This window comes from Streptomyces sp. NPDC047079, assembly GCF_040643755.1.
GTDB lineage: Bacteria > Actinomycetota > Actinomycetes > Streptomycetales > Streptomycetaceae > Streptomyces.
On record NZ_JBEYUZ010000001.1, the window covers coordinates 67,474 to 516,298 of the forward strand.

Here is a 448,825-nt window from a genome sequence, read left to right on the forward strand (position 1 = left end):
CTCGGTTCCGGCCCTGGGTGCTCCGGCCTTGCGTCGCCCTGCTCTCGGTTCCGGCCCTGGGTGCTCCGGCCTTGCGTCCCCCTGCTCTCGGTTCCGGCCCTGGGTGCTCCGGCCTTGCGTCGCCCTGCTCTCGGTTCCGGCCCTGGGTGCTCCGGCCTTGCGTCCCCCTGCTCTCGGTTCCGGACCTGGGTGCTCCGGCCTTGCGTCGCCCTGCTCTCGGTTCCGGCCCTGGGTGCTCCGGCCTTGCGTCCCCCTGCTCTCGGTTCCGGACCTGGGCGCTCCGGCCTTGCGTCGCCCTGACCTCGGTTCCGACCCCGGACGACCCGGCCCCGCGTCACCCCGAGTCCCGCCCGTGCCCCTCGACGCGCCCTGACCCGAGCGGCGCGTCGGGCGTGCCGGGGCATCCCGGGTGTCGGGACGTGTCGGATGTCTCCGGCCTGCGGGGACCAGGCCCTGCGGGCCGCGGCGGAGTCCGGGGCGGGGCGGCCCAGGCGCCCGCCCCGCCCCCGCCGGACCGCGGTGACCGGCGCTCACCCGGCACGGGCTTTCCGGCGGAGCCGTTACGCTGGATGCGTGGCAGTCGTCGATGTATCCGAAGAGCTCAAGTCCCTCTCCTCGACCATGGAGTCGATCGAGGCCGTTCTGGACCTCGACAAGATGAGGGCAGACATCGCCGTGCTCGAGGAGCAGGCGGCCGCGCCGTCCCTCTGGGACAACCCGGACGAGGCGCAGAAGATCACCAGCAAGCTCTCCCACCTCCAGGCCGAGGTGAGGAAGGCCGAGAACCTGCGCAGCCGGATCGACGACCTCGATGTGCTGTTCGAGCTCGCCGAGGCCGAGGGCGACCTGGACGCCAAGGCCGAGGCCGAGGCCGAGCTCGTCGAGGTCAAGAAAGCGCTGGACGAGATGGAGGTCCGGACGCTCCTCAGCGGCGAGTACGACGCCCGTGAGGCGCTCGTCAACATCCGTGCCGAGGCCGGTGGCGTCGACGCGGCCGACTTCGCCGAGCGGCTCCAGCGCATGTACCTGCGCTGGGCCGAGCGGCACGGGTACAAGACGGAGATCTACGAGACGTCGTACGCGGAAGAGGCGGGCATCAAGTCCACCACCCTCGCCGTCCAGGTGCCCTACGCCTACGGCACCCTCTCCGTCGAGCAGGGAACCCACCGGCTGGTCCGTATCTCCCCCTTCGACAACCAGGGGCGCCGGCAGACCTCCTTCGCCGGTGTCGAGGTTCTCCCGGTCGTCGAGCAGTCCGACCACGTCGAGATCGACGACTCCGACCTCCGTGTCGATGTGTTCCGCTCCTCCGGCCCCGGCGGCCAGGGCGTCAACACCACCGACTCCGCGGTGCGCATCACCCACCTGCCCACCGGCATCGTCGTCACCTGCCAGAACGAGCGGTCCCAGATCCAGAACCGGGCCTCCGCGATGAACGTCCTCCAGGCCAAGCTCCTGGAGCGGCGCCGGCAGGAGGAGCAGGCCAAGATGGACGCCCTCAAGAGCGACGGCGGCAACTCCTGGGGCAACCAGATGCGTTCGTACGTCCTGCACCCGTACCAGATGGTCAAGGACCTGCGGACCAACTACGAAATGGGCAACCCCGAGGCCGTGTTCAACGGTGAGATCGACGGGTTCATCGAAGCGGGCATTCGCTGGCGCAAGCAGCAGGAGAAGTAACACCGGCAACGAACGGCGGCACCGCCACCGGAAAACAGCGCTTTGTCGACAAGGCAACTGCCCCCGACCCGGGGGCAGTTGCCTTTTCTGTCTCCCGATGTCTGGGTTTTGCATCACACTTACAACTCGACCTCTCCCGCAAAAGACGCCTTACTGGACATCGCGTGCGCAACGACCTTGACGTTGCTTTGAAAAATCGGAAGGGTAAGCGCGGCATGCGTATCTATGGGGCGCATGTGAACCGGGGGGCTCAGTACAGTCATCCCCGATGCCGTGGCCCCGTGCGCTGCTCCATTGACGATCAGCTACTGGGGGTAGCAGCCAGATGACCAAGAAGACGCGGATCCGCCTGGCGCGGATAGCCGCCGGCGCCGTGATCGCCGCGGGTGCGTCCCTGACCGCCGCGGGCGCCGCCTCGGCGCTCGACATCAGCATCGGCGCGAGCGCCGGAGGCGACGGCGTGGGTGTCAGCGTCGGCGCAGGCGTCGGCGTGGGGACCGAGGACCCGGCGCCCACCGACACCGGTCTCCCGACGAACCCGCCGTCGACGCCGGAGACCACTCCGCCGGTCACGACCGAGCCGACCCAGCCCACCGATGTGCCGACTCAGCCCACCGACGAGCCGACCCAGCCCACGGATGAGCCGACCGAGCCGACGGCCGACCCGACCGACAGCACCGGCACGGGCAGCGGCAACGGTGGTGGCGGCAACGACACCAACCCGGACGGCGGCAACAGCCCGGTCCAGCAGGGCAAGGGTTCCTCGGGCCTGACCGACACCGGCTCGGACGCCGCGAACTCCGCCGCCTCCGCCCAGGGCGAGGGCGGCAAGCAGCTGGCCGAGACGGGTGCGGGACAGACCGCGTTCCTGCTGGTCGGTGCCGCCACGATGATTGCCGGAGGCATCGGCTTCCGTGCGCTGCCGCGCCTCATGGAGGGCCGCGGCCAGGCTGCCGCCTGACACACGCCGTGACGCCGTGACACGCATGAGCGGGGCGGGGCCCTGGATCCCAGGGTGCCGGCCCGCTCGGGAAGCGCGAGCACGGTGAGAAGGGCGGGAGAAACGCCTGAGAATGGCGAGAAACGCCTGAGAATGGCGGGAAACGCGCGAGAAGGGCCCGGGGCGTCATCCGCCCCGGGCCCTTCCGTGTCCGTCCCTCGGTCCCCGTCAGCGGCCCGCCGGTCCGCTTCCGCCGTCACAGCGCCGCGCAACATGCCCGCCGTACAGCCGGCCGTCCGCCCTGCGGCATACGCCGTACACCTGCCCGCCAGCGGCCGACCGGGGCCGCCGTGCGCTACGCCGTCTGGTGCGCCAGCAGCGCCACGGCGGCGATCAGTACGGCCAGAAGCGCGATCAGGGCCGCCGGACTCAGCCCTGACCAGGGGCTCTCCTGCTGGAGCCGCTCACGGCTCGCACGGCAGACGGGGCAGCGACCCTCACTCACGGGCGCCGCGCAGCTCGCGCACACCAATCGGTCGTACGTCATGCGCCTCGCCCTCCTTGTGCCGCTTACACGTACACAACGTTTCCGGGAACGCAACCGTTCCCCACTCCACTGTGCCAGGTTCCGCGAGTCGCTGCGCGGGGTCGGCCGGTCAAGCACCGAACGGTAGGGACAAAACGCGCAACTCTCGTACAACCCCTCCCGGCGACTGCGCTTGCACACCCGGGTCGCGTATGGTCACGCTCACCTACCCCAACGGCCCGTGGTGCATCCGTGATCCGATTCGACAACGTCTCCAAGGTCTACCCCAAGCAGAACCGTCCTGCCCTCAGGGATGTCTCCCTGGAGGTGGAGAAGGGCGAGTTCGTCTTCCTCGTGGGGTCCTCCGGCTCCGGAAAGTCCACCTTCCTGCGGCTGATCCTCCGCGAGGAGCGGTGCAGCACCGGGCAGGTGCACGTCCTGGGCAAGGACCTCGCCCGCCTCTCCAACTGGAAGGTGCCGCAGATGCGCCGCCAGCTGGGGACGGTGTTCCAGGACTTCCGCCTCCTGCCGAACAAAACGGTCGCCGAGAATGTGGCCTTCGCGCAGGAGGTCATCGGCAAGTCCCGTGGCGAGATCCGCAAGTCCGTGCCCCAGGTGCTCGACCTCGTCGGGCTCGGCGGCAAGGAGGACCGTATGCCCGGCGAGCTGTCCGGCGGCGAGCAGCAGCGCGTCGCCATCGCGCGGGCCTTCGTCAACCGGCCCAAGCTGCTGATCGCCGACGAGCCCACCGGCAACCTCGACCCGCAGACCTCCGTCGGCATCATGAAGCTGCTCGACCGGATCAACCGGACGGGCACGACCGTGGTGATGGCGACCCACGACCAGAACATCGTGGACCAGATGCGCAAGCGCGTCATCGAGCTGGAGAAGGGCCGCCTCGTCCGCGACCAGGCGCGCGGGGTCTACGGCTACCAGCACTGAGTTCCACGGAAAGGCTTGAGCAGACGCCATGCGCGCGCAGTTCGTTCTGTCGGAGATCGGTGTCGGTCTCCGCCGCAACCTGACGATGACCTTCGCGGTGATCGTGTCGGTCGCCCTCTCCCTCGCCCTGTTCGGCGGTTCGCTGCTGATGAGCGACCAGGTCAACCAGATGAAGGGCTACTGGTACGACAAGGTCAACGTCTCGGTCTTCCTGTGCAACAAGAGCGACGCGGAGTCCGACCCCAACTGCTCCAAGGGCGCGGTCACCGAGGAGCAGAAGAAGCAGATCCTCGGCGATCTCGACAAGATGACGTCCGTCGTCCAGAAGGTGACCTACGAGTCCCAGGACGAGGCCTACAAGCACTACAAGGAGCAGTTCGGCGACTCCCCGCTGGCCAGTTCGCTGACCCCGGACCAGATGCAGGAGTCGTACCGCATCAAGCTGAAGAACCCGGAGCAGTACCAGGTCATCGCGAGCGCCTTCAACGGCCGCGACGGCGTGCAGTCGGTGCAGGACCAGAAGGGCATCCTCGACAACCTCTTCGGCCTGCTGAACGGCATGAACTGGGCCGCCCGTGCGGTGATGGCGATGATGCTCGTCGTCGCGCTGATGCTGATCGTCAACACCGTGCGCGTCTCCGCGTTCAGCCGTCGTCGTGAGACCGGCATCATGCGTCTCGTCGGCGCCTCCGGGTTCTACATCCAGGCGCCGTTCATCATGGAAGCCGCGGTCGCCGGGCTCATCGGCGGAACGGTGGCGTGCGGATTCCTTCTGGTCGCGCGGTACTTCATCATCGACCACGGCCTGGACCTGTCCCACAAGCTGAATCTCATCAACTTCATCGGCTGGGACGCCGTCCTCACGAAGCTTCCCCTGATACTCGCCACGAGCCTGCTGATGCCCGCGCTGGCCGCGTTCTTCGCGTTGCGCAAGTACCTGAAGGTGTGACGCATGCCAACAGGGCCGTACGGGCAACCGTCCGTACGGCCCTGCGCGTTGTCCTAGACTCACCCGCATGTCCGGCCGTGACCTGTTCTGTCATCCCCGCCGCGTTCGCCACGGGGCGGCTCTGACGTTGGTCTTCGCGAGCGTCCTCGTCGCCGGCGCCGCGACGGGCTCTTTCGGCGACACCGTCCGCAAGACCCCTTCCGCCGGGCCCGCGGCCCCGGAGGGGCACCGCGACGCCGTCACCGAGGCGGCCGCGCGGGCGATGGCCGACGGCAAGTCGCCCATGGAGGCCGCCGAGCGCGCCGTCAGCCGCAGCGGCGACCGCTGGGGCGCCGTCTACTCCCAGGGCGAGTACCAGGAGTTCGAGGAGGCCCTCGACGGCCAGTACACCGGAGTGGGTCTGTCGGCCCGGCGCGAGCGCGACGGCCGGATCGAGGTGACCGAGGTCCAGCCCGGCTCGCCCGCCGCCGCTGCCGGGATCCGCGGCGGCGACCGGCTGCGCAGCGTCGACGGCGAGGACGTCGACGGCAGGCCCGTCACCGAGGTCGTCTCCTTACTGCGCGGCGACGCCGACGGCGCGTCCGCCGGCACCCGGGTCAGGCTCGGTCTCCAGCGCGGCACGCACACCTGGAGCGAGGTGCTGCGCCGGGCCCGGCTGTCCACGGACTCGGTGACCGTGCGCAGGCTGTCCGGCGGCGTCACCCTCATCAGGGTCGCCGCCTTCACCAAGGGCTCCGGCGACCTCGTACGGAACGCCGTCGATCACGCCCCGGAAGACGCCGGGATCGTCCTCGACCTGCGCGGCAACTCCGGCGGCCTGGTCACCGAGGCCGTCACCGCCGCCTCCGCCTTCCTCGACGGCGGGCTCGTGGCGACGTACGACGTCAACGGGGACCAGCGCGCCCTGCACGCCCGTCCGGGCGGCGACACCACCAGACCCCTGGTCGCACTGGTCGACGGTGGCACGATGAGCGCGGCCGAGCTGCTCACCGGCGCCCTCCAGGACCGTGGCCGCGCGGTCGTCGTGGGCACCCGCACCTTCGGCAAGGGCTCCATCCAGATGCCGAGCCGGCTGCCGGACGGCTCCGTGGCGGAGCTGACCGTCGGGCACTACCGCACCCCCTCGGGACACACCGTCGACGGCCGTGGCATCACCCCCGACCTGCAAGCCGGGGACGAGGTGCTGGAGCGGGCCGAGACGGTGCTCAGCGGCCTGGGCGACGCTCCGTAGCGGAACCCTGCACTGTCCGTCATCGATGCGCGGCACGCTCCGTAATCGGGTTCCCGCGACACCCCCCTGTAGTGCGAAAATGGTCGGCACTATGGCTAAGGAAAAAGGGCGCAAGCTGATCGCGCAGAACAAGAAGGCGCGGCATGACTACCACATCCTCGACACGTACGAGGCTGGTCTCGTCCTGACCGGGACCGAGGTCAAGTCACTGCGCCAGGGGCGGGCCTCGCTGGTCGACGGCTTCGTGCAGCTGGACGCGCACGAGGCGTGGCTGCACAACGTGCACGTGCCGGAGTACAGCCAGGGCACCTGGACGAACCACAGCGCGCGCCGCAAGCGGAAGCTGCTGCTGCACCGGGCCGAGATCGACAAGCTGGAGTCCAAGTCCCAGGAGACGGGTCACACGATCGTGCCCCTCGCCCTGTACTTCAAGGACGGCCGGGCCAAGATCGAGATCGCGTTGGCCAGGGGTAAGAAGGAGTACGACAAGCGCCAGACGCTCCGCGAGAAGCAGGACCGCCGCGAGGCGGACCGGGCGATGTCGGCGGTCCGGCGCCGGCAGCGGGCCTGAGCCGCCCGGACAGCGGGTGAGCGGCCCCGGCGGCGGGGGGCCTGAGCTGCCCTGGCGGGGAATGATCCGGCGCCCGGCACTGTTGAACCAGGTGGTACACGGCGGGATGACCGCCGGGGAATACGCTGGCATCGAGGCGTGCTGGTCACGTACAATGACGGCTGCACCGCGTGACGGTGCGAGCGTTGAAAAATCAACATGGGGATGATCGGTTTCGACAGCGGCTGTCGAAGCAGGGGAAGCGTGTCGAGGAAGCGGCCATGATCTCGTAAACCACAGGCCGAAAAAAATAATCGCCAACACCAAGCGCGATTCCTTCGCCCTCGCTGCCTAAGTAGCGACTCGCGAAGTGTCAGCCCGGGGCTGTTCCCGACCCGGATCCTGGCATCAGCTAGGGAACTAAACCTTGATCCCGGTCACGGGGTGAAGAGGGAAACCAAACAGTGACTGAGCCCGTCGGAGACTTGTCCGCGTGATCTCCGGGGCCGAGAAAAGCGAAGCGGACTGCACACGGAGAAGCCCTGGTTCCGCACCGTTGGACGCGGGTTCGATTCCCGCCATCTCCACTTACCCCATGTGGGCAAGGCCCTGCTGCTTTCGAGCGGCGGGGCCTTTGTCGTTCCCGTACGTCCATCGGGGGCGGAATTCGGCCAACCTCGCGCGCCAAGTCTGGCCTGCCTTGCCCGATCTTCACGGGTAGAGAACAGGTTTCACGCCTTCTTCGCTCCCGGCCTGGTTGGTTGCTTTCGGCCACGCTCCGGAAAAATCTTGCCGCGCCTTTCCTTGGCATGTCTATGGTGATCCCGCGCCATCGGCGGACCTGACCCCTCCGTCGTCGCGCACCTCAGCACGCGGTCGGGGGGAACCGCCGTCACGTCCGTTTCTTCGGACGGGCACGCCTCGGCCTGCCCTGTTCACGAAGAAGGATGCTCCCCTTGCGGCCCAGACCGGCGTTCCTCATACCTCCGCTGCGAAGATCACGACACCTCGCACGCCTCGTTCCGCTCCTCCTCGCGCTCGCCGTCCTGGCCACCCTCGCGGCCCGGCTGGACCTGTTCGGCCGGTCCACGGGGGATGCCGTTCCGGTTGCCGACAGCTACGACGGCTTCGACGCCACGGCCGCCGAGCAGCTGCGGCAGGACCAGTGCCTGATGGCCGGCGCGCTGCGGCTGGGCGGACCCGGCATGTACGGCCTTGCGCAGGACGCGCTGAACCAGACGCCGGACAAGCTGCATGGGGCGGCGAACCAGGAGTACTGGACCGGTAACACCCCGCTTGCGAAGGCCTACGCCCAGGACAGGACCGCCGCCGACCAGGAGGGATCGGCGCTCAGCGCCCACATCCGCGACTGGGAGATCCATGGTCTGTCCGACCCCGGGGGCTTCGAGTCGATCGCCGACTTCGAGCGGCCCCCAGGCGCGGGGGGCGATGACCGGCAGAACTTCTTCGCCCAGACCGGCCTTTCGCAGTGGATCTGGCAGCAGTTCGGGAAGCGCGAGGGTGACTTCTACCAGGACCCGACTCCCAAGGCCGACGACGCCACGGTCCAGGCCGTCAAGGACCTCGGTACCCCGCTCTACGGCAGTGACCCGGACCCGTCGCTGCCCAACTGGGGGCAGGCGTATGCCGACCACAAGGCGTGGGACGCGTTCGCCAACTGGTCGATCGAGCCGATCGGCGCGGACAACGCCCGGCTGTTCCTCTCCTCCGGCGGCTTCCCGCGCACCGCGCCCGACCCCGGAAGCCTGGAATTCCGTCTTGCCGTGGAGGACCTGAAGTCCCGGTTCGCGTCCTGCGCCTGGCGCAGCCCCGTCGACCCGAGCAAGGTGCTCGGCAAGGAGGTCGCCGCCGCGTCCGCCGAGTGGCAGCAGGAGATCTCGTCCCAGGCCACCCAGCGCAACCAGATCCTCAACGCCAACCGCGACGCCACCAAGGCCCTCGCGGCCGGTGCCAAGGCGCTCGGGGAGATGCTCGGCCAGTCCTGGATCGCCGACCACCTGACCCGCTGGCAGGAGTACTGGGCCCCCGGCGGCATCGGCTGGATCGGTGAGTCCCCCGCGGTCATCCAGGTCGAGGCCGCCAAGGGCAAGTGCCTCGATGTGCAGGGCGGCGGAAAGACCAACGGCACCCCGGTGCAGATCTACACCTGCAACGGCGGCGCCGCCCAGCAGTGGCAGATCTTCGGCTACCCCCACGGCTACGCCCTGTTCAACGTCAACGCCCAGAAGTGCCTGGACGTGCAGAGCGGGAACGCCACCAACGGCACGAAGATCCAGATCTGGACGTGCAACAACACCACGGCGCAGCAGTGGAAGTTCGACGTCCGCGCGGGGAGCGAGCTGCGCAACGCCGCCACGGACAAGTGTCTGGACCTGCACAAGTTCGACAACGGCTACGACTCCTGGCAGTGGGACTGCAACGGCAGTGACCCGCAGAAGTTCCGGGTCGTCCCCAAGGGCCACGAGGGCACCACCAGGCTCGCCTACCCGGACAAGGCCCAGTTCGACAAGGCGAAGAAGGGCATCGCCGATGCCCAGGCGCAGGCCAAGAAGCAGCTCGGTGTTCTGCGGGCGCAGCTGGAGATCGCCAAGAAGGCCGCCGCCGGCTCGGACACGGCCACCCAGGCCGCCTACACCATCGCCGACGGCAACGGCGCACCGCGCGGTCGCGGCCTGCTGGTCGGTCAGCAGAAGGCTCAGGTCACCACGGGCGCTGCCGCCGCCCTCCAGGCGATGGCCAAGGCCGGGGAGACCGCCGAGGCCGCCACCCGCGCCTCCGCCGGTGACAGCCAGACCATCGCACAGCGTGCGCTCGCGCAGGCCGCGCAGTCGAAGGCGGAGTTCCGCAAGGAGGCCGCGAGGACGGCCGAGTTGCAGGCGAAGGGCGCCGCGGATGCCGCGAAGGTGCACCGCGACAACGCGAAGAGGGACAAGGAGACCGCCGAGTCCAGGCTCGCCGACGCGCTGAAGGCCGAGAGCGACACGAAGGCGGCCGCCGCCGACGCCCACGCCAAGCGTCTCGCCGCCGAGGCCGAGGAGGCGACGGCCAAGGCGGAGAAGGAGACCGCCGCGGCCAAGCAGGCCGAGGCCGCACAGCACAGGCGGAACGCCGAAGCCCAGGCGGCGACGGCGAAGGACGCCCAGGACAGGGCCGACGCCGCCGCAGCCACTGCCGCAAGCAAGCGCGACGCCGCGGTCGGGGCCCGCGACAACGCGAAGGCCAAGCGGGACGACGCGTGGGACGCCGAACAGAGGGCGAACGCCGCCCGGGCGAAGGCCGACGCGAAGGACGCCTACGCCGACGCCCACGAATCCGACGACAACGCCAAGGACGCGCGGGCCGCGGCGGACCAGGCGGACAAGGCCGCCGACGACGCCGAAACGGCAGCGCAGTCCGCGCGCTCCGAAGCGGATGCCGCCACACAGGCAGCTGCCGACGCGGACGCGGCAGCGACCCGCGCCGAGGCGGCAGCCAAGCGGGCCCGCTCCGACGCGGACGCCGCGCAGGCCGCGAAGCTGAGGGCGGACGCCGCGGTGAAGACCGCGACCAGCGCGGCAGCGGACGCCATCAAGGCCTCCCAGGACGCCGCCGCCGAGGCGAAGGCGGCCGTCAAGCTGGCCGACGAAGCCGAACGGCACGCCAAGGACGCCAAGTCCCAGGCCAACCAGGCGAATGCGGAGGCCGGCAAGGCGCTGGCGGCCTCGGCGAAGGCCGCGGGCTACGCGTATGTCACCGCCCAGGCCGCCGAGGACGCCGGCAACGCCGCCGCACAGGTCGCCGACCCGGCCAACGACGCCATCCAGCTCGGCTCCCCGTACATCACCACCGACTCCGCCGCGGGCCTGGTCGTACTGACGGGCCAGGCGTCCAAGACCATCGCCGACCAGCAGAAGGCCGTCGCCGACGCCCACGCCAGGAACGCGCAGGCGGAGGCCGCCGCCGCCAAGGCCCTCGCCGACCAGGCAAAGGGCGACGCGAAGGAGGCCTACCAGCACGCCGCCGACGCCGCCTCCTACGCGGCCGACGCCCGCACCTACGCCAAGGAGGCCCTCGACTACTCCGCCGACGCCGCCACGGCAGCAGCCCAGGCCTCGGCCTGTCTGGCCCGCACGATCGACTACGACGAACAGGCCGCCCTGGACGCAGCGGTAGCCGACACCGCAGCCGGCCACGCCGAGGGCTACGCCAGGGACGCCCGCGACTTTGCCGACCAGGCAGCCCTGGACGCTTCCGCCGCTCGCGCGGCCGCCTCGGAGGCCGAACAGGCGGCGAAGGACGCCCGCGCCGCAGCCGACCGAGCCGACGCAGCGGCGACCGAGGCCGAACAGGCCGCCAAAGAGGCTGACTCGTACGCCAAGCAGGCCCAGGAGGCGGCCGACAGGGCCGAGACGAAGAACAACAACGACCAGATCTCGACCGGTGCCACCACCGGCGTCGGCAACGTCTTCTACGTGGTCGACCACATCGAGACGGTCGGCGACCCGGAGGTGACGAAGAAGGACAACTGCAACCCGATCATCCACACCGGGGACTGCACGATCACGGCCACGATCCACTTCAACGCGGTCGTCGACCTCTACCTGTGCACGGCGGAGGACATGCCCGCCACCCAGTACGGTTGCCCGTCCTCCGACACGGTGTTCCTCGGCACCAGAACGCTCAAGGAACAGACCACCACGGTCACGCACACCCTGTCGATGGCCGAGTTCAACGCGGGCATCGACCCGGTCAAGGTCCTCCTCGGCGACTTCATCGAATGCGCCCAGAAGATCGCTCCCGGTGGCGCGAGCGGAAGCTGGGCCGGGTGCGGCTGGGCCGCGGCCTGGTTCGTGGGCGGCAAGGCACTCCAGGCCATCGGGGACGCGGTACGCGCTCTGGACGCCTCGATGCGCACCGGGATCGGAGTCCGAGAGGCGTTCGCGGCGCTGAAGGCCCTGGATCTGGACGCCGCGGCGCTTGCCAAGATCGAAGACACCGTCAACGTCTACGAAGACGTGGTCACCGCCTGCAGGGCCAACAGCTTCCCGGGCGGCACCCAGGTCCTCATGGCGGACGGCTCCCGCAAGCCGATCCGCGACGTACACATCGGCGACCACGTACTCGCCGCCGACCCCGAAACCGGACGGCTGCGTGCGGAGGCGGTGACGGACACATTCCGTCACAACACCGAGCACCTGATGGACATCACCGTGGCCGGCGGTCTGCTGACCAGCACGACCGGGCACCGGTTCTTCGTGGTCGACCGCGGTTGGACCATGGCCTCCGACCTGCGCACGGGGGACCGGCTGCGTACCCCGGACTGGACGGACCGGACCGTGATCGCCCTCCACGACCGGCGCGGTCTGGCACCCCGGAAGGTGTACGACCTCACCGTCGACGGACTGCACACGTTCTACGTCCGTCCCCAGGGCGAACGGTCGCAGGACGTTCTGGTCCACAACTGCACCGACATCATCGCCGACGAAGGCATCCAGGGGGCGCATACGCTGGGGGCTCACGTGAACCGTACGGACGCCCAGATGGCGCAGGATGCCATCAAGAAGGGCATTGCGACGCGGTGGAACGATCAGGCAACAGCCGCACAAGCCGTCGACGAGGCCTTCCAGGCGTGGATCAAGAAGCCGAGCAACGTGAAGCGGCTGGAGAGTTGGAAGGACCAGCAATCCCGTAAGAAGTTTTTCGATCCATCGAATGATCTGCTGCAGGTTGAATGGACCCTCCGCGACAGAGGGTCCCTCGGCCGCAGGTGGATCAAGGACGGGCCGCAGGGACAGGCGACGGGTAACAAGGTCATTATCCAGCTGCGGTACGCCGGGAAACACAAGCCATCCAAGTTCGTCGTGTACACGTCCTTTCCGGAGTGAGGAGGCATCCCCGATGACACAACAGGGCGAAGACAGCGACGGTGAGGAATTCCAGGAGTTCATCTTGGACATCGGGCTGAGCTGGATGGCATCGAAGTCCCAGTACCCGGTGTGGCTGTCCGAGGAGGACTATGACCGGTTCGTTCCCAAAAGTGGGCCGGTTGATGTGCAGCTCGCTATTGCGGACCGGAACATCACCGCGTCCGACCGCACGCCCGTACTGCAGCTCGGCGAAGACGCGCGGAGGCTGCTGGCCTCTTCGCTGTCGCACGAGGTGATCCGTACCGTGTGGCTGGGCGCCTCGAAGGCGTATTTCGATCCCGCAGAGCACGGCATGACGGGACGGGACTGGATGCGTCGGATCGAAGAGACGTGGCTCAAGAGCGTCCGTCGGGCGGATCCGGAGTTCGTTCCTTCCCCACCGCGTCCGGTGACCGACGCCGCCCTGCGGAGGGGGGTTCTGGAACAGATCAGCTCCGTCGCGGATGCCCTGAACCAGGCTGCCTTGGAGGGCTCTGTCCCAGGCGTCGTGCCCGCGTTGGAGCAGGTTGTCGGTAAGGCGTGCGCGGACCTCGGTTACCGGCTGTTCCTGCGTACAGTGAAGGCTTACTCCGTGGAGATCAGTGAGGAACGCTGCGAGGCGTTCAACGCTCTTGGTGAACGCTTCGGTTACCCGGAGTTCCTCGTCGACGACAACCTCAATGTCAGAAACGACTGAGCCATCGGGCACGCTCCGTCAAGGGGTGTGCTGGGGCCGTGACCGCCTCCACTGGGAGCGCGACAGCCATGGCGCTCCGCCGCATCCGGTGGACATCACGGTCGAAGGCGAGTTCAAGTACGGTCCGCTGCGCTTCGAAGGATTCGGTGACTTCTTCCCCGACGATCCCGACGCCGCACTGGCTCTGTCCGACGGCCTCGTCGCCGATCTGTACGCATGGGCGGAGGGCATCGACACCACGCTGAACCTGGAGGTGCGGGACGGCGAGGACGGCAAGTACGACGCCGAGTGGGATCGGCTGTTCCACGAGGGGATGGAGCTGGCGAAACGTGTCGCGCACGAGTTGGGGCCGTCCCGGACGGTGACTTACAAGGGTCTGGCCAATGGAGGTCTGGGCGCGCTGACGTCCATCACCTGGCGAGGCGACCGGCAGTTGTAGCCGCGGGCTGTATGCGGCCGGTGGAGCGAAGGGAGGACTGGACTCCCTACCTCGCTCCACCCGCCGCGCGGCGCCGGCCTACGGAGGCACAGGCGTCGGATGCTCGTATCCCGCCCCATGGTCGGCGCGCTTGTTGTGGGGCGGCGCCCCATATCGGAGGTGCGAGGCCGCTTCTACCGTGCCTCCGCATGACACACACCAGAGCCGTATCCCGAAACCGTGTCGCCGTCCTCGTGACGCTCCTGGCCGCCCTTCTCGCCGCCTTCCTCACCCCCGGCCGAGCCGCTGCCGCCTCCCTCCAGGAGGTGACCGGTTTCGGCACCAACCCCGGGGCGCTGCGCATGTTCCGCTATCTCCCGGCCGGGCTCCCCGCCGGGCGGCCCGTGGTCGTCGCGTTGCACGGGTGCACCCAGGACGCCGCCGGGTACGGCACCGGCAGCGGATGGACCCAGCTCGCCGATCGCTGGGGCTTCTCCGTCGTGCTGCCGCAGCAGCAGAGTGCCAACAACCTCTCCAACTGCTTCGACTGGTTCCAGAGCGGTGACATCGAGCGCGGCCAGGGCGAGGCCGCCAGCATCGCGCAGATGGTCGACCGCCAGCTCGCCGATGTCTCGGGTGACCCTGGGCGCGTGTACGTCACCGGGCTGTCGGCCGGGGGAGGGATGACTGCCGTGATGATGGCGACCTACCCCGAGAAGTTCGCCGCGGGCGGGGTCGTCGCCGGGCTGCCCTACGGCTGCGCGCAGGCCGCCGGATCGCCGTACGTGTGCATGTACGTCGGCGCCACCCAGACCCCGAGACAGTGGGGCGACCGGGTGCGGGCGGCCCGCCCCGGGTACTCCGGGCCCTGGCCCGAACTCACCGTCTTCCAGGGCACGGCCGACTACACCGTCAAGCCCGTCAACATGACCGACCTGATGAGGCAGTGGACCGATGTGCACGGGACCGATCAGACAGCGGATGTGAGCGACACCGTCGCCGGGTATCCCCACCAGGTCTTCAAGGATGCGGGTGGGAACCCCGTCGTGGAGACGTACTCCCTCACCGGCATGGGACACGGCCAGCCCGTCGACCCCGGCAGCGGGACCGAGCAGTGCGGGACGGCCGGTGCCTACTTCCTCGACGTGAACCTGTGCGCCGCGTACCGGCTCGGGCGGGCCTGGGGACTCGGCTGAGTCGGTAACGGACTACTGGGCGGTGATCCGCAGCTCGAACCAGACCGTCTTGCCGATGCCGGCGGGACGAGGTTCCGCGCCCCACTTCTCCGCCAGCGCCGCCACCAGGGTCAGGCCCCGGCCGGACTCGTCGTCCGGCCCCGCCTGGCGGGGCGTGGGCAGCGTGTCGTTCGCGTCCGTCACCGAGACGCGGAGGCGGTCGGCCTCCAGGACACAGCGGGCCCGGATCTCGCGGCCGGGGGAGACCCTGGCGTGGCGGTAGGCGTTCGTCATCAGCTCGCTGAGCAGGAGCACCGCCGTTTCCGTCACCTCGTCGGGGAGTTTCCAGGATGCGGCCTGATCACGGAGGAGGGTGCGGGCCCGGGCCACGCTGCGGGCGTGGCGGAGGAGGCGCCACTCGATGTCCTTCGGGAGCGCGGAGGGGGAGGGGCGGGAAGCGGGGCTCGCGGGAGGCGTCGGCATGCGTGCAGGGTTCCTTGCGTGTGATTCTCCGTCGTTTGCCGTGATCAGGCTGGTGGCTGCTGCCTAGCCTCGGGAGTGGCGGACCGGGTACGCGGCGTGGCTGTACCCGGCGTGGCAGCGGGAGGCGGGTGGGTGCGCGTGGCTTCGGGGGAGTCCCAGCAGGCGCAGCAGAACTGGCGGTACTGCGGTGGTCAGGTCAAGTTGTGGCGGGAGGAGGCGGGCGTCAGCCGTCAGGCACTGGCCGACGAGGCCGGCTACGACTACGAGTACGTCAAGTCGATGGAGTGCGGGAGGCGACGCCCGACGCTGAGGCTGTTACAGGTGGCGGATCAGATGTGCGGGGCGCGGGGCAAGTTGACGGCCGCGCACGAGTTCTTGAAGCCGGAGCCGTTTCCGCAGCGTACGCAGCAGTACGTGCTGGTGGAGGCTGAGGCGATCACCGTGCAGTGGTACGAGCCGTTGCTGATCCCCGGTCTGTTGCAGACTCCGGAGTACGCGCGAGCGTTGATCAGCAGCAACTGTCCTCCCCTGGACGAGGAGACGGTCGAGGAGCGGGTGGCCGCGCGACTGAGACGGCAGGAGAAGCTGACGAACAAGCCTCCGACGCACTTCAGCTTTGTGGTCCATGAGGCGTCGCTTCGCTCGGTGGTCGGCAGTCAGGACGTGATGCGCAGGCAGTGTGATCACCTGTTGGAAGTGGGCAAGCAGCGACACCTCTCGGTCCAGGTCCTCCCCTTCGCAACTGCTCCGACGGCGGCGCTCAGCGGTCCGATGGTGCTGGTGGAAACCGCCGATCACGAGCGGTACGCCTTTGTGGACGGGCAGTCGACAGGAGCCCTGTACTCGGACGGCGGCAAGCTGAGTACGTTGACGCAGCGCTATGGCATGATCCGGATGCAGGCGCTTAGCGTTGAGGAGTCGGCCCGGTTCATCAGGAAGGTGGCGGGGGAGCTGTGAGCGACGAACTGTCATGGTTCAAGTCCAGCTATAGCGACTCCGAAGGGAGTGCCTGCCTCGAAGTCGCCCACAGCACAAACGAGTTCAGCCACAGCATCCGCCGCACCGTCCACGTCCGCGACTCCAAGCTCGGGGCTCGCAGCCCCCGTTTCACCGTCCCCCCGGACGCCTGGAGCGCGTTCCTCGCGTACGCCTCCCTCGGCGCCTGAGTCCCCTGCTCAACCCGCCCACGTGCCCGCTCCCCGTGCTGCGGGCGCATCAACGGAGAGAGCGCGCAGCGGTGGATATGCCTGCCGCCCACCGGCGCCCCGCGGCGATCAGCAGGGCCAGGCCCGCCATGGCGGCCGGCACAGTGAAACCGGCCGTCGGCGACAGGTGCTCCGCCGCCCAGCCGCCCGTGGCTGAGCCGCAGGCCACACCTCCCAGCAGGGCGGTGACCGCGAGGGTCATGCCTTCGTTCAGACGGCCCCTCGGCGTGCGCCGCTGGACCAGGGACATCGCGGTGACCATCGTGGGCGCGGTGGCCATGCCCGCGAGGAGCAGGGCGGGGGCGAGGGCGGCGAGTGAGTCGGTGATGCGGGCCGCGAGCAGGGGCCCCGACATGAGGGCGGCCATGACCGCCAGGCACCACAGGTAGCGGCGCTCGGGAGGCCCCGCGGGCCGCAGCGTGCCGTAGAGCAGACCGGCCACGCACGATCCGGCGGCCTGGAGCGAGAGGACCGGACCGGCGAGCGCCTTGTGGCCCTGGGCGTCCGCGAACGCGATGGTGACGACCTCCATTGATCCGAACACCGCGCCGGTGGCGAGCAGACCTAGGAGGAGCGGCGGCATGCCCGGGCTGCGGAAAGGGGCCTGGGCCGGGAGGTCCCGGCTCGGCGGCGGCTCCGTGGCGTGCTGCGCCGTGAACACCAGCATGCCCGTGAGCAGCAGGATCCCGCCGATCAGGGTGCCTGCCTCCGGGAAGAGCCGGGTGCAGAGGAAGGCGGCGAGGACCGGGCCGAGCATGAAGCACAGTTCGTCCGCGGCCTGTTCGAAGGAGTTCGCGGTGTGCAGGGCGTCCGGGTCGCTCCGGAAGAGGTGGGCCCAGCGGGCGCGGGACAGGCCGCCGATGTTGGGGGTCGTGGCGGTGGTGGCGTAGGCGGCGAACAGGGTCCAGTCAGGGGCGTCGTAGTGCACGCACAGAAGCAGGGCCAGACCGCCGAGGAGGGCGAACGCCGTCGCCGGGACGGCGATCCGCGCCTGGCCGTGGCGGTCGATCAGCCGTGCGACCCAGGGGGCGGCCACGGCCGTCGCCACGAGGCCGGTGGCGGTGACGGCACCGGCGAGCGCGTAGGAGCCCCGCGAACCGGCGATCATGATGACCGCGCTCAGGCTGAACATGCCGATGGGCAGACGGGCGATGAGGTTCCCGATGGTGAACGCGCGGGTGCCGGGGTGGGTGAAGAGGCGGCGGTACGGGTTGCGGGACACGGCGGTGCCGGGGGCGGTGTGCGGCATGGAGCAACCGTCGCCCGCCCCCTGACCTGCGGTCCAACACTTACTCGGTGGTGATTGACGCATCTGGGTTGTAAGTTCTGCGGATGCCCGCCGCCTCCGTCGACCCCCGCCTGCTCCGCGCCTTCCTGGCCGTCGCCGAGGAACTGCACTTCACGCGCGCCGCGACCCGCCTGTACGTCGCCCAGCAGGCGCTCAGCCGCGACATCCGCCGACTGGAACGCGAGCTGGGCGCGGAGCTGTTCGTCCGTACGACCCGGCAGGTCTCCCTGACACCGGACGGCGCGCGCCTGTTGCCGTACGCGCGCCGGGTACTGGAAGCGCAGAGCGATCTGCTCGCCGCGTTCGGGCGGGGCGGCGAGACGGACCGGCCGTTGCTGGTGGACGTCAACAGCCCGGGTCTGATCGGCTGCCGCGTCCTCGACCGCGCCCGTGAGCTGGTCCCGGACGTCGAACTGATGACGCGCTACGAGAGCGGCCTGACCGGGGCCGCCACGGAGATCCTCGCCGGGCGGCTCGACGCGTCGTTCGGGCGGTTCGCCGGGCTGGACCCGGCGGTCCGGGCGCGGCTCGAACAGCAGCCCGTGCGGTACGAGCGGATGGCGATCATCCTGCCCGAGGGCCACCGTCTGGCGCCCGTGGCCGAGGTGCCGCTGTCCGAACTGGCCGGAGAGACCGTGTACGCGGGCGCCGGGAACCCGCGCACGCCGGAGTGGACCGACCTCGCGCGCCGCCTCTTCGAGGGCCGGGGCATCGGCATCGCGCCGCCCGCGCCGCTGGCGGTCGGAACGGAGGAGTTCCAGCGGATCATGGCGAAGAAGGGTCACCCGATCCTGGCGGTGACGGACTTCCCGCCCATGCCGCGCACGGTCCTGCGGCCGTTGGTCGACCCGGTGCCGCTGTCGCCCGTGTCGCTGGTGTGGCGCAAGGGAGCGGTCCACCCCGGGATCGATGCGCTGCGACGGGCGGCGGCCGAGACGGGTGCCGCCGAGGGGTGGCTGCGGCGGCCCGCCGGGGGATGGCTCCCGGCCGCCGACGCGGAAGTCATGCGTCCGCCTGCGCTTTGACGTCCCCCGGTCGTTGACGTCCGCCGGTCTTCGACGCCCGCCGACCCGCCCTGGGGCGCACCCTCGGTGGCCGGCTTGAGCAGCCCTCTCACGTGCATCCCTCAATCGCCCCCGGTCGCCCGCCGGTCGCCCGCCGGTCGCCCCCCGGCCGCCCCATGGGCGTCCCCCGGTCGTCCCCCCTCACCGCGCCCCTCCCCACCCCGTGAGAGCAACGTTCCCTCGCGGTCACTCCGGGGCACAGCGCGGAAACGCGTCCTTCCTACCTTCGGGACTCACGACACCCGGGCACCGGAGAACCGTGGAGGCGTCATGACAGCCCCGAGCACAGCCCCCGCACCGAACAGGGGAGGCCGCTGGATCGAGCACTGGGATCCGGAGGACGAGACCTTCTGGCACGCGACCGGGCAGCGAGTCGCCCGGCGCAACCTCGTCTTCTCCGTCCTGTCCGAGCACATCGGATTCTCGGTCTGGACCCTGTGGTCCGTGCTCGTCCTGTTCATGGGCCCCGAGTACGGGCTCACCCCCGCCGACAAGTTCCTGCTCACTTCGGTGGTCACGCTCGTCGGGGCGGTCGTCCGCGTGCCCTACACCTTCGCCGTCGCCGCCTTCGGCGGGCGGAACTGGACGATCATCTCCGCCTGCCTTCTGCTCGTCCCCACGATCGCCGCCTTCGTCGTCATGGAACCCGGCACGTCCTTCTCCACCTTCCTGTGGACCGGACTGCTGGCCGGTGTCGGAGGCGGCAACTTCGCCTCCTCCATGACCAACATCAACGCCTTCTTCCCGATGCGGAAGAAGGGGTGGGCACTAGGGCTAAACGCCGGCGGCGGCAACATCGGCGTGCCCGTCATCCAGCTGGTGGCCCTCGCCATCATCGGGGCGAACGGCGGGCCTCGCGTGCTGCTCGGCATCTACATTCCGCTCATCGTCGTCGCCGCCGTCCTGGCCGCCCTCTTCATGGACAACATCGCGTCCGTGCGCAACGACACCGGCGCCGCGAAGGACGCCGCCAGGGACCCCCACACCTGGATCATGGCCCTGCTCTACATCGGCACCTTCGGCTCCTTCATCGGTTACAGCTTCGCCTTCGGGCAGGTGCTGCAGAACCAGTTCGGGCGGACCCCGCTCCAGGCGGCCTGCCTCACCTTCATCGGCCCGCTCCTCGGCTCCCTCATCCGTCCCGTCGGCGGCCGGCTCGCCGACCGCTACGGCGGCGCGAGGATCACCCTCTGGAACTTCGTCGCCATGGCCGCCGCGGCGGCGGTCCTGATCCTGGCCGCCATGCAGAAGTCGCTGCCGCTGTTCGTCAGCGTCTTCGTGGTGCTGTTCGTGCTCAGCGGCCTCGGCAACGGGTCGACGTACAAGATGATCCCGGGGATCTTCCAGGCCAAGGCCCTTGCCAAGGGGCTTGGAGGCGAGGAGGCCGCGGCGTACGGGCGGCGGCTGTCCGGTGCCTCCATGGGCCTCATCGGCGCCGTGGGCGCGCTCGGAGGCGTCGCCATCAACCTCGCCTTCCGGCAGTCCTTCCTCTCCTACGGTTCCGGCACGGGCGCCTTCGTCGCCTTCCTCGCCTTCTACGGTGTGGCCTTCGCGGTCACCTGGGCCGTATACCTTCGCCGTCCGGCCGGTGAAGCCCAGGCCAAAACCGCTCCTTCGGAGGCGAAGCCCCAGCTCGGCTATGCGGAGGTCTGACGTAACACCGGCGACATGAAGCGGAACCGAGCCTGTCACGAGCCCTTGACAGGCTCGACCGGCATCCAGGTACGGCGGCATCCAGGTACGGCGCGTACGAACGGTACGCCGACTCGAATGCGGAACGAGAGCAGCGATGTACGACGAACAGCAGCGACCAGAACACGGCCCGCTCGCGGGATTCACCGTAGGCGTGACGGCCGCGCGACGGGCGGAGGAGCTGGGCGCCCTGCTCCAGCGCCGCGGCGCGGCCGTGCTGTACGCGCCCGCCCTGCGCATCGTGCCGCTCGCCGACGACGGTGAACTGCTCGCGACCACCAAGGAGTTGATCGACCAGGCGCCGGACGTGGTGGTCGCCACCACCGCGATCGGCTTCCGCGGCTGGATCGAGGCCGCGGACGGCTGGGGCCTCGGCGAGAACCTGGTCACCCGGCTGCGCGGGGTGCGGCTGCTCGCGCGCGGGCCCAAGGTGAAGGGTGCGATAAGGGCCGCCGGCCTGACCGAGGAGTGGTCGCCCACCTCCGAGTCCATGGCCGAGGTGCTCGACCGGCTCCTGGAGGAGGGCGTCGACGGCCGCCGTGTCGTCGTCCAGCTGCACGGCGAGCCGCTGCCCGGCTTCGTGGAGGCGCTGCGCGCGGCGGGCGCCGAGGTCGTGGGGGTGCCCGTGTACCGGTGGATGCCGCCGCAGGACCTCGCGTCCCTGGACCGGCTGCTGGACGCGACCGTCACCCGTGGCCTGGACGCGCTCACCTTCACCAGCGCGCCCGCCGCCGCGTCCGTGCTCTCGCGCGCCGAGGAGCGGGGGCTGCTGCCCGCACTGCTCGCCGCGATCGACCACGACGTGCTGCCCGCCTGCGTCGGACCCGTCACCGCGCTGCCGCTCCAGGCCCGCGGCGTCGACACGGTCCAGCCCGAACGCTTCCGGCTCGGCCCGCTCGTGCAGTTGCTCTGCCGGGAACTGCCCGCCCGGGCCCGTACGTTGCCCGTCGCCGGCCACCGGGTGGAGATACGCGGGCACGCGGTGATGGTGGACGGAACACTGCGGCCCGTACCGCCCGCCGGGATGTCCCTGCTGCGCGCGCTGTCCCGGCGGCCCGGCTGGGTGGTCGGCCGGGCCGAGTTGCTGCGGGCGCTGCCGGGCGCCGGGCGCGACGAGCACGCGGTGGAGACGGCGATGGCCCGCCTGCGCACGGCCCTGGGCTCGCCCAAGTTGATCCAGACGGTGGTCAAGCGCGGCTACCGCCTCGCACTCGACCCGGCGGCGGACTCCAAGTACGCCGACGCCTGAGCGCCCGCCGATGCTGAGCGCCCGCCGATGCGTGAGCCGCCCCGCCGCGCGCCCCGCCCGACCTGATGCGGATCCTGCGCAACACGGTCCAGCGGTTGCGCGGCTGAGGCGGGCCGGGGCACGGACGGCAGACGGACCCGTACGACGCTACGGCGACCCGGGTTCGTCCGCACGAGCGGCCGTTCACACGGGGCGGGGCTGTACGGGACCTTCCCGAGGCGGGTGCGCGCGGGCACTGTAGGGGGTACGAACGAGGGTACGAAACCTGGGCGCCGCTGTCCGGACACGTCCCTCGGCGGACCTCACCGGCCGTCGCGCGCGGCGGCAACTCCAAGGCGGTGACAGGCACATGGCATCGGGCACGGCCACGGCCCCGTACGAGCTGCGGTTCGACACCAGGCGGATCTGTCTGGACCTGCTGGCGACGACGCATCCCGAGGAACGGCTCGATTCGGTGGACCGGTTGCGGGCCTGGATCGCCGGTGCCGGGCTGGTGCCCTCGGGCACACCGCTCGCGGAGGTGGACGGGGGATGGCTGAGGGCCTTCCGGGAACTGCGCCTCCATCTAGGCACATTGGTGAGCGGCGAACTGGACGGGTGGCCCGCGGACGGGGCCTTGGCGCGGGTGAACGCGGTGGCGCGGCAGGCCCCGCCCGTGCCGTGCGCGGTCCGCGCGGAGGACGGTGTACTGGTACGGCGGCTGCGCGCGCTGCCGCACTGCGAGGAACTGCTCGCCGCGGTCGCCCGCGAGGCGATCGAGCTGCTGACGGACCCCCGGGCGCGGGCGAGCCTGCGACGCTGCGCGGGCGACAACTGCCCCCTCGTCTACCTGGACACCTCTCGCGGTCGGCGCCGCCGCTGGTGCTCCAGCGAGACCTGCGGCAACCGGGAGCGAGTGGCCCGCCACCGCCGCCGGGCCGCACTCGCACGGACTTAGGACGGACTCGGGGTGGACTTGGGACCGACTTGGCGGGTGCCGAGGAAGCCGGCGCCGAAAGCGAGTCCTCGGAGGTAAGAAGTAAACGGGGAGGTTCGTAGAACTCGTGGAAAACGGGCGAGTCGTCGCAACGTCGGCTGAAAGTGATGGTTGAACCCGCGAATTTCGACGATTTCTCCACCAGGGTCAAGCCAAATTTTCACACGGCGATCAAGCGCCGCCCGGAAGTGAAGCTCCCGCCCGCTGTGACCTGGGTCTCTCCGGCGCGGCGGCCGTATGTCCCCTTGGGTCAGAAATGGGTGCCCAGTAACGGGGCTTCCCACACCTTCTCCAAGAAATTCGTGCTGTCACTTTGAACACGGCGGCCCCTGTCTACGTACCCGGATGCGAGCGACCGACTGGGGGAACCCCCAGACACCGGAGGTAGGCGTGCGCAAGGATTCCGCCGTGGCTGATGAACGAAGGCCAAGGGCCCGACATCGCATGACCCCGTCCTCGGCGTCTTCTTCGACCGAGCCGGACGAGGAGCTGATGCGTGCCCTGTACCGGGAACACGCGGGACCCCTGCTCGCCTACGTGCTGCGCCTGGTCGCGGGCGACCGGCAGCGTGCCGAGGACGTCGTGCAGGAGACGCTCATCCGTGCCTGGAAGAACGCCGGCCAGCTCAATCGAGCGACCGGTTCGGTACGCCCCTGGCTGGTGACGGTCGCCCGGCGCATCGTCATCGACGGCCACCGCAGCCGGCAGGCCCGGCCGCAGGAGGTCGACCCGTCGCCGCTGGAGGTCATCCCCGCGGAGGACGAGATCGACAAGGCGTTGTGGCTGATGACACTGTCGGACGCGCTGGACGACCTGACCCCGGCGCACAGGGAAGTTCTGGTCGAAACGTACTTCAAAGGGCGTACGGTCAATGAGGCGGCCGAAACGCTCGGCATCCCCAGCGGAACGGTGCGCTCCAGGGTCTTCTACGCCCTGCGGTCCATGAAGCTGGCACTGGAGGAGCGGGGGGTGACGGCATGAGCAACCTGTACGGGGGCTTCGGCACTGGCGGCCCCGGGGCTGTAAGAGGTCCTCAGGGCCCGCAGGGGCAGGGCGACATCCACGAGACCGTCGGCGCCTACGCCCTCGGAATACTGGACGACGCCGAGGCCACGGCCTTCGAAGCCCACCTCGCCACCTGCGACTGGTGCGCCCAGCAACTGGACGACCTCGCGGGCATGGAGCCGATGCTGGCCGCACTCGCGGACCTGCCCGGCAGCCAGGGCAGCCCGGCCATCGGCGAGTCCCTGTCCGCGAAGCCCAGTCCACGGCTGGTGGAGCGGCTGGTCGACGAGGTGTCCGAGCGCCGCGCCCAGAAGCGCCGCCGAGGCTTCTACCTCGTGGCGGCCGCGGCCGCGCTGATCATCGGCGGCCCGCTCACCGTGATGGCGGTGAACGGCGGCGGCGACAGCGGCACCGTCCAGGACCCGATGGCCATGGGCCCCGCCCAGCAGGCCTTCGAGGTCATGAAGGACAAGCACTCCGCGACCGACCCGAACACCAAGGTCAACGCCGTGGTCGCGGTCGAGACCAGGGACTGGGGCACCCACGCCGTTCTCCAGCTGAAGAACGTCAAGGGCCCGCTCAAGTGCTCCCTGATCGCCGTCGGCAAGAACGGCGAGCGCGAGACGGTCACCTCCTGGTCCGTCCCCGACTGGGGCTACGGCATCACGAACGCCAAGAGCGAGGAGGCGAAGAAGCCGCTGTACGTACACGGTGGCGCCGCCTTCACACCGAACCAGATCGACCACTTCGAGGTCATGACCTTCGGCGGAAAGCGGCTGGTGGAGGTGAACGCGTAGGCGTTCGCGCCCCCGCCTGAGCATCTCCCGCGGCGTACGAAGAGGCACGCCGCGGGCCGACGTGCGCAAGGGGGCCGTCGCAGGTCCGTAGCCTGCAGGGCCCCCCTTCGCGTACGGTGGACGGCTGCCCAGCACGTCAGAAGGGGGCCCGGTGGCCGCTCAGGTTCAACAGGAAACGGCGCTCGGCCCGGTCGGCAAGTCCGCGCACGACTCGCTCCGCGACCGGGAGATCAGCGTCGAACAGGAACACCTGGACCGGGTGTACCAGCGCCTCGAGGAGAAGATCCACGAGGCGGAGTTCCTGATGAACGACGCCGCCAAGCGCGGCCAGGTCGGTACGCCCGGCGCGCTGGCCGAGCGGGACGCCCAGGTCTTCCGGGCGGGCGTCCACCTCAACCGGCTCAACAACGAGTTCGAGGACTTCCTCTTCGGACGGATCGACCTGCTGCCCGGCAAGGACGGCAAGAGGGGGCCGGACGGCGCGTACACGGCCGTCGAGCCCGCCGAGGGCGCGGTGCGCCCCGACAACACCGCGGACATCGCCGAGACCCTGCACATCGGCCGTATCGGCGTCCTCGACCAGGACTACGCGCCCCTGGTCATCGACTGGCGGGCGCCTGCCGCGGCCCCCTTCTACCGCTCGACCCCGGTCGACCCGGGACGGGTCGTGCGCCGCCGGGTGATCCGCTCCAAGGGCCGCCGGGTGCTCGGCGTCGAGGACGACCTGATGCGCCCCGAGCTGAAGGCCAAGCTCGACGGCCATGAGCTGCCGGTGATCGGCGACGGCGCCCTGATGGCGGCCCTCGGCAGGGCCCGCACCCACACCATGCGGGACATCGTGGCGTCCATCCAGGCCGAACAGGACCTGGTCATCCGTGCCCCCGCCGCCTCCGTGACCTACGTCGAGGGCGGCCCCGGCACCGGCAAGACGGCCGTCGCCCTGCACCGGGCCGCGTACCTGCTCTACCAGGACAGGCGCAGGTACGCGGGCGGCATCCTGATCGTGTCGCCCACCCCGCTGCTGGTCGCGTACACCGAGGGCGTGCTGCCCTCGCTCGGCGAGGAGGGCCAGGTCGCCATCCGCGCCATCGGCTCGCTCGTCGACGGCGCCGAGGCCACGCTGTACGACTCCCCGTCCGTGGCCCGCGCCAAGGGTTCGTACCGCATGCTCAAGGTGCTCAGGAAGGCCGCCCGCGGGGCCCTTGAACGCAGCGGCGCGCCCACCCGGCTGCGGGTCGTCGCCTTCGGCCGCCGCCTCGAACTGGAGGCGGCGGAGCTGGAGCGCATCCGGCGCAACGCCCTCAGCGGCACCGCCCCGGTGAACCTGCTGCGGCCGCGGGCCCGCAAGCTGCTGCTGGACGCCCTGTGGGCCCGGTCCGGCGCCGCGACCAGGCACGCCGACCCCGAGCTGGCCGCCGAGCTGCGCTCCTCGTTCGACGAGGACGTCTCCTCTGAGGACTCCTTCCTCGCGTTCCTGGACGCCTGGTGGCCCGAGCTGACCCCGAGGGCCGTGCTGGAGTCGATGGCCGACGAGAGGCGGCTGGGCCGCTGGGCCCGGCGCATCCTCAACCCCGGCGAGGTGCGCAAGGTCGCGCGCTCCCTGAAGCGGCAGGGGCTGTCCGTGCACGACGTGGCGATGCTGGACGAGCTGGAGGCCATCCTCGGGCTGCCGGCCCGCCCGAGGAAGAAGCGCGAGCTCGACCCGCTGGACCAGCTGACCGGGCTGGAGGAGCTGATGCCCGTACGCGAGGAGTCGCAGCGCGAGCGCGCCGAGCGGCTCGCGGCGGAGCGGACCGAGTACGCGCATGTGATCGTCGACGAGGCGCAGGACCTCACGCCGATGCAGTGGCGGATGGTCGGGCGGCGTGGCCGGCACGCCACCTGGACCGTGGTCGGTGACCCGGCCCAGTCGTCCTGGTCCGACCCGGACGAGGCGGCCGAGGCCCGGGACGAGGCCCTGGGCACCCGGCCCCGCCGCCGCTTCACGCTCACGGTCAACTACCGCAATCCGGCGGAGATCGCCGAGTTGGCCTCGAAGGTGCTCGCGCTGGCGATGCCGGGCTCGAAGGCGCCTTCGGCGGTCCGCTCCACGGGTGTCGAACCGCGCTTCGCCGCCGGCCGGGAGTCCCTGGCGGGGACCGTCCGCGCGGAGGCGGCACGGCTGCTCGGCCGCGTCGACGGCACGGTCGGCGTGGTCGTCGCCATGAACCGGCGCGAGGAGGCGGCCCGCTGGCTGGACGGGCTCGGCGACCGGGTCGTGGCGCTCGGCAGCCTGGAGGCCAAGGGCCTGGAGTACGACGCGACGGTCGTCGTCTCGCCCGCGGAGATCGCCGACGAGAGCCCCGCGGGCCTGCGGGTGCTGTACGTGGCCCTGACCCGGGCGACCCAGCAGCTGACGGTGATCTCGGGCGAACGGGACGACCCGAACGCGGCCGGGGTACCGGACCTGCTCCGCGACTGACCTGGGGGCCGGCGGGGGCGCTGCCGGGGGCCGCTCGGGTCGCGTCCGGGGCGCGGTCGGCTCTACGAAAGATGAACTCTCGGTGCGGGAATGGCCTTACGGGATCCGTTTGTTAGCCTTGGTGTGGCACCGGCCCGATCCAAGCCCCCGGGCCCAACCTTAGTCGCTCAGAGCGACCACTTGCCGCGAGGCGAGCATGGCGGGTCGGTGTCACTGAACGTTCGGGAGGCCCACGTCACCACGTGATGTGGGCCTCTTTCCTTGGCCTTCCGGCTTCTCGTATCGTGGAACCCGCTTTCCGAAATCACGCCCTCCGTGGGAACAAAACGTTCGCAATCCATGGCGGCTACCACGTACTGAGGGGTAGGTGCGACGATCGGACGGCACAACTCAGCGACACGGTGAAAGCAGAGGAAGTCGGCCATGGCAACGGCGCCCAGCGTCTCCTACTCGATGACGATCCGGCTGGAGGTGCCCGCGAGCGGAACCGCCGTCTCGCAGCTCACCACCGCCGTGGAGTCCTCCGGAGGCTCGGTCACCGGCCTCGACGTCACCGCGTCCGGCCACGAGAAGCTCCGTATCGATGTCACCATCGCCGCCACCTCGACCTCCCACGCCGAGGAGATCGTCCAGAAGCTGCGCGGCATCGAGGGCGTGACCCTGGGCAAGGTCTCGGACCGTACGTTCCTCATGCACCTCGGCGGCAAGATCGAGATGGCGTCCAAGCACCCCATCCGCAACCGTGACGACCTTTCCATGATCTACACGCCCGGTGTGGCGCGCGTGTGCATGGCGATCGCGGAGAACCCCGAGGACGCCCGCCGTCTGACCATCAAGCGCAACTCCGTTGCGGTCGTGACGGACGGATCGGCCGTGCTGGGCCTGGGCAACATCGGCCCCAAGGCCGCGCTGCCCGTCATGGAGGGCAAGGCCGCCCTCTTCAAGCGCTTCGCCGGCATCGACGCCTGGCCCATCTGCCTCGACACCCAGGACACCGACGCGATCGTGGAGATCGTCAAGGCGATCGCCCCCGGCTTCGCCGGTATCAACCTGGAGGACATCTCCGCGCCCCGCTGCTTCGAGATCGAGGCCCGGCTGCGCGAGGCCCTCGACATCCCCGTCTTCCACGACGACCAGCACGGCACCGCGATCGTCGTGCTCGCCGCGCTGACCAACGCACTTCGCGTGGTGGGCAAGGCGATTGAGAACGTGCGCGTGGTGATGTCGGGCGCCGGCGCGGCCGGTACGGCCATCCTCAAGCTGCTGCTCGCGGCGGGCGTCAAGAGCGCCGTCGTCACCGACATCCACGGTGTCGTGCACGCCGGCCGCGAGGACCTGGTGGACGCCGCGGTGGACTCGCCGCTGCGCTGGATCGCCGACAACACCAACCACGAGGGCCTGACCGGCACCCTCAAGGAGGCCGTGCGCGGCGCCGACGTCTTCATCGGCGTCTCCGCGCCGAACGTCCTCGACGGCGACGACGTCGCCGCCATGGCCGAGGGCGCGATCGTGTTCGCGCTCGCGAACCCCGACCCCGAGGTCGACCCGGCAATCGCCCGTCAGACGGCGGCAGTTGTGGCCACCGGCCGCTCCGACTTCCCGAACCAGATCAACAACGTCCTGGTGTTCCCCGGCGTCTTCCGAGGCCTGCTGGACGCCCAGTCCCGCACGGTCAACACGGACATGATGCTGGCCGCCGCGACCGCCCTCGCGGACGTGGTGACCGACGAGGAGCTGAACGCGAACTACATCATTCCGAGCGTATTCAACGACAAGGTCGCGGGCGCCGTCGCCGGAGCGGTGCGGGAGGCCGTGAAGGCGGCCGGGGAGTCGGCGACGGACGCCCAGTAGGCGACAGGCGCGTGGTCGGCGACGGGCGCACGGGCGGCGCCGGGCGCCGACGACCGTCCGGGCCGGCCCCGGCCGGGCGCGGCTGTGACCATTGCCACGGTGGCCGGGTGCGGCGCGTCGTTGAAGGCGCCGATCCCGGCCGCCCTCTAGGGTGGCGGCCAGGCTCAGGCCCCCCAAGGCCCTGCGAAGCGTTGCCGGGAGCGGACCGAGCGTCACCGCGCCGAGGTGGTGGCGCTTTTCGTGTGACTCCCAAGGGTGTTCTCACGACTCCTGCGGGTGCCGGATTGGCTTTACCGCCGCAGGTGGGGGCAGGATGCGTCTTCGGGCGCGAGGGTCTGACGACGGACCCGGGGCCGGGGAACCACCGAGGACCCTGGCAGCATCGGCTTCGACGTGCCCATCATGCGGCTCCGCCGCGTGGCACGCCTCAACGGCAAGAAGAACACGGGAGTAACAACATGAACCGCAGTGAGCTGGTGGCCGCGCTGGCCGACCGCGCCGAGGTGACCCGCAAGGACGCCGACGCCGTGCTGGCCGCGTTCGCCGAGACCGTCGGCGAGGTCGTCGCCAAGGGCGACGAGAAGGTCACCATCCCTGGCTTCCTGACCTTCGAGCGGACCCACCGTGCCGCTCGCACCGCGCGTAACCCGCAGACCGGCGACCCCATCCAGATCCCGGCCGGCTACAGCGTGAAGGTCTCGGCGGGCTCCAAGCTCAAGGAAGCCGCGAAGGGCAAGTGATCTTGCCGTCGTACGCCACGGGACGGCGTACGAGGCCGTACCGTCACGGAACGGTGTGAGCGCCGTACCGTCACGGAACGGCGTACGCGCCGTACCGTCACGGAACGGCGCAGGAGGCCGTACCCCCGCCACGGGACGGCAGCAGCAGGCCCGGTGACGCCCCTCGGGACGGCGTACGGGCCCAGCAAGGCCTAAGGGGCGGTCACCCGATCCGGGTGACCGCCCCTCGTGGATGTGCGGCCGTGAACGCCGTACAGGCGCGAACGCGGGCTCTCGGCGCCCGGGAGGGCCGCTAGGCCAGGGCCTTGCCCGGGAGTTCGACCTTCGCGCCCAGCTCGATGAGCTTCTCCATGAAGTTCTCGTAGCCGCGGTTGATCAGCTCGATGCCGTGGACCCGGGAGGTGCCCTGGGCCGCCAGGGCCGCGATCAGGTACGAGAAACCGCCGCGCAGGTCGGGGATAACCAGGTCGGCGCCCTGGAGCCTGGTCGGGCCCGAAACGACCGCGGAGTGCAGGAAGTTGCGCTGCCCGAAGCGGCAGTCGGAGCCGCCGAGGCACTCCCGGTAGAGCTGGATGTGCGCGCCCATCTGGTTGAGCGCCGAGGTGAAGCCGAGGCGGGACTCGTAGACCGTCTCGTGGATGATCGACAGACCCGTGGCCTGCGTCAGCGCGACCACCAGCGGCTGCTGCCAGTCCGTCTGGAAGCCCGGGTGCACGTCCGTCTCCAGCGCGATGGACTTCAGCTGGCCGCCCGGATGCCAGAAGCGGATGCCCTCGTCGTCGATCTCGAAGGCACCGCCCACCTTCCGGTAGGTGTTCAGGAACGTCATCATCGACCGCTGCTGCGCGCCGCGCACGTAGATGTTGCCCTCGGTCGCCAGCGCCGCCGACGCCCAGGACGCGGCCTCCAGACGGTCCGGGAGGGCACGGTGGGTGTAGCCGCCGAGGCTCTCGACACCGGTGATGCGGATCGTGCGGTCGGTGTCCATCGCGATGATCGCGCCCATCTTCTGCAACACGCAGATGAGGTCCTCGATCTCCGGCTCCACGGCCGCGTTGGACAACTCGGTGACGCCCTCGGCGAGGACCGCCGTCAGCAGCACCTGCTCGGTCGCGCCGACGGAGGGGTACGGCAGCCGGATCTTGGTGCCGCGCAGCCCCTTGGGCGCCTCCAGGTACTGGCCGTCCGCGCGCTTCTCGATGACCGCGCCGAACTGCCGCAGCACGTCGAAGTGGAAGTCGATGGGACGGCCGCCGATGTCGCAGCCGCCGAGACCCGGGATGAAGGCGTGCCCCAGGCGGTGCAGCAGCGGGCCGCAGAAGAGGATCGGGATGCGCGACGAGCCCGCGTGGGCATCGATGTCAGCGACGTTCGCGCTCTCGACGTGGGTCGGGTCGAGCACCAGCTCGCCCGGTTCCTCGCCCGGACGGACCGTCACGCCGTGCAGTTGGAGCAGGCCGCGCACCACGCGCACGTCGCGGATGTCGGGCACATTGCGCAGCCTGCTCGGCCCACTGCCCAGCAGAGCGGCGACCATGGCCTTCGGTACGAGGTTCTTCGCACCGCGGACACGGATTTCGCCCTCCAGCGGGGTTCCGCCGTGGACAAGCAGGACATCGTCGTTGACGGTCATGGATCTCGCGTTCCGTGGAGTGGGGCAGGGGCCGAAGACGTAAGAGTAATGGCCGCCTACCCCCTTTCAGTAAGCCCAAGGGCCTCCCGGCAAGGTCATAGGTTTGCCACAACACGACCCGTGCGTGGCCGGACGCACGGGGTTACCGCCGGGCGTGCGCCCGTGCCGCATCCGTGAGCCCTGCCTCGCATTCACCCGCGTACCGGGATTGCCTCCCCATCCCGGGGCAAGATGCGGGATCATGTCTGGCATGACCGAGGTGTCCTCGCTCACAGGGCGGCTGCTCGTGGCCACGCCCGCCCTGGCGGACCCGAACTTCGACCGCGCTGTGGTGCTCCTCCTCGACCACGACGAGGAGGGCTCGCTCGGTGTGGTCCTCAACCGCCCCACACCCGTGGACGTGGGCGACGTCCTGGAGGGCTGGGCGGACCTGGCGGGGGAGCCCGGTGTCGTCTTCCAGGGCGGACCGGTGTCGCTGGATTCGGCGCTCGGTGTCGCCGTCATCCCCGGCGGTGCCGCGGGGGAGCGCACCCCACTCGGCTGGCGGCGGGTGCACGGCGCGATCGGCCTGGTGGACCTGGAGGCCCCACCGGAACTGCTGGCCAAGGCGCTCGGCTCGCTGCGGATCTTCGCCGGGTACGCGGGCTGGGGCCCCGGTCAGCTGGAGGACGAGCTGGTCGAAGGTGCCTGGTACGTGGTCGAGTCGGAGCCCGGCGACGTGTCGTCCCCGGAGCCGGAGAGACTGTGGCGGGAGGTGCTGCGGCGCCAGCGCAGCGAGCTGGCGATGGTGGCCACCTATCCGGACGACCCTACGCTCAACTGATGCGTGCGAGCTTCAGTACCCTTGCCGTATGAGCACTCTCGAGCCCGAGCGCGGTACTGGTACGGGGACCCTCGTCGAGCCGACGCCGCAGGTGTCGCACGGCGACGGTGACCACGAGCGCTTCGCCCACTACGTCCAGAAGGACAAGATCATGGCGAGTGCCCTCGACGGCACGCCCGTCGTGGCGCTGTGCGGCAAGGTGTGGGTACCGGGCCGCGACCCCAAGAAGTACCCGGTCTGCCCCATGTGCAAGGAGATCTACGAGTCCATGGGCAGCGGCGGCGACGAAGACAAGGGCGGCGACAAGTAGCCGGCCGGCTCCCCGCCCGACGACCGCAGGGCCCCCGGGGCGCGTGACGGCGCGCCCCGGGGCTCTTCGTGTCCGCGTGCGGGATGCGTTCCGCTCCCGTTCACTCGTTCCGCTTCCGTTCACGCCCCTTGTCGATCAGGCTTCCCCTTGTCGATCAGGCTTCCCGTCACCCGGAAGGTGTGGCTGCCCGGGGGTTCGTGAAGGCCGCAAGGACCGGAAGGGCTGGATGCGATGGGCTTCGAGGATCTGATCCCGGCACCCCGCGAGGGCTGGCGGGTACCCCCGCGGGGGCTGTTCGTGCTCGACGAGGAGACGGTGCTGCGCGCGGAGCCCGGCACCGAGCGCGTCGCACACTGGATGCGTGACGCCCTGGGCGCGGCCACGGGGCTGCCCTTTCGTGAGGGCGGCGCGGAGAACGGCATCGTGCTGCGCATCGACCCGGAGATGGAGCCCGAGGCGTACCGCGTCGCCATCGACGGACGCGCCATCCGCCTCGACGGCGGCAGCGCGGCCGGCGTCTTCTGGGGAGCGCAGACCTTCCGCCAGTTGCTGGGGCCGGAGGCCTTCCGCCGGGCGCCGGTCGACGCGACCCGGCGCGAGTGGCATGTGCCCGGCGTGGTCGTCGAGGACGCGCCCCGCTTCCCCTGGCGCGGTCTGCTCCTCGACGTCGCCCGGCACTTCACGCCCAAGGGCGGCGTCCTGCGCTGTCTGGACCTGATGGCCGCCCACAAGCTGAACGTCCTCCATCTGCATCTCACCGACGACCAGGGCTGGCGGCTGGAGATCAAACGCCACCCGAAGCTCACCGAGGTGGGCTCCTGGCGGCCCCGCACCCGGTTCGGACACCGGGCCTCGCCGCTGTGGGAGGAGAAGCCGCACGGAGGTTTCTACACGCAGGACGACATCCGCGAGATCGTCGCGTACGCGGCCGCGCGGCATATCACCGTCGTCCCCGAGATCGACATACCCGGGCACAGCCAGGCGGCCATCGCCGCGTATCCGGAACTTGGCAACTCGGACGTCATCGACACGGCCTCCCTCTCGGTCTGGGACGACTGGGGCATCTCGGTCAACGTACTCGCCCCCACCGACAGCACCCTGCGGTTCTACGAAGGGGTGTTCGAGGAAGTTCTTCAGCTGTTCCCCTCGACGTTCATCCACATCGGCGGCGACGAATGCCCCAAGGACCAGTGGCGGCGCTCCCCGGCCGCCCAGGCGCGCATCAGGGAGCTCGGACTCGGTGACGAGGACGGGCTCCAGGCGTGGTTCGTCCGGCACTTCGACACCTGGCTCACCGCCCGCGGCCGCCGGCTCATCGGCTGGGACGAGATCCTGGAGGGCGCGAGCCGGACCGAAGGGCGCGCCCCGGCCGAAGGCTGGAAGAGCCGGCAGGGGGTACGGGCGCCCGGAGGTCAGACGACGGTGTTCGGCCTGGCGGCGGGCGCCGCCGTGTCCTCCTGGCGCGGATACGCCGGCGGCGTCACGGCCGCGCGGGCCGGGCACGACGTCGTGATGTGCCCGGAGCAGCAGGTCTATCTGGACCACCGTCAGGACGGCGGCGAGGACGAGCCCGTGCCCATCGGGTATGTGCGCACCCTGGAGAACGTCTACCGCTTCGAGCCGGTTCCGCCGCAGCTCACCGAGGAGCAGGCGCGCCACGTGCTCGGCACCCAGGCCAACGTCTGGACCGAGGTGACGGAGGATCAGGGACGGGTGGACTACCAGACGTTCCCGAGGCTCGCGGCCTTCGCCGAGGTCGCGTGGAGCGCCCTGCCCGCGCCCGCGGAGCGAGACTTCACGGACTTCGAGCGGCGGATGGCCGCCCACTACCGTCGGCTTGACGCCCTGGGGGTCGCCTACCGGCCGCCCGCGGGGCCCCTGCCGTGGCAGCGGCGACCCGGTGTGCTCGGACGTCCGATCGAGGGTGCGCCCCCGAACGTGTGAGGCCGCCGCCGAGGGGCAGCCGAGGGGCCGGGTGCCCTGGAAACGTGACCCCGCGTGGGAAAAGTCGCACCAGGGCCACCGCAGAGCGACAAGCGGCGCTCATGGGGAACGTCATGCCAAAACGGGCCATCTCCCTGGTGAGGGGGCGAATGCCTCCTAGCGGACCCCCGCGTCGGGGGCCGGGAAAGATGTGCCAGAGTTGCCACGTCCGGCCTGTCAGCACGTACCGTACGGCAACACAGGTGGGACCAGGTGGGGCAGCGGGAAGGGGCAGCCGGTTTGACCACGCACGCACCGCAGGCGGCGCAGGCCGTGACGCTGCCCGCCTCGCTGGACGAGGCCGTGGCGGCCCTGGCCGCCATGCCGGCCGCAGTCCCCGTGGCGGGCGGCACCGATCTGATGGCCGCCGTGAACTCCGGGCAGCTGCGGCCCGCCGCGCTGGTCGGCCTCGGCCGCATCAGCGAGATCCGAGGCTGGCAGTACCAGGACGGCCACGCGCTGCTCGGCGCCGGCCTCACCCACGCGCGCATGGGCCGACCCGACTTCGCGGCCCTCATCCCCGCCCTCGCGGCGGCCGCGCGCGCGGCCGGACCGCCGCACATCCGCAACGCGGGCACCCTGGGCGGCAACATCGCCTCGGCCGCCCCCACCGGGGACGCGCTCCCGGTGCTGGCCGCCCTGGAGGCCACGCTGATCATCGCGGGCCCGGGCGGAGCCCGCCGCGAGATCCCGGTCTCGCACCTGCTCGCCGGGATGGAGATGCTGCGGGCCGGCGAGCTCATCGGCTACGTGCGCGTACCGCTGCTGCACGCGCCCCAGGTCTTCGTGAAGGCGACCGGGCGCACCGGCCCCGGGCGGGCCATCGCTTCCGTGGCGCTCGTCCTCGACCCGGCCCGACGCGGCGTGCGCTGCGCCGTCGGCGCCATAGCGCCCGTGCCGCTGCGCCCCCTGGAGGCCGAGCAGTGGGTTGCCCAGCTCATCGACTGGGACAACAACCGCGCGATCGTCCCGGAGGCGCTCGCCGCCTTCGGGGAGTACGTCGCCGCGGCCTGCATCCCCGACCCGGCCCCGGCGGAGGACGGCACCGTGCAGCAACTACCGCCCGCCGTACTGCACCTGCGGCGCACCGTCGCCGCGCTGGCCCGACGAGCACTGGGGAGGGCACTGTCGTGACCGACGACCGGCACCCGCAAGGGACCCCGCAGGGGGGCACCCACGGTTCCTGGGAGCGACTGCCGCAGGGGGACTACGACGACGGCGCCACCGCCTTCGTCCAGCTCCCCGAGGGAGGGATCGACGCCCTCCTCGCCTCCGACAGCCCGCTGGCCGCGCCCGGCCACGGCTATGTGCCGCCGACGATCAGCCCGGCCGCCGACCAGGGCCAGGACCCGGCGGCCCAGCGCGCCTGGGACGCGCCCGGGGAGGGTGCCCACTGGCCCGACCGGGACCAGGCCCCCCCGGAGAACACGGGCGATCGGTTCACGTACCACCCCGGGGCCACCGGGCAGTGGGCCTTCGAGGAGGCCGCGCCCGCCCGGGAGTACCCCGCCTCCGGGCAGGACGTCACCGGCGAGTGGTCGATCCCCGTGGCGGGCGGCGATCTGCCGGACGAATCGGGCGAGTTCTCCACGTCGGCCCTGGTCGAGCAGTGGGGCGGCACCCCGCCCGCGACCCTGCCGGGCGGCGCGCCCGCGCCCTGGGCGACCGGCACCGGACAGCCCTGGTCCGACGGGAGCCACCACCCGATCCCCGACGAGCCGGCCGCGCAGGCGCCCGCGGAGCCCCCTGGAGAGCCGTCCGGCGGGCCGTACGAGGACACGGGGGCCGACGATGCCCCGGAGGCGTCCGAGGCCGTCCAGGAGCCGTCAGAGCCCGTGGACGGGCCCGCCGCCGAGGAGTCCCGGGACACGGACGCCGTACCGCCGGACGACCCCGCCGCGGCCGGGCCCGGACCGGCCCCGGAGGCCGACGCCGAGGAACAGGACCCCGGAGCCCCGCCGGGCTCCCACGACGAACACCCCCTCGTCTCGTACGTCCTGCGGGTGAACAGCTCCGACCGGCCCGTCACCGACGCCTGGATCGGGGAGTCGCTGCTGTACGTGCTGCGGGAGCGGCTCGGTCTCGCAGGCGCCAAGGACGGCTGCTCCCAGGGCGAGTGCGGCGCCTGCAACGTCCAGGTCGACGGACGGCTCGTCGCCTCCTGCCTGGTGCCCGCCGTCACCGCCGCGGGCAGCGAGGTCCGGACGGTCGAGGGCCTCGCCACCGACGGACAGCCCTCGGACGTGCAGCGGGCGCTCGCCCGGTGCGGGGCCGTGCAGTGCGGCTTCTGCATCCCCGGGATCGCGATGACTGTGCACGACCTGCTGGAGGGCAATCCCGCGCCGACCGAACTGGAGGCCCGCCACGCCCTGTGCGGCAACCTGTGCCGCTGCTCCGGCTACCGGGGAGTCCTGGAGGCCGTCAGGGAGGTCGTCGCCGAACGCCGGGCGCACAGCGAGGCCGAGTCGGCACCCGACGCGGACGAGCCCCGCATCCCGCACCAGGCGGGCCCCGGCGCCGGTGGCATCCACGCCTCCGCGTTCGACGGCAGGGCCCCGCACGAGCACCCGTACGGCCAGGACGGAGGCCAGGCGTGAGCAACGAAGCCGCCACCGCGACCACCGCGGCGGCCGCACCCGCCCCCGAGCCACTGCCGCACGGCCTGGGCGCCTCCCTGCCGTCGGCCGACGCCCGCGCGAAGACCGAGGGCACCTTCCCGTACGCGGCCGACCTGTGGGCCGAGGGACTGCTGTGGGCCGCCGTGCTGCGCTCGCCGCACCCGCACGCGCGCATCCTGTCCGTCGACGTGAGCCACGCGCGCGAGATGCCCGGCGTGCGGGCGGTCGTCACCCATGAGGACGTGCCCTCCAGCGCGTTCCACGGCCGGGGCACGGCCGACCGCCCCGTGTTCGCCTCCGAGGTCGTGCGCCACCACGGGGAGCCCATCGCGGCCGTCGCCGCCGACCACCCCGACACCGCGCGCATGGCCGCCGCCGCGATCATCGTCGAGTACGAGGTGCTCGACCCGGTGACCGACCCCGAGCAGGCCTTCGAGGTGGAGCCCCTTCACCCCGACGGCAACCTGATCCGGCACATCCCGCTGCGCCACGGCGACCCGGACGCGTTCGGCGAGGTCGTCGTCGAGGGCCTGTACCGCATCGGCCGCCAGGACCCCGCCCCGATCGGCGCGGAGGCCGGTCTCGCGGTCCCCCGGCCCGACGGCGGGGTCGAGTTGTACGTCGCCTCCACCGACCCGCACGCCGACCGCGACCGGGCCGCCGCGGTCTACGGCCTGGAGCCCGAGCGGGTGAAGGTCGTCGTCACCGGGGTGCCCGGCGCCACCGCCGACCGCGAGGACCAGGGCTTCCAGCTCCCGCTCGGCCTGCTCGCGCTGAGAACCGGCTGCCCGGTGAAGCTGACCGCGACGCGCGAAGAGTCGTTCCTGGGCCACACCCACCGCCACCCCACCCTGCTGCGCTACCGCCACCACGCGGACGCCGAGGGCAAGCTGGTGAAGGTCGAGGCGCAGATCCTGCTGGACGCGGGCGCCTACGCGGACACCTCCTCGGACGCGCTCGCCGCCGCCGTGTCCTTCGCCTGCGGCCCGTACGTCGTCCCGAACGCCTTCATCGAGGGCTGGGCCGTCCGCACCAACAACCCGCCATCGGGCCACGTCCGCGGCGAGGGCGCGATGCAGGTGTGCGCGGCCTACGAGGCGCAGATGGACAAGCTCGCCAAGAAGCTCGGCCTCGACCCGGCGGAACTGCGGCTGCGCAACGTCATGGCCACCGGCGACGTCCTGCCGACGGGCCAGACCGTGACCTGCCCGGCGCCGGTGGCCGAACTGCTCGAGGCGGTACGGGACCACCCGCTGCCGCCGCTGCCCAAGGACACCCCCGAGGATGAGTGGCTGCTGCCGGGCGGACCCGAGGGCGCGGGCGAACCCGGCGCGGTGCGCCGCGGTGTCGGCTACGGCGTCGGCATGGTGCACATGCTCGGCGCGGAGGGCGCCGACGAGGTGTCCACGGCGACGGTGAAGGTCCACGACGGCGTGGCGACGGTGCTGTGCTCGGCCGTGGAGACCGGCCAGGGCTTCACCACGCTGGCCCGGCAGATCGTGCAGGACATCCTCGGCGTCGACGAGGTCCACGTGGCACCGGTCGACACGGACCAGCCGCCGGCCGGCGCGGGCTGCCGCGGGCGCCACACCTGGGTGTCGGGCGGAGCGGTGGAACGTGCCGCCAAGATGGTCCGCACCCAGCTGCTGCAACCCCTGGCGCACAAGTTCGGCATGTCCACCGAGCTGCTCCAGATCACCGACGGCAAGATCACCTCGTACGACGGCGTACTGTCGACCACGGTCGCCGAGGCGTTGGACGGCAAGGAGCTGTGGGCCACGGCGCAGTGCCGCCCGCACCCGACGGAACCGCTGAACGAGACGGGCCAGGGCGACGCCTTCGTGGGGCTCGCGTTCTGCGCGGTCCGCGCCGTGGTGGACGTGGACATCGAGACCGGCTCGGTACGGGTGGTGGAACTGGCGCTCGCCCAGGACGTGGGCCGGGTGCTGAACCCGGCGCAGGTCGCCGCGCGCGTGGAGGCCGGCGTCACCCAGGGCGTGGGCATCGCGCTCACCGAGAACCTGCGCACCGCGCGCGGCCTGGTCCGCCATCCCGATCTGACGGGTTACTCGCTGCCCACGGCCCTGGACGCCCCCGACATCCGGATCGTCAAGCTGGTCGAGGAACGCGACGTGGTCGCGCCGTTCGGCGCCAAGGCGGTCAGCGCGGTGCCCGTGGTGACGTCCCCGGCTGCGATCGCCGCCGCGGTGCGCGCCGCGACGGGCCGCCCGGTCAACCGGCTGCCGATCCGTCCGCAGGCGGCGGTGGTGACGACCCAGTGAACGGCGGCGACGCCGCCGCGGACGACCGGACCGCTACGGCCGCCGTCGTAGCGGTCGGCCAGCGCTTCATCTGACGCCTCGCTGCGTGCCGTGGCGTTGTCAGTGGCGCCCCGTAGGGTTCTTCGCGTTGGGGGAGAGCCGCCCGGCGGGAGGACGTGTCCGGCCCGCGGACGCTCAGGGGACGACGCACGCGGGGGAGACGATGGGTACGACCGACACCGGTGGCGTGATCACGCTGACCGAGGCCGACCTGGATCCGTATGTGACGCACGCGGCGACGCGGCCCCTGCCGACGGGACCCGGACTGCTGTGCGACAGCGCCCGGCTGGAGTTCGGGGCTCTGCGCGGGCGGCCCGCGCTGCGCCGGGTCGCCGAACTGGTCGCCGATGCGGGGAAGCTGGCCGCCGAGCTGCGCGGCCAGCTGGTCATCGGGGCGCTGCGGACCCTCGACCGCGACCTGGAGTCCCTTCTGCTGGACGGCGCCACGGGCAGGATCTCCACGACCTCGGTCTTCCCCCGCAATGCCGCTGAGAGCACCCACCGGACGCCGCTCACTGACGGGCAAACGTTGCCTGCCGGGGCACTAGCCGCGTCCGGCGGCCGGTTCACACCGCAGGGGTACGGCCCGAAGGCGGTGGCGGACACGTCCGGGCGGCTGATGTCGGTGTTTGCCGAGGCCGCCGGGGACGATCCGGCGCCCTACTGGCGGATGGCGGCCCTGATCCGGCCCCTGGCCCGGATCGCGCGCCCCGGCACGGGACTCCGGCTCGGCCTTCCACCGCGTCTCCTCGACGAGGAGTTCGGCTCCGCCGCGATCGTGCGCTTCGAGGACATCGACTTCCCCGGCGCGCTCACGCACGAGCCGACCCGCCGCTTCCTCGGCGAGGTGGGTCTGCCGGAGCACGGCTACTGGTACGAACTGGACACCGATGTTCCCCTGCCGACCCTGGCCGAGCACTGTGCGCAGGAGGGCGGCCTCCCCCCGGGCGAACTCCCCGAAGGGGCGGACCGCCTGATACGCCTCGGTCATCTGCTGGAGGACACGAGCCTGGTCGTCGACGGTGCCACGGGTGCGGTGCTGTGCTGGAGCGAGCCCGACGCGACCCTGCGCCCGCTGAACGCGGACGTCTCCACGCTGGCCTTCACGGTCTGGCTGGTACACCGCGAGAAGGCCCTCGCCGGGAGCACGACCTGACGGACGCTTACGAGCAACTCTGGGCGCCACGATGGCCGAAACGCTCGTCGCGGCCGATCCGGTCGCCCGTGACCCGACCCCGCGCATCCCCAAGAGGACGGCCGGCGCTACGGCGGTGCCGGCCGCGGCGGGATGAGCCTTCACGGACGGCCGCGTACGGCGCTGAAGGAGACGGAAACCGAGACGGCCGTCTTTGTCTGGCTTCGTGCACACCCGGCCGTTCGGCATCGGGGTTGCGGTCTCAAGTGTGGTGGCGGAGGGTGAGAGGGCGACAGGGCAACCCAGGGGCGGATTTGACACCAGTGCGACGCGCGTAGAGCTGACACGCGTAGAACACCTGCTGGTCGCTCCGGCGATACCTGACGCCACTACAACTTCCGTGCCGCCACGGCGCGTTCCCCCAGGCGCCCCGGGCGGTGCTCCGCGATACCTCTACAACTTTCGCGAAAGGCACCGCTTATGGACTCCCGCTACACGCCGCGCAGACTCCCCCGCACCGCTCTGCTGACGGCCACCGCGCTCACCGCCGCGCTGACGGGCACGGCGCTCGCCCTGCCCGCCCCCGCTTCCGCGGCCACCGTCACCATCGCCGCGCTCCAGGGCAGCAAGCGCATCTCGCCCTACAACAGCCAGGACGTGACGGTCAGTGGCATCGTCACCGCGATCCGCTCCACCGGGTCCTCGCGAGGCTTCTGGATCCAGGACCCGGTCGGCGACGGCAACCCGGCCACCAGCGAGGCCGTCTTCGCGTACACCGGGTCCTCCACGCCCTCAACCAAGGTCGGCAACAAGGTCACCGTCAAGGCCAGGGTCTCCGAGTACTACCCGGGCGGCTCCTCGGCCGGCGGTCAGTCCGTCACCGAGCTGTCGCAGCCCCAGATCCAGTCGACCGCCTCCACCGGCAACCCGCTGCCGGCCCCGGTCGTGCTCAACGCCGCATCGATCCCCGCCGCCTACGCCCCGAGCGGCAGTCTCGAGGGCTTCACCCTCGCCCCGTCCAGCTACGCCCTCGACCTGTACGAGTCGCTGGAGGGCATGCGTGTCCAGGTCGACAACGCCCGCGTCGTCGGGGCGAGCAACCAGTACAACGAGCTGTTCGTCACCGCGAAGTCGACCGAGAACCCCACCCCCCGCGGCGGCACCGTCTACGGCTCGTACAACTCGCAGAACACCGGACGCGTCAAGGTCATGTCGCTGACGGGCGCCTTGCCGACCGCCGACGTCGGCGACGTGCTGGGCGGCAGCACCGTGGGCCCGCTCGACTACGACAACTTCGGCGGCTACACCGTCCAGGCCACCACCCTGGGCACGCTCACCGACAACAACCTCGCCCACGAGACGACCCGAGCTCAGGCCTCCGGCGAACTGGCCGTGGCCACCTACAACGTGCAGAACCTGGACCCCACCGATCCGCAGTCCAAGTTCGACAGGCTCGCGGCCGGCATCGTCACCAATCTCTCCTCACCCGACATCGTGGCCCTGGAGGAGGTCCAGGACAACAACGGTGCCACGAACGACAGCGTGGTGGCCGCCGACCAGACCTACACGAAGCTGATCAACGCCATCACCGCGGCCGGCGGCCCGACGTACGCCTACCGCCAGATCAACCCGGTCGACGACCAGGACGGAGGCGAGCCCGGCGGCAACATCCGCGTCGGCTTCCTCTACAACCCCGCCCGCGTCGGCTTCACCGACCGCCCGGGTGGCACCTCCACGAACGCGGTGTCCGTGGTGAACAACGGCGGCACCGCCGCGCTCTCCTACTCGCCCGGCCGGATCAACCCCACCAACTCCGCCTGGAGCAGCAGCCGCAAGCCCCTCGTCGGCGAGTTCACCTTCCAGGGCAAGACGGTCTTCGTGATCGCCAACCACTTCACGTCCAAGGGCGGTGACCAGCCCCTCGACGCGCGCGTCCAGCCGCCCACCCGCAGCTCGGAGACCCAGCGTGCCCAGCAGGCCACCCAGGTCAACACCTTCGCGAAGCAGCTCCTGGCCGTGCAGCCCAGTGCCCGGGTCGTCGTCCTCGGTGACCTGAACGACTTCGAGTTCTCCGGCACCCTGTCCACCCTGACCTCGGGCACCGGCCTCACCGACCTCCCCACCACCCTGCCCGCAGGAGAGCGCTACACCTACGTGTACCAGGGCAACTCCCAGGTCCTGGACCACATCCTGACCAGCCCGTCCCTGGCCTCGCCCGACTATGACATCGTCCACGTCAACGCCGAGTTCGCCGACCAGGCCAGCGACCACGACCCCCAGGTCGTACGACTGATTCCCTGACGATGCCCAGCGGGCCGCGCGGGCGCACCCGACGGTCCGGAACGCGCCGCCGCCGCCCGCAGAGCAACGCTGCCGAAGTGGTGAGCGTGCTCGCACCGGCCAACTGACGGGCGGCACCCCTCCCGGGGTGCCGCCCTCTGGTTCTGCCTGGCCAGGCAGGTGGAGGCCGTGGCGGGAATCGAACCCGCGTAACTCGCTTTGCAGGCGAGTCCCTGAACCACTCGGGCACACGGCCGGGATCACGTGCGGGACGGCTTGCGCGCGTTCCGGAGCGACACAGGGACCGTAGGGTCCGCGGGCCGGGGGGCTCAAGGGAGGCGCGGGCGCTGCAACGGGACTGCCATGCGCCGTTCATGAACCGGGCGCGAGTCCTAGGACCAAGGGCCCAGGCGATCACCGGCTCCGGACAGGAGCCAATCCGCTCCGAGCCCCTTACTCTGACCGCATGGCAGCCCTGGAACCCCGCGACACCGACGTCCTCCCTCCCGTCCCGCCGGCCGGACCCGACGGCGTGCTGAGCCGGCCGTACCGGGCGCTCAGCATCGGCATCGTCTCGGTCGTCCTGCTCATCGCCTTCGAGGCGACGGCCGTGGGCACCGCGATGCCGGTCGCGGCATGGGAGCTGGACGGGCTGTCCCTGTACGCCTTCGCGTTCTCCGGGTACTTCACGACCAGTCTGTTCGGCATGGTGTTCGCGGGCCAGTGGTCGGACCGCAGCGGCCCCCTCGCGTCGTTGACCTGCGGCATCGCCGCGTTCGCCGCCGGGTTGCTGCTGTCCGGGACGGCCGGGGCGATGTGGCTTTTCATCCTGGGCAGGGCTGTGCAGGGCCTCGGCGGCGGCCTGGTCATCGTCGCCCTGTACGTCGTCGTCGGCCGCGCCTACCCCGAGCGCCTGCGACCGGCGATCATGGCGGCGTTCGCGGCGGGCTGGGTGGTCCCGACGGTGGTCGGCCCGCTTGCCGCGGGCGCGGTGACCGAACACCTCGGCTGGCGCTGGGTGTTCATCGGCATCCCGGTGCTGGTGGTGCTCCCGCTGGCCCTCGCGCTGCCGCAGATACGGCACCGGGCGGGCGGCCCCGCCGAGGGGGCCGTCGCCGCGCCCTTCGACGCCCGACGCATCCGCCTCGCACTCGGTATCTCGCTCGGCGCGGGGCTCCTCCAGTACGCCGCCCAGGACGTGCGCTGGGTCTCCCTCCTCCCCGGCGTCGCGGGGGCCGCGCTGCTGGTCCCGGCGGTCCTCCGGCTGCTCCCCCGAGGCACCTACCGGGCGGCGCGCGGACTGCCGTCCGTGGTGCTGCTGCGGGGAGTCGCGGCGGGTGCCTTCGTCGCGGCGGAGAGCTTCGTCCCGCTCATGCTCGTCACCCAGCGCGGCCTGTCGCCGACGCTGGCCGGCTTCTCTCTCGCGGCGGGGGGCGGGAGCTGGGCCCTCGGGTCCTATCTCCAGTCGAGGCCGCGCCTCGAACCGTACCGGGACCGGCTGATGACCCTCGGCATGCTCGTGGTCGCGGCCGCGATCGCCACGGCGCCGAGTGTGCTGGTGCCCGCCGTGCCCGTGTGGATCGTCGCCGTCGCCTGGGGGTTCGGCTGTTTCGGCATGGGCCTGGTGATCTCCTCGACGAGCGTGCTGCTCCTGAAGCTGTCGGCCCCCGAGGAGGCGGGCGCCAACTCGGCCGCCCTGCAGATCTCCGACGGTCTGTCCAACGTCGTCCTGCTCGCCGCGGGCGGTGCCGCGTTCGCCGCGCTCGGCGGCGGCACAGTCGCCGCCACGGCCACCGGGGCGGCCGCCGGCGGCTCCCATCCGGCCGCCTTCGCGGCGGTGTTCCTGCCCATGGCGGCGGTCGCGCTGGTGGGGGCGTGGGTGACGACCCGGCTGCGGGAGCGGTGAGCCGCGGGGCCCGGCCCCGGTGATCTGTGAGCCGTGTCGCACCCGGGCCGGATGCGGCGGTGTTGCCCGGAGTGGCGGGTGAGCACACCGGTAGGGTGGCCCGGTTGTCATACGTAGCCGAGCCACCCCAGCCCCAGCGAACCGGAGACCGTGACTACCACCGCCGCCAGCAGTCCCTCGCACTCGCACCATCTGTCTCCCGCCTTCCCCGGCCGCGCCCCCTGGGGCACGGCCGGCAAGCTGCGCGCCTGGCAGCAGGGGGCGATGGAGAAGTACATCCGGGAGCAGCCGCGTGACTTCCTCGCCGTCGCCACGCCCGGCGCCGGCAAGACGACCTTCGCCCTGACGCTCGCGTCCTGGCTGCTGCACCACCACGTCGTGCAGCAGGTGACCGTGGTCGCGCCGACCGAGCACCTGAAGAAGCAGTGGGCGGAGGCGGCCGCGCGGATCGGGATCAAGCTCGACCCCGAGTACAGCGCGGGACCGCTCGGCCGGGAGTACGACGGTGTCGCCGTCACCTACGCGGGCGTCGGCGTACGGCCCATGCTGCACCGCAACCGCGTCGAGCAGCGCAAGACCCTCGTCATCCTCGACGAGATCCACCACGCGGGCGACTCCAAGTCCTGGGGCGAGGCGTGCCTGGAGGCGTTCGAGCCCGCGACCCGACGGCTCGCCCTCACCGGTACGCCGTTCCGGTCCGACACCAACCCCATCCCCTTCGTGACGTACGAGGAGGGGAACGACGGGATCCGGCGGTCCGCCGCCGACTACACCTACGGATACGGGTCCGCCCTCGCCGACGGGGTCGTGCGGCCGGTCATCTTCCTCTCCTACAGCGGCAACATGCGCTGGCGCACCAAGGCGGGCGACGAGATCGCCGCCCGGCTCGGCGAGCCCATGACCAAGGACGCCGTCAGCCAGGCCTGGCGCACCGCCCTCGACCCGCGCGGCGACTGGATGCCGAGCGTGCTGCGCGCCGCCGACCAGCGGCTGACCGAGGTCCGCAAGGCCATTCCCGATGCCGGCGCCCTGGTCATCGCCTCCGACCAGGAGGCGGCCCGCGCCTACGCCAAGCTCATCCGGGACATCACCGGGCACAAGGCGACCCTGGTGCTGTCCGACGACGCGGGCGCCTCCGACCGCATCGACGAGTTCAGCGGCAACGACGACCGCTGGATGGTCGCGGTCCGTATGGTGTCCGAGGGCGTCGACGTGCCGCGCCTCGCCGTCGGGGTGTACGCGACCACCATCTCCACCCCGCTCTTCTTCGCCCAGGCCGTGGGCCGTTTCGTACGGTCCCGGCGCCGCGGCGAGACCGCCTCCGTCTTCCTGCCGACGGTCCCCGACCTGCTCACCTTCGCCAACGAGATGGAGCGGGAACGGGACCATGTCCTCGACAAGCCGAAGAAGGAGGGCGAGGAGGACCCGTACGCCGAGTCCGAGAAGGAGATGGAGGAGGCCAACCGGGAGCAGGACGAGGACACCGGCGAGCAGGACATGCTGCCGTTCGAGGCGCTGGAGTCCGACGCCGTCTTCGACCGGGTCATGTACAACGGCGCCGAGTTCGGCATGCAGGCCCACCCGGGCAGCGAGGAGGAGCAGGACTACCTCGGTATCCCGGGCCTGCTGGAGCCGGAGCAGGTGCAGCTGCTGTTGCAGAAGCGGCAGGCCCGGCAGATCGCGCACAGCCGCAAGAAGCCGGACGAGGACGCCGATCTGCTCGAACTGCCCGCCGAGCGGCGCCCGGTGGTCACCCACAAGGAACTGCTGGAACTGCGCAAGCAGCTCAACACGATGGTCGGCGCGTACGTCCACCAGAGCGGCAAGCCGCACGGCGTGATCCACACCGAGCTGCGCCGGGTGTGCGGCGGGCCCCCGAGCGCCGAGTGCACCGCGGGCCAGCTGCGGCAGCGGATCGCCAAGGTCCAGGAGTGGGCCACGCGAATGCGCTGATCCCGGCACGGTGCCGGGGCCGACGCCCCGACCGGGGCCGGTCGCATATCGGCGGAAAGGGAACCGAGTGTACCGGCCGCTGACCGGATTCTGGACGGAGCCTTCCGCTCACCGGACCGTATCGCTACTGTCCCGCTACGCACACGCCCCGTGGCAGCGCCGCCGCGGAGCGCAGCCGTGAAGCGACCGTGCCCGGGAGCCGCCCGGGGCGCCGGCCGATCGGCGGCCTCTGAAGCGCGTCGCCGACGGGACTCGGTGACGCATCCGCCGTGAGGGGGCCGCCGTCCTCACCACTAAGGAGTGGGCGTCGTGACCGCGGAGACCTCTCAGACGCTGGACCGTGGCCTACGGGTCCTCAAGCTGCTCGCCGACACGGACCACGGGCTGACGGTCACCGAGCTGTCCAACAAACTGGGCGTCAACCGGACTGTGGTCTACCGGTTGCTGGCCACGCTCGAACAGCACTCCCTCGTCCGGCGCGATCTGGGGGGCCGCGCCCGGGTCGGGCTCGGTGTGCTGCGCCTCGGCCGCCAAGTGCATCCGCTGGTGAGGGAGGCCGCGCTGCCCGCGCTGCGGGCGCTCGCCGAGGACATCGGCGCGACCGCGCACCTCACGCTGGTCGACGGCGCGGAGGCGCTGGCCGTCGCCGTGGTCGAGCCGTCGTGGACCGACTATCACGTGGCGTACCGGGCCGGGTTCCGGCATCCGCTGGACCGTGGAGCCGCCGGCCGGGCCATACTCGCCGCCCGCCGGCAGCCGGTCGCCGACCCCGGCTACACGCTCACCCATGGGGAGCTGGAGACGGGCGCGTCCGGGGCGGCCGCGCCGCTGCTCGGGGTGAACGGGCTGGAGGGCAGTGTGGGGGTGGTCATGCTGTCGGACTCGGTGCCGGAGCGGGTGGGGCCGCGGGTGGTGGACGCGGCCCGGGAGGTCGCGGAGGCGCTGCGCTGAGCGCGCTCACCGATCAGCCGCCCAGCACCCTCAACTGGAGCCACAGCACCAGCCGTTCGTCCGGATCCTCCACATCGATGCCGAGCTGCCGCCGGACCTGCCGCAGGCGGTAGCGGCAGGTGTTGGGGTGCACCCCCAGCCGCTCCGCCGCGCCCGCCATGTCGCAGCCCGCCTCGAACCAGGCCAGCAGGGTGGCCGCGTGGGCCGTGCCGTGCGCGGCGTCGTGATCCAGGACCGACCGCCACGCGCCCGCGCTCAACTCCCGGCTGTCACACATCACTTCGGCCAGCCGCAGCAGTGTGATCCGGGGCCGCACCTCGGTCACGCACGCCACCGGCGACTCCGGTGCGAGCACGCGCAGGACGAGATCCGCGTCCGACCGGGAGGCGGGCGCGCCGGCGAGCGAGGGCACCACCTCGCCGAGCCCGGCCCGCACCGGTACCCGCAGCGCCCGCCCGGCCCGCCGCACGATGTCCTCGGCCAGATGCCGGTGCCGTTCCCCGCGTTCGCCGGGCGCGGGCAGCAGCGCGTACACGATCCCGCCGACGAGTACGCACGCGTGCCGCCCGTAGCGGGCCGCGCACTGGAGCCGTACGAGGTCCAGCAGCCGAAGCGCGGTCTGTTCGCCGTCCGGCGCGGAGGCCGGGCAGTCCGGGACGAACGCGGCCACCCGTACCGCGTCGAGGCCGAGCCGGTGCCCGGCCGCGGCCGGGTCGGCGGTGCCGTCGAGGAGGCGGCGCAGCAGATCGCCGTCCTGGTGCCGGGCCAGTTCCTGCGCGGCGCGCGCCCGCAGCAGGAGCAGCGCCGCCGTGGACGCGCCCCGCGCCAGTGCCTCCTCGGCGTCGGGCGCGAGCCGGCCGCCGTCGACGACCCAGAGCGAGCCGAGGGTCTCGCCACCGGCGCGGACGGCGACGGCGAGCCGTGGCAGCGCGCCCGCGAGCGCCGGCAGCCGCACCGGGCGCGACGCGGCGAAGACCGTCCGGTACTGCTCGGTGTTCTCAGGGCTCCCCGGGACCCGGAGCCCGAGGATGCCCTGGCGGCGGTCCTCGTCCGTGGCCTGTCCGGGAACCGTGGAGTAGGCGAGGATCCGCTGCCCCGGGTCCTCGATCGTGGTGGCCCCGCCGACCGCCGCGGCCACCGCGTCGGCCAGCGCGAACAGCTCTCCGCGGGCGTCTGCGCCACCGGCCGCCGGGCGGGCGTCGACCGCCGCCGCGAGCAGCAGATGCACCTGGTGCCAGGCCGCGTCCTCGTCCACGGAGAGCAGGGCGATCCCGGCCGCCTCGGCCTCGGCGACCGGCGCGTCCTCGCCGCGTACGACGACACCGGTCATTCCCGCCGCCGCGGCGGCCCGCAGCAGTGGCCCCGCCGCCGCGCCCCGGACACCGACGGCGAGCAGCAGAGCACCCGGCGCCCGGGGGAGCGGGGCGTGGGTGTCGTACAGCAGCACCTCGGTGACCGGCGCCGACAGCCCGGCGGGGGCGGTGTGAAGGCGCACGGACGGCTCGCCGACGACGTCCAGGAGGTCGCCGAGACTGCCGACGTCCACGGGGGGCACTCCCTTCGCTGGCCGGCGGGTTTGGCCGACTCCCTCACGAACGTACGCACTCTTTGGCCTCCCGCACAACGCGGGGGCGGGTCGCGGGCCCTGAGACTCGATCCATGACAGCTGAGACGGACCTGTCCAGGGCCCACGAGCAGGCGGCGCGGCTCGCGGAGGAGTCCGCCCGCGCCGGGGGCGTCCACCTCCGTACCGTCGAGGCGGTGGCGCCGCTAGCGGCCGTGGCGGACTACTTCAGCGATGTCTGGCGCACGCCGCGCAGCTCCCCTCCGCTGCCGGCCGAAGTGCTGCACAGCCTGGTGCACGCGGGCGGGGCCGTGCACGCCGCGTACACCGTCGACGAGGGCCGGCTCGCCGGGGCCTGCGCCGCGGTCTTCGGGCCGCCCGCGGAGGCGGAGGCGTACTCGCTGGTGGCGGCGGCCGACCGGGGCCTCGGCCACGCCGTGAAGCAGGCGCAGCGCGCCTGGCTGCTGGGGCGCGGCGCCCGCACCCTGCGCTGGACCTTCGACCCGCTGGTCGCCCGCAACGCCCGCTTCAACCTGGTGAAGCTCGGCGCGACCGGCACGGAGTACCTGGTCGACTTCTACGGTCCGATGGCCGACGGCGTGAACGACGGTGACGAGAGCGACCGGCTCGCGGTGACCTGGGACCTCGTGGCACCGCGCGGGCCCTCGTCCGCGCCCGTCACCCCTGCGGGCCCGGACGACGGGCCCGTCACCCCCGCGGGCCCGGACGACCGGCCTGCCACTCCCGCGGGCCCGGACGACCGGCCCGTCACCCCCGCGGGCCCGGACGACCGGCCCGTCGCGGTCACCACGGCCCCGGACGGCGGCCCGCTCGTCTGCCGCTCCCTGGACGACCGGTTCGTGTGGTGTCGCGTACCGGAGGACGTCGTCGCCCTGCGCGCCGCCGATCCCGTGCTCGCACTGCGCTGGCGGCACGCCGTCCGCGAGGTGTTCACGAAGGCCTTCGCCGAGGGGTTCGCGGCCACGGGCATGTCCCGCGACGGCTGGTACACGCTCACCCGCGAGGAGGCGTGACCGGCATGAAACTGGAGCGCGTCGAGATCGTCCATGTGGCGATCCCGCTCGTCACCCCGTTCCGCACCTCCTTCGGGACCATGACGACGAAGGACACCTTCCTGCTCCATGTCGTCACCGACGCCGCCGAGGGCTGGGCGGAGTTCGCGGCCGACCCGGAGCCGCTGTACTGCTCGGAGTTCGTCGCGGGAGCCGAGATCGTCCTGCGCGACTTCCTGCTGCCGCGCGTGGCCGCCCTGCCCGGCCTGACGGGTGCCGCGCTCGCCCCGGCCATGGCGAAGATCAAGGGCCACGAGCTGGCGAAGGCCGCGCTGGAGACGGCAGTCCTGGACGCGGAGCTGCGCGCGCACGGCATGCCGCTGGCGACCTATCTGGGGGCCGTACGGGACCGGGTGCCGGCCGGGGTGTCGGTCGGCATCAAGGACTCGGTGCCCGAACTGCTGGACGACGTCGAGCGCTACCTGTCCGAGGGGTACGTACGGATCAAACTGAAGATCGAACCCGGTTGGGACGTGGAGCCCGTACGGGCGGTCCGTGAGCGTTTCGGCGACGAACTGCCGCTCCAGGTCGACGCGAACACGGCGTACACGCTCGCCGACGCCGAACACCTGCGGAAACTGGACGAGTTCGGGCTGTTGCTGATCGAGGAGCCGCTGGAGGAGAACAACCTCCACGCCCATGCCCGGCTCCAGCAGCGCCTTGCGACCCCCGTCTGCCTGGACGAGTCCCTGCACAGCGCCCGGGACACCGCCTCCGCGATCGCCCTGGACGCCTGCCGGGTCGTGAACGTCAAGCCCGCGCGGGTCGGCGGCTACCTCGAGGCCCGCCGTGTGCACGACGTGGCGCGGGCGCACGGGGTCCCGGTGTGGTGCGGCGGCATGCTGGAGACGGGCATCGGGCGCGCACCGAACCTGGCCCTGGCCGCGCTGCCCGGTTTCACCCTGCCCGGCGACACCTCGGCGTCCGCCCGGTACTTCGCCGAGGACATCACCGAGCTGTTCGTGCTCCAGGACGGCCATCTGCCGGTTCCTTCGGCACCCGGGATCGGCGTCGCACCGCTCCCGGAGGCCCTGCGGCGTTTCACCACCGGCCGCAGCGACCTGTACAGGGGCTGAAGTCACCGTCACGTTAGATTGATCCCGTGCTCTCTCGCCTCTCCCGTCCCAAGGCCGTCGCCGTCTGCGCCCTGCCCGTCGTGGCCCTGGTCGCCACGGCCGTGTTCGCGCCGCTGCCGTTCTCCGTGGCCCAGCCCGGCATCACGGCGAACGTCCTCGGCGAGAACAAGGGCGAGCCCGTGATCACGGTCAGCGGGGCGCCCACCCGCACGACCACGGGCCAGCTGCGGATGACCACGATCGAGGCGACCGGCCCCGACACGGACGTCTCGCTCGGCGACGTGGTCGACGGCTGGTTCCGCAGGGACCGCGCGGTGATGCCGCGCGACGCGGTGTACCCGAGCGGGGACAGCGTCAAGGAGATCGAGCGGCACAACGCCGAGCAGATGCAGCAGTCCCAGGACGCGGCGAGTCGGGCGGCCATGAAGTACCTGCACCTCAGCGAGAAGGACGTCAAGATCAGGCTGAGGCTCGCGGACGTCGGCGGCCCCAGCGCGGGCCTGCTGTTCAGCCTCGGGATCATCGACAAGCTGGAGGGCGACGGCGGCGGGGGCGACCTCACGGGCGGTCGCACCATCGCCGGTACGGGCACGATCGACACGGCCGGCAACGTGGGGGCGGTCGGTGGGGTCGCCCTCAAGACGCAGGCGGCCCGCCGTGACGGCGCGACGGTCTTCCTGGTCCCGAAGGCGGAGTGCGCCGACGCGCGCGCGGAACTCCCGAAGGGCCTGCGACTGGTTCCGGTCACCACACTGAACGGCGCGATCAACGCGCTGGTGGCCCTGGAGAAGGGCACGGGCCCGGTACCGAGCTGCTAGTTCACGGGCTCGCGGCGCCCGGCACGGCAGACGGGCCCCGGCAGGCAATGCGGGCGCGCTCGGCAACCGACCGGTGCCGGAGGACTCTTCAGGAGCGGCTCGTTCCGCTATGTTGTTACCGCTCCGTAGTTCACATCTCAACCAGGCTTATGGCCTACTACTCGTGTCATGCGCATGTCCGGGATGGGGCGGGGGGTGCCGCTTCGTGCCCTCTTTCGCGCCCCCGCTCACCGAAAGCCCCCCACTTCGTGACCGTCTCCCTGCACGAGGCCCGACCGGCCGGTCGGCATGCGGCAGTGCCCACGGGCAGTCTGTTCCGACGGGTCTACGCGCCGCGCGTATGCGACGCGCTCGCCTACTCCATGGCGACCTATGCCATGCCGCTCGTGGTGCTGGCCACCACCGGCTCGGCGTCCCTGACGGGCCTGGCCTTCGCGCTGGAATGGATACCCCGGGTGGCCGCGTTCAGCTTCGCCGGCGCCCTGGTGGACCGGAGCGGCGCGGCCATCGTGTGTTTCATCGCCTCCCTGGTCCGCGCCCTGCTGGTCGCGGGCGCCGGCTTCGTGCTGACCGTGCTGCCCCGGGGGACGGCCGAGACCGCCGCCGTCATGGCGCTGGCCGCCGTGACCGGTGCCCTCACACAGTTCAGCTTCATCGCCAACGAGGCGGTCGGCGCCATCGTCAGCCGCCGCACCGAAGGGCAGTCCCACAAGGTGCAGTCGGTGCTGATCGGCATCGACCAGAGCGCCACACTCGTCGGCCCGGCCCTGGGCGGCGTCCTGCTCCTGACCGGGCCCACCCGCATGCTCGCGTGCCTGAGCGTGCTGTCGTTCCTGTCGGCCGGGCTCGCCCTCCAGACCCCGCCCACCCCTCTGCGCGCCGGGGGCCCGGACGGACGGAAAGCGAGCGGAGGCATGCGGGAAGGATGGGAGACTCTGCGCTCACTGCCGTCCCTGCGGCGGCTCGTGGCCGGTCTCGCCTGCTCCAACCTCGCGCTCGGCCTGCTCCAGTCGGCGAGCCCCATCCTCGTGGAGGGCCGTTTCGGCCGGTCCCCGGCCGCCGTAGGCACCCTCTGGTCGGCCGCTGCCGCCGCCACCCTGATCGCGGTCGTCTGCTGCCGGTTCGCGCTCAACCGGCTGGGCCTGTGGGGTATCGGCGTCATCAGCGCGACCGTCGCGGCAGCCGCCTGCCTCGCCGTGCCCGCGGCTGCCTCCTACGCCGGCTACACGGCCCTGGTCGCGCTGTTCATGGCCGCCGACGGGGGACTCACCGTCGTCCTGCGCACCCTGCGCTCGCTGATCATCCCGCCCGCGGCCTTCGGCACGACCCTCTCCCTGACCATCCTGCTCCTTCTGGTGCCCTTCCCCGTGGCGGGCATCGTGCTCGCCCTCACCCCGCCGTCGTATCTCACCGACGTCCTGGGGGCGTGCGCCGTGTTGCAGGCCCTGACCCTGCTCGTCACCTTCGTACGGCTGCGCAAGGACCCCGTGCTCCGCGCCACGGCGGCTCGGCCCATCCGCGGGAGCTGACCCGGCCGGCCGCCGTGACGGCGAGCCCCTACGTTCGCTCGGGGTCCTGCGCCGCCTGCTCCACCAGCGGGATGATCCGCAGCGGAACCGGGTTCTCCATCACGATCGCCGTCGAGGCGCGGACGATGCCCTCGAAGCCGACCACCCGGTCGATCACCCGCTGGAGGTCGGCGTTGGAGCGGGCCACCAGACGGCACAGCATGTCCCCGCTGCCGGTGGTGGTGTGCAGTTCCAGGACCTCCGGGACGGTGGTCAGATGGGCCCGCACGTCCGGGCCCTGGCCCTGGCGGATCTGCAGCGTGGCGAAGGCCGTGACGGGGTAGCCGAGCGCGGCCGGATCCACCTGCGGCCCGAAGTCGCGGATCACTCCCTGGGACTGGAGGCGGTCCAGGCGCGCCTGGGCCGTGCCGCGGGCCACCCCGAGCCGCCGGGACATCTCCAGCACACCGATGCGCGGCTCGCGCGCCAGCAACACGATGAGCCGGGCGTCCAGATGATCGATCGCCATACCGCACTCCCCGATGGTCATCCTGTACAGAACGCCCGCCGATCCGGGCGTCTCGCTGTGCACATTGCCCAGCAGATACGCAAACTATTGCGCACCTTGCAGAGACGGGTGACGCTGCTGACATGACGCAGACCACACACCACACCCCTGACACCGCGCGCGAGGCAGACCCCTTCCCGGTAAAGGGAATGGACGCGGTCGTCTTCGCCGTGGGCAACGCCAAGCAGGCCGCGCACTACTACTCCACCGCCTTCGGGATGCGGCTCGTGGCGTACTCCGGACCGGAGACCGGCAGCCGCGAGACCGCCTCGTACGTCCTGGAGAACGGCTCCGCCCGTTTCGTCCTCACCTCGGTCGTCAAGCCCGCCACCGACTGGGGCCGCTTCCTCGACCGGCACGTCGCCGAGCACGGCGACGGTGTGGTCGACCTCGCCATCGAGGTCCCGGACGCGCGCGCGGCGTTCGCGTACGCGGTCGAGCACGGCGCCCGCCCGGTCGCCGAGCCGTACGAACTGAAGGACGAGCACGGAGTCGTCGTGCTGGCCGCGATCGCCACCTACGGCGAGACCCGCCACACCCTGGTCGAACGCGGCGGCTACGACGGCCCCTACCTCCCCGGCTACGTCGCCGCCGACCCCCTCGTCGAGCCGCCCGCGCACCGCACCTTCCAGGCGATCGACCACTGCGTCGGCAACGTCGAACTCGGCCATATGAACGAGTGGGTCGAGTTCTACAACAAGGTCATGGGCTTCACGAACATGAAGGAGTTCGTGGGCGACGACATCGCGACCGAGTACAGCGCGCTGATGTCCAAGGTCGTCGCCGACGGGACCCTCAAGGTCAAGTTCCCGATCAACGAGCCCGCCGTCGCCAAGAAGAAGTCCCAGATCGACGAGTACCTCGAGTTCTACGGCGGCCCCGGCGTCCAGCACATCGCGCTCAACACCAACGACATCGTGCGCACGGTACGGACGATGCGGGCGGCCGGTGTGCAGTTCCTGGACACCCCCGACTCCTACTACGACACCCTCGGCGAGTGGGTCGGCGACACCCGCGTCCCCGTCGAGACCCTGCGCGAGCTGAAGATCCTCGCCGACCGCGACGAGGACGGCTATCTGCTCCAGATCTTCACCAAGCCGGTCCAGGACCGTCCGACGGTCTTCTTCGAGATCATCGAGCGGCACGGCTCCATGGGCTTCGGCAAGGGCAACTTCAAGGCCCTGTTCGAGGCGATCGAGCGCGAGCAGGCCAAGCGCGGAAACCTGTGACCCGCCGCCGCGGTGTGCGACGGCGCACCGCGGCAGGCCCGCAGGGGTCAGTGCCCCCGTGACCCCTGCGGCCACCACCATGCGCCCATATGAGGATCGCACCGCGGCATCCCGAGCCCCGCAGCGGTTTCACACCGATGGGCCCGCCGCCCACCCGCCTACGGACGGGTGCCCGCGCGCACGGTCTTCCCACCGCGGCTCCCCGGTGCCACGCTGTGATCATGAGCCGTATCGAAGCCCCGCGCGACGAAGTCACCGGCAACCTCCTCGACCGCCTCCGGGCGGGCCTGCCCCCCGAGGCCGTCCTGGCCGACCCCGACGTCACGGCCTCGTACGCGAACGACATGGCGAGCTTCTGCGCGGCCGGCACCCCGGCCGTGGTCGCGCTGCCGCGCACGGTGGAGCAGGTCCAGCACGTCCTGCGGACCGCCACCGAACTGCGCGTCCCGGTCGTCCCGCAGGGCGCCCGCACGGGCCTGTCGGGCGGGGCGAACGCCTCGGAAGGCTGCATCGTGCTCTCGCTCACGAAGATGGACCGGATCCTGGAGATCAATCCGGTCGACCGCATCGCCGTCGTCGAGCCCGGTGTCGTCAACGCCACGCTCTCCCGCGCGGTGAACGAACACGGCCTCACCTACCCGCCGGACCCCTCCAGCTGGGAGATGTGCACGATCGGCGGCAACATCGGCACGGCCTCCGGCGGCCTGTGCTGTGTCAAGTACGGGGTCACCGCCGAGTACGTCCTCGGTCTCGACGTCGTCCTCGCCGACGGGCGCCTGCTGTCCACCGGCCGCCGCACCGCCAAGGGCGTCGCCGGATACGACCTCACCCGGCTCTTCGTCGGCTCCGAGGGCTCGCTCGGCGTCGTCGTCCGCGCGGTCCTCGCCCTCAAACCGAAGCCGCCGCAGCAGCTGGTACTGGCCGCGGAGTTCGCGTCCGCGTCCGCCGCCTGCGACGCCGTGTGCCGGATCATGGCGGGCGGCCATGTGCCGTCGCTGCTGGAACTGATGGACCGTACGACCGTCAAGGCCGTCAACGACCTCGCCCATATGGGCCTGCCGGAGACCACCGAGGCACTGCTGCTCGCCGCCTTCGACACCCCGGACCCGGCCGCCGACCTCGCCGCGGTCGGCGCGCTGTGCGAGGCCGCGGGCGCCACCCAGGTCGTTCCCGCCGACGACGCGGCCGAGTCCGAACTCCTGCTGAAGGCCCGCCGGTTGTCGCTCACCGCGCTGGAGGCCGTCAAGGGCACGACCATGATCGACGACGTGTGCGTGCCCCGCTCCCGGCTCGGCGACATGCTCGAAGGGGTCGAGCGGATCGCCGAGAAGCACGGCCTGACCATCGGCGTCTGCGCGCACGCGGGCGACGGCAACACGCACCCGACCGTCTGCTTCGACGCCCAGGACCCCGACGAGTCGCGGCGCGCCCATGAGTCCTTCGACGAGATCATGCGGCTCGGCCTGGAACTCGGTGGCACGATCACCGGTGAGCACGGGGTGGGCCTGCTGAAGAAGGAGTGGCTGGCGCGCGAGATCGGCCCGGTGGGCGTGGAGATGCACCGGGCCATCAAACAAGTCTTCGATCCGCTCGGTATCTTGAACCCGGGCAAGCTCTTCTGACGACTGCCGAGGATGCTGAGCGTGCTCAGGGTGATCAGGTGCTCAGGGCGCTGAGGGCGCCCAGGGGAGCCCGCAGGTGCGAACGTGCGTTTGCGAGAACTTTTTTTCGGAGTGTGTCCCAGGTGTGTGAAGGCCGTGCGCGCTGTCGCCCGGAAAGGGGTGCGTACGAGCGGAGCGGCCGTACCCGCCGTCGGCTTCTGATAGATGTGGATGCCCACACGACCCCCCGAGCAGATACGGGACGACGGACATGAGCGCCCCCACCCCGGCACCCGGTGACGACAGGCCCCGCGAAGGCTACTACCCGGATCCGTCCATTCCCGGATATGTCCGGTACTGGAACGGGGTCGCCTGGGTGCCCGGCACCAGTCGGCCCGCGCCCGCCGACGGTACACCGCCGGCCCAGCCTCCCGGCCCGGGCAGCGCGGAGCCCTCCGTGGAGGAGACGGGCCCGCACTTCTTCGACGAGGACCCCGCCGAGGAACCCGGCCCCGCCGACACGGCCGACGCCCCGCACGGCAGCCGCCCGGAGCCCGCCTCGGCCTGGGGCGCGGAGCCCTCCCGGCAGTCCGGGTTCAGCGGCGACCAGGACCGCCGGGTGTCCTGGGGCGCGCCCGGGACCGCCGACCCGCGGCTCCCGCTCGCGGGCGGGCCCGACGGCAGGGCGATCCGCACGGACGGCACCGCCACGATCCCGCCCGCCGCGCCCGGGTCCGCCCCGGGTGAGGACGCCGCCCCCTCCGAGAGCACCATGGCGTTCCGTGCGCTGTCCCCGCGCACGGGGGAGCAGGGCGGCGGCGCGGGGGCGACCGATTCCGGTGGGGGGCAGCCCGACGCGCGGACGACGAACGCCCGGGCCGCGGCCCGCCAGGCGCTCGGCCTGGGTCCGGGCGCCCCGGAGGCCGCCCCGCCGCGGACGGCCCAGCCGCAGCCCGCCCCGGCGCCGGCGCCGGGGGCGTCCGCACAGCAGCCGGCCACGAGCCTGCCCCCGCAGCCCGCGGCGGGCCGGCCGCAGCCTTCCACGGGGCCCGCAGCGTCCTCGCCCACGGGTCCCGCAGCTTCCCCGGCCACGGGTCCCGCCACGCCCATGACCACGGGCCCCGGCGGCGGTCAGCCCTCATGGGCGCAGCAGGTCCACCGCCTCGCGAGCGCGGGCGCCGACGGCGACCGGCCGCCCGCGCCCTGGAAGCCACCGGTGGAGGACCCCTTCCTGGCGGCCGCGCGGGCACAGGCGGCGGCCCGGCCCGCCGGTCTCGGCAAGCGGCTGGCCGCCCGGCTGCTGGACACGCTGGTCCTGGCGGCGGTCACGGGCGTGGCCGCCGTGCCGCTGACCACCAAGGCGATCGACCACATCAATGGCAAGATCGACGCGGCCAGGCTGTCCGGGCGGACGGTCACGGTCTGGCTGCTCGACGGCACGACCTCGGTCTACCTCGCCATCGTGATCGCCGTGCTCCTCGGCTTCGGTGTCCTCTACGAGGTGCTGCCGACCGTCAAGTGGGGCCGCACGCTCGGCAAGAGACTGTGCGGCATCGAGGTGCGGGACATCGAGGCCCACGAGCCGCCGACCTTCGCCCCGGCCCTGCGGCGATGGATGGTCTACAGCCTTCCGGGCCTGCTGGGCGTCGGTGTCGTCGGGGTGCTGTGGTGTGTGTTCGACCGTCCCTGGCGCCAGTGCTGGCACGACAAGGCGGCGCACACGTTCGTCGCGGGCTGACCCGGACGGACCTCTACGGATGCGGAGCCGCAGGGTTCGCGGTCGACTCGGGCCATGAGCACCGAACCGCCGCGCCCCGGCTCCGGGGACTCTCCGGAGGACGACCCTTTCAGGAAGAAGCAGCCCCCGTCGTCCGAGGGTGGCGGTTTCGAACCCCACTGGGGCCCGCAGCACGGCAACCAGCCCCCTTACGGCAGTGAACCCGCGTACGGCAGTGAACCCCCGTACGGAGAGCCTCCCCCTGGGGCGCCCCCGCCGGGAGGCGGCCCCCACGGCACACCACCACCGGGAGGCGGCCCCTACGGCACACCACCGCCGCCCGGCGGGGGCCCCTACGGCGGCGAAGGCCCGTACGGCGAAGGCCCGTACGGCGGCGGAGGCCCCCCCGGGCCCTATGGCGGCACGGACCCCCTCGCCGGAATGCCCCCGCTGGCCGACAGCGGCAAACGCGTGCTCGCCCGGATCATCGACATGATCATCGTGGGAGTGGTCGTCTGGCTGCTGTCCTGGCTCTTCCACACCACCGAGTACCAGGTGGAGTCCAACAGGATCGAGTTCGGCAAGTCCGTCGGCCAGTCCGTGATCGCCGCCGTGCTCTACATCGCGTACGACACGGTCATGATCTCCCGGTCCGGCCAGACGATCGGCAAGAAGCTGCTGAACATGAGGGTGGCGAACCTGGAGGACGGTTCCAACCCGTCCGTGCAGGCCTCGCTGATCCGCGCGGTCGTGCTGTGGCTGCCGTTCGCTTTCTGCTGTGCCTGCGTCTGGACCGCGATCTGCGGCGGCTGGAGCTTCTTCGACCGGCCCTACAAGCAGGGCCTGCACGACAAGGCGGCCAGGACCGTGGCGGTCAGCACGGTGTGACAGGGCCCGGGGACGAGCGGTACGGCGGCGGTGTACGTATGAACCGGTGGGCCCGTGCGGCACGGGCCCACCCGTTCATGTCCGTTCGACGAGGTGGTGCACAGCGCACGGGGCCTGCGCGGCGCGGGGGGTGCGAGACCCGGTTCAGCGGTTCGCGGGCTCGTGCACGGACTCGGCGGGCGCGGCGGATCGAAGGGACGCCGTCGGGCGTCCGACCGGAGCGGACCGCCGGCCGGCGGACCGGGTGGTGGCCGACGCGGACCTCGGCAGCGGGACCGTCACGGCGACGAGGAGTCCGAGTGCGAGGGCCGCGAGGGCGATCACGGTGATCCCCACGCCCGAACTCGTCTGGGACAGCAGCAGCATGGCGAGGGTGGAGAAGATCACGGTGCAGGAACCGTAGGCGAGCTGTGCGGCGTTCGGACGAGGCATGGCGATTCCTCGGGGTGGAGGTCTCCCCCCGGTGCCTCTCGCGATGGGGGAGGATGCGGACAACTGCGGGCGACTATGGGGCACGTGGGGCGTAGCTGGGAATCGTGGGCTGACAACGGTGTCGACAGGGCAATCCGTCGTCGTCCCGACGCTTCGCCTATCGACTCTATTCGCCTCCATGCCCGAGGGGAACAGCCGGTAAGCGTGACCTAACCCACGGTACCGATGCATTGGGGGCGCACGGAGTCATACAGTCCACCAACTGGACGGACACGCGCGCCGGTTGACGGGGGACTATGCCGTCTGCAAGACGCCGCGCACCGTGCGTCCGCCGTTCGCGTGATGTTCGCATGGCGAACATCCGGTCCCTTTAATGCTTTGACCTGTCCAAGTCAAGATCTGTCTTTTTTCTTAAACCTCCGGTCAAATGTCGTCACTTGACACACGCGTACCTCGCGCGCGGACCTTCCCTACGACCAGGACCCGCTTCCGCGCGTCCGGGCGCGTCGGGGAGGACTTCAAGTGACCAGCAGAGCCTGGACGTTCAGAGCGGCCGCGATCGCCGTGGCGCTCACGGCGGCCACCGCCACCCTCTCGACGTCCGCAGTGGCGCAGGGGGGCGGGAACGCCCCCGTGGCCCCTGTGAACCGGCACGACCCGCAGCCGGTCGAGAGCAGGGAGCACGACCTCGACGGACCGCTGAGCAAGACCCAGGAGGCTCAGCGCGAAGAGGCGCTCAACCGGGTCATATCCGGGAAGGCGACGGTCACGGACCGTGGCGCCTCGAAGGTGGTGAAGCTCAGCAGCGGCAAGTACGTCGAACTCGCCCGTGAGCGCACCGACAAGATCTTCACCATCCTCGCGGAGTTCGGCACGAAGACGTCGGAGTACGGCGGCACGGCCGGCCCCGCGCACAACGAGATAGCCGCGCCGAACCGCGCCACGGACAACAGCACCGCCTGGCAGTCGGAGTACAACCGGCAGCACTACCAGGACCTCTACTTCTCCACGGACCCGAAGAAGAACTCCCTGAAGCAGTTCTACGAGAAGGCGTCCTCCGGCCGCTACTCGGTCGACGGCCAGGTCCAGGACTGGGTCAAGGTCGACTACAACGAGGCCCGGTACGGCAGCAACAAGTGCGGCACCTGCACGTGGAACCTGGTCAGCGACGCCCTCGGCAAGTGGGTCGCCCAGCGCAAGGCCGCCGGGGACACCGACGCCCAGATCAAGGCCAAGGTCGCCCAGTACGACCAGTGGGACCGCTACGACTACGACGGCGACGGCAACTTCAACGAGCCCGACGGCTACATCGACCACTTCCAGATCGTGCACGCCGGCGAGGACGAGTCCGCGGGCGGCGGCGCGCAGGGCGAGGACGCGATCTGGGCCCACCGCTGGTACGCGTACGGCACCGACTCCGGCAAGACCGGACCCGACGCCAACAAGCTCGGCGGCACGCAGATCGGCGACACCGGCATCTGGGTCGGCGACTACACCATCCAGCCGGAGAACGGCGGACTCGGTGTCTTCGCCCACGAGTACGGCCACGACCTCGGCCTGCCCGACAACTACGACACCACCGGCAACGCCGACAACTCCACCGGCTTCTGGGACCTGATGTCCTCCGGCTCCTGGCTCGGCACCGGCAAGAGCAGCATCGGCGACACCCCCGGCGACTTCACCGCCTGGGACAAGCTCCAGCTGGGCTGGCTGAACTACCGGACGGTCACCTCCCGCGCCACGTCGCTGACGAAGATCGGGTACACGGAGTACAACACCAAGGACCCGCAGGCCCTGCTCGTCGTGCTGCCGAAGAAGACCGTCACCACGGATCTGATCACCCCGGCGAGCGGCTCGTACCAGTGGTGGAGCGGCAGCGGCAACGGCCTGGGCAACACGCTGGCCCGTGACGTCGACCTCACCGGCAGGTCGTCGGCCACGCTCTCGCTCAAGGGCTACTACGACATCGAGCAGAACTACGACTTCCTGTACACGGAGGTCTCGACCGACGGCGGCACCAGCTGGAAGCCGGTGGACGGCACGGTGAACGGCGTCGCGATCCCGCGTGACGCGAGCGACCAGCCCGCGCTGACCGGCACCGTCGACAAGTACGCCGACCTGGTCTACCCGCTGGACGCCTACGCCGGAAAGCGGATCAAGCTGCGCTTCCGCTACACCACCGACACCGGTGTGGCCAAGAAGGGCTTCACGGCGGACGACATCGCCATCACCGCCGACGGCTCCGCCGTCTTCACCGACGGCGCCGAGAACGGCACCGGCGACTGGGCGGTGAACGGTTTCTCCGTCAAGGGCGCGTCCTACAGCGGCGACTACCCGCAGTACTACATCGCCGAGAACCGGCAGTACGTGTCGTACGACGCGACCCTGAAGACCGGCCCGTACAACTTCGGCTTCCTGAACACGAAGCCGAACTGGGTGGAGCACTACCCGTACCAGAACGGCCTGCTGGTCTGGTACTGGGACACCTCGCAGGCGGACAACAACGTCAGCGAGCACCCGGGCGAGGGGCTCATCCTGCCCGTCGACGCCCACCCCAAGCCGCTGAAGTGGACGGACGGCACCTACCTGCGCCCCCGCATGCAGGGCTTCGACTCCACGTTCACCCTGGAGCCGACGGACACGATCACGCTGCACAGCAACGGCGTGGCCACCAAGATCAAGAGCCAGCGGGGCGTCCCGGTCTTCGACGACCACAAGGGCACGTACTACTCCTCCGAGACTCCGTACGCGAGCGTGAAGGTGCCGGACACCCACACGAAGATCAGGCTCCTGCGGCAGACGAGGAACGGCAGCGTACTGACAGTGGCGGTGCAGCCGTCCCGCTGACGCCCCTCGGATGATCTTGTCCGGAGTGGAACAGCTCACAAACTGAACAGCGTCTGTGCACGTCAGGGCATGATCGGCCGTGACCCTCTGGCGGGTCGCGGCCGATCGTGTTTAGGTGCGTCCTGTGGCTCTCTTATTGACATCAGGTCTCACGGGGGTGTGAACAGGCATGGCCGCAGGAGGTTTCTGCAAGCTGCCGAGCGGCAGCGTGGTGGTGGCGCTGAACCTGCCCAGTCCGGGCTCGGCGGGTGGCTTCGTCCGCGTGCTGGTGCTCGCCCAGAACCGCGCCCGGGCGCTGACGCGCCTGCGCAACCTGGGGCTGCGGGCGGTGTATCTGCGCGGCAACGCGGCCCCGCCGACCCCCGACGAGGTCACGGCGGTCCTGCACCACCCCGACGGCCTGATATGGCGCACGGCCCCCGACAACGCGGGCCAGGAGCTGTCGCAGGAACTGTGGCGCCCGATCAGGGCCCTGCTGCGGCAGACGGCGCCGCAGGTGTGAGCAGGGGCTACACCACCGGCTTGCCGGTCAGCTCCACTCCCGCTTCCCGCAGCTCCTCGAGCGCCCGTTCCGTGGTCTCCTCGGACACCCCGGCGGTCAGGTCCAGCAGCACCTGGGTGCGGAAGTCGTGCCGTACGGCGTCCAGGGCGGTGGCGCGCACGCAGTGGTCCGTGGCGATGCCCACCACGTCCACCTCGTCGATCTCCCGGGCCCGCAGCCAGTCCGCCAGTGACAGCCCGTTCTCGTCGACCCCCTCGAACCCGCTGTACGCCCCCGAGTACGCCCCCTTGTCGAAGACGGCGTCGATCGCCCCGGAGGCGACCACCGGGGCGAAATTGGGGTGGAAGCCCACGCCCTCGGTGCCGGCCACGCAGTGCGCGGGCCAGGAGTGCACATAGTCGGGGTTGTCGGCGAAGTGCCCGCCCGGGGCGATGTGGTGGTCCCGGGTGGCCACGACATGGCGATACCCGGCGGGGGCCTGCCCGATCAGCTCGGTGATCGCGGCGGCCACATCGGCACCTCCGGCCACCGCGAGGCTGCCGCCTTCACAGAAGTCGTTCTGCACGTCTACGACGATCAAGGCGCGGCGCATGGTCGGTGTCCTTCGGGTCGGCAGCGGTTCGACAGCGGAGGGTGCGGGGCCCGGCCGTCTGTACGAACTACCGAGCCTAGAGACTTGGCGGGGCGGACGGGAGGGGGCACGGGGCGGTCGGTCGGGTGCGCGGGTGCGCTGCCGTTGCACTGCCCAAGGCCGCCCGTTCGTACACCCGGGGGCCGGAGCGGCCCGAGCCGCACCGTGCCCTTGCCGCTTCGGACGTACGCGTTCCGAGGTGCTCGTTCAGACGTACTCGGTGGGAATCACCGGCTCCCCGCGCGACAGCTGGGTCGCCGACAGCGGCAGACCGGCGCGCGCGGACGCGTGCCGGTCGCGTACGACGTCCAGCGGCTCACGGGCGACGACCTCGCCGCCCTTGACCAGCTGCACCAGCAGCTGCCGGTCCGCCAGTTCCTCCGGCACCGGCCCGGTGCCGACGACCTCGGCCTCCGCCACCCCGTGCTCGTCGAGCCGCCGCGCCGCCCACTTGCGGCCGCCTATGGACGTCTTGCCTCCGGTCGACTTCTTCGCGACCGGCACCAGCGGGGCCTTCGGATCCGCCGACTCGGCCCGGGCGACCAGCTTGTAGACCATCGAGCAGGTGGGGTGCCCGGAGCCCGTCACCACCTGGGTGCCGACCCCGTACGCGTCCACCGGGGCCGCCCTCAGCGAGGCGATCGCGTACTCGTCCAGGTCCGAGGTCACGACGATCTTCGTCTTGGTGGCTCCCAGCGCGTCGAGCTGCTGCCGGACCCGGTGCGCGACCAGCAGCAGATCGCCGGAGTCGATGCGGACGGCGCCCAGCTCGGGCCCGGCCACCTCGACGGCCACCCGCACGGCCTCGGCGACGTCGTAGGTGTCCACCAGCAGCGTGGTGCCGGGGCCCAGCGACTCCACCTGGGCCCGGAAGGCGTCCCGCTCGCTGTCGTGCAGGAGCGTGAAGGCGTGCGCCGACGTCCCGACCGTGGGAATCCCGTACCGGAAGCCGGCCGCCAGGTCCGAGGTGGTGGTGAAGCCGCCGACGTACGCGGCCCGCGAGGCGGCCACGGCGGCCAGCTCGTGGGTGCGGCGGGCGCCCATCTCGATCAGCGGCCGGCCGTCCGCGGCGGAGGACATACGGGAGGCTGCGGCGGCCACGGCGGAGTCGTGGTTGAGGATCGACAGGATCACGGTCTCCAGGAGCACGCACTCGGCGAAGGAGCCCTCGACCCGCATGATCGGCGAGCCCGGGAAGTACACCTCGCCCTCCGCGTAGCCCCAGATGTCGCCGCCGAAGCGGTACGAGGCGAGCCACTGGAGCGTCTCCTCGTCGACGACCCCGCGCTCCCGCAGGAATCCGAGGACGCCCGCGTCGAAGCGGAAGTTCTCGACTGCGTCCAGGACGCGCCCCGTACCCGCCACGACCCCGTAGCGACGGCCCTCGGGCAGCCGCCGGGTGAAGACCTCGAAGACGGAGCGCCGCTCGGCGGTGCCCGCCGCGAGCGCGGCCTGCAACATCGTCAGTTCGTAGTGGTCGGTGAAGAGCGCCGTCGAGGGCACGTCCACCGGCAGCCCAAGGTCCGCTACGCCCACCAGAGCTCTCCTTGAAACATCATCGCGTCGGTACCCCCAGTGTCCGCCGGGGGTCCGGGGGCCGTCCCCCGGAATGTGCGGCACGGCCGCTGATCGTACTCCCATCTCGTCAGTCTGACGATTTGTGCCGGTGGCGGGGGTGTCCGTTTGTGCGAGCCCCCCCTTCAGATGGCAGCATGGGCCGTGTGACGGCTCCCGCACCCCTTGAGATCGAAAAGACCGAGTCGGCGGAGGAACAGTTCGCCGTCCCGGAACCGGACGTCCCCTGGGTGACGATCGTCCACAACGACCCGGTCAACCTCATGAGCTATGTGACGTATGTCTTCCAGACATACTTCGGGTACTCCAAGGACAAGGCCACCAAGCTCATGCTCGACGTCCACCACAAGGGCCGGGCTGTGGTCTCCAGCGGAACGCGCGAGGAGATGGAGCGCGACGTTCAGGCCATGCACGGTTACGGTCTGTGGGCCACCCTCCAGCAGGACCGCAAGTAGCGTCAGCCGCAGGTCCGTCAAGCAGCGAAAAGACCCCATGCCAGGACACTTCGAACCGCTCCCCGGCGGCGGCGCGGCCGTCGCGCTCGACGACGTCGAGATCTCCATCATCCGGTCGCTGGCCGTTCAGCTGCTGGAACTCGTCGGGCCCGGCCCGGCCGAGGACGCCTCCGACGACCCGCTCGCCGAGCTGTTCGCGGAGGGCCCGAGCGAACCGCCCTCCGACCCGGTGCTGCGCCGCCTGTTCCCGGACGCCTACGGCGGCCCCGGCGGCGAGCCGCCCTCGCCCGACGAGGCCGACGAGCGGCGCGCGTACTCCGCGGAGTTCCGCCGCTTCACCGAGAACGACCTGCGCGCGCGCAAGCGCGAGAACGCCCTGGCGGTGATCCGCTCGCTGGACGCCCTGACCTCGGTGAGCGGGGAGGGCGGGGTCCTGAAGCTGGCGCGCGGGGACTGCGAGCAGTGGCTCGGCGCCCTCAACGACCTGCGCCTGGCGATCGCTTCCCGCCTTGAGATCGTCGACGAGGACGACACCGACCACCTCTACGAGCTGCCGGACGACGACCCGCGCAAGCCGATGGTGATGGCGTACCTCTGGCTCGGCGGCCTCCAGGAAACACTCGTCACGACCCTTATGCCGTGACGTATGCCCTGAAGTGCGGACATCGCTCCGCGCCGGGCCGTCATCCGGTGTTCGCTCAGAGGACGCTCAATTCCGGATAACGATCGCATCACCGTTGCGGCCGTGTTTGTCCCTTCCGGGTACTCTTTGTCCGCTTCTTCCAGTGCGGTGTGTCACATGTCGGGCCACCGATCAATGTTGCGGCCGTGATAAATCTTCACGACCGCCCGAGGGACACCACCCATGTCCGCTCGGGTGCGCCACCGAGCCGGCGGACCGCCGGCCAGGCACAACTCCATCACATCCGGGGGGATCGGAACCCGGTCCGAAGCCATGGACTGGCTCGGATCGGCGTGGAGAAAGGCGCACCAACATGACCTCATCGCAGGTCGGCAAGCAGTACGACGGCAGTGAGGCCGTGGGCGGCGACGCCCCCGAGGAGGGGTACGAGCGCGGGCTCGGCAGCCGCCAGGTCCAGATGATCGCGATCGGCGGCGCCATCGGCGTCGGCCTCTTCCTGGGTGCCGGGGCGAACATCGCCAAGGCCGGACCCAGCCTGATCTTCATGTACGCCCTCGCGGGCGTGATCATCTTCTTCATCATGCGGGCACTCGGTGAGCTGCTCCTCTACCGTCCGGTCTCGGGCTCCTTCGCGGAGTACTCCCGCGAGTTCATCGGCCCGTTCTTCGGCTACTTCACCGGCTGGACGTACTGGCTGATGTGGGTGGTGACCGGCATGGCCGAGCTGACGGCCGCCGCGATCTACGTCCACTACTGGTTCCCGTCCATCCCGCAGTGGGTGACGGCACTGGTCTTCCTGGTGGTCCTGTTCGTGGCCAACCTGATCTCGGTGAAGCTGTTCGGCGAGATCGAGTTCTGGTTCTCGATGGTCAAGGTCACCGCGCTCATCGGCATGATCGTGATCGGTCTCGGCGTGCTGACCTTCGGCTTCAGCGCCGCCGGTGACACCGCCTCGGTCACCAACCTCTGGCAGTTCGACGGCTTCTTCCCCAAGGGCATCGGCTCCTCGCTGATGACCCTCCAGGGCGTCATGTTCGCCTACCTCGCCGTCGAGTTGGTCGGTGTGACGGCCGGCGAGTCCGAGAACCCGGAGAAGACCCTCCCGAAGGCGATCAACACCCTGCCCTGGCGCATCGCCCTGTTCTACGTCGGCGCTCTCACCGTCATCCTGTGCGTGGTGAAGTGGACCGAGTTCGCGGCGGGCGTCAGCCCCTTCGTGAAGGCCTTCGCGGTCATCGGCATCCCGGCCGGCGCGGGCATCGTCAACTTCGTGGTGCTCACCGCAGCCCTGTCGTCCTGCAACTCCGGCATGTACTCCACGGGCCGCATGCTGCGCACCCTCGCCGACAACGGGGAGGCGCCGCGGGTCTTCAGCAAGCTGTCGGCCTCCAAGACCCCGGCCCTCGGCATCACCGTCTCGGTCGCCTTCATGGGAATCGGCGTGGTGCTGAACTACATCGTCCCGGAGAAGGCCTTCGGCTATGTCACCTCGGTGGCCACGGCGGCCGGCATCTGGACCTGGCTGATGATCCTGGTCAGCCACGTCCTGTACCGCCGCGCGGTCGACGCGGGCCGGCTGCCCGCCTCCTCCTTCCCGGCGCCGGGCGGCGCGGTGTGCAGCTGGATCGCCATCGCCTTCCTGCTCTTCGTCACCGGCCTGATCGCCTTTGACTCCGAGTCCCGCGTCTGCCTGTACGTGATGGCCGTGTGGGCGGCCGCCCTGGCCATCGGCTGGGCCGTGCTGAAGGCCCGCAACCCGGAGGTCACCCAGCGCCGCGAGTCGCAGCTGGAGAAGGTCGGCTGAGCACCCAGCTCACCATGTGGGCCGTTCCGTACCACCTCTCGGTACGGAACGGCCCTTCTCTTATCCTGACCGACATGCTGACCATCACCCACGACCTGTACGACCGGATCGTCTCCCACGCCCGCCAGGACCACCCCGACGAGGCGTGCGGCGTGGTCGCGGGCCCGGTGGGCTCCGGCCGCCCCGAGCGCTTCATCCCGATGCTGAACGCGGCCCGCTCGCCCACCTTCTACGAGTTCGACTCCGGCGACCTGCTCAAGCTGTACCGGGAGATGGACGACCTCGACGAGGAACCGGTGGTCATCTACCACTCCCACACCGCGACCGAGGCCTACCCGTCCCGCACGGACATCAGCTACGCCAACGAGCCGGGCGCCCACTATGTCCTGGTCTCCACCGCCGACACGGACGGTGCCGGCCCCTTCCAGTTCCGCTCGTTCCGGATCGTGGAGGGCGAGGTGACGGAGGAGGAGGTCACCGTGGTGGACCGCTACATCCCGTGATGCGGTCAGCGTTCATCCACGATGCGAGATCCCACTCCGGGCCCCGGAGGGGGAATCGATACGATGACCCCATGGTTTTCCACGACGTGAGCAAGAAGGCGCCGGGCACGCTGCTCGTGGCGCGGCTGCACGTCGACCTGTGCAGGCTGAACAGCGCCATCTGTTGACGCCGCCCTGCCGCCGCACGGCCGAGAGCCGCGGCGTCGCAACCGGCGTAGCCGGTGTCCTCTCGCGCTGCCGCGCGCCCACCGACCTGACCTCTCCCGACAGGAGCCCCAAGCCATGGCCATCGAGGTCCGCATCCCCACCATCCTCCGCCAGTACACCGACGGCCGGAAGGCCGTCGAGGGCACCGGGGAGACCCTCGCCGAGCTGTTCGCCGACCTCGAGACCCGCCATGCGGGCATCCAGGCCCGTATCGTGGAAGGCGGCGAACTGCGCCGCTTCGTCAACGTCTACCTGAACGACGAGGACGTGCGCTTCCTCGACGGCATCAACACCAAGGTCGCCGACGGCGACAATGTGACGATCCTGCCGGCGGTCGCCGGCGGCATGGCCTGACGGTCGCTGATCACCGATGCGCTACGACTCCCCGCTGGCCGCGGTGGGCAACACCCCTCTGGTGCGCTTGCCGCGGCTGTCGCCGTCCCCCGACGTCCGTATCTGGGCCAAGCTGGAGGACCGCAACCCGACCGGCTCGGTCAAGGACCGGCCCGCACTGCACATGATCGAGCAGGCGGAGAAGGACGGCCGGCTGACCCCCGGCTGCACGATCCTGGAGCCCACGTCGGGCAATACGGGCATCTCCTTGGCCATGGCGGCCAAGCTCAAGGGCTACCGCATGGTCTGCGTGATGCCGGAGAACACCTCCCAGGAGCGCCGGGACCTGCTGGGCATGTGGGGCGCCGAGATCATCCCGAGCCCGGCCGCGGGCGGTTCCAACACCGCCGTGCGCCTCGCCAAGGAGCTGGCGGCCGAACACCCGGACTGGGTGATGCTCTACCAGTACGGCAACCCGGACAACGCGGGCGCGCACTACGCGACGACCGGCCCCGAGATCCTGGCCGACCTGCCCTCCGTGACGCACTTCGTGGCCGGTCTGGGCACCACGGGCACGCTGATGGGCGTAGGCCGCTATCTGCGCGAGCACAAGCCGGACGTGAAGATCGTCGCGGCGGAGCCCCGCTACGACGACCTGGTGTACGGGCTGCGCAACCTCGATGAGGGCTTCGTACCGGAGCTGTACGACGCGTCCGTCCTGACCACCCGTTTCTCCGTCGGCTCGGCGGACGCGGTGTCCCGTACCCGTGAACTCCTCCAGCAGGAGGGCATCTTCGCGGGCATCTCCACCGGCGCGGCCCTGCACGCAGCGATCGGCGTCGGGAAGAAGGCCGTCAAGGCGGGCGAGAGCGCCGACATCGTCTTCGTGGTGGCCGACGGCGGCTGGAAGTACCTCTCGACCGGCGTCTACACGGCCGCCACGACGGAAGAGGCGATCGAGACACTGCACGGCCAGCTCTGGGCCTAGCTAGGTCTGCTCCGTGATGCGATGGCGGGGCCGGTTCCGGGGGATGCTCCGGGTCCGGCCCTCTCATCAACGCGCCAACCGCCTCCTATGAGGGGGCTAAACGCTGCCTATGGCGTGGCAAAGATCTCCTTCCGGGGCTGCCCTCCTACTGCGGCCGGGGTTACGTTCTGGCCGCACCCTGTCATGTCACGCTCACTCGGCATCGCAGAGTGTTCAAGGTGTTCAAAGTGTCATGCCCATGATCGCGCGTTCCACCGCCGCTACGCGCGTCACGGCCTGTCACTCAGCTCGTGAACCCCCACTTCCGGCTGTGGCTCCGCGTATGGCCCCACCCAGGTCTGCGCGGCGCCGGCCTCAAACCGAGAGAGGCAGCACCCATGCGTGAGTCACGCCCGAGCAAGCGGCGACGGAGCCTGCGAAGACTCCTCACCGCCGCCGTCCCTGCTCTCGCCCTCACCGTCGCCGGTCTCATGGCGGCACCGGCCGCCGGGGCCCACGGCGCCCCCGACACCGCGCACTCCTCGTACGCCTCGCACTCCAGCCGCGTCACCCAGAACGCCAAGGCGCTGACGGACCCCAAGGAACAGACCGTCCGCGCCACCGGGACGGCGGGCCAGAAGGTGCCGACCCAGCACCTGTGCGGCTCCCCGGCACCCGGCCACGCGTCCTGCTTCGCCCAGCGGCGCACCGACATCAGGCAGCGGCTCGCCGCGGCCGTCGCCGCCGCGCCCTCCGGCCTGAGCCCGGCCAACCTGCACAGCGCCTACAACCTGCCCTCGACGGGCGGCTCCGGCCTCACGGTCGCGGTGGTCGACGCGTACAACGACCCCAACGCCGAATCGGACCTGGCGACCTACCGCTCGACGTACGGCCTGTCGGCGTGCACCAAGGCCAGCGGCTGCTTCAAGCAGGTCAGCCAGACCGGCTCCACCACCTCGCTGCCGGCGAACGACACCGGCTGGGCGGGCGAGGAAGCGCTCGACATCGACATGGTCAGCGCGGTCTGCCCCAACTGCAACATCATCCTCGTCGAGGCCAACTCGGCGAGCGACACCGACCTCGGCATCGCCGAGAACGAGGCCGTCGCCCTCGGCGCGAAGTTCGTCTCCAACAGCTGGGGCGGCTCCGAGTCCTCGTCCCAGACCAGCCTGGACACCTCCTACTTCAAGCACCCCGGCGTCGCGATCACCGTCTCCTCCGGTGACTCCGCCTACGGCGCCGAGTACCCGGCGACCTCCCAGTACGTGACCGCCGTCGGCGGCACCGCGCTGACCACCGCCGCCAACTCCCGCGGCTGGAGCGAGTCCGTCTGGCACACCAGCTCCACCGAGGGCACCGGCTCCGGCTGCTCCGCCTACGACCCCAAGCCGAGCTGGCAGACCGACACCGGCTGCGCCAAGCGCATGGAGGCGGACGTCTCCGCGGTCGCCGACCCGGCCACCGGTGTCGCGGTCTACGACACCTACGGCGGCTCCGGCTGGGCGGTCTACGGCGGCACCAGCGCCTCCGCCCCGATCATCGCCGGCGTCTACGCCCTCGCGGGCACCCCGGGCAGCGCCGACTACCCGGCGAAATACCCCTACTCCCACACCTCGAACCTGTACGACGTGACCAGCGGCAACAACGGCTCCTGCTCCACCTCGTACTTCTGCACCGCGGGCGCCGGCTACGACGGCCCGACCGGATGGGGCACCCCCAACGGCACCACGGCCTTCACCTCCGGCGGCAGCAGCGGCAACACCGTGACCGTCACCAACCCGGGCAGCCAGTCCACCACCACCGGCAGCTCGGTCAGCCTGCGGATCTCGGCCACCGACAGCGGGGGAGCGACCCTCACCTACAGCGCCACCGGTCTGCCGACCGGCCTGTCGATCAACAGCTCGACCGGCCTGATCTCCGGCACCGCCACCACGGCGGGCACCTACTCCGTGACCGTCACCGCCCGGGACACCACCGGCGCCTCCGGTTCGGCCTCCTTCACCTGGACGGTCGGCTCCTCCGGCGGCACCTGCTCCGCGGCGCAGCTGCTCGGCAACCCGGGCTTCGAGTCGGGCAACACCACCTGGACCGCATCCAGCGGCGTCATCACCAACGACACCGGTGAGGCGGCCCACGGCGGCTCCTACAAGGCCTGGCTCGACGGCTACGGCTCCAGCCACACCGACACCCTGTCCCAGTCGGTGACCATCCCGTCCGGCTGCAAGGCCACGCTCACCTTCTACCTGCACATCGACACCGCCGAGAGCGGCAGCACCGCGTACGACAAGCTCACGGTGACCGCCGGGTCCACGACCCTGGCGACGTACTCCAACGTCAACGCGGCCTCGGGCTACGCCCAGAAGTCCTTCGACCTGTCCTCGCTGGCCGGCTCCACGGTCACGCTGAAGTTCAGCGGGGTCGAGGACTCCTCGCTCCAGACCAGCTTCGTCGTCGACGACACGGCGCTGACGACGAGCTGACCCCTCCGCGCACCTAGCTACGAAGGGCCCCGGCCGTCTTGACGGCCGGGGCCCGGTGGCGGTCGCGCGGGGAAGCTGATGCGCTGGAGTCAGGGATCCGGATGCGCTGGAGAAACGTCACAGCAGCGCAAGGACCGAACACCGGGCACGGGCTTGAGGAAAGGCGGCCGCCCCATGCGCCGTACGACCCCCCGCGGGACCATCACCACCACCCTCGCCGCCGTAGCGGCGGCGCTGCTGCTCGCGGGCTGCGGCGGCCAGGACGGCGGGGCGACTGCCGGGGGATCCCCGTCGCTGCCCTCGACCGCGCCCTCGCTCTCCCCCTCGGCCTCCCCGTCCGCGTCCCCCTCCGCTCCGCCCTCGGCATCCGCCCCGGTTCCGCCGTCCCCCACGGCGACCGGCAGCGGCTGCACGCCCGAGGTCCGCCTCACCGCCGCCGACACGGGCCGCACCGTGTGCCTGACGGAGGGCGGGCGGATACGCCTCACCCTGGACGGCAGCAAGGACCGGCCCTGGACGCCCGTCACCGCCACGGGCGACGCGCTGAAAGCCGTCAACGCCGGGATCGGCAGCCGCACCGGCGACACCGTCGCCGCCTTCGAGGCGGTCGCACCCGGGACGGCACGGCTCACCGCGACCCGCCCCCTGTGCGCCAAGCGCCCCGGACAGGCATCGTGCCTGGGCATCGAACAGTGGACGGTCACGGTCACGGTGACGACTCCATGAAACCGCTCGTCCCCTACCGCCGGCTCACCCCGCCAGGTAGCGCACCTGGTCCCACAGAGCGGGGTCCACCACGCCCACCCGCCGCCGGAAGTCCCACAGCGGCACGTCCCTCAGCTCGTCCGTCTCCAGGAAGCTCGGCCGGCCGCGGGCGTCGGCCACGGTGCCCGGCGGCAGCGGGATCACACCCGCGCGCTCGTCATGGAACCTGCTGGTGATCCCGGCGACCGTCGCGCTGTCCCCGTGCACCGTCAGCACCAGACACGGCCGCTCCCGGCCACCGCCGCGGCCCTGGGAAGGCACGTCCGCCCACCAGATCTCGGCCGGACGCGGATGCGCCCGGGCACGGTCGGCCGGGCACCTGGCCGCACGGCGGCGACGCCCGCCGCGCCCCCACCCGTCCACCAGCGTCGCGACCAGCGCGAGCAGCACCACCGCCGCCAGCGCCAGCCACCAGGACGTGTCCATACGGATGACGGTACCGGCGCGTGTGCCGCGACGCCCGCCCTCCCCAACTCCCGGGCGCTCCCTCATAAGCCCCATGCGCCCCGGTTCCAGCCGAACCGGTGACACAGCAGGTGAGTTCCCCCACAACGGCCCCTGGCAAAGGAGCGACCCGACCTTCTGCGCCTTAGGCTCGACGGACCGCACGACCCCCGTCACCGTTCCCGTCCCTGCCTTCTGCACTTATCGCCACGCGGAGGTTCCAGCTCTATGAAGCTCACCGTCGTCGGCTGCTCGGGGTCGTTCCCGTCCGCGGAATCGGCCTGCTCGAGCTACCTCGTCGAGGCCGACGGCTTCCGGCTGCTGCTCGACATGGGCAACGGCGCCCTTGGCGAGTTGCAGCGCCACTGCGGTCTCTACGACCTCGACGCGATCTTCCTCAGTCATCTGCACGCCGACCACTGCATCGACATGCTCGGGTACTTCGTCGCGCGCTACTACCGTCACGACGGCGGCCGCGCGGCACCCATCCCGGTCTACGGCCCCGAAGGCACCGAGCAGCGCCTGACCACCGCCTATGCCGACACCCCCTCGGCCTCCTCGATGAGCGAGGTCTTCGACTTCCACACGGTCAAGCCGGGCACCTTCGAGATCGGCCCCCTCACCGTCCACACGGAACGCGTGCGCCACCCCGTGGAGGCGTACGCCATCCGCGTCGAGCACGGCGGCAGCTCGCTCACCTACTCCGGCGACACGGGCCCGAGCGAGGCCCTGGAGGCCCTCGCCCGTGACACGGACCTCTTTCTGTGCGAGGCCGCGTTCACCTACGGCAAGGAGGACATCCCGGACCTCCACCTCAACGGCCGCGAGGCCGGCGAGACGGCCGCCCGCGCCGGCGCCCACCGCCTGATCCTCACCCACATCCCGCCGTGGACCGACCCGGAGATCAACCTGGCGGACGCCCGCGCCGTCTACTCCGGGCCGGTGCAGCTGGCGGCGCCCCGGGTGTCGTACGAGGTCTAGGCCAGGCCAGGCCTGGACCGGTCCAGGCCTGGTCCAGGCGCGCGAGGGCCCCGAGCGGTTTCGGGGCCCTCGACCGTGTGCGGAATCAGGCGACGGCGCCGTCCGATGCCTCGGCCAGCAGGCTGGCGAGCATCTCGAAGTCCTCGGTCACGCTCCGGCCGGCGCCACGCGCGGCCGCCTTCCGGTAGGCGGGCAGCACCGTCTCGTAGCGGCCGCTGGCGAGCCCGAGCATCGACTGCAGCTCGAACAGGCGGGCCATGAGATGGCGGTTCGACGGTTCCTCGGCCGATTCCACCGCGGTGATGCCGTCGACCAGGGCTGACAGCCGGCCCAGGAGCCTGCTGGATGAACTCCCGAATGCGGGTACGTCGAATTCCCCGGTCGCACTGCGGCCGGGGAATCCGGTGTCGGGTCGGTGCCGGAAAAAAGCCTTACTTGGCCTCGGCCTTCTGCAGTTCGGCGAGTTCCTCGTCCGACTCACGGCCCGGGGTGGGCAGGTTGAACCTGGTGATCGCGAAGCGGAAGACGACGTAGTAGACGGCCCCGAAGCACAGGCCGACCAGCGCCAGGCCCCAGGGGTTGCTCGCGATGCCCAGGTTCAGGAAGAAGTCGATCGCGCCTGCGGAGAAGCCGAAGCCGTCCTTCATGCCCAGCGCCCAGGTCAGTGCCATGGAGACGCCGGTGAGGACCGCGTGGATGGCGTACAGGACCGGCGCGATGAACATGAACGTGAACTCGATCGGCTCGGTTACGCCGGTGACGAAGCTGGTCAGCGCGAGCGAGAGCATCATGCCGCCGACGACCTTGCGGCGCTCAGGGCGGGCGCAGTGCACGATCGCGAGACAGGCGGCCGGCAGGCCGAACATCATGATCGGGAAGAAGCCGGTCATGAACTGGCCCGCGGTCGGGTCGCCGGCCAGGAAGCGCGCGATGTCACCGCTCTTGCCGTGGTATTCGCCCGCCTGCAGCCAGGGGAAGGAGTTCAGCAGGTGGTGCATGCCGATCGGGATCAGCGCACGGTTGGCGACACCGAAGATGCCGGCACCGACGGCGCCCGAACCCACCAGCCACTCACCGAAGTTGTGCAGACCAGTGCCGAGGACCGGCCAGATGTAGCCGAACACGATGCCGAGGAGCAGGCCCGCGAGCGCCGACAGGATCGGCACCAGCCGGCGGCCGCCGAAGAAGCCCGCCCAGTCCGGCAGCTTGGTGCGGTAGAACCGCTGGTAGATCAATGCGACGGCGAGACCCATCACCACACCGCCGAGGACCTTGGCGTCCGCCGCGGCGTCGACCATGACGATCTTGCCGTCGACGACCGTTGCCACCTTCGGGAGGTTCTTGTCGGTGAACGTGGCCAGCACGTTCTTGAAGACCAGGTAGCCCACGACCGCGGCGAGCGCCGTGGAGCCGTCCGACTTCTTCGCGAAGCCGATCGCGATGCCCACCGCGAACAGCAGCGGCATGTTGTCGAGGATCGCGTTGCCGCCGGCGGCCATGAAGCTCGCGATCTTCGTGAGGAAGGTGGGGAAGGAGGGGCGTCCGAGCATGTCGGTGTTGCCCAGACGCACCAGGAGGGCGGCAGCGGGAAGCACCGCCACCGGCAGCATGAGGCTGCGGCCGATGCGCTGCAGAACAGCCATCGCGCCCGCGCCCTTCTTCTTTTTGTCGGCCGCGGGGGCGGCGCTGACCGTGGACACTACTTCCTCCAGTGGGCATGGCGCCGCCCGGGGACAGGGGGAGGGGGACGGCGGCGTCTCCGTGGTCTACACCACTCGGTGGTGTAGACCTGTTGTAGCACGGTGAATGCGGGATAAGGAACCCACGAATTCTCTGGCCCTGGGCATACGGGGAGCAATGCCCATAGAGGGAGAAATGCGACACACTGCTTGGCGTCCTCCCCCAAGTGGTGTAGACCAGCGTCCCGGCGGTCGCGCTGCCGGGACCCCTCCTCGGGTGTCGACGACATGACCGCTCGCAAAGTTGGGCCAACTGTGGGTTACTGCGACAAAGCGGTTCGGATCAGGGAGACAAGACATGGCCAGCAAGGCTGAGAAGATCGTTGCCGGGCTCGGCGGCATCGACAACATCGAAGAGGTCGAGGGCTGCATCACCCGGCTCCGCACCGAGGTCAACGACCCCTCGCTGGTCGACGACGCCGTCCTCAAGGCCGCAGGCGCCCACGGCGTCGTCAAGATGGGCAGCGCCATCCAGGTCGTCATCGGCACCGACGCCGACCCGATCGCCGCGGAGATCGAAGACATGATGTGAGCAACCCCGGACCCGAACAGGTCCGGCGCTCACCCGCAAGGGGCCCGTTCCACCGAGGGACGGGCCCCTCGCGCGCGTACGGATAGGCTCGGACCCATGTCTCGAATCGACGGACGCACCCCCGACCAACTCCGCCCCATCACCATCGAACGCGGCTGGAGCAAGCACGCCGAGGGCTCCGTCCTCGTCTCCTTCGGCGACACCAAGGTCCTCTGCACCGCCTCCCTCACCGAAGGCGTGCCGCGCTGGCGCAAGGGCAGCGGCGAGGGCTGGGTCACCGCCGAGTACGCCATGCTCCCCCGCGCCACCAACACCCGCGGCGACCGCGAGTCGGTCAAGGGCAAGATCGGCGGCCGCACGCACGAGATCAGCCGCCTCATCGGCCGCTCCCTGCGCGCCGTCGTCGACTACAAGGCGCTCGGCGAGAACACCGTCGTCCTCGACTGCGACGTCCTCCAGGCGGACGGCGGCACCCGCACCGCCGCGATCACCGGCGCCTACGTGGCACTCGCCGACGCCGTCGCCTTCGCCCAGCGCAAGAAGCTGGTCAAGGCCGGCCGCCAGCCGCTGACCGGCACCGTCTCGGCCATCTCCGTGGGCATCGTGGGCGGCGTCCCCCTCCTCGACCTCTGCTACGAGGAGGACGTCAGGGCCGAGACCGACATGAACGTCGTCTGCACCGGCGACGGCCACTTCGTCGAGGTCCAGGGAACGGCCGAGGCAGCGCCGTTCGACCGCAAGGAACTGACCGCCCTCCTCGACCTCGCCGTCGCGGGCTGCGACCGACTGGCGGCGCTCCAGCGCGCGGCACTCGAGGCAACCGAGTAGCGCCGTCCGGCGTTTTGGGAGGTAGCCGCACAGCCGGCGCGGCAGGGCGCCGGGGCGGACCCGCGCACCCCGCCGCGCCGGCCCCGTACGCCTGGCCAGGCGTCGCAGGCGCCGGACCGGCCGGCGCCTCCACGGAAGACCGCGGCACCGTCAACGGGGAGGAACCCTTCCATGGCCGCGCGCCACCGCCGCACCACCGTCACCGCGTTCGCCGCCGTCGCCGCACTCGCCGCCATGGGCGCGAGCGCCGGCTGCGACGCCGTCGGCAAGGCGATCGACTGCGTCCAGACCGCCGACGCGATAGCCGACAGCGTCACCGACCTCCAGCAGGCCGCCGAGAACGCGGCGAACGACCCCACCCAGGCGAACGCCTCCCTGAACTCCATCGAGAAGAACCTCGACAAGATCGGCGACAAGACGGACAACGTCGACGTCAACAAGGCCGTCGACGACGTCCGCAAGGCGGTCGGGAACGTCCGCGACGCCCTCGAGAACGGCGACCGGACCCCCGACATCGGCCCGGTGACGGACGCGGCCGGCGAACTGACCAAGGTCTGCACGTCCTAGACACCGGCACCCGCACCGGCACCGCGGCCGGCGTGCGGCGATCAGGCATAGCCCCCCGGGGCACGGCGAAGCGGCACCGGCGGCGCACGGATACTGGAGGGCATGACCCGCCTGATCCTCGCCACCCGCAACGCCGGAAAGATCACCGAACTCAGGGCGATCCTCGCCGATGCCGGCCTCCCACACGACCTCGTCGGCGCGGACGCCTACCCCGACATCCCCGACGTCAAGGAAACCGGCGTCACATTCGCCGAGAACGCCCTGCTCAAAGCCCACGCCCTGGCCCGGGCGACGGGCCTGCCCGCCGTCGCCGACGACTCCGGCCTCTGCGTGGACGTCCTGGGCGGCGCCCCCGGCATCTTCTCGGCACGCTGGGCGGGCCGGCACGGCGACGACCAGGCGAACCTGGAACTGCTCCTGGCCCAGCTCGCCGACATCGACGCCCCCCACCGGGGCGCCCACTTCGCCTGCGCCGCCGCCCTGGCCCTGCCGGACGGCACCGAACGCGTGGTCGAGGGCCAGCTCAGGGGAACCCTCCGGCACGCCCCCTCCGGCACGAACGGCTTCGGCTACGACCCGATCCTCCAGCCGGAGGGCGAGACGCGCACCTGCGCGGAACTGACCCCCCAGGAGAAGAACGCGATCAGCCACCGCGGCAAGGCGTTCCGCGCGCTGGTACCGGCGGTGCGGGAACTGCTGGGCTGAGCGTGTATGCCGAAGGGCGCACCAGCCGTGGGCGGTGCGCCCTTCGCGCGCGGTAGGCCCGGTGGGACTCGAACCCACGACACACCGGACCTAAACCGGTGCCCTCTAGCCAGCTGGGGTACGGGCCCGCAGCGCCGCCTACTCTACTGGGCGCTGCGCCCCGCTCGCCGACCTCCTCTGCACCACGTGCTGGTGATCGCGTGGCAGTTGGGACAGAGCAGCCGCAGGTTCTCCCTCCGGTTGTCCCTCCAGTCCCCGTTGATGTGGTCGATCTCCAGAGTCATGGGCTTCCCGAGCCACTCGGGGCCGACCCCGCATCCGGCGCACCGCTCCGGCACGCCGATGTCCCGAAGCGCACGGCGCAGGCGTGCCGTGCCTATCCGGGGGTGACCGTCGTGGTGGACCAGGACGTCCTCAGGCCGTTTGGCATTGAGGCTCCGTTTCCCTCGCTGGTGTCCTTGTCCCAGGAAATGGGAGGTGGTCAGGCTCTCTTCGGCGATCCACCGGCGTAGCAGTGTCCGCTGCCCTCGGTTGTCGGGGCGTTGCAGGCGGCGCAGTACCTCGCTGAGGCAAGCCGACTCGGTGACCGCCACGCGCAGCTCGTCGGGCGTAGGGCGGAGACGTCTGTTGGGGCGGAAGTGGGAAGTGTCGATTCCGAAGTCGGCGAACCGCTTCTGGAGATATCGCCGGAGGTTGCCGTACGGCTGGGTGCCGAAGAAGGCGATGACCTCGTCGAGGCTGACACACTGCTCGGCTGCCTGGATCAACCGCTCGCGGGTGTACTGGACGCCACTGCTCATACGACGCCTTCCCGAGCACGGCCCCTGCCGCGGCCACGGTAACCATCCGTCGTCGAGTGGCAGTTGGGACAGAGGAGCCGAAGGTTCTCGAGATGCGGTTGTCCCGCCAATTGCCGTTGATGTGGTCGACCTCCAGTGGGAGTGGCTCCCCGAGCCAGACCGCTTCCATTCCGCAGAGGGAGCAGCGCTCCTCCACGCCCACCTCGCTCATAGCCCTCTTGAGCCGATGGCTCGGAACACGCCGAGCATGCGCTGAGGTGTCCTCGACGAGGATCTCCTCAGCGGTCCGGCGGCGCTGGTTGTGCCTCATACGCTCGGTTCGCGCCGCGGATGTGAAGTGCGAGGTATCGATCCCGTGCGCCTTGATCCTGCGGGCGATGTTTGCCTGATGTCCGCCCACGGAGTCGAGCCCGAGCCGACGTACCACCTCGTTGACGCTCGTGGATGCCGCGACCACGGGTTCGAGAACTTCCCTCGTCCACTTCACCCCCTCTCGCTTCGCTCCGGCCGCGTGTTCGCTGCCTCGCACGGAGTAACGAACCGCTAATCGGACAGTCACGGCCGCAATGCGGAACGGCTCGTGCCGATGGGTTCGGTACGAGCCGTTCGGGCGGTCGGGGATATGGGTCCTAGATCGCCAGATCCTTGATGATCTTCGCCACGTGCCCCGTCGCCTTCACGTTGTACAGGGCGTGCTCGACCTTGCCCTCCTCGTCCACGATCACCGTGGAGCGGATGACGCCGACGACCGTCTTGCCGTACAGCTTCTTCTCGCCGAACGCCCCGTACGCCTCCAGCACCGTCTTGTCCGGGTCGGCGAGCAGGGTGACCTTGAGGTCCTCCTTCTCGCGGAACTTCGCCAGCTTCTCCGGCTTGTCGGGCGAGATGCCGATGACGTCGTAGCCCGCGCCCGCCAGCAGCTCGAGGTTGTCCGTGAAGTCGCACGCCTGCTTGGTGCAGCCTGGGGTGAGCGCGGCGGGGTAGAAGTACACGATGACCTTGCGGCCCTGGTGGTCGGCCAGGGAGACCTCGTTGCCGTCGGCGTCCGGCAGGGTGAAGGCGGGGGCGGTGTCGCCGGGCTGAAGTCGCTCGCTCATCGTTACCTCACATGCAGGGGGCGGTTACCCGACGAGCCTAATCCGCGTCCGGGTGCTCCAGAGGGGTGCCGATGGGTGCGTTCGGCCCGGAGCTGACAGACTGTCGACCACAGATGCAGGAATTGCGCGGAACACGTCGCAAACGACCACGGAGGAAGCGCGGTGGCGGACACGTCGAGCACACCGGACACCAGAACTCCGGCGCAGATCGAGGCGGACATCAAGCGCCGTCGCGAAACGCTGGCCGAGACGCTCGACGAGATCGGCGTCCGGGTGCACCCGAAGACGATCGTCGGGGACGCCAAGGCCAAGGTCGTCTCCCATGTCGACAACACCCTCGGGCGCGCGTACGTCGGCGCGAACCGGGTCGTCGGCGAGGTGAAGGGGCAGCTGGTCACGGAGGACGGCGCGCCGCGGCTGGAGCGCATCGTGCCCGTGGCCCTGGTGGTGGTGGGGGTCGTGGGCCTGCTCGCCTTCGGCGCCCGGCGGCGCAGGGGCTGACCCGGCCGAGCGCGGAGTCGTCGGAGACAGGTAGGTTCGGGGCGTGAGCGAGAAGACCTACCACGACAAGTTGCCCATCCGGATGCTGCACGACCGTGTGCTGGTGCGGCAGGACGCCGCCGAGGGCGAGCGCCGGTCCGGCGGCGGCATCCTGATCCCCGCGACCGCGGCCGTCGGCCGGCGTCTCGCCTGGGCGGAGGTCGTCGCGGTCGGGCAGAACGTACGGACCGTCGAGCCGGGCGATCGGGTGTTGTTCGACCCCGAGGACCGGGCCGAGGTCGAGGTGCGCGGGATCGCGTACGTCCTGATGCGCGAACGCGATCTGCACGCCGTTGCGGCGGACCGCTTCGAGGGGTCGGAGGACTCCACGGGGCTGTACCTGTAGGCCTGGTAGGCCGCGAAGGTCGGCGGAGGAAACGGAGAAAGGGGCTGGTGACCCTCGTCACCAGCCCCTTTTGCCGTTCCTTTGCTAGGTTGGGCGGGCCCGCGAGGGACCCGACGAGACGCGCCGTACCGGGACCGCAAAGACGACGCACCCCTGTTGATCACCGGAACACGTCACCGGAACACGGAGGTGCCCCCATGGCCTGGGTCCTGCTCGTCCTCGCCGGCCTGTTCGAGGTCGGCTGGTCGGTCGGCATGAAGTACACCGACGGATTCACCCGCCCGTGGCCGAGCCTCGCCACCGGCGCGGGCATCGTCGCCAGCATGCTCCTGCTGTCGTACGCGGCGCGGTCCCTGCCCATCGGTACGGCGTACGGCGTCTGGGTGGGCATCGGCGCGGCCGGCGCGGCGGTGCTGGGTATGACCGTGCTCGGCGAGCCCGCGACCGCCGCGCGGATCTTCTTCGTGGGGCTGCTGCTGGTGGCCGTGGTGGGGCTGAAGGTGACCTCGGGACGCTGACCCGGCCGGTCGCCATCAGGGCCGTCCGGCCGCCGCGCTCAGAAACCCACGCCGCCGGTCGCGCCGCCGGTCCCGTCCGTCCCGCCGTTGCCGGTCGTGCCTCCGGCCCCGGGGGTGCCCGTGGTGCCGCCCGCGCCGGTGGTGCCTCCCGTGCCCGTCGTCCCTCCGGCCCCCGTGGTGCCTCCTGCGCCGGTGGTGCCGCCCGTGTCCGTGGTGCCTCCGGTCCCGGGGGTGCCGCCGGGGTCGGTCGGGCCGCCGGTGCCGGGGGTGCCGCCGTTCGTCCGGCCCTGGGTCTGGTCCTGGCCCTGGGTGCTCTGGTCGCCCGTCGTGCCGCCGTTGGCCTGGGTGCCGGTGGTGCCGGGCTGCTGGTTCGTGGGGCCGGTGGAGGGCTCCAGGGTCTGGTCGGCGCCGGCCTGGAGCCGGAGGTCGAAGTCCTGCACCGGCCTGCCCTTGAGCGCGTCCTTCGTGAACTGCGCCCAGATCTGCGCGGGCACGCCGCCGCCGTTGATGCGGGGCAGGCCCATCGCGCCGTACAGCGGCTTGTGGGCGGCGGTGACCGGGTCCTGGCCCATCACGGAGACCACCGTGGCGAGGTCGGGGGTGTAGCCCGCGAACCAGGCCGCCGTGTCCTCCTCCGCGGTGCCGGTCTTGCCGGCGGCCGGACGGCCGGCGGCCAGGGCGTTGGTCGCCGTGCCGTTCTGGACGACGCTCTGGAGGACCGAGGTGGTGGTGTCGGCGGCCTCGCGGCTGACGGCCTGGCGGGTCTTGCGCTCGGGCAGCTGGACCACGTCCATGCCGTCCTTGGTGATCTTGTCGATCAGTGTGTAGGTGCCGTGCTCGCCGTGGTTGGCGAGCGTCGCGTACGCCTGAGCCATGTCCAGGACGCTGGCGGTGGCCGTGCCGAGCGCGATGGACGGGTAGGGGTTCAGGTCCTTGGTGCCGGACGGGATGCCGAGGTCGACCGCGGTCTGCTTGACCTTCTCGGGGCCGACGTCCACGGCCATCTGCGCGTACACCGAGTTGACCGACTTGTCGGTGGCGGTGCGCACGGTGATGTCGCCGTAGGAGTGGCCGTCCTCGTTCTCGGGTGCGTAGGCGCCGCCGTTCCATCCCTGGACCGGGCGCTTGTCGGTGCCGTCGTAGACGGTGTTGGGCGTGATGGGGCGGCCGTCCTGGGTCTGGGAGCGGTTCTCCACGGCCGAGGTGAACACGAACGGCTTGAAGGTGGAGCCGACCTGGAAGTCACCGCGCGTGGCGTTGTTCGTGTACTGCTTGACGTAGTCGATGCCGCCGTAGAGGGCGACGACCTTGCCGGTACGGGGGTCGACGGCGGCGCCGCCCGCGCGGACATAGGTGTCGACCTTGCGGTTCTTCGTGTCCAGTTTGGACATCAGCTGGTCGTTCACCGCGTGGACGAAGGCGTCCTGCTTGCTCTTCTGAAGGGTGGTGGTGATGCGGTAGCCGCCGGCGGCGAGCCTGTCCGAGTCGACGATCTTGTTCTCGAGCAGATAGTCCTTGATCGCGTCGAGGAGGTAGCCGCGCTGGCCGGAGAGGCCGGTGGAGGTGGTGGCCTCCTTGGGCATGGGGAACTTGGTCCGGGCGCGCTCGGAGGCGCTGAGCCAGCCCTTCTTGACCATGCCGTCGAGGACGTAGTTCCAACGGGCCTGGGCCGCGGCCTTGTTCTCCGGGTGCGCGACGACGTCGTACTCGCTGGGCGCGTTGAGCAGCGCGGCGAGGTAGGCGCCCTTGGCCGGGTCGAGGTCCATGGCGTCGACGCCGTAGTAGGCGCGGGCGGCGGCCTGGATGCCGTAGGCGTTGCGGCCGAAGAAGCTGGTGTTGAGGTAGCCCTCGAGGATGTCGTTCTTGCTCTTCTCGCGGTCCAGCTTGATCGAGATGAAGAACTCCTTCACCTTGCGGGTGACGGTCTGTTCCTGCCCCAGGTAGTAGTTCTTGACGTACTGCTGGGTGATCGTGGAGCCGGACTGCTTGCCCTTGCCGGTGGCGGTGTTCCAGCCGGCGCGGACCATGGCCTTGGGGTCGACCGCGGACTCGGTGTAGAAGTCGCGGTCCTCGGCGGCCAGTACGGCGTGCTGGGCGTCCTTGGAGATCTGGGGGAGGCCGACGTTCTCGCGGTTGACCTTGCCGTCGCGGGCGATCTCGGTGCCGTCCGCGTACAGATAGACGTTGCTCTGCTTGGTCGCCAGCGCGTTGGCCGGCGGGATCCTGACCATGGAGTAGCCCAGGGCGAACAGGCCGGCGAGCAGCAGTATCCCGATGACGAAGGTGCCGAGCACCATCCGCCAGGTGGGGATCAGCCGACGCCATCCCGTGCGCCTCCGCTTCGGCTTCCCGCCGGACTGCGGATCCAGGGCCGCGGGCTGCGGCGGCTCTGTGGACGCCACGCCCTTGCTGCTCTGCTGCGGCTGCGGCTCGTCGCTCATCGTGGTGCCGGACTCCCGTTTCGCGTCGTACGTTCCCGTACGCCCTCATACGCCATGTGCGCCCCCTGATGAAGACTGTCGCACCAACCGTTCCGTTCCCGGTACCGCGGACCTGTGGGACGGGAAAACGTGTGGTACGCCACTTCGTCCGCGCGCTAGGCTCCTGCGCTTCGCTCCGGCACGTGTGGAAGGGGGTTCTCCCGTGGGGTCAGGGCGGTTGTACGCCGCTGTCGCCGCCGGTGGTTTCCGGCGGTACGCGACCTACCGGACCGCGACCGCGGCGGGGGTGTTCACCAACACAGTCTTCGGATTGATCTTGGCATACACCTACCTCGCCCTGTGGCACGAACGGCCTCACCTCGGGGGGTACGACGAGGCCCAGGCGTTGACGTACGTGTGGGTCGGGCAGGCGCTGCTGATGACCGTCTCGGTGATGGGCGGCGGCTTCGAGGACGAACTGGCCGAGCGCATCCGCACCGGCGACATCGCGATCGACCTGTACCGGCCCGCCGACCTCCAGCTGTGGTGGCTGGCCGGGGACCTGGGCAGGGCCCTGTTTCATCTGGTGGCGCGGGGCGCGCTCCCGATGGCGGTCGGCGCGGTTCTCTTCCCGCTGGCTCTGCCCTCCCGCCCGCTGGCCTGGGTGGCGTTCCTGGCCGCCGTCACGCTGGGCGCGGTGGTCAGCTTCGCGCTCCGCTTCCTGGTCGCGCTCAGCGCGTTCTGGCTGATGGACGGGGCGGGTGTGGCGCAGATCTCCTGGATCACGGCGACGTTCTGCTCGGGCATGCTGCTGCCGCTGAACGTCTTCCCCGGCGTGCTCGGCGAGATCGTGCGCGCCCTGCCCTGGGCGTCGCTCATCCAGGCGCCCGCGGACGTCCTGCTGGGCGCGGCGGACCCGGCGGCCGTCTTCGCCCGCCAGCTCGCCTGGGCCGTGGTGCTGCTGGTGGCCGGACGGATGCTCCAGTCGGCGGCGACGCGCAGGGTGGTGGTCCAGGGTGGCTGAGGAGACGTACGGGGGCGTGTACGCGGACGTGGAGACGGCCCGGGACCGGCGCTCGCCCCGACGGGGTGCACGGACGCACGGCAGGGTCCGTGAGGGCCTGCGCGCCTACCGGCTGATCAGCGGGATGTGGATCCGCTCCACGATGGCTTACCGGGCCTCGTTCGTGATGAACACGCTCGGCAACTTCGTGGCGACCGCGCTGGACTTCGTCGCGATCCTGCTGATGTTCTCCCGGGTCGAGGTCCTCGGCGGGTTCCGGCTGCCCGAGGTCGCCTTCCTGTACGGCCTCTCGGCGACCGCGTTCGGGCTCGCGGACCTCGCGATCGGCTCCATGGACCGGCTGGGGCGGCGGGTGCGCGACGGCACCCTGGACACCCTGCTGGTGCGCCCCGCGCCGGTCCTCGCGCAGGTCGCCGCGGACCGCTTCGGGCTGCGCCGGCTCGGCCGGGTCACCCAGGGGGCGTGCGTCCTCGGGTACGCGCTCGCCGCGCTCGATGTCGCCTGGACCCCGCTCAAGGTGGTGCTGGTCCCGCTGGCGCTGCTCAGCGGCGGGCTGATCTTCTGCGCGCTGTTCGTGGCGGGCGCGGCCTTCCAGTTCGTCGCCCAGGACGCCTCCGAGGTGCAGAACTCCTTCACCTACGGCGGTCAGACGCTGCTCCAGTACCCGCCGACCGTCTTCGCGAAGGAGCTGGTGCGCGGGGTGACCTTCGTGCTGCCGCTCGCCTTCGTCAACTGGCTGCCCGCGCTGTACGTGCTGGGGCGGCCCTATCCGCTCCACCTGCCGACGTGGGTCGCCTTCGCCTCGCCGCTGGTGGCGGCGGGCTGCTGCGCCGCGTCGGGGCTGGCCTGGCGCGCGGGACTGCGTTCGTACCGGAGTACGGGGAGCTGAGGGACTCATGGACGGTGGGCTCATGCACGACGGCGGCTTGCCGCGGGACGGTGCCTTCATGGAGCACGACGGCGGCGTGCCGCGGGACGGTGCCTTCATCGAACTGGACCGTGTGGAGAAGGTCTTCCATGTGCGCAAGCGGACCGGTTTCCTCAGGAGCGAGCGGCGGCAGGTGCGGGCCGTCGACGCGCTCTCCTTCACCGTGGCGCGCGGTGAGATGGTCGGCTACATCGGGCCGAACGGCGCCGGGAAGTCCACCACCATCAAGATGCTGACCGGGATCCTCACTCCGAGCGGCGGCCGGCTGCGGGTCGCCGGAATCGATCCTTCCCGCGAGCGGACGCGGCTCGCGCAGCGTATCGGGGTGGTGTTCGGGCAGCGGACGACCCTGTGGTGGGACCTGCCGCTGATCGACTCCTACCGGCTGATGCACCGGATGTACCGCATCCCGGACGGGCGGTACCGCGAGAACCTGGACCGCCTGGTCGAACTCCTGGAGCTGGGTGGCCTGTTGGACGTGCCGGTGCGGCAGCTGTCGCTGGGGCAGCGGATGCGCGGCGACATCGCGGCGGCGCTGCTGCACGACCCGGAGGTGCTCTACCTCGACGAGCCGACGATCGGCCTCGACGTGGTCTCCAAGGCCAAGGTCCGCGCGTTCCTGCGGGAGTTGAACGCCGAGCGCGGTACGACGGTGCTGCTGACCACGCACGACCTCCAGGACATCGAGCAGCTGTGCTCGCGGGTGATGGTCATCGACCACGGGCGCCTGGTGTACGACGGCGCCCTGGCCGGGCTGCACGAGGTGGGTGACAGCGAGCGCGTCCTCGTGGTCGACCTGGAACGGGAACTGCCGCCGATCGAGGCGCCGCCCGCGCGGGTGGTGAGGGTCGAGGGACCGCGGCAGTGGCTCGCCTTCCCGGCGTCCCGGTCGGCGGCGCCGCTGGTGGCACGGATCGCGGCGGAGTATCCGCTGGTGGACCTGTCGGTGCGGGAGCCGGACATCGAGGCGGTGATCGCGCGGATGTACGCCGACAGGGCTTCGGCATAGTCCGGCGCGCGGGGAACTCGTAGGCTGAGGCCCATGACCGACGCTGTGTCTTCCGGGGGACGTGACGATCAGCGGCTGACGCCGCGGGATTACGGGCCCCCGGCCGGGGATCTCCGTGCTTCCGACACCGATCGCGAGCGGGTCGCCGAGGTCTTGCGGGACGCGCTCGCGGAGGGGCGTCTCGACATGGAGGAGTTCGAGGAGCGGCTGGAGGCGACGTACCGGGCGCGGACCTACGGCGAACTCGCGCCGATCACCCGGGACCTGCCCGCCGCGGGCGTCGAGGGCCCGCCGGTGTCACTGGTCAAGGAGCCCGGGACCGGCGGGACTTGGCGGGAGCGGATCGTCGGCGGCGAGGGTTCCTCCTCGTGGGCCGTCGCCGTCATGTCCGGGTTCCAGCGCAAGGGGCGCTGGACGGCGCCCCGGCGGTTCAACTGCTTCGCCTTCTGGGGCGGCGGTGAGATCGATTTGCGGGAAGCCTGCTTCGCGGACCGCGAGGTCGAGATCAACTGCGTGGCGATCATGGGCGGGATGAACGTGATCGTGCCGCCGGGCGTCGAGGTGGTGGTACGCGGCATCGGGATCATGGGCGGCTTCGACCACCGCGAGGAGGGGACGCCCGGCGAGCCGGGCGCGCCGCGGGTGATCGTCACCGGTTTCGCGTTCTGGGGCGGGGTCGGCGTCGAGCGCAAGCTGACCCGGGCCGAGCGGCAGCGGCTGAAGGAGGAGCGGCGCCAGGAGAAGCTGGACCGCAAGGCCGCGCGCAAGGAACTGAACACCTCCCGCCGTCAGGGCCTGGACGGCTTGGAGGGCCTGCTCGACGCCCGCGAGGCCCTGGAGGAACACCGCGAACGGCTGCGCGAACTCCGCGAGGAGCGCCGCGACCGCCACGAGGAGCGCCGACAGTCCCGCCGCGAGACACGCGAGCGGCGCCGGTACGGGGACTACTGACGGGACTGCGGAACGGTCCGCGTCGGCGGTGACTGGTGGCGGGGTTCCGCGGCTACGGATGCCCGGTCGTGGTGGCCCTGCCGGCGGTCGGCCGGCTTCGGTGGGTCCGCGTCGCGGGTGTTCGTCCGCGGCGGGGGGCGTACCGGTGGATGCCCGGTCGCGTCGGCTCCGCGGGCACTGGTGGCCGCACCCGTGACCGCGTGCGTGGCGGGTGGCGGCGGTGCAGGCGTATGCCGCTGTTTCGCACGGGTGTTTCGCACGGGTGCGGGCCCGCGGCCCCGCACCGCCCGCCGGGGGCTCCGGGCGGCCGCAAGCCGGTCCGCCCGGGCAGGGGCCGGGCGGGAGCCTCGCCGTCACAGCTGCGCCGGTGCCGAGCCCTTCAGCGAGGTCAGGTCGAAGACCTCCGCCATTTTGGCGAAGCCCCTGTCGCTGGGGTGAAGGTGGTCACCCGAGTCGTAGCGGGCGCCCAGCCGGCGCGGGTCGTACGGGTCGCGCAGCGCCGCGTCGAAGTCGACGACCGCGTCGTACACCGTGCCCGACCGGATCCGCGCGTTGACGGCCTGCCGTACCTGCTCGCGGTCGTCCCGGTAGCCGCGGTGGCCCCCGAACGGCATCAGCGTCGCCCCGACGACCCTCAGCCCGCGTGCGTGCGCCTCGCGGACCAGGGTGCGCAGGCCCGCCGTGATCCGGTCCGCGTCGGCCCGGCCGGGATTGCGCAGGATGTCGTTGACGCCGAGGTCGACGACGACGGCCTTGACGTTCGTACGGCCCAGGACGTCACGGTCGAAGCGGCTGAGGGCGCTCGGGTTGTCCGCGGGCCGTCCAAGGCCCCCGGCCAGGACCCGGTTGCCGCTGATCCCCTGGTTGACCACGCTGTAGCGCGGCACGTCACCGGACCCGGCCGCGTGGCGCAGCCGCTCGGCGAGGACGTCCGTCCAGCGGCGGTTGGCGCCCTCGGTGGAGGTGATGCCGTCGGTGATCGAGTCGCCGATCGCGACCACGGTCCCGACCGCCTCGTCGCTGAGCACGTCGAGCGCCGTCAGACAGCGCCAGTACGGGCTCTGCTCGGTGTACCCGGCGCCGCTCGCGTCCTCCGTGCGGTCGCCCCCCGCGGCGTAGGAGATCTGCCGGGCGTGCCGGTGGAAGGTGACCGGGCCCGACGGGGTGGGGGAGTACGTGGTCACGAGCACGTCGGAGTCGGCCGGGACGGCGAGGGGCACGGCGTCGCTGACCACCTGCCCGCCGGCGGGCACGGCGACCGAGGCGGCGCCGCCGAAGGTGACCCGGCGCATGGTGTCGGCGGCCGCGGCCGGGCCGCCCGCCGCGGCGACCGCGATCGAGGCGTGCGTGACGGTCATCGGCTGCCGTCCGTAGAGATTGGACAGCGTGATACGGGCACTCGTACCGCCTACGTCGGTGTGCACGACGTTGCGCACGGACCGTCCTGCCATCCCGTACGTCCCGGTGCCGGGTTCGGCGCCGGAGGGCGAGGCGGACCAGGTGCTCACCCAGGCACCGACCGAGGCGGGGGCGGCGGAGCCCGGCTGGGCCGGGTGGCCGGCGGCGAGGGTGCCGCGGCTGCCGCCGTCATCGGCCGCCGCGGTGATGTATATGACGGCGGACAGGGCCACGATCACGGTGACGATCGCGGACAACAGGGCATAACCGTGACGCCTGGTCATGCGGCGCGTCTCTCCTCGGGCGAGAGGAGCCCGAGGCTCCGGAGTTGATGACTCTCATGATGCGTCATGAGGCGGGAGGGAACGGAGGGGCCCCACTGATCCCCGACAGGAACCCTGACGAGACCCTGAAAAGCCCCCGAGAGTTCCCCGACCGGACAGACGCGGGGAACTCCCGTTCCGTTCCAGGAGTCGGTCAGGAAGGGACAATGTGTAACGGGGGACACGATCGGGTGGAGCGGATGGAACGCATAAAACCGGATGAATCGGTAAGTGCCGGGCGGTCTGCCGGTGCTGGGCGATCCGTCGGCCCTGGGCGGTCCCGGGGCGGCGGGCGGTCCGCGGGCGGTGGGCCGTCCTCCGGCGCGGGCGCCGGCACGGGCCGTGCGGCCGCCGCGAGCGGAGCGGCCGTCCCGAGCCGTGCGATGACCGCCTTCAGCCCCGCCGACGAGGAGAAGCGCCAGGGCGTGCGCCGGATGAAGATCACGGCGACGGGCCTGCTGCTTCTCGTCGCGCTCGTGTACGTCCTCGCCACCTGGGCGCGGCACGCCGGCGCGGGCCCCTGGACCGGTTACGTGGCGGCGGCCGCCGAGGCCGGCATGGTCGGCGCGCTCGCCGACTGGTTCGCGGTCACCGCGCTCTTCCGGCACCCGCTCGGCCTGCCCATCCCGCACACCGCGATCATCCCGAACAAGAAGGACCAGCTCGGCGTCTCCCTGGGCGAGTTCGTCGGTGAGAACTTCCTCTCCGAGGAGGTCGTACGGCAGCGGCTGCGCGCCGTCGGCATCAGCAGCCGCCTGGGCGCCTGGCTCGCCCGGCCGGAGAACGCCGACCGGGTGACGGCCGAACTGGCGACGGCTCTGCGCGGCGCCCTGACCGTGCTGCGCGACTCCGACGTCCAGGCGGTGGTCGGCGAGGCCATAACCCGGCGCGCCGACGCCCAGGAGATCGCTCCCGGCCTCGGCAAGATGCTGGAGAGGGTCGTCGCGGACGGCGGCCACACACGGATCGTGGACCTGGTCTGCATCCGTGCCCACGACTGGCTGGTCCTGCACGACGACCAGGTCATGGCCGCCGTCCAGGGCGGCGCCCCCGGCTGGACCCCCCGGTTCGTCGACAAGAGGGTCGGTGAGCGCGTCTACAAGGAGCTGCTGCGGTTCGTCATCGAGATGCGCGACTCGCCCTCGCATCCGGCGCGTGGCGCCCTCGACCGGTTCCTCGCCGACTTCGCCTCCGACCTTCAGTCCGACACGGACACCCGGGCGCGCGTGGAGCGGCTCAAGGGCGAGGTGCTGGGCCGTGGCGAGGTCCAGGACCTGATCGCCTCCGCCTGGACGGCCGTCCGGTCCATGATCGTCTCCGCCGCGCAGGACGAGCGGAGCGAGCTGCGGGTGCGGGTGCGGGCGTCGCTGCTGTCGCTGGGCAACCGCATGGCGAACGAACCGGGGACCCAGAACAAGGTGGACCGGTGGGTGGAGGGCGCGGCGGTGCACGTCGTGACGACGTACCGCAAGGAGATCACCTCCCTCATCACGGACACGGTCGCGAGCTGGGACGCCGGGCACACCACGCGGAAGATAGAGGCGCACATCGGCCGGGACCTCCAGTTCATCCGGATCAACGGCACGGTGGTGGGTTCGCTCGCGGGACTGCTGATCTACACGATGTCGCGACTCCTCGGGGCGTGAGCCACGGACGGGGCGGGCTTCCTGGTGGCGTGAGTCGCCGCGTCGGCGCGGGGTGCCCGCAGGTGAGTCGGCGGCCGGTGGGCGGTGCCCAGGGCGTAAGGCACTGGTGAGCGGGCACTCGGGCCTCGTGCGGCGTCAGCCGGCGTCACAAGGAGGCAAGCATGTCCATCACCGCGCCACAGCCCGGCACGGTCACCACCGCTATACCCGCTCGACTCGATCGCCTGCCCTGGTCGCGCTGGCACTGGACGATCGTGATCGGACTCGGCACGGTATGGATTCTCGACGGCCTGGAGGTCACGGTCGTCGGCAACATCGCCAGCCGGCTGTCGGAGCCGGGCAGCGGACTGCCGATCAGCTCCAGCCAGGTCACCGGTCTCGCGGCGGCGCTGTATGTCGCGGGCGCCTGCACCGGCGCCCTCTTCTGGGGCCGCCTGACCGACCGCTACGGCCGCAAGAAGCTGTTCATGATCACTCTCGCGGTCTACCTCGGCGCCACCGCCCTGACCGCGGTCTCCTTCCAGTCCTGGTGGTTCTTCCTCTTCCGCTTCCTCACCGGCTTCGGCATCGGCGGTGAGTACGCGGCCATCAACTCCGCGATCGACGAACTGATCCCGGCGTACTACCGAGGCCGCGTCGACCTGGTCATCAACGGCAGCTTCTGGCTGGGCGCGGTCGGCGGCTCCCTGCTGTCGATCCTCGCGCTGAACACCGACATCCTGCCGAAGGACGTGGGCTGGCGGCTGACGTTCGCCCTGGGCGTCGTGCTCGGCCTGGTCATCCTCCTGGTGCGGCGACATGTGCCCGAGAGTCCGCGCTGGCTGCTGATCCACGGCAGGGAGCAGGAGGCGGAACAGGTGGTGTCCTCCGTCGAACAGAAAGTCGAAGCGGAGAAGGGCGAACCGCTGCCGCGGCCCCGGGGCGAGATCACCATCCACCAGCGCCGGAGCATCGGCTTCCTCACCATCGCCCGCACGGTCTTCTCCCGGTACCGCAAGCGCGCCGCCCTGGGCTTCTCCCTCTTCATCGGCCAGGCGTTCCTGTACAACGCCATCACCTTCGGCTTCGGCGCGATCCTTACCAAGTTCTTCGACGTTCCCGCCGACCACACCGGCTACTACTTCGCCGTCATCGCGGTCGGCAACTTCCTCGGCCCGCTGCTGCTCGGCAAGCTCTTCGACACCGTCGGCCGCCGGGTGATGATCTCCTCGACGTATCTGCTGTCCGGGCTGCTGCTGTTCGGCACGGCCTGGCTCTTCGGCCGGGGTGCGCTGAGCGCGGGCACGCTGACGGCCTGCTGGTGCGCGGTGCTGTTCTTCGCCTCGGCGGGGGCCTCCAGCGCCTACCTGACGGTCTCCGAGGTGTTCCCGATGGAGACCCGGGCCATGTCCATCGCCTTCTTCTACGCCCTCGGCACCGCGGCCGGCGGCATCAGCGGCCCCCTGCTGTTCGCGGACCTCACCAGCACCGGCAAGGTCGGTGACACGGTCCTCGCCTTCCAGATCGGCGCGGCGCTGATGTGCGCGGCGGGCCTGGTCGCGGCCGTGCTCGCGGTACGCGCGGAACGCCGCTCGCTCGAGGACATCGCCCAGCCGCTGACGGCGGTGACGGGCGGCGCGGCGAGCGCGAACGCGACACCATAGGCGACCCCCGGCGCGTCCGACCGGTCGGCAGGGCCCGGCATCGGCACACCGAGCCGGATGAGTACGGGTACTTGAGTACCCGTACTCTGTCGACTCCGCCGTTCCACCGGGACCCTCGTACGCATGACCGAGAAGCTGCTCCGCCCCATGCGAACGCGCCCCTGGCCCGAGCGCTGGCTGATCCGCCTGCTCGGCGCGGCCCTCGCCGCCCTGGCGTACCTGCTGTGCCTGCCCTGGGACCTGCGCAACCGGCCGACCACACCCGGAGGCATCGGGGAGACGACCCCCGTGACACCGGCCGGCGTCGTCGTCCTGGCGCTGGCCCTGCTGCTCCTCGCAGCCTACTTCGGCCACTGGGACCGGCTCGGCTGGGCCCTGCTGCTGGTGGCGGTGCCCCCGGCCACGCTGATGCATGTCGCCTTCCGCAGCCACCCGGAACCCGACGCCTCGCTCTGGCCCCTGGCCTGGGCCTTCTTCACCCTGCTGATCGCGGCCGGGGTGCTGGTGGCGGCCGGGGTGGCACGCGCCTGCCGGGGGGAGTGGGCCCGGGAGGACCTGACCCTCTCGAACCCCTTGTGAGACCCCGGCCCTAGGCCCCCGTGGTGGACCCGGGACGCACGATCATCAGCACGGTGACGGCTGCCCACAGGAGGTTGAAGACCCCGGTCACCATGGCGAGCCGAACGGTGGCCCGCTCGCCGACCGTTCCCCCGTGTCCCCCGTTCCCTCCGTCCCCCTCGTCGATGCCCTCGAGGATCCTGCCCTGCCAGGGCAGCACCAGGGCGGCGAGGACGACCGCGGCGAGCGCGGTCAGCACGATGGACACGATCAGCCAGGTGTCACCCAGCACCCCCATGTTCCTCGCGGTGGCGAACCCGAACACCGGGACGACGACACCCACGACGGCGTAGACCCGGCAGACGCGATATAGGAGCGCGAGGTGGTGGCGGCTTGCCCCGGGCCCGGCGAGCGCCTTGCGGGCCGTGGGCGGGAACAGGCTCGCGGCGACGGTGACGGGCCCGACGGCGACGATCGCGGCGAGGACATGAACGGCGAGAAGGAACTTGGTCACGGGCCGACGCTAAGGGCCGGGCCGATCTTGAGGAAGTGGCGAAACTGCCACCGCTCAACGGATTCCCGACACCCGCCGCACCCGGTCGCCTGAAAGCCCCCGACCTGCGGACCTCCTCCGGACGGCCCGCCGGATCCGCTGGCTCAAGAGTGGGCGCGAACGCGTCGCACCCCTACGCTCTCGCCATGCACACCGTGGCGGTCCTGGCCCTCGACCAGGTGATCCCGTTCGACCTCTCGTCCCCGATCGAGGTCTTCACCCGCACCCGGCTGCCCGACGGACGTGCCGCGTACCGGGTGCGCGTCTGCGCACCACAGGAGGAGGTGGACGCGGGGGCGTTCCGGATCCGGGCCCCTTACGGCCTGGACGCCCTGGCGGAGGCCGACACGATCATCCTGCCGGGCACCGCGAACCCGGCCCTGCCGCTGCCGGAGGACATCAAGCAGGCCCTGCGCGCGGCCGCCGCCAACGGCACACGCATCGCCTCCGTGTGCGCGGGCGCCTTCATACTCGCGGCGACGGGCCTGCTGGACGGACGGCGGGCCACGACGCACTGGATCGCGGCACCGCTGCTCGCCGAGCGTCACCCGGAGGTGACGGTCGACCCGGACGTGCTCTACGTCGACGAGGGCCAGTTCCTCACCTCGGCGGGCGCGGCCGCGGCACTCGACCTGTGCCTGCACATGATCCGCAAGGACCACGGCTCGGCGGTCGCCGCGGATGCGGCCCGGCTGTCGGTGATGCCGCTGGAGCGCGAGGGCGGACAGGCCCAGTTCATCGTCCACGCCCGGCCGCCGGCCCCCGCCGGGACCATCCTGGAACCGCTGCTGCGCTGGCTGGAGGAGAACGCCGACCGGGACCTCACCCTGGACCACATCGCGGCCCGCGCGGGCATGAGCTCCCGCACCCTCAACCGCCGCTTCCGCGAACAGACCGGCACCACGCCCCTGCAATGGCTGCACCGGGCGCGCATCCGCCGCGCCCAGTACCTCCTGGAGACCACCTACTACCCCGTCGAACGCGTCGCGACCCAGACGGGCTTCGGCTCCCCCACGGCCTTCCGGGACCGCTTCAAACGGGTGGTGGGCACAAGCCCGTACGCCTATCGGAGGGCGTTTCGGGGGGTAGGGGGACCCGGCGGCACCTGGACGGCCGGGCGCGCCGGGGACGAGGGGGCCTGAGCGCCCGGCGGTGTCACGAAACCCCTTGGCCGCGCCGGTCGGCCACGGCCCACGACGCCGCAGCGACGGCCCCCGCCACCCCGAAAACGGCAGGCCAGGCGCCCACCTTCTTGGCCAGCGGATGAGACCCGGCGAACGCGGCGACGTACGCGGCGGTCAGCGCCCCGGCCGCCGCGCTCCCGGCCTGCCTCCGCCACTGCCGCGCCGCCGCGGCCCCCGCGACGGCCAGTACGGCCCCGCCGAGCTGCCGCTTCTTGCTCCAGCGGGCGACTCCGTACCCGCCGACGAGCCCACTCGCGGCCACCAGGGCCGTAGGAACCTTCGCCATCGCTGCCCGCCGCCTTCCGCTGATACGTCTACGGACCGGACCACCGGCCGTGTTCCCGACCGCGCGCCCCGCGCAACGAGGCTAACTCCGCGAGAGATCCCCGGCCGGGTTGAGCCCATGCTTGTCAACTTTCTGCCTCCGCGCTATATAAGAAGCCGTAGGGCATCGCACCCAGTGCCTGACGAAGGGAGTGACCTGTGATGCTCATGCGTACCGACCCGTTCCGTGAACTCGACCGACTCACGCAGCAGGTCTTCGGTTCCACGACCCGCCCCGCGCCGATGCAGATGGACGCCTACCGTGTCGGCGACGAATTCGTCGTCCACTTCGACCTCCCGGGCATCGACCCCGAGACGATCGAGCTGGACGTCGAACGCCACGTCCTCAACGTCCGCGCCGAGCGCCGCTCCTCGGCCCCCGAGGGCGCCGAGATGGTCGTGGCCGAGCGCCCCACCGGATCCTTCACCCGCCAGCTGTTCCTGGGCGACACCCTGGACACGGAGCGCATCGACGCCTCGTACAACGCCGGCGTCCTGACCCTGCGCATCCCCGTCGCCGAGGAGGCCAAGCCGCGCCGCATCCAGATCACCGGCGGCGACAAGCCCAAGCAGATCAGCGGCTGACAGCCGCGCAGACGCGCCCGTCCCACCTCTACGGAATCTCGTGGGACGGGCGCGGCAATCGGGGTACCCGGGAGGCGACCGGGTGGGGAACGGAAGACGGAGGAGTACCCGCACGATGAGCACGATCATGACGAGCGCGGCGGCGACGAGCACGATCGACGGGACGGCGGCGACCGGCGACCTGGCCACGACCAAGGGGCCGACCGCTCACGAGGACCTCGTGGCGGCAGCAGGACCGGCGGCGGAAGAACTGGCGAGGGCGGCGAACGACCTGCTGTCGCCCACCGACGAGCCGGCCACGACCCCGCCACGCCCGGACTGGCCTCGGCTGATCGAGGCGGTCAAGGACTCCGGCCAGTACACGACCACCAAGGAAGCCGAGCGTGTCACGCGCCTCGTGCTCTCCACCCTGGGCGGCCACGTGGTCGGCGACGAGCGGGTGGAACTGGCCCGCCGGCTGCCCGAGGAGGCGGCCCGGCTGATCGCGTCGCAGATCCCGGTGACCTGCCCGCTGACGGCCCCGGAGTTCGTGGACTCGGTCGCGGCCCGCATCGAGGGAGCCACCCCGGCGACGGCACGCTGGGACGTAAGCGCGGTCCTCAGCGCGCTGCCCGAACTGATCGGCGACGGCCTGACGTCCCGCCTCCTTGCCCAACTCCCCACCGGCTACGCCCTGTTGTTCGGCAAGGCGGACCTCCTGACACGAGCCGCCTGAAACGGAGCCCTGACTGCGGAGCGAAGGGCCGGACCCGGAAGGGTCCGGCCCTTTCGCACGCACCGACCGACGAGCGAGCCGACATGAGACGCACGTCACACCGAACCGCCCACCCTGGCTGTCACATCCCGCCGGTCCGCTCCGTCAGCGCTGTGTAACGGTCCACACGGCAAGGGAGCTCACCATGGAAGCCCGGCTCAACTTCTTCGGCAACAACGTCGCGGCCAAGTTCACCAGGTACATCAACTCGGCGGGGAAGGTCATCGCCGACTCGACCCTCCCGGCGGCGACCCAGGAGCTGGTGAAGATCCGCGCCAGCCAGATCAACGGCTGCGGCTTCTGCACCGACATGCACACCAAGGACGCCGTGGCCGCCGGGGAAACCCAGCAGCGCCTCCACCTGGTCGCGGCCTGGCGGGAGGCCAAGGTCTTCACGGACGCCGAGCGCGCCGCCCTGGAGCTGACCGAACAGGGCACCCGCATCGCAGACGCGGCAGGCGGCGTCTCCGACGAGGCCTGGGCGAACGCCGCCAAGCACTACGACGAGGACCAGCTCGCCGCGCTGGTCTCCCTCATCGCCCTGATCAACGCGTACAACCGCATGAACGTCATCGTCCAGCAGCCGGCGGGCGACTACCAGCCGGGCCAGTTCGGCTGACGACGACCAGGGCCCCGGAGTTCCGGAGGGTCGGCGGCCGGTGCCGACCCTCCGGCCCGAACCGCCGGGGCGACCAGGACGAGGGAGTCCATCGGTCAGTCCGTCTCGACGAAGGGGGAGCAGGCCTCGGCTGTCGCGTCCAGTCGTGACCTGCCCGCCTCGACCAAGGCCGTGATCGAGCGTGGCGCGCACAAGTCGCCTTCGTAGCGCGGTGGGGTCACCCAGTACGTGCCGGGCGGCTGCCGCCGGTCGATTCGGGGCACTCCCAGATACGTACCGTGACCAAGACAAGTGGCGACATCGTCGTACGCCCAGGCGAGACCCGCGTGCCCTTGGATCAGGGCGTAGTACGTACCACCAGCGACGCGACGGTCGTAGATGATCGACCCGTCCAGTAACTCACCCAGCCTTGACGCGACTTGCGATCTGTTCTCGGTGCCCACGGCGGCGTGTACGACACAGGACTCGATGCGCACCGCGGCGAATCGCTCGCCCAGAGGCAGGAGCGCCACACCTTGAGTCGCCCATTCCGTCCGAGCCTGCTCCGGCGCGGGGTGCGCTCGCGCAAGCCATTCGGCAACCGCTCTGTCCACGACATCACGTGGTTCCACGATTTGGCTCCTGTTCCTGGTTACAGTCGGGCCCATGCACACAGAGTTCCTGAAGGGAAGGTCGCTTTCGAGGACTTGAAGAGGTCTCTGAAGGGGCGCAGATGGGACCTTGGGTAGGCCTTAGGAGTGAAAACCTGCCCGGAAGGGGACCTGCTGTGGGACTGTTGCAGCAGCCGCCAGCAGGAGGTGTCCAAGTGTCCAGGTCCGCAGGCAACGTCCGACTCAAGGCCGCTCGCGTAGCCGCCGGGTTCAACTCACAGCAGGACTTGGCCGACGCTCTCACCAGGCACGCCGAGACCATGGGGATGCGCGGCCTGTCGATCGGGGTGCGACAGGTTCGCCGCTGGGAGTCGGAGAATCCGCCGTGGCCGCAGCCCGATTGCCAAAGAGTGCTTGCGCACCTGCTGGGTCAGAGCCTGGAAGCGCTGGGTTTCACTCCTCCGTGGAGCACCGATGGCCCCGGCCCCGAACGCACTCGACGCACAACTGCGGCCGGCGGAGCGACCGTCATGGGCCTGTCGGTGACAACCGGACGAACGGTCGCGGTGCCACAACCCGCCACTGCTGGCGCGGACTTCCAAGCTGTGACCCGATCCCATCGTCGGCTCTACTGGTCCGTCGCCCCGGCCAAGCTGCACCCGCCCGTGGTTGCACACGCGGCGCTGGGATGCGCGCTGCTCCCGGAGACGACGGACTCGACGCGCAGGGCGATCGCCGCCGCACTGGCCGAGACCTACCTCCTTGCGGGCCGGATCGAATTCTTCGATCTCCGGGAACCGAGCGTTGCGAACAACACTCTCGTTCTGGCGCTGCAAGCCGCAGGCGAGGCCGACGACTCGCTGCTCGGCTCGGCGATCATCGCGCACATGGGTTTTGTGCCGGGCTGGGTGGCCGACCGAGACGGAGTTCAGGAGCGCATGACAGCAGCCCGGACATACGCGCGCCGCGCCCCCGCTTCCGCCGAGTTCCTGGCATGGCTCGACGCAGTGGAGGCCGAGTGTGAAACCCGATGCGGCAACGCCCGCACCGCGCTGCACCTGATCGGCCATGCGGAGGACATCCTGGAAGCCGGTAACGATCACTCCTCGCCGGAGTGGATGGACTGGTTCTCCCCGGCCCGTTTGGCGGCCTTCAAGGGAAACACGCAGATGATCGCGGGCCACCTCCCGCAGGCCCGCGAGACCTTGCTCGAAGCGCTGGCCTCGATGACCTCTGCCGAAGGCAAACAGCGCACGGTCGTGTATGGCGACCTGGCCGCTGTCGAGGCGGCCTCCGGAAACCCGGAGCAGGCATGCGAGTACGCTGGTCGGGCTCTCGACCAACTTGCGGTGACCTGGTACGCCACGGGCATGGACCGAGTACGAGAGGTCCGCCGCGCGCTCGCTCCCCATCAGCGCGAACGTTGCGTCCGCGACCTCGACGACCGACTGTACGACTGGTCGACGACTCTCAGCGCACTGAGCCGTTGAATCGGCCGATCCGGTCGGACAGCTCGAGCAGGCTCTCCACACGGAAGGTCGGCAGCTCCCTGGCTTCGGCGCTGTTCCACTGAATCGTCGCCCAGGGCCCGCGATGCACGAGCGCGGTGTACATTCCCGCCCGACCGGCCGGCCGAACGTCGTTGTCGCACCGATCCCCGACGTAGAGGATCTCGTCCACGTCGAAGGGAGCGGCTTCCGCGACCTGCTTGAAGAACTCCGGGTCGGGCTTGCTAGCCCCCCAGTCGTCCGACGTACCGATCAGATCGACGTCCCTCGAGAAAAGCTCCCGCAGGATCCGCCCAGATCGCACGGTCTGATTACCGGCGATGCCGAGCCACAGCCCGTCAGCCCGGAGCTGAGCGAGCGCCGGCCGCACATCCGCGTACAGATCCTCCTCGCCGAACGTCTCGGCCTGCCCGGCAGCGGCCCGCTTCTCGCGCTCCTCGTGGAGATCGAACCCAGGCCGGAAATCCTGGAAGGTCTCGCGGTAGTCCCGCCCCTGGGCGATGACCGCCCCGAACATCGCGTGAAAGGTGTGGCGCGGCACTGCCAGCCAGTCGGCCCAGGTCCCGTACTCACGGGTCTCGTCGACCAGGCACTCACCGACGTCGAAGACGACTGCGCGAATCATGCAGGCAGGGTACCCGGGGGCGCCAGTGTGAGTTGGCCCTCTCGGTTCCCGCTGGTGGGGGACAGCTCGGTCAGTGCGGACTCAGTGGCGGTGCCGGCGTGCCACGAACCCGCGACAGCGGACGTCAGCCGGCGGCGATGGCCGAGTACGTCCACACATCGGCCGGAAGCTCGTGCTGGAGTTCCCAGGTGATCGCCATCGGCTTGCTGCCGGTGTGCGTCTTGTAGGTGGCAGGTCCCAGGAGGATCCAGGGTTCGGACTTGCCGATGTTGTTGTTCTTGTAGCGGCGCAGGAAGAGCAGAACATGGCTGCCCTCCTTGGCATGGTTCTGGTAGCGCAAGCCTGTTGGGGAGTTCTCGGGCGTCGTCCCCTGCGACTCCCAGTGGAACCGGGTTGGGCTCAGTGCGTAGTCCTTGTAGCGGACACTGGGTGAGAAGTCCCGCTCGCTCTTCTCCAGAGTGATGAGAAGGGCGTCGGTCTTGATTTCCTCGACCCAGGTCACTCCTTGACTGAAGACGCCGGGCATCTGTCCGCCCAACCGGGCCACACCGAGGGCCGCGAGGATCTCTGAGCGGTTGTAGGCACTGTGGATCTTCAGCGGGAGGTGGCTTAGCGGCCCGTCCAGGGGGATGGGGTAGTGGTCGGTCCGGTCGAGGACATAGGACAGAACCTGCTGCAATTCATCGCGGAACGCATGCTGGACGCCAAGGGATTTGAGGCCTTCGCGGTAACTGGAGAACCCGCCCGCCTTGTCCCACAGGTTGAAGAACAACATGCGGGCATATACCTGATCGGTGAGGGAGAGTGCGTCATAGTCGGGGGCGTCGTCCGCGAGAAGGCGTAGGTAGGCGTCGGCTCGCTCGGGGTCGTCCACGTGAAGGAAGGCGTGGACACGCTTGAGGAGTTCCTCCTCACCCGGCACTTCGGCCTCTTTGACCAGCCCAGCTCTGCGCAGGACTGCTGTCCAGGAGTTCTTGCTCTTGTAGAGCTCCTTGATCTCCCGTCTGCTCTCGCGCAGATAGGCAGCGAGCCGGGGCGTGCGGTAGCTCCTGACTTCCTTCGCCAGCGTGTTGATCGTGGCGTTGAGTTGCGTCCGAATGTTGTCGAGGACGAGGTCCTTCGACTTGCCTTCCAAGAGAATCTGGCAGCCGGATGGCAGTTGGGGGAAGCCGCGCTCGATGGCATCGACCAGGCGGTTGCGGGAGAGGTTGGTCAGGGCGCGGAACTGCTCCTCGAAGCGGAACTCCGCCCGGTGCTGGCCGATGAAGTCCAGCACCGTCAGGACCGGCTTGCTCTGTGTACGGCGCAGGCCACGTCCCAACTGCTGAAGGAAGATGGTCGCGCTGTTCGTGGGCCGCAGGAGGAGCAGGGTGTCGACATCCGGGATATCCAGGCCCTCGTTGAACAGATCTACCGAGAAGATCACCTGGATCCGGCCGGCCCTTAGGTCGTTCAGCGTTCGTTCACGTTCGGCCGGGGGCGAGTCGCTGTCGAGCGAGGCGGCCTGGAACCCCGCCTCCCGAAAGCGGTCTGCCATGAAGTGCGCGTGCTTCTTGGTCACACAGAAGCCCAGGGCGCGCATGGCAGCCGGGTTGGAGATCTTGTCCTTGACCTGCTTGATGACGATGAGAGCCCGTGCGTGGCTGGCCGTGTAGAGGTTGCCGAGCTCATCTCGATCGTATGAGCCTGCGCGCCAATTGAGCTGAGACAGGTCGGTGCCGTCTGGAACTCCGAAGTAGTGGAAAGGGCAGAGCAGGTCGTTTTCCAGGGCCTCCCAGAGCCGCATCTCCGCAGCGATCCGACCGCCGAAGAACTCGTCCTGCACATTGTGCCCGTCCATCCTCTCCGGTGTCGCGGTGAGGCCGAGCAGCTCGGTCGGTGTGAAGTGCTCAAGGACGCGGCGGTACGTGTTCGCCGTGGCGTGGTGGAACTCGTCGATGACGATGACGTCGAAGTGGCGCGGATCGAACTGCTCCAGCCGCCGAAGGTTGAGGGACTGGACGCTGGCGAAGACATGCGTCCACTCCTGGGGTTCCTGCCCGTTGTAGAGCAGCTCACCGAAGGAGGCGTCGCCGAGTACCTCCTGATATTTCCGCAAGGACTGCCTCAGGATCTCTTTGCGGTGTGCCACGAAGAGCAGCCGGGGGAGCTCTCCACCGCGCTGGTCCCGCAGAGAGCGATAGTCCAGGGCCGCCATGACGGTCTTACCGGTGCCGGTCGCCGCGACGAGCAGGTTCTCGTGATGGCCGCGGATCTCACGCTCGACTCGCAGACGCTCCAGCATGTCCCGTTGGTGTGGGAACGGTTGGACTTCGAGCCCGGACAAATTGATCTTAAGCTCGTCCCCCGCCCCCTTGCCGCCCGCCTGGGCCAACGCGTCAGCCAGCCGGTTCCCGTCGGTCTCCGGGTTATACGACTCGAAGGCGGCGTCATCCCAGTACGCGTCGAACGTCGCCTCGAACTTATCGATCACCCTAGGCGTGGCGACGGACGACAGCCGTACGTTCCACTCCAGACCATCGAGCAGCGCGGCCTTCGACAGGTTGGAGCTGCCTACGTAGGCCGTGTCGAAGCCGGTCTTGCGGCGGAACAGCCAAGCCTTCGCGTGCAGACGGGTTGACCGGATCTCGTAGTTGATCTTTACCTCGGCGTCGAACTCCCGGACCAGGCGGTCCAAGGCATACCGATCAGTGGCGCCGATGTAGGTGGTGGTGATCACTCGGATGCGGACGCCACGCATCTTCGCCGCGCGCAGCGAGTCCTCAAGCACCCGTATGCCATGCCACTTCACAAACGCGCACAGCAGGTCGATGCTGTCAGCCGTGGCGAGCTCGGCACGCAACTCGGCACCGAGGTTAGGGTCGTCCGGCGCGTTGGTGATCAACGCCGTTTCCGAGAGCGGCGTTAGAGGGCGGATCGCATAGGCACCAGGTGCTTCTTGCTCGGCGAGAGCGAGCAGTTGCCGTGGTCCGTCGACGATGGAGCCAAGGGTTTCGTCCGCATCCGGGTCGGGTGCGCTGGCAGCCAGCGACCGCATGATCTGGTTGGCGGCGGCCACCTGGTCCCTGTGCGGCATTTGACTCAGTCGACGCCTCACCGCCTCACCGATGTGCCGGGCCAGCACATGAGGGGCCGAATCTTTACTGACCTCGGCGTCGATGGCCTTCCAGCCCGAGGCTTCGAGCCCCTCTATCCGATGGCGCAGGTTCTCCGTGAGGAGCTGCTCGTAGACGCCCGCGACTGGCTGCGTCACATCCCCCGATTCCGTCACGACTGCTCCTTCGATCCCTCGCGGGCTCTCGCGTACGATCTCGCGCGCCGATAGGGATCTGTTCTAACAGCAGTCACTGGCAATCGAGTGTCCGATGACGAAAAATGATCACTTCCGGACAGCCGTCGGCTTGAGGGGTGAAGTAGTCGCGCGGTCGCCGTGGCCTACACCCCTACGCCGTGACACCCCTCATAAGCCCGTCCCGCCCCGCACCAGCACACCCCGCCCCGCTCCGGCGGCCAAACCACCGCCCGCCCCCGTGCCGCCAGAGTCGTCGCGTACTGGGGGAGCAGGGACGTGTCCTCCGGGGACGTGCCCTCTGAGGCTGCGAAGGCCTCGTAGGACGGGACCGTGCCGGTCACGATGCCCAGGTTCGGGGTGCCGGAGGAGGCCAGCTCCCTCAGTGAGGCCTCTATGGTCGCCAGGTGCTCCTCGTGGGAGGAGTACTCGGTGGCCAGCGACGGGTACGCGGACACCAGCTCGTGCAGTTCGGGTGCCGGCCAGTGCAGGACCGCGACCGGGAACGGGCGGGACAGGGCCTCCCGATAGGCGCCCAGTTCCGCTCGCAGGCGGCTGATCTCGGCCTGGAGCTCGGCAGGGTTGTCCGACCCCAGGGACCAGACGCGCTTCGGGTCGTGGAGCTCGTCCAGGGTCACCGGGGAGGAGTGGAGGGTGTCGGCCAAGGTGTCCCACTCGTCGTGGGCCGCGCCCAGCATGCGGCGGACCCGGTGGCGGCCGTAGAGAAGCGGGTGGGTGGACTGCGGGGGCTCCGCGGTGTCGCCGAGCAGGAGCCGCAGCCCCTCCGTGAACGTCTCCTCCGCCGCCTCCAGCTCGTCGTGCGACTCCAGCGACTCCGCGACGATCAGCCAGGGTGCCGGGTGGCGAGGGGCGGACGCGCGAATCCCGTCGATGATCGCCCGGGCCTCCGCCTCGTGGTCGTACTCCCACAGGTTCGACGCCTTCAGGGCGCGGACCAGCTGGGGGTTCTCCAGGGGCTCGGAGGACGACAGCAGGCGGTCGTACAGCGCGGTCGCGCCGGCGCGGTCACCGGCCAGTTCCCGATGGGCGGCGGCCTGCAACAGCAGGTGTTCCGCGTCCTCGGGATACAGCCCGGCAGTCCGCTCCAGGCGTGCTGCTTCGGCGTTGTGGTCGACGTTCTCGGCAGGCGTGTCGGGGCGCATGGGGGACACCGTACTGCCGCCGACCGACAAACGAGAGAGATTCGCAGGCCGGGGGCGGTACGGGGTGGGCCGACCGCAGCCCGGCCGCAGCGAGGGCACACCACCGTCGTCGACCACGGCGCGGCACCGCAGCGAACGGACCGGCCAACGGGGCAGTCCCACGTCCGATGCGTTCCTCATGTCTTGCTCAGAACCTTCGGAGGCAAGGCCGCCCGGCAGTACGGTGCCGGGAGCCGTACCCCGAACACGACCGGTACGGCTGGGAGTCGGGGGAGACCAGGGGGAGACCGGTCATGACCTTTACGCGTACGGCCACTGCTGCGCGCCCGCGGGCCTGGACCGTCGCGGGCGCGTGCCCATGGTGGCGCTGCTGCTCGCCGCGTGCGCCGCGTCCGAACGCCATGCGACCGGTGTGCTCTCCCGGGTCGTCAGGGAGGTCTGAGGTGTCTCGCAGAGCCTTCGGGGGCACGGCATCGGCCGGGTGACCGGCCGGTGCCTCAGGCGTCCCGGTCCCGGAGCGCCATGACACCGGCCGCGCCCACCAGGGCCAGGGCCGCCGAGACGATCAGGGCGATGTTCGCGCCATGCGCGGGAGCGCCGCCCGAGGTCACCAGGGCGATGGTGAGGGCCACGCCCGCGCAGGAGCCGGTGTAGCGGAAGGTCTGCTGGGCGCCCGAGCCCATCGCCGCCCGTGCGGTGGGCACCGACTCCACGGCGACCAGCGGGAGCGCGGCGTTGAGCAGACCGCTGCCGACGCCGCCGATCACCAGGCCGGGCAGCAGCCGAGTCCAGGAGTGGGCGCCGATCGCGCCGAGCATGGTCAGGACGCCGACGGTGTGCAGCGCGAAACCTAGGGCCAGTTGGTGGCGGGCCGAGACGCGGCCCGCCAGCCGCTTCGCCTGGAGCGCGACCGCGAAGGACAGCCCGGACCAGAGCAGGAACAGCCATGCCGTGTTGATCGGGCTGAGACCCAGCGTCCGCTGGAGCAGGGCCGGCAGGAAGCTGAACAGGCCGATCACGGCGAGGCCCGTGAACAGTCCGGCCGCCGAGGAGCCGAGGAAGCGCCGGCGGCGCAGCAGGGCCAGGTCGATCATCGGGGTGCGGGCGCGGTGCTCGATCAGGCCGAAGGCCAGGACCAGGAGCACGGCCGTCGCGAACAGCAGCAGCACCGGTGCCCTCAGCCAGCCGTCCCGGCCGAGAGTCAGCGCGGCCACCAGGGAGACGAGGGCGGCGCTGAAGACGGCCGCTCCCACGAGGTCGGGCCGGCCGGCCCGGGGTGCGCGGGACTCCGGAAGGGTGCGGGCCGACAGGGCCGCGATGACGAGCGCGGCGGCGCCGAGGATGCCGTAGGAGGCCCGCCAGGTGGGCATCGCCCCGGCGATCAGGGGGCCCGCCGCGATGCCGCCGCTGACGAACGCGCCCCATACGCCGGTCGCGTGCAGCCGGCCGCGCGCGCTCGGGTAGGCGTGCACCAGCAGGCCGAGGCTGCTGGCGAGGATGGCCGCGCTCGCCGCGCCCTGGGTGATGCGTGCCAGCGTGAACAGCCAGGTGGAGGTGGTGAGGGCGCCGAGTGCGGCGGTCAGGCCGAGGGCGGCCGTTCCGGCCACGAAGATCCGTCGGCGGCCGTAGTCGTCGGCGAGGGTGCCGGCCACCAGGAGCAGCGCGGCCAGGCCGAGCGGTGTGCCGTTGAGCAGCCAGGCCTGGGCGGAGAGCGGGGTGTGCAGGGCGGCGACGGTGTCGGGGAGCGTGACCACCAGTGCGGTGTAGTTGATCAGCGCCACGGCGGTGGCCGCGCTGGTCAGGGCGAGGGTGGGGGCGGCCCGTGGGGTCTCGGCGGCCGCGGGGGCGCTGACGGGGGTGGTCGCGGTGGTTTCCAGCTGGGACATGGCCTGCGCGGTCACCAAGGCGATGCCGTTCCTCTCCTTCTTCACCCTGGTCACCGTGGCGGTGGTGCCGCTGGCCGCCGCGCTGTACGTGGTCACCAGTACGACGTGGAGCGCGGTCGAACGGGTGGTGCTCTACCGCTGAGCGCGACGGCGACCCGGTCCCGGCGACGGTCCGGGGGGCCGTCCGGGAGGCGGATACGGCGGTCGGGTGCGGGTGGCCGGTCCAGTCCGTGAACGGGGTATTGCGGACCGGACGTTGAGCTTGGAGGATCGACCAGTCCTCCGATGGCTGCGCCCCGTCCGCACTCCGGCCGCACCCATCGGCCGGGCTGCCGCGATCGAGGGAGATTGTGACCATGAAGCTGCTGCGAGTCGGTACCGCGGGAGGGGAGCGGCCGGCGCTGCTCGACGCCGAGGGGACCCTGCGGGACCTGTCGGGTCTCGTCGCGGACATCGACGGGCCGCTGCTCGCCGACGACGCGGCGCTCGGCCGGATCCGCGCCGCCGCCGCGTCGGGCGAGCTGCCGGAACTGGACGCCGACGGACTGCGCATCGGGCCGCCGCTCGCCCGCATCGGCAAGATCGTCTGCATCGGTCTGAACTACCACGACCATGCCCGCGAGACCGGTGCCGAGCCGCCCGCAGAGCCGGTGATCTTCTTCAAGGCGGCGGACACGGTGGTCGGGCCGCACGACACCGTGCTCGTGCCGCGCGGGTCCGCCAAGACCGACTGGGAGGTCGAACTCGCCGTCGTCATCGGGCGGACGGCCCGCTACCTGGAGTCGCGCGAGGAGGCGCTCGCGCACGTCGCCGGGTACGCGGTGGCGCACGATGTCTCCGAGCGCGAGTTCCAGATCGAGCGCGGTGGGACGTGGGACAAGGGCAAGAACTGCGAGACGTTCAATCCGCTGGGACCCTGGCTGGTGACCGCGGACGAGGTGCCCGATCCCCAGAACCTCCGTCTGAGGCTCTGGGTCAACGGGGAGCTGAAGCAGGACGGGACCACCGCGGAGCAGATCTTCCCCGTCGCCGAAGTGGTGCGGTACGTCAGCCGGTTCATGACGCTGTACCCGGGGGACGTCATCAACACCGGTACCCCGGCGGGGGTGGCCCTGGGGCGGCCCGAGCCCAAGCCGTATCTCCGGGCCGGGGACGTGGTGGAGCTGGAGATCGACGGCCTGGGGCGGCAGCGGCAGGAGTTGAAGGACGCGTAGCCGCGGCGGCAGGAGTGGAGGGACGCGTAGCCGCCGCGCCGGGAGGACCGGGGAATGGCGGGAGTTCGGCGGCTGTGGTGTCCGTGGTCGCTCGCGCCCACGTGGCGGAGCCGCACGATCTCCCGCCCCGGACCCCTATCGGGACGCCTTGAACCTCTCCAGGGCTTCGACCACCAACGCGTGGTCCTCCAGCTGCGGCAGGCCCGACACCACCACCGTGCCGATCACGCCCGCGCCCTCGACCGCGATCGGGAACGCGCCGCCGTGGGCCGCGTACACATCGGGGTCGAGGCGGGAGGACTCCTCGAACGTCGTGCCCTTGGCGCGGAAGCGGGTGCCGACCAGCAGGGAGGAGCAGCCGTAGCGCTCGACCACGCGGCGCTTGCGGTCGATCCAGGCGTCGTTGTCCGGCGTGGAGCCCGGCAGCGCAGCGTGGAAGAGCTGCTGGCCGCCGCGGCGGATGTCGATCGCGACGGGCGCGCTACGGGCCCGCGCCAGCTCCACCAGCAGCGTGCCGAGGGCCCACGCGTCGTCGTACGTGAAATGATGGAGCGTCAGCTCCCGCTCCTGCGACTCGAGTTCGGGGATCTCCGGGGCCCTGGTCGTCACAGCGCCACCGCCACACCCTCGCGGGCCGAGCGCCGGGCCGCCTCGAGGACATCGAGGGCCGCGGCGGCCTCGTGCGCCGTGACCGGATTCGGACCTCCCTCGCGCAGGGACCTCGCTACGGCCGCGTAGTACGCCGGGTAGTCGCCGGGAAGGCTCGGTACGGGGCGGCCGCCGCCGGTCAGCGGGGACTCCCCGGCGCCGATGCGGGCCCACAGGGACTCGGGCTCCTGGCCCCAGTCCGGCCCGGGGCGCAGGCCCTCGCGCAGGGCCGCCTCCTGCGGATCCAGGCCGTACTTCACAAAGCCCGCCTCGGAGCCGAGGACGCGGAAGCGCGGGCCGAGCTGGGCCGCCGTCGCGGAGACGTACAGGTGGGAGCGGACACCACTGGTGTGCGTGAGCGCGATGAACGTGTCGTCGTCCGCCTCCGCGCCGGGGCGGCGGACGTCCGACTCGGCGTACACGGAGGCGCCGGGGCCGAAGAGGACGAGCGCTTGGTCGACGACATGACTACCCAGGTCGTAGAGCAGACCTCCGATCTCTGCGGGGTCGCCGGACTCGCGCCATCCGCCCTTGGGCCGCGGGCGCCAGCGCTCGAAGCGGGACTCGAAGCGCCAGACGTCGCCCAGTTCGCCCTCGTCCATCAGCTTGCGCAGGGTCAGGAAGTCGTTGTCCCAGCGCCGGTTCTGGAAGACGGAGAGCAGCAGACCGCGGTCCTCGGCGAGGGCCGCCAGCTCGCGTGCCTCGGCCGCCGTACCCGCGATCGGCTTGTCGACCACGACCGGCAGTCCCGCCTCCAGGGCGGCCGTCGCGATCGGCACGTGTGTCTTGTTCGGGGACGCGACGACGATCAGGTCGAGTTCCCCGGCCCGGGCCCACAACTCGTCCACGGAGGCGGCGATGCGCACGTCCGGGTACTCGGCGCGCACCTCCTTCTGCCGCTCGGGGTTCGAGGTGACCACCGTGTCGAGGGCCAGGCCCTCGGTGGCGGCGATCAGCGGGGCGTGGAAGACGGAGCCCGCGAGGCCGAAGCCGATGAGGCCCACACGGAGGGGGGTGTCAGTACCAGGGGCTGTGGCAGTCATGGCTCTACTTTCGCAACGCTGTTGCCAAAGTGCAAGCGCGAGGGAGAATGGCAGGGTGGACAGGACGTATGCGGGACCGGGCGGAGGCAGGCGTGGGGTCGGGGGAACAGTGGCGGGCGGAGTGAACCTGCTGGGGCTGCGCAGCCACAACGCGGCGCTTGTGCTGGATCTGCTGCGCACGGCGGGGGAGGCCGGGATCAGCCGGCTGGAAGTGGCGGAGCGGACCGGGCTGACCCCCCAGGCCGTCAGCAAGATCACCGCCCGGCTGCGCGCGGACGGCCTCGCGGTGGAGGCGGGCCGCCGCGCCTCCACGGGCGGCAAACCGCGAACGGTGCTGCGGCTGGTGCCGGGGGCCGGGCACGCGGTGGGACTGCACCTCGACCGGGACGAACTGAGGGCCGTGCTCTGCGACTTGACGGGCGCGGTGGTCGCCGAGCGGCGCGCAGCGCTGGACCTGGGCGCCGGCGCGGATGCCGTGGTGGAAGGGGCTGCCCGGGAGGTGGAAGCCCTGCTGGCCGGGGCGACGGAGAGGCGGCGGGGGGACGCGGGGACGCGGACCGCACACGGGGAGACGCGTACCGCGTACGAGGAGACGTGCTCGGCATACTCGGCATACGGGGAGATGCGTACGGCATCCGCGGAGACGGGGCAGACGCCCGGCGCGGACGGCGAACCCTCGGCGGCCCCCGGACCACGGCCCGCCGGCGACCCGGCGGACGCCGAACCCCGGCCCGTCGGCGACCCGGTGGCCCCCGGTGCCCCATCGGCACCCCCCATCCCGAACCTCCCCGTCCCCCTCCCGGTCCTCGGCGTCGGTGTCGCGCTCCCCGGCCCCCTCGACCATCTGCACGGTGTGCTGCACCGGGTCACCGGGTTCCCCGAGTGGGACGGGTTTCCGCTGCGGGAGGCGCTGGCGCGGCGGCTCGGGATGCCCGTGGTCGTCGACAAGGACACGAACGCCGCGGCGCTCGGGCTCGCCCTGGGCGGGGCGGCCGAGGGCGCCTACGCGTCGTTCGCCTATCTGCACCTCGGGACCGGACTCGGTGCAGGACTCGTCATCGGCGGGGCCGTGCACAGGGGCGCGCGGACCGGGGCCGGGGAGTTCGGGCACCAGGTCATCCAGCTGGACGGGCCGCCCTGCGACTGCGGCGACCGGGGCTGCATCGAGGCGCTGTGCCTGGCCGCGGTCGCCCGCGGTGACATGGCCGAGGCGGCGCGGGTCCTCGGCGCGGGCGCCGCGAACCTGGCCGGGCTGCTCGACATCGACCAGGTGCTCCTCGGAGGCCGAACCGTCGCCGCGCACCCCGAGCCCTTCGTGCGGGGAGTGGGCGCGGTCCTCGACGCACGAGCCCGGCGCGAGGGCTCGACCGCGGGCGTCCCGGTGCGTGTCGCCCCGGGCGGGGCGCGCGGGGTGGCGGAGGGTGCGGCCCAATTGCTGCTCGCGCCGCTGTTCGGGCGAGCGGAAGGCTGAGACGAGCCAAAGGGGTGGGCACCCGCCACAAGGGTGAGCCCACTGCGCTGACCGGGGGGACTTACGCCCGCCGAGCGCCGCTCCCCAGGCGTGGCGCACCCCGGAGAGCACCCCCCATGGAAGCTCATATGTTCATGCGACTGTCTCGACCTTCCCGACTGTCTCTGTTCCTGCCCTGCGCGCTCGCCGCCGTCCTCCTCCTCAGGCAGGCGCCTGCTGCCGCGCTCGTCGCCGACGCGCGCCCCGGCTGCTCCAGCGAAGCCGCTGACGCCTTCCCCCTCACCACCCGCATCCACGGCGGGCCCGGCAGCTACAAGCCCGGTGACGCCGACGACACCTGGTTCATCGACATCCAGAACACCACCGACCGGTCCTGCAAGAACGTCCACCCGGCGGTCGTCCTGGTCGACTCCCGGCGCAAGCTGAGGGATGCCGAGCCCAAGCTGGACTTCTACGGGGGCGACCGCTGGCACCCGGTCACCTTCACGCACACCGACCGGGAGGAGTTGGTCGGCGCCTTCGACGACGGCTTCCCCGGCTTCACGGTGGCCCCTCACCGGACGCTCACCGTGAAGGTGCGGTTCTCACTCACCGCGAGGGCCCAACCGAACGACGTCCGGGCGAAGGCAGCGATCCTGCGGAAGATCGACAACGCCGGCGACTGGGTCGGCGAGTCGGACGACTACTGGTTCCAGATCGACTCGGGGGGCGCCCCCGCCGCCGAACACACGGGCAAGGCTGCCGAGAGGCCGGGCAAGGCGACCGAGAAGCCGGACAAGGCCGCGTCCCCGTCCGGCAAGGCCGCGTCCCCGTCCGGCAAGGCGTCCGAACCGGGCAAGGACGCGTCGCCGTCGGGCAAGGCTGCCGAGAAGCCGGGCAAGGCTGCCGAGGAGCCGGACAAGGCGGCCGCTCCGGGCGAGGATGCGGAGCAGTCGGACAAGGGGCACTCGCCGGCGCTGAATGGGACGGCGGCCAAGTCCCCTTCCTCGCGTCCGGCGCCCACCGCCGAGGCGCTGGCCGTCGCCACGCCGCAACCGTCGCGCGACCTCGTCAAGTTCGTCGGCGGGCTGGCGATGGCCGCGGTCGGCCTGCTCGTCGCCGGAGGGTCCCTCGTGATGGCCCGCAGACGCCACTGACACAGCCCGCCCGCCGCCCGCCTTCCGGGGCCCTGGGTCCGGTCTGCGACGATCTGCCCGTGGACTACCCGAACGACCAGGACCCCGGCGCCCCCGTCCGCTCCGGCGTTCCCGAGCACGGCCGCATTCCCAAGTACTACGCGGTGAAGGCGCAAATCGCCGCGCTCGTGGCGGAGTTGGGCGAGGGCGGGCTGCTGCCCACCGAACGCGACCTGTCCGACCGCTACGACGTGGCCCGCGAGACCGTGCGGCAGGCGCTGCGCGACCTGCTCCTGGAGGGCAGGCTGCGCCGGCAGGGGCGGGGCACGGTGGTCGCCGGACCCAAGCTGGAGCAGCCGCTGTCCCTGGCCAGCTACACCGAGGGTGTGCGCAGACAGGGCCGGACCCCGGGCCGAAGCCTCACCACCCTGGACCGCTTCCCCTGCAACGACGCCCTGGCCGCCGAGACCGGTCTCACCCGCGGTGAACCGGTCTGGCACATGGAGCGCCTGCTCCTCGCCGACGACGAGCGGGTCGGTCTGGAGAGCACCTATGTGGCGGTGGCGCGGGTCCCGCGGCTCGACACCGACTTCGACCCCGACTCCTCCTTCTACGGCTACCTCCATGAGCAGGGCATCGCTTTCGGGGACGCGGACGAGCGCATCGAGACCGTGCTCGCCACCCCGCGGGAGGCCCTGCTCATCGGTACGCCGCCGGCGCTGCCGATGCTGCTGATCCACCGTGTCTCGCGGGACATGGAGGGGCGGCCGCTGGAGCGGGTGCGGACGCTGTTCCGGGGGGACCGGTTCTCCTTCACCACCCGTCTGGGCGGCTGAGAAGGGCGACGGCGGGCCTTCGGGTCCAGCCCTTTTCATAACGGAAAGATAACGGGTCTAGCCCAAACCTGAAGGGCGGTTCACGATCTGGATGCCGACCGGATCCTTCCGGTTTCCCCGTCCCAAGGAGCGTGGCCGTTGTGAGAGTGACAGTCGTCGGAGGCGGCGTGGTGGGCACCATGCACGCCTGGCAAGCGGTGGAACGCGGCCATGAGGTCGTACAGATCGAACGGGAGGCCGAGGCCCGGGGCGCCTCGCTGCGCAACTTCGGGCAGATCTGGGTGAGCGGCCGCGCGGGCGGCGAGGAGCTGGGGACCGCCCTGCGGGCACGGGAGCTCTGGGAGCGGATCGGCGCCCTCGTGCCGGCGCTGGGCTTCCGCGCCAACGGGTCGCTGACACCCGTCCGCAACGACCTCGAACGGGCCGTCGCCGAGGCCGCCCTGGCCAGGCCGGACGCGGCCGCCCGCGGCTACAAGCTGCTCACCGCGGCCGAGGCGCGCGCGGTGAACCCCGCCCTGCGCGGTACGTACGAGTCCGCCCTGTACTGCGAACGGGACGCGGCCGTCGAGCCCCGCACCGCCCAGCTCGCCCTGCGCGAACAGCTGTCGAAGTCCCCGAACTACACCTTCCTGCCCGGACGCGAGGTCCGCGAGGTCACCGGGCCCGGCACGGTCCGCGACGACCACGGCGACGTGCACCGCGCGGACGCGGTCGTGCTGTGCACGGGCGCCTGGCTCGGCGGACTGGTGAGGGAGCTCGCCCCCGATCTGCCCGTGCGCCGCGTACGGCTCCAGATGATGCAGACCGACCCGCTCGGCGAACCCCTGCCCACCTCGGTCGCCGACGCCGACAGCTTCCGCTACTACCCGGCCTACGGCGGGCAGGCCCTCGACCACCTGGAAGCCGGGCAGCCGCAGGCCCCGGTCGCGGCCGCGCACCGGATGCAGCTGCTGATGGTGCAGCGCGCGGACGGCGGGCTGACCATCGGCGACACCCACGAGTACGAGCACCCGTTCGCCTTCGACACGCTCGAGGACCCCTACGAGCATCTGGCGGAGGTCGTCGAGGGATTCCTCGGCCGGCCGCTGCCGAGAATCCGCCGTCGCTGGGCCGGGGTGTACGCGCAGTGCACCGACACCCGGCGCGTCGTGCACCGGCAGCAGGTGGGCGAGGGAGCGTGGCTGGTCACCGGGCCCGGCGGGCGCGGCATGACCTGCGCACCCGCGATCGCCGAGAAGACCGCGAACGAACTGGGCTGGTGAATCACCTGATGACCGACATACGTCTCCTCGTGCTCGACATGGCCGGGACCACCGTCGCCGACGGCGGGCTCGTCGAGCGGGCCTTCGCCGCGGCCGCCGCCGAACTGGGCGTGGAGCCCGGCTCCGCCGACCACGCCGAGAAGCTGGCCTATGTACGGGCCACCATGGGCGAGTCCAAGATCTCCGTCTTCCGGCACCTGTTCGGCGAGGAGAGCCTCGCCGAGCGCGCCAACTCCGCGTTCGAGAAGGCCTACGCCGAACTGGTCGACGGCGGACACGTCACCGAGATCCCCGGGGCCCGGGCGGCCGTCGAGGAACTCCGGGCCGACGGGCGGACGGTCGTGCTCACCACCGGGTTCGCCCGCGTCACCCAGGACGCGATCCTCGACACCCTCGGCTGGCGGGAGCTGGTCCCGCTCACCCTGTGCCCGGCGGACGCGGGAGGCCGGGGGCGCCCCTACCCGGACATGGTGCTGACGGCCTTCCTGCGCACCGGCGCCGCCGACGACGTACGCCAGGTCGCGGTCGTCGGCGACACCTCCTACGACATGCTCAGCGGGGTGCGCGCCGGGGCGGGCCTGGTGGGCGGGGTGCTCACCGGCGCCCACCAGGAAGCGGCGCTGCGCACCGCCGGGGCCACCCATGTGCTCGGCTCCGTGGTCGAACTCCCCGCGCTCGTGAGGGGGGTCGACCCCGCATGACCGGCATCCGCTTCGACCGGGTGTCGGTCGCGTACGACGGGACCACCGTCCTGGACGCGCTCGACCTCAGCGTCGAACCCGGCGAGGTGATGGCGCTGCTCGGGCCCTCCGGTTCCGGGAAGACGACCGCGCTGCGGGCCGTCGCCGGGTTCGTACGCCCGGCCTCCGGACGGGTGTTCGTCGGCGAACGCGACGTCACCGGGCTGGCCCCGCACCAGCGCGGCATAGGGATGGTCGTCCAGCAGTACGCGCTCTTTCCGCACATGCGGGTGGCGGACAACGTGGCCTTCGGGCTCAGGGCGCGCAAGGTGCCCCGGCGCGAGATCCCCGCACGGGTCGCCGAAGCGCTGGAGATGACCGGGATGGGGGAGTACGGGCGCCGGTATCCGCGCGAGCTGTCCGGCGGCCAGCAGCAGCGGGTCGCGATCGCCCGGGCGCTCGCCGTACGCCCCGGTGTGCTCCTCCTGGACGAGCCGCTGTCCGCGCTGGACGCCCGGCTGCGCTCCGGAATGCTGGCCGAACTCGCCCGGCGAAGACTGGAAATCCGCCACGAACAGCTGATCGCTAGGCTGGACTCACGCAGCGACGTACGGCAGGAGATCGCACATGGCAGAGCGCAGGCCCATCGAGTCGTGGCTCACCGACATGGACGGTGTGCTCATCCACGAGGGCGTTCCGATCCCCGGTGCCGATGCCTTCCTGAAGAGGCTGCGTGAGTCCGGCAAGCCCTTCCTCGTGCTCACCAACAACTCCATCTACACTCCGCGCGATCTGCACGCCCGGCTGAGCCGTATGGGTCTGGACGTGCCGGTGGAGAACATCTGGACCTCGGCGCTGGCGACCGCCCAGTTCCTGGGCGACCAGCGGCCCGGCGGCTCGGCGTACGTCATCGGCGAGGCCGGGCTGACCACGGCACTCCACGACATCGGCTACATCCTGACCGACCAAGAGCCCGACTACGTCGTCCTCGGCGAGACCCGCACATACTCCTTCGAGGCCATGACCAAGGCGGTCCGGCTGATCCGGGCCGGGGCCCGTTTCATCTGCACCAACCCCGACGAGACCGGCCCGTCCCCCGAGGGGCCGCTGCCCGCCACGGGCGCGGTCGCCGCGCTGATCACCAAGGCGACCGGCAAGAAGCCGTACTTCGCGGGCAAGCCGAACCCGCTGATGATGCGGACCGGACTGAACACGCTGGGGGCGCACTCGGAGACCAGCGCGATGATCGGCGACCGGATGGACACCGATGTGCTGGCCGGCATGGAGGCCGGGATGCAGACGTTCCTGGTGCTCACCGGGCTGACCACGCCGGAGGACATCGACCTGTACCCCTACCGGCCCTCCCACGTGGTGAACTCCATCGCGGACGTCGTCGACCTCGTCTGACACCCCCGGCCGGAGCCCGGCGGCCGGGCGCGGGCGGGCGGCCCAGGGGCCCGTACGGCCCTGGCCCGCCCCCCCGTACGGAGTAGCCGAGGGTCCCGTCCGGATGCGCCGGAGTGTCGGAGATGTGAGCCTCCTGGTATCGGGAGGTTCACGATGGGTTCACTACGGCTCACTCTGTGTGCGGGGGCCGTTGTCGCGGCCGTCCTCGCGCCCACGGCATCCGCGGCGGACGCGCAGGGCGTCTTCCTGACCCCCGCGGCCCCCGCGCCCGGCACCGACGTCCGGCTGTCCGCGCGGGGCTGCGCCGGTGCGACCGGCAGCGCCGCGTCCGACGCGTTCGTCGCCGACGCGCGGCTCGTCGGGAGGGACGGGATGCTGACCGGCGGCACCCGGGTCCGCTCCACGGCGCGTCCGGGCCTGTACACGGTCACGGTCGGCTGCGACGGCCGGGAGGTCAAGGGCGTACTCACCGTCGGTGGACCGACACCGTCCACCCCGACCACCGCCCCGCCCGGCCCGGCCTCCCCGAGCGCCTCCGCCTCCCCTCGTGCCTCCCGCTCCTCCGCTGCCAGCGGCCCGGCGTCCCCCGCCGCCCGCGCCACCGCCGTACCGGCCGCGCCCTCCTCGCCGGTCGCGCCCGTGCACGCGGGCGGCGGCGCCACCGCGCGTCTGTCGTCCGACGACGCCCGCAACGCCGGACCGGACGCGCGGCAGGCGATCATCGGACTCGCTCTCGTGAGCGTCGCCGCCGTGGTGGTCATCGCGCGGAGCATCCGCCGGGGCCGTGGCAAGGAGTGAACCGTGTCCGGATATGAACGTTCCACCGGCACCGGCCGTCTGCTGATGGGCGTCGCCTGGGTGGTCCTGCTGCTCGGCCTGTGGATGTGGGGGCGCGAGGCCACCGATGTGCACCCGGGCGTCTCCGCGCCGACGACCGGGGACATGGCCGCCGCCGGCCGTCCCCCGGACACCGAACTGCCACCCCCGGTCGAGCCGGTGGGGAGGGCGGCGCCGCTGCGCGTCGACATCCCCGCCCTGGAGGTGCAGGCCCCGGTCGTGGCGCGAGGCCTGGATGCGCAGGGCGCGATCGACCCGCCGCCCTTCGACCAGCCGGGCGTGGCCGGGTGGTACGGGGCAGGAGTGACGCCCGGGGCCCTCGGGACGGCGCTGTTCGTCGGGCACGTCGACACCGAGACCGGGCCCGCCGTCTTCTACCGGCTGAGCAGTCTGCGGCAGGGCGCCAAGATACGGGTGGTGCGCGCCGACGGCCGGGTCGCCGAGTTCACCGTCGAGGGCGTCCAGGTCCTCGCCCGGGACCGGTTCGACGCCCACCAGGCGTACGGGACACGGCAGCCGGGCCGGGCGGAGCTGCGGCTGATCACCTGCGGCGGCACCTTCGACCGTGCTAGCCGTACCTACACCGCGAACGTGGTGGTGTCGGCGTATCTGACGGGCGTGACACGCTGAGGACCGACGTGCCTGGCCTGGCCGGCCGTCTGCGGCTGGTGTCACGCGACTGAGAGGCCGCCTCTCTCGTCCCGGACGGTCGGCAAGCGCAACCCGCCCGCTGCACGACTTGGGGGTGCCCCCCTGATGGAGGGCACCCCCAAGTGCGCGGAGGCAAGGGGACTTCGACCCTCGGCCGCGCCTTTCCCCGCCCCGGTGGTGTCCGGCGACCGTGCGAAAGGCGAGGCCCTCGATCATCGGGGCCAGTGACATCGGACCGACGTAGGTGCCGAAGCCCTGGCGGATCTCCACGATGCCCACCGCCTGGAGTGCCTTCAGGGCCTCGCGCACGGAGTTCCGGCCGGCGCCGAGCAGTGCCATCGGCTCGGGCTCGGTCGGCAGTACCTCGCCAGGGGGCAGCCGGCGGTGGTACGAGCGCATACGGAAGGGCCCCTCGCCGTGGCGAGGGGCCCTTCCGGTCGTGCGCCGCCAGGGACTCGAACCCCGGACCCGCTGATTAAGAGTCAGCTGCTCTAACCAACTGAGCTAGCGGCGCCTGCTGACCCGGGAACTCTACCCGATCCGGAAGGGTGCTCCCGACCGGGCCGGCCGGTCCGGGCCAGGGTCCGGGCTCCCCGTACCCCCGAGTGACGGGCTCCCGTGCATCTTTCGGGGCGTCACCAGGCGAGGCGACTGGACAGTTGGAAAGCTGACACATTTACATAAATAGGACAAATCACCAGGGTGCGGCCAGGGAGTGTGAGGGGAATCGCATGAAGACTCCGGCATTCGAGGAAATCGATCCCACAAGCGACTGCGACTGCCCCGGATGCGCACGCGAACGCCGTGCCGTCCACCCTTCCCGCCCCAGTGAGCCGGCGCTGCGCCCGGCGGCCCGAAGGGCCCTCGTGCTGGCCGCCGCCGCGGGCGCGGTGCTCGTCGGCCCGGGCCAGGCGGTTCCGGCCGTCGCGGCCACCCACGGCAACCCCTGGCCGATCATTCCCACGAGCGAGGAGCCACCGGCCACCCCGCAGGGCCGCACATCACCGCTGCACGGCTCCGGCGTGATGCCGAACGGGGTGATGACGCCCGCGACGACCCGGGCCCAGATCATCAACCGGGCCAAGAAGTGGGTCGCGGCCAAGGTCCCGTACAGCATGGACGACTACTGGTCGGACGGCTATCGGCAGGACTGCTCCGGCTTCGTCTCCATGGCCTGGAACCTCGGCAGCAACGAGTGGACGGGCAGCCTCGACCAGTTCGGCGTCCGCATCTCCAAGGAGGAGCTGCAACCCGGTGACATCCTCCTCTTCCACAACGTCGACAATCCGGAGAAGGGGTCGCACGTCGTCATCTTCGGCGGCTGGACCGACTACACGCACCGGAGGTACACGGCCTACGAGGAGACCCCGCCGCGCGCCCGCCGCAAGACCACCCCCTACGCCTACTCGTCCAACTCCAGCCGCTATGTGCCGTACCGCTACAAGGGCGTATCGGACGGCAAGGCCGCCACCGAGGGCGAGAACGCCCCGCTCCCGGCGGGCGGCGCACCCGTGCCGACGGTCGGCATCCCGGGTCTCGCCTCCGTCGGCAAGGGCCCCGGCAACACCTACGTCGCCGAGCTCGGCGGCCTGCTCGCCGCGCGCGGCCGGTCCCTTCCCCCCAGGGCCTCACTCGGCGGTCCTTCGGCGGCCTCGCCGGGGGCTCTCTCGAGGACACCCGCGGGCGCCTCCCCGTCCGGGATGCCCGCCTACCCGGGCCGGGGTGCCTTCCGGCCGGGCGCCACCGGTCCCCATGTCGCGCAGCTGGGACGGCAGCTGACCGAGAAGGGGTTCGGCAGGCACTACGCCGCCGGGCCGGGGCCGCGGTGGGGCGAGGCGGACCGGCGCAATGTCGAGGCCTTCCAGCGTGCCCAGGGCTGGCGCGGCAGCGCGGCCGACGGCTACCCGGGGCCGGAGACCTGGCGGCGGCTGTTCTCGACCCGGTGACCCCTTATCTCCCGTTGTATCCCGGCCCGGTCTCCCGGCCCCCTGTCCGACGCATTCCGGCACGACACCTCCTGGCGCGGAGGGTGGAGGCACGTATGAGTACGACGTCATCGCCGTCCCCGGAGCCCGAGCGGGCACCACAGGACACCGGCACCTCGTCCGCCCGGCTCATCCACGGCGAGTCGACCACCGAGATCCCGGTCCACCTGCTGTTCCGGGACGCTTCCCAACCGGGGTCCCTGCCGCTCGCCCCGACCGTGGTGGGACGCCGGCGCGGCACCGGTGAGCAGCCGTGTGTGAGCGAGCCCGCCCAGCCGGTGCGGCGGTCGCCGGTCGCCGATCCCGAACTGGTCGAGCGGCCGGCCCGGGTGCTGCCCGGTTCGGTGGGCGTGCTGGCCGGGCTCGGTGGGCTGTGCGGCTGCGGGGTCGTCTCGTGGTGGGCGGGTGTCCTGTCGCCGGTGGCGATGCGGGTACTGGAGCTTCCGGCGAGCGCGGGCACGGGGATCGGGCCCGCGCAGTTGGCCGCGTACGCCGGAGCGGGGGCGCTCGGCATGCTCGGCTTCAGCGGGCTCATGCGGGGGCGCACCGGGTATGCCTGGGTGCTCGGCGTGTTCGGCCGCTACCGTGGCACCGCTCGCCGCACCGGACTGATGTGGGTGAACCCGCTGGTGGTGCGCCACCGGGCCGATGTGCGGCTGCGGCACTGGCGCAGCGAGCCGATCCCCGCGGTGGACGCCAACGGGGTCGCGTTGCGGGTGGTCGTGCTGGTGACCTGGCGGGTCAGGGACACCGCGCGCGCGGTGCTCGGGATCGACGACCACCAGACCTATCTGCGGGAGTGCGTGGAGTCGGCGTTGGCGCGGGTGGTGCCGCAGGTGCCGGCCGACGCGTCCGCCACGAGGGACGTGGTGACCCTGCGCGACGTCGAGGCGATCGGTGACGCGCTGACCCGGCTGGTGGCGGCGGACGCGGAGCCGGCCGGGCTGGAGGTGTTCGCGGCGCAGCCGACCAGGATCGAGTACGCGCCGGAGGTCGCCGAGCGGCTCCAGCGCCGCCGTATCGCCGCGCTCGACGCCGAGCACCGGGACACGGTGCTCAGCACGGTCGTGGACTCGGTCGAGGACACGGTGACCCGGCTGACCATGCGCGGCCTGGTCGAACTCGACGACTACGAGCGCAAGGCGCTGGTGAAGGATCTGACGGTCGCCTTCTACACGGGGCGCACGTCCGACGGGGGATGAGGTCCGGGCTGAAGACGGCATGCGATTGGTGTGGACATGTTCAACTCCCGGTCATAATCTGGGACTTGGTCTAGACCTGAATGGCGCGCGCACGGCTCGAGGAACTCCCCACATCCTTCAGGAGCGGCAGCATGCGCATACGTACGACCAGGAAGGCAAAGTGGTACGCGGCCGTGGTCGGCCTCGCCACCGCGGGCACGTTCGTGCTCTCCAGCGGTGGTGCCAGCGCCCACGGCTACACCGACCAGCCGCTCAGCCGGCAGAAGATGTGCGCGAACGGCGGCATCGTCACCGGCTGCGGCGACATCCAGTGGGAGCCGCAGAGCGTCGAGGGCCCGAAGGGCTTCCCTGCGGCAGGGCCCGCCGACGGACGGATCTGTTCGGCGAACCACACCAACTTCGGCGCGCTCGATCAGCCCAGGACACCCTCGGGCACGGCGTGGCCGACGACCCAGGTGCGCGGCGGGCAGAGTTACACCTTCCGCTGGCAGTTCACCGCCTCGCACGCCACGACCGACTTCAAGTACTACGTCACGAAGCCGGGCTGGAACCAGAACCATGCCTTGACCAGGGCCGACCTGAACACCACCCCGTTCCTGACGGTCCCGTACAACGGTCAGCGCCCGCCGTCCACGCTCACCCACACCGGAACCTTGCCGAGCGGGCTGAGCGGGCACCACCTGATCCTCGGGGTGTGGACGATCGCGGACACGGGCAACGCGTTCTACTCGTGCGCGGACGTCACGTTCTGAGCACCTCCCCGCCCCGAGTCCGTCCCGGGGACGGGTTCTGAGCTCCGCTTGAGGGAGCACGGCGATCCGGGCGGGTACGTTCCACGCACGTCGGCATGACCATGACGGCGTGCGTGGAGTCGTACCGGACTCGGGGGAACCATGGACTTCTTTTTCTACGCGCTGCCGGGCCTGATCATGGCCGGGGCACTGGCCATGGCGGCGACGGTGGTCCGCCGCTCGCTGCAGCTGCGGAGCAACTGGAACAGCGGCCTGACCGCCGAGGCGCGCTGTCTGCGGACGTACACGACGACCGGTCGCGGCGGTGACACGTCCGTCACCACGACGCTGCATCACGTCTACGAGTTCACCACCCGCGAGGGCAGCACCGTCCGCTTCGAGGAGTCGAACGGCCCCGCGACGACGCTGGAGGGCGATATCGTTCCCGTCCACTACACGCAGGCCCACCCCGAACGCGCCACCGCCCACTCCCCGGCTCCGGGCAAGGCCCTGGCGGGGACGGTCGGCATCCTCCTCTTCCTCGCGGTGATCGTCGCCTTCTGTGTCGGCTTCATGGTGACGTACCACGCCTTCGCGACGGACGACGCGCTCGCGACCATGCCGTAGGGCGAAGCCCCCACCGCGCGCGGCGCAGCCGCGCGGATACGGCGATGGCGAGCCGGTTCGCGCTTTCCGCGAACACGACTCGCCATCGCCATCGTGCGCCGCCAGGGACTCGAACCCCGGACCCGCTGATTAAGAGTCAGCTGCTCTAACCAACTGAGCTAGCGGCGCAGACTCTGTCGCTCTTCGCTCTCGCGTCCGGCGACAAAAGAAATACTACCTGGTCCCGGCGGGTGGTCGTGACACCCTCAGATCGCGAGGGAGAGCAGGACCGGGGCCGCCCCCTTGTTCAGCCGGTCCGCCGCCTGCCGCAGCCGGTGCGCGTGCTCCACCGGCAGGGACAGGGCCAGGCAGCCGACCGAGGAGCCCGCGGTGATCGGAACGGCCGCGCACACCGTGCCCACCGCGTACTCCTGGAGGTCGAGCACCGGGACGGTCGGAGGGTGGGCGTCCAGGCGGGACAGCAGCACCTTCTCGCTGGTGATCGTCCGCGAGGTGAGCCGGGCCATCTTGTGCCGGGCGAGGTGGTCCCGCCGGCCGTTGACGTCGAGCTGCCCGAGCAGGCTCTTGCCGACCGCGCTCGCGTGTGCGGAGGAACGGAAGTCCACCCATTCGTGCACCGCGGGCGTCGCCGGGCCCTGCGCGCACTGGGTGACCCACACCTCCCCGTCGATGTACCGGCTGATGTAGACCGCCGCGCCCACCGAGTCGCGCAGCCGGTCGAGGGTCTGCTGGAGCTTCTCCCGCAGCGCCTCCTCATGGCCCCGCGCGGAGCCGAGCCGGCTGAGGGCGGCGCCGGAGACGTACGCGCCGTCGGCGGTCTCCTCGACGTACCCCTCCCGGCGGAGCATCCGCAGGAGAGAGGCCAGCCGCTCGGTGCCGAGGCCGGTCCGGCGGGCCAGTACGGCGTCGGTGACGCCGCCGGAGTGCCGGGCCACCGTCTCGAGGACGCGCAGCGCGTCCTGGGCCGAGTGGTACGGGACGGTCGGCTCATGCGTCAGCGCCACGATCTCCCCCTGCGCTTTTCGGGCCGTTCTCGGGACAGCTTGGCTTCTCCACGATAAGGCTCAAGGGCTTGCCGAAGAGCGGGTGTTGACGAACTTTGTGCCCGGTCCGGCCCGCTCATCAGGAACGCGCCACTTCGGCATATGCCAAGGTCATGCCCGGTCACCGGGCCGCGCCGGATCGCCGCGCTCACCTTGCGTAGTCACAGCACGGCGCTGAGGAATTCCCGCGTGCGCGTGTGCTCGGGAGCGCTGAAGATCTTCTCCGGGGCACCCGCCTCGACGACCTGGCCGGAGTCGAACATCAGGACACGGTCCGAGATGTCGCGCGCGAAGCTCATCTCGTGGGTCACGCACAGCATGGTGATGTCCGTGCTGCGGGCGATGTCACGGAGGACGTCGAGGACCCCGGCGACCAGCTCCGGGTCGAGCGCCGACGTCACCTCGTCGAGCAGCAGCACCTGCGGGCGCATCGCCAGCGCCCGGGCTATCGCCACCCGCTGCTGCTGGCCCCCGGAGAGCTGGCTCGGATACTTGTCGAGGTGGTCGCCGAGCCCCACGAGGTCCAGCAGCTCACGCGCCCGCTGCTCGGCCTCGTCCTTGGACAGGCCGAGCACGGTGACCGGGGCTTCGGTGACGTTCCGCAGCACCTTCATGTTCGGGAACAGGTTGAACTGCTGGAAGACCATCCCGATGTTCTTGCGGATCTCCCGGACCTCCTTCTCACCGGCCGGGAACAACTGCTGACCGCCGACCGTGATCGTGCCCTCGTCGGGCTTGTCCAGCGTCATCAGCAGCCGCAGGATCGTGGTCTTCCCGGAGCCGGAGGGGCCGATCAGCGTGACGTGCCTGCCCGCTTCCACCGAGAAGTCGAGTCCGTCGAGGACGGTGTGGTCGCCGAAGCGCTTGGTGACGTTCTCGAAGCGGATCAGCTCGCCGGTGGCCGCCGGCGGACGGGTGTGGGCGTCGGATTCCTTCATCAGGGGGGTGTCAGCGGACAAGACGTCGCTCCAGGGCTCGCAGGAGGAGGGAGGCGGGGTAGGAGATCAGGACGAAGGCCACACCGATGACGGTGAGCGGCTCGGTGAACTGGAAGTGCTGCTGGGAGAAGAGCCGCGCCTGGCCGAGCATGTCGAGGACGGTGATCGTCATCAGCATCGGCGTGTCCTTGAGCATCGCGATCACGTAGTTGCCGAGCGCCGGCACGACCCGGCGGATCGCCTGCGGCAGGATCACGGCCGTCCAGGTGCGCCGCGGCGGCAGGCTCAGCGCGGTGGCGGCCTCCCACTGACCGGCGGGCACGGCGTCGATACCGGCCCGGTAGACCTGCATCGTGTACGTCGAGTAGTGCAGGCCGATCGCGACGACACCGGTGATCAGCGCGGAGAAGGCGAGCCCCCACTCGGGCAGCACGTAGAAGAGGAAGAACAACTGCACCAGCAGCGGGGTGTCACGGATGAACTCGGTCACGGCCCCCACCGGCCAGCGCACCCACGGGGTCGGTGTGCGCATCAGCAGCGCCCACACCAGGCCGAGGGCGAACGAGATCAGCGAGCCGAGGGCCAGCGCCTGGAGGGTGACGAGCAGGCCGTCCCAGAAGTGCGGCATGAAGGCGCGGACGGCGCCCCAGTCCCAGGTCACGAAACACCACCTCCGACGGGCAGCGGGGCGGAGACGACCGGCTGCGGCGCCCTCCCCACCCTGGCCCTGAGCCGGCGCTCCAGGCGCCGCATCAGCCGGGTGAGCAGGAAGGCGATCACGAAATAGATGATCAGTACGTAGGCGTAGATCTGGGCGCTCTCCTGGAGCGCGAGCCGCACCAGGTTGCCGCTGAACGCCAGATCGCCCATGCCCATCACGGAGACCAGCGCGGTGCCCTTGAGCAGCTCCACCAGCAGGTTGCAGAACGACGGGATCGTCTCCGGGACCGCCTGCGGCAGCAGGATCTTGCGCATCCGCTGCCAGGGGGTGAAGCTCAGCGCGATCCCGCCCTCACGCTGCGCCGGGTCGACGGAGTTCAGGGCGCCGCGCACGATCTCGGCGCCGTAGGCCCCGTAGGTCAGTCCCAGCGCGAGGCTGCCCGCCCACATCGGCACCAGCTGCCAGCCGAAGGCGAGCGGCAGCACGAAGAACACCCAGAAGATCATGATCAGGGCGGAGGTGCCGCGGAACACCTCGGTGTAGAAGCCGGCGAGGAAGCGGACGATCCACCGGCGATGCGTGCGCGCGATGCCGACGGCGAAGGAGAGGGCCGTCGCGAGCAGCGCGCTGAGCACGAGGAGCTGGAGCGTGGTCCAGACGCCTTTCAGTACGAGTTCCCACAGGCCCGTGGTCATCCGCGGCACAGCTCCTTCGCGGTCATGTCGGTCATCTCGGCCCGGGTGAAGCCGAACGGCCGCAGGATGCGGAAGAGCTCGCCGCTCGCCCTCATCTTCTTCAGCTCGGCGTTGAAGGCGTCCCGCAGCGCGGTCTCGGTGCGCCGGAAGGCGAAGGCGCCGCCGTCGACGTGCGGCTTGCCCTTCACCAGGGGCGCGAAGGGCTTGGTGCCCTCCGTGGTACGGGACTTCTTCACGACCTCACGGATGGTCAGGGCGGTTCCGGCGAAGACGTCGACGCGGCCGGCCTCCACCGCGTTCAGGCCCGCGACCTGGTCGGGGACGATGAGGAGGTCGCTCTCCCGGTAGCCGGCCTCGACCGCGTACTGGATCTGCGCGTAGCCCGACCCGGTGGCGAGTTTCGCCTGCTTCTCGACGACGTCCCGGTAGGTGTGCAAACCCTTCGGATTGCCCTTGCGCACGATGAAGGAGTCGAGCATCTGGTAGTCGGGGTCGGCGAAGACAACCTGTTGGCAGCGGTCCGGAGTGATGTACATCCCGGCGGAGACGACGTCGAACTGCTGCGAGTTGAGCCCGGGTATGAGGGAGCCGAACTCGGTCGGCACGGGCTGCACCCGGTCGACCCCGAGGCGTTTGAAGACGGCCCTGGCCAGTTCCGGGGCCTCGCCGGTGAGCTTGCCGTTCTTGTCGATGTAGCCGAAGGGGATCTCGCCTGCGATACCGAGGCGGACGACGCCCTGGGCCCTGAGCCGGCCGAGCAGCTCCCCGCCGCCGCCCGACGCCTCGGCCACACGGCTGCAGCCGACGGCACCCAGCGCGCCGATCGCGGCGAGACCGGCGAGCAGCGACCGTCTGTTGGTGGTGGGTTTCCTTATGTGATCAGTCCGTGGTGCGGCCATGGGCGCGCGGCTACCCGGGACCAGGCGAGGTATTCAGGCCGTTTTTTCTACACGGCCTTTGCGGGACGTGGCGGGTTCGGGCGCGCGCCCCTGCGGACGGGCCCTGGGGGCTCAGTATCCGGGGACGTAGCCGCGTCGCTTGTCGACCACGTTCGGCAGTGGTTTGCCGGCTTCCCAGCGGTCGTACAACTCGACGAACTGGCGGCTGAGTTCGTCGTGCCGGCCGACCGTGTTCCCGGCCATGCGGGGGGACAGCAGCAGGCCCGGGACCTGCCACAACGGGCTGTCCGGGGTGAGCGGTTCATGCTGCAGGACGTCCAGGGCCGCTCCCGCTATCCACCGCTTGGACAGCGCCCCGACGAGCGCCTCCTCATCCACCAGCGCGCCATGGGCGACGTTGATGAACCGGGCCGAGGGCTGCATCACGCCGAAGCGGCGGGTGCCGAACATGCCGTAGGTCCGGTCGGTGAGCGGCGCCGCCGCGATCACCCAGTCGGCGCGGGCGATCAGCCGGTCGAGGTCGGCCGGACCGTGGATGCCGGTGAGCGGGACGCGGCCCACGATCGACGCCGTGACGTCGAGAGACTTGAGCGTACGGGCTATCGCGCGCCCGACCGGTCCGGAACCGACCACGCACGCGCGCGTGCCCGCGACCCGCGTCACCTCGCGCGGCCGCCACTCCCGCTCCCGTCGCAGGTCCCAGGTGCCCGGCAGGTTTTTGGCCATCGCGAGGACGAGCCCGGCCACGTACTCGGCCACCGGCTGCTCGAAGATGCCGCGCGCGTTCGTCACCACGGTGTCGGACGCGGTGAGCTCGGGGCACATCAGATGGTCCACGCCCGTGCTCGCCGTGTGCACCCAGCGCGGTCGCGGGCCCTCACCGGGCCAGGCCTCGCGCACCGCGTCCGTGGGGAAGTCCCATACCAGGAGGACGTCGGCGTACGGCAGCCGTTCGGCCAGCGTGGAGGCGTCCGCGTGCATGATCCGAGCCCGCCCGGTGAGCCGGCCCAGCCGGGGAAGCGGTTCGGCGTCCAGCACCAGCACGGTGGGGCCGGGCGGGGGAGCGGTCATGCGGGAACCGTTTCTCCCTTCGGCGGTGGCCGCCCGAGCGGCCGGCCGGGCATCCGACATGCGCGGATTGACCACACTCGCACCCGGCATCGGCGCCGTCAACACGGCCGTAAGGCCCCTGCCGGTACCCCCGTCCACCGGTCCCTCCGGCACCCGAGGGCAGCGGGTGGCCCGCGCCCCGTGTGCCAACCGGCTTCGGCCAACCAGGTGAGGAAGGGCACGGCCCCGCGTCACCTGGGTACCCGAGCCATGGGTCCGTCTCGGACTCTGCCGAAGGAGGCGGCACACCGGGACCCGCACTGCCGGAAGAACAGGAAGGTTGGGCATGACCGCACTCGGATTCCTCTACCCGGGCCACTACGCCGAGGACGAATTTCCGCGCATGGAACAGTTGCTGGGCAGCGACATCCGGGCGGAGCTCGTGCACACCGACGACGTCGAGGAAGCACGCCTGATGCAGGCGCTGACGAGGGGGGTCCTCACGGGTGCGGCCGAGCGCCCGGAGGACGGCGTACCGCGGCGGCTCGCGGCAGGTGTCGAGGAGCTGCGGCTCGCGGGCGCCGAGGCCGTGGTGTGGGCGTGCACCAGCGGCAGCTTCGTCCACGGCTGGGAGGGCGCCCAGGAACAGGTACGCGCCCTCGCGCTCGCCGCCGGGATGCCGGCGTCCTCCACCTCCTTCGCCTTCGTGCACGCGGTGCGCGAGATCGGCGTGCGGCGCGTGGCGGTCGCGGCGACGTACCCGGCCGACGTGGCGGAGCTGTTCGCCGGGTTCCTGCGGGCGGCGGGCGTGGAGGTGGTGTCGGTGCACGGCGCGGGCGCCGCCCCGGACGAGGTGAGCACCTGGGGCGCGGAGGAGGTGCTGGCGCTGGCCCGCGCGGGCGACCACGCCGACGCCCACGCGGTGCTGCTTCCCGACACCGCCCTGCACACCGCCGCGTATCTCACGGAGCTGGAGAAGGGACTGATCAAGCCGGTCCTCACGGCGAACCAGGTCACGATGTGGGAGGCGCTGCGCCTGGTGGACCGCCGGGTGCACGCACCGGCCCTCGGGTCGCTGTTCACCAAGGAGCCGGTCGTCCAGGTGTGACGGGCGCGCCGGGCGGCGGGCCGGGAATCGCCCCGCCGCTCGGGAATAACCGGGGACTGCCTCCTGTTACTGCCGACGGAGACGCGCCGCACAACACAGGAGGCAACCCGGTGGACGAGATCCGAGGCACGGCACAGGGCGGCGCCCCCGTCCCCCTCTCGGTACTGGACCTGGTCACGGTGGGAGCGGGCCACACCGCCTCCGACGCCCTGCGCACCAGCGTCGACCTCTCCCGCCTCGCGGAGTCCCGCGGCTTCCACCGCTACTGGGTCGCCGAACACCACTCCATGCCGGGCGTGGCCTCCTCGTCGCCCGCCGTGATCCTCGCCCACCTCGCCGCCCACACCGACCGCATCCGCCTCGGCTCCGGCGGCGTGATGCTGCCCAACCACGCCCCGCTGGCCATCGCGGAGCAGTTCGGCACGCTGGAGGCCATGGCCCCCGGCCGCGTCGACCTCGGCCTCGGACGCGCCCCGGGCACCGACGGCGCCACCGCCGCCGCCCTGCGCCGTACCGAGCGGCTGAACGAGGGCGCCGACGACTTCCCCCAGCAGCTCGCCGAGCTGACCCGCTTCCTCGACGACGACTTCCCGGACGGCCACCCCTACGCCCGGATCCACGCGGTCCCGGGCCCGGTCCAGGCCACCTCCCCGGGCGGCGTCCAGTCCCCGCACCGCCCGCCGATCTGGCTGCTGGGCTCCTCGGGCTTCAGTGCCCGCCTGGCCGGCATGCTCGGCCTGCCCTTCGCCTTCGCCCACCACTTCTCGGCGCAGAACACCATCCCGGCGCTCGACCTGTACCGCGAGTCGTTCCGCCCCTCCGAGGTCCTCGACGCCCCCTACGCCCTGATCGGCGTCTCCGCTCTCGCCACGGACGAGGAGAAGGAGGCCCGCCGCCAGGTGCGCGCGGGTGCGCTGAGCATGCTGCGGCTGCGCACCGGCCGGCCCGGTCTCTTCCCTGCCCCGGAGGAGGCCGAGGGGGACCCGCTCGGCCCGCTGGAGGAGGAGTTCATCCAGTCTTGGTCCGCGAACGTCGTCCACGGCACCCCGGACGAGGTGCGTGCCGGCCTCGACGACCTCCAGAAGCGCACCGGCGCCGACGAGTTGATGATCACCACCCATGCCCACCGGGGCGAGCTGCGCGTGCGCTCGTACGAACTCATCGCGGACGCCTACGGGTTGCCGCTCTCCTGAAGCCGACGGGGTGCCGTCGCACGGGGGACGGCACCCCGCCCGGTCGGGAACGGCCGTCGGTCTCGCCGGTCGGGAACGGCCGTCGGTCTCGCCGGTCAGGGGCGGCCGTCGGTCTCGCCGGTCAGGAACGGCCGCCGGTGTCCGCATCCACCAGCTCCGAGATGCGGTCCGGCGGCACGGGCCGCGAGTACAGCCAGCCCTGGCCGGTGTCGCAGCCGATCCGGCGCAGCCGGCTGGCCTGCGCGGAGGTCTCCACGCACTCCGCGGTGACCGTCAGGCCCAGCCGGTGGGCGAGCCGGATCATGGCCTCGACGACGACCTCGTCGGCGGGGTTGGGATGGGCGTCCGTGCCCTCGTACTGGAAACCGCGGACGAAGGAGCCGTCCAGCTTCAGCACGGACACCGGCAGCCGGCTGAGGTAGGCGAGGTTCGAGTAGCCCGTGCCGAAGTCGTCGATGGCGATGCGCACTCCCATGTCGCTGAGCGCCTGGAGCGCCTGGAGCGGCCGGCCGGCCGAGCCCATGACGGCGGACTCGGTCAGCTCCAACTGGAGGAGATGAGGGGCGAGTCCGGTTTCCGCGAGAGTCTCGGCCACGTCCGCCACCAGGTCGGAGTCCCAGACCTGACGCACCGCCACATTCACACTGACGAAGATCGGCGGCTCGTCCGGGCGCTCCAGTTGCCAGCGGCGGGCCTGACGGCAGGCGGTCTTGAGCACCCAGCGCCCGAGCTGCACGATCGAGCCGTCCTCCTCCGCCAGTCCGATGAACCGATTCGGCGTCAACGTGCCGAACTGCGGGTGATGCCAGCGCACCAGCGCCTCCACTCCGCGCACCCGCCCGTCCTCCATGCCCACGAGCGGCTGGTACTCCAGGGCGAATTCGCCCCGCTCGATGGCCGGACGCAGACCCGAGGCGAGGGCCTGACGGGTCATACGGTGGGCGTTGCGCTCGGGGTCGAAGAGGGTCCAGCGGGACTTTCCGTCGGCCTTCGCCCAGTACAGCGTCGTATCGGCCGCCTGCATCAGACCGGTCGCCGTGGTCCCGGCCGCGTGCCGCTCCACCACCCCGATGGACGCGGAGACCGACAGCCGCTGCCCGGCCAGGTCGAACGGCGCCTGCAACGCCTTGAGCACCGACTCGGCCAGCTCGGCGAGTTGGTCGGTTCCTGTCGAGTCCTCGACGAGCAGGGCGAATTCGTCGCCGCCGAGCCGGGCCACCAGGGGAGTGGTGGCCCGTGCGTGGCCCGCCTCGTCCGCGCAGTGCGTCAGACGCTCCGCGACGGCCGCGAGCAGACGGTCGCCGACGCGGTGGCCGAGGGTGTCGTTGACCGCCTTGAAGCCGTCGAGATCCAGATAGCACAGCCCGATGCGGCCGGTGCCGCTCTCCTCGTACGACTCCGCCTCCAGCGCGGCAGACAGACGTTCGAAGAACAGTGTGCGGTTGGGCAGCCGGGTCACCGGGTCGTGCATCTGCAAGTGGCGCAGCCGGGACTGGAGTTCACGGCGGGCGCTGACATCGGCGACCGAGAGCAGGACGGCCTTCTCGGCCTCGGGCAGCGGGGTGACGGTCACCTGCACCCAGAGGGAGTGTCCGTCGGGGTGCTTGATGCGGCGCGTGCAGCGCAGCCGGGCCTGGCGGCCGCGGAGCACTTCCCGGTACGCGTGCCAGGTGCGGGCGTCGGAGGACAGGTCGACCAGGTCGGCGGCGACCTTGCCGGTCAGCCCGTCCGTGCCGGTGCCGAGCAGTTCGCCCAGTGTGTCGTTGGCGGTGACCACCTGGCCGCCCCGGTCGACGACCGCCATGGCGAGCGGTGCGGCGGCGAAGACGGCATCGAAGGAGGGGGGTTGAGGGCCCCCGGGCGGGGAGAGGGGTGGCTGGGGCAGCGCGTCCGCGGGGGGCGGAAGCGGATACGCCCCGAGCAGGGGCGGAGGCTCAGGCGTACCGGTTGACGTACCGTCGTGACTTTCTGTGACGACCGGGCCGACGAGGTCTGCCGCGGGCGCCGGCCCTTCGGACATTCCGCTCACCGCTCGCTCCCGCAGTGCACTCGTTCTTGGTACGGATCTCGTGGGTCTCGTCGGGGTCGACGGCCGCGTGGTGAGCGGCCGTACAAGTCGTGTTCGTGCAGGAAAGTGTGCCGATCATAGAGGCTGGCCCAGGGGCCTTCCAGCCGCTGTCCAGTCTTCCGGAACGAGCACATGCTCTGACAGATCGTTTCTGCTCGCACCTTGTGCCGGTCCATCAGGCCGCCTTCGGCTGTGACGTTCCGTGAGTATTCGGGGCGTCGGCCCACGTCGGCCGCCCCCTCGGTGCCCGTGCGCCCTCGTGTGCTCCCGCCTCGCACCGCGCCTCCCCCGGCCGTCGAGGTTCCCTTCTGGCCTTTCCCCCGACTGACGGCCTCTCACCCTTCTGGGGCAGACAAACAGGGCGTAGTAATACAAGTACGACAAGGCTGGGTGTGGAGTCACCAGAACCGCACCCGGAGGTCGACGTGCCGCGTCCGCTCCCCCACAAGGGCCTCAGTCATGAGGTCCCGCGGAGACGTGTCCGGAGTCGGGGGCCCGTTCTGCGCAAAACCGTGGCCGCGGTCACGTCGATGACGGCGCTGGCCGCGACCTCGCTCGTCACGGGCCCCATGGTGGCCGGCACCCTCTGGGCGCCGTGCGAACTCGCCCGCAGCGAGGCGCACCACTCGGAGGGCGTCGACACCTGGAACGCCGCCTACACGCGACCCACCCGGCCGCTGAACGCCGTCCTGGTCTTCCTGTCCTTCCCGGACTCCGTGCCGACGACCACGCCGGCCGAACTGACCTCCGACTACTTCCCGGCCACCAGCCACTTCTTCGACCGCGCCTCCTACGGCCGGTTCACGGTGCGCCCGCATCCGATGGACCACTGGATCGGGATGCCCCACCCGTCCGTCTCGTACGCCGTACGGCGCGACTGGGACCCCGATCACCGGAGCGCTTACCTGCGCGACGCGCTCGCCGTGGCCGACAGGGAAGTCGACTTCTCGCGGTACGACGTCGTGTACTTCGTGGCCGACCCGGACGCGCCGGGCATCGACTCCGACGCCACGAAGGTGGTCAATCTTGAGGCCCCGCTACAGGCCGACGGCACGGAAATCCGCCGGGTGGTCACGGTCTTCGAGAAGCACCCGCCGGACCGTCTGGTGCTGGCCCACGAGACGGGTCATGTCTTCGACCTGCCCGACCTCTACCACCGGCCCGCGGACGGCAAGGGCGACTGGGACACCTATGTCGGCGACTGGGATCTCATGGGCAGCCAGTTCGGCCTGGCCCCCGATCTCTTCGCCTGGCACAAGTGGAAGCTGGGCTGGCTGGACGAGCGACAGGTGGTGTGCGTACGGGGCAGAGGGACCAAACGGCTGACCCTGGAGCCGCTGGGCGCGGGGGCGCAGGGGGTGCCGCAGGTGGCGGTGAACGCGGGCGCGCCCGCGGCCGGGACGACGGGAGCGGAGGAGGCACGGCCTCTGGGGCCCGGTGTGGAGGCGTTCGGGTCCGGGCACGGCACCAAGCTGGCGGTCGTGCGCACCGGAGCCGACAGCGTGCTCGCCCTCGAGGCGCGCGGCGCCCTGGGGAACGACAGTGCGACCTGCACCCAGGGGGTCCTCGTCTACCGCGTCCACGGCGACACGGCGTCGGGCGGCGGCCCGATCGAGGTGCTCGACGCCCATCCGCACTCGGCGGCCTGCTGGAACACCTCGGTGTACCCGGCTCTCGCGGACGCCCCCGTGGACGTGGGGGAGAGCTTCAGCATGCCCGACGACGGCGTCCGGGTGGAGGTGGAGGACCGAACGCCCACGGGCGCGTGGACGGTACAGATCACCAGGGAATGAGCCACGGGGGCGGGACGACGGAGGGACGTGAGTGGCGGGAGGGACCGGAGTGGCACGAGGGGTGAGTGGCTCCAGGGGCGGGAGTGGCAGGAGTGGCGGAGAGGGGGCAGGGCCGGGGGTGCCCGCGCGGTGGTTTGGGGGGTGTGGGTGGCGGAGCCCCCACCGCGCGCGGCGCAGCCGCGCTGATACGACGATGGCGAGCCGGTTCGCGCTTTCCGTGAACTCGGGTGCCGGGGTGCCGGGGCGCCGGGCGGTGCCCGCGCGGTGGTTTGGGGGGTGTGGGTGGCGGAGCCCCCACCGCGCGCGGCGCAGCCGCGCTGATACGACGATGGCGAGCCCGTTCGCGCTTTCCGCGAACACGACTCGCCATCGCCATCGTGCGCCGCCAGGGACTCGAACCCCGGACCCGCTGATTAAGAGTCAGCTGCTCTAACCAACTGAGCTAGCGGCGCCTGCTGACGTCGTAGACATTAGCACCCTGGTCGGCGGGAGGAAAAATCGATATCCGTACGGCTGTGGAGGCCGTGGCGCGGGTCGCCCGGACCGCGGCCCACAGGACGACGTCCGGGCCGGGAAGCCATGGATGGCGGGTGTCGGGCGCGACGAGCCAGCGGGACTCGGGGCGGCTGCCGCGGGCGCCGGCCGGAGGGGCCACGGGGCTGATCGCGGGCACGGTCACGGCGTCCCCGGGGCCATGGCACAGCAACGGCGGAACCGTACGGGTGCGGCCGCCCCACTCCTCCCAGTCCAGCAGCGCCTGCAGTCGCCGGGCCGTGCCGGGCGCCGTGAACAGCAGGATGCGTCCCCGGTGCTCGGCGACCGGCCCGGAGCCCGGTCCCTCCTCCCAGAGCCGGTCGACCATGCGCCGCCCGAAGATCGCGGGGGCGTTGACGACGTCGAACGCGATGCCGCAGGGCAATACGACGGGGGCGGTGGGCCGCTGCGCCCGGTCCGCCGACGTACTACGCGGATAGGTTCCTGCGGAGGCGAGCCAGGCGGCGCCCTGCGAGGTGGGTCGGAAGGGTTGTTCGGTGAACGGCGTGCGACTGCTCATGGCAGCCAGATGTACCTGGGGTGAGCGATCCGTCTCCGAGGGTTGCGGAAAACCGGGACAGTTGAGGGATGCGCGGAGTATCGTGCCGCCGCATATGCCAGAAGATCATTCGGTAAGCAGTGCGGCGGACGTTCAGCCCAGGCTTTCCGGCCCGCTTGCCTCGGCGCCCCGCAGCAGGTCCTGTCCGAACTCCACCATCTTCTTCGCGTAGTCCTCGGTCCACTCCGCCTGCTCGGCGATGGCCGCCGGTGTCAGCCGGTCGAAGCGGCGCGGATCGGCGAGCTGGGCGGCGGCGATCGCCTGGTACTCCACGGCACGGTCCGTGGCCGCACGGAACGCCTGCGTCAGCTCGGTCGCCCGCGCGAGCAGCGCCCGCGGGTCGTCGATGGACTCCAGGTCGAAGAAGTGCTCAGGGTCGCAGGCCGCCTCCGCGGGCTCGAAGAGCAGGGGCGCGGGGCGTAGCCGCGGCTCGTTCCGACGCGGCGTGGGCTCCGCCATGTCTTCTCCTCCTCGTACGGTTCGGGTGGCGCCCCCTGGGGAGGGTGGGCCACCGTCCATTGTCTCGCGGCGGCGCAAGGGCGCAGGACGGGGCGGCACGCGCCCGCTCGTGCTCCGTGCGCCGCGTGGGTTCCGAAGTCTCAAGGCGTCTCGGCCCGGCGATGTTCCCCGCTGCTCAGGCGGTCGCCGTCTTCCCCTCCGTCACGGCCGCCACGGCACCCGGTGCTCGGACAGATGTGCCAGCACCGCGTGGTTCGCCTCCCAGCCGTCCGGGAACTTCACCGTCACCCCCAGCTGCACCGGCTCGGTCGAGGGGTGGTCGTCCAGCAGTTCCGTCACCCCCGCCCGGCACACCACGATGCACGCGTGCCGATGCCGTGAGGCCAGCACGCACAGCCGCCCGGTCTCGAGGTGGAACGCCGTCGCGTCCGGTCTTCCCGACAGCGGATGCAGCACCACCGTCACGTCGAACTCCCGGCCCTGGAGCCGGTTGGCCGTGTCCACCGTCACGTCCGTCACCCCGAGGTCCGCCAGCGCGGCGCGCACCGCCGCCGCCTGGTCGCGGTGCGCCGTGCCGACGGCGATCCGGTCCGCGGTCAGCGGCACCGGCTCCTCGGCGCGCTCCGAGACCGCCGCTCCGCCCCGGTCCAGCAGCCGCCGCACCACCGCCGCGACCGCCCGGACCGCCTCCGGGTCCGTACGCGGGGTGTGCCGGGCGGGCAGTTCGAGGAGTCCCCAGCCCGTCTCCGCCGCCTCGTCGATCACCCGGTCGGGGCCCGAACCGTCCGAGGGCACACCGAACGAAAGCCTGCGGTCGCCGTGCCCGGTGCCGCTGCGGAACGGCGTGTACGGATAGAACGCGTGCGACACCAGCGGCGCCGCCGACGCGGGCAGCCGCCACGACACCGGCAGCCGGTGCTGCGGCAGCTCGGGGTTGTGGGCCAGAAGCGTGGTCACGGCCGACGCCGACGGGTCGTACGACAGGCCCGCCCACTGCTCCGCGCCCACGATCGCGAACGGGTCCAGCTGACCGGGATCGCCCACGAACAAAGCACGTTCGAACAGACCCGCCACCGCCAGCAGCGCGTCCGAGCGCATCTGGTACGCCTCGTCGACGATCGCGTGCCGCCAGGGTTCGACGTCCTTGACGTGGGCCCACTTGGCCGCGGTCGAGATGACGACGTCCAGTCCCGCCAGATCTTTCGCCTTCGTCGACTTGCGGACGTTCGGCAGGTCGTCGAGGGCCTTGTCGTAGGGGTCCGGATCGTTGCTGTGCAGCCGCCCGACCGGGAGGCCGGGTTCCTTCTCCGCCAGCCGCAGCACCAGGTCGTCCACTTGCGCGTTGGTCTGCGCGATGACCATCAGCGGGCGCCCTGCGGACGCGAGTTCGAGCGCGGCCCGGACGACGAGCGTCGACTTCCCGGCGCCCGGCGGCGAGTCGACGACGACGCCCCGATGCGCGCCGTGCAGCGTGTCGTGCAGGATCGCCTCGGTGGCCCGGGCTGCCGCGGTCCCGGGATCGAAGGCCCTGCCCGGCCGGGCGGAAACGGTCACAGCACGTCCTCCTCGGTCACCGGGTCCTGCCGGGGCAGCGCATCGGCCTCGCCCGGCGGCCCGCCATGGGTCCAGGGTGTTTCCTCCGGCTCGGGCAGCTTCGCCCCGCCGCGCTGCTCGTGCTCGAACAGCGTGAAGCAGACGCGGTCGCCCTTCTCCGGCACGGAACCGGCCTCCGGCTCCCTGCCGCGGCCCATCTTGTCGACGATGCGCAGGACCACGAGGCCGCCCCCCACGCCGCCACCGTCATGTCCCTCGTCGCCCTGTCCCTCGTATCCGGCGAACTCGGCCGCCTGCGGCTTTCCGCCCAGCGACCGGTACACCTTCGCGCGCTCCCCGAGATGCGGCCGGTCCTCGGTCCGTACGGTCACCAGCGGGCGGGGGCTCGGACGCTTGCCCTCGCTGTACGCCATCACGACATCCGTGACCTCGCCCGCGAACGCCTCCCCGGCCAGCCGCCGCCCGGCCATCACCAGCGGGTCGTCGAGGGCCTCCTGGGCGTCCAGCCGGGCCTGTTCGCGCTCGCGCGTGGCGAGCTTGTTCGCCGCGGTGACCGCGTCGTCGCGGCGCGGCTGGGGCGGCTCGCCGGCGGCCACCCGGTCCCGGTGGCCGGTGAACGACCAGCGGTCCCGGGTCCACCGCTCCGCGACATGCGCGCCCTCCGGCAGCGCCCGCAGCAGATCGATCCCGCGCCACACGGCATCCCACGTCGGACGCGTACGGCTCTCCACCAGCTCCTGGATCTCCCGCTCGACGGGGGTCAGTTCAGCGAACCGGTCGTCCGCCTCGACGCCGTCCTGCGCGGCGGCGAGGCGGGCCCGCGCGCGGTCGTAGCGCTCGATGGCGGGGGCGAGCAGCTTGTTGTCGAAGGCCGGGTCCGTGGCGGGTCCGGCCGGCGGGCACAGCAACTGGCCGTCCGCGTCCCGCGCCAGTTCGGCCCGCAGCGCCGCCTTGGCGCCCGAGGTGCCCTCCGGCGGGTCGATCCAGGCGAGCAGCGCGCCCAGGTGCTGGTCCTCCAGGCTCGACTGCCCGGTCGTCCAGTGCCGTGCCAGCACCTCCGTGGCGGCAAGCAGCAGGGAGGAGCCGGGCACCCGGGCGCGCTCCCCGAAGTGGGTGAGCCACCGGCCGAGGAGCGGCACCCGCGGGGGCGCCGGGTGCGGGGTCTCGGGGTCCTGCTCGGCGGTGCGGCGGAACCGCATGGAGCGCCCCAGGAGCCGTACGAAGTCGATACCCGCCCGGCTCGGCACGATCAGCTGCGGGGCGTCCGCGCACAGCTCGACCTCCACCTTGACCCGCTTGCCCGTCTCGGGGTCGGTCTCGGTGCGCTCGGCGGCCTCGACCGCTTCGGCGTACCCCTCGACATAGGGCAGGACGATGTCGGCGAGGGCGGCGAGGAACGCGAATCTGAGGTCGCGGTCGCGCGGCTGGGGCACGACGAGCAGCCGGGGCGTGTCCCGGTCGGTGCCGACGAGCGCGCCGAGCGGTGCCCCGGCCTCGCCGGCGGTGGTGAGCGGCACGAGGACGAGGGGCCGCTCGGACAGATGCCGGTGCCGGACGGTGGCGGCGGGCTGGGCCCGCCCGGACCGCACGGCCTCCAGGCGGGCGAGGGTGGCGATCAGTGACATGCGGAGCCCTCCCGGGTGGCGAGCGCCTCCGCGCGCAGCCGTGCAGCCCGGCGCAGCGCCGCCACCGCCGGGTCGTCCGCGTCCCCGGCGGCCCCATGGGCGGCGGCCAGGACGTCGTCCACCGTCCCCAGGCCGCCGAGCTCGGCACGCAGCGACCGCCCGTAGGACGTCACCGCGCCCTCGGCGCGGGAACGGGCACGGCAGTGGAAGGCCATTTCGCAGGCGGCCAGGCACTCGGGAGCGTAGGTCGCGGGAACCGACTCGACGGCGGCCGCCAGCTCATTCGGGGGAAGCTCGGGCGCGAAGCACGCACCCTCCGGGAGGGCGTCCGCGATCTCCTCGATCCGTGTGAGGCGGGCCAGCTGCCGTCGGGTGACCGCACGCTGCTTGCGGATGTCGACGGGGGAGGCCGCGGGCAGGTTGGAGAAATCCTTGGGACAGACCAGCAGAATCCGGTGGCGCACCACGGCCGCAGGGGTGCCGTCGCGTTCCTGAGCCCCCGCGCCGAGGCGGGCGGCGACCTCCTCGAGGGCCAGCACATAGACCGCGGCCTGGCGGGCCGCGGCCCCGACCTTCGCCGGGTCCGCCGAGCCGTCGAGCATCGGGAACGACTTGATCTCCACGACGGTCCAGCTGCCGTCGGGGTGGACGACCACCGCGTCCGGTTCCAGGAACGCGGGGGAGCCCGCCACGTCCAGGGCGAGCATCGGATGGTCGAGGAGGGCCCAGGTGAGCGCCTGGGTGGCCTCGCGCAGCGCCAGCGCCGTACGGGCGGCGCGGCCCTCCGGGCCGACGGCGGCAAGGTCGGGGACGAGGGCCTCGTCCGGCTCCGCGGCGGTCGGGTCCAGCTTCTCGTGCACCAGCCGGAGCAGCTCCGCGCCGCCGTCCGCCTTGACCCGGGCCTCGAAGGCGTTGCCCCGCATGAAGGCGAACTGCGACTGCCCGAACGCCGACGGCGAGCCGAGCGCGCCCGCCAGCGCCGCCTTGTCCACCCCCGCGCCGTCCAGAAGCGCACGCCGTCTGCACCCCGGGTTCGCGGCGAGTGCGGCGAGGGCGCGCGCGTCGAGTGCCTTGGGCGGTACGGACGGGCCGCGCAGCTCAGCGAGTCGCTGCCGTAGCGCCGTCCCCCGCGTCCGCGGGAGAGGCACCCGGCTCGGCTCCCGGCCCGGTGCGGGAGATGCGCTGTCGGGGAATTCGCTCACCCGTCGAAGTCTGGCATCCGGCACTGACAATCGGGGAACCTGTGGTCTGCGGGGCGACCGTGACCGGGGCGGACCGCGCCCGCAGCCGGGCACTGACCGCGTCCACCGCCCCCATCAGCGGCCGGGCCGACACCAGGCCGACTCCCATGACGGCGACACCCGCGACCGCGTCGAGGAAGTAGTGGTTCGCCGTGCCCATCACCACGAGGGCCGTCAGCAGCGGATAGCCGACGGCCACCGCCTTCGCCCAGCGGGTGCGGCCGTGGCGCCAGAGCATCACCCCGCACCACAGCGCCCAGCCCACGTGCAGGCTCGGCATCGCCGCGTACTGGTTCGTCATGCCGCCAAGGCCCCGTGGTGCGCTCGCCTCGCCGCCCCACCAGCCGTACGAGCTGTACTGGGCCATGCTGTCGACGAAGCCGTGACCGGCGGAGAGCAGCCGGGGCGGGCAGGTGGGCAGCAGTGTGAAGCCGATCAGGCCGATGAACGTGGAGGTCATCAGCCAGGTGCGGGCCGCCCGGTAGTGCTCCGCGCGGCGTCGGAAGACCCACACCAGGATCGCCGGGGTCACCAGGTAGTGCAGCGAGGCGTACCAGAAGTCGGCCGGAACGCCGAGCCACGCCTCACGGGTGAACAGCCGGTTCAGCGGGTGCTCGGCGTTGATGTGGAGCAGCTTCTCCAGACGCAGGATCGCCAGGCCGTGGTCGACGGCGTCGGAGACGTCACCCCGGGCGAGGAGCCGGCCGGCGGAGTACGAGGCGTACACCAGGAGGATCAGGGGCAGTTCGGTCCACCAGCGCAGCCGGGCCGGGTGAGCCTCCCCGGTGCCTGATGTCTCGGCCTGCGGCATCCGATTCGCCCTCCCCCTTGTCCGCGGCGCCTCCCGGCGGGCCGGTCGTGCCACCGTACGGCGTCCGCGTGCGCCCCCTTGGGGCGCCCCGGCCCTCAAAGACGCAGGGATCGCCCCCCGGGTTGCCCGGGCGCGGGTGGGAGATGATGGAGTAACCCTCTGTTGATTTCTCCCGGAAAGGTCCCTCATGGCACCGCGCATCCTGCTGGCCCGGCACGGACAGACGGAATGGTCGCTGTCCGGCAAGCACACCGGCAGGACCGATGTGCCGCTCCTGGAGGAGGGGCGACGGGGCGCCAAGCTCCTGGGCGAGCGGCTGCACCGGGCGCCGTTCGACGGCCTGCCCGCGGTCGAGGTGCGCACGAGTCCGCTGGCACGCGCGCGTGAGACGTGCGAGCTGGCCGGGTTCGGCGAGCGGGCGAGCGCCTGGGACACGCTGATGGAGTGGGACTACGGGGCGTACGAGGGGATGACGCCGGCCGAGATCCAGGCGATCCGGCCGGGCTGGCTGATCTGGCGCGACGGTGTCCCGGAGGGGGAGAGCCTGTCGGAAGTCCGTGCGCGCGCGGACGAGGTAGTCGCCTGGGCCCGCGCGGCGGACCGTGATGTCCTGGTCTTCGCGCACGGCCACATCCTGCGTTCCATAGGGGCGCGCTGGCTGGGCCTGCCGCTGGACTTCGCCGCGCGGATCCGGCTCAACCCCACGTCGTTGTCGGTGCTGGGGTGGGCGTACGGGGAGCCGGCGATCGAGTCCTGGAACGACCGCGGCCATCTGACGGTCTAGCGCGTCCCACGGCTGGTCCGCGCGGGCCTGCGAATGCGCCCGCGCGAACCTGGGGGTCTGGCCGCGCGGACCTGGCGTTCACTCGTGCGGACCCTGGATTCGGCCGTCCAGACCTGGGATTCGGCCGCGCGGACCCGGGATGCGGCCATGCCGGGCCGATGCGGTCGTCGTTTCAGGCCATGCGCGGCAGGCTCGCGTGCCGGTCGAGGAATGCCGACACACCCGATGCCCGCCGGTGCGGCAGCAGGACTCTCGCCGTGCCCGCCAGCATGGTCAGGATCCTGGACGACTGGACCTGGTCCAGGAGGTCCAGTACGCGCAGTCCCGCTTGGGCCGCCTCGTCGGGGCGGCCGCCGCGGGCCAGGTCGTCGGCCAGCTCCGCGGTGTACAGGGCGATGTTCCGGGTGAAGTGCGGGTCCTGAAGGTGCGCGGCGCGCCGGGCGTGCCGGGCCGCGCGCGGCCAGTCGCCCAGCGTCGACCAGCACTGTGCCTCGAGACCCTCGAGTTCGGCCTCTCCGTAGAAGGTCATCCACTCGGGGTCCGCGTCCGACGTCCCCCGCTCGAACAGGGCCTGCGCCCGGGCCAGCGCCTGCTCGCAGCCCGCCCGGTCGGCGAGCCCCGCCCAGCCGCCCGCCTCCCGCAGCGCGAGCAGCGACATCAGGCGGTCCGAGCCGAGCGGCCGGGCGGCGCGCTGGGCCGCCTGTGCCGCCCGTACGGCCTCCCGCGGCCGGCCCGCGTCGCGTGCGAGGAACGCCGTGTTGCAGAAGGCGTGCGCCTCCAGGGCGGGGTCCCCGGACATCCGAGCCGTGGCCAACGCCTCCGCGTAGTGCGAGCGGGCGTCGTCGAAACGTCCCGAGTCGTGGGCCAGCCAGCCGACCGAGATGGCCAGTTCACCCGCGCCCGCGTACAGCCGCTCCGTGACCGCCTGCCGGGTCGTGCCCGCGTCGAGCAGCGCGTACGCGGTCCGCAGGGGGGCCGCCGCGCGCCGGTAGAGGCCGTCCGCGCCGTGCCGGTCGTCGAGCAGTCGGATTCTGCGTACGGCCTCCTCGAGTGCGCCCGCCTCGGATGTGCCCGCACGGTGGACGGGGCGTTCGGCGGCCGCTGCCGAGCCGCCGGAGGGGAGCCCGAACGGGCCCAGGGAGGCGGCCGCCACGGTGGCGGTGCCCCCGGTCATGAATGCGCGACGCTGCACGTCGCTCTCCTCGTGGTTCTCTTCGTCGCCCGGGCGTGTGCCGCACGACTCGCGTGTCTCGTGGATGGCTCGGGTGTCCCGCATGTCATACGTCTCACATGCCCTCGGGGTCTCACCGGGGGCATGGGAGTAGCGACCGGCGTACGTGGGGGGCGCCTCGTCGCCGGAGCGCGCCCCCCGGCCGCGTACCGAAGAGCGGGGTGCGAATCCCAGGTCCGCGAGCGTGCGACCGGGGAACATGTGCAGGAACACCCGTTCGTAGGCGTAGTTGGGGCAGCGGATCTCACCAGCCTCCACCCGACCGATGTAACGCGCGTCACAGCTGACTCGCTCGCCGATCTCGCGTGCGGCGCGCCGCACCGCCGCGGCGAACTCGCCCGGCGAGCGCTGTCCGCGCAGTTGCCGGAAGGCGAGATTCGGCCGCGGTGGCCGGGGGGACTGGGACGAGCTCATGGCCGGGCCCTCTCTTACGAACCGTCGAACCATGCCGGATTCAGGATGGCTTGTCCGTGTGGTGCCAGTTGGCTCCGTGTGTCCGGCGGTGCAAGAAAGTACCTTCCTCGCGGGTGTTGCCATGCACGGTTTGGCTACAAACCGGATATCTCATGCGCGATCTGCCATGAACTGCCATCCTTAACGGCGGTGTTGTGCCGTTGCCGTTGACGTTCCGCCGCGTTGAACGCTGTGGACCGGGAGCCGCCCGAACTCCCGACCCAACTCACCGTCGAGGAGGGGTTCCGTTGGAGGCCGGGATGCAGACCAGGCAGAGCACCGAGTTCCTGACGCAGTCGTCGACCGCGCGGCACATGCCGAAGCCGGAGTGCGGCGCGCTGCCGCACCGAGCACCCGACCTCGTGACCGTCCCGACCCGGCAGGGCCTGGAGGCGGTCGACATCCTCCGCCGCGGCGCGGGCGACCGCGTCGGTCCCGTCCTGCACGACGACGGCTGCGACACCCTCGGCTTCCTGGTCCCGCCGGGCACGGCTGACGGGTGGGACGTCCCGGGCAGCACCTGCACGCAGACCGAGGGAAGAGGCCTGAGCCTCGTCGCCGCGCAGTCCCAGGCCGAGGGCACCGCCTGGCTGCTCCCGCCCGGCGACGCGGAGCCGGCCACGGACCCGGCGGTGCTGCGCGAGGCGCTCGGCGAGGCGGCACGGCTGATCGAGGCCGCGGACAACTGTCGGTAAGCGCTCGCGGACACCCCGGCATCACGCCGCGGGGCCCACCGGCCCCGAGCGGCCGCCCCCTGTCGTTGCCCCGATAATGGCGGGATGGGGAGGTCACGGAACGCGCGGCGCGGACAGGCCGCCGAGGCCGTCGTCGAGGCGGTCGACGGCGGCCTCGCCCAGCTCGTACCCGACCGGGACCGGCCGCGTGCCTGGACCCTCCTCGTCGACGGCGCCCCGCAGTCGCACGTCGACCTCGACGACCCGGCCCACCTCGCCTTCGAGTACCAGCGCCGCCTCGGCCACGTCATCGACCTGGCCGTCCCGCCCGGCCGTCCCGTGCAGGCCGTGCACCTCGGCGGGGGCGCGTTCACCCTCGCCCGCTACACGGCCGCCACCCGTCCCCGCTCCACCCAGCAGATCGTCGAGCGCGACGCGGCACTCGTCCAACTCGTCCGCCGGGCCCTGCCGTTGGACCCGAACGCCCGTGTCAGGGTGCGTTCCACGGACGCCCGCGAAGGACTCGCGAAGGTGCCGGACGGCTGGGCGGACCTGGTCATCGTGGACGTGTTCAGCGGGGCGCGCACCCCGGCGCACCTCACCTCGGTCGAGTTCCTCGTCGAGGTCCGCAGGGCGCTGAAGGACGGCGGCCTCTACGCGGCCAACCTCGCCGACGGCCCGCCGCTGGCCCATCTGCGTGGCCAGATCTCGACGGCGGCGGCCGTCTTCCCCGAACTCGCGCTGGTCGCCGACCCGGCCGTCCTGCGCGGCAAGCGCTTCGGCAACGCCGTACTGGTCGCCTCCGCCCATCCGCTGCCGGTCGCCGAACTGACCCGCCGCGCCGCCTCGGACCCGCATCCCGCGCGCGTGGAGCACGGCAGGGCACTGGCCGACTTCACCGGCGGCGCCACGGCGGTCACGGACGCGGCGGCGGTGGCGTCACCGGCGCCGCCGCCCTCGGTGTTCCGCTGACCACCGACGACCGGCCCGCAGGTTCCGTGGCGCGCCGGTGGTTCGGACGGCTAGGGGTGTTGGGAACCTGGTGGCAGCGTTCCTCGCCGTCTACGTGTTGATCGGCGTGGTGACGACCCTGACGGGTGCCTCCGTCAAGGAGGCGTGGCTGGCACCGCTGCCCGTACTGCTGGTCGTCGGAGCAGGGATCGGCACCACACGAGCACGCCGTCGATAGGTCCTGCCCCCGTGCATGCATGACCGCGGTGCAGTGGCGCCACAGTGCACCACTGCGCCGCCGCAGTGCGTGCTACCGGCTTGGGTGATCGGTCCGGGGGCGCCGGCGCTGGAGGGACCGAGAAGGGAGCAGCACTACTAGTAGTTCACGATCTCCACGCGGGGCGGGCCGTCGTGCCAGGTGCAGAAGACCGACACCCGGTCGGCACCCGAGCTGAACTCCACCCGGATCCATGTCTCCGTCTTGAACACCTGCATCGACCAGCCCGCCCCGGGCGTGGCCGACACCAGCGCCGCGGAGGTCTGCCCGAGGTCGAAGACCGCGCGCCCGCCGGCGGTGTCGTAGCTCTTCACCCGGCTCGAGGAGGGCGCGGAGGGCGAGGGCGCGGTCGCGGTCAGGGAGGGGCCGGGACGCGTGGCGGCCGGCTTCGGCGGGGTCGGTTTCGGGCTCGGCGCCGGCGTGTCACGGGGACTCGCCGACGCCTCGGGCCGCTCCGTCGAGGACGTCAGCGGCGCCCCCGTTCCCTTCGCCGTGGCGCCGCCCGCCGTGATGGGCAGGGCGCGCGGCGGGTCGTAGGCGGTCCCCGCCATGACCGTGTGGACACCCCACCACGACAGCGTGACCGCCGCGCTCGTGGCGAGCGCCCAGGCCAGTACGTGTACGAGTCCTCTGAGCATCCCGGCCATAGTGCCTCACACGCCTCGTGCGTGTCTCACGGGTCGCACACAGTTCCGTTTGTCCCGTTGGCGCACGGGAGTTGTCCACAGGCCCCGGCCGGGCTCCCCCGTATGGCGTACGGTGCCGCCCATGGCAAGTGTTCTCGTGGTGGAGGACGACCAGTTCGTACGCTCGGCGCTCATCAGGCACCTGACCGACGCCGGGCACACCGTGCGCAGCGTCGGCACCGCGCTGGAGGCGCTGCGCGAGGTCGCCCACCTCTCCTTCGACGTCGTGATCCTGGACCTGGGACTGCCCGATCTGGACGGGGCCGAGGCGCTGAAGATGCTGCGCGGCATCACGGACGTACCGGTGATCATCGCCACCGCGCGGGACGACGAGACGGAGATCGTCCGCCTGCTCAACGCGGGCGCGGACGACTATCTGACCAAGCCGTTCTCGGTCGAGCACCTGTCGGCACGGATCGCGGCCGTGCTGCGCCGCTCTCGCGCGGTCGCCGCGGACGCCGCCCCGCCGTCGGTCATCCGGGTCGGCGGCCTCGCCATCGACCCCCTGCGCCGCCACGCCGAACTCGACGGAAGCCGACTCGACCTGACTCGCCGTGAGTTCGACCTGCTCGCGTTCCTCGCCGGCCGGCCCGGTGTGGTCGTCCCGCGCCGCGAGCTGCTCGCCGAGGTGTGGCAGCAGTCCTACGGGGACGACCAGACCATCGACGTCCACCTCTCCTGGCTCAGGCGCAAGCTCGGCGAGACCGCGGCCAGGCCCCGCTATCTGCACACCCTCAGGGGCGTCGGCGTGAAGCTGGAACCACCGAGGACGGAGCCACTGCCATGAGATGGGCACTGGTCAAGGTGTGCGTGGCGGTGACCACGATGGTGGTGGTCGCCTTCGCGGTCCCGCTCGGGCTGGTCATCAAGGAGATGGCCCGCGACCGGGCCTTCTCGAACGCGGAGCGGGAGGCCGCCGCGATCGCGCCCGCGCTCTCCATCACCACCGACCGGGAAGAGCTGGAGCGGGTCGTGGCCTCGGCGGGCTCCGGCGACGGGATCGCGGTGCACATACCGGCGGGCGACGGCACGAAGGCGGCCGACATCGGCCTTCGGCGCGCCCCCGGGGACGACATCGAGATGACACGCCGGCTGGGGCGGGCTTCCACCACGGAGGTCCCGGGTGGCTTCACGCTGCTCCAGCCCACCGCGCTCAGCTCCGGTGCGATCGCCGTGGTCGAGGTGTACGTGCCGGAGTCCGAGGTGACCAACGGCGTCGGCACGGCCTGGGCGGTGCTCGCCGGGGTCGGCGTCGCACTGATCATCGGCTCGGTGGCGGTCGCCGACCGGCTCGGTGTGCGGATGGTGCAGCCCGCGCAGCGTCTGGTGGAGGGCGCGCACGAGCTGGGGGAGGGAAAGCTCGGGGCACGCGTCCCGGAGGCAGGGCCGACCGAACTGCGCCTGGCGGCGGTCGCGTTCAACTCGATGGCCGACCAGGTCGTCCAGCTGCTGGCGAACGAGCGGGAGCTGGCGGCGGACCTGTCCCACCGGCTGCGCACCCCGCTGACCGTGCTGCGGCTGAACGCGGCCTCGCTCGGCGAGGGGCCGGCCGCCGAGCAGACGCGGACGGCCGTGGCCCAGCTGGAGCGAGAGGTCGACACGATCATCCGCACCGCCCGGGAGGCCAAGCCGCAGACCGCTGCACCGGGCCCGGGCGCCGGGTGTGACGCAGCCGAAGTGGTCCGCGAGCGGATGGGGTTCTGGTCGGCGCTCGCCGAGGACGAGGGCCGTAAGTGGCGGGTGGCCGGGGTCGACCGTCCCGTACGGATACCCGTCGCCCGCGCCGACCTCGCGGCAGCGCTCGACGCGCTGCTCGGAAACGTCTTCCGGCACACCGCGGAGGGCACGGCGTTCGCGGTCGACGTGCACAACGGCGAGGACGCGGTGATCGTGCTCGTCTCGGACGCCGGGCCGGGCATAGCCGACCCGGAAGCGGCGATGGCCCGCGGCCGCGGCTCGGGCAGCGACGGCTCGACGGGCCTCGGCCTGGACATCGTGCGCCGGCTCGCGGAGTCGACCGGCGGCGACGTACGGATCGGCTCTTCGGTGCTGGGCGGCACGGAGGTGCGGATCTGGTTCCAGCTGGACGGCCGGGCCCCGGTGCGGCGGGGGCACCGCGGGGCGGTGAGGAGACGGCGGCCCGGCAGAAGATCGGTCTCTGCCTTTAACCGTCCCCGATCCCTCCCTTAAGCGCACCCTAAGATCCTCAACCACCGCCCGCAACAAGCGGTTTGCCCGATTCCGGCTCGCTAGCGTGCTGCCTCACCCACCCCCGTGAGCAGTGAAGGCAGGCACGCGATGAGAGTTACCCACCGGCGCAGGATCAGCGGCCGCAACAAGGTGATCGGCGGCCTTGTCACCGCCTCCGTCGTCGGCGGCGGAGCGATCCTGATCACCGGCACCGCGCACGCCGCCGGGGTCGGCGCCGTGTACACGAAGACCAGCGACTGGTCGACGGGGTACACCGCGCAGTACGTCGTCACGAACGACAGCGGTCAGGCCGGGGACGACTGGACGCTGCGGTTCGACCTGCCCTCCGGGGCGAAGCTCAGCTCCCTGTGGAACGGCACACCGACGGTGAGCGGACAGCACGTCACCGTGCGGCCGCCGTCCTGGGACAAGGACGGACTCGCCGCGGGCGAGTCGGTGACCGTGGGCTTCGTGGTGAACGGATCGGGCGATCCGACGGGCTGTCTCATCGACGGAGCCACATGTTCGGCCGACGACGGTGCGACACCGGAGCCGAGCGGCCGTCCCACCCGGTCCACGACACCGGCACCGACGTCGACGCCGCCGTCCACCGCGACGGCGACCGCCAAGCCGACCCCGACCCCGACCGCGCCGGCCACCCCGCCCCCGTCCCAGACCACGGGCAGCGGCACGACCACCGGCGCCGGTTTCGCCCCGTACGTCGACACTTCCCTCTACCCGGCCTTCGACATGCTCGCCTCCGCGAACGCGACGGGCGTCAAGAACTACAACCTCGCCTTCGTCACCGACGGCGGCGGCTGCACGCCCAAGTGGGGCGGTGTCACGGCCATCGGCAGCGACGCGGTGGCCGCGCAGATCGGTGACCTGCGCGCCAAGGGCGGTGACGTGCGCGTCTCCTTCGGCGGCGCCTCGGGTTCGGAACTGGCGACCACATGCTCCTCCGCCGACGCCCTCGCGGCGGCGTACGGGAAGGCCGTGGACGCCTACCGGCTCACCAAGGTCGACTTCGACGTCGAGGGCGGCGCGCTGCCGAACACGGCGGCGAACACGCGCCGCGCGCAGGCCATCGCCAAGCTCCAGCAGCAGCACCCCGGCCTGGACGTCTCGTTCACCCTCCCGGTCATGCCCGAGGGCCTGACCCAGGACGGGGTGAACCTGCTGGCCGACGCGAAGTCGAACGGCGTGAAGATCTCCGCCGTCAACATCATGGCGATGGACTACGGCCCCGCCTACAGCGGCGACATGGGCACCTACGCCGAGCAGGCCGCCACCGCCACCCAGGCGCAGATCAAGAGCGTCCTCGGCCTGTCCGACGGCGCCGCCTGGAAGACGGTCGCCGTCACCCCGATGATCGGGGTCAACGACGTCTCGTCCGAGGTCTTCAGGGTCGACGACGCCACCCAGCTGGTGAACTTCGCGAAGTCCAAGGGCCTGGGGTGGCTGTCGATGTGGTCGGCCGCCCGTGACAAGCAGTGCCCCGGCGGCGCCAAGCCCACCGCGGACGCGACGTGCAGCTCGATCACCCAGGACCCGTTCGCCTTCGCCAAGGCGTTCGCCGCCCAGAGCTGAACGCGCCGCCCGCCCGGGGGCGCGGCACCTCCCTCCCGTGCCGCGCCCCCGGCCGGTCAGGCGGTCACCGGCGGCAGCGTTCCCGTCCGGGCCGCCCGGCCGTACCAGTGCGCGCTGGACTTGGGGGTGCGGGCCAGCGTCGCGTAGTCCACGTACACCGCCCCGAACCGCTTCCCATAGCCGTACGCCCACTCGAAGTTGTCCATCAGGGACCACAGGTAGTAGCCGCGCACATCGGCGCCGTCCGCGAGGGCGCGCCGGACCGCCGACAGATGCGCGTGCAGATAGGCGATCCGCTCCGGGTCGTGGACGCTGCCGTCCGGGTCCGGCTTGTCGTCGTACGCCGCGCCGTTCTCCGTCACGTACAGCGGCAGCCCCGGTGCCTCCCGCGTGTACCGCATGATCAGCTCGTGCAGACCGCTCGGGTCGATCGTCCAGCCCATCTCCGTGCGCTCGCCCGGCGTCTGATGGAAGGCCACCTCGTCCGCTCCCGGCCAGGGCGAGTACGGGCTCGTGCCGTGACCGTCCGCTCGCGCGCCGCTCGCGCTCCCCTCCCCGGCCGCGGACACGAGCGCCGGTGTGTAGTAGTTGAGACCGAGGGCGTCCAGCGGCTGGTTGATGACCGCCAGGTCGCCGTCCCGCACCTGCGACCAGTCCGTGACCGAGGACGTCGCCGCGAGCAGCGTCTCCGGGTACGCCCCGTGCAGCATCGGGCCGTGGAAGACACCGTTCGCCAGGTCGTCGATCTTCCGGCCCGCCGCCAGGTCCGCCGGGTCCTGCGACACCGTACGCACAACGGACGAGTTCAGGCTCACCGCGACCGTGTTGCGGGACGGCATCACGGAACGCAGCGCGGAGGTCCCGAGGCCATGGGCCAGATTCAGATGGTGGGCCGCGCGCAGTGACGCCGCCGCGTCCGTACGGCCCGGGGCGTGCACCCCGGAGCCGTAGCCCAGGAACGCGCTGCACCACGGCTCGTTCAGGGTGATCCACTGCTCGACACGGTCGCCGAGTGCCTCGCCCACGATCCGCGCGTAGTCGGCGAACCGGTACGCGACGTCCCGCTCGGGCCAGCCGCCCGCGTCCTCCAGCTCCTGCGGCAGGTCCCAGTGGTAGAGGGTGATCGCGGGCTTGATGCCGTGGGCGAGCAGTTCGTCGACCAGGCGGCGGTAGAAGTCCAGGCCCCGCTGGACCGCGGGGCCCCGGCCCATCGGCTGCACCCGCGACCACGAGACCGAGAAGCGGTACGCCGTCAGGCCCAGCTCGGCCATGAGCGCGACGTCCTCGCGGTAGCGGTGGTAGTGGTCGACGGCGATGTCACCGGTGTCGCCGTCGGCCGTCCTGCCCGGCGTATGGCTGAAGGTGTCCCAGATGGAGGGGGTGCGGCCGTCCTCCCGTACCGCCCCCTCGATCTGGTACGCGGACGTCGCCGCGCCCCAGAGGAAGGCGGGAGGAAAGATCACGGGCGTTGCGGACTCAGGCATGGAAGCGCTCCGATTGATGGTCGGGGAGACCGACGGTGGTGGCGGAGGAGGGGTGAGGGGAGGGGTGAAGGGGCCGGGGCGGCGGTGACCCGGCCCCCGGACGACAGGGGCCGCAAGGGGACTCACCGCCACGAGCGGAGCGGGCGGGGTGGGCGCCCCCCGCGCGAGCGGAGTCGGAGGCGCGGAAGATCAGCCCTTGATCGCGCCCTGCATGATCCCGCCCACGATCTGCTTCCCGAACAGCAGGAAGGCGATCAGCAGCGGCAGCGTGCCGAGCAGGGCGCCGGCCATGATCACCGCCTGGTCTGGGACATAGCCGGTGCCCAGCGAGTTGAGCGCGACCTGCACGGTCGGGTTCTGCTGGTTGAGGGCGATGATCGGCCACAGAAAGTCGTTCCAGGCGAACACGAAGGTCAGCAGACCGAGCACGGCCATCGCGGGCCGCGCCGCGGGGAAGACCACGTGCCACACGATCCGCGCGCTGCTCGCGCCGTCCACGCGTGCCGCCTCGATCAGCTCGGTGGGCAGCGCCTGCACCAGGTACTGCCGCATGAAGAACGTACCGAAGGCGGTCACCAGCATCGGCAGGACGACGGTCTGCAACTGGTTCGACCAGCCGAGGTCGGACATCCACAGATACAGCGGTACGACGGCCAGCTGCGGCGGGATCATCATCGTGCCGATGGTCAGCAGCAGCAGCGCGCCGGAGAACCGGAACCGCAGCTTGGCGAACGCGAACCCGGCGAGCGTGGAGAACAGCACCGTACTGACGGTGATCGTGGTCGCGACGAGCGTGGAGTTGAACATCGCGGTGCCGAGTCCGGCCTGGTCCCAGGCCGCCTGGAGGTTCTTGAAAAGGTTCCCGCCGAACCACAGCGGCGGGGGCGTCTCGGCGAGCCGCCGGTCGGTGCGGGAGGCCGCGATCGCCGTCCACACCAGCGGCGCCAGCGAGACCAGCGCGAAGACGGTCAGGACGGCATACGTGACCGGGCCCGCGTCCAGTTGCTTGCCCGCGCCCATGACCCGGGGCCGCCCAAGGCGCCGGCCGCCCCGCGCCGTGGCCGCCGCCTCGTCGGGCGCCTGAGGAAGGGTCAGTTCACTGGTTGTCATCGGGAGTTCCTCAGCCTTCGCGAGAGCAGCATGTTGACCGCTGCCACCACCAGCAGGATCAGGAACATCGACCAGGCGATCGCGGACGCCTTGCCCAGGTTGCCGATGATCCAGCCCTGGTCGTACATGTACAGGCCGAGCGTCTGGTACTGGTGCTCGGCACCGCCCTTGGAACCGCTGACCCCTCCGAACAGCAGGGGCTCACCGAAGAGCTGAGTCGCGCCGATCGTGGAGACGATCACCGTGAAGAGGATCGTCGGCCGCAGCATCGGGACCGTCACATGGCGGAACTGCTGCCACCGCCCCGCGCCGTCCAGGGCCGCCGACTCGTAGAGATCGCTGGGGATCGCCTGCATCGCCGCGAGGTAGATCAGCGCGTTGTACCCGGTCCACCGCCAGATCACGATCGAGGACACCGCGAACTGCGAACCCCAGTCCGACTCCCGCCAGTTGACGGGGTCGACGCCGACGAAGTGCAGCAGCCAGTTGATCATGCCGCCGTCCCAGGAGTACAGCAGCGTGAAGACCAGCGTCGCCGCGGCCACCGAGGTGGCGTAGGGGGTGAGCATCACGACCCGCCAGACGGTCGAGCCGCGCAGCCGGTAGTTGAGCAGATGCGCGAGCCACAGCGCGGCGAGCAGCTGCGGCACCGTCGAGATCACACCGATGGAGAAGGTGTTCTCCAGCGCGTTCCAGAAGAACTCCGAGGAGAACAGGTTCTTGTAGTTGTCCAGACCCGCCCAGGTCTGGTGGTCCAGCGCGGACAGCTGCACGTTGTGCAGCGAGTACCAGGCCGTGTAGAGCAGCGGAACCAGCGAGAAGGCTCCGAAGACGATGAAGAAGGGGGCGATGAACACATACGGCGACGCCTTCATGTCCCAGCGGTACAGCCGGCTGCGCCAGGAGCCGGTGCCCGCCGGTGGCGTACCGCGACCGTGAGCGCCCCGGGCCGCGCCCGGCTGGTTGCCGGGCGCGGCCTCGGCGCTCGACGCGGGGTGCGCGAGAGCCTCTTGGGAGCTGGTCACTGGCCGAGCACGTCCTTGATCTCCTTGGTGGCCGCGTCCCAGCCCTGGGCCGGGGTCTTGCCCTTCTGCTCGACCTGGAGGATGCCGATGTCGGCGATCGCGCTGTCGATCGGCTTGTCCTTGGGGCCGAGGGGCTGCGTCGGGATGGTCTTGGCCGAGTCGGAGAAGATCTGTGTGAGCGGCGCGTTCGAGAAGTAGGCAGTGGTGTCGGCCTGCGGCGTGAGGTTCGCGTACGCCGACGGGGTCGACGGGAAACTGGCCTGCTTGGCGAAGACCTTCGCCTGCTGCTCGGGCGCGGTCAGCCACTTCGCCAGGGCGATGGCCTCCTTCTGGTGCTTGCTCGCCGTCGGCACGCCGAGGAAGGAGCCGCCCCAGTTCGACGCGGTCGGGGCCGCCGCCACGTCCCACTTGCCCTTGCCGGAGTCACCGGACTTCTGCTCGATGTAGCCGATCATCCACGCCGGGCAGGCCACGGTGGCGAAGGTGCCGTTGGCGAAGCCCTGGTCCCAGGTCGGGTCGAACTGCTTCAGCTGCGCCGACATGTCGCTCGTCGCCGCGGTCATGGCGACGTCCCAGGCCTTCTTGACGCCCTCGGACTTGTCCCAGACGACGTTGCCGTCCTTGTCGTAGTTGCGCTCGCTCGCGCCGCCCAGCACCGCGTTGTAGACCGAGGCGGCCGAGTCCACGAACTTGGTGCCCTTCGGCGCCTTCTTCATGTACTGCTTGCCGAGGTCGACGTACTTGGCCCAGTCGCCCTTCCACTGCTCGGCGAGCTTGGTGCGGTCCGTCTCCAGGCCGGACTTCTGGAAGAGGTCCTTGCGGTAGCAGATGGCCATCGGGCCTATGTCGGTGCCGAGCCCGATCGTCCTGCCGTCCTTGGTGGTGGCCTGCGCCAGCTTCCAGTCCAGCCACTGGGACTTGTCGACCTCCTTGCCGAGGTCGACGAACTTGGCGGCCTGCGTCTGTACGGCCTCGGTGATGTTGCCGATCTCGATCGCCTGGATGTCGTCCGTACCGGCACCGGCCTGCAGCCGGGTGAGCACCTTCGGCCAGTAGACGTCGGTACGGGTGGTGACGTTCTCCTTGATGGTGATGTCCGGGTGCAGCTTCATGTACTCGTCGTAGAGACCGGTCTGCTTGTAGCCGAAGACGCCGAACGTGCCGATCGTCACGGTGGTCTTGCCCTTGCCGCCGCCACCGCCGTTCGTATTCGACGAGTCGTCGTGCGAGTCGTTGGCGCAGCCGGCCAGCAGCCCCGTGGCCAGCGCGGCGACGGCCGCGAAGGCCACCAGCCTGTGGGACCGGCGGGTACTCGTGCGCATTGCGTCCTCCTGTTGCCTGACGTGCCGACCCCCCGGCCAACTGCACTGGTTGGACCCGTTCGTACTCACTGCGGCTCGGGCGGGGAACGTGCGGGACGTGTATGTGTCAGGTAGTGTGGGAGCGCTCCCACAAGTGATGTGTTGAAGAGTCGTGGGTCGGGGCGGGGGTGTCAAGGGAGCGGACGCGCCGAACCGCGTTCGGTTATCGGGCTGTTAACCGCAACCGCCGGAACCCCCACGGCCGTCCAGCGGGGTCCGGTGGCCCGCCGCGGACGATCGACGGGGCGGACGAGACTGTTAGATTCCTGGTCAGCGTGAGAAATCGGTGGGAGGCGGAGCCCCATGGCAAGCCACGGAGCGCGGGGCCGGGGCGGTGGTCGGCCCACCCTCGAAGAGGTGGCCGCACGCGCCGGTGTCGGCCGCGGCACGGTGTCCCGGGTGATCAACGGCTCGCCCCGGGTCAGTGACGCGACGCGCGCGGCGGTCGAGGCGGCGGTGGCGGAACTCGGCTATGTGCCGAACACGGCGGCGCGGGCGCTGGCCGCCAACCGTACGGATGCCATCGCCCTCGTCGTCCCCGAGCCGGAGACCCGCTTCTTCGCCGAGCCGTACTTCTCGGACATGCTGAAGGGCGTGGGGACCGGGCTGTCGGACACGGAGATGCAGCTGCTGCTGATCTTCGCGGGCAACGACCGCGAGCGCCGCCGACTGGCTCAGTACCTGGCGGCGCACCGGGTGGACGGGGTCCTGCTGGTCTCGGTGCACGCGGACGATCCACTGCCCGACCTCCTCGCCCAGTTGGAGATCCCGGCGGTGATCAGCGGCCCCCGCTCGGAGCGCGAGACGTTGCCGTCGGTGGACTCCGACAACTACGGCGGCGGCCGCTCGGCGGTCGAGCACCTGCTCGCCCGGGGGCGTTCGCGGATCGCCACGATCACGGGACGTCTCGACGTCTACGGCGCCCAGCGACGCATCGACGGCTACCGGGACGCGCTGCGCGACGCGGGCCGCGCGGTGGACGAGACCCTGATCGTCCCCGGCGACTTCACGGAGGAGGGCGGCCGTCGGGCCATGACGGAACTCCTGGCGCGCCGGCCCGCTCTGGACGCGGTGTTCGCGGAGTCGGACGTGATGGCGGCCGGAGCCCGTCAGATACTGCGCGAGGCGGGCCGCCGTATCCCCGACGACGTGGCGCTGGTCGGCTTCGACGACTCGGCGATCGCCCGCCACATGGATCCGCCCCTGACGAGCGTGCGCCAGCCGATCGAGGAGATGGGCCGCGCGATGATCGACCTGCTCCTGGAGGAGATAGCGGACCGGCGCCCACCGGCGTCACGCACCCTGGAACGCCGTCAGGTGGTCCTGCCGACGGAACTGGTGGAGCGGGACTCGTCCTGAGGTCGGTCTCACGAACACGGTCGTACGAGAACGTGGACGGCTGCGACACGCCTGGCGTCCCTGCGAGATCACAGTGCGGACGTGTGTGTAGGTCCCATGCATGTCTCGTGCATACTCTGTGCCGCTCGACTCGTCGCGCACGCTCTACGTGCCAGTCGGGCTGGAGGGGGTTGCCATGGAACACGAACGGAACGGCTGGCGGGACGAGTACGAAGGTCACCCGGAGTACCGGCGCATCTTGGCGGCGATGGAACGGCCCTGGTGGAAGCGGCCTGTGGTCATGGCGGGAGGCGTCGTCGCTCTCGCCCTGGCTTCGTTCTTCCTGGGTGGTGCGGTCCTGGGCTCCGACGGCGGCACGGGCACCTCTTCCCCAGACCCGTGGGTCCAGGGGCCGTTGGATGACCAGCAGCAGAACAGCCGGCAGCAGAACAACCAGCCTGTCGGCGTGACCGCCGCGCAGAAGTTTCAGCTCCTGAGCAAGTTCTGCAATCAACAGGCGGGCGGTCCGTACAACGTGTCGGAGTCTGCGCTCTTGGAGTGCACGCGCAGCTACTACGTAACGGATCAGGGACAGGTCCTGCCGAAGTAGGTCCGCTGCCGACCAAAAGGACGCCGTCAAGCGCCCGGCTTTCCGTGACGGCGGGCCTCAAGCGGAGGGCAGCCCCTTGCGGATGCTCGCCATATGGGGACCGTGGAGCTCTTCTCAAGATCCCGGGTGGCGACCGGTGTGCCACCGAGGCGACGAAAGGGGCCGATGACTGCATTACTGCAGGTCATCGGCCCCTATACAGAGGGTGAGTGACGGGACTTGAACCCGCGACATCCTGGACCACAACCAGGTGCTCTACCAGCTGAGCTACACCCACCACGACCGGTTGTCTCGGTTTCCCGCACCGGCCGAGAAAAAGTGTACAGGGTCTGAAGGGGTGCTCGCGCCAGCGTTTCCCCGGGGCCCGTCCGGGCCCCGGCGAGGCCGCTACTGCGCGGGCAGCACGTGTCGGGCCGCGATCGTGCGCGCCGTGTCGGAGTCGGGGCCCGGCTGCGGTACGAAGATCGACTCCCGGTAGTAGCGCAACTCCGCGATGGACTCGCGGATGTCGGCCAGCGCCCGGTGGTTGCCGTTCTTCTCGGGGCTGTTGAAGTACGCCCGCGGGTACCAGCGCCGGGCCAGTTCCTTGATCGAACTGACGTCCACGATCCGGTAGTGGAGATAGTCCTCCAGCGTCGGCATGTCGCGGGCCAGGAAGCCGCGGTCCGTACCGACGGAATTGCCGCACAGCGGCGCCTTGCCCGGTTCCTTGACGTGCTCCCGTACGTACGCGAGCACCTGCTCCTCGGCGTCGGCGAGCGTCGTGCCGGCCGCCAGCTCCTCGAGCAGTCCCGAAGTGGTGTGCATCTGACGCACCACCTCCGGCATCGTCTCCAGCGCCGCGTCCGGCGGCCGGATCACGATGTCCACGCCCTCGCCGAGCACGTTCAGCTCGGAGTCGGTGACCAGTGCGGCCACCTCGATGAGCGCGTCGTCGGACAGCGAGAGTCCGGTCATCTCGCAGTCGATCCACACCATGCGATCGTTCATGTGTCCCACCTTATGGCCCGCCCGGGTCATGCGGACCTCCCGTGCATGGCCGTGCGGGCCCGTACAGGGGGAAAGGCACGCGGCCCGCCCCCCGGCGGGCCGCCACGGGCACGCCGAAGGGGCGATCCAAGGCTGGGATCCGTGATACGTACCACGCCGACGCGTACTACGACCTCACGGATCCTGCCCTTCCTCTCGTCGCACCGGCGGCGGTGCTAGTGCGCGCTGCGCTGTCCCGGCAGGCTCGGACGGCTCGCCGCGTACAGCTCCGGTACGTGCCTGCCCGGGTGGTCGACGTGCTTGCCGTGGTGGTCCGTGGACAGGGACGCCGTGTGCCCGAGCGCGCTCGCGGCCGCCGTGCGGCGGGTCTGCAGGGGAACCGGGGCGGCCTCCTGCATCATCTGCGGCGCCGCGGGTCCTCCGGGGCCGTCCGGGTCCCCCGGCCGGTCGCCCTGTGGGCGGCGCGCCCGGTACGCGGCCCGGTACGCCGCCGGCGACGAGCCGAGCTGGCGCCGGAAGTGCCCGCGCAGGGCGACGGGGGAGCGGAAGCCGCAGCGCCCGGCGACCTCGTCGACCGAGTAGTCGGAGGTCTCCAGCAGCCGCTGTGCCTGGAGCACCCGCTGGGTGATCAGCCACTGAAGCGGCGCGCTGCCCGTCAGCGAGCGGAAGCGGCGGTCGAACGTCCGCCTGCTCATGTACGCGCGCGCGGCCAGTGTCTCCACGTCGAACTGCTCGTGGAGGTGCTCCAGCGCCCAGGCGACGACCTCGGCGAGCGGGTCGGCGCCGATCTCCTCGGGTAAAGACCTGTCGAGGTATCGCTCCTGGCCTCCGCTGCGGCGCGGCGGGACCACCAGGCGCCGTGCGAGAGCGCCCGCCGCCTCGTTGCCGTGGTCCGTGCGCACGATATGGAGGCACAGGTCGATGCCGGCCGCCGTGCCGGCCGACGTCAGGACGTCGCCGTCGTCCACGAACAGCTCGCGTGGATCGACGTGCACCGACGGATAGCGCTTGGCCAGCGTCGGCGCGTACATCCAGTGGGTGGTGGCCGGCCGTCCGTCCAGCAGTCCGGCGGCGGCCAGTACGAAGGCGCCGGTGCACAGCCCGACTATGCGGGCGCCCTCTTCGTGTGCTCGGCGCAGCGCGTCGAGCGCCTCCTCCGGCGGCGGTGAGGTGATCGAACGCCAGGCCGGCACCACGACGGTGCCCGCCCGTGAGATCGCCTCCAGCCCGTATGGCGCGGTCAGCTCCAGGCCCCCTGTGGTCCGCAGTGGGCCTTCTTCTCCGGCGGCCACCAGCAGTCGGTAGCGCGGCACCCCGGCGTCCTGGCGGTCGATCCCGAACACCGAAAGCGGTATGGAACTCTCGAAGATGGGGCCGCCGCTGAACAGCAGCACCGCGACGATCTCCTTGCGGCGTCGTCCGGACAGCTTCCGGGCCGCGGCATCCGCTGTGGCAGTGGAGTCGTGGCTCATCCTGCTAAGCCCCCCTCGGTGGTCGCGGCTCCTCGGTTGTGTCGCTCCTGCACGTTTCCCCTCGGTCCTGCACGAGTCCCCCGCCGTAAGACAATCATGATCGAATTTACTGCGTCCTGCTGTGCCGGCGTGACCAGTTCACCATCCGGCACATTGTCGACATGGCAACTTGGCGTGAAGCATTCGATCACGAAGGGTTGCACTCGCGGGCCGTACAGGGAAGTGCGCCTCGTCTCAGTGGCCAATCCCCATAGGGTGCGGGAGCCCTCCGGGACCCTTTCGGTGCAGGTGGAACGGGGCGTGAGGGGCCGTTCGGCCCCCTGATGCACGGGTGTGAGAAGTTGGCCGAAAAGAAGCGGGGGCGTGCGCGGAAACCGGTCAGTCGACCGGAGTGTTTGCTCCCCCGATCCGCCCGCCCCCATGCGCCCCTGTTCCGGCCTCGCCGGACCGGGCGGGGCAAACTGGGCGGTTCCGGTTCGCCGACCGTGCCGCACCCCGCTCGGCCTGCCGCAGCAGCGCGCGGCAGGCCCAGGTGACCGCCGAGAGGCCGAGCGTGGCGCTGATCGCACCGGCGACCGAGGTGCCGCTCCAGACGAGGACCAAGGGCACCAGGGCGCAGGTGAAGCAGGCCCAGCGGATCACCACGGTCGCCGTGTCCGGCGTGGGACGGTTCCGGGGGGCGGGGTGGGGTGCGGGGTGGGGTGCGGACACGGTGGGCTCCCTGGGGCGATCGGTCACCGGGATCAACGCGCGGGTGACCGGCGGGACACCGGGATCAACGCGCGGGCGACCGGCGGGTCACCGGATGTCGGAGCCCGGCGAGGGGGCGCTCACTGGCCGGGCCCATATCGCGGAAGCCGGACCTCTGCCCCGGTTCCCCGGTGAACCCTGTGCAAAGCGCCTGTACGAGACAGCAACCATTGCGTTACGGGCGTCCTCTCGTGCATGCTCCCTGGAACCCAGTGATGAGGGTCCCCCTGTTCGAGCCGAGTCGAGAACTCGGGGAGCGCGCAGGATCTGGGCTGAGGAGGCGTGCCGCCGTACCCTTGGGGGTATGGGGTTGGGAAGATGATTCCCGGACACAGCTCCGCCGCACAGTGTCGTCCCACCCACGAGGATCACAACGCCGAGACACTCATGGCCGGTCACGAATTCTTCGATCCCGCGGACCGCAAGCGCCGCGTCGCCGATCCCACGGCGGCCGAGCCCTTGGCGGCGGAAGAGTCACGCCCGTCCTGCGACCCCGCCTTCAAGCACGGTGTGGTGGTCGGCTTCGACGGTTCCACCTCGAGCGAGCGCGCGCTCGCCTATGCGATCGGCATGGCCCACCGCTCCGGTTCGGGCCTGATCATCGTCCATGTCGCCAACCGGCTGCCCACCACGGTGTGGGCGGGCTGCGAGCCGCCGGTCTTCGTCGACGTGCCGGACCACCGCACGGAGGTCCTCGGCCTGGAACTGGCCTGCGCGGGCCATCTCGCCGAGGTGCCCTGGATCCTGGTGGAGCGCGGCGGCGACATCTGCCACGAACTCGAAGAGGTGGGGCGGGAGTACGAGGCGGACGCGATCGTCGTGGGCTCCACGCACGGCATCGTCGGCCGCATCTTCGGCTCGGTCGCCGGCCGACTCGCCAAGCGCGCGCGGCGCCCCGTCGTCGTCATTCCCTGACCCGCACGCCCCGGCGATGTCAGCCGGGCGCGCGCCGTGGCATCGCAGAGGCACCGGTGCCGGCGCGCGGCCGGATCGCGCGGGCCCGCTCGGACCGTGGCAGTGGTGCACCGGCCGCCGCAACCACGGTGTTGTCCTTTCGCAACTGCCCGTTGGCTCAGGTGAGATGAGGCGTGGGTAGTGCCGGCTTCCTCCGCGCGGACGCCTGAACCTACTCGCGCGTAGAGGTGTTTGTGCCCTTGTGAAGGGCATATATCGGTCACCGCACGACCGTACGTGCAGGACAAGAAGGGAGCCCGCCGTGGACAACGACGTCTCTGCGGGAAGCACCACCTCGATCGTCGGCCGACTCGCTCTGGGCATCACGCTGTTGGCCTTCGGTCTCGGAACCACCAAGGTGATCGACGGTGTGACGACGGCCGACGCCGTGTCACTGGCCCACTACGTGGGCGGCGTTGCCCTGTTCCTCGTCGGCCTGCTCGCCTTCCGCGACCGCGCCACCGCCACGGGTACGGCCTTCTCGGCGCTCGGTGCCCTCTGGTTCACCTGGGCCGTCTCCGCCGGTGGCCGGATGTCCGACAATGCCGCAGGGCTCTTCCTCCTGCTGTTCGCCCTCGTCGCCCTGACCCTGGCGCTCGGAGCGGCCGGCGACGTCCTGGACCAGGCCGCCTACGGTCTGCTCTGTGTCTCGATGGTGCTGCTCGCCGTCTCCCGCTTCGCCGGCAACGACGCGCTCGGCAAGGCCGGCGGCTGGTGCGCGGTCGTCGCGGGCGCGGTCGCCTGGTACGCGGCGACGGCGCTGCTGGCCAAGTGGCCCACGGCCCTGCCGCGACGCGCTGCCGGCCGGGGGGTGACGGCCACCGGCTGAGGCGGCGTGGGGCCGGGGAAGGGCGGCCCCGGCCCCCTGAGGGACGACCCCCTGGGCTGGTGGCGCACAGGGGGTCGTTCACGTCGTGAGAGGCGGGGGGAGCGGTTACTCCACCGTGACCGACTTGGCCAGGTTCCGCGGCTTGTCGATGTCCCGGCCCAGCGACAGTGCCGTGTGGTACGCGAGGAGCTGAAGCGGGATGCCCATCAGGATCGGGTCCAGCTCGTCCTCGTTCTTCGGGACCACGATCGTGTGGTCGGCCTTCTCCTGCTCCCGGTGGGCGACCGCGAGGATCCGGCCGCTGCGGGCCTTGATCTCCTCCATGGCCGCGCGGTTCTTCTCCAGCAGGTCGTCGTCCGGCACGATCGCGACTGTCGGCAGGGCGGGCTCGATCAGCGCCAGCGGGCCGTGCTTCAGCTCGGAGGCCGGGTAGGCCTCGGCGTGGATGTACGAGACCTCCTTCAGCTTCAGCGAGGCCTCGCGGGCCACCGGGTAGCCACGCACCCGGCCGATGAAGAGCATCGAGCGGGCGTCCGCGAACTGCTCCGCCAGCTCCTTGATCTCCTCCTCCTGCTTGAGGATCTCGGAGATCTGCTCGGGCAGCTTCCGCAGGCCCTCGATGATCCGCTTGCCGTCGCGCACCGACAGGTCCCGGGTGCGGCCGAGGTGCAGCGCGAGCAGCGCGAAGGCGACGGTGGTGTTGGTGAAGCACTTGGTGGAGACCACGCACACCTCGGGGCCGGCGTGGACGTACATGCCGCCGTCCGCCTCACGCGCGATCGCCGAGCCGACGACGTTGACGATGCCGAGCACCCGCGCGCCCTTGCGCTTCAGCTCCTGGACGGCGGCCAGTACGTCGTAGGTCTCACCGGACTGGGAGACCGCCACGTAGAGGGTGTCGGGGTCCACGACCGCGTTGCGGTAACGGAATTCGGAGGCGGGCTCGGCGTCCGCCGGGATGCGGGCCAGCTCCTCGATCATCTGGGCGCCGATCATGCCGGCGTGGTACGAGGTACCGCAGCCGAGGATCTTCACCCGGCGCACCGCGCGCGCCTCGCGGGCGTCCAGGTTGAGGCCGCCCAGGTGGACGGTGGAGAACCGGTCGTCGATGCGGCCGCGCAGCACACGGTCGACGGCCTCGGCCTGCTCGTGGATCTCCTTGTGCATGTACGTGTCGTGGCCGCCCATGTCGTACGACTCGGCCTCCCACTCCACGGTGGTCGGCTCGGCCGTCGTACGGGTGCCCTCGGTGGTGTACGTGCGGAAGTCCTCGGCCTTGAGCGTGGCCATCTCGCCGTCGTCCAGCGTCACTATCTGGCGGGTGTGGGCGACCAGCGCGGCGACGTCGGAGGCGACGAACATCTCCTTCTCGCCGATGCCGAGCACGACCGGGGAGCCGTTGCGGGCGACCACGATGCGGTCGGCGAAGTCGGCGTGCATCACCGCGATGCCGTACGTGCCCTCGACCACCCGCAGCGCCTGGCGGACCTTCTCCTCCAGGGTCTCGGCCTGGGAGCGGGCGATGAGGTGGGTGAGGACCTCGGTGTCGGTCTCGGAGAGGAACTCGACGCCGTCCGCCTCCAGCTTCTTCCTGAGCTCGGAGGCGTTGTCGATGATGCCGTTGTGGACGACGGCGACCTTGTGGTCGGCCGACATGTGCGGGTGGGCGTTCACATCGGAGGGGGCGCCGTGGGTGGCCCAACGGGTGTGGGCGATACCGGTGGTGCCCTTGAAGCGCGCGGGGACCTTGGCCTCGAGGTCGCGGACCCGGCCCTTGGCCTTCACCATCTTCAGGCCGGCCGTCTTGGGGGACGTGACGACGATGCCCGCGGAGTCGTAGCCGCGGTACTCCAGCCGCTGAAGACCCTCCAGCAGCAGCGGGGCCACGTCGCGCTTACCGATGTATCCGACGATTCCGCACATATGTGTCCTTAATTCCCTTCGTCCCCATTGTGATGAACTTGTGGTGAGGTGGTCTACGGCGTCTCAGGAGCGGCTCAGCCGTAGACGATGCGGCGCAGCTGTCGGAGCGTGAGCTCGGGCGGTGCGACCGCGCGGTACCTCAGATCCGCCTCGATCCGTTCGAAGATCGTCGTGTTCACCAGTCCCTGGGCCTGGAGTTCACGGTGGCGGCGACGGACGAACTCCTCGGTCGTCTCGTCGAAGTAGGCGAGCACGTCCTGGACCACGCGCAGCGCCTCGCCCCGGCTGAGGGTCGTGGACCGCGTCAGATGATCAACAAGTTCGTCGTGCACCCGGTAGATCCTGCGGCACGAGCGGCGGAATCGCAAGAATGGTGCCCGATTTCGGGCAGACGTCCGTTGAAACTTCCATGGGTCCCTGTTCGATGGCTGTCCATCCTGTGTCTTGCGCCACGTTTCCTACGTGGGGGAAGTTCAGGCCACATGGACACACCTCGTATGGGAGTACCTGAAGAGCTCGCCGCCCGCATGGGCATGGCGGAGCAGCACGAGTACCTGCGCAGGAGATTCTCCCGGCGCACCATGATCAGGGGCGGGGCCGTCACCCTGGGCGCCGTCACCGGTGGCGCGTTCGTGCCGGGCGCCACCGCCCAGGCCGCCGACCCGGGCCTGCGCACGACCCCCGCTACCGAGACGGTCGACGGCGCCCTCGTCGCCCCCTTCGGCCGTCATCTCGCCTTCGGTAACGACCCGCGCACCGAGATCACCGTCTCCTGGCAGGTCCCGGTCGCCGTGAAGAAGCCGTTCATCCGCGTCGGCGCCCACCCCTCGGACCTCTCCCGCAAGATCCCCGCCGAGGTCCGCACCCTCTACACCCCGGCGGGCGTCGGCGCCAGCGGCGACCACACCCAGTACTACCTGCACGCACAGCTCACCAACCTGCGCCCCGGCAGGACCTACTACTACGGCGTCGGCCACGCGGGCTTCGACCCGGCCGAGCGGCACCTGCTCGGCACCCTCGGCACCTTCACCACCGCTCCCGCCGACAAGGAGCCGTTCACCTTCACCGCCTTCGGCGACGAGGGCGTCAGCTACCACGCCCTGGCCAACAACAGCCTGCTGCTCGGCCAGAACCCGGCCTTCCACCTGCACGCCGGCGACATCGCCTACGGCGACCCGGCGGGCCAGGGCAAGACCTCCGACACCGGTTTCGACTCGCGCGTGTGGGACCAGTTCCTGTACCAGACCGAGTCGGTCGCCAAGCAGGTCCCGTGGATGCCGGCGTACGGCAACCACGACATGGAGGCCTGGTACTCGCCCAACGGTTACGGCGGCGAGGAGGCCCGCTGGACCCTGCCGGACAACGGCCCCGACAAGACGAACCTGCCGGGCGTCTACTCCTTCGTCTACGGCAACACCGCGGTCATCTCGCTGGACGCCAACGACATCTCCTTCGAGATCCCGGCCAACCTCGGCATCTCCGGCGGCACCCAGACCAAGTGGCTCGAGGCGCAGCTGAAGAAGTACCGGGCGAGCCAGGACGTCGACTTCATCGTCGTCTTCTTCCACCACTGCGCTTACTGCACCTCCACCGCGCACGCCTCGGAGGGGGGCGTGCGCCAGGAGTGGGTGCCGCTGTTCGAGAAGTACACCGTGGACCTGGTCATCAACGGCCACAACCACCAGTACGAGCGCACCGACGTCATCAAGGCGGGCGCGGTCGCCAAGAAGCTCCCGATCGGCGGTACGGCCTACCCCGAGACCGAGGGCGTGGTGTACGTGACGGCGGGCGCGGCGGGTCGCAGCCTGTACGCGTTCAGCGCCCCGCTGTCGTACGAGGGACACGAGAACGAGGTCGAGTCCGTGCCCTCGTTCATCAATGTCAAGGAAGGCAAGCAGAACGAGACGGTCACCTGGTCGCGCGTGCGCTACCTCAACTACTCGTTCCTGCGCGTCGACGTCACGCCCGCGTCCAGGGGCCGCTACGCCACGCTGAAGGTGCGCGGCATCGCCGAGTCCGGTGACCAGGTGGACCACTTCACGGTGGCGCGGCGAGCGAAGTAGGGCCACACCGCGCCCGGAAGGCGGGGCGCGGCTACGGCATGCGGTCCTCACCTGCGTGTGAGGACCGCATGTCCGGCCATCGTGAGCTCCCCGTCCGTTCAGCTGGTGCGTCATGCCCGCCCCGCTCGACCGGAAAGCCCGCCAACGCGCCCGGCAGAACGGCGAGTTCACCCAGCCTTCTGCGTCCTTCCGGATGATTTCCGCCACGAGGGGGGATCGTTCCGCTCGCCGTGCGAGAGAGTGGTCTATACCCATTGGGCGCGGGCCCGACGAGCCCGCGAACACTCGTGGAAGGGAGCGCATGTGTCACAGCACCACAGAACGCCCCGCATCCTCGGAACGTTGCTGCTCGTCGCGACGGCCGCACTCAGCCTCGGCGTCGGCGTCGACGCCCGGCCCGCCGCGGCCGCCCGCGGCACCACCCCCTTCGACCGGGTGGTCCCGGCACCGGCCTCGGCCGAGGCCGGTGGATCCCCGTACGAGATAACCCGGGACACGCGCATCCGGGTGGACGGCACACGCGAGACCCGCCGGGTCGGCGAGTACCTGGCGGGCCTCCTGCGTCCCTCCACCGGCTACCGCCTGCCGGTCACCACGGGCGGTGCCGGAGGTATCCGACTGACCCTCGGCAGCGGCCCGTTCGGCGACGAGGGCTACCGGATCGCGAGCGGCGCCCGGGGCGTGACCATCACCGCCCGCCGCCCCGCCGGGCTCTTCCACGGCGTCCAGACCCTACGTCAGCTCCTGCCCGCGGCCGTCGAGAGGAAGACCGTGCAGCCCGGCCCGTGGACGATCGCGGGCGGCACCGTCTCGGACTCCCCGCGCTACGCCTACCGCGGCGCGATGCTCGACGTCTCCCGCCACTTCTTCACCGTCGCCCAAGTCGAGCGCTACATCGACGAACTGGCCCTCTACAAGATCAACACCCTGCATCTGCATCTGAGCGACGACCAGGGCTGGCGCATCGCCGTCGACTCCTGGCCGCGCCTTGCGACCTACGGCGGCTCGACCCGGGTCGGCGGCGGCCGGGGCGGCTACTACACCAAGGCGCAGTACCGGGAGATCGTCCGCCATGCCGCCTCCCGCTACATCGAGGTCGTCCCCGAGATCGACATGCCGGGGCACACCAACGCCGCCCTCGCCTCGTACGCCGAACTGAACTGCGACGGTGTCGCGCCCCCGCTCTACACCGGCACCGATGTCGGCTTCAGCTCGCTGTGCGTATCGAAGGCGGTGACGTACGACTTCGTGGACGACGTCCTGCGGGAACTGGCCGCCCTCACCCCGGGCCGCTACCTCCACATCGGCGGCGACGAGGCGCACTCCACCAGCCACGACGACTATGTGACCTTCATGGACCGGGTGCAGCCGCTCGTCGCCAAGTACGGCAAGACCGTGATCGGCTGGCACCAGCTGACCGGAGCGCACCCCGTGAAGGGCGCGCTCGCCCAGTACTGGGGCCTCGACGACACCAGCGCGGCGGAGAAGGCCCAGGTCGCCCAGGCGGCGCGGAACGGCACCGGGCTGATCCTGTCCCCGGCGGACCGGGTCTACCTCGACATGAAGTACACCGAGGACACGCCGCTCGGACAGGACTGGGCCGGACTGGTCGAGGTCGAGCGTTCCTACGACTGGGACCCGGGCAGCTACCTTCCCGGCGCGCCGGCCTCGGCGATCGCCGGCGTCGAGGCGCCGCTGTGGTCCGAGACGATCGTCACCGACGCCGACATCGACTACATGGCCTTCCCGCGGCTGCCGGGCGTTGCCGAGCTCGGCTGGTCGCCGGCCGCCACGCACGACTGGGACGCGTACCGGGTGCGCCTCGCGGCCCAGGGGCCGCGCTGGGAGGCGCTGGGGATCGGGTACTACCGCTCGCCTCAGGTGCCCTGGCCCACGCGGTAGGTCCGGGTCCGCGGGACGACGACGGGCACCCCGGTGGACCGTACACCGGGGTGCCGCCACCCCCATACGAACCTGACCAAGCACTACTAGCCGCCCGCGATCGGGTTCCTCAGGGTCCCGACCAGCTGGAGTGCCCCCGACGGGTCCGCGAGATCCACCATCTGCCGGTTGTCGCGCAGCTGGAGCCGGTTGAGGCAGGACAGGGCGAACTCCGGGGCGAACAGGTCGTACTGCCGGAACCGCTCGGCGAGGTGGGGGTTCGCGTCCTGGTACTCGCGGACGACCTCGGCGACCGTGCGCCAGAAGCCCTCCTCTTCCAGGACGCCCTCGGTGGCGAGGTTCGCCGCGACGAAGCGGAAGAAGCAGTCGAAGACGTCCGTGAAGACCGACAGGAGTTTACGGTCCTCGGGCACCTCCACCCGGATCCGGGCGACCTCCGGCGGCAGCACCGCGTCCGGGTCCATCACCGCGATCTCCTCGGCGATGTCCTTGAAGACCGCGCGCCGCACCACGCCGTCCTTCAGGACGAGGATGACGTTCTCGCCGTGCGGCATGAAGACCAGGTCGTAGGCGTAGAAGCTGTGCAGCAGCGGGGTGAGGTAGGCCCGCAGATAGTGGCGCAGCCACTCGGCCGGGGCGAGCCCCGACTGCTCGATCAGCGCCCCCGCGAAGGAGGCGCCCTCGTGGTCGACATGGGCGAGGGAGGCCATCGTCGCCGGCGTCTCGCCCTCCTGGAGCGAGGCGACCGGGCTCTCGCGCCACAGGGCGGCGAGCATCTTGCGGTAGGGGGAGGTGCGGTCGGTGGCCGCCTCGTACTCAAGATGGCGGTAGCCGACGGCCGCCCGCTCGCGCAGGATCGTCAGGCCGGTCGACTTCAGCACCGGATCGCTCTCGATCAGCCCGTGCAGCCAGTCGTTGATCGCCGGGGTCGCCTCCATGTAGGCGGACGAGAGACCGCGCATGAAGCCCATGTTGAGCACGGACAGGGCCGTCTTCACATAGTGCTTGCCGGGGTTGTCGCGGTTGAAGAAGGTCCGTACGGACTGCTGGGCCAGGTACGTGTCGTCGCCCTCGCCGAGGCAGACCAGGTGCCGCCGGGCGACCTCCGCGGCGAAGGCGACGGTGAGCTTGTTCCACCACTGCCACGGGTGGACGGGCATGAGGAGGTAGTCCGCCGGGTCCAGGCCCTGGTCGGTGAGCCGCCGGTGGAAGCGTTCGAGGGTCGCGGCCCCCAGCTCTTGCCGTATGAAGGGTTCATAGGCGATGCCCGCGCCCGCCGTGAACACGGCCCGTGAGCGGTGCGCCGCCAGCCACACGAGCCGGACGGGGCTCGCGGTCTCGGGCGCGTACGACAGGTACTCGTGGATGCCGAAGCCGAGCCGCCCGTTGTTGGCGACGAAGCAGGGGTGGCCCTCGGTCATCCCGGTCTCTATGGCCTGGAACCCGCTCCGGGTCAGCTCGGCGGAGGTGACCTTCGGCTTGCTGAGCTTGTAGCAGGTGCCGGAGAGGGTGGAGGAGATCTCCTCCAGGTAGACGGGCAGGATCTCGTCGCTCAGTCCGAGGGACGTCCTCAGCTCGATGAAGAAGTCCAGGGCGGAGAGCGGCAGTTCGGTGCCCTCGCGATGGCGGGTGATCGACTCGGGGTCGACCTGCCAGTGGTCGAGGGCGCGGAGGGTGGCGCTGAACCGGTAGCGGGTGAGCCCGTCGTCGCTGTGGACGACGTAGTGGCCGTCGTCCCCGAGCTCGGGGGTGATCAGCCGCTCGTGCGCGAACTCGGCCAGCGCCTTGCGTATGAGGAGGCGGTTGGCCCGCTCCCAGCGCTCGGGGGAGAGGTGGGCGACGGCGTCGGACAGGCTCATGCCGTCACCGCCCGCTCGAACTGCGTGCGGGTGCAGAAGCTGAGCAGCGCGGTCTTCTCGGGCTTGTGGATCTCGCGTTCGGGCACGAATCCGACCGCCGCGTTCAGGGCGTGCACGGCCGTGTTGCGCACATCGGGTTCGACCACGATCCGTTCGGTGGCCGGGTCCCCGAACAGGCGCCGCAGCACGGCGGTGATGACGGCCCGGGTGAACCCGCGCACGGGCCGGTCGGTGGGGGCGACGAGGAAGTGCATGCCGACGTCGCCGGGCCGGGGCTCGTACAGGCCGGCCAGTTCCCGGTGGGCGGGGTCGTACTGCTCCATCAGAAAGGCGGGCTCGCCGTCGTGCAGCCCGAGGAAGGCGTGATGGTGCCGGTCGGCCGCGATCTCCATGTAGGCGCGCTCGACGTCCTCGAGCCGGGCCTGCTGCATCATCCAGAAGGCCGCCTTCGGGTGGGTGACCCAGTCGTGCAGGAGTTCGGCGTCCTTGAGGGGGTCGAGGGGGCGGAAGGTGAGGGTGCCGACGGCACCGGTGGTCGTGCTCATGCCGCGAACTCCTGGAAGGCGATGGTCTTCTCGACGGGGTAGTACTCGGCGCCCAGCAGCTCCCGGATGATGTACGCGTTCCGGTAGGCGCCCATGCCCAGGTCGGGGCTGGTGATGCTGTGTGTGTGGACACCGGCGTTCTGGAGGAACACGCCCCGGCCCGTCACGTCGACGCTGTAGTTGCGGGCCACGTCGAAGTTGCCGTGCGCGTCGTAGCGCAGGCGGTCGCGGACCGCTTTGAGGAACTCCGGTTCGACGTACCGGTAGCCGGTCGCGAGGATCAGTCCCTGGGAGCGCAGCTCGTAGTCCTTCTCCTGCTCCTCCTGGCGGAAGCCGAGGGTGAATGTGCCGTCCTCGTGACGGGCGCTGGTGAGCGCGGAGTTGGTGAGCAGCCGGGTGGGCACCGGCCCGTCGAGGCTCTTCTGGTACAGCAGGTCGAAGATCTCGTCGATCAGATCGCCGTCGATGCCCTTGAACAGGCCCTTCTGCTGCTCGCACAGGCGGTAGCGGGTCCCCTCGCGCAGGGCGTGGAAGTAGTCGATGTACTCCGGGGAGGTCATCTCCAGGGTGAGCTTGGTGTATTCCAGCGGGAAGAAGCGCGGGGAGCGGGTCACCCAGTTCAGCCGGTAGCCGTGGACATCGATCTCGCCGAGCAGGTCGTGGTAGATCTCGGCGGCGGACTGGCCGCTGCCGACCAGGGTGATGGACTCCTTGGTCTGGAGCTGGTGCTTGTGGTCCAGGTAGCGGGAGTTGTGGATGACGTCGCCTTCCAGACCGCGGCAGGCTTCGGGGACATGGGGCGGGGTGCCGGTGCCGAGGACCAGGTGGCGGGCCCGGTAGACGTCCCCGTCCCGCGTGTGGACGACGTACACCGCGTCCTGCTCCTCGTACGTCACCTCCGTGACCGTGGTGCCGAAGCGGACGCAGCTCAGCTTCGAGGCCGCCCAGCGGCAGTAGTCGTCGTACTCGACGCGCAGCGGATAGAAGTTCTCGCGGATGTAGAACGAGTACAGCCGCCCGCGCTCCTTGAGGTAGTTGAGGAACGAGTACGGGGAGGTGGGGTCGGCCAGGGTGACCAGGTCGGACATGAACGGGGTCTGGAGGTGGGCGCCCTCCAGGAACATCCCGGAGTGCCACTCGAAGGTGGGCTTCGACTCCAGGAAGACGCCGTCGAGTCCGTCGATCGGCTCGGTGAGGCAGGCGAGGCCGAGGTTGAAGGGGCCGAGTCCGATCCCCACGAAGTCGTGGGTGGGGTCGGGGGCGTCAGGAAGCGCGGTCAAGGGACTCTCCCAGGTACTGCTCGGCGTGGCCGGCGATCAGATCGAGTACGGCGGCGATGTCGTCCGCCGTCGTCTCGGGGTTGAGCAGGGTGAACTTCAGATAGTGGCGGCCGGCGACCTTGGTGCCCGCGACCACGGCGTCGCCGGAGGCGAAGAGGGCCTTGCGGGCGTACAGGTTCGCGCGGTCGATCCCGGCGGGGTCGGTCACTGCCGCCGGGACGTAGCGGAAGACGAGCGTGGACAGCTGCGGCTCGACGACCACGTCGAAGCGGGGGTCGGCGGCCAGCAGCTTCCAGCCCTCCCGCGCCAGGTCGCAGACCTCGTCGAAGAGGGCACCGACGCCGTCGGCGCCCATCACGCGCAGGGTCATCCACAGCTTGAGGGCGTCGAAGCGGCGGGTGGTCTGAAGGGACTTGTCGACCTGGTTGGGGATGCGCTCGGTGACCATGCGGCGGGGGTTCAGATAGTCCGCGTGGTAGGTGGCGTGGCGCAGCGTGGAGGCGTCCCGGACCAGTGCGGCCGATGAACTCACCGGCTGGAAGAAGGACTTGTGGTAGTCGACGGTGACCGAGTCGGCGCGCTCGATGCCGTCGAGGAGACGGCGGCGGCCGGGTGAGACGAGCAGTCCGCAGCCGTAGGCGGCGTCCACGTGCATCCAGGTGCCGTACCGGGCGCACAGCTCGGCGATCTCCGGCAGCGGGTCGATGGAGCCGAAGTCGGTGGTTCCGGCGGTGGCCACGACGGCCGTCGGGATGAGGCCGTCCGCGACGCAGCGTTCCAGCTCGTGGGCGAGGGCGACGGTCTGCATGCGCTTGTCGCGGCCGACCGGGACGGTGACCACGGCGTCCGGGCCCAGACCGAGCAGTTTCGCCGATTTCTGCACACTGAAGTGGCCGGCCTCGGAGGCGAAGATCCGCAGCCTGGCGAGGGCGTCGGAGGTGTCCCACCCCGGCTTGGCCTCCTCGCGGGCCAGCAGCAGCGCCTGGAGGTTGGACTGGCTGCCGCCGGAGGTGAACACCCCGTCGGCGGCGGGGCCGAAGCCGATGCGCCCGGCGGTCCACTCGATGAGCCTGCGCTCGATGAGGGTGCCGCCGGCCGACTGGTCCCAGGTGTCGAGCGAGGAGTTGACGGCGGACAGGACGGTCTCACCGAGCACGGCCGGGATGACGACCGGGCAGTTGAGGTGGGCGAGGTAGCGCGGGTGGTGGAAGTAGACGGCGTCGCGGAGGTACAGCTCCTCCAGCTCGTCCAGGGCCGCGGTGGTGTCGTGCAGCGGGCGGTCCAGGTCGATCCCCTCGATACGGGGGGCGAGGGCGTCCACCGTGACGCCGGTGAACGGACGCTCGGTGGCGGCGAGTTTGGCGGCCACCCGCTCTACTCCTTCGGTCACGGAGCGGCGGTAGTGCTCCGCGGTGAGGTCATTGAGCAGGTGCGTGCGCATGTGGGGTCCTCCGGGTGGGGACAGTCCGTGCGGGACGGGAGAGGGGCGGAGTCGCCATGAAACTTAGGTTAGCCTAACCTAAGTTCGATCTCCGGAAACCGCACCTTCCGGTGAGCGCCGTCACTCCTCGGTACGCAGTTGCTCCTCGCTCATCCCCTGCCGCCAGTAGCCGACGAAGGTGACGCGCCGACGGTCGATCCCGCGCTCGCCGACGAAGTGCCGGCGCAGCTCCTTGACGTGGCCGGACTCGCCCGCGATCCAGACGTACGGGGCCCGCGCGTCGGGGAGTTCGGCGCCGCGCAGCACCTCGAGCGCGGTGGGGGAGCCCGTCCCGTCCGTGAGCCAGGTGACCTCGGCGTCGGCCTCGGTCGCGAGGTCCTGGATGTCACCGGCGTGCCCGGCCTCCAGCCAGACGTGGGCACGCGTGCCCACGGGCAGCCACTCGAGGACCGCGGACGCGGCGGGGACGGCGGTCTCGTCGGCCCAGATCACCACCAGGTCGGTGTCCTCGGGCGGGCGGAAGCGGATCGCGCGGTTGTCCGCGACCGCCGGGCCCATCAGGACCACGCGGTCACCGGCGGTGGCACGGGAGGCCCAGAGCGAGGCCGGACCCGCCGGGACGGAGGCGCCCGGCTCCACGCCGTGCAGCACGAAGTCGATGTCGATCTCGTCGGGTTCGCGGCGCAGCGCCCGCAGGGTGTACGAGCGCATCACCGCCCGTACGTCGTCGGGCAGTTCGCGCCAGCCCTGCCACCAGGCCTCGCCGAGCTCGATCGGCACGGCGGGCTCGCTCTGGCCGGGATGCGGAAGGAAGAGGGACAGGCTCTGGTCACGTCCGTGGGAGTGGAACGCGCGCAGGTCGTCGCCCGCGAAGGTGACACGGACGACGGACGGGCCGACCCGTCTCGTCCGTACGACCTGGAGGGAGAAGAAACGGAACGGGGCGGCTACGGCCGTCGTCATCGATGCTCCTGAGGGGGCGGGGCTCCCGAGGGGCGGGGTTCCAGGGGGGCGGGGCTCCTCCGGAGCGGGCTCCTGGGAGAGGAAGGGAGAGGCCGGCTGGGACGAGGAGGGCCGGGTCAGCCGACCTTCTCGGCCGTCTCGATGGCCTTGGCGAGGTCCTCGAGTAGCGGGGCGCACTTGTCGTACGACAGGATCGGCTCGGGGTTGCGGGCGATGACCTGGCCCGCCTTGACCGCGGGGAGCTTCTTCCAGGTCGCTTCGGTGATGTCGGCGGGCTGGATGGCCGAGCTGCGGTTGTCCATCATGATGACGTCGGCCTTGTACTTGTCGACGTTCTCCCAGCTCAGATTCTCGAACCAGCCGCCACTGGCCTTCAGTACGGAGGGGGACGGCTCGACGAAGTTCACGCCGAGGGCCTCGAAGTACTCCAGGTCGACGGAGAGGTTGGAGCCGGAGACGTAGAAGACGTCCTGGCTCGCCGAGCCCGCCAGCACCTTGATGCCGGGGTTGGCCTTGGTGGCCGCGCGCAGCCGGGCGGCCGCGTCCTCGAACCGCTTCTTCGCCCGGGTGATCGTCGAGGAGGTCGTGTCCGCGCCGAGGGACTTCGCGAGTGCCAGCATCCGCTGGAGCGGCTCGGTCATCTGGCGGTCGTAGACGGATATGCCGACGCTGGGGGCGCCGACGGCGAGGACCTTCTTCGTGGACTCCTCCGGGACGTACCAGAGCGTCCCGGCGTCGTCGAACATGGTGCTGACGAGCAGGTCGGGGGCGAGGGCCGCGTACTTCTCGATGTTGAACTGGCCCCACTCGTTTCCGAGGACCGTGACCTTGCCGATGTCGAGGTCGCCGGCCTGGACATCGGCCTTGCCGTCCTTGGTCTTCGTCGGGCCGAAGACGCCCTTCACGCCGACACCGTAGTCGTGCAGCGCGGCGGCGACGCCGACGAACGCGACGATGCTCGCCGGGACCTTGTCCGCCTTCGCGGTCTGCCCTCGGTCGTCCTTGAACGACCAGGGGCCGGCCTCGGCCGCGCCCTTCCCGCTCTCCGAGCCGCCGTTTTTGCCCCTGTCGTCGCCGCAGGCCGCGAGCGCGGCACCGAGGCCGAGCGCGCCGCCGGCGGCGAGGATTCCGCGACGGGTGAGACGGGTGGCACGGGCATTGGACATGAGTGTGCTGCCTTCGAACGGGGCGGAACATCCGCCGGGCGAGTCGAAGGTAGGTTAGCCTAACCTCACTTCTTGTCCAGGGTGGCGAGGTCAGAGTCGGCCGGGGTGGGTGGTGAGCAGCTGCTCGTCCGACAGCTGGCAGAGGCGGCGTGCCGCGACCTCATGGCGCTTCGACGGGCCCGTCCTCGCGAGGAAGGGGCCGGACGGGCCGATCTCCATGTCCAGGCCCCCTCCAGGCGCTCCGCGTACGCCGTGAGTTCCTCGGCGATCGCGCGTCGTCGCGCAGCCCATGGTCCAAGCTGCTTCAGGCTGCCGCTCCGGGCCGCTCAGCCCGCGAGCCCCAGCTCCCTGGCGATCAGCATGCGCTGGACCTCGCTCGTGCCCTCGCCGATTTCCAGGATCTTGGAGTCACGCCACATGCGGGCCACCGGGTACTCGTTCATGAAGCCGTAGCCACCGTGGATCTGGGTGGCCTCGCGGGCGTTGTCGACGGCGACCGTGGACGTGTAGAGCTTCGCCAGGGCCGCCTCCTTTTTGAAGGGTTCGCCGGAGACCAGGCGGGACGCGGCGTCGCGCCAGGCCAGGCGGGCCGTGTGAGCCTTCATCTCCATGTCGGCGATCTTGAACTGGATCGCCTGGTACGCGCCGATCGAGCGGCCGAACGCATGGCGCTCCTTCGCGTACTTCACCGACTCGTCCACACAGCCCTGCGCCAGGCCCGTCGCCAGCGCCGAGATCGCGATCCGGCCCTCGTCCAGGATGCGCAGGAACTGGGCGTAGCCGCGGCCCTCCTCGCCCAGCAGGTTCGCGGCCGGGACGCGCACGTCCGCGAAGGACAGCTCACGGGTGTCGGAGGCGTTCCAGCCCACCTTCGAGTAGGGGGCCGCCACCGTGAAGCCGGGCGTGCCGGACGGGACGATGATCGAGGAGATCTCCGGCCGGCCGTCCTGCGTACGGCCCGTCACCGCCGTGACCGTGACCAGGCCGGTGATGTCCGTGCCCGAGTTGGTGATGAAGCACTTGGTGCCGTTGATCACCCACTCGTCGGTCTCCGTGTCCAACCGGGCCGTCGTACGGGTGGCGCCCGCATCCGAGCCGCCGTCCGGCTCCGTCAGGCCGAAGGCGCCCAGGAGTTCGCCGGAGCACAGCCGCGGGAGCCACTCCCGCTTCTGGTCCTCCGTGCCGAAACGGTAGACCGGCATGGCGCCCAGGGAGACGCCCGCCTCCAGGGTGATGGCCACCGAGGAGTCCACCCGGGCGAGTTCCTCCAGGGCGATCCCCAGAGCCAGGTAGTCGCCGCCCATGCCGCCGTACTCCTCCGGGAACGGCAGCCCGAACAGGCCCATACGGCCCATCTCGCGGACGATCTCGTACGGGAACTCGTGGCGCTCGTAGAAGTCGCCGATCTTGGGCGCCACGACGTCGTGAGCGAACTCCTCGACCGTGCGCCGGAGTTCCTCCAGTTCGGGGGAGAGGTGGTGGTCCATGGGTTCACTCCTTGTGGGAGAGGGCTCGGACGGTGCGGGACGGGCTGGGCCGGTCCAGGTGGGCGGCCATCCACACGCTCGTGGCGGTGAGCCGGCCGAGGTCGATCCCGGTGTCGATACCGAGGCCGTGAAGCATCCACACCAGGTCCTCGGTGGCGAGGTTTCCGGTGGCGGACTTGGCGTACGGGCAGCCGCCGAGGCCGCCCGCGGCGGCGTCGACCGTCGTCACGCCGTGCTGGAGCGCCGCCAGGGTGTTGGCGAGGGCCTGGCCGTAGGTGTCGTGGAAGTGCACGCCGATGGCGCTGGTCGGCACGCCTTCCTCGTTCAGCTCGGACAGCAGGTCCAGGACGTGGCCCGGCGTCGCCACGCCGATCGTGTCGCCCAGGCTCAGCTCGTCGCAGCCCATGTCCATCAGCGCCTTGCTGACACGGACGACCTGGTGGATGGGGACCGCGCCCTCCCAGGGGTCGCCGAAGCACATGGACAGATAGCCGCGGACGTGCACCTTCCGGTCCCTCGCGCGCCGGACCACCGGCTCGAACATCTCCAGGGCCTCGTCCACCGTGCGGTTGAGGTTGGCCTTGGCGAAGGACTCGGTGGCGCTGGCGAAGACGGCGATCCGGCGGGCGCCCAGCGCGAGGGCCCGGTCCAGGCCGCGTTCGTTCGGCACGAGGACCGGGAGCGCCACCGGCAGGTCGCTCACAAGCTCGAACAGCTGCTCGGCGTCGGCGAGTTGGGGCACCCACTTGGGGTGGACGAAGCTGGTGGCCTCGATGGTGGTCAGGCCCGCGTCGGCCAGCCGGCGGATGAACTCCGCCTTCACCTCCGTGGGGACCGTGCGCTGCTCGTTCTGGAGGCCGTCGCGCGCGCCGACCTCGTGGATCCTGACCCTCGGGGGGAGGTCCTCGGACGGTACGACCATGGGCAGTTGCCGAGCGGTCATTTCCCCGCCTCCGTGTCCTCGCGGACGTCCTCGTGGATGTCCGGGCGGTGCTCGCGGTCCTCGGGCTCGTCGCGCTCGTCCTCGTGCGGTGCGATCACGGCCAGCACCTGGTCCATGGCGACCGTCGTGCCGGGGGCGACATCCAGCTCGGCGACGGTCCCGGCGTGCGGGGCGGAGATGACGTGCTCCATCTTCATCGCCTCGACCACCAGCAGACTCTGCCCGGCCGTCACCTCGTCCCCGACGGCCACCTTCACCACCGTGACCGTGCCGGGCATGGGCGCGGTCAGCGACTCGGTGCCGGAGTGCGCCGCCCTCGTGAGCGACGCGGCGACCGGGTCGTGGTCGCGTACGTGCCAGGCGTCCCCGTCGCGGCCCAGCCAGTCGCCCGCCCGGTGGAAGGTGTGGCGTACGCCGTCCAGGACGACGGACACCGAGTCCTGGGTGACGGTGTGGGTGCCCCGCGGGGCGTACTCCACGGGGTCGGACACCCGCAGGGGGAACGCCACCGGCCGGGCCTCGCCGCCGAGCCGCCAGCCGTTCGGCACGGAGAACGGGTCGGTCCAGCCCTCGCCGCGCGGCTTCAGCGCCTCCAGACGTACGGCCGCCGCGGCCTCGTAGACCTCGGGTGGCACCTCCGCCGCGACGAGCGTGTCCACCACCCGCTCCACCAGACCGGTGTCCAGTTCGCCCGCCACGACCGCCGGATGGGCCAGCAGACGGCGCAGGAACCCTGCGTTGGTCTGCACGCCGAGGGTGACGGTTCCCGCCAGGGCCGCCCGCAGCTTGCGCAGCGCGGTCGCGCGGTCGGGGCCGTAGGCGATGACCTTCGACAGCATCGGGTCGTACAGGCTGCCGACCTCGGTGCCCTCGGTCAGACCCGAGTCGGTGCGCACCCCCTCCCCCTGCGGCTCGCGCAGCGCCAGCACGGTGCCGCCGGACGGGAGGAAGCCGCGGGCCGGGTCCTCGGCGCAGACACGGGCCTCGACGGCGTGCCCGGTGAGCGTGATGTCCTTCTGCCCGAAGGACAGCGGCTCTCCCGCCGCCACCCGCAGCTGCCACTCCACCAGGTCCAGGCCCGTGACCAGTTCGGTGACCGGGTGCTCCACCTGGAGGCGGGTGTTCATCTCCATGAAGTAGTACGAGGAGGGATCACCGCCCGGCACGATGAACTCCACCGTGCCCGCACCCTCGTACCCGCAGGAGCGGGCCGCCTGAACCGCCGCCTCGCCCATCGCGGTGCGCGTGGCCTCGTCGAGGAGCACGCTGGGGGCCTCCTCGATGATCTTCTGATGGCGGCGCTGGAGGGAGCACTCGCGCTCGCCCAGGTGCACCACGTTCCCTTGGCCGTCGGCCAGGACCTGGATCTCGATGTGGCGGGGACGGTCGACCCAGCGCTCCACCAGGAGCGTGTCGTCGCCGAAGGAGGCACGGGCCTCGCGGCGGGCGGCGGCGATCTCGTCCGCCAGCACGGCCGGATCCCGGACGAGCCTCATGCCCTTGCCGCCGCCGCCCGCGCTCGGCTTCAGCAGCACCGGCACGCCGATCTCATGGGCCGCCGCGGCCAGCTCCTCGTCCGTGAGGCCGCTCCCGCTCGACCCGGGCACGACCGGCACCCCGGCCGTCCGCACCGTCTCCTTGGCGCGGATCTTGTCGCCCATGAGGGAGATCGCCTGCGCGGGAGGGCCGATGAAGACCAGGCCCGCCTCCGCGCACGCGCGCGCGAACCCGGCGTTCTCCGCGAGGAAGCCGTACCCGGGGTGCACCGCCTGGGCCCCGGTCCGGGCGGCGGCCTCCAGCAGCCGCTCCACCGAGAGATAGCTCTCCGCCGCGGGCGCCGGACCGATCCGGACCGCCGTGTCGGCCTCCCGGACGTGGCGGGCGTCGGCGTCCGCGTCGGAGAAGACGGCCACCGAGCGCACGCCCATCGACCGCAGCGTGCGGACGACGCGCACGGCGATCTCGCCCCGGTTGGCCACGAGCACTGTGTCGAACATGGTCCCCCTCACATCCTGAAGACGCCGAACTGGGGTTCACCCAGAGGCGCGTTGGCGCATGCCGTCAGGGCCAGTCCCAGCACCTGCCGGGTCTCCAGCGGGTCGATCACACCGTCGTCCCACAGGCGGGCCGTCGCGTAGTACGCGTTCCCCTGGCGCTCGTACTGGGCGCGGATCGGGGCCTTGAAGGCGTCTTCCTCCTCCGCGGGCCAGGTCTCCCCGCGCGCCTCGAACTGGTCGCGCTTGACGGTCGCGAGGACCGACGCGGCCTGCTCGCCGCCCATCACCGAGATCTTGGCGTTCGGCCACATCCACAGGAAGCGCGGCGAATAGGCCCGCCCGCACATCGAGTAGTTGCCCGCGCCGAACGAGCCGCCGACGACGACCGTGAGCTTCGGCACGCGGGTGCAGGCGACCGCCGTGACCATCTTGGCGCCGTGCTTGGCGATGCCGCCCGCCTCGTAGTCCCGCCCGACCATGAAGCCGGAGATGTTCTGGAGGAACACCAGCGGGATGCCGCGCTGGTCGCACAGCTCGATGAAGTGGGCGCCCTTCTGGGCGGACTCGGAGAACAGGATGCCGTTGTTGGCGACGATCCCGACCGGGTGGCCGTGGATGCGCGCGAAGCCGGTGACGAGGGTCTGCCCGAACTCCGCCTTGAACTCGGCGAAGCGGGAGGCGTCCACCACGCGCGCGATGACCTCGCGTACGTCGTATGGCGTGCGGGAGTCGACCGGGACCGCGCCGTACAGCCCGGAGGGATCGAGCTTCGGCTCGACGGACGGGACGACCTCCCAGGGCAGCTCCCGGCGCGCGGGGAGCGTGGAGACGATGGTCCGCACGATCCGCAGCGCGTGCGCGTCGTCCTCCGCCAGGTGGTCCGTCACACCGGACACCCGCGAGTGGACCTCCCCGCCGCCCAGCTCCTCGGCGCTCACCACCTCGCCGGTGGCCGCCTTCACCAGGGGCGGGCCGCCGAGGAAGATCGTGCCCTGGTTGCGCACGATCACGGCCTCGTCGCTCATCGCCGGGACATAGGCCCCGCCGGCCGTGCAGGACCCGAGCACGGCGGCGATCTGGGGGATCCCCGCGCCCGACATCCGGGCCTGGTTGTAGAAGATCCGTCCGAAGTGCTCCCGGTCGGGGAACACCTCGTCCTGCATGGGCAGGAAGGCGCCTCCGGAGTCGACCAGGTACACACAGGGGAGGCGGTTCTCGAGCGCCACCTCCTGGGCGCGCAGGTGCTTCTTCACCGTCATCGGGTAGTACGTGCCGCCCTTGACCGTGGCGTCGTTGGCGACGATCACGCACTCGCGGCCGCTGATGCGCCCGATCCCCGCGATCACCCCGGCGGCCGGGGCCTGCCCGTCGTACATCCCGTCGGCCGCGAGGGGCGCCAGCTCGAGGAAGGGCGACCCCGCGTCCAGCAGGGTGTCCACGCGGTCGCGCGGCAGCAGCTTGCCGCGCGCCGTGTGACGCGCGCGAGCCTTCTCGCCGCCGCCCAGCCGGGCCGCGGCCAGCTTGGCGCGCAGCTCCTCGCCCAGGGCGCGGTGCGCCTCCTCGTTGGCCCGCCAGGCCTCCGACGCGGGGTCAGCCGCGCTCGTCAGCTCCGGTGCCTCCTGCATCCTGCGGTCCCCTCACCTTGTTAATGAGCGTTAACGCATTTCCTTCAGGTTAACGACCGCTAACCTCCCTGTCTAGAATTGTTTTCATGGCCACGAGAACCGACGCCCCCACCCGTCGCGAGCAGATCCTGAAGGAGGCCGCGCGGCTGTTCGCCGAGCGCGGCTTCCATGGCGTCGGCGTCGACGAGATAGGAGCCGCGGTCGGCATCAGCGGGCCCGGTCTGTACCGGCACTTCGCGGGCAAGGACGCGATGCTCGCCGAGCTGCTCGTGGGCATCAGCGGGCAGCTGCTGACCGGGGCCAGACGGCGGGTCGCCGAGGCCGGAGGGGACTCCGCGGACCGCGACTGCGGGGCGGTCCTCGACTCGCTGATCGAGGGGCACATCGACTTCGCGCTCGACGACCGTCCCCTGATCACCCTGCACGACCGGGAGCTGGACCGCCTCCGCGACAGCGACCGCAAGCTGGTGCGGCAGCTGCAGCGGCAGTACGTGGAACTGTGGGTGGAGATCGTCCGCGAGGTCTACCCCGGCCTGGCCGAGCCGGCCGCCCGCTCGGCGGTGCACTCGGTGTTCGGCCTGCTCAACTCGACACCGCACCTGGGACGCCCGGGAGCGCTCCCGGGCCGCGGCGTGACGGCGCAGCTGCTGCACCGGATGGCGAGGGGCGCGTTCGAGGCGGCCGGGACGGACTGAGCCGGCTGCTCCGCAAGCGTGACGAGCGTTACGCGTTGGTTGCTCTGGACGACGGTTCGTACCCGCCGGTACGGTGAAGTCTGAGCAAGCGCTTAGACAGACCAGGTGGAGGTGGCGCGGTGCGCCGTACGGTGTTCAACGAGGATCACGAGGCTTTCCGGGAGACCCTGCGTGCCTTCATCGAGGCCGAGGTCGTCCCCGTGTACGACGAGTGGTTCGCCGCCGGGCAGGCGCCGCGCGAGTTCTACTACAAGCTCGCCGAGCTGGGCCTGTTCGGCATCAACGTGCCCGAGGAGTACGGCGGCGCCGGCCTGGAGACGCACAAGTTCGAGGCGATCCAGTACGAGGAGACCGCCCGTGCGGGCGTGAACTTCGGCGGCTCCGGTGTGCACGTGCTGCTCGCCCTGCCGTACATCAAGATGCTCGCCACCGACGAGCAGAAGAAGCGTTTCCTGCCGAAGTTCGTCTCCGGCGAGGAGATGTGGGCCATCGCGATGACCGAGCCGGGCACCGGCTCCGACCTCGCGGGCATGAAGACCACCGCCAAGCTCTCCGAGGACGGCACGCACTTCGTCCTGAACGGCGCCAAGACCTTCATCACCGGCGGTGTGCACGCCGACAAGGTCATCGTCTGCGCCCGCACCTCGGCGCCCACGGCCGAGGACCGCCGCTTCGGCATATCGCTGTTCGCCGTCGACACCAAGTCCGAGGGCTACTCGGTCGGCCGCAAGCTCGACAAGCTCGGCCTGAAGACCTCCGACACCGCCGAGCTGGCCTTCGTCGACGTGAAGGTGCCCCTCGAGGACCTGCTCGGCGAGGAGAACAAGGGCTTCTACTATCTCGGCGCCAACCTGCCCTCCGAGCGCTGGGGCATCGCCTACGGCGCCTACGCGCAGGCCAAGGCCGCCGTCCGGTTCGCCAAGCAGTACGTGCAGGAGCGCACCGTCTTCGGCAAGCCGGTCGCCCACTTCCAGAACACCAAGTTCGAGCTGGCCGCCTGCCAGGCCGAGGTGGACGCGGCGGAGGCCGTCGCCGACCGCGCGCTCGAAGCCCTCGACGCGGGCGAGCTCACCCCCGCCGAGGCCGCGAGCGCCAAGCTGTTCTGCACCGAGGTCGCCCACCGCGTGATCGACCGATGCCTCCAGCTGCACGGCGGCTACGGCTACATGAACGAGTACCCGATCGCCCGCCTGTACGCCGACAACCGCGTCAACCGCATCTACGGCGGCACCAGCGAGATCATGAAGTCGATCATCGCCAAGGACATGGGCCTGTAAGCCGCGCGCAACGACCGGTGGATACAACTGACCCCATGAGTCAGGCACTACAGGATCTCCTCGATCTGCTCGACCTGGAGCAGATCGAGGAGGACATCTACCGCGGCCGGTCCCGGTCCGCCGTCGTCCCCCGCGTCTTCGGCGGACAGGTCGCGGCCCAGGCACTGGTCGCCGCCGGGCGCACGGTCTCCGGGGACCGCCTCGCCCACTCCCTCCACGCGTACTTCCTGCGCATGGGGGACCCGGGCGCACCCATCGTCTACAACGTCGACCGCCTCCGCGACGGCCGCTCCTTCACCACCCGGCGGGTCGTCGCCGTGCAGCACGGCAAGCCGATCTTCGGGCTGTCCGCGTCGTTCCAGACGCACGAGGAGGGCCTCGACCACCAGGCCCCGATGCCGCCCGCGCCCGACCCGGTCACCCTGCCCACCTCCGAGGAACGGCTGCGCTCCTACGACCACCTGGACCCCCAGGTGGTGGAGCGGTTCCTGGAGGCCCGCGAGGCGATCGACCTGCGCTACGTCGACGAGCCGCCGTACGGGAGGTTCGGCGAGCCCCGCGAGCCGCACTCCCAGGTCTGGTTCCGCACCAACGGCAAGCTCGCGGACGACCCCCTGCTGCACGTGGTCCTCGCGACGTACGTCTCCGACATGACGCTCCTCGACTCGGTGCTGCTCGCGCACGGGCGCGGCGGCTGGGCCGTCGGCGACGTCGTCGGGGCCTCCCTCGACCACGCCATGTGGTTCCACCGCCCGTTCAGGGCCGACGAGTGGCTGCTCTACGACCAGGAGTCCCCTTCCGCGTACGGCGGCCGGGGCCTCGGCCAGGCCCGCATCTACACGCAGGACGGCCGTCTGGCGATCTCGGTGATCCAGGAGGGCGTGCTCCGCGTTCCGTGGTGACGGCTCCGCGGAGAACGGGCCCGGTGCGCGCCCGGGCCCGTGGGGCGCCTCCGGCACGCCGTGATCGGACCGGTCAGGCCAGCCCCGCCGCGTTCAGCAGGTAGGCCGTCAGCGGGTCGTAGTGGCGCGGGCTTGTGACGTGGTCGTCGAGGGGGACCGTGACCTGGACGGTGCCCTCGGCCTCCGCCAGGAAGAGGGCCGGGTCGTTGCAGTCGGCGTAACCGACGGAGTCGAGGCCCAGTTGACCCGCGCAGCCCGCCCAGCCATGGTCGGCGACCACCAGGTCGGGCAGCGGGCGGCCCTCGGCCTGAAGGCCCTCCAGGACCGCGCGCATCGGCTCGCCGGAGTGCGTGTGCCAGAGGGTGGCGCCGTGCTCCAGCACGGCCACGTCGGCGAACTGCATGACGTATCCCTCGTCCGTCTGGAGCCCGTCCGGTATGACGACGATCTCGCAGCCGGCGGCGCGCAGGGCGGCAGCGGTGGCGCGGTGGACGTCGAGAAGCCCCCCGGGGTGACCGGTGGCCAGCAGCACGCGCTGCCGGCTGTCGGCGGCCTTGCGCAGGCGGGCCGCCAGGCGCTCCAGGGCGTCGACGGTCAGCTCCGGGTCGATGGTGTCCTGGCCGTAGCGGTACTCGGGGTCGTCGTGCACACCGCAGCGCTCCGCCATCACCGCGAGCACGTCCTGCTCGTCGTTCCAGCGGTCGCCCAGTTCCAGGCCGAGCCAGTAGGAGCGGTCGCCGTTCGAGAGCTTGCGGTAGTGGGAGAGGTTGTTCTCACGGGGCGTGGCGACGTCGCCCGCGATACGGGTCCGTACGAGGTGGTCGACGAGCTCGGCGCGGCTGGGGATCCCGGGTATCGGCATGGCACCCATTCTGCCGGGGCGCCCCGCCGGGCCGGCCGCTGTTCCGCCCCCTGGGACGCGTGTCACTCGGCGCGGGGGAGTCTTCTCAGCCCTGCCTCATCTGCTGCAACGCGAACCACAGTTCCATCCGTACGTCCGGGTCGTCCAGGTCGGCCTCCAGCAGCGCCGTACAGCGGGTGATGCGCTGCCGCACGGTGTTGCGGTGGACCGACAGGGCGACCGCCGTGCGGTCCCAGCTGCCGTGCAGGGAGAGCCAGGTGCGCAGGGTCTCGACCAGCGCGGGCGTCCCGGCGATCGGCGCGAGCAGGGCGCGGGCGTGCTGCTCGGCCTGCTGGGCGGGGACCAGGTCGGCCAGGCCCGTGCGCGCGCCGTGGCGCACCAGCGGAGCACGGGTCGCGCGGGCGCGGGCCAGGGCACGGGCCGCCTGCGCGTCGGCGGCGGGCCACTCGCCCGGGCCCCCGGGAGCGCTCACGCCCAGGATCCAGCCGGGCTGCGAAGTCGGTTCGCGGTCGGCCGGGACCAGGACCCGTACGACCCCGTCCCCGAGGTCGACCAGCGGGGATCCGAGCGCGGCGCCGAGCGCGGAGGCGGCCAGGGCGTCCGGTGGGGGGCCGTCCCCGGCGGGCCGGGCCTGCACCACCGTCCACCGCTCCCCGCCGAGCAGCGGAGCGATCTGCGCCACCGGCGCCCCGAGCAGCAGCCGGACCAGCGCCGACGAACGCGCCGCCCCGCTGCCGCTGTGGTGTTCCCCGGTGAGGAGGGAGAGAAGGACCGCCGCGACCGAGGCGATGGTGTGGTCCCCGGGGTCGCGCCGCGGGGAGGCCACCCCCAGCGCGAAGCCCTGTCCGGAGCCGAGGGAGTAGGCGGCGAGATGCGTACCGGCGACGGTGTCCGCGGCGGAGGAGGGGGTGGACCCGGCCGCGGCTCCCGGCCGCACCACCTCCGTCAGCTCCGCGAGCGCCCGTGCGACCGGTTCGGCGGCGCGCCCCGCCCCGGCCAGTTCCACGCCGTCCGGTCCGTACAGGACCGCCCGACCGCCCACCCGCTGGGCGAGCTGCCGCAGCACCGAGGGCACCGGGTCGGGGCGGGCCGCCGCCGCGGCCAGGCTCTGCTGAGCCTCCGTGACACGGCGCAGCTCCGCGAGGCGGGCCTGGGCCATCAGCTGCCACACCGCCCGGGCCACACCCGAGAAGGTGGTCTGCGGCGGCACCTCGAGCAGCGGCAGTCCGTAGTGGTCGCAGGCCGCGACCAGTGCCCGCGGCACCGTGTCGTGGACCGGGGCCAGGCCGAAACCGAGCGCCGCGCCGCCCGCCGCCACGATCCGGGAGACGTAGTCGTCGAAGTACGTCCCCGAGCCGGCCGCCTCGGGGATGTGGACGCCCGCCGTGAGCAGCAGCTCACCGCCCAGCAGGTACGGGTAGGGGTCGGCCATCTCCGAGGTGTGCGCCCAGTGGATCACGATGCCGGGGTCCGTCGGCCCGGCGATCTGCCGCAGGGCCAGGTCCTCCCGGGCGAGCAGGGACGACAGCGGTACCGGTGGCGTGGGCGGTACCGCCGGAGCGGCCGGGTACGACGGGTCCGGCATGGTGGACGGTTCCTCCATCGCACTCGGGTTTGATGGATGAAACGTACACTTCGCAGTCTCTTTCCGGCCACTTAATGTCTCTCCAGACCGGCAGCCGCGGGTACGGGCGGATGTCCCCGCGATCCGCTGCCGACGTCCCTGTCCCCAGGACTCCCCAGGTAACTGCACGACACGCCACCGGGATGTATGCGAAGGAGGGCCCCACATGGCCGTCGACTACACAGTGATCGTCGTCTATCTGGCCGGCATGCTGGCCATGGGCTGGTGGGGCATGCGCCGCGCCAAGTCCAAGAGCGAGTTCCTGGTGGCGGGCCGCCGCCTCGGACCCGCCATGTATTCCGGCACCATGGCCGCGATCGTCCTCGGCGGCGCGTCCACCATCGGCGGCGTCGGCCTCGGCTACCAGTACGGCCTCTCCGGCGCCTGGATGGTGTTCACCATCGGCCTCGGCCTGCTCGCGCTGTCCGTCTTCTTCTCCGCGCGCATCGCCCGCCTGAAGGTCTACACCGTCTCCGAGATGCTCGACCTGCGGTACGGCGGCCGGGCCGGCGTGATCTCGGGCCTGGTCATGTGGGCGTACACCCTCATGCTCGCGGTCACCTCGACGATCGCCTACGCCACCATCTTCGACGTCCTCTTCGACATGAACCGGACCGTCGCGATCATCCTGGGCGGCTCCATCGTCGTCGCCTACTCGACGCTCGGCGGCATGTGGTCGATCACGCTCACCGACATGGTGCAGTTCGTGGTGAAGACCATCGGCGTCCTGCTTCTGCTGCTGCCCATCGCGGTCGTCCGGGCGGGCGGCTTCAGCGAGATGAAGGCCAAGCTGCCGACCACGTACTTCGACCCGCTGGGCATCGGCGGCGAGACGATCTTCACCTACGTCCTCATCTACACGTTCGGCATGCTCATCGGGCAGGACATCTGGCAGCGCGTGTTCACCGCCCGCAGCGACACGACGGCCAAGTGGGGCGGCACGGTCGCCGGCACCTACTGTCTGGCGTACGCGCTCGCCGGCGCCGTAATCGGCACCGCCGCCAAGGTGCTTTTCCCGAAGCTGAGCAGCCCGGACGACGCGTTCGCGACCATCGTCAAGCAGGAACTGCCCGTCGGAGTACGGGGGTTGGTCCTGGCCGCCGCCCTCGCCGCGGTGATGTCGACCTCTTCCGGCGCCCTCATCGCGTGTGCGACCGTCGCCAACAACGACATCTGGTCGCGGCTGCGCGGTGTCGTGCGCCGGGACGAGGGCGCGCACGACGAGGTCAAGGGCAACCGCGCCTTCATCCTGATCATGGGGGTCGGCGTGATCGGTACGGCCATCGCGCTGAACAACGTGGTCGAGGCGCTGACCGTCGCCTACAACCTGCTCGTCGGCGGACTGCTGGTCCCGATCCTGGGCGGACTGCTGTGGAAGCGCGGCACCGTGCAGGGCGCGCTCGCCTCCGTCGCCGTCGGCGGCCTCGCCGTCATCGCCCTGATGGCGTCCTACGGCATTCTCGCCAACGAGCCCGTCTACTACGGGCTGCTGGCCTCGCTGGCGGCGTATGTCGTGGTGTCGCTGGCGACGAAGCCGACCGAGGAGGCCGTACTGGCCGCCTGGCGCGAGCGGCTCGCGGGCCGCGGCGTGCCGGCCGCGGACGAGCCCGCGGCGGTGGGGGCCTAGGCCCCGATGCTTCGGTCCGGTCGCCGCAGGGCGGCCGGACCGTGCGGGTCCCGCCCGGGGGTCCGCGACACTGGAAGAAACACGCATGACCCGGAGGAGTCCGACGATGAGCAGCACCGAGAACCCCGCAGCAGGCGCCGGCCGACCCCGCGGACCCGTCGACTCGTCCCGCATCCCGCGGTATGCGGGCCCCGCGACCTTCGCCCGGCTGCCCCGCCTCGACGAGGTCGGCACCGCGGACGTCGCGGTGGTGGGTGTGCCCTTCGACTCGGGCGTCTCCTACCGTCCCGGCGCCCGCTTCGGCGGCAACGCCATCCGTGAGGCGTCCCGCCTGCTGCGCCCGTACAACCCGGCGCAGGACGCCTCCCCCTTCGCCCTCGCGCAGGTCGCGGACGGCGGCGACATCGCCGTGAACCCGTTCAACATCAACGAGGCCGTGGAGATGGTCGAGGCCGCCGCCGACGAACTCCTCGGCACGGGCGCCCGCCTGATGACCCTCGGCGGCGACCACACCATCGCGCTCCCGCTGCTGCGCTCGGTCGCCAAGAAGCACGGCCCCGTGGCGCTGCTGCACTTCGACGCGCACCTCGACACCTGGGACACCTACTTCGGCGCCGAGTACACCCACGGCACCCCGTTCCGCCGCGCCGTCGAGGAAGGCATCCTCGACACCTCCGCGCTCTCCCACGTCGGCACCCGAGGCCCGCTGTACGGCAAGCAGGACCTCACCGACGACGAGAAGATGGGCTTCGGCATCGTGACCTCCGCCGACATCTACCGGCGCGGCGCGGACGAGGTCGCCGACCAGCTGCGCCAGCGCATCGGCGACCGCCCGCTGTACATCTCCATCGACATCGACTGCCTCGACCCGGCGCACGCCCCCGGCACCGGTACCCCGGAGGCCGGCGGCATGACCTCGCGCGAGCTCCTGGAGATCCTGCGCGGCCTCGCCTCCTGCAACCTCGTCTCCGCGGACGTCGTCGAGGTGGCGCCCGCCTACGACCACGCGGAGATCACATCGGTGGCCGCCTCCCACACCGCCTACGAGCTGACGACCATCATGACCCGCCAGATCGCGGCCGCCCGCGCGGGTGAGGAGACCGAGACCAAGTGACCCACGACCACGACCTGGTCCTCCGCCCGACCCAGGCACAGTGCGAGGCCGCGCTGAACCCTCCCCTCGGCCGCAACGGCGGAGACCTGGTCGTGGAGACGCTGGCCGGGCTCGGCGCCACCACCGTCTTCGGCCTGCCCGGCCAGCACGCGCTCGGCATGTTCGACGCGCTGAGCCGCTCCGCTCTGCGGTACGTCGGCCTGCGGGTGGAGAACAACGCGGGCTTCGCCGCGGACGCGTACGGGCGGATCACGGGAGAGGCCGCCCCGCTCCTCGTCTCCACCGGCCCGGGCGCGCTGACCTCCCTGGCCGCACTCCAGGAGGCGGCGGCGGCGTCGGCCCCGGTCCTGGCCATCAGCAGCCAGATCCCGACCGCCGGTCTGGGCGGCGGCCGCCACGGCTATCTGCACGAACTCCCCGACCAGGCGGCTTCGTTCCGGGGCGTGGTCAAGTCGGTCCACACGGTCCGCACGCAGTCGCAGATCCCGTCGGCGATCGCCGCTGCCTGGAAATCCGCGCTGACGGTTCCGCACGGGCCGGTGTGGGTGGAGATCCCCCAGGACGTGCTTCTCGCGGAGACGAGCCTGCCCGTGGTGACCGCGGTGGACGCGACGCCGGAGGACCTGGCGCCGCGCCCCGAACTGACCGCGGTCGCGGCCGACCTGCTGACGAAGGCGTCCCGCCCGGCGATCATCGCGGGCGGGGGAGTGGTCCGGGCGGACGCCGCGGGCAAGCTCCGCAGGCTGGCCGAGAAACTGAACGCCCCCGTCGTCACCACCTTCGGCGGCAAGGGCGCCTTCCCCTGGGAGCACCCACTCTCCCTCCAGTCCTGGCTGGAGGACCGCCACACGACGGACTTCCTGGAGGACGCGGACGTCCTGCTGGTGGTCGGCTCGGGCCTTGGTGAACTGTCCTCGAACTACCACACGTTCAAGCCCCGCGGCCGGGTCATCCAGATCGAGGCGGACCTGGGGAAGCTGGAGTCCAACCACCCCGCCCTGGGCATCCACGCGGACGCGCGCCTGGCGCTCCAGGCGCTGCTGGAGACGGTGCCCGCACGGGAGGACGGGACGGCTCCGAAGCGCGTGAGGGAGCTGCTCGCACGGGTCGCCGACCGGATCGCGTCCCAGGAACTGGACCTGGAGCAGCGGGTGCTGGCGTCGGTGCGCCGCGCTCTGCCCGCCGACGCGCCGTCCTTCTGGGACATGACGATCCTGGCTTACTGGGCGTGGTCGGCGTTCGACCCGCAGGGCACGAACACGATGCACTCGGCGCAGGGCGCGGGCGGCCTCGGTTACGGCTTCCCGGCGGCGCTGGGCGCGGCCGCGGCGGACGCGACGCGCCCGGTCCTGGCGGTCTCGGGTGACGGCGGCGCGCTGTACTCGATCGCCGAGCTGGCGACGGCACGTCAGTACGGCCTGAACGTGACGTGGCTGATCGTCGACGACGGCGGCTACGGCATCCTGCGCGAGTACATGACGGACGCCTTCGGCCGGCCCACGGCGACGGAACTGACCCGCCCCGACTACGTGGCCCTGGCGAAGTCGTTCGGCGTCCCGGGCGTGCGTACGACTCCCGAGACCCTTGAGGAGGACCTGGCGAAGGCCCTCGCCGAGCCGGGCCCTTCGGTGGTCGTCCTGCCGGCGGTGCTGCGCATGTTCGCCCCGACGCACCTGGGCTGAGCGGCCGGGCGCCGCGTGGCGGCCCCCTGAGCCTTCCCGGGCACAGGGGGCCGAGGTCCGGCGCAAGAGGTGACGCGGCACGGACCCTCCCCGCCCGAGTCGAACCCGTACAACCTTTCGCCCCTCGCCGCGCGTCATGAGGTGCGAGTGCGCCGGGGCGCACTCTTCTCGTCGAGGGGATAGGACCTTTCATGACTCACCGGATGTCCCGGCGTGCCCGTGTGCTCTGTGCGAGCCTCGGCGCCGGGATTCTCATACCGTTCGCGGCGGCCGCGACGCCCGCCGCCGCGGCGGCGCCGACGGTCAGCTGCACATCGGGCAAGACGGGCCTCGCGGCCAAGCTTCAGAAGGACATCACCGCGGCCCTCGCGGGCCGCAGGGGAACCGTCGCGGTCGGCCTCTACGACCGTTCCACGAACACCACCTGCTCGCTGCGCGCCACCAGCGCCTACGACTCGGCCAGCGTCGTCAAGGTCACCGTGCTCGCCACGCTGCTCTGGGACGCCAAGAAGCACAACCGCTATCTGACCGACCGTGAGAACACCCTCGCCACGGCGATGATCACAAAGTCGGACAACAACGCGACCAGCACTCTGTGGAGGCAGCTGGGTCTGACGAAGATCAAGGGCTTCCTCACGGCCGCCGGCATGACCCAGACCAAGCCGGGCGCGAACGGCTACTGGGGCCTGACCCAGATCACCGTGCAGGACGAGCAGAAGCTGCTCAAGCTCATCACCGCCAAGAACTCCGTGCTGAGCGACAACTCCCGCGCCTACATCCTGAAGCTCATGGGGAAGGTCGTCTCCTCGCAGCGCTGGGGCACTCCCGCGGGCGCACCCTCGGGTGTCTCCGTGCACGTCAAGAACGGCTGGTTGCAGCGCGCCACGCACGGCTGGCGCGTGCACAGCGTCGGCACCTTCAACGGGGCCGGGCACGACTACATGATCACCGTGCTGACGCAGGACAACAGCACCATGGACTACGGCGTCACCACGATTCAGAACGTGGCCAGGGCCATCCACAGGGACCTGGTGCCGACGGCCTCCACGACCAGTGCGTACGTGCCCACGAGCACGCCCAAGGAGGCGTTCCCGGCGGCCCCGGCGAACTGAGGCCCCGCGGCCGGGCGGTGAGCCGACACGGCCCAAGTCCCGGTGATCCACGGGGAGACCACTCCGGGGCCATCCGCCTCGTCCTACCGTGACGGCACGCGCCTGAGAACCCTTCTCGTCACCGTCACCGTCACCGTCACCGCCACGCCGGCGGCGGCCACCTCACCGGCCGCTGCCGGCGCGCCCGCCACCCCGCACGCGTGCTCCTCCGCAGTGGACATCCGGGGCTTCTCGGACGCCCTCGACAAGACGACGTACGAGGGCACGTTCGTCGGCAATCCCTCCGCGCTCTCCGTTGACCGCGACGGCGCAGTCGCCGCGCTGTCCGACCGCTCCTCGCTGTTCACCCTGGACCGCAGGACCCTCGCGCCCACGAGCGTGGTGAACCTGACCGACGAGAAGGGCGCCGCGCTCGACTCCGAGGGGCTGGTCGTCGACCTCCCCCACTCTCGGCTCCGCTCGAGCGGGGGGACCCCCATCGGCACCCGGCTCGTCTCCTCCGAGACCGAACCGTCGGTGCGCCGCTACTCCAGCGACGGAAAGATCCTGGACCGCCCCCCGGTGCCGGCCCCGCCGGCGGTCGCCCCGGCCGGCCGGGGCGCCTCCAACCAGAGGACGGAACCGCGCGATGTTCCGCTCCAGCAGCCCGGTGGAGGCGCTCACCCCGACCCCGCCCGTGCGGTCCACGGTGTACGACGCCTTTACTCACTCGGCCGGGTCATCACCTTCAGCGCAGAAACGTCACTGAGCGTCAACGGCCTAGGACCGTGGTCGCGGGCGCCCCGGGACCTTTGACCCGGGATTGTTGCGGAGGGATGAAATCCGCCTCGGTCCGCGTTGCTGCCTTGCGGACGAACAGGGCGACAGGAAGGGGGCGGCGTGGTGGCGCACGAGGGGGACACACGCGGCTGGGCACGGAGGCTCGCAGGGTACGCGTGGCGCTACCCGAAGGACGTCGTCCTCGCGCTCGGGTCCTCTCTCGGCGGCATGGCCGTCATGGCGGTCGTCCCGCTGATCACCAAGGTGATCATCGACGACGTCGTCGGGAACCACAGCCGGTCCATGGGCCCCTGGGCCGCCGGCCTCGTCGGCGCGGCCGTCCTCGTCTACGTCTTCACCTACATCCGCCGCTACTACGGCGGCCGGCTCGCCCTCGACGTCCAGCACGACCTGCGCACGGACATGTACGGGACGATCACCCGGCTCGACGGGCGGCGCCAGGACGAGCTGTCCACCGGCCAGGTCGTCGGCCGCGCCACCAGCGACCTGCAGCTGATACAGGGCCTGCTGTTCATGCTCCCGATGACGATCGGGAACGTCCTGCTCTTCGTGATCTCCCTGATCATCATGGCGTGGCTGTCGCTGCCGCTGACCCTGGTAGCGCTGGCCGTCGCGCCCGCCCTGTGGTTCATCGCCAAGCGCAGCCGCACCCGGCTGCACCCGGCCACCTGGTACGCCCAGGCGCAGGCCGCCGCCGTGGCGGGTGTGGTCGACGGCGCCGTCAGCGGCGTCCGCGTGGTGAAGGGCTTCGGGCAGGAGGAGCAGGAGACCGGCAAGCTCCGGGAGGGCGGGCGCCGCCTGTACGCGGGCCGGCTGCGGACCATCCGGCTGAACGCCAGATACACGCCCGCCCTCCAGGCCGTGCCCGCCCTCGGCCAGGTCGCCATGCTCGCGCTCGGCGGCTGGCTCGCGGTGCGCGGGCACATCACCCTCGGCACGTTCGTCGCCTTCTCCGCCTACCTCGCCCAGCTCGTCGGCCCGGTGCGCATGCTCGCCGTGGTGCTCACCGTCGGCCAGCAGGCCCGCGCGGGCGCCGAACGCGTCCTGGAACTGATCGACACCGAGCCGTCGCTGACGGACGGCACCAAGGAACTGCCCGCCGACGCCCCCGCGACCGTCGAGTTCGACGACGTCTCCTTCGCCTACCGGGACGGCCGGCCGGTCCTCGACGGCCTCTCCTTCGCGATACGCTCCGGCGAGACCCTCGCCGTCGTCGGCTCCTCCGGCTCCGGCAAGTCGACGGTCTCGCTGCTGCTGCCCCGCTTCTACGACGTCACCCACGGTGCCGTCCTCGTCGGCGGCCACGATGTGCGGGAGCTGACCCTCGGGTCGCTGCGCGCCGCGATCGGACTTGTTCCCGAGGACTCGTTCCTCTTCTCGGACACGGTCCGCAACAACATCGCCTACGGCCGCCCCGACGCCACCGACGAGCAGATCGAGCGGGCCGCCCGCGCCGCGCAGGCCGACCGCTTCATAGCCGAGCTACCCGACGGATACGCCACCAAGGTCGGCGAGCACGGTCTGACCCTCTCCGGCGGCCAGCGCCAGCGCGTCGCGCTGGCGCGGGCGATCCTCACCGATCCCCGGCTGCTGGTCCTCGACGACGCGACCTCGGCGGTGGACGCCCGCGTCGAGCACGAGATCCACGAGGCGCTGAAGCAGGTCATGGAGGGCCGCACGACGCTGCTGATCGCCCACCGGCGCTCCACCCTCAACCTCGCCGACCGCATCGCCGTCCTCGACGGCGGCCGGCTCTCCGACATCGGCACGCACGAGGAGCTCCAGGAGCGGTCCGCCCTCTACCGGCGGCTGCTGACCGACCCCGACGAACTGGGCGGGGTCTCGCCCGGCCACCCGCTGCCCGCGCCGCCGCAGGAGGACACCACCGTCCGGGAGGAGCTGGACGCCGAGTTCGACGCGGAGCGGGGCGTCACCCCGCATCTGTGGACCGGCGACCGCGAACCAAGGGATCACGCGCTGACCGGCACCCCGGCGACCCCCGAACTCCTCGCGCAGGTCGAGCAGCTGCCCCCGGCCACCGACATCCCCGGCATCGACGAGGCACGCGCGGTCCGGCCCGAGGAGTCGTACGGCCTGACCCGGCTGCTCCGTGGTTTCGGCCTGCCGCTCCTCGTCAGCCTCGGCCTCGTCGCGGTCGACGCGGGCATGGGCCTGCTGCTGCCGGTCCTGATCCGCCACGGCATCGACCAGGGTGTGTCCCGGATGGCCCTCGGCGCGGTCTGGGCCGCGTCCCTGCTGGCCCTGCTCGCCGTCCTCGTCCAGTGGGCGGCGCAGGTCGCCGAGACACGCATGACCGGGCGGACCGGCGAGCGCGTGCTGTACGCCCTCCGGCTGAAGATCTTCGCGCAGCTCCAGCGGCTCGGCCTCGACTACTACGAGCGGGAACTGACCGGCCGGATCATGACCCGGATGACGACCGACGTCGACGCGCTGTCGACGTTCCTCCAGACGGGGCTCGTCACCGCCTTCGTCTCCGTGGTCACCTTCTTCGGGATCATGGTCGCCCTGCTCGTGATCGACGTTCAGCTCGCGCTCGTGGTGTTCGCCACCCTGCCGCCGCTGATCGTGGCGACCTTCTTCTTCCGCCGGGCCAGCGTGAAGGCGTACGAACTCGCCCGCGAGCGGGTGTCGGCGGTCAACGCGGACCTCCAGGAGTCGGTGTCCGGGCTGCGGATCCTCCAGGCGTTCCGGCGCGAGCGGGACGGCGGACGGCGGTTCACCGAGGGCAGCGACAGCTACCGCCGGGCGCGCATCCGCGGCCAGTGGCTGATCTCCGTGTACTTCCCCTTCGTGCAGCTCCTGTCGTCGGCGGCCTCCGCGGCCGTGCTGATCGTGGGCGCGCACCGGGTGGACGCCGGGACGCTGACGACGGGTGCGCTGGTCGCGTACCTGCTGTACATCGACCTGTTCTTCGCTCCGGTGCAGCAGCTCTCCCAGGTCTTCGACGGCTACCAGCAGGCCACGGTGTCGCTCGGCCGTATCCAGGAACTGCTTCAGGAGCCGACCGCCACCAGGGCCGCCGACGAGCCGCTGGAAGTGCTGTCCCTGCGCGGCGACGTCACCTTCGAGGGCGTCGGCTTCGCCTACGGCGACGACGAGGAGGCCCTCGGCGGCATCGACCTGACGATCCCCGCCGGACAGACCGTCGCGTTCGTCGGCGAGACGGGAGCCGGCAAGTCGACGCTGGTGAAGCTCGTCGCCCGGTTCTACGACCCCACGCGCGGCCGGGTCCTGGTCGACGGCACCGATCTGCGCTCCCTCGACCTGACCTCGTACCGGCACCGGCTCGGCGTCGTCCCGCAGGAGGCGTATCTCTTCGCGGGCACCGTCCGGGACGCCATCGCCTACGGGCGCCCGGACGCGACCGACGCCGAGGTGGAGGCGGCGGCCCGGGCGGTGGGCGCGCACGACATGATCGCCACCCTGGAGGGCGGCTATCTGCACCAGGTCGCCGAGCGCGGCCGCAATCTGTCCGCCGGGCAACGGCAGCTGATCGCCCTGGCCCGCGCGGAACTGGTCGACCCCGACATTCTGCTCCTAGACGAGGCCACGGCCGCGCTGGACCTGGCCACCGAGGCCCAGGTCAACCAGGCGACGGACCGTCTGACCGGCCGCCGCACGACGCTCGTGGTCGCCCACCGGCTGACGACGGCCGCCCGCGCCGACCGGGTGGTGGTCATGGACCGAGGCCGGGTCGCGGAGGACGGCACGCACGAGGAGCTGCTGCGACGCGACGGCCGGTACGCACGGCTGTGGCGGACGTTCATCGGCATGCCGGAGCCCGAGGAGCGGGTCGGGTCGACGGCGTGACCGGTCGGCGCCCCCGTTCCCCGGGGTGCGCGCACCCCGGGCGATGCAACCATCCGACGTACGTCCTGCGTCCGTACACCAGTACGGTGATGGTCGCGGGAGGGACGAGAAGTGGACAGTGGTGCGATCCGTCGGCGCCTGGCGCTCGGCCTGGCCGTGCTGACGGCTTCCGGCCTGCTCGCGGTGGCGAGCCCGGGGCACGCGGAGGCGGCCGACTTCTGTTCCGGACGGAAGGTGCGCACGCTCTCCTTCTCCACCGGCTCGGTGCGGGTCTACAAGCGCGACGGCTTCGTGTGCGCGGTGACCATGGCGAAGAACACCTCCGGCCGGAAGCCCATGTCGGTCAGCGTGCAGGCGCGCGGCAGCCGCCCCGTGACCGACCACGGGCGCTTCACGCACCACGCCGGGCCGGTGGTCGTGCACGTCGGCCACCGCTGTGTATGGATCCGCGGAGCGGTGGGTTCGGGCTCGGTCAGCTCCGGCTGGATCATGTGCTGACGGCCGCCCTCAAAGCCGGGGGATCTTCTTCGCCATTTCACAGGTTTCCCCAACCTCCCCTGGTGCTGCCGGAATTGCTCCGCTAGGTTCCGGCGGACATCCGCGTACACAGGGGAGGGTGCATGCGCAAGGCGCTCAGATGGCTGCTGGCGCTCGCGGTGCTGATCGGCACGCTGAGCACGGCCGGGGCGGCCACCGCCACCGCGGCGGACACGGACATCAAGGACCGGCTGCTCGCCGTACCCGGCATGAGCCTGATCCAGGAGAAGCCGTACGCCGGGTACCGCTTCTTCGTCCTGAACTACACCCAGCCGGTCGACCACCGGCACCCGTCCAAGGGCACGTTCCAGCAGCGGATCACCGTGCTGCACAAGGACGTCTCACGGCCGACGGTCTTCTACACCGGCGGCTACAACGTCTCCACCACCCCGGGCCGCCGTGAGCCCACGCAGATCGTGGACGGCAACCAGGTCTCCATGGAGTACCGCTTCTTCACCCCGTCCCGCCCCGCCCCGGCCGACTGGTCGAAGCTGGACATCTGGCAGGCGGCCAGCGACCAGCACCGCATCTACGAGGCGCTCAAGCAGGTCTACGGCCAGCGGTGGATCGCGACGGGCGGATCCAAGGGCGGCATGACGGCGACGTACTACGAGCGCTTCTACCCGCACGACATGGACGGCGTCGTCGCGTACGTGGCCCCCAACGACGTCGTGAACCACGAGGATTCGGCCTACGACCGCTTCTTCGCGGCGGTCGGCACCAAGGAGTGCCGGGACCGGCTCCAGGCGGTGCAGCGCGAGGCGCTGGTGCGCCGGGAGCCGCTGAAGCGGAAGTACGAGCAGTACGCGGCCGACAACGGCTACACGTTCACGACGATCGGCGGCCTGGACCGGGCCTACGAGGCGGTCGTCCTGGACTATGTGTGGGGCTTTTGGCAGTACAGCCTGCTGTCCGACTGCGACACCGTCCCGGCGGACGCGGCGCACGCCACCGACCAGGAGATCTGGGCCTCGGTGGACACCATCTCGGGCTTCTCGGCGTACACGGACCAGGGACTGGAGACCTACACGCCGTACTACTACCAGGCGGGTACGCAGCTCGGGGCGCCCACGATCCACTTTCCGTACATCGAGAAGAAGCTGATCCGCTACGGCTACCAGCCGCCCCGGAACTTCGTGCCCCGCTCGATCCCGATGCGGTTCCAGCCGGGGGCGATGCGGGACGTGGACACCTGGGTGCGCCACCACGCACGGCACATGCTGTTCGTGTACGGCCAGAACGACCCGTGGGGCGCGGAGCGCTTCCGTCTCGGCGCGGGCGCGAAGGACTCCTACGTCTTCACGGCTCCCGGCCTGAACCACGGCGCGAACGTCGCCGGTCTGGTCGCCGACCAGAAGACCCTGGCCACGGCCCGCATCCTGGACTGGGCGGGGGTGGCGTCGGCGACGGTCCGCACCGACCCGTCGGCGGCGCGGCCGCTGGCGAGGTACGACGCGCGGCTGGACCGCCGGGACGCGGAGCGGGAACCGGCACTCAGGCCGTGACGCTCCGGCTGTGCCCGGCCGGTTCACACCGTCCGGGCACAGCCCACCGGTCGCTCGCCGCCCAACTGCACGTACAGCGCGGTCGACGACGGGCACTGCGAGCGCCGCGTCACCGCCGAGGTCACCTTGTACTCGGGCGCGTGCCCGCCCTTGCCGTCGCAGGCCGTCTCGCGGACCTCACCCTTGCCCGCGCCGTAGACGCAGTCCCCGACGACCGTGCGCGGTCCGCCCCCGCCGCCGGGGTCGCCCGGGTGCGGCGGCTCCAGGTTCCGCATGCACGCGTACCCGGGGGCCGCCGTCCCGGACGCGCCGATGTGCAGGACGAAGTCCGTGGTCGCAGGGCAGGCGGGACCCTTCGACGGATCGCCGTCGAAGCGGGCGATCACCCGGGCCGCCGCCCGTTCGCTGGTGCACGGCACCTCGGTGGAGCTCGTCGTCCCGAAGGAACTGCACTCGTCGACCGCGAGGAACTCGGCCCCGAACCCGGACGGCCCAGGTGCCGTGGATCCCCCGCCTGCCCGGTCCCGCGCCGCCCCCGACGACGTCTGGCACCCACCGAGCCCGGTCACCGCCAGCGCGGCCATGAGCAGCGCACCCAGCCACGCTCGTGTCCCTCGCATCGCCCATCCCCCCGTCCACCCCCGTCCAGCGTGAACCGCGGCCACGGCCCACGCCAGACATTCGGGGTGCTTTGCGGCATTCGGGGGTCGCGCGCCCGGTCCTCGCCGTACTCCTAGTACGACAGCCCGTACCCGAGGGGATACAGCACCTGCGTCGGATCGTCCGCCCGCTGCACCGGCACCGGCAGCTTCCCGCGCGGACTCACCCGCCCCGCGATCACCCGGGCCGCCGCACGCAGTTCCACGTCGGTCCAGGAATAGGACGCCAGACAGGCGGTCGCGTCGGGGAGTCGGGCCACGTCGTACGGATTCCGGATGGCGAGGACGATCACCGGCCTCCCGGTGGCGGCCAGCCGGGTCACCAGGGTCCGCTGGGAACTCGTCGCGCTCACGTTGTAGGTGCCCACGACCACAGCGTCCGCGTTCCCCGCAGCCGTCACCGCCCTCTCGATCGTCGCCGTCGTGGGCGCCGTACCGGTGGACAGGGCGGTCGCCGTGAAGCCCAGTGCGGTCAGGGCGTTCGCCAGGACGGTGGTGGGCGGTCCGTCCGTGCCGGACGGCGACGCCGGGTCGGCCCCCACGACGAGGACCCTGCGGTGCATACGGCGCGACAGCGGCAGCAGGCCCCCCTTGTTCACCAGCAGGGTGGTCGTACGGTCCGCGATGCGGTCCGCCGTGCGCAGATGCCCGGGGGTTCCGACGGTCCGGTCGACTCCGTCCGCGGTGACGTAGGGCCGGTCGAGCAGCCCCAGCTTCGCCTTCAGCCGCAGGATACGCAGCAGCGACGCGTCGAGCCGGGCCTCGGTCAGTTCGCCGCTGCGCACCGCCGTGCGCACCGCGTTCCAGGCGACGTCCAGGGACGGCGGGTTGAGCAGCTGGTCGACGCCGGCCTTCAGGGCGAGCACGGGCACCCGGTCGTCGCCGTACTTCTCGCGCACGCCCTGCATGCCCAGCGAGTCGGTCACCACGACCCCGTCGTAGCCCAGTTCCTCGCGCAGGATGCCGGTGAGGATCGGGCGGGAGAGCGTCGCCGGGTCGCCGGAGTCGTCCAGGGCGGGGACCATGATGTGCGCGGTCATGATCGCGTCGATACCGGCGCGGATGGCCGCCCGGAAGGGCACCGCGTCGAGCTTCTCCCACACCTCTCGGCTGTGGGTGATGACGGGGAAGCCGAAGTGGCTGTCGACGGCCGTGTCGCCGTGGCCGGGGAAGTGCTTGGCGGTGGCGGCGACTCGGGAGTCCTGATAGCCCCTCACCTCCGCCGCGACGAGGCCGGCCACCGCGTCCGGGTCCGCGCCGAAGGACCGTACGCCGATGACCGGGTTGGCCGGGTTGACGTTCACGTCGGCGTCGGGCGCGTAGTCCTGGCGGATACCGAGGGCGCGCAGTTCGGCGCCGGAGATCCGGCCGAGGGCACGGGCGTCGGCCCGGGAGCCTCCGGCCCCGATCGCCATCGCGCCGGGGAAGAGGGTGGCGGGCCTGCCCACACGGGCGACTATCCCGTGCTCCTGGTCCGTGGCGATCAGCACCGGAAGCCCGCGGGGCTGGGCGAGGGACGCCTGCTGGATCCCGTTGGAGAGGTCCGCGATCTGGTGCGGCGTACGGGTGTTGTGCGCCCAGGTGAAGTAGATGATGCCGCCGACACGGTACTTGGCGACCAGTTCGGCGGCCGTGCGGACGCCGATCTCCTGGAGGTTGGCATCGATGTCGGCCTGGTCGGGATGGGTGGCCGAGTGGCCGTAGACCCGCATCACGAAGAGCTGGCCGACCTTCTCCTCGAGCGTCATACGGGAGATCAGGGCCCCCAGCCGCTCGTCGTCGTGCCCGGCGGCGCGGGCGGGGTCCGGGGTGAGGGCGAGGGTCGCGGTCAGGCCGGCGGTGGCGGCGAGGACCGTGCGTCTGGACGGGTGGGCGGTGCTTCCCGTGCCGGCGTCGTGCACGTGCGCTCCTTCCGGAGGAGAACGCTTGGGGAGAACGCTGAAGGAAACTTCCGAGGAGTCACCAATATCCGGGAAGTTTCTGCCAGTCAAGGGGATGCACAGTAACCGGCGGGGCCGCCATCGGCGCGGTAGGAGGGGGCGCGCCGATGGCGGCGTGCTGCCGGCCGCGTGCGGCGGAGAGGGTGGTCAGCGATCGCAGCCGGCAGCGAGGCCGACACCGCAGCGGAGACTCGTCCCGGCAGCCTGCGCGTTGGACGGAGGCGGGCACGGGCGGGTTCCCCGCGCACGGTCGGTTCCGCGCATCGGTAGCCGTGTGGTCAGCGCGGTGGACGTGCCGCCGCCCCGCTCCAGCGCTCTTGCAGGGTGCGTACGGTCTCCGCGATCGCCGGCCGCCGGGCGGCGCCCGTGCGCCACAGCGCGTACAGCCGCCGCACGGGCATCGGATCGAGGGCGACCTCGACGACCCCGGCCGGCAGCGGGCCGCGGCCCAGGCGCGGGATCAGCGCCACGCCCAGACCGGCGGCCACGAGGGCGACGAGGGTGGGGTTCTCGTCCGCCTGGTGCACGACCTCGGGTTCGTGCCCGGCCGCCCGCAGGGTGCGCAGCAGCCAGTCGTGACAGACCCGGCCCGGCGGCTGGCAGATCCACCGCTCGCCGCCAAGCTCCTCACGCCGTACGGCCTTCCGCCCGGCGAACGGATGTCCCTCGGGCACGAGCAGATCGCACAGGTCTTCCCCGATGACCGCCTGCTCCACCCCAGCGGGCGCCGGCAGCGGGGCGACGTCCCAGTCGTGCACGACGGCGAGGTCGACGGCGCCCTTGGCGACCAGGTCCACCGACAGATGCGGGTCGACCTCGGTGAGCCGGGCGTCCAGCGCGGGATGCCGCCGCGCGAGATCCGCGAGCACACCCGGCATCAGCCCGCGCGCCGCCGTCGGGAAAGCGGCCACGGTCAGCCGTCCCGCGGGCACCCCGCGGCGCTTCTCGAGGTCCGTCTCGGCGCGCTCCACGATGGTCATCAACTCCTGTGCTGCAGCGGCGAGTTGCTGTGCCTCGTCGGTGAGCCGCACCCCGCGCCCCTCCCGTTCGAGCAGCGTGGTCCTGGTCTCCCGCTCCAGCTTGGCGATCTGCTGGGAGACGGCGGACGGGGTGTACCCGAGCGCGGCGGCCGCGGCACCGACCGTGCCGTGGACGGAGACGGCGTGCAGGGCGCGCAGCCGCTGGAGATCGAGCACGGACCCTCCCTCGGGCCTGACAGGAATTAGCGGAGCTTCATCCAACCATGCAGCAATCATCGCTGGTGCTTCACGGTCGTGGGGCGCGATCCTCGACCCATGCGACCCGCACACCTTGCTCTCGCCGTCCTCGTCGCCGCCGTCTGGGGCATCAACTTCACGGTCATCGAGATCGGCCTCGGCCATTTCCCGCCGCTGTTGTTCTCGGCCCTGCGCTTCCTGGCCGCCGCCGTTCCGGCCGTCTTCTTCGTCGGCCGCCCCAAGGTCGCCTGGAAATGGCTGGTGGCGGTGGGAGTTGTCCTGGGCGTCGCCAAGTTCGGTCTGCTGTTTCTCGGGATGGACGCGGGCATGCCCGCCGGGCTGTCCTCCCTGGTGCTCCAGATCCAGTCCGTCTTCACGGCACTGATCGCCTTCGCGGTCCTCGGCGAGCGGCCCTCGCGCATACGGGCCCTGGGGATGGCGGTGGCCCTGGGCGGCGTGGCTCTCGCGGCCGTCGACGAGGGCACGGCCGGTCCGCTCGGCGCGTTCGCCCTGGTGATCGCTGCGGCGGCCTGCTGGGGCCTGTCCAACGTCCTGACCCGCAAGGCGTCTCCGCCCGACGCGCTGAACTTCATGGTGTGGGTGAGCACGGTCCCGGTCCTGCCGCTGCTCGGCCTGTCCCTCCTGACGGAGGGCCCCTCCCGGGACCTCGCGGCCCTGCGCGCCCTGGACTGGCAGGGCGTGGGCGTGGTCCTCTACGTCGCCTGGATCACCACCGTGTTCGGCTTCGGCGCCTGGGGCTGGCTGCTGCGCCGCCACCCCGCCTCCACGGTCGCCCCGTTCTCCCTCCTCGTCCCGGTCTTCGGCATGTCGTCCGCGGCCCTGTTCCTGGACGAGCCGGTGACCCCCCTGCGCTGGGGCGCGGCGGCGCTGCTGGTGGGCGGGGTGGCACTGACGTCCCTTGCTCCGGCGAAGACCCGGCCGGCGGAGGTTCTCGCGGACGGGCCCGAAATCCATTCGACGATGGCGGGCGTATCCGCCAGGCTTCGGCCGTGACGTTCATCTTGAGGGGACCGGTCCTGGAGGGCGAGCTCGTGCGGCTGGAGCCGCTGGAGCACCGGCACGCGGCCGACCTGGCGGTGGCTGCGGAGGAGCACCGGGACACCTATGCGTTCACCTGGGTGCCCAGGGCCCACGAAGTCGGGGACTACATCGACGCCCAGCGCGCCCGGGCGGCGGCGGGCCGGCTCGCGCCGTACGCCCAGATCGCCGTCGCCACGGGACGGGTGGTCGGAACCACCTCGTACTGGGAGCCGCGCTCCTGGCTGTCGGACGACCGACTCGACGCCGTCGAGGTCGGCTTCACCTGGCTCGCCCGGTCGGCTCAGGGCACGGGCGTCAACGCCGAGTCCAAGCTCCTGCTGTTCCGCCACGCGTTCGAGGGATGGGGCGTTGCGCGCGTCGACCTGAAGACCGACGCGCGCAACGCCCGCTCCCGCGCGGCCATCGAGAGCGTGGGCGCCCGCTTCGAGGGCGTCCTGCGGAACTGGTCCCGCTCCTGGGCCCCGGGAGAGCAGGAGCGCCTCCGGGACACCGCGATCTACTCGATCACGGCCGAGGAGTGGCCCGAACGCCGCTCGCTCTTGGAGGCGAGGGTGAGGAAGTCGGCCCAGGCGGCGGGGGAGACGGTGAGGTAGGGGCGGCTCGGGGCCTTCGAGTCGCGGATGTGTATGTGGGCGGTGTGGGCGACCTCTATGCATTCGCCGCCGGAGTCGCTGTAGCTGCTCTTGAACCACTTCAGGTCAGTCATAGCTCACCCGCCAACTGTTCGATCAGCTCTAGGGATTCCTCCTGACGGAGGGCCTGTCGACTGATCATCGCATAGCGGCGCACAAGGACACCCACGTCGGCGGGCCTGGAGACCAGCAGACTCTTGCCCAGCGCTTCCGTATACACCAAGGACGTCTGCTCGGGTGTCTCGATCACCGACATGGGGCCGCGCAAACCCGCGTGGGCGCCGAGCAGGGAAGCATGACCTGAAGAGCGACGTTCGGGCGCCCGGCGCACTCGACCAGGTACTCGTACTGTTCGCGCATCACTTCCGCCGTGGCGCCCGCTGCGTCCTGCGCTCGTGGGCCTTACCGGACGACGCTCGGGAGAGTGTCGAACTCGTCGTCTCCGAGCTGGCGACGAACGCGGTGCGCCACGGCCGTGTACCAGGGCGGTACTTCGAGGTCGCGATGGTCTACGACGGCGAGAAGACCGTCGAGGTGGAGGTGTCCGATGCCTCCTCCCACCGACCGGTCGCCGCGGACCCGGGCCCCGAGGCGACATCGGGCCGTGGCCTCCTCCTCGTCACCGCGCTGGCGCAGTCCTGGGGGGTCAGGGACCGCGTGGTGGGGAAGACGGTGTGGGCCAGAGTCCTCGTCTGACACGATCGGGCCAAGTCCACCGTCCTGTGGCTGCATGCCGTCGCGCGCGGGGTGAAGGGGCTCGACGTGGACCGGGTGCTGCTCGTTGCCGCGCCGTCCGCCTCTGTCCTCGTACGGCATCCGGGGGTCGCCGCCTTCGCTCCGCCGCCCGCGACGGGCTGGCCCTGCCCGCGCCGGAGTTCCCTTCCCCGCCACGCCCCGGGTGCCGCCTGCCGGCAGCCGAGGGTCCACTACGATCAGCCCATGATGTCCAGCGCTCGCACCGGCTCCCAGGTGAGCTCCGCGCGCTGGATGTGGCTGGTCCTGGCCCTGGTGGCGGGGGTGCTGGGGATGCATGCCCTGTCACCCGCCGGTATGCCGGCGGCGGGCCGCCACGACGTGATGATGTCGGTGGAGTCCTCAGGCCATCACTCCACGCTTGCCCATGGTGTCGGTGGAGACTGCCGGCATCTGTCGGATGCGGGCAAGGGGGGCATGGTCATGGACCACGCCGGAGGGACGTGCGCGGCGGGCGGTACATCCACTGCCTACGTTCCGCCCGCCTTGACGCCCGCCCTGACCGCACGCGCCGACCCCGCGGAGACCGTGCGCAGAGGGCCGGGAGCCCGGACAGTGGATGGCCGGGCACCGCCGGATCTCTCCGAGTTGCAGCTTCTGCGGATCTAGAGGCGCCCGCAGACACCCTTCCGACGGGGTGTCGTGCTCTGGCCTGTCTGGATCCGTTCTTCCGCGCGTGGGCGCGGACGCTTCAAGGAGCTGTACTTCTCATGGCATCTCGCCGTTCCCTCATCCGCCGGACCGCCGCGCTGGCCACGGCCGCCACCGCCGCGGTGGTGCTGGCCGCCTGCGGCGGCAGCAGCGATTCCTCCTCCTCATCCCCGTCGCCCTCGTCGGAGCACTCCGGCCACGACATGGGGGCGATGACCTCCGCCGGCCCCTCGGCTGCCGATTCGCCGGCGCGGGGTGGCCACAACGCGCAGGACGTGTCGTTCCTCCAGGGAATGATCCCGCACCACCGGCAGGCCGTGGCCATGGCAGACCTGGCCGCATCGCGGGCGAAGTCCCCACAGGTGAAGGACCTGGCCGCGAAGATCGAGCAGGCCCAGGGCCCGGAGATCGACACCATGTCCGGCTGGCTGAAGTCCTGGGGCGAGAAGGTCCCGGACGACAACATGGCCGGCATGGAGAGCATGCCGGGCATGGACCACTCCGGCTCGTCGGCGCCCGGCATGATGCCGGACGGCGACATGAACAAGCTGAAGAGCCTGTCCGGTGACGCCTTCGACACGGCGTTCCCTCGCATGATGATCAGCCATCACCGGGGCGCGGTCGAGATGGCGAAGACCGAGCAGGCCAAGGGCGCCTACGGCGCCGCCAGGACGATGGCGAGGTCGATCGTCACCTCACAGTCGGCCGAGATCACCGAGATGAACAAGATGCTCGGCAAGCAGTAGATCGCTCAGCCGGGCCGGGCCCGGGGCAGCCGACGAACGGCACCCGGGCCCCACAGGCCCGGGCCGTGGGCCGTCGGAGACCGGGGCTCGCGAGGCGGAGACGGGACGGGCGTGCTGCCCCGGATGCGGAGGCCGGCCGAGCGCCTGCCGGCCGCCGGTTGTCGCCTGCGTCAGGCCGACTCGCTGAGCAGCCGGGTCAGGTGCTCCCGCCCCGCGTCGAGCAGCTCCGGCAGCGGTGCCGCCGCCTCGTACCACCGCTTCTCGTACTCCCAGCACAGCCAGCCGTCCCAGCCGTGGCGGGAGAGGACCTCGACGCACTCGGTGAGCGGGAGGACGCCGGAGCCCAGCGGCAGTGGGGTCCTGTCGTCGGCGGAGGCGATGTCCTTCACCTGGACGTAGCCGAGGTACGTGCACAGGGCCGCGTATGTCTCCTGCGGCTGCTCGCCGCCCAGCCAGGTGTGCATCACGTCCCAGAGCGCGCCCACGTGACGGTGCCCGACCGCGCCCAGGACGCGGAGGACGTCCGCGCCGGTGGGGTGGGAGTCGTGGGTCTCCAGCAGGATGCGTACACCGAGGTCGGCGGCGTACTCGGCGGCGGTGCCCAGGCGCCGGGCGGCGGTCGCGTCGGCCTCCTCGGAGCGCTGCTCGGCGCCGCCGGGGAAGACGCGGACGTACGGGGCGCCCAGGTCGCGCGCGAGCTCCAGGAGCGCGTGGACCTCGGCGAGCACGGGTTCGTCGTCGCCGGGCGCGGCGAGCCGCGCGTACCCGGCGAGCCCCAGGACCTCGACACCCCCGGTCCTGAACTCGGCGGCCACCGCGGCTCGTTCGGCGGGCGCGAGGCCAAGGTGCACGGGTTCCTCGGGGTGCGCGCGAAGTTCGACACCGTGATAGCCGTGCGCCGCCGCGAGCCGGACGACGTCCGCTATGGGCAGACCGGGTACACCGAGGGTGGAGAACGCCAGCTTCATGGTCACGGAACTTACCCCGCCACCCGCGGGTAACGCCTTTCCTGGCCACACGGCCGGTGTGGCGCGGCGCGCGGCACCTGGCCAGGGCATGCAAGGGCGGGGTGCTCACCCCCTGTCGGTGAGTGAGCACCCCGCCCCTGTGTGTTCCGGTGCTCAGCGCTTGGTGCTGCCGTTGTTGAAGAGCGACCGCGACCAGACGTAGCCGACCAGGGCGATACCGGCGCACCAGGCGAGCGAGATCCAGCCGTCGTTGCCGATCTCCGAGCCGGAGAGCAGGCCGCGCAGTGTCTCGGTCATCGGAGTGAACGGCTGGTACTCGGCGAACCAGCGCAGGCCCGGGGACATCGACTCGGCCGGCACGAACGCGGAGCCCAGGAACGGCAGGAACTGGATGAGCAACGGCTTGTTGCTCGCGGACTCGACCGTCTTGGAGATCAGGCCGAGCGCGGCGGACAGCCAGGTCACCGCGAACGCGATGGCCGCGAGCAGCCCGGCCGCCGCCAGCCACTCCACCGGGCTCGCGTCCGGCCGGAAGCCGACGGCGAGCGCGACGCCGACGACCAGGACGACGCAGAGCATGGTCTGGACCACGCTGCCTACGACATGGCCCGTCATGAACGACGCGCGGGAGATGTTCATGGTGCGGAAGCGGTTGATGATGCCCTCGGTCATGTCGGAGCAGACCGCGATCGAGGTCGACATCGAGCCGGCGGCCACCCCCATGACGATGATGCCGGGCGTCAGATAGTTCAGATACGCGTCCCGGCCGCCGCCCATGCCGGCGCCGATCGAGTCGCCGAAGGCGTACACGAACAGCAGCAGCATCAGGATCGGCGTCATGGCGCTGCCGAGTCCCACGGAGGGATAGCGGATCGCGTGCTTCAGATTGCGCCGCAGCATCGTCATCGAGTCGTGCACGGCGTAGGTGAGGGTGCTCATCGCAGGGTCTCCTTCACGTGGAGCGCGGTGCCGGGTGTGCCGTCGCCGGTCAGGGCGAGGAACACGTCGTCCAGGTCGGGGGTGTGCACGGAGAAGTCGGCGGTGCGCACGCCGATGGCGTCGAGCCGGTCGAGCAGGGAGCGCAGCGCGTCGAGCCCGCCGTCACTCGCGACGCGCAGGGCGAGCTCCTCGTCGTCGCGGGCCGCGCCGGGGAAGGCGGCGGCGGCGCGCTCGTACTCGTCGGGCTCGGTGAACCGCAGCCGCACATGGCCGCCGGGGATCTGCGCCTTGAGCTCGTCGGCGGTGCCCTCGGCGACGATCCGCCCGCCGTCGAGCACCGCGATCCGGTCCGCCAACTGGTCGGCCTCCTCGAGGTATTGCGTGGTGAGGAAGACGGTGACGCCGCCGGCGACCAGCGAACGCACGGTCTCCCACATGGTGCGGCGGCTGCGCGGGTCGAGCCCGGTCGTCGGCTCGTCGAGGAAGATCACCTGCGGGTCGCCGACCAGCGTCATGGCGAGGTCGAGCCGGCGCCGCATGCCGCCGGAGAAGAACGCGGCGCGCTTGTGCGCGACGTCCGCGATCTCGAACCGCTCCAGCAACTCCTTGGCTCGCCTGCGTCCCTCGCGCTTGCCGAGGCGGAGCAGGTCGGCCATGAGGAGCAGGTTCTCCTCGGCGGTGAGCAGGTCGTCGAGCGCGGCGAACTGACCGGTGACGCCGATCGCGGAGCGCACGCCGTCCGGCGCTGTGGCGACGTCGTGGCCCGCGACCTGGGCCTGCCCGCCGTCGGCGGAGATGAGCGTGGACAGGATGTGCACGGTGGTGGTCTTGCCGGCGCCGTTCGGCCCGAGCAGCGCGAACACGGTGCCGGACGGGATCAGCAGATCGATGCCGTCGAGGACGGTCTTGTCGCCGTACGACTTGCGCAGACCGGCGGTGGAGACGGCGGCGGGCGGCTGCTGCCCGTTGGCCTGCCTGGGCGTGGGCATGACAGAAGAAGGCATGGGGCCCTCCCATTCGAAGGAGTGGTGAGCGGTGAAGTGGCCTTGGCTGTGAGGAGATGGGGCGGGTCAGGCCCGGGCGCGGCGGATGTCGATGTTGCCGTACCGGGTACGGGCCCTGACCTCGACGGTGTCCTCGGACTTGTCGGGGCCCTCGGACGCGGTGAGCGCGTTGTGCACCTGGCCGGAGCCCGAGCTGACGTCGAGCCAGGCGGCCGTGCCCTCGCGGATGCCGACCTCGATGGCGCCGTAGGAGGTCTCCAGCTGGACGGTGCCACGGGCGACTTCGCCGACGCGCAGGGTGCCGTGGGCGGTGGTGGCGGCGACCGAGCCCTCGGCGCGCTCGATGAAGATGTCGCCGTTGGCGCCGCTCGCCCGCAGATCGCCCAGGGCGTAGCCGACGGTCGTGGTGCCGTGCGAGTTCTTCAGGACGGCGGTGCCGTCGACGGTGCCGACACGAAGGCTGCCGGAGCTGGTGGTGATCTCGGCGGGGCCCTCGACGCGGTCCACGGTGATGCTGCCGTGGGACGCGGTCAGGTGCAGCGGCCCGGTGGTGTCGAGGCGGACGTCGCCCGACGAGGTCTTCACACGGACCTCGCCGAGCCGGCCCTCGCCGTGCAGCTGGGCCCAGGCGCCGGTCATCTCCACCTGCGAGCCCGTGGGCAGTTCGACCGTCACGTCGACGGTGCCGGTGCGCCCGATGAGATAGCGCTGCTTGGGCGTCCTGATGGTCAACAGGCCGTTCGCGTACGTGACCTCGGTCTGCTGGGCCGCCCGCACGTCCTGGTCCTTCTTCGGGTCGCGGGGCTGCACCTCGACGAGGGTGTCGAGCCGGTCGGCGGCGATGAACCGGATGGATCCGGCTTCCACGTGGGCGGTGGCCGAGATCGGTTCGGGAGTGTCGAAAGGAGTGTCGAAAGAAGGCATGGCTGTCCCGTCCTCTTGGGTCTTCGTGGCGTCCCCGCTGGTGGGACGTGGTGTGGGTGAAGTGGCGCGGGCGGGGCGCTGCTAGCGCACCCAGCCCGTGAAGCTCTGTCCGAAGGTGCGGGTGGCGCGGGTCTTCTCCGCCGTACGTGACCGGGTGCCGCCGTCGACCGCGGCCGACACGGCTCGTACCAGCCACGCGTTGACCGACAGGCCCTCGCGGCTCGCGGCCTCCTCGGCGCGCGCTTTGAGGTGGGCGGGCAGGCGCAGATTGACGCGGGCGGTGCCGCCGTCGTCGCCGTCGGCGGGAGCCGGGGCCGGGGCCTTCAGCGGCTCGGCGGGCGCGCTCTCGTCCTCGCACGCCTCGTCGCCCGTCGGCCGCGTCACCACGAAGTCGGGGTCGAGCCCGCGCAGTCGTACGTCGACCGACCCGGGGGCGAGTTCGCGGGTGATCTCGTCCATCGCGGCGGAGAGCACATTGAGCATCGTCAGGCGGGTCGCCGACTCCAGGGGAGCGGTGAGCCGCTCGGCCAGCTCGCGGGCTTCTTCGCCGCCGGCTTCGGCGGCCACCGCGAGTTCGCGGCGGAGGTTGTCGACATACGGGGTGAGGTCCATAACGCCATAGTGGCACCACTACGGCGCCACATGCAAGCCTGTAAGAGTGGTGACTGGAGGCCGGTCCTCATCCAATGACTCTCACCTGCGGAAACGTGATGACATCGAGTGCATCAACATGGCGCCATGTGGGGTGCGAGTCTCTTTGGCGCCTCAGGTGGCACCATGTGGTGCCACCGCATGGGGCGCTCAGTGGCGGGGTGCCGCCGTCGACCCCCGCACCATCAGCTCTCCGGCCACCATGGCGATCCGCCCCGGCGGCGGTTCCTCCCGGCCCATCGCGATGCGGCCCGCCCGGGCCCCCGCCGCCGCCAGCGGCAGCCGTACCGTCGTCAGGGCCGGTACGGCGTCGACCGCGAAGGGGAGGTCGTCGAAGCCGGCCACGGACATGTCCTCGGGGATGCGCAGACCGAAGTCGCGCAGTGCCGCGCAGGCGCCCAGCGCAACCGTGTCGTTCGCCGCCACGATCGCCGTCAGCGACGGTTCGCGGCGCAGCAGTTCCCGTGTCGCCTCGTAGCCGGCGCGGCGGTCGTAGCGCCCGTGCACCGTCAGCCGCGGATCGTCCTCGATGCCGGCGGCGGCCAGGGCCGCCCGGTGGCCCTCCAGGCGGTGCCGGGTGGTCGTGCGCTCCTCGGGGCCCGCGATATAGCCGAGCTGCCGGTGGCCGAGCCCGGTCAGATGTTCGGTGAGCCGCTGTCCGCCGCCGCGGTTGTCGAAGCTCAGCGCGATCGCCTCGGCGGCGGGCGGCCGCCCGCACAGCACCAGGCGCGTCCCCGCCGCCGCCAGTTTGCACAGCTTGGCTTCCACGGCCTCGACGTGCGCGGGCTCCTCCACCGCGCCGCCGGTCAGCACCACGGCCGCCGCCCGCTGGCGCTGCAACAGCGTCAGGTACGTCAGCTCCCGCTCGGGCGAGCCGCCGGTGTTGCAGACCACGGCGAGCCGTTCGCCGCCGGCCCGTCCCCCCGGGCCACCGATCTCCGACTGGATCGCGCTCGCCATGATCCCGAAGAACGGGTCGGCGATGTCGTTCACCAGGATCCCGACCAGGTCGGAGGTGGCCGCCGCAAGGGCGCTCGCCGGGCCGTTGAGGACGTAGTCCAGTTCGTCGACCGCGCGCAGCACCCGCTCCCGGGTGGAGGCCGCCACCGGGTAGTTCCCGTTCAGCACCCGCGAGACGGTGGCGGGCGACACCTGCGCGCGCGCCGCCACGTCCGCCAGCGTCACCGTCATCGTCGTCGTCCTCCGGTCGTGTGTCTCGGTCGTGTGTCTCGGTCGCGTGTCGTGTCTCTGGGATCCATCTACAGCTCCGCGGACACCCGTGTACAGGCCCGCGGCTCCGGGTGTTCGACGGGCCGGACAACTCGGACGGCTCCGCGACGGCCGTGTCACGCCGGGTGACGTCTTACCCGGAGAAGGCACCCGGCGGTACGAGGACACGCCCTGGAGGCGACACGTCATCTCGTCATCGACGCGGTCTTGTCCGCCCCGCCGCCAGAGGCTAGCGTCCCCGCGTAGAAAGCGCTTGCTGTCGCGCTCGCCGGTGCGCCAACGCATGCGCCGGACGCGTACGGAGGGAACGACGTGACACGCAAAACGGTGCGTATCGCCATGAACGGGGTGACGGGGCGTATGGGTCACCGCCAGCACCTGGTCCGCTCCATCCTGGCCATCCGCGAGCAGGGCGGTCTCGACCTGGACGACGGCACCGTGCTGTGGCCCGAGCCGGTCCTCGTCGGCCGCCGTGCGCACGCTCTGGAGGCGCTCGCCGGACAGCACGGCCTCGAGCACTGGACCACGGACCTCGACGCGGTCCTCGCCGACCCCACCGTCGAGATCTACTTCGACGCGCAGGTCACCTCGGCTCGCGAGGAGTCGCTCAGGAAGGCGATCGCGGCGGGCAAGCACGTCTACACCGAGAAGCCGACGGCGACGGGCCTCGAGGACGCCCTGGCGCTGGCCCGCCTCGCCCACGAGCAGGGCGTCCGGCACGGCGTCGTCCAGGACAAGATCTTCCTGCCGGGACTGCTGAAGCTCAAACGGCTCGTCGACGCGGGCTTCTTCGGCCGGATCCTGTCCGTCCGCGGCGAGTTCGGCTACTGGGTCTTCGAGGGCGACTGGCAGCCCGCCCAGCGGCCCTCCTGGAACTACCGCGCCGAGGACGGCGGAGGCATCGTCGTCGACATGTTCCCGCACTGGGAGTACGTGCTGCACGAGCTGTTCGGCCGCGTGCGGTCCGTCCAGGCGCTCGCCACCACCCACATCCCGCAGCGCTGGGACGAGAACGGCAAGCCCTACGACGCCACGGCCGACGACGCCGCCTACGGCATCTTCGAGCTGGAGGGCGGCGCGATCGCCCAGATCAACTCCTCCTGGGCGGTGCGCGTCCACCGCGACGAACTCGCCGAGTTCCAGGTGGACGGCACCGAGGGGTCCGCCGTCGCCGGCCTGCGCACATGCCGTGTCCAGCACCGCTCGGCCACCCCCAAACCCGTCTGGAACCCGGACCTGCCCGCCACCGAGGCCTTCCGCGACCGGTGGCAGGAGGTGCCGGACAACGCCGAGTTCGACAACGGCTTCAAGACACAGTGGGAGCTTTTCCTCAAACACGTGTACGCCGACGCGCCCTACTCCTGGGACCTGCTGGCCGGCGCCCGCGGTGTGCAGCTCGCCGAACTCGGCCTGAAGTCCTCCGCCGAGGGCCGCCGCCTCGACGTACCGGAGATCTCCCTGTGACCATCCGACTGCCGGACGTCGAAGGCCGGTTGCGGACCTACGAGCCGCGTCCAACGCCCCTCGCCCTCACCCCCGGCGCACCCTTCACCTCCCGTAGCGTCTTCTCCGCGGCGCATGTCGTCGCCGACCCGTACGCGGACGTGTCCCCCGACTCGCCCGCAGCCGTCGACTGGGACGCGACCCTCGCCTTCCGGCGCCATCTGTGGTCGCACGGTCTGGGGGTCGCCGAGGCCATGGACACCGCCCAGCGCGGGACGGGCCTGGACTGGGCGGGCGCGGCGGAACTGATCCGCCGGTCCGCCGCCGAGGCCGGGGCGGTCGGCGGCCGGATCGCCTGCGGCGTCGGCACCGACCAGCTCGCCGACGGTTCCCTCAAGGAGATCCGCACGGCGTACGAGGAACAGCTCGCCGTGGTGGAGGAGGCGGGCGCGCAGGCCGTCCTCATGGCATCGCGCGCGCTGGCCGCCGCCGCCGAGGGCCCCGAGGACTACCTGGAGATCTACGGCCACCTCCTGCGTCAGGCGTCCGGACCGGTGGTCCTGCACTGGCTCGGCCCGATGTTCGACCCCGCTCTCGACGGCTACTGGGGCTCCAGCGACCTCGACGCCGCCACCGACGTGTTCCTGGACGTCATCGCCGCCCACCCCGACAAGGTCGACGGCGTCAAGATCTCCCTGCTCGACGCCCGGCGCGAGATCGACCTGCGCCGGAGGCTGCCGGACGGAGTGCGCTGCTACACCGGCGACGACTTCCACTACCCCGAGCTGATCGCGGGCGACGACCGCGGCTTCAGCCACGCCCTCCTCGGCATCTTCGACCCGCTGGGCCCGCTCGCGGCCGAGGCGGTACGGGTCCTGGACACGGGTGACGCGAAGGGATTCCGGGAACTGCTCGACCCGACGGTGGAGCTGTCCCGCCACCTGTTCCGGGCGCCGACCCGCTACTACAAGACGGGCGTGGTCCTGCTGGCCTGGCTGGCCGGCCACCAGGAGCACTTCGCGATGGTGGGCGGACTCCAGTCGGCGCGTTCGCTGCCGCACCTGGCGAAGGCGTACGAACTCGCCGACGGCCTCGGCCTGTTCCCCGACCCGGAGCTGGCCGAGAGCCGGATGAGAACCCTGCTGAACCTGTACGGAGTGACGTCGTGAGCGGCGCGGCCCTGGAACGCCTCTCCGTCAACCAGATGACCGTGAAGCAGCTGAGCATTCCCGAACTGATCGACGCCTGCCGGGAGCTGGGTGTGCGGAGCGTGGGCCTGTGGCGGGAGCCGGTGCGGTCGTACGGTCTCAAGGCCACGGCGGCATCGGTACGCGACGCCGGGCTGACGGTGACGACGCTGTGCCGGGGCGGCTTCCTCACGGCGATCGACCCGGACGAGCGGGTGCGGGCCGTCGAGGACAACCGGCGCGCGGTCGACGAAGCGGCCACGCTGGGCACGGACACGCTCGTACTGGTGTCGGGCGGCCTGCCGGCCGGATCCAGGGACCTGCGGGGCGCCCGCGAGCGGATCGCGGACGCGCTCGGGGAGCTCGGCCCCTACGCGGCCGAGCGGGGGGTGCGGCTGGCCATCGAACCGCTCCACCCCATGTACGCCTCCGACCGCTGTGTGGTCTCGACCCTCGCGCAGGCGCTGGACCTCGCCGAGCGCTTCCCGGCGGACCAGGTCGGTGTCACCGTGGACACGTACCACATCTGGTGGGACGACACGGCCCCCGGCCAGATCGCCCGCGCCGGCGCCGGCGGCCGTATCCACACCTTCCAGCTCGCCGACTGGACCACCCCGCTGCCGAAGGGCGTCCTCAACGGACGTGGCCAGCTCGGTGACGGCTCGGTCGACCTGCGGGAGTGGAAGGGGTACGTGGAGGCCGCGGGCTACACCGGGCCCATCGAAATCGAGCTGTTCAACGAGGGGCTGTGGGCACGGGACGGCCGCGAGGTCCTCGCGGAGACGGTGGCGCGGTTCGAGGAGCACGTGATCCGGTGAGCCGTGGGTCGTGCGTCTTGCCTCGTGCGTCGTCCATCTGGCCTTGTGCGCTGTGCCTCATGGCGGGAGCAGGGTCCCCAGCGGACCCAGGTCGAGGTTGAGGTCGTCGAGGGTGAGGCCGTACTGGTCGCACAGTTCGGCCATCCGGTCGTGCAGGAGCATCAGGGTCAGTCCGAGCCGCTCCTCCTGCTGTTCCGTCAGATGGCCCTCGTCGACGCGGCGCAGGGCCTGCCGCTCCATCAGCTGACGCAGCAGCTCGACGATGGTCAGCACCAGCTTGACGAGGTCCCGCTCCACCGTCTCCGGGTCGGTGTGCAGGCGGCGCGCGGCTTCCCGGCCGCGGCCGGACGCCGGCGGGGACATCTCGTCCGGCCTGGCCGGCAGCACCGAGAACGCCCGGGTGGCGGCCTCGGCCACCTCCCGCAGCCGGTCGGCGCCCGGGCCGTCAGACGGGTTTGTCACCGTGGTCGCCCTGTTCCGTGAGTGCCCGCCCCGACGGAAGGAAGGCCGACCACTGCTCGTCCAGCTCATCGCGGACGGCGACCAGCACGGCGCGCAGCGAGATCCTCACCAGGTCGACGTCGGCGATGGACAGGAGGAGATCGCCGGTGAGCACCACGCCCCCGCTCAGCAGCCGGTCCAGCAGGTCGATGAGCGCCACCTGCGGCTGGCTGAGCGGGCGGTCGTCGTAGCCGTCGTACGTGCTGTCGTACGGGCCGCGCGTGTCGCCGTAGGTGTCGTACTCGCTCACCGCTGCCCGGCCCCTTCCGGCGCACCCGGTGCCAGGGGCGCGGTGAAGGAGTACGGCGCCCATGGTCCGGTGACGTCCACGCGCACCCCGGGCAGGCCGTCCGCCGCGTGCAGCATCCGGGTGCGGAACTCCTCGGAGAGACGGCGGGGGACCAGATAGGCGTCGTTGGCGACGTTCTCACCCGGCACCCGGGCCAGACCGCCCTGCTGCGGCCGGTGCCGGGTCCGTTCCACCGCGAGGCCGCGGGCCTGCCGCTCGGTCCGCCGCACGGCCTCCTCGGCGACCCGCCACGCGTCCTCGCGCGCCTGCCGCTGGTGCCGGCGACGCCGCAGGTACGCGCGTCCGGGGTCGGCATCGGCCGGCTCGGAGGGGGCCGGGGAGGAAGCGGCGGGGGAGGGCGCGGGCGAGGAAGCGGGCGGTACCTCGGCGTAGACCTTCACCCCCCACTCCACGTGGTCGGCGAGCCGGTCCAGCATGGCCGTCAAGTCCGCCTGCCGCTCGTCGAGCATCTGCCGGACCCGTGTCTCGTCGAGATACACGGTGGCCAGCCGCAGCGGAAGGACCGTGGTGCGCGCGGCGAGGTTCTCGATGACGAAGTGGTGCGCGCGGGCCGTGGCCTCCAGCCAATCGAGGTCCTCCAGGCCCGCCTTCAAGGCCGCCTCCGAGAACCCTTCCCACGGCACCGGGCTGACCGCGGCTGCCACCGGTCCCGAGCGGACCAGGGTGACGGGTGCGTCCGCCACCCCGCGGACACCGGCGAGTTCGAGCGGAGCGGACGACTCCACCACGGCGTACGCGTAGCACAGTTGCTCGTCCACCGGCCTCAGCTCCGGTCCTCGTCGTCACGCGCCCTGCGGGTGCCCTCGGCCGCGCGGGTACCGCGGGTGCCCTCGTCGCGGGTTCTGCGGGTGCCCTCGTCGCCGCCGCGATCGTCCTCGGTCCTGCGCCGCTTGCGCCGGGGCTCCGCGGGCGGTTCCCGGTCCGCGTCCCGCGCCTCGCGCGGACGGCGGCCCTCCGCGTTGCTCCCGGCCAGCTCCGCCGGGGACTCGGCGATGCGCCTGCGCAGTTCCTCGACCTCGGTGCGCAAGCGCTCGTTCTGCTCCTCCAGGCTGCGCCGGCCGTCGGTGCGGGAGGCGCGGGAGGACAGGGCGGGGTCATGCTCCCACCAGTCGATGCCGATCTCCCTGGCCTTGTCGACGGAGGCCACCAGAAGCCGGAGCTTGATGGTGAGCAGCTCGATGTCGAGCAGGTTGATCTTGATGTCGCCGACGATGACGATGCCCTTGTCGAGCACTCGTTCAAGGATGTCGGCCAGGTTCGCGCCGGACCCCTGACTGTACGGGGTCATGGCCCGGGACGTGGGGACAGCGGGCTCGGTCACGGCACACTCGACCTCGTTTCGCTGAGGCCCCGGCGTCGGCGACGCGGGAACCGGCGGGCTCGCGCACCTCAGCGCCCGGAGCTAACCGCGACGCCGGCGCCTCTGCGGGGCTTCCTCCTCCGTCTCGTCGTAGCGATCCTCGGGCTCCTCGTCCTCCTCCCGGTCGCCTTCGTCGGATTCGTCGGAGGCGTACTCGTCCTCGTCCCCCTCGGGCTCGCCCTCTTCGTCCTCTTCTTCCTCGTCCTCGCAGCGCTCCTCGGGCTCCTCGCCCTCTTCTTCCTCTTCTTCCTCGTCCTCGGGGTAGCGCTCCTCGCCCTCGTCCTCGTCCCGCCCCCGGCCCCGCTCCTCGCGGTCCTCCTCCGGTTCCTGCTGCTCTTCTTCCTCGACCTCTTCCGGGCTGCGGACCACTTCGCCCTCGCGGATCTCACCGCGCCAGGCACCGGTGGCCTCCTGGCGCTCCATGATGAACGCCCGGTAGAGCTTCAGATCCAGCCGGGCGCGGCGGCCCTGAGCCCGCCAGAGGCTCCCGACCCTCTCGAAGGGGCCCTTGGGGAAGTACTGCATGCAGAGCAGCACCTTGGTGAGGTGGTCCCCGAGCGGATGGAAGGTGACGACGCCCTTGGTGGTGCCCTTCGCACCCTCGGAGTTCCAGGCGATCCGCTCGTCGGGCACCTCTTCGGTGACGATGCCCCGATAGCGGCGGCGGACCTTGGCGATCCTGAACTGCCAGCGGGACGAGATCTCGTCGTCCTGTTCGACGTTCTCGACGCCCTTCGTGAACCGGTCGAACTCGGTGAACTGCGTCCACTGGTTGTAGGCCTCGCGCACCGGCACGCCCACGTTGAGGTCCTCGATGATCATCAGGCCCTTGGCCACGCCGCTGGAGCGCTTCTCCCGTCGCCCTCCCGCCGCCTCCTGTGCCTTGCCGATCAGCGTGTCCTTGGCCTTGGACAGGATTCCACCGCCCCCACCCCCACCCCCACCCCCGCCCCCGCCGCCGTCGCCTTCTTCGCCGCCGCCGAGGAGCCCGCCGCCGAGGAGCTTCTTGCCGCCCTTGAGGACCAGGCCGCTGAGCATGCCGGGACCGAGGTGCGTCTCGGACAGCCGACGTGCCCCCTCGCCCAGCCGCTCGCCCAGATCCTCGGCCATCGCTTCCAGCCGGGCCTGGACGTAGTCCTCCAGCTCATGCTTCAGCCGGTCCGTGACGGGATTCTTCTTCACCTGCTCACGAACCGTACTGAGGGTGCCCTCAGCCATCGTCCGGCCTCCTCGATCGTGTGGAGCCGCTCTTCGCGCGGCTCTGGGCGGCCGGCGCCTTCTTCCTGCGCGGCTCGCCCCCCTGGTCCGATCCGCGCCTCTGCGTCTTCTCGCGCCCCGCGGTCCGGCTTGCCTGGCTCTTGCGCGCCCCGCCCCGGCGCCCCTCTCCCCGGCCCTCCCCTTCCTCGCGTTCTTCGTCCCTGTCCACGTCCTTCTCTTCGTCCTCGCGCTCGCCCTCGTCCCGGCCCTCGGGCTCCCCCTCGTCCCGGCCCTTGCGCTCCCGGTCCGCCGCGCCCCCGCCGCGCGGCCTCTCCCGCAGCCCGGCGGTGCGCTCGTGCAGGGCGTCGGCCAGGTTCTCGGCCTTCGCCGACAGCAGGGTGGTCGCCGCGGTCTTGCTCGCGCCCGCCAGCTCGGTGCGGACCTGCTCGCTGACGTTTCCGAGCAGCGGGGAGTCCTCGAGGAGCTTGCCGAGCTGCCCCGGCTTCACCCGCGACCCGGCCACCATCGCACCGAGACTGAGGGCGAGCTTGGCCTTCTTGGTCCGGCCCAGCAGATAACCGGCGAGGACGGCCGCGCCCAACTTGGCGTTCTTCATGGTTCGTCTTCTCTCCTTGCCCGCGTGTCACGGCCCGGGCGGCACACGCCGAGCGTCACGGTCGACGCTCACAGCCCGCCCTGTCCGCCGCGCTGCAGCTGGTAGGCCCTGATCTCCTCCAAGCGGTGCAGCAGTTCCTCCTCACGCCGCGCGAACTCCTCGTCGCCGATGCGGCCTTCGTTCCTCGCCCGCTCCAGTTGCACGAGTCCCTCCTGCACGGGAGCGGGGTCGTAGAACTCGTCCTCGGCGGTGCGCACGACCTTGTCGAGCACCCAGCCGATGCCCCGCACGGGTGCGAACGGCAGCGACAGGATTCCGGTGACCAGTCCCACTCCGCCTCCTCGTGGCCTGGAGAAACGGTCAGGTGAAGCTGTACGGCGGCAGCGGCCCCCGTACTCGCACCTCGATGCCCTCGCCCAGGCGTTCGGCCAGCTCGCTGCCGATCCGGGTGAACTCCTCGCCGCGCTCGTCCTCCACCAGGAAGGACGCGTTCACGAAGTACTGCTGGGAGGGCGCGGCGACTTTCTCCTCGAGCGCGAGCGGCCGCAGCGCGGCGAGCACCTCGCCGGCGAGCGCGCCCTGACGGCTCTGCACCTCCTCGGCCACGAGCTGGCCGAGCGCCAGCCGGTCCTGGTACGTCCCGCCGCCGCCCTGGGTGGCCTCGTTCAGCGCGCGGGCCTGCTCGGACTCCTCCAGGACGGTGCGCAGCGCCGCGTCCTCGTCCTGGAGCCCCTTCACATTGAACTCGGCCCGCCCGGTCAGCTCTTCGAGGCGCTGGGCGAACTCCTCGGCCCTCTCCTCCAGCACGGCGCGCACCGATTCCTCGTCCGGGGCGACGAATCCGAAGCTCAGCGGCAGGATGGTCCCGTCGGCCCACAGCCGTTCCTGGGCCTCGTGGTGTGCCTCCAGGTCCCGTCGCGCGACCGAGAGATCCTCCGGGGCCTCACTGACGACGGCGCACAGGGTGTCGCTGCGTACCGTGCGCAGCTCGGCGGGCGACGCGCCCACGCCCTTGATGCCGTCGAGGTCCAGGGGATGCGTGTCGTCGGTGATCGCGTACACGTACAGCGCCATCGGTGCGTTCACTCCTCCCGGTCCCTGGAGGAACGGCGGCCCGAACCGCGTTCGACGCGCTCGTGCTCCTTCTCGCGCTTGTCGTCACCGCGGCCCTGCAACGAGTCCGTGAAGGCCTCGACCGCGCCGGTCAGCGCGCCTTTGCTCTTGCCGCGTGCGCCGCCCTCGGTGACGCCCTCGACCATGTCGGTCAGTTGCGCGGGCGCCTTGCGGCCGGACTCCAGATCCAGCCGGTTGCAGGCTTCCGCGAAGCGCAGATACGTGTCGACGCTGGCCACGACCACGCGGGCGTCGACCTTCAGGATCTCGATGCCCACGAGGGACACTCGTGCGAACACATCGATGACCAGACCCCGGTCGAGGACGAGTTCCAGCACGTCGTACAGGGTGCCCGAGCCCCCGCCGCCCCCGGCGACGGCGCCACCGCCACCTTGCGGTACCACAGTCACGATCTTTCCCCTCGTAGGCCTCACGCGAAGAAGGAGCCGGCTAGCGGCCCTCTCTGTCGACCTGTGCACGGGTGTAGCGGCGTGCGCGCTCGTACGCCATCAGCTCACCCGCGGGATCAAGAACAACCTTGTAGCTGGCCATCACGCTGCTCGTGTCCGGTATGCGCTCCAGCTCGACGACCTCCACCAGGGCCTCCCAGCCGTCCGGTGTCGGCCTCAGCGAGGAGACGGACTGAGGGGCGCGCCCCAGCAACTCCGAGAGCTGCTGCGCGGCGTTCCGCATGGCCTGGGGAGCGGGCACGCGCCGGGGGGCCGAGGCCTCCGGTTCCTCGGCGGACCTCTCCCGCTCCGGACCGGACGACTCCCGCGACGCGGGACGTGCCTTCTTGGGCTCGCGGTCGTTCGTGATCATTCACCTTCTTACTCTTCAGTCCATGATTAACCCTCTTTGCACCGTATGCCAGTCATATGTCCTTCTTTTCCGGAGGACTTGGACATGAAAAAAATTTCCTCTCCCTATGTGCAACCCTCTCGGCACTGAGCGTGTCGTACTGGGCGTCAGAACTTCTGGAGGGGGATCTGGGGGGATCGCGGGGTTCTGATGCGGAGGGGGAAGCCGAGGGGCCCGGCCTGTGGCCGGGCCCCTCGAAGTGTGCGAGCCGGGAAGGCGGGCGTGGGTCAGAAGAAGACCCCGCAGCGCAGCAGCACGTTCGCATACGGCCGGGCCTCTCCCGTGCGCACCACCAGACGGGCCTGCGCGGTCATCCGCTTCAGCTGGTCGTGCGGGACCAGGGTCAGCTCCGGGAAGCGGGCGTCGAGGAACGCCGAGGCCCGCGGGTTGGCGTCCCTGACCTCGTGTGCCGCCGTCGCGCCCTCCACCACCAGTTCCTCCAGCAGACCGTCCACGACCTCCGCGAAGGACGGGATCCCGGCGCGGAAGGCCAGGTCGACCACGCGCGGTCCGTCCGGTATCGGCATGCCCGCGTCGCACACCAGGACCCCGTCACCATGGCCCAGCTCGGCCAGCGCCCCGGAGAGGTGACGGTTGAGAATTCCGGCCTTCTTCACAGGGCGGCGACCTCCTCGGCGGTCGGGAAGGACTCCTGGGCCCCGGGGCGCGTGACCGCCGCCGCACCCACCCGCGCCGCGTACGCCGCCGCGTCCGGCAGCGACGCACCGGTGCCCAGCCGCCACGCCAGCGCCGCCGTGAACGCGTCGCCCGCGCCGGTCGTGTCCACCGCGTCCACCCGCACGGGCGGGACCCGGGTCATGGACTCGGCCGTCGCCACCAGCGCGCCCTTTGCGCCGAGCGTCACCACGACCGACCGTGGGCCGAGCGCCAGCAGCGCGGTGGCCCACTCCTCGGGCGAGCCGTCCAGGTCGGCGCCGGTGATGACCCGCGCCTCGTGCTCGTTCACGATCAGCGGGTCGCAGGCCGCCAGCAGCTCGGCGGGCAGCGGCCGGGGCGGTGACGGGTTCAGCACGAAACGGGTGCCGGACGGCAGGTTCCGTACGACCTCCACGACCGTCTCCAGCGGGATCTCCAACTGCGACGAGACCACACGGGAGGCGGACAGGAGGTTCCCGGCGGCCCGTACGTCCTGCGGTGTGAGTCTGCCGTTGGCCCCCGGCGAGACCACGATGCTGTTGTCCCCGGACGGGTCCACCGTGATGAGCGCGACACCGGTGGGCGCCCCGCCGAGCAGCACCCCCACGGTGTCGACGCCGGCCTCGCGCTGCGCATCCAGCAGCAGCCGGCCGTGCGCGTCGTCGCCGACGCGGGCCAGCAGCGCCGTACGGGCACCGAGGCGGGCGGCGGCGACCGCCTGGTTCGCGCCCTTGCCGCCCGGATGGACGACCAGGTCCGAGCCGAGCACGGTCTCCCCGGCCGCGGGCCGCCGCTCGACCCCGATCACCAGGTCGGCGTTGGCCGATCCAACGACCAGGAGGTCGTAGTCGTACATGAATGAACTCCCCTGAGAGATGACGTGAGGCGGGCCGTCACTCACCAGGACGGCCCGCCCGCTCGGCGGCGTCAGCCGCTGAACCCGGCCACGTTCTGCTGCGTGACCACCTTCACCGGAACCTTCACCGTCTCCTGGACCTTCTTGCCCTCGGCGGCCCGCAGCGCGTTATCGACCGCGATCCGGCCCAGCTGCGTCGGCTGCTGCGCCACCGAGGCGTACAGCGTGCCCGCCTTGACGGCGGCCAGGCCGTCGGGCTCGCCGTCGAAGCCGACCACCTGCACCGAGGTGCCGGCCTTGGAGCCGAGCGCCTTGATCGCGCCGAGCGCCATCTCGTCGTTCTCGGCGAAGACGCCCTGGACGTCGGGGTGGGCCTGGAGCAGGTTGGTCATCACGTCGAGGCCCTTGGTGCGGTCGAAGTCGGCGGGCTGCTTGGCGACGACCTGGATGCCGGGGTAGGCCTTCAGGCCCTGCGCGAAGCCCGCGCCGCGCTCACGGCTCGCGGACGTACCGGCCAGACCCTGAAGGATCACGATCTTGCCCTTGCCACCCAGCTTCTCGGCCAGCGCCTTGGCCCCCAGCTTGCCGCCCTCGACGTTGTCGGAGGCGACCAGCGCGGCCGTCTTCGCCTTGTTGACACCGCGGTCGACGCCCACGACGGGGACGCCCGCCTTGTTCGCGGCACGCACCGCAGGCCCCGCCGCGTCCGAGTCCACGGGGTTGACGACGATCGCACCCAGGCCCGAGCTGGTGAAGTTCTGGAGCTGGTTGGCCTGCTGCGAGGCGTCGTTCTGCGCGTCCGTGACCGTCAGGTCGACGCCCAGCTTCTTCGCCTCCGCCTGTGCGCCCGTCTTGATCTGCACGAAGAAGGGGTTGTTGAGCGTGGACAGCGACAGGCCCACCTTCGGCGTCGTGGAGGAGGAGCCGCCGTGCAGGAAGGACATCGCGCCCACCACGGCCGCCGCGACCACGGCGGCCAGTACATAGGTCGCCGCCTGCTTCTTCCTGCCGCCCGGAGCCGGCGTACCGGCCGCCACGGGGGTGGCCCCCGCCTTGCGCCGCACGGTGTCGAGGAGCACCGCCAGCGCGATCACGACACCGATGACGACCTGCTGCCAGAACGCCGACACCGACAGCAGGTTGAGGCCGTTGCGCAGCACCGCGAGGATCAGCGCGCCGATCAGGGTGCCGGAGGCCTTGCCCGTGCCGCCCGCCAGCGAGGCGCCGCCGATGACGACCGCGGCGATCGCGTCCAGCTCGTAGCCGTTTGCGGCCTGCGGCTGCGCGGAGGACAGACGTGCGGCGAGCACGATGCCCGCGAGCGCGGCGAACAGCCCCGACAACGCGTAGATCGCGAGCTTCTGCTTCTTCACCCGCAGACCCGACAGGCGAGCCGCCTCCTCGTTGCCGCCGATCGCGTACATCGAGCGGCCGATGTACGTACGACCGAGGACGAACGCGGTGACCAGCCCCATGACGACCATGACGAGCACCGGCACCGGCAGCCAGCCGCCGAGCGTGTCACCGAGGTGCGAGACGGAGTCCGGGACGGCGATCGGGGAGCCCTGCGAGATGACCAGCGACAGACCGCGGCCCACCGACAGCATGGCGAGCGTCGCGATGAACGGCGGGAGCTTCCCGTACGAGATCAGGACGCCGTTGACGAGACCGGCCGCGAGGCCGGTCGCGATGGCGAGGAGCACCGCTATCGCGACGGGGACGCCCGCCGACGTGGCGCTCCAGGCGAGGACGGTGGCCGACAGTGCGGCGACCGAACCGACCGACAGGTCGATGCCGGCCGAGACGATCACGAAGGTGACACCGAAGGCGAGGATGGCGGTGACGGCCGCCTGGACGCCGATGTTGAGGAAGTTGTCGGCCGTCAGGAAGTCGCCGGACAGCGCCGACATCACGATGACGAGGCCGATGAGCGCGGTGAGCGCGCCGTTGTCGAGCAGGAGGCGGCGGATCCCCCCGGCGCCACCGGCGCCCGCTGTGCTCTTGAGCGTGTCAGTGGCCACGGGAGGCCTCCGTTTCGTTGACAGACGTGATGTCAGACGTGGTGACAGACGGGGTGACGGACGGGGTGGGAGCGGAGACGGCGAGGGCCATGACGGAGTCCTGGGTCGCCTCGTCGGCGGTCAGTTCGCCCGCGATCCGGCCCTGAGCCATCACCAGGACCCGGTCGCTCATGCCGAGCACCTCGGGCAGATCGCTGGAGATCATCAGGACGGCGGCGCCCGCGGCCGTGAGTTCGTTGATCAGCTGGTAGATCTCGACCTTGGCGCCGACGTCGATGCCGCGCGTCGGTTCGTCGAGGATGAGGACCTTGGTGTTCGCCAGCAGCCACTTGCCGATGACGACCTTCTGCTGGTTGCCGCCGGAGAGCGTGCGCACCAGCTGGCCGAGTCCGGCCATCCGCACCCGGAGCCGTTCGGCGACCTTCGCCGCGGCGGCGTGCTGCCCCTTGCGGTCGACGAGCCCGCCGTGGGTCGCGGCCCGCATGGTCACGAGCCCGAGGTTCTCCTCGACGGACGCGTCAAGGAGGAGTCCCTGGCCCTTGCGGTCCTCGGGCACAAGCCCGATCCCGGCCTCCATCGCGGCGTTCACGTCGTACCGGCGCACCGTCGCGCCGGCGACGCGCACGGCTCCCTTGTCGTAGGGATCGGCACCGAACACGGCTCGTACGACCTCCGTACGGCCGGCACCCACGAGCCCCGCGATGCCGACGACCTCACCGGCCCGCACCTCGAAGGACACATCGTGGAAGACACCGTCCCGGGTGAGCCCCTCGACGGTGAGCAACGCGGCACCCGCCTCGGGCCGTTCGCGCGGGTACTGCTGCTCGATCGACCGCCCCACCATGAGGCGTACGAGCTCCGCCTCGGGCGTGTCGGCGGACACCTGCCCGACACTCCTGCCGTCGCGGATCACGGTGACCCGGTCCCCGAGGGCGGCGATCTCGTCCAGATGGTGGGTGATGAAGACGATCCCGACGCCGTCCTCGCGCAGCTTGCGCACGATGGCGAACAGCTTCTCGACCTCCTCGGAGGTGAGCACGGCCGTCGGTTCGTCCATGATGAGCACGCGCGCGTTCAGGCTGAGGGCCTTGGCGATCTCGACCATCTGGAGCCGCGCGATGCCCAGTTCCCGCACACGTGCGCGGGGGGACACGTGCACGCCCACACGTTCGAGGAGTTCGGCCGCGTCCGCCTCCATCCTTTTGCGGTCGATCACCCCGAAGCGGCGCGGCTGGCGCCCGAGGAAGATGTTCTCGGCGACGGTCAGATCGGGAACGAGGTTGAACTCCTGGTAGATGGTGGCGATCCCGAGGCGCTCGGAGTCCTGCGCCCCGTGGATGCGCACCTCCTCGCCGCCGACCAGGATCCGCCCGCTGTCGGGGCGGTAGGCGCCGGAGAGCATCTTGATGAGCGTGCTCTTGCCCGCGCCGTTCTCACCGAGCAGCACATGCACCTCGCCCCTGCGCAGGTCGAAGTCGACGCCGTCGAGTGCGACCACGCCGGGGAAGGTCTTGCGTATGCCTTCGATGCGCAGCAACTCGTCAGGGTTGCTCACGGCTTGCTCCTTTGCATGGGAGAGGTCTGCGCAGCGGGGGCCTGCGCGGGGGCCGGCTCGCCGCACGAGCGGCGTACGACGAGACGGGCGGGGAGGGTGACGGACGCGGGGGGCCGCCCCTCGATGCGGTCGACCAGCGCGCGCACGGCGGCGCGTCCCAACTCGCCCGTGGGCTGGGCGATCGCGGTGATCGGCGGATCGGTGTGCACGAACCACGGGATGTCGTCGAACGCGGCGAGCGCGATGTCCTCGGGAACCCGCAGCCCGCGCGCCCGGATCGCGTCCAGCGCGCCGAGCGCCATCAGGTTGTCGGCGGCGAACACGGCCTCGGGCGGTTCGGTCAGCTCCAGGAACCGCTCGGTGGCCCGCCGCCCGCTGTCGGCCTGGAAGTCGCCCTGTCCTATGTATGCGTCCGGGAGGGGGAGCCCGTACTCGCCCAGGGCCTGGCGGAAGGCCTCGACGCGCTCACTGCCCGTCGTGGTCGCCGCCGGGCCCGCGATGATCGCGAGCCGCCGGTGCCCGAGTCCGTGCAGATGGGCCACGAGGTCGTGCACGGCGGCGCGTCCGTCGGCGCGTACGACGGGGACGTCGACGCCCGCGATCCACCGGTCCACGAAGACCATCGGGATGCCGGCCTTCGCGGCGTCCAGCATGAGTGGCGAGCCGCCGTCGGTCGGGGAGACGAGCAGCCCGTCGATCCGCCGGTCCAGCAGGGTTCGCACATGGTGGTCCTGGAGCTCGGGCCGTTCGTCGGCGTTGCCGATGATCACGCTGTAGCCGAGGGCCCGGGCCTCCTCCTCGACGGAGCGCGCCAGATGCGTGAAGTACGGGTTCAGCACGTCGCTGATGACCAGGCCGAGGGTGCGGGTCTCGTCGGTGCGCAGGGACCGGGCGACGGCGTTCGGGCGGTAGCCCAGCGCCTCGACGGCGGCCAGCACACGGGTGCGTGCGTCGGCGCTGACCGAAGGATGATCGTTCAGGACGCGCGACACCGTGGCGACGGATACGCCCGCCTCGGCGGCGACGTCCTTGATGCTCGCCATTGCCGGGACCACCTCCTTGTGAGTCCTCGTATGGGCTGTGCCGGTCGTGATGCGATGTCAATGGAATCGTTTACACGGGCGACACCGAGGATTGGAATCGATTACATGGGGGTTAATCAAGGGTCGTAGGGGCTGCGAGACCGGATTGTGACCCGGAGGCGGTCGTACGGGCGGGCGGTGGCGCGGGCCCCGGGGGGAGGACGGTTCCCGGCCCGCGGGGGCCGCTCATGGATCCACGGGCAGGGAACCGGGGCGCCGTCGCGGCTATTCCCGCGCGGTGCGCTCGAGCACGGAGGGCCCGGCCCCGCCCCCGGGCGCGGCCGGTTGAGGGTCCGTCAGCCGGCCTCCCGAGCGGGCGCCGGGGCCGAGCGAATCCCCTTCGGGGCACGAGAGCCGCCGACCGCGGCCTTCCCACCGGACCCGGGTGGTCGCACACCGGCCGTCCCCGTCTGTCACACCTGGGCGGTCTCTGTCACACCCGGGCGGTAGCGTCGGATCATGACCCAGGAGGCGAGTCGGGCGGGACAGGCGGGTGCGGGCGAGCGGCGCCTGGCCACCCTGGAGGGCGTGCTCGAACGGATCACCTACGCCAACGAGGAGAACGGATACACGGTCGCCCGCGTGGACACCGGCCGCGGTGCCGGTGATCTGCTCACCGTCGTCGGCGCGCTTCTCGGCGCCCAGGTCGGGGAGTCGCTCCGGATGGAGGGCCGCTGGGGGTCGCACCCCCAGTACGGACGGCAGTTCACCGTCGAGAACTACACGACCGTCCTGCCGGCCACCGTCCAGGGCATCCGCCGCTATCTCGGATCCGGCCTCGTCAAGGGCATCGGCCCGGTCTTCGCCGACCGCATCACCCAGCACTTCGGCCTCGACACCCTGAGGATCATCGAGGAGGAGCCCAAGCGGCTCATCGAGGTCCCCGGCCTCGGGCCCAAGCGGACCAGGAAGATCGCCGACGCCTGGGAGGAGCAGAAGGCGATCAAGGAGGTCATGCTCTTCCTCCAGACCGTCCAGGTCTCCACGTCCATCGCCGTGCGCATCTACAAGAAGTACGGCGACGCCTCCATCTCGGTCGTCAAGAACCAGCCCTACCGCCTGGCCGCCGACGTCTGGGGCATCGGCTTCCTCACCGCCGACCGCATCGCCCAGTCCGTCGGCATCCCGCACGACAGCCCGGAGCGCGTCAAGGCCGGATTGCAGTACGCGCTGTCGCAGTCCGCCGACCAGGGCCACTGCTATCTGCCCGAGGAGCGGCTCATCGCGGACGCGGTCAAACTCCTCCAGGTCGACACGGGGCTGGTCATCGAGTGCCTGGCCGAGCTGGCGGCGCCCCCGCAGGACGACTCCGACCCGGGTGTCGTACGGGAGAGGGTGCCCGGACCCGACGGCGGCGGACCCGTCACCGCCGTCTACCTGGTCCCCTTCCACCGGGCCGAACTCTCCCTCTCCGCCCAGCTGCTGCGTCTGCTGCGGACCGACGAGGACCGGATGCCCGCCTTCCGGGACGTGGCGTGGGACAAGGCGCTCGGCTGGCTCAGGGAGCGCACGGGAGCCGAACTCGCCCCCGAACAGGAGGAGGCCGTACGGCTGGCGCTGACCCGGAAGGTCGCCGTCCTCACCGGAGGGCCCGGCTGCGGCAAGTCCTTCACCGTACGGTCCATCGTCGAACTCGCCCGGGCCAAGCGCGCCAAGGTCCTGCTCGCGGCGCCCACCGGACGGGCGGCCAAGCGCCTGTCCGAGCTGACCGGCGCCGAGGCCTCCACGGTCCACCGGCTGCTGGAGCTCAAGCCCGGCGGCGACGCGGCGTACGACAGGGACCGCCCGCTCGACGCCGACCTGGTGGTCGTGGACGAGGCGTCCATGCTCGACCTGCTGCTCGCCAACAAGCTGGTCAAGGCCGTGCCGCCGGGCGCCCACCTGCTCTTCGTCGGCGACGTCGACCAGCTGCCGAGCGTCGGCGCCGGGGAGGTCCTGCGGGACCTCCTCGCCGACGGGAGTCCCCTCCCCGCCGTCCGGCTCACCCGGGTCTTCCGCCAGGCCCAGCAGTCCGGTGTCGTCACCAACGCGCACCGCATCAACGCCGGACAGCACCCGCTCACCGACGGCCTGAAGGACTTCTTCCTCTTCGTCGAGGACGACACCGAGGAGGCCGGCCGGCTCACCGTGGACGTGGCGGCACGGCGGATCCCGGCCCGGTTCGGCCTCGATCCGCGCCGGGACGTCCAGGTGCTCGCCCCGATGCACCGGGGCCCCGCCGGCGCGGGCACCCTCAACGGCCTGCTCCAGCAGGTGATCACCCCCGGCCGCCCCGACCTGCCCGAGAAGCGGTTCGGTGGCCGTGTCTTCCGTGTCGGGGACAAGGTCACCCAGATCCGGAACAATTACGAAAAGGGCAAGAATGGCGTCTTCAATGGCACCGTGGGCGTGGTCACCTCACTCGACCCGGTCGAGCAGCGCCTGACGGTGCTGACGGACGAGGACGAGGAGGTTCCCTACGAATTCGACGAACTGGACGAACTGGCGCACGCGTACGCGGTGACCATCCATCGCTCGCAGGGCAGCGAGTATCCGGCGGTGGTGGTCCCGGTCACCACCGGAGCCTGGATGATGCTCCAGCGGAACCTGCTCTACACGGCCGTCACCCGCGCCAAGAAGCTTGTCGTCCTCGTCGGTTCGCGCAAGGCGATCGGGCAGGCGGTGCGCACGGTTTCGGCGGGCCGGCGGTGCACGGCCCTGGATTTCCGGCTGTCACCCGGGCCCCTCGAGGGCTGAGCTCCAGCCCATGGCCGAGCCTCGGAAAAAATGATCGATCAAATGAGTCGCGAAGGTCACAGAGCACTTCCGGAACCGGGCGAAGGGGGGCAGGATGAGCAGGTTGACGGCACTCAGTGCCGCCGATGAGCCCAATGGTCGACCCCGAGTGCACTCTCCTGAGCCAAATGGGGGATGGTAGAGACAGTCAGGGCACCTCGAAGATGAGGCACTACGTCGGTGAGGGAAGACGTGAGCGACAACTCTGTAGTACTGCGGTACGACGGCGGCGAATACACCTACCCGGTGGTCGACAGCACCGTCGGTGACAAGGGCTTCGACATCGGGAAGCTCCGCGCCCAGACCGGTCTGGTCACTCTGGACAGCGGGTATGGCAACACCGCCGCCTATAAATCCGCCATCACCTACCTGGACGGCGAGAAGGGCATCCTCCGGTACCGCGGCTACCCGATCGAGCAGCTGGCCGAGCGCTCCACCTTCCTGGAGGTCGCCTACCTGCTGATCAACGGCGAGCTTCCGACCGTCGATGAGCTCTCCACCTTCAAGAACGACATCACGCAGCACACCCTGCTGCACGAGGACGTCAAGAACTTCTACACGGGCTTCCCGCGCGACGCGCACCCGATGGCGATGCTGTCCTCGGTGGTCTCCGCGCTGTCCACCTTCTACCAGGACAGCCACAACCCCTTCGACGAGAAGCAGCGCAACCTCTCCACCATCCGCCTGCTCGCCAAGCTGCCGACGATCGCCGCGTACGCCTACAAGAAGTCGATCGGCCACCCCTTCGTCTACCCGCGTAACGACCTCGGCTACGTCGAGAACTTCCTCCGTATGACGTTCTCCGTGCCGGCGCAGGAGTACGACCTGGACCCGGTCGTCGTCTCCGCCCTGGACAAGCTGCTGATCCTGCACGCGGACCACGAGCAGAACTGCTCGACCTCGACCGTGCGCCTGGTGGGCTCGTCGCAGGCCAATATGTTCGCCTCGATCTCGGCCGGCATCAACGCGCTGTGGGGCCCGCTGCACGGCGGCGCCAACCAGTCCGTCCTGGAGATGCTCGAGGGCATCCGCGACTCCGGCAACGACGTCGACACCTTCATCCGCAAGGTGAAGAACAAGGAGGAGGGCGTCCGCCTGATGGGCTTCGGCCACCGGGTCTACAAGAACTTCGACCCGCGTGCCCGGATCATCAAGGCCGCCGCGCACGATGTGCTCTCCGCCCTGGGCAAGGAGGACGAACTCCTCGACATCGCCCTCAAGCTGGAGGAGCACGCGCTGTCCGACGACTACTTCGTCGAGCGCAAGCTCTACCCGAACGTCGACTTCTACACCGGCCTGATCTACCGCGCGATGGGCTTCCCGACCGAGATGTTCACGGTCCTGTTCGCCCTGGGCCGCCTGCCGGGCTGGATCGCCCAGTGGACCGAGATGATCAAGGAGCCGGGCTCCCGCATCGGCCGCCCGCGCCAGATCTACACGGGCGTCGTCGAGCGCGACTTCGTTCCGGTCGAGGAGCGCTGACAACGCTTACCGCGGCTCGACCCGGTAAGTGAGCCGAAGGGGCGCGCGCCCCTGGAGGCGAACGAGCGACAAAAAGCGGAAGGCGCCCCGGCGGCGGTCCCCCCACGGGCCGACGCGCGGGGCGCCTTCCCATGTCCCGGTGCGGATTCCCCCCACGGGATCCGGCCGGGCGTCTGCGGGACAGCGCCTGAAACGCTACGAGCAAAACGAGCAGAACTCGGCGGACCACTGCGATGCGGTCTGCCGGGACCCGTACGAACGGGAGGGCCGCTCAAAGCTCCCCGGCGTACGTGTCCCGGCAACGCAGTTTCCCGGGAACGTCCCCCAAGACATCCCCAGATGCCGGTCGCGCCCCCCAAGACGCTTCCGACATCGCCAACTTAGACCCACGAACCCTTCCGTTGGTTACGTTCACATCACTGTGATCTGCGTCTCTTGCATATGCCCTGAAAATACGCAAGCGCCTCGATACGGTTATCGAGGCTCCAGCGTAAGGATGATGCGCGAGCCTTGTGAAGAGCTTATGTGAGGCATGCGTCGGACTCTAGAGGGACTCTTACCCCTGCGTCATGAAAACGCCCGGAGCCGGAGGCTGTTCGTCACCACGAAAACGGACGAGAAGGCCATCGCCGCCCCCGCGATCATGGGGTTGAGCAGCCCGGCGGCGGCGAGCGGCAGCGCGGCCACGTTGTAGCCGAAGGCCCACACCAGATTCCCCTTGATCGTGGCGAGCGTCCGCCGTGACAGCCGGATCGCGTCCGCGGCCACCCGCAGGTCCCCGCGCACCAGCGTCAGATCGCTCGCCTCGATCGCCGCGTCCGTCCCGGTGCCCATGGCGAGTCCGAGATCGGCGGTGGCGAGCGCGGCCGCGTCGTTGACGCCGTCACCGACCATGGCGACGGTCCGCCCCTCGCTCTGCAGCCGCCGGACGACGTCGACCTTGTCCTGCGGCAGCACCTCGGCGATCACATCGCCGGCGTCGATGCCGACGGCGCGCGCCACGGCCTCGGCCACCACCCGGTTGTCCCCGGTCAGCAGGACCGGCCTGAGCCCCAGGGCGCGCAGCTCCCGCACGGCCTCGGCGCTGGTCTCCTTGACCGTGTCGGCGACCGTGAGGACACCGAGTGCCACGCCCTCCCGGGCGACCACGACGGCCGTGTGTCCCCGCGCCTCGGCCTCCGCCTTCGCGCGGGCCACCGCTTCCGGGAGCGCCTCCCGGAACCGTCCCACCGTGATCTCGCAGCCCTCGACGCGTCCGCGCACCCCGAGCCCGGGCACGTTCTCGAAGCGCTCCGGTACCGGAAGGGCACCCACGCGCTCCTCGGCGCCCGCCGCGACCGCACGGGCGATGGGGTGCTCGGAGGCGTGCTCGAGGGCTCCCGCCAGCCGCAGAAGCTCCTTCTCGTCGGCGCCCTCGGCGACATGGACCCCCTGGAGGGCCATCCGGCCGGTGGTGACCGTGCCCGTCTTGTCCAGGACCACGGTGTCGACGCGGCGCGTGGACTCCAGCACCTCGGGCCCTTTGATGAGAATGCCGAGCTGGGCACCACGGCCCGTGCCCACCATCAGGGCCGTCGGGGTGGCGAGGCCCAGCGCGCAGGGGCAGGCGATGATCAGCACCGCGACGGCCGCGGTGAAGGCGGCGACCGTGTCGCCGGTGACACCGAGCCACACGCCGAAGGTGCCGAGCGCGATCAGCAGCACCACGGGCACGAAGATCCCGGAGACGCGGTCGGCGAGGCGTTGCACTTCGGCCTTGCCGTTCTGCGCGTCCTCGACGAGACGCGCCATCCGTGCGAGCTGGGTGTCGGCGCCCACGCGCGTCGCCTCCACCACCAGCCGGCCCCCGGCGTTCACGGTCGCGCCGGTCACGGCGTCCCCTACGGTCACGTCGACCGGCACCGACTCACCGGTCAGCATCGACGCGTCGACCGCGGAGGCGCCCTCCACCACGGTCCCGTCCGTGGCGATCTTCTCCCCGGGGCGTACGACGAACAGGTCGCCGACAGCCAGCCGCGCCACCGGGACGCGCACCTCCCGGCCGTCCCGCAGTACCGCCACGTCTTTCGCGCCCAGTTCGAGCAGCGCCTTCAGGGCCGCGCCCGCGCGCCGCTTGGAGCGGGCCTCCAGATAGCGGCCGAGCAGGAGGAACGCGACGACTCCCGCCGCCACCTCCAGATAGATGGCCCGGGAACCGTCCGTACGGGAGACGGTGAGGTCGAAGCCGTGGCGCATGCCGGGCATTCCGGCGTCGCCCCAGAACAGCGCCCACAGCGACCAGCCGAAAGCGGCCAGCGTGCCGACCGAGACGAGCGTGTCCATGGTGGCAGCCCCGTGCCGGGCGTTGGTGAACGCCGCCCGGTGGAACGGCAGCCCTCCCCAGACGACGACCGGGGCGGCGAGCGTGAGCGAGAGCCACTGCCAGTTGTCGAACTGGAGGGCCGGAACCATCGACAGCAGGACCACGGGCAGGGCGAGCAGGGCGGAGACGGTCAGGCGCCGGCGCAGCGCGGCCGGCTCGGAGTCCTCCCCTTGGGTCGCGGGACCCTGCGGTCCGGGCTCCTCGATCCGGGGCGGCGGTGGTGCTTCGGCGGTGTAGCCGGTCTTCACCACGGTGGCGATCAGATCGGCGACCTCGACGCCGTCGGCGTACGAGATCTTCGCCTTCTCCGTCGCGAAGTTCACCGTGGCCGTGACGCCGTCCAGGCGGTTGAGCTTCTTCTCGACGCGGGCCGCGCAGGAGGCGCAGGTCATGCCGCCGATCGTCAGTTCGACCACGGAATGCGCGCCCCGGTCTATCAGGGCTGGTGCTGCGGTACTGGTCATATCCGGACTCCAGACGGAGGGCCGGGGCGTACGGAGCCGGTATCAGCCGGTCGGTACGGCCCGGTGCGGAGAGCGGGGAGCGGGGCGGTTCAGGCCTGGCCGACGAGTTCGAAGCCCGCCTCGTCGACAGCCGCGCGCACGGCCTCGTCGTCGAGGGGCGCGGCGGAGACCACGGTGACCTCGCCGGTGGCTGCGACGGCCGTGACCGAGGTCACACCGGCGAGGCCGGAGATCTCGCCGGAGACGGAACCCTCACAGTGTCCGCAGCTCATCCCGCTCACCTTGTAGACGGTCGTCACGGAGCCCTGGGTGTCGGTCTGCGCGGTCATGTCGTTACTCCTCGGGAGACGTATGGGGCCTACGGGACTCAGTCTATACCCCTAGGGGGTATGACCTGTAGGGGGGATTCGATTCCTCGCGCGGCCGGGTCGGCCGGTGGCCCAGGAGGACATGATGGGCCGGGATCCGTCGCCGGCAGGGCAAGCGGCACGGTGGCGGCGCGGGTGCGCCCGTCCGGCGGAATGCCCGGCCAGGGGTCCGCGCCCCCCTCGGCTAGCGTTCCGCCTGGAGACGATCTCCGGGACCGCCGGGGATCGCGGGACGAGGGCGGAGGGCGCGGTCGTATGCGTGCGGTGGTGTTCGAGCGATACGGGGAGCCGGCCGAGGTGCGCGAGGTGCCGGACCCGAAGCCTTCCGAGCACGGCGTCGTGGTACGGGTCGAGGCGACGGGACTGTGCCGCAGCGACTGGCACGGCTGGATGGGGCACGACCCGGACATCACGCTCCCGCACGTGCCCGGGCACGAACTCGCCGGTGTGGTGGAGGCGGTGGGCTCCCGGGTGACCGGCTGGTGCCCCGGCGACCGGGTCACGGTCCCGTTCGTCTGCGCGTGCGGCAGCTGTCCGTCCTGCGCGGCGGGCGACCAGCAGGTGTGCGAGCGCCAGACCCAGCCGGGGTTCACGCACTGGGGATCCTTCGCCCAGTACGTCGCCCTGGAGCACGCGGACGTGAATCTGGTGGCGGTGCCGGAGGAACTGTCGTTCCGCACGGCCGCGGCGCTGGGGTGCCGGTTCGCCACGGCGTTCCGCGCGGTCGTCGGGCAGGGCAGGACGGCGGCGGGGGAGTGGGTCGCCGTGCACGGCTGCGGCGGCGTCGGCCTGTCGGCGGTGATGATCGCGGCCGCCGCCGGGGCCAGGGTCGTGGCCGTCGATGTGTCGCCCCGGGCGCTGGAACTCGCGCGGGAGTTCGGGGCGACGGAGTGCGTGGACGCCACGCGCGCCGACGACACGGCGGAAGCGGTCCGTGAGCTGACGGGCGGCGGCGCTCATGTCTCCCTGGACGCGCTCGGCTCCCCGGCCACCTGCGCCGCGTCGGTGAACGGCCTGCGCCGCCGTGGCCGCCACGTCCAGGTCGGCCTGCTGCCGTCGCCCGCAGGCACGACCCCGGTCCCCATGGCCCGGGTGATCGCTCTCGAACTGGAGCTCCTCGGCAGCCACGGCATGGCGGCCCACACCTATGCGCCCCTGCTGGAGCTGGTCCGCTCGGGTGCCCTGCGCCCCGATCTCCTGGTCACCTCGGCGATCCCGCTGGAGGCGTCCCCGGCGGCCCTGGCGGCCATGGGCGCGGCGCCGGGCAGCGGAGTGACCGTCATCGAACCGTGGACCTGAGCGCGCCGGGCCACGAGGGCGTCCCTGCCGTGGCGCGGGAGCGGCCCGCCCGGACGGGGACGGGCCTCTCGCCGGAAAAGGAGGTCAGGGCTCCGCGCGGCCGCGGTTTCCGGGCCGGGAGGCGACCCAGGCCCGGACCGTGTCGGCGTACCAGTAGGGCTTCCCGCCCTCCACGTGGTCGGGAGGGGGAAGCAGCCCGTGTTTGCGGTACGACCTCACGGTGTCCGGCTGCACCCGGATGTGCGCGGCGATCTCCTTGTAGGACCAGAGGTGGCGGTCGGTCATCAGCAGTACCTCCCCGCGCGCGCCGCGGCGCCGACCGGGGGAGGCCGACGGGGGAGCCGGGCGCTGCGCTGGCGATCACGAACCTGTGCTCCGTCAACGACGGGGAGCCGGAGGCGGGCAGGGTCTGTGAACGGGGTGTGACAGAACGAGGGCCCGCACGGGACATGTGTGACCTGCCGGAGTCCTTTGTGACGCGGATGACGCATTGGGCGGGTGCGCCGCCTGCTGCTTCCGGCGCCTCCCGTTACGACGGCCGGGCCTGTTCCGAGGACGGCGACGGCCCAGGGGCGGCACCCCCTGTGTGGGTGCCGCCCCTGGGCCGTGGACTCGAGGGGACCGCGCGGGTGCCGGACGCGGACGTCCGGCACCCGTCGCACTAGAAGCGGGACGCGGCGCGCCCCCGTCGGTACAGGATGAGCCCGCCGGCCAGCATCGCGACGCTGACGGCCGAGGCCGCGATCACGCCCTCACTGCCGGTCTCGGCCAGGGCGGGCGCCGGGTGCGGGGCGGTGACGGGCGCGTCGCCCGGAGTGACACCCTGCGGAGCGTGCGGCTCGTGGTGCACAGGCGTCTGCGGAGTCGACTGCGAAGGCACCTGGGGGACCGTCCGCGGCGGGGTCTGCGGCGGCGTCTGCGGGACCGTCTGCGGCGGCGTCTGCGGGACCGTCTGCGGCGGGGTTTGCGGGTTCTGCGGAGGGGCCTGCGGCGGGGTCTGCGGGTTCTGCGGAGGGGTCTGCGGCGGCGTCGGCGTCGGCGGGTTCTGCGGCGGCGTCTGCGGCGGTGTCTGCGTGCCGGAAGCGGGGCCGCAGGAGTTGCCGGTCACCTCGTTCAGCAGACCGACCACGTTGACCGAGTTGCCGCAGGCGTTGACCGGGACGTGCACGGGGACCTGGACGTTGTTCCCGGAGGCGACTCCGGGAGAGCCGGTCGTCGTGCCGCTGGCGTGCGCGCCCGTGGACGAGGCCTGTCCGCCGGAGGCGTGGCCGCAGGAGTTGCCGGACGCCGGGTTCAACAGGGCGGCCACATCGACCGTGTTGCCGCAGGCGTTGACCGGGACGTGCACGGGGACCTGGACGTTGTTCCCGGAGGCGACTCCGGGCGAGTTGGTCGTGGTGCCGGCAGCGTGCGCGCCCGTGGACGAGGCCTGTCCGCCGGAGGCGTGGGTGCAGGTGTTGCCGAACGCGGGGTTCAACAGGGCGGCCACGTTGGCGGTGTTGCCGCAGATGTTGACCGGGACGTGCACCGGGACCTGGAGGCTGTTGCCGGAGGCGACGCCGGGCGATCCGCTCGCAGTGCCGTCGGCGTTCGAGTCCGCGTACACCGGGTTGCCGCACAGGGACAGAATGCCCGTCGCGGCGGCCGCCGCGACCATTCCCCTGCTCAGGGTCTGTCGCAATCTCGTTGTCTTCCTGCTGGTAGAGGTGGGTGAAGTGGGAAGGCCGGCCCTGGAACCGGAGTGAGGAGTCCAAGGCCGGCCGCGACACAGCCGGGCAGTTGATGCGTGACGACGTCAGCCGCCGGCGGCCATGACGTCAGGTGGTCGCGCAGGCGTTGCCGGCGGCCGGGTTGAGCAGCCCGACGACGCTGACGGTGTTGCCGCACGCGTTGACCGGAATGTCCACGGGGATCTGGATGACATTCCCGGAGCCGATGCCCGGGGAGGTGGTCGCGGTGCCCTCGGCCCCTGAGTCGGCCATGGCCGGAGCGGCCATACCGAGAGCCATGACGGCGCCGGCGACGACGACGGCGCTCTTCTTGTGCTTCACGTACTTTCCCTTCTTCGCGGTCGTGCCCCTGTGACGGCCGAAACCGAGCGAGCACAGCTTGAACGGCTCGCCGCACGACCTGCAGTCTGTGAAACGAGGAATAGACGCCCGAAGCAACTCCCGATCGGGGGGCGCCAAGCAATTCACCCGAATGCCATCGCCGAATTCACACCCAAGGCGAGTACCGGGTATTGACGCGGAGTGCTCAGCCGGTGCCCGCGAGACCGTCCGGCAGGAGCGGCGCGGCCTGGGTCGCGAACGGTACGGAACCGACGACCGAACCGGTGTCGGTCTTCGTCGGCAGACCGGCGCGGAGCCTGTTCAGGGAGGTCTGCGCCAGGGAGGGCCGCGAATCCGTGCCGTCCCCGGTCACCGGGTCGCCGAGCGGGGCCGGGCCGGTGGTCGAGGCGGCGGACATGGTGCGCCCGTCGTCACCGGAGGCAAGCGCCGGGGGAGCGGCCGCCACCGTGGCACCGGCGACGGCAGCCACGACCGCCGCCATGGCCATTGCCTGCTTGAGCATTTTCTCGCGTTCCTTTCCCGGCAGGGACACGTGTACTGCTCTGCGACCAACCAGGCATGGCCGTATTGGTTCCGGTGATTCACCCGGTCGGCCGTTCAGGGAACGGTAATTCCGCTCATAGCGGTATTGCGGGCCCGGCTCGTAGGGCGGTCGCGTTCACAGCGGGCCCGACACTCGGTCGCCGTGCAACACTTCGGTCCTCCGGGCGAATGCCGTCGTCACCGCCTGGCGCCGGATCTTCACAGGCGGCGTGAGCAGGCCGTCCTCCTCGGCGGACTCGCCCTCGACCGGCGCGAACCTGCGGATGGACTCGGCGCGGGAGACCGCGCGGTTCGCGGGGTCGACGGTCTTCTGGACGTCCGCGCGCATCCAGGTGTCACGGACGACCTCGGACATCGGGGTGTCCGCGGGGAGCCCGCGTACGGCGAGCCGGTGGGCGACCGCCTCGGGGCCCACCGGCCACGGCGTGAGGCCGCCGAGACCGGTGGGAGATTCTCCGTTTCCCTAGCTAGGAGACGACGTCCTTGCGTGCGAAACCGCGGAAGGCCAGGGCGAACAACACCAGCGCGTACGTTGTGGAAATGGCCGCGCCCTGGATCATGCCGGACCATTCGGGCCGGGGCTGGACGGCGTCCGCCCATGCGAACTGCCAGTGCGCGGGAAGGAAGTCGCGCCAGTGGCCGAGCGCGGTGACCGCGTCCAGTACGTTCCCGACGATCGTGAGGCCGACCGCGCCGCCCACCGCGCCCAGCGGCGCGTCGGTCCGGGTCGACAGCCAGAACGCGAGCCCGGCGGTGACCAGTTGGGACACGAAGATGTACGCCACCACGACCACGAGCCGCTGGGCCGCCGTGCCCGCGGCAAGGGCGCCGCCGGTCGGTATCTCCAGCGGCCCCCAGCCGTAGGCCGCCGTGCCCACCGCGAGCGCGACGACCGGCAGCAGCACCATGGCCGCGAGGCTCAGACCGAGCCCGACCGCGAGCTTGGACCACAGCAGGCGGGCGCGCGGGACGGGGGCCGCGAGCAGGTAGCGCAGCGAGGACCAGCTCGCCTCGGAGGCGACCGTGTCCCCGCAGAACAGAGCGACCGGGATCACGAGCAGGAACCCGGCGGAGACGAAGAGGTTCACCGCGGCGAAGTTGGCGCCCGACGCGGTCGCCGTGTCCATCAGCGTGACCTGCCCGTTGCGGGAGCCCGGCTCGCCGCCGATGGCGAAGGCGACGACCAGCACGAACGGCAGCACGGCCAGGATCGCGCCCATGACGAGCGTACGGCGCCGCTTCAACTGCCGGACGAGCTCGACGCGCAGCGGGAGCGTCCGCCGCGCCCGGTACCCGTCGGCCGTCTCCGTCCGCTCGGTGAGCGCGCTCATGCGGAACCTCCGATCAGGGTGAGGAAGGCGTCCTCGAGACGACGGTGGGGACCGAGCGAGGCCACCGGCACGTCGAGCCGGACGAGCTCGACGAGCAGCCGGGCCGCGGCCACGGAACGCGAGACCACCGGCTCCGCGGACCCGTCGGCCGCCGCGTCGGCCGGGACGACGGAGGCGATCGGCCCGGAGGGCCCGACGGTGGAGACGACGGACGCGACCGGCCCGGGGGCGTCCGGAGCGGTGACGACGGAGGCCACGACGGAGGCGCCGCCGGGCGCGGCCGGTTCCGCGGACGTGGTTCCCCCGGCGGGGAGCCCAGGGGACGTGAGCGGCTGCCCTGCCGGTGTGAGACGTACCAGCAGTCCGCCCTCCGCGCGTACCGCCGACGAGACGCCGGGCAGTGCGGCCACCTTCTCCACCAGCGGGTCGGCGATGTCCGCCGCCAGGCCCACGAGCAGGGTGTCGCCGGAGCCCACGATCTCGTCCACCGGCCCCGCCTGTACCAGTCGGCCGCGGTCCATGACCACCAGATGCGTGCAGGACTGTTCGACCTCCGCCAGGAGATGGCTGGAGACGATGACCGTGCGGCCGCCCGCCGCGTACCGGATCATGACCTCGCGCATCTCCCGGATCTGCGGCGGATCCAGACCGTTGGTCGGTTCGTCCAGGATCAGCAGGTCCGGCAGGCCGAGCATCGCCTGCGCGAGGGCGAGCCGCTGGCGCATGCCCTGGGAGTACGTGCGCACCGCGCGGGACAGCGCGTCGCCCAGCCCCGCGATCTCCAGCGCCTCGTCCAGGTGCGCGTCCTCGGGCGGGCGGCCGGTCGCCCTCCAGTACAGCTCCAGGTTCTCCCGGCCGGACAGGTGCGGCAGGAAGCCCGCTCCCTCCACGAAGGCGCCGACCCGCGACAGCACCGGTGCGCCCGGGCGGATCGCGTGGCCGAACACCCGGATCTCGCCGCCGTCCGGCTTGATCAGGCCCATCAGCATGCGGAGTGTCGTCGTCTTGCCCGCGCCGTTCGGACCCAGCAGGCCCAGCACCTGGCCCCGCTCCACACGGAAGGAGAGGTCCCGCACCGCGTACCGGTCCGTCGACTTCGCGTACCGCTTGCTGAGGTCCGTGATCTGGAGCGGAACCCCGGCCAGCGCGGGGTCGGGAGCCGGGGTCGTCGTGGCGCGGCGGCCCGTCAGGAGCAGGGCCGCCGCGACCGCCGCCCCCGCGAGCGGCAGCCACCAGACCCAGGAGGGCAGCGGGGCCGCCGCGGTCGTCACCCCGGGTGCCGTCGGCACCGTGAGGCCGCTCTTCAGGGCGACCCTGTACGTGGCCGGCGCGGCCGGGGACGCGTACCCGAGGTCCGTGGAGGAGAGGACCAGCCGCAGCCGATGCCCCTTCTGCACCTCATGGTCGAGGGCGGGGAGGGTCAGTGTGACGTCCTTGCCGTTCCTGGCGCCGGTCACCCGTACGGGGGTGACCAGTTGCGCGGGCAGGACCGGCCGGCTGTCGCCGGGGCCGACGTCGTACACCTTCCCGAAGAGCACGGCGTCGTCGCTCGTCGACGTCACATGGAGGATCACGGTCGGCGACCCGGTGATCCACAGGTCGTCGCGGACCGGAGCCGAGTCGAAGTGCGCGTACTGCCCGGGGAAGTCGAGCGACACCCCGATGCCCAGCGACGACAGCTGGGACAGGCCGCCGGAGCCGCCGAGGCCGGGGAGCGCGGAGATCGCGGGCGGGCTCGCGCCCGCCGGGTTCGCGAAGCTCTGCTCGCGACCGGCGAGCGGGACCGTCCGCCGCCCACTCCGAAGACCGGGATAGGTGTCCCCGCTCGCGCCGCGCAACAGGGCCGCGCCGTCCGTGGAGTCGATGCCCCCGGTCCGGGTGATCCGGAAGGCAGGCCCGGTCCCGATGCCCTTGTCGTCCTTCAGATAGCGGTCGAACCACGCCGTGACGCGCGCCTGGACGCGGCCTGTCTCCAGGTCGCCGCCGTCGTGCCCGCCGGCGATCCAGTCGACGTCCACGGGCGCGCCGTTGGCCCGGATGGCCCTCGCCGCCTCGTCCGCCTGGCCGAGTGGGAACAGCGAGTCGGACTGGCCCTGCACGAGCAGCGTGGGCACCTTGATGTCCTTGCCGACGGCGGACGGGGAGCGCTCCTGGAGCAGGGCGCGCGCCTGCGCGTCGGGCGTTCCGGATTCGGCGACCCGGTTGTACATCCGGCACAGCTCGGCGGTGAACCTGCCGCAGCCACCGCCGGAGTTCAGGAAGACGCCGGCCCACAGCTTCTTGAACACGCCGTTCGGGAACAGGGCGTCCGCCAGGTTCCAGTACGTGATCGCCGGGGCGATCGCGTCCACTCTCCGGTCGTGACCGGCGGCCAGCAGCGAGACCGCGCCGCCGTACGACGCGCCCGCCATGCCCACGCGCGGGTCGCCGGGCTTGTCGAGCTCGACCTCGGGCCGCTTCGCCAGCCAGTCCAGCATTTTCGAGACGTCGGCGACCTCGCCCTTGGGATCGTTGAGCCCGATCCGTCCCGTGGACCTTCCGAAGCCGCGCGCCGACCAGGTCAGCACGGCGTACCCGTCCTGTGCGAGCTTCCCCGCCTGGTCCCTGACGTCTTCCTTGCTGCCGCCGAATCCGTGGGCCAGCAGCACGGCCGGGCGCCGCCCGGGGGACCCCGCGGTGAAGTAGGACGTGTCGATCCGCACGCCGCCGCCCATGTCCATGACTCTGTCGGCGCGGTGCACGGCAGGTGCGTCGTCCGAGGCGACGGCCGACCACGTACCGACACAGGCCAGCACGAGGACGACCGCGGCCACGGCGGCCACGGCCCCCCGGCGCAGCCCCCGCAGCGCGGGCAGTCGAAGATCCATGCGTCAACGGTAAGGGCCGCCACAGACAACCGGGGCAGCCGCCGGACGGAACTCCGGGCCCTCCCACAGGCGTACGGACCCTGTGCCGCATACCGCAGCCGTGGTACGCGGAGGCGGGAGGACCCGCCGTACCGACACCCCCGTCGGGGGCTCAGGCCCGCGCGTCCTCCGGGATCGACACCAGCCAGCGGGTGTCGCGGCGGGGGCGGAGATAGAGCGCCCAGTACAGGGTGGCCGCCGCGGTGATGCCGCCCGTCCACAGCAGATAGCCGACCTCCTGCCGGCTGAGGATGTACGCGAGGACCGCGATCAGCAGGACCGGCATCGCGGGCCACAGCGGCATCCGCCAGGCGGGGGTGTGCCGGTGCGCGCCGCGCCGGGAGAGCAGGGCGGCGACCGCCACCAGCAGGTACATGCCGGTCACCGAGACGCCCGTGACGCCGTAGAGGGTGTCCAGGTTGACGAAGCACAGGCACGCGCCGGGGACGCCGACGACGAGGGTGGCGACCCAGGGGGAGCCGAAGCGGCCGAGCTTGGCGAGCCTGTTGTTGACCGGCTCGGGCCAGGCCTTGTCGCGGGCGGAGGCGAACAGCACGCGGGAGTTCTGGATGACCATCACGATGCCCGCGTTGATGATGGCGAGCGCCACGCACAGGCTCACGAAGGTGCCGACGGCCGAGTTGGACCAGGCGGTGACCATGCTGCTGAGGTCGCCGCCCGTCAGCGCCTTGAGGTCGGAGGCGCCCAGGGTGATCGCCACGACCGGGACCAGGATGACGACCGAGGAGATCGCGAGGGTGGCGAGGACCGTGCGGGCGACGTTGCGGCGCGGGTTCTCCAGCTCCTCGGAGAGGTAGACGGCGGTCGAGAAGCCCTGGGTGACGAAGAGGGCGATGGCGAGTCCGGAGACCACCAGCATGGCCGTCACGGTGTCCGTGTGGCCGCCGGAGCCGGCCACCTGCATCGAGACGAGGCTGCCGAGGCCGCGCTCGCCGTGGGTGAAGCCCAGGACCGCGACGACACCGGCGGCCACCACTTCCAGGACCAGGAAGATGCCGGTGATCCAGGCGTTGGCGCGCAGGTCCAGCAGCCCGGCCAGGGTGGCGAGCAGCATGACGGTGGCGCCCGTCATCGCCGGGTCCAGGTGCACGAGAGGTGCGAGATAGTCCGCCGTGCCCATGGCGATCACCGGCGGGACGATCATCACGACCAGCAGGGACAGCACGAAGACCAGCCAGCCGGCGAGCCGCCCGGCCAGTGTCGACACCATGGCGTACTCGCCGCCCGCGCTCGGGATGAGGGTGCCCAGTTCCGAGTAGCAGAACGCCACGGCGATACAGAGGAGGGAGCCGATGGCGATCGTGAGGGCGGTGGCGGTGCCCAGCGAGCCGAACAGGTCGGGGACGACCACGAAAAGGGTGGAGGCGGGCGTCACGCACGACAGGGTCAGCAGAGTGCCGCCGACGACGCCGATGGAACGCTTGAGCGTCCGGGGAGTGGTCTCCGGTGCCAGGGCGACGGAGTTCTCGGCAGGGCGGAGCGTGTCGGTCATGCGGCGGTTCCGATCGACTCGTGCGGCGGTGGTTCGGGCGGGAGCTGTATCGCCTCCGGAGGCTGGGTGGGCCCACTGCTCGTGCTCTCCCGGTGCGCTGCATGGAACCCCGACGAAAACCGGCGCGTCAATGGCCGTTAACCTTCGGAATCCGCACTTGTAAAGTGCTCAGCGACACGTTGCTTTCCCAGGGAATGGCACCCCTTTGGCTCATTAGCCAAGCCGTAGCGCGATTGGACCTTGCTTTCAAAGGCAACAGATGTCCTGAGCCTGCGTCACCCGTTTAATGCCGCCTGAACGGGAACCGCAGCAGAGGCGTCAAAAAAATGTCAGGCCGTCCGGTATCCGGACGGCCTGACGGGGGCTTGACGCGACCTCAGTGGTTGCGCGGGAACCCGAGGTCCACGCCCGCCGGGGCCTCGGACGGGTCGGGCCAGCGGGTGGTGACCACCTTGCCGCGGGTGTAGAAGTGCGTGCCGTCGTTACCGTAGATGTGGTGGTCGCCGAAGAGCGAGTCCTTCCAGCCGCCGAAGGAGTGGTAGCCCACCGGAACCGGGATCGGCACGTTCACGCCGACCATGCCCGCCTCGATCTCCAGCTGGAAGCGGCGGGCCGCGCCACCGTCCCGGGTGAAGATCGCGGTGCCGTTGCCGAACGGAGAGGCGTTGATCAGGGCGACGCCGTCCTCGTACGTCTCGGCCCGCAGCACGCACAGCACCGGGCCGAAGATCTCGTCCCGGTACGCCTTCGCCGTGGTCGGCACCTTGTCCAGGAGCGAGATGCCGATCCAGTGGCCGTCCTCGTAGCCGTCCACGGTGTAACCGGTGCCGTCCAGGACGACCTCGGCGCCCTCCGCCGCCGCGCCCGTCACATACGACGCCACCTTGTCGCGGTGCGCCTTGGTGATCAGCGGGCCCATCTCGGAGGCCGGGTCGTCGCCCGGACCGATCTTGATCTTCTCGGCGCGCTCGCGGATCTTCTCCACCAGTTCGTCGCCGATGGTTCCGACGGCCACGACGGCGGAGATCGCCATGCAGCGTTCGCCCGCCGAGCCGTACGCCGCCGAGACCGCCGCGTCCGCCGCCGCGTCCAGGTCGGCGTCCGGCAGGACCAGCATGTGGTTCTTGGCGCCGCCGAGGGCCTGCACGCGCTTGCCGTTCGCGGAGGCGGTGGTGTGGATGTAGCGGGCGATCGGGGTCGAGCCGACGAAGGACACCGCCTTGACGTCCGGGTGCTCGAGAAGGCGGTCCACGGCCACCTTGTCACCGTGGACGACGTTGAAGACGCCGTCCGGCAGACCCGCCTCCGCCAGCAGCTCGGCGAGCCGGAGCGAGGCGGACGGGTCCTTCTCGGACGGCTTCAGCACGAACGTGTTGCCGCACGCGATGGCGATCGGGAACATCCACATCGGCACCATCGCCGGGAAGTTGAACGGCGTGATGCCCGCGACCACACCGAGCGGCTGCCGGATCGCGGCCACGTCCACACGGCTGGCGACCTGCGTGGACAGCTCGCCCTTCAGCTGAACGTTGATGCCGCAGGCCAGGTCGACGATCTCCAGGCCGCGCGCCACCTCGCCGAGCGCGTCGCTGTGCACCTTGCCGTGCTCAGCGGTGATCAGTTCGGCGATCTCGTCGCGGTGGGCGTCCAGCAGCGCCCGGAACTTGAACAGGATGGACGTGCGCTGCGCGAGTGAGGACTGCCCCCACGTCGCGAACGCCTCCTTGGCCGCGGCGACGGCCGCGTCCACCTCGTCCACGGTCGCGAAGGCCACCTTCGTGGTGACCGCACCGGTCGCCGGGTCCGTCACCGGACCGTACGTGCCCGAAGCGCCCTCGACGGTCTTGCCGCCGATCCAGTGGTTGACGATCTTCGTCATGCCCAAGAACTCCTTCACAGATGGCGGCGTCGGGTCGAGACGTGCCGGTCGTACTCCTCACGCGCCTTGACCGCCGACGGCCGTGTCGCGGTCGCGGCCACAGGTACATCCCACCAGGCCTGCGCCGGAGGCGCGCCCGACACAGTGTCTGCGGTTTCGGTCTCCACGTAGACACATGTGGGAGTGTCCGCGCCGCGTGCCTCGGCGAGGGCGGCGCGCAGGTCACCCACTGTCTTCGCACGCAGCACACGCATGCCCAGGCTGGCCGCGTTGGCGGCCAGGTCCACGGGCAGCGGCGTCCCTGTGTACGTACCGTCCTCGGAGCGGAAGCGGTAGGCGGTGGCGAACCGCTCGCCGCCGACGGACTCCGACAGCCCGCCGATCGACGCATAGCCGTGGTTCTGCACGAGAAGGACCTTGATCGCGATCCCCTCCTGCACGGCCGTGACGATCTCCGTCGGCATCATCAGGTAGGTGCCGTCGCCGACCAGGGCCCACACCGGCCGGTCCGGTACGGCCATCTTCACCCCGATCGCGGCCGGGATCTCGTAGCCCATGCACGAGTAGCCGTACTCCAGGTGGTACTGGTCCGGTGAACGGGTCCGCCACAGCTTGTGCAGATCGCCCGGGAGCGAGCCGGCCGCGTTGACGAGGATGTCGGACTCGTCCACCAAGGCGTCCAGCACGCCGAGGACCTGCGGCTGCGTCGGCCGTACGTCCGGTTCGTCGGCCTCGAAGCAGGCGTCCACACGGTGCTCCCAGCGCTGCTTGTCCTCCGTGTACTCGGTGACGTACGGGGGATCGACGCGGCACCCGTGCACCGCCAGCGCCTCGGTCAGCTGCTCCAGGCCGCTGCGCGCGTCGGCGATCAGCGGCAGCCCGGAGAGCTTGTGGCCGTCGAAGGGGGCGATGTTGAGGTTGAGGAAGCGGACGCCCTCGCCGGTGAAGAGGGTGCCGGAGGCCGTGGTGAAGTCGGTGTAGCGGGTGCCGACGCCGATCACCAGATCGGCGGTGCGGGCCAGCTCGTCGGCGGTCGCCGTACCGGTGTGGCCGATGCCGCCCACGTCCTGCGGGTGGTCCCAGCGCAGCGAGCCCTTGCCGGCCTGGGTGGAGGCGACCGGGATGCCCGTGGCTTCGGCGAACTCCGCGAGCGCCTCCTCCGCGCGGCTGTGGTGGACGCCGCCGCCGGCCACCACGAGCGGGCGCCGGGCGGACCGGACCGCCTGGACGGCCTCGGCGAGTTCGGCCGGGTCGGCGCCCGGGCGGCGCACCGTCCAGGTCCGCTCGGCGAAGAACTCCATCGGCCAGTCGAAGCCTTCCGCCTGCACGTCCTGCGGCAGCGCGAGCGTGACCGCGCCCGTGTCGACCGGGTCGGTGAGTACACGCATGGCCTGGAGGGCGGCCGGGACCAGCGCCTCCGGGCGGGTGATCCGGTCGAAGTACTTCGACACCGGCCGCAGGCAGTCGTTGACGGACACGTCACCGGCCTGGGGGACCTCGAGCTGCTGGAGTACCGGGTCCGCCGGGCGGGTGGCGAAGACGTCGCCGGGCAGCAGCAGGACCGGGAGGTGGTTGATCGTGGCGAGGGCGGCGCCCGTGACCAGGTTGGTCGCGCCGGGCCCGATGGACGTCGTCACCGCGTGCGTGGAGAGACGGTTGGACTGCCGGGCGTAGCCGACGGCCGCGTGCACCATCGACTGCTCGTTGCGGCCCTGGTGGTAGGGCATGACGTCGCCGTACTCGACCAGCGCCTGACCGAGGCCGGCGACGTTGCCGTGGCCGAAGATGCCCCAGGTGGCACCGATCAGCCGGCGGCGCACGCCGTCGCGTTCGGTGTACTGGGCGGCCAGGAAGCGCACGAGCGCCTGAGCGACCGTGAGCCTCGTCGTCGAGGTCATCGGTACCCCCCTGTGCTTTCTACGTGGTCCGGGTGGAAGCTGATCCGCCACTCGCGTTCCTCGCCCGGCCCGGCCATGACGTTCAGGTAGTACATGGTGCGTCCGGGCTGGGCGATCGACGGGCCGTGCCAGCCGTCCGGTACGAGGACGACATCGCCGGTGCGGACCTCGGCGAGGACGTCGGATCCGCCCTCACGGGAGGGAAATACGCGCTGGTACCCGAGACCGTTCGGCCCCTCGATCTCGAAGTAGTAGATCTCCTCCAGCTCACTCTCCTCGCCCGGCCGCCTCTCGTCGTGCTTGTGCGGCGGGTACGAGGACCAGTGGCCACCGGGTGTGATCACCTCGACGGCGATGAGCCGGTCGCACTCGAAGGCGTCGGCGGAGGCGAAATTGCGCACCTGGCGCGCGCAGTCGCCGCTCCCGCGGTCTTCGACGGGAACCTCCGGCGCGGGGCCGTAGCGGGCGGGGAGTCGGCGCTCGCACTTCGCTCCTGCCAGGGCGAAGCGGCCTCCCGTGCCGGAGGTGATCTGTGCCCGGGCGTCTCGGGGCACGTACGCGAAGTCCGATACACCCGCGAAGACGTCGTCTCTGCCCAGGAGTTGCAGCGTTCTGCCCTCGACGCGCACGGTACAGGCGCCCTCGAGGGGAAGCACGATCCACTCGCTGTCACCGGTGGTGAACATGTGCGTGTCACCCGGCCGGAGCTCCACGATCCGCAGGCTGCTGTGGCTCCAGCCGGCCCGTTTGGGGTCGATGTCCAGGGCGTACTGCGCGTTCGCGGTCGCGCCCCGGGGGACGTACAGCTCGTTGCTCATGCGACCCTCACAGAAGTCCTACGGCGGTGTCCACGGCCGTGGCGACGTCGCCGTCCGCCGGGTACAGCAGCGAACGGCCTACCACCAGGCCCTTGACGGTGGGTAGTTGGAGTGCCCCGCGCCACTTCTCGTACGCGCTCTCCTGGTCCGTGCCGACGTCGCCGCCGAGCAGCACGGCCGGCAGGGTGGAGGTCTCCATCACCCGGGCCATGTCGTCCGGGTTCTCGGTCACCGGGACCTTCAGCCAGGTGTACGCCGAACTGCCGCCGAGACCGCTGGCGATGGCGATGGACCTGGTCACGGCCTCCGCAGCGAGGTCGTTGCGGAGACGGCCCTCGGGGGTGCGGCGGCTGATGAACGGCTCGACGAACACCGGGAGCCGGCGCTCCGCCATCTCGTCGATCACCCGGGCGGTGGACTCCAGGGTGTTGAGCGATCCCGGGTCGTCGTAGTCGATGCGCAGCAGCAGCTTGCCCGCGTCGAACCCGAGCCGTTCGATGTCCTGGGGGCGGTGACCGGTGAAGCGGTCGTCCAACTCGAAGGACGCCCCCTGGAGCCCTCCGCGGTTCATCGACCCCATGACGACCTTGTGTTCGAGGGCGCCGAGCAGCAGCAGGTCGTCGAGGATGTCGGCGGTGGCGAGCACTCCGTCGACGCCCGGCCGGGACAGCGCGAGGCACAGCCGCTCCAGCAGATCGGCGCGGCTCGCCATGGCCATCTTGCGGTCGCCGACACCGAGGGCGCCGCGGGCGGGGTGGTCGGCGGCGACGATCATCAGCCGGCCGGTGCCCCCGAGCAGCGGCCGCCGGGCCCGCCGGGCAGCGGCCTCGGCGACGGCCTCGGGGTGGCGGGTGCGGACCCGGACGAGTGCGGAGACGTCCACGCGGGGGGAGGGGAGGCGAAGGGTGCCGTTCTCCTCGCGGGGCAAGCGCGCGTGCGGGGCGCCGTCGCGGTGGGGGGTGCCGGTCTCCCCCTCGTGCCGGGTGCCCCCGACGTGTCCCGCCCTCATCGCACCGCTCCCGCCGTGACCGCTTCAGCGACCTCGGCGGCCGTGGGCATCGCCGAGGAGCACTCCAGACGGGAGGCCACGATCGCCCCCGCGGCGTTCGCGTACCGCATGATCCGCTCCAGGTCCCACCCGGCGAGCAGCCCGTGGCAGAGCGACCCGCCGAAGGCGTCGCCCGCGCCGAGGCCGTTGAGGACCGTGACCGGGAGCGGGGGGACCTGAGCCGACTCTCCCGTGGCGCTGACCGCGAGCACGCCCTTGGGCCCTTGCTTGACCACCGCGAGTCCGACACCGGCGTCCAGCAGCGCACGGGCGGCGGCGTGCGGATCGCGCTCCCCGGTGGCGATCTCCACCTCGTCGAGGTTGCCGACGGCGACCGTGGCGTGGCGCAGCGCCTCGGCGTAGAACGGGCGTGCGGAGCCGGCGTCCTCCCAGAACATGGGGCGCCAGTCGAGGTCGAAGACCGTCGTACCGGACTCGGCGCGGTGGGCGAGGGCGGCGAGCGTCGCGGTACGGCTCGGTTCCTCGCACAGGCCCGTGCCCGTCATCCAGAAGACGCGCGTGGCGCGGATCGCGTCCAGGTCCAGCTCGTGCGCGTCGATCTCCAGGTCCGGCGCCTTGGGCTGCCGGTAGAAGTACAGCGGGAAGTCGTCCGGCGGGAAGACCTCGCAGAAGGTGACCGGAGTCGGCAGTCCCGCGACCCGGGTCACCCAGCGGTCGTCCACGCCGAACGCGCGCAGCGCCTCGTGGAGGTAGGTGCCGAAGGGGTCGTCACCCGTGCGTGTGATCACCGCCGTACGGCGTCCGAGACGGGCGGCGGCGACCGCGACGTTCGTCGCCGACCCGCCCAGGAACTTCCCGAAGGTCGTCACCTGGGGCAGGGGTACGCCCGTCTGCAGCGGATAGAGATCCACGCCGATCCTGCCCATGGTGATCAGGTCGTACGGGGCTCCGCCGTGCGGAACCCACTCCTCGGACTCCTCCATCGAGTTCCCTTCCCCTCGGCTGCCCCCAGGTCTAGCCGCGCGGAGGGAGCCCTGTCAATGCTTTGTCCAGACATTCGGACGACAGCTTGACATGGCTTCGGGGTGGCCTGAAGCTGGCGCCCATGACGTCGTTGTCACCCACGGGATCACTGTCCCGCATCCGGATCGGATCGGCTCCCGACTCCTGGGGAGTCTGGTTCCCCGACGACCCCCGGCAGGTGCCCTGGCAGCGCTTCCTCGACGAGGTCGCCGGGTCCGGGTACGAGTGGATCGAGCTGGGCCCGTACGGATATCTGCCCACCGACCCCGCGGTCCTCGCCGAGGAGACCGGGCGGCGGGGCCTCAAGGTCTCCGCCGGCACGGTCTTCACCGGGCTGCACCGCGGCCCGGAGGTGTGGGACGCCACCTGGGCGCATGTCGCGGACATCGCGGCGCTGACCCAGGTCATGGGGGGCTCGCATCTCGTGGTCATCCCGGCGTTCTGGCGGGACGACAAGACGGGGCGGGTGCTGGAGCCGAGCACCCTGACTGCCGGGCAGTGGCGGCACCTGACCACGCAGACCGAGCGACTGGGACACGAGGTGCGCGAGCGGTACGGCCTGGAGATCGTCGTCCATCCGCACGCCGACACGCATATCGACAGCGAGGAGAACGTCACGCGCTTCCTCGACGCGACGGACTCCTCGGCGGTGTCGCTGTGCCTGGACACCGGGCACTACGCGTACTGCGGCGGCGACAGCGTCAAGCTGATCGAGGCCTACGGGGAGCGGATCGGGTACCTCCACCTCAAGCAGGTCGACCCCGCGGTCCTCGCCGAGGTCCGGGCTGAGGAGATCCCGTTCGGCCCCGCCGTGGCGCGCGGCGTCATGTGCGAACCGCCGTCCGGCGTACCGGCGTTGGAGCCGGTGCTGGCCGCCGCGCAGCGGCTCGGAGTCGACCTGTTCGCGATCGTGGAACAGGACATGTACCCGTGCCACCCGGACAAGCCGCTGCCGATCGCGCGGCGCACCCGGGCGTACCTGAGGTCCTGCGGCGCGTGAGGGGGGCGCACCGGATGGAGACGGGACGCGCCGGGGTGAAGCCGTAAAGTCCGGCAATTCCGGAGATCACCCCATCGGGGGCGCAACCAGGACGTGGGCCTCGCAGTTGACTCGGCGTCGGGCATTCCGCCCGGTTGTTGTGACGACTTCCAAGGAGCACCTCTCCATGTCGCGTATCGCGAAGGGCCTGGCCCTGACCACCGTTGCCGCTGCGGCCGTGGCGGGCACCGCCGGTATCGCCGCCGCCGACAGCGGCGCAAGCGCCGCCGCCGACACCTCCCCCGGCATCGTGTCGGGCAACGTCGCGGAGGCCCCGGTCCACGTCCCGGCCAACGTCTGCGGTGTCACGGCCACCGTCGTCGGCCTGCTGAACCCGGCGTACACCAACAACTGCGCCGGCAGCTGACGTCCGAGCGGACCCTTCTGATCGGCCGCTCCCCCTCGGGGGCGGCCGGTCGGCGTTTGTGCCCCGGGCCGGGCCGGTCGGCGTCGTGCCCGGGCGGTCGGCGTCGTGCGCAGATCGGCCGGCGTGGTCCGGCCGGCGTCGTGCGCAGGCCGGTCTGCGTCGTGTACGGGCCGGGCGGGCACCGGCCCCGGAGTCGCTCGGCTGTTCCGCCGAACGGGTGGTGTGCGTTTCGATCTCTCCGCACGCCCTCCCACCAGGCACAACACGGGTGACGAGGTCACCCGGACCAGCTACGCGGAGCGTCCGAACGGTTGCAGACCGCGATGTCCCCTTTCACGGTGAATCTCAGGCACCAAGCCTCACGACGAAGGGAACATCATGCGTGTTCTGCCCGCGCGGCGCTTTGCCTCCTCCGCTCTCTGCGCCATGCTGCTCATCGGAATCGCCGGACCGGCCGCCGTGGCGGCCGACCACGCCTCGGCGCGTGGCCGCGTCCCCGCGGAGACCTCCCTCCCGCCCAACGCCGACGTCCTCGTGCGCCCGGTCAACGACCTGCTGGACGCGGTGCTCAAGGCGAACCACGGCCGGCTCTCGGCCGACGAGGCGACCCGGCTCGGCAAGGCCGTGGACGACGCCATCGCCAAGGTCAGCATGACCCCGCCCACCCAGACCCTGCAGGACGACGAGGACGAGGCCCTCGCCGACCTGCGAGAGGCGACCGACAAGCTGCTCGCGGCAGCGACCTCCGCCAACACGAACCAGGTCGCCCCGGCGGCCACGGCGGTGGTGACCGAACTCGCCAAGGTCCTCGCCACGGGCTTCGCCACCGGCGAGCTGCTGCCCCTGCCCAACCCCTCCGGCCAGCCGAGCCTTCCCGCCCTCCCGGCGGTGCCGTCGACGAAGCCCAGCCTCCCGGCGGTGCCGTCGTCGCCCAAGCCCAGCCTCCCGGCGATGCCGTCGGCCACGGCGAAGCAGCTGGCGCCCATTCCGTCCCACTCGATCAACTGAGTTCCACAGCACGCGGATGATCCGCGTCCCGTAGCGCGTGACGAAGCGCGCGACCCGAGTCGCGGCGACGCACGCACCGGACAGCCGCCGGCCCGGCCACCAGGCCCGCCGGCGGCTGTCGGCGTGCACGGCCTCTGTCCGTCGCCGATCAGCCGAGGCGGCGTACCGGCTTCCCGGCCCGTAGCCGATCAGCCGAGGCGGCGTACCGGCTTCCCGGCCAGGTACGCCTGGATGTCCTCGACGGCCTCGCCGTAGTACGTCGCGTAGTTGGCGCGGGAGACGTATCCCAGGTGCGGGGTGGCCAGCAGCCGCGGCGCGGTGCGCATCGGATGGCCGGCCGGGAGCGGCTCCACGTCGAACACGTCGACACCCGCACCGGCGATACGGCCCTCCCGCAGGGCGGCGAGCAGGGCGTCCTGGTCCACGATGGCGGCGCGCGAGGTGTTGACGAGATAGGCGGTCGGCTTCATCAGCCGAAGTTCACGGGCGCCGATCAGCCCGCGGGTGCGGTCGCCGAGCGCAAGGTGCACGGAGACGAAGTCGCTGGCGGCGAGCAACTCCTCCAGGGAAGCGGCGCGTTCGACTCCGACCTCGTGCGCGCGCTCCTCGGTGAGGTGCTTGCTCCAGGCGGCGACCTCCATGCCGAAGGCGAGCCCGACCCGGGCGACCCGGCTGCCGATCTTCCCGAGCCCGAGGAGTCCGAGCCGCCGCTCGTGCAGATCAGCGCCCACCGTGCTCTGCCAAGGGCCGCCGTCCCGCAGGGCGTTGCTCTCCGCGACGACCCCGCGCGCGAGCCCGAGCAGCAGCGCCCAGGTCAGCTCCACGGGCGGCGTGGAGGAACTGGCGGTGCCGCAGACGGTCACCCCGTGCGCCTCGGCGGCCGCGTAGTCGATGACGGAGTTCCGCATTCCCGAGGCGATGAGCAGTTTCAGCCGGGGCAGCCGGGCCAACAGGGAGCCGGGGAAGGGCACGCGTTCGCGCAGCGTGACGACGATGTCGAAGTCGGCGAGCGCCTCGCCCAGGGCATCCTCGTCGGCGAAGTGCTCGGCGAAGGACACGACCTCCACCCGGTCCGCCACCGGCGACCAGTCCGCGACGGAGGTCGCGATCCGCTGGAAGTCGTCGAGCACGGCACAACGAAGCCGCATGTCAGCCCCCTCCGGTCGACGGGGAAACCCTATCGAACCGGCATGCGGGGATCAGTTCCCGTTGCGCCTGCCGAAGACCTCGACGCCGTCGCCGACGCGCAGCAGGGACCACAGTGCTCTGGCGTCGGCATAGCGGACGTTCACACAGCCGTGGGAGCCGGGGTCCTCGAAGATCGGACGGTGGCTCGCGTGGAGGGCCTCGCCGCGGTCGAAGAACTGACTGAACGGCATGGGAGCGTCGTACAGACTGGACCAGAACTTCTCCACGCGCTTGTAAATCCTGTGGGACCCGTTGCGGGTCCGATGGCCGGGCATCCCGGTGCGCGCGGGGATCGGGCCGAAGGCGATTTTCTTGCCCTGCCGCACCCACAGCAACTGGCGTGTCTGGTCGACACAGACGACGAGCCTCGACCGTCCGGCACAACCGGTGAGCGACGCCTTGTGCCGTGTGGCCCAGTCCACCACGGCGGCCCGATGGCTCACCAGCCCCGCATAGCCGTCTGCCGGGACGATGCCGTACGCGCTCTGCACGCTCTGGATCGCCGCGCAGTCCTGCGCGGACTGCTTTCCGTCCTCAGGCAGCCCCAGGTACTTCTCCACCTGGCGCTGGTAAGGGCCCGTGGAGAGACGGCACATCGTGGTGCCGTCGTCCTCCCGAGGCGCAACCCCGGGCACACCCGCGGCCGATGCCCCCGCCGCGCCGAGGACGACCAGGGACCCCACCAGGGTGGCCAGGGCGGCGAGGCTGCTCCGTCCGCGGACGAGGCGACTCCGTCGGCAGCGGACGTGCGACCTCTTCGTCATCGACACCTCCTGGGGCGCGGGGTGCGCTCTCGCGCTGGACCCTGCGGTATGTCCCGCGAAACAGCTGACATTCCCTCTCCATACAAAACGAAGTCGCCGTGGCTCTCACCCCGATGCCCGTGTGAACAGGCGAGGTCGGGCTGCGGACACGACCGTGCCCCGGCCCGACACGCGGCCCGGGGCACGGTCGCCGGTCACTAGCGCTGAGCGGCGCGCGTCCTGTCCGCAGCCATGGCGCGGTGCATCCCGGCCCGCCCGGTGTCCTTGTCCCGGAGGCGGACGGTGACGAGGGTCCGGCACTCGCTGCTGGCGCCGGCCGTCGGGCAGTTGCTGCCGAGGTTGTCGGAGCTCAGCCCGTTCTGGAGCCTCAGGTCGCCGAAGTCCTGACGGTTGACGGTGACCGAGTACCGGATGGTCGCGGTCTCACCACGCCGGAGTTCGCCGGTCCAGGTCAGCCTCGGCTCGGCATAGCCGACGACGCCGCGGGTGGCGTCCGCGTCGACGTTGTACCGGGCGTCGTCCAGCACACCGGACAGATCGTCGGTGAAGTGCGCCGGGTTGGCGCCCACGAAGTCCGTGTCCCCGGTGTTACGCACCCTGACGGTGTATCGGACGACGTCGCCCGGCCTGACCGTCCGGGGCGCATCCACGGTCTTGGTGATCCTGAGGCCGCCCCGGTTGACCTCGTTGCTGTCGGTGTTGTTGCCCAGGTCGGGGTCGAAGTCGAGGCCTCTGACCGTCGCCGTGTTCTGCACGCCGTTGAAGCCGGGGCCGGCGAAGCCGGTCACGGTGACCGTGGCGGTGGCTCCCGCGGCCAGCGGACCGCCGGTGCAGGTCAGCAGGTTTGAGGCGGAGACGGTGCAGCCCGCCGAGGTGGTGTACGGGCCGTGCAGAGCCGACGGAAGCTGGTCGGTGATGCTCCAGCCGGTCGAGTCGCTCGGGCCGTTGTTCCGCACCGTGAGGGTGTAGGTCACCTGGCTGTTGACGGGCGCCGTCGACGGCCCCGACTTCGTCAGCGACAGGTCCACACGCCGCCGCGCGATTTCGGTGCGCACCGCGGCCGCGTTGTTGCTGTAGTCCGGGTCGGGCTCGTTGCCCTCGACGGCGACGATGTTCTGGAGGTTGGTGAAGTCCTGGCCGGCGAAGCCGCTCACGGTGATCGTGGTGCTGGCATGGGCCGCCAGCGGACCTCGGGTGCAGGTCATCAGGCCCGGGGCGGGAATGCTGCAACCGAGCGGGGGCACAACGCCGCGGATACCCGTCGGAAGGTAGTCGGTGAGGGTGAAGCCACTTGAGGGGATCGAGCTGTTGTTCGTCACCGTGATGGTGTAGGTGACGGCCTGGCCCTCCGTCGCGGAGGCCGGGCCCTGCTTCGTCACCGCGAGGTCGACGCCGACCTGACGCGCTACGGCCGTGGAGTGCACTCCCTTCACCTGGGTGACGGAGTGGCTGGGGGCGGCGACCGCGGTGGAGGAAGCCATGCCCGAAGTCAGCGCCGTCATGATGCCCACGGTGAGCGCCGACACTGCGCCGACGCGTCGAGCGCCGGGGCGCATGCCGTTACCTTGACTCACGAGGTTTGACCCTTCATGCAGGAGGCCTGATGCAGCCGGCGCCCATGCGTCTGCTGCCGAAAGCGGCCTGTCGGAAGATTGCAGCTGAAGAAGAGCACATGGGCTCTTTATCAGTCGCTTTTGACGCGGTAATGGGGCTTTTTTTAGTCCCAATGGAGCATTATCAGCGGGGCCTGTGGATGTGTGATGTGCCCTGCGGTAGATGTCCACTTGAAGCGCTGTGCGACGGCCCATTTTCCGACGGTTGAATGCTGTCCAAAGCGGAAATGCCGTACGCCCCACGCCCCTTGCGTCGGGGGAGGCCGCAGTTGGTTATGCCCATCCTCGAGCAGCAGAAACGATTCTGGCGCGCGCAATTTCACCAATAAGGGCCGAGGTGAATGAAACGCGCCTTCGAGTTCGCCCCATCCCCGAAAACTAATTGCGGATAAAACTATGCGAGCCCTGGCGGCCTGCCGTCACGAAGGTCGGCGGAGGGGTGGCCAGGCGATGAGAGGGCGACCGGGAGGCAAACCGCCATCCGGAGGGAGGGCGGTGCGGTGCACCTTCACTCGCCACGGCCGCCCTCGCCCTGGCCGCCCCCATGGGCCGGCGGCCCAGGCCATGGCCTCCCCGTCCCATGGCGTAACCATCGCCCACGCTCGGGCCGGCCCCGACGAAGAAGGGCGAGATGGCCTGCAACGCCCTGCGGGTAACCGCGGGCACCCCGAAGCCGGCACACGCCGAGAGCGACCTGACCGCGGCCGCCGCTGCCTCCGGCTACGGCCCCGCCTCGTTGCAGGCGGCGTACAACCTGCCGTCCGCCAGCGGCGGTTCGGGTCAGACGGTGGCGATCGCCGATGCCTACGACGACCCGAACGCCGAGTCCGATCTCGCTGTCTACCGCTCCCCGTACGGCCTGTCCGCCCGTATCACCGCCAACGGCTGCTTGAAGAAGGTGGACCAGAACGGCGGCACCAGCCAACCGCGCGGCGACTCCGGCTGGGCCGAGGAGATCTCTCTCGACCTCGACATGGTCAGCGCGGCCTGACCCGGGAATCCCGCCCGCCCAGGTGGCGGAGTGGGCCGGGAACAGCGTCGCCGTGCTCCTGGCCACCTAGGGGGTTTCGACAGGCAACTGCCGGACCTGAAACGGCGGCTGGAAGCCGTGGGTGATCCGTCGGAGGTGCCGGGCGCCGACTGACCTGCGGCCGAGAACTTCGACACGGCCACCCGCGAAAACCCGGTGACAGCCGGAACAAGCATGACTAGGCCAGTGCGAGGAGGCCCGGCCCGTGTGTCCGGGCCTCCGATCTGGTGGTGTGCGCTAGCGCAGCCACTCACTTCGCCTTCTGCATGCAAGCATCACACGCGAGGCGGCAGAAAGTAGGAGCTGGAGTCGACAGGGGGCCCTCCGGCTAGTGCTTTCTCGTAAGCCTTCTGAGTTACTGCCACAAATTCCTGCTCTCGTCGATTTGCGTTGGCCTTTGACCAGCTGATCCAGCCCTGGCCGTAAATCTGCCAGTGACGCCGTGCGACTTCGCCGCCGAAATGTATCGTCAGGGTGATCTGGGCGGATTCTAGATTCGTGCGGCCAGTCAAGTAGTCCGTAAGCCAAAGTCGGTAGATGAGATTGCAGAAGTAGTATTGCCGCGCTTCCGTAAATGTGCTGGGAGTGGGCGGCGGCTCCCAGCAATGCATAAGGGTCTCGTCGTCGATGGCGCGGAGTATCAGCTCTTTATGCATGGAAGATCGGATCTCTTCGTGCATGATCCGGGTCTGTTTGGCCTGGTGCCAGATTGAAACCATCGCCCCGAGGAAGCCTGCGGCGGAGAGCAGTACGGCTACTGCTCCGTAAGCCTGACTGACCTCGCTCAGCCTGTTCCAATCCATCCCGGAGGGTGCTATCGCGCGCAGCATGAACGGAGACCCGGCAATGAACGAGACGAGCCCTCCTACTGCTAATAACCAGAGAATCCACGGTTGTCGTGGCCCGCGATTCATTGTGACGTGCTCCCCTCTTCACTGGTGCGGTCGGCGTCACCGAACTGCTGCATCAAAGGCCTCTTTTTTTCTGCGCCCTGGCGTGGTGTCGTGCTCACGCTCGCCGCGCTCGCCAGGTTCCACGCGATGACACCTTTGCTGTTGGGTATAGCTGCCGGGAACGTCCACGCTGACGGAATCCCAGAAGCCGGGGACGCCAGCCAGCAGCTGCCGAGCCGCAGAACGGTATGCCGCTGTCGTCTGGGTGGTGCAGGTACAGCCGGGGCGCGCACGAGGTCTGCAGATACCAACCGCGTGATCGCTGACCGCGCACAGACCGCTGCTGAGATCCATGGGGCGAACGCCGCCCATCGCCACGGAGTCGTCGGACAGTTGAACCCACTGGCTTCCGGCGGCTCGAATCTCGGACCACGAGGTGACTTCGGTCGGTCAGCCTGCTGTCGGGCTCCGCGGGACCTACGCTCGAGTGAACCCGTGGCTCCGCTCCACTTTCGCCACATGCAGCGTGTAACTCTGGTACCACTCGGCCTGCCCACGCTTTTGCGCCGCGCGGTGCTCGGCGTTGCACCGCCACTCCGCGAGGGCGTCGGCGTCGCGGAAGTACCCGACGGTGATGCCCAGGCCGCCAGGAGTCTGCGCATGGTCCATCCCCAGGAACCCAGGGACGTCTTTCACCAGGTCTTCCATGCGTGCGTTGGTCTCGCTGTAGCCGCTCTGGTCCTGGGTTCGCACCGTAGTGAAGACAGCCACGTAGTAGGGCGGTTCATAGGCCTCGACGGGAGCGACAGGCGCTTCCGAGTGTTCGCTCATGGCGCCACCGTAAGGCGGGATGCACCCAAGGATCCAGCGTCTTTCCTGAACGGGATACATGCGGGATCGGGCTCTTGACCAAAGCCGTTTGAGCTCTCCTGGCTCCCGGAAGCGGCGGCGGTGCCTGCCCTTGGGGGAAGTACCGCGCCCTCCGGATCGGCCCAGTCGTGGCCGTCCTCGCAATCACACGCGTCGCGACCGACTCCACCGGGCGAGTCGTCGAGGCGGCGCTCCTGGTGTTCCCGGGGGATCGTGTGGACGCAGTTTTCACCACCCACCACATGACCGATGAGAGGCACACGCAAGGATGACGGCACCGAACGAACTGCGGCTCCTCGGACACCCTTGACGACCAGGATGCGGGCCCAGAGGACTTGCGACTGCTGGCGAAGGGCCTGACCGGTGTCGCCGTCATCACTCACCCCCACCTTGATCCAGAAGAAACCGCCTACACCAGCCTCGCTCACCTGTGGCTGGGTAGCACCGCCGAAAACCGCGCGGAATGGGCCAGTCGGCACTGCACAACCACAGGCCCGCTCGCAGAACTCCGCGGGGCTGCTGCACGCACCCGCCTTATCGCCGCCGCCCGGGCTTGCTGCCGGAGAGGACCCAGCACGCTCGGAGACCGGAATCACGCAGCAGAAGCCGGAGGATTCCCCTCTCACCTTGCGGGGGCGCCGCAGTTTTCGTGGCTGGCCGCGGTTGGGGCGGAGCCCGCTCGCCTTCTGGAGCGGCCTACCGCGCGCCAGGTTGTTCAGCTCGGTGATCGCGGTCCTTGCGTGCGGTGCTCACGCTTCCCCGCCGTTGGTGTCCCGGTCGCTGTGGGCGAGGCGCTCGCTCTGGTGGCCTGGCGTGTCGGCTCTGCAGGGTCGGAAGCGGGCGAGGTATGCCGGGCTTCGGCCGCGGCGCTCGGTCAGGTGGAGCCGGCGGCGTTGGCGAGCCGGTGCAGCCGGCCGAAGGGCATCCAGTGCCGGTCGAAGAACTCGCCGATCACCAGCCGCCCGCCTGGTGCCAGCACCCGTGCCGCCTCGCGCAGTACCCGATCCGGCTCGGGGATCTCGCCGAGCGCGGTCACGGTGTATACGGCGTCGAATGTCCCGTCGGCGTAGGGCAGTTCACGTGCGTCCGAGCGGGTGGGCCTGATCCTCGCCAGGCCGTCGCGCTCGGCGCGGCACATCACGTGGTCGAGCATCTCCTGCTGGATGTCGAGCACATCGAGCCGTCCCTCCGGCCCGAGCTGCGGGGCGACGTGCAGCGACTGCAGGCCCGTCCCCGGGCCGATCTCCAGGATCCGCTCCCCCGGCCGCGGTTGCAGTACGGCGTCCACCCGGTCGGCTGTCAGGAACGGCAACGGCACGTCGAGGAGGCCGCGTTGGGCGTACGGATAGGGCGCCGTGTCGCGCAGCCACCAGGCGGCGGCCAACGCGGCGCCGACGCCGGCGGCGACCGCCCAGCGGGTCCGGGCCGGGATCGGGGCGACGGGGGCGGTGGTGATGCGGTGCATGGTGTTCGCTGGTGGATTGATTTGGTCCGTGGCATGTGGCTGGGCGGTCGGCGTCACGCGTGCCGGCTCAGCGCCCGCAGCGCCAGCCGGCCGCACAGCGCGGCGAGCGGCAGCTCGGCGCCGAGCGCCATGGCGACCGCGGTGGCGAAGTCGCCGCCCGGGGCCGCGGTCGTGATGTCGAACCAGGCGTCCACCACAAGCAGCGTCGCGGTCGCGGCGGCTGCCAGGGCGTGCCGCCGGTCGCCGCGGGCGGCGAGGAGGCCGGTGGCGATCAGGCCGAGCGCCTCCAGCGCGTCGAGCCCGACCCAGGCGACCGGCCAGTGCGCCGCGGTCGCGGTGGCCGGCAGGCCGGTGGCCAGCACGTACAGCCACGGCAGCAGGGCGAGCCCGCAGGCGACCAGCAGCCACCCGGCCCGCCGCATGCCCCGCGCCGGGCGCGGCTCCTCCGCCTCTTCGTGGAGCGGGATGACCTCGGCGCGGTCGAAGCCCTCGGCACCGGCCAATTCGTCATTGCACCGCACCAGTTGACGCATCGTCTTCCCCCGCTCCCCGCCGGCTCTCCCCTTCACGTGCTCCACCCTCCGCCGCACACCAGGACGCCGTCAGTCACGCAGGGTTCCGACCCGGGGTGGAGAAAAGTGCACCCCCGAACCGGGCGGGAGCGTCATGGCACGGGGATGGCCTGCGGCTTTACCGTTTGACGCATGCAACTCACGACGTGGCTGCAGCTGGTGCTGGGCCGGCCGTTCCGCAGGGCGGGGCACCGGACCGCGCTCGTCGCCGCCGGCCTGCCGCTCCACCTCGCCGTGGTGCCACTGTGGCTCTGGCTGCTCGGCACGATGGCGGCGCTGGTACGCGCGCCCGGCGCGGTGGCCGTGACCCCGCTGCCCGTGCTGCTCACGCTCGTGGTGACACCCCTGCTGACCGCCGGGCAGCGGCGACGCTACCGGGCGCTCGTCGGCAAGGACCTCCCGCGCCCCGCCGTACCCGGGCCCGGACGCAACTGGAAGTCGGCGGTACGCCGGCTGACCACACGGGCCTTGTGGCGGCAGGTGTGCTACCACGCCGTGGCGGGTCCGCTGCTGGCCGTCCTGGACCTCGCCGTCCTCGCCGTCTGGGCCGCCGCTCTCGTGGCCGCCTCCATCTACGTGTGGATCTGGGCCCTGCCCCCGCAGTGGCGGGTCACCGACCTCGGGTACACCACGCAGGCCGCGTACGTCACCGCCGGCGGTCTCGCCCTGCTGTTCCTCGGGCCCCGGCTGACCGGCGCTCTGGTGCGGCTGGAGACCCGGGCGGCCGAGGTCTTGCTCGGCCCCAGCCGCACGGAGAAGCTGGCCCGCCGGGTCGCCGACCTCGCCGAGAGCCGGGCCGGTGTGCTCGACGCCGCCGACGCCGAGCGGCGGCGGATCGAGCGCGACCTGCACGACGGCGCACAGCAGCGCCTCGTCTCACTCGCCGTCAACCTGGGCCTGGCCAGGTCCACCCTCGGCGACCTGCCGGAGGACGCCCGCAAGGTGATCGACGAGGCGCACCGCGAGGCGAAGGAGGCGATCGCCGAGCTGAACAACCTGGTGCGCGGCCTGCATCCGGCCGTCCTTGAGGACCGCGGCCTCGACGCCGCGCTGTCCGGGGTCGCCGCCCGCCTCCCGATCCCGGTGCGCGTGGCGGTGGACCTGCCGCAGCGCCCCTCACCCACGGTCGAGGCCGTCGCGTACTTCGTGGTCTCCGAAGCCCTGACGAACGTGGTCAAACACGCCCAGGCGACCCGGGCGGACGTGACCGTGGAGCGGATCGGGGAGACACTGCTGGTGGTCGTCGCGGACGACGGCGCGGGCGGCGCGGATCTCGCGGCGGCCGGCGGTGGCACCGGGCTCGCCGGGCTCGCCAAGCGCGTCGCGTCCGTCGACGGCACGTTTTCCTGCCGCAGCCCCGCCGGGGGCCCGACCGTCATCACCGTGGAGCTGCCGTGCGCGCCGTGATCGCCGAGGATTCCCTCTTGCTGCGCATCGGCGTGGTCAAGGTGCTGGAGGCGGCCGGCTTCGAGATGTGCGCGCAAGTCGCCGACGCAGAAGGGCTGCTTGCAGCCGTCCAGGAGCACCGGCCCGACATCGCCGTGGTCGACGTGCGCATGCCGCCCGGCTTCACCGACGAGGGAGTGCGCGCCGCGCTGGTGATCCGCCGTCAGTACCCGCGTACCGCCGTGCTCCTGCTGTCGCAGTACGTGGAGGAGCGGTACGCCGCCGATCTGCTCGCCGCCAACACCTCGGGCGTCGGCTATCTGCTCAAGCAACGGGTCGCCGACGTCGAGGAGTTCGCCGAGGCGGTACGCCGGGTGGCGGCCGGCGGCACCGCACTCGACCCGCAGGTCGTCGCGCAGCTGCTGGTGCGCCGGCACAGCGATCCGCTCGACCGGCTGACACCGCGCGAGCGGGAGGTGCTGGAGCTGATGGCGGGCGGCCGGTCCAACTCCGGCGTCGCCGCCGAGCTGGTCGTGAGCGAGAGCGCGGTCGCCAAGCACATCAACAGCATCTTCACCAAGCTCGACCTGCCCAAGGCCGACGCCGACCACCGCCGCGTCCTGGCGGTGCTGCGCTTCCTGGGCGTTGCGACCGCATAGTGCGCGATCACGCCCGCATGCCCAGTCGACAACGGTGCTGAGCAGCACTTAGTGGGGAATGCGGCGCCTTCGGACAGGATCTTCCTCTGGTCAGCCAGGTGATCCAAACGAAACCGCCTAGACGCCGTTTCTGATGGTCGTATGGATCCCGAGACGATGCCTATGCATGGACACAGTGCATGCGCAGATCCGTCAATGCGTCCCGCAGCGGCGACAGCGGCACGTTGAGCGCGCGGCCCAACAGCGCCCGCGCAACGGCGGTGCGTTCCCAGTGCGGTTGGCCAGACCTCATTGACAGGACCACACGGTCTCGGGTGACCACGGCAGAACCCGTGAAGCCTGGGTCGGTGATCGGAGACTCATCCAGGGTGACGTCCAGCTCCGCAAGAAGTTCCGGAAGAGGAGTATCGAGAAGATGCTCGGCCGTCAGCGCCATCTTCGAGTCGCCGGGTGGCAGCGTAGAGGTCTGCACCCGTTCGGATTTGCTCACGGGCAATTTCTTCTGCTGGCGAGTGGTGGGCCGCCAGAGTGCCGCTGGGGCTGGGCCAGTGCAGCGCAACGCTGAACAGTCTCCCTCTAACGGTGAAGTCAGAGACACCAGTACGAGCGCCCTGACCAGCGAGTCCTCTTATGCGGAGACACCAGCTATGGAAGCTTGGGTTATTTACGGGCGGTTTCCGGGCTGACCTGGGCAGAGAAGCACTGGGCCTCAACGAGCCAGCACCCTGTTCCCGGTGTTCCCCGTGGTTCCCCGCTAGATCTGGCACGAGCCAGGTGCTTCCTGAAGGCTTCATTCAGCGCACAGAGGGGGCTTCCGCTCTGGGCCGTCGAGCGCCGTGACCATCGATGCCATCGGCCAATGACGATCGATCGACAGAAAGGCGTCTCGGACGATCATTGACCAAGGGCACAATGTGAACGGTTGAACCTGCCGGTTTGCGCAGGGTCATGGGGCACCAAGGGGGAGATCGTACCTTTCTTCATATCAGTCACACTTATCGGTGTCGGTGTGGCGACCGGCGGTAGCGGGGTCGCCCTCGGCGGCAAAGGCGCCCACGACCTCAAGCGTTCGAAGGACTGGTGCAAGGAGGCGGGCCAGGGCTACGAACGATGCCGAGCCCAGACCGAGGACGCACTGGCAGAGACGAACACTGCCCTCAAGGCACTGGGGGAACAGCAGAGGCAGGCGCGTCTCAGCAGAGCGATCTGCCACGAGCGTACGGTGTAGCAGTCTGGGGGGCGGGAGGCGGTGAGCAGCTGAGCGAGCGGGACGTAGGGCTGGCGCTGCCGGAAGGTGTCGCGGATCAGCTCTGGAAGGGACCGCAGGCCGGCCATGGCCGCGTCCAGATGGGTTCGGTCCAGCACTACGCCGAAGGTCCGCACGGCGTCCTCGACCTGGTCCAAATCGTCGTCGTTGGGCGTAACTGTGGCCGTCCACCACAGCAGAGCCCATCGAGGACGAACAGCTTCAGCCTGGTGATCTCCTCTTCCGGGGGGAGACCGGTGGCATCCTCGCCGGCTCCGTCATCCGTCGGGCGTGGCGCAGTGCGCGTAAGGCCGTGCTGCCTCAGCACGTCTTCGAGTCGCCCACCGGGCGGCGCGTGTACGACAACCGGAACACGCGCGTGACGAAGTGGCTCAACGACGGCATCCCGCCCGCTCAGGTGGCCGAGTGGGCCGGGAACAGCGTCGCCGTGCTCCTGTCGACCTACGCCCGCTGCGTCGACGGGCAGCTGCCGGATCTCAAACGGCGGCTGGAAGCCGCGGGTGACCTCCCGGAGGCGGAGGTGCCGGGCGCTGGCTGATCTTCCACCGGTCGGGAACTTCGACACGTATTCGACACGGCCACCCGCGAAAACCCGGTGACAGCCGGACAGCCCCGGACCCCGCCCTTGATCACCAAGGGGGCGTCCGGGGTTGTCCTGTGACGAGTGAAACCGCCCCTGACCAGCAAAAAGCCCTCCCGATGGGAGGGCTGTCAGTGGGCGCCCCCGGCAGGACTCGAACCTGCGGCCAAGCGCTTAGAAGGCGCCTGCTCTATCCACTGAGCTACGGGGGCCGGTGTGGTGGCCTGTCGTGGTGCCCGGGTGTGGGCCGATCCGTGACCTCGCCGGGGACAAGGATAGAGGTCCCGCGTCCTTGACCCTGGTGCTTCCCCTCCGTGGCTCGATGTGGAGGTTCAGTGAAGCGGTCCCGATAATCGCAGGCAGGTACGAATCGCGCATCGCTTTTGACGTCTCGCGCCCCGGGTGTTGTGCACTCGTTATGCCTGCGTCCCAGTCGTCCCTTCCGTCCTGTGTGTCCCGTCGGCGCGCAGGCATACTCAATATGCTTCAGAAAGCCTCCAAAATTGGGCATTCTTCGCATGTGGTGACCTTGGACGTACGGCCTCAGCTGCTCGACGCACTCTCCGCCCTGCGCGACCGTGTCGCCGCCGCACGCTTCCCGCTCCCCCTGGCCGGGGCTGAACGAGCGCGTGCCAACCGCGACGAACTCCTCTCACAGCTCGACGACTATGTGGTGCCCCGGCTGAGAGAGCCTGAAGCGCCGCTTCTGGCCGTCGTCGGCGGATCGACCGGCGCCGGCAAGTCGACCCTCGTGAATTCCCTCGTGGGCCGCAGGGTCAGCGAGGCGGGCGTGCTGCGGCCCACCACCCGCACGCCCGTGCTCGTCTGTCACCCCGAGGACCACCACTGGTTCAGCGGGATGCGGGTCCTGCCCGACCTCACACGCGTGTGGGTGCCCCACCAGGACGGCGGCGACGATCTGGACTCCCTCGTCGGGCGCGAGGAGCGGGTGCTGCGCATCGAGACCGCCGACACGCTGCCGCGCGGGCTCGCGCTCCTCGACGCCCCCGATATCGACTCCCTGGTCGCGGAGAACCGCCTCCTCGCCGCCGAGCTGATCTGCGCCGCCGACATCTGGGTCCTGGTCACCACCGCCGCCCGGTACGCCGACGCCGTGCCGTGGCACCTGCTGAGGACCGCGAAGGAGCACCGGGCGACCCTCGTCACCGTGCTGGACCGGGTGCCGCACCAGGTCGTGTCCGAGGTGTCACGGCAGTACGGTGCCCTGCTCACCAAGGCCGGGCTCGGCGACGTCCCCCGCTTCACCGTGCCGGAGCTGCCCGAGTCCGCCTGGGGCGGCGGGCTGCTGCCCGCCACGGCCGTCGCGTCGCTGCACTCCTGGCTCACGTACCAGGTGCAGGATCCGGCCGCTCGGCAGACGGCCATGGCGCGTACGGCCTACGGCGTCCTCGACTCGTTGAGGTCCCGCATGTCGGAGCTGGCCGGGGCGGCCGCCGCCCAGTACGCCGCCGCGCTGCGGCTGACGGCCGCCGTCGACACCGCGTACGACGGTGAGTACGCGCGCGTGCGGAGCCGACTGCAAGAAGGGGCCGTCCTCGCCGGCGACGCCCTGACGCGGTGGCGCGGTTACCCCCTGGACTGCACCCCGGGGGAACTGCTGGACGCCCTCGTGGAGAGCCTGGGCGCCCTGCTGCTGTGCGCCGTCACGGCCGCCGACGAACGCGTCGAGGAGGCCTGGCGGCGCGAGCTCGCCGGGGACGCCCCCGTGCTGACCCACCGCGATCCGACCTTGGACAGCGCCGAGCACCGCGTCGGAATGGCCGTACGGCGCTGGCGGCGCGTGCTCGAGGAGTACGCCGAGGAAGCGGTGCGCGACCTCGGCGCGAGCACCGCCCCGGACACCGAGACGGTGGCCGCGCTCGTCGCCACGGAGCTTCTCGGCGGTCACCGGGCCAAGGCGGCGGGGGAGGGGCTCGCCGAGCGGATCGGGGCCCAGGCGGCGCTCCGGCTGCGCGAATGCGCCGCCGAGTCGCTCGCCGAGTACCTGGACCGGGCGCTGTGCGCGGAACACGAGCGCCGTATCGCCCCTCTCCGCACCCTCGACATCCAGGCCGAGCCGCAGGCCGAACTCATCGCCGCGCTGTCCGTACTTCAGAAGGAGAGGTGACCGTGGTGACTGCCGTCACTGACCACACGGATCACGCCGAGCGCCCGGAGAGGCGCGGGGATCCGGAGCACTCCAGGCGCCAAGGGCAACCTGAGCACGACCAGCACCACCAGCCCCACGGGCACCGCGACCGGCGGCTCCCGGAAGCCCAGGGTCGGCAGTCGGACGAGCCCTCGGAGAGGCCCTACGAGACGCTTTCGGAGGGCACGGCGGGCCCGCCCGGGGGGTGTGCGGGGACGGACGAGGGCGCGGACAAGGCCTCGTACGGCGACGAGGGACGGAACGAGGGCGCGGGCGCGGACGGGGGCGCCGTGGCCCGGGGCGGCGCCACGGTGGGCGGCACCCAGGAAAAGGTCCCGCACGCCCGCGTGGAGGATGACGCCCGGCACGCACGTGTGCGGTGCGATGGCCCGGCGGAGCGTGGCGACCCGGGGGCCGTCTGGGACGACGGGCTGATCGCCAGGCGCGTGTCCGAGACGGGGGCTTGCGCACAGCAGCCCGTCACGGTCGTGGAGCCCCGCGGCACGACCGAACGCCGGCCCGCGCCCCTCGCGTACGACGGAGCCCTGCGGTCGCGGCTGGACGCGCTGCGCGAGCTGGTGGGCCTGTCGCGGACCCGGCTGGACAGCGACACACTCGCCGAGGCCGGCCGTGTCCTCGACGAGGCGGCCGCACGCCGCAGGCTCTCCGGCGAACACACCGTGGTCGCCATCGCGGGCGCCACCGGCAGCGGCAAGTCGACGCTCTTCAACGCCCTCGCCGGTGTGAACCTCTCGGAGACAGGAGTGCGCCGGCCCACCACGGCCGCACCGGTCGTGTGCAGCTGGAGCGACGGCGCGTCCGCCCTCATCGACCGGCTCGGCGTTCCCGGGCGGCTGCGCCGACGCCCCCCGCAGAGCCCCGACAGCGCGTCCGAGCTGACCGGACTCGTCCTGGTCGACCTGCCCGACCACGACTCCGCGGCCGTGGAGCACCGGGAACAGGTCGACCGCGTCCTGGCGCTCGTCGACGCGGTCATCTGGGTCGTCGACCCCGAGAAGTACGCCGACGCAGTCCTCCACGAGCGCTATCTGCGGCCCCTGGCGGGTCACGCCGAGGTCATGTTCGTCGTCCTCAACCAGGTCGACCGGCTGCCCGGGGAGGCCGCCGAGCAGGTGCTCGACGATCTGCGGCGGCTGCTCGACGGGGACGGGATCGCGCTGGGCGAGTACGGCGAGCCGGGTGCGGACGTTCTCGCGGTCTCCGCGCTCACCGGGGAGGGTGTGGGAGAACTGCGGGAGGTGCTCGGGCGGTTCGTCGCCGAGCGGGGGGCGGCCGCGCGGCGTGTCTCCGCGGACCTGGACGCGGCCGCGGCCCGGCTGCGGCCCGTCTACGCGACCGGCCGGGGCACCGGACTCAGTGAGGAGGCGCGCGAGGAGTTCGCCGGGCGGCTCGCGGACGCGGTGGGCGCGACAGCCGCGGGCGAGGCCGCCGAGCGTGCGTGGCTGCGCAACGCCAACCGTGCGTGCGGCATGCCCTGGCTGCGGTTGTGGCGGTGGTCCCGGGAGCGGAGGCAGTCCGCCACGGGCCGGCTGCCACTGCCCGCGACGACGGACAAGGAGGTGACCGCGCGGCAGAGCGTCGAGCAGGCGGTACGGACGGTGGCGGACCGGGCAGCGGACGGACTGCCCGCGCCCTGGGCCCAGTCGGTCCGCGAGGCGGCGGCGCGTGGTGCGCGCGGACTGCCCGAGGCACTGGACGAGCTCGCCGTGAGCACCGCCGCGCCGCCCGGGCGGCCGCCCCGGCCCGGCTGGTGGCCGGCCGCCGTGATGGCTCAGCTGTCCATGACGCTCATTCAGCTCCTCGGATTCCTCTGGCTGTTGGCGCAGGTCGTGGGGCTTGTGTCGCTCGACGTCGGGTTCCCGGCGGCCCTGTTGGCGGCCGGAGTCCTGGGTGGGCCGGCCGTCGGGTGGAGCTGCCGGATGGCGGCGCGCGGACCGGCCCGCAGATACGGACTGGAGGTGGAGCGGCGGCTGAGGGAGGCCGCGGCCGGGTGCGGGCGGGCCCGGGTGCTCGATCCGCTGGCGGCGGAGCTGCTGCGGTATCAGGAGGTGCGGGAGCAGTACGTGAAGGTGGCGGGGGCCGGGGCGACGGCGCGATTGGGCTGAGTCCCCCGAACTCACCGAGCGGAGGCCCACGTTCGGGTGGCGGGGTTTTCCACAACCGGGGGACGGTCCACAGCGCACAGCGGACCCGGGCCGACGGAGGCAGTCTGGTCTCGCGGCGATCGCGGTGGACGCGGTCGCCGCACCGGCGGCGGCATGCGACAGGGCGTGACCGCTCCACCGGACGCAGCCGTACGGGACGGGCCCGTAGGCGTTCCGTCCCGGCGCGACCGGCCGGGGCGAGGGAGGGGTTTTCGCATGAACGAGACGACGCTGTGCGTGGTCGGCAATGTGGCCACGCAGCCGGTGTACCGGGAGTCACCGGCGGGTCCCACGGCCCGCTTCCGGCTGGCGGTGACGTCGAGGTACCTGGACCGTGAGAAGAACGTCTGGACGGACGGGCACACGAACTTCTTCACGGTGTGGGCCCGCCGCTCCCTGGCCACGAACGTCGCCGCGTCCGTGGCCGTGGGCGATCCGCTCGTCGTGCAGGGCCGGCTGAAGGTGCGCACCGAGCAGCGGGACGGGCAGGGATGGCTGTCGGCAGACCTCGACGCGGCGGCGATCGGCCACGACCTGTCACGCGGCACCTCTGCCTTCCGGCGGTCCTCCAGGCCCGAGGCACAGACGGGTCCGCCGCCACAGCCGGAACCCAACTGGGAGACGGAGCCGCCGAGTCCGCCCGAGGAGGCGGAACGGTCCCAGCCGGTCGATCAACCCGCCGCCGGGACAGTCACCATGACATAGCGTCAGCGAGCCGGCGGCCATTCGTCCTGCCCTGACCGGACTGCCGCGAACCGGCGCATAAGTCGCCGGACATCCGAACCATCCCCATGGATTTGTCGATATGTGCAGCTCACAGCCTGTGCGTGCGATAACGATTCCGATTCGGATCGGTTATCGGACGCCGTGACCGGGGAGAGGGCTGCGCCGCGTCCTTAGGATGCCGGGCATAGCTCCAGGGGCTACTGATTCTGCTGGTGGGACCGCACCCCCCACGTCAACGGGTCCTGCTCGAAGGGGAATTCTGTGTTTTCTTCGCTCTCTGCGCCGTCGCCGCGCAGGCGAGGGGCCGCACGCCTCGCCGCCGCGACGCTGGTGTCCGGACTCGTCTCGGGCGGCCTGCTGGCCACCGCGGGGATGGCGGCCGCCGAGGGGACGCCGCAGAGCGAAGGAGGCGCGGCCGCGACCATGGGCGGCCTGAAGACGTACGGAGCCGCCGTCGTCCACGACGGGGGCAAGGACGAGCAGGTGTCCGCGGGACTGTTCGAGATGTCCGTCGACAACGGCGGCACCTTGCAGACCTACTGCATCGACATCCACAACCCGGCGCAGAAGGAGGCCAGGTACCACGAGTCGTCCTGGAGCGGCACGTCCCTGAACGGCAACGAGAACGCCGGCAAGATCCGCTGGATCCTGGGCAACTCCTACCCGCAGGTCAACGACCTGGCCGCGTTGGCGGCCGAGGCCGGTGCCAAGGGGCTCACCGAGCAGGACGCGGCGGCAGGCACCCAGGTGGCGATCTGGCGCTACTCGGACGGGGCGGACGTGAACGCGGTCGACCCGCAGGCGGAGAAGCTCGCGGACTACCTGGAGAAGCACGCGCGGAACCTGCCCGAGCCCGCCGCGTCCCTGACCCTCGACCCGCCGGCCGTCCCGGGCCGCCCCGGTGAGCGGATCGGCCCCGTCACCGTGCACACGAACGCGGACAGCGTGAGCGTGACACCGCCGTCGGACATCGCGGCCGGCGGAGTGAAGGTCGTCGACAAGGACGGCAAGCAGGTCACCTCCGCGGCAGACGGCAGCCGGCTCTACTTCCAGGTGCCGAAGAAGGCGCAGGACGGTTCGGCCGAGCTGACCGTGCAGGCGTCGACCACCGTGCCGGTCGGCAGGGCCTTCGCCTCCGACACCCGCAGCCAGACCCAGATACTCGCCGGCTCCAGCGAGTCGACCGTCTCCGCGACGGCCACGGCGACCTGGGCGGCCATGGGCGCGATACCCGCACTGTCGGCCGAGAAGAACTGCACCGAGGGCGGTGTGGACGTCACCGGAGTCAACAAGGGCGACACGGCGTTCACCTTCGAGCTGATGGGGGAGGAGCACACCATCCCGGCGGGAGGGAGCCAGACGGTGGCGATCCCGCTGCAGGAGGACCAGTCCTACGACTTCACGATCAAGGGCCCGGGCGGCCATCGGAAGTGGTTCAAGGGCGTCCTGGACTGCAGGACCGAGAGCAGCATGGCCGGCCTGAGGACGCAGACGCTCAGCGAGCCCGGTCCCGCGACTGCGGGCGGGACGGCGGCCACGGACACCAACCTCGCCGAAACGGGCACCACCAGCGCGACCCCCTTCATCGCGGGCACGGCCATAGCCATGGTCGTCATCGGCGGCGCGGCCCTGGTCCTGATCCGCAAGAAGACCCCCACCCAGGACTGACCACTGGGCACCACAGGTACCGAAGGCACCATCACAGAGGCTCGGGACGTACGTGGGGCGCGGAAACGGAAGGGGGCGAGCCGCGGGCTCGCTCGCCCCCTTCACCGCTGTCAGGCGGACGGGTTGAGGACCACCTTGGCCGAGTTGTTCTTGCTCTTCGGATCGAAGGCGAAGGATGTGCCGTAGTCGGGACGGGCGATGACGCGGCCCGTCGCGTCGGGGACGACCCGGTCGATGCGCAGCTGGAACGGAAAGTCGACCTTCAGGTCCGGTTTGGCCCACATCGGCAGGGTGCAGGCGTAGTGGCCGATGGCCGGGTCGTCGCCCGACGTCCAGGCGCTGCGGCAGGTGTCGGGCACGGACGTGGCGGTGGTGCCTTCCGGCAGGTAGAAGTCGATCACGGCGACCGGGTCGCCGGAGCTGACGTTGCCGACCCAGGCCGGGCCTCGGTTGACGAAGCGGAAAGCGGCGGTCACGGTGTCGCCGGCCGCGCCGCTAACCTCGGTGCCGCGCACGGCGAAGTCGGCGGTGTTGTCGGCGTCGATGTGCCAGGAGCGGCCGTTGTCCGAGCCGTCGAGGTCGGTGACGTCGCCGCCGGGCTGGACCTCGTAATCGAACCGCTCGTACAGCGCGTGGTCGGTGACGGCGAGCCGCAGCGGCTCCGGTAGCTCCACTGTGGCGCCGGGCGCGACGTCGGTGTCGAAGGAGCAGGTCACGTAGGTCATGGGCGTGTACTCGCCGCCGTCGTCCGGCCCGGTGTAGATGCACTGCGGGTAGCGGGTGACGACGTCCAGGCCGTACGTCGCCCACATCTTCACGCTGAAGCCGTGGGCCGTCTCGTTGCCGGTGTTGGTGACGGAGAACGGCACGGTGAGGCTGGTGCCGGGCGCGACGCCGGTGACGTCCTGCGGGGCACTGATGCCGAGGTCCGGGCCGGAGCCGACGGTGACGAAGGTCTCCGCGGAGCCCTGCGGGGCCACGAGCGTGCCGTCGGGTCCGCCGGTGGCCCCGGCGGAATACTCGATCGCACCCTGCGCTCCCACGGCGGCGCCGGCGGCGGCCCGCATCTTCAACTGCACCTGGGCGCTGTAGCGGGTCGGCACGTCCCCGGTGACGCACACGGCGACGGTGCCGGCGCCGTTCGGCGTGCAGTTGTCGGGCCAGGCCACCTCGGCGACCCCCGCGAGCCCGGAGACGTCGACGGTCAGCCGCCCGTCGGTCACGGTGAAGTTGCCGTTGTCGTGGTACAGGCCGAGCGCCAGCGACCGGTACTGCGCCGCGCCGCCGTTCGGAGCGACGGTGACCGTCTGCTCGTGCGGCGCCTGGATCCACAGCTGGTCGCTCTGCGGCTCGCCATCGGCGAAGGCAACCCCACTCCCGAGACCGGCGACGATCAACGCCCCCACTGCTCCGGCACAGGCTCCGCGACGCAGCACACGCCCGACGGAGACAGAACTCATGACATCCCCCAGATGGGACGGAAGAGACCCCGGCACAGTGATCGGCACCGGGCGCAAGTTGGACGACCGGCCGAGACGGAAGGTTGCAGGGGGGCGCGTGGTTCCTGTCGTCTTTTTGATCAGGCGCAGCGAACCGGATCCACGTAGGCGCATACTGGGGGCCATGACAAAACCTGCTGCGGCTAAGCGTCATCTGCCTACCAGCCCCTTCAAGGCCCCGGTCACACCGACTCCCAAGCACTTCGCCGTAGGCGACCAGGTCACACACGACATGTACGGCCTCGGCCGGGTGATCGGCGTCGAGGATGGAATCGCGGCGCTCGTGGATTTCGGCTCGGCGCAGATGCGGATCTTGAGCCCGTACACCAAGATGACCAAGCTGTAGGACCGCCCGCCGTGCCCGGTCACGGCACGCCGGGTCCTCTCAGGGACCCGTAACGAAAGAGAGACCTCTCATCGATCTGACTTCGCTGTTCTCCGCTCTGGAAGGGCAACCCGGCCGTTCCACCGCAGCAGTATTGCCGCCTCCGACGACAACCCCCTTTCAGGCCCCGGACTTCGGGGACGAGGAGACCTTCCTGCCCGAGGATGCACAGGGGCCCGCCTAGGGCATGCGTGCTGCGCGACCCGAGGCGGCTTCGCTCCACGGGTGACGGCGGTTTCGGCAGCTGGGCGGGGGCCTTCTCCGGTGCTGGCCAGAGCACGGAGCATACGACGGGCGTCTCGGGATGAGACGTGCGCAAGATCGTTCCGGGCCGCCCAAGGGTGCCCGAAGGTGCCCAAGGGTGCCCGAGAGCGCCCAAGGGTGCTCCAGAGCGCCCAGCAGCCACCGGCAGTGACAGACCAGCCACCCCAGCCGGCAGTGAATCCCCAGGTCAGACGCCCTCGACCTAACGGGTTTCCGTCCAGGGGTTGCGGTCAGGCAAGATGGGGTGTCACTTGCCACGAGAGGGCACGAAAAAGGCCCCTCACCAGCGGTTTCCTTGCCGATGAGGGGCCGGGTCAGGCGGCTTGGGCCGTCCCTCGGCCGTCGAAGCACATCACGGTTCCCATCAGAATCGTGAAGTGCTCCCTTGGGACTTGCGTCGGCGTCTGAGGGCCTGCCTCAAGCTGCCTGGGCTGTCTCTGTACCGTCATGGGCCTTACCGGCGGCCCGGTACATCGCGGACGGCAGCGGACAGACACGGCGGTGCATGACCGTGGGCGGCTTGCAAGTTGCGGTTTACGGCTCTGTAGCGCCCACTGGCTCGAACTTGTAAAGCGAAGGTCGCGGGCGTGGTACAGACAGACTGCCGTGCTGGTGCCAACCAAATGCGGCAGATCACGGCTCGCCGGCGCCTCCGTGGTCCTTCAACGTCGCACAACCGTGCGGACCTGCCCGAGGATCAACCAGTAACCTCAGCTCATGGCCGAGACCACACCGCACCGACGTCGACTCGCGACTACCGTGCTCATCGTCTGGCCGACCCTGTCACTTGCAGGATGGGGTCTGGCCCGCGTCCTCAGAGGCCCGGAGGACCTCGCCGGCTCCGCCGTGAGGGTGGGCACGCTCATCGTCGCCGTGGCGGTGGTTGAGAGGGCGCGCCAGTGGCGGAAACGCCACCGAACCGAGTAAGCGCTCTGTACAGCAACAACGACAGCGACCCGCACCAGGTCCCTGACAAGCAAGCCTGACATCAACGACATCAGACGCGGGCGCACGCGAGCGTCTCTATCCAGTCGCGAAGACGGCGAGTATCACCAAGCACGCGGCCGCTGGATCGAACTCCTGAAGCGGTGCTCACGGTGAGCTTCCCTACGACGAGCGCCCTCCCGGGCCGTTCTCGGGCCGTGGAAGGGCGCTCGATGGTAACCAACGTCGACAGCTGCCGACTGCTCGGCAGCAGGTCAGAGCATTGATCGATTAGGTGGCCGCAGGTCACGGCCGCCCGTGATCAGTTGTGGCTGTGCAGATCACGCATCGCCGAGCTGAGCGGCCAGGAAAACTGCTGCCACCGAGGGGCGGACTGCGTACGTCGCGCCCGCGCTCCCCTCGGGTGCCTCCCACCAGTAGAACGGAAGCCGCCGCCCACTGTTGCTGTGTCCCTTGCTCATCCCGGACAGCACCCCTGCCACGCGCCGCGCCGGATCGCTCTCGTTCGGCCCGCCCAGGGCCTTGTCCACCAGCTCCGTGCAGTGGATCCTCCGGCCAGGGTTGCGCGCCAGGTACTCGAGCACCTGCCGGGCCTGCGGTGCGAGTTCCGCCAAGAACACTGCGGCGCGCCGCAAGTCCTCCGGACCCCATTCCGGGGCGCCGTAGTGCCCCTCTTCGCCCGAGTGCTCAGCCCATCGCGGATCAACCTCAGAGAGATACTCCGTCATGCCCGCCCCAACGATTAGTACTCAGCGTGTGTGTCGTTGGCACCGCCAGAGCCACCAGGACACTGCGTGTCGAATCCGTGCCGAAGCCTTCCAAGCGCTTGGCCGCGTGCTGTGCCCGGTGGGCCAGTGCCGCGTCAGGCAACCTTTGCCCTGGGCTCGGACGTCAGCCGACACCGGAAACCTCCTGCTCCTTGCTCAGCAAGATCCCGCGTGGTCCGAAACCGGATGCAGAGTAGAAGTCGACGGCGTCCTTGTTCGGAGCGAAGATTCCCGCGTAGATGACCGAGACACCGCGGTCCACGGCAGCTCGCTCCGCTGCCGTGACCAAAGCCGCCCCCACGCCGCGGCCACGATGTCCGTCCAAGACCACAGTGTGGATCTCGGCCCCGAGACGGGGCACCAGGATCTGGTGATCCGGGGGCTCTGCCAGCAGGACCACCTCTGCCATTCCCACCACCTCGCCTTCCGCCTCTGCGACCGAGATCAGCACCTTGGATCCGTCCGCGAGTACCTCCTCGAAGTGCCTCCGCACCGCTTCGGCATCGGGAACCCGGTAGATGTCTGATGCGAGCTGGATGTGCCGTTCGGCATTGGCGACGCGCAGACGGACAAGAGCGGGCACGTCCCTGCGCTCAGCGGGCCGGACCAAGATCGACATGTGCAGAGCTTCCCACCGCCTCGATTGGCTATCAAGGCATGCCCCCCAACTCGCGTAGGGCGCAAACTACGAGGTGCTGTGGCTGGTAGGTGAGCACCTCGCTGCCGGTGCGCCCATCCCGGACTTGCCCTGGGAGGCGAACCAGCGGCTGGGCCGGGTGATCAGCACGTTGGGTGACTCGCTGGGTAAGGCTCGGCCTGTCCAGTAGCGGATCGCTGGGCCGTCCCTGGGCCGTCCGAGGTCCCCCGAGGCCGACCAAGGGCGACCGGGTGGCCTTGACCGGCCGCCAATGGAGTGTTCGCGAAGGACCCTGCGGGCCCGTAGTGCCACGCCTGTGGCACTACGGGCCCGCAGGGTCCTTAGTGCCACGCCTGTGGCACGGCCTTCACCCCGACCGTGGGGTCAGGTGGCAACCCGCGTGCGTCGCCGCCTCAGGCGGGGACGAAGGCCCACCAGGATGGCGGCGATCAGCTCAAAACCACGTGTCTGACATCCACTGCTGACATCAACGACGCCGGACGGGGGCGTACACCAGCGCCTGCGTCCGGGCGTCGCATCAGTCGTCGGCAGCAGCTGGACTGCGCTCGGATCGAACTCCTAAAGCGGTGCTCACGGCTGGCGTCGCCCAAGGCGCGAGCGCCCTCCCGAGCCGTCCTCGGCCCGTGGAAGGGCGCTCAATGGTGACCAGCGTCGACAGGTGCCGACAGCTCGGCAGCAGGTCAGAGGCCCAGTCACGTGATCGTGAATGGGACTCTGAGTGTTGCCTTGCGCGTTCGCCCAGGAAGGGGCACGCCTTCGCGACCGACCGTGGGTCGGGCCGCTTGCTCCAGGTGCGCTGCACCTTCACCGGCTGGACGACGTCAGGCCCTCGATGGCCACGGGAAGGTGGCGGGGGCCGCCGCGCAGCACCGCGTTGGCGCGGTAGGGCGGCGGATCCTCGTGAGTGATCATCCCTGGGCCGTCTCCGGGCCGTGCGAGGGTGCCCGGGGCCGACCAGCGGCGACCGACAGTGACAGAGGTAGCGCAGTCGACAGCCGCGAAACCCCAGGTCACAGGCGCCCGGCCAGACGCGTTTCCGCACAGGGGTGGCGGTACGGCAAGATGGGGTGTATCTGCCCACTGCCAGATTCAAGCTGCCGGACGGTTTCTCTTGGCTGAGTTCATTTACACCATGCGCAAGGCGCGCAAGGCGCACGGCGACAAGGTGATTCTCGACGACGTCACCCTGAGCTTCCTCCCGGGTGCGAAGATCGGCGTCGTCGGCCCGAACGGCGCCGGTAAGTCGACCGTCCTCAAGATCATGGCGGGTCTTGAACAGCCGTCGAACGGCGACGCGTTCCTCACGCCCGGTTACAGCGTCGGCATCCTGCTCCAGGAGCCGCCGCTGAACGAGGAGAAGACCGTCCTGGAGAACGTCCAGGAGGGTGTCGCCGAGATCAAGGGCAAGCTCGACCGGTTCAACGAGATCGCCGAGCAGATGGCGGTCGAGTACACCGACGAGCTGATGGAGGAGATGGGCAAGCTCCAGGAGGACCTCGACCACGCCAACGCGTGGGACCTGGACTCCCAGCTCGAGCAGGCCATGGACGCCCTGGGCTGCCCGCCCGGCGACTGGCCCGTCACCAACCTCTCCGGTGGTGAGCGCCGCCGTGTCGCGCTGTGCAAGCTGCTGCTGGAGCAGCCCGACCTGCTGCTGCTCGACGAGCCCACCAACCACCTCGACGCCGAGTCGGTGAACTGGCTGGAGCAGCACCTGGCGAAGTACGAGGGCACCGTCGTGGCCGTCACCCACGACCGGTACTTCCTGGACAACGTCGCCGGGTGGATCTGCGAGGTCGACCGTGGCCGTCTGCACGGTTACGAGGGCAACTACTCCAAGTACCTGGAGACCAAGGCCACCCGTCTCAAGGTCGAGGGCCAGAAGGACGCCAAGCGGCAGAAGCGTCTGAAGGACGAGCTCGAGTGGGTCCGCTCCAACGCCAAGGGGCGGCAGGCCAAGTCCAAGGCGCGTCTGGCCCGCTACGAGGAGATGGCGGCCGAGGCCGACAAGATGCGGAAGCTGGACTTCGAGGAGATCCAGATCCCGCCGGGCCCGCGTCTGGGCAACGTCGTGGTCGAGGTGGACAAGCTCAACAAGGCCTTCGGGGAGAAGGTCCTCGTCGACGGCCTCAGCTTCACCCTGCCGCGCAACGGCATCGTCGGCGTCATCGGCCCGAACGGCGCCGGCAAGACCACGCTGTTCAAGATGATCCAGGGAATCGAGGAGCCCGACAGCGGTTCGATCAAGGTCGGCGACACCGTCAAGATCTCGTACGTCGACCAGGGCCGCGAGAACATCGACCCGAAGAAGACGCTGTGGGAGGTCGTGTCCGACGGGCTCGACTACATCAACGTCGGACAGGTCGAGATGCCGTCGCGGGCGTATGTGTCCGCGTTCGGCTTCAAGGGCCCGGACCAGCAGAAGCCCGCGGGCATCCTCTCCGGCGGCGAGCGCAACCGCCTCAACCTCGCGCTCACCCTGAAGCAGGGCGGCAACCTGCTGCTCCTCGACGAGCCGACCAACGACCTGGACGTCGAGACGCTGTCGTCGCTGGAGAACGCCCTGCTGGAGTTCCCGGGCTGCGCCGTGGTCGTCTCCCACGACCGGTGGTTCCTCGACCGCGTGGCCACCCACATCCTCGCCTACGAGGGTGACTCGAAGTGGTTCTGGTTCGAGGGCAACTTCGAGTCGTACGAGAAGAACAAGATCGAGCGGCTTGGCCCGGACGCGGCCCGTCCGCACCGTGCCACCTACAAGAAGCTGACCCGGGGCTGATCTTGCGGCACATCTACCGCTGCCCGCTGCGCTGGGCGGACATGGATGCATACGGCCACGTCAACAACGTGGTGTTCCTCCGCTATCTGGAGGAGGCCCGTATCGACTTCCTGTTCCGCCCGGACAAGCAGTTCCGGCAGGGGTCCGTGGTGGCGCGCCATGAGATCGACTACAAGCGGCAGCTGGTCCACCGGCACACACCGGTGGACATCGAGCTGTGGGTCACGGAGATCAGGGCGGCGTCCTTCACACTCGCCTACGAGGTCAAGGACCCGGACCTGATCTACGTCCGGGCCTCCACCGTGATCGTCCCGTTCGACTTCGAACGGCAGCGGCCGCGCCGGATCACCGCGGAGGAACGCGAGTTCCTCCAGGAGTACCTCGACAACGAGGAGGAGGCCGTCGCCGCATGACGGTTCTCCAGCTCGCCGACGACGTGGAGGCGGCGGATCTCGCCGCCTTCCTGGCCCGGCTGCTCCACTACGACCGCGGCGCCGCGGTGCGCCTCCAGGCGACCGGGACGACGCTCGCCGTGTTCGGGCGGCCGCCGTCGTTCGAGGTGCTCGCGGTCCGTGCGGTGCGGCTCGCCAAGCCGTACGAGAACGGGCTGGCCGACGGGCTCGACGTGACCGTCTCGGCCGGGGAACTCCTGGAGTCCGTCGACGAGTCGGCGGCCACGGTCGCCGTCCCCGCCGCCGTCACCGGACCGCCGTGGGCCGGGGTCCTCCCGCCCCGCCGCGGCTGGCGACCGGTGCCAGGACTGCCGGCGCCCGACGCGCTGCGGGCGACCGTGGCCGCGGCGGTGACCGAATTCCGGTCGCGCACGGAGGAGTTGGCGCCCGAGCGGCGTACGCGCGCCGCACTCGACCAGGTCGGCCGGGAAATCTGGTCCCGCACGGTGGGCGACACCGGGCTCCCGGTGCGGGCCGTACACGCGGCACAGTCCCTCGGCTTCCTGCGGCCCGCCCCGCGGGCACCCGGCGACGAGCCGTCGGCCCTGTTCTCGTCGGGCGCGTGGCTCAGGCTGCGCACTCCGTACGGATCGGTCGCCGTGCGCAGGGCGGGACTGGGCGCCCTGGACGTCAGCGTCCGCTGACGGCGTCCGACGGGTGCCTCACTCCGGCGGGGTGTTCACCATCGACGCCGCCGCGTACGTCAGGTAGTTCCACAGCGTGGTCTCGTGCTCCTCGGACAGCCCGAGTTCGTCGACGGCGACACGCATGTGCCGGAGCCACGCGTCGTGGGCGGCCTGGTTCACGGTGAACGGGGCGTGGCGCATGCGCAGACGAGGATGGCCGCGGTCCTGGCTGTATGTGGTCGGGCCGCCCCAGTACTGGATCAGGAACAGGGTGAGGCGCTCCTCGGCCGGGCCGAGGTCCTCCTCCGGGTACATGGGCCGCAGCAGCGGGTCCTCGGCCACCCCCTCGTAGAAACGGTGGACGAGGCGGCGGAAGGTCTCCTCCCCGCCGACCTGCTCGTAGAAGGTCTGCTCCTGAAGCGTGCCGCGCCGAATCTCTCTCACATGCTCCATGGTCTCAGACGCGACGGCCGAGGTCTCAGGACTTAGGTCCGGCGGGCAATCGGGCACAGTGGAGGCATGGCCACGCATGCCCTCGATCCCGGTCTTCAGGAACTCGCCGTCTCTTCGCGGGCGGAACTCGTACGGGAGATCGACGCGAGCGGAGCCTGGGCCGCCGACCCCGTGTGGCGGGAGGCGTTCGAGGCGGTGCCGCGCCATCTCTTCGTGCCGTACTACTACCTCGGCGTCACCGGCCGCTACGAGCGCAGAGGGTGCGACGCTCCCGACCCGCGCGGCCGGGAGGAGTGGGTGCGCGGCGCGTACCAGGACGCTCCGCTGGCCACCCGGGTGTGCGAGGGGGAGCTGGTGTCCTCCAGCAGCCAGCCGTCCCTGATGGCGCAGATGCTGGCCGAGCTGGAGGTCGAGGACGGCAGTGCCGTCCTGGAGATCGGCGCCGGCAGCGGATACAACGCGGCGCTGCTCTCCCACCGCCTCGGCGACGGCCTGGTCACCACCGTCGACCTCGACCCGGAGATCACCGAGAGCGCCCGGGAGCATCTGGCGGACGCGGGGTACCACCCGACGGTCGTCACGGGCGACGGCGCGCGGGGCGTACCGGAGCGCGCCCCATTCGACCGGATCATCGCCACCTGCACGCTGGACAGGATCCCGGACGCCTGGCTCGCGCAGTGCCGTCCGGGTGCGCGCATTCTCGCGCCCTTCGCGACCGGCCTGATCGCCCTGCGGGTGCGGGACGCCCGGCATGCCCAGGGGCGCTTTCTGCACACGCCCGCCTACTTCGTGCCGCTGCGCGGCGGCCCCCGGCGCGAGCCCCAGCAGCAGGACCTGGGCGAACTGCCGCGCCGGGCCCGCGGCCACGAGCTGTTCAGGTTCCTGCTGGAACTGACACGGCACAGCCTCGCCCCCTACGAGGCGTACGCGCTGTGGGAGCGCGAGGGGCAGCCCGCACGGGACCGGTACGGGATCACGGTCGGCGGTGGCCGCTCCTGGGCCTGGCTGGACGACCCGGAGGGCCCGTACACCTGGCCGTTGCCGTGAAGGCCGCCGAGACAGCACGGCCGCGCACGTGCACGAGGACTCGTGGCGCGCCTCTTACGCGTACGCGGACCGTGGTGCTGCTCAGCCCCGGCGGATGGTGATCGTCGTCCAGGCGCCCACGTGCACCCGGTCACCGTCCCGGAGGGGCACCGGCACGAAGGGCTGGATGGGCTCCTCCGCGCCGTTGACCGTGGTGCCGTTCGTGGAGTTCTGGTCGACGACCGCCCACGAGCCGTCCGGCTGCTGGACCAGGACCGCGTGCTGATGCGAGACGCCCGGGTCCTCCGGCGGCACCGACAGGTCGATGTCGGGGGTGTCGCCGGTGGAGTGGCGGCGACGGCCGATGGTGACCTGGCTGCCGGAGAGGGTGCGCTGCTGCTCGGGGGAGTACGCCGGCAGGTTCAGGCCCGCGGCCTCGGGGCCGGAGCGCTGCATCATGGCCAGGAAGTACTCACGGTCCGGACCGATGGTGGCGGTCCAGGTCGCCGGCTGCTGCTCGTAGGGGCGGGGCGGGGCCTGGGTGGAACCGGGGCCGGGGTAGCCGTAGCCACCGCCCTGACCGCCGCCGGGGCCACCGGGGCCGCCCTGGGTGCCGGGCGCCGGGGAGGACGACGGCGGGGAGATCACCCAGTCGTCGTCACCGCCGCCGAAGGACTGGCCGCCGGACCGCGGCGGAGCGGGCGGGAAGCCCTGCGCCGGCGGCGGGGCGGCCGGGCCGGGCCGCTGGAACGCGGCGGGCGCCCCGCTCTGCTGGTACGCCCCCGGGGACCCGGGTCCGCCCGGACCACCGGGACCGCCCGGACCCGATCCACCGGGTCCACCCGGGCCGCCGAGACCGCCGGGACCACCCGGACCGCCGGACGTGGGCGCGGGCGGCGGAACCGGACGTGACGGATCCGTACCGAACGGGGACGGCCGCGAAGAGTCGTTTCCGAAGCCGGACGGGCGTGAGGAGTCGTTACCGAAGCCCGACGGGCGTGAGGAGTCGTTACCGAAGCCCGACGGGCGTGAGGTGTCCGGGCCGAAGCCCGTCGGCCCGGACGGCTCGCTGCCGAACGGCGGCCCCGGCGGTATCGGTTCCGCGGGCCGGTTCACCTGCGACGGCCGGGACCTCTCGTAGTCGAACGGGTCGGACCCGGGTCCGGTCCGCCCGCCCTGCTGGAAGCGCAGCGGCGGGTTCGGCGCGGGCGGGCGCGGTGCGGCGGGGGTGTACGAGGTCGCCGTGTTGGTCAGGAAGTTCCACCGGCACTCCTCGCAGAACGGGGCGCCGCCCTCGCGGGGCGTACGGCACTGCGGGCAGAGTTCCGGCTCGGGGTCCGGCACGGCGGACAGCGGGCGTCCCCCGGGCCGGCCACCCGCTCCGGGGGGCGGCGGCGAACCCGGCGGCGGATAGCCGTAACCGGGGCTGGGCGGCGGAGGCGGCGGGGGTACGGCACCGGCCATACGGTGACCGCAGACCTCGCACCAGTCGTCGGAACCCGACTGGTGTCCGTTCGGGCAGGTCGGCATGTCGGCGCTTCCCCCTCTCCTTCTCCGGCCTCCGGGGCCGGCGTGGTTCTCCAACCCCGGGGGGTCGGGCTCGCTGCTGTCAGGACTTACCGGGTCACTTCTTTACACGAACAGTCTTTGTGGACCGTGTCTCGAGCGTCATCTCGTCGGCCTCCGCGACCCTCGTCTTCAGTCGCACAGTACCTGTCGCGGCGTCGACCACGTCCACCACCTTCGCAAGCAGTTTCGCAGTATCCGTGTTCCCCGAGGCGCTGGCGAGTTGAACCGCCCTGCCCAGCTTGGCCGTTGCGCCATCGATATCACCCGCTTTACGCAGGTCTATTCCCTGCTGAATGGCTTGTGCCAGTTCTGCCTGCCCGGTGTAGTGGGCGACTTGGGGGTTGATCGACGTGGACGCCGCCATGTCGTCGGTCCACACGGCCCGTACGAGTCCCTGGACCCCGAGGTTGTCCGCGCTGCCGTCCCTCCGCGGGATCACCAGGGACACGCGGGCCGCCAGCATCTCCTGGCCTATGTGCGCGGCCGGGACCCGCACGCACACGTGGTAGTCGCGGGACTCGTCGCCCCAGGAGCCCGTGGGGTAGTCCCCGGCGCGCGGGCCCGCCTCCGTCCGGCGGTCGGTCAGATCCTCGACGGCGGGCGCAACCTGCTTGACGAACGTGATCTCCGTGCCGACGGGCGTCCACAGCCGCAGCGAGACATTCGCCACCTCCTTGCCCATGGCCGTCTCCATCATCCGCGTGAAGTCGGCGGCCAGGCCTGCCGGGTCGGCGACGATGTCGGCGGTGCCGAGCAGCGCGGAGGCGATCCCGGTGACCTCCTTGACCTCCCAGTCGGTGCCCACGCCACGCGCGTCACACGTGAAACGGCCGGCACAGGCGTCCAGCGTGGCCTTCAGGTCCTCGGGTGACTCGTGCTCGTTGCGGCCGTCGGTGAGCAGGATGCCGTGGCGTATGGAGACGTCCGCCGAGGACAGCAGCCGGTCGGCAAGGCGCAGCCAGGTGCCGATCGCGGTGCCGCCGCCCGCGCTGAGCCTGCGCAGCGCCTGCTTGGCCTGCTCGCGGGTGGTCGCGTCGGCGACGGCGAGCCGTCCGCCGCCCGGATAGACCTCCTTGGCGACATGGGTGCCGCCGATCACCGCGAAGTGCACGCCGTCGCGCAGGGTGTCGACGGCCGCGGCGGTCGCGTCCCGCGCGTTGCGCATCTTGGTCTTGGGGTAGTCCATGGACCCCGAGCAGTCGACCATGATCGCCACGGCCGCGCCCGGGCCCTGCCCCCCCGAGAACGGAAGGGGTGCCGGGGCCGTGCCGCCGCCGGTCGCCGTGACCGTCACGATGGCGTTGACCTCGCGGCCGCCCTCCGGCAGGTACTCGTTCTGGTAGACGTCCACCGAGAACTGCGGCACGTTCGGCTTCGAGAAATTGGCCATGCCTACTCTGATCCCCCTCGAGTACCCCCACCGGTGTGGAGAGATGACTGGTTGCGGGCCGGTCCCCTCCGGTCCTTGGCCGGTCCCGCCGGCCCTGGGGTGTCCGGGGACACCCGTCAGGCGGATCCTGCCCTGTGCGGCGGGGCCGGGAACGGGACCACCGCCACTGTTACGTTGTCGTGGCCCCCGCCGTCCAGGGCGTGGCCCAGCAGCACCCGGGCGGCGTGCAGCGGCCGTAGCTCCGCGTCGGCCGGCACCACCTCGGCCATCTCCTCTGCGGCCTCGGCGTAGTTCCACAGGCCGTCCGTGCACACCACCACCACACCCGGCCGGTCCGGCTTGAAGGAAGCGGTGTGGGGCTCCAGTTCGTACGCGTCCGCGCCGAGCCAGCCCGTGATGGCGTGGGCGCGCTCGTCGGCGTACGCCTCGGCCTCGCTCATCAGGCCCGCCGCGACCATCTGCGCGGCCCAGGAGTCGTCCTCGGTGAGCCGGGCCGGGGGAGTGGCGCGGTCCACCGGGACCCAGTAGGCGCGGCTGTCGCCGACCCAGCCGACGACGAGGAGGCCCGCGGTGACCACGGCGCCGACGAGGGTGCAGGCGGGGGCGTTCTGGTGCGGGGCGTGCTCCTGGGCCGTCTCCGGTTCCGCGGCCAGCGCGTTGACCGCGTGCGAGGCGGCGACGATCGCGTCGTGCATGGCCTGCTGGGGGTGGGTGCCCCGGGGCAGGGCCGCGAGGAGCGCCTCGTCGGCGGCCCGGGCGGCGGCGAGCGAGGCGTCGTCGGGGCGGGTCGCCGAGGACACGCCGTCGCAGACGACCGCGACGACGGCGGGCGAGCCGTCGGGCAGCGCGGTCCGGGAGAGCGCGAACGCGTCCTCGTTGCGGTGGTGGCGCAGACCGCGGTCGCTCACCGCGGCGACCGAGCCCAAGTCCTGCTCCATATGGTCCCGTTCGCGTGGCTGGGCGTGGCCGCAGTGCTCGCAGTAGCCGTCGCTGTCGACGACGCCGGCGCGGCAGGCCACGCAGATCTTCGCTTCGGCGGCGGGGGCCGTGGGGGCCGCGGTGCGCGGGTCGACCGGCTGGGGGGCGGCGAGGGGGTAGTCGTCCGGCTCCGACGGGCGATCGAACCGTACCCCCTTGGAGGCGCTCTGGGCCGGGGCCGCCGCGGGAAGGTGCGAACCGCCGGAGTCGGTGCCCGGGAGGTCGGTCGGAAGGTGCACCGGGGCGTGCGTGTCCGGGCCGCCCGGCGGCGAGGCGGCGGGCCAGTCCACCGGGGCGGACTCCGAGGCCGGGCGCGGCACCATGCCGTTCATGGTCAGCGTCGGGGTGTCCGACGGCGGGGCGGGCACCGCCGACAGGTCGTACCCGCAGGCGCCGCAGTAGCGGTCGCCCGACTCGAGGGGCTCCTCACAACTGGGGCACCTCGAAAGGGCCGTCGGCTGGGGCATCTGCGACATCGATCACACCCACGTCCGGGGGCGGTAACGGTTGGCCCGTTCCACCAGGTCGATCCTCTCCTCGCCGCCCTGCGCAAGCCTGGCCAGCGTCCGGTAGGAGCGCTCCAGGCCGAAGCGGAGGCCGCGCTCGTCGAGATCACTGCCCAGCAGCGCCCGCCCACCCGCCGCGGAGGGCGCGGACGGCGCGGAGCTCTGGCTACCGGAGAGTACCCAGTCCAGGGCACAGCCGAGGACCTCTGTGGACAACTGCTCGCGGCGTACGGCGTCCAGGCCGTACGCCTCCAGCGCCTGGACCTGCCCCGCCGCGGCCACGAGGTCGTCCAGGAAGTTGGGGTCGGGCCCTTGGTTCGTACGCTGCCGCAGCCGCGCCCGTACGGCGGCGACGCGGGCCCCGGTGTAGTGGATGGACGCCTCGGGCACGGACTCCAGAGTGCGTACGGCGCCGCGGCGGTCGCCGGCCGCGAACTGGACGCGGGCCAGGCCGAAGGCCGCGCTGACGAAGCTGGGGTCGGTGGTCCACACGAGCCCGTAGTACTCGGCCGCGTTGTCGAGCTGCCCGAGGACCTCCGCGCACAGGCCGAGGGCCAGCTTGGGCGAGGGCTCGCCGGGAAAGGCGTCGTAGACCGCCTCGAAGGAGAGCGCGGCGGCCTCGTGGTCGCCGGTGACGAGCGCGGTGACTCCGCGGTACCAGACGACCCGCCAGTCGTCGGGGTGGTCCGCCTCCAGGGCCGCGAGCGCCCGCCCGGCGCTGTCCGTCTCGCCCATCTCCAGGCGGGCCCGCAGCTCGCGCAGCCGCAGCTCCGGGGAGGCCGCCGGTGCGGCGTGCAGCGCGGTGATCAGCTCGGCGGGCGCGGAGGTCATGAGACCGGCGAGGAAACCCGCGTTGGGGTCGCCGGGATCGACGTGGGGCACCGGCAGGGCGAGCGCGGCGGCGGCGGTGTCGACCGCCTTGACCACGACCGGGGGACCGGGTTGCCGGGCAGCCGAGGCGTCGACCGCTCCGCCGCCCCGCGCCCCGGCCCCTCCCGGGCCGGCGACGGAGGCGGGAGAGGCGGCAACGGCCGCGGAGGGCGCGGGAGAGGGGGATGGCGGGACGACGGCGGCGGACGGCGGCGCGACGGGCCCTGTGGCCGCGAGCGCACCCCCGGCCCCGGCGCTGCTGCCGCGTCGTGCCGACACCACCCTCGCCCCGAGCCGCGACACCTCGCTGTCCAGGCGCGGGAACAACTCGGTGTCCGTGACCCTTACCTCCGGTCCGAACAGCGTCGACAGGGCGGGCCGGGGCCGGCCCGTCTGGAGGGCGACGACCTCCCGCAGCACCCCGGTCAGCTGTTCCGACATCTCCTGCGCGGAGGCGAACCGGCGGGCGGGGTCCGGGTCGGTGGCGCGGATCAGCAGCCGGTAGAACGACTCGTACCGGCGGAAGACCTCGACGGTGTCGGGTTCGGGCAGCGAGTCCGCGTGCACGGTGGTGTAGCCCGGGAAGTCGAAGGTGAGCACCGCGAGGGTGCGCGCGACCGTGTAGAGGTCGCTCGCCACCGACGGGCCGACCTGCGCGACCTCCGGCGCCTGGTAGCCGACCGTGCCGTAGATGGCCGACTCGTCGTCGTCCATCCTGCGCACCGCGCCCATGTCGATCAGCTTGAGCTGGTCCTCGGTCTGGATCGCGTTGTCGACCTTGAAGTCGCAGTAGAGGAGGTTGCGGCTGTGCAGATGCCCGAGCGCCTCCAGCGCCTCGATGCCGTAGGCGCACGCCTGCTCCACCGGCAGCGGATCGCGTCGCCCGTCCGGTGTGCGCCGCTCGTTGGCGATCTCCTTCAGCGACTTGCCGCCGACGTACTCCATGACGATGTAGCCGTCGAGGGAGCCGGTGCGCTGGTCGAGGTGCTCCACGAAGTTGTAGATGCGCACGATATTGGAGTGCTCGATCTCCGCGAGGAACCGCCGCTCGGAGATCGCCGCGGCCATCGCGTCCTGGTCACCGGTGTCCAGCAGGCCCTTGAGCACCACCCACCGGTCGGAGACCGCGCGGTCCACCGCCAGGTAGATCCAGCCGAGCCCGCCGTGCGCGAGGCAGCCCATGACCTCGTACTGGCCGTGCACGATGTCCCCGGCGTGCAGCTTCGGCACGAACGAGTACGGGTGGCCGCACTTGGTGCAGAACCCCTCCGTGCGTCCCGGGCGGTCGCCGCGGGCGCGCCCCACCGGGGCGCCGCAGTCGGAGCGCGAGCAGAACCGCTTGCGCTCGGGGACCTCGGGGTTGTCCAGCACCATGGCCCGGGGGTCGGGCCGCGGTACGCCCGGGACCTGCACCAGGCCGAGGCCGAGCCGGCTGCGCCCGGAACTCCCGCTCGCCGAGCCGGAGCTGCGCACCGACACGGACCGGCCGGTGGGCCCGCCCGTCAGCCGTCCCGACACCGAGCGCCGGGACTGCGACGACCGGGACGACCGGGACGACGTACGGGAAGTGGGCCGCGAGGCGCCGCTTTCCGAGCCCCGTGAGCCACTGCCGCCCGCTGTGACGCCCGCGGCCCCCGCGCCCGCCACCCCCTTGGCCGAGACGACCGGTGCCAGACCGCACATGTCGCAGTACAGCTCGCCGCCGCCCATGTCCTCGTACGAGCCCTCGCAGCCCGGCCGCTGGCACTTCCGCGCCGCCTGACTCATGCTTCCCCCCTCCGGTCGGCCGGTTCGCCCTGCCGGGGAACGCGCTGGCCGAGCGTCTCCGCGGCCGCCCGCTGGTAGCGCAACACCGCCTGCTCGGCGACCCGCAGGTCGCAGGGCGCGCTCCACAGCATGCGGCGGGCCGTGTCGTAGCGTTCGGTCAGCAGCGGGTCCTCCGCGAGCCCGTGCCGGGCGACCTTCGCCTTGTACGCGTCGAGACGGCCGCGCAGTTCGGCGCGGACCGCGAGGGGCGCGGTGACCGCCGTCAACGACTCCCTGGCGCGCATCAGTTCGTCCTCCGCCCGCTGCTCCAGGGACTCCAGCAGCGGCGACAGGCGGTGCCACTGGGCGTTTCTGCGGTACTCGGCGGCGGTCGCCAGCTGCTCCTGGAGCGCGGTCGGCGGGCCGCTGACCACGGGCACCTCCGAGGCGGCGATCTTCGCGAGGACCTCACCGCGCGCACTGCGCGCCTCCGCGAGCGTGCGATCCGCGCGGCTGAGTACGTCGCGCAGCTTGACCAGCCGCGCCTCGGCGTCCTGACGTACCGTCAACACCGCGTCGATCTCCCGGCGTACGTCCTCCAGGGCGCGTGCCTCGCGGTCGTAGGTCGTGGTGTCCGGCCGGCCGCCGCCGGGCGCCGAACTGCCCTGCGTGGGAACCCAGTACGCCAGCGGGTCGGAGATCACCTGTTCACGCAGCCTGGTCAGCGTGCGTGTGATCCGTTCCAGGTTGTCGCCCGCCGGGTGCTCGCCGGGGCGCACGCCGACGGAGTGCGCGAGCCGGCGGGTGCGTTGCAGCTCCGCGGCCAGTAAATCGATCCTGGCGGGCAGCGCCGACCACACCGCGTCGGCGGCGACGACCATGTCGAGCGAGGAGGCGTACAGCTCGTTCATCCGTTCCACGAGCTCGGCCAGCGTGAACCGTTCGCTCAGCCTGCCGGTGCCCGCGACCGTCGGCGCATACGCCGCCGCCGTGGCGCCGCCCGCGACGGTGACGCTCGCGCCGCGCAGCAACTCGGTCAGTTCGGCCAGGTCCTCGCGGCTGGACCAGCGCCGACGGTCGCGGATGACGCGCGCGGTGCGCAGGGCGTCCGTGTAGGCGTCGAAATACGCCCAGAGCAAGGTGATCGACGCCTCCGTCGACGTCCAGCGCTCCTTGGTGACACCGGTCAGCTCGGCGCCTTCGAGGAGTCTGCGGCCCGCGTGGTCCTGAAGGGCGAGGAGCGAGGTCTCTATGGCCTCGTGCTCCGCGCCGAGCCGCGCCAGCGCACGGTCCACCTCGTCCCGGTCCATCACCGGCCCGGTGGGTCCCGTGACGCCCATCGATCACCTCTCGCTCTCGTCGTGCCCGCGCGTGGTTCCTGTGCGCCGGGTCAACTCTCCAGTGGTACCAGGTCGCTTGCGTCGGTCAGGAGGCCGGTGGCCGCGCGGACGCCGAGTCGGGTCCCAGCGTCGGGGACAGCCACTTGGTGTACGAGGTCTGCCAGCCGCTCCCGAGGTAGTCCACCAGCACCTGGTTGACCCGCCGCACCAGGTCCACGGCCTCCTTGTTCATCGCCACTCCGTAGTACTCGGTCGTGAAGGGCTTCCCCTTGAGTTGGACGGTCGGGTCCTGGGCCGCCTGGCTCGCGGCCAGCGCGCCGTCGGTCACGACCGCGTCTACCTCGCCCAGTTGGAGTCTGACCAGGCAGTCGAGCTGGTTGGGGACCGTGGTGGAGATGTCGGCGGACGCGGCGAGCCTGCCGGACTTCCTGTCCTCGATCAGCCTGGTGTTGGCCGTGGAGCCCGCCGCGGAGCAGATCCTCCTGCCCGCCAGGGACTTGTCGTAGCCCGTGATGCCGGACGCCTTCGGCGCCAGCACCTGCTGGCCGGTGACGAAGTACGGGTCGGAGAAGGCGACTTCGTCCAGCCGGTCGCAGGTGATCGTCATGGTGCGCACCACCATGTCCACCTGCCCGCTTTTGATGGCGGGGATGCGCTGGTTGGTGGGAATGGCGTGGAAGCGGACGGCGTTCGGGCTGCCGATGATGCGGCGGGCGATCTCGCGGGCGAGGTCGATGTCGAAGCCCTCCAGATCGCCGCCCCGGTTGTTGGGGTCGCGGTAGCCCCAGCGGTAGCTGTTCTGGTCGACGCCCACCGACAGGTAGCCGCGCCTGATGATGTCGCGGACCTTCGGGCCGCTCTCGTCGCCGGACGGCGGTGGGCTCATCCGCTCGGGGTGGCCGCCGCAGTCGTCCGCCTTGGCCTGGGTGGCCTCGGCGAGGCCCTGGCCGCCGGTGCCCGTGGAGCCGTCCCGGCTCGCGCGGGCGAGCGGCAGTGACAGCGCGAACACCAATGCGAGGGCGCAGGCGACGAGCATCGCGCTCACCCCGCCCCAGCCCTTCAGGCTCGCCCTCAGGCGGCGTCCGATCATCGCCGCTCCTCCTCTCGCCGGTCCTTCGGCTCTCGCCCGTCCTCCGAACGCTCTCACCGGTACTCCGAAAGCCTGCGCCCGATGCCCAGCACCGCGGCCGCCGCACCCAGCACCGCGAGGACCGCCGCGCCCAGCGGGAGTCCGGTCAGTGCGTCCAGGCCGTCGCCCGCCGCCTTCTGGAACTCGCTCTTCTCGTGGTCCAGCGCCTTCGCCAGGTTCGCGTCCACGCTGTCGAAGCACTCGCCGGTCGGCTGGTCCGCCTTCGAGCCGATCACCTTGTTCAGGGCCGCCTGGTAGTTGCCGTCGTCGTCGGCGGCCCGCGCCTGTTCGTGGCGCTGCTGCCAGACCTTCATATTGCCGGTGGCGGCCGTCACGGGCCCTCTGCCCGCCTGGTCGTCGGCGAGGGACCCGGCCTCGGCGAGACCGGCGGAAAGCGCCTTCATGTCCTGCGCGTACGCGTAGTCGTAGGCGTCCACGACCCTCCCGTTGGGCAGCTTCTTGGTCTCGGCGCCCCGGCTGACCAGCGTCAGGTTCTCGTTCCCCCGGGCGTTCAGGGAGGCGATGCGCGCGTCGTGCAGCACGTTCAGCGAGCGGACACCGTGGTCGTAGGAGGAGTCGAGCCCGGCGCGGGCGACGCTGTGGCCGACCACCAGCCACATCAGGACGATCGCGCAGGCGGCGGTGGCGGCGACCAGGCCCTGGTTCAGCACCCGGTTCGTGCGCAGGAAGTGGCGCCGCTGGGCCCAGCCGAGGGCGGTGAGCGCGAGCACACCGAGGACGAGGGCGAACCAGGGCTGCGGGGTCGCGTCCGCGTAGTCGGAGCGCAGCCGCTGGTTCTCCTTGGTGTACAGGTCCTGCGCGGCGGGGAGCATCTGCCCCCGCATCACCTCGTTGGCCGCCCGCAGATAGGCGCCGCCCACCGGGAAGCCCTGCCGGTTGTTGGCGCGGGCCCGCTCGACAAGCCCCTTGTACCGCGGGAGCAGCTTGTTGAGCTTGGCGATGGTGTCGGCGGCGGGGGAGCCGGGCTCGGCACCGGCGGCCGCCGTGACGAGCCCCGCGGCGGCGGTCTCGATGTCCTTCTCGTACCGCCTGGTGGTCGAGGCGGGCTCCTGACCGCCCGACAGGAAGCCGCCGGCGGCCGCCGTGTTGGCGTCCGCGAGGGAGCGGTAGATGTCGGCGGCGCCGGCGCTCAACGGCTGGCTGCTGTGCAGCACGTCGTCGGCGGCGTGGGAGCGGTCGGTCATCTGCCAGGCGGTGACGGCCCCGAAGGCGACGATCAGCAGGGCCAGGGCGGCGCCGATGACGCGCAGCCGGCCGGGCTCGGTGGTCGCGGCGGCCCGCAGCCGATCCGCGCCCTCGGCGAAGGCCGTGCGGCGCGGTGCCGGCGCCACGGACGGCGTGGCGGGCGGTGTCACGGGTGTCGCCGGTGGAGCGCCGACCCTCTGCGGATGTGTCACTTGACCTCCCCCATGGTCATCCGTCGGTCACCTCCGCCCGGAGCGCGGGGTCGGGCGCAGATGCACGGCGGCAAGTATCGCCGCCGGAACCGGCATCCGAACAGGCCTTTATGCGATCTTGTTTCCGGATCGCAGTGTTTGTGCGGAACGCCGGGCTCGCGGGCCCCCGTCAGACCACCCCTGCCCATGAATACGCGACGTGCGGGCGTTCGGTTCCCCTGGTGCGGTCAGGCTCCCGCCCCGTTTTCGTAGTGCTCCCGCACCCGCACATGGGCCTCCCACGGGGCCCGTACACGGTCCAGGCCGAGGAGAGCGGCGCCGAGCACCGGGCGGACCGTCACCACCTGGGGGACCGCCTTGGGGGCGCGGTCGGCCAGCAACGCGCGTATGCGGTCGTCGAGCTGGGGATGGCGGGCGGCCAGGATGCTGCCGCCGAGCAGGACCGGGGCCTCCTCGTCGAGGAGGTCCAGCCGGGTCAGCGCGACCGTCGCCATCGCGACCACCTCCTCCGCGAGCCGGTCGACGAGCGCGCGGGCCACCGGATCGCCGTCCACGGCCGTGGCGAACACCACCGGCGTCAGCTCGTGCCGCCGCTCGTGCGCGATGTGGTCCAGGTGGAGCGCCTCGATCAGCGCGTACATCGAGGCGAGCCCGAAGTGTCCGGGCAGGGTACGGGCCAGGGCCGTGGGGCCGCCCCGCCCGTCCTCCGCGCGCGCCGCCCACCACAGGGCCTCCTCCGCAAGGCCCCAGCCGCCGCCCCAGTCCCCGGAGATACGGCCGATCGCGGGGAAGCGGGCGGTGCGCCCGTCGGGGCGCATGCCGACGCAGTTGATGCCCGCGCCGCACACGACCGCCACCCCCCGGGGTTCGGCGACGCCGGCCCGCAGGATGGCGAAGGTGTCGTTGCGCACCTCGACGGTGGCGCCCCAGGCGCGTGCCTCCAGCGCGGCGGCCAGCCGTTCCTCCTCCACGGGGAGGTCGGCGTTGGCCAGACAGGCCGAGACATGGCCCACCGAGGTGACCCCGGCCTCGGCGAAGGCCCGTGCCACTACTCCGGCCAGGGCGTCCACGGCCGTCTTGACGCCCACGGCCGGCGGCCGGAACCCCCCGCCCCGGGCGGTGCCGATCACCTCGCCTCCGGGCGCCACGACGGCCGCGTCGGTCTTGCTGTTGCCCGCGTCGATGGCGAGGACGCTTGCGGTCAGGCCCACGCGAGGTGCTCCCGGTTGTGCGCGATCAGCTGGTCGGTGAGGGCGTCGGCGTATGCGTACTGCCCGATGAGGGGGTGGGCGAGCAGCGCCCGGAACACCCGGTCGCGGCCCCCGCGCAGCGCCGCCTCCAGCGCCAGGTCCTCGTACGCGCTCACGTTCGCCATCAGCCCCGCGTACAGCGGGTCCACCGCGGCCACCGGCAGGGGGGCCGGTCCGTGCGGTCCCACGGCCGCCTGCACCTCGATCACCGCGTCGTCCGGCAGCAACGGCAGGGTGCCCTTGTTGTACGCGTTCACCACCTGGTACGGCGAACCCCCGCCACCCAGCAGGGACGCGGCGAGGTCCACGGCCGCCTCCGAGTAGTAGGCGCCGCCCCGCTTGGCCAGCAGCGCCGGCTTCTCGTCGAGCGAGGGGTCCGCGTACATCCGCAGCAGCTCCCGCTCCATGGCGGCGACCTCAGCGGCCCGGGACGGCTTGGTGCGCAGCTCTCGTACGACCTCGTCGTGCGCGTAGTAGTAGCGCAGGTAGTACGACGGGACCACGCCGAGGCGGTCGACGAGGGAGCGCGGCAGGCGCAGATCGTCGGCGAGCGCGTCGCCGTGCTCGGCGAGCAGCTTGGGTAGCACGTTCTCCCCGGCGGGGCCGCCGAGACGCACACCGGTCTCCCAGGTGAGGTGGTTGAGCCCCATATGGTCGAGGTGCACGTCGGCGGGCGCGACGCCGAGGAGGGCGGCGAACTTCCGCTGGAAGCCGATCGCCACGTTGCACAGCCCCACCGCCCGATGGCCCTCCTGGAGAAGGGCGCGGGTGACGATGCCCACCGGGTTGGTGAAGTCGATGATCCAGGCCCTGGGGTTGGTGCGGCGGACGCGTTCGGCGATGTCGAGGACCACCGGTACCGTGCGCAGCGCCTTGGCGAGGCCCCCCGCGCCGGTCGTCTCCTGGCCGACGCAGCCGCACTCCAGCGGCCAGGTCTCGTCCTGCTCCCGCGCGGCCTGCCCGCCTACGCGCAGCTGGAGCAGCACGGCGTCGGCGCCCTCGACGCCCGCGTCCAGGTCGTCCGTCGTCACGATGCGCCCCGGGTGCCCCTGACGGGCGAAGATGCGCCGCGCCAACCCGCCCACCGGTTCAAGCCGTTCGGCGGCCGGGTCGACGAGGACCAGTTCCTCCACGGGCAGGGTGTCCCTCAGGCGCCCGAATCCGTCTACCAGTTCGGGTGTGTAGGTCGAGCCTCCGCCGACCACGGTGAGTTTCATGTGTTGCTAGCCCTTCACTCCGGTGAGCGTGACGCCCTCGACGAACGCCTTCTGGGCGAAGAAGAAGACGAGGATCACGGGGGCCATGACCAGCACGGTCGCGGCCATGGTGAGGTTCCAGTCGGTGTGGTGCGCGCCCTTGAAGGACTCCAGGCCGTAACTGAGCGTCCATGCGCCCGGGTTCTCCGAGGCGTAGATCTGCGGGCCGAAGTAGTCGTTCCAGGCGTAGAAGAACTGGAACAGCGCGACGGCGGCGATGCCCGGACGGGCCATCGGCAGGACGACCTTCAGCAGTGTGCGCAGGTCTCCGCAGCCGTCGACCTTCGCCGCGTCCAGGTACTCGTTCGGGACGGTCGTCAGGAACTGGCGCAGCAGGAAGATCGAGAACGCGTCGCCGAACGCCATCGGGATGATCAGCGGCCACAGGGTGCCCGACAGGTCCAGCTGCTTGGCCCAGAACAGGTACATCGGGATGACGATCACCTGAGGCGGCAGCATCATCATCGCGATCACCAGCATCAGCGCCAGGTTCCGGCCCCGGAAGCGGAACTTGGCCAGGGCGTAGGCCACTGGGATCGACGACACGACGGTCAGGACGGTGCCCAGGCCCGCGTAGATCAGAGTGTTCTTCCACCAGGTGAGGAAGCCGGGTGTGTCGAAGACCTTGCTGTAGTTGCCCCACTCCCAGGTGTGGGGGATCAGGTCGCGGCTGAGTGCCTGGCTGTCGCTCATCAGCGAGGTCAGGAACACGAACGCGAAGGGCAGTGTGAAGAAGAGGGCGGCGGCCACGCCGAGGGAGTGGACGGCGATCCACTCAAGGAGCGCCCTGCGGCGGGCGGTCCGCTCGGCGGGGGAAGCGGGAGCGGCCTTCAACTCGGCCGGTGCGTCCAGCACTTGGGTCATCGTCAGTCACCTGCCTGGATGAGACCGCCCCGGCGTCGCATCAGGAACGCGGTGAACACCATCGACAGGGCGAAGAGCACCAGCGCGACCACACACGCGGAGCCGTAGTCGAAGCGCTGGAAGCCGAGGTTGTAGACGAGTTGGGGGAGGGTGAGCGTGGACTTCTCCGGGTAGCCGGGCTCGAACTGGGTGCCCGCGCCCTGGATGACGCCCGATGCGACCTTTCCGGCGATCAGCGGCTGCGTGTAGTACTGCATCGTCTGGATCACCCCGGTGACCACCGCGAACATCACGATCGGGGAGATGTTCGGCAGCGTGACGTACCGGAAGCGCTGCCGGGGCGAGGCCCCGTCCAGCTCCGCCGCCTCGTACTGCTCCTTCGGCACGTCGAGCAGCGCGGCCATGAAGATGACCATCAGGTCACCGACGCCCCACAGAGCGAGCAGGGTCAGGGCCGGCTTGGACCATGCGGGGTCGTTGAACCAGCCGGGCGCGGGGATGCCGGCCTTCTCCAGGATCGAGTCGACCGGTCCTGTGCCCGGGTTGAGGAGGAAGGCGAAGGCCATCGTGGCCGCCACGGGCGGGGCCAGGTAGGGCAGGTAGAAGAGGGTGCGGAAGACGCCCGTGCCCGTCTTGACCTTGGTGACGAGCAGGCCCACGCCGAGCCCGAAGACGACCCGCAGGCTGACGGTCACGAGGACCAGCCACAGGGTGTTGCGCAGGGCGGGCCAGAACAGCGGGTAGCTCTGGAAGACATATGCCCAGTTCTTCGTCCCGCTCCAGGTCGGCGGCCGGAAGCCGTCGTAGTGCACGAAGGAGAAATAGACGGTGGACAGCAGCGGGTACGCGAAGAAGACCGCGAATCCGATCAGCCAGGGCGACATGAAGGCGGCGGTGCGAAGCGCCGCCCTGCGGCGCTTGGACGCGAGGGTGATCGTGCTCATGGCTACTTTGCCTGCGCGATGTCCGTGTCGATCTGCCGTGCCGTCTTCGCGAGGCCCGCCTTGAGATCCCTTTCCTTGCCGCTCTCGTAGTCGTAGCCGAACTGCTGGATCGTCACCAGGTACTGGCCGCCGTTGATCGAGGCGGGAGTCGTGGTGGAGTCCGGGTTCGCCGCGATGTCCAGGAACGTCTTGAAGCGCGGGTCGTACTTCAGCTCGGGGGACTTCAGCGCGGCCAGCGTGGAGGGCACGTTGTGGATGTCGTTGGCGAAGCCGACCACGGCGTCGGTGTCCGTGGTCATGTACTTCACCAGCTCCCAGGCCGCGTTCTGCTTCTTGCTGGTGGCGGCGATGCCGGCGATGGTGCCGGTGATGTAGCCCTTGCCGTACCGGCTCACCTGGTCGTCGGGTACGGGCAGCGGGGCGACCCCGATCCCGAACGTCGGCTTGGCCTCCTCGGCCATGCCCAGGCGCCACTCGCCGTCGAGCTGCATGGCGACCTGCCCGGTGTGGAAGGGGTGCTTGGGGCCCCACTCGTCGCCGAGGGTGGCGCGGTACTTCTCCAGCCTCCGGTAGCCGCCGAGTTCGTCGACGAGCCGCTTCTGGAGGGTGAATCCCTTGGTGAACGCCGGGTCCTTGGTGATGTTCGACTTGCCGTTCGCGTCGAAGTACGCCGGGGAGAACTGCGCGAAGTAGTGCTCGGTGGTCGTCTCCCAGCCGTGGTAGTCCGGCATGAACCCGAGCTGCTTGTAGCCGTCGCCGTCGGGGATCGTCAGCTTCTTGGCGTCGGCCTCGAACTCGGACCAGGTCTTCGGCGGGTTCTTGATCCCCGCCTTCGCGAAGGCGTCCTTGTTGTAGTAGAGCCCGTAGGCGTCGCCCAGCAGGGGAACCGTGCAGCGGTTGCCGTCGAACCGGGTGTACTCGTTCATCGCCTTCGGGAACGTCGTCTCCGGGTCGATGCCGGACTTCTCGAAGAAGGGGTTGAGGTCGACCAGCGCGCCCGAGGAGCAGAACTTGCCCACGTTGTTGGTGGTGAAGGACGAGATCACGTCCGGCGCCTTGTCGCCTCCCGTGCGCAGCGCCTGGTTGATCTTGTCGTCGGTCATGTTGCCGACGACGTTCACATGGATGTTGGGGCGCGCCTTCTCGAAGCCGTCGATCAGCGAGGTCACGGCCTTCACCTCGTTCGGCGCGCTCCAGGCGTGCCAGAAGTTGATCGTCGTCTCCTTGGAGGCGTCGTCGCTCGCGCCGGAGTCCGACTGGCCGGTGCAGGCGGTGGCCAGGAGCGCTATGGAGGCGGAGGCGGCAACAGCGAGAGCTGCTTTCCGGGACACTTCGGGCATGGCTGGGTCTCCCTGGGGCGGGCGGGGCGGTGAGGGAAAGAGGGCGAGGGGTCGGCTGTGAGAGGTCAGCGCGAGGTGTCGAAGACCTCGTCGCGGGTGGTCGCGAGGGCGCTCTCCAGCGCGCCGCGCAGCACGGGGTGTTCGCGTACGTCGCCGAGGATCAGGCGCGGTCTGGAGGCGGCCAGCTCCTCGAGTTCGGCCTGGAGCAGGGCCCGCAGCGGCTCGCCCCCGGCGGTGAGCGAGGCGCCGCTGAGGACGACGAGTTCGGGGTCGAGCACGGAGACGAGCGCGGCGAGACCCGTGGCGAGCCGGGTCGCGTACGTCTGGAGGAGGCGCCGTGGGGGGCCCGAGGCGCTGTCGGCGCCCCGGGCGACGAGGGTGGCGGCGACCTCCGTGTACGGGCCGGTGGGCACGTCCTCGACGCCGAGTTCGCGGGCCAGCCCGGGGAGCGCCTGGGAGCCTGCCAGTTCCTGATAGCCGCCGCTGTTGGCCCGGGTCACCTGGCGGACCAGGGGCGCGCCGGGCACCGGCAGGAAGCCGACCTCGCCGGCGCCGCCGGTCCAGCCGCGGTGCAGCCGTCCGCCGAGGACGAGCGCCGCGCCGAGACCGCCCTCGTTCCACAGCAGGACGAAGTCGTCGTGGCCCCTGGCCGCGCCCAGCCGCTGCTCGGCGAGGGCGACGAGGTTGACGTCGTTCTCGTACTCGACGGGCATCGGCAGGGCGGCGGCGAGTTCCTCGAGCAATGTCGGGGAGTGCCAGCCGGGCAGGTGGGAGGCGTAGCGGAGGCGGCCGGTGGTGGGATCGAAGGCGCCGGGGGTGCCGATGACCACCCGGTGCACGTCGGAGACGGCGAGCCCGGCGGCCTTCACGGCCCCGCCGAGGGCGTCGGTGACCTGCCGGGCGACGGGCCGGGCCGGGCGGCGGCCTGGGGTGGGCAGCTCGTACCGGCCGACCGTCCTGCCGGTGACGTCGGCGACGGCGGCGAGAATGCGCTCGGGGGTGACGTCGAGGCCGGCGACATGGGCGGCGGCCGGGTTCACCACATACAGCTGGGCGTTCGGCCCCGGGCGGCCCTCGCTGGTGCCGGTCATCAGGACGAGCCCGGCGGCTTCGAGGCGGGCGAGGAGCTGGGAGGCGGTGGGTTTCGACAGGCCGGTGAGCTTGCCGATGCGTGTGCGGCTGAGCGGACCGTGCTCCAGGAGGAGGTCGAGGGCGGCGCGGTCGTTCATGGCGCGCAGCACGCGCGGGGTGCCCGGCGTACCGGCGGATCCTGCCATGTGTGTCGCCACCTGCCTTTCAGCGGCCCAGCTTCGCAGCGGGGCCGCCGGGAAGTCCACCGGGTGAACCGTCAGGCCCGCCCATGGCCGGCCGGCCCTCCAAGATCACTGTTAGGAAAGTTTACTATTGGTGAGAGGAAAGTAGGCCCGGTGTCACGGGGGCGTCAATACCGGCCACGGGTGGCAACCAAGTCGTTACCTCCCCGGGATGCACGGTGAGGCGGCCCCCGGACACACCGCGAGGCGGCCCCCGGACGCACCGCGAGGCGGCCCCCGGACGCACCATGAGGCGGCCTCCGGACGCACCGCGAGGCGGCCCCGGGAAGCCCCCGGAAACGCCGAGAGGCGGCCCCCGGAGCACCCGGGAGCCGCCTTCGTGTGACCGCTACTTCGCCGGTGGCCGCACCGGCGGGATCGGGGCCGCAGCCTCCGACTGCGGCGAGGCGGTGTTCGCGTACGCCGACGGCGGCGCCAGCGTGGCCGTAGGATCGGCAGGCTCCCCGTCCACCGGGGCCGTGGCGCCGCCCACGATGGGGATGTCCGCCTCGTCGAAGGCCCGCTTGACGCGCCAGCGCAGCTCGCGCTCCACCGCCAGGGCCTTGCCCGGCATCGTCTTCGCCGAGACGCGGACCACCATCGAGTCCAGCAGCACACTGTCCAGGCCGAGCACCTCGATCGGGCCCCACAGCAGCTCGTTCCAGGGCTCGTCTTTGCTCATGCGCTCGGCCACCTGGTCGAGGGTCGCCTTCACCCGGTCCAGGTTCTCGCTCGCGCGGACGGTCACGTCCACCCCGGCCGTCGCCCAGCCCTGCGAGAGGTTGCCGATGCGTTTGACCTCGCCGTTGCGGACGTACCAGATCTCGCCGCCGTCGCCGCGCAGCTTCGTCACGCGCAGGCCGACCTCGATCACCTCTCCGGAGGCCACGCCCGCGTCGATGACGTCGCCGACGCCGTACTGGTCCTCCAGGATCATGAACACCCCGGACAGGAAGTCCGTCACCAGGTTGCGGGCGCCGAAACCGATCGCCACGCCCGCGACACCGGCGGAGGCGAGCAGCGGCGCCAGATTGATCTGGAAGGTGGACAGCACCATCAGCGCGGCCGTCCCCATGATCAGGAACGAGGCCACCGAGCGCAGCACCGAGCCGATCGCCTGGGAGCGCTGCCTGCGGCGCTCCGCGTTGACCAGCAGCCCGCCGAGCGCGGTGCCGTCCACCGCCTGGACCGTGCGGTTCATGCGCTCGATCAGCTTGGTGATCGCCCGCCGCACCACCACTCTCAGTACCGCCGCGACCACCAGGATCAGTACGACTCTGAGACCGATCGCGAGCCACGTCGACCAGTTCTGCTCGACCCAGCTTGCGGCGTTCGTCGCGCTCTGCTGGGCGTCCTGGAGCGTGGGAACCGCCGGAGCCGTCGTCTGCGAGGGCGACGGGGCCGGCGCGGCGCCGGCGGCCGATAGGGCGGGCAAGGACACGACAGGAACCTCCAGGTGCGGTGCAGCCTCTGCCTCCGGCTCCCGTGACCGAGGTCACGGGAAGGTCACCGGACGGCAGGAGCACCACACTAACGGGGCATCGTGTGGGGATCCGGCCGATGTCCCGAGGAGAGACCGTGCTCACCTGGGGAAGTAAGGGGGCGCGCAACGGGGGATGCTTTCGGTGTGGTCGAAAACACTCCCAGCCCGTTACCGGGACATGGTGGCGCTTCCACCAGGCATGAGGGGAGACTGGCTGCAGATCGTCCCGGCGCGAGCCACGCGCCGCCGGCGTACAAGGAGGCATCCGTGCCGCACGTCCTGGTCCTCAACGCGTCGTACGAGCCACTCGGCGTCGTACCGCTCCGCCGCGCGCTCGTCCTCGTCCTCGAGAACAAGGCCGTATGCCTCGAGGAGTCCGGCGCCTACATGCACAGCGCAACCGTCACTGTCCCCGCACCCAGCGTGGTCCGGCTGAAGCGATTCGTGCGGGTTCCCTACCGGGGGCCCGTTCCTCTTACCCGTCGTGCGCTCTTCGCGCGTGACGGCGGCCGGTGCATGTACTGCGGTGGCGTCGCAACCAGCGTCGACCACGTCATTCCGCGCAGCCGCGGTGGTCAGCACGCCTGGGACAACGTGGTGGCGTCCTGCCGCCGCTGCAACCATGTCAAGGCCGATCGGCATCTCTTCGAGATCGGCTGGCGGCTCCGCCACAAACCCGCCCCACCCACCGGTCTGGCCTGGCGCATCATCGGCACCGGGCATAGGGACCCGCGCTGGCTGCCCTACTTGCAGCCGTACGGCGCGGACGACGCCCTGGCCCGGATCGACGGCATCTCCGCCTGAGGTCCGGGCCTTCGCGTTCCCCGAGCGGGCCCCGCGCCTCGGGTACGGGGCCCGCTCGGGTGTGCCCCGCCGCCGGTCCCGCCCCGGGAGTCCCCTGTGCTCCCGGGGCCGGACGCGCCGGCGGAAGTGTCATGCGTGACGCAGCTCCGCCGGCCTGAGGGTGCGGCGCAGCAGGGGCAGGGACGTGGCCGCCGCCAGCAGGCAGCCCGCGTACACCACGAACGGGACGAGCAGCGGCACCAGCGGCAGGGACGTTCCGCCCCCATAGGCCACGAGCGCGTACCAGGTGCTGACGCCCATGCCCCCGAGGCCCGCCAGGGCGACCGCGGGCGCGAGTGGCAGGGCGGTCTCCAGGAGCAGCGCCCGGGCCAGTACGGCGGCCGGGACCCCGGCGGCGGCCTGCGCGGCCAGCCCCCGACGGCGGGTGGCCAGCGACTCGGCCGTGCCCACGGCCAGGCCGGAGAGCGTGATCATGAGGGCCAGCAGCAGCGCGACCCCGGTCAGGTCGACACCGGTCGTGTAGAAGGAGACGTCCACGGCGAACGACTCCGGGTCGCGCTGCCGCAGGATGTCCAGCAGCACCTGCCGCACGCCCATGAACCCGGTCCCCACGACGGTCACCAGCAGCACGGCCGCGTGGGTGCGGGCGGCGGTCCAGGGGTCGTCGCGCAGCCGTTCCGCCGCGATCAGCACCGCGGGGTCGCCGGTCCGTTCCGCGAGGCGGCGGCCGACGCGTCGGGAGGTGATGCCGGTCAGCCAGACGGCGCACACTCCCGTGCCGACCACCATGGACAGCACCAGCACCGGGGCCGTGGCGAAGCCGCCGAAGGAGGACGGCGCCACGAGTATCCCGGCGATCAGAAGGCCCGACGCCACGAGCGGCAGCAGCGGGCCGGGGCCCCGCCCGGCTCGCGGGCGCACCCGGCGCACCCTGCCCAGCGGCTCCGCGACCACCCGCCGCAGCGCCACCACGCTCACCAGCGCCCCGAGCACCGGCACCGCCACGGCGGCCAGGGCGCACGCCGCCCACAGCAGCGCCGGCGCGTCCGGCCACCGGCGTGAAAGGAGCAGCACGGAGAAGGCCGCGGCGAGCACCGAGCCCACCAGGCAGGCCAGGCCCGCCTCCAGCGCGGCGATCCGCCGCACCTGGCCCGGCGCGGCCCCCGCCAGCCGCAGCCGGGCCAGCCGCCGGTCACGGTGCACGGCACCGATCCGGGCGCACTGGGCGAGAAAGCCCAGCACGGGCACCAGCAGCAGGAGCAGCGTCAGGACGATGCCCCCGCGCTCGCCCGGGTCGTTCAGCAGTCCGCTCGCGAGCGCTATCCGGTGGTGCCCCCGTAGCGCGGCCACCGCGGCGGCGGCCAGCCCCAGCCCGGTGGCGAGCGCGGCGCCCACCGCGGTCAGCAGCACCCGCCACCACTCCCGCCGGTCCGAACCGCGGGTCAGCAGCCAGGCCAGACGCAGTTCCCCGCTCATCGCGCCACCTCCGCGGCCTGTTCCGCCACGACTCCGTCACGCAGCGTGACCTCACGGTCGGCGTACGCCGCCACCTGGGCGTCGTGCGTGATCAGCAGCACCGCCGTACCCGAGGCTCGGGCCGCCCGCGTGAGCGCGGTCATCACCTGCTCCCCGGCCAGGGAGTCCAGGGCGCCGGTGGGCTCGTCCGCGAACACGACCTTCGGCCCGGTCACCAGTGCCCGGGCCAGGGCGACCCGCTGGGCCTGCCCCCCGCTCATCTCGCCGGGCCGCAGTGACTGCTGCTCCAGCACTCCGAACCGCTCCAGCCACTCGGCGGCCCGTTCCCGCGCCGCCCGGCGGGCCACGCCCGCGACCAGCAGCGGCAGCGCCACGTTGTCGATCGCGGTCAGTTCCGGGACGAGCTGCCCGAACTGGAACACCACCCCGAACTCCGTGCGCCGCAGCTCGCTCAGCCGGGATTCCGCAAGCGCGCCCAGGCTTTCGCCCGCGTACTCGACCGTGCCCGAGTCCGGGCGGACGATCCCCGCGAGACAGTGCAGCAGCGTGGACTTGCCGCTGCCGCTGGCCCCGGTCACGGCGAGGATCTCGCCCGCGTGCAGCTCGACGGAGGCGCCGCGCAGCGCCGGGGTGGAGCCGTGCGCCTTGCGCAGATCGCGGCCCGTCAGAAGAGGATGGGTCATGCGGTGTCGACCTCCGCGGTCAAAGAGGTGAGCCGTGCCGCCGTCGTGGCCATCCAACGGAGGTCGGCGTCAAGGTGGTTGAGGGCGTAGTCGGCCGAGAGCACCGTCGCGAGATCGGCGCCCGGCGCCGTCTTCACCGCGGTCAGCTCCCGCATCCGCGCCTTGTGCGCGGCGCGTTGGGCCGTGAGGTACGCGGCCGCGTCCCCCGACGCGAGGATCGCGACGACGACCTTGGCGAAGATCTCGTTCGTGACGAACGGCGCGGGCGGGGTGATCTCCTCGGCCCAGCGGGCCAGTTCGCGTGCGCCCGCGTCCGTGGAGCGGTACAGCGTGCGCTCCGGGCCGCCGTCGGAGTCGGTTCCCTCGACCTCCGCGAGGCCGTCACGGACCAGGCGTTGCAGTGTCGTGTAGACCTGCCCGTAGGCCAGGGGCCGCGCCTGCGGGAACCGCTCGTCGTGCCGCCGCTTGAGGTCGTAGCCATGGCTCGGCCCCGCGACGAGCAGCCCGAGGAGGATGTGACGGGTGCTCATGGAGATCAGTATGTACTACGTACCTGTACTGAGTGAATAGTCGGCGGGATTACGCCGCGAGGAGCGTGCGCGGACCCCGGGCAAGCCGGTACGGTCTGTGGCGAAACGCACGTTGTTCGCCCTTGTACGTCTGCGGGCGCGCCCGCTGGGTAGGCCAGTTCTCACCCGCATCCGTCGTACGACGACAAGGAGGCCCCCCGTGGTCGTACCGGTACACCCCCCGCTCCCGGCCCTGTCCAAACGCGACTTCCCGCGCGGCTCCACGCGCGACGCGGACCCGTCCGCCGACCCGGACGCACTCTTGTGCGTCCTCAGCGCGGAAAGCGCCTGCGCCGAGCTGCCGCTGACCAGCGAACCGCCGCTGCTCGACGCCGAACCGCTCACCAGCGAACCCCCGCTCGCCGACGCCACGCCGCTGACCAGCGAGCCCTCGGCCGCCGGCGCGGACACCACGGGGTTCTAGATGGCGCCGGCCGATCCCGGGCACGAGGGGACGCCACTGGCCCGGCTCGCCGCTCTGCACGGCGTCGCCACCTCTTATCAGCCGTCCCCGGACCGTACGGCCCGGTCGTCGGACACCGCGATCACCGCCGCCCTCGCGGCGCTCGGCGTCGACGCGAGCACCCCGGACGCCGTACGTCACGCCCTCGCCGCACGCGAGGGCGAACTGCGTGAACGGCTGCTGCCGCCGACCGTGGTCGGCTGGGGCGGACGCCCGCCCGCCGCCCTCGCCTCCCTCCCGGAGGGCACCCGCCTGAGGATCGAGACCGAGCAGGGGGAGACGCGCGCCTCGGCCGGGCACCTCCCGCCCGGCGTCCACGCCCTGTATGCGACCGCGCCGGACGGACGCACCGCCGAGGCCCACCTCGTCACCGCGCCCGCCCGGCTGCCCGCGCCGCCCGGACGCTCCCACGGACTGCTCGTCCAGCTCTACTCCCTGCTCTCCCGCCGTTCCTGGGGCATGGGCGACCTCGGCGACCTCACCGAACTGACCGCATGGGCGGGCCGAACGCTCGGCGCCGGATTCGTGCAGGTCAACCCCCTGCACGCGGCCGTGCCCGGCGCGCCCACGGACCCCTCCCCCTACCGCCCCTCCTCGCGCCGCCACCCGGACCCGGTGCATCTGCGCGTCGAGGACGTCCCCGAGTTCCCGTACGTCGAGGACCAGGCCCGGCTGCGGGTGCTGCTGGAACGCGCCGCGCGGCTGAGGGAGTCCGTCCTCGACAAGGGCGCGCTGATCGACCGCGACGCCGTGTGGGACCTCAAGCGCGAGGCCCTCGAACTCGTGCACGCCGTCCCCATGGGGCCGGGACGGCGCGCCGCGTACGCCGACTTCCTCGCCGACGGGGGCGAGACCCTGGAGGACTACGCCACCTGGTGCACGCTCGCCGAGGTGTACGGCTCCGACTGGTACGCGTGGCCCGCCGGGCTGCGCGATCCGCGGTCGCCCGAGACGGCCCGCGCCCGCGCCGAGCTGAGGGACCGCGTCGACTTCCACACCTGGCTCGCCTGGCTGACCGACGCCCAGCTCGCCACCGCCCAGCGCACCGCGCGCGACGCCGGGATGGCCGTGGGACTCATCCACGACCTGGCCGTCGGCGTGCACCCGGGCGGCGCCGACGCCTGGGCACAGCAGGAGTACCTGGCGGCCGGCATCTCGGTGGGCGCCCCGCCGGACGCCTTCAACCCGCGCGGCCAGGACTGGGGCCTGCCGCCCTGGCGCCCCGACCGTCTCGCCGCCTCCGGGTACGCCCCCTACCGCCGGCTCCTGCGCGCCCTCTTCCGGTACGCGGGCGCCCTGCGCATCGACCATGTGATGGGCCTGTTCCGGTTGTGGTGGGTGCCGCAGGGGCAGCCGCCCACCGAGGGGACCTACGTCCGGTACGACGCCGAGGCCATGCTCGCCGTGCTGGTCCTGGAGGCCGCCCGCGCGCAGGCGCTGGTCATCGGGGAGGACCTCGGGACGGTCGAGCCGGGCGTGCGCGAGGCGCTGCACGAGCGCGGGGTGCTCGGCACGTCCGTCCTGTGGTTCGAACGGGACTGGGAGGGCACCGGGCAGCCGCTGCCGCCCGAACACTGGCGGGCGGACTGCCTGGCCACCGCCACCACCCACGACCTGCCGCCGACCGCCGCCCGGCTCACCGGCGACCATGTCGAACTCCGTGACCGGCTCGGCCTGCTGACCCGCCCCCTGGACCAGGAACGCGCCGCGGCGGCCACCGACGCCCGCGAATGGCTCTCCCTGCTCACCCGGCTCGGGCTGCTCAAAGGGTCGAGCGGCGGGGGCCCGACGGCCTCGGAGGAACTCGAGGTGCAGGCCGTCCACCGGTTCCTGCTGCGCACACCCGCCCGGCTGATCGGGGTCTGGCTCCCGGACGCGGTGGGTGACCGCCGTCCGCAGAACCTGCCGGGCACCCGGGACGAGTACCCGAACTGGCGCCTGCCGATAGCGGACGCGGACGGACGCCCCATGACCCTGGAGGAACTGGCGGCCTCGCCGCGGCTGCACGCCCTGATGGACGTGGTGCGGGACACAGACGTGGCGGGCGGGTCCGAGAGCTCCTAGTGCTGCGACCGGAGAGGTTCACCGGGCAGCACCCCCCTAGCCCACCCCGGGCGCGCGGCCTGTTCGGGCGTTCGCTACTTTTGCACCGTGGACAAGAAGAACGCCCTGCGCGCCGGCGCCCTGGCCGCCGGTACGACGCTGATGATGCTGCTCATGTCGTCCCCCGCGCTCGCGCTGACGCGCGACGACGGCGACGACCCCGGCAAGGGCCTGAACGTGGCCGAAACGCTGGGGCTCTTCGTCGCGGCGCCGATCGTGCTGTTCTTGGTCATCGCGGGCCTCGTCATGGTCACCGACAAGACCCGCAAGCAGGCGAAGCAGGGCTGACGCCCCCTTCGGGGAGCCGGGGTCCTTCCCGGACCCGACGGCGGCCCCGCCTTTTCGTCATCTCGCCGAGGGAGTCCGCGCACCGGTCCGGTGCGCGGACTCCCTCGATGTGTGTGTCACTCTTCGGAGTGTCCGGTGCCTCCGGCGTGCGTCCCCCTGCCCACGGGCATGTCCCTACGGATGCGGCGCCGTGAGGTAGCGCTGCACCGTGGGGGCCAGCCAGGCCACGATCTCCTCGCGGGCCAGCGCGACGGCCGGCGGGAACTTCAGCACATACCGCGCGAGGGCCAGCCCGAGCACCTGTGACGCGATGAGCCCGGCGCGGGCAGGCGCCTGCTCGGGGTCGGGGCAGACCTGCCGGGCGACCGGCAGCAGCTGGTCCCGGAAGACGCCCTGGAGCCGCTCGGCGCCCGCCGGGTTGGTGACTCCGACGCGCAGCATCGCTGTGAGTGCGTCGTGGTTCTCCTCCCAGAGGGTGAGGAAGTGGCCTATCAGCGCCTCGCCCACGTCGTGGCGCCGCAGCCGCCGAGGGTCGGGCAGGCGCAGATCGACGTCCAGGACGGCGTCGAAGAGTCCCTCCTTGGAGCCGTAGTAGCGCATCACCATGGACGGATCGATCCGTGCGTCCTTGGCGATCGCGCGGATGGTGGCGCGTTCGTAGCCGTCGGAGGCGAAGCGCTCCCGGGCGGCGGCGAGGATCGCCGTGCGGGTGGCGTCGGAGCGGCGGGGTGGCGGGGGTTTCTCGGCCATGCCAACCAACGTAGGCCAACATCTGTTGACACGTCTAGGGGGTCACCCTATGTTGGCAAACAAGCGTTGGCCTACAGCTGTTGGCGAGCCGCCGTCGCCCCAAAGGCGTTGGCAAGCCCACCACTGATCCACGGATGCCGGCAGACGCTCGTTGACCAACGATCGTTGGCACCAGGAGGTCGCCATGGCAGGCACGACCCGCACTACCGCTTCCCGCAGCGGCACCCCCACCGGTGTCATCGTCGTCGGCGCCGGTCCCACCGGTCTCCTCCTCGCCGGTGACCTCGCCGCCGCCGGCGTCCCCGTCACCCTGGTCGAAAAGCGGTCCCACAAGATCAGCAACCTCTCCCGCGCCTTCGTCCTGCACGCCCGCACCCTGGAGCAACTCGACGCCCGGGGGCTCGCCGACGAACTGGAGGCCAAGGGGCAGCCCCTCTCCGGTATCCAGCTCTTCGGCCGTCTCTCCGTGCGGCTCGACACCCTCCCCTCCCGCTTCAACCACCTCCTCGTCCTGCCGCAGTACGAGGTGGAGAAGGCCTTGGAGCGGCGCGCGGCCGAGGCCGGGGTGCGGTTCGTGTACGAGAGCGAGGTCACCGGACTGGGCCAGGAATCCGAAGGGGTGACCGTCCATGTCCGCGGGGCGGGAGGCGAGCCCGGGCAGCTGCGCGCCGCGTACGTGGTAGGGGCCGACGGGCTGCACAGTGCCGTTCGCCGGGCGGTCGGGCTGCCCTTCCCCGGCAGGTCCGTGATCCGTTCCGTCGTTCTCGCCGACGTCCTGCTCGACGAGAAGCCCGGGCAGGTGCTGACCGCCAACGCCGTCGACGACGCCTTCGCCTTCATCGCGCCCTTCGGTGACGGCTACTACCGGATCATCGGCTGGGACCGCGGCCGCGACGTCCCCGACACGGCGCCGCTCGACCTCGAGGAGGTCCGGGAGATCGTCCGCCGCACGCTCGGCCGCGACTACGGCATGCGCGACGCCCGCTGGATGTCCCGCTTCCACAGCGACGAGCGCCAGGCGCCCGCCTACCGCGTCGGCCGGGTCCTGCTCGCCGGGGACGCCGCGCACGTACACACCCCGGCCGGCGGGCAGGGCCTGAACACCGGCCTCCAGGACGCCGCGAACCTCTCCTGGAAGCTCGCCGCCGTACTGCGCGGCCACGCAGGCCCCGCCCTCCTCGACACCTATCAGTCCGAGCGCCACCCCGTGGGCAGGGCCGTGCTGCGCAGCAGCGGCGGGATCGTCCGGCTGGCGATGGCCAGGCGCCCGTGGACCCTGGCCCTGCGCGCCGCGCTGACCGCCTTCCTGGACCACGTCGGCCCGGCGCGGCGGCGCGTGGTCGGTCAGATCACCGGCATCGGATACCGGTATGCCGCCCCGCGCGGCGCCCACCCCATGGTCGGCAGGCGCGCCCCCGACGTCGCGCTCACCACCGGACGGCTCTACGAGGCCCTGCGCGGCGGCCGGTTCGTGCTGATCGCCCCGCACGGCCTGGAGGCGGGCGGCCGTGAGGACCGGCTCACGGTGGAGCGCTGGGCGAGCGGGCGCCGGACGGCCGTGCTCGTGCGGCCCGACGGATACGTCGCGTGGGCGGCCGAGGCTCCCGACGCCGCGCGGCTGGAGGAGGCGCTGGTCAGATGGACGGGCCGGAGCTGACGGTGCCGGCGAGCAACTGACGCAGCAGGTCGGCCAGTTGGCCGGCCTGCTGTGCGTCAAGGCTGTTCAGGGCCTCCGTCTGGACGGCCAGGCCCGCGCCCACCGCCTCGTCGATCAGCCGGAGCCCCTCCTCGGTGAGGGTGACCTGGAGGCCGCGCCGGTCGTGCGGATCGGGGGAGCGGCGCAGCAGCCCTGCCCCTTCGAGCTTGTCCAGACGGCCGGTCATGCCGCCGGTGGTGAGCATCAGGGTCGCCGAGAGCTGACGCGGCGAGAGCGTGTAGGGCTCGCCGGAGCGGCGCAGGGCCGCCAGGACGTCGAACTCCCCGCGCGAGATCCCGAAGCGGGCGTACGCCTGCTCCATCCGGTCGCCCATCGCCCGTGCCAGCCGGAAGACGCGCCCGAAGACCTCCATCGCGGCGGTGTCGAGGTCCGGCCGCACGGCGGCCCACTGTTCGATGATCGCGTCGACCGGATCGCCGGGGGTCCTGTTCATGCGGAGAGTATGCGTCCGACTCGGATCGCTCGCAAGAAAGCGGATGAGCGCCAAGCGGATCGACGCTAAGTTACTTAGTGCTAAGCTAATTAGCGCCAAGTCGATTACTGCCGGGGCGCTCGGGCCGCGCCGGGCCACCGGCCGCATCACCAGGGGGACTCATGAAGCGGTACACCACGGTCCTGGTCACCGGCCTCGCGCCTGTCTCCTGGGGCACGACGTATGCGGTCACCACCGAGTTCCTGCCGGACGGGCGCCCGCTGTTCACGGGCCTGATGCGCGCGCTGCCCGCCGGGCTGCTGCTGCTCGCGCTCGGGCGAACGCTGCCGCGCGGCGCCTGGTGGGGGAAGGCGGTGGTGCTGGGCGCGCTCAACATCGGCGCCTTCTTCCCGCTGCTGTTCCTGTCCGCGTACCGGCTGCCCGGCGGTATGGCGGCCGTAGGCGGGTCGGTGGGGCCGCTGTTCGTGGCCGGGCTGTCGGCGCTGCTGCTGGGGGACCGGCCGGGCGTCCGTACGCTGCTGACGGGGGCGGCCGCGGTCCTCGGGGTCAGCCTCGTCGTGCTGAAGGCGGCCGGCGCGCTCGACCCGGTCGGGGTGCTCGCAGCGCTCGCCTCCACCGCCTCCATGTCCACCGGCACCGTGCTCACCAAGCGCTGGGGCCGTCCGGACGGCGTCGGTCCGCTCACCCTCACCGGCTGGCAGCTGACCGCGGGCGGGCTGCTGATCGCGCCGGTCGCGCTGCTCGCCGAGGGAGCACCGCCCGCACTCGACGGGCCGGCCGTCGGCGGTTACCTCTACCTGGCGCTCGCGAACACCGCGGTCGCCTACTGGCTGTGGTTCCGGGGCATCGGACGCCTCACCGCCACCCAGGTCACCTTCCTGGGTCCGCTGTCCCCGCTCACCGCCGCCCTCGTGGGCTGGGCGGCACTCGGCCAGGCGCTCACCCCCGTCCAGGTCACGGGTATGGCCCTGGCCTTCGGGGCGACGGTCCTCGGTCAGCTCGGACCGCGTACGGTTGCCGCGCCGAGCGGCATCCGCCGGAGGAACGGCGCACCACGGGCGAGCGCCCACGCCGACGCCGACCGAGCACGGCCGCCGAGGGAGCAGCGCCCCGAGCACGGCCCCGGACCGAGCACGGCGGAGGGCGCCCGGCATGCGCCAGGCGCCCTCACACCGTGACGACGGGACGGCAGCGGCTACGACCGGGCCGCAGCCGCGTCCGCGGCCTGCGCCCTGAGCGCCCGCTCGACGCCCGACCGCGACTCCAGGATCAGGCGGCGCAGCGCCGGGGGCGGCTCGGCGGAGGCCAGCCACGTGTCGGTCTTCGCCAGCGTCTCCTCGGACACCTGGATCGACGGGTAGAGCCCGACCACGATCTGCTGGGCCATCTCGTGCGAGCGGGAGTCCCAGATGTCCTTGACCACCTCGAAATACTTGTCCGTGTACGGGGCCAGCAGCTCGCGCTGGTCGGTCTGGACGAAGCCCCCGATCACCGCCTCCTGCACGGCGTTCGGCAGCTTGTCGGACTCCACGACCGACGCCCACGCCTCCGCCTTGGCCTCCGGGGTCGGGCGCGCGGCCCGGGCGGTGGCGGCATGCCGCTCACCGGCCGCCGTCTTGTCCCGCTCCAGCTCGCCCGCGATCTCCGCCTCGTCGAAGCGGCCCACGGCCGCGAGCCGCTCCACGAACGCCCAGCGCAGCTCGGTGTCGACGACCAGGCCCTCGACCGTCTGCGAACCGTCCAGCAGCGCCTCCAGCAGGTCCAGCTGCTCCGGCGTGCGGGCGGTCGCCGCGAAGGCACGCGCCCAGGCCAGCTGGTGGTCGCTGCCCGGCTCGGCCGCCCGCAGATGGGCCAGGGTCGCGTCCGTCCACCGGGTCAGCAGCGCCTCGCGCGCGGACGGGTCGGCGTACAGGTCGATCGCCAGCTTCACCTGGCGGTGCAGCGACTGCACCACACCGATGTCCGACTCCTTGGAGATGCCGGACAGCGCGAGGGAGAGGTAGTCGCGGGCCGCCAGCTCCGCGTCCCGCGTCATGTCCCAGGCCGAGGCCCAGCACAGGGCGCGCGGCAGCGACGAGTCGAAGTCGCCCAGGTGGTCGGTGACGAAGGCGAGCGACTTCTCGTCCAGACGGACCTTGGCGTACGACAGGTCGTCGTCGTTGAGCAGGATGACGTCCGGGCGGCGACGGCCCGCCAGCTGCGGTACGGCGGTCAGCTCGCCGTCCACGTCCAGCTCGATCCGGCCGTCCTCGGGGCGCCGCAGCTTGCCCGTCCCGCTGTCGAGGTCGTACAGGCCGATGGCGATGCGGTGCGGGCGCAGGGTCGGCTCGCCCTTGGCGCCGGCCGGGAGCGCCGGGGCCTCCTGACGGACGGCGAAGGAGGTGATGACCCCGTCCGCGTCCGTCTCGATCTCCGGGCGGAGGACGTTGATGCCGGCCGTCTCCAGCCACTTCCTCGACCACGTCTTCAAGTCCCGCCCGGAGGTCTCCTCCAGGGCGCCCAGCAGGTCGGACAGGCGCGTGTTGCCGTACGCGTGCCGCTTGAAGTACGCCTGCACGCCCTTGAAGAAGGCGTCCATGCCGACGTAGGCGACGAGCTGCTTGAGAACCGAGGCGCCCTTGGCGTACGTGATGCCGTCGAAGTTGACGAGGACGTCGTCCAGGTCGTTGATCTCGGCCATGATCGGGTGGGTGGAGGGCAGCTGGTCCTGCCGGTACGCCCAGGTCTTCATGGAGTTCGCGAAGGTCGTCCAGGAGTGCGGCCAGCGGCTCTCGGGGTGGTACGCCATGCACGCGGCCTCGGCGTAGGTGGCGAACGACTCGTTCAGCCACAGGTCGTTCCACCACTCCATGGTCACCAGGTCGCCGAACCACATGTGGGCCAGCTCGTGCAGGATCGTGGAGGCCCGGGCCTCGTACGCCGCGTCCGTCACCTTGGAGCGGAAGACGTACTGGTCGCGGAAGGTGACCGCGCCCGCGTTCTCCATCGCGCCCGCGTTGAACTCCGGGACGAACAGCTGGTCGTACTTCTTGAACGGGTACGCGTAGTCGAACTTCTCCTGGAACCAGTCGAAGCCCTGACGGGTCACCTCGAAGATCGCGTCGGAGTCCAGGAACTCGGCAAGCGACGGCCGGCAGTAGATGCCGAGCGGGACGGTCCGCCCGTCCTTCTCGTAGACGCTGTGCACGGAGTGGTACGGGCCCACGATCAGCGCGGTGACATACGTCGAGATCCGCGGCGTAGGCTCGAAGACCCAGACGTCGTCCTTGGGCTCCGGGGTGGGCGAGTTGGAAATGACGGTCCAGCCGCTCGGCGCCTTCACGGTGAACTGGAAGGCGGCCTTGAGGTCGGGCTGCTCGAAGGAGGCGAACACCCGCCGGGCGTCGGGCACCTCGAACTGGGTGTACAGGTACGCCTGCTCGTCGACCGGGTCGACGAAGCGGTGCAGGCCCTCGCCGGTGTTGGTGTACGCGCACTCGGCGACCACGCGCAGTACGTTGCGGCCCTGAAGGAGGCCGGGCAGGGCGATCCGCGAGTCCTTGAAGACCTCGGCCGGGTCCAGTGCGTCACCGTTGAGGGTCACCTCGTGGACGGCCGGGGCCACCAGGTCGATGAACGACTCCGCGCCGTTCTCCGCGGAGTCGAAGCGGACCGTGGTCACGGACCGGTAGGTCCCGCCCTCCTGCGCGCCGGAGAGGTCGAGATCGATCTCGTACGAGTCAACGGTGAGCAGCTTCGCCCGCTGCTGCGCCTCTTCGCGAGTCAGGTTTGTGCCAGGCACGCGGTCATCTCCTCGTTATGTGTGGGTTGCGTCATCCTTCCACGTCACCATGGCGTTGGGCGATGACACCGAAGACCACGCGGGGCGCACCGGCAGCGGTGCGCGCCCCTTCGGCGTAGGGGTGGCCTACTCGCTGAGCTCCGCCGCCACCAGTTCCGCGATCTGCACGGCGTTCAGCGCCGCGCCCTTGCGGAGGTTGTCGTTGGAGACGAACAGGGCCAGACCGTGTTTTACCGTCTCGTCGCGGCGGATGCGTCCCACGTACGACGGGTCCTGGCCGGCCGCCTGGAGCGGGGTCGGGATGTCGGACAGGGCCACGCCCGGCGCGCCGGCCAGCAGTTCCGTGGCGCGCTCCACCGACAGCGGACGCGCGAAGCGGGCGTTGATCTGGAGGGAGTGGCCGGAGAAGACCGGGACCCGGACGCAGGTGCCGGAGACCTTCAGGCCCGGGACCTCAAGGATCTTGCGGGACTCGTTGCGGAGCTTCTGCTCCTCGTCCGTCTCGTTCAGGCCGTCGTCGACGAGGTTGCCGGCGAAGGGCACCACGTTGAAGGCGATCGGGCGCTTGTAGACCGCCGGCTCGGGGAAGTCGACCGCCCCGCCGTCGTGGGTGAGCCGGTCCGCCTCGTCGACCACCTTCTGGACCTGGCCGTGCAGCTCCGCGACGCCCGCGAGGCCCGAACCGGACACCGCCTGGTACGTGGCGACGACGAGCGCCTCGAGGCCCGCCTCCTCGTGCAGCGGCTTCAGCACCGGCATCGCGGCCATCGTCGTGCAGTTCGGGTTGGCGATGATGCCCTTCGGGCGGTTCACCACCGCGTGCGGGTTCACCTCGGAGACGACCAGCGGTACGTCCGGGTCCCTGCGCCACGCCGAGGAGTTGTCGATCACGACGGCGCCCTGAGAGGCGACCTTCTCGGCCAGCGCCTTGGAGGTCGCGCCGCCCGCGGAGAACAGCACGATGTCCAGGCCGGTGTAGTCGGCGGTGGCCGCGTCCTCCACCGTCACTCCGTCGAGGACCGTCCCCGCCGAACGTGCCGACGCGAACAGGCGCAGCTGCGTGACCGGGAAGTTCCGCTCCGTGAGGATCCTGCGCATGACCGTGCCGACCTGACCGGTGGCTCCGACGATTCCGACCCTCACGGCGACTCCCTCTGCGTGTCTTCTACGTGCCAGTTTGCTTGGCCGAGGCCTTTCCATCATGCGGCCGACCCCGGCCCGCCTGTCCAATTCTTTGCGCGGCCTGCCCGAGGAGTGGGACGTCACTCTCCGGCCGACGGTTGCACGTCCTGCCTCCGCCCCTGCTGAGCTGGAGAAATTCATCCGGTCGGGGCCCCGCGCCGCAAGCTGTGCCGCCGGGCGCCTGCCCCCGGGCTCCCGGCGCACACGGCGGTGTGACGTACACCTCTGCCGTCTGCCGTCTGCCGTCTGCCGTCTGCCGTCTGCCGCGCCCGTCGTGTGACATGGCCGCCGAGTACGACGGCGTCGACGCGCTGATGCCGGCGATCACCGGTGAGCCCGCTGCCGGTCCGGCGCGTTCCGCTGCCACGTTCAAGGCGGGGCAACCGGCACTGGCCCACGTGGCGCTGCCGCGGGAGCGGCTGCGCGTCATCGGGGACGCGCCGGCGGCGCCGTCGTCGGCCGAGGCGCTGCGACGACGAAGGGCGGGCGTCCTTGCGGACGCCCGCCCTCGTCGCCGTACGGAGAACCGGAGAGCTACGGCGTGACCTTCTCGATCTTCACGCTGCCCACACCCGCGACCGTGCCGCGCGCGTTGACCAGCTGGACCTGGCCGAAGAACTCCCGGCCCTCGGGGGCCGCCGCGGCCGCCGTGACCGCGCCGGAGACCGTCGCGGAATCACCCGTGCCGAGCTTCACCGGTGCCGAGCCGTCGACCGTGACCTGGCCGAGGGCGGGGGAGAAGAACACGTCCCGGTAGTCGTAGGCCGTCGAACCGGACGGGACCGCGTAGCCCACGACCCGGACCGTGTAGGTGCCGGCGGCGGGCGAGGCGATGTGCACCGCCTCCTCGGAGTCGCCGTCCGCGGACTGCGCGACCTGCTTGCCGCTCGCGTCGTAGACCGTCAGGTCCAGGTCGGCGGCCGTGTCGGAGACGTTGCCGATGGCCACGTCCAGCGAGGTGGCGCCCGCGGGCACCTCGACCGTGCTGGTCTGGGTCTCGCCGCCCTTGATGGACGGACGGGACGTCTTCGACGAGCCGAGCGGGCCGCCGACCAGCTTGCCGTCCAGCGCCGCGTAGGCGTTCGTCACCTTCCACGAGGCGGTGGCCGGGGTGCCGACCTTGGCCTCGGGCACGGTCACGGTCTGCGGGTCGAAGGCCGCGCCGAGGACGGTGACGTCCAGCTTGTAGGGGTTGTCGAGCAGCGGCGAGGTGCGGCGCGCCTCGACCTCGATCTCCCAGACGCCGGCCTGCGGGTCCGCGTACGCACGCACGTCGGGCTTGCAGCCGTTGCCGTTCAGGTAGTTGTTGTAGCAGTACGGCGTCGAGGTGTTGTCGACGGGAGTGCCGTACGGGTGGATCGCGATGAACCGGGTCTGGCTCTTGTCCTTCAGCCCGCCCATCGCGACCTCCAGCGACTTCGCGCCCTCGGGCACGGTCACGAAGTAGGACCGGCTGCTGTTGCGCTGCACCGCACTCGAAGCCGAGTAGGTATACTCGACCGGAGCGGATACCACGACCGTGGTCAGGATCTGCTTGTCGACGCCCTCGGTGCTCGGGTCGTCGACCTCGAGGATCGCGCTCTTGAGGCCCGCGGACTTCGCAGCCGCCTGGACCTTCACGGTCACGGGCTGGTTCAGGGGCAGCCTCACCTCGTCCGAGCCGAGGATCCTGAAGGTGCTGCCGTAGTTGTTCTCGAAGTGCAGCTCGTGCCGGACCGCCCGGTCCGGGCCGGACGTACGGGTGATCGTGATCTCGTACGTCTTCTTGTCACCGGCCTTGAGGCCGCCCTCGCGGTCGTACAGGCCGGTGCCGAAGCCCGGGGTCTTCAGCGCGTAGTCGATCGCCGTGTCGACCGGGGCCTTGACCGTGTAGTCGTGCGCGGTCGCGTCATCGCGGATCGCGTCCCAGGCGTCGACGATGTTGATCCGGCCCGCGCCCTCCTCGTACGCCTGCGCACCCTTGATGTGGTCGGCGGTCGAGGTCAGGGCCGTGCGCAGCTTCGCGGGCGTCAGATCGATGCCCTTCTGCTCGGCGGCCGACAGCAGCAGGGCCGAGGCGCCCGTGGCCTGCGGGGACGCCATCGAGGTGCCCTGGAGCATGGAGTAGCCGGCCGGCAGGGAGTAGCCCGCCTCGGCGACCGGGGAGCCCGGCAGCCAGGTCTGGGTGGTGTTGATCGCGGCGCCGGGCGCGACGAGGGTCGGCGTGAAGCCGCCGTCCTCACGCGGACCGCGCGAGGAGAACGGCATCAGCTGGTACTTCTTCTCCACCTGGGAGCCGTAGTTGGCGGCCCAGGTCTCCTTGGAGATGCCCGCGCCGACCGAGATCACCTTGTCCGCGAGGCCGGGGTCGCCGATGGTGTTGGCGCCGGGGCCGGAGTTGCCCGCGGAGATCACCAGCTGCACGCCGTAGGTGTCGATGAGGCGCGTGTACAGCTCGGCGCGCGCGTTGTTGCCGTCGTTGAGCGCCGGGAGCCCGCCGATGGACATGTTGACGATGTCGACGCCGCGGTTGACGACGAGGTCGATCATGCCCTCGGTGAGCGCGACGTTGGTGCAGCCGCCGGTCCAGGTGCAGGCGCGCGAGGAGACGATCTTGGCGCCGGGGGCGGCGCCGTTCATCCTGCCGCCGAACAGGCCGTTGGCGGCGGTGATGCCGGCGACGTGGGTGCCGTGCTCGGACTCGATGACGCCGATGTTGACGAAGTCGGCCTTCTTGCCGACCCAGGACCCGCCGAAGGGGTCCATCGGCACGTCCTTGCGGATCTGCACGACGAAGGGCTGCCGCTCGACGACGTCGGTCGCCGGGTTGTCGGTGCCGAAGTAGCCGATCTGGTAGCCGTCCTTGTACGGCTTCATCGGCTCGTCGTCGCTGAAGTCGTTGTTGTTGTTCAGGTCGACGCGGACCGTGCCGGCCGCCGCGTCGTACAGGACGCCCCAGGAGTCGGTGGTGTCGCCGTCGCGGTTCGCGTCGCCCGCCGCGTCGCCGCCGGTGGTGTACGACTCCTTGAAGGTGCTGATCTGGTACGAGCCCGCCGGGGCCTTCCAGCTCTGGCCGCCGTAGGTGAAGGCCGGTCCGGAGACGGAGCTGACCATCGGACGCCAGGTCTGGTCGCCGTCGACGATCGGGTCCGTCGCGGTCACCCAGTCGACGATCTTCCGCTCGCCGGTGGTGGTCTTCTGCAGTGCCGGGTGGCCGAGGTCCACACCCGAGTCGAGGATGCCGATGGTGATGCCCCGGCCGTCCGCCTTCGGGTGCTCCCGGACGAAGTCGACGGCGCCCGTCTCGAAGGACGGGTTGTACGGGTTCTCGGCGGGGGTGTGGCGGTTTGGAGCCGGGTAGGTGACCGTGCCCGTGCCCGCCGAGCCCTCGGCGGTGTCCGCGCTCGGCGTCGGGTCGTCGAGCTGGATCTCCTGCCGCAGGTCGATGGCGTGTACCGAGGAGAGCTTCTCGGCGGCGGCGATGGCCGAGTCGGCCTTGGCCGTCGGGACGGTGGCGCGGACGTAGCCGAGCCGGTCGTCGCTGCGTCCGACGGAGCCGCCCTTGACCGCGTCCAGCTCCTTGGCGACCTGCTCGGTCTGCCCGGGTGCGGTCGCGATCATCATGGTGACGTTCTTGGCCTGGTCCGCCTTGGCCTCCGCGAGGAGGTCGGCGTCTTCCGAACCGAGCTTGGCGCTCGCGGACTTGACGGCCGGATCGGCGGAGGCCGGCTGGTGGCCCGCGGAGAAGGCCAGGGGCATCGGACCGGCCGCGGAGAGCGCTGCCACGAGACCGGCGGCGAAGGCTATGCGGGCCACGCGTCTAGCGCCCGATATCGGGGCGCGGTGAGGCTCGGAAGTCATCGGCATCCCTTGTAGGTAAAGGAACGAGGGTGACGCGGCCGGAAACCGGAGATGGACCGGTTCTGACCGCGGTCGTCCGGATGTCGGGTCCGGGTGACCGCTCAGCTTTACCCAAGGTGCATATGTTTGGGGAGAGTTGACCGGGACGGGATGGAGCCGTGGCGCAATCCCGCCATACGCCATCGGGGACGTAGTGGAACAGGCAGGGACATTCCTGTGTGCCGGCCGACCTTCCTACGCGCGTAGTGCCCGCTCTCAGCCCCCGAGCGTGCGCGCGCAGTGACGGGCCGCCTCCCGCCTGCCCATTCGCCTGACGGCCCCGGTTCTGCCGGGTAACGTCCCGGTGTGCGCAAGAAGTTGAGGGTGGCGGCCTACGCCGTCTGCGTTCGCGACGGCAAGCTTCTGCTCGCCCGGGGGTGGGACCGCGACGGCACCCCCGAGTGGACCCTGCCCGGCGGCGGGGCGGAGCACGGCGAGGACCCCTACGACACCGTTCTGCGGGAGGTGGAGGAGGAGACCGGCTATCTCATCGAACCCACCGGCCTGCTCGGCGTGGACTCCGTCCGCCGCGGCTTCCGCGACCGCTTCGGCCGCGCCGTCGACCATCACGGCCTGCGACTCGTCTACGAAGGGCGGATCACGGGCGGCACCCTCCGCAACGAGGTCGGCGGTTCCACCGACATGGCGGCCTGGCAGGATCTGGCCACCGTGCCGGAGCTGAGGCGGGTCGGGCTCGTCGACATCGGGCTCGCGCTGTGGCGCGAGCGTCCCGCGACCGGCCGGTCACCGCTCACCGGGGGCCGGCCTTGATACCCCTGAACCTGCCTCCATGCCCCGGGACATGAACGCGGAGTGACCGCTCCCGGCCGTTCGACGAGCGGTCGTGAACGCGCCGGGTGGCCCAAGATCCACGTACATCGGCGCTGCCACTGGTCCCGAAGAAGGGCTGAAGCCCGATGCCGGTGTCGACGCGGGACCGCCCGATGCCGGTCTCGACGCGGAGCTGAGAGCGGCCGGACCACGCCCGCGGTTCACCCCTGCCGCGTGACCACCAGTTCGGCACGCTCCACGGCAGGCTCCCGTGGGCCCGTCGACCGGTTGGCGGTGCCCGGGCCCCGCGGCGCCGGGTCCGTGAAGCGGAAGGAGAGCGAGGCGAGGAAGCGGCGACCCCGGGGCCAGTCCACCGGGACCGTCGCCGTCACGCGGGTGGCACCGGACGCCGCCGCGCGGTCCAGTAGGGCGCCGGCCACGGCCCGGCCCGTCCCCGTGCCCCACAGCGACGGATGCAGCAGGAACAGGCCCACAGCGCAAACGTCCGGTGCCGGATGGCGCCGCACCGCGTCGATGATCCCGACCACGGGACCGCCGTCCTCGGTCACCACCAGGACCAGCTTGTCCTGCCAGTCCGCACCCGGCGGCAGGCTGTAGTACAGGCTCTGAAGGTCTCCGGGGCCCGAGGGCAGACCGGTGGCCGCCTCGACGTACGCGCCGGCGGCCTCGAAGAGCGCCAGAACGCCCGGCTCGTCGTCAGGGGCGGCCTCCCGTACGAGGTAGCGCCGTCCGTTGTCCGTCGTGATCGTCACGCTGATGGGCTCGGTCATCCGCTTATCGTCACATCGGGCCCCTCCGCGGACCACCGGATTCCGGGGCCTCCCCGGCCCGGGATGATCGAATTACGGAGTAAACCCATCCGACCCGGACATGAGACGCGCCGTTCATCCCGATGAAACATCTGTGCCGCCTCATATCGGACAACCCGCAGTTCACGGGGATGGTTCGATATGTGTGCAAGGCGGGTGGTCGCGTGCTCATGAGGCACCAACTGCGCGTACTGTCGGTCTACGACGGTTTCTTCTCCGGGGGCGCCCGGATCCTCCACAGCGATGTCGTCCTGGGGCTCCAGGAGGGCGGTCAGCACCACCGTGTGCTGAGCGTCCACGCAGAGGTGCTTCGCGAGGCCACCCGGCAGGCGATGGAGGACGACGCCTGCTACCGGTCCCTCACCGCCGCCGGGGTGGAGGTCACCTCCCTGGGCCGAACCTCCGGACTGCCCGGGGGCCTCGGTGCCGATCCGACGCCGTTCACCGGGCCGGAGCTGGCGGCGACGGCCAGGGCGATGGCGGGCGCCGACGTCATCCTGTCGCTGAAGGAGCAGCCGCTCGGCCTGCTCAACCAGGCGGGCCTGCCCCGCCGCCCGGTGATCGTCTCCCTGCACCGCTCGGACCCGGAGAACCAGGGCGGGGCGCTCGACGAGCTGAAGGCCGCGATCGCCGACGGCACGGTCGTGGCCTGCGTCTGCTGCGCCGAGTCGACCCGGGCCGCCTACGAGGCCGCCGGAATTCCGCCCGGGCTGCTGCACGTCATCCCGAACGGTGTCGACCTGCTGCGCTTCAGGCCCGACCCCGCGCGTCGGCTCCGGCTGCGCACCTCGCTCGGCATCACGGACTCCGCGCCGGTCGTCGTCTTCGCGGCCCGCTACGACGCCATGAAGAACGTCCCGCTGTTCCTGCGGGCCGCCCGGGCCTGGCTGCGGCAGGAGCCCGCCGGGCAGGTGCTGATGTGCGGCGCCGGCATGACGGTCGGCCAGCCCGGGCTGCACGCCGACATCGACGCCGCGTTCGGGGACGACCTGGCGCTCGCCGACCGGCTGCACCTGCTGGGTGTCCGGGGCGACATGGAGACCGTCTACGCGGCCGCCGACGTGGTGGCGCTGACCTCGGCCTGGGGCGAGGCGGCACCGCTTTGCCTGATCGAGGGCATGATGTGCGGGGCCGTCCCGGTCTCCACCGACGTCGGCGACAGCGCCTCGATCGTCGCCGGCCACGGTTTCCTGACCCCGCCTCACCCCGATGCGATCGCGACGGCCTGGGGCGAGGCCGTCGCCGCCCGCACCGATCTGGCACCGGTCCTCGAACGCAGCCGCGAGCGCTTCAGCCGCACCCGCATGATCGCCTCGTACGCCGCGCTGCTCGACCGCTTCCACACGGAGTCGTTCCGGCCGCCCCTTCCGGAGCCTCCCCTGCCCGAGCCGCACTGAAGGACACGGAAAACGAGGAGGGGCCGCCCGGCGGCGGCCCCTCCTCTCCCCTCCTGACTCCCTGCCCCCCGCTGTCTACCGAGGCAGCACCATGACGTACGCGGCGGGCTCGCGGTCCGCCGATGCCATCAGGGCCGTGCGGACCACCGTCGCCTGCTGCTCGGGCGCGTCCCGCAACTTCCTCGGCGTGATGTGGACGACCGTGATCCCGAGCCGCTCCAGGTGCTCGCGTTTGCGGGCGTACTCCGACCACAGCGCGTCCTCGTCCTGCCGGTGGCCCTGACGTGGGGCGCGGGTGTCCAGCTCGACCGCCACGGCCTGCTCGGGCCAGTACGCGTCCAGGCCGCCGAGGCAGGGACCGCCGGGGAGCCTGAGGTCCACGTTCCAGACCGGGTCCGGGAGGCCGTACTCGCGCACCATCCGGTACAGGCGGTCCTCCGCGATCGCCCGGCCCTCCGCCAGCAGCGAGTCCACCGCGTCCACCACATGCGGGCGGCTCAGGAGCCTCGCCTGGTTCAGTTCCCGTACCACCGCGGCCGGTTCGCAGTGGCCCCCGCGCACGGCCTCGGTCAGCAGCCGGCGCACCGCGCCCGCGTCCGGCAGCCGGTCCACCGCGTCGGCCAGCGCGCGCGGGACCGGCGCCACCGGCAGGCCGGTCACCGACTGCGCGGCGGGCAGCAGCGGGGTGCGGATCACCCGCGCGCAGCCGGTGCTGCGCAGCCGCCGCGGCCGCGACACGAGGACGTCGATCTTCTCGAGGGACGGCAGTGTGGGGGCGCCGGAGAAGCCGTACAGGCTCAGCGCGGCCAGGCCGGTGATCATCGCGTCTGGGTAGCGCAGCGGGGCGTGCGGGCCGTTCGCGTCCGGCTGCGAGGGGACGCCGGCGGCCGTGGCGGTGAGCGGCGAGCGGGTCGCGTAGAGCAGCACCGCGTGCAGGCGTTCCTCGGAGGTCGGCGGTCCCTGGTGCAGCAGGTACACGCCCGGAAGGAACTGCTGCCAGGGGCCGCCGGGCCGGGCGTGCTCGGCGGCCTCGGCGGCCGTCACACCGTGGGCGCGCAGCTGAGCGGTGGTCAGCACCCGGCGCTGCACCTGCGACAGATGGCGGAGGGGGCGGGGGGAGAGCGGGGTGTTGTGGTTCATGACCCCGGAGTTCCCGCGTCCGATCCGCCCGCTAACCGCTGTTACCTACCTGTCGACAAATCCGGACAATCTACAGCTAAAGTACGGACGTTCGACTGCCGAAAGGGGCTGGTCCGGGCGGGCGGAACGACGGGTTACGGGTTCCGATACTCGTATTTCGTAACTGTCGTTTCCCAGTACCTCTTCCCCGCCGTTTCCCCGGGCCCCTCCCCGAGGCCCGGCCCCCCGGAGGCCCGGCCCCCGAGGCCCGGCCTCCGGGGCACTAGCCGGCCGCCTCCGCGTCGCACGCCTGCCCGCGCAGGGCTCGCGCCAGGTCGTCGCGCGCCTCCAGCACCAGCCTCCGCAGCGCGGGCGGTGCGTCCTCGTGCGCCGACAGCCACGCGTCCGTCGCGTCGAGCGTCTCCGGGGAGTCCTGGAGCGCGGGGAACAGGCCCCTGACCACGTCCATCCCGATCTGGATGGAGCGCTCGGCCCACACCCGGTCGATCGCCGCGAAGTACCGCGCCGCGTACGGCGCGAGCAGCTCCCGCTGCGACGGCTGCACAAAGCCCGCGATGGTCGCCTCCACCAGCGCGTTCGACAGCGCGTCCGACTCGACGACCTGCGCCCACGCCTGGGCCTTCACCGCCGCCGAGGGGCGCGCGGCCAGGCAGCGCACCTGGTGGCGCTTCCCGGAGGCCGTGTCGTCGCGGGCCAGCTCCGCCGCGAGCACCGACTCGTCCACCGTCCCGTGCGCGGCCAGCGGCTCCAGGAACGCCCAGCGCAGCTCCTGGTCCACGTCCAGACCGTCGATCTGCGCCGTGCCCTCGAGCAGCTCCCGCAGCAGCTGGAAATCGTCCTCGTCCCCGGCCACCGCCGCGAAGAACCGCGCCCACGTCAGCTGGTGCTGGCCGCCCGGCTCCGCGCGCCGCAGCTCCGACAGCGCGCCCCCGGCCAGCAGCCGGCCGCCGGTCTCCCGCCACTCGGGCGCCGCGTAGTGCGTCAGTGCCGAGAGCGCCCAGTTGTGCAGCATCTGGAGCACGCCGATGTCGGTCTCCCGCCCGGCGAACCGGAGCACCAGGTCGATGAAGTCCCGCGCCGGCAACAGCGCGTCCCGGGTCAGATTCCACAGCGCCGACCAGCACAGCGCCCGCGCGAGGGGGTCGGTGACGAAGCCGAGACGGTCCCTCAGGGTCGCGAGCGAGGTCTCGTCGAAGCGGATCTTGCAGTACGTGAGGTCGTCGTCGTTGACGAGGACCAGCTCCGGGGCGTCGGCGCCCGCCAGTTCGCGGACCACCGTACGCGGACCGTGCACGTCCGCCTCGGCGCGCGCGTACCGGACGAGCGCGTCTCCCTGACTCCGGTACAGGCCCACCGCCACCCGGTGCGGCCGCAGTTCGTCACGCGGCGGAGCCGCATGTTCGGACGCAGCCGACTCCTGCGCCTCCTGGAGCACGGACAGCTCGGCGATCCGGCCGTCGGCGTCCAACAGCACCTGCGGGGTGAGCGAGTTGACGCCCGCGGTCTGGAGCCAGGAGCGCGCCCAGGCCTTCATGTCCCGGCCGCTCGTCTCCTCCAGGACCGAAAGCAGGTCGCCGAGGCGCGTGTTGCCGTAGGCGTTCCGCTTGAAGTAGCGGCGCGCGCCCTCCAGGAACGCGTCCCGCCCCGCGTACGCGACCAGCTGCTTCAGCACCGACGCGCCCTTGGCGTAGGTGATGCCGTCGAAGTTGAGCTTGGCGTCCTCCAGGTCGCGGATGTCCGCCGTGACGGGATGCGTGGACGGCAGCTGGTCGGCGCGGTAGGCCCATGCCTTGCGGTTGTTGGCGAAGGTGATCCAGCCGTCGGTGAAGCGGGTCGCCTCCACCAGCGACAAGGAGCCCATGAAGTCCGCGAAGGACTCCTTCAGCCACAGGTCGTCCCACCACACCATGGTCACCAGGTCGCCGAACCACATGTGGGCCATCTCGTGCAGGATCACATTGGCCCGGCGCTCGTACGACGCCTGCGTGACCTTGCCGCGGAAGATGTACTCCTCGCGGAAGGTGACCAGGCCCGGGTTCTCCATCGCGCCGAGGTTGTACTCCGGCACGAACGCCTGGTCGTACTTCCCGAAGGGGTACGGATAGTCGAAGTGGTCGTGGAAGAAGTCCAGGCCCTGCTTGGTGACCAGGAAGACGTCGTCCGCGTCGAAGTGCCTGGCCAGGCCCTTGCGGCACATCGCGCCGAGGGGGATCTCCAGCGTCGTGCCGTCGTCGAGGGTGCGGGTGTAGGTGTCCGTGACGTAGTGGTACGGGCCCGCCACGACGCAGGTGATGTACGTGGAGATCGGCTTGGTCTCCGCGAACCGCCACACCCCGTCGTGCCGCTCGCCGGCGCCGTTGCTCCACACCGTCCAGCCCTCGGGGGCGCGGACCTCGAAGCGGAAGGGGGCCTTGAGGTCGGGCTGTTCGAAGTTCGCGAAGACGCGGCGCGAGTCGGCAGGCTCGTACTGCGTGTACAGATACACCTCGCCGTCCTCCGGGTCGACGAAGCGGTGCAGGCCCTCACCGGTGCGGGAGTACGCGCACCGGGCGTCGACCACCAGCTCGTTCTCGGCGGCCAGGTCCTCCAGCAGGATGCGGGTGCCGTCGAAGACCTCGCCGGGGTCGAGGTCCTTGCCGTTGAGCGAGACCGCGGTGACGCTCGGGGCGATCAGGTCCGCGAAGCTCGTGGCGCCCGGCTCGGCGCAGCGGAAGCGGATCGTGGTGACCGAACGGAACGTGCGCGGCTCGCCCTCCCCGGCGCCGGATGCCTCGCCCACGGCGGAGCGCAGGTCGAGCGACACGTCGTACCCGTCGACGGACAGCAGGGCGGCCCGCTCCCGGGCCTCGTCGCGGGACAGGTTCTCACCGGGCACGGGGGGCACTCCCTGGGTCGACTGGATCGGCGGACAAGGACCGATCCTGCCATGCGCCCCTGACACCGGGTACGGGGGCGCACCTCGTGGGGGTTTCCGGGAATGGCCCGGGCGACCTCTGACGTTGCCCCGTAAACGACCGCGTTTTTAGGAGAGTCATGTCCGAGACCGTGACCGCTTCCGGCAAGACCCCCGTCGACTTCTGGTTCGACCCGCTGTGCCCCTGGGCCTGGATGACCTCGCGCTGGGTCCTGGAAGTGGAGAAGGTCCGGGACATCGAGGTCCGCTGGCACATCATGAGCCTCGCCGTGCTCAACGAGGACAAGCTGGACCAGCTGCCGGAGGAATACCGGGAGATGCTGGCGACCAAGGCGTGGCAGCCGGTGCGTGTGGTGACCGCGGCCTGGCAGAAGCACGGCGACGACGTCCTCGGCCCGCTGTACACCGCGCTCGGTACCCGTTTCCACAACCAGGGCGAGGGCCCGACGCTCGAGGCGGTCGCCGCCGCGCTCGACGAGGTCGGCCTGCCCGCGGACCTGATCGACTACGCCGAGCAGGAGGACTTCGAGTTCGACGCCGAGCTGCGCGCCTCGCACAAGGAGGGCATCGAGAAGGTCGGCCAGGAGGTGGGCACCCCGGTGATCGCGGTGCCGGGTGCCGACGGCGAGCAGATCGCCTTCTTCGGCCCGGTGGTCACGCCCGCCCCCAAGGGCGAGGAGGCCGCGAAGCTGTGGGACGGCACCCTGGCGGTCGCCTCGGTCCCGGGCTTCTACGAGATCAAGCGCACCCGCACGAAGGGGCCGGACTTCAGCAACCTGTAGGACGCCCGGCGCTGGCCCGGGGCGTACGGCCCCGGGCCAGCGCCGCCGTGTTCACTCCAGCACCGGCACCCGGATGGACCGGGCGAAGGGCTTCTTGTTCGTGCCGGTGCGGAGATTGCGGCACTGTTTGCCGGTCTCGGCGTCCAGTACGGCCTCGCACATCCGGAACTCGCGCACGGCCGCGCGGCCCAGCCGCTCCTCGAGCCAGGCCTGCTCGGCACGGTTGAGCGTGCGATGGGGCTGATCGGTGTCGCAGGTGAAGCAGTACATCGGCATTCGGCCACCATGCCCCGGAGCCCCCGCTACCGGAAGACCCCCGCGAGTCACATCCTCGCGGGGGTCCTCCCTTTGACCGCCTGCCGGTGACACGGTGAGAAGACGATCACGGCAGGACGCTTCAGGGGCCCGTCAGGGCGCGAGCAGCAGCACGTCGGTCCTGGACCTGGCCGCCGTGTAGCGCCGGGCGACGTCCTGCCAGTCGACCACCTGCCACATCGCCTCGATGAAGTCGACCTTCTGATTGCGGTACTGAAGGTAGAAGGCGTGCTCCCAGGCGTCGAAGACCAGGATCGGGGTGGCCCCCTGGCCGACGTTGCCCTGGTGGTCGTAGACCTGCTCGACGATCAGCCGGCCGCTGAGCGGTTCGTACGCGAGGACCCCCCAGCCCGAGCCCTGTGTGGTCGCGGCGGCCTTGGACAGCTGCGCCTTGAACTGCGTGAACGAACCGAACGACTCGGCGATGGCGTCCGCGAGCTCGCCGACGCCGTCCTTCTCCAGCGGCTCGCCGCCGCCGTCACCGCTCATGTTCCGCCAGTAGATCGAGTGCAGGATGTGGCCGGAGAGATGGAAGGCCAGGTTCTTCTCCAGGCCGTTGACCGACCCCCACCGCTCCTTCTCCCGCGCCTCGGCGAGCTGCTCCAGTGTGTCGTTGGCGCCCTTGACATACGCCGCGTGGTGCTTGTCGTGGTGCAGCTCGATGATCTCGGGGCTGATCACGGGGGCGAGCGCGGAGTAGTCGTAGGGCAGGTCGGGCAGCGTGTAGACGGGCATGCGGGGTCCCTTCCGAACCTCTTATTGCAAAGAGCTTGCAGGTACACGCTAGCAACAACAGGCGGCGCAGGGTGGGCGGGGCGGCAACACGAGAAGGCCCCCACGTGTCGACGTGGGGGCCTTCTCGGTGTCAGGAGGCGTCAGTGCCGGGCGCGCGCCCGCTGCCAGGCGTAGCCGACAGCGGCCAGGAGCAGCGTCATGCCGCCCGTGGAGTACAGCTGCACACGCGTGTCCGGCTGCCGCGCCATCAGCACGAAGATCGCCGCCATGCCCGCCAGCGCGACCCAGGTCAGTACCGGGAAGGCCCACATCCGCACGACCAGCCGCTCGGGCGCCTCCCGCTCCAGGCGGCGGCGCAGACGCAGCTGCGAGACCGCGATGAAGAACCAGACGACCAGGATCACCGCGCCGATCATGTTCAGCAGCCACGGGAAGACGTCGTTCGGCCGCCAGTAGCTGAGGACGACACACACGAAGCCGAACACCGACGAGGTCAGGACGGCGACCCGCGGCACGCCGCCGGAGACCCTGCCGAGCGCCTTCGGGCCCTGGCCGCGCTCCACCAGCGAGTAGGCGATGCGCGAGGAGCCGTAGATGTTGGCGTTCATCGCGGACAGCAGCGCGACCAGCACCACCACGCTCATCAGCCGGCCGGCCCCCGGAATGCCCAGGTGGTCCAGGGTCGCCACGTACGGGCCCTTCTCGACGACCTCCTTGGCGTTCCACGGGACGAGGGCGACGATGACCGCCATCGAGCCGATGTAGAAGAGCGCGATGCGCCACATCGCCGTACGGACCGCGCCCGCCACACCCCGGACCGGGTCCGGGGACTCGGCCGCGGCGATGGTGACGGTCTCCAGACCGCCGTACGCGAACACCGACGCGAGCAGGCCGATGACGAAGCCCTCGCTGCCGTGGGGCAGGAAGTCGGTGAGGTTCGAGGCGCCCGGGGAGTCGGTGCCGGGCAGCACGCCGGCGATCGCCAGCCCGCCGAGCACCAGGAACAACGTGATCGCACCGACCTTGAGGGCCGCGAACCAGAACTCGAACTCACCGAAGTTCTTCACCGCGGCCAAATTCGCACCGCAGAAGACCACCATGAACAGGGCCACCCACGCCCACTCGGGCGTCCCCGGCAGCCAGCCGGCGACGATCTTCGCGGCGCCGATGCCCTCCAGACCGACGGCCGTGCACAGCAGCACCCAGAACGACCAGCCCGCGGTGAAGCCCGCCCAGGGGCCGATCGCGCGCTCGGCGTGCGCCGAGAAGGAGCCCGAGGAGGGGTGGGCGGCCGACATCTCGCCGAGCATCCGCATCACCAGCATGACGAGCAGCCCGGAGACGGCGTACGCGATCACGATCGACGGACCGGCGGCGGCGATGCCCGCGCCGGAGCCGACGAACAGGCCCGCGCCGATCACACCGCCGAGGGCGATCATCGACAGATGGCGCTGCTTCAGGCCGTGGGAGAGGGAGACGCCGCTCTCGGGCGGGGTCTCGACTGTGGTGCTGGGCATGGGGCGCGCCTCGTCCAAGTGCATGAGTCGGGCAAAAACTCCCACAGTCTGGGCAGCCTCCCCGCTCCGGCGAAGAGACCGCCCACTATGCGGACGCCGACTGTGCGGAATGTGAATCCACGGTTACGCGCCGGTCGTCGTGCCGGGCGAGGCCTCATACGCGAGGGCGGCGGACGGCCGGGACGCCGACCTCGCGGGTCGGCGGGCGACGAGCGATCACCGGTTGGCGAAACCCTACAGTCGCCCCTCGGGCCGGGCGCTTGTGGGTCACCGCCCCACCTCAGTGACCGGAATCACGCCACATCACGTGTAGGCCCCAGCTTTTGTGCACAGCCCACCAACTCCGCGATCCTGCCTTTGTCGAGCGCTGACGGTGATCGCTTGGGCGGCCCTGGGATAGCGTCACGGTGTCCCGAACCGTCCCCACCGCCGGAGTGAGTTCCCATGAGCACCGCCACCGCCACAGTTGCCCGCCCCGGCGAGGTCCTCGCCGACCTGCTCCCCGCCTCCCGTGTGCGCGACGTCGCCCTCGTGGTCGGCGGTGCCGTGGTCACCGGGCTCGCCGCGCAGCTCTCGGTCCCCGTTCCGGGCTCGCCGGTGCCGGTGACCGGACAGACCTTCGCCGCGCTTCTCGTGGGCACCTCCCTCGGCGCCGGCCGCGGTTTCCTCTCGCTCGCCCTGTACGCGCTGGCCGGTGCCGCCGGCGTGCCGTGGTTCGCCGGCGGCGGCTCCGGCGCAGCCGCCCCCTCCTTCGGCTACATCCTGGGCATGCTGCTCGCCTCCGCCGTCGTGGGCGCCCTGGCCCGCCGCGGCGCCGACCGCTCGATGCTGCGCACGGCCGGCGCGATGCTGCTGGGCGAGGCGATCATCTACGCGGTCGGCGTCCCGTATCTGGCCCTGGCGACCCACATGTCCGCGACCGCCGCGATCGCGGCCGGGCTTACCCCCTTCCTGATCGGCGACGCCCTGAAGGCGGCCCTGGCGATGGGCCTGCTGCCCACCGCCTGGAAGCTCGTGCGGAAGTGACGCTTTCGGGAAGTGGCACCGTCGGGAAGCCTTTCGGGAAGTGACACCCGTCAGGAAGTGACGCCGAAGTCGCCGTAGTTCCTGCGGAAGAGGTTCGCCGGGTCGTATCGCATCTTCAGCCCGGCGAGCCTCTTGTGCGTTCCGGCGTCGTACAGGCCCTCCGTACGGTCTCCCGCTCCGAACGCGAAATTGAGTGCGCGCCCGGTCCTCCACGACGCCACCTCGGCCAACGCCGGATCCAGCACCGCCCGCGCGGCCTCACGGGTGTCCATCGTGAGCAGCCGCAGCAGATAGCGTCCCGCGCGGTGCGGTACGCAGTTGGGGGCCTGTTTCGCCAGTGCGCCGCCCAGATGGTTGATCTGGAGCACGCACATGGACGGCGCGTCCGGTCCGGTGCGCGCCATGACGCGGGCGCCCGCCTCCACATCGAGGTGGTCGAGCACCGCGCTGTCCCCGTAGTACGTGTGCGGGAATTCGGGGTCCCGGTGGATGGTGTGGCTGTCGGCGTACGGCATGTCGCGCAGCGAGTCCTCGAGCGCCGGGCCGATCTCCCGCAGCGGGGCGACGAGTCGCTCGCCGTCGGCGCCGCTGTGGGCGATGCGGACCGAGACGACATACCGGCCGCGCAGCTGCGGGGGCAGCGCCGGGATGTCCGGACAGGCGACCGCGGAGAGGGACGACGTCAGTTCCTCGGGAACGCTCTCCGTCCACTTCTTGTAGGCGCGCAGGACGGCCGCCGGGTCCACGGCGTGCCCGTCGAAGGAGAGGGCCCCGCCGTACAGGCGGGGCACCGGGACGAGGTCCATCTCCAGCTCGGTGACCACGCCGAAGGCGTGACCCGCGCCGAGCAGGGCCCCGTACAGATCGGGGTCGTCGGCGCGGGTCACGGTACGCGGACGGCCGTCCGCGGTGACGACGTCCAGGGAGCGCACGTGGTCGGCCGCGTAGCCGAACTGACGGGCGAGAATGCCGAGGCCGCCACTCAGGGTGTAGGAGACGGCGCCCACGCTCGGCGCCGAGCCGTTCAACGGCGCGAGCCCGTGCGGCACGGCGGCGGCCACGACCTGCCCCCAGCGCACACCCGCCTGGACGCGGACGGTGCGGGTCTCGGGGTCGACGACGACACCGTCCATGCGCTTCGTCGTGATCAGGACGCCGCCGTCCGCGTCACCCGGCAGCCCGTGCCCGGTGGCCTGGACGCCGACCGGGAGCCCCCGCTCGGCAGCGTAGGTGACCGCGGCGGCCACGTCCCGCGCCGAGGAGGCGGCGAAGACCACGTCGGGCCGCAGGGTGAAACCCGTCTGGAAGCCGGAGAGCTCCTCCTCGTAGCCGGCGTCACCGGGGCGGAGGACGAGCTGGTCCGTGGAGCTTTTCAGGAGGTCCATGATCCCCAGCATGGCGGCAGGACCTGACATCGGCCGTCAGGTGGGAAACGATCCGGGCCCGTGTCGCGCCCGGCACGACCGCCCCCGCCGGGACCCGCCCCGGCGCCACCACAAGCGAAAGGGCCCCGCGGCATATGCCGCGGGGCCCTTCTCGACGCTCACACGGCGGTCAGGCACCGACCTCCGCCCGCGCCTGCTCCGCGTCGGCGACCGGCTCCGCGGTCCGGCCGCCGCCCAGCTTCTCCTTCACCACGGCGATCACGAGCACGATCGCCGCCACGAGCAGCGACAGCAGCACCGTCTCCCGTCCGTCGTGCTCCGTGTCCGTCAGCATGTAGCCGAGGACGAAGACGATCAGTGCGGCAGCGGCCCAGGTCAGGTACGGGTACAGCCACATCTTCACGATCAGCTTCTCGGGCGCCTCACGCTGGATGATCTTCCGCATCCGCAGCTGCGAGAAGCAGATCACCAGCCAGACGAACAGGGCGACCGCACCGCTGGAGTTGACCAGGAAGAGGAAGACCGAGTCCGGGAACTTGTAGTTGAAGAACACCGCCACGAAGCCGAAGAGGACGGAGGAGATGATCGCCGCCATCGGCACGCCACGGCTGGTGGTCCGGGCGAAGGCCTTCGGCGCGTCGCCGCGCCGGCCGAGCGAGAAGGCCATGCGGGAGGCCGTGTAGAGGCCGGAGTTCAGACAGGACAGCACCGACGTCAGCACGATGAAGTTCATGATCTGCCCGGCGTGCGCGATGCCGAGGGAGTCCAGGGCGGCGACGTACGAGCCCTGGTCCTTGATCGCCGGGTCGTTCCACGGCAGCAGGGAGACGACCACGAGGATCGAGCCCAGGTAGAAGACGCCGATGCGCCAGATGATGCTGTTGGTGGATTTGGTCACCGCACGCTGCGGGTCCTCGGACTCACCGGCCGCCAGCGTGGCGATCTCGCTGCCCATGAAGGAGAAGACGACGAGCAGCACACCGGTGAGGATCGCCCCGGGCCCGTGCGGGAGGAAGCCGCCGTGGGAGGTCAGGTTGTCCAGCCCCGCCTTGTCGCTGTGCACACCGGGCAGCACACCGAAGACGGCGAGGGCGCCGACGACGATGAAGGCGCCGATCGCCACGACCTTGATCCCGGCGAACCAGAACTCGAACTCACCGTAGGAGCCGACGGAGACCAGGTTGGTCGCGGTCAGCACGACCATGACGATGAGGGCCCAGCCCCACTGGGGCACGGCCGGGATCCAGCCCTCGAGGATCTTGGCGCCCGCGGTCGCCTCCACGGCGAGCACGACCACCCAGAAGAACCAGTACAGCCAGCCGATCGAGAAGCCGGCCCAGCGGCCGAGCGCGCGGTCCGCGTGCGCGGAGAAGGAGCCGGAGGTGGGGTTCGCGGCGGACATCTCGCCCAGCATGCGCATCACCAGCACCACGAGCGTGCCGACGAGGGCGTACGAGAGCAGGATGCCGGGGCCTGCGGTGGCGATTCCGCTGCTGGATCCGACGAACAGGCCGGCGCCGATGACACCGCCGATAGCGATCATCGACAGATGACGGTTCTTGAGTCCGGCCTGGAGGCCGCCGTCGGGTTCTCCGGCGCGGTCGGGGGCTTGTCCGGCCTTGGTGGGGGTCGGCTGCGAGGTCATGAAGGGTATTTCCTTTGAGCCGGGTGTACGGGGGGTGTGGGGGACACACGCCCGTACGCACACGGGCCCCGTACGGGCGGAGCACGCGGGAGTACGGGGGCTCATACGAGCGGTGTACGAGCCGGTCCAGTGAATCCGAGGCGAAGGAATTCGGAAACCTTTGAATCCGGATTGTTACTTGAGGTTTTCTTGAGCTTCAATGGTGTAGCTCACACCTTTTCCGGGCGGAACCCCCGCGAAGCCGATCGATGGGGGGCGTGACACACTCGGATCATGCGCGTGTATCTCGGCTCCGACCATGCCGGTTTCGAACTGAAGAACCACCTCGTCGAGTGGCTCAAGTCCGCCGGCCATGAGCCCGTCGACTGCGGGCCCCACATCTACGACGCCCAGGACGACTACCCGCCGTTCTGCCTCCGTGCGGCGGAGCGCACCGCCGCGGACCCCGACTCCCTGGGCATCGTGATCGGCGGCTCGGGCAACGGCGAGCAGATCGCCGCGAACAAGGTGAAGGGCGTACGGGCGGCCCTCGCCTGGAGCGAGGAGACGGCGTCGCTCGGCCGGCAGCACAACAACGCGAACGTCGTCGCGGTGGGTGCGCGGATGCACACGCAGGATGAGGCGACGAGGTTCGTCGAGACGTTCCTGAACACGCCGTTCTCGGGCGACGAGCGGCATGTGCGGCGCATCGACATGCTCTCGGCCTACGAGACCACGGGCGACCTGCCGCCGATCCCGGCCCACCACCCGCAGGACTGATCGGGCGCCCGCCGGGCGTCGAGGGACGGGAACCGGGGGCCGTGGCGCCCCAGGTGTGCCGGTGTGCCGGCGCGGCGGTGGACGGATGATCTGAGAGGTGGGGGCAGGGGTGCCGGAGGGGCACACGATTCACCGGCTGGCCGAGGACTACGCCGCACTGTTCACCGGCGGCCCCGTGACCGTCTCCAGCCCCCAGGGCAAGTTCACCGACGCCGCCGCCCTCCTGGACGGCGCCGAGCTGCACACCGCCGACGCTCACGGCAAGCACCTCTTCCTGGGCTTCCGCGGCGGCGACTGGGTGCACATCCACCTCGGCCTGTTCGGCAAGGTCACCTTCGGTGAGGCGCCCGCGCCTCCGGCCACCGACACCGTCCGCCTGCGCCTGGCGAACCCCGCCGCGTACGTCGACCTGCGCGGCCCCACCACCTGCGCGCTGATCACGGACGAGGAGAAGGACGCGCTGCACGCCCGCCTCGGCCCCGACCCGCTCCGCGACGACGCCGACCCCGCGGTCGCCTACGGCCGCGTCTCCCGCAGTCGTACGACCATCGCCGCCCTGCTCATGGACCAGAAGGTCATCGCCGGTGTGGGCAACGTCTACCGCGCCGAGGTCCTCTTCCGGCACGGTGTCGACCCGTATCGCCTTGGCAAGGACATCTCCCCGGCCGAGTGGGACGCGATCTGGGCCGACCTCGTCGGTCTGATGCGCGAGGGCGTCCGCACCAACCGCATCGACACCGTCCGCCCGGAACACACCCCCGAGGCCATGGGCCGCCCGCCGCGCGTGGACGACCACGGCGGCGAGGTGTACGTGTACCGCAGGGCGAACCTGCCCTGCCACGTCTGTGGCGGCGAGATCCGCACCGCCGACCTCGCCGCCCGCAATCTCTTCTGGTGTCCGGGCTGCCAGAAGCGGTAGCCGTCGCCGAGCGGTCAGAACCCGTGCGGCAGCCAGGGCGCCACCGCCGAGCCGAACGCGAGCGACGCCTCCGCCAGCGCCCCCTGCCGCAGCTCCCGTACCCGTCCGGCCGCCGCCAGCGCCGTCAGGGAGACCCCGCCCAGGTACGCCGACCCCAACTCCCGCACCGACAGCGCGAGATCGGCGGCGTCCGTCGTACGCGCGCAGGACGCGCCCTTCGCGTCCCCGACGAGCCGCCAACGCCCCTCGTTCCACGGGCAGAAGGCGTCCTCCACCTCGACCACCACATCGACCGGCGCCTGGTACGTCCGCGCCTGGAGTGCCTCTTCGACGTCGACGAGACGCACATGGAGCGCGTCCCGCAGCCGCGGCCGGCAGCGCCGTATGTCGGACACCATATGCTGCCAGCCCTCGTCCAGCGGCCGCCCGTGCACGGCCAGCGTCGTCGTCAGGTCGATACCGAACAGGAAGCGCCACAGCGCCGCGTCCGTCGCCGGGTCCAGCGCGGCCAGGTCCGTCAGGGTCACCGTGCCGTTGTGCCCGGAGGCCCCCCAGCAGAGTTTGGTACGGAAGCGCGCGAACCCCGTGATCTCCCCGTCCCGCTCGGCGACCACACACTGAAGCGACGACGCTCCGTCCCGCTCGCCCGGCGGGTCGAGCAGGGCCACCCGCTCCCAGCCGGGCTGGCGTGCCAGCATGCCGGGACGGCCGGGCACCAGCCGGGCGTACACCGCCTCGCACGCGTCGAGGACGTCGGCGGGGGCCGCGTACCGCAGCCGTACGTCATCGGTGCCGGACGGAACGGACAGCCGCACGCGGCTCGTGTCGATCTCCGCGCCGAGCTGGAAGGTGCCGACGCCGTACCCGAACCTGCCGTAGATCGCGGGCTCGGACGCGGTCAGCACCGCGAGCGGCTCGCCCCAGCCACGGATGTCGTCCAGCTGCCGGCGCATCATCGACGTCAGCACCCCGCGCCGGCGATGCGTCGCCGCGACGCTCACCATCGTGATGCCCGCCGTCGCCACCGAGGCGCCGCCGGGGACCGTCAGGCGGAAACGGAAGGCGCCCGCCGTACCCACGCACGCCCCGTCGTCCCATACGCCCAGAGAACGGTCGAACTGGGTGAGTTCCTTAGCGAGTGCCTGCTCTTCCGGTGATTCCTCCGCTCCGCCGAAGGCCCGCAGGAGGTTGCCGTACCAGTCGGCCCACTCGTCTTGCCGCAGCACCCGCACATCCGTCGTCATAGCCCATGCCTACCAGGGCAATGCGGGACGAGCGAGTGGATTTCTCCCCGGCCGCGGGCGCCCGATTCCTGTGAAGATCGGCGCTCGGAGGGGGGACAAGTGGGACCTCCGGTGCCAAGCCCCTGGTGCGATGGATAGGGTCGCGAATCAATGGCAGCAGGACGAGAGCGGCGCGCGGAAGCCGAGACGTTCACGGCCCGGTTGAGGAAGCAGTGGCACCGGGCCCGCACCGGCCTGCGCAGATCCGCCGTGGACTACTTCCGCGGGGACGGCTCGGACTGGGTGGCGCTGGTCGGCCTGCTGCTGACGGTTCCCCTGATCGCGGCCACCACCCTGGTCGATCCGGTGTGGTGCTCGCCCGCCGTCCTCGTCCTGCCGATCGTGGCCGGCGGGCTGCTGCTGCGCCCCTCCAGCCTGCTCGGCCTGTACGCAGCGGCGGCCACCGCGCTGATCGTCGAGTCGGTCGAGCTCGGCCCTTACACGGAGGGCCCGTCCCGGGTCACCCCCGGCATCGTCCTCGTGGTCGCGGCCTGCGGGTTCCTCGGACTGTTGATCGCGCAGTTCCGCAGCAGGGTCGGCGTGCCCTGGCGGCGCGGCGGGACCATGCTCTTCGACCTGCGCGAACGCATCCGGGTCCAGAGCAAGCTGCCGAAGCTGCCGCTGGGCTGGCACCGCGAGATGGCGCTCAGGCCGGCGGGCGGGCAGTCGTTCTCGGGCGACTTCGTGGTGGCCGCCCGCACCAACGGCGGCCGCACGCTGGAGGTCGTCCTGACCGATGTGTCGGGCAAGGGCATGGACGCCGGTTCGCGCGCCCTGCTGCTGTCCGGAGCGTTCGGCGGGCTGCTGGGCTCCCTCCCACCGCACGCCTTCCTCCCCGCCGCCAACGGCTATCTCCTCCGCCAGGACTGGGACGAGGGCTTCGCGACCTCCATCCATCTGGTCCTCGACCTGGAGTCGGGCGACTACGAGCTGTACTCGGCCGGCCATCCGCCGGGCCTCCAGCTCAGCGCGGGCACCGGCCGCTGGGAGGAGAAGGCGGCGGAGGGCCCGCTCCTCGGGGTGTACGACGGCGCCCAGTTCGACTCCGTCAAGGGCACGCTGCGCTCCGGCGATGTGCTGATGCTGTTCACGGACGGCCTGGTGGAGACCGCCGACCGCGACATCGTGGAGGGCATGGACCGCCTCACCGGTGAGGCCGACCGCTATGTGGCGGGCGGCTTCCGCGGCGCCGCCTGGCACCTGATCGAGGCGGTGGCGAAGGACGTCAACGACGACAGGGCGCTGCTGCTGATCTGCCGGGAGGGTCCGACGGCCCAGTCCGCGACCCGCTGAACCCTCCCCTCCAAGCGCACCGGACGACGGGGACGGGACGCTCAGGCCTTCGCCCGCCGGCGCGCCGCCGCCGTGTCCCTCTTGAACGCCCAGTCCATCTCCGGCTCCATCACGCACCGGAACGCCCGCCGCACCGGTGAGGTGCACAGCAGTGTCACCAGCGCACCCGCGAGGAGCGTCACGGACACCTCGCCCAGGGGCCGGTGCAGCCACGCCGCGTCGTACCAGCCCTGGTAGTCCGCGCCCTTCACGAAGAACCCGTGCAGCAGATAGCCGCAGAGCGTGCCCGCCCCCAGCGTCGTGAACCACGTCGTCCGGCCCGGCACCCAGGCGAAGAAGCAGACGGTGAGGAGCAGCGAGCAGCCCAGCAGCGCGAGCACCATCACCGGACCGCACCACCAGGGCGCGCCCAACTCCTGTGCGCTGTCGCGGTGGTAGAACCAGGACGGGTTCATCCGCGGCACCGCCCACCACGCCATGGCCAGCGCGCCGGCGAACACCGGCACCGACAGGATCCGCACCGCGCGGCGCCGAACCAGCCGCACGTGCTCCTGCTTCATCGACAGGCCGATGACGAAGAACGGCAGGAACTGGAGCACCCGCTGGAGGTCGAGGTCCTCGCCGATGTCGGGGGAGAGGGACGCCAGCATGGCGATCACGATCGCGAGCGGCACCGGCTGCCGGACGAGATTCCAGAGCGGGGTGGTCAGCCGCCAGATGAAGAGCGCGGCAAGGAACCAGGTCAGGTACCAGGGGTCGAGCAGGCTGATCGGCAGACTGGGGTCCCCGCCGACGGTGCGCTTGAAGAGGACGTACGCCGTTTCGAACACGACGTAGGGCAGCAGAACACCCGTCACCAGCCGCTTCAGCCGGTCAGGGCGCATGTCGAAACTGCGGGAGAAGTAGCCGGAGATGACGATGAACGTCGGCATGTGGAAGGCGTAGACGAACAGGTACGCCGCCTGTAGGACGCGGCTGTCCCCCTTCAGCGGCTCCCAGGAGTGACCGACGGCCACCAGGACGATCGCCAGGTACTTGGCATTGTCGAAGAATGCGTCACGCTGCTTGGCGGGCGGTCTCGTCGGCTCGGGGGAGCGCGGGCTCGGGACTCCGTCCACCGGTGACTGCACCGGGGGGAGCGGCGCGTGTGACGGCGGTGCCGACGATGGGCCTGTTGCTCTTGCAGAGGAAGAGGCGGCGTGAAACATCTCAGGCACCCTAGCGTTGTCCGCGGACTCTCGTAAAACCCTCGATGCGCATCCTGGTTGGCGCCCGCGCACACCCCGGATTCGAAAAAGTCTGCATGACTTCGGCGTGTTCTTGTGCACACCGATTCCCCCACCCCAGACGGGTGTTATGTCCCTGTTCACCCCGACTAAAGAGGGCATATCACCCGCAGGTGACTCTGGCGGAATGTCCGGCGATGATGGTGGTTACGGGGAGCGCGAGGGCTGTGCATGGAAGCGGTGAGGGGGAAATGAGGAAGGTATTCGAATACCCTGCGAACGCGATGCGTGGACATGGAAACGACCGGAGGTAATTCCCTTCGGGGTCTCACTCGAATTGCCGTACGGGAACCCGGAGTTGACGATCATCCCGCGGTGCGCTCGCGCGGCGCGCGCGGCAGAGGTGGCCGAGGATGCGTCACGGGCCGCATAGGGCGGGCCGGTTGGTGGCACGATGGTTCTGGCGGGGGTGTGCAGGGGTTGGCGCCCCCGGGCCGGGAGAGCGGACCGACCGAGGGTGTGATCAGTTGTGGCCATTTCACTGTCAGTGGTGCTGCTGTTGGCGATCATCCTGGTGGTGTTGATCCGAGGGGGCTCGATCAAGGCCGGCCCGGCGATCGTGGCGATCCTCTTCGGCTTCTTCCTCGCCTCGACCGGCATGGCTCCGTCCATCAACCGCTTCCTGAACTCGATAGCGGACACCATCAACTCGATCAGCTTCTGACCGGGTCGCTCCCTCTCGGGCACGTCCACCGCGACCTCAGGCCGCCGCACGCCACGGCGCAGGCGCCCTTCCCTTCACCCCGGGTGACGGCAGCGTGCGCTGCGTCGACCCGCGCACCGGCCGCAAGGACCGGGAGAAGCGGACGGCCGGCAGCACGCGAACCTGACCGACCCGGGCCCGGGAGCTGCCGGCGGCGAAGGGCACGCGGGGGGGCACGGCGGACGGGTCGCGGCCGCCGGAAACGATCAGGGCCAGGCAGAGGATCAACCCTCTGACCTGGCCCTGAGCCGTATGGAGCGGGCGACGGGAATCGAACCCGCGTAGCTAGTTTGGAAGACTAGGGCTCTACCATTGAGCTACGCCCGCAACAGGACGCGCCGCAGGTCGGTGACCGCGGCACAGGAGGCATCGTAGCGGGTCGCCCACGCCGGAGGCCAACGCGTTGGTCCGCGCACACGCCCCTCGGTAAAGCGGCCGACGTGACCTGTGCGGGCATGTACCCTACGTGTCGCACCAGACGGGGTGTGGCGCAGCTTGGTAGCGCGTCCGCTTTGGGAGCGGAAGGCCGTGGGTTCAAATCCCGCCACCCCGACCGACCGGCAGGCGTCACCCGGCGCCGCCTCGCATGATCGCCTTTTGGGGCGCCCCCTGGCTGCGGTTACTATGCAAGCTGCGCGCCCGTGTGTCTGCACTGCCACGTCTCTCAGGCAGGGGCCCGCGAATCCGCCGAAGCCCGCCCGTCGGGGCGGAGCAGCTCGGCAGAACCCCAAGAAGTCAGCCACAAGGAGACCGAACCGTGAAGAGCGCCGTGGAGACCCTGAACCCGACCCGGGTTCGGCTCACTGTTGAGGTGCCCTTCGAGGAGCTCAAGGACAGCCTCGACGCGGCGTACAAGAAGATCAACCAGCAGGTCACGGTGAAGGGCTTCCGTAAGGGCAAGATCCCGGCCCGCGTCATCGACCAGCGGTTCGGCCGCGGTGCGGTGCTGGAGGAGGCCGTCAACGACGCGCTCCCCAAGTTCTACACCGAGGCGGTCAACGAGGCCGAGCTGAACCCGCTGGGCCAGCCCGAGGTCGACATCAAGGAGCTGAAGGACAACGAGGTGCTGTCCTTCACCGCCGAGGTCGACATCCGCCCGACCATCGAGATCCCGGACTACTCCGGCATCGAGGTCGAGGTCGACGCCGTCGAGGTGACGGACGAGGATGTCGAGAAGTCGGTCGAGCAGCTGCGCGAGCGCTTCGCCTCGACCAGCCCGGTCGAGCGTGCCGCCGAGGACGGCGACGTGGTCACCATCGACCTGGAGGCCAAGGTCGAGGGCGAGATCCTCGAGGACGGCGTCGCCAGCGACGTCTCCTACACCATCGGCTCCGGTGAGCTGCTGGACGGCATCGACGACGCCGTGAAGGGCCTCGCGGCCGGCGAGGAGGGCACCTTCACCTCCGAGCTGAAGGGCGGCTCGGCGGCCGGCAAGGAGGCCGAGGTGACGGTCAAGGTCACCCAGGTCGCCTCCCGGGAACTGCCGGAGCTGGACGACGAGTTCGCGCAGCTCGCGTCCGAGTTCGACACGCTGGAGGAGCTGAAGGCGGACAGCCGCAAGCGCCTCGCGAACATGAAGCAGTACGACCAGGCCACCCAGGCCCAGGAGCGTGTCCTGGACAAGCTGCTCGAGCTGGTCGAGGTCCCGATCCCCGAGAAGCTCCTCGAGGACGAGATCAACACCCGTAAGCACAACCTCGAGCACCACCAGCTCGCCCAGATGGGTCTGACCCTCGACCGCTACCTGGAGATCCAGGGCAAGTCGGCCGAGGAGTTCGAGACCGAGACGCGCGAGGCCGCGATCAAGGGCATCAAGACGCAGTTCGTGCTCGACGAGCTGGTCAACAAGGAGAAGCTGAACGTCAACCAGGAGGAGCTGACCGAGCACCTCATGCGGCGTGCGGCCTCCTCCGGCATGGCCCCCGACCAGTTCGCCCAGGCGGTCGTCGAGGGCGGTCAGGTCCCGATGCTGGTCGGCGAGGTCGCCCGCGGCAAGGCTCTGGCGGTCGTCGTCGAGGCCGCCACGGTGAAGGACACCAACGGCGAGGTCGTCGACCTGGACGACGAGGACGAGGACGAGGCGGAGGGCTCCGCCGAGGCCACTGAGGCCCCTGAGGCCACCGAGGCCACCGAGGAGAAGCCGGAGGCGTAACCCTCCGGGACCCACCTCCGGGACCCCATCGGCCCCCGACGGGCCCCGGGACGTCACAGCGCGTCCCGGGGCCCGTCGCCGTATTCGGGCGCGGGGAGAGAGGGCGGCCGCCCTGCCCCGCACAGGGGGCGGGAAAATGCGCGAAAGCCCCCGAACGACCCCCACCGACGCGACCACCGGGCCACTCGCGGCGACAATGGGACCGGGACCCGGGCGGAGTCCGTGACGACGCCCCCGACGCCGGGTTCCGCACGGCCAAGGCCCATGCGCTGACAGCGAACACCCGCGGAAGCGGGATGGCACCCGACTGCCTGCGCGTTAGGGTCCATGAATACGAGGGCAGGGGAGTCCCCGAAGCCGCCCCGCAGGGGACGCACAGGGGTCCCACGCCCCAGCAGAACACGTGAGACGGCCCCGCGCCGTCGTAAGACGAGCAGGTGGATACGTGACGAATCTGATGCCCTCCGCCGCCGGCGAGCCTTCCATCGGTGGCGGCCTCGGTGACCAGGTCTACAGCCGGCTGCTCAACGAGCGGATCATCTTCCTCGGCCAGCCGGTCGACGACGACATCGCCAACCGGATCACCGCACAGCTGCTGCTCCTTGCCGCCGACCCGGACAAGGACATTTACCTGTACATCAACAGCCCTGGTGGTTCCATCACGGCCGGCATGGCGATCTACGACACCATGCAGTACATCAAGAACGACGTGGTGACCATCGCCATGGGCATGGCGGCCTCCATGGGCCAGTTCCTGCTCAGCGCGGGCACCCCGGGCAAGCGCTTCGCGCTGCCCAACGCCGAGATTCTGATCCACCAGCCCTCGGCCGGCCTCGCCGGCTCCGCGTCGGACATCAAGATCCACGCCGAACGGCTGCTGCACACCAAGAAGCGCATGGCCGAGCTCACCGCCTTCCACACCGGCCAGTCGGTCGAGCAGATCACCCGCGACTCGGACCGCGACCGCTGGTTCGACGCCGAGGAGGCCAAGGTGTACGGCCTGATCGACGAGGTCATCACCACCGCTGTCGGCATGCCGGGCGGCGGAGGCACCGGGGCGGGCTCGTAAGGGCTCACCGGGCCTCGTACGGCCGGTAGAGACCCTCGGGGCGCCCCGCCCGGGCCCGTGGAGGCCCGGCAGGCCGTCAGGGTCCAGCCGGGCCCCGCAACGGCCCCCAGCGCCCCCTCAGCCCCAGCCACCGCCTCAGCCCTTTTCAGGAGACATCGTGAACGACTTCCCCGGCAGCGGCCTCTACGACCGCACGAGCGCCGAGTACACCGGCCCCACGGCCGAGTCCCGTTACGTCATCCCGCGTTTCGTGGAGCGTACCTCGCAGGGCATCCGCGAGTACGACCCGTATGCGAAGCTCTTCGAGGAGCGCGTGATCTTCCTGGGCGTCCAGATCGACGACGCCTCGGCCAACGACGTCATGGCGCAGCTGCTGTGCCTTGAGTCGATGGACCCCGACCGGGACATCTCGGTCTACATCAACAGCCCCGGCGGTTCCTTCACCGCGCTCACGGCCATCTACGACACGATGCAGTTCGTGAAGCCGGACATCCAGACGGTCTGCATGGGCCAGGCGGCCTCCGCCGCCGCGGTGCTGCTGGCCGCGGGCACCCCGGGCAAGCGCATGGCGCTCCCGAACGCCCGCGTGCTGATCCACCAGCCCTACAGCGAGACGGGCCGCGGTCAGGTCTCCGACCTGGAGATCGCCGCCAACGAGATCCTCCGGATGCGTTCGCAGCTGGAGGAGATGCTGGCGAAGCACTCGAACACGCCGATCGAGAAGATCCGCGAGGACATCGAGCGCGACAAGATCCTCACGGCCGAGGACGCGCTGTCGTACGGCCTGATCGACCAGATCATCTCCACCCGGAAGATGAACAACACCGCGGTCCGCTGAGGCGGATCGTCCCCGGGCCCGTATCGTCTCCCGCCCCTTGGCACGGTTTGAAACAGTGCACGTCAAAGTGAACCGTGCCAAGGGGGGCCCGAACGGGGGGCCCGGCAAGGTACCGTCGGACATAAGGCAGCACCAGGAGCCGCTGGACGTAAGGCGTCTCCCAGGCGAAGGGGAAGCACACCGTGGCACGCATCGGTGACGGCGGCGATCTGCTCAAGTGCTCGTTCTGCGGCAAGAGCCAGAAGCAGGTCAAGAAGCTCATCGCAGGCCCCGGTGTGTACATCTGCGACGAGTGCATCGATCTCTGCAACGAGATCATCGAGGAAGAGCTCGCGGAGACGAGCGAGGTGCGCTGGGAGGAACTCCCCAAGCCCCGCGAGATCTACGAGTTCCTCGAGGGGTACGTGGTCGGCCAGGAGGCGGCCAAGAAGGCCCTGTCCGTCGCGGTGTACAACCACTACAAACGGGTCCAGGCCGGTGAGAACGGCGGTGCCCAAGGCCGCGACGACGCCATCGAGTTGGCCAAGTCGAACATCCTGCTGCTGGGTCCCACGGGCTCCGGCAAGACCCTTCTCGCCCAGACCCTGGCCCGGATGCTGAATGTGCCCTTCGCCATCGCCGACGCGACGGCGCTGACGGAGGCCGGCTATGTGGGCGAGGACGTCGAGAACATCCTCCTGAAGCTGATCCAGGCCGCCGACTACGACGTCAAGAAGGCCGAGACGGGCATCATCTACATCGACGAGATCGACAAGGTGGCCCGGAAGAGCGAGAACCCCTCGATCACACGCGACGTCTCCGGCGAGGGCGTCCAGCAGGCCCTGCTGAAGATCCTGGAGGGCACGACGGCCTCGGTGCCGCCGCAGGGTGGTCGCAAGCACCCGCACCAGGAGTTCATCCAGATCGACACGACGAACGTGCTGTTCATCGTGGGCGGCGCGTTCGCGGGCCTGGAGAAGATCATCGAGGCCCGGGCCGGCGCGAAGGGCATCGGCTTCGGCGCCACGATCCGCTCCAAGCGCGAGCTGGAGTCCAAGGACCAGTTCGAGGACGTCATGCCCGAGGACCTGGTGAAGTTCGGGATGATCCCGGAGTTCATCGGCCGTCTGCCGGTCATCACCAGCGTGCACAACCTCGACCGCAAGGCGCTCCTCCAGATCCTCGTCGAGCCGCGCAACGCCCTGGTGAAGCAGTACCAGCGGCTGTTCGAACTCGACGGTGTGGAGCTGGACTTCGAGCGCGAGGCCCTGGAGGCCATCGCGGACCAGGCCATCCTCCGCCAGACGGGCGCCCGGGGCCTGCGCGCCATCATGGAGGAGGTCCTCCAGGCGGTGATGTACGAGGTGCCGTCCCGCAAGGACGTCGCCCGCGTGGTCATCACGGCGGATGTGGTCCTGCGGAACGTGAACCCCACCCTGATCCCGAGGGACGCCCGCGGCCGGGGGCCGGGGGAGCAGAAGACGGCGTGATCACCGTCCGGGCGACCGGACGCGGAAGGGGCCCCGGTCAACCGACCGGGGCCCCTTCGCCGTTGTGGCGCTGGGCGACGCCTCAGGCCTTGACGCGGACGTCGTTGCGGAGCTTGGCGGCGAGGTCGGCCGTCTGGGCGATGGTGCCCCCGTCACCCGAGGCCAGGGAGGCGAAGCTGAACGCCGTGACATCGGCGACGGTGCTGTGGTCGCCCCAGATGCAGATCGGCATGGTGACGCTCTTCGCGGCACCGGTGGTGGTGCCCGTCGCCGTGTCGTTCTCGAACTGGGCCACCTGGCACTTCATGACGGCGCCCGAGAAGCCGGACGGGTGGACCGCCTCCGGGCTGCCGAGCATCTTGCCCTTGCTCTTCTTGTCCTTCTCGGACTCCGACTTGATCTTCGCGAACATGGCGTCCACGACGGCTTCGGGATCGTCGATGGTGCCGTAGACGCCGCCGAAGGTGAGGTTCTTCGCCGACACGCCCGTGCCGTTCTGGTACCCGGCGCTGACGTCCTTGGGGTTCTTCACCCCCCACTTCGCGAAGTCCGCCAGGTCGTCGTGGCTCATGGCGTCCGGGGAGCCGCCGCTGTCCGCCTTCTTGTACGTGCCGTCGACGGCCGTGGCCGGGGCCGTCAGCTTGTGCGGGCCGTCGTCGGCGATCGAGCCGGCCCCGCTCCCCGATCCGCCGAGCACGAGATAGGCGCCCACCGCGATCGCGGCCACGACCGCCACCGCCGCGATGATCAGCACGGTCTTCTTCCTGCCGCCGCCCGGTGCCGGCGGCTGCGGCACGCCGTAGGGCTGCTGGCCGTACGGGGGCTGGCCGTAGGGCGGGGCCGGAGGCTGGCCGTGGGGCGGGGCGGGCGGCTGCTGCTGGGCGTACGGGTTCTGCTGGGGCGGGACACCCCCCGGGGCCTGCGGGGGATAGCCGCCACCCGGGGACGGCGGGGCCTGCGGGGGATAGCCGCCACCCGGCGACGGCGGGGCCTGCGGGGGATAGCCGCCACCCGGCGACGGCGGGGCCTGCGGGGGGTAGCCGTAGCCGGGCTGGGGTGCCTGCGGCGGCGGGCCGTAGGGGCCCGGCTGACCGTACGGTCCGGGCTGCTGGGGCTGTCCACCGTACGGGCCCGGCTGGTTGTGGCTCATCTTCTGGGGTCCCCTCCAGATGCCTATGCGTGTCCGCCATCCTGGCGCAAGCGGAGGGACCCGGGCATGCAGGGGCGTTCACCGTTACCGAAGAATCGCGTTTCGGGACGGGGTCGTGACACCCCTAAACTGACCCCGTGACCGAGAACGCTCAGCAGCAGCCATCAGCGCCCGCCACCGAACTGCCGACCCAGTACGCGCCGGCCGATGTGGAGGGGCCGCTGTACGAGCGCTGGGTAGAGCGCGGTTACTTCGAGGCGGACGAGAAGAGCGACAAGCCGCCCTACACCATCGTCATCCCGCCGCCGAACGTCACCGGCAGCCTGCACCTCGGGCACGCGTTCGAGCACACCCTCATCGACGCCCTGACCCGCCGCAAGCGCATGCAGGGCCATGAGACGCTGTGGCAGCCCGGCATGGACCACGCCGGCATCGCGACGCAGAACGTCGTGGAGCGGGAGCTCGGCAAGGAGGGCAAGTCGCGCCACGACCTCGGGCGCGAGGCCTTCGTCGAGCGCGTCTGGCAGTGGAAGGCCGAGTCCGGCGGACAGATCTCCGGGCAGATGCGGCGCCTCGGAGACGGCGTCGCCTGGTCCCGTGAGCGCTTCACCATGGACGAGGGCCTCTCCCAGGCCGTCCAGACCATCTTCAAGCGGCTCTACGACGACGAGCTGATCTACCGCGCCGAGCGCATCATCAACTGGTGCCCGCGCTGCCTCACCGCGATCTCCGACATCGAGGTCGAGTACCAGGACGACGACGGCGAGCTGGTCTCCATGAAATACGGCGAGGGGGACGAGACCATCGTCGTCGCCACGACCCGTGCCGAGACCATGCTCGGCGACACCGCCGTCGCGGTCCACCCCGACGACGAGCGCTACCGGCACCTGGTCGGCAAGCTCATCAAGCTGCCGCTGACCGACCGCTCCATCCCGGTCGTCGCGGACGAGCACGTCGACCCCGAGTTCGGCACCGGCGCCGTCAAGGTGACTCCGGCCCACGACCCGAACGACTTCGAGATCGGCCAGCGCCACGGTCTGCCCGCCATCACCGTGATGGACGAGCACGCGGTCATCACCGTCCACGGCCCCTTCCAGGGCCTGGACCGCTTCGAGGCCCGCTCCGCCATCGTCGCCGCCCTGCGCGCCGAGGGCCGGATCGTCTCCGAGAAGCGGCCCTACGTCCACTCGGTCGGCCACTGCTCGCGCTGCAAGACCACGATCGAGCCGCGCCTGTCCATGCAGTGGTGGGTCAAGGTCGGCCCGCTCGCGAAGGCCGCCGGTGACGCGGTCCGCGAGGGCAAGGTCAAGATCCATCCCCAGGAGATGGAGAAGCGGTACTTCGACTGGGTCGACAACCTCCACGACTGGTGCATCTCGCGGCAGTTGTGGTGGGGCCACCGCATCCCGGTCTGGTACGGGCCGAACGGCGAGGTCGTCTGCGTCGGACCGAACGAGGAGCCTCCGAGCGGCGAGGGCTGGCACCAGGACACCGACGTCCTCGACACCTGGTTCTCCTCGGGCCTGTGGCCGTTCTCCACGCTGGGCTGGCCCGAGCAGACCGAGAGCCTCGCGAAGTTCTACCCGAACTCCGTCCTGGTCACCGGGTACGACATCCTCTTCTTCTGGGTCGCCCGGATGATGATGTTCGGCCTCTACGCGATGGACGGCACCCCGCCGTTCCACACCATCGCCCTGCACGGCATGGTCCGCGACCAGTTCGGCAAGAAGATGTCGAAGTCCTTCGGCAACGCGGTCAATCCGCTGGACTGGATGGACAAGTACGGCTCCGACGCGCTGCGCTTCACCCTGGCCCGCGGCGCCAACCCGGGTGTCGACGTCCCGATCGGCGAGGACTGGGTCCAGGGCTCCCGCAACTTCGCCAACAAGATCTGGAACGCCACCCGGTTCGCGCTGATGAACGGCGCGACCGTCCAGGGCCCGCTGCCGGACGCCGCGAAGATGTCGGCCACGGACCGCTGGATCCTCTCCCGCCTCAACTCCGTGGTCGCCGAAGTCGACGCGCTGTACGACGACTTCCAGTTCGCCAAGCTGTCCGACGCCCTCTTCCACTTCGCCTGGGACGAGGTCTTCGACTGGTACGTCGAGCTGTCCAAGACGACCTTCCAGGCGGGCGGCGAGCCGGCCGAGGTCAGCAAGCGCGTCCTGGGCGAGGTCCTCGACGTCACGCTGAAGCTGCTGCACCCGATCGTCCCGTTCGTCACGGAGACGCTGTGGACCACCCTCACGGGCGGTGAGTCCGTCGTGATCGCCGACTGGCCGAAGGACAGCGGCTTCCGCGACGCCTCCGCCGAGAAGGAGATCGAGACCCTCCAGTCGGTCATCACCGAGGTCCGCCGCTTCCGCGCCGACCAGGGCCTCCAGCCCGGCCAGCGCGTCCCGGCCCGCCTCACCCTTGACGGCACGGCCCTGGCTCCCCACGAGGCCGCCATCCGCCAGCTCCTGCGCCTCCAGCCGGAGGGCGAGAACTTCACGGCCACCGCGACCCTGCCGGTCGCGGGCGCCACGGTCGCGCTGGACCTGTCCGGCACGATCGACGTGGCGGCGGAGCGCAAGCGGCTCGCGAAGGACCTCGCGGCGGCCGAGAAGGAGAAGGCCCAGGCCACCGCCAAACTCGGCAACGAGGCGTTCCTGGCGAAGGCCCCGGACCAGGTCGTGGAGAAGATCCGCACCCGGCTCGCCAAGGCGGAGGACGACATCGCACGCATCCAGGCCCAGCTGGACCGGCTTCCCGCCGCTTAACCAGAGCATTTCGTTCGGATCAGCCCGGGTCCGCGACGCCCGGCACGGCACCTCGCCGCGTTGTCGGGCCACCCGAGTGCATCCAGTACGCGGGAGGCCCTCCGCCTTGCGATGTCCCCCCGCTACCGCTGGGAGGTACCCCCGCACCGGACGCCGCGGCCTGATCCGAACGAAACCCACTGGCCGCCGGACGACAACCGAAGGCCCCCGGCACCTCAAGCACGGCTCCGGGGGCCTTCGCCGCGTTCGTCACCCGTCCTCCGTAGACTGGCCTCGTGAGTGACCTGCCCCAGCGCGACCCCAATGAGAGCGATCCCTTCGAAGAGATCGTCGCGGCCGAGACGGACCGGGATCCCGATCTCGCGGTGATCGAGGCCGGCAGCCGCACCCTGCGCACCCAGGGCGGCCCGCCGCAGACCGACGTGCCCGCGCGCCCGGCCGACCCCGAGGTCGACCAGGCCCTGCGCGAGGTCGAGGCCGAGCTGGCCACCCGCTGGGGCGAGACCAAGCTGGAGCCGTCCGTCGACCGTATCTCGGCCCTGATGGACGTCCTGGGGGAGCCGCAGCGCTCGTACCCGTCCATCCACATCACGGGCACCAACGGCAAGACCTCCACCGCCCGCATGATCGAGGCCCTCCTCGGCGCTTTCGAACTGCGCACCGGCCGGTACACGAGCCCGCACGTCCAGTCCATCACCGAGCGGATCAGCCTCGACGGTGCCCCCGTCTCCGCCGAGCGGTTCGTCGAGACGTACCACGACATCAAGCCGTACCTGGAGATGGTCGACTCCTCGCAGGAGTACCGCCTCTCCTTCTTCGAGGTCCTGACGGGCATGGCGTACGCCGCGTTCGCGGACGCGCCCGTCGACGTCGCGGTCGTCGAGGTCGGCATGGGCGGCAGCTGGGACGCCACCAACGTCATCGACGCGGACGTCGCCGTCATCACCCCCATCGACCTGGACCACACCGACCGGCTCGGCGGCACGCCCGGCGAGATCGCCGAGGAGAAGGCCGGCATCGTCAAGCAGGACGCCACCGTCATCCTGGCCCAGCAGCCGGTCGACGCCGCGCAGGTGCTGCTGAAGAAGGCCGTGGAGGTCGACGCGACGGTGGCCCGCGAGGGCCTGGAGTTCGGCATCGTCTCCCGGCAGGTCGCGGTGGGCGGCCAGCTCCTCACCCTGCGCGGCCTCGGCGGCGAGTACGACAACGTCTACCTGCCGCTGCACGGCGCCTACCAGGCCCACAACGCCGCCGTGGCGCTCGCCGCCGTCGAGGCGTTCTTCGGCGTGGGCTCCCAGCGCCCCGAGCCGCTCGACGCGGACACCGTCCGCAAGGCGTTCGCGTCGGTGTCGTCCCCGGGCCGTCTGGAGGTCGTACGCCGCTCCCCGGCCGTCGTCCTGGACGCCGCGCACAATCCGGCGGGCGCCCGCGCCACCGCCGAGGCGGTGAGCGAGGCGTTCGACTTCACCCGGCTGATCGGGGTCGTCGGCGCGAGCGCCGACAAGAACGTCCGGGGACTGCTGGAGGCGTTCGAGCCGATCTTCGCCGAGGTCGTGGTCACCCAGAACTCCAGCCACCGGGCGATGGACGCCGACGAGCTGGCCGCGATCGCCGTGGAGGTCTTCGGCGAGGAGCGGGTCCAGGTCGAGCCCCGGCTGCCCGACGCGCTCGAGGCCGCGATCACGCTCGCGGAGGAGGAAGGGGAGTACGCCGGCGCCGGCGTGCTCGTCACCGGCTCCGTCATCACCGTCGGCGAGGCCCGACTGCTCCTGGGGAAGGGCTGACTCTTTCGTGCGTACGCTGTGTGCTTCGACCCTGATCGGCGAGTTCTTCGTCATCGGCTTCGCGGGCCTGGTCGCCATGAAGGACCCGCACCTGTCCACGGCCACGGTCTGGACCGTCAGCGGCATCGCGATGGCGCTGAGCGTCCTGCTGTGCGGCCTCATCACCCGCCCCGGCGGCATCCAGCTGGGCTGGGCCCTTCAGATCGCGCTGGTCGCCTCCGGGTTCGTCGTGCCGACGATGTTCTTCATGGGCGCGATCTTCACGGCGCTGTGGTGGGCGTCGGTGCACTACGGAAAGAAGATCGACGAGGCGAAGGCCCGCTTCGCGGCGCTCCAGAGCAACGAGAGCAGCACGGCGGCGCCGTAGCCGGGCGGGGCGGGCCTCGACCTGACGCTGCGTGACGGTCACTCGGACCCGCGCTGTACCCTCTACGCACCGCACCACCCTGATGAAGGAGCCCTCTCGTGACCTCGCGCACCCTCGTCCTCCTCAAGCCCGACACCGTCCGTCGCGGGCTGATCGGCGAGATCATCAGCCGCATCGAGCGCAAGGACGGCTGGACCATCAGCGCGCTGGAGCTGCGCACCCTGGACCAGGACACGCTGGAGCAGCACTACGGCGAGCACAAGGGCAAGCCCTTCTACGAGCCGCTGGTGGAGTTCATGGCCTCCGGCCCGGTCGTGGCGCTCGTCGTGGAGGGTGAGCGGGTCATCGAGGGCATGCGCGCGCTGGCCGGGCCGACCGACCCGATCGCCGCCGCGCCCGGTTCGATCCGCGGCGACTACGGCGTGATCGTCCGCGAGAACCTGGTGCACGCCTCCGACTCGGCGGAGTCCGCGGAGCGGGAGCTGAAGATCTTCTTCCCGGGCCGTTTCTGAGCGTCGGACAGCTTCCCAGCGTCCGAATGGTGAACTTCAGATCTCGTCATGTGAATTTTTCTGAGGGTTTATCACGTCACTCGGACGCGTGACCAAGGACGACCGTGGAAACCGGCCGTACAAACCCGGCCGCTCCTTGGCATATGCGTGCCGTTCGGGGGAACGGCTACCCCCGAACGCCCGTCTCCAGGAGCGAGGCGGTACGTCATCTGATGACAATGGCGAAGACCCTCGCGCAGTGTTCCGTGCAGGCGAGACTACGATGTAAGCCTTCACGTCACAGCACCCACTTCGCCGCCCCAACGAAAGCCGTCACGCTCAACTTGGGAAGGCCAGACGAATTCTGATGGGGAACTCAATGTCGTTCATCGGCCGTGACATGGCTGTCGACCTCGGGACCGCCAACACGCTGGTGTACGTCAGGGGTCGCGGGATCGTCCTCAACGAGCCGTCCGTCGTCGCGATCAACACCAACACCGGTGGCATTCTCGCGGTCGGCGCGGAAGCGAAGAAGATGATCGGCCGGACGCCGGGCAACATCGTCGCCGTGCGCCCGCTCAAGGACGGTGTCATCGCCGACTTCGAGATCACCGAGCGGATGCTCCGCTACTTCATCCTGAAGATCCACAAGCGGCGGTATCTGGCTCGTCCGCGGGTCGTCGTCTGTGTGCCGTCGGGCATCACGGGCGTCGAGCGTCGCGCCGTGATCGAGGCGTCCTCCCAGGCCGGCGCCCGCCAGGTGCACATCATCGAGGAGCCCATGGCGGCGGCCATCGGCTCCGGCCTGCCGGTCCACGAGGCCACGGGCAACATGGTGGTGGACATCGGCGGCGGCACCACGGAGGTCGCCGTCATCTCGCTCGGCGGCATCGTCACCGCCCAGTCCATCCGTGTCGCGGGCGACGAACTGGACAATGCGATCATCCAGTACGTCAAGAAGGAGTACTCCCTCCTCCTGGGCGAGCGGACTGCCGAGCAGATCAAGATCACGATCGGTTCGGCGTACGACCTCGACGCTGACGAGCACACCGAAATCCGTGGCCGGGACCTGGTCTCGGGGCTGCCCAAGACCGTGGTCATCTCGGCGGCCGAGGTCCGCAAGGCCATCGAGGAACCGGTCAACGCCATCGTGGACGCGGTCAAGACGACCCTCGACAAGTGCCCTCCGGAGCTGTCCGGCGACGTCATGGACCGCGGCATCGTCCTCACCGGCGGCGGCGCCCTGCTGCGCGGCCTCGACGAGCGGCTGCGCCGGGAGACCGGCATGCCGATCCATATCGCCGAGGACCCGCTGGACAGCGTCGCGCTCGGCTCGGGCAAGTGCGTCGAGGAGTTCGAGGCGCTCCAGCAGGTGCTGGACGCCCAGCCCCGCAGATGAGGCGGCGCGCCGATTCCGCCGTACGAGACGATCTCTCCTCGTGCGGCGGATCGTTGATATAGAGGCATAAGCTCCCCCCAAACCACCCCGGTTCCGCTACACATTCCGACGAGGAAGGCACGGCCGCCGCACGTGAGGGACACACGAGAGAGCCGGCTGCTCCTGGTGCTGCTGATCGCCATCGCGTTCGCTCTGATCACGGTGGACATCCGCGGCGGCCAGGACTCACCGGTCGAAGGTGCCCGCCAGGCCGCCGCCACGGTCTTCGGCCCGATCGAGAGCGGGGTGTCGTCCGCCGTCGACCCCGTCGGCAACGCGGTCGCTGCCGTACGCGACTCCGGCAGGCGGCACGACCGTATCGCCCAACTCGAGCAGTCCAACGCCGCGTTGAAGGCCAAGCTGGGCAGCGACGACCGCAACCGCAGCCGCCTCAGGCAGCTCGACAACATGATCCGGGTGGCGGGCGAGGGACAGTACGGCATCAAGGGTGCCGAGGTCATCGCGATAGGAGCGGCCCAGGGGTTCTCCTGGACGGTCACCATCGACGTGGGCGCGAGGGACGGCATCAAGCGCGACATGACCGTCCTCAACGGCGCAGGGCTGGTCGGCCGCGTCACCACCGTCGGCCCGGACACCTCCACCGTGCTGCTGGCCAACGACCCCGACTTCACCGTGGGCACCCGTATGGAAGGCAGTGACGAACTCGGGTTCGCCGCCGGGCAGGGCGACCGCCCGCTGCGTGTCCAGCTCCTCAACGGCAAGGCCGACGTGAAGAAGGGCGACCGCCTCGTCACCTTCGGCTCCGAGGCCGACAGGCCGTTCGTGCCCGGTGTCCCGGTCGGCGTGGTCTCCCGTGTCGACCCGTCGGGCGGCGGTCTGACCCGCACGGTCTATGTGAAGCCGTTCGTGTCCTTCAGCAGCCTCGACATCGTCGGCGTCGTCGTCCAGGCGCCGAAGAAGGACCCGCGCGACACCGTCCTGCCCCCGAAGCCCCAGCCGACGCCCACCCCGACCGTGACCGTTACCGTCACGCCCTCGGCGTCCAACGACGTTCAGCAGTAGACGCCCTAGGAGCCGAACCAGATGCGCCTCAACCGGATGCTGCTCTCCACCGCCCTGGTGATCGTCGCCCTGGTGATCCAGGTGTGCGTCCTCGCACGCCTGCATCTGCCCGGTGCCGTCCCGGACCTGGTGCTCCTGACCGTCGTCGCCCTCGCCCTGGTCTACGGCCACGTCGGCGGCTGTCTCATCGGCTTCGGCGTCGGCCTGCTCTCCGACCTGGCCCCGCCCGCCGACCACGCCGCCGGCCGCTACGCGCTCGTCCTGTGCGTCATCGGCTACCTCGCCGGACTCGCCCGGCCCGACAAGGGCCGCCTGAAGTCCGCCAGCGGCCCGATGGCCGTGGTGGTCGCCGCCGCGATCGGCTCCACCCTGCTGTACGCGGGGGTGGGCGCCCTCGTCGGCGACACCGCCGCCCGCCATGTGGGCCTCACCAGCCTGCTGCTCACGGCCGCCGTGTACGACCTGCTGCTCGCGCCCTTCGTGGTGCCCGGGATCATGGCGCTGGCCCGCCGCGTCGACAACGACCCGCTCGCGGAGACCAGCTCCGCCAAGGCGGCCGACGTCTCCTCCGGCTGGCTCTCCTCCGGCACCGGACTGCGCATCGGCAGCCAGCGCGGGGTGCTGCGGGTCAAGGCGGCCAGGGCGCGGATGGCCCGGGCGGGACGCATCAAGGGGGTCAAGCGCCTGTGACCACCACGGAGTCGGCCGTCCGGCCCCACAGGCCGGCCGTGTACTCGTATGACGCGCATGTGCAGACAGCGGGGGCGGCGGCAGTGACCCACACCCAGCCGTTCCCCGCGACCACCCTCGACTTCAGTGGGCTTCGCCGATGACTAACATCCCCGAGACCGGACGGACCCCCCGAGTCCAGATCCGGCTGGTCGTCATCCAAATCCTCGTCCTCTCCCTCCTCGGCACCCTCGGCGCCCGCCTCTGGTACCTCCAGATCCGCAACGGCTCCGAGTACGCCAAGGAGGCCTCCGGCAACCACGTCCAGCAGGTCGTCCAGCCCGCCGTGCGCGGCGAGATCCTGGACGCGCGGGGCGTCCCGATCGCCGACAACGAGACCCGGCTGGTGGTCTCCGCCTCCCGCACCGACCTGCTGAAGATGAAGGACGACGGCAAGGCGGTCCTGAGCAAGCTGGCCGGCGTCCTCGGCATGAAGCCGCAGGACGTCATGGACAGGGTCCGCCTGTGCGACTCCAAGACGCCGCAGCCCTGCTGGAACGGCTCCCCGTACCAGCCGATCCCCATCACCGACGAGGCCACCCCCCGTCAGGCCCTGCAGATCCGCGAACGGTCCGAGGACTTCCCCGGCATCACCGCCGAGCCCGAGGCCGTGCGCCGCTACCCGAGCCCCGGCGAGGCCAACACCGCCCAGGTCCTCGGCTACCTCTCGCCCGTCACCGACGACGAGATCCAGAAGGCCAAGGACACCGACTCGCCCTATCTGCGCTCCGACATGGTCGGCCGCTCGGGACTCGAGCGCCAGTACGACAAAGTGCTGCGCGGCAAGGCGGGCGTCACCCGCTACGAGGTCGACAACCTCGGCCGGGTCATCGGCAAGGCCGAGAGCGACGGCGCCGAGCCCGGCTCCAACCTGGTCACCAGCATCGACGCGCGCGTCCAGCGGGTCGCCGAGTACGAACTCGACGCGGCGATGAAGGCCGCCCGCAACCAGTTCGACAAGATCACCGGTGAGAACTACAAGGCGGACTCCGGTGCCGTCGTGGTGATGGAGGCCAAGACCGGCCGGATCGTCGCCATGGCCTCCGCCCCGACCTACGACCCGAACGTCTGGGTCGGCGGCATCTCCGCCAAGGACTACCAGCAACTCACCGGCAAGGACTCCGACTACCCGCTGCTCAACCGGGCCATCCAGGGCCAGTCGGCGCCCGGCTCCACCTTCAAGGTGGTCTCCACCGCCGCGGCGATCGAGGCCGGCTACCCCTTCGACGGCCACTACCCGTGCACCAGCTCGTACTCGGTCGGCGGACAGGTCTTCAAGAACTTCGAGGGCGAGAACTTCGGCCCGATCTCGCTCGGCCGCGCCCTCGAGGTCTCCTGCGACACCGTCTTCTACGGCCTCGCGGACAACGAGTGGAAGAAGGACGGCGGCATCAACCCCAAGAAGGGGCAGCCCAAGGACTACTTCTTCAAGGCCGCCCACCAGTTCGGCCTCGGCAAGACCACCGGCATCGACCTGCCCAACGAGGTCACCGGCCGCGTCCCCGACCGGCAGTGGAAGGAGAAGTACTGGCAGGCCAACAAGGACGCCTGGTGCAAGACCGGCAAGAAGGACGGCGACTACGTCCAGAAGATCGCGTACGAGAACTGCCTCGAGGGCAACAAGATGCGCGAGGGTGACGCGATCAACTACTCCATCGGCCAGGGCGACACACTCGTGACCCCCATCCAGCAGGCCGTCGTCTACTCGGCGATCTCCAACGGCGGCACCCTGTGGAACCCGAGCATCGGCAAGGCGATCGTCAGCCCCGACGGCAAGCGCGTCACCGAGATCAAGCCCAGGTCGCACGGCAGGCTGCCGATCGACAGCAAGACGCGGGACGTCATGGAAGAGGCACTCGCGGGCGTCGTCACCCGCGGTACGGCCGCCTGGAAGTTCGGCGGCTGGCCGCAGGACAAGATCCCGCTGCACGCCAAGACCGGTACCGCCGAGGTCTACGGCAAGCAGACCACGTCCTGGCTGTCCACGTTCTCCGATGACTACGCCGTGGTCATGACCATCTCCCAGGCCGGTACGGGCTCCGGCGCCTCCGGTGAGGCCGTGCACAACATCTACAACGCCCTGTACGGAGTCCAGAAGGACGGCTCGATCGACAAGAGCAAAGCCCTGCTTCCCACCCCGCAGCAGACCCTGCCCAAGATCCGCCCCGATGGCTCGATCGAGTCTCAGAAGGTCGACAAGTACGACCCCAACGCCGACCAGGCGAGCCAGCAGGACCAGCAGAACACGCCCACCGACAACCCGTCGGCCACCGTGCCCTCGCCCACCGCGAGCAACCGCCGCACCGCACGGCAATCGGCCCGCCCCAGGAAGAGGCGGAGGATCCTCACATGACCGGAGCGAACAACTTCTCCGTCTCCGGGTACGGCCCCGACCGGGCGAGCTGGACGCGCATCTTCGCCCGCGACGGCCTGGCCCGCCGACTCGACTGGCCGATACTGCTGTCGGCCACGGCCCTGTCCCTGATCGGCACCGCCCTGGTCTACTCGGCGACCCGCAACCGCACCGAGATCAACCAAGGCGACCCGTACTACTTCCTGATCCGTCACCTGATGAACACCGGCATCGGACTCGCCCTGATGATCGGCACGGTCTGGCTCGGCCACCGCACCCTGCGCACGGCCGTACCGATCCTGTACGGCATCTCCGTCCTCCTGATCCTGCTGGTGCTCACCCCGCTCGGTGCGACGGTCAACGGCGCGCACGCGTGGATCGTCTTCGGCGGCGGCTTCTCCCTCCAGCCCTCCGAGTTCGTGAAGATCACGATCATCCTGGGCATGGCGATGCTGCTCGCCGCCCGGGTCGACGCGGGCGACAGGCCCTACCCCGACCACCGGACCGTGGCGCAGGCCCTGGGTCTGGCCGCCGTTCCGATGCTGATCGTGATGCTCATGCCCGACCTGGGCTCGGTCATGGTCATGGTGATCATCGTGCTGGGCGTGCTGCTCGCCTCCGGCGCCTCCAACCGCTGGGTGTTCGGCCTGCTCGGCGCGGGCGCCCTGGGCGCGGTCGCCATATGGCAGCTGCACATCCTGGACGAGTACCAGATCAACCGCTTCGCCGCCTTCGCCAACCCCGACCTCGACCCGGCGGGCGTCGGCTACAACACCAATCAGGCCCGTATCGCGATCGGCTCCGGCGGACTCACCGGCGCGGGCCTCTTCCACGGCTCCCAGACCACCGGCCAGTTCGTGCCCGAACAGCAGACCGACTTCGTGTTCACGGTCGCGGGCGAGGAGCTGGGCTTCATCGGCGCCGGTCTGATCGTCCTGCTGCTCGGTGTGGTCCTGTGGCGGGCCTGCCGGATCGCCCGCGAGACGACCGAGCTGTACGGCACCATCGTCGCGGCGGGCATCATCGCCTGGTTCGCCTTCCAGTCCTTCGAGAACATCGGCATGACCCTCGGCATCATGCCGGTGGCGGGCCTGCCCCTGCCGTTCGTCTCGTACGGCGGCTCCTCCATGTTCGCCGTCTGGATAGCGGTGGGACTGTTGCAGTCGATCCGGGTGCAGCGGCCGATGTCGGCGTAGGGGGCGGAGTCCCCTTCCGGCCGAGGACCGGGGCGTTCGGCGGAGGGGCGGGTTCCAGACGAAGGCCGGAGGGCTCTGCCCTACCGGTCCGATTGCCGTTAGATTCAGTCCATGGCGGACACAAAACGCGAAATCGAGCGCAAATATGAGGCCGCAACCGGGGACGCGCTGCCCGACCTCACCGCCGTGGGCGGCGTCTTCGCCGTCATCGACAAGGGCAACGCCCAACTCGACGCCACCTACTACGACACGCCCGACGCACGACTGGCCGGCGCCTCCCTGACCCTTCGCCGCCGCACCGGCGGCGCCGACGCCGGCTGGCACCTCAAGCTGCCCGTCGCCGACGGCGTACGCGACGAGGTCCGCGCCCCGCTTTCCGACACCGTCCCCCCGTACCTCTCCGGCCTCGTCCGCTCCCGCATCCGGGAAGCCGAACTCGTCCCCGTCGTCCGGCTCCGCTCCTCCCGGGACATCCGCCACCTCGTCGACGCCGACGGCACCCTGCTCGCCGAGGTCAGCCTCGACCGGGTGCACGCCGAGCGGCTCAGCGGCGGCACGGGCACCGCCGACTGGACCGAGATAGAGGTCGAACTCGCGGACGACGGCGACCCCGCCTTCCTCGACAAGGTCGACAAGAAGCTCCGCAAGGCGGGCGTCATCCGCTCCTCGGCCCCGTCCAAACTGTCCAGGGCGCTGGAGGAGACCGCCGGCCGCCCCGAGCCCACCGCCACCGGCAAGCGGCGGCCGCCGCCCGCTCCGGCCGGTCACCCACAGCCACCCGTCACCGCGGGCGACCACGTCCTCGCCTACGCCCGCGCCCAGCGTGACGCCATCGTCGAACTCGACCCCGCGGTGCGGCGCGACGTCCACGACTCCGTGCACTCCATGCGCGTCGCGACCCGCCGGCTCCGCAGCACGTTCCGCTCCTTCGGCAAGGTCCTCGACCGCCGGGTCACCGACCGGATCGCCGACGAGCTGAAGTGGCTGGCCGGGGAACTGGGTGTCGACCGCGACCAGGAGGTCCTCACCGAGCACCTGACGGCCGCCGTGTCCGCACTGCCCCGGCCCCTCGTCACCGGCCCCGTCCGCAATCGCCTGCGCACCTGGTCCGACGCCCGCCGCGGCGGCTCCCGGAGCCGTCTGATCACCGTCCTGGACAGCGAGCGCTATCTGAACCTGCTGAACGCGCTCGACACCCTGATCGCCGACCCGCCTCTGCTGAAGGCGGCCGCCAAGGACCCGGCGAAGGTGCTTGCCAAGGCCGTACGCAAGGACTTCCAGAAGGTCGCCGACCTCGTCGGCCGGGCCCTGGACCTGCCCCCGGGGCACGACCGTGACGTCGCGATGCACGAGGCGCGCAAGAAGGCCAAGCGCACCCGGTACGCGGCCGAGGCAGCCGCACCGGCGCTGGGCAGCCCCGCCCAGGCCCTGGTCAAGTCGATGAAGTCGCTGCAGACCCTGCTCGGCGAGCACCAGGACAGCGTGATGGCCCGCGACGCCCTGCTGGAACTGTCGGCCCGGGCACACGCGGCCGGCGAAAGCACCTTCACCTACGGCGTTCTCTACGGGCGCCAGGAGCAGCGAGCGGCGGCAGCGGAGGCGGCACTGCCGCAGACGTGGCGGACGGTGCGAGCCGAGACGGCCATCTGACGGGCATCTTGCACAGGGCGGGAGGGGCTCGGCTCCGCCCCGGAGGTCGGGCGTCGGGCTGTCCGGGCCGTCCGGCGAGGAGCCGGGGGCGCGTTACGCTAGATGGTCACCCCTATCAGTTCCTCCAGCTCACGAAAGTCGCGAGATGTCTGCCGAAGCCGCTGTATCGGTGTTCCCGCAGCTCGAAGCTCTGCTCCCGCATGTGCAGAAGCCGATCCAGTACGTCGGCGGTGAGCTGAACTCCACCGTCAAGCCGTGGGGCTCCTGTGACGTCCGCTGGGCGCTCATGTACCCCGACGCGTACGAGGTCGGCCTGCCCAACCAGGGCGTCATGATCCTCTACGAGGTCCTGAACGAGCAGGAGGGCGTCCTCGCCGAGCGCACCTACAGCGTGTGGCCGGACCTGGAGGCCCTGATGCGGGAGCACGGCGTCCCGCAGTTCACCGTGGACAGTCACCGCCCGGTGAAGGCCTTCGACGTCCTCGGCCTGTCCTTCTCCACCGAGCTGGGCTACACGAACATGCTCACGGCCCTGGACCTGGCGGGCATCCCGCTGGAGTCCAGGGACCGCACCATCGACGACCCGATCGTTCTTGCGGGCGGCCACGCGGCCTTCAACCCCGAGCCGATCGCCGACTTCATCGACTGCGCGGTGATCGGCGACGGGGAGCAGGCCGTCCTGGAGATCACCAAGATCGTCCGCGCCTGGAAGGAGGAGGGCCGCCCGGGTGGCCGCGAGGGACTCCTCTTCCGCCTGGCGAAGACCGGCGGCGTCTACGTCCCGGCCTTCTACGACGTCGAGTACCTCCCCGACGGCCGTATCGGCCGCGTCGTCCCCAACAAGTCGGGTGTCCCGTGGCGCGTGTCCAAGCACACGGTCATGGACCTCGACGAGTGGCCGTACCCGAAGCAGCCCCTCGTCCCCCTCGCGGAGACGGTCCACGAGCGCATGTCCGTCGAGATCTTCCGCGGCTGTACGCGCGGCTGCCGCTTCTGCCAGGCGGGCATGATCACCCGTCCCGTGCGCGAGCGCTCCATCACGGGCATCGGCGAGATGGTCGACAAGGGTCTGAGGGCGACGGGCTTCGAGGAGGTCGGTCTGCTCTCCCTCTCCTCCGCGGACCACTCCGAGATCGGCGACATCGCCAAGGGCCTCGCGGACCGCTACGAGGAGGACAAGATCGGCCTGTCTCTCCCCTCGACCCGCGTGGACGCCTTCAACATCGACCTGGCGAACGAGCTCACGCGCAACGGCCGCCGCTCGGGCCTGACCTTCGCCCCCGAGGGCGGCTCCGAGCGTATCCGCAAGGTCATCAACAAGATGGTCTCGGAAGAGGACCTGATCAGGACGGTCGCCACGGCGTACGGCAACGGCTGGCGCCAGGTGAAGCTGTACTTCATGTGCGGCCTGCCCACGGAGACCGACGAGGACGTCCTCCAGATCGCCGACATGGCCACGCACGTGATCCAGAAGGGCCGCGAGGTCTCCGGCTCGGGCGACATCCGCTGCACGGTCTCGATCGGCGGCTTCGTCCCCAAGCCCCACACCCCCTTCCAGTGGGCGCCGCAGCTGTCGGCGGAGGAGACGGACGCGCGTCTCGAAAAACTCCGCGACAAGATCCGCGGCGACAAGAAGTACGGCCGCTCGATCGGCTTCCGCTACCACGACGGCAAGCCCGGCATCGTCGAGGGCCTGCTGTCGCGGGGCGACAGGCGGGTGGGCGCGGTCATCCGCGCCGTCTACGACGACGGTGGCCGCTTCGACGGCTGGCGCGAGCACTTCTCGTACGACCGCTGGATGGCCTGCGCGGACAAGGCGCTGGCCCCCTACGGCGTGGACGTCGACTGGTACACCACCCGCGAGCGCACCTATGAGGAAGTCCTCCCCTGGGACCACCTCGACTCGGGCCTCGACAAGGACTGGCTCTGGGAGGACTGGCAGGACGCCCTCGACGAGACGGAGGTCGAGGACTGCCGCTGGACGCCGTGCTTCGACTGCGGCGTGTGCCCGCAGATGGACACGGCCATTCAGATCGGCCCGACCGGCAAGAAGTTGCTGCCGCTGACGGTCAAGAACGGTGGTCAGGCGCCTGCTTCGAGTGGTCACTCGCACTGACGTGAGCGGGGCACTCGATCGGGTGCTGGAGGCGCTGGCGGGGGTGAGCGAGGACGAGGTGACCACGGACTCGATCCGGAAAGTCCTGCGGGCGCTGCGGGAGGCTTCGCGACTGACCGGTGACGCGGTGGCCCGCAGGGCGTCCATGTCTGCGGGAGAGCTCTCGAAGATCGAGAACGGCAGGACCCTGCCAGCCGCCCGCGCTACCGGAGGAGACCAGGGCTCGAACAGTGGCTGCCAGGCTGGAGCGGCAGGCGACGCTCTACGAAGACGGCCGATCGTTCCACTTCGTCATCTGCGAACACGTCCTGCGGGGCCGTCATGGCTACCCACGTCAACCCTGAGACGGAAGTTTGGAGACGGGTTTTGAACAGTGCTGCGCCCCCTTCCGGGGCGCCTGCCGTCTCGCCTCACAAACCTTGGTCTCCGAGACACCCTGTCGTGATCACTCTCCGCGTTGCCCATGGCCGCGTCCCGTGCTGGGCAACCTTTCTGCCGTGTGGGCTGTCATGCCGACATGCTCCTCTCGTCCGAAGATGCAGGTATTTGGATCCTGCCCATGGTGTTCCTGTTCGGGGTGGCCGTCGTCTCGCCGATCGCCTGCGTGGTACTTGCCGGGCGAGTCGTCCTGCGTATCGCACGGTCTGCGGCTGCGGGTGACGCCTGGGCTGCGTTCACACCCGGAACGTGGCTGCTCGCCGCAGGATCGGGCGCGCTTGGCGCGGGGTGCCAGTTCTCGGCCTCGCTGTTCGACAGGCCAGCCACATGGGTCGAGTCCGCGAGCTTCGTCTGTGGGTGTTTCGCCCTGGCGGCTGGGGCAATGGCAGCGTTCACGGCAGCCCTCGACTGGCGCCTCAAGGACGGTGCAAACCGTTCGCGAGGCCCACGTCAGCCTGCACGCCCCAGACGGCAGAGGGGGGTATGACCTGCGGGGCCGCAACTGTGAGGACAAAAAGAAAAGAGAGGGAGCAAACGTTCTCGCAGGTCACCGCCCATGCCGTTACACGTGCGGCGTGTGCTGACTACACGTGCGGCGTGTGATCACCGGTCCTGGTGGATGCGGCAGGGAACGAGGTCCCCGGTGCCCGCACAAGCGCGGCACGCACTTGCCGGGCGTCAGCGACGCCGGGCGATGGTCACCCCGTCGCGCACCGGCAGCATCAGCGAGTCCACCCGCTCATCGGCCGTGATCAGTTCAGCCGCCGCCAGAGCCCGAGCCATAGAGCGCAGCGATGTCCTTGGATGTCGCCCACCGGCTGTAGGTGGGCGACTGAGGCCAGCCCTCGGGCGAGTCCTGCCATTCCTCCTGCCGTCCGTACGGGAGGACATCGATCAGCCCGAAGGTGTGACTGAGCTGCTCGGTACCCCGACCGTTGGTGTGCCAGGTGCGATAGACAGTGTCGCCGTCGCGCAGGAACACGTTGACCGCGAATCCTCCGTCGGGCGGTGCGCCGACGTCGGCCCCGAATGGGCTGTTGGCAGTCGAGTACCACGCCATCTGGTTGCCGACCCGCTGTTTGTAGGCGAGTGCCTCTTTGATCGGGCCCTGGGTGACGATGACGAATCGCGCGTCGTAGTTGTCCAAGAACTCCAGGCGGGTGTACTGCGAGGTGAATCCCGTGCAGCCCGGGCACTGCCATTCCTCGCCGGCGAACCACATGTGGTTGTAGACGATCAGTTGCCTCTTGCCTTCGAAGACGTCCGCCAGTCGAACGAGGCCGTCCTCGCCCTCGAGGGTGTAATCGGGCATCTCGACCATGGGCAGGCGGCGACGCTCGGCGGCGATGGCGTCGAGTTCCCGCGTCACGGCCTTCTCGCGGGCCCGCAGTGCCTCGAGCCGGCGCTCCCAGGTTGCGGCGTCGACGACGGGTGGTAGTGCGTGGGTGGTCATGGTCCCCTCACAGAGCTCGTGCGCAGCTTTCGCTTTGTGCAGAGGTAGACGGATCCGGGCTCCGGAACTCATCGGTCACCACCGCTGCGGCGCCATCGCTGAGGCTTTGGCCGACGTCACCGGAGGAAGAGGCGGTGGAGCTGCTGAGCGTGCTCGGTTCGCGGCGGGGGCGGCAGCGGTTGGCGCAGAGAGCGCCTGGAACGCCAATGCCGCCGCCTGCGGGCTCATCCACCGTCGATTCCGTGGGGGAGTGGGGTGTGACGCCTGGCACGAATCACGCCCGGCACGATGTCCGCTGGTATCGCTCGACAGTGATGGGGCGATGGGGTAGCCGATTGCCGTGCCTTCCTGAACGACGTCCTTGAGGGAGGCCGTGGGATGGGGACCGAGCTGAGGATCAGGGGGTGCGGCGGGCGGAGGCGAAGCGCCGCTGGTAGGCGGCAGGGCTGATGGACAACTCCCGTGCGACATCATCGCAGGGGTGGAAATTCCCGAGACCGCGGCAGTGGCGGAGGCCACCGGATTTCTTCGGGATACGAGCAATCCGCTCATCTTCCATCACTCCCGACGTGTTTTCCTCTTCGGTGCCCTGCACGCGCGGGAGCTCGGTCTCCAGCCTGACCCGGAGCTGCTCTGTATATCCGCCATCTTTCACGACGCGGGCCTTCTGACCCCATTTTCCGCGGGGAGCTCGACCGGCCCGGGACCTGGTCGGACCGCGCCCGCCGCGACCGTACTCAGAGTGTGCCGGGGCACGAGGTGTCGGGTGTCGTTGCGGAGCTCGGATACGGGACGACCGGTCCGACCGTCGGCCGCGGGACGCGCGTCGCCCCGGGCTTCGCGTCCAGGGAGGCCGAGCCGGGCTCTCGGTGGGATCGGACGGTCCGCAGGGTTCCCCGGGTGCGCAGGGTTCCCTCGGGGCTCAGGGTGACGCCGGCGTTCAGGGCGCGCAGGGTTTCCAGGGCTCGGACGGTCCGCAGGGTTCCCCGGGTGCGCAGGGTTCCCTCGGGGCTCAGGGTGACGCCGGCGTTCAGGGCGCGCAGGGTTTCCAGGGCTCGGACGGTCCGCAGGGTTCCACGGGCGCTCAGGGGACCAGCGGTGCTCAGGGCGATATGGGTGCTCAGGGCGCTCAGGGTTTCCAGGGCTCTGCGGGATCTCAGGGCGTCACCGGGGCTCAGGGCGCGACCGGTGCGCAGGGTTCCACGGGTGCCCAGGGCGCGCAGGGTTTCCAGGGCTCGGAAGGTTCCCAGGGCGCAACCGGGGCTCAGGGTGCGGCGGGTGCGCAGGGTGACTTGGGTGCGCAGGGCGCTCAGGGTTTCCAGGGCCCCACCGGTACGCAGGGCGCCACGGGTGCGACGGGCGCCACGGGCGCTCAGGGAGCCGACGGTGCGCAGGGGACGCAGGGTTTCCAGGGCTCGGCCGGTTCGCAGGGTGCGACGGGTGCTCAGGGCGCCACCGGTGTCCAGGGTGAGGCGGGCGCTCAGGGCTCGCAGGGCTTCCAGGGCACCCCGGGTGCGCAGGGTTCCACGGGTGTTCAGGGTGTGCAGGGCTTCCAGGGAGAGGCAGGCGCTCAGGGCTCGCAGGGGTTCCAGGGTTCCATCGGGGCTCAGGGCGCCACGGGTGCGCAGGGCGCCACCGGTGCTCAAGGGGATACCGGTGCGGAGGGCGCACAGGGCATGCAGGGGCCCATCGGACCGCAGGGTTCCACGGGTGTTCAGGGTGTGCAGGGCTTCCAGGGAGAGGCAGGCGCTCAGGGCTCGCAGGGGTTCCAGGGTTCCACCGGGGCTCAGGGCGCCACGGGTGCGCAGGGCGCCGCCGGTACTCAAGGGGACATGGGTGCGGAGGGCGCACAGGGCGTCCAGGGGTCCACCGGAGCACAGGGTGCCACCGGCTCTCAGGGGTCCACCGGAGCCCAAGGGGCCGACGGTGCCCAGGGCACACAGGGCTTCCAGGGTGCGACCGGACCGCAGGGTTCGACCGGACCACAGGGCGACACCGGTCCGCAGGGCTCCACAGGGGCCCAGGGTTCCAGCGGGGCCCAGGGCGAGACCGGACCGCAGGGCTCCACGGGTGCTCAGGGCTCCACCGGGGCTCAAGGCGCCAACGGGGCGCAGGGCGCACAGGGCTTCCAGGGCGCTACCGGCTCCCAGGGTCCCCAGGGAGCCACGGGTTCCCAGGGCGCCACGGGTGCGCAGGGCGCGACGGGTAGTCAGGGCGCCACGGGCGCGGACGGCACCCAGGGGGTTCAGGGTTCTACCGGTGCCCAGGGCGCCGCCGGACCGCAGGGCACCACGGGCGCTCAGGGCGCGACCGGAGCTCAGGGCTTCCAGGGCTTCCAGGGTGCGCAAGGCGTCCAGGGAGCGACGGGCGCACAGGGCTCGCAAGGCGTCCAGGGAGCGACAGGCCCACAGGGCTCCCAAGGCGTTCAGGGTTCTACCGGTGCCCAGGGCGCCACCGGACCGCAGGGCACCACGGGCGCTCAGGGCGCGACCGGAACCCAGGGCTCGCAGGGCTTCCAGGGTGCCACCGGCCCACAGGGTCTCCAAGGCGCGACCGGTGCGCAGGGCGCCACCGGCGCCCAGGGCGCTCAGGGCTCGACGGGTACTCAGGGCACGCAGGGCTTCCAGGGCACGACAGGTGCTCAGGGCTCGACGGGTGCTCAGGGCACGACAGGTGCTCAGGGCTCGACGGGTGCTCAGGGCACGCAGGGCTTCCAGGGCACGACGGGCGCTCAGGGCGCCCAGGGCTCGACCGGATCGCAGGGCGCGACCGGCGCCCAGGGACCTCAGGGCGTCCAGGGGTCGCAGGGCTTCCAGGGCACGCAGGGCTTCCAGGGTTCCGCCGGCCCCCAGGGTGCTACCGGTGTGCAGGGTGCTACGGGCGCTCAGGGCGCCGCCGGTGCTCAGGGCACGCAGGGTTTCCAGGGTTCAGTCGGCCCGCAGGGTGCTACGGGCGCTCAGGGCGCCGCCGGTGCTCAGGGCACGCAGGGTTTCCAGGGCTCCACCGGCCCCCAGGGTGCTACCGGCGCCCAAGGTTCCACCGGGGCGCAGGGACCCCAGGGCGTGCAGGGCTCGACCGGGGCTCAAGGGGTACAAGGAACCAGCGGTGCGAACGGAGCCCAGAGCGTCGTGGTGTCCAGCACCCTCCCCGGGGCGCAGTCCGCCGGGACGTTCAACACGGTCACGTGTCCGGCGGGCACGTTCGCCACGGGTGGCGGCGCCTATGACATCAATACGACGAACGGGAGACTCGTGGCACTTCCCGGCGGAGCCCGCCCGGTCGGCTCGCCCCCCACCGGCTTCCAGTCACAGCTCTCGAGCAACAACGGCGCCAACGAGAGCACGGTGGTGTACGCCATCTGCAGGCCGTGAGCCCACTGAGCAGACGATCCGTACGAACCGCTGAGCCCCTCCCCGTCCGCGGGGGCTCAGCGGTGCAGCCGCCTCGCGATCACATGGGTCCCGGCCGTGGCGGCCGCGGCAAGCGCCAGTCCCCGTACGGCATCCAGCGGCCGGGCAGGACGCAGCACACCGGTCCGCCGCAGCCTGCCACGGGCCCATAGCGTGAAGGGAATGACCACCACAGGCGCGGTGACGGAACCCGGCGTGTACCCCCGTACGGCGGCGGCCGGGGCCAGATGCACCACGCCGTGCAGACCGAACCCGTTGAGAGCGGTCTGGTAGACGGCGGAACGCCCGCCGGTGCGGTGGCCCTCGGCCGCCGCGGCGGCGACCACGACGGCCATCCCGGCGACAGCCGTCGCGAACCGGCGCCCGTCGACCGACTCGAGCTGCCGCCAGATCCGGTCGGGCACCCTGGGGAAACGCCCCCGCAGCTCCGGCACCCGTGCCCGGGCCCAGCGTGGCACCATGACCACTTCTTCCAGGTCGTGCACGGCCCAGGCCGCCAACAGGCCCAGGGTGACCCCCGCTTCACCGCTCATGAACGAAAAGTCTGCCAGCGGGCACCGCATTCCGCCGAACGTTTCGGCCGGGCAGCCGATCAGCGCCGCGGCGGCACAACGAAACTGACGAGACGTCAGAAACCAGCGACACCCTGGCTGTCGGGTGTTGCCGCATCCATGCGGGCAGCGGCAGCGTCTAGGAGGACATGGAGAAGCCGCCGTCGCCCCGGCCCGTCGAGGGCTGTCTCATCGTTGCGATCCGTCTGCCGGTGCGGATCGTCGCGCTCGTCCTCGTCGTGCCGGTGCGCATGGCGTGGGACGCGCTCGTCGCCGTTGGACGCTTCCTGCGGCACAGCGTGTTGCGGCCGGTGGGCCGGGCGTCGCTGTGGGCGGCGTGGGCATTGCTCGTGTGGCCCTGGACGATGCTCTGGCGGTACGGCCTTCTGCCGCTGGGGGCCGGGTGCGCGTGGCTGGGCCGGGTCCTTGTCGTCGTGCCGGCCGGATGGACGTACCGGAACGTGCTGGTGCCGCTGGGACACGGTGCCGCCCTGGTGCTGCGGGCGATCGGTGCCGGACTCGGCTGGGCGTACGCGCGTGTGCTGACGCCCGTGGGACATGCCCTCGCCCTGCTGCTCAGGGGCGTCGGATACGTCCTCGCCGCCCTCGGAGGCGGGGCGTACGCGGTGACGGCGTGGCTCGTCCGGCACCTGGTCCTCGTGCCGGCCCTGTGGCTGCACCGCAACGTCCTGACGCCGCTCGGGCACGGGATCGCCCGGCTGGCGCGCGGTCTCGCGGGGCTCGTCCGCGTGGTGGCCGCCGGCTGCGGAGCCGGCCTGCTGTGGCTGCTGCGCGTGCTGCTCGTGGTGCCCGCGTCGGCCCTGTGGCGGTGGATCCTCGCCCCGGCCGGACGCGTTCTGGCGGTCGTCGGGCACGAGATCGGCGCCGCCTTCGGCCACGCCTGGCGCGTCGCCGGGCGCATCTCGCTCGCCGTCGGCCGGTTCCTCGGCACGCTCTTCCGGTGGATGTTCGTGGAGCCGGTGCGCTGGGTGTACCGGACGGTGCTGACGCCCGTCGGGCACGCCGTCCGTGACACGGTCCTGCGCCCCGCGGCCCGGGTGGCCCGCAGTGTGGGCCGGGTCGTCCGGCAGACGTCGGCCCTCGCCCGCGAGACCGTCCGGCAGGCTCGCGCCGACCTCCGCCGCATGCTCTTCGGCGACTCCGGCAGGACTCGGGAGGTCTCCCGGCGGGAACCCATCGGCCGCGAGACACGTACTCTAGGTAGCAGGACGACCGCTCTCACGAAGGACTGAACGACACTGGGCAAGCGACAGCCCGAAGGCCCGCCGCCGGCACCCGCGGTGCAGCGCATCCGACTGCGCTACACCAAGCGCGGCCGCCTCCGGTTCACCAGCCACCGTGACTTCCAGCGCGCCTTCGAGCGTGCGCTGCGCCGTGCCGAGGTGCCTATGGCGTACTCGGCGGGGTTCACGCCGCATCCGAAGGTGTCGTACGCCAATGCCGCACCCACCGGCACGGGCAGTGAGGCGGAATACCTGGAAATCGCGCTCACCGAGGCGCGCGACCCGGACAGGCTGCGCGAGCTCCTCGACGAGTCGCTGCCCCCGGGGCTCGATGTCATCGAGGCTGTCGAGGCCCGCACGTCGGGCCTCGCCGACCGGCTCGAGGCGTCGGTGTGGGAGCTGCGCCTGGACGGCGTGGAGCCCGCGGACGCCGAACGGGCGGTGGCGGCCTTCACGGCGGCCGAGACCGTCGAGGTCAAGCGCATGGCCAAGAACGGCGTGCGCACCTTCGACGCCCGCGCCGCGGTCGCGAGCCTGGAGAGCGTGGACACACACAGTTCGCATGCTGATAGGCCGACCGACCAGCCCTGTGCGATACTGCGGCTGGTTGTTCGGCACGTGACGCCTGCCGTACGACCCGACGACGTCCTGTCCGGTCTCCGCGCCGTGGCCGACCTGGCGCCGCCGGTCCCCGCAGCGGTGACCAGGCTGGCGCAGGGGCTGTTCGATGAAGAGACCGGCACGGTGACCGACCCGCTCGCGCCCGACCGCGAGGCAGCAGCGACCGAGCCGCATCCGGCCGCCGCCACTGCCGCCGCGACGGCGCCGGCATAAGGAAGGTCTCGCGTAGGGACGGACGTCGTAGCGCCGCCCTCGTACTCGGGAGCCACCTGGGTCGGGCAGCGAATCGACCAGAAGACTTTCGCCAGGCCGTACGTACATTGCGTACGGAACCGGCGAGACAAGACACGGAGAGCTCCCGTGCGGCGCACGCGCCCCGGACGGCGGCACCGCGCATCGCGCGAGCCGCGGACGTCACCGGCGATGCCGGACCAGGCGCGGCGCCCGGGAGCCTGACGGGAGAAACGCCCGCATGCTCGAACCGACCGAGCCCACCGAGGGCTCCGAGAACACCACCCCCAGCGACACCCTGCCGCCGCGTCGCCGACGCCGCGCCGCGTCTCGCCCGGCAGGCCCGCCGACGGTCGCGGCCGACACCGCGACCCCCGAGGCCCCGACGACGGAGGTCGTGACCGAGACGGTGGTGGCCATACCGGCCACCGAGACCGTCGAGGCCATCGAGGCCACTGGGGCAGAAGAGAACGAAGAGACAGAGGCGGTCGCCGCGGCTGCCGTTGCCTCCGAGCCGGAGCCGGCTGAGCCGGTGGCCGAGGAGGCGGCTCCGCGTCGTGCGCGCCGTCGTGCCACGCGCCGGGTGTCCGCGCCCGCCGGGGCCCCCGAGTCCGCGGAGGCCGTGGAGGTCGTGGTCCCGGGCGGAGCCGAGAGCACCGAGGTGCCCGCGGCCGTCGTTGCCGATGAGCCGCAGCCGGCTGAGTCGGCCGAGCCCGTGCAGGCTGCGACCGAGGAGGCGGCTCCGCGTCGTGCGCGCCGTCGTGCCACGCGCCGGGTGTCCGCGCCCGCAGAGACCGTCGAGACTCCCGCGGCCCAGCCGGCCGCCCAGGACGCCGGGACGCCGGTGAGCGAGGCCGGGGCCGAGCCCGCCGAGCGCCCCGCAGCCGAGGCGCCCGTCGCCGAGACGCCCGCCGCCGAGGAGGAAGCCGCCCCCCGCCGCACTCGTCGCCGCGCCACCCGTCGGGTGTCGGCGCCCGCGGACGAGACCACCGCAGCACACGGGGAAGCGCCCGTCACCGCCGCCGAAGAGACCGGCCGCGCCGCCACCGAGGCCGCCGAGGCACCGGAGGCCGCCCCGTCGCAGCCGGAGCCGGTGGCCGAGGAGGCCGCCCCGCGCCGCGCGCGTCGTCGCGTCGTCCGCAAGGCCGCCGGCGGCTTCGCGGAGCCCGCGAAGCCCGCGACCGGGGAGACGGCCGAGACCGTGCAGCGACCGGCCCGGCCCGCCGTGGCCGTCTTCCAGGCGCCGGTGTTCACCGAGCCGATGTTCCAGACCCCGGAGCGGGCCGCCGCTGCCGCTGCCGCCGAGGCCGCGGAGCAGGAGGAGCCCGTCGAGGAGGAGCCGGTCGGCCAGCGCCGCCGCCGTCGTCGCCGCGGTGGCGACGAGGAGCCCGTGGCCGTGACGCCCGAGACCACCGACGAGGTCCATGAGACCGACGAGGTGGAGGAGACCGAGGAGCCCGAGGAGTCCGCCGAGGGCGAAGAGGCCGAGGAGAGCGGTTCGCGCCGTCGCCGCCGCCGTGGCGGCCGCCGCCGTCGCCGTGGCGAGACCGCCGAGGGCGAGGACGCCGACGAGCTCGCCGCCGAGCAGGCCGAGCAGGACGCCGAGGACACCGCCGAGCAGCTGGAGGAGGACGCCGAGGAGGCGGACGAGCAGCACGACGAGGAGTCGGCGGCCGGGGGCGGCAGCAGCAGCCGTCGGCGCCGTCGCCGCCGCCGCCGTGCCGGCGACACCGGCGCCGACACCGAGCCGACGTCCGACGACCCCGAGCGCACGGTCGTGAAGGTCCGCGAGCCGCGCAAGAAGGAGGAGCGGGCCGGCGACGGCACCGACGAGGTGCAGTCCATCAAGGGCTCGACCCGCCTCGAGGCCAAGAAGCAGCGCCGCCGCGAGGGGCGCGAGCAGGGCCGCCGCCGAGTGCCGATCATCACCGAGGCCGAGTTCCTGGCCCGGCGCGAGGCCGTCGAGCGCGTGATGGTCGTACGGCAGAGCGGTGAGCGTACGCAGATCGGCGTCCTGGAGGACGGCGTGCTCGTCGAGCACTACGTCAACAAGGAGCAGTCGACCTCGTACGTCGGCAACGTCTACCTCGGCAAGGTGCAGAACGTGCTGCCGTCGATGGAGGCCGCCTTCATCGACATCGGCAAGGGCAGGAACGCCGTCCTGTACGCCGGTGAGGTCAACTTCGAGGCGCTCGGGATGGCCAACGGCCCGCGCCGTATCGAGTCCGCGCTGAAGTCCGGGCAGTCCGTGCTCGTCCAGGTCACCAAGGACCCGATCGGCCACAAGGGCGCCCGCCTGACCAGCCAGGTCTCCCTGCCCGGCCGGTACCTGGTCTACGTGCCCGAGGGCTCGATGACCGGTATCAGCCGCAAGCTGCCCGACACCGAGCGGGCCCGGCTGAAGACCATCCTCAAGAAGATCGTCCCCGAGGACGCGGGCGTCATCGTGCGTACCGCCGCCGAGGGCGCGAGCGAGGACGAGCTGCGCCGGGACGTCGAGCGGCTTCAGGCGCAGTGGGAGGAGATCCGGAAGAAGTCGAAGAACGGCAGCGCGCCGACGCTGCTGTACGGCGAGCCGGACATGACCGTCCGGGTCGTGCGCGACATCTTCAACGAGGACTTCTCCAAGGTCATCGTCAGCGGTGACGAGGCGTGGCAGACGATCCACGGATATGTCTCGCACGTCGCGCCCGACCTGGCCGGCCGCCTCCAGCGGTGGACCAGCGAGGTCGACGTCTTCGCCACGTACCGGATCGACGAGCAGCTCGCCAAGGCGCTGGACCGCAAGGTCTGGCTGCCGAGCGGCGGTTCGCTGGTGATCGACCGGACCGAGGCGATGGTCGTCATCGACGTCAACACCGGCAAGTTCACCGGTCAGGGCGGCAACCTCGAGGAGACCGTCACCAGGAACAACCTGGAGGCGGCCGAGGAGATCGTCCGCCAGCTCAGGCTGCGCGACCTCGGCGGCATCATCGTCATCGACTTCATCGACATGGTGCTCGAGTCCAACCGGGATCTCGTCCTGCGGCGTCTGCTGGAATGCCTGGGCCGGGACCGTACGAAGCACCAGGTCGCCGAGGTGACCTCGCTGGGCCTTGTGCAGATGACCCGCAAGCGGGTCGGCCAGGGCCTGCTGGAGTCCTTCTCCGAGACCTGCGCCCACTGCAACGGCCGTGGCGTGATCGTGCACATGGACCAGCCGTCCGCCCCTGCCGGCGGCAAGCGCAAGAAGCGCGGCCGGGGCGGTGCCGAGGCCGAGCCCGAGACGCACGAGGCCGTGGCCGCGGAGATCGAGGAGGCCGCCGAGGCGGTTGCGGCCGCCGCGGAGATCGAGGCAGCGGTGGCCGCCGAGGTCGCGGCCCCGGCCGCGCTGCCCGAGCCGGAGTTCGCGCCGGACGAGGAGCTGTACAGCAGCGTCGCCGAGGCCGAGGCCGCCGCCACCCGCGGCCGTTCGCGGCGCCGGGTGACCCGGCGGGCGTCGGCTCCGGCGGGTGCGCCGCGGTCCGAGGAGCGGGCGCCCAGGTCCCGCAGGGACGACCGCGCTCCCAAGTCGCGGCAGGACGCCGAGGCGGAGCCTACGGCGGCCGAGGACCCGGTGGTCGAGGCGCCCGCACCGGTCGAGGAGGAGGCCGCGCCCAAGGGCCGTACGCGCCGCCGGGCGACCCGCAGGGCGTCCGCGCCGGCCGGTTCGCCCGCGGAGGCCGTGGTGACGGTCGGCGAGCCCGCGCCGCAGGCCGAGGCACTCGCCGGGACTCCCGAGGCACCCGCCGAGGTGGTCGATGCGGTCCAGACGGCCGAGGCGCCCGTCGAGGGAGCGGCACCGGCCCGTCCGCGCCGCCGCGCCGTGCGCAAGGCCACTGCGCCCACGGCCTCCGAGGAGGCTGCCGTCGTGGTCGTCCCGGCGACGGCCGAGGAGCCGGCCGCGGCCGGGGAGCCGTCGCAGGCGGCCGAGGCGCCGGTCCCGGCGTCCGGGGCCCCGGCGGAGGGCGAGGCCGAGGCTGAGGCCGAGGTGTCCGCGCCCGCCAAGAAGGCGGCCCGCAAGACCGCCAAGAAGGCGACGGCGAAGAAGGCCGCCACGAAGAAGACGACGGCCACCAAGACCGCCGCCAAGAAGACCGTCGCGAAGAAGACCGTCGCGAAGAAGACCACCGCCAAGAAGGCGGCGGCCAAGAAGACGGCGGCCAAGAAGACGGCGGCCGCCGAGCAGACGGCGCAGCCGACGGTCTCGGTGACCACGGAGGACTGACCCCTTCCCGGGTCCCTCCCAGGCCACGGCACCACACACGGCGGCGGCCCGCCCCGGTCCTCTCGGGGCGGGCCGCAGCCGTGCGGCCGCTTCCCGCGCCGTCGCGGCCGCCGGGTCGCTTCACCCTCGGGCGGGCCGAGCCCGGTTTGACCCGTCACGCCCGGCCCCCGTAACCTTGACCGTCGGCGTGTCGACTGACACGCCACATCCCCGTAAACCTCTTCCTTCCGGGCGCCGGGCGCTTCGGGAGAGGCCGTCCGCTGTGCCGGACGGCTGGACTGCGGGGGTGCCGTTTCCCGAGCGAAGAGAGTGAGATCCGCGTGTACGCCATCGTGCGCAGCGGTGGTCGCCAGCACAAGGTTGCTGTCGGCGACATCGTTGAGGTTGACAAGATTTCCACTGCCAAGGTTGGCGACACGGTCGAGCTCTCGACCCTGCTCGTGGTCGACGGCGACTCCGTGACCAGCGACCCGTGGGTGCTGGCCGGCATCAAGGTCCAGGCTGAGGTCGTGGACCACCACAAGGGGCAGAAGATCGACATTCTGCGCTACAAGAACAAGACCGGCTACCGCCGTCGTCAGGGCCACCGCCAGCAGTACACGGCGATCAAGGTCACTGAGATCCCCGCGGCTGCGAAGTAAGGGACTGAGAACAGATGGCACACAAGAAGGGCGCATCGTCCACCCGGAACGGTCGCGACTCCAACGCCCAGCGGCTCGGCGTGAAGCGCTTCGGCGGTCAGGTCGTCAGCGCGGGTGAGATCCTGGTCCGCCAGCGCGGCACCCACTTCCACCCGGGCGCGGGCGTCGGCCGCGGCGGCGACGACACGCTGTTCGCGCTCCAGTCCGGTGCGGTGGAGTTCGGTACCCACCGTGGCCGCAAGGTCGTGAACATCGTTCCGGTCGCCTGAGGCACTCCCTTTCGGGCTCAGGGCGCCGTAGGGCGTTTCGCGAGGCGGACCTCACTTCCCGGTCGGGAAGGCGGGTCCGCCTTTCGCTTGTTATCACTGCACATCCCGTACGTCTCTGGAGGCAAGGAACCATGACTACCTTCGTGGACCGCGTCGAACTCCATGTCGCCGCGGGTAACGGAGGCCACGGCTGTGCCTCCGTACACCGCGAGAAGTTCAAGCCGCTCGGTGGCCCCGACGGGGGCAACGGCGGCCGGGGCGGCGACGTGATCCTCACCGTCGACCAGTCCGTCACCACGCTGCTCGAGTACCACCACTCCCCGCACCGCAAGGCCACCAACGGCAAGCCCGGCGAGGGCGGCTTCCGCTCCGGCAAGGACGGCCAGGACCTGGTCCTGCCGGTGCCGGACGGCACGGTCGTGCTCGACAAGGCGGGCAATGTGCTGGCCGACCTGGTCGGGCACGGGACGTCGTACATCGCCGCCCAGGGCGGCCGCGGCGGCCTCGGCAACGCGGCGCTGGCCTCCGCCCGCCGCAAGGCGCCCGGCTTCGCGCTGCTCGGCGAGCCCGGCGATCTCCAGGACATCGTGCTGGAGCTGAAGACGGTCGCGGACGTGGCCCTCGTCGGCTACCCGAGCGCGGGCAAGTCCTCACTGATCTCCGTGCTGTCGGCGGCCAAGCCGAAGATCGCCGACTATCCGTTCACCACCCTTGTCCCGAATCTGGGCGTGGTCACGGCGGGCTCGACCGTCTACACCATGGCCGATGTGCCGGGGCTCATCCCGGGCGCCAGCCAGGGCAAGGGGCTCGGTCTGGAGTTCCTGCGGCATGTCGAGCGGTGCAGCGTGCTCGTGCATGTGCTGGACACGGCCGCTCTGGAGGCCGACCGCGATCCCCTCTCCGATCTCGACGTCATCGAGGAGGAGCTGAGGCAGTACGGCGGCCTGGACGGCCGTCCCCGGATCGTCGTCCTCAACAAGATCGACGTACCGGACGGCAAGGACCTGGCCGAGATGGTGCGGCCGGACCTGGAGGCCCGCGGCTACCGCGTGTTCGAGGTGTCCGCCGTGGCGCATCTCGGACTGAAGGAGCTGTCGTTCGCCATCGCCGACCTGGTCGGTAAGGCACGCGCCGCCCGGCCGCAGGAGGAGGCGACCCGTATCGTCATCCGGCCGAAGGCTGTGGACGACGCGGGCTTCACGGTCACGCGCGAGGACGACGGGCTGTTCCGGGTGCGCGGTGAGAAGCCCGAGCGCTGGGTGCGGCAGACCGACTTCAACAACGACGAGGCCGTCGGCTACCTCGCCGACCGCCTCAACCGCCTCGGTGTGGAGGGCGAGTTGATGAAGGCGGGCGCCCGGTCCGGCGACGGCGTCGCCATCGGACCCGAGGAGAACGCGGTCGTCTTCGACTGGGAGCCGACGGTGACGGCGGGCGCCGAGATGCTGGGTCGCCGTGGCGAGGACCACCGCTTCGAGGCTCCCCGCCCGGCTGCGCAGCGGCGCCGGGACCGGCAGGCCGAGCGGGACGAGGCCCTCCAGGAGTTCGACGACTTCGAGGCGTTCTGAGCGGCCGACTTTCCGGCCGGCCTGAGGAGGGGCCGCCGTCCCGGTGGCCGGGCCCCGCTGCCCGCGGCCCGGCTTGAAGGGATGCGAGGACCCCTGCGGAGCGGGCCGGTCGTGCCGACGGGCGCCGCTCGGCGCCCGTCCCGGTGGCTCACTGGTGCCGGTGCCGCCAGCCCTGCCAGGCCGACTCGATCATGTCGTCCAGGTCGTGGTCGGCCGACCAGCCGAGTTCCCGGTGGATACGGTCGGCGGAGGCCACCACGCGGGCCGGGTCGCCGGGGCGACGCTCCGACACCGCGGGCACCACGTCGTGGCCGGTGACCTTGAGGATGCGGTCCACCATCTCCCGGACGGAACTGCCCTCGCCGCGGCCGATGTTGAGGACGAGCGAGGTCCCCGGGGAAGCGTCGTGGAGGCGGCGGGCGGCCGCGAGGTGGGCGGTCGCGATGTCCTCGACGTGAATGTAGTCGCGGACACAGGTGCCGTCCGGCGTTGCGTAGTCGTCGCCGAAGATCCGGGGAGCCTCACCGGCCTCGAGGCGCTCGAAGACCATAGGAATGAGGTTGAAGACGCCGGTGTCGGCGAGTTCGGGACTGCCTGCCCCGGCCACGTTGAAGTAGCGGAGCGAGGCGGCCCGGATCCCGTGGGCCCGGGCGGCGGCGCTGATCAGCCACTCGCCGATCAGCTTGGTCTCGCCGTAGGGGCTCATGGGCGCGCAGGGGGTGTCCTCGGTGACGAGGTCCACGTCCGGCATGCCGTACACCGCGGCGGAGGAGGAGAAGACGAGCCGGTCGACCCCGGCGGCGGTCATGACGTCGAGCAGGGTCTGAAGGCCGGTGACGTTTTCCCGGTAGTAGTGGAGCGGCCGATTGACGGACTCGCCCACCTGCTTCTTGGCCGCGATGTGCACTACACCGGTCACATCATGGTCACGAATCGACTGCGCGAGCTTGTCGGCGTCCAGCACGCTGCCGACCACCAGCGGAGCGCCGGCGGGCACGCGGTCGGCGTTGCCGGTCGAGAGGTCGTCGTAGACCACGACGCTCTCACCGCCCCGCATCAGGGCGCGCACCACGTGCGCACCTATGTACCCAGCGCCGCCCGTCACCAGCCAGCTCATCGTCACCTCTCCTGTGCGGTGGTCAGTACGTTCAGACTGGTCTGTGAGCCCGGGAAAATCGAATCGGGCAAACGGGACGCAGTCTGAAGGAAAGGTCAAAATCGCCGACGCATGCCTGGGTGGACCGAGAGCCGATTTCAAGGAAACATCTCGTGAATCCCTTACTCTGATGGGCGGTGTGCACCTGGTCGGTGAAGGCTGTGCGCATCGGCCTCGCCCGTGTACTCAACGTCCGCCTCGGAGACAGGTTGCAAAGGATGCCAAGACTCTCCCTCGTCATCCCCGCCTACAAGGTGCAGGGGTACCTCTCCGAGTGTCTTGAGTCCGTCCTGGGGCAGGATTACGCGGACTTCGAAATCGTCGCCGTCGACGACTGCTCTCCGGACGGGTCGGGCGCCATCCTCGATGAGTACGCCGCGCGGGACGACCGTATTCATGTGATTCACCTCACGGAGAATGTCGGCCTCGGGCGGGCGCGCAATATCGCTCTCGAAAAAGTCCGGGGCGATTACATTCTGTTTCTGGACAGTGACGACACGTTGGCCCCGGGGGCGCTTTCGGCAATAGCCAAGCGGCTGGAAGGCGCCGGCGATCCCGAGGTACTCATCTACGACTACGTGCGCACCTACTGGAACGGCGAGGTCCGCCCGAACCAGCGGGCGCACCTGCTCAAGGACGCCGACGGGGAGGTCTTCTCCCTTGTCCAGCGGCCGCAACTGCTCGATCTGCTGCAGATCGTCTGCAACAAGGCCTACCGCCGGGACTTCATCGCCCGTGAGGGCCTCACCTTCCCGCCGGGCTACTACGAGGACGCCCTGTGGACGTTCCGCTCCCTGATCAGCGCGGAGCGCATCACCGCCCTGGACCGCGTCTGTCTGCTCTACCGGCAGCGGCGCGAGGGCGGCAACATCCTCGGCACCGTCAGCCGCAAGCACTTCGACGTCTTCGAGCAGTACCGCCGCGTCTTCGAGTTCCTCGACGCACGTGAGGACGCGGAGCGATGGCGCGCACCCTTGTTCCGCAAGATGGTCGACCACTACCTGGCCGTTCTGGACCACCCCGGCCGGCTGCCGCGGAACGCCCGGGCGGAGTTCTTCCACCGCGCCGCCGCCGACTACCGTGCCCGGATTCCGGAGGGCTTCCAGAAGCCGGTCGGCGCCCGCGGCAAGAAGTACGCGCTGCTGGAACACGACGCCTACGTCGGACTGGCGAGCGCCACGGCCGCGGCGAAGATCCGCAACACCGTCCGGGGCCGGGCGCGTACCACCCTCAAACGCTCCAGGCGCGGTGCCATGAGCCTGTACTACCAGTCCCGGCTGCGGCTGCCGCGCGATGAGAACCTGGCGGTGTTCTCCGCCCACGGGGGCCGCGGCGTCTCCTGCAACCCGGCGGCCATCGACTCCGAACTTGCGCGTCTCGCACCGCACATACGCCGGGTGTGGGCCGTCCAACCGGACGCGGTGGACACGATGCCCGAGGGCCTCGACCACGTACGGGTGGGCTCGCGGGAGTACTGGGCCGCCGTCGCGCGGGCCACCTACCTGGTCAGCAACGTGAACTTCGCGAACGCCGTCGTGAAGCGGGAGGGCCAGATCCATGTGCAGACGCACCACGGCACCCCGCTGAAGGTCATGGGCCTGGACCAGCAGAAGTACCCGGCCTCGACGAGCATGGACTTCGGCAAGCTCCTCGAGCGCTGCGACCGCTGGGACTTCAGCCTCGTCTCGAACCGGTACTCGAGCGCCGTGTGGGAGCGGGCGTACCCCTGCTCGTACACCTCCCTGGAGACCGGCTATCCGCGCAACGACGTCCTTCTCAACTCCACGGCCGAGGACGTGCGCGAGGCCCGCCGAGACCTCGGTCTGAGCGAGGGAACGACGGCCTTCCTCTACCTGCCGGAGCACCGCGAGTACCAGCGCGACTTCGTGCCGCGTCTCGACCCGGTGAAGCTGGCCGAGCGCCTGGGGCCGGACTCCGTGCTGCTGGTGCGTGCCCACGACGCCCATCGTCGGTCCGACCGGCTCGCCGAGTTGCAGTCCGGCGGCCGGATCCTCGACGTGTCCGCCCACCCCACGGTCGAGCGCCTCTACCTCGCCGCCGACTGCCTGATCACGGACTACTCGTCGGCGATGTTCGACTACGCCAACCTGGACCGGCCGATCGTGATCTTCGCCGACGACTGGGAGACCTACTCCGCCGTGCGCGGCACCTACTTCGACGTGCTGGCGCAGGCGCCGGGTGCCGTCGCCACCACGGAGGAGGCACTGGCCGACGTGCTCTGCTCCGACGCCTGGCGCGGCGAGCGGGCCACCCGGGCACGGGACCGTTTCCGCCGTCGCTTCTGCGAGTTCGACGACGGCCGTGCGGCCGAACGCGCCGTGCGCCGGATCTTCCTCGGCGAGCCCCTCGAGGCACTGCCGCCCCTCGTCCCCCTGGACGAACGCATCCCCGCCCCGCCACCGGGACCGTCCCGCGACGCGTCGGCCCCGATATCCGCAACCACGAGCCAGAGGTAGCTGCTGCAGTGTCCCAGCACCCCGACACAACGCCCGACATCAGCGTCGTCGTCATCGTCTTCAACGACGCGGCACGCCTTCCGACAGCCGTGCAGTCGGTCCTCGACCAGACCCTGCGCAACGTCGAGGTGGTCATCGCCGACGACCACTCCACCGACGGCTCCTTCGAGGTCGCGCAGCAACTGGCCGCCCGGTCCGACCGAGTGCGGGCGATCCAGCTGCCGGAGAACAGCGGCGGCTGCGGCGAGCCGCGCAACCAGGGCGTGGCCGTGGCCCGTGGCCGCTATGTGATGTTCCTCGACAGCGACGACACGCTGGAGCCGAACGCCTGCCGGAACATGGTGGACGCCGCCGAGAGCACCGGGGCCGACCTGGTCTCCGGCCTCTGCCTGCGCGTCCATACGGACAACCGGCATGGCAAGACGGTCAAGTGGTACCCGTGGCTCTACCGGGAGACCCGCACCTTCGACTCCGTTGCCGAGATACCGGACCTGCTGGTCTTCGACACCCTGTCGACCAACAAGTGCTACCGGCGCGAGTTCCTGATCGACAGCGGTCTGCTCTTCCCCCGGGGCATCCACTACGAGGACCTGCTCTTCTCGGCCCAGGCCTACCTGGCCGCGTCCCGGATCACCCTGATCCCCAACACGGTCTACTTCTGGAACGTCGTCGAGAAGGCCGCCGAGAAGTCGATCAGCAACCGGCGCCACGAGATCAACAACTTCGCCGACCGGGTGGAGATCCACCGCAGGATCGACCGCATCCTCGCCGAGCAGGGCCAGGACGAGCTGAAGCTCCACAAGGACCGTAAGTTCCTCAAGCACGACCTCGTGCTGTACCTGAGGGACCTGCCCTTCCTGGACGACGAGTACCGGCACCACTTCGCCGAGATGGCCCGCGGCTACATCCAGAATTTCTCCCAGGAGGCCTACGAGGGCCTGTCCCCGATCCAACGGCTCTGCGCTTTCCTGCTGCTGCGCGAGGACTGGAAGAACCTCACCCCGGCGATCGACACGCTCATCAACCCGGGCAAGGTGTCCAGCTCGCTGGTGGAGCGCGACGGCCGGGTCTACTGGTGCGAGGAGCACCTCGACGACCCGCTGGGCCGTGATGTCCTCGACGTGACCGACCTCGGGTACCACGCCAAGCCGGTCCAGCGCCTCGCCCTGCGCAACCAGGTGACCGACTACGCGGAGAGCCCCACGGGCGTCACGATGGCCGGCGCGGTCGTCAATCCGCTGGGGGTGATCCCGTCGGATGCCGGACTCAAGGCCGAGCTGGAGTTCCGTGCGCGCCGCAAGAGCCTGCAGACGTTCCGCTTCCCGGTGCAGAGCGTGAAGCACGAGGGCACCTCCATAGCCTGGAGGGCCGCCGTGCCGCTCGCGGCGAAGCTACGCCCACTGGGCATCCTCGACGAGGTGTGGGACGTGCGCCTCCACCTCACGGTCAACGGCGAACGGACCACCAGCCGGCTGACGGTCGGCCAGACCTCCCTGGAGGACGCCGGAGCCGTACGCGTCCGTCCCCGGCTCGGCCGGATGACGGCCGACCGCCTCCAGCCGCACGCCTCGGCCAAGGGCCACCTCGCCTTCCGCCTCACTCAGCACGGCAGGCTCGCCCAGCGCACCTCGATGCTGGTGCAGCGCAACATGCAGAGCCCGCCCGCCGAGCTGGCGAAGAAGGCGGCGCGCAAGATCGTCGCGGCCCGCAAGGACCTCCACTCGGGCCCGCGCAAGATCGAGACCTACCACCGGATGATCCGGCTGCTTCCCGTCCGCAAGGGCACGGTGGTCTTCGAGAGCCACCTCGGCAAGCAGTACAGCGACAGCCCCCGGGCCATCTACGAGGAGATGCGGCGCCGTGATGTGCCCTTCAAGGCCATCTGGTCCTACGCCGGCGAGCGTCCCACGGGCTTCCCGAAGGACGTCGAGCTGGTGCGCCGCTGGTCCTGGCCCTATCTCAGGGCGCTGGCGCAGGCCGAGTTCTGGGTGGACAACCAGGGCTTCCCGCTGAAGCTGAACAAGCGCCCTGAGACCACCTACATCCAGACCTGGCACGGCTCCGCGCTCAAGCGCATGGGATTCGACGAGCCGAAGTACCGCATCAAGCCGGAGCACGAGCAGAGCGCCTACCAGGAGGCGATCGACCGGTTCGACTACTTCGTGGTGCGGGGCCGGCACGACGAGAAGACTCTGGCCCCGGCCTACCGGATCCCCGAGGAGAAGCTCCTGCGCACCGGCTACCCGCGCAACGACGCGCTGGTCCGCGCCAAGGACTCCGAGGCCCTCGACCCGGAGGCGCGGGAACTCGCGGAGCGGCTCGGCATCCGCACGGACCGTCCCATCGTTCTGTACGCCCCCACGTTCCGGGAGCAGAACGGAAAGGTCCAGAGGTTCGAGTTCCCGTTCGACGTCGACGCCTTCGCGGACCGCTTCGGCGACCGGTTCACCCTGCTGATCCGCACGCACTACCTCAACAACGTGACGCTCCCGCCCTCCGTGGCGGGCCGGGTGGTCAACGTCAGCGACGAGCCGGACATCACCCCGGTCCTCCTGCTCGCGGACGCGCTGATCACCGACTACTCCTCGGTGATGTTCGACTATGCGCTGCTGCAGCGCCCGATGGTCTTCTTCACCTACGACTGGGAGGAGTACGTCAACAACAGCCGCGGGACGTACTTCGACCTGTCCGAGCAGGCTCCCGGTCCCGTCGTCCGGACGGCGGAGGACCTCTTCGGCGTCCTGGAGGATCTTCAGACCCTCGCCTCCGACCACGAGGCACGCCTCAAGGAATTCGTGACCCAGTACGGCGAGTACGACCGCGGTGACGCCGCCAGCCGGATCGTCGACCGCTTCTTCGGAAACCGGGGAGACGCCCGATGACACAACGCGACATCATCTTCGTGGCCAACGAGGTCAACGAGCTCGGCGGAGTGGCACGCTGGCAGGCACTGATGGCCAAGCTGTTCTCCGAGAGCGGTCACCGGGTGACCATCGTCGGCATCGCGCCGCCCGAGGTTCCCATGGACCTGGGGGACAACCCGCCCTTCTCCACGGTGACGCTCTACGACGAACGCCCGCCGGGGCGTTGGCAGGCCCGGAGCCTGTACGACCGTGCCAACCTCAGGGCCCGGCGGCGTGAGGCCCTGCGCGAGGCGGACATGCGTGAGGCCGCCGAGCGGCTGTCCTCCCTCTTCCGAGCCGCCCGGCCCGGAGCGATGATCATCGTGACGCAGGTGTGGGCCATGGAGTGGGTGGCCATCGCCGACACCGCCGGACACCCGGTCATCGGCATGAGCCACGAGTCCTACGAGTACTCCCGCGGCTCCTCCCGCTTCCAGCGCGTCGAGCGGTACTACAAGGACATCGACCGTCTGCTGCTGCTCACCCGTGAGGACGCCGACCTGTGGATAGGTCGGGGACTCAACAACGTCGGCTACATGCCGAACCCGCTGCCGATGATGCCGGAGGTCCCCTCCGAGCGCACGGAGAAGGTCGTAGCGAGCATCGGGCGGCTCGGGCATCAAAAGGGCATCGACATGCTCCTGGACGCCTGGGCCGAGGCGGCGCCGAAGCACCCCGGCTGGCTCCTGAAGATCTACGGCTCCGGCCCCGACGAGCAGGCGCTGCGGCAGCAGTGCACCCGGCTCGGCCTGGACGGATCGGTGGAGTGGGCCGGCCAGACGGACGACGTCGTCGGCGCGCTGCGCGGCGCGTCCGTGTTCGTGCAGTCCTCCCGGGGCGAGGGCTTCCCCCTGGCCCTGCTCGAGGCGATGGCCTGCGCCGTGCCGTGCGCGGCCTTCGACTGCGCCCCGGGCGTGCGCGAGATCGTCCGGGACGAGGAGGACGGCCTCCTCGCCCGCCCCGGCAATGTCTCCGAACTCGCCCACCAGCTGGGCCGTCTCATGGAGGACGCCGAACTCCGCGACACGATGGGCGAGCGGGCGCGGAAGAACGTGCAGCGGTACTCACCCTCGGCCATCTCCGACCGATGGGAGGAACTGTTCACGTTCCTGGAGCGCTGAACGGTTCCGTGCGTGCCGGTTCCGGCGCGACAGATGACGAGGGGGGACCGGCCCGCAAAGGGCCGGTCCCCCCTCTTGGGTTCGAGGAGTCGTTGCAACACCCCAACTCAAGGGGTGCGATGCACTACGAGATCCGCAAGGTCCGCACGGCTCAGGGGCCTGTGAAGCCGAGCCGGGAGCGGGCGGCAGACTCCCGGCTCATGCGGCAGGGGTACAGCAACGCCGAGGCATGCCGGATCGTCGGCGTCAGTGACCGCATGGGCCGGAAGCCCGCCCGACGGCTACCGGTGGTGCGTCCGGAGGTCTCCGGCTAGCGGACGACGTAGCCGAAGCGGCCTCCGGCTGCCGGGAGACCTCCCTTGCCGGGCTGATACGTGGTGATCGCGGCGTTGGTGCCGCCCGCGGTCACGTTGGACAGCGGCAGGCCGTAGGCCGTGCCGTAGCTGGACGGACCGTAGGGCATGCCCACGTAGAGCTTGGTACCGGTGAAGTGCACGCTGATACCCAGGTGCTGGTTGGCACCCGCCGGGCCGGGGATGCCGGAGGTACCCGCCTCGATCCAGCGGTTGTTGTCGCCGCGGGAGCCGAGCAGCGAGAAGGTGGTGATGGCGCCGGACCCGGCCGTGGTGCCGATGGCCTCGTCCGGGATGCCGACGGCGAGCTTCATCGTCGCGGGCGTGCTTACCGCGCGCGGCGCGGTGTTGACGGCGGCCAGGGTCTGCCCGAAGTGGTCGCCGGCCTCGGAGGTGCCGACCATCTCGTCGGAGGCGGTGCCCGAGTAGTAGGTGTTGAGCTGGCTGTACGTGCCCGCCGCGGTGACGCGGAAGGTGATCGCGTTGCCCGCGTCGGCCTTGTTGACGCCGTCGATGTCCAGGTCTTCACCGGGCGAGCCGACCGCGAGGATGGAGTCGGTGGCGGCCGCCGCCCCGGACGGGCGGTAGGGAACCAGGGCCAGGGACTTGCCGAACAAGTCGCCGGCCTCGGCACTGCCGGGGACGGTGTCCAGATCCTGGTCGAGACCGAACAGCGAGGTCGGGCGGCCCTCGGAGTTCAGCTTGTGGCTGAACACCGCAAGGTTGCCGGCCTTCGCGTCGGAGCCGATGGTCTCGTCGGGGGCGCCGATGGCGATGTGGTTGGCGTCGGCCGCGACCGCGGCGCCGAAGCCGTCGCCCTCCTCCACGGCACCCGGGACGCCGGTGCTGTCCTGGCTGATGGCGGCGTTGGTGTCGCCGTGCACGTAGAAGGCCATGCCCGCCTTGGCGACGTTGCCGATGGCCTCACCGGGGTCGCCGATCACGATGAACGGCTCGCCCGCAGTGGTGGTCCCTGCCGCGAGTGCCTGGCCCATGCGGTCGCCGCTCTCGGCGGCCGAGGCCTTGAGGGAACCGGTGCCGGTGCCCTGCTCGAAGTGGGTGTCCTTGGTGGCACCGGTGCCGATGCCACCCGGCGCGCCGTACAGGAGGTCGACCATGCCCGCGTCGGGGGCGCTGCCCAGATCCTCGGAGGGAGTGCCGACGACCAGGTCGGTGCAGCCGTCCTCGTTGTAGTCGACGGTGGCCAGGGCCTCGCCGAACCAGTCGTTCGGCTCGGCGCCGCCGGGCACCCAGTCCAGGTCCTGGTTGATCTCGGCGGTGCCCTTGCCGCCGCCGTAGACGATGCGAACCACACCGGCGCTGTCGTCACCGCCGACGGTCGCCTTGGGGTCGGCGATGGCGGTGTCCTCGATGCCGTCGCAGTTGAAGTCGGTGATACCGGGGGCGCCGACGGTGGAGCTCACCCAGGAAGCCAGATCGTCGACGCGGGCGGCGATGCCGCCGGTGCGGGTCTCGGAGGCGTCGATGCCGAAGCAACCGCCCTGGAAAGACTGGCTGTTGAGGCTCACCAGCTGGGGCGTGCCGCCCGCCGTACGGACCACGGGGCCGCCGGTGTCGCCCATGCAGGCGGCCGCGCCGTCCTTGCCGGTGACGGTGGCCGTGGTGGCCGCGGCCGAGTCCACCGTCAGCGCGCCGGTGTGCAGTTTCAGCGGCGCCCATTGGGTCTTGTCGCGGCCGTATCCGGCGAACTTCAGCTCCTCGCCCGCGGCGGGAGCGGTGGTCGCCACAGCGATGGGAGCGACGTTGGTGACCGGCCGGTTCAGGCGTGCCAGGACCACGTCGCGGTCGGTGCGGGGGACGAGCTGGACGATGTCACGCACCGCACCGTCGGAGCCGCTGAGGTCGGAGCGGCCGATGGTGGCCGTGGTCTTGGACTTCGGCTTGCCGGCGGGAACCGTCAGGCTCGCGGCGGGGTTGTCGGCGAAGCAACTGGCCGCGGTGAGCAGCCACTCGGGGTCGACCAGGACGCCGGAGCAGCCGCGGTCGTGGTCGCCGACGATGACCTGGGCGGTGTAGCCGAAGCTGTTGTCGGTGACGGGCGTGCCGGTGACGGCGGACGCGGGTGCCGCGCATACCACGACCGGGCCCGTGATCAGGGCAGCGGCGAGCGCGGTGAGGCGCACGTGTCTGGTGTGTCGCATGACGTGATTCCTTGGACTTGAGGTCTCGGGGACCGGGAGGTCCCGGCGGATCGGCTGGCGAACGGGGCCGTGGCGGGCGTTACTTGGAGGTCCTGATTTCCACGAGCATGTGTTCACGGCCCTGTGGGTCCGCGCTCTCGCCGACGGCGGTCCAGGTGTTCTTCTCGACGCCGAAGCTCTTCTCCTCCGCGCCGACGGTCATGTCGACCTGGGCCGAGTAGTCGTTGCCCCGGACGGCGTACACGGAGGGGACCTCCAGGGTCAGCCAGCCGGTGCTGCCGGTGACCTGGAAGCAGATCTTGTCCTTGCTCCGCGCCCAGACCTCGAGGAAGCCGGTGCCGCTCGCGCAGTCGGCGAGCGTGATGTGGCCGTCGCCGCGCTTGAGGACGATGTTCTTCTCAGCGAGGATCTTGTCGGCCTGCGGGTAGTTGAAATCCTCCACGGCGTAGGCGGGGGCTTCGCCGGCGACGGACGTGACCGCCTCGGACGTGGTGGCCCTCCCGGTGAGCACGCCGCCGCCCGTCACCGTGACCCAGGCCAAGGCACCCGCGGCCGCGGCCGCCAGGGCAGTGCCTATGAATCTCCTCCGCTGCGGCTTTGCCATTACGGCACGTGCCTTCATCGCAATCCTTACTTCTCGCCTCCGGAGAACGAGCGCGAGCATGTTTCGGGCATGGAAATGAAGGCAACCGGAATCGGCATCAGTCCCCCAAGTCCCCGTCATTGCATGCTGACGGTCGGTCCGGATTCCGTTGGTCGAACGCGCCAATAAAACCTCAGTGAACAAAATCTGTCCACTTCTTAAAGTGGTGAAATGGGGCGCAAAATGACTGCCCCGGTATGAGGTTGGTCACGTCCGTTTAGAGGTTGTGTTGTCCGTGGTGAATGGTTGGGTAAAAATCGGAGGGTCAGGTCGAGAGAATGAAGCCCAGCATTGCCATGAGGATCACCGAGATGTAGATGGGTGCCTGCAATCGGGCCGGGTATTTCACACCCCGCAGGTCCATGCCTCGACGCTGTTCCTCCGCGTAGTGGCGCAGCAGCTTCCGCGACGGGAAAAAGCCGATGGCGAGCCCCAGCCAGCTGAAGGAGTAGAGAATCAGCATCTGCGGGGTGCTCCAGCGCTGGTACTGCTCGGCACCCACGCCGATCATGCCGAGACAGCACCCGGCGGAAATGGCCAGGTAAACCGCCATGGCCTTCGGTCTTCTGAACACCCACTGCACGCCGAGTCCCAGAACCGCGGTGGCGGAGGCCGCGAGAAGCAACAACCAGGGCAGTGGCAGCCGGGCGAGCATGGCGGGATCCTTTCCGCGGTGAACAACGGCCGGCGGCGCGGAGCCGCCGGCCGGCCCTTTAGCGCGCGATTTTAGCTTGCGTGTCCGTCAGAACATGTCCAGAAGTCCGGTGACCGGTGAGACGAGGTCGTGTCCGAACTGCGTGACCTTCGTGGCTACCTTGCCCGCGTCGAGAGCACCGATCCACTTCGACTGGCCGAAGGTCATCAGACCCAGGGCAGCGCTTGCGGCGGACTTCTTGAACTCGTCGCTCGTGAACCCGTAGCCGATGCCGGTGAACAGGGCGCTGAGCCCGCCGAGGGCGACCGAGGCTGTCCCGAAGCCGGCCGCGACGGGCTCGAGGGGCGGGAAGGCGAGGCCGGCGAGGCCGAGGCCTGCGCCGATGAGGCCGGTGGCGATGCTCAGATCGTTCGTGGCGTTCGCCAGCCAGCGGGCGTCCTTCTTCCACCACGGAAGGCCGCCCTTGACGGAGTCGTTGTCGGTCGTCTCGGCTGGGTTCTGGCCGTTGGTCTTGGCCTGGCGCGCCGCCTCGGCCGCCTTGCGTGCCTTCTCCGCGATCTCGGCCCTGCGCTTGGCGAGGTAGATCTTGTTCGCCTCGCTCGCCGCGGCCGCCGCGGTCTGCGCGTCCTGTTTCGCCTGGAGGGCGGAGGAGCGGGCGGAGTTGGCCGAGGCCTGGGCGGCATTGGCGGAGGCCCTGGCGCTCTGTGCGGCGTCCACGGCACGGTTGGCCGAATAGTTCGCCGAGCGCGCGGCCGAGCGGGCCTTGGCGGCCGCCTGCTTGGCCTGGTCGGCCGAGGCCTGCGCCTTCTGAGCCGACTGCTCGGCGGCGTCCGCGTTCGCGTCCGCCTGTTTGGCGTAGTCGTCGGCCTTCTTGCTCGACGCCGTGGCCTTTGCCGCCCAGTCCGCCGCTTCCTTTGCGGCGTTGCGCGCCGTCGCCGCGGCCGCCTGGGCGTGGTTGGCGTTCTCCGCCGCCTTGTTCGCGATCTTCGAGGCAGCGGCGATGGCGCCCTGGACGGCCGCGATGTGGGCGGCGGAGTCGTAGTCGAGCTGCGCGGTCTTGTACTGCACCGAGGCGATGAAGTTGCGGCGCATCCACGCCGGGCCCTCCATCGCGACCTGGGCGTGAGCCTTGGTGTACGGGCCTCCCTTGCCGATGAGGGCGGCGGTGGCCACCGCGTCGTCGTCCCGCAGGGCCGTCTCGTACCCGGTGCTGACGAACTGGTGCAGGGCCTCGGGGGTCCCGGCGCTGAGCGCGTCGCTCGCCGCCTTCTTCACCGCGTTGCCCGGGGTGTTCGCCAGGATCCTGGAGATCATGACCCGGTTGTCCTCGGCCGCGGCCGCTATGACGCCGGAGGTGAGGAAGGCGGTGCCCGCGTCCGGGTCGTCGGCCGCCAGTGCCTGGGCCGCCGCGTCGGCGACGTCCGGGGAGGAGACCTGCGCGAGGTAGAGAGACGTCTCCAGGTCGTCCTGCCGCCGGGCGAGACGGCGGTCGGTGTCGATCCAGCGGTGGACGTCGGCGTCCGCCCCGGACAGGGCGAACCGCGCGGCTTCCCGCGACCAGGTCCCGGTCGAGTTCATCACGGCGATGGCCGCCTTGCGCCCGAGCGTGGCGGACAGGCCCAGGTCACCGTCCTGCAGCGCCGACTCTGCCTTCGCGATGAGGTCCAGCGTGGCCTGACCGGCCTGCGCGGCCTGCGTCCGCTTCTCGGCGTACTCGGCCCGCTCCCCGTCCTCGATCTGCGCGAGGAGGCGGACCTCCTCCAGTGCCTGCTTCGTGTCCTCGTCGAGGCGCTGCCACTCGGCGTCGCGGGCCTGCTTCTCCACCTCGACCGCCTTGTTCACGGCGTCGATGGCGGTGTTGGCGGCCTTGGTGGCCTCGTTGGCGAACTCGGTGGACTTGTTGGCGTAGTCGAGTGCCTTGCCCGCGTACTTGACGGCCCACTCGGCGGCGTCCGCGGACTTGTCCGCGTGGTCGGCGGCGCTGTTCGCGGCGTCGCGTGCGGTGGCGGCCGCCGCCGACGCGGTGTCGGCCAGGGCCTGGGCGGTGCCGGCGGCGTTGGTGGCGATCTGGGCGTTGGTACTGGCGATCTGCGCCTGCCGCCTGGCCTCCGCGGCCTCCGCCTCGGACGCGCCCGCGGCGGCAGCCGCCGCGGCGGAGGCGGACGCGGCCGCCGCCGCGTTGCGGGCCGCGGACGCGGCGGAGGCGCCGGCCGCCTTGGACTGGTCTGTGGAGACCTTGGCGGCAGCGGCTGCCTTCGCGGCACTGCGGGCCTTGGCAGCGGCGTTGCGCGCGGCCACGGCGGCGTTCTTGGCGGCGGTCGTCTTGGTGGCGTCCTTGGACGCGGCGATGGCGGCGTTGTACGCCTGGGCGGCGGCGTTGCCGGCGGTGGCCGCGGCCTGGCTCGCGGCGGTGGCGGCGTAGGCGGCGCGGCGGGAGGCGTCGACGGCGGCGTGGGAGGCGCGGATGGCGACCCGGGCCGAGTCTGCCGCACCCTGAGCGGCCTGCGCCGCCTTGCGGGCTGCCTTGCCCGACTTGACCACGTCGTTCATGGCCGCCTGCGCCTCGGCGGCGGCCTTCTCGGCGGCCTCCTTGGCCTTCTCCGCGGCCTCACTGGCACGAGCGGAGGCCTCCTGGGCCTCCTTCGTCTTCGCGTCGGCCTTCTTGCCCTCGCGCTCGACGACCGCGACGAGTTCGTCGATGGTCGCGGTCTCCTGGTCACGCGCGCGGGCGATGTGCTGGCCGGTCTCGAGGAACCACTCGACGTCCTGGGCGGTGCCGGACAGTGCCCGGGCGGCGTACTCCTTGACCTCCGGGCCCGCGTTGACGGTGAGCTTGGTGACCTCGAAGCGCATGTCCTCCTCGCGCGCCGTGTACTGGCCGGCGAGGAGGTACTGCTCCAGGGCGTCCTGGGTGCCCGTGCTGAGCGCCGTGTCGCCGTCCCGGTTCACGGCCTTGCCGCCCGTCGCCATCACCGTGGTGGTGGCGACGCGCAGGTCCTCCAGGATCGCGCTGTGGAAGCCCCCGTCGAGGAAGGCGGCGATGTCGGCGTCGCCGCCTCCCAGGGCCGCGGAGGCGCCCCGCCGGACGCCCGTGCCGCCTCCGGCCAGGGAGGTGACGATGGCGACGCGGTTGTCCTCCGCCGTGGCCTTGGGAAGGTCCACCGTCAGGAAGGTCTGGACGTCGTCGTCGGTGCCGCTCAGTGCCAGCTCCGCGGCGGCGCGGGCGGCGGGGCCGCCCAGCAGCCAGGCCTGCACGGCCTTCGCCCGGTCGGTGTCGGGCAGGTTGAGCGGGTCACCGTCGTCACCGTCGGACGGAGGGGTGGTGTCGGCCCAGGCCGCCACGGGGTTGAGGACGAGACTCGACGTCGCGGCGACGGCTGTGGTGGCCGCGAGGGCGCCGAGCACACGCCGCCGGCTCCAGTAGGTGGTGTCCAAAGTGGTCCTTCGGTATCGGTGCCTGACGGCCGCGCACACCCGCGACGGCAAGCCGCCAGGCGGACTCGTGGTCCGCCGTGCACATGTCCCTTTGGTCGTGCGGAAGTTCGGGCTCGCGCCAGGGGCGCGACGAAGCACCCGGAGATGTTACGCAAGTAAAGAGAACGTTGACCACTCGTTGGGCCTGTGTGAACAAGTGAGGAAGAACATGTTTACGTTCGGAGCGGTTTGACGACTTGTCACCGTTTTATTGAGTGGCGCGGAACGTGGACACGTGGTGAAAGGCGTCGGGTTGGCGGACGTGGCCCGCGCCCGACCGGGAGGCGGGGCAGGGCAGCCTCGGCCGCCGACCCTCGGAACCGCGACCGCCGCCCCGGCGGCGACGGGGCCGCCCCCTGGCCCTCGCCCGGCGCCGTACCCGTCCGCCTGGCGGACCGGTACGCGCCGCCGGTCCCCTTCGCGTAGATTTCTGGGCAGGTGAAACGACGCGAGGGGACGGAAGGCAAGGTGGCAGGGGCAAGACAGGCCGTGAGCGAGGCCCACAGGATCGTCGTCAAGGTGGGGTCGTCCTCGCTGACCACGGCCGCGGGCGGGCTCGACGCCGACCGCGTCGACGCCCTCGTGGACGTCCTCGCCAAACACCGAAAGCAGGGGGTGGCCCGAAGGCCCTCGGTTGAGAGTGGCGGCGGGAGACGGGCGGGCGGGGGAGAGAAGGAGATCGTCCTCGTCTCCTCCGGCGCCATCGCCGCCGGTCTCGCGCCCCTCGGGCTGCGCCGCCGCCCGCGGGACCTGGCCAGGCAGCAGGCCGCCGCCAGCGTGGGCCAGGGCCTGCTGGTGGCCCGCTACACCGCGTCCTGCGCCCGCCACGGCATCCGCGTCGGCCAGGTGCTGCTCACCTCCGACGACACCCGCCGCCGCGCTCACCACCGCAACGCCTCCCGCACCCTCGACAAGCTCCTCGCGATGGGCGCGCTGCCGGTCGTCAACGAGAACGACACGGTCGCCACGGACGAGATCCGCTTCGGTGACAACGACCGGCTCGCCGCGCTCGTCGCCCACCTCGTCCACGCCGACCTGCTGGTCCTGCTGTCGGACGTCGACGGCGTCTACGACGGGGACCCCAGCAAGCCCGGCACCTCGCGGATAGCGGAGGTGCGGGAGCCAGGGGACCTCGCGCACGTGGAGATCGGCAGTGCCGGCAAGGCGGGTGTCGGCACCGGCGGCATGGTCACCAAGGTCGAGGCGGCCCGGATCGCGGCGGCGGCCGGCATCCCCGTGGTGCTCACCTCCGCCGTGCACGCCGCCGACGCCCTCGCGGGCCGCGACACCGGCACGTACTTCCACCCCACCGGCAGGCGCTCCGCCGACCGGCTGCTGTGGCTTCAGCACGCCTCCACCCCGCAGGGCGCGCTCACGCTCGACGACGGGGCCGTCCGCGCGGTCGTCGAACGCCGTAAGTCGCTGCTGCCCGCCGGCATCGCGGCGGTCGAGGGCGATTTCACCGCAGGCGACCCAGTGGAACTGCGTGACAGCCGGGGCCGGGCGGTGGCGCGCGGGCTCGTGAACTTCGACGCCAAGGAGATCCCCCGGCTGATCGGCCGCTCGACCAGGGAACTGGCGCGCGAACTGGGCCCCGCCTACGAACGTGAGGTCATCCACCGGGACGACCTGGTCGTCCTGCACCCCTGACGGATGAAAGAGCCGCCCCGCGGGCCCGTCCGGTGGGGGACGTTCCGTAAAACCGCCCCGCGGACCCGTGCGGCCTGCTCCACTTTGTCTCGGGCACCCATTCCGCACGAGCACTGCAAAGGAGGCCGTCGTGAGACGAGTGCGCCCTGGGACGGCGACGCCCCGCGGTCGTGGCACCTCCGGCACCGCTCGCGGCGGCGGAGCCACCCGTGCGGCGGGCGAGGAGCGGGCACTGACCAGTGTCGCGACCGGGGACGCCTACGACGAAGTCGGTGACGTCCCCCGTCTGTGGCACGTCACGCTCAGCGTCTCCGGGGACGAGGCGCCGCTGACGGAGGTGCGGCGCGCCCTCGAACAGCTCGCCCACGACCACCCCTTCCTGCTGACCAGCCGCTACGCCGGCGACCACGCGGAGATCCGCTACTGGGAGGAGGCCCGCGATCTGCACGACGCCGCCGCGGTCGCGCTGCGCCTGTGGGGCGAGCACCGCCGGACCGCGGGACTGCCGCCGTGGGAGATCGTCGGCCTGGAGGTCATCGACCGCGACACCTACCACCAGCGGGTCGCCGAGGGGTACGGGCCGCCACGGGCGACACCCGTCGGAGTTCACCCGTTTTGAACCCGTCTCGGGGTGTGGGACGTGCGTCGGCCCCTCGCGCCCGGCGCACTACCCTTCCCCCATGACCACGCTCTCGCCGTACGACTCCATGTCCCCGGTCGCCCAGGCCGCCTACCGCGCCCGGGCCGCCGCCGACGACCTCGCGCCGCTGCCCCGGGCCGAGAAGGACGATGCGCTGCTCGCGATCGCGGACGCGCTGGAAGTCCGTACGAGTGAGATCGTCGAGGCCAACGCCAAGGACGTCGCCAAGGCCCGCGAGGCCGGCACCGGCGAGGCGATCGTCGACCGGCTCACCCTCACGCCCGAGCGGATCCGCGCCATCGCCTCCGACGTGCGGGACGTCGCCGCCCTGCCCGACCCGGTCGGGGAGGTCGTCCGCGGTTCCACCCTCCCCAACGGCATCGACCTGCGCCAGGTCCGGGTCCCGCTCGGCGTCGTGGGCATCATCTACGAGGCCCGGCCGAATGTGACGGTGGACGCCGCCGCCCTGTGCCTGAAGTCCGGGAACGCGGTGCTGCTGCGTGGCTCCTCCTCCGCTTACGAGTCGAACGCCGCCCTCGTACGCGTCCTGCGCGACGCGGTGGGCGGCGCCGGCCTGCCGGCCGACGCCGTCCAGCTCGTGCCCGGGGAGAGCCGCGAGTCGGTGCGCGAGCTGATGCGCGCCCGGGGACTGGTCGACGTGCTCATCCCGCGCGGTGGCGCCTCCCTGATCCGCACCGTGGTGGAGGAGTCCACGGTCCCGGTGATCGAGACCGGCACCGGCAACTGCCACGTCTACGTCGACGCCCAGGCCGACATCGACATGGCGGTCGACATCCTGATCAACTCCAAGGCGCAGCGGCCGAGCGTCTGCAACGCCGCCGAGACGCTCCTCGTCCACCAGGACATCGCCCCCGAGTTCCTGCCGCGCGCCCTGGACGCGCTCGCGGACGCGGGAGTCACCGTCCACGCCGACGAGCGGGTGCTGGCCTTCGCCAAGGGCTCCCGGGCCACGGTGGTGGAGGCCACGCCGGAGGACTGGGACACCGAGTACCTCTCCTACGACATCGCCGCCGCGGTCGTGGACTCCCTGGACAAGGCCGTGCAGCACATCCGGCTGTGGAGCTCCGGTCACACCGAGGCGATCGTCACCACCTCGCAGCAGGCCGCCCGCCGGTTCACCCGACTGGTCGACTCGACCACGGTCGCCGTGAACGCCTCGACGCGCTTCACGGACGGCGGTCAGTTCGGCTTCGGCGCGGAGATCGGCATCTCCACGCAGAAGCTGCACGCGAGGGGCCCCATGGGCCTGCCGGAGCTGACCAGCACCAAGTACATCGTCACCGGTGACGGGCACGTACGGCGCTGAGCGGGCGCTCAGGGGAGGCTGTCCGTCGCCGCTGGCAACCACCTGTGGAACCCGTCCCACCAGGTGGATGAATTTCCTTACCGTCTGCCCAAATTGACCCCCCAGGTCTACTCTGGATCCGTGCCGGAGGACGTGGGGGGCACGCCGTTCGCTGACGGCCGGGAGCCCGACGACGACCGCGACCGCGGAGGCAGGGACGAAGAGTTCGCCTCCGTGGTCTTCGACGAGGCCTTCGTGCGGGCGGCCGTGGTCCATGAACCGACGGCCGTGGAAAGACTCCTCGCCGCGGCGCAGGCCCGCGCCGAGGCCCAGGAGGCCGAGGCCCGCCGGGCGCACCGCCGGGGCAGACGGGGTGACGACGACTTCTACGAGGACGGCTTCGGTCCCGACGAGGACGGCGAATTCCGCCGCCACCGGGATCTGGACGACCTGGATGACACGGAGGTCCTGGAGGGCCGCCACGGCACCCCGGGCGCCTGGGGCGGGCCCTACCGCAAGGGCGCCCGCTGGCACCGCCCGGTCGCCTGGATGCTCGCCCTCGTGATGGGCATAGGCATGGTCGCGCTGGCCTTCACCGCGGTCTACCGGGGCGGTTCCTCGGACCGGCAGGAGATCCCGCCGCCCGCCAGCACGGGTCTGGAGCAGGGCCAGGAGACAAACGCCGGCACGCGCCCCTCGGCCTCGGCGGACACCTCGCCTCCCGTGTTCTCGGCCGTGCCCCGGACGCCCTGAGGGCTCCACGCAACGGCGGTCGGCGTTCTTTCGACATCCGTTCGAAAACCTGGTGAGAACCTGTCAGAAGTTGTCGTGTACCAGGGCGTTTACCCGGGCTCCGGGAGACCTACCCTGAAGGTATGGGCGGGCCTGGAGACCCACCTGAGGGGACGCCCGAGGGTGCTCCCGGCGGTGGCGAGGACGAGTACCGATCCGTCGTGTTCGACGAGTCGTTCGTCCGGGCTGCCCGCCTCCAGGAGTACTCCGCACGGGAGCGGATGGCCGACCACGCCCCGGCCGTACGCCGCCGCCCGGCGCTGCACCGCGGACTGTCCCGGCAGGCGCTGATCCTCGTGCTGCTCATAGCGCTCGCCTTCGGCACCGCCATCTACATGGGAGTGCGCCACTCCTACCAGGCGCCCAACGCCCAGCTCGCCGAGCCGCTGCGGATGACGGTGATACCACTGGCTCCCCAGTCCGCCGTGCCCGGCTCGACGGACCCCGAGGCGCTGTACGCGCACAGCCCCGCCGCCCAGTTCCGCATCGGCGCCAAGGGCTTCACCCTGCCCGCGACCCGGCGCACCGCGCACTTCTCCGAGAGCCAGGTCGTCGCCGCCGTCACCACCGCGAAGGACTATCTCGTCGCGTCCGCGCTCGACGAGGACGTCCTCACCGGCGACGCCGTGCGCTCGGTACGCGTCCTGGTCGACCCGGAACAGCTCGCACAGTTCGACCAGAGCTTCTACCGCCCGGCCGCGGACGGGCGGCACTCGCCCACCGGCTGGCTCGTCCGCTTCGACCCGTCACAGGTACGGCTGGCCGACCGCCAGATCCGCGTCCAGGGCACGCTGGACGTGGCGGAGTCCAGCTCCGACGCGCTGGAGGTCACGGCCGACCACACCCTGGTCTACGCGCTGAAGCCGACCGGCTCCGATGCGAAGGCGAAGGCCTCCCTGTTCACCGTCCGGCGGGAGCTGACCTTCCGCTTCAACCGCGACGACCTGCGGATGCACCAGGCCGAGCTGCTCGCCTCCTACGTTCAGGCGGGCCCGCTCGCCTGCGCCGACGACACCGCGGACCACCTGCGTCCACTGCTCGCGGGGCAGACCGCCAAGGCGGGCGGACCCGCCGGTACGGATCCGTACGCGACGGACAACGCCACGGCCCTGTGCGGCACCCTGTCGTCCAACGCGGAACCGAAGATCTGACGCCGCGGGAGCCCTTGCCGGCGCCCAGGAGCCCGGCCGGCGGCCGGCGCCCCGGCCCCGACCCCGGGCAATGCGGCCGGGCGCCCCAGGCGGCCGCTGAGGCATCTTGGCGGACGCGGTCCGGTCACCTCCGGTGGGACGCGCCCGGGAGCCGAGCCGCGGAGTCTCAGCCCTTGCTCTCGGGGGCGTCGTCGTCCGGATGACCCTCGCTCGGGCGGGTGTCGCCGGAGGGGCTGTCGCCGGGGCGGCTGTCCCCGTGGTCGCGCGGTGAGTCCTTGGGGGAGCCGCTGGTGAAGCCCGCGAAGCCCCGCCGCACCCGGCCCCCGAGATCGCCCGCGCCGTCCGCTATGTCGCTGACTAGCTTCATCAGCGGGTCCTTGGACTGCTTCACATCGTTGGCGTAGTGGGCCGCCGACTGCCGGAAGGAGTCCGAGACCGAGGTGTCCTTGTCCTCGCTGCGCCGCGGGTAGTGACCGTCCATGATCCGCTGGTGGTCGCGGGAGCCGGCCCATTCCTTCAGCTCGGCGGCGCGCACCGCCGCGAAGGGATGCGTACGCGGCAGGACGTTCAGGATCTTCAGCACGGAGTCGCGCAGGTCGCCCCCGGCCTCGTACTCCTCGGCCTGCTCCAGGAACGCGTCCACGTTCATCTCGTGCAGATGGTTCCCGCCCGCGATCTTCATCAGCCCGCGCATCGAGGCCCTCAGATCCTGCCCGACCAGCAGCCCGGCCCGGTCGGCCGACAGCTCCGACTTGCGGAACCACTCCCGCAGCGCGGTCACGATCGCCATGATCGCGAGATTGCCCAGCGGGATCCACGCGACCCGGACGGCGAGGCTGGTCAGGAACAGCAGGATCGTCCGGTAGACGGCGTGGCCGGACAGGGCGTGCCCCACCTCGTGGCCGACGACCGCCCGCATCTCCTCCTCGTCCAGCAGCTCCACGAGCCCGGTGGTCACGACGATGATCGGCTCGTCCAGGCCGATGCACATCGCGTTCGGCTGCGGATCCTGTGTGACGTACATCGGCGGGACCTTCTCGACGTCCAGGATGTAACAGGCGTCCCGCAGCATGTCGTTGAGGTGGGCGAACTGCGCGTCCGAGACCCGGACCGAGTCGGAGAGGAACAGCAGCCGCAGGCTCCGCTCGGGCAGCAGACCGCTGAGCGCCTTGAAGACCGTGTCGAAACCGCTGAGCCGGCGCAGGGCCACCAGGGCCGAACGGTCCGCCGGGTGTTCGTACGCCCGCGAGGAGATCCCCGGAAAGCGCCTGCGCCGCCTGCTCGGCACGCCGTGCCCGTTGTCGGAAGCGTTCTGCTCAAGACCGTCGTCGGACATGTGTTCCCCCATGTTTTTTGATGGCTCACCGCGCGATGGAGCCGCGAAGTGCCGGCCATGGATCTGTGATGTACCTGCGCTCGATCTGCGATCGATCATTGGGTCACCGCTCCGTGGACCATCACCCGGTGAGCGGCGATCCGTGTGCCCCGAAGCGGGGTCCAGCCTAGGCGGAGATACCGTGGCAGGGCAGCACACCACAAGGAGTGATCCCATGGAGCACATGTCCGCCACCTGGCTCGCCGAGGCCGCACTGGCCGCCGATCGACAGGGCACGGGCAACCTGCTCCGCGTCGTGCTGATCGTGATGGTCGTCGGCTGCGTCCTGGCCGCGTGGTTCCTGCTGAGCGGCTACAGGCGCAAGTGACCAGCGGATGCGGACGGCCTCCGTCCCGCCACGGCCCTCCGTGGCGGCGGAGTCGGCGTGAAACGGCGGAGTCGGGGTGATCGGCGTGACGGCCCCCGCATACGATGAGGCGACGTCTTTATTCCGCCCACACCGGATAGGTTCTGCCGAAGATGAGCTTCCACAGCACCGCTGCCCAGTTGGCCACCCTCGCCGAGGGCGGCGAGACCGAGCGCCACGCGAGCATCAGCCCCTTCATGACGGGCGGCGGCGCCCTCGTCATCCTGCTGCTGCTGCTGTGGATCACCACCCGCTTCAACCGCGACCGCTGAGTCCGGCACGGGGCCCGGTCCCGGCCGCCCGCGGGGACCTGTCGGCCGGTTGCCCCCGGTCGGGCCGGTAGGGTCTGCACGCATGGGAGAGCAGCACATGCCCACCGGTCCGGCGAAGGGCACGCGAACCGGCCCCGGGAACGGGCCGTCGAACCCCGGCAAACGCCGCCTCGGCGTCATGGGCGGGACGTTTGACCCGATCCACCACGGGCACCTCGTCGCGGCCAGCGAGGTCGCCGCGCAGTTCCACCTCGACGAGGTGGTGTTCGTTCCCACCGGCCAGCCGTGGCAGAAGACGGACCGCAAGGTCTCCGCGGCCGAGGACCGCTATCTGATGACGGTCATCGCGACCGCCGAGAACCCCCAGTTCTCGGTCAGCCGCATCGACATCGACCGCGGCGGCCCCACCTACACCACGGACACCCTGCGTGATCTGAAGGCCCTGAACCCCGACACCGACCTCTTCTTCATCACCGGCGCCGACGCGCTCAGCCAGATCCTCACCTGGCGCTACACGGACGAGTTGTTCTCCCTCGCACACTTCATCGGCGTGACCCGCCCCGGCCACACCCTGGCCGACCCCGGTCTTCCCGAGGGTGGCGTCTCGCTGGTCGAGGTTCCCGCGCTGGCCATCTCGTCCACAGACTGCCGTGCGAGAGTCGCCAAGGGCGAACCCGTCTGGTATCTGGTGCCGGACGGTGTGGTGCGCTACATCGACAAACGGCAGCTGTACCGCGGCGAGTGAGCCGAGAGGGGCACCGGTGAACGACCGATACGACGGGTACACGGGCAGCGACCCGTACGAACTCGTCGGTTACGACGAGTTCGGGCAGCCTGTGTACCGGCAGGTGCCGGCGCAGCGCACCCCGCAGGACCACGACCCCTACGGCACGCAACAGCCCCAGCAGTCCCAGGGCTACGGCTACGACCCCTATGCGAACGGCCGGCAGCAGCCCGCGCCGCCGTATCCCACCGGTCAGCAGCAGCCCGCGCCGCCGTACCACACCGGTCAGCAGCAGCCCGCGCCGCCGTACCACACCGGTCAGCAGCAGCCCGTGTCCTCCCACGACACCGGCACCCGGCCCCCTACCGCCTCGTACGACCCCTACGCCCCGTACGGCACCACCACGGCTGGCGGCTACGACCCGTACGGCCGGACATCAACGAGCGGACAGCAGCCCCGCGTTGGTGAACCGACGGCCTACATCCCCCAGCAGGCGGGCCCGGACGACAGAGGGCCCGCGCACGCCGACGACCCGGCCGGTTTCGCCGACGGCGACGAGACGGGACGGAGCGGGAGGGCCCCGGGGGCGCCGCACGGCGACCGCGACTACCGCACCGAGCAGTTCGCCTTCGTAGAGGAGCCCGACGGCGACTCCGAAGACGTCATCGACTGGCTGAAGTTCACCGAGAACCGCACCGAGCGCCGCGAGGAGGCCAAGCGCCGCGCCCGCAGCCGGATCGTCGCCCTCGTCGTGGTCCTCGCCCTCGCGGCCGTCGGCGGCGCCGGCTACCTCTGGTACGCGGGCAAGCTGCCCGGCACCTCCTCCGGCGGCAAGTCCGCCACGACCACGGCCACGGGCGCCCAGAACCGCGATGTGCTCGTCGTCCACCTGCACAACACCAAGGGCGGCGGCACCTCCACCGCGCTGCTCGTCGACAACACCACCATCAAACAGGGCGCCACCGTCCTGCTCCCCAACTCCCTCGCGCTGACCTCCGACGACGGCACCACGACCACCCTCGCCAAATCGGTCGCCGACGACGGCTCCTCCGGCACGAGCGACGCCATCGACTCCGTCCTGGGCACCAGGATCGAGGGCTCCTGGCGTCTCGACACCCCCTACCTCAACAACCTCGTCGAACTCGTCGGCAACATCGAGGTCACCACCGACACCGACGTCCCCGACCCGGACAAGAAGAAGGGCGGCTCCCCCCTCGTGCACAAGGGGCAGAGCCAGACCCTCAGCGGCAAGATGGCCGTCGCCTACGCCACCTACCGTGCCCCCGGCGAGTCCCAGGACGCCCAGCTGGAGCGGTTCGGCCAGGTGATGCAGGGCGTGCTGCGCAAGTTGTCCTCGGACCCGCAGGCCGCGACCACCACCGTGCAGACGCTCGCCCAGATCCTCGACCCGCCCCTGAACGACAAGGACCTCGGCAGCTTCCTCGCCAAACTCGCCGACCGCGCCAAGGAAGGCGCCTACAAGACCGCACTGCTGCCGGTCGGGTCCGACGGCAACGTCGGCGACAAGGCCACCGACTCCGTGGTCAAGACCCTGCTCGGGGGCACGGTGAAGAGCCCCCAGGCCGGCGACGCCGTGCGGGTCGGCATCCAGAACGCCACCGGCTCCAAGGGCGCCGCGGAGCAGGCCCGTGTCGTCCTCGTCAACGGCGGCTACACCTTCATCGACGCCGGCACCGCAGCCGCCCAGACTGCGTCCCGGGTCACGTACGCCGACGACGGCGACAAGGAGAACGCGATCGAGGTCACCAAGACCCTGGGCCTGCCCACCAGCGCCGTGCAGAAGGGCAAGGTCACCTCGAACGCCAACGTCTCCGTCGTACTCGGCCAGAATTTCAAGGCGAGCTCGTGACGCGGGCCACACGCCGGGCGCGGGGAGTGCCCCGTTAATCACATGGGGTGCCGTCGGCGGTCCGTGAGACCCTTGAGGTATCACTGACCGCCGACCGAAAGCCTCGTAGTGACCGCCACGGACCGCTCTCTCGAGCTCATCAACACCGCCGCTCAGGCGGCCGCCGACAAGCTCGCGCACGACATCATCGCCTACGACGTCAGCGAGGTGCTGTCGATCACGGACGCCTTCCTGCTGGCCTCCGCGCCCAACGACCGCCAGGTCAAGTCGATCGTCGACGAGATCGAGGAGCGGCTGCTCAAGGAACTCGGTGCCAAGCCGGTGCGCCGCGAGGGCGACCGCGAGGCCCGCTGGGTCCTGCTGGACTACGTCGACATCGTCGTGCATGTGCAGCACAGCGAGGAGCGCGTCTTCTACGCCCTGGAGCGGCTGTGGAAGGACTGCCCCGAGCTGGAGCTGCCCGCCGACGCCACGGCCACCCGCGGCAAGGCCGAGGAGCACGCCCGGCTGCAGGCCGCCGGGGACGCCGCCGGGCTGAACGCCGAGCTGGGCGGGGAGCTGCGGTGACCGCCCCGGGCGCCGAGGCCGGGAGGAAGGGCCGGGGCCGCCGCCTCATCCTGTGGCGCCACGGCCAGACGTCGTGGAACGTGGAGCGCCGCTTCCAGGGCTCCACGGACGTCGAGCTGACCGAGACCGGCATCGGCCAGGCCCGCCGCGCCGCCCGTCTGCTCGCCTCCCTGAAGCCGGACGCCATCGTCGCCTCCGACCTCAGGCGAGCCGCCGACACCGCCGCCGAGCTGGCCGCCCTCACCGGCCTGGAGGTCACCCTCGACGAGGGCCTGCGCGAGACGTACGCGGGCGTCTGGCAGGGGCTGACCCACGAGGAGATCATCGCCCGGTACGGCGAGGAGTACGCCGCCTGGAAGCGCGGTGAGCCCGTGCGCCGCGGCGGCGGCGAACTGGAGACCGAGGTAGCCGACCGCGCCGCCCCGGTGGTGCTGCGGCATGCCGAGAAGCTCCCCGAGGACGGCACCCTCGTGGTGGTCAGCCACGGCGGCACGATCCGCACCACCATCGGCCGGCTGCTCGGCCTGGAGGCCCGCCACTGGGAGAGCCTCGGCGGTCTCTCCAACTGTTGCTGGTCGGTCCTCGGCGAAGGCGTGCGTGGCTGGCGCCTCCTGGAGCACAACGCGGGCACACTGCCGGAACCGGTCCTCGGCGACGACGACTGACACCTCCTCACCAGGTGCGGGCCCGGATTTCACTTTCCGGCAGGTCGCAGGCTAAAGTTCTTCTTGTTCGCCCCGCCGAGCGGGAAGAACGCCAGGGGCTATAGCTCAGTTGGTAGAGCGCCTGCATGGCATGCAGGAGGTCAGGAGTTCAATTCTCCTTAGCTCCACGGATCGACACTCTTGAGTTGTCAAAGATCGGTACAGAAGATCCCGTCCCGCGAGTGGCGGGATTTTTTCATGGCGGATTTCTCAGTGGGTGAGGCGCCTCACCTCACCTCCGCCGGTGCCACGCCGGACGGCGAGCGCAGCCGCCGCCTCGGCGTTGGCGGCGGCACCGCCTTGTGTCTTCGCCCGCGGTCCGGGCGGTATCACCTCGCCGCTCGCCCACCGCTCGTTCGCGGCCCGGATCTCCGGGATCACGGGGCCCGGGAAGAGGGCGCGGTCGGCGGGATCGTTGGCCAGGACGTCGTAGGGCCGGTGGCAGACGACCGCCGGATGGGGCCGGGGGCGCCGATGAGGGTCTGGATGTCCGGGCCGGTCCGCTGCGCCAGGCCCTGCGGGGAGGCCCTGATCGGGCGGCCCCGCTCCGAGCCGGGCGTACCAGCTGACGCCCACGCCGGAGAGCCGCGCCACCTCCTCCCGGCGCGGGCCCGGCGCCCGGCACCGCAGCCCCGGCGGCATGCCCACCTCGTCAGGCGTCACCCTGGCCCGCCTGCCGCGCGGGAAGACGGCCGGCTCCGGCCTGCGGCGTTGTGTCGTCGTCCTCGTCATCATGTCCCCCGTCGTCCGTGGTCGATACAAGAGCCGTCGCTGCCAGACGCTGGCCGCACCAGCATCGACGGGCTCTCGTCACCTGTATCCAGCCGTCGCCAGGCTCTGCGGCATGACGACGACAAGTCCTGCGAGTCCCGGATCCGCATCCCGCGCCCCGACCTGTGACCAGTAAAACCCCCGCCACTGACAATCGCCCCGGCCGACTGCCGGCGGTCGTGCCCACCGCGCGGTTCATGGCCCTGCCCGACGTCTTCACCGTGAACGTGGCGGTCCCACGATCGGTTCCCGGCTCCACGCGGGTGGCGCCGGGCCGAGGTTGGTGGTCGCCGGATACGCCATCACCTGTGCCGTACCGATGATCAGTGATGCGCCACTCGGCCCCTCGGCTGGTCACGGCGGCCTCGCAGGCGTGCGGACTCGCCGCGCATTCCGGGCAGTTGATCGCTTTCCGGCTGGTGCAGGAGCCGGGCAGGCCGGTCGTGACGATCGAGGGGTCCCCGGCCTGATGGAGCGTCATCTCCACCGGCGAGGCGCGGGCGAGAGCGACGGCACTCGGCGGGTTCCCGGCCGTCCTCGGGCCACCGGCGCGGCCGCCGGGCCGGTGCTCGGGGGCGGCGCGTCCTGCCGCGCGACGGCGCCGACGGCCTCGGACGTCCGCGTGGTCTGGACGCGCCCGCCGATGCTGCTCGGAGCCGCCGTCTCGCCGCTGACCGTGCCGCTCCTGCTCGGCCGGCAGGAGGACCGGCCGCCGTGGCCCTGGCTGTACCTCGCCGCCTCCGCGGTGATCTCCGCGCTCTCCGCGGTCGGCGTGCCCAGCTCGGTCAGCTGATCGGTGCCGCGGTCTTCGGCACACTGTCCTTGAACCGGCTTGAGTCACTTGGGCCCCGAGGGCGTATACCTCTTCGGATGCGCTCCCCCTGTGCAGGCACGCGCTGGCCGCGACGGTCACGCCGGGGGCCGTGTCCGGACTGGTACGAAGGCGTCGCTGACCGTATTGCTCCGGCCGTGGCAGAATCAAACGGCCGGAAGGGGGCGCCGCCCGACGGGAGGGAGTAGTGATGCCTGCGAGCATCCGCGGGGAGGTCCACGATCTCCTCGCAGTGGCGGTGACACGTCGGAAAGCCACCCTCCTCGACTGTCCTTCCTGCGGCTCGTCCCACGTCGCCCAGGTCCTCGGCGACAACGGCGGCATCTCCTACGTGTGCACGGCCTGCGGCCACAGCTGGAGCTGATCGATGGGTGCACACAGGCGGAAGTGCGACTGGTGCGGTAGCGGTACTCCGATCGTCCGGGACATGGAACCGGTCAACCCGGACTACCAGTACTGGTGCGAGGAATGCGCAAGGGCGCTGATCATAAAAGGCGACCCGATCGAGACCTACCGGGAGCTGGAGGGCGAGCCGATCTACGGCCGCCTCCTCGACGAGCACTGCACGCTCAAACGCTTCTATTCGTTCGCCACGGCCTGACCCGGGGCACCCCGCGAGCGCGGAAACGGCCTCGGGCGGGCCGTCCACGCGCCCCACGGAAACGATTTGGTGTTTCACCCGGTGGACCGTGTAATGTTGGCGTCGCCGCCGGGGAAACCGGGCGACACGGTCAGCATGCGGCTCCGCCGCGTGGCCGCAAGGGGCTATAGCTCAGTTGGTAGAGCGCCTGCATGGCATGCAGGAGGTCAGGAGTTCAATTCTCCTTAGCTCCACAGGAATTGAAGGCGGTCCATCCGATCGGATGGACCGCCTTCGTCGTATGGGACCGCAGAGGCGTACGGCGCACAAAGACACCGACGGCGGGCGGCCCCGAGCGGGGCGGCCCGCCGTCGGTGTCTCGGTCAGAGGCCGAGCCGTTGCCTCAGCGGCCGAGCGCCCGGCGCCCGCGGCCCTGTGACAGCACCGGGAGGTTGTTGCGGGCCGGCGCGGAGGACCGGGTGTCCTCCTCGATCCGCAGCGCGAGCGCGGGGCAGCGGCGCACGGCCCGCAGCGCCTTGGCCTCCGCGTACCGCGGCACCGGCGCCTGGGCGACCGTCGGGAAGCCGTCGGCCCCCAGTTCGAAGACCTCCGGGAGGATGTCCGCGCACAGGCCGTGGCCGCGGCACAGCGTCCAGTCGACGTAGATCTTCTGCCGGCTGGCGCCCGCCTCGGGCTCGGCCTGGCCGCCGCCCGGGATCCCCGTGGGGGCGCGACCGCCCTGGAAGAGCGGCAGCACGCCCTCCACGGGCCTGCCGCAGCCGTTGCCGAGGACGTGGGCCGCCAGGTCGTCCGTGAACGCCTTGATGGTCGACTCGAGGAACATCGCGGAGCCGTCCGGGTGGGAGCAGGCGCCACGCCTCTTCACGGCCTTGGCGACCTGCTTGAGGGCCTCCAGGGCGGCCGGACCACCGCCGTTGAGGATGTCCTCCATGCCGCGAGCGGCGGCGGGCAGTCCGAGGTAGCAGGGGCCGCACTGGCCCGCGCTCTCCTCGGCCAGCCACTTGGCCACTTGCAGGGACTCCCCGAGCGGACAGGTCTCCTGGCTGATGGGGAGGATCGCGCCGGCGCCGAGCGAGCCGCCGACGGCGTCCAGGGAGTTGCGCGAGACGATCGCCTCGTTGACCGTCACCGCGTCGATCCACTTGCCGTGGTAACCGCCGGTCAGCACGCCCTGCGGGGCCGGCGGGGCGCCGGCCAGCTGGAGCACGTACCGCAACGGCACGCCCGTGGGGACCTCGATCACCATGGGGCGGTTGACGGCACCGGAGACGGTGAGCATGACGGTACCGGGCTCGTCGTACAGACCGGTGTTGCAGTAGCGCTCCGCGCCGATCCGCGCGGCGATCGCCAGCTGGGCGAACGTCTCGGCGTTCGACAGCAGGGTGGGTGCGCCGCCCACGCCGCTCTGTGAGGCGCTGGTCTTGCGTCCGGGCGGGATGGGCGGCCCGCCGTCGATGGAACGGATCAAAGACGCCGCGGCGCCGGTGACCATGCGGACCGGGTTGCGCTGCACGCGCGCGCGTATGGGCGCGCCGCGCCGGTCGCTCAGTCCGCGCTCGGCCAGCGCCTGCTCCATCGAGCGTTCGGTGGAGGACCGGGTCACGCCGACTACGAGCTGCCGCGCTCCGAGGGCCTCGGCGACCAGGAGGGCGCCGTCCAGGATGAGGTGCGGGGCACGGTTGATCAGCACCGTGTCCTTGCGGCAGGCCGGCTCGTCCTCGCTTCCGTTGACGACCACCACGGGCCGGATGCCACGGCGGATCGCCGACTCGGCGACCGACCGCAGCTTCTTGTGGAAGGGGAAGCCGGCGCCGCCGCGCCCCTTCAGGGAGATCTGCTCGGCCAGCTGTGCGAGCTGCTCGCCGCCCATCGGCTCGAGCGGGCCGTGCACCTTGAGGTGCATCGGCAGGTCGAGTCTCTCGACAAGGTCGAAGCCCGACGTGAGCTGCGGAAGCCCGACCACGCGGACCTCTGGGACGTCGGGCAGGGCCTCGTTCACTTAAAAGCCTCCGGAAGGCGCGTTCCAGGGTTCACCGGCCCCCGGCGTGTCGTAGGCGCCGGGAAGCGTTTCCGTCGCGGGACCGCTGTTGTACGTGTTGTTCGAGTTGTACGTGCCGTAGGCGGCGTTCGTCTCACCCGTGTCGTACATCTCACTCGCGCCGTACCCGTTGTATCCCGGATTGCCATAGGCCGGGATGGTGTAGCCGGTGTCCTGGAGGGGGTCGTACGCGGAGGGCGGCGCCTCGCCGACGGGCGGCGGCGAGGGGATCGGCCAGCTGCCGGAGGTGCTGTTCGCGCCGTCGACCCGGGGCATCGCCTCGGTGGCCTGCATGTCCAGGGGCAGGTCCATGCGCTGGGTGGCGTCGGGCGTCATCGGGCGCTGCGCGCGCGGGGTGCCCGAGACGACCCGGTAGGCGGCCGCGAAGCCGTTGCCGGGCTCCGGGGTCATGGTGCGGGCCGGAGGGGCCTCGTAGAGGGGCGCGGAGGGCTGCGGGGGGATCAGGCCCGTGTCGGTGCCGCCGCGGCCCGCAGAGCCCGTTTTGAAGCCCGCCAGGGCTGACGCGGCCCCCGCGTTGCGGGCACGGCTGGCGTCCAGCTCGCCGCGCCCCGGCCGGTCGGCGGTGTCGATGAACGCGAAGATGCGGTCGGCCACCTTCCGCTTGAACGGGCGCGGGGCCGCGCGCAGTCCCAGCGCCGCCATGACCCCGAGCAGGCACAGCTCGTACGACACCGTGAAGAACGGCTTCGCCGCGCGTCCCGCGTACAGGCCGTGGATCAGCGCGGCGCACCATGCGGGGTAGGCCAGCATGTGCATCGCCCGCCAGCGCGCGGCGACCGGCGCCGGGGAGGCGAAGTTGCTGCGCAGGGCGCCGGTGACGCCCACGAAGATCATGAGCAGTCCCGCCAGGGAGCCGAGGCCGATGAGTCCGGCCGAGCCGCTGACGCCCAGGCTGAAGGGGATCAGCGCGGCGATCAGCACGGTGTGGTCGAGGGCCAGCTTGACCGTGATGTGCACCAGGAGGAACGCGATCGAGGCCACCGCGGTCGTCCGGTGCACGGCCTGCGCCACGATCCGCTGGCGGATGTTGAGGAAGATACGGTCCTGGGCGACGAGCCCCCAGATCACCGAGCAGCTGAGGGAGACGAGCGAGAGGACACCCGCTCCGAAGTTGAGGAAGTCCCGGACTGCGTTTCCGCCGGCGAGCACGATGACGGGTATGAGCAGCAGTACCACAGCCGACGCCACGCCGTAGGCCGAGCGGCCCGGCTTGGGAAGCGAGCTGTTACTACGTGGAGGGTTCATGGGGGGCAACTCCGAACAGTTTCGGGAAGGCGGTCCCGCTGCCGCACTCTAAAGGGGCTCCAAACCGAGCGGTACGAGGTTTGAGTTATTGCGTTGTTACCTGAGGGCAACGGGGCGGTTGTGATGTCCGAATAGCTGCCGTTACGCGAAGTAACAATTGAACCTTGTTCAGCTTTTCGAGTCCTTCACAACTCGACCGTCGAAGACTGAGTACGGATCCGCTCCTCGTTGGGTTCAGTCCCCACGCATCCGGGTGTGCCGCCATCAAGCCCGTCGCGGCCCGCTCGGACGCTGGGGTACCCTGACGTCATGCGTGCCGTACGCCTTCTGCTTAGCGGGCCGCGCTGATCAGTCCCGACCACCGGTGCATCGGATGGTCGGCATCGGCGCGGCGTCCCCTCCTGTGCGAGGGGATTTTTCGTTTCTTGGATGTCGCAGCCGCCGGCAGAGACGATCGATGGAGCTTTGAGGATCATGAGCGAGACGAACCCCGCTGCCACTGCCGCCGCGTCGGCGGAGGCCGCGCCGCACCGCTACACGGCCGCCATGGCTGCCGAGATCGAGGCACGCTGGCAGGACTTCTGGGACGCCGAGGGTACCTACGAGGCGCCGAACCCCAAGGGTGACCTGGCCGGCGACCCCGAACTGGCGGCCCGGCCCAAGAAGTACATCATGGACATGTTCCCGTACCCCTCCGGTGCGGGCCTGCACGTCGGCCACCCCCTGGGTTACATCGCCACCGACGTCTTCGCCCGGTTCCAGCGCATGACCGGCCACAACGTCCTGCACACCCTGGGCTTCGACGCCTTCGGCCTGCCCGCCGAGCAGTACGCCGTGCAGACCGGCACGCACCCGCGCGTGTCCACCGAGGCCAACATCGAGAACATGAAGGCGCAGCTGCGCCGGCTGGGCCTGGGCCACGACAAGCGCCGGTCGTTCGCCACGATCGACCCGGACTACTACAAGTGGACCCAGTGGATCTTCGTCCAGATCTTCAACTCCTGGTACGACGAGGAGGCCCGCAAGGCCCGCCCGATCTCCGCGTTGATCGCCCAGTTCGAGTCGGGTGAGCGCGCGATTCCGGGCACCACGCGCGCGTGGAACGAGCTGAGCGTCACCGAGCGCGCGGACATCCTGAGCGAGTACCGCCTGGCCTACGCCTCCGACGCGCCCGTCAACTGGGCTCCCGGCCTGGGCACCGTCCTGGCGAACGAGGAGGTCACCGCCGACGGCCGCTCCGAACGCGGCAACTTCCCCGTCTTCAAGGCCAACCTGCGCCAGTGGAACATGCGCATCACCGCCTACGCCGACCGGCTGCTGGAGGACCTGGACGAGCTGGACTGGCCCGAGGCCATCAAGCTCCAGCAGCGCAACTGGATCGGCCGCTCCGAGGGCGCCCGCGTCGACTTCCCGATCGACGGCGAAGCCGTCACGATCTTCACCACGCGCCCGGACACCCTGTTCGGCGCCACCTACATGGTGCTGGCGCCCGAACACCCGCTGGTCGAGAAGTTCACCCCCGAGGCCTGGCCGGAGGGCACGCACGAGGTGTGGACCGGCGGCCATGCCACGCCCGCCGAGGCCGTCGCCGCCTACCGCGCCCAGGCCGCCTCGAAGTCCGACGTCGAGCGGCAGGCCGAGGCCAAGGACAAGACCGGCGTCTTCACGGGCGCGTACGCCACCAACCCGGTCAGCGGCGAGAAGATCCCCGTCTTCATCGCCGACTATGTGCTGATGGGCTACGGCACCGGCGCGATCATGGCAGTCCCGGCGCACGACAGCCGCGACTTCGCCTTCGCGCGCGCCTTCGAGCTGCCGGTCCGCTGTGTCGTCGAACCCACCGACGGCCGCGGCACCGACCCCTCCACCTGGGACGACGCCTTCGTCGCGTACGACGCGAAGATCGTGAACTCCTCCGGTGAGGGCGTTTCGCTGGACGGCCTGAACGTCGTCGACGCCAAGGCGCGCATCACCGAGTGGCTGGAGCGCAAGGGCATCGGCCAGGGCACCGTCAACTTCCGCCTGCGTGACTGGCTGTTCAGCCGCCAGCGCTACTGGGGCGAGCCCTTCCCGATCGTCTACGACGAGGACGGCGTCGCCCACGCGCTGCCCGAGTCGATGCTGCCGCTGGAGCTCCCCGAGGTCGAGGACTACTCGCCGCGCACCTTCGACCCGGACGACGCGGACACGCAGCCCGAGACCCCGCTGTCGCGCAACGAGGAGTGGGTCAACGTCACCCTGGACCTGGGCGACGGGCCGAAGAAGTACCGCCGCGAGACCAACACCATGCCCAACTGGGCCGGTTCCTGCTGGTACGAGCTGCGCTACCTGGACCCGCACAACAACGAGAAACTGGTCGACCCGGAGATCGAGCGCTACTGGATGGGCTCTCGCGAGGGCATGCCGCACGGCGGTGTCGACCTGTACGTCGGCGGCGCCGAGCACGCCGTGCTGCACCTGCTGTACGCGCGGTTCTGGTCCAAGGTCCTGTACGACCTGGGCTATGTCTCCTCGGCCGAACCGTTCCACAAGCTGTTCAACCAGGGCATGATCCAGGCCTACGTCTACCGCGACAGCCGCGGCATCGCGGTGCCGGCCGCCGAGGTGGAGGAGCGCGACGGCGCGTACTACTACCAGGGCGAGAAGGTCAGCCGTCTGCTGGGCAAGATGGGCAAGTCCCTGAAGAACGCCGTCACTCCGGACGAGATCTGCGCCGAGTACGGTGCCGACACGCTGCGCCTGTACGAGATGGCGATGGGTCCGCTGGACGTGTCGCGGCCGTGGGACACCCGGGCCGTGGTGGGCCAGTTCCGGCTGCTTCAGCGGCTGTGGCGCAACATCGTGGACGAGGCCACCGGCGAGGTCACCGTCACCGACGCCGAGCCCGACGAGGACACCCTGCGTGCCCTGCACAAGGCGATCGACGGCGTGCGCCACGACCTGGAAGGTCTGCGGTTCAACACGGCCATCGCCAAGATCACCGAGCTGAACAACCACCTGACCAAGGCGGGCGGGGCGGTGCCGCGTTCGGTCGCCGACGCCCTGGTGCTGCTGATCGCGCCGCTGGCCCCGCACATCGCCGAGGAGCTGTGGCGCAGGCTGGGCCACACCGGCTCGGTCGTCCACCAGGACTTCCCGGTCGCCGACCCGGCGTACGTCGTGGACGAGACCGTGACCTGCGTGGTCCAGGTCAAGGGCAAGGTGAAGGCGCGCCTGGAGGTTCCTCCGTCGATCTCCGATGAGGAGCTGGAGAAGGTGGCGCTGGCCGACGAGAAGGTGGTCGCGGCGCTGGGCGGCGCCGAGATCCGCAAGGTGATCGTGCGCGCGCCGAAGCTGGTGAACATCGTCACGGCGTAATGCGCGCCGGTCGGTCCGATCGGCCCGGCAGGCAGTATCCGCCGATGCCGGGGCAGTCGCCTACGGGCAGGTTCGGGTTCTGACGGAACCCTGGGCCTGCCCGCTGCGTTTACCGTGGAAGAAGCGGTGCAGCCACCGCCATGGCCCGCCGGAGGAGGAGCGTCGTGGGAACCGTCTTGACTGTCATCGCGCTCCTGTTCCTGCTGTGCGCCGTGCTCGGGATCTATGCGACGGTCAAGGCGGTCGGCGCGGCCAAGCGCGGCGTGGACCGCACGATCGCCCAGGCCCGGCGCACGGTGGAGGACACCACCCTGCGTGCCAGGACCCTCGCCCAGCCGGGCCCGGCAGGTGAACTCGCCCAGCTCCGGCTGACGCTGCGCACGTCCATGCGGGTCACACAGGACGCGCTGGAGGCGGGTGTCACCGAGGACGAGTCCCTCAAGGAGTCGCTGGGCCTCTTCGAGCGCCTGAGTGCGCACGGACGTGAACTGGACGCCGAGCTGCGACGCCTGGAGAGCGAGCCGGACAGGGGAAGGCTCGTCTCACGGCTGCCCGGACTGCGTGAGCGCACCGAGCGGATCACTCGGTCCGCGGACGCCCTGCGCTGGGCGGCACACGACCGAGCCCGCCGGTTCGCGGACGACGACCTGGACACCCTGAGCGCGCAGATCGACGTGGAGGCGGGCGCGTTGCGTCACTGGACCAAGGAGCGGCCCACGCCGGCCGCGGCGCCCTGGCCGGAGGCACCGGCGCCCGAGGCCGCGGCCGCCGACGGCCAGACCTGGCCGGAGACGCCCGAGTCCCGAGCGGCGCGCGAGTCGTCCCGGCCGTCCAGGCCCTCTCTCACCCCGCCCGGACAGCGGGCCGTGTACCCCTGGCAGAGGAAGCCCCGACCCGAGAACACCGCATGATGACGCCACGGCACGACCAGGTAGGAGGGGCCGGGCTGCCACCCGCGCGTTCCGGCAGGTAACCTCCAGCTCATGTCCCGCCATGTCGCGATCGTCACCGATTCAACGGCCTACCTGCCGCCGCGGACGATGGAGCGCCACGGCATCACCGCGGTGCCGCTCACCGTGGTGCTGGGTGACCAGGCGCTCGAGGAGGGGACCGAGATCTCGGCCCGCTCCCTCGCCCAGGCCCTGCAGAAGCGACGGTCCGTCACCACGTCACGGCCCAGCCCCGAGCAGTTCGCCGAAACCTATCGCGAGGTCGCCGAGAGAGGCGCGACGGACATCGTCTCCCTGCACCTTTCCTCCGAGTTCTCCGGAACGTACGACGCCGCTGTGCTGGCGGGGCGCGACGCCCCCGTGCCGGTGCGGGTGGTGGACACCGGGATGGTCGCGATGGCCCTCGGCTTCTGCGCGTTGGCCGCCGCTGAGGCCGTGGAGGCCGGCGGTACGGTCGACGAGGCGGTCACCGCCGCGCAGAAGAGGGCCGAGGACACCTCCGCCTACTTCTACGTCGACACGCTCGACTATCTGCGGCGCGGTGGCCGGATCGGAGCCGCGCAGGCGCTGCTGGGCTCGGCACTCGCGGTGAAGCCGCTGCTGCAACTGAACGGCGGACGCATCGAGCTGCTGGAGAAGGTGCGCACGGCGTCCAAGGCGATCGCGCGCCTGGAGGAGATCGTGGCGGAGCGCGCGGGCGGCGGGCAGGTCGACATCGCGGTCCACCATCTCGCCGCCCCCGAACGCGCGTCGGCTCTCGCCGACCGGCTGCGCGCGCGGGTGCCCGGGCTGGCCGATCTGCATGTGAGCGAGGTCGGCGCGGTGATCGGGGCGCACACGGGGCCCGGACTGCTCGGGGCCGTGGTGTCGCCGCGCTGACCCGCCGTCGCACGGGTGACGGCGCCGAGGTTCTCCGGAGGTCGCCGGCCCTCATGCGGCCTCTCGACAGAGTCCGAGGTCGAGACGCCGCAGACCCTGCTCGTCCAGGGGCAACGGCACTCGCCACCCCGCCCCCCGTCTGATCAACCGGCTGCGAAACACGCCTGGTGCGCCGAGCGCATCGTGTCCGTGTGTAGCGGCGCGCTGCTGCCGGCCGAGGCTGGACTGCTCGACGGCCGTGGAGCGACGACCCACTGGTCGCAACGACCGCGGCGACCTCGCGCTTGTCGCGGGCAAGCAGTAGTCGCCTCCAGCGCCCGGGCTCCGCGCCCGGAAGCTGCGCAGCCTGTCGGGACAGCGACCGCAGGTCGCCGGCGATCGCCGCTCGTGTGGGTGACGGAGTTATCCACAACTCGCGAGTTTTCCCCGGAAACTGACCAAGATCATCGCGAGGGCGGCGGTATGCCGGATCCTCGGCGCATGGCAATTCGATCACGTTCACGCATCACCGTCCCCACGAGCGGTCCGGGCCGCGGCCCCGGTTCCGACGGCCGCACACTCCACCGGCTGCGCCACGCGCGGGGACATCCGCGGCGGCACCACAAGACCCCGTCGGCCGACGCACTGCGCCTGCGCGCGGAGACGCTCTTCGACCAGGGGCCGACGGATGACAAGGCGCGGGGGACCGGTCCGCCGGGGGCGGACCGGGACCCGGGCATCCCCCCGGCTTCCCGCGGCGCCGACGGCCTCGATGCGCCCGCCGCCCAGCCGCACGGCGCGGCGACGAGCGTGACGTGGCGGGAGCGGTTCGGGCCGGCCCTGCGTGAGCGGATGCCGCTGTGGCTGCAGTCGAGGTGTGGTCTGGAGCGCAAGAGCGTGGCCGCGCTGGGGGTACTGCTCGTGTTGGCGGTGGTCTTCGCCGTGCAGCACTTCTGGTCCGGCCGTCCGGAACAGGTGCGGGCGCCGGAGGTGGTACGGGCGGCGGCGCGATACGGAGCGCCGGGCGCGCTCGGCGCCAAGCGGTCGGCCGAGCCCGGGATCTCGCCCGATCCCCACTCCTCGGGCGGTACTGGTGTGGCGGATGCGGCGGTCGTCGTGGATGTGGCCGGCAAGGTGCGCAAGCCCGGGCTGCTCAGGCTCCCGGCCGGGTCCAGGGTCGCGGACGCGCTGCGGGCGGCGGGTGGAGTACGCCCGGGCACGGACACCGACGGCCTCAACCGTGCACGTCTTCTGGTGGACGGCGAGCAGATCGTGGTGGGCGGCCCCGCGCCCCCGCCGGGCACGGACCCGGCGGCCCCGGTCGCCGGCCGATCGGCGGCCGGTGCGGGACCCGCCGCTCCGGTCTCGCTCAGCACGGCGACCGTGGACCAGCTCGACACGCTGCCCGGGGTGGGGCCCGTGCTGGCCCAGCACATCGTCGACTACCGCTCCCAGCACGGCGGCTTCCGCTCGGTCGACGAACTCCGCAACGTCAACGGCATCGGCGAGCGCCGCTTCGCCGACCTACGAAAACTCGTCCAGCCATGAGGCCGCCGAAGGATCACGGCACACACGGGCTGACGGCGCTGCGGGGGGAACGGGCCCCGGCCGGCTCCGAGGCGCTGCCGCGTGAAGGTGCCCCGGCCGACGACTCCAAGGCGCCGCCGGATGGGTATGCCCTGGCCGACCCCAAGGCGCCGCCGAGCGACCACACCACGGTCGGACCGAGGGCGCCGTCTCGAGAGCCGCGCGGCCAGGCTCCCTCGGCCGGGCGCGGTGCGGATCGCGGCGGGCCCGGGGAGGCGCACCCACGGCAGGAGGGGCCGGCGGATCTGCGGTTGGCGGGGCCCGCCGTGGGGGCCTGGCTGGCGGCCGCCTGGGCTCTGGGCGCCCCGGCCGCACAGGTCACCGGTGTGGTGATCGTCGCCCTGGCGGCGGCCGGGGGTTTGCTGGCGGCGCGGTGGAGTCGGGCCGGGGGCGGTCATCGGCTCCGGGGCTCATGGCCGACGGTGTCCGCGGCCGCGGCACTGCTCTGCGTCGCGGCCGCGGGGGCTTCCGCCGGGCTGGCGGGAGCGGATCTGCGGCGGGGGCCCGTCCCCGCGCTGGCGAGCCGGCACGCGGAGGTGACCGCGGACATCGAGCTCACCTCCGACCCGCGCCTGAGCCGACCCAGGATCCTGGGGGATCACCCGACACCGACCGCCGTACTGCTCGACGGGGAGGTCCGGCGGCTGACGCAGGCAGACGGGACCGTGGTGGCGACCCGCACACCGGTGCTGATGGTCGTCGACCTGAGCGCCCGTGCGGCCCCGCGCGGTTCGGAAGGTATCGCCGAGGGAGCCGCACGGTCGCCGTGGCTGGCTCTGCTGCCCTCCACACGGGTGCGGGTGGACGCCCGGCTGGCACCTGCGCTGACCGGAAGCGATCACATCGCCGCCGTGGTGCGCGTACGGGCCGGAGCACCGCCCCGGGTGGTGGGCGGCCCGACCGGGGCGCAACGGTGGGCGGGACGGATGCGGGCCGGGCTGCGTGAGGCGACCGACGGGCTCGGTCCGGACGCGCGGGCGCTGCTGCCCGGACTGGTCGTAGGGGACACCTCGCGGGTCACGCCCGAGCTGGACGACGCCTTCGGACAGACGGACCTCGCGCACCTGCTCGCGGTGAGCGGAGGGAACTTCACGATCCTCCTGGCCCTGGTCGTCGGCCCGGCCGGTCTGGCGCAGCGGGCCGAGCGACGCGGGCTCGCGCCCCGGCTCGGCATCCCGCTGCGGGGGACGGCGCTGCTCGGCGGCGCGCTCACGCTCGGGTTCGTGGTCGTGTGCCGGCCCGACCCCAGCGTGCTGCGGGCCGCGGCCTGCGGGGTGATCGCCCTGCTCGCCCTCGCCACCGGGCGCCGCCGATCCCTGATTCCCGCGCTGGCCACGGCGGTCATGCTGCTCGTTCTCTGGGACCCCTGGCTCGCCCGGAGTTACGGATTCCTGCTCTCCGTGCTGGCGACCGCCGCCCTGCTCACGGTCGCTCCACGCTGGAGCGCGGCATTGCGGCGGCGCCGTGTGCCGCCGCGACTGGCCGAGGCATTGGCGGCCGCGGCCGCGGCGCAGGCGCTGTGCGCGCCGGTCGTCGCGGTGCTGTCGGCGCGTGTGAGTCTCGTCGCGGTGCCGTGCAACCTGCTCGCGGAGTTCGCCGTGGCACCGGCCACCGTGCTGGGGTTCGCCGCGCTGGCGGCGGCTCAGGTGGCCATGCCGGCCGCCAAGGGGCTCGCGTGGTGCGCGAGTTGGCCTGCCGAATGGATCGCCGGCATCGCGCGCACCGGGGCCTCGCTGCCGGGCGGTGCGGTGGACTGGCCCGGCAGCTGGGCAGGGGCGGTGCTGCTGGCGGGCGTGACGGCGGTCCTCGTCCTCGCCGGGCGGTGGCTTCTCCGGCGCCCGTGGCTGGCCGGGCTCTGCGCCATGGTGCTGCTGCTCGTGGTGGTGCAGCCCCCACCTCTGGTAAGGGTGATCACCGGGTGGCCGCCACCGGGCTGGCGGTTCGCGATGTGCGACGTGGGGCAGGGGGACGCGACCGTGCTCGCGGCGGGCCACGGCACGGCGGTGGTCGTGGACACGGGTCCCGATCCGGTGCTGGTAGACCGATGCCTGACCGCGCTCGGTGTCATCCGCGTTCCGCTGCTCGTGCTGACCCACTTCCATGCCGACCATGTCGCGGGGCTGCCGGGAGTGCTGCGGGGTCGGTCGGTGGGGGCGATCGAGACGACCGGGTTCGAGGAGCCACCGGAACAGGCGGCGTTCGTCCGCGCCCGGGCGGCCGCCCGGCACATTCCGGTGATCCGCGCCCTGGCCGGGGAGCGTCGCCGCCTCGAGGCGCTCGACTGGCGGGTGCTGTGGCCTCGGCCGGACCCGGCACCCCTGCCGGACGGTCCGAACGACGCGAGCATCGCTTTGTTCGTACGGTCGGCGGGGCTGACCCTGCTCCTGCTCGGCGACCTCGAACCACCCGCGCAGGAGGCGCTGTTGGAATCGGCTGAGGGTGCCGGGCTGGGGCCCGTGGACGTGCTCAAGGTCGCCCACCATGGGTCGGCGTACCAGGATCCCGAGCTGATACGGAGGGTTGCGCCGCGACTCGCGCTGATCTCGTGCGGCAGGGACAACCCGTACGGCCATCCGGCGCCGAGCACGGTCGCGGCCTTGCGGGGCGAGGGCGCGACGGTGCTGCGGACGGACCGGGACGGGGCGATCGCGGTCGTCGGGGCGGGTGACGAACTGAGGGCCGCGAGAGACTGAGGTCATGAATTCCGCACAGGCCGACGCGTATCTCCACAGGATCGGGGCGGACCACCCCGCGTGGCCCACCATGGATGTGCTGCGCGAGTTGCAGCTCCGTCATCTGCTGACCGTTCCGTTCGAGAACCTGTCGATCCATCTGGGCGAGGAGATCGTGCTGGAGGAGAAGCAGCTGTTCGACAAGATCGTCGGGGCTCGCCGGGGCGGCTTCTGCTACGAACTCAACGGCTCCTTCGCCGCGTTGCTGGCGGCGCTCGGATTCGACGTCACGCTGCTCGCGGCGCGGGTGTACGGCGAGGAGGGGCGGCTCGGGGTGCCGTACGACCATCTCGGGCTACGGGTGCGGACGGTGGACGGGGGCGACTGGCTGGTGGATGTCGGGTTCGGCGCGCACAGCCACTATCCGCTGGTGTTCCGGGAGCGGGGCGAGCAGTCGGACCCGGGCGGTGCGTTCCGGGTGATCGAGGCCGGGACGGACGCGGCGGGAGTGCGAGGAGGCAGGGGTCCGGCGGCGTCCGGTGACCTCGCCGTGCTGCGGGACGGCACGCCGCAGTACCGGCTGGAGATGCGCCCGCGGGTGCTCGAGGACTTTGTGGTCGGGGCCTGGTGGCACAGCACCTCGCCGGTCTCGCACTTCGCGCGGTCGCTGGTGTGTTCACGGGTCACGGAGGACGGAGGGCGGATCACGCTCAGCGGCCGCCGTCTCACGGTGACGGCTCCGGACGGGCGGAGGGAGATGTCGGATCTGGCGAGCGACCAGGAGGTGCTGGAGGTGTACCGGGAGCGGTTCGGGATCGTCCTGGACCGGGTGCCGACGGTGCGGCGGGGCGGGCGGCAAGGCTGAGGGGAACGGGGGTTGGCGGTGCCGGGCCTCACGGGCGGCGGCGTTCTCCGTACCCGGGGCGGTGGGAGCGGCGGCACGGGCGTGCGCGGGCTGCCGGGGCGTACCCCGGCGTCGGCGGTGTCCTTCCTGGCGGAAAATGACCTCGTGAGCGATGTGAGACATGTGCTGGTGCTGCCCGACCGCGACGCGGCGCAAGAGGTGGCGGAGGCGCTCGGGGAGCGGTTCGGACTGGATGAGGAGCCGCGGATCGTACGGGACGCGCTGGCCGGTGAGGACGACGCCGAGGACGCGCAGTGGCTGGTGGTCCTTCGGGACGAGGGGCGACTGCTGGACCCGGCGGCGCTGGACACGTTCGTAGGGGAGTGGGACGGCTGGCGGGAGGAGCCGTAGCCCGGTGGGGCGGTGATCCGGGGTCGGGCCGTGCGAGGCGGCGAGGGGACCGCGATGTCAGTGGCGCGTGCGATCCTTTCCGTGATGGCCAAGAACACCGCGCATGACGACCCTCTCGCCCCCGTCACCCTTGCCGTGGGCCAGGAAGACCTGCTGCTCGACCGTGCCGTGCAGGAAGTGGTGGCCGCCGCCCGGGCCGCGGACGCCGACACGGACGTACGGGACCTGACCTCCGACCAGTTGCAGCCCGGCACCCTCGCCGAGCTGACGAGTCCGTCGCTCTTCGCCGAGCGCAAGGTCGTCGTCGTGCGCAACGCGCAGGATCTGTCGGCCGACACGATCAAGGAGCTGAAGGGGTACTTCTCCTCGCCCGCCGAGGAGATCACCCTGGTGCTCCTGCACGCGGGTGGTGCCAAGGGCAAGGGCCTGCTCGACGCCGCCCGCAAGGCGGGGGCGCGGGAGGTGGCGTGCCCGAAGATGACCAAGCCGGCGGACCGGCTGGCGTTCGTGCGGGGGGAGTTCCGGGCCCAGGGGCGTTCGGCGACGCCCGAGGCGTGCCAAACGCTGGTCGACGCGATCGGCAGCGATCTGCGGGAGCTGGCGTCCGCGGTGTCGCAGCTCGTCGCGGACATCGAGGGCACCATCGACGAGGCGATGGTCGGGCGGTACTACACCGGGCGTGCCGAGGCGTCGAGCTTCACCGTCGCGGACCGGGCGGTCGAGGGACGCGCCGCGGAGGCGCTGGAGGCGTTGCGGTGGTCGCTGGCCACGGGAGTGGCGCCGGTGATGATCACGAGTGCGCTCGCGCAGGGGGTGCGCGCGATCGGCAAGCTCTCCTCTGCCCGTGGCGGACGTCCCGCGGATCTCGCCCGGGAGCTGGGCATGCCGCCGTGGAAGATCGACCGGGTACGGCAGCAGATGCGGGGGTGGACGCCGGAGGGGGTGGCGGTCGCGCTGCGGGCGGTGGCCGAGGCCGACGCGGGCGTGAAGGGCGGCGGTGACGACCCCGAATACGCCCTGGAGAAGGCGGTCGTCACGATCGCGAGGGCGGCCCGGTCCCGGGGCCGGGCGTAGGGCGCGGGGCGCGGGGCGAGAACTCGGCTCGGGTGCGCCACCCGTGCGAGGTGTGGGGCGTGTGACGCGGACGACGCCTGTGCGAGGTGTGGGACGTGTGACGCGGACGACGCCTGTGCGAGATGTGGGGCGCGTGACCGTACGACCCCTGTACGGCCCGTGGGGCGCCTGATCCGGACGACCTGTGCGAGGCGTGGGGCGCCTGATCCGGGCGACGCCTGTACGACGTGGGGCATGTGACGCGGACGACGCCTGTGCGACGTGGGGCATGTGACCCGGACGACGCCTGTGCGAGGCGTGGGGCGTGTGACCGTACGACCCCTGTACGACCCGCGTGACCGTACGACACCTGTCTGACGCGGGGCCCCTGACCCGTACGACCCCTGTCTGACCCGGGGCGCATGACCCCTACGACGGCGGTGCCGTGCACGCCGAAGGCCCCGCCGACCGCCCTGGGGAAGGGCGGAAGGCGGGGCCTTCGGTCAAGCTCGTGGGTTCGTACCCGCGTGGCGAACGCAGGCCGCGTACGAACCCGGGGTGCCGGGTGGGAGCGGATGAGAGAGGGCCCGCTCGGTTCCCTCCGGCGTCAAATCAAGTGTCAGCCGTTGAGGGACCCGACCTTGGAAGCCAGTGCCGACTTCTTGTTGGCAGCCTGGTTCTTGTGGATGACGCCCTTCGAGACGGCCTTGTCGAGCTGACGCGCGGCGGCGCGCTGGAGCTCGGTGGCCTTCTCGACGTCACCCGCGGCGGCGGCCTCACGGGCCTTGCGGATCGCGGTACGGAGCGAGGACTTGACGGCCTTGTTGCGCAGGCGCGCCTTCTCGTTCGTCTTGTTCCGCTTGATCTGGGACTTGATGTTCGCCACGAATGAGCCTCTACAGGTTCAGGCACGCGAGACGGGCCGTCTCACGCGCCGGTGATTTCTTGAAGACGTGCCTCGCGCTGAGAGGGCAGGAGACACAGCCACCCAGGCTACCAGCCGCCCTCCGGCCCGCCCAAACCGGTGCGCCTGGTCCCGTCCCCGCCCCCGCGGCGCCCGCGGGGGCGGGGCGTCTGCGCCGCTCCGGCCGACTCCGTCACGGCCCAAACCGGTCGCAGCCCCCGGCGCGTGGGACCATGGAAGCTACGTATCGATCCGACCCGAGACCGCAGACACTGCGGACGCCTCAAGAATCAGGACCCTGCGTGCCCGCGATCCCTAGCCATGTGCCCGAGCCGAGCCGTACCGACCCGGCGCTGATCCGCAATTTCTGCATCATCGCGCACATCGACCACGGCAAGTCCACGCTCGCCGACCGGATGCTCCAGCTGACCGGCGTCGTCGAGCAGCGGCAGATGCGCGCTCAGTACCTCGACCGCATGGACATCGAGCGCGAGCGCGGCATCACGATCAAGTCCCAGGCGGTGCGCCTGCCGTGGGCCCCGACCCACGATCCGGGCAACACGCACATCCTGAACATGATCGACACCCCGGGGCACGTCGACTTCACCTACGAGGTCTCGCGGTCGCTCGCCGCGTGTGAGGGGACCATCCTCCTCGTCGACGCCGCCCAGGGCATCGAGGCCCAGACCCTCGCCAACCTCTACCTGGCGATGGAGAACGACCTCACGATCATCCCCGTACTGAACAAGATCGACCTGCCGGCCGCGCAGCCGGAGAAGTTCGCCGAGGAGCTCGCGAACCTCATCGGGTGCGAGCCCGGCGACGTGCTCAAGGTCTCCGCCAAGACCGGCTTGGGCGTCGAGGCGCTGCTGGACAAGGTCGTCCAGCAGATCCCGGCACCGGTCGGTGTCGCGGACGCGCCCGCCCGCGCGATGATCTTCGACTCGGTGTACGACTCCTACCGCGGTGTGGTCACCTACGTCCGTGTCATCGACGGGCAGCTCAACAAGCGCGAGCGCATCAGGATGATGTCGACCGGCGCGACCCACGAGCTGCTGGAGATCGGCGTCAACTCGCCCGAGATGCTCCCGGCCGACGGGCTCGGGGTCGGCGAGGTGGGCTATCTGATCACCGGTGTGAAGGACGTCCGCCAGTCCAAGGTCGGTGACACCATCACCAGCCAGGCCAAGGGCGCCGTGGAGCCCCTCGGTGGATACAAGGACCCGAAGCCGATGGTCTTCTCGGGTCTGTATCCGCTGGACGGATCCGACTACCCGGACCTGCGCGAGGCCCTCGACAAGCTCCAGCTCAACGACGCCGCGCTCGTCTACGAGCCGGAGACGTCCGCCGCCCTCGGTTTCGGTTTCCGTGTCGGCTTCCTGGGCCTGCTCCACCTCGACGTGATCCGGGAGCGGCTGGAGCGCGAGTTCGGGCTCGACCTGATCGCCACCGCGCCCAACGTGGTCTATCGCGTGATCATGGAGGACGGCATCGAGCACACGGTCACCAACCCGAGCGAGTTCCCCGAGGGGAAGCTCGCCGAGGTGTACGAGCCGGTCGTGCGGGCCACGATCCTCGCGCCCACCGAGTTCATCGGCGCGATCATGGAGCTGTGCCAGACCCGGCGCGGGACGCTGCTCGGCATGGACTACCTGTCCGAGGACCGGGTCGAGATCCGCTACACCCTCCCGCTCGCGGAGATCGTCTTCGACTTCTTCGACCAGCTGAAGTCCAAGACCCGCGGCTATGCGTCGCTGGACTACGAGCCCACCGGCGAGCAGAACAGCTCCCTGGTCAAGGTCGACATCCTGCTGCACGGCGACAAGGTCGACGCCTTCTCGGCGATCACCCACAAGGACCAGGCGTACGCGTACGGCGTCCGGCTCGTCGCCAAGCTGAAGGAGCTGATCCCGCGGCAGAACTTCGAGGTGCCGGTGCAGGCCGCCATCGGCTCCCGGGTGATCGCCCGCGAGACCATCCGCGCCATCCGCAAGGACGTCCTCGCCAAGTGCTACGGCGGTGACATCTCCCGGAAGCGGAAGCTGCTGGAGAAGCAGAAGGAGGGCAAGAAGCGGATGAAGATGGTGGGTTCCGTGGAAGTCCCGCAGGAGGCCTTCATCGCGGTGCTCTCCAGCGATGACGGTGCGGGGTCGGCCAAGGGCAAAAAGTAGTTGTACGCCGTAGCGTAAACCGGGTGGAAACAGGGCCCGTCGTACGAAGTGCGGCGGGCCCCCGCGTGTGCGCCTACGGCGATACGGAGGAAGCAAGCGGCCGCTGCCCCTTACAAACCGGCTGGTCGGGCTCTACCCTGATGGCTGCTCGATGGTTACTCGCGAGTTAAACAACGGCCGCGAGTGGAAACAGCAGAACTGAGCCAGCCGCACTGACGCGGGCCCGGAGGGTGTCGTGAGCCACACACAGACTTTGATCGAGAACCGTCCGCCGTCTGTGGCGGCCCTCTTCCTGGAACGCGTGGCGGCCACGCCGGACGCCGAGGCCTACCGCTACCCCGTGCCGACGCCCTCGGGCGAGGGTCCCGAAGAGTGGAGGTCGCTGAGCTGGGGCCAGGCCGCCGAGCGGGTCCACGCGATAGCCGCCGGGCTGATCGAGCTGGGTGTGCAGCCCGAGCAGCGCGTCGCGCTCGCCTCCTCGACCCGTCTCGAGTGGATCCTCGCCGACCTCGGCATCATGTGTGCCGGCGCGGCGACGACCACCATCTATCCGCAGACCAACGCCGACGAGTCGGCCTTCATCCTCTCCGACTCCGAGAGCAAGGTGCTCTTCGCGGAGAACGCCGCCCAGCTCGCCAAGGCCCTCGAGAAGCGCTCCGAGCTGCCCGACCTCCACCACGTCGTCGTCATCGACCCGGCAGGCGTCGAGTCCGGGGACTGGATCCTCACCCTCGCCGAGCTGGAGACCCGCGGCGCGGCCTACCTGGAGAGGCACCAGGAGCTGATCAAGGAGCGGGTCGGCGCGATCACCAAGGACCAGCTCGCCACCCTCATCTACACCTCCGGCACGACCGGTCGCCCCAAGGGCGTGCGCCTTCCGCACGACAACTGGGCGTACATGGCGAAGGCCATCGCCGCGACCGGGCTGGTCGGCGGCGACGACGTGCAGTACCTGTGGCTGCCGCTCGCGCACGTCTTCGGCAAGGTGCTCACCTCCGGCCAGATCGAGGTCGGACACGTCACCGCGGTCGACGGCCGCGTCGACAAGATCATCGAGAACCTCCCGGTGGTGCAGCCGACGTACATGGCGGCCGTGCCGCGCATCTTCGAGAAGGTCTACAACGGCGTCGCCGCCAAGGCCCGCGGGGGCGGAGCGGCCAAGTACAAGATCTTCCAGTGGGCCGCCGGGGTAGCCCGCGAGTACGCCAAGGTCACCCAGGACAACTTCCGGCGCACCGGCACCCACTCCGCCCCCCTCGGCCTCGAAGCCAGGCACAAGGTCGCCGACAGGCTCGTGTACGCCAAGATCCGCGAGGCCTTCGGCGGCCGGCTGCGGGCCTGTGTCTCCGGCTCCGCCGCCCTCGCGCCCGAGATCGGCTACTTCTTCGCGGGCGCCGGCATCCACATCCTGGAGGGGTACGGCCTCACCGAGTCCTCCGCGGCCTCGTTCGTGAACCCGGGCGAGGCGTACCGCACGGGCACGGTCGGCAAGCCGCTGCCCGGCACCGAGGTGCGCATCGCGGACGACGGCGAGATCCTGCTGCGCGGCCCCGGCATCATGGAGGGCTACCACAAGCTGCCGGAGAAGACCGCCGAGGTGCTGGAGGCGGACGGCTGGTTCCACACCGGTGACATCGGCGAGCTGTCCCCGGACGGCTATCTGCGCATCACCGACCGCAAGAAGGACCTCATCAAGACCTCCGGCGGCAAGTACATCGCACCCGCCGAGGTCGAGGGTCAGTTCAAGGCGGTGTGCCCGTACGTCTCCAACATCCTGGTGCACGGTGCCGACCGGAACTTCTGCACCGCGCTCATCGCCCTGGACGAGGCCGCGATCCTCCAGTGGGCGAAGGAGAACGGCCTTGAAGGCAAGACGTACGCCGAGGTCGTCGCCGACCCCGCCACGGTCGGGATGGTGGACGGCTACGTCCGGGAACTCAACGCCGGGCTTCAGAGGTGGCAGACCATCAAGAAGTTCCGGCTGCTGCCGCGGGACCTCGACGTGGAGCACGGTGAGATCACGCCGAGCCTGAAGCTGAAGCGGCCGGTGGTGGAGCGGGAGTACAAGGACCTCATCGACGCGATGTACGCGGGGAGCCGCGAGGCCTGAGGCGGTGGTGGCGGCCGCGGGGCGCTGCCTGCCCCCGGCCGTACCCGCCCCGACACCCGGACCCCGCCCCGCGGTTGGGCGGGGTCCGGGAGGTCCGGCCCCGAAGCCGTATCGGACACCGCGTCCGTGGCCTCGCCCTCGGCAGCGGCACCGTGACCGGCACCTTCTGACGCGGTGATCAGGGGGCGAGCACAGGCGCGGATCGGTTGCTCGAATCTGTCCGTCTTCGAGCACATCCGTAGCACGGTTCTCACCCATGGTGGCCCACTTCGGTAACTCCGTGCTTATGAGCGTGGCCGGTCTGTCACTCTGTCCGCATCGCCGGAGGCGTAGTCGTCGGAGTCCGTCGGAACTGCTCGGGGAGCCGTCCATGGGGGCCATTCCCACGCAACGGGAGACCATCTCCCGTGCCCCTGACACGCCCGCGCACGAGGGGTGCGAGGGCCCGGGGCCGTACACGGTGGTGCGTACGACACTGCCCGGCGGCCCTCTCGCTCCGGGCGCCGCCCGCCGTTTCGTGCACGCCGCCCTCGCCGCGTGGACCGAGGCGGCCGAACCCGGGACCTTCACCGAGCGGCTGGTCGAGGACGCCCTGGTCGTGGTCAGCGAACTGGTCACCAACGCGGTCGTGCACGCGGGCACGGACATCGACGTCGCCTGCCGCCTCCACGAGGCGGAGGACGAACCGCCCAGTCTCCTCGTCGAGGTCTCCGACCACCATCCCTCGCGCGCGGTACGGGACGACGCCGCCGAGCGCACGTACGGCATACCCGAGTACGGCCGTGGGCTGCGCCTGGTCGCCACGCTCTGCGCGGCCTGGGGCATCACCTACCGGACCGCGACCAAGACCGTCTGGGCGCAGTTGCCCCTCGACGGCGCCCCGGCCGCCCCGGACGGCATCGAGGTGTACGCCGACGGGGACGCCCTGGAGGGCGGGCTGAGCGCCGCCGAGGTCCTCGGGCCCGAACTCACCGGCTTCGCCGAGCCCGGACGTGGTGTGCCCGAGCGGGACTGGCGGGGCCGCGGTGCCCTCGCCTTCCTCGCCGAGGCATCCGATCTGCTCGCCGGACAGCTCGACGAGGACCTGGTCGCCGCGCTCACCGGCCAGCTCCTCGTGCCGCGTCTGGCCGACTGGTGCGCGGTGTGGCTCGAGGACGAGGCGACCGGCTGGCACGGTCCCGAGACGGCGGTCGCCACCGGGCCGCGTCTTGCCCGGGTGTGGCACGTCAGTGAGAACCGCATCGAGGAACTGCGCCGGGTGCTGGAGAAGGAACCGCCGCGGCTGCCGGAGTCGGTGCGTTCCCGGGCGGTGCCCGTGCCCTGGCCCGGGGAGGCGCTCGGCCCACGCGGCGCGACCGGGGCGGCGCTGGCCTACCGGCTGATCGCCGGCGGCCGGCCGCTCGGCACACTCGTCATCGGCCGGACGGGGCTGCTGCGCTTTCCCGACGAGGTCACCGGGCTCGTCGAAGACCTCAGCCGCCGGGTGGCGCTCGCCATCGGAGCGGCCCGGCAGTACGCGCGCCAGGCCACCATCAGCAGGGTGTTGCAGCGCGGGCTGCTGCCCGGAGCCGTCGCCGAGATCCCCGGGGTGAGCAGCGCGCTCGTGTACGAACCGTGCGACAAGGGCGGTCCGAGCGGCGACTTCTACGACCTCTTCCCGGCCGGTCACGGGCGGTGGTGCTTCGCGCTCGGCGACGTCCAGGGCAAGGGCCCGGAGGCGGCGGTCGTGATCGGGCTGGCCCGCCCCTGGCTGCGGCTCCTGGCACGCGAGGGGTACGCGGTCCCCGACGTCCTGGACCGCCTCAACCAGCTCCTCCTGGACGACGCGACGGAGGCGGCGGACGCGGCGGCGCGGGCGCTGGTGGCGGCGGGCGCCCCGGTGCCGGTCGCCGACGGCGGCCCGCACGCGCGTTTCCTGTCCCTGCTCTACGGCGAGCTGGCCCCCTTCGACGGCGGGGTGCGCTGCACGCTCGCCTCCGCCGGGCACCCGCTGCCGCTGCTGCTGGGCCCGGACGGCGACGTACGGGTCGTGGCCCAGCCGCAGACCCTGCTCGGCGTCGTCGAGGACGTCACGTACGCGTGCGACACCTTCGAGCTGTACCCCGGCGACACGCTCCTGTGCGTCACGGACGGGGTGACCGAGCGGCGCAGCGGATCGCGTCAGTTCGACGACGGGGACGGGCTGGCGGCGGCGCTCGCCGGCTGCGCCGGGCTGAGTGCCCAGCTGGTCGCGGAGCGGATCCGGACTCTGGTGCACGAGTTCGGCGGGAAGCCGCCGGAGGACGATCTCGCGCTGCTGGTGCTGCGGGCGGAGTGAAAGGTGCTGCGGGCGGAGTGACACAGCGCACGAAATCGGTCTCGCCCGCCGTGCTGGACAATGGAGGACATGCCTTCCGCACTCCCCGACGGCGAGCCCGTCCCCGACGACGGCGCACTGCCCGCCCACGCGCTCGCCGGGGCCGCCGAGCGCCCCCTCGGGTTCTACCTGCACGTGCCGTACTGCGCGACGCGCTGCGGCTACTGCGACTTCAACACGTACACGGCGACGGAGCTGCGCGGCACGGGCGGGGTGCTGGCGTCCCGTGACAACTACGCGGAGACGCTGATCGAGGAGATCCGGCTGGCCCGCAAGGTGCTGGGCGACGACCCGCGCGAGGCCCGCACGGTCTTCGTCGGGGGCGGCACGCCGACGCTGCTCGCCGCGGCCGACCTCGTACGGATGCTGGGGGCCATCCGCGACGAGTTCGGGCTCGCGGACGACGCCGAGGTGACGACGGAGGCCAACCCGGAGTCGGTCGACCCGGCGTATCTCGCGACGCTCCGGGAGGGCGGCTTCAACCGGATCTCCTTCGGCATGCAGAGCGCGCGCTCGCACGTGCTGAGGATCCTGGACCGCACCCACACCCCGGGCCGCCCCGAGCGTTGCGTGGCCGAGGCACGGGCGGCGGGCTTCGGGCATGTGAACCTGGACCTGATCTACGGCACCCCTGGCGAGTCGGACGACGACTGGCGGGCCTCGCTGGACGCGGCGCTGGGCGCGGGACCGGACCACGTCTCGGCGTACGCGCTGATCGTCGAGGAGGGCACCCAGCTCGCCCGCCGGATCCGCAGGGGCGAGATACCGATGACGGACGACGACGTCCACGCGGACCGCTATCTGATCGCGGACGAGGTGCTCGGCTCGGCGGGCTACGACTGGTACGAGGTCTCCAACTGGGCCACGTCGGAGTCCGGCCGCTGTCTGCACAACGAGCTGTACTGGCGTGGCGCCGACTGGTGGGGCGCGGGCCCCGGCGCGCACAGCCATGTGGGCGGTGTGCGCTGGTGGAACGTGAAGCACCCGGGGGCGTACGCGGCGGCGCTGGCGGCGGGCCGCTCCCCGGGTGCCGGCCGTGAACTCCTGACGGCCGAGGACCGCCGGGTCGAGCGCATCCTGCTGGAGTTGCGCCTGCGGGAGGGCGTGCCGCTGTCGCTGCTGCGGGAGGAGGGGCTGGCGGCCGCGCGCCGGGCGCTGACGGACGGGCTCCTGGAGAAGGGCCCGTACGACGAAGGCCGGGCGGTTCTCACCCTGCGGGGGCGGCTGCTGGCGGACGCGGTGGTGCGTGACCTGGTGGACTGATCACTCCGCCGGGTGAATCGGCGCGGAACGTCGGTTCGGCCCCTGACCTGGTTCGCAGGCTGCCGCCAAAAGGACGCGGCGGACCTGGCGGGCCACGGAGATGACCGCTGTGGACGAGTACGGGATGACCAGGTTCTTCGAGGGGTTCGAGCCTCCGGAGGACGTCACAGCCGAGCTTCTCCGGGGGACTACAGGACGCAGCACATCGCGAAGTTCGGTGAGCCGTTGTCGCTGGAGGGGCTCGGAGTCGAATGGGACACGAGCGAGTTCGGAACGTTCCCAGACGTCAAGCCCCACCGCTATCCGTGACGAAGTCGATCAACTCCTCCACCCTCCCCAGCAACTCCGGCTCCAGATCCTTGTAGGACCGCACCCCGGACAGGATCCGCTGCCAGGCCTGACCCGTGTTCTCCGGCCAGCCAAGGGCCCGGCACACGCCCTTCTTCCAGTCCTGCCCGTGCGGGATGCGCGGCCACTCCCCGATCCCCAGGACCGCCGGCTTCACGGCCTCCCAGATGTCGATGTACGGGTGGCCCACCACCAGCGCGTGCTCGCTCGTCACCGACTCGGCGATCCGCCACTCCTTGCTGCCGGGGACCAGATGGTCCACCAGGACGCCGAGACGGGCGTCGGGGCCGGGGGAGAAGGCGGAGACGATCGACGGCAGGTCGTCGACGCCCTCCAGGTACTCCACGACCACGCCCTCGATGCGCAGGTCGTCGCCCCACACCTTCTCGACGAGTTCCGCGTCGTGGCGGCCCTCCACATAGATACGGCCGGCGCGGGCCACCCTCGCGCGCGCCCCCGGGACGGCCACCGAACCCGACGCCGTACGCGTGGGACGCACCGGCGCCCTCGACGGGCGCACCAGTGTCACCGCCCGGCCCTCCAGCAGGAAGCCCCGCGGCTCCAGCGGGAACACCCGGTGCTTGCCGAAGCGGTCCTCCAGGGTCACCGTGCCCGCCTCGCAGCGGATCACCGCGCCGCAGAAGCCGGTGCGCGGCTCCTCGACCACCAGACCGGGGTCCGCCGGGACCTCGGGAACGGGCTTCGGCTTCTTCCACGGCGGGGTCAGGTCCGGTGAGTACTGGCGCATTCGGATGACGATAGGAGAAGTCCGGCCGCAGGGGCCGCGGAAGACGTCACGACACGCCGAAACGGGCCGCGAGTGCGTCGCGCTGCGCCCGGACGAACGCCGCGTCCACCACGGCACCGTGTCCCGGCACGTACACCGCGTCCGGGCCGCCCAGTTCGAGCAGCCGGTCCAGGGCCGCCGGCCAGTGCGAGGGAATCGCGTCCGGGCCCGCCTGGGGCTCGCCGGACTCCTCCACCAGGTCCCCGCAGAACACCACCTCCCGCTCGCCGGGCACGAGGACCACCAGATCGTGGGCCGTGTGGGCCGGGCCCACGTTCGCCAGCAGCACCCGCACCCCGCCCAGGTCCAGCGTCCATTCGCCCGAGACCTGGTGGCGCGGGCGGACCAGCGCGTCCGCCGCCTCGGCCGCCTCGGCCGCGTCCAGGCCGTGCCGCACCGCGTCGGCGACCAGCGCGTCCCGCTCGTGGACGAACACCGTGTCGACACCCACCGCCCCGAACACCTCCGTGCCCGTGAACGCCCCCGCCCCGAGGACATGGTCGAAGTGGGGGTGCGTCAGCGCGAGATGTGTCACATGCCGGTCCCCGCCGAGCGGCGCGAGCAGACGCCGCGCCCCGGTGCGCAGCCTCGCGCCCTCCCCCAGGCTCGACCCCGCGTCGATCATGAGCGCCGCATGATCCCCGACCACCAGTCCGGCCGTGCAGTCCCAGCCCGGAAGCCGCGTGCGCCCCGCCCGGGCGCTGAGCGCCTCCCACCCGGACCCTTCCCACCACACCGTCATGGCACGACGCTATCCGCAGACACCCGGCCCTGGCAGGGACACCCTGGGACAGGTCGGTACACCTCGGCACGGCATGGAGCCCGCCCTTGCCGGGGGCGTACCCGACGGCCGTACACTTGCCCCGGGAATGCTGGCACTCACCTGCGCAGAGTGCCAGGGGAAGCGTCAAGGGGACAGACCGCTGGAGGTGTGCGCATGCTCAGTGAACGCAGGCTCGAAGTGCTGCGCGCCATCGTCCAGGACTACGTGGGCACCGAGGAGCCGGTGGGTTCCAAGGCGCTCACCGAACGGCACAGTCTCGGTGTCTCCCCGGCCACCGTCCGCAACGACATGGCCGTGCTGGAGGAGGAGGGCTACATCGCCCAGCCGCACACCAGCGCCGGACGCATCCCCACGGACAAGGGCTACCGCCTCTTCGTCGACAAGCTCGCGGCCGTCAAGCCGATGAGCCCGCCCGAGCGCCGCGCGATCCAGAACTTCCTGGAGGGCGCCGTCGACCTCGACGACGTCGTGGCGCGTACGGTACGGCTGCTCGCGCAGCTCACCCGGCAGGTCGCCGTGGTGCAGTACCCGTCGCTGACCCGTTCGACGGTGCGGCACGTGGAGCTGCTGTCCATGGCGCCCGCACGGCTGATGCTCGTACTGATCACCGACACCGGCCGGGTGGAGCAGCGCATGATCGACTGCCCCGCGCCGTTTGGAGAAACGTCTCTCGCGGATCTGCGGGCGCGGCTCAACAGCCGGGTCGCCGGCCGCCGTTTCGCGGACGTCCCGCAACTGGTGCAGGACCTGTCCGAGGCCTTCGACCCGGAGGACCGGGGCACGGTCACCACGGTGCTCTCCACTCTCCTGGAGACGCTCGTGGAGGAGACCGAGGAGCGGCTGATCATCGGCGGCACCGCCAACCTCACCCGCTTCGTGCATGACTTCCCTCTCACCATCCGCCCCGTCCTGGAGGCGCTGGAGGAGCAGGTCGTCCTTCTCAAGTTGCTGGGCGAGGCAAAGGATCCGGCCATGCGGGTGCGTATCGGCCATGAGAACGCACACGAGGGACTCAACTCCACGTCGGTGGTCTCCGTGGGCTACGGTTCGGGCGGCGAGGCAGTAGCGAAACTCGGCGTGGTCGGACCGACCCGCATGGATTACCCGGGAACGATGGGAGCGGTACGAGCGGTGGCACGGTACGTCGGACAGATCCTGGCGGAGTCGTAAGTGGCCACGGACTACTACGCCGTACTCGGCGTGCGCCGCGACGCGTCGCAGGAAGAGATCAAGAAGGCGTTCCGCCGGCTCGCCCGCGAGCTGCACCCGGACGTCAACCCCGATCCCAAGACGCAGGAGCGGTTCAAGGAGATCAACGCCGCGTACGAGGTGCTCTCGGACCCGCAGAAGAAGCAGGTCTACGACCTCGGCGGCGACCCCCTGTCCCAGGCGGGCGCCGCAGGCGCGGGCGGCTTCGGCGCGGGCGGCTTCGGGAACTTCTCGGACATCATGGACGCGTTCTTCGGTACGGCGTCGCAGCGCGGTCCGCGCTCGCGCACCCGCCGGGGCCAGGACGCGATGATCCGCCTCGATGTGGAGCTGGACGAGGCGGCCTTCGGTACCACGAAGGACATCCAGGTCGACACGGCCGTCGTCTGCAACACCTGCAACGGCGAGGGCGCCGCGCCCGGTACGTCCGCGCAGACCTGTGACATGTGCCGTGGTCGCGGTGAGGTCTCGCAGGTCACGCGGTCCTTCCTGGGCCAGGTCATGACCTCCCGGCCCTGCCCCCAGTGCCAGGGCTTCGGCACGATCGTCCCGACCCCCTGCCCGGAGTGCGCGGGCGACGGCCGGGTGCGCTCCCGCCGGACGCTCACCGTCAAGATCCCCGCGGGCGTGGACAACGGCACCCGGATCCAGCTCGCCGGCGAGGGCGAGGTCGGCCCGGGCGGCGGACCCGCCGGCGACCTGTACGTCGAGATCCACGAGCTGCCGCACTCGACCTTCCAGCGTCGCGGCGACGACCTGCACTGCACGGTCACCATCCCGATGACGGCGGCGGCCCTCGGTACCAAGGTGCCGCTGGAGACGCTCGACGGCATGGAGGAGGTCGACATCCGTCCCGGCACGCAGTCCGGGCAGTCGATTCCGCTGCACAGCCGTGGCGTCACGCATCTGCGCGGCGGTGGCCGGGGCGACCTGGTCGTGCACGTCGAGGTGCAGACGCCGTCGAAGCTGGACCCCGAGCAGGAGCGCCTGCTGAGGGAACTGGCGAAGCTACGGGGTGAGGAACGGCCGCAGGGGCAGTTCCAGCCGGGGCAGCAGGGGTTGTTCTCACGGCTGAAGGACGCCTTCAACGGGCGCTGACCGTGGCTCGGAATGCCCGGACCGGCCCGGAACATCCGGGCCACGGGCACCCTCCCGCCCCCTGTGACCCGCGAACCCTTCCCCTGGCATATACCAGGGGAAGGCCGGATTCGGACTTGTGTAAAGGACGTGACAACATGCCGTCATGTCCTCCGTGCTGACCGATCTCCTCCGCCACCCGATCGTGCAGGCCCCCATGGCGGGCGGCGTCTCCGTGCCGCAGCTCGCTGCCGCCGTGTCCGAGGCGGGTGGCCTCGGGTTCCTCGCCGCCGGCTACAAGACCGCCGACGGCATGTACCAGGAGATCAAGCAGCTCCGCGGGCTCACGGCCCGCCCCTTCGGCGTGAACGTGTTCATGCCGCAGTCCGATCAGGCGGACCCCGCCGCCGTCGAGGTCTACGCCGAACAGCTCGCCGGCGAGGCCGCCTGGTACAAGACCGAGCTGGGTGACCCCGACAGCGGCCGGGACGACGGTTACGACGCCAAGCTGGCCGTCCTCCTCGACAACCCGGTGCCGGTGGTCTCCTTCCACTTCGGTATCCCCGCCCCGTCGGTCCTGGACTCCCTGCGCCGCGCGGGCACCCTCACCCTGGTCACCGTGACCACCGCCGAGGAGGCCCTCGCCGTGCAGGAGGCGGGCGCCGACGCGGTCATCGCACAGGGCGTCGAGGCCGGCGGACACCAGGGCACCCACCGCGACAGCGCCGAGAACGACGGCTCCGGCATCGGACTGCTCTCCCTCGTCGCCCAGGTCCGCGAGGCCGTACGGATCCCGATCGTGGCGGCCGGAGGCCTCATGCGCGGCAGTCAGATCGCCGGGGTCATCGCGGCGGGCGCGAGCGCGGCCCAACTCGGCACCGCCTTCCTCGCCACCCCCGAGTCCGGCGCCCACCCCCTGCACAAGCAGGCGCTGACCGACCCCCTGTTCGTCCGGACGGAGCTGACGCGCGCGTTCTCCGGGCGCCCGGCACGCGGCCTGGTCAACCGGTTCATGCGGGAGCACGGGCCGTACGCGCCCGCCGCCTACCCGGAGATCCACCACCTCACCTCCCCGCTGCGCAAGGCGGCGGCCAAGGAGGGCGACCCGCAGGGCATGGCGCTGTGGGCCGGTCAGGGCCACCGCATGGCCCGCGACCTGCCCGCCGGGCGGCTGGTGGAGGTGCTGGCGGCGGAACTCCGCGAAGCGGTGACAGCGTTGTCCACCCGAGGTGCCGGGCGATGACGGCCCCCGTGTTCGTCGTGGACCGGCTCGACGGCGTCGGGCCCGAGTTGGTGCTCGACGGCCCGGAGGGACGGCACGCGGTCTCGGTGAAGCGCCTGCGGCCGGGGGAGGCCGTCGTCCTGACCGACGGCGCCGGACGCCGGGCGGAGTGCGAGGTCGTCGCCACCGAGGGCAAGGACCGGTTGATCGTCCATGTGACCTCGCTGTCCGAGGAACCGCCCGAGGAACCCCGCATCACCGTCGTCCAGGCCCTCCCCAAGGGCGACCGCGGTGAGCTGGCCGTCGAGACCATGACCGAGGTCGGCGTCGACGCGATCGTCCCGTGGCAGGCCTCCCGGTGCATCACCCAGTGGAAGGGCGAGCGGGGGCTGAAGGCCCTCGCCAAGTGGCGGGCCACCGCCCGCGAGGCGGGCAAGCAGTCCCGCCGGGTGCGCTTCCCCGAGGTCGCGGACGCCGCGACGACCAAGCAGGTCGCGGCACTTCTCGCCGAGGCCGACTTCGCCGCGGTCCTGCACGAGAGCGGAGAGGAACCCCTCGCGGCCGTGCAACTGCCCACGAAGGGCGAGATCGTTCTGGTCGTCGGGCCCGAAGGGGGCGTCGCGCCCGAGGAGTTGACCCTGTTCGCGCAGGCGGGCGCGAGAGCCTTCCGGATGGGGCGCACCGTCCTGCGCACCTCGACCGCCGGCACCGCGGCGGCCGCGCTGCTGCTCGGCCGCACCGGACGCTGGTCCTGACCGACGGGGGTACGCCATGGAGCTCGCCCAGGTACGGCTGCTGGTGTCGGACTTCGCCGCCTGCTACCGGTTCTACGCCGACGTCCTCGGCCTCAGGCCCCAGTCGGGGGCGGTGGACGGGCCCTACGAGAAGTTCGGCCCCGCCACCGGATCGGCGGGCATCGCGCTCCAGGACCGGGCGATGATGGCCCGGATACTGGGCGAACTCGGCGACACGGCGACGGGCCACCGCTCGCTCGTGGTGCTGCGCGTGGACGACCTTGACGCGTACTGCGAGCGGATAACGTCCCGCGGCGCGACGCTCCTGCACGGCCCGGCCCCCATGACCGACCGCATGCGCGTCGCCCATCTCAAGGACCCCGAGGACAACCTGGTGGAACTCCAGGAGTGGCTGCTCCTGGGCGGCTGACGGTACGTCCGGGGGCGGGGTGAAGAGGGGCGCACACGGGCGCCTGGTGTGGCCGTATGCGCTCTACCGTCGGCCGCGGGAGCGTGGCACGCTCCCTTCCATGGGGGCATTGAGGCGGATTTGGCGGCGGCCGCGGGGATGGCGGCCGGCGGCGGCGACCGGACTCGTGGCGGTGGCCGTGGGCGGAGGCGTGGCCTGCCAGCCCGGTGATCTGAGTTCGGCGGCGGTCGCGTACACCACCGACCAGACGGCGACGAGGGAACTCCAGCGGCAGCACGTACACGTGCGCTGGCTCATCTGCACGGGCGGCTACGGCGCCGCTTCCACCGCCACCAGGTCCCACGGGACGCCCACCCCGACCGAGACCACCGTCGTCGGCGTCGACTGCCAGGGGATGACGGACGACGGCAAGGACATCACCGTCAGGGGCCGGGTCACCCGCGCCGTCGACGGCAAGTGCGTCCGCGGGGACCTGCGGGCCACGGTGGGCGGCAAGGAGCGGTTCCACGTCAACGGCCTCGGCAACTGCAACGCGGCCACCACACCCACGTACCAGCCGCCCGTCACCTACCGGCCGCCCTCCGGGCAGCCAGGCCCCACCGTGACCGTGACGAAGACGATCTGGTGCCAGGGCGACCCCACCTGCTGGCCCGCGCAGGGCAAATGACACACGTCAGGAACCGCGAGCGACTGCCAAAACCCCTGTCCACGACCGCGCTTGCTGCTTAGGGTGACCTGGTGACTCAGTCCGCATCGCTCGCGTATCTCCGCTTCCCGCACCTGCACGGTGAGTTGGTCGCCTTCACCGCCGAGGACGACGTCTGGGTCGCCCCGCTCGACGGCGGCCGTGCCTGGCGGGTCAGCGCCGACAACGTCCCGGTCAACCACCCCCGAATATCCCCGGACGGCCAGACCGTCGCGTGGACCTCCTCCCGCGACGGCGCCCCGGAGGTGCACGCCGCACCGATCGACGGCGGCCCCGCCAAGCGCCTGACACACTGGGGCAGTGCCAAGACCCAGGTGCGCGGCTGGACCCCCGACGGACGGGTACTCGCCCTCAGCACCGTCGGCCAGGCCTCACTGCGCCGCACCTGGGCGCACGCCGTACCGCTCGACGGCGGCCCGGCCACCACCCTGCCCCACGGGCCCGTCGGCGAGGTCGCCCATGGGCCGAGCACGGTGCTGCTGTCCGCGCCCATGGGCCGTGAGGCCGCCTGGTGGAAGCGGTACCGGGGCGGCACGGCCGGCAAGCTGTGGATCGACCCCGAGGGCAACGGGGAGTTCGTGCGGCTGCACGAGGACCTCGACGGCAACATCGAGTACCCGGCCTGGGTGGGCGACCGCATCGCCTTCCTCTCCGACCACGAGGGCGTCGGCGCGCTGTACTCGTCGCTCGCCGACGGCTCGGACCTGCGCCGCCACACGCCCCTCGACAGCTTCTACGCCCGGCACGCGGCCACCGACGGAACGCGTGTCGTGTACTCCTCGGCCGGTGAACTGTGGCTCCTGGAGGACCTGGAGGGGGCCGAGCCCCGGCGGCTCGACATCCGGCTCGGCGGGCAGCGCATAGATCTCCAGCAGTATCCCGTGAGCGCGAGCCGCTGGTTCGGGGCCGCCTCGCCCGACCACACCGGACGCGGCAGCGCGGTCTCGGTGCGCGGCGCCGTCCACTGGGTCACCCACCGCTCGGGGCCCGCCCGCGCGCTCGCCGCCGACCACGGCGTGCGGGCCCGGCTGCCCCGCACCTTCCGGGTGGAGGGCGAGGAGTGGGTGGTGTGGGTGACGGACGCGGAGGGCGAGGACGCCCTGGAGTTCGCGCCCGCCACCGGACTCGCGCCCGGCGCCACCCCGCGGCGGCTCGCCGCCGGGCGTCTCGGCCGGGTGCTCGGACTCGCGGTGGCCCCCGACGGCGGCCGGGTCGCGGTCGCCGCGCACGACGGGCGGGTACTGCTCGTCGAGCGGGACAGCGGCGAGGTGCGCGAGGTCGACCGCGGCGAGGACGGCGAGGTCAGCGGACTCGTCTTCTCACCGGACTCGGCGTGGCTGGCCTGGTCGCACCCCGGCCCCCGCCCGCTGCGCCAGCTCAAGCTCGCCAACACGGCCGACCTGTCGGTGACCGAGGCGACCCCGCTGCGCTTCAGGGACTACGCGCCCGCGTTCACGCTGGACGGCAAGCACCTGGCGTTCCTCTCGGCACGCTCCTTCGACCCGGTCTACGACGAGCACGTCTTCGACCTGGCCTTCGTGGGCGGCTCACGGCCGCACTTGATCACGCTCGCCGCGACCACCCCGTCACCCTTCGGGCCGCAGCGCCACGGCCGTCCCTTCGAGGCGCCCGAGAAGGACGAGACGCCCGACAGCGAGGGCGCGCCCACGACCCGTATCGACCTTGAAGGGCTCGCCGACCGGATCGTGCCGTTCCCGGTCGAGGCGGCCCGCTACTCCGGGCTGCGCGCCGCCAAGGACGGGGTGCTCTGGCTGCGGCACCCGGTGCGCGGTGTCCTGGGCGCGTCACGGGCCACCCCCGACGACCCCGATCCCCGCAGCGAGCTGGAGCGCTACGACCTCGTCCAGCAGCGCCTGGAGCACCTCGCCTCGGACGCCGACCGCTTCGCGGTCAGCGGCGACGGCAAGCGGGTGCTGCTGTGGACCGACGGCAAGCTGAAGGTCGTACCGAGCGACCGGCGGGCCCCGAACGACGACGACAGCGACGCGAACATCACCGTGGACCTGTCCCGGATACGGCAGACCGTCGACCCGGCGGCCGAGTGGCGGCAGATGTACGAGGAGACCGGCCGCCTCATGCGCGACAACTTCTGGCGGCCCGACCTCGGCGGGGTCGACTGGGACGGCGTGCTGGACCGGTACCGGCCCGTCCTGGAGCGCATCGCCACACACGACGACCTGGTGGACCTGCTGTGGGAGGTGCAGGGCGAGCTGGGCACCTCGCACGCGTACGTCACACCGAACGGGCACGGGCCGGGCGAGGACCGCCGGCAGGGGCTGCTCGGGGCCGACATCTCCCGGCACCCGGACGGGAGCTGGCGCATCGACCGGGTGCTGCCGTCGGAGACCTCCGACCCCGACGCCCGGGCGCCGCTGGCCGCGCCCGGGGTGGCGGTACGGGCCGGGGACGCGATCCTCGCGGTCGGCGGGCGGCCGGTGGATCCGGTGGCCGGACCGGGGCCGCTGCTGGTCGGGACGGCGGGCGGACCGGTGGAGCTGACGATCTCCCCGGCGGGCGGGGGCGATCCGCGGCACACCGTGGTCGTGCCGATCGCGGACGAGGAGCCGCTCAGGTACCACGCGTGGGTCGAGGACCGGCGGGCGTATGTGCACGAGAAGTCCGGCGGGCGCCTCGGGTATCTGCATGTGCCCGACATGGTGGGTTCCGGCTGGGCGCAGCTCCACCGCGACCTGCGCGTCGAGGTCGCCCGGGACGGACTGGTCGTGGACGTCCGGGAGAACCGGGGCGGCCACACCTCCCAGCTGGTCGTGGAGAAACTGGCGCGGCGTATCGTCGGCTGGGGCCTGCCGCGCGGGCTGCGGGCGTACAGCTACCCGGAGGACGCGCCGCGCGGGCCGGTCGTGGCCGTCGCCAACGAGTTCTCCGGGTCCGACGGGGACATCGTCAACGCGGCGGTCAAGGCGCTCGGGATCGGGCCGGTGGTCGGGACCCGGACGTGGGGCGGCGTCATTGGGATCGACAGCATGTACCGCCTGGTCGACGGGACGCTGGTGACCCAGCCGAAGTACGCGTTCTGGCTCGACGGCTACGGGTGGGGCGTGGAGAACCACGGTGTCGATCCCGACGTCGAGGTGGTCCAGACACCGCAGGACCACGCGGCCGGGCGGGACGTCCAGCTGGACGAGGCGGTGCGGATGGCGCTGGCCGCGCTGGAGGAGCGCCCGGCGAAGCGGCCCCCGGAGCTGCCGGCTCTGTGATCCACCGCACGACGACGGATGTTCCCGGTGCTCCCGGCCGTTGCCGGTGATCTCCGGCGTTCCCGGGGGTTCCCCGTCCACCGGCCCTTTTCCGGACCGGTGGACGGGCGGGGCCGATACGATGCCGTCGTAGTGATCAGTCTGTGTGAGGAGACACGCACATGGCGGGAGAGCCGCAGGACGACTGCCTGTTCTGCAAGATCGCCGGGGGGCACATTCCGGCGACGATCGTCCGGGAGAGTGACACCACCGTCGCCTTCCAGGACATAAACCCCCAGGCGCCGACCCACGTCCTGGTCATCCCGAGGCTCCACCACCCGGACGCCGCCTCCCTCGCCGCCGCCGCGCCGTCCGTCGCCGCCGATGTGCTGCGTGAGGCCGGCGAGGTCGCCGCGCAGGAAAAGCTGGAGAGCTACCGCATCGTCTTCAACACCGGAAGCGGCGCCGGGCAGACCGTCTGGCACGCGCACGCGCATGTCCTCGGCGGCCGCGGCCTGCAGTGGCCCCCCGGGTAACGCCCCATGTCCGTCCGTGAACTGGTCGTCCTCGGCACCGCCAGCCAGGTCCCGACCCGGGACCGCAACCACAACGGCTATCTGCTGCGCTGGGACGGCGAGGGCATCCTCTTCGACCCCGGCGAGGGCACCCAGCGGCAGATGCTTCGCGCCGGGGTCGCCGCCCACGACCTGCACCGGATCTGTGTCACACACTTCCACGGGGACCACTCGCTGGGGCTGGCCGGGGTCATCCAGCGGATCAACCTGGACAAGGTGCCGCACGAGATCACCGCGCACTACCCCAGGTCGGGACAGCGGTTCTTCGAGCGGCTGCGGTTCGCCACCGCCTACCGCGAGACCGTCCCGCTCACCGAGGCACCGGTCGCCGCGGACGGAGTGCTCGCGACGACCGGCGCGTACACGCTCGAAGCCCGCCGGCTCTCCCACCCCGTCGAGTCGTTCGGTTACCGGCTCGTCGAGCCCGACGGGCGGCGGATGCTGCCCGAGCGGCTCGCCGCGCACGGGATCGCGGGCCCGGACGTGGGCCGTCTCCAGCGCGAGGGCTCTCTCGGCGGGGTCCCGCTGGAAGCCGTGAGCGAGGTGCGGCGCGGACAGCGGTTCGCGTTCGTCATGGACACCCGGCTGTGCGAGGGGGTGTACGCCCTTGCCGAGGACTGCGACCTGCTCGTCATCGAGTCGACCTTCCTCGACGAGGACGAGCAACTGGCCGTGGAGTACGGCCACCTGACGGCCGGACAGGCGGCACGGGCGGCCCGGGAGGCCGGGGTGCGGCACCTGGTCCTCACTCACTTCAGCCAGCGCTACACGGAGCCGGAGGAGTTCGAGCGGCAGGCGCGGGCCGCCGGGTTCGAGGGGGAGCTGACCGTGGCGCACGACCTGCTGAGGGTGCCGGTCCCGAAACGGGTGTGACCGGGCCTTACGATGCTGCGATGCCCCTCCCCAAAGCCGAACTGCACCTCCACATCGAAGGCACCCTGGAGCCGGAGCTGGCCTTCGGGCTGGCCGCCCGCAACGCCGTCGAACTGCCGTACGCGGACACCGACGACCTGCGCAAGGCGTACGCCTTCGAAGATCTCCAGTCCTTCCTGAATCTGTACTACGAGCTGATGGCCGTACTGCGGACCGAGCGGGACTTCGAGGACCTCGCGAACGCGTATCTGGAGCGGGCCGCCGCCCAGGGCGTGCGGCACGCCGAGATCTTCTTCGACCCGCAGGCCCACATCGCCCGCGGCGTGCCCATGGGGACGGTCGTCGAGGGCCTGTGGCGGGCGCTCGGCCGCAGCGAGCAGAACCACGGTGTCTCCACCCAGCTGCTCATGTGCTTCCTGCGGGACGAGTCCGCCGACTCCGCCATGGAGACGCTGCGGGCCGCCGAGCCGTACCTCGACCGGATCGTCGGTGTCGGCCTCGACTCCGCCGAGGTCGGCCACCCGCCGGCCAAGTTCCGCGAGGTGTACGAGGCCGCCGCCGCCCTCGGGCTGCGCCGGGTCGCGCACGCGGGTGAGGAGGGGCCGCCGGAGTACATCACCGAGGCCCTCGACGTGCTAGGCGTCGAGCGCGTCGACCACGGGCTGCGCTGTCTGGAGGACCCGGCGCTGGTCGAGCGGCTGGTGCGCGAGCGGGTGCCGCTCACGCTGTGCCCGCTGTCCAACGTCCGGCTGCGTGCCGTCGACGTCCTGGCGGACCATCCGCTGCCCGCGATGCTCGACGCCGGGCTGCTGTGCACCGTCAACTCCGACGACCCGGCGTACTTCGGCGGATATGTGGGGGACACCTTCCACGCCGTGCGCGACGCCCTCGGCCTGAGCAGGGAGCGGATGCGGGAGCTGGCCCGCAACTCGTTCGTCGCCTCCTTCCTGGAGCACGACGAGGAGCGGCGGGCGCGCTACCTCGCCGAGGTGGACGCCTACGAGTTCACCGCGCAGTAGGTGTGCTGCCCGGCAGCACACCTACTGCGTCCCGGGCCCCGGCGCGGCGGTCGCCTGCCGGGGCCCGGCCGTGTCGTACGCGCGCCGGGCCCGGGCCGTCGGGGTGTCGAGCACGATCTCCACGACGGGCTGCTCGGGCGCGCCGACCGGCGGGGCCGCGCCCGCGGGGCCGGCCGTGGACGCGGCGACCACGGCGGCCGCGGTCCCTCCGCGGCGGCGCACCGCGCCCGGCAGGAGCGGGCGGCCGGCGGTGTGCCGGGCGACGGCGGCCAGCGGGAGGGCGATCGCCAGCAGGCCGGTCGCGAGGATCGCGCCCATCGCCGGGAAGCCCGCCCGCGCGGCCAGCACGCTCCCGGTGAGGGGACCAGCCGCGGTGCCGAGCGAGGACGCCGAGCCGACGAGGACGGCCCAGCGGCCACGCTGGTCGAGGGAGGCCGCGAGGCCGATCAGATACGACAGCACGATCGGGTAGAGCGTGTTCCAGGCGATCTCGCCGGTCGCGAAGGTGCCGAGGTCGTCGGCGGAGGCGCTGAGCGCGATACAGCCGGCGATGAGCACGGTGCCCGCGCCGACCGGGAGCGCGCGGCCGAGGCGCGGCCCGAGCATGCCCGCGCCGGTCACGCCGAGCAGCCCGGCGCCGAGCGCGGCCGCGAAGACCGCGCCGACGGTGACCTCCGTCAGGTGCGCCTGGGTCAGGCCGATGCGTCCGCTGACGCCCCACAGGGAGTTCTGGGCGAGGGACCAGCACAGGATGCCGGCGGCCAGCACGAGCCCGGAAGCGCGATGGGGCAGGCGGCCCGTCCCGAGGGGAGCCGTGGTGACGGGCGCGGGGGAGGCGAGGCGGCCGGTCGCGGGCCACGCCAGCAGGGTGGTGAGCGCGATCGCGGCGAGCGGGAGGCCGTGGCCCGGGCCGAGGTGGGGGACCGTCAGATAGACCGCCCCGGCGAGCGCGGACACGCTCAACAGGCCCAGTGTGGAGGCCCGGTGCGGGTCTTGCCTGCCGGCGATGCCGGTCGCGGCGACCGTGGTGGCGGTCCCCGAGCCGAATCCGCCGGCGACGGCCCCCGCGACGACCACGGGAACGCTGTGGCTCAGAGCGGCCGTGCCGTATCCCGCGGCGGCGAGCAGCAGGCCGGCGCGGGCCAGCCTCCGGGGGCCGACGCGGTGGACGTGGGCGGCCAGCAGAAAGCCCGCGGAGGCCGAACTCAGCAGCAGGGCGCTGCCGATGGAGCCTGCCTCGGTGGCGGAGAGCGGCAGACCCGCGTCGAGCCTGCCGACGATGGTGGGCAGAAGGTACGCGGCGAGGTACCCGGCCGTGAAAAGGGCGACGAGATGCCAGGGCGGGGCGGTGCGGGGAGACACGGGCGTTCCAGGGCGTGCGAAAGGGCGGCTCAGGAAGGGAGGTTGGGGCGCCGTCCGTCGACCGACAGGAACGCGCGGGCAATTTGTATCAAGCACACGGTGCGAGAAGAAGCGCAGAGTGTGTGATGTGAGTCACTTTGTGGTTTGCGGCTGGTGGGGTCGGGTAAACGCGCGCATTTTCCGGGATCGCCGTGGCCGGCGACGGCACCCCGCGGGACCGCGACGACGACGCGGCGATGCGTGTCGCGGACCCCGGGTGGGTCGCTCCGGCAGTGCCCCGCTGGCAGCCGGGGACGGCTCAGGGCAACCGGCGCCGCCCACCGTGACATGTGGTGCACACTGACTGGATCCGCACCACGTCAGGGAGCCCACCGTGACCGCCACCACCGGAGAGGGACAGCACCGCCACCCGGGCATGGAAGAGGTACCGCACCCCCATCCCCACCTCGGGGAGGAAACGCACCACCACTCCCATGTCGACCCCCTGGCCGCCCTGCGCGCGCCGGGAGACCCGCCCCGCGACGTGTACCTCACGGGCACGGTGTTCCTCGACATCATCTTCACGGGGCTCGACTCCGCCCCCGTGCGCGGCACCGAGTCCTGGGCCCGCGGGATGGGATCGAGCCCGGGCGGTGTCGCCAACATGGCCACCGCGCTGGCCCGCCTCGGCCTGAGGACGTCCCTGGCCGCGGCCTTCGGCGACGACCACTACGGCGAGTACTGCTGGGACGAGCTGGAACAGGGCGAGGGCATCGACCTCTCGCCGTCCCGGCGCGTTTCCGGCTGGCACTCCCCGGTCACCGTCTCCATGGCCTACGAGGGTGAGCGGACCATGGTCTCCCACGGCCACGAGCCGCCGCCGCAGGAGCCCGTCCCCACCTGCACGCCCCGCGCCCGGGCCGCCGTCGCCTCGCTGACCCCTGGCCGGCGCGCCCCCTGGATCGCCGAGGCCGCGAAGCGCGGCACCCGTATCTTCGCCGACGTCGGCTGGGACGACACCGGGGCCTGGGACCTCGCGGGCCTCGCGGACCTCGAACACTGCGAGGCGTTCCTGCCGAACGCCGAAGAGGCCATGCGGTACACGGGCACCGACTGCCCGCGCGCCGCCGCGCACGCGCTGAGCGCCCGTGTGCCGCTGGCCGTGGTCACCCTCGGCGCGGAGGGCGCGTACGCCGTGGACGGGCGAACCGGGGAGACCGCCGCCGTGCCGGCGATCGCCGTCGAGGCGCTGGACCCGACCGGCGCGGGCGATGTCTTCGTGGCGGGCTTCGTGACCGGCACGCTGGCCGAGTGGCCGCTGGCCGACCGTCTCGCCTTCGCGGGCCTGACGGCCGCTCTCTCGGTGCAGGAGTTCGGCGGGTCGCTGTCGGCGCCCGGATGGTCCGAGGTCGCGGCGTGGTGGCGCCGGGTGCAGTCCTACGAGGACCAGGACCCGGTCGCCCTCAGCCGGTACGCGTTCCTGGACCGGCTGCTCCCGGAGGAGTGCGTGGAGCCCTGGCCGCGGCGGCGTGCCGTGCCGACGATCGGGTTCCGCGGATCGACTTGAGCGCGGCGGCGTGACGCCGCCCGGACGCCAGGGTCGCGGTCAGAAGCCCAGCCGGCGCAGCTGCTTCGGGTCCCGCTGCCAGTCCTTGGCCACCTTCACATGCAGGTCCAGGAACACCGGCGTGCCGAGCAGCGCCTCGATGTGCTTGCGGGACTTGATGCCGACCTCCTTCAGGCGCTTGCCCTTGGGGCCGATGATGATCCCCTTCTGGCTGGGGCGCTCGATGTAGACGTTCGCGTGGATGTCCAGCAGAGGCTTGTCCGCGGGTCGGTCCTCGCGCGGCAGCATCTCCTCCACCACCACCGCGATGGAGTGCGGCAGTTCGTCCCGCACGCCCTCCAGCGCCGCCTCCCGGATCAGCTCGGCCACCATGACCTGCTCCGGTTCGTCCGTCAGGTCGCCCTCGGGGTAGAGCGCGGGCCCCTCGGGCAGCAGCGGGATCAGCAGGTCGGCCAGCAGTTCGACCTGCTTGTCGCCGACCGCCGACACGGGCACGATCTCCGCCCACTCGATCCCCAGCTCCTTGCCCAGCTGGTCGATCGCGATCAGCTGCTCGGCCAGGGCCTTGGGGTCCACGAGGTCCGTCTTGGTGACGATCGCGACCTTCGGGGTCTTCCTGATCCCGGCCAGCTCCTTGGCGATGAAGCGGTCACCGGGGCCGAGCTTCTGGTCGGCGGGCAGACAGAAGCCGATCACGTCCACCTCGGCCCACGTCGTGCGCACCACGTCGTTGAGCCGCTCGCCGAGCAGCGTCCGCGGCTTGTGCAGACCGGGGGTGTCGACCAGGATCAGCTGCGCGTCCGGCCGGTGAACGATGCCCCGTACCGTGTGCCGCGTCGTCTGCGGCCGGTTCGAGGTGATCGCCACCTTCTGCCCGACCAGAGCGTTCGTGAGGGTGGACTTGCCCGCGTTGGGTCGGCCCACGAAACAGGCGAAGCCCGCCCGGTGGACGGCCTCGGTCGGCTCGGATGACTGGCTGCGCACGCTCATGGCGCCCATTCTCCCTGATCCACGGAGCCCCCTCGCACGGTCGTCCGCACACCGGGCCCGGCGAGGTGCCGGAACGACTCGCTCGACGTCGTCGTACACCGGCGTCGTCGTACACCGGCCCTGACCTTACGGTGCACACCGAGACCGCCTACGATCACGGAGTCCTGGGCCACGGGCCCCCGGTCGCCCACTCCGTGCCCTCCGCCCCCTCCCTCACGCAGAAGGTCACCTCCCAGGCATGAAGCTCATCACCGCGGTCGTCAAGCCCTTCCGCCTCGACGCGGTCAAGACGGCCCTCCAGGAACTCGGTGTGCACGGCCTGACCGTGACCGAGGCCGGCGGCTACGGCCGCCAGCGCGGCCACACCGAGGTGTACCGCGGCGCCGAGTACCGGGTCGACCTCGTGCCCAAGGCCCGTATCGAGGTCGTGGTCGAGGACGCGGACGCCGACGCGGTGATCGAGGCGGTGGTGAAGGCCGCACAGACCGGGAAGATCGGCGACGGCAAGGTGTGGGCGGTACCCGTGGAGACCGTGGTACGGGTGCGCACGGGCGAGCGCGGTCCCGACGCGGTGATCGAGGCGGTGGTGAAGGCCGCACAGACCGGGAAGATCGGCGACGGCAAGGTGTGGGCGGTACCCGTGGAGACCGTGGTACGGG

At 71.2% G+C, this 448,825-nt stretch carries 382 protein-coding genes, 11 tRNA genes, 1 other RNA gene, 12 pseudogenes and 1 riboswitch; of the genes and pseudogenes, 231 read left to right on the top strand and 175 right to left on the bottom strand.

What is annotated here, in order from left to right:
* Positions 1-573 precede the first annotated feature (573 nt).
* A complete protein-coding gene (prfB, locus tag ABZ823_RS00225; RefSeq protein ID WP_361652011.1) occupies positions 574-1,680 on the top strand; it encodes a peptide chain release factor 2 in 1,107 nt (368 codons plus the stop codon).
* Positions 1,681-2,005: 325 nt separating this feature from the next.
* Positions 2,006-2,641 carry a hypothetical protein gene (locus ABZ823_RS00230; protein ID WP_361652013.1) on the top strand — a complete coding sequence of 212 codons (636 nt, stop codon included), beginning with the start codon at positions 2,006-2,008 and terminating at the stop codon, positions 2,639-2,641.
* A gap of 334 nt (positions 2,642-2,975) precedes the next feature.
* On the opposite strand, the gene ABZ823_RS00235 is transcribed toward ABZ823_RS00230, so the two are convergent.
* The gene (locus ABZ823_RS00235) at positions 2,976-3,167 is read right to left on the bottom strand and encodes a hypothetical protein (RefSeq protein ID WP_361652015.1); all 192 of its coding nucleotides are present in this window, start codon (positions 3,165-3,167) and stop codon (positions 2,976-2,978) included.
* 231 nt (positions 3,168-3,398) lie between these two features.
* On the opposite strand from ABZ823_RS00235, the gene ftsE reads away from it, so the two are divergent.
* From ftsE to ABZ823_RS00280, 9 genes are all read left to right on the top strand, one after another.
* Positions 3,399-4,088, top strand: coding sequence for a cell division ATP-binding protein FtsE (ftsE, locus tag ABZ823_RS00240; RefSeq protein ID WP_359396975.1), 690 nt, complete (start codon positions 3,399-3,401; stop codon positions 4,086-4,088).
* Between the two features lie 28 nt (positions 4,089-4,116).
* Entirely contained in the window at positions 4,117-5,037 is a 921-nt protein-coding gene (gene ftsX / locus ABZ823_RS00245; protein WP_361652017.1) for a permease-like cell division protein FtsX, read from the top strand.
* A gap of 67 nt (positions 5,038-5,104) precedes the next feature.
* Positions 5,105-6,268, top strand: a complete 1,164-nt coding sequence (locus ABZ823_RS00250) for a S41 family peptidase (RefSeq protein WP_361652019.1) — start codon at positions 5,105-5,107, stop codon at positions 6,266-6,268.
* A 91-nt stretch (positions 6,269-6,359) separates the two neighbouring features.
* Complete coding sequence (gene smpB, locus ABZ823_RS00255; protein WP_361652020.1) at positions 6,360-6,839, top strand: SsrA-binding protein SmpB; 480 nt, start codon at positions 6,360-6,362, stop codon at positions 6,837-6,839.
* Positions 6,840-7,039: 200 nt separating this feature from the next.
* Positions 7,040-7,408: a transfer-messenger RNA gene (ssrA, locus tag ABZ823_RS00260) on the top strand.
* 582 nt (positions 7,409-7,990) lie between these two features.
* Positions 7,991-12,703 (top strand): RICIN domain-containing protein, encoded by a 4,713-nt coding sequence (locus tag ABZ823_RS00265; protein ID WP_361652811.1) that lies wholly within the window; start codon positions 7,991-7,993, stop codon positions 12,701-12,703.
* Positions 12,704-12,716: 13 nt separating this feature from the next.
* On the top strand, positions 12,717-13,421 hold the full coding sequence (locus ABZ823_RS00270; protein ID WP_361652022.1) for a hypothetical protein: 705 nt from the start codon (positions 12,717-12,719) through the stop codon (positions 13,419-13,421).
* Positions 13,405-13,860, top strand: coding sequence for a hypothetical protein (locus tag ABZ823_RS00275; protein WP_361652024.1), 456 nt, complete (start codon positions 13,405-13,407; stop codon positions 13,858-13,860). The genes ABZ823_RS00270 and ABZ823_RS00275 overlap by 17 nt, the downstream gene beginning before the upstream one ends.
* 188 nt (positions 13,861-14,048) lie before the next feature.
* A complete protein-coding gene (locus ABZ823_RS00280) occupies positions 14,049-15,035 on the top strand; it encodes a PHB depolymerase family esterase (protein WP_361652026.1) in 987 nt (328 codons plus the stop codon).
* A 12-nt stretch (positions 15,036-15,047) separates the two neighbouring features.
* Here the strand turns inward: ABZ823_RS00280 and ABZ823_RS00285 are convergent, their stop codons facing one another.
* Entirely contained in the window at positions 15,048-15,497 is a 450-nt protein-coding gene (locus ABZ823_RS00285; RefSeq protein WP_361652028.1) for an ATP-binding protein, read from the bottom strand.
* Between the two features lie 132 nt (positions 15,498-15,629).
* Here ABZ823_RS00285 and ABZ823_RS00290 point away from each other — a divergent pair, with 132 nt between their 5' ends.
* Both ABZ823_RS00290 and ABZ823_RS00295 read left to right on the top strand, forming a co-directional pair.
* Positions 15,630-16,454, top strand: coding sequence for a helix-turn-helix transcriptional regulator (locus tag ABZ823_RS00290; protein WP_361652030.1), 825 nt, complete (start codon positions 15,630-15,632; stop codon positions 16,452-16,454).
* Positions 16,451-16,663, top strand: coding sequence for a DUF397 domain-containing protein (locus tag ABZ823_RS00295; RefSeq protein WP_361652032.1), 213 nt, complete (start codon positions 16,451-16,453; stop codon positions 16,661-16,663). The genes ABZ823_RS00290 and ABZ823_RS00295 overlap by 4 nt, the downstream gene beginning before the upstream one ends.
* A 49-nt stretch (positions 16,664-16,712) precedes the next feature.
* On the opposite strand, the gene ABZ823_RS00300 is transcribed toward ABZ823_RS00295, so the two are convergent.
* Positions 16,713-17,951 (bottom strand): MFS transporter, encoded by a 1,239-nt coding sequence (locus ABZ823_RS00300; protein WP_361652034.1) that lies wholly within the window; start codon positions 17,949-17,951, stop codon positions 16,713-16,715.
* 83 nt (positions 17,952-18,034) lie between these two features.
* Here ABZ823_RS00300 and ABZ823_RS00305 point away from each other — a divergent pair, with 83 nt between their 5' ends.
* From ABZ823_RS00305 to ABZ823_RS00350, 10 genes are all read left to right on the top strand, one after another.
* Positions 18,035-19,015 (top strand): LysR family transcriptional regulator, encoded by a 981-nt coding sequence (locus ABZ823_RS00305; RefSeq protein ID WP_361652036.1) that lies wholly within the window; start codon positions 18,035-18,037, stop codon positions 19,013-19,015.
* A 309-nt stretch (positions 19,016-19,324) separates the two neighbouring features.
* The gene (locus ABZ823_RS00310) at positions 19,325-20,707 is read left to right on the top strand and encodes a nitrate/nitrite transporter (protein WP_361652038.1); all 1,383 of its coding nucleotides are present in this window, start codon (positions 19,325-19,327) and stop codon (positions 20,705-20,707) included.
* Positions 20,708-20,843: 136 nt separating this feature from the next.
* Positions 20,844-21,995 carry a uroporphyrinogen-III synthase gene (locus tag ABZ823_RS00315; protein WP_361652040.1) on the top strand — a complete coding sequence of 384 codons (1,152 nt, stop codon included), beginning with the start codon at positions 20,844-20,846 and terminating at the stop codon, positions 21,993-21,995.
* A 349-nt stretch (positions 21,996-22,344) separates the two neighbouring features.
* Complete coding sequence (locus ABZ823_RS00320; protein WP_361652042.1) at positions 22,345-22,932, top strand: CGNR zinc finger domain-containing protein; 588 nt, start codon at positions 22,345-22,347, stop codon at positions 22,930-22,932.
* Positions 22,933-23,078: 146 nt separating this feature from the next.
* Complete coding sequence (locus ABZ823_RS00325) at positions 23,079-23,288, top strand: hypothetical protein (RefSeq protein WP_361652044.1); 210 nt, start codon at positions 23,079-23,081, stop codon at positions 23,286-23,288.
* 127 nt (positions 23,289-23,415) lie between these two features.
* Entirely contained in the window at positions 23,416-23,952 is a 537-nt protein-coding gene (locus ABZ823_RS00330) for a sigma-70 family RNA polymerase sigma factor (RefSeq protein WP_361652046.1), read from the top strand.
* Complete coding sequence (locus ABZ823_RS00335; protein WP_361652048.1) at positions 23,949-24,773, top strand: zf-HC2 domain-containing protein; 825 nt, start codon at positions 23,949-23,951, stop codon at positions 24,771-24,773. Before ABZ823_RS00330 ends, ABZ823_RS00335 begins: the two co-directional genes overlap by 4 nt.
* Positions 24,774-24,924: 151 nt before the next feature.
* Positions 24,925-27,234 carry a UvrD-helicase domain-containing protein gene (locus ABZ823_RS00340; RefSeq protein ID WP_361652050.1) on the top strand — a complete coding sequence of 770 codons (2,310 nt, stop codon included), beginning with the start codon at positions 24,925-24,927 and terminating at the stop codon, positions 27,232-27,234.
* A gap of 423 nt (positions 27,235-27,657) precedes the next feature.
* Positions 27,658-29,085 (top strand): NAD-dependent malic enzyme, encoded by a 1,428-nt coding sequence (locus ABZ823_RS00345; protein ID WP_361652052.1) that lies wholly within the window; start codon positions 27,658-27,660, stop codon positions 29,083-29,085.
* Positions 29,086-29,543: 458 nt separating this feature from the next.
* A complete protein-coding gene (locus ABZ823_RS00350) occupies positions 29,544-29,825 on the top strand; it encodes an HU family DNA-binding protein (RefSeq protein ID WP_007498188.1) in 282 nt (93 codons plus the stop codon).
* 292 nt (positions 29,826-30,117) lie between these two features.
* Here ABZ823_RS00350 and murA read toward each other — a convergent pair whose 3' ends face one another.
* Positions 30,118-31,458, bottom strand: coding sequence for a UDP-N-acetylglucosamine 1-carboxyvinyltransferase (gene murA / locus ABZ823_RS00355; RefSeq protein ID WP_361652054.1), 1,341 nt, complete (start codon positions 31,456-31,458; stop codon positions 30,118-30,120).
* A 250-nt stretch (positions 31,459-31,708) separates the two neighbouring features.
* Between murA and ABZ823_RS00360 the strand changes: the two genes are divergently transcribed.
* The 8 genes from ABZ823_RS00360 (at position 31,709) to ABZ823_RS00395 (ending at position 42,949) form a co-directional block, all read left to right on the top strand.
* Positions 31,709-32,281, top strand: a complete 573-nt coding sequence (locus ABZ823_RS00360; protein ID WP_361652056.1) for a YqgE/AlgH family protein — start codon at positions 31,709-31,711, stop codon at positions 32,279-32,281.
* 28 nt (positions 32,282-32,309) lie between these two features.
* Complete coding sequence (locus tag ABZ823_RS00365) at positions 32,310-32,591, top strand: DUF3039 domain-containing protein (RefSeq protein ID WP_361652058.1); 282 nt, start codon at positions 32,310-32,312, stop codon at positions 32,589-32,591.
* Positions 32,592-32,822: 231 nt separating this feature from the next.
* Positions 32,823-34,535, top strand: coding sequence for a beta-N-acetylhexosaminidase (locus ABZ823_RS00370; protein WP_361652060.1), 1,713 nt, complete (start codon positions 32,823-32,825; stop codon positions 34,533-34,535).
* A gap of 279 nt (positions 34,536-34,814) precedes the next feature.
* Positions 34,815-35,708 (top strand): FAD binding domain-containing protein, encoded by an 894-nt coding sequence (locus ABZ823_RS00375; RefSeq protein WP_361652062.1) that lies wholly within the window; start codon positions 34,815-34,817, stop codon positions 35,706-35,708.
* Positions 35,705-37,171: a 2Fe-2S iron-sulfur cluster-binding protein gene (locus tag ABZ823_RS00380; protein WP_361652064.1), complete on the top strand. Its 1,467-nt coding sequence runs from the start codon at positions 35,705-35,707 to the stop codon at positions 37,169-37,171. The genes ABZ823_RS00375 and ABZ823_RS00380 overlap by 4 nt, the downstream gene beginning before the upstream one ends.
* A complete protein-coding gene (locus tag ABZ823_RS00385; RefSeq protein ID WP_361652066.1) occupies positions 37,168-39,474 on the top strand; it encodes a molybdopterin cofactor-binding domain-containing protein in 2,307 nt (768 codons plus the stop codon). Before ABZ823_RS00380 ends, ABZ823_RS00385 begins: the two co-directional genes overlap by 4 nt.
* A 202-nt stretch (positions 39,475-39,676) precedes the next feature.
* Complete coding sequence (locus ABZ823_RS00390; RefSeq protein WP_361652068.1) at positions 39,677-40,669, top strand: SUKH-4 family immunity protein; 993 nt, start codon at positions 39,677-39,679, stop codon at positions 40,667-40,669.
* Positions 40,670-41,128: 459 nt separating this feature from the next.
* Positions 41,129-42,949, top strand: coding sequence for an endonuclease/exonuclease/phosphatase family protein (locus ABZ823_RS00395; protein WP_361652070.1), 1,821 nt, complete (start codon positions 41,129-41,131; stop codon positions 42,947-42,949).
* Between the two features lie 160 nt (positions 42,950-43,109).
* Here ABZ823_RS00395 and ABZ823_RS00400 read toward each other — a convergent pair.
* Positions 43,110-43,184, bottom strand: a tRNA-Cys gene (locus tag ABZ823_RS00400).
* A gap of 210 nt (positions 43,185-43,394) precedes the next feature.
* On the opposite strand from ABZ823_RS00400, the gene ABZ823_RS00405 reads away from it, so the two are divergent.
* The 3 genes from ABZ823_RS00405 (at position 43,395) to ABZ823_RS00415 (ending at position 47,738) form a co-directional block, all read left to right on the top strand.
* Positions 43,395-44,834, top strand: coding sequence for an MFS transporter (locus ABZ823_RS00405; RefSeq protein WP_361652071.1), 1,440 nt, complete (start codon positions 43,395-43,397; stop codon positions 44,832-44,834).
* Between the two features lie 150 nt (positions 44,835-44,984).
* Positions 44,985-46,787 (top strand): DEAD/DEAH box helicase, encoded by a 1,803-nt coding sequence (locus tag ABZ823_RS00410; protein ID WP_361652073.1) that lies wholly within the window; start codon positions 44,985-44,987, stop codon positions 46,785-46,787.
* 309 nt (positions 46,788-47,096) lie between these two features.
* Positions 47,097-47,738, top strand: coding sequence for a helix-turn-helix domain-containing protein (locus ABZ823_RS00415; protein ID WP_361652075.1), 642 nt, complete (start codon positions 47,097-47,099; stop codon positions 47,736-47,738).
* Positions 47,739-47,751: 13 nt separating this feature from the next.
* Here ABZ823_RS00415 and ABZ823_RS00420 read toward each other — a convergent pair whose 3' ends face one another.
* Positions 47,752-49,284, bottom strand: a complete 1,533-nt coding sequence (locus ABZ823_RS00420) for a helix-turn-helix domain-containing protein (RefSeq protein WP_361652077.1) — start codon at positions 49,282-49,284, stop codon at positions 47,752-47,754.
* A gap of 113 nt (positions 49,285-49,397) precedes the next feature.
* Here ABZ823_RS00420 and ABZ823_RS00425 point away from each other — a divergent pair, with 113 nt between their 5' ends.
* The 4 genes from ABZ823_RS00425 (at position 49,398) to ABZ823_RS00440 (ending at position 53,798) form a co-directional block, all read left to right on the top strand.
* Positions 49,398-50,336, top strand: a complete 939-nt coding sequence (locus ABZ823_RS00425) for a chorismate synthase (protein ID WP_361652079.1) — start codon at positions 49,398-49,400, stop codon at positions 50,334-50,336.
* 5 nt (positions 50,337-50,341) lie between these two features.
* Positions 50,342-51,451 carry an o-succinylbenzoate synthase gene (gene menC, locus ABZ823_RS00430; RefSeq protein WP_361652813.1) on the top strand — a complete coding sequence of 370 codons (1,110 nt, stop codon included), beginning with the start codon at positions 50,342-50,344 and terminating at the stop codon, positions 51,449-51,451.
* Positions 51,452-51,477: 26 nt separating this feature from the next.
* A complete protein-coding gene (locus ABZ823_RS00435) occupies positions 51,478-52,269 on the top strand; it encodes a S16 family serine protease (RefSeq protein WP_361652081.1) in 792 nt (263 codons plus the stop codon).
* A gap of 248 nt (positions 52,270-52,517) precedes the next feature.
* Positions 52,518-53,798, top strand: coding sequence for an MFS transporter (locus tag ABZ823_RS00440; protein ID WP_361652083.1), 1,281 nt, complete (start codon positions 52,518-52,520; stop codon positions 53,796-53,798).
* Between the two features lie 28 nt (positions 53,799-53,826).
* Here ABZ823_RS00440 and ABZ823_RS00445 read toward each other — a convergent pair whose 3' ends face one another.
* Entirely contained in the window at positions 53,827-54,306 is a 480-nt protein-coding gene (locus ABZ823_RS00445; protein ID WP_361652085.1) for an Lrp/AsnC family transcriptional regulator, read from the bottom strand.
* A 122-nt stretch (positions 54,307-54,428) separates the two neighbouring features.
* Here ABZ823_RS00445 and hppD point away from each other — a divergent pair, with 122 nt between their 5' ends.
* The 4 genes from hppD to ABZ823_RS00465 all read left to right on the top strand — a co-directional run bounded on the left by hppD (position 54,429) and on the right by ABZ823_RS00465 (position 59,780).
* On the top strand, positions 54,429-55,574 hold the full coding sequence (gene hppD, locus ABZ823_RS00450; RefSeq protein ID WP_361652087.1) for a 4-hydroxyphenylpyruvate dioxygenase: 1,146 nt from the start codon (positions 54,429-54,431) through the stop codon (positions 55,572-55,574).
* A gap of 215 nt (positions 55,575-55,789) precedes the next feature.
* Positions 55,790-57,196, top strand: a complete 1,407-nt coding sequence (locus ABZ823_RS00455) for an FAD-linked oxidase C-terminal domain-containing protein (RefSeq protein ID WP_361652088.1) — start codon at positions 55,790-55,792, stop codon at positions 57,194-57,196.
* Positions 57,197-57,446: 250 nt separating this feature from the next.
* Complete coding sequence (locus tag ABZ823_RS00460; protein WP_361652090.1) at positions 57,447-58,913, top strand: RDD family protein; 1,467 nt, start codon at positions 57,447-57,449, stop codon at positions 58,911-58,913.
* 54 nt (positions 58,914-58,967) lie between these two features.
* Entirely contained in the window at positions 58,968-59,780 is an 813-nt protein-coding gene (locus tag ABZ823_RS00465) for an RDD family protein (RefSeq protein WP_361652092.1), read from the top strand.
* Positions 59,781-59,924: 144 nt separating this feature from the next.
* On the opposite strand, the gene ABZ823_RS00470 is transcribed toward ABZ823_RS00465, so the two are convergent.
* Positions 59,925-60,212, bottom strand: a complete 288-nt coding sequence (locus tag ABZ823_RS00470; protein ID WP_361652094.1) for a hypothetical protein — start codon at positions 60,210-60,212, stop codon at positions 59,925-59,927.
* A 522-nt stretch (positions 60,213-60,734) separates the two neighbouring features.
* Between ABZ823_RS00470 and ABZ823_RS00475 the strand changes: the two genes are divergently transcribed.
* Positions 60,735-63,059, top strand: coding sequence for an immune inhibitor A domain-containing protein (locus ABZ823_RS00475; protein WP_361652096.1), 2,325 nt, complete (start codon positions 60,735-60,737; stop codon positions 63,057-63,059).
* Between the two features lie 169 nt (positions 63,060-63,228).
* Positions 63,229-63,561: a hypothetical protein gene (locus tag ABZ823_RS00480; protein ID WP_361652098.1), complete on the top strand. Its 333-nt coding sequence runs from the start codon at positions 63,229-63,231 to the stop codon at positions 63,559-63,561.
* Positions 63,562-63,568: 7 nt separating this feature from the next.
* On the opposite strand, the gene ABZ823_RS00485 is transcribed toward ABZ823_RS00480, so the two are convergent.
* A complete protein-coding gene (locus tag ABZ823_RS00485) occupies positions 63,569-64,153 on the bottom strand; it encodes an isochorismatase family protein (RefSeq protein WP_361652100.1) in 585 nt (194 codons plus the stop codon).
* A 246-nt stretch (positions 64,154-64,399) separates the two neighbouring features.
* On the bottom strand, positions 64,400-65,728 hold the full coding sequence (locus ABZ823_RS00490) for a nicotinate phosphoribosyltransferase (protein WP_361652101.1): 1,329 nt from the start codon (positions 65,726-65,728) through the stop codon (positions 64,400-64,402).
* Positions 65,729-65,904: 176 nt separating this feature from the next.
* Between ABZ823_RS00490 and clpS the strand changes: the two genes are divergently transcribed.
* From clpS to ABZ823_RS00535, 9 genes are all read left to right on the top strand, one after another.
* Positions 65,905-66,222, top strand: a complete 318-nt coding sequence (gene clpS / locus ABZ823_RS00495; protein WP_059127851.1) for an ATP-dependent Clp protease adapter ClpS — start codon at positions 65,905-65,907, stop codon at positions 66,220-66,222.
* 37 nt (positions 66,223-66,259) lie between these two features.
* Positions 66,260-66,865, top strand: coding sequence for a DUF2017 domain-containing protein (locus ABZ823_RS00500; protein WP_361652103.1), 606 nt, complete (start codon positions 66,260-66,262; stop codon positions 66,863-66,865).
* Between the two features lie 352 nt (positions 66,866-67,217).
* The gene (locus ABZ823_RS00505) at positions 67,218-68,669 is read left to right on the top strand and encodes an amino acid permease (RefSeq protein WP_361652105.1); all 1,452 of its coding nucleotides are present in this window, start codon (positions 67,218-67,220) and stop codon (positions 68,667-68,669) included.
* A 74-nt stretch (positions 68,670-68,743) separates the two neighbouring features.
* On the top strand, positions 68,744-69,172 hold the full coding sequence (locus ABZ823_RS00510) for a M67 family metallopeptidase (RefSeq protein WP_361652107.1): 429 nt from the start codon (positions 68,744-68,746) through the stop codon (positions 69,170-69,172).
* A 71-nt stretch (positions 69,173-69,243) separates the two neighbouring features.
* Positions 69,244-69,339: a putative leader peptide gene (locus tag ABZ823_RS00515; protein WP_361652109.1), complete on the top strand. Its 96-nt coding sequence runs from the start codon at positions 69,244-69,246 to the stop codon at positions 69,337-69,339.
* A 115-nt stretch (positions 69,340-69,454) separates the two neighbouring features.
* Positions 69,455-69,733: a MoaD/ThiS family protein gene (locus tag ABZ823_RS00520; RefSeq protein WP_361652111.1), complete on the top strand. Its 279-nt coding sequence runs from the start codon at positions 69,455-69,457 to the stop codon at positions 69,731-69,733.
* 16 nt (positions 69,734-69,749) lie between these two features.
* A complete protein-coding gene (locus tag ABZ823_RS00525; protein WP_361652113.1) occupies positions 69,750-70,700 on the top strand; it encodes a cysteine synthase in 951 nt (316 codons plus the stop codon).
* A 377-nt stretch (positions 70,701-71,077) separates the two neighbouring features.
* Positions 71,078-73,159 carry a putative Ig domain-containing protein gene (locus ABZ823_RS00530; RefSeq protein ID WP_361652115.1) on the top strand — a complete coding sequence of 694 codons (2,082 nt, stop codon included), beginning with the start codon at positions 71,078-71,080 and terminating at the stop codon, positions 73,157-73,159.
* Between the two features lie 174 nt (positions 73,160-73,333).
* Complete coding sequence (locus ABZ823_RS00535) at positions 73,334-73,885, top strand: hypothetical protein (protein ID WP_361652117.1); 552 nt, start codon at positions 73,334-73,336, stop codon at positions 73,883-73,885.
* 24 nt (positions 73,886-73,909) lie between these two features.
* Here the strand turns inward: ABZ823_RS00535 and ABZ823_RS00540 are convergent, their stop codons facing one another.
* The gene (locus ABZ823_RS00540) at positions 73,910-74,350 is read right to left on the bottom strand and encodes a type II toxin-antitoxin system PemK/MazF family toxin (protein WP_361652119.1); all 441 of its coding nucleotides are present in this window, start codon (positions 74,348-74,350) and stop codon (positions 73,910-73,912) included.
* Positions 74,351-74,596: 246 nt separating this feature from the next.
* Between ABZ823_RS00540 and ABZ823_RS00545 the strand changes: the two genes are divergently transcribed.
* On the top strand, positions 74,597-75,349 hold the full coding sequence (locus tag ABZ823_RS00545; RefSeq protein WP_361652121.1) for an MBL fold metallo-hydrolase: 753 nt from the start codon (positions 74,597-74,599) through the stop codon (positions 75,347-75,349).
* 85 nt (positions 75,350-75,434) lie between these two features.
* Here ABZ823_RS00545 and ABZ823_RS00550 read toward each other — a convergent pair whose 3' ends face one another.
* Both ABZ823_RS00550 and ABZ823_RS00555 read right to left on the bottom strand, forming a co-directional pair.
* Positions 75,435-75,644 (bottom strand): hypothetical protein, encoded by a 210-nt coding sequence (locus ABZ823_RS00550; RefSeq protein ID WP_361652123.1) that lies wholly within the window; start codon positions 75,642-75,644, stop codon positions 75,435-75,437.
* Between the two features lie 136 nt (positions 75,645-75,780).
* Positions 75,781-77,049 (bottom strand): PTS transporter subunit EIIC, encoded by a 1,269-nt coding sequence (locus ABZ823_RS00555; protein WP_361652125.1) that lies wholly within the window; start codon positions 77,047-77,049, stop codon positions 75,781-75,783.
* 337 nt (positions 77,050-77,386) lie between these two features.
* On the opposite strand from ABZ823_RS00555, the gene ABZ823_RS00560 reads away from it, so the two are divergent.
* From ABZ823_RS00560 to rdgB, 4 genes are all read left to right on the top strand, one after another.
* Complete coding sequence (locus tag ABZ823_RS00560; protein ID WP_361652126.1) at positions 77,387-77,620, top strand: PTS glucose/sucrose transporter subunit IIB; 234 nt, start codon at positions 77,387-77,389, stop codon at positions 77,618-77,620.
* Between the two features lie 96 nt (positions 77,621-77,716).
* Positions 77,717-78,448 (top strand): ribonuclease PH, encoded by a 732-nt coding sequence (gene rph / locus ABZ823_RS00565; RefSeq protein ID WP_361652128.1) that lies wholly within the window; start codon positions 77,717-77,719, stop codon positions 78,446-78,448.
* A gap of 171 nt (positions 78,449-78,619) precedes the next feature.
* Complete coding sequence (locus tag ABZ823_RS00570; RefSeq protein ID WP_361652130.1) at positions 78,620-79,015, top strand: hypothetical protein; 396 nt, start codon at positions 78,620-78,622, stop codon at positions 79,013-79,015.
* 102 nt (positions 79,016-79,117) lie between these two features.
* Positions 79,118-79,720: an RdgB/HAM1 family non-canonical purine NTP pyrophosphatase gene (rdgB, locus tag ABZ823_RS00575; RefSeq protein ID WP_361652132.1), complete on the top strand. Its 603-nt coding sequence runs from the start codon at positions 79,118-79,120 to the stop codon at positions 79,718-79,720.
* Between the two features lie 53 nt (positions 79,721-79,773).
* On the opposite strand, the gene ABZ823_RS00580 is transcribed toward rdgB, so the two are convergent.
* The 4 genes and pseudogenes from ABZ823_RS00580 to bcp all read right to left on the bottom strand — a co-directional run bounded on the left by ABZ823_RS00580 (position 79,774) and on the right by bcp (position 81,617).
* A tRNA-Leu gene (locus ABZ823_RS00580) sits at positions 79,774-79,848 on the bottom strand.
* Positions 79,849-79,863: 15 nt separating this feature from the next.
* Positions 79,864-80,520: an HNH endonuclease gene (locus ABZ823_RS00585; protein WP_361652134.1), complete on the bottom strand. Its 657-nt coding sequence runs from the start codon at positions 80,518-80,520 to the stop codon at positions 79,864-79,866.
* Positions 80,517-81,019 (bottom strand): annotated as a pseudogene (locus tag ABZ823_RS00590) (HNH endonuclease signature motif containing protein); the annotation flags it as partial. The pseudogene ABZ823_RS00590 and the gene ABZ823_RS00585, both read right to left, overlap by 4 nt.
* 130 nt (positions 81,020-81,149) lie before the next feature.
* The gene (bcp, locus tag ABZ823_RS00595; protein ID WP_361652136.1) at positions 81,150-81,617 is read right to left on the bottom strand and encodes a thioredoxin-dependent thiol peroxidase; all 468 of its coding nucleotides are present in this window, start codon (positions 81,615-81,617) and stop codon (positions 81,150-81,152) included.
* 162 nt (positions 81,618-81,779) lie between these two features.
* On the opposite strand from bcp, the gene ABZ823_RS00600 reads away from it, so the two are divergent.
* From ABZ823_RS00600 to ABZ823_RS00610, 3 genes are all read left to right on the top strand, one after another.
* Entirely contained in the window at positions 81,780-82,118 is a 339-nt protein-coding gene (locus ABZ823_RS00600; protein ID WP_361652138.1) for a DUF3618 domain-containing protein, read from the top strand.
* Positions 82,119-82,161: 43 nt separating this feature from the next.
* Entirely contained in the window at positions 82,162-82,503 is a 342-nt protein-coding gene (locus tag ABZ823_RS00605; protein WP_361652140.1) for a co-chaperone GroES, read from the top strand.
* 93 nt (positions 82,504-82,596) lie between these two features.
* A riboswitch (guanidine-III (ykkC-III) riboswitch) is annotated at positions 82,597-82,655 on the top strand.
* 45 nt (positions 82,656-82,700) lie between these two features.
* Positions 82,701-83,021, top strand: coding sequence for a multidrug efflux SMR transporter (locus ABZ823_RS00610; protein WP_361652142.1), 321 nt, complete (start codon positions 82,701-82,703; stop codon positions 83,019-83,021).
* A 38-nt stretch (positions 83,022-83,059) separates the two neighbouring features.
* Here the strand turns inward: ABZ823_RS00610 and ABZ823_RS00615 are convergent, their stop codons facing one another.
* Positions 83,060-85,462 carry a transglycosylase domain-containing protein gene (locus tag ABZ823_RS00615; protein WP_361652144.1) on the bottom strand — a complete coding sequence of 801 codons (2,403 nt, stop codon included), beginning with the start codon at positions 85,460-85,462 and terminating at the stop codon, positions 83,060-83,062.
* Between the two features lie 202 nt (positions 85,463-85,664).
* Here ABZ823_RS00615 and ABZ823_RS00620 point away from each other — a divergent pair, with 202 nt between their 5' ends.
* From ABZ823_RS00620 to ABZ823_RS00635, 4 genes are read left to right on the top strand one after another with little or no spacing between them, the layout of a single operon-like run.
* Positions 85,665-86,465, top strand: a complete 801-nt coding sequence (locus tag ABZ823_RS00620) for an ABC-2 family transporter protein (protein WP_361652146.1) — start codon at positions 85,665-85,667, stop codon at positions 86,463-86,465.
* Between the two features lie 28 nt (positions 86,466-86,493).
* Positions 86,494-87,354: an ABC transporter permease gene (locus ABZ823_RS00625; protein WP_361652815.1), complete on the top strand. Its 861-nt coding sequence runs from the start codon at positions 86,494-86,496 to the stop codon at positions 87,352-87,354.
* A 58-nt stretch (positions 87,355-87,412) separates the two neighbouring features.
* Positions 87,413-88,402 carry an ATP-binding cassette domain-containing protein gene (locus ABZ823_RS00630; RefSeq protein ID WP_361652817.1) on the top strand — a complete coding sequence of 330 codons (990 nt, stop codon included), beginning with the start codon at positions 87,413-87,415 and terminating at the stop codon, positions 88,400-88,402.
* A 33-nt stretch (positions 88,403-88,435) separates the two neighbouring features.
* On the top strand, positions 88,436-89,353 hold the full coding sequence (locus ABZ823_RS00635; RefSeq protein ID WP_361652148.1) for a DUF1707 domain-containing protein: 918 nt from the start codon (positions 88,436-88,438) through the stop codon (positions 89,351-89,353).
* 353 nt (positions 89,354-89,706) lie between these two features.
* Here ABZ823_RS00635 and ABZ823_RS00640 read toward each other — a convergent pair whose 3' ends face one another.
* Positions 89,707-91,035, bottom strand: coding sequence for an SGNH/GDSL hydrolase family protein (locus ABZ823_RS00640; RefSeq protein ID WP_361652150.1), 1,329 nt, complete (start codon positions 91,033-91,035; stop codon positions 89,707-89,709).
* Between the two features lie 422 nt (positions 91,036-91,457).
* Between ABZ823_RS00640 and ABZ823_RS00645 the strand changes: the two genes are divergently transcribed.
* The 3 genes from ABZ823_RS00645 (at position 91,458) to ABZ823_RS00655 (ending at position 94,942) form a co-directional block, all read left to right on the top strand.
* Entirely contained in the window at positions 91,458-92,720 is a 1,263-nt protein-coding gene (locus ABZ823_RS00645; protein WP_361652152.1) for a DUF445 domain-containing protein, read from the top strand.
* A gap of 161 nt (positions 92,721-92,881) precedes the next feature.
* Positions 92,882-94,363: an MFS transporter gene (locus ABZ823_RS00650; protein WP_361652154.1), complete on the top strand. Its 1,482-nt coding sequence runs from the start codon at positions 92,882-92,884 to the stop codon at positions 94,361-94,363.
* A gap of 123 nt (positions 94,364-94,486) precedes the next feature.
* A complete protein-coding gene (locus ABZ823_RS00655; protein WP_361652156.1) occupies positions 94,487-94,942 on the top strand; it encodes a hypothetical protein in 456 nt (151 codons plus the stop codon).
* A 10-nt stretch (positions 94,943-94,952) separates the two neighbouring features.
* Here ABZ823_RS00655 and ABZ823_RS00660 read toward each other — a convergent pair whose 3' ends face one another.
* Positions 94,953-95,435: a hypothetical protein gene (locus ABZ823_RS00660; protein ID WP_361652158.1), complete on the bottom strand. Its 483-nt coding sequence runs from the start codon at positions 95,433-95,435 to the stop codon at positions 94,953-94,955.
* Positions 95,436-95,620: 185 nt separating this feature from the next.
* Here ABZ823_RS00660 and ABZ823_RS00665 point away from each other — a divergent pair, with 185 nt between their 5' ends.
* On the top strand, positions 95,621-96,616 hold the full coding sequence (locus ABZ823_RS00665) for a helix-turn-helix domain-containing protein (protein ID WP_361652160.1): 996 nt from the start codon (positions 95,621-95,623) through the stop codon (positions 96,614-96,616).
* A gap of 13 nt (positions 96,617-96,629) precedes the next feature.
* Here ABZ823_RS00665 and ABZ823_RS00670 read toward each other — a convergent pair whose 3' ends face one another.
* A complete protein-coding gene (locus ABZ823_RS00670; protein ID WP_361652162.1) occupies positions 96,630-96,944 on the bottom strand; it encodes a hypothetical protein in 315 nt (104 codons plus the stop codon).
* Positions 96,945-97,144: 200 nt separating this feature from the next.
* Between ABZ823_RS00670 and ABZ823_RS00675 the strand changes: the two genes are divergently transcribed.
* The 3 genes from ABZ823_RS00675 (at position 97,145) to ABZ823_RS00685 (ending at position 98,940) form a co-directional block, all read left to right on the top strand.
* Complete coding sequence (locus tag ABZ823_RS00675) at positions 97,145-97,567, top strand: Hsp20/alpha crystallin family protein (protein WP_361652164.1); 423 nt, start codon at positions 97,145-97,147, stop codon at positions 97,565-97,567.
* Positions 97,568-97,682: 115 nt separating this feature from the next.
* A complete protein-coding gene (locus ABZ823_RS00680) occupies positions 97,683-98,282 on the top strand; it encodes a DUF2267 domain-containing protein (protein ID WP_361652166.1) in 600 nt (199 codons plus the stop codon).
* Between the two features lie 184 nt (positions 98,283-98,466).
* A complete protein-coding gene (locus tag ABZ823_RS00685) occupies positions 98,467-98,940 on the top strand; it encodes a carboxymuconolactone decarboxylase family protein (protein WP_361652168.1) in 474 nt (157 codons plus the stop codon).
* Positions 98,941-99,035: 95 nt separating this feature from the next.
* On the opposite strand, the gene ABZ823_RS00690 is transcribed toward ABZ823_RS00685, so the two are convergent.
* Complete coding sequence (locus ABZ823_RS00690) at positions 99,036-99,452, bottom strand: hypothetical protein (protein ID WP_361652170.1); 417 nt, start codon at positions 99,450-99,452, stop codon at positions 99,036-99,038.
* 293 nt (positions 99,453-99,745) lie between these two features.
* On the opposite strand from ABZ823_RS00690, the gene ABZ823_RS00695 reads away from it, so the two are divergent.
* Positions 99,746-101,020 (top strand): transcriptional regulator, encoded by a 1,275-nt coding sequence (locus tag ABZ823_RS00695; protein ID WP_361652172.1) that lies wholly within the window; start codon positions 99,746-99,748, stop codon positions 101,018-101,020.
* Here ABZ823_RS00695 and ABZ823_RS00700 read toward each other — a convergent pair.
* The 4 genes from ABZ823_RS00700 to ABZ823_RS00715 all read right to left on the bottom strand — a co-directional run bounded on the left by ABZ823_RS00700 (position 101,001) and on the right by ABZ823_RS00715 (position 108,001).
* Positions 101,001-101,663 (bottom strand): HAD family hydrolase, encoded by a 663-nt coding sequence (locus ABZ823_RS00700; protein WP_361652174.1) that lies wholly within the window; start codon positions 101,661-101,663, stop codon positions 101,001-101,003. The genes ABZ823_RS00695 and ABZ823_RS00700 overlap by 20 nt on opposite strands.
* A 124-nt stretch (positions 101,664-101,787) precedes the next feature.
* On the bottom strand, positions 101,788-104,934 hold the full coding sequence (locus tag ABZ823_RS00705) for a DUF3427 domain-containing protein (RefSeq protein WP_361652176.1): 3,147 nt from the start codon (positions 104,932-104,934) through the stop codon (positions 101,788-101,790).
* Between the two features lie 164 nt (positions 104,935-105,098).
* Positions 105,099-106,115 carry a hypothetical protein gene (locus ABZ823_RS00710; RefSeq protein ID WP_361652178.1) on the bottom strand — a complete coding sequence of 339 codons (1,017 nt, stop codon included), beginning with the start codon at positions 106,113-106,115 and terminating at the stop codon, positions 105,099-105,101.
* Between the two features lie 497 nt (positions 106,116-106,612).
* Positions 106,613-108,001, bottom strand: a complete 1,389-nt coding sequence (locus tag ABZ823_RS00715; protein ID WP_361652180.1) for an MFS transporter — start codon at positions 107,999-108,001, stop codon at positions 106,613-106,615.
* Between ABZ823_RS00715 and ABZ823_RS00720 the strand changes: the two genes are divergently transcribed.
* Both ABZ823_RS00720 and ABZ823_RS00725 read left to right on the top strand, forming a co-directional pair.
* Positions 107,982-108,143, top strand: a complete 162-nt coding sequence (locus tag ABZ823_RS00720) for a hypothetical protein (protein ID WP_361652861.1) — start codon at positions 107,982-107,984, stop codon at positions 108,141-108,143. The genes ABZ823_RS00715 and ABZ823_RS00720 overlap by 20 nt on opposite strands.
* A 214-nt stretch (positions 108,144-108,357) precedes the next feature.
* Entirely contained in the window at positions 108,358-109,215 is an 858-nt protein-coding gene (locus tag ABZ823_RS00725) for a fumarylacetoacetate hydrolase family protein (protein ID WP_361652182.1), read from the top strand.
* A gap of 135 nt (positions 109,216-109,350) precedes the next feature.
* Here ABZ823_RS00725 and ABZ823_RS00730 read toward each other — a convergent pair whose 3' ends face one another.
* The gene (locus ABZ823_RS00730) at positions 109,351-109,824 is read right to left on the bottom strand and encodes a heme-degrading domain-containing protein (protein WP_361652184.1); all 474 of its coding nucleotides are present in this window, start codon (positions 109,822-109,824) and stop codon (positions 109,351-109,353) included.
* Entirely contained in the window at positions 109,821-110,906 is a 1,086-nt protein-coding gene (locus ABZ823_RS00735; RefSeq protein ID WP_361652186.1) for a Gfo/Idh/MocA family oxidoreductase, read from the bottom strand. The genes ABZ823_RS00730 and ABZ823_RS00735 overlap by 4 nt, the downstream gene beginning before the upstream one ends.
* Here ABZ823_RS00735 and ABZ823_RS00740 point away from each other — a divergent pair.
* The 9 genes and pseudogenes from ABZ823_RS00740 (at position 110,896) to ABZ823_RS00780 (ending at position 119,144) form a co-directional block, all read left to right on the top strand.
* Positions 110,896-112,377, top strand: coding sequence for an ROK family protein (locus tag ABZ823_RS00740; protein ID WP_361652188.1), 1,482 nt, complete (start codon positions 110,896-110,898; stop codon positions 112,375-112,377). The two genes, ABZ823_RS00735 and ABZ823_RS00740, sit on opposite strands and share 11 nt — an antisense overlap.
* A gap of 134 nt (positions 112,378-112,511) precedes the next feature.
* A complete protein-coding gene (locus ABZ823_RS00745; protein ID WP_361652190.1) occupies positions 112,512-113,513 on the top strand; it encodes a hypothetical protein in 1,002 nt (333 codons plus the stop codon).
* 59 nt (positions 113,514-113,572) lie between these two features.
* Positions 113,573-114,328, top strand: coding sequence for a GntR family transcriptional regulator (locus ABZ823_RS00750; RefSeq protein ID WP_361652192.1), 756 nt, complete (start codon positions 113,573-113,575; stop codon positions 114,326-114,328).
* Between the two features lie 140 nt (positions 114,329-114,468).
* Complete coding sequence (locus ABZ823_RS00755) at positions 114,469-115,590, top strand: TIGR03364 family FAD-dependent oxidoreductase (RefSeq protein ID WP_361652194.1); 1,122 nt, start codon at positions 114,469-114,471, stop codon at positions 115,588-115,590.
* 8 nt (positions 115,591-115,598) lie between these two features.
* Positions 115,599-116,291 carry a phosphonatase-like hydrolase gene (locus tag ABZ823_RS00760; protein ID WP_361652196.1) on the top strand — a complete coding sequence of 231 codons (693 nt, stop codon included), beginning with the start codon at positions 115,599-115,601 and terminating at the stop codon, positions 116,289-116,291.
* A pseudogene (locus ABZ823_RS00765) lies at positions 116,288-116,821 on the top strand (ATP-binding cassette domain-containing protein); the annotation flags it as partial. The gene ABZ823_RS00760 and the pseudogene ABZ823_RS00765, both read left to right, overlap by 4 nt.
* Positions 116,822-116,897: 76 nt before the next feature.
* On the top strand, positions 116,898-117,677 hold the full coding sequence (locus ABZ823_RS00770; protein ID WP_361652198.1) for an HAD-IIA family hydrolase: 780 nt from the start codon (positions 116,898-116,900) through the stop codon (positions 117,675-117,677).
* Positions 117,678-117,830: 153 nt separating this feature from the next.
* Positions 117,831-118,475, top strand: coding sequence for a hypothetical protein (locus ABZ823_RS00775; protein WP_361652200.1), 645 nt, complete (start codon positions 117,831-117,833; stop codon positions 118,473-118,475).
* Positions 118,476-118,520: 45 nt separating this feature from the next.
* Positions 118,521-119,144 (top strand): class F sortase, encoded by a 624-nt coding sequence (locus ABZ823_RS00780; protein ID WP_361652819.1) that lies wholly within the window; start codon positions 118,521-118,523, stop codon positions 119,142-119,144.
* Between the two features lie 189 nt (positions 119,145-119,333).
* Here the strand turns inward: ABZ823_RS00780 and ABZ823_RS00785 are convergent.
* Positions 119,334-119,564: pseudogene (locus tag ABZ823_RS00785) on the bottom strand (GntR family transcriptional regulator); the annotation flags it as partial.
* Positions 119,565-119,605: 41 nt separating this feature from the next.
* Positions 119,606-119,679: transfer RNA gene (locus tag ABZ823_RS00790), tRNA-Lys, on the bottom strand.
* Positions 119,680-119,896: 217 nt separating this feature from the next.
* Between ABZ823_RS00790 and ABZ823_RS00795 the strand changes: the two genes are divergently transcribed.
* The 4 genes from ABZ823_RS00795 to ABZ823_RS00810 all read left to right on the top strand — a co-directional run bounded on the left by ABZ823_RS00795 (position 119,897) and on the right by ABZ823_RS00810 (position 123,710).
* Positions 119,897-121,111 (top strand): peptidoglycan-binding protein, encoded by a 1,215-nt coding sequence (locus tag ABZ823_RS00795; RefSeq protein ID WP_361652202.1) that lies wholly within the window; start codon positions 119,897-119,899, stop codon positions 121,109-121,111.
* Between the two features lie 95 nt (positions 121,112-121,206).
* Positions 121,207-122,352 (top strand): SPFH domain-containing protein, encoded by a 1,146-nt coding sequence (locus tag ABZ823_RS00800; protein WP_361652204.1) that lies wholly within the window; start codon positions 121,207-121,209, stop codon positions 122,350-122,352.
* A gap of 131 nt (positions 122,353-122,483) precedes the next feature.
* Positions 122,484-123,104: a lytic polysaccharide monooxygenase gene (locus ABZ823_RS00805; protein WP_361652206.1), complete on the top strand. Its 621-nt coding sequence runs from the start codon at positions 122,484-122,486 to the stop codon at positions 123,102-123,104.
* A 141-nt stretch (positions 123,105-123,245) separates the two neighbouring features.
* On the top strand, positions 123,246-123,710 hold the full coding sequence (locus tag ABZ823_RS00810; RefSeq protein ID WP_361652208.1) for a DUF3592 domain-containing protein: 465 nt from the start codon (positions 123,246-123,248) through the stop codon (positions 123,708-123,710).
* A 94-nt stretch (positions 123,711-123,804) separates the two neighbouring features.
* Here the strand turns inward: ABZ823_RS00810 and ABZ823_RS00815 are convergent.
* The 7 genes from ABZ823_RS00815 to ABZ823_RS00845 form a co-directional block, all read right to left on the bottom strand.
* Positions 123,805-123,878: transfer RNA gene (locus ABZ823_RS00815), tRNA-Lys, on the bottom strand.
* Positions 123,879-123,955: 77 nt separating this feature from the next.
* Positions 123,956-124,714, bottom strand: coding sequence for an IclR family transcriptional regulator C-terminal domain-containing protein (locus tag ABZ823_RS00820; protein WP_361652210.1), 759 nt, complete (start codon positions 124,712-124,714; stop codon positions 123,956-123,958).
* A gap of 200 nt (positions 124,715-124,914) precedes the next feature.
* Complete coding sequence (gene ehuA / locus ABZ823_RS00825) at positions 124,915-125,691, bottom strand: ectoine/hydroxyectoine ABC transporter ATP-binding protein EhuA (protein ID WP_361652821.1); 777 nt, start codon at positions 125,689-125,691, stop codon at positions 124,915-124,917.
* Positions 125,692-125,701: 10 nt separating this feature from the next.
* Complete coding sequence (gene ehuD / locus ABZ823_RS00830) at positions 125,702-126,352, bottom strand: ectoine/hydroxyectoine ABC transporter permease subunit EhuD (RefSeq protein WP_361652212.1); 651 nt, start codon at positions 126,350-126,352, stop codon at positions 125,702-125,704.
* Positions 126,349-127,047 (bottom strand): ectoine/hydroxyectoine ABC transporter permease subunit EhuC, encoded by a 699-nt coding sequence (ehuC, locus tag ABZ823_RS00835; protein ID WP_361652214.1) that lies wholly within the window; start codon positions 127,045-127,047, stop codon positions 126,349-126,351. The genes ehuD and ehuC overlap by 4 nt, the downstream gene beginning before the upstream one ends.
* Complete coding sequence (gene ehuB, locus ABZ823_RS00840) at positions 127,044-127,946, bottom strand: ectoine/hydroxyectoine ABC transporter substrate-binding protein EhuB (RefSeq protein WP_361652216.1); 903 nt, start codon at positions 127,944-127,946, stop codon at positions 127,044-127,046. The genes ehuC and ehuB overlap by 4 nt, the downstream gene beginning before the upstream one ends.
* 111 nt (positions 127,947-128,057) lie before the next feature.
* A complete protein-coding gene (locus ABZ823_RS00845) occupies positions 128,058-129,017 on the bottom strand; it encodes a D-2-hydroxyacid dehydrogenase (RefSeq protein ID WP_361652218.1) in 960 nt (319 codons plus the stop codon).
* A gap of 325 nt (positions 129,018-129,342) precedes the next feature.
* On the opposite strand from ABZ823_RS00845, the gene ABZ823_RS00850 reads away from it, so the two are divergent.
* A complete protein-coding gene (locus ABZ823_RS00850; protein ID WP_361652220.1) occupies positions 129,343-130,104 on the top strand; it encodes a decarboxylase in 762 nt (253 codons plus the stop codon).
* A gap of 110 nt (positions 130,105-130,214) precedes the next feature.
* The gene (locus tag ABZ823_RS00855) at positions 130,215-131,297 is read left to right on the top strand and encodes an LLM class flavin-dependent oxidoreductase (RefSeq protein WP_361652222.1); all 1,083 of its coding nucleotides are present in this window, start codon (positions 130,215-130,217) and stop codon (positions 131,295-131,297) included.
* A gap of 121 nt (positions 131,298-131,418) precedes the next feature.
* Here the strand turns inward: ABZ823_RS00855 and ABZ823_RS00860 are convergent, their stop codons facing one another.
* Complete coding sequence (locus ABZ823_RS00860; RefSeq protein ID WP_361652224.1) at positions 131,419-133,326, bottom strand: EAL domain-containing protein; 1,908 nt, start codon at positions 133,324-133,326, stop codon at positions 131,419-131,421.
* A gap of 539 nt (positions 133,327-133,865) precedes the next feature.
* Between ABZ823_RS00860 and ABZ823_RS00865 the strand changes: the two genes are divergently transcribed.
* On the top strand, positions 133,866-135,158 hold the full coding sequence (locus tag ABZ823_RS00865; protein ID WP_361652823.1) for a M6 family metalloprotease domain-containing protein: 1,293 nt from the start codon (positions 133,866-133,868) through the stop codon (positions 135,156-135,158).
* 378 nt (positions 135,159-135,536) lie between these two features.
* On the opposite strand, the gene ABZ823_RS00870 is transcribed toward ABZ823_RS00865, so the two are convergent.
* The 7 genes from ABZ823_RS00870 to ABZ823_RS00900 form a co-directional block, all read right to left on the bottom strand.
* Positions 135,537-135,610, bottom strand: a tRNA-Lys gene (locus tag ABZ823_RS00870).
* Positions 135,601-136,212, bottom strand: a complete 612-nt coding sequence (locus tag ABZ823_RS00875) for a hypothetical protein (RefSeq protein WP_361652226.1) — start codon at positions 136,210-136,212, stop codon at positions 135,601-135,603. The genes ABZ823_RS00870 and ABZ823_RS00875 overlap by 10 nt, the downstream gene beginning before the upstream one ends.
* 132 nt (positions 136,213-136,344) lie before the next feature.
* Positions 136,345-136,710, bottom strand: coding sequence for a hypothetical protein (locus ABZ823_RS00880; protein ID WP_361652228.1), 366 nt, complete (start codon positions 136,708-136,710; stop codon positions 136,345-136,347).
* A 201-nt stretch (positions 136,711-136,911) separates the two neighbouring features.
* Positions 136,912-138,264, bottom strand: coding sequence for an AAA domain-containing protein (locus tag ABZ823_RS00885; RefSeq protein WP_361652230.1), 1,353 nt, complete (start codon positions 138,262-138,264; stop codon positions 136,912-136,914).
* Positions 138,261-139,889 (bottom strand): hypothetical protein, encoded by a 1,629-nt coding sequence (locus tag ABZ823_RS00890; RefSeq protein WP_361652232.1) that lies wholly within the window; start codon positions 139,887-139,889, stop codon positions 138,261-138,263. The genes ABZ823_RS00885 and ABZ823_RS00890 overlap by 4 nt, the downstream gene beginning before the upstream one ends.
* Positions 139,880-141,037: a hypothetical protein gene (locus tag ABZ823_RS00895; RefSeq protein ID WP_361652234.1), complete on the bottom strand. Its 1,158-nt coding sequence runs from the start codon at positions 141,035-141,037 to the stop codon at positions 139,880-139,882. The genes ABZ823_RS00890 and ABZ823_RS00895 overlap by 10 nt, the downstream gene beginning before the upstream one ends.
* A complete protein-coding gene (locus ABZ823_RS00900) occupies positions 140,988-141,941 on the bottom strand; it encodes a phosphatase PAP2 family protein (RefSeq protein ID WP_361652236.1) in 954 nt (317 codons plus the stop codon). Before ABZ823_RS00900 ends, ABZ823_RS00895 begins: the two co-directional genes overlap by 50 nt.
* 187 nt (positions 141,942-142,128) lie before the next feature.
* Between ABZ823_RS00900 and ABZ823_RS00905 the strand changes: the two genes are divergently transcribed.
* Positions 142,129-142,725, top strand: coding sequence for a histidine phosphatase family protein (locus ABZ823_RS00905; protein ID WP_361652238.1), 597 nt, complete (start codon positions 142,129-142,131; stop codon positions 142,723-142,725).
* Positions 142,726-142,897: 172 nt separating this feature from the next.
* Here ABZ823_RS00905 and ABZ823_RS00910 read toward each other — a convergent pair whose 3' ends face one another.
* Complete coding sequence (locus ABZ823_RS00910) at positions 142,898-144,370, bottom strand: hypothetical protein (protein ID WP_361652240.1); 1,473 nt, start codon at positions 144,368-144,370, stop codon at positions 142,898-142,900.
* 353 nt (positions 144,371-144,723) lie between these two features.
* Here ABZ823_RS00910 and ABZ823_RS00915 point away from each other — a divergent pair, with 353 nt between their 5' ends.
* The 3 genes from ABZ823_RS00915 (at position 144,724) to ABZ823_RS00925 (ending at position 146,272) form a co-directional block, all read left to right on the top strand.
* A complete protein-coding gene (locus ABZ823_RS00915; protein WP_361652825.1) occupies positions 144,724-145,104 on the top strand; it encodes a hypothetical protein in 381 nt (126 codons plus the stop codon).
* Positions 145,105-145,188: 84 nt separating this feature from the next.
* Entirely contained in the window at positions 145,189-146,055 is an 867-nt protein-coding gene (locus tag ABZ823_RS00920) for a fused MFS/spermidine synthase (protein ID WP_361652242.1), read from the top strand.
* A gap of 70 nt (positions 146,056-146,125) precedes the next feature.
* A complete protein-coding gene (locus tag ABZ823_RS00925; protein ID WP_361652244.1) occupies positions 146,126-146,272 on the top strand; it encodes a hypothetical protein in 147 nt (48 codons plus the stop codon).
* 137 nt (positions 146,273-146,409) lie between these two features.
* Here the strand turns inward: ABZ823_RS00925 and ABZ823_RS00930 are convergent, their stop codons facing one another.
* On the bottom strand, positions 146,410-146,949 hold the full coding sequence (locus tag ABZ823_RS00930) for a hypothetical protein (RefSeq protein WP_361652246.1): 540 nt from the start codon (positions 146,947-146,949) through the stop codon (positions 146,410-146,412).
* A gap of 130 nt (positions 146,950-147,079) precedes the next feature.
* Between ABZ823_RS00930 and ABZ823_RS00935 the strand changes: the two genes are divergently transcribed.
* The 3 genes from ABZ823_RS00935 (at position 147,080) to ABZ823_RS00945 (ending at position 150,777) form a co-directional block, all read left to right on the top strand.
* Positions 147,080-147,784 (top strand): response regulator transcription factor, encoded by a 705-nt coding sequence (locus ABZ823_RS00935; protein WP_361652248.1) that lies wholly within the window; start codon positions 147,080-147,082, stop codon positions 147,782-147,784.
* Positions 147,781-149,187: a HAMP domain-containing sensor histidine kinase gene (locus ABZ823_RS00940; RefSeq protein ID WP_361652250.1), complete on the top strand. Its 1,407-nt coding sequence runs from the start codon at positions 147,781-147,783 to the stop codon at positions 149,185-149,187. Before ABZ823_RS00935 ends, ABZ823_RS00940 begins: the two co-directional genes overlap by 4 nt.
* A gap of 108 nt (positions 149,188-149,295) precedes the next feature.
* Positions 149,296-150,777, top strand: a complete 1,482-nt coding sequence (locus ABZ823_RS00945; RefSeq protein ID WP_361652252.1) for a cellulose binding domain-containing protein — start codon at positions 149,296-149,298, stop codon at positions 150,775-150,777.
* A 56-nt stretch (positions 150,778-150,833) separates the two neighbouring features.
* Here the strand turns inward: ABZ823_RS00945 and ABZ823_RS00950 are convergent, their stop codons facing one another.
* The 4 genes from ABZ823_RS00950 to ABZ823_RS00965 form a co-directional block, all read right to left on the bottom strand.
* Positions 150,834-152,261, bottom strand: coding sequence for a GH1 family beta-glucosidase (locus ABZ823_RS00950; protein WP_361652254.1), 1,428 nt, complete (start codon positions 152,259-152,261; stop codon positions 150,834-150,836).
* A 189-nt stretch (positions 152,262-152,450) separates the two neighbouring features.
* Complete coding sequence (locus ABZ823_RS00955) at positions 152,451-153,371, bottom strand: carbohydrate ABC transporter permease (protein ID WP_361652256.1); 921 nt, start codon at positions 153,369-153,371, stop codon at positions 152,451-152,453.
* Positions 153,368-154,396 carry a sugar ABC transporter permease gene (locus tag ABZ823_RS00960; RefSeq protein WP_361652258.1) on the bottom strand — a complete coding sequence of 343 codons (1,029 nt, stop codon included), beginning with the start codon at positions 154,394-154,396 and terminating at the stop codon, positions 153,368-153,370. The genes ABZ823_RS00955 and ABZ823_RS00960 overlap by 4 nt, the downstream gene beginning before the upstream one ends.
* Positions 154,393-155,718, bottom strand: coding sequence for an ABC transporter substrate-binding protein (locus tag ABZ823_RS00965; RefSeq protein ID WP_361652260.1), 1,326 nt, complete (start codon positions 155,716-155,718; stop codon positions 154,393-154,395). The genes ABZ823_RS00960 and ABZ823_RS00965 overlap by 4 nt, the downstream gene beginning before the upstream one ends.
* A 342-nt stretch (positions 155,719-156,060) precedes the next feature.
* On the opposite strand from ABZ823_RS00965, the gene ABZ823_RS00970 reads away from it, so the two are divergent.
* Together ABZ823_RS00970 and ABZ823_RS00975 are read left to right on the top strand one after the other, a co-directional pair.
* Entirely contained in the window at positions 156,061-157,116 is a 1,056-nt protein-coding gene (locus tag ABZ823_RS00970; RefSeq protein ID WP_361652262.1) for a LacI family DNA-binding transcriptional regulator, read from the top strand.
* A gap of 175 nt (positions 157,117-157,291) precedes the next feature.
* Complete coding sequence (locus ABZ823_RS00975) at positions 157,292-157,705, top strand: hypothetical protein (protein WP_361652264.1); 414 nt, start codon at positions 157,292-157,294, stop codon at positions 157,703-157,705.
* Between the two features lie 204 nt (positions 157,706-157,909).
* Here ABZ823_RS00975 and ABZ823_RS00980 read toward each other — a convergent pair.
* From ABZ823_RS00980 to ABZ823_RS00995, 4 genes are all read right to left on the bottom strand, one after another.
* Positions 157,910-157,982 (bottom strand) — tRNA-His (locus ABZ823_RS00980).
* A gap of 110 nt (positions 157,983-158,092) precedes the next feature.
* Positions 158,093-158,695, bottom strand: a complete 603-nt coding sequence (orn, locus tag ABZ823_RS00985; RefSeq protein ID WP_361652266.1) for an oligoribonuclease — start codon at positions 158,693-158,695, stop codon at positions 158,093-158,095.
* Between the two features lie 215 nt (positions 158,696-158,910).
* Positions 158,911-160,167, bottom strand: coding sequence for a helix-turn-helix domain-containing protein (locus ABZ823_RS00990; RefSeq protein WP_361652268.1), 1,257 nt, complete (start codon positions 160,165-160,167; stop codon positions 158,911-158,913).
* Positions 160,168-160,545: 378 nt separating this feature from the next.
* Positions 160,546-160,878, bottom strand: coding sequence for a hypothetical protein (locus tag ABZ823_RS00995; protein WP_361652270.1), 333 nt, complete (start codon positions 160,876-160,878; stop codon positions 160,546-160,548).
* 426 nt (positions 160,879-161,304) lie between these two features.
* Between ABZ823_RS00995 and ABZ823_RS01000 the strand changes: the two genes are divergently transcribed.
* A complete protein-coding gene (locus tag ABZ823_RS01000; protein WP_361652275.1) occupies positions 161,305-161,832 on the top strand; it encodes a universal stress protein in 528 nt (175 codons plus the stop codon).
* Positions 161,833-162,133: 301 nt separating this feature from the next.
* The gene (locus ABZ823_RS01005; protein ID WP_361652277.1) at positions 162,134-162,700 is read left to right on the top strand and encodes a GPR1/FUN34/YaaH family transporter; all 567 of its coding nucleotides are present in this window, start codon (positions 162,134-162,136) and stop codon (positions 162,698-162,700) included.
* 105 nt (positions 162,701-162,805) lie between these two features.
* On the opposite strand, the gene glmS is transcribed toward ABZ823_RS01005, so the two are convergent.
* Both glmS and ABZ823_RS01015 read right to left on the bottom strand, forming a co-directional pair.
* Complete coding sequence (gene glmS / locus ABZ823_RS01010; RefSeq protein ID WP_361652279.1) at positions 162,806-164,623, bottom strand: glutamine--fructose-6-phosphate transaminase (isomerizing); 1,818 nt, start codon at positions 164,621-164,623, stop codon at positions 162,806-162,808.
* A gap of 74 nt (positions 164,624-164,697) precedes the next feature.
* On the bottom strand, positions 164,698-164,955 hold the full coding sequence (locus ABZ823_RS01015) for a hypothetical protein (protein WP_361652281.1): 258 nt from the start codon (positions 164,953-164,955) through the stop codon (positions 164,698-164,700).
* A 165-nt stretch (positions 164,956-165,120) separates the two neighbouring features.
* On the opposite strand from ABZ823_RS01015, the gene ABZ823_RS01020 reads away from it, so the two are divergent.
* Positions 165,121-166,686, top strand: coding sequence for a metallophosphoesterase family protein (locus tag ABZ823_RS01020; protein WP_361652283.1), 1,566 nt, complete (start codon positions 165,121-165,123; stop codon positions 166,684-166,686).
* Between the two features lie 303 nt (positions 166,687-166,989).
* Positions 166,990-168,588 (top strand): beta-N-acetylhexosaminidase, encoded by a 1,599-nt coding sequence (locus ABZ823_RS01025; RefSeq protein ID WP_361652285.1) that lies wholly within the window; start codon positions 166,990-166,992, stop codon positions 168,586-168,588.
* Positions 168,589-168,674: 86 nt separating this feature from the next.
* Here ABZ823_RS01025 and ABZ823_RS01030 read toward each other — a convergent pair whose 3' ends face one another.
* The 11 genes from ABZ823_RS01030 to ABZ823_RS01080 all read right to left on the bottom strand — a co-directional run bounded on the left by ABZ823_RS01030 (position 168,675) and on the right by ABZ823_RS01080 (position 181,894).
* On the bottom strand, positions 168,675-170,447 hold the full coding sequence (locus ABZ823_RS01030) for an IucA/IucC family siderophore biosynthesis protein (protein WP_361652287.1): 1,773 nt from the start codon (positions 170,445-170,447) through the stop codon (positions 168,675-168,677).
* Positions 170,444-170,992, bottom strand: a complete 549-nt coding sequence (locus ABZ823_RS01035; protein WP_361652289.1) for a GNAT family N-acetyltransferase — start codon at positions 170,990-170,992, stop codon at positions 170,444-170,446. The genes ABZ823_RS01030 and ABZ823_RS01035 overlap by 4 nt, the downstream gene beginning before the upstream one ends.
* Entirely contained in the window at positions 170,989-172,272 is a 1,284-nt protein-coding gene (locus ABZ823_RS01040) for a SidA/IucD/PvdA family monooxygenase (protein ID WP_361652291.1), read from the bottom strand. Before ABZ823_RS01040 ends, ABZ823_RS01035 begins: the two co-directional genes overlap by 4 nt.
* Positions 172,256-173,713 (bottom strand): lysine decarboxylase DesA, encoded by a 1,458-nt coding sequence (gene desA, locus ABZ823_RS01045; protein WP_361652292.1) that lies wholly within the window; start codon positions 173,711-173,713, stop codon positions 172,256-172,258. The genes ABZ823_RS01040 and desA overlap by 17 nt, the downstream gene beginning before the upstream one ends.
* A 120-nt stretch (positions 173,714-173,833) precedes the next feature.
* Positions 173,834-174,676 carry a siderophore-interacting protein gene (locus tag ABZ823_RS01050; protein ID WP_361652293.1) on the bottom strand — a complete coding sequence of 281 codons (843 nt, stop codon included), beginning with the start codon at positions 174,674-174,676 and terminating at the stop codon, positions 173,834-173,836.
* Positions 174,677-174,792: 116 nt separating this feature from the next.
* On the bottom strand, positions 174,793-175,842 hold the full coding sequence (locus ABZ823_RS01055; RefSeq protein ID WP_361652294.1) for an ABC transporter substrate-binding protein: 1,050 nt from the start codon (positions 175,840-175,842) through the stop codon (positions 174,793-174,795).
* Between the two features lie 90 nt (positions 175,843-175,932).
* Positions 175,933-176,061 (bottom strand): hypothetical protein, encoded by a 129-nt coding sequence (locus tag ABZ823_RS01060; protein ID WP_361652295.1) that lies wholly within the window; start codon positions 176,059-176,061, stop codon positions 175,933-175,935.
* Between the two features lie 107 nt (positions 176,062-176,168).
* Complete coding sequence (locus ABZ823_RS01065; protein WP_361652297.1) at positions 176,169-177,329, bottom strand: acyl-CoA dehydrogenase family protein; 1,161 nt, start codon at positions 177,327-177,329, stop codon at positions 176,169-176,171.
* 4 nt (positions 177,330-177,333) lie between these two features.
* On the bottom strand, positions 177,334-178,272 hold the full coding sequence (locus tag ABZ823_RS01070; RefSeq protein ID WP_361652299.1) for a hydroxymethylglutaryl-CoA lyase: 939 nt from the start codon (positions 178,270-178,272) through the stop codon (positions 177,334-177,336).
* Entirely contained in the window at positions 178,269-180,269 is a 2,001-nt protein-coding gene (locus ABZ823_RS01075; RefSeq protein WP_361652301.1) for an acetyl/propionyl/methylcrotonyl-CoA carboxylase subunit alpha, read from the bottom strand. The genes ABZ823_RS01070 and ABZ823_RS01075 overlap by 4 nt, the downstream gene beginning before the upstream one ends.
* Before the next feature lie 8 nt (positions 180,270-180,277).
* Positions 180,278-181,894: a carboxyl transferase domain-containing protein gene (locus ABZ823_RS01080; protein WP_361652303.1), complete on the bottom strand. Its 1,617-nt coding sequence runs from the start codon at positions 181,892-181,894 to the stop codon at positions 180,278-180,280.
* An 86-nt stretch (positions 181,895-181,980) separates the two neighbouring features.
* Between ABZ823_RS01080 and ABZ823_RS01085 the strand changes: the two genes are divergently transcribed.
* The 3 genes from ABZ823_RS01085 to ABZ823_RS01095 all read left to right on the top strand — a co-directional run bounded on the left by ABZ823_RS01085 (position 181,981) and on the right by ABZ823_RS01095 (position 184,768).
* Positions 181,981-182,589 (top strand): TetR/AcrR family transcriptional regulator, encoded by a 609-nt coding sequence (locus ABZ823_RS01085; RefSeq protein WP_361652305.1) that lies wholly within the window; start codon positions 181,981-181,983, stop codon positions 182,587-182,589.
* A gap of 119 nt (positions 182,590-182,708) precedes the next feature.
* Positions 182,709-183,866 carry an acyl-CoA dehydrogenase family protein gene (locus ABZ823_RS01090; protein ID WP_361652308.1) on the top strand — a complete coding sequence of 386 codons (1,158 nt, stop codon included), beginning with the start codon at positions 182,709-182,711 and terminating at the stop codon, positions 183,864-183,866.
* A 35-nt stretch (positions 183,867-183,901) separates the two neighbouring features.
* Positions 183,902-184,768 carry an acyl-CoA thioesterase II gene (locus tag ABZ823_RS01095; RefSeq protein WP_361652310.1) on the top strand — a complete coding sequence of 289 codons (867 nt, stop codon included), beginning with the start codon at positions 183,902-183,904 and terminating at the stop codon, positions 184,766-184,768.
* Between the two features lie 73 nt (positions 184,769-184,841).
* On the opposite strand, the gene ABZ823_RS01100 is transcribed toward ABZ823_RS01095, so the two are convergent.
* Both ABZ823_RS01100 and ABZ823_RS01105 read right to left on the bottom strand, forming a co-directional pair.
* Positions 184,842-185,630, bottom strand: a complete 789-nt coding sequence (locus ABZ823_RS01100) for a phosphatase (RefSeq protein WP_361652312.1) — start codon at positions 185,628-185,630, stop codon at positions 184,842-184,844.
* Between the two features lie 85 nt (positions 185,631-185,715).
* A complete protein-coding gene (locus ABZ823_RS01105) occupies positions 185,716-187,215 on the bottom strand; it encodes a PucR family transcriptional regulator ligand-binding domain-containing protein (protein ID WP_361652314.1) in 1,500 nt (499 codons plus the stop codon).
* Positions 187,216-187,420: 205 nt separating this feature from the next.
* Here ABZ823_RS01105 and ABZ823_RS01110 point away from each other — a divergent pair, with 205 nt between their 5' ends.
* From ABZ823_RS01110 to ABZ823_RS01145, 8 genes and pseudogenes are all read left to right on the top strand, one after another.
* The gene (locus tag ABZ823_RS01110) at positions 187,421-188,881 is read left to right on the top strand and encodes a sodium:solute symporter (RefSeq protein WP_361652316.1); all 1,461 of its coding nucleotides are present in this window, start codon (positions 187,421-187,423) and stop codon (positions 188,879-188,881) included.
* Between the two features lie 106 nt (positions 188,882-188,987).
* Positions 188,988-189,995, top strand: coding sequence for an agmatinase (speB, locus tag ABZ823_RS01115; protein ID WP_361652318.1), 1,008 nt, complete (start codon positions 188,988-188,990; stop codon positions 189,993-189,995).
* Positions 189,992-191,677, top strand: a complete 1,686-nt coding sequence (locus ABZ823_RS01120) for a thiamine pyrophosphate-binding protein (protein ID WP_361652320.1) — start codon at positions 189,992-189,994, stop codon at positions 191,675-191,677. Before speB ends, ABZ823_RS01120 begins: the two co-directional genes overlap by 4 nt.
* 191 nt (positions 191,678-191,868) lie before the next feature.
* On the top strand, positions 191,869-192,789 hold the full coding sequence (locus tag ABZ823_RS01125) for a serine hydrolase (RefSeq protein ID WP_361652322.1): 921 nt from the start codon (positions 191,869-191,871) through the stop codon (positions 192,787-192,789).
* Positions 192,790-192,891: 102 nt separating this feature from the next.
* A pseudogene (locus ABZ823_RS01130) lies at positions 192,892-193,401 on the top strand (esterase-like activity of phytase family protein); the annotation flags it as partial.
* A 267-nt stretch (positions 193,402-193,668) separates the two neighbouring features.
* The gene (locus ABZ823_RS01135) at positions 193,669-197,400 is read left to right on the top strand and encodes an ABC transporter ATP-binding protein (protein WP_361652324.1); all 3,732 of its coding nucleotides are present in this window, start codon (positions 193,669-193,671) and stop codon (positions 197,398-197,400) included.
* Between the two features lie 111 nt (positions 197,401-197,511).
* Complete coding sequence (locus ABZ823_RS01140; protein WP_361652326.1) at positions 197,512-197,898, top strand: hypothetical protein; 387 nt, start codon at positions 197,512-197,514, stop codon at positions 197,896-197,898.
* Positions 197,899-198,020: 122 nt separating this feature from the next.
* Positions 198,021-199,442, top strand: coding sequence for a S28 family serine protease (locus tag ABZ823_RS01145; RefSeq protein ID WP_361652328.1), 1,422 nt, complete (start codon positions 198,021-198,023; stop codon positions 199,440-199,442).
* Positions 199,443-199,465: 23 nt separating this feature from the next.
* Here ABZ823_RS01145 and ABZ823_RS01150 read toward each other — a convergent pair whose 3' ends face one another.
* The 3 genes from ABZ823_RS01150 to ABZ823_RS01160 all read right to left on the bottom strand — a co-directional run bounded on the left by ABZ823_RS01150 (position 199,466) and on the right by ABZ823_RS01160 (position 203,237).
* A complete protein-coding gene (locus ABZ823_RS01150; RefSeq protein WP_361652330.1) occupies positions 199,466-200,062 on the bottom strand; it encodes a hypothetical protein in 597 nt (198 codons plus the stop codon).
* Positions 200,063-200,175: 113 nt separating this feature from the next.
* On the bottom strand, positions 200,176-202,002 hold the full coding sequence (locus ABZ823_RS01155) for a glycoside hydrolase family 3 protein (protein WP_361652332.1): 1,827 nt from the start codon (positions 202,000-202,002) through the stop codon (positions 200,176-200,178).
* A 317-nt stretch (positions 202,003-202,319) separates the two neighbouring features.
* The gene (locus ABZ823_RS01160) at positions 202,320-203,237 is read right to left on the bottom strand and encodes a LysR family transcriptional regulator (protein WP_361652334.1); all 918 of its coding nucleotides are present in this window, start codon (positions 203,235-203,237) and stop codon (positions 202,320-202,322) included.
* A 99-nt stretch (positions 203,238-203,336) separates the two neighbouring features.
* Here ABZ823_RS01160 and ABZ823_RS01165 point away from each other — a divergent pair, with 99 nt between their 5' ends.
* Positions 203,337-204,272, top strand: coding sequence for an EamA family transporter (locus ABZ823_RS01165; protein WP_361652336.1), 936 nt, complete (start codon positions 203,337-203,339; stop codon positions 204,270-204,272).
* A complete protein-coding gene (locus ABZ823_RS01170) occupies positions 204,269-204,913 on the top strand; it encodes a GNAT family protein (protein ID WP_361652338.1) in 645 nt (214 codons plus the stop codon). Before ABZ823_RS01165 ends, ABZ823_RS01170 begins: the two co-directional genes overlap by 4 nt.
* On the opposite strand, the gene ABZ823_RS01175 is transcribed toward ABZ823_RS01170, so the two are convergent.
* Both ABZ823_RS01175 and ABZ823_RS01180 read right to left on the bottom strand, forming a co-directional pair.
* Positions 204,817-205,026 carry a DUF397 domain-containing protein gene (locus ABZ823_RS01175; RefSeq protein ID WP_361652340.1) on the bottom strand — a complete coding sequence of 70 codons (210 nt, stop codon included), beginning with the start codon at positions 205,024-205,026 and terminating at the stop codon, positions 204,817-204,819. The two genes, ABZ823_RS01170 and ABZ823_RS01175, sit on opposite strands and share 97 nt — an antisense overlap.
* Positions 205,023-205,312 (bottom strand): annotated as a pseudogene (locus tag ABZ823_RS01180) (Scr1 family TA system antitoxin-like transcriptional regulator). Before ABZ823_RS01180 ends, ABZ823_RS01175 begins: the two are co-directional and overlap by 4 nt.
* 27 nt (positions 205,313-205,339) lie before the next feature.
* On the opposite strand from ABZ823_RS01180, the gene ABZ823_RS01185 reads away from it, so the two are divergent.
* From ABZ823_RS01185 to ABZ823_RS01195, 3 genes are all read left to right on the top strand, one after another.
* Positions 205,340-205,648 carry an ATP-binding protein gene (locus tag ABZ823_RS01185; protein ID WP_361652827.1) on the top strand — a complete coding sequence of 103 codons (309 nt, stop codon included), beginning with the start codon at positions 205,340-205,342 and terminating at the stop codon, positions 205,646-205,648.
* Between the two features lie 243 nt (positions 205,649-205,891).
* Positions 205,892-206,314: a DUF6153 family protein gene (locus ABZ823_RS01190; RefSeq protein ID WP_361652342.1), complete on the top strand. Its 423-nt coding sequence runs from the start codon at positions 205,892-205,894 to the stop codon at positions 206,312-206,314.
* 101 nt (positions 206,315-206,415) lie between these two features.
* On the top strand, positions 206,416-207,102 hold the full coding sequence (locus tag ABZ823_RS01195; protein ID WP_361652344.1) for a DUF305 domain-containing protein: 687 nt from the start codon (positions 206,416-206,418) through the stop codon (positions 207,100-207,102).
* Positions 207,103-207,272: 170 nt separating this feature from the next.
* On the opposite strand, the gene ABZ823_RS01200 is transcribed toward ABZ823_RS01195, so the two are convergent.
* The 6 genes from ABZ823_RS01200 to ABZ823_RS01225 all read right to left on the bottom strand — a co-directional run bounded on the left by ABZ823_RS01200 (position 207,273) and on the right by ABZ823_RS01225 (position 212,779).
* Positions 207,273-208,070, bottom strand: coding sequence for a sugar phosphate isomerase/epimerase family protein (locus ABZ823_RS01200; protein ID WP_361652829.1), 798 nt, complete (start codon positions 208,068-208,070; stop codon positions 207,273-207,275).
* 153 nt (positions 208,071-208,223) lie between these two features.
* The gene (locus tag ABZ823_RS01205; protein ID WP_361652346.1) at positions 208,224-209,009 is read right to left on the bottom strand and encodes an ABC transporter permease; all 786 of its coding nucleotides are present in this window, start codon (positions 209,007-209,009) and stop codon (positions 208,224-208,226) included.
* Entirely contained in the window at positions 209,006-209,998 is a 993-nt protein-coding gene (locus tag ABZ823_RS01210) for an ATP-binding cassette domain-containing protein (protein ID WP_361652831.1), read from the bottom strand. Before ABZ823_RS01210 ends, ABZ823_RS01205 begins: the two co-directional genes overlap by 4 nt.
* An 81-nt stretch (positions 209,999-210,079) precedes the next feature.
* Positions 210,080-210,937, bottom strand: a complete 858-nt coding sequence (locus tag ABZ823_RS01215; RefSeq protein ID WP_361652348.1) for a DUF4097 family beta strand repeat-containing protein — start codon at positions 210,935-210,937, stop codon at positions 210,080-210,082.
* Positions 210,938-211,018: 81 nt separating this feature from the next.
* Positions 211,019-211,549, bottom strand: coding sequence for a hypothetical protein (locus tag ABZ823_RS01220; protein ID WP_361652350.1), 531 nt, complete (start codon positions 211,547-211,549; stop codon positions 211,019-211,021).
* Between the two features lie 189 nt (positions 211,550-211,738).
* Positions 211,739-212,779, bottom strand: coding sequence for a LacI family DNA-binding transcriptional regulator (locus tag ABZ823_RS01225; protein ID WP_361652352.1), 1,041 nt, complete (start codon positions 212,777-212,779; stop codon positions 211,739-211,741).
* A 351-nt stretch (positions 212,780-213,130) separates the two neighbouring features.
* Between ABZ823_RS01225 and ABZ823_RS01230 the strand changes: the two genes are divergently transcribed.
* From ABZ823_RS01230 to ABZ823_RS01240, 3 genes are read left to right on the top strand one after another with little or no spacing between them, the layout of a single operon-like run.
* Positions 213,131-214,282, top strand: coding sequence for a Gfo/Idh/MocA family oxidoreductase (locus ABZ823_RS01230; protein ID WP_361652354.1), 1,152 nt, complete (start codon positions 213,131-213,133; stop codon positions 214,280-214,282).
* The gene (locus ABZ823_RS01235; RefSeq protein ID WP_361652356.1) at positions 214,279-215,430 is read left to right on the top strand and encodes a dihydrodipicolinate synthase family protein; all 1,152 of its coding nucleotides are present in this window, start codon (positions 214,279-214,281) and stop codon (positions 215,428-215,430) included. The genes ABZ823_RS01230 and ABZ823_RS01235 overlap by 4 nt, the downstream gene beginning before the upstream one ends.
* A complete protein-coding gene (locus ABZ823_RS01240) occupies positions 215,427-216,266 on the top strand; it encodes a sugar phosphate isomerase/epimerase family protein (RefSeq protein WP_361652358.1) in 840 nt (279 codons plus the stop codon). The genes ABZ823_RS01235 and ABZ823_RS01240 overlap by 4 nt, the downstream gene beginning before the upstream one ends.
* 57 nt (positions 216,267-216,323) lie before the next feature.
* Here ABZ823_RS01240 and ABZ823_RS01245 read toward each other — a convergent pair whose 3' ends face one another.
* The 15 genes from ABZ823_RS01245 to ABZ823_RS01315 all read right to left on the bottom strand — a co-directional run bounded on the left by ABZ823_RS01245 (position 216,324) and on the right by ABZ823_RS01315 (position 228,356).
* Positions 216,324-216,728 (bottom strand): gas vesicle protein K, encoded by a 405-nt coding sequence (locus ABZ823_RS01245; RefSeq protein WP_361652360.1) that lies wholly within the window; start codon positions 216,726-216,728, stop codon positions 216,324-216,326.
* Positions 216,712-216,927: a gas vesicle protein gene (locus tag ABZ823_RS01250; RefSeq protein WP_361652833.1), complete on the bottom strand. Its 216-nt coding sequence runs from the start codon at positions 216,925-216,927 to the stop codon at positions 216,712-216,714. Before ABZ823_RS01250 ends, ABZ823_RS01245 begins: the two co-directional genes overlap by 17 nt.
* 86 nt (positions 216,928-217,013) lie before the next feature.
* Positions 217,014-217,835 (bottom strand): GvpL/GvpF family gas vesicle protein, encoded by an 822-nt coding sequence (locus ABZ823_RS01255; protein WP_361652362.1) that lies wholly within the window; start codon positions 217,833-217,835, stop codon positions 217,014-217,016.
* Between the two features lie 5 nt (positions 217,836-217,840).
* Positions 217,841-218,365, bottom strand: a complete 525-nt coding sequence (gene gvpJ / locus ABZ823_RS01260) for a gas vesicle protein GvpJ (RefSeq protein WP_361652364.1) — start codon at positions 218,363-218,365, stop codon at positions 217,841-217,843.
* Positions 218,366-218,479: 114 nt separating this feature from the next.
* Complete coding sequence (locus ABZ823_RS01265; protein WP_361652366.1) at positions 218,480-219,655, bottom strand: SRPBCC family protein; 1,176 nt, start codon at positions 219,653-219,655, stop codon at positions 218,480-218,482.
* A complete protein-coding gene (locus ABZ823_RS01270) occupies positions 219,648-220,250 on the bottom strand; it encodes an ABC transporter substrate-binding protein (RefSeq protein WP_361652368.1) in 603 nt (200 codons plus the stop codon). The genes ABZ823_RS01265 and ABZ823_RS01270 overlap by 8 nt, the downstream gene beginning before the upstream one ends.
* A 68-nt stretch (positions 220,251-220,318) precedes the next feature.
* Positions 220,319-220,582 (bottom strand): gas vesicle protein GvpG, encoded by a 264-nt coding sequence (locus ABZ823_RS01275; RefSeq protein WP_361652370.1) that lies wholly within the window; start codon positions 220,580-220,582, stop codon positions 220,319-220,321.
* A gap of 28 nt (positions 220,583-220,610) precedes the next feature.
* A complete protein-coding gene (locus tag ABZ823_RS01280) occupies positions 220,611-221,324 on the bottom strand; it encodes a GvpL/GvpF family gas vesicle protein (RefSeq protein WP_361652372.1) in 714 nt (237 codons plus the stop codon).
* Positions 221,325-221,332: 8 nt separating this feature from the next.
* Complete coding sequence (locus ABZ823_RS01285; protein ID WP_361652835.1) at positions 221,333-221,767, bottom strand: gas vesicle structural protein GvpA; 435 nt, start codon at positions 221,765-221,767, stop codon at positions 221,333-221,335.
* Positions 221,768-221,813: 46 nt separating this feature from the next.
* Complete coding sequence (locus ABZ823_RS01290) at positions 221,814-222,182, bottom strand: gas vesicle protein (protein ID WP_361652837.1); 369 nt, start codon at positions 222,180-222,182, stop codon at positions 221,814-221,816.
* Positions 222,183-222,451: 269 nt separating this feature from the next.
* Complete coding sequence (gene rbsD, locus ABZ823_RS01295; protein ID WP_361652374.1) at positions 222,452-222,841, bottom strand: D-ribose pyranase; 390 nt, start codon at positions 222,839-222,841, stop codon at positions 222,452-222,454.
* Complete coding sequence (locus ABZ823_RS01300; protein WP_361652376.1) at positions 222,838-223,737, bottom strand: ribokinase; 900 nt, start codon at positions 223,735-223,737, stop codon at positions 222,838-222,840. The genes rbsD and ABZ823_RS01300 overlap by 4 nt, the downstream gene beginning before the upstream one ends.
* A gap of 71 nt (positions 223,738-223,808) precedes the next feature.
* Positions 223,809-225,758: a substrate-binding domain-containing protein gene (locus tag ABZ823_RS01305; RefSeq protein WP_361652378.1), complete on the bottom strand. Its 1,950-nt coding sequence runs from the start codon at positions 225,756-225,758 to the stop codon at positions 223,809-223,811.
* Positions 225,748-227,313, bottom strand: coding sequence for a sugar ABC transporter ATP-binding protein (locus tag ABZ823_RS01310; RefSeq protein ID WP_361652380.1), 1,566 nt, complete (start codon positions 227,311-227,313; stop codon positions 225,748-225,750). Before ABZ823_RS01310 ends, ABZ823_RS01305 begins: the two co-directional genes overlap by 11 nt.
* Entirely contained in the window at positions 227,310-228,356 is a 1,047-nt protein-coding gene (locus tag ABZ823_RS01315) for a LacI family DNA-binding transcriptional regulator (protein WP_361652382.1), read from the bottom strand. Before ABZ823_RS01315 ends, ABZ823_RS01310 begins: the two co-directional genes overlap by 4 nt.
* Positions 228,357-228,854: 498 nt before the next feature.
* On the opposite strand from ABZ823_RS01315, the gene ABZ823_RS01320 reads away from it, so the two are divergent.
* Both ABZ823_RS01320 and ABZ823_RS01325 read left to right on the top strand, forming a co-directional pair.
* Positions 228,855-231,131 (top strand): ATP-dependent RecD-like DNA helicase, encoded by a 2,277-nt coding sequence (locus ABZ823_RS01320; protein WP_361652384.1) that lies wholly within the window; start codon positions 228,855-228,857, stop codon positions 231,129-231,131.
* A gap of 231 nt (positions 231,132-231,362) precedes the next feature.
* Positions 231,363-232,652: a citrate synthase gene (locus ABZ823_RS01325; RefSeq protein ID WP_361652386.1), complete on the top strand. Its 1,290-nt coding sequence runs from the start codon at positions 231,363-231,365 to the stop codon at positions 232,650-232,652.
* 567 nt (positions 232,653-233,219) lie between these two features.
* Here ABZ823_RS01325 and ABZ823_RS01330 read toward each other — a convergent pair.
* Entirely contained in the window at positions 233,220-235,478 is a 2,259-nt protein-coding gene (locus ABZ823_RS01330; RefSeq protein ID WP_361652388.1) for a heavy metal translocating P-type ATPase, read from the bottom strand.
* 89 nt (positions 235,479-235,567) lie between these two features.
* Positions 235,568-235,807, bottom strand: a complete 240-nt coding sequence (locus ABZ823_RS01335) for a heavy-metal-associated domain-containing protein (protein ID WP_361652390.1) — start codon at positions 235,805-235,807, stop codon at positions 235,568-235,570.
* A gap of 294 nt (positions 235,808-236,101) precedes the next feature.
* Here ABZ823_RS01335 and ABZ823_RS01340 point away from each other — a divergent pair, with 294 nt between their 5' ends.
* Positions 236,102-237,145 (top strand): zinc-dependent alcohol dehydrogenase family protein, encoded by a 1,044-nt coding sequence (locus ABZ823_RS01340; protein WP_361652392.1) that lies wholly within the window; start codon positions 236,102-236,104, stop codon positions 237,143-237,145.
* Between the two features lie 84 nt (positions 237,146-237,229).
* Here the strand turns inward: ABZ823_RS01340 and ABZ823_RS01345 are convergent, their stop codons facing one another.
* From ABZ823_RS01345 to iolC, 14 genes and pseudogenes are all read right to left on the bottom strand, one after another.
* Positions 237,230-237,430 carry a MerR family transcriptional regulator gene (locus ABZ823_RS01345; protein WP_361652394.1) on the bottom strand — a complete coding sequence of 67 codons (201 nt, stop codon included), beginning with the start codon at positions 237,428-237,430 and terminating at the stop codon, positions 237,230-237,232.
* A gap of 826 nt (positions 237,431-238,256) precedes the next feature.
* Positions 238,257-238,355: pseudogene (locus tag ABZ823_RS01350) on the bottom strand (chaplin); the annotation flags it as partial.
* A gap of 117 nt (positions 238,356-238,472) precedes the next feature.
* A pseudogene (locus tag ABZ823_RS01355) lies at positions 238,473-238,802 on the bottom strand (chaplin); the annotation flags it as partial.
* A gap of 160 nt (positions 238,803-238,962) precedes the next feature.
* Positions 238,963-239,154 carry a chaplin gene (locus ABZ823_RS01360; RefSeq protein ID WP_361652839.1) on the bottom strand — a complete coding sequence of 64 codons (192 nt, stop codon included), beginning with the start codon at positions 239,152-239,154 and terminating at the stop codon, positions 238,963-238,965.
* 247 nt (positions 239,155-239,401) lie between these two features.
* Complete coding sequence (locus ABZ823_RS01365) at positions 239,402-239,719, bottom strand: RdlA protein (protein WP_361652396.1); 318 nt, start codon at positions 239,717-239,719, stop codon at positions 239,402-239,404.
* Between the two features lie 156 nt (positions 239,720-239,875).
* Positions 239,876-240,175: pseudogene (locus ABZ823_RS01370) on the bottom strand (long-chain fatty acid--CoA ligase); the annotation flags it as partial.
* A gap of 52 nt (positions 240,176-240,227) precedes the next feature.
* On the bottom strand, positions 240,228-241,091 hold the full coding sequence (locus ABZ823_RS01375) for an ABC transporter permease (protein ID WP_361652398.1): 864 nt from the start codon (positions 241,089-241,091) through the stop codon (positions 240,228-240,230).
* Positions 241,088-243,958, bottom strand: a complete 2,871-nt coding sequence (locus ABZ823_RS01380) for an alpha/beta fold hydrolase (protein ID WP_361652400.1) — start codon at positions 243,956-243,958, stop codon at positions 241,088-241,090. Before ABZ823_RS01380 ends, ABZ823_RS01375 begins: the two co-directional genes overlap by 4 nt.
* A 151-nt stretch (positions 243,959-244,109) precedes the next feature.
* Positions 244,110-245,510 carry an APC family permease gene (locus tag ABZ823_RS01385; protein ID WP_361652402.1) on the bottom strand — a complete coding sequence of 467 codons (1,401 nt, stop codon included), beginning with the start codon at positions 245,508-245,510 and terminating at the stop codon, positions 244,110-244,112.
* Between the two features lie 376 nt (positions 245,511-245,886).
* Positions 245,887-247,389 (bottom strand): CoA-acylating methylmalonate-semialdehyde dehydrogenase, encoded by a 1,503-nt coding sequence (mmsA, locus tag ABZ823_RS01390; protein ID WP_361652404.1) that lies wholly within the window; start codon positions 247,387-247,389, stop codon positions 245,887-245,889.
* A 14-nt stretch (positions 247,390-247,403) separates the two neighbouring features.
* Complete coding sequence (iolD, locus tag ABZ823_RS01395) at positions 247,404-249,287, bottom strand: 3D-(3,5/4)-trihydroxycyclohexane-1,2-dione acylhydrolase (decyclizing) (protein ID WP_361652406.1); 1,884 nt, start codon at positions 249,285-249,287, stop codon at positions 247,404-247,406.
* Positions 249,284-250,105: a 5-deoxy-glucuronate isomerase gene (gene iolB, locus ABZ823_RS01400; protein WP_361652408.1), complete on the bottom strand. Its 822-nt coding sequence runs from the start codon at positions 250,103-250,105 to the stop codon at positions 249,284-249,286. The genes iolD and iolB overlap by 4 nt, the downstream gene beginning before the upstream one ends.
* A gap of 7 nt (positions 250,106-250,112) precedes the next feature.
* Positions 250,113-251,114: a deoxyribose-phosphate aldolase gene (locus ABZ823_RS01405; protein WP_361652410.1), complete on the bottom strand. Its 1,002-nt coding sequence runs from the start codon at positions 251,112-251,114 to the stop codon at positions 250,113-250,115.
* Positions 251,111-252,097, bottom strand: a complete 987-nt coding sequence (gene iolC, locus ABZ823_RS01410) for a 5-dehydro-2-deoxygluconokinase (RefSeq protein WP_361652412.1) — start codon at positions 252,095-252,097, stop codon at positions 251,111-251,113. Before iolC ends, ABZ823_RS01405 begins: the two co-directional genes overlap by 4 nt.
* A gap of 122 nt (positions 252,098-252,219) precedes the next feature.
* Between iolC and ABZ823_RS01415 the strand changes: the two genes are divergently transcribed.
* The 3 genes from ABZ823_RS01415 (at position 252,220) to ABZ823_RS01425 (ending at position 254,551) form a co-directional block, all read left to right on the top strand.
* On the top strand, positions 252,220-253,137 hold the full coding sequence (locus ABZ823_RS01415) for a sugar phosphate isomerase/epimerase (RefSeq protein ID WP_361652414.1): 918 nt from the start codon (positions 252,220-252,222) through the stop codon (positions 253,135-253,137).
* A 166-nt stretch (positions 253,138-253,303) separates the two neighbouring features.
* The gene (locus tag ABZ823_RS01420) at positions 253,304-253,543 is read left to right on the top strand and encodes a chaplin (protein ID WP_361652416.1); all 240 of its coding nucleotides are present in this window, start codon (positions 253,304-253,306) and stop codon (positions 253,541-253,543) included.
* A 378-nt stretch (positions 253,544-253,921) separates the two neighbouring features.
* Positions 253,922-254,551 (top strand): hypothetical protein, encoded by a 630-nt coding sequence (locus ABZ823_RS01425; protein WP_361652418.1) that lies wholly within the window; start codon positions 253,922-253,924, stop codon positions 254,549-254,551.
* A 188-nt stretch (positions 254,552-254,739) separates the two neighbouring features.
* Here the strand turns inward: ABZ823_RS01425 and ABZ823_RS01430 are convergent, their stop codons facing one another.
* The 3 genes from ABZ823_RS01430 to ABZ823_RS01440 form a co-directional block, all read right to left on the bottom strand.
* Complete coding sequence (locus tag ABZ823_RS01430; protein WP_361652420.1) at positions 254,740-255,699, bottom strand: D-2-hydroxyacid dehydrogenase family protein; 960 nt, start codon at positions 255,697-255,699, stop codon at positions 254,740-254,742.
* A gap of 51 nt (positions 255,700-255,750) precedes the next feature.
* Positions 255,751-256,503 carry a L,D-transpeptidase gene (locus tag ABZ823_RS01435; protein ID WP_361652422.1) on the bottom strand — a complete coding sequence of 251 codons (753 nt, stop codon included), beginning with the start codon at positions 256,501-256,503 and terminating at the stop codon, positions 255,751-255,753.
* Between the two features lie 197 nt (positions 256,504-256,700).
* Entirely contained in the window at positions 256,701-258,005 is a 1,305-nt protein-coding gene (locus ABZ823_RS01440; RefSeq protein ID WP_361652423.1) for a DUF11 domain-containing protein, read from the bottom strand.
* Between the two features lie 742 nt (positions 258,006-258,747).
* Between ABZ823_RS01440 and ABZ823_RS01445 the strand changes: the two genes are divergently transcribed.
* Positions 258,748-259,107 (top strand): hypothetical protein, encoded by a 360-nt coding sequence (locus tag ABZ823_RS01445; protein ID WP_361652425.1) that lies wholly within the window; start codon positions 258,748-258,750, stop codon positions 259,105-259,107.
* A 314-nt stretch (positions 259,108-259,421) separates the two neighbouring features.
* Here ABZ823_RS01445 and ABZ823_RS01450 read toward each other — a convergent pair whose 3' ends face one another.
* Together ABZ823_RS01450 and ABZ823_RS01455 are read right to left on the bottom strand one after the other, a co-directional pair.
* On the bottom strand, positions 259,422-259,976 hold the full coding sequence (locus ABZ823_RS01450; protein ID WP_361652427.1) for a DUF6082 family protein: 555 nt from the start codon (positions 259,974-259,976) through the stop codon (positions 259,422-259,424).
* 540 nt (positions 259,977-260,516) lie between these two features.
* A complete protein-coding gene (locus tag ABZ823_RS01455; protein ID WP_361652429.1) occupies positions 260,517-260,870 on the bottom strand; it encodes an antibiotic biosynthesis monooxygenase in 354 nt (117 codons plus the stop codon).
* 146 nt (positions 260,871-261,016) lie between these two features.
* Between ABZ823_RS01455 and ABZ823_RS01460 the strand changes: the two are divergent.
* Positions 261,017-261,181: pseudogene (locus tag ABZ823_RS01460) on the top strand (UTRA domain-containing protein); the annotation flags it as partial.
* A 602-nt stretch (positions 261,182-261,783) separates the two neighbouring features.
* Here ABZ823_RS01460 and ABZ823_RS01465 read toward each other — a convergent pair.
* Positions 261,784-262,374, bottom strand: a complete 591-nt coding sequence (locus tag ABZ823_RS01465) for a methyltransferase domain-containing protein (RefSeq protein ID WP_361652431.1) — start codon at positions 262,372-262,374, stop codon at positions 261,784-261,786.
* 53 nt (positions 262,375-262,427) lie between these two features.
* Positions 262,428-262,943 carry a hypothetical protein gene (locus ABZ823_RS01470; RefSeq protein ID WP_361652433.1) on the bottom strand — a complete coding sequence of 172 codons (516 nt, stop codon included), beginning with the start codon at positions 262,941-262,943 and terminating at the stop codon, positions 262,428-262,430.
* 135 nt (positions 262,944-263,078) lie between these two features.
* Between ABZ823_RS01470 and ABZ823_RS01475 the strand changes: the two genes are divergently transcribed.
* The gene (locus ABZ823_RS01475; protein ID WP_361652435.1) at positions 263,079-264,353 is read left to right on the top strand and encodes a histidine kinase; all 1,275 of its coding nucleotides are present in this window, start codon (positions 263,079-263,081) and stop codon (positions 264,351-264,353) included.
* A complete protein-coding gene (locus tag ABZ823_RS01480; protein WP_361652437.1) occupies positions 264,341-264,991 on the top strand; it encodes a response regulator transcription factor in 651 nt (216 codons plus the stop codon). Before ABZ823_RS01475 ends, ABZ823_RS01480 begins: the two co-directional genes overlap by 13 nt.
* Before the next feature lie 160 nt (positions 264,992-265,151).
* On the opposite strand, the gene ABZ823_RS01485 is transcribed toward ABZ823_RS01480, so the two are convergent.
* Complete coding sequence (locus ABZ823_RS01485; protein ID WP_361652439.1) at positions 265,152-265,481, bottom strand: hypothetical protein; 330 nt, start codon at positions 265,479-265,481, stop codon at positions 265,152-265,154.
* A gap of 519 nt (positions 265,482-266,000) precedes the next feature.
* Here ABZ823_RS01485 and ABZ823_RS01490 point away from each other — a divergent pair.
* Entirely contained in the window at positions 266,001-266,219 is a 219-nt protein-coding gene (locus ABZ823_RS01490) for a hypothetical protein (protein ID WP_361652441.1), read from the top strand.
* Between the two features lie 331 nt (positions 266,220-266,550).
* Positions 266,551-266,796 (top strand): hypothetical protein, encoded by a 246-nt coding sequence (locus ABZ823_RS01495; protein ID WP_361652443.1) that lies wholly within the window; start codon positions 266,551-266,553, stop codon positions 266,794-266,796.
* A 181-nt stretch (positions 266,797-266,977) separates the two neighbouring features.
* Here ABZ823_RS01495 and ABZ823_RS01500 read toward each other — a convergent pair.
* Positions 266,978-267,050 (bottom strand) — tRNA-Arg (locus ABZ823_RS01500).
* A 308-nt stretch (positions 267,051-267,358) separates the two neighbouring features.
* Here ABZ823_RS01500 and ABZ823_RS01505 point away from each other — a divergent pair.
* From ABZ823_RS01505 to ABZ823_RS01520, 4 genes are all read left to right on the top strand, one after another.
* Positions 267,359-268,966, top strand: a complete 1,608-nt coding sequence (locus ABZ823_RS01505; protein WP_361652445.1) for a dynamin family protein — start codon at positions 267,359-267,361, stop codon at positions 268,964-268,966.
* A 5-nt stretch (positions 268,967-268,971) separates the two neighbouring features.
* Positions 268,972-271,113, top strand: coding sequence for a GTPase (locus ABZ823_RS01510; RefSeq protein ID WP_361652447.1), 2,142 nt, complete (start codon positions 268,972-268,974; stop codon positions 271,111-271,113).
* Positions 271,114-271,368: 255 nt separating this feature from the next.
* Entirely contained in the window at positions 271,369-271,857 is a 489-nt protein-coding gene (locus ABZ823_RS01515; protein WP_361652449.1) for a single-stranded DNA-binding protein, read from the top strand.
* Positions 271,858-272,139: 282 nt separating this feature from the next.
* Complete coding sequence (locus ABZ823_RS01520) at positions 272,140-273,546, top strand: thioester domain-containing protein (protein WP_361652451.1); 1,407 nt, start codon at positions 272,140-272,142, stop codon at positions 273,544-273,546.
* 110 nt (positions 273,547-273,656) lie between these two features.
* Here ABZ823_RS01520 and ABZ823_RS01525 read toward each other — a convergent pair whose 3' ends face one another.
* Positions 273,657-275,006, bottom strand: coding sequence for a hypothetical protein (locus ABZ823_RS01525; protein WP_361652453.1), 1,350 nt, complete (start codon positions 275,004-275,006; stop codon positions 273,657-273,659).
* A 163-nt stretch (positions 275,007-275,169) separates the two neighbouring features.
* Between ABZ823_RS01525 and ABZ823_RS01530 the strand changes: the two genes are divergently transcribed.
* Positions 275,170-275,391, top strand: coding sequence for a hypothetical protein (locus tag ABZ823_RS01530; RefSeq protein ID WP_361652455.1), 222 nt, complete (start codon positions 275,170-275,172; stop codon positions 275,389-275,391).
* Between the two features lie 1,568 nt (positions 275,392-276,959).
* On the opposite strand, the gene ABZ823_RS01535 is transcribed toward ABZ823_RS01530, so the two are convergent.
* Positions 276,960-277,259 carry a DUF6416 domain-containing protein gene (locus tag ABZ823_RS01535; protein WP_361652841.1) on the bottom strand — a complete coding sequence of 100 codons (300 nt, stop codon included), beginning with the start codon at positions 277,257-277,259 and terminating at the stop codon, positions 276,960-276,962.
* A gap of 271 nt (positions 277,260-277,530) precedes the next feature.
* Positions 277,531-278,025, bottom strand: a complete 495-nt coding sequence (locus ABZ823_RS01540) for a GNAT family N-acetyltransferase (RefSeq protein WP_361652457.1) — start codon at positions 278,023-278,025, stop codon at positions 277,531-277,533.
* Positions 278,026-279,175: 1,150 nt separating this feature from the next.
* Here ABZ823_RS01540 and ettA point away from each other — a divergent pair.
* From ettA to ABZ823_RS01555, 3 genes are read left to right on the top strand one after another with little or no spacing between them, the layout of a single operon-like run.
* The gene (gene ettA, locus ABZ823_RS01545) at positions 279,176-280,840 is read left to right on the top strand and encodes an energy-dependent translational throttle protein EttA (protein ID WP_361652459.1); all 1,665 of its coding nucleotides are present in this window, start codon (positions 279,176-279,178) and stop codon (positions 280,838-280,840) included.
* 2 nt (positions 280,841-280,842) lie between these two features.
* Complete coding sequence (locus tag ABZ823_RS01550) at positions 280,843-281,253, top strand: thioesterase family protein (RefSeq protein ID WP_361652461.1); 411 nt, start codon at positions 280,843-280,845, stop codon at positions 281,251-281,253.
* Complete coding sequence (locus tag ABZ823_RS01555) at positions 281,250-281,936, top strand: hypothetical protein (RefSeq protein WP_361652463.1); 687 nt, start codon at positions 281,250-281,252, stop codon at positions 281,934-281,936. Before ABZ823_RS01550 ends, ABZ823_RS01555 begins: the two co-directional genes overlap by 4 nt.
* Positions 281,937-281,954: 18 nt before the next feature.
* On the opposite strand, the gene ABZ823_RS01560 is transcribed toward ABZ823_RS01555, so the two are convergent.
* Entirely contained in the window at positions 281,955-282,371 is a 417-nt protein-coding gene (locus ABZ823_RS01560; protein ID WP_361652465.1) for a globin, read from the bottom strand.
* A 66-nt stretch (positions 282,372-282,437) separates the two neighbouring features.
* Between ABZ823_RS01560 and ABZ823_RS01565 the strand changes: the two genes are divergently transcribed.
* Positions 282,438-283,418: a methyltransferase domain-containing protein gene (locus ABZ823_RS01565; RefSeq protein WP_361652467.1), complete on the top strand. Its 981-nt coding sequence runs from the start codon at positions 282,438-282,440 to the stop codon at positions 283,416-283,418.
* Between the two features lie 81 nt (positions 283,419-283,499).
* Here the strand turns inward: ABZ823_RS01565 and ABZ823_RS01570 are convergent, their stop codons facing one another.
* The 14 genes from ABZ823_RS01570 to ABZ823_RS01635 all read right to left on the bottom strand — a co-directional run bounded on the left by ABZ823_RS01570 (position 283,500) and on the right by ABZ823_RS01635 (position 302,751).
* Positions 283,500-284,927 (bottom strand): FHA domain-containing protein, encoded by a 1,428-nt coding sequence (locus ABZ823_RS01570; RefSeq protein ID WP_361652469.1) that lies wholly within the window; start codon positions 284,925-284,927, stop codon positions 283,500-283,502.
* A 94-nt stretch (positions 284,928-285,021) separates the two neighbouring features.
* Complete coding sequence (locus tag ABZ823_RS01575) at positions 285,022-286,356, bottom strand: VWA domain-containing protein (protein ID WP_361652471.1); 1,335 nt, start codon at positions 286,354-286,356, stop codon at positions 285,022-285,024.
* A 116-nt stretch (positions 286,357-286,472) separates the two neighbouring features.
* Complete coding sequence (locus ABZ823_RS01580; RefSeq protein WP_361652473.1) at positions 286,473-287,810, bottom strand: PP2C family serine/threonine-protein phosphatase; 1,338 nt, start codon at positions 287,808-287,810, stop codon at positions 286,473-286,475.
* A gap of 3 nt (positions 287,811-287,813) precedes the next feature.
* The gene (locus ABZ823_RS01585) at positions 287,814-290,477 is read right to left on the bottom strand and encodes a tetratricopeptide repeat protein (protein ID WP_361652475.1); all 2,664 of its coding nucleotides are present in this window, start codon (positions 290,475-290,477) and stop codon (positions 287,814-287,816) included.
* A complete protein-coding gene (locus ABZ823_RS01590; protein WP_361652477.1) occupies positions 290,474-291,796 on the bottom strand; it encodes a hypothetical protein in 1,323 nt (440 codons plus the stop codon). The genes ABZ823_RS01585 and ABZ823_RS01590 overlap by 4 nt, the downstream gene beginning before the upstream one ends.
* Positions 291,797-291,881: 85 nt before the next feature.
* On the bottom strand, positions 291,882-292,886 hold the full coding sequence (locus tag ABZ823_RS01595; RefSeq protein WP_361652479.1) for a glutamate ABC transporter substrate-binding protein: 1,005 nt from the start codon (positions 292,884-292,886) through the stop codon (positions 291,882-291,884).
* A gap of 53 nt (positions 292,887-292,939) precedes the next feature.
* A complete protein-coding gene (locus tag ABZ823_RS01600) occupies positions 292,940-294,343 on the bottom strand; it encodes a hypothetical protein (protein WP_361652481.1) in 1,404 nt (467 codons plus the stop codon).
* A 227-nt stretch (positions 294,344-294,570) separates the two neighbouring features.
* Positions 294,571-295,554, bottom strand: coding sequence for a BadF/BadG/BcrA/BcrD ATPase family protein (locus ABZ823_RS01605; RefSeq protein WP_361652483.1), 984 nt, complete (start codon positions 295,552-295,554; stop codon positions 294,571-294,573).
* Positions 295,545-296,810, bottom strand: a complete 1,266-nt coding sequence (locus ABZ823_RS01610) for a 6-phospho-beta-glucosidase (RefSeq protein ID WP_361652485.1) — start codon at positions 296,808-296,810, stop codon at positions 295,545-295,547. Before ABZ823_RS01610 ends, ABZ823_RS01605 begins: the two co-directional genes overlap by 10 nt.
* Before the next feature lie 6 nt (positions 296,811-296,816).
* On the bottom strand, positions 296,817-297,713 hold the full coding sequence (locus ABZ823_RS01615; protein ID WP_361652487.1) for a carbohydrate ABC transporter permease: 897 nt from the start codon (positions 297,711-297,713) through the stop codon (positions 296,817-296,819).
* Between the two features lie 2 nt (positions 297,714-297,715).
* Entirely contained in the window at positions 297,716-298,657 is a 942-nt protein-coding gene (locus tag ABZ823_RS01620) for a sugar ABC transporter permease (protein ID WP_361652489.1), read from the bottom strand.
* A gap of 2 nt (positions 298,658-298,659) precedes the next feature.
* Positions 298,660-299,997, bottom strand: a complete 1,338-nt coding sequence (locus ABZ823_RS01625; RefSeq protein WP_361652491.1) for an ABC transporter substrate-binding protein — start codon at positions 299,995-299,997, stop codon at positions 298,660-298,662.
* 65 nt (positions 299,998-300,062) lie between these two features.
* A complete protein-coding gene (locus ABZ823_RS01630; RefSeq protein WP_361652493.1) occupies positions 300,063-301,274 on the bottom strand; it encodes an ROK family transcriptional regulator in 1,212 nt (403 codons plus the stop codon).
* Positions 301,275-301,659: 385 nt separating this feature from the next.
* Positions 301,660-302,751 carry a mechanosensitive ion channel family protein gene (locus ABZ823_RS01635; protein ID WP_361652495.1) on the bottom strand — a complete coding sequence of 364 codons (1,092 nt, stop codon included), beginning with the start codon at positions 302,749-302,751 and terminating at the stop codon, positions 301,660-301,662.
* A gap of 309 nt (positions 302,752-303,060) precedes the next feature.
* Between ABZ823_RS01635 and ABZ823_RS01640 the strand changes: the two genes are divergently transcribed.
* Positions 303,061-303,597: an HNH endonuclease gene (locus tag ABZ823_RS01640; RefSeq protein WP_361652497.1), complete on the top strand. Its 537-nt coding sequence runs from the start codon at positions 303,061-303,063 to the stop codon at positions 303,595-303,597.
* A gap of 129 nt (positions 303,598-303,726) precedes the next feature.
* Here ABZ823_RS01640 and ABZ823_RS01645 read toward each other — a convergent pair whose 3' ends face one another.
* From ABZ823_RS01645 to ABZ823_RS01655, 3 genes are read right to left on the bottom strand one after another with little or no spacing between them, the layout of a single operon-like run.
* Positions 303,727-305,073 carry an ABC transporter permease gene (locus ABZ823_RS01645; protein ID WP_361652499.1) on the bottom strand — a complete coding sequence of 449 codons (1,347 nt, stop codon included), beginning with the start codon at positions 305,071-305,073 and terminating at the stop codon, positions 303,727-303,729.
* A complete protein-coding gene (locus tag ABZ823_RS01650; RefSeq protein ID WP_361652501.1) occupies positions 305,070-305,756 on the bottom strand; it encodes an ABC transporter ATP-binding protein in 687 nt (228 codons plus the stop codon). Before ABZ823_RS01650 ends, ABZ823_RS01645 begins: the two co-directional genes overlap by 4 nt.
* Entirely contained in the window at positions 305,753-306,286 is a 534-nt protein-coding gene (locus ABZ823_RS01655) for a PadR family transcriptional regulator (RefSeq protein WP_361652503.1), read from the bottom strand. The genes ABZ823_RS01650 and ABZ823_RS01655 overlap by 4 nt, the downstream gene beginning before the upstream one ends.
* Before the next feature lie 232 nt (positions 306,287-306,518).
* Here ABZ823_RS01655 and ABZ823_RS01660 point away from each other — a divergent pair, with 232 nt between their 5' ends.
* The 3 genes from ABZ823_RS01660 to ABZ823_RS01670 all read left to right on the top strand — a co-directional run bounded on the left by ABZ823_RS01660 (position 306,519) and on the right by ABZ823_RS01670 (position 309,179).
* The gene (locus ABZ823_RS01660) at positions 306,519-306,749 is read left to right on the top strand and encodes a hypothetical protein (protein WP_361652843.1); all 231 of its coding nucleotides are present in this window, start codon (positions 306,519-306,521) and stop codon (positions 306,747-306,749) included.
* The gene (gene malQ, locus ABZ823_RS01665; protein WP_361652505.1) at positions 306,750-308,852 is read left to right on the top strand and encodes a 4-alpha-glucanotransferase; all 2,103 of its coding nucleotides are present in this window, start codon (positions 306,750-306,752) and stop codon (positions 308,850-308,852) included. It abuts the gene before it with no gap.
* Positions 308,853-308,939: 87 nt separating this feature from the next.
* Positions 308,940-309,179, top strand: a complete 240-nt coding sequence (locus ABZ823_RS01670) for a hypothetical protein (protein ID WP_361652507.1) — start codon at positions 308,940-308,942, stop codon at positions 309,177-309,179.
* Between the two features lie 174 nt (positions 309,180-309,353).
* Here the strand turns inward: ABZ823_RS01670 and ABZ823_RS01675 are convergent, their stop codons facing one another.
* Positions 309,354-309,929, bottom strand: a complete 576-nt coding sequence (locus ABZ823_RS01675) for a TetR family transcriptional regulator (protein WP_361652509.1) — start codon at positions 309,927-309,929, stop codon at positions 309,354-309,356.
* Between the two features lie 184 nt (positions 309,930-310,113).
* Here ABZ823_RS01675 and ABZ823_RS01680 point away from each other — a divergent pair, with 184 nt between their 5' ends.
* Entirely contained in the window at positions 310,114-311,586 is a 1,473-nt protein-coding gene (locus ABZ823_RS01680; protein WP_361652511.1) for an FAD-dependent oxidoreductase, read from the top strand.
* Here ABZ823_RS01680 and ABZ823_RS01685 read toward each other — a convergent pair.
* On the bottom strand, positions 311,564-312,079 hold the full coding sequence (locus tag ABZ823_RS01685) for a MarR family transcriptional regulator (RefSeq protein WP_361652513.1): 516 nt from the start codon (positions 312,077-312,079) through the stop codon (positions 311,564-311,566). The two genes, ABZ823_RS01680 and ABZ823_RS01685, sit on opposite strands and share 23 nt — an antisense overlap.
* 161 nt (positions 312,080-312,240) lie before the next feature.
* Here ABZ823_RS01685 and ABZ823_RS01690 point away from each other — a divergent pair, with 161 nt between their 5' ends.
* Positions 312,241-313,257 (top strand): EamA family transporter, encoded by a 1,017-nt coding sequence (locus ABZ823_RS01690; RefSeq protein ID WP_361652515.1) that lies wholly within the window; start codon positions 312,241-312,243, stop codon positions 313,255-313,257.
* Between the two features lie 17 nt (positions 313,258-313,274).
* Here ABZ823_RS01690 and pepN (ABZ823_RS01695) read toward each other — a convergent pair whose 3' ends face one another.
* Together pepN (ABZ823_RS01695) and ABZ823_RS01700 are read right to left on the bottom strand one after the other, a co-directional pair.
* Positions 313,275-315,860, bottom strand: coding sequence for an aminopeptidase N (pepN, locus tag ABZ823_RS01695; protein WP_361652517.1), 2,586 nt, complete (start codon positions 315,858-315,860; stop codon positions 313,275-313,277).
* Positions 315,861-315,986: 126 nt separating this feature from the next.
* Positions 315,987-317,003, bottom strand: a complete 1,017-nt coding sequence (locus tag ABZ823_RS01700; RefSeq protein WP_361652519.1) for an aspartate-semialdehyde dehydrogenase — start codon at positions 317,001-317,003, stop codon at positions 315,987-315,989.
* 320 nt (positions 317,004-317,323) lie between these two features.
* On the opposite strand from ABZ823_RS01700, the gene ABZ823_RS01705 reads away from it, so the two are divergent.
* Positions 317,324-317,587: a hypothetical protein gene (locus ABZ823_RS01705; protein WP_361652521.1), complete on the top strand. Its 264-nt coding sequence runs from the start codon at positions 317,324-317,326 to the stop codon at positions 317,585-317,587.
* Here ABZ823_RS01705 and ABZ823_RS01710 read toward each other — a convergent pair.
* Complete coding sequence (locus ABZ823_RS01710) at positions 317,577-320,882, bottom strand: S8 family serine peptidase (protein ID WP_361652523.1); 3,306 nt, start codon at positions 320,880-320,882, stop codon at positions 317,577-317,579. The genes ABZ823_RS01705 and ABZ823_RS01710 overlap by 11 nt on opposite strands.
* A 345-nt stretch (positions 320,883-321,227) precedes the next feature.
* Here ABZ823_RS01710 and ABZ823_RS01715 point away from each other — a divergent pair, with 345 nt between their 5' ends.
* Positions 321,228-321,692, top strand: a complete 465-nt coding sequence (locus ABZ823_RS01715; RefSeq protein WP_361652525.1) for an NUDIX hydrolase — start codon at positions 321,228-321,230, stop codon at positions 321,690-321,692.
* 221 nt (positions 321,693-321,913) lie between these two features.
* Here the strand turns inward: ABZ823_RS01715 and ABZ823_RS01720 are convergent, their stop codons facing one another.
* Entirely contained in the window at positions 321,914-322,483 is a 570-nt protein-coding gene (locus ABZ823_RS01720) for a GNAT family N-acetyltransferase (RefSeq protein WP_361652527.1), read from the bottom strand.
* A gap of 209 nt (positions 322,484-322,692) precedes the next feature.
* Here ABZ823_RS01720 and ABZ823_RS01725 point away from each other — a divergent pair, with 209 nt between their 5' ends.
* Entirely contained in the window at positions 322,693-323,919 is a 1,227-nt protein-coding gene (locus ABZ823_RS01725; protein WP_361652845.1) for a glycosyltransferase, read from the top strand.
* Between the two features lie 75 nt (positions 323,920-323,994).
* Here the strand turns inward: ABZ823_RS01725 and ABZ823_RS01730 are convergent, their stop codons facing one another.
* Positions 323,995-325,059, bottom strand: coding sequence for a hypothetical protein (locus ABZ823_RS01730; protein ID WP_361652529.1), 1,065 nt, complete (start codon positions 325,057-325,059; stop codon positions 323,995-323,997).
* 262 nt (positions 325,060-325,321) lie between these two features.
* The gene (gene pepN, locus ABZ823_RS01735; protein WP_361652531.1) at positions 325,322-327,934 is read right to left on the bottom strand and encodes an aminopeptidase N; all 2,613 of its coding nucleotides are present in this window, start codon (positions 327,932-327,934) and stop codon (positions 325,322-325,324) included.
* A gap of 158 nt (positions 327,935-328,092) precedes the next feature.
* Between pepN (ABZ823_RS01735) and ABZ823_RS01740 the strand changes: the two genes are divergently transcribed.
* Positions 328,093-328,755: a DsbA family protein gene (locus tag ABZ823_RS01740; protein WP_361652533.1), complete on the top strand. Its 663-nt coding sequence runs from the start codon at positions 328,093-328,095 to the stop codon at positions 328,753-328,755.
* Between the two features lie 51 nt (positions 328,756-328,806).
* On the opposite strand, the gene ABZ823_RS01745 is transcribed toward ABZ823_RS01740, so the two are convergent.
* The 3 genes from ABZ823_RS01745 to ABZ823_RS01755 form a co-directional block, all read right to left on the bottom strand.
* Positions 328,807-329,031: a hypothetical protein gene (locus tag ABZ823_RS01745; RefSeq protein WP_361652535.1), complete on the bottom strand. Its 225-nt coding sequence runs from the start codon at positions 329,029-329,031 to the stop codon at positions 328,807-328,809.
* A 132-nt stretch (positions 329,032-329,163) separates the two neighbouring features.
* Positions 329,164-329,805 carry a superoxide dismutase gene (locus ABZ823_RS01750; protein ID WP_361652537.1) on the bottom strand — a complete coding sequence of 214 codons (642 nt, stop codon included), beginning with the start codon at positions 329,803-329,805 and terminating at the stop codon, positions 329,164-329,166.
* Between the two features lie 140 nt (positions 329,806-329,945).
* On the bottom strand, positions 329,946-331,322 hold the full coding sequence (locus ABZ823_RS01755) for an amino acid permease (RefSeq protein ID WP_361652539.1): 1,377 nt from the start codon (positions 331,320-331,322) through the stop codon (positions 329,946-329,948).
* Positions 331,323-331,766: 444 nt separating this feature from the next.
* Here ABZ823_RS01755 and ABZ823_RS01760 point away from each other — a divergent pair, with 444 nt between their 5' ends.
* Complete coding sequence (locus tag ABZ823_RS01760) at positions 331,767-332,348, top strand: biotin transporter BioY (RefSeq protein ID WP_361652541.1); 582 nt, start codon at positions 331,767-331,769, stop codon at positions 332,346-332,348.
* A gap of 50 nt (positions 332,349-332,398) precedes the next feature.
* Here ABZ823_RS01760 and ABZ823_RS01765 read toward each other — a convergent pair whose 3' ends face one another.
* Positions 332,399-333,733, bottom strand: a complete 1,335-nt coding sequence (locus ABZ823_RS01765; RefSeq protein ID WP_361652543.1) for an FAD-binding oxidoreductase — start codon at positions 333,731-333,733, stop codon at positions 332,399-332,401.
* Between the two features lie 169 nt (positions 333,734-333,902).
* Complete coding sequence (locus tag ABZ823_RS01770) at positions 333,903-335,378, bottom strand: amino acid permease (RefSeq protein WP_361652545.1); 1,476 nt, start codon at positions 335,376-335,378, stop codon at positions 333,903-333,905.
* Between the two features lie 273 nt (positions 335,379-335,651).
* On the opposite strand from ABZ823_RS01770, the gene ABZ823_RS01775 reads away from it, so the two are divergent.
* Together ABZ823_RS01775 and ABZ823_RS01780 are read left to right on the top strand one after the other, a co-directional pair.
* Positions 335,652-336,137, top strand: coding sequence for a ribose-5-phosphate isomerase (locus tag ABZ823_RS01775; protein WP_361652547.1), 486 nt, complete (start codon positions 335,652-335,654; stop codon positions 336,135-336,137).
* 109 nt (positions 336,138-336,246) lie between these two features.
* Complete coding sequence (locus tag ABZ823_RS01780) at positions 336,247-337,056, top strand: DNA-formamidopyrimidine glycosylase family protein (RefSeq protein WP_361652549.1); 810 nt, start codon at positions 336,247-336,249, stop codon at positions 337,054-337,056.
* Between the two features lie 14 nt (positions 337,057-337,070).
* Here ABZ823_RS01780 and ABZ823_RS01785 read toward each other — a convergent pair whose 3' ends face one another.
* Complete coding sequence (locus ABZ823_RS01785; RefSeq protein WP_361652551.1) at positions 337,071-338,300, bottom strand: GNAT family N-acetyltransferase; 1,230 nt, start codon at positions 338,298-338,300, stop codon at positions 337,071-337,073.
* Between the two features lie 150 nt (positions 338,301-338,450).
* On the opposite strand from ABZ823_RS01785, the gene ABZ823_RS01790 reads away from it, so the two are divergent.
* On the top strand, positions 338,451-339,632 hold the full coding sequence (locus ABZ823_RS01790) for a PP2C family protein-serine/threonine phosphatase (RefSeq protein WP_361652553.1): 1,182 nt from the start codon (positions 338,451-338,453) through the stop codon (positions 339,630-339,632).
* A gap of 41 nt (positions 339,633-339,673) precedes the next feature.
* On the opposite strand, the gene ABZ823_RS01795 is transcribed toward ABZ823_RS01790, so the two are convergent.
* Positions 339,674-340,750, bottom strand: a complete 1,077-nt coding sequence (locus ABZ823_RS01795) for an acyltransferase family protein (protein WP_361652555.1) — start codon at positions 340,748-340,750, stop codon at positions 339,674-339,676.
* A 637-nt stretch (positions 340,751-341,387) separates the two neighbouring features.
* On the opposite strand from ABZ823_RS01795, the gene ABZ823_RS01800 reads away from it, so the two are divergent.
* Entirely contained in the window at positions 341,388-341,582 is a 195-nt protein-coding gene (locus ABZ823_RS01800; protein ID WP_031130848.1) for a hypothetical protein, read from the top strand.
* 292 nt (positions 341,583-341,874) lie between these two features.
* Here ABZ823_RS01800 and ABZ823_RS01805 read toward each other — a convergent pair.
* Positions 341,875-341,948: transfer RNA gene (locus tag ABZ823_RS01805), tRNA-Gly, on the bottom strand.
* Between the two features lie 152 nt (positions 341,949-342,100).
* Between ABZ823_RS01805 and ABZ823_RS01810 the strand changes: the two genes are divergently transcribed.
* From ABZ823_RS01810 to clpX, 5 genes are all read left to right on the top strand, one after another.
* A tRNA-Pro gene (locus tag ABZ823_RS01810) sits at positions 342,101-342,174 on the top strand.
* 204 nt (positions 342,175-342,378) lie between these two features.
* Positions 342,379-343,773 carry a trigger factor gene (gene tig / locus ABZ823_RS01815; protein WP_361652557.1) on the top strand — a complete coding sequence of 465 codons (1,395 nt, stop codon included), beginning with the start codon at positions 342,379-342,381 and terminating at the stop codon, positions 343,771-343,773.
* Between the two features lie 457 nt (positions 343,774-344,230).
* The gene (locus ABZ823_RS01820) at positions 344,231-344,842 is read left to right on the top strand and encodes an ATP-dependent Clp protease proteolytic subunit (RefSeq protein ID WP_361652847.1); all 612 of its coding nucleotides are present in this window, start codon (positions 344,231-344,233) and stop codon (positions 344,840-344,842) included.
* 157 nt (positions 344,843-344,999) lie between these two features.
* Positions 345,000-345,680: an ATP-dependent Clp protease proteolytic subunit gene (locus ABZ823_RS01825; RefSeq protein ID WP_361652559.1), complete on the top strand. Its 681-nt coding sequence runs from the start codon at positions 345,000-345,002 to the stop codon at positions 345,678-345,680.
* Between the two features lie 182 nt (positions 345,681-345,862).
* Positions 345,863-347,149 (top strand): ATP-dependent Clp protease ATP-binding subunit ClpX, encoded by a 1,287-nt coding sequence (clpX, locus tag ABZ823_RS01830; protein ID WP_234515646.1) that lies wholly within the window; start codon positions 345,863-345,865, stop codon positions 347,147-347,149.
* A gap of 82 nt (positions 347,150-347,231) precedes the next feature.
* Here the strand turns inward: clpX and ABZ823_RS01835 are convergent, their stop codons facing one another.
* Positions 347,232-348,299, bottom strand: coding sequence for a hypothetical protein (locus ABZ823_RS01835; protein WP_361652561.1), 1,068 nt, complete (start codon positions 348,297-348,299; stop codon positions 347,232-347,234).
* A gap of 137 nt (positions 348,300-348,436) precedes the next feature.
* Here ABZ823_RS01835 and ABZ823_RS01840 point away from each other — a divergent pair, with 137 nt between their 5' ends.
* From ABZ823_RS01840 to ABZ823_RS01900, 13 genes and pseudogenes are all read left to right on the top strand, one after another.
* Entirely contained in the window at positions 348,437-351,061 is a 2,625-nt protein-coding gene (locus ABZ823_RS01840; protein WP_361652563.1) for a valine--tRNA ligase, read from the top strand.
* A 275-nt stretch (positions 351,062-351,336) separates the two neighbouring features.
* On the top strand, positions 351,337-352,845 hold the full coding sequence (locus ABZ823_RS01845) for a folylpolyglutamate synthase/dihydrofolate synthase family protein (RefSeq protein WP_361652565.1): 1,509 nt from the start codon (positions 351,337-351,339) through the stop codon (positions 352,843-352,845).
* Between the two features lie 7 nt (positions 352,846-352,852).
* A complete protein-coding gene (locus ABZ823_RS01850) occupies positions 352,853-353,212 on the top strand; it encodes a DUF4233 domain-containing protein (protein ID WP_361652567.1) in 360 nt (119 codons plus the stop codon).
* 98 nt (positions 353,213-353,310) lie between these two features.
* Positions 353,311-353,724 carry a nucleoside-diphosphate kinase gene (gene ndk, locus ABZ823_RS01855; RefSeq protein ID WP_361652569.1) on the top strand — a complete coding sequence of 138 codons (414 nt, stop codon included), beginning with the start codon at positions 353,311-353,313 and terminating at the stop codon, positions 353,722-353,724.
* A 358-nt stretch (positions 353,725-354,082) separates the two neighbouring features.
* Positions 354,083-355,102, top strand: coding sequence for a rod shape-determining protein (locus ABZ823_RS01860; protein WP_234515679.1), 1,020 nt, complete (start codon positions 354,083-354,085; stop codon positions 355,100-355,102).
* A 132-nt stretch (positions 355,103-355,234) separates the two neighbouring features.
* A complete protein-coding gene (gene mreC, locus ABZ823_RS01865; RefSeq protein WP_361652572.1) occupies positions 355,235-356,164 on the top strand; it encodes a rod shape-determining protein MreC in 930 nt (309 codons plus the stop codon).
* A 21-nt stretch (positions 356,165-356,185) separates the two neighbouring features.
* A complete protein-coding gene (mreD, locus tag ABZ823_RS01870; protein ID WP_361652574.1) occupies positions 356,186-356,854 on the top strand; it encodes a rod shape-determining protein MreD in 669 nt (222 codons plus the stop codon).
* A gap of 139 nt (positions 356,855-356,993) precedes the next feature.
* A complete protein-coding gene (gene mrdA / locus ABZ823_RS01875; RefSeq protein WP_361652576.1) occupies positions 356,994-359,246 on the top strand; it encodes a penicillin-binding protein 2 in 2,253 nt (750 codons plus the stop codon).
* Entirely contained in the window at positions 359,243-360,442 is a 1,200-nt protein-coding gene (gene rodA, locus ABZ823_RS01880; protein ID WP_361652578.1) for a rod shape-determining protein RodA, read from the top strand. Before mrdA ends, rodA begins: the two co-directional genes overlap by 4 nt.
* A gap of 111 nt (positions 360,443-360,553) precedes the next feature.
* Positions 360,554-362,092: a CYTH and CHAD domain-containing protein gene (locus tag ABZ823_RS01885; protein ID WP_361652580.1), complete on the top strand. Its 1,539-nt coding sequence runs from the start codon at positions 360,554-360,556 to the stop codon at positions 362,090-362,092.
* Between the two features lie 145 nt (positions 362,093-362,237).
* Positions 362,238-364,208, top strand: coding sequence for a TIGR03960 family B12-binding radical SAM protein (locus ABZ823_RS01890; protein WP_361652582.1), 1,971 nt, complete (start codon positions 362,238-362,240; stop codon positions 364,206-364,208).
* Between the two features lie 43 nt (positions 364,209-364,251).
* A pseudogene (locus ABZ823_RS01895) lies at positions 364,252-364,398 on the top strand (helix-turn-helix transcriptional regulator); the annotation flags it as partial.
* Complete coding sequence (locus ABZ823_RS01900) at positions 364,328-364,552, top strand: Scr1 family TA system antitoxin-like transcriptional regulator (protein WP_361652849.1); 225 nt, start codon at positions 364,328-364,330, stop codon at positions 364,550-364,552. The pseudogene ABZ823_RS01895 and the gene ABZ823_RS01900, both read left to right, overlap by 71 nt.
* 851 nt (positions 364,553-365,403) lie before the next feature.
* Here the strand turns inward: ABZ823_RS01900 and ABZ823_RS01905 are convergent.
* The gene (locus ABZ823_RS01905) at positions 365,404-366,099 is read right to left on the bottom strand and encodes a DUF899 family protein (protein ID WP_361652584.1); all 696 of its coding nucleotides are present in this window, start codon (positions 366,097-366,099) and stop codon (positions 365,404-365,406) included.
* A 505-nt stretch (positions 366,100-366,604) separates the two neighbouring features.
* Between ABZ823_RS01905 and ABZ823_RS01910 the strand changes: the two are divergent.
* The 3 genes and pseudogenes from ABZ823_RS01910 to ABZ823_RS01920 all read left to right on the top strand — a co-directional run.
* A pseudogene (locus ABZ823_RS01910) lies at positions 366,605-366,766 on the top strand (HD domain-containing protein); the annotation flags it as partial.
* Between the two features lie 14 nt (positions 366,767-366,780).
* A pseudogene (locus ABZ823_RS01915) lies at positions 366,781-366,915 on the top strand (NADP-dependent oxidoreductase); the annotation flags it as partial.
* Between the two features lie 1,016 nt (positions 366,916-367,931).
* Positions 367,932-369,470 carry a collagen-like protein gene (locus ABZ823_RS01920; RefSeq protein ID WP_361652851.1) on the top strand — a complete coding sequence of 513 codons (1,539 nt, stop codon included), beginning with the start codon at positions 367,932-367,934 and terminating at the stop codon, positions 369,468-369,470.
* A 56-nt stretch (positions 369,471-369,526) separates the two neighbouring features.
* Here ABZ823_RS01920 and ABZ823_RS01925 read toward each other — a convergent pair whose 3' ends face one another.
* The gene (locus tag ABZ823_RS01925; RefSeq protein WP_361652586.1) at positions 369,527-370,042 is read right to left on the bottom strand and encodes an HXXEE domain-containing protein; all 516 of its coding nucleotides are present in this window, start codon (positions 370,040-370,042) and stop codon (positions 369,527-369,529) included.
* 167 nt (positions 370,043-370,209) lie between these two features.
* Between ABZ823_RS01925 and ABZ823_RS01930 the strand changes: the two genes are divergently transcribed.
* The 6 genes from ABZ823_RS01930 (at position 370,210) to obgE (ending at position 378,880) form a co-directional block, all read left to right on the top strand.
* Positions 370,210-371,313: a hypothetical protein gene (locus tag ABZ823_RS01930; RefSeq protein WP_361652588.1), complete on the top strand. Its 1,104-nt coding sequence runs from the start codon at positions 370,210-370,212 to the stop codon at positions 371,311-371,313.
* Between the two features lie 48 nt (positions 371,314-371,361).
* Positions 371,362-372,138, top strand: a complete 777-nt coding sequence (locus ABZ823_RS01935) for a TIGR03936 family radical SAM-associated protein (RefSeq protein ID WP_361652590.1) — start codon at positions 371,362-371,364, stop codon at positions 372,136-372,138.
* A gap of 259 nt (positions 372,139-372,397) precedes the next feature.
* Positions 372,398-376,402 carry an Rne/Rng family ribonuclease gene (locus ABZ823_RS01940; protein WP_361652592.1) on the top strand — a complete coding sequence of 1,335 codons (4,005 nt, stop codon included), beginning with the start codon at positions 372,398-372,400 and terminating at the stop codon, positions 376,400-376,402.
* 320 nt (positions 376,403-376,722) lie between these two features.
* A complete protein-coding gene (rplU, locus tag ABZ823_RS01945) occupies positions 376,723-377,043 on the top strand; it encodes a 50S ribosomal protein L21 (RefSeq protein WP_006132815.1) in 321 nt (106 codons plus the stop codon).
* Positions 377,044-377,057: 14 nt separating this feature from the next.
* Positions 377,058-377,312 (top strand): 50S ribosomal protein L27, encoded by a 255-nt coding sequence (gene rpmA / locus ABZ823_RS01950; RefSeq protein WP_361652594.1) that lies wholly within the window; start codon positions 377,058-377,060, stop codon positions 377,310-377,312.
* Positions 377,313-377,443: 131 nt separating this feature from the next.
* The gene (gene obgE / locus ABZ823_RS01955) at positions 377,444-378,880 is read left to right on the top strand and encodes a GTPase ObgE (RefSeq protein ID WP_361652596.1); all 1,437 of its coding nucleotides are present in this window, start codon (positions 377,444-377,446) and stop codon (positions 378,878-378,880) included.
* 148 nt (positions 378,881-379,028) lie between these two features.
* Here the strand turns inward: obgE and galE are convergent, their stop codons facing one another.
* The gene (gene galE / locus ABZ823_RS01960; protein ID WP_361652598.1) at positions 379,029-379,997 is read right to left on the bottom strand and encodes a UDP-glucose 4-epimerase GalE; all 969 of its coding nucleotides are present in this window, start codon (positions 379,995-379,997) and stop codon (positions 379,029-379,031) included.
* A gap of 257 nt (positions 379,998-380,254) precedes the next feature.
* Between galE and ABZ823_RS01965 the strand changes: the two genes are divergently transcribed.
* From ABZ823_RS01965 to ABZ823_RS01980, 4 genes are all read left to right on the top strand, one after another.
* Positions 380,255-382,513 (top strand): bifunctional glycosyltransferase family 2 protein/CDP-glycerol:glycerophosphate glycerophosphotransferase, encoded by a 2,259-nt coding sequence (locus ABZ823_RS01965; protein ID WP_361652600.1) that lies wholly within the window; start codon positions 380,255-380,257, stop codon positions 382,511-382,513.
* An 8-nt stretch (positions 382,514-382,521) separates the two neighbouring features.
* On the top strand, positions 382,522-385,395 hold the full coding sequence (locus tag ABZ823_RS01970; protein WP_361652602.1) for a bifunctional glycosyltransferase family 2 protein/CDP-glycerol:glycerophosphate glycerophosphotransferase: 2,874 nt from the start codon (positions 382,522-382,524) through the stop codon (positions 385,393-385,395).
* Positions 385,392-386,537, top strand: coding sequence for a glycosyltransferase family 4 protein (locus tag ABZ823_RS01975; RefSeq protein ID WP_361652604.1), 1,146 nt, complete (start codon positions 385,392-385,394; stop codon positions 386,535-386,537). Before ABZ823_RS01970 ends, ABZ823_RS01975 begins: the two co-directional genes overlap by 4 nt.
* A gap of 119 nt (positions 386,538-386,656) precedes the next feature.
* Positions 386,657-386,851, top strand: coding sequence for a hypothetical protein (locus ABZ823_RS01980; RefSeq protein ID WP_361652606.1), 195 nt, complete (start codon positions 386,657-386,659; stop codon positions 386,849-386,851).
* Here the strand turns inward: ABZ823_RS01980 and ABZ823_RS01985 are convergent.
* The 4 genes from ABZ823_RS01985 to ABZ823_RS02000 form a co-directional block, all read right to left on the bottom strand.
* Positions 386,848-389,052 (bottom strand): trypsin-like serine protease, encoded by a 2,205-nt coding sequence (locus ABZ823_RS01985; protein WP_361652608.1) that lies wholly within the window; start codon positions 389,050-389,052, stop codon positions 386,848-386,850. The genes ABZ823_RS01980 and ABZ823_RS01985 overlap by 4 nt on opposite strands.
* 79 nt (positions 389,053-389,131) lie before the next feature.
* Entirely contained in the window at positions 389,132-389,656 is a 525-nt protein-coding gene (locus ABZ823_RS01990) for a hypothetical protein (protein WP_361652610.1), read from the bottom strand.
* 304 nt (positions 389,657-389,960) lie between these two features.
* On the bottom strand, positions 389,961-390,350 hold the full coding sequence (locus ABZ823_RS01995; RefSeq protein ID WP_361652612.1) for a hypothetical protein: 390 nt from the start codon (positions 390,348-390,350) through the stop codon (positions 389,961-389,963).
* A gap of 87 nt (positions 390,351-390,437) precedes the next feature.
* Positions 390,438-393,785 (bottom strand): hypothetical protein, encoded by a 3,348-nt coding sequence (locus ABZ823_RS02000; protein WP_361652614.1) that lies wholly within the window; start codon positions 393,783-393,785, stop codon positions 390,438-390,440.
* Positions 393,786-394,313: 528 nt separating this feature from the next.
* Between ABZ823_RS02000 and proB the strand changes: the two genes are divergently transcribed.
* The 5 genes from proB (at position 394,314) to ABZ823_RS02025 (ending at position 399,363) form a co-directional block, all read left to right on the top strand.
* Positions 394,314-395,474 carry a glutamate 5-kinase gene (proB, locus tag ABZ823_RS02005; RefSeq protein WP_361652616.1) on the top strand — a complete coding sequence of 387 codons (1,161 nt, stop codon included), beginning with the start codon at positions 394,314-394,316 and terminating at the stop codon, positions 395,472-395,474.
* A 130-nt stretch (positions 395,475-395,604) separates the two neighbouring features.
* A complete protein-coding gene (locus ABZ823_RS02010) occupies positions 395,605-396,093 on the top strand; it encodes a hypothetical protein (RefSeq protein ID WP_361652619.1) in 489 nt (162 codons plus the stop codon).
* Between the two features lie 61 nt (positions 396,094-396,154).
* Positions 396,155-397,441, top strand: a complete 1,287-nt coding sequence (locus ABZ823_RS02015) for a glutamate-5-semialdehyde dehydrogenase (RefSeq protein ID WP_361652621.1) — start codon at positions 396,155-396,157, stop codon at positions 397,439-397,441.
* A gap of 93 nt (positions 397,442-397,534) precedes the next feature.
* Entirely contained in the window at positions 397,535-398,173 is a 639-nt protein-coding gene (locus ABZ823_RS02020; protein ID WP_361652623.1) for a hypothetical protein, read from the top strand.
* 122 nt (positions 398,174-398,295) lie between these two features.
* Entirely contained in the window at positions 398,296-399,363 is a 1,068-nt protein-coding gene (locus tag ABZ823_RS02025; RefSeq protein ID WP_361652625.1) for a hypothetical protein, read from the top strand.
* Between the two features lie 166 nt (positions 399,364-399,529).
* On the opposite strand, the gene ABZ823_RS02030 is transcribed toward ABZ823_RS02025, so the two are convergent.
* Positions 399,530-400,699 (bottom strand): M48 family metallopeptidase, encoded by a 1,170-nt coding sequence (locus ABZ823_RS02030; RefSeq protein ID WP_361652627.1) that lies wholly within the window; start codon positions 400,697-400,699, stop codon positions 399,530-399,532.
* A 214-nt stretch (positions 400,700-400,913) separates the two neighbouring features.
* Here ABZ823_RS02030 and ABZ823_RS02035 point away from each other — a divergent pair, with 214 nt between their 5' ends.
* The 7 genes from ABZ823_RS02035 (at position 400,914) to ABZ823_RS02065 (ending at position 405,370) form a co-directional block, all read left to right on the top strand.
* A complete protein-coding gene (locus ABZ823_RS02035) occupies positions 400,914-401,066 on the top strand; it encodes a hypothetical protein (protein WP_361652629.1) in 153 nt (50 codons plus the stop codon).
* Positions 401,067-401,218: 152 nt separating this feature from the next.
* The gene (locus ABZ823_RS02040) at positions 401,219-401,377 is read left to right on the top strand and encodes a hypothetical protein (protein ID WP_361652631.1); all 159 of its coding nucleotides are present in this window, start codon (positions 401,219-401,221) and stop codon (positions 401,375-401,377) included.
* Positions 401,378-401,459: 82 nt separating this feature from the next.
* On the top strand, positions 401,460-402,122 hold the full coding sequence (nadD, locus tag ABZ823_RS02045; RefSeq protein ID WP_361652633.1) for a nicotinate-nucleotide adenylyltransferase: 663 nt from the start codon (positions 401,460-401,462) through the stop codon (positions 402,120-402,122).
* Between the two features lie 16 nt (positions 402,123-402,138).
* A complete protein-coding gene (locus tag ABZ823_RS02050) occupies positions 402,139-403,971 on the top strand; it encodes a LytR C-terminal domain-containing protein (protein ID WP_361652635.1) in 1,833 nt (610 codons plus the stop codon).
* Between the two features lie 108 nt (positions 403,972-404,079).
* The gene (gene rsfS / locus ABZ823_RS02055) at positions 404,080-404,538 is read left to right on the top strand and encodes a ribosome silencing factor (protein ID WP_361652637.1); all 459 of its coding nucleotides are present in this window, start codon (positions 404,080-404,082) and stop codon (positions 404,536-404,538) included.
* Positions 404,535-405,203: a histidine phosphatase family protein gene (locus tag ABZ823_RS02060; protein WP_361652639.1), complete on the top strand. Its 669-nt coding sequence runs from the start codon at positions 404,535-404,537 to the stop codon at positions 405,201-405,203. The genes rsfS and ABZ823_RS02060 overlap by 4 nt, the downstream gene beginning before the upstream one ends.
* A 94-nt stretch (positions 405,204-405,297) precedes the next feature.
* Positions 405,298-405,370, top strand: a tRNA-Ala gene (locus tag ABZ823_RS02065).
* Between the two features lie 82 nt (positions 405,371-405,452).
* Here the strand turns inward: ABZ823_RS02065 and ABZ823_RS02070 are convergent.
* Positions 405,453-405,905: a hypothetical protein gene (locus ABZ823_RS02070; protein ID WP_361652641.1), complete on the bottom strand. Its 453-nt coding sequence runs from the start codon at positions 405,903-405,905 to the stop codon at positions 405,453-405,455.
* 434 nt (positions 405,906-406,339) lie between these two features.
* On the opposite strand from ABZ823_RS02070, the gene ABZ823_RS02075 reads away from it, so the two are divergent.
* The 5 genes from ABZ823_RS02075 to ABZ823_RS02095 all read left to right on the top strand — a co-directional run bounded on the left by ABZ823_RS02075 (position 406,340) and on the right by ABZ823_RS02095 (position 407,679).
* The gene (locus tag ABZ823_RS02075) at positions 406,340-406,483 is read left to right on the top strand and encodes a hypothetical protein (protein WP_361652643.1); all 144 of its coding nucleotides are present in this window, start codon (positions 406,340-406,342) and stop codon (positions 406,481-406,483) included.
* Positions 406,483-406,806, top strand: coding sequence for a hypothetical protein (locus ABZ823_RS02080; RefSeq protein ID WP_361652645.1), 324 nt, complete (start codon positions 406,483-406,485; stop codon positions 406,804-406,806). Before ABZ823_RS02075 ends, ABZ823_RS02080 begins: the two co-directional genes overlap by 1 nt.
* A gap of 229 nt (positions 406,807-407,035) precedes the next feature.
* Positions 407,036-407,209 carry a hypothetical protein gene (locus tag ABZ823_RS02085; protein ID WP_361652647.1) on the top strand — a complete coding sequence of 58 codons (174 nt, stop codon included), beginning with the start codon at positions 407,036-407,038 and terminating at the stop codon, positions 407,207-407,209.
* Between the two features lie 3 nt (positions 407,210-407,212).
* Positions 407,213-407,446 (top strand): hypothetical protein, encoded by a 234-nt coding sequence (locus ABZ823_RS02090; protein ID WP_016643127.1) that lies wholly within the window; start codon positions 407,213-407,215, stop codon positions 407,444-407,446.
* A gap of 160 nt (positions 407,447-407,606) precedes the next feature.
* A tRNA-Ala gene (locus tag ABZ823_RS02095) sits at positions 407,607-407,679 on the top strand.
* 149 nt (positions 407,680-407,828) lie between these two features.
* Here the strand turns inward: ABZ823_RS02095 and ABZ823_RS02100 are convergent.
* On the bottom strand, positions 407,829-409,445 hold the full coding sequence (locus tag ABZ823_RS02100) for an NADH-ubiquinone oxidoreductase-F iron-sulfur binding region domain-containing protein (protein WP_361652649.1): 1,617 nt from the start codon (positions 409,443-409,445) through the stop codon (positions 407,829-407,831).
* Positions 409,446-410,750, bottom strand: coding sequence for a cytochrome b/b6 domain-containing protein (locus tag ABZ823_RS02105; protein ID WP_361652651.1), 1,305 nt, complete (start codon positions 410,748-410,750; stop codon positions 409,446-409,448).
* 474 nt (positions 410,751-411,224) lie between these two features.
* Between ABZ823_RS02105 and leuS the strand changes: the two genes are divergently transcribed.
* From leuS to holA, 8 genes are all read left to right on the top strand, one after another.
* Entirely contained in the window at positions 411,225-414,107 is a 2,883-nt protein-coding gene (gene leuS / locus ABZ823_RS02110) for a leucine--tRNA ligase (RefSeq protein ID WP_361652653.1), read from the top strand.
* Positions 414,108-414,247: 140 nt separating this feature from the next.
* Positions 414,248-415,018, top strand: coding sequence for a hypothetical protein (locus ABZ823_RS02115; RefSeq protein WP_361652655.1), 771 nt, complete (start codon positions 414,248-414,250; stop codon positions 415,016-415,018).
* Positions 415,019-415,090: 72 nt separating this feature from the next.
* Positions 415,091-415,936, top strand: a complete 846-nt coding sequence (locus ABZ823_RS02120) for a DegV family protein (RefSeq protein WP_361652657.1) — start codon at positions 415,091-415,093, stop codon at positions 415,934-415,936.
* Between the two features lie 480 nt (positions 415,937-416,416).
* Positions 416,417-417,463: a ComEA family DNA-binding protein gene (locus ABZ823_RS02125; RefSeq protein ID WP_361652659.1), complete on the top strand. Its 1,047-nt coding sequence runs from the start codon at positions 416,417-416,419 to the stop codon at positions 417,461-417,463.
* Entirely contained in the window at positions 417,460-420,195 is a 2,736-nt protein-coding gene (locus tag ABZ823_RS02130; protein WP_361652661.1) for a ComEC/Rec2 family competence protein, read from the top strand. Before ABZ823_RS02125 ends, ABZ823_RS02130 begins: the two co-directional genes overlap by 4 nt.
* 4 nt (positions 420,196-420,199) lie before the next feature.
* Entirely contained in the window at positions 420,200-421,039 is an 840-nt protein-coding gene (locus ABZ823_RS02135) for an arylamine N-acetyltransferase (RefSeq protein WP_361652663.1), read from the top strand.
* Between the two features lie 144 nt (positions 421,040-421,183).
* The gene (locus tag ABZ823_RS02140) at positions 421,184-421,429 is read left to right on the top strand and encodes a hypothetical protein (RefSeq protein WP_361652665.1); all 246 of its coding nucleotides are present in this window, start codon (positions 421,184-421,186) and stop codon (positions 421,427-421,429) included.
* An 84-nt stretch (positions 421,430-421,513) separates the two neighbouring features.
* Positions 421,514-422,503 carry a DNA polymerase III subunit delta gene (gene holA / locus ABZ823_RS02145; protein ID WP_361652667.1) on the top strand — a complete coding sequence of 330 codons (990 nt, stop codon included), beginning with the start codon at positions 421,514-421,516 and terminating at the stop codon, positions 422,501-422,503.
* Positions 422,504-423,101: 598 nt separating this feature from the next.
* On the opposite strand, the gene rpsT is transcribed toward holA, so the two are convergent.
* Positions 423,102-423,368, bottom strand: coding sequence for a 30S ribosomal protein S20 (gene rpsT, locus ABZ823_RS02150; protein WP_361652669.1), 267 nt, complete (start codon positions 423,366-423,368; stop codon positions 423,102-423,104).
* Positions 423,369-423,688: 320 nt separating this feature from the next.
* On the opposite strand from rpsT, the gene lepA reads away from it, so the two are divergent.
* The 4 genes from lepA to hemW all read left to right on the top strand — a co-directional run bounded on the left by lepA (position 423,689) and on the right by hemW (position 431,286).
* Positions 423,689-425,557: a translation elongation factor 4 gene (gene lepA, locus ABZ823_RS02155; RefSeq protein WP_361652671.1), complete on the top strand. Its 1,869-nt coding sequence runs from the start codon at positions 423,689-423,691 to the stop codon at positions 425,555-425,557.
* Positions 425,558-425,792: 235 nt separating this feature from the next.
* Entirely contained in the window at positions 425,793-427,667 is a 1,875-nt protein-coding gene (locus ABZ823_RS02160) for a long-chain fatty acid--CoA ligase (protein ID WP_361652673.1), read from the top strand.
* 370 nt (positions 427,668-428,037) lie between these two features.
* Entirely contained in the window at positions 428,038-429,984 is a 1,947-nt protein-coding gene (locus tag ABZ823_RS02165; RefSeq protein WP_361652675.1) for a SpoIIE family protein phosphatase, read from the top strand.
* Positions 429,985-430,053: 69 nt separating this feature from the next.
* A complete protein-coding gene (gene hemW / locus ABZ823_RS02170; protein WP_361652677.1) occupies positions 430,054-431,286 on the top strand; it encodes a radical SAM family heme chaperone HemW in 1,233 nt (410 codons plus the stop codon).
* Between the two features lie 286 nt (positions 431,287-431,572).
* Here hemW and ABZ823_RS02175 read toward each other — a convergent pair whose 3' ends face one another.
* Entirely contained in the window at positions 431,573-432,382 is an 810-nt protein-coding gene (locus tag ABZ823_RS02175; RefSeq protein ID WP_361652679.1) for a DUF3097 domain-containing protein, read from the bottom strand.
* Between the two features lie 46 nt (positions 432,383-432,428).
* Entirely contained in the window at positions 432,429-433,163 is a 735-nt protein-coding gene (locus ABZ823_RS02180; RefSeq protein WP_361652681.1) for an MBL fold metallo-hydrolase, read from the bottom strand.
* Between the two features lie 195 nt (positions 433,164-433,358).
* Between ABZ823_RS02180 and hrcA the strand changes: the two genes are divergently transcribed.
* The 10 genes from hrcA to ABZ823_RS02230 all read left to right on the top strand — a co-directional run bounded on the left by hrcA (position 433,359) and on the right by ABZ823_RS02230 (position 444,268).
* Positions 433,359-434,375: a heat-inducible transcriptional repressor HrcA gene (gene hrcA, locus ABZ823_RS02185; RefSeq protein ID WP_361652683.1), complete on the top strand. Its 1,017-nt coding sequence runs from the start codon at positions 433,359-433,361 to the stop codon at positions 434,373-434,375.
* The gene (gene dnaJ / locus ABZ823_RS02190) at positions 434,376-435,512 is read left to right on the top strand and encodes a molecular chaperone DnaJ (protein ID WP_361652685.1); all 1,137 of its coding nucleotides are present in this window, start codon (positions 434,376-434,378) and stop codon (positions 435,510-435,512) included.
* A gap of 145 nt (positions 435,513-435,657) precedes the next feature.
* The gene (locus ABZ823_RS02195) at positions 435,658-436,734 is read left to right on the top strand and encodes a nitronate monooxygenase (protein ID WP_361652687.1); all 1,077 of its coding nucleotides are present in this window, start codon (positions 435,658-435,660) and stop codon (positions 436,732-436,734) included.
* Positions 436,731-437,468: a 16S rRNA (uracil(1498)-N(3))-methyltransferase gene (locus ABZ823_RS02200; RefSeq protein ID WP_361652689.1), complete on the top strand. Its 738-nt coding sequence runs from the start codon at positions 436,731-436,733 to the stop codon at positions 437,466-437,468. The genes ABZ823_RS02195 and ABZ823_RS02200 overlap by 4 nt, the downstream gene beginning before the upstream one ends.
* A gap of 16 nt (positions 437,469-437,484) precedes the next feature.
* A complete protein-coding gene (locus ABZ823_RS02205) occupies positions 437,485-437,877 on the top strand; it encodes a VOC family protein (RefSeq protein WP_361652691.1) in 393 nt (130 codons plus the stop codon).
* 100 nt (positions 437,878-437,977) lie between these two features.
* Positions 437,978-438,544, top strand: a complete 567-nt coding sequence (locus ABZ823_RS02210; protein WP_361652693.1) for a hypothetical protein — start codon at positions 437,978-437,980, stop codon at positions 438,542-438,544.
* 71 nt (positions 438,545-438,615) lie between these two features.
* A complete protein-coding gene (locus ABZ823_RS02215) occupies positions 438,616-441,822 on the top strand; it encodes a S41 family peptidase (RefSeq protein WP_361652695.1) in 3,207 nt (1,068 codons plus the stop codon).
* A gap of 161 nt (positions 441,823-441,983) precedes the next feature.
* A complete protein-coding gene (locus ABZ823_RS02220) occupies positions 441,984-442,337 on the top strand; it encodes an HIT domain-containing protein (protein WP_361652697.1) in 354 nt (117 codons plus the stop codon).
* Positions 442,338-442,343: 6 nt separating this feature from the next.
* Positions 442,344-443,249: a ribonuclease Z gene (locus ABZ823_RS02225; protein WP_361652699.1), complete on the top strand. Its 906-nt coding sequence runs from the start codon at positions 442,344-442,346 to the stop codon at positions 443,247-443,249.
* A gap of 20 nt (positions 443,250-443,269) precedes the next feature.
* The gene (locus tag ABZ823_RS02230; RefSeq protein ID WP_361652701.1) at positions 443,270-444,268 is read left to right on the top strand and encodes an adenosine deaminase; all 999 of its coding nucleotides are present in this window, start codon (positions 443,270-443,272) and stop codon (positions 444,266-444,268) included.
* 21 nt (positions 444,269-444,289) lie between these two features.
* Here ABZ823_RS02230 and ABZ823_RS02235 read toward each other — a convergent pair whose 3' ends face one another.
* On the bottom strand, positions 444,290-445,630 hold the full coding sequence (locus tag ABZ823_RS02235; RefSeq protein ID WP_361652703.1) for an MFS transporter: 1,341 nt from the start codon (positions 445,628-445,630) through the stop codon (positions 444,290-444,292).
* A 415-nt stretch (positions 445,631-446,045) separates the two neighbouring features.
* Here ABZ823_RS02235 and ABZ823_RS02240 point away from each other — a divergent pair, with 415 nt between their 5' ends.
* Positions 446,046-447,176, top strand: coding sequence for a PfkB family carbohydrate kinase (locus ABZ823_RS02240; RefSeq protein ID WP_361652853.1), 1,131 nt, complete (start codon positions 446,046-446,048; stop codon positions 447,174-447,176).
* A gap of 39 nt (positions 447,177-447,215) precedes the next feature.
* Here ABZ823_RS02240 and era read toward each other — a convergent pair whose 3' ends face one another.
* Positions 447,216-448,175 carry a GTPase Era gene (gene era, locus ABZ823_RS02245; protein WP_361652705.1) on the bottom strand — a complete coding sequence of 320 codons (960 nt, stop codon included), beginning with the start codon at positions 448,173-448,175 and terminating at the stop codon, positions 447,216-447,218.
* Positions 448,176-448,404: 229 nt separating this feature from the next.
* On the opposite strand from era, the gene ABZ823_RS02250 reads away from it, so the two are divergent.
* On the top strand, positions 448,405-448,825 hold a 421-nt coding region (locus ABZ823_RS02250; RefSeq protein ID WP_361652707.1), incomplete at its 3' end, for a P-II family nitrogen regulator.

Coding starts and splice junctions, on each gene's coding strand:
- ABZ823_RS01625 (WP_361652491.1), bottom strand. CDS start 299,997: ATGCCCGAAGTGTCCCGGAAAGCAGCTCTCGCTGTTGCCGCCTCCGCC.
- ABZ823_RS02130 (WP_361652661.1), top strand. CDS start 417,460: ATGAGGCCGCCGAAGGATCACGGCACACACGGGCTGACGGCGCTGCGG.
- nadD (WP_361652633.1), top strand. CDS start 401,460: ATGGGAGAGCAGCACATGCCCACCGGTCCGGCGAAGGGCACGCGAACC.
- ABZ823_RS01610 (WP_361652485.1), bottom strand. CDS start 296,810: ATGAAACTCACCGTGGTCGGCGGAGGCTCGACCTACACACCCGAACTG.
- ABZ823_RS00320 (WP_361652042.1), top strand. CDS start 22,345: ATGGCATCGGGCACGGCCACGGCCCCGTACGAGCTGCGGTTCGACACC.
- ABZ823_RS01145 (WP_361652328.1), top strand. CDS start 198,021: ATGCGCAAGGCGCTCAGATGGCTGCTGGCGCTCGCGGTGCTGATCGGC.
- ABZ823_RS00540 (WP_361652119.1), bottom strand. CDS start 74,350: ATGGACACGTCCTGGTGGCTGGCGCTGGCGGCGGTGGTGCTGCTCGCG.
- iolC (WP_361652412.1), bottom strand. CDS start 252,097: ATGGAGGAGTCCGAGGAGTGGGTTCCGCACGGCGGAGCCCCGTACGAC.
- ABZ823_RS01650 (WP_361652501.1), bottom strand. CDS start 305,756: ATGACCCATCCTCTTCTGACGGGCCGCGATCTGCGCAAGGCGCACGGC.
- ABZ823_RS02200 (WP_361652689.1), top strand. CDS start 436,731: ATGACGGCCCCCGTGTTCGTCGTGGACCGGCTCGACGGCGTCGGGCCC.
- ABZ823_RS01770 (WP_361652545.1), bottom strand. CDS start 335,378: ATGACCTCGCAGCCGACCCCCACCAAGGCCGGACAAGCCCCCGACCGC.
- mmsA (WP_361652404.1), bottom strand. CDS start 247,389: ATGACGAAGATCGTCAACCACTGGATCGGCGGCAAGACCGTCGAGGGC.
- ABZ823_RS00715 (WP_361652180.1), bottom strand. CDS start 108,001: ATGTCCCAGCTGGAAACCACCGCGACCACCCCCGTCAGCGCCCCCGCG.
- ABZ823_RS01720 (WP_361652527.1), bottom strand. CDS start 322,483: ATGACCGAGCCCATCAGCGTGACGATCACGACGGACAACGGACGGCGC.
- ABZ823_RS01775 (WP_361652547.1), top strand. CDS start 335,652: ATGCGCGTGTATCTCGGCTCCGACCATGCCGGTTTCGAACTGAAGAAC.
- ABZ823_RS01265 (WP_361652366.1), bottom strand. CDS start 219,655: ATGGCTGAGGGCACCCTCAGTACGGTTCGTGAGCAGGTGAAGAAGAAT.
- holA (WP_361652667.1), top strand. CDS start 421,514: ATGGCCAAGAACACCGCGCATGACGACCCTCTCGCCCCCGTCACCCTT.
- ABZ823_RS00645 (WP_361652152.1), top strand. CDS start 91,458: ATGACCGCCTTCAGCCCCGCCGACGAGGAGAAGCGCCAGGGCGTGCGC.
- ABZ823_RS00390 (WP_361652068.1), top strand. CDS start 39,677: ATGGGTACGACCGACACCGGTGGCGTGATCACGCTGACCGAGGCCGAC.
- ABZ823_RS01790 (WP_361652553.1), top strand. CDS start 338,451: ATGGCAGCAGGACGAGAGCGGCGCGCGGAAGCCGAGACGTTCACGGCC.
- ABZ823_RS00610 (WP_361652142.1), top strand. CDS start 82,701: ATGGCCTGGGTCCTGCTCGTCCTCGCCGGCCTGTTCGAGGTCGGCTGG.
- ABZ823_RS02105 (WP_361652651.1), bottom strand. CDS start 410,750: ATGAACCCTCCACGTAGTAACAGCTCGCTTCCCAAGCCGGGCCGCTCG.
- iolB (WP_361652408.1), bottom strand. CDS start 250,105: ATGAGCAACGAGCTGTACGTCCCCCGGGGCGCGACCGCGAACGCGCAG.
- ABZ823_RS01430 (WP_361652420.1), bottom strand. CDS start 255,699: ATGCGGCTTCGTTGTGCCGTGCTCGACGACTTCCAGCGGATCGCGACC.
- ABZ823_RS01330 (WP_361652388.1), bottom strand. CDS start 235,478: ATGACCAGTACCGCAGCACCAGCCCTGATAGACCGGGGCGCGCATTCC.
- ABZ823_RS00770 (WP_361652198.1), top strand. CDS start 116,898: ATGGCAGAGCGCAGGCCCATCGAGTCGTGGCTCACCGACATGGACGGT.
- ABZ823_RS01195 (WP_361652344.1), top strand. CDS start 206,416: ATGGCATCTCGCCGTTCCCTCATCCGCCGGACCGCCGCGCTGGCCACG.
- orn (WP_361652266.1), bottom strand. CDS start 158,695: ATGAACGATCGCATGGTGTGGATCGACTGCGAGATGACCGGACTCTCG.
- ABZ823_RS00615 (WP_361652144.1), bottom strand. CDS start 85,462: ATGAGCGACGAGCCGCAGCCGCAGCAGAGCAGCAAGGGCGTGGCGTCC.
- ABZ823_RS00970 (WP_361652262.1), top strand. CDS start 156,061: ATGGCAAGCCACGGAGCGCGGGGCCGGGGCGGTGGTCGGCCCACCCTC.
- ABZ823_RS00890 (WP_361652232.1), bottom strand. CDS start 139,889: ATGTCACTGATCGCCACCCTCGCCCGCCTGGAGGCCGTGCGGTCCGGG.
- ABZ823_RS01985 (WP_361652608.1), bottom strand. CDS start 389,052: ATGCGACACACCAGACACGTGCGCCTCACCGCGCTCGCCGCTGCCCTG.
- ABZ823_RS00915 (WP_361652825.1), top strand. CDS start 144,724: ATGCCGAAGCCGGAGTGCGGCGCGCTGCCGCACCGAGCACCCGACCTC.
- ABZ823_RS00405 (WP_361652071.1), top strand. CDS start 43,395: ATGGCAGCCCTGGAACCCCGCGACACCGACGTCCTCCCTCCCGTCCCG.
- ABZ823_RS01995 (WP_361652612.1), bottom strand. CDS start 390,350: ATGCTCGCCCGGCTGCCACTGCCCTGGTTGTTGCTTCTCGCGGCCTCC.
- ABZ823_RS01085 (WP_361652305.1), top strand. CDS start 181,981: ATGGCCACGAGAACCGACGCCCCCACCCGTCGCGAGCAGATCCTGAAG.
- malQ (WP_361652505.1), top strand. CDS start 306,750: ATGGCGCCGGCCGATCCCGGGCACGAGGGGACGCCACTGGCCCGGCTC.
- ABZ823_RS01200 (WP_361652829.1), bottom strand. CDS start 208,070: ATGAAGCTGGCGTTCTCCACCCTCGGTGTACCCGGTCTGCCCATAGCG.
- ABZ823_RS00585 (WP_361652134.1), bottom strand. CDS start 80,520: ATGAGCAGTGGCGTCCAGTACACCCGCGAGCGGTTGATCCAGGCAGCC.
- ABZ823_RS01905 (WP_361652584.1), bottom strand. CDS start 366,099: ATGACCACCCACGCACTACCACCCGTCGTCGACGCCGCAACCTGGGAG.
- murA (WP_361652054.1), bottom strand. CDS start 31,458: ATGACCGTCAACGACGATGTCCTGCTTGTCCACGGCGGAACCCCGCTG.
- ABZ823_RS01080 (WP_361652303.1), bottom strand. CDS start 181,894: ATGCAGGAGGCACCGGAGCTGACGAGCGCGGCTGACCCCGCGTCGGAG.
- ehuB (WP_361652216.1), bottom strand. CDS start 127,946: ATGGCCGCACCACGGACTGATCACATAAGGAAACCCACCACCAACAGA.
- ABZ823_RS00940 (WP_361652250.1), top strand. CDS start 147,781: ATGAGATGGGCACTGGTCAAGGTGTGCGTGGCGGTGACCACGATGGTG.
- ABZ823_RS00880 (WP_361652228.1), bottom strand. CDS start 136,710: ATGGCGGAGCCCACGCCGCGTCGGAACGAGCCGCGGCTACGCCCCGCG.
- ABZ823_RS00510 (WP_361652107.1), top strand. CDS start 68,744: ATGCTGACCATCACCCACGACCTGTACGACCGGATCGTCTCCCACGCC.
- ABZ823_RS02125 (WP_361652659.1), top strand. CDS start 416,417: ATGGCAATTCGATCACGTTCACGCATCACCGTCCCCACGAGCGGTCCG.
- ABZ823_RS01375 (WP_361652398.1), bottom strand. CDS start 241,091: ATGAGCGCGCTCACCGAGCGGACGGAGACGGCCGACGGGTACCGGGCG.
- ABZ823_RS00945 (WP_361652252.1), top strand. CDS start 149,296: ATGAGAGTTACCCACCGGCGCAGGATCAGCGGCCGCAACAAGGTGATC.
- ABZ823_RS01540 (WP_361652457.1), bottom strand. CDS start 278,025: ATGTCGATCTTGGTCCGGCCCGCTGAGCGCAGGGACGTGCCCGCTCTT.
- ABZ823_RS01095 (WP_361652310.1), top strand. CDS start 183,902: ATGAGTCAGGCACTACAGGATCTCCTCGATCTGCTCGACCTGGAGCAG.
- ABZ823_RS00955 (WP_361652256.1), bottom strand. CDS start 153,371: ATGACAACCAGTGAACTGACCCTTCCTCAGGCGCCCGACGAGGCGGCG.
- ABZ823_RS00710 (WP_361652178.1), bottom strand. CDS start 106,115: ATGCGCCCCGACACGCCTGCCGAGAACGTCGACCACAACGCCGAAGCA.
- ABZ823_RS01525 (WP_361652453.1), bottom strand. CDS start 275,006: ATGAGTTCTGTCTCCGTCGGGCGTGTGCTGCGTCGCGGAGCCTGTGCC.
- ABZ823_RS01730 (WP_361652529.1), bottom strand. CDS start 325,059: ATGAACCACAACACCCCGCTCTCCCCCCGCCCCCTCCGCCATCTGTCG.
- ABZ823_RS01745 (WP_361652535.1), bottom strand. CDS start 329,031: ATGCCGATGTACTGCTTCACCTGCGACACCGATCAGCCCCATCGCACG.
- bcp (WP_361652136.1), bottom strand. CDS start 81,617: ATGAGCGAGCGACTTCAGCCCGGCGACACCGCCCCCGCCTTCACCCTG.
- rph (WP_361652128.1), top strand. CDS start 77,717: ATGTCTCGAATCGACGGACGCACCCCCGACCAACTCCGCCCCATCACC.
- ABZ823_RS00725 (WP_361652182.1), top strand. CDS start 108,358: ATGAAGCTGCTGCGAGTCGGTACCGCGGGAGGGGAGCGGCCGGCGCTG.
- ABZ823_RS00535 (WP_361652117.1), top strand. CDS start 73,334: ATGCGCCGTACGACCCCCCGCGGGACCATCACCACCACCCTCGCCGCC.
- ABZ823_RS01885 (WP_361652580.1), top strand. CDS start 360,554: ATGGCGGACACAAAACGCGAAATCGAGCGCAAATATGAGGCCGCAACC.
- ABZ823_RS01680 (WP_361652511.1), top strand. CDS start 310,114: ATGGCAGGCACGACCCGCACTACCGCTTCCCGCAGCGGCACCCCCACC.
- ABZ823_RS01940 (WP_361652592.1), top strand. CDS start 372,398: ATGCTCGAACCGACCGAGCCCACCGAGGGCTCCGAGAACACCACCCCC.
- ABZ823_RS02030 (WP_361652627.1), bottom strand. CDS start 400,699: ATGTCCGACGACGGTCTTGAGCAGAACGCTTCCGACAACGGGCACGGC.
- ABZ823_RS00775 (WP_361652200.1), top strand. CDS start 117,831: ATGGGTTCACTACGGCTCACTCTGTGTGCGGGGGCCGTTGTCGCGGCC.
- clpS (WP_059127851.1), top strand. CDS start 65,905: ATGGGCCGTGTGACGGCTCCCGCACCCCTTGAGATCGAAAAGACCGAG.
- ABZ823_RS01000 (WP_361652275.1), top strand. CDS start 161,305: ATGGCCGGTCACGAATTCTTCGATCCCGCGGACCGCAAGCGCCGCGTC.
- ABZ823_RS01575 (WP_361652471.1), bottom strand. CDS start 286,356: ATGGCCAATTTCTCGAAGCCGAACGTGCCGCAGTTCTCGGTGGACGTC.
- rdgB (WP_361652132.1), top strand. CDS start 79,118: ATGACCCGCCTGATCCTCGCCACCCGCAACGCCGGAAAGATCACCGAA.
- ABZ823_RS01860 (WP_234515679.1), top strand. CDS start 354,083: ATGTCGTTCATCGGCCGTGACATGGCTGTCGACCTCGGGACCGCCAAC.
- ABZ823_RS01415 (WP_361652414.1), top strand. CDS start 252,220: ATGACGTCGTTGTCACCCACGGGATCACTGTCCCGCATCCGGATCGGA.
- mreD (WP_361652574.1), top strand. CDS start 356,186: ATGCGCCTCAACCGGATGCTGCTCTCCACCGCCCTGGTGATCGTCGCC.
- ABZ823_RS00805 (WP_361652206.1), top strand. CDS start 122,484: ATGCGCATACGTACGACCAGGAAGGCAAAGTGGTACGCGGCCGTGGTC.
- ABZ823_RS01560 (WP_361652465.1), bottom strand. CDS start 282,371: ATGGAGCATGTGAGAGAGATTCGGCGCGGCACGCTTCAGGAGCAGACC.
- ABZ823_RS00900 (WP_361652236.1), bottom strand. CDS start 141,941: ATGCCGCAGGCCGAGACATCAGGCACCGGGGAGGCTCACCCGGCCCGG.
- ABZ823_RS02195 (WP_361652687.1), top strand. CDS start 435,658: ATGTCCTCCGTGCTGACCGATCTCCTCCGCCACCCGATCGTGCAGGCC.
- ABZ823_RS01420 (WP_361652416.1), top strand. CDS start 253,304: ATGTCGCGTATCGCGAAGGGCCTGGCCCTGACCACCGTTGCCGCTGCG.
- ABZ823_RS01630 (WP_361652493.1), bottom strand. CDS start 301,274: ATGGCAGGATCCGCCGGTACGCCGGGCACCCCGCGCGTGCTGCGCGCC.
- ABZ823_RS02210 (WP_361652693.1), top strand. CDS start 437,978: ATGGGGGCATTGAGGCGGATTTGGCGGCGGCCGCGGGGATGGCGGCCG.
- iolD (WP_361652406.1), bottom strand. CDS start 249,287: ATGACCTCGACGACGAGGCTCACGGTCGCTCAGGCGCTCGTGCGCTTC.
- ABZ823_RS01300 (WP_361652376.1), bottom strand. CDS start 223,737: ATGTACGACTACGACCTCCTGGTCGTTGGATCGGCCAACGCCGACCTG.
- ABZ823_RS01110 (WP_361652316.1), top strand. CDS start 187,421: ATGGCCGTCGACTACACAGTGATCGTCGTCTATCTGGCCGGCATGCTG.
- ABZ823_RS00680 (WP_361652166.1), top strand. CDS start 97,683: ATGAGCACGATCATGACGAGCGCGGCGGCGACGAGCACGATCGACGGG.
- ABZ823_RS02035 (WP_361652629.1), top strand. CDS start 400,914: ATGGAGCACATGTCCGCCACCTGGCTCGCCGAGGCCGCACTGGCCGCC.
- ABZ823_RS00325 (WP_361652044.1), top strand. CDS start 23,079: ATGGTTGAACCCGCGAATTTCGACGATTTCTCCACCAGGGTCAAGCCA.
- ABZ823_RS02025 (WP_361652625.1), top strand. CDS start 398,296: ATGGGCGGGCCTGGAGACCCACCTGAGGGGACGCCCGAGGGTGCTCCC.
- ABZ823_RS01725 (WP_361652845.1), top strand. CDS start 322,693: ATGAGGCACCAACTGCGCGTACTGTCGGTCTACGACGGTTTCTTCTCC.
- ABZ823_RS01225 (WP_361652352.1), bottom strand. CDS start 212,779: ATGACGGTGACGCTGGCGGACGTGGCGGCGCGCGCGCAGGTGTCGCCC.
- ABZ823_RS01565 (WP_361652467.1), top strand. CDS start 282,438: ATGGCCACGCATGCCCTCGATCCCGGTCTTCAGGAACTCGCCGTCTCT.
- ABZ823_RS01585 (WP_361652475.1), bottom strand. CDS start 290,477: ATGAGTCAGGCGGCGCGGAAGTGCCAGCGGCCGGGCTGCGAGGGCTCG.
- ABZ823_RS01760 (WP_361652541.1), top strand. CDS start 331,767: ATGAGCACCGCCACCGCCACAGTTGCCCGCCCCGGCGAGGTCCTCGCC.
- ABZ823_RS01615 (WP_361652487.1), bottom strand. CDS start 297,713: ATGACCCAAGTGCTGGACGCACCGGCCGAGTTGAAGGCCGCTCCCGCT.
- ABZ823_RS01270 (WP_361652368.1), bottom strand. CDS start 220,250: ATGAAGAACGCCAAGTTGGGCGCGGCCGTCCTCGCCGGTTATCTGCTG.
- ABZ823_RS00990 (WP_361652268.1), bottom strand. CDS start 160,167: ATGAGCCACGACTCCACTGCCACAGCGGATGCCGCGGCCCGGAAGCTG.
- ABZ823_RS01060 (WP_361652295.1), bottom strand. CDS start 176,061: ATGGAGATCGGCCCGTCCGGCCCCTTCCTCGCGAGGACGGGCCCGTCG.
- ABZ823_RS02225 (WP_361652699.1), top strand. CDS start 442,344: ATGTCCGTCCGTGAACTGGTCGTCCTCGGCACCGCCAGCCAGGTCCCG.
- ABZ823_RS00230 (WP_361652013.1), top strand. CDS start 2,006: ATGACCAAGAAGACGCGGATCCGCCTGGCGCGGATAGCCGCCGGCGCC.
- ABZ823_RS01965 (WP_361652600.1), top strand. CDS start 380,255: ATGCCAAGACTCTCCCTCGTCATCCCCGCCTACAAGGTGCAGGGGTAC.
- ABZ823_RS00975 (WP_361652264.1), top strand. CDS start 157,292: ATGGAACACGAACGGAACGGCTGGCGGGACGAGTACGAAGGTCACCCG.
- ABZ823_RS00275 (WP_361652024.1), top strand. CDS start 13,405: ATGTCAGAAACGACTGAGCCATCGGGCACGCTCCGTCAAGGGGTGTGC.
- ABZ823_RS01440 (WP_361652423.1), bottom strand. CDS start 258,005: ATGACGGCGCTGACTTCGGGCATGGCTTCCTCCACCGCGGTCGCCGCC.
- ABZ823_RS00545 (WP_361652121.1), top strand. CDS start 74,597: ATGAAGCTCACCGTCGTCGGCTGCTCGGGGTCGTTCCCGTCCGCGGAA.
- ABZ823_RS02230 (WP_361652701.1), top strand. CDS start 443,270: ATGCCCCTCCCCAAAGCCGAACTGCACCTCCACATCGAAGGCACCCTG.
- ftsX (WP_361652017.1), top strand. CDS start 4,117: ATGCGCGCGCAGTTCGTTCTGTCGGAGATCGGTGTCGGTCTCCGCCGC.
- ABZ823_RS02120 (WP_361652657.1), top strand. CDS start 415,091: ATGTCCCGCCATGTCGCGATCGTCACCGATTCAACGGCCTACCTGCCG.
- mrdA (WP_361652576.1), top strand. CDS start 356,994: ATGACTAACATCCCCGAGACCGGACGGACCCCCCGAGTCCAGATCCGG.
- ABZ823_RS00560 (WP_361652126.1), top strand. CDS start 77,387: ATGGCCAGCAAGGCTGAGAAGATCGTTGCCGGGCTCGGCGGCATCGAC.
- ABZ823_RS00810 (WP_361652208.1), top strand. CDS start 123,246: ATGGACTTCTTTTTCTACGCGCTGCCGGGCCTGATCATGGCCGGGGCA.
- ABZ823_RS01530 (WP_361652455.1), top strand. CDS start 275,170: ATGACAAAACCTGCTGCGGCTAAGCGTCATCTGCCTACCAGCCCCTTC.
- ABZ823_RS01075 (WP_361652301.1), bottom strand. CDS start 180,269: ATGTTCGACACAGTGCTCGTGGCCAACCGGGGCGAGATCGCCGTGCGC.
- ABZ823_RS00500 (WP_361652103.1), top strand. CDS start 66,260: ATGCCAGGACACTTCGAACCGCTCCCCGGCGGCGGCGCGGCCGTCGCG.
- ABZ823_RS00270 (WP_361652022.1), top strand. CDS start 12,717: ATGACACAACAGGGCGAAGACAGCGACGGTGAGGAATTCCAGGAGTTC.
- ABZ823_RS01930 (WP_361652588.1), top strand. CDS start 370,210: ATGGAGAAGCCGCCGTCGCCCCGGCCCGTCGAGGGCTGTCTCATCGTT.
- ABZ823_RS00250 (WP_361652019.1), top strand. CDS start 5,105: ATGTCCGGCCGTGACCTGTTCTGTCATCCCCGCCGCGTTCGCCACGGG.
- ABZ823_RS00370 (WP_361652060.1), top strand. CDS start 32,823: ATGGGCTTCGAGGATCTGATCCCGGCACCCCGCGAGGGCTGGCGGGTA.
- ABZ823_RS00875 (WP_361652226.1), bottom strand. CDS start 136,212: ATGAGCAGTCGCACGCCGTTCACCGAACAACCCTTCCGACCCACCTCG.
- ABZ823_RS01675 (WP_361652509.1), bottom strand. CDS start 309,929: ATGGCCGAGAAACCCCCGCCACCCCGCCGCTCCGACGCCACCCGCACG.
- ABZ823_RS02040 (WP_361652631.1), top strand. CDS start 401,219: ATGAGCTTCCACAGCACCGCTGCCCAGTTGGCCACCCTCGCCGAGGGC.
- ABZ823_RS02080 (WP_361652645.1), top strand. CDS start 406,483: ATGGAGCGTCATCTCCACCGGCGAGGCGCGGGCGAGAGCGACGGCACT.
- ABZ823_RS00795 (WP_361652202.1), top strand. CDS start 119,897: ATGAAGACTCCGGCATTCGAGGAAATCGATCCCACAAGCGACTGCGAC.
- speB (WP_361652318.1), top strand. CDS start 188,988: ATGAGCAGCACCGAGAACCCCGCAGCAGGCGCCGGCCGACCCCGCGGA.
- ABZ823_RS00330 (WP_361652046.1), top strand. CDS start 23,416: ATGACCCCGTCCTCGGCGTCTTCTTCGACCGAGCCGGACGAGGAGCTG.
- ABZ823_RS00460 (WP_361652090.1), top strand. CDS start 57,447: ATGAGCGCCCCCACCCCGGCACCCGGTGACGACAGGCCCCGCGAAGGC.
- ABZ823_RS00485 (WP_361652100.1), bottom strand. CDS start 64,153: ATGCGCCGCGCCTTGATCGTCGTAGACGTGCAGAACGACTTCTGTGAA.
- ABZ823_RS01020 (WP_361652283.1), top strand. CDS start 165,121: ATGGGAGTACCTGAAGAGCTCGCCGCCCGCATGGGCATGGCGGAGCAG.
- ABZ823_RS00335 (WP_361652048.1), top strand. CDS start 23,949: ATGAGCAACCTGTACGGGGGCTTCGGCACTGGCGGCCCCGGGGCTGTA.
- ABZ823_RS01595 (WP_361652479.1), bottom strand. CDS start 292,886: ATGATCGGACGCCGCCTGAGGGCGAGCCTGAAGGGCTGGGGCGGGGTG.
- ABZ823_RS00445 (WP_361652085.1), bottom strand. CDS start 54,306: ATGGCGATCGATCATCTGGACGCCCGGCTCATCGTGTTGCTGGCGCGC.
- ABZ823_RS02220 (WP_361652697.1), top strand. CDS start 441,984: ATGGCGGGAGAGCCGCAGGACGACTGCCTGTTCTGCAAGATCGCCGGG.
- ABZ823_RS00665 (WP_361652160.1), top strand. CDS start 95,621: ATGCACACCGTGGCGGTCCTGGCCCTCGACCAGGTGATCCCGTTCGAC.
- leuS (WP_361652653.1), top strand. CDS start 411,225: ATGAGCGAGACGAACCCCGCTGCCACTGCCGCCGCGTCGGCGGAGGCC.
- ABZ823_RS01340 (WP_361652392.1), top strand. CDS start 236,102: ATGCGTGCGGTGGTGTTCGAGCGATACGGGGAGCCGGCCGAGGTGCGC.
- obgE (WP_361652596.1), top strand. CDS start 377,444: ATGACTACCTTCGTGGACCGCGTCGAACTCCATGTCGCCGCGGGTAAC.
- ABZ823_RS01380 (WP_361652400.1), bottom strand. CDS start 243,958: ATGGATCTTCGACTGCCCGCGCTGCGGGGGCTGCGCCGGGGGGCCGTG.
- ABZ823_RS00670 (WP_361652162.1), bottom strand. CDS start 96,944: ATGGCGAAGGTTCCTACGGCCCTGGTGGCCGCGAGTGGGCTCGTCGGC.
- galE (WP_361652598.1), bottom strand. CDS start 379,997: ATGAGCTGGCTGGTGACGGGCGGCGCTGGGTACATAGGTGCGCACGTG.
- ABZ823_RS00635 (WP_361652148.1), top strand. CDS start 88,436: ATGACCGACGCTGTGTCTTCCGGGGGACGTGACGATCAGCGGCTGACG.
- ABZ823_RS00760 (WP_361652196.1), top strand. CDS start 115,599: ATGACCGACATACGTCTCCTCGTGCTCGACATGGCCGGGACCACCGTC.
- ABZ823_RS01755 (WP_361652539.1), bottom strand. CDS start 331,322: ATGCCCAGCACCACAGTCGAGACCCCGCCCGAGAGCGGCGTCTCCCTC.
- ABZ823_RS01980 (WP_361652606.1), top strand. CDS start 386,657: ATGCACTACGAGATCCGCAAGGTCCGCACGGCTCAGGGGCCTGTGAAG.
- ABZ823_RS01645 (WP_361652499.1), bottom strand. CDS start 305,073: ATGAGCGGGGAACTGCGTCTGGCCTGGCTGCTGACCCGCGGTTCGGAC.
- ABZ823_RS00850 (WP_361652220.1), top strand. CDS start 129,343: ATGACCGCACTCGGATTCCTCTACCCGGGCCACTACGCCGAGGACGAA.
- ABZ823_RS01580 (WP_361652473.1), bottom strand. CDS start 287,810: ATGTCGCAGATGCCCCAGCCGACGGCCCTTTCGAGGTGCCCCAGTTGT.
- ABZ823_RS01740 (WP_361652533.1), top strand. CDS start 328,093: ATGTCCGAGACCGTGACCGCTTCCGGCAAGACCCCCGTCGACTTCTGG.
- ABZ823_RS02015 (WP_361652621.1), top strand. CDS start 396,155: ATGACCACGCTCTCGCCGTACGACTCCATGTCCCCGGTCGCCCAGGCC.
- ABZ823_RS00530 (WP_361652115.1), top strand. CDS start 71,078: ATGCGTGAGTCACGCCCGAGCAAGCGGCGACGGAGCCTGCGAAGACTC.
- ABZ823_RS02135 (WP_361652663.1), top strand. CDS start 420,200: ATGAATTCCGCACAGGCCGACGCGTATCTCCACAGGATCGGGGCGGAC.
- era (WP_361652705.1), bottom strand. CDS start 448,175: ATGGGCGCCATGAGCGTGCGCAGCCAGTCATCCGAGCCGACCGAGGCC.
- ABZ823_RS00315 (WP_361652040.1), top strand. CDS start 20,844: ATGTACGACGAACAGCAGCGACCAGAACACGGCCCGCTCGCGGGATTC.
- ABZ823_RS01890 (WP_361652582.1), top strand. CDS start 362,238: ATGTCTGCCGAAGCCGCTGTATCGGTGTTCCCGCAGCTCGAAGCTCTG.
- ABZ823_RS01925 (WP_361652586.1), bottom strand. CDS start 370,042: ATGAGCGGTGAAGCGGGGGTCACCCTGGGCCTGTTGGCGGCCTGGGCC.
- ABZ823_RS01690 (WP_361652515.1), top strand. CDS start 312,241: ATGAAGCGGTACACCACGGTCCTGGTCACCGGCCTCGCGCCTGTCTCC.
- ABZ823_RS00700 (WP_361652174.1), bottom strand. CDS start 101,663: ATGATTCGCGCAGTCGTCTTCGACGTCGGTGAGTGCCTGGTCGACGAG.
- ABZ823_RS01335 (WP_361652390.1), bottom strand. CDS start 235,807: ATGACCGCGCAGACCGACACCCAGGGCTCCGTGACGACCGTCTACAAG.
- ABZ823_RS00515 (WP_361652109.1), top strand. CDS start 69,244: ATGGTTTTCCACGACGTGAGCAAGAAGGCGCCGGGCACGCTGCTCGTG.
- ABZ823_RS01100 (WP_361652312.1), bottom strand. CDS start 185,630: ATGCCGATACCCGGGATCCCCAGCCGCGCCGAGCTCGTCGACCACCTC.
- glmS (WP_361652279.1), bottom strand. CDS start 164,623: ATGTGCGGAATCGTCGGATACATCGGTAAGCGCGACGTGGCCCCGCTG.
- ABZ823_RS00360 (WP_361652056.1), top strand. CDS start 31,709: ATGACCGAGGTGTCCTCGCTCACAGGGCGGCTGCTCGTGGCCACGCCC.
- ABZ823_RS01105 (WP_361652314.1), bottom strand. CDS start 187,215: ATGCCGGACCCGTCGTACCCGGCCGCTCCGGCGGTACCGCCCACGCCA.
- ABZ823_RS00965 (WP_361652260.1), bottom strand. CDS start 155,718: ATGCGCACGAGTACCCGCCGGTCCCACAGGCTGGTGGCCTTCGCGGCC.
- ABZ823_RS01750 (WP_361652537.1), bottom strand. CDS start 329,805: ATGCCCGTCTACACGCTGCCCGACCTGCCCTACGACTACTCCGCGCTC.
- ABZ823_RS00675 (WP_361652164.1), top strand. CDS start 97,145: ATGCTCATGCGTACCGACCCGTTCCGTGAACTCGACCGACTCACGCAG.
- smpB (WP_361652020.1), top strand. CDS start 6,360: ATGGCTAAGGAAAAAGGGCGCAAGCTGATCGCGCAGAACAAGAAGGCG.
- ABZ823_RS01210 (WP_361652831.1), bottom strand. CDS start 209,998: ATGCCCACGCCCAGGCAGGCCAACGGGCAGCAGCCGCCCGCCGCCGTC.
- rodA (WP_361652578.1), top strand. CDS start 359,243: ATGACCGGAGCGAACAACTTCTCCGTCTCCGGGTACGGCCCCGACCGG.
- ABZ823_RS02175 (WP_361652679.1), bottom strand. CDS start 432,382: ATGCGCCAGTACTCACCGGACCTGACCCCGCCGTGGAAGAAGCCGAAG.
- ABZ823_RS00470 (WP_361652094.1), bottom strand. CDS start 60,212: ATGCCTCGTCCGAACGCCGCACAGCTCGCCTACGGTTCCTGCACCGTG.
- ABZ823_RS01835 (WP_361652561.1), bottom strand. CDS start 348,299: ATGAGCCACAACCAGCCGGGCCCGTACGGTGGACAGCCCCAGCAGCCC.
- ABZ823_RS01035 (WP_361652289.1), bottom strand. CDS start 170,992: ATGAGCACGACCACCGGTGCCGTCGGCACCCTCACCTTCCGCCCCCTC.
- ABZ823_RS01385 (WP_361652402.1), bottom strand. CDS start 245,510: ATGACCGACACGCTCCGCCCTGCCGAGAACTCCGTCGCCCTGGCACCG.
- ABZ823_RS00235 (WP_361652015.1), bottom strand. CDS start 3,167: ATGACGTACGACCGATTGGTGTGCGCGAGCTGCGCGGCGCCCGTGAGT.
- ABZ823_RS01445 (WP_361652425.1), top strand. CDS start 258,748: ATGGCCTGCAACGCCCTGCGGGTAACCGCGGGCACCCCGAAGCCGGCA.
- ABZ823_RS01710 (WP_361652523.1), bottom strand. CDS start 320,882: ATGACTTCCGAGCCTCACCGCGCCCCGATATCGGGCGCTAGACGCGTG.
- hrcA (WP_361652683.1), top strand. CDS start 433,359: ATGCTCAGTGAACGCAGGCTCGAAGTGCTGCGCGCCATCGTCCAGGAC.
- ABZ823_RS00525 (WP_361652113.1), top strand. CDS start 69,750: ATGCGCTACGACTCCCCGCTGGCCGCGGTGGGCAACACCCCTCTGGTG.
- ABZ823_RS01570 (WP_361652469.1), bottom strand. CDS start 284,927: ATGCCGACCTGCCCGAACGGACACCAGTCGGGTTCCGACGACTGGTGC.
- ABZ823_RS00310 (WP_361652038.1), top strand. CDS start 19,325: ATGACAGCCCCGAGCACAGCCCCCGCACCGAACAGGGGAGGCCGCTGG.
- ABZ823_RS00280 (WP_361652026.1), top strand. CDS start 14,049: ATGACACACACCAGAGCCGTATCCCGAAACCGTGTCGCCGTCCTCGTG.
- ehuA (WP_361652821.1), bottom strand. CDS start 125,691: ATGAAGGAATCCGACGCCCACACCCGTCCGCCGGCGGCCACCGGCGAG.
- ABZ823_RS00935 (WP_361652248.1), top strand. CDS start 147,080: ATGGCAAGTGTTCTCGTGGTGGAGGACGACCAGTTCGTACGCTCGGCG.
- ABZ823_RS00285 (WP_361652028.1), bottom strand. CDS start 15,497: ATGCCGACGCCTCCCGCGAGCCCCGCTTCCCGCCCCTCCCCCTCCGCG.
- ABZ823_RS01050 (WP_361652293.1), bottom strand. CDS start 174,676: ATGACGACGGCCGTAGCCGCCCCGTTCCGTTTCTTCTCCCTCCAGGTC.
- desA (WP_361652292.1), bottom strand. CDS start 173,713: ATGCGCACGCACCTGCTCAATGACCTCACCGCGGAGCACTACCGCCGC.
- ABZ823_RS01055 (WP_361652294.1), bottom strand. CDS start 175,842: ATGTCCAATGCCCGTGCCACCCGTCTCACCCGTCGCGGAATCCTCGCC.
- ABZ823_RS00505 (WP_361652105.1), top strand. CDS start 67,218: ATGACCTCATCGCAGGTCGGCAAGCAGTACGACGGCAGTGAGGCCGTG.
- ABZ823_RS01365 (WP_361652396.1), bottom strand. CDS start 239,719: ATGCTCAAGCAGGCAATGGCCATGGCGGCGGTCGTGGCTGCCGTCGCC.
- ABZ823_RS01280 (WP_361652372.1), bottom strand. CDS start 221,324: ATGGCGCTGTACGTGTACGCGATCACCGACGACACGCATCCCCTGGAC.
- ABZ823_RS00910 (WP_361652240.1), bottom strand. CDS start 144,370: ATGAGCTCGTCCCAGTCCCCCCGGCCACCGCGGCCGAATCTCGCCTTC.
- ABZ823_RS00345 (WP_361652052.1), top strand. CDS start 27,658: ATGGCAACGGCGCCCAGCGTCTCCTACTCGATGACGATCCGGCTGGAG.
- ABZ823_RS01785 (WP_361652551.1), bottom strand. CDS start 338,300: ATGACGACGGATGTGCGGGTGCTGCGGCAAGACGAGTGGGCCGACTGG.
- ABZ823_RS00655 (WP_361652156.1), top strand. CDS start 94,487: ATGACCGAGAAGCTGCTCCGCCCCATGCGAACGCGCCCCTGGCCCGAG.
- ABZ823_RS00800 (WP_361652204.1), top strand. CDS start 121,207: ATGAGTACGACGTCATCGCCGTCCCCGGAGCCCGAGCGGGCACCACAG.
- ABZ823_RS01590 (WP_361652477.1), bottom strand. CDS start 291,796: ATGGGCGTCACGGGACCCACCGGGCCGGTGATGGACCGGGACGAGGTG.
- ABZ823_RS01320 (WP_361652384.1), top strand. CDS start 228,855: ATGACCCAGGAGGCGAGTCGGGCGGGACAGGCGGGTGCGGGCGAGCGG.
- ehuC (WP_361652214.1), bottom strand. CDS start 127,047: ATGACCACGGGCCTGTGGGAACTCGTACTGAAAGGCGTCTGGACCACG.
- ABZ823_RS00735 (WP_361652186.1), bottom strand. CDS start 110,906: ATGACTGCCACAGCCCCTGGTACTGACACCCCCCTCCGTGTGGGCCTC.
- ABZ823_RS00685 (WP_361652168.1), top strand. CDS start 98,467: ATGGAAGCCCGGCTCAACTTCTTCGGCAACAACGTCGCGGCCAAGTTC.
- ABZ823_RS01465 (WP_361652431.1), bottom strand. CDS start 262,374: ATGCACCGCATCACCACCGCCCCCGTCGCCCCGATCCCGGCCCGGACC.
- ABZ823_RS01455 (WP_361652429.1), bottom strand. CDS start 260,870: ATGAGCGAACACTCGGAAGCGCCTGTCGCTCCCGTCGAGGCCTATGAA.
- ABZ823_RS01150 (WP_361652330.1), bottom strand. CDS start 200,062: ATGCGAGGGACACGAGCGTGGCTGGGTGCGCTGCTCATGGCCGCGCTG.
- ABZ823_RS01920 (WP_361652851.1), top strand. CDS start 367,932: ATGGGTGCGGAGGGCGCACAGGGCGTCCAGGGGTCCACCGGAGCACAG.
- ABZ823_RS02205 (WP_361652691.1), top strand. CDS start 437,485: ATGGAGCTCGCCCAGGTACGGCTGCTGGTGTCGGACTTCGCCGCCTGC.
- ABZ823_RS00950 (WP_361652254.1), bottom strand. CDS start 152,261: ATGCCTGAGTCCGCAACGCCCGTGATCTTTCCTCCCGCCTTCCTCTGG.
- ABZ823_RS00350 (WP_007498188.1), top strand. CDS start 29,544: ATGAACCGCAGTGAGCTGGTGGCCGCGCTGGCCGACCGCGCCGAGGTG.
- ABZ823_RS00520 (WP_361652111.1), top strand. CDS start 69,455: ATGGCCATCGAGGTCCGCATCCCCACCATCCTCCGCCAGTACACCGAC.
- ABZ823_RS02090 (WP_016643127.1), top strand. CDS start 407,213: ATGGGTGCACACAGGCGGAAGTGCGACTGGTGCGGTAGCGGTACTCCG.
- rpmA (WP_361652594.1), top strand. CDS start 377,058: ATGGCACACAAGAAGGGCGCATCGTCCACCCGGAACGGTCGCGACTCC.
- ABZ823_RS01425 (WP_361652418.1), top strand. CDS start 253,922: ATGCGTGTTCTGCCCGCGCGGCGCTTTGCCTCCTCCGCTCTCTGCGCC.
- ABZ823_RS01620 (WP_361652489.1), bottom strand. CDS start 298,657: ATGAGCACGATCACCCTCGCGTCCAAGCGCCGCAGGGCGGCGCTTCGC.
- ABZ823_RS01515 (WP_361652449.1), top strand. CDS start 271,369: ATGAACGAGACGACGCTGTGCGTGGTCGGCAATGTGGCCACGCAGCCG.
- ABZ823_RS00780 (WP_361652819.1), top strand. CDS start 118,521: ATGGGCGTCGCCTGGGTGGTCCTGCTGCTCGGCCTGTGGATGTGGGGG.
- ABZ823_RS00395 (WP_361652070.1), top strand. CDS start 41,129: ATGGACTCCCGCTACACGCCGCGCAGACTCCCCCGCACCGCTCTGCTG.
- ABZ823_RS01315 (WP_361652382.1), bottom strand. CDS start 228,356: ATGGCGAGCATCAAGGACGTCGCCGCCGAGGCGGGCGTATCCGTCGCC.
- ABZ823_RS01705 (WP_361652521.1), top strand. CDS start 317,324: ATGGCCGCCGAGTACGACGGCGTCGACGCGCTGATGCCGGCGATCACC.
- ABZ823_RS01820 (WP_361652847.1), top strand. CDS start 344,231: ATGCCCTCCGCCGCCGGCGAGCCTTCCATCGGTGGCGGCCTCGGTGAC.
- ABZ823_RS01475 (WP_361652435.1), top strand. CDS start 263,079: ATGCAACTCACGACGTGGCTGCAGCTGGTGCTGGGCCGGCCGTTCCGC.
- ABZ823_RS01070 (WP_361652299.1), bottom strand. CDS start 178,272: ATGACCGCTCGGCAACTGCCCATGGTCGTACCGTCCGAGGACCTCCCC.
- ABZ823_RS01360 (WP_361652839.1), bottom strand. CDS start 239,154: ATGGCTCTCGGTATGGCCGCTCCGGCCATGGCCGACTCAGGGGCCGAG.
- ABZ823_RS00845 (WP_361652218.1), bottom strand. CDS start 129,017: ATGACCGCTCCCCCGCCCGGCCCCACCGTGCTGGTGCTGGACGCCGAA.
- ABZ823_RS01065 (WP_361652297.1), bottom strand. CDS start 177,329: ATGGACCACCACCTCTCCCCCGAACTGGAGGAACTCCGGCGCACGGTC.
- ABZ823_RS00305 (WP_361652036.1), top strand. CDS start 18,035: ATGCCCGCCGCCTCCGTCGACCCCCGCCTGCTCCGCGCCTTCCTGGCC.
- gvpJ (WP_361652364.1), bottom strand. CDS start 218,365: ATGACCCCGTACAGTCAGGGGTCCGGCGCGAACCTGGCCGACATCCTT.
- ABZ823_RS02180 (WP_361652681.1), bottom strand. CDS start 433,163: ATGACGGTGTGGTGGGAAGGGTCCGGGTGGGAGGCGCTCAGCGCCCGG.
- ABZ823_RS01215 (WP_361652348.1), bottom strand. CDS start 210,937: ATGCCTTCTTTCGACACTCCTTTCGACACTCCCGAACCGATCTCGGCC.
- ABZ823_RS01975 (WP_361652604.1), top strand. CDS start 385,392: ATGACACAACGCGACATCATCTTCGTGGCCAACGAGGTCAACGAGCTC.
- ABZ823_RS01030 (WP_361652287.1), bottom strand. CDS start 170,447: ATGAGCCTGTCCGACGCCGTCGCCCACCTCTCCCCCGAGCGCTGGGAG.
- ABZ823_RS02240 (WP_361652853.1), top strand. CDS start 446,046: ATGGAAGAGGTACCGCACCCCCATCCCCACCTCGGGGAGGAAACGCAC.
- ABZ823_RS00745 (WP_361652190.1), top strand. CDS start 112,512: ATGCGACTGTCTCGACCTTCCCGACTGTCTCTGTTCCTGCCCTGCGCG.
- ABZ823_RS01165 (WP_361652336.1), top strand. CDS start 203,337: ATGCGACCCGCACACCTTGCTCTCGCCGTCCTCGTCGCCGCCGTCTGG.
- hppD (WP_361652087.1), top strand. CDS start 54,429: ATGACGCAGACCACACACCACACCCCTGACACCGCGCGCGAGGCAGAC.
- ABZ823_RS00300 (WP_361652034.1), bottom strand. CDS start 17,951: ATGCCGCACACCGCCCCCGGCACCGCCGTGTCCCGCAACCCGTACCGC.
- ABZ823_RS00365 (WP_361652058.1), top strand. CDS start 32,310: ATGAGCACTCTCGAGCCCGAGCGCGGTACTGGTACGGGGACCCTCGTC.
- ABZ823_RS01435 (WP_361652422.1), bottom strand. CDS start 256,503: ATGACGAAGAGGTCGCACGTCCGCTGCCGACGGAGTCGCCTCGTCCGC.
- ABZ823_RS01685 (WP_361652513.1), bottom strand. CDS start 312,079: ATGAACAGGACCCCCGGCGATCCGGTCGACGCGATCATCGAACAGTGG.
- ABZ823_RS02115 (WP_361652655.1), top strand. CDS start 414,248: ATGGCCCGCCGGAGGAGGAGCGTCGTGGGAACCGTCTTGACTGTCATC.
- ABZ823_RS01205 (WP_361652346.1), bottom strand. CDS start 209,009: ATGAGCACCCTCACCTACGCCGTGCACGACTCGATGACGATGCTGCGG.
- ABZ823_RS02085 (WP_361652647.1), top strand. CDS start 407,036: ATGCCTGCGAGCATCCGCGGGGAGGTCCACGATCTCCTCGCAGTGGCG.
- ABZ823_RS00425 (WP_361652079.1), top strand. CDS start 49,398: ATGACAGCTGAGACGGACCTGTCCAGGGCCCACGAGCAGGCGGCGCGG.
- ABZ823_RS01405 (WP_361652410.1), bottom strand. CDS start 251,114: ATGAGGGCGGGACACGTCGGGGGCACCCGGCACGAGGGGGAGACCGGC.
- ABZ823_RS00265 (WP_361652811.1), top strand. CDS start 7,991: ATGGCCGGCGCGCTGCGGCTGGGCGGACCCGGCATGTACGGCCTTGCG.
- ABZ823_RS01345 (WP_361652394.1), bottom strand. CDS start 237,430: ATGACCGACCGCCACCTCTGGTCCTACAAGGAGATCGCCGCGCACATC.
- ABZ823_RS00465 (WP_361652092.1), top strand. CDS start 58,968: ATGAGCACCGAACCGCCGCGCCCCGGCTCCGGGGACTCTCCGGAGGAC.
- ABZ823_RS00920 (WP_361652242.1), top strand. CDS start 145,189: ATGGGGAGGTCACGGAACGCGCGGCGCGGACAGGCCGCCGAGGCCGTC.
- ABZ823_RS00480 (WP_361652098.1), top strand. CDS start 63,229: ATGGCCGCAGGAGGTTTCTGCAAGCTGCCGAGCGGCAGCGTGGTGGTG.
- ABZ823_RS00570 (WP_361652130.1), top strand. CDS start 78,620: ATGGCCGCGCGCCACCGCCGCACCACCGTCACCGCGTTCGCCGCCGTC.
- hemW (WP_361652677.1), top strand. CDS start 430,054: ATGCCTTCCGCACTCCCCGACGGCGAGCCCGTCCCCGACGACGGCGCA.
- ABZ823_RS01765 (WP_361652543.1), bottom strand. CDS start 333,733: ATGGACCTCCTGAAAAGCTCCACGGACCAGCTCGTCCTCCGCCCCGGT.
- ABZ823_RS00905 (WP_361652238.1), top strand. CDS start 142,129: ATGGCACCGCGCATCCTGCTGGCCCGGCACGGACAGACGGAATGGTCG.
- ABZ823_RS01990 (WP_361652610.1), bottom strand. CDS start 389,656: ATGGCAAAGCCGCAGCGGAGGAGATTCATAGGCACTGCCCTGGCGGCC.
- ABZ823_RS01190 (WP_361652342.1), top strand. CDS start 205,892: ATGATGTCCAGCGCTCGCACCGGCTCCCAGGTGAGCTCCGCGCGCTGG.
- ABZ823_RS00650 (WP_361652154.1), top strand. CDS start 92,882: ATGTCCATCACCGCGCCACAGCCCGGCACGGTCACCACCGCTATACCC.
- ABZ823_RS01125 (WP_361652322.1), top strand. CDS start 191,869: ATGACTCACCGGATGTCCCGGCGTGCCCGTGTGCTCTGTGCGAGCCTC.
- ABZ823_RS00630 (WP_361652817.1), top strand. CDS start 87,413: ATGGAGCACGACGGCGGCGTGCCGCGGGACGGTGCCTTCATCGAACTG.
- ABZ823_RS01220 (WP_361652350.1), bottom strand. CDS start 211,549: ATGGACCTCACCCCGTATGTCGACAACCTCCGCCGCGAACTCGCGGTG.
- ABZ823_RS00640 (WP_361652150.1), bottom strand. CDS start 91,035: ATGACCAGGCGTCACGGTTATGCCCTGTTGTCCGCGATCGTCACCGTG.
- ABZ823_RS01450 (WP_361652427.1), bottom strand. CDS start 259,976: ATGCTGCGCGCGATAGCACCCTCCGGGATGGATTGGAACAGGCTGAGC.
- ABZ823_RS01175 (WP_361652340.1), bottom strand. CDS start 205,026: ATGACTGACCTGAAGTGGTTCAAGAGCAGCTACAGCGACTCCGGCGGC.
- ABZ823_RS02165 (WP_361652675.1), top strand. CDS start 428,038: ATGGGGGCCATTCCCACGCAACGGGAGACCATCTCCCGTGCCCCTGAC.
- ABZ823_RS01655 (WP_361652503.1), bottom strand. CDS start 306,286: ATGAGCACCCGTCACATCCTCCTCGGGCTGCTCGTCGCGGGGCCGAGC.
- ABZ823_RS00930 (WP_361652246.1), bottom strand. CDS start 146,949: ATGCTCAGAGGACTCGTACACGTACTGGCCTGGGCGCTCGCCACGAGC.
- ABZ823_RS01555 (WP_361652463.1), top strand. CDS start 281,250: ATGACGGTTCTCCAGCTCGCCGACGACGTGGAGGCGGCGGATCTCGCC.
- menC (WP_361652813.1), top strand. CDS start 50,342: ATGAAACTGGAGCGCGTCGAGATCGTCCATGTGGCGATCCCGCTCGTC.